At 71.6% G+C, this 456,560-nt stretch carries 415 protein-coding genes, 7 tRNA genes, 3 rRNA genes, 7 pseudogenes and 2 riboswitches (2 of these 434 cut by a window edge); of the genes and pseudogenes, 209 read left to right on the top strand and 223 right to left on the bottom strand.

Annotated features, from left to right (window positions below):
* Together AC0VYN_RS22345 and AC0VYN_RS22350 are read right to left on the bottom strand one after the other, a co-directional pair.
* Positions 1-277, bottom strand: partial view of an NADPH:quinone oxidoreductase family protein gene (locus tag AC0VYN_RS22345; RefSeq protein ID WP_475532404.1) — the start only. 695 nt of this gene lie to the left of the window's left edge; the window shows 277 of its 972 coding nt (coding positions 1-277); the start codon lies at positions 275-277; its stop codon lies off the left edge, out of view.
* A 90-nt stretch (positions 278-367) separates the two neighbouring features.
* The gene (locus AC0VYN_RS22350; RefSeq protein WP_385466261.1) at positions 368-940 is read right to left on the bottom strand and encodes a helix-turn-helix domain-containing protein; all 573 of its coding nucleotides are present in this window, start codon (positions 938-940) and stop codon (positions 368-370) included.
* A gap of 80 nt (positions 941-1,020) precedes the next feature.
* On the opposite strand from AC0VYN_RS22350, the gene AC0VYN_RS22355 reads away from it, so the two are divergent.
* From AC0VYN_RS22355 to AC0VYN_RS22375, 5 genes are all read left to right on the top strand, one after another.
* Entirely contained in the window at positions 1,021-1,986 is a 966-nt protein-coding gene (locus AC0VYN_RS22355; RefSeq protein ID WP_475532405.1) for an NAD(P)/FAD-dependent oxidoreductase, read from the top strand.
* A 235-nt stretch (positions 1,987-2,221) separates the two neighbouring features.
* On the top strand, positions 2,222-3,760 hold the full coding sequence (locus AC0VYN_RS22360) for an ATP-dependent DNA ligase (RefSeq protein ID WP_475532406.1): 1,539 nt from the start codon (positions 2,222-2,224) through the stop codon (positions 3,758-3,760).
* Positions 3,757-4,215: an NUDIX hydrolase gene (locus AC0VYN_RS22365; protein WP_475532407.1), complete on the top strand. Its 459-nt coding sequence runs from the start codon at positions 3,757-3,759 to the stop codon at positions 4,213-4,215. Before AC0VYN_RS22360 ends, AC0VYN_RS22365 begins: the two co-directional genes overlap by 4 nt.
* Before the next feature lie 96 nt (positions 4,216-4,311).
* Entirely contained in the window at positions 4,312-5,697 is a 1,386-nt protein-coding gene (locus AC0VYN_RS22370; protein ID WP_475532408.1) for an NADP-dependent succinic semialdehyde dehydrogenase, read from the top strand.
* A gap of 26 nt (positions 5,698-5,723) precedes the next feature.
* Positions 5,724-5,960, top strand: coding sequence for a DUF6213 family protein (locus tag AC0VYN_RS22375; RefSeq protein ID WP_385466246.1), 237 nt, complete (start codon positions 5,724-5,726; stop codon positions 5,958-5,960).
* Between the two features lie 10 nt (positions 5,961-5,970).
* On the opposite strand, the gene AC0VYN_RS22380 is transcribed toward AC0VYN_RS22375, so the two are convergent.
* A complete protein-coding gene (locus AC0VYN_RS22380) occupies positions 5,971-7,197 on the bottom strand; it encodes an acyl-CoA dehydrogenase family protein (protein ID WP_386921591.1) in 1,227 nt (408 codons plus the stop codon).
* 168 nt (positions 7,198-7,365) lie between these two features.
* On the opposite strand from AC0VYN_RS22380, the gene AC0VYN_RS22385 reads away from it, so the two are divergent.
* Complete coding sequence (locus AC0VYN_RS22385) at positions 7,366-8,022, top strand: TetR/AcrR family transcriptional regulator (protein WP_475532409.1); 657 nt, start codon at positions 7,366-7,368, stop codon at positions 8,020-8,022.
* 38 nt (positions 8,023-8,060) lie between these two features.
* Here the strand turns inward: AC0VYN_RS22385 and def are convergent, their stop codons facing one another.
* Positions 8,061-8,600, bottom strand: a complete 540-nt coding sequence (def, locus tag AC0VYN_RS22390; protein ID WP_385466237.1) for a peptide deformylase — start codon at positions 8,598-8,600, stop codon at positions 8,061-8,063.
* 179 nt (positions 8,601-8,779) lie between these two features.
* Here def and AC0VYN_RS22395 point away from each other — a divergent pair, with 179 nt between their 5' ends.
* From AC0VYN_RS22395 to AC0VYN_RS22415, 5 genes are all read left to right on the top strand, one after another.
* Positions 8,780-10,018, top strand: coding sequence for a MurT ligase domain-containing protein (locus tag AC0VYN_RS22395; protein ID WP_385466234.1), 1,239 nt, complete (start codon positions 8,780-8,782; stop codon positions 10,016-10,018).
* 23 nt (positions 10,019-10,041) lie between these two features.
* Positions 10,042-10,770, top strand: a complete 729-nt coding sequence (locus AC0VYN_RS22400; protein WP_475532410.1) for a type 1 glutamine amidotransferase — start codon at positions 10,042-10,044, stop codon at positions 10,768-10,770.
* 166 nt (positions 10,771-10,936) lie between these two features.
* Positions 10,937-11,962, top strand: coding sequence for a 6-phosphofructokinase (locus tag AC0VYN_RS22405; protein WP_385466228.1), 1,026 nt, complete (start codon positions 10,937-10,939; stop codon positions 11,960-11,962).
* A 196-nt stretch (positions 11,963-12,158) separates the two neighbouring features.
* Entirely contained in the window at positions 12,159-13,106 is a 948-nt protein-coding gene (locus tag AC0VYN_RS22410) for a cytochrome c oxidase assembly protein (protein WP_475532411.1), read from the top strand.
* 135 nt (positions 13,107-13,241) lie between these two features.
* Complete coding sequence (locus AC0VYN_RS22415) at positions 13,242-13,412, top strand: hypothetical protein (protein WP_386921584.1); 171 nt, start codon at positions 13,242-13,244, stop codon at positions 13,410-13,412.
* A gap of 16 nt (positions 13,413-13,428) precedes the next feature.
* Here the strand turns inward: AC0VYN_RS22415 and AC0VYN_RS22420 are convergent, their stop codons facing one another.
* The 4 genes from AC0VYN_RS22420 to AC0VYN_RS22435 are packed head-to-tail and all read right to left on the bottom strand — an operon-like array spanning position 13,429 to position 17,529.
* Positions 13,429-14,643 (bottom strand): sensor histidine kinase, encoded by a 1,215-nt coding sequence (locus AC0VYN_RS22420; RefSeq protein ID WP_385466219.1) that lies wholly within the window; start codon positions 14,641-14,643, stop codon positions 13,429-13,431.
* Positions 14,640-16,400, bottom strand: coding sequence for a sodium/solute symporter (locus AC0VYN_RS22425; protein ID WP_475532412.1), 1,761 nt, complete (start codon positions 16,398-16,400; stop codon positions 14,640-14,642). The genes AC0VYN_RS22420 and AC0VYN_RS22425 overlap by 4 nt, the downstream gene beginning before the upstream one ends.
* A 7-nt stretch (positions 16,401-16,407) precedes the next feature.
* On the bottom strand, positions 16,408-16,767 hold the full coding sequence (locus AC0VYN_RS22430; RefSeq protein WP_475532413.1) for a hypothetical protein: 360 nt from the start codon (positions 16,765-16,767) through the stop codon (positions 16,408-16,410).
* A 3-nt stretch (positions 16,768-16,770) separates the two neighbouring features.
* Entirely contained in the window at positions 16,771-17,529 is a 759-nt protein-coding gene (locus tag AC0VYN_RS22435; protein WP_475532414.1) for a LytR/AlgR family response regulator transcription factor, read from the bottom strand.
* A gap of 57 nt (positions 17,530-17,586) precedes the next feature.
* Between AC0VYN_RS22435 and AC0VYN_RS22440 the strand changes: the two genes are divergently transcribed.
* The 3 genes from AC0VYN_RS22440 to rocD all read left to right on the top strand — a co-directional run bounded on the left by AC0VYN_RS22440 (position 17,587) and on the right by rocD (position 20,273).
* Positions 17,587-18,090: an Lrp/AsnC family transcriptional regulator gene (locus AC0VYN_RS22440; protein WP_451690697.1), complete on the top strand. Its 504-nt coding sequence runs from the start codon at positions 17,587-17,589 to the stop codon at positions 18,088-18,090.
* A gap of 126 nt (positions 18,091-18,216) precedes the next feature.
* Positions 18,217-19,056, top strand: coding sequence for a dimethylargininase (gene ddaH, locus AC0VYN_RS22445; protein ID WP_475532415.1), 840 nt, complete (start codon positions 18,217-18,219; stop codon positions 19,054-19,056).
* Entirely contained in the window at positions 19,053-20,273 is a 1,221-nt protein-coding gene (gene rocD, locus AC0VYN_RS22450) for an ornithine--oxo-acid transaminase (protein WP_386921578.1), read from the top strand. Before ddaH ends, rocD begins: the two co-directional genes overlap by 4 nt.
* A gap of 9 nt (positions 20,274-20,282) precedes the next feature.
* On the opposite strand, the gene AC0VYN_RS22455 is transcribed toward rocD, so the two are convergent.
* Entirely contained in the window at positions 20,283-20,738 is a 456-nt protein-coding gene (locus tag AC0VYN_RS22455) for an RpiB/LacA/LacB family sugar-phosphate isomerase (protein ID WP_475532416.1), read from the bottom strand.
* A 142-nt stretch (positions 20,739-20,880) separates the two neighbouring features.
* Between AC0VYN_RS22455 and AC0VYN_RS22460 the strand changes: the two genes are divergently transcribed.
* Positions 20,881-22,395 (top strand): MFS transporter, encoded by a 1,515-nt coding sequence (locus AC0VYN_RS22460; RefSeq protein WP_475532417.1) that lies wholly within the window; start codon positions 20,881-20,883, stop codon positions 22,393-22,395.
* 88 nt (positions 22,396-22,483) lie between these two features.
* Here AC0VYN_RS22460 and AC0VYN_RS22465 read toward each other — a convergent pair whose 3' ends face one another.
* Positions 22,484-24,604, bottom strand: a complete 2,121-nt coding sequence (locus tag AC0VYN_RS22465) for a PQQ-dependent sugar dehydrogenase (RefSeq protein WP_475532418.1) — start codon at positions 24,602-24,604, stop codon at positions 22,484-22,486.
* Positions 24,605-24,888: 284 nt separating this feature from the next.
* Between AC0VYN_RS22465 and AC0VYN_RS22470 the strand changes: the two genes are divergently transcribed.
* On the top strand, positions 24,889-25,611 hold the full coding sequence (locus AC0VYN_RS22470) for a lysophospholipid acyltransferase family protein (RefSeq protein ID WP_475532419.1): 723 nt from the start codon (positions 24,889-24,891) through the stop codon (positions 25,609-25,611).
* Positions 25,612-25,788: 177 nt separating this feature from the next.
* Positions 25,789-26,823, top strand: coding sequence for an NAD-dependent epimerase/dehydratase family protein (locus AC0VYN_RS22475; RefSeq protein ID WP_475532420.1), 1,035 nt, complete (start codon positions 25,789-25,791; stop codon positions 26,821-26,823).
* A 72-nt stretch (positions 26,824-26,895) separates the two neighbouring features.
* Here the strand turns inward: AC0VYN_RS22475 and AC0VYN_RS22480 are convergent, their stop codons facing one another.
* The 3 genes and pseudogenes from AC0VYN_RS22480 to AC0VYN_RS22490 all read right to left on the bottom strand — a co-directional run.
* Positions 26,896-28,509, bottom strand: coding sequence for an alpha/beta hydrolase (locus AC0VYN_RS22480; protein WP_475532421.1), 1,614 nt, complete (start codon positions 28,507-28,509; stop codon positions 26,896-26,898).
* A 131-nt stretch (positions 28,510-28,640) separates the two neighbouring features.
* The gene (locus AC0VYN_RS22485; RefSeq protein ID WP_475532422.1) at positions 28,641-29,402 is read right to left on the bottom strand and encodes an urease accessory protein UreD; all 762 of its coding nucleotides are present in this window, start codon (positions 29,400-29,402) and stop codon (positions 28,641-28,643) included.
* Positions 29,399-29,695 (bottom strand): annotated as a pseudogene (locus AC0VYN_RS22490) (GTP-binding protein); the annotation flags it as partial. The pseudogene AC0VYN_RS22490 and the gene AC0VYN_RS22485, both read right to left, overlap by 4 nt.
* A 628-nt stretch (positions 29,696-30,323) precedes the next feature.
* Between AC0VYN_RS22490 and AC0VYN_RS22495 the strand changes: the two are divergent.
* Positions 30,324-30,797, top strand: a complete 474-nt coding sequence (locus tag AC0VYN_RS22495; RefSeq protein ID WP_475532423.1) for a C40 family peptidase — start codon at positions 30,324-30,326, stop codon at positions 30,795-30,797.
* Between the two features lie 204 nt (positions 30,798-31,001).
* On the opposite strand, the gene AC0VYN_RS22500 is transcribed toward AC0VYN_RS22495, so the two are convergent.
* Positions 31,002-31,505: an ATP-binding protein gene (locus AC0VYN_RS22500; protein WP_475532424.1), complete on the bottom strand. Its 504-nt coding sequence runs from the start codon at positions 31,503-31,505 to the stop codon at positions 31,002-31,004.
* Between the two features lie 213 nt (positions 31,506-31,718).
* On the opposite strand from AC0VYN_RS22500, the gene AC0VYN_RS22505 reads away from it, so the two are divergent.
* Both AC0VYN_RS22505 and AC0VYN_RS22510 read left to right on the top strand, forming a co-directional pair.
* Entirely contained in the window at positions 31,719-32,579 is an 861-nt protein-coding gene (locus tag AC0VYN_RS22505; RefSeq protein WP_385459404.1) for a helix-turn-helix domain-containing protein, read from the top strand.
* Between the two features lie 9 nt (positions 32,580-32,588).
* Positions 32,589-32,828, top strand: coding sequence for a DUF397 domain-containing protein (locus tag AC0VYN_RS22510; RefSeq protein ID WP_451628112.1), 240 nt, complete (start codon positions 32,589-32,591; stop codon positions 32,826-32,828).
* Positions 32,829-32,870: 42 nt separating this feature from the next.
* Here AC0VYN_RS22510 and AC0VYN_RS22515 read toward each other — a convergent pair whose 3' ends face one another.
* Positions 32,871-33,998 (bottom strand): 8-amino-7-oxononanoate synthase, encoded by a 1,128-nt coding sequence (locus tag AC0VYN_RS22515; protein WP_475532425.1) that lies wholly within the window; start codon positions 33,996-33,998, stop codon positions 32,871-32,873.
* A gap of 150 nt (positions 33,999-34,148) precedes the next feature.
* On the opposite strand from AC0VYN_RS22515, the gene bioB reads away from it, so the two are divergent.
* The 11 genes from bioB to mug all read left to right on the top strand — a co-directional run bounded on the left by bioB (position 34,149) and on the right by mug (position 45,490).
* On the top strand, positions 34,149-35,330 hold the full coding sequence (bioB, locus tag AC0VYN_RS22520; protein WP_475532426.1) for a biotin synthase BioB: 1,182 nt from the start codon (positions 34,149-34,151) through the stop codon (positions 35,328-35,330).
* The gene (locus AC0VYN_RS22525) at positions 35,323-36,609 is read left to right on the top strand and encodes an adenosylmethionine--8-amino-7-oxononanoate transaminase (protein ID WP_475532427.1); all 1,287 of its coding nucleotides are present in this window, start codon (positions 35,323-35,325) and stop codon (positions 36,607-36,609) included. The genes bioB and AC0VYN_RS22525 overlap by 8 nt, the downstream gene beginning before the upstream one ends.
* Position 36,610: 1 nt before the next feature.
* Positions 36,611-37,327 (top strand): dethiobiotin synthase, encoded by a 717-nt coding sequence (gene bioD, locus AC0VYN_RS22530; protein ID WP_475532428.1) that lies wholly within the window; start codon positions 36,611-36,613, stop codon positions 37,325-37,327.
* 397 nt (positions 37,328-37,724) lie between these two features.
* A complete protein-coding gene (locus AC0VYN_RS22535; RefSeq protein WP_475532429.1) occupies positions 37,725-38,414 on the top strand; it encodes a class I SAM-dependent methyltransferase in 690 nt (229 codons plus the stop codon).
* Between the two features lie 304 nt (positions 38,415-38,718).
* On the top strand, positions 38,719-39,606 hold the full coding sequence (locus tag AC0VYN_RS22540; protein ID WP_475532430.1) for an LLM class F420-dependent oxidoreductase: 888 nt from the start codon (positions 38,719-38,721) through the stop codon (positions 39,604-39,606).
* A 68-nt stretch (positions 39,607-39,674) separates the two neighbouring features.
* Positions 39,675-40,100, top strand: a complete 426-nt coding sequence (locus tag AC0VYN_RS22545) for a GNAT family N-acetyltransferase (RefSeq protein ID WP_475532431.1) — start codon at positions 39,675-39,677, stop codon at positions 40,098-40,100.
* A 94-nt stretch (positions 40,101-40,194) separates the two neighbouring features.
* Positions 40,195-41,544, top strand: a complete 1,350-nt coding sequence (locus AC0VYN_RS22550) for a hemolysin family protein (RefSeq protein WP_475532432.1) — start codon at positions 40,195-40,197, stop codon at positions 41,542-41,544.
* Positions 41,541-42,563 carry a hemolysin family protein gene (locus AC0VYN_RS22555; protein WP_475532433.1) on the top strand — a complete coding sequence of 341 codons (1,023 nt, stop codon included), beginning with the start codon at positions 41,541-41,543 and terminating at the stop codon, positions 42,561-42,563. Before AC0VYN_RS22550 ends, AC0VYN_RS22555 begins: the two co-directional genes overlap by 4 nt.
* Positions 42,564-42,628: 65 nt before the next feature.
* Complete coding sequence (locus AC0VYN_RS22560; protein ID WP_385460368.1) at positions 42,629-43,408, top strand: SGNH/GDSL hydrolase family protein; 780 nt, start codon at positions 42,629-42,631, stop codon at positions 43,406-43,408.
* A gap of 88 nt (positions 43,409-43,496) precedes the next feature.
* Entirely contained in the window at positions 43,497-44,939 is a 1,443-nt protein-coding gene (gene purB / locus AC0VYN_RS22565) for an adenylosuccinate lyase (RefSeq protein ID WP_475532434.1), read from the top strand.
* Positions 44,936-45,490: a G/U mismatch-specific DNA glycosylase gene (mug, locus tag AC0VYN_RS22570; protein ID WP_475536958.1), complete on the top strand. Its 555-nt coding sequence runs from the start codon at positions 44,936-44,938 to the stop codon at positions 45,488-45,490. Before purB ends, mug begins: the two co-directional genes overlap by 4 nt.
* Before the next feature lie 7 nt (positions 45,491-45,497).
* On the opposite strand, the gene AC0VYN_RS22575 is transcribed toward mug, so the two are convergent.
* The 3 genes from AC0VYN_RS22575 to AC0VYN_RS22585 are packed head-to-tail and all read right to left on the bottom strand — an operon-like array spanning position 45,498 to position 47,640.
* Positions 45,498-45,938 (bottom strand): hypothetical protein, encoded by a 441-nt coding sequence (locus tag AC0VYN_RS22575; protein WP_475532435.1) that lies wholly within the window; start codon positions 45,936-45,938, stop codon positions 45,498-45,500.
* 56 nt (positions 45,939-45,994) lie between these two features.
* Positions 45,995-46,717, bottom strand: a complete 723-nt coding sequence (locus tag AC0VYN_RS22580; protein WP_475532436.1) for an ABC transporter permease — start codon at positions 46,715-46,717, stop codon at positions 45,995-45,997.
* 2 nt (positions 46,718-46,719) lie between these two features.
* Positions 46,720-47,640, bottom strand: coding sequence for an ABC transporter ATP-binding protein (locus AC0VYN_RS22585; RefSeq protein WP_475532437.1), 921 nt, complete (start codon positions 47,638-47,640; stop codon positions 46,720-46,722).
* 107 nt (positions 47,641-47,747) lie between these two features.
* Between AC0VYN_RS22585 and AC0VYN_RS22590 the strand changes: the two genes are divergently transcribed.
* The 3 genes from AC0VYN_RS22590 (at position 47,748) to AC0VYN_RS22600 (ending at position 50,837) form a co-directional block, all read left to right on the top strand.
* Positions 47,748-48,905 (top strand): sensor histidine kinase, encoded by a 1,158-nt coding sequence (locus AC0VYN_RS22590; protein ID WP_475532438.1) that lies wholly within the window; start codon positions 47,748-47,750, stop codon positions 48,903-48,905.
* Positions 48,906-48,919: 14 nt separating this feature from the next.
* A complete protein-coding gene (locus AC0VYN_RS22595) occupies positions 48,920-49,582 on the top strand; it encodes a response regulator transcription factor (protein ID WP_385460386.1) in 663 nt (220 codons plus the stop codon).
* Positions 49,583-49,682: 100 nt separating this feature from the next.
* Complete coding sequence (locus tag AC0VYN_RS22600; RefSeq protein ID WP_385460389.1) at positions 49,683-50,837, top strand: ROK family transcriptional regulator; 1,155 nt, start codon at positions 49,683-49,685, stop codon at positions 50,835-50,837.
* Between the two features lie 150 nt (positions 50,838-50,987).
* Here AC0VYN_RS22600 and AC0VYN_RS22605 read toward each other — a convergent pair whose 3' ends face one another.
* Both AC0VYN_RS22605 and sigJ read right to left on the bottom strand, forming a co-directional pair.
* On the bottom strand, positions 50,988-51,749 hold the full coding sequence (locus AC0VYN_RS22605; protein WP_475532439.1) for a GntR family transcriptional regulator: 762 nt from the start codon (positions 51,747-51,749) through the stop codon (positions 50,988-50,990).
* A gap of 253 nt (positions 51,750-52,002) precedes the next feature.
* Positions 52,003-52,887 carry an RNA polymerase sigma factor SigJ gene (gene sigJ, locus AC0VYN_RS22610; RefSeq protein WP_385460395.1) on the bottom strand — a complete coding sequence of 295 codons (885 nt, stop codon included), beginning with the start codon at positions 52,885-52,887 and terminating at the stop codon, positions 52,003-52,005.
* A 179-nt stretch (positions 52,888-53,066) separates the two neighbouring features.
* Between sigJ and AC0VYN_RS22615 the strand changes: the two genes are divergently transcribed.
* From AC0VYN_RS22615 to AC0VYN_RS22630, 4 genes are all read left to right on the top strand, one after another.
* Positions 53,067-53,945 (top strand): alpha/beta fold hydrolase, encoded by an 879-nt coding sequence (locus AC0VYN_RS22615; protein WP_475532440.1) that lies wholly within the window; start codon positions 53,067-53,069, stop codon positions 53,943-53,945.
* A 116-nt stretch (positions 53,946-54,061) separates the two neighbouring features.
* Positions 54,062-55,516 carry a MocR-like pyridoxine biosynthesis transcription factor PdxR gene (gene pdxR, locus AC0VYN_RS22620; RefSeq protein ID WP_475532441.1) on the top strand — a complete coding sequence of 485 codons (1,455 nt, stop codon included), beginning with the start codon at positions 54,062-54,064 and terminating at the stop codon, positions 55,514-55,516.
* A gap of 126 nt (positions 55,517-55,642) precedes the next feature.
* On the top strand, positions 55,643-57,229 hold the full coding sequence (locus AC0VYN_RS22625; RefSeq protein ID WP_475532442.1) for an alkaline phosphatase D family protein: 1,587 nt from the start codon (positions 55,643-55,645) through the stop codon (positions 57,227-57,229).
* A gap of 244 nt (positions 57,230-57,473) precedes the next feature.
* A complete protein-coding gene (locus AC0VYN_RS22630; RefSeq protein WP_475536959.1) occupies positions 57,474-58,742 on the top strand; it encodes a GNAT family N-acetyltransferase in 1,269 nt (422 codons plus the stop codon).
* A 24-nt stretch (positions 58,743-58,766) separates the two neighbouring features.
* Here the strand turns inward: AC0VYN_RS22630 and AC0VYN_RS22635 are convergent, their stop codons facing one another.
* On the bottom strand, positions 58,767-59,987 hold the full coding sequence (locus AC0VYN_RS22635) for a trans-sulfuration enzyme family protein (RefSeq protein ID WP_475532443.1): 1,221 nt from the start codon (positions 59,985-59,987) through the stop codon (positions 58,767-58,769).
* A gap of 59 nt (positions 59,988-60,046) precedes the next feature.
* Between AC0VYN_RS22635 and AC0VYN_RS22640 the strand changes: the two genes are divergently transcribed.
* Both AC0VYN_RS22640 and AC0VYN_RS22645 read left to right on the top strand, forming a co-directional pair.
* Positions 60,047-60,538 (top strand): Lrp/AsnC family transcriptional regulator, encoded by a 492-nt coding sequence (locus AC0VYN_RS22640; RefSeq protein WP_475532444.1) that lies wholly within the window; start codon positions 60,047-60,049, stop codon positions 60,536-60,538.
* A 77-nt stretch (positions 60,539-60,615) separates the two neighbouring features.
* Complete coding sequence (locus AC0VYN_RS22645; RefSeq protein ID WP_475532445.1) at positions 60,616-62,304, top strand: DUF885 domain-containing protein; 1,689 nt, start codon at positions 60,616-60,618, stop codon at positions 62,302-62,304.
* Between the two features lie 19 nt (positions 62,305-62,323).
* Here the strand turns inward: AC0VYN_RS22645 and AC0VYN_RS22650 are convergent, their stop codons facing one another.
* From AC0VYN_RS22650 to AC0VYN_RS22670, 5 genes are all read right to left on the bottom strand, one after another.
* On the bottom strand, positions 62,324-62,842 hold the full coding sequence (locus tag AC0VYN_RS22650) for an immunity 21 family protein (RefSeq protein ID WP_386921517.1): 519 nt from the start codon (positions 62,840-62,842) through the stop codon (positions 62,324-62,326).
* Between the two features lie 54 nt (positions 62,843-62,896).
* Positions 62,897-65,890 (bottom strand): AAA family ATPase, encoded by a 2,994-nt coding sequence (locus tag AC0VYN_RS22655; protein WP_475532446.1) that lies wholly within the window; start codon positions 65,888-65,890, stop codon positions 62,897-62,899.
* Positions 65,887-67,050, bottom strand: coding sequence for an exonuclease SbcCD subunit D (locus tag AC0VYN_RS22660; protein WP_475532447.1), 1,164 nt, complete (start codon positions 67,048-67,050; stop codon positions 65,887-65,889). Before AC0VYN_RS22660 ends, AC0VYN_RS22655 begins: the two co-directional genes overlap by 4 nt.
* Before the next feature lie 202 nt (positions 67,051-67,252).
* Complete coding sequence (locus AC0VYN_RS22665) at positions 67,253-67,879, bottom strand: YigZ family protein (protein ID WP_475532448.1); 627 nt, start codon at positions 67,877-67,879, stop codon at positions 67,253-67,255.
* A gap of 52 nt (positions 67,880-67,931) precedes the next feature.
* On the bottom strand, positions 67,932-68,648 hold the full coding sequence (locus AC0VYN_RS22670; protein ID WP_475532449.1) for a hypothetical protein: 717 nt from the start codon (positions 68,646-68,648) through the stop codon (positions 67,932-67,934).
* A 134-nt stretch (positions 68,649-68,782) separates the two neighbouring features.
* Between AC0VYN_RS22670 and AC0VYN_RS22675 the strand changes: the two genes are divergently transcribed.
* Positions 68,783-69,190 carry a CoA-binding protein gene (locus tag AC0VYN_RS22675; protein WP_451693281.1) on the top strand — a complete coding sequence of 136 codons (408 nt, stop codon included), beginning with the start codon at positions 68,783-68,785 and terminating at the stop codon, positions 69,188-69,190.
* A gap of 24 nt (positions 69,191-69,214) precedes the next feature.
* On the opposite strand, the gene AC0VYN_RS22680 is transcribed toward AC0VYN_RS22675, so the two are convergent.
* The 3 genes from AC0VYN_RS22680 to AC0VYN_RS22690 all read right to left on the bottom strand — a co-directional run bounded on the left by AC0VYN_RS22680 (position 69,215) and on the right by AC0VYN_RS22690 (position 71,295).
* Entirely contained in the window at positions 69,215-69,772 is a 558-nt protein-coding gene (locus tag AC0VYN_RS22680; protein ID WP_475532450.1) for a YbaK/EbsC family protein, read from the bottom strand.
* A 43-nt stretch (positions 69,773-69,815) separates the two neighbouring features.
* Positions 69,816-70,388, bottom strand: coding sequence for a helix-turn-helix domain-containing protein (locus tag AC0VYN_RS22685; RefSeq protein WP_451693278.1), 573 nt, complete (start codon positions 70,386-70,388; stop codon positions 69,816-69,818).
* Between the two features lie 109 nt (positions 70,389-70,497).
* Complete coding sequence (locus tag AC0VYN_RS22690; RefSeq protein WP_475532451.1) at positions 70,498-71,295, bottom strand: acyltransferase; 798 nt, start codon at positions 71,293-71,295, stop codon at positions 70,498-70,500.
* A 107-nt stretch (positions 71,296-71,402) separates the two neighbouring features.
* Between AC0VYN_RS22690 and AC0VYN_RS22695 the strand changes: the two genes are divergently transcribed.
* Positions 71,403-71,939, top strand: coding sequence for a gamma carbonic anhydrase family protein (locus AC0VYN_RS22695; RefSeq protein WP_475532452.1), 537 nt, complete (start codon positions 71,403-71,405; stop codon positions 71,937-71,939).
* Positions 71,940-72,003: 64 nt separating this feature from the next.
* On the opposite strand, the gene AC0VYN_RS22700 is transcribed toward AC0VYN_RS22695, so the two are convergent.
* Positions 72,004-72,627, bottom strand: coding sequence for a DedA family protein (locus AC0VYN_RS22700; protein WP_475532453.1), 624 nt, complete (start codon positions 72,625-72,627; stop codon positions 72,004-72,006).
* Between the two features lie 145 nt (positions 72,628-72,772).
* On the bottom strand, positions 72,773-73,210 hold the full coding sequence (locus AC0VYN_RS22705; RefSeq protein WP_475536960.1) for a DUF4442 domain-containing protein: 438 nt from the start codon (positions 73,208-73,210) through the stop codon (positions 72,773-72,775).
* An 85-nt stretch (positions 73,211-73,295) separates the two neighbouring features.
* Here AC0VYN_RS22705 and AC0VYN_RS22710 point away from each other — a divergent pair, with 85 nt between their 5' ends.
* The 3 genes from AC0VYN_RS22710 to AC0VYN_RS22720 all read left to right on the top strand — a co-directional run bounded on the left by AC0VYN_RS22710 (position 73,296) and on the right by AC0VYN_RS22720 (position 77,133).
* Positions 73,296-74,249 carry a DUF8017 domain-containing protein gene (locus AC0VYN_RS22710; protein ID WP_475532454.1) on the top strand — a complete coding sequence of 318 codons (954 nt, stop codon included), beginning with the start codon at positions 73,296-73,298 and terminating at the stop codon, positions 74,247-74,249.
* Positions 74,250-74,348: 99 nt separating this feature from the next.
* Complete coding sequence (locus tag AC0VYN_RS22715) at positions 74,349-75,380, top strand: DUF8017 domain-containing protein (RefSeq protein ID WP_475532455.1); 1,032 nt, start codon at positions 74,349-74,351, stop codon at positions 75,378-75,380.
* Between the two features lie 172 nt (positions 75,381-75,552).
* The gene (locus AC0VYN_RS22720) at positions 75,553-77,133 is read left to right on the top strand and encodes an IS1182 family transposase (protein WP_475536814.1); all 1,581 of its coding nucleotides are present in this window, start codon (positions 75,553-75,555) and stop codon (positions 77,131-77,133) included.
* 89 nt (positions 77,134-77,222) lie between these two features.
* Here AC0VYN_RS22720 and AC0VYN_RS22725 read toward each other — a convergent pair whose 3' ends face one another.
* The 3 genes from AC0VYN_RS22725 to AC0VYN_RS22735 all read right to left on the bottom strand — a co-directional run bounded on the left by AC0VYN_RS22725 (position 77,223) and on the right by AC0VYN_RS22735 (position 80,330).
* Complete coding sequence (locus AC0VYN_RS22725) at positions 77,223-78,068, bottom strand: spermidine synthase (RefSeq protein WP_475532456.1); 846 nt, start codon at positions 78,066-78,068, stop codon at positions 77,223-77,225.
* Positions 78,069-78,157: 89 nt separating this feature from the next.
* Positions 78,158-79,327, bottom strand: coding sequence for an elongation factor Tu (tuf, locus tag AC0VYN_RS22730; RefSeq protein ID WP_475532457.1), 1,170 nt, complete (start codon positions 79,325-79,327; stop codon positions 78,158-78,160).
* Positions 79,328-79,607: 280 nt separating this feature from the next.
* Entirely contained in the window at positions 79,608-80,330 is a 723-nt protein-coding gene (locus AC0VYN_RS22735; protein ID WP_475532458.1) for a DNA alkylation repair protein, read from the bottom strand.
* Between the two features lie 49 nt (positions 80,331-80,379).
* On the opposite strand from AC0VYN_RS22735, the gene AC0VYN_RS22740 reads away from it, so the two are divergent.
* The 3 genes from AC0VYN_RS22740 to AC0VYN_RS22750 all read left to right on the top strand — a co-directional run bounded on the left by AC0VYN_RS22740 (position 80,380) and on the right by AC0VYN_RS22750 (position 82,468).
* The gene (locus AC0VYN_RS22740; RefSeq protein ID WP_475532459.1) at positions 80,380-81,159 is read left to right on the top strand and encodes a TVP38/TMEM64 family protein; all 780 of its coding nucleotides are present in this window, start codon (positions 80,380-80,382) and stop codon (positions 81,157-81,159) included.
* 189 nt (positions 81,160-81,348) lie between these two features.
* Positions 81,349-82,224 carry an undecaprenyl-diphosphate phosphatase gene (locus tag AC0VYN_RS22745; RefSeq protein WP_475532460.1) on the top strand — a complete coding sequence of 292 codons (876 nt, stop codon included), beginning with the start codon at positions 81,349-81,351 and terminating at the stop codon, positions 82,222-82,224.
* A gap of 64 nt (positions 82,225-82,288) precedes the next feature.
* A complete protein-coding gene (locus tag AC0VYN_RS22750) occupies positions 82,289-82,468 on the top strand; it encodes a hypothetical protein (RefSeq protein WP_475532461.1) in 180 nt (59 codons plus the stop codon).
* A 35-nt stretch (positions 82,469-82,503) separates the two neighbouring features.
* Here the strand turns inward: AC0VYN_RS22750 and AC0VYN_RS22755 are convergent, their stop codons facing one another.
* The 3 genes from AC0VYN_RS22755 to AC0VYN_RS22765 all read right to left on the bottom strand — a co-directional run bounded on the left by AC0VYN_RS22755 (position 82,504) and on the right by AC0VYN_RS22765 (position 84,454).
* Positions 82,504-83,244 (bottom strand): SDR family oxidoreductase, encoded by a 741-nt coding sequence (locus AC0VYN_RS22755; RefSeq protein ID WP_475532462.1) that lies wholly within the window; start codon positions 83,242-83,244, stop codon positions 82,504-82,506.
* A gap of 86 nt (positions 83,245-83,330) precedes the next feature.
* Positions 83,331-83,981, bottom strand: a complete 651-nt coding sequence (locus tag AC0VYN_RS22760) for a hypothetical protein (RefSeq protein ID WP_475536961.1) — start codon at positions 83,979-83,981, stop codon at positions 83,331-83,333.
* A gap of 188 nt (positions 83,982-84,169) precedes the next feature.
* A complete protein-coding gene (locus tag AC0VYN_RS22765; protein WP_475532463.1) occupies positions 84,170-84,454 on the bottom strand; it encodes a hypothetical protein in 285 nt (94 codons plus the stop codon).
* 216 nt (positions 84,455-84,670) lie between these two features.
* On the opposite strand from AC0VYN_RS22765, the gene lnt reads away from it, so the two are divergent.
* Entirely contained in the window at positions 84,671-86,245 is a 1,575-nt protein-coding gene (gene lnt / locus AC0VYN_RS22770; RefSeq protein ID WP_475532464.1) for an apolipoprotein N-acyltransferase, read from the top strand.
* Here lnt and AC0VYN_RS22775 read toward each other — a convergent pair.
* Both AC0VYN_RS22775 and AC0VYN_RS22780 read right to left on the bottom strand, forming a co-directional pair.
* Entirely contained in the window at positions 86,169-87,074 is a 906-nt protein-coding gene (locus AC0VYN_RS22775; RefSeq protein WP_475532465.1) for a Gfo/Idh/MocA family protein, read from the bottom strand. The genes lnt and AC0VYN_RS22775 overlap by 77 nt on opposite strands.
* A gap of 13 nt (positions 87,075-87,087) precedes the next feature.
* Entirely contained in the window at positions 87,088-88,269 is a 1,182-nt protein-coding gene (locus AC0VYN_RS22780; protein ID WP_475532466.1) for an FAD-dependent monooxygenase, read from the bottom strand.
* A 93-nt stretch (positions 88,270-88,362) separates the two neighbouring features.
* Between AC0VYN_RS22780 and AC0VYN_RS22785 the strand changes: the two genes are divergently transcribed.
* The 3 genes from AC0VYN_RS22785 (at position 88,363) to AC0VYN_RS22795 (ending at position 90,122) form a co-directional block, all read left to right on the top strand.
* The gene (locus tag AC0VYN_RS22785) at positions 88,363-88,962 is read left to right on the top strand and encodes a TetR/AcrR family transcriptional regulator (protein WP_475532467.1); all 600 of its coding nucleotides are present in this window, start codon (positions 88,363-88,365) and stop codon (positions 88,960-88,962) included.
* A gap of 47 nt (positions 88,963-89,009) precedes the next feature.
* Positions 89,010-89,522, top strand: a complete 513-nt coding sequence (locus tag AC0VYN_RS22790) for a DinB family protein (RefSeq protein ID WP_475532468.1) — start codon at positions 89,010-89,012, stop codon at positions 89,520-89,522.
* 114 nt (positions 89,523-89,636) lie between these two features.
* A complete protein-coding gene (locus AC0VYN_RS22795; protein ID WP_475532469.1) occupies positions 89,637-90,122 on the top strand; it encodes a hypothetical protein in 486 nt (161 codons plus the stop codon).
* Positions 90,123-90,176: 54 nt separating this feature from the next.
* On the opposite strand, the gene AC0VYN_RS22800 is transcribed toward AC0VYN_RS22795, so the two are convergent.
* The 10 genes from AC0VYN_RS22800 to AC0VYN_RS22845 all read right to left on the bottom strand — a co-directional run bounded on the left by AC0VYN_RS22800 (position 90,177) and on the right by AC0VYN_RS22845 (position 100,415).
* Positions 90,177-90,701 carry a hypothetical protein gene (locus tag AC0VYN_RS22800; protein ID WP_475532470.1) on the bottom strand — a complete coding sequence of 175 codons (525 nt, stop codon included), beginning with the start codon at positions 90,699-90,701 and terminating at the stop codon, positions 90,177-90,179.
* 120 nt (positions 90,702-90,821) lie between these two features.
* On the bottom strand, positions 90,822-91,505 hold the full coding sequence (gene ung / locus AC0VYN_RS22805) for a uracil-DNA glycosylase (RefSeq protein ID WP_385460496.1): 684 nt from the start codon (positions 91,503-91,505) through the stop codon (positions 90,822-90,824).
* A 104-nt stretch (positions 91,506-91,609) separates the two neighbouring features.
* The gene (locus AC0VYN_RS22810; protein ID WP_385460499.1) at positions 91,610-93,196 is read right to left on the bottom strand and encodes an ABC transporter substrate-binding protein; all 1,587 of its coding nucleotides are present in this window, start codon (positions 93,194-93,196) and stop codon (positions 91,610-91,612) included.
* 202 nt (positions 93,197-93,398) lie between these two features.
* Positions 93,399-94,160: an SDR family oxidoreductase gene (locus AC0VYN_RS22815; protein ID WP_385460502.1), complete on the bottom strand. Its 762-nt coding sequence runs from the start codon at positions 94,158-94,160 to the stop codon at positions 93,399-93,401.
* 11 nt (positions 94,161-94,171) lie between these two features.
* The gene (gene fabG, locus AC0VYN_RS22820; RefSeq protein WP_100044501.1) at positions 94,172-94,933 is read right to left on the bottom strand and encodes a 3-oxoacyl-ACP reductase FabG; all 762 of its coding nucleotides are present in this window, start codon (positions 94,931-94,933) and stop codon (positions 94,172-94,174) included.
* A gap of 332 nt (positions 94,934-95,265) precedes the next feature.
* Positions 95,266-95,649, bottom strand: coding sequence for a DUF3037 domain-containing protein (locus tag AC0VYN_RS22825; protein ID WP_475532471.1), 384 nt, complete (start codon positions 95,647-95,649; stop codon positions 95,266-95,268).
* Complete coding sequence (locus AC0VYN_RS22830) at positions 95,646-96,401, bottom strand: HipA family kinase (protein ID WP_475532472.1); 756 nt, start codon at positions 96,399-96,401, stop codon at positions 95,646-95,648. The genes AC0VYN_RS22825 and AC0VYN_RS22830 overlap by 4 nt, the downstream gene beginning before the upstream one ends.
* 76 nt (positions 96,402-96,477) lie before the next feature.
* Positions 96,478-97,605 carry a tyrosine-type recombinase/integrase gene (locus AC0VYN_RS22835; RefSeq protein ID WP_475536962.1) on the bottom strand — a complete coding sequence of 376 codons (1,128 nt, stop codon included), beginning with the start codon at positions 97,603-97,605 and terminating at the stop codon, positions 96,478-96,480.
* 191 nt (positions 97,606-97,796) lie between these two features.
* Positions 97,797-98,102, bottom strand: coding sequence for a helix-turn-helix transcriptional regulator (locus AC0VYN_RS22840; protein ID WP_106517328.1), 306 nt, complete (start codon positions 98,100-98,102; stop codon positions 97,797-97,799).
* Positions 98,103-99,860: 1,758 nt separating this feature from the next.
* The gene (locus AC0VYN_RS22845) at positions 99,861-100,415 is read right to left on the bottom strand and encodes a flavoprotein (RefSeq protein ID WP_475532473.1); all 555 of its coding nucleotides are present in this window, start codon (positions 100,413-100,415) and stop codon (positions 99,861-99,863) included.
* Between the two features lie 120 nt (positions 100,416-100,535).
* On the opposite strand from AC0VYN_RS22845, the gene AC0VYN_RS22850 reads away from it, so the two are divergent.
* The 19 genes from AC0VYN_RS22850 to AC0VYN_RS22940 all read left to right on the top strand — a co-directional run bounded on the left by AC0VYN_RS22850 (position 100,536) and on the right by AC0VYN_RS22940 (position 137,402).
* A complete protein-coding gene (locus AC0VYN_RS22850) occupies positions 100,536-101,720 on the top strand; it encodes a helix-turn-helix domain-containing protein (protein WP_475532474.1) in 1,185 nt (394 codons plus the stop codon).
* Between the two features lie 64 nt (positions 101,721-101,784).
* On the top strand, positions 101,785-102,039 hold the full coding sequence (locus AC0VYN_RS22855) for a hypothetical protein (RefSeq protein ID WP_106517324.1): 255 nt from the start codon (positions 101,785-101,787) through the stop codon (positions 102,037-102,039).
* A 625-nt stretch (positions 102,040-102,664) separates the two neighbouring features.
* Complete coding sequence (locus AC0VYN_RS22860; RefSeq protein WP_475532475.1) at positions 102,665-104,089, top strand: protoporphyrinogen/coproporphyrinogen oxidase; 1,425 nt, start codon at positions 102,665-102,667, stop codon at positions 104,087-104,089.
* Positions 104,086-105,171, top strand: a complete 1,086-nt coding sequence (locus AC0VYN_RS22865; protein ID WP_475532476.1) for a hypothetical protein — start codon at positions 104,086-104,088, stop codon at positions 105,169-105,171. Before AC0VYN_RS22860 ends, AC0VYN_RS22865 begins: the two co-directional genes overlap by 4 nt.
* Positions 105,168-105,719 (top strand): P-loop NTPase family protein, encoded by a 552-nt coding sequence (locus AC0VYN_RS22870; RefSeq protein WP_475532477.1) that lies wholly within the window; start codon positions 105,168-105,170, stop codon positions 105,717-105,719. Before AC0VYN_RS22865 ends, AC0VYN_RS22870 begins: the two co-directional genes overlap by 4 nt.
* A 6-nt stretch (positions 105,720-105,725) precedes the next feature.
* The gene (locus AC0VYN_RS22875) at positions 105,726-106,742 is read left to right on the top strand and encodes a glycosyltransferase family 4 protein (protein WP_475532478.1); all 1,017 of its coding nucleotides are present in this window, start codon (positions 105,726-105,728) and stop codon (positions 106,740-106,742) included.
* Positions 106,739-108,337, top strand: a complete 1,599-nt coding sequence (locus AC0VYN_RS22880) for a hypothetical protein (RefSeq protein ID WP_475532479.1) — start codon at positions 106,739-106,741, stop codon at positions 108,335-108,337. Before AC0VYN_RS22875 ends, AC0VYN_RS22880 begins: the two co-directional genes overlap by 4 nt.
* Before the next feature lie 43 nt (positions 108,338-108,380).
* On the top strand, positions 108,381-108,860 hold the full coding sequence (locus AC0VYN_RS22885) for an NUDIX domain-containing protein (protein ID WP_157961238.1): 480 nt from the start codon (positions 108,381-108,383) through the stop codon (positions 108,858-108,860).
* 4 nt (positions 108,861-108,864) lie between these two features.
* Complete coding sequence (locus AC0VYN_RS22890) at positions 108,865-109,659, top strand: phosphotransferase family protein (RefSeq protein ID WP_475532480.1); 795 nt, start codon at positions 108,865-108,867, stop codon at positions 109,657-109,659.
* A 325-nt stretch (positions 109,660-109,984) separates the two neighbouring features.
* Positions 109,985-111,553 (top strand): TIGR02677 family protein, encoded by a 1,569-nt coding sequence (locus AC0VYN_RS22895; RefSeq protein WP_475532481.1) that lies wholly within the window; start codon positions 109,985-109,987, stop codon positions 111,551-111,553.
* Complete coding sequence (locus AC0VYN_RS22900) at positions 111,553-112,971, top strand: DUF2398 family protein (protein WP_475532482.1); 1,419 nt, start codon at positions 111,553-111,555, stop codon at positions 112,969-112,971. The genes AC0VYN_RS22895 and AC0VYN_RS22900 overlap by 1 nt, the downstream gene beginning before the upstream one ends.
* Positions 112,968-117,284 (top strand): TIGR02680 family protein, encoded by a 4,317-nt coding sequence (locus tag AC0VYN_RS22905; RefSeq protein ID WP_475532483.1) that lies wholly within the window; start codon positions 112,968-112,970, stop codon positions 117,282-117,284. Before AC0VYN_RS22900 ends, AC0VYN_RS22905 begins: the two co-directional genes overlap by 4 nt.
* Complete coding sequence (locus AC0VYN_RS22910; RefSeq protein WP_475532484.1) at positions 117,281-118,603, top strand: TIGR02679 family protein; 1,323 nt, start codon at positions 117,281-117,283, stop codon at positions 118,601-118,603. Before AC0VYN_RS22905 ends, AC0VYN_RS22910 begins: the two co-directional genes overlap by 4 nt.
* The gene (locus AC0VYN_RS22915; RefSeq protein ID WP_234350521.1) at positions 118,569-119,729 is read left to right on the top strand and encodes a serine/threonine-protein kinase; all 1,161 of its coding nucleotides are present in this window, start codon (positions 118,569-118,571) and stop codon (positions 119,727-119,729) included. The genes AC0VYN_RS22910 and AC0VYN_RS22915 overlap by 35 nt, the downstream gene beginning before the upstream one ends.
* 75 nt (positions 119,730-119,804) lie before the next feature.
* A complete protein-coding gene (locus tag AC0VYN_RS22920; protein WP_393773628.1) occupies positions 119,805-122,741 on the top strand; it encodes a DEAD/DEAH box helicase in 2,937 nt (978 codons plus the stop codon).
* Positions 122,738-127,642: an Eco57I restriction-modification methylase domain-containing protein gene (locus AC0VYN_RS22925; protein WP_475532485.1), complete on the top strand. Its 4,905-nt coding sequence runs from the start codon at positions 122,738-122,740 to the stop codon at positions 127,640-127,642. Before AC0VYN_RS22920 ends, AC0VYN_RS22925 begins: the two co-directional genes overlap by 4 nt.
* 9 nt (positions 127,643-127,651) lie before the next feature.
* Positions 127,652-134,257: a DEAD/DEAH box helicase gene (locus tag AC0VYN_RS22930; RefSeq protein WP_475532486.1), complete on the top strand. Its 6,606-nt coding sequence runs from the start codon at positions 127,652-127,654 to the stop codon at positions 134,255-134,257.
* On the top strand, positions 134,257-136,449 hold the full coding sequence (locus AC0VYN_RS22935; protein ID WP_475532487.1) for a UvrD-helicase domain-containing protein: 2,193 nt from the start codon (positions 134,257-134,259) through the stop codon (positions 136,447-136,449). The genes AC0VYN_RS22930 and AC0VYN_RS22935 overlap by 1 nt, the downstream gene beginning before the upstream one ends.
* 113 nt (positions 136,450-136,562) lie before the next feature.
* Positions 136,563-137,402 carry a hypothetical protein gene (locus AC0VYN_RS22940; protein ID WP_475532488.1) on the top strand — a complete coding sequence of 280 codons (840 nt, stop codon included), beginning with the start codon at positions 136,563-136,565 and terminating at the stop codon, positions 137,400-137,402.
* Here AC0VYN_RS22940 and AC0VYN_RS22945 read toward each other — a convergent pair.
* The 4 genes from AC0VYN_RS22945 to AC0VYN_RS22960 all read right to left on the bottom strand — a co-directional run bounded on the left by AC0VYN_RS22945 (position 137,390) and on the right by AC0VYN_RS22960 (position 140,037).
* Positions 137,390-138,199 (bottom strand): aldo/keto reductase, encoded by an 810-nt coding sequence (locus AC0VYN_RS22945; RefSeq protein ID WP_475532489.1) that lies wholly within the window; start codon positions 138,197-138,199, stop codon positions 137,390-137,392. The two genes, AC0VYN_RS22940 and AC0VYN_RS22945, sit on opposite strands and share 13 nt — an antisense overlap.
* Positions 138,109-139,320, bottom strand: a complete 1,212-nt coding sequence (locus AC0VYN_RS22950; RefSeq protein ID WP_475532490.1) for a JmjC domain-containing protein — start codon at positions 139,318-139,320, stop codon at positions 138,109-138,111. The genes AC0VYN_RS22945 and AC0VYN_RS22950 overlap by 91 nt, the downstream gene beginning before the upstream one ends.
* Positions 139,321-139,328: 8 nt before the next feature.
* Complete coding sequence (locus AC0VYN_RS22955; RefSeq protein WP_475532491.1) at positions 139,329-139,502, bottom strand: hypothetical protein; 174 nt, start codon at positions 139,500-139,502, stop codon at positions 139,329-139,331.
* 382 nt (positions 139,503-139,884) lie between these two features.
* The gene (locus tag AC0VYN_RS22960; protein WP_475532492.1) at positions 139,885-140,037 is read right to left on the bottom strand and encodes a hypothetical protein; all 153 of its coding nucleotides are present in this window, start codon (positions 140,035-140,037) and stop codon (positions 139,885-139,887) included.
* Between the two features lie 241 nt (positions 140,038-140,278).
* Here AC0VYN_RS22960 and cutA point away from each other — a divergent pair, with 241 nt between their 5' ends.
* Positions 140,279-140,605, top strand: a complete 327-nt coding sequence (gene cutA, locus AC0VYN_RS22965) for a divalent-cation tolerance protein CutA (protein WP_355713156.1) — start codon at positions 140,279-140,281, stop codon at positions 140,603-140,605.
* A gap of 64 nt (positions 140,606-140,669) precedes the next feature.
* On the opposite strand, the gene AC0VYN_RS22970 is transcribed toward cutA, so the two are convergent.
* Complete coding sequence (locus AC0VYN_RS22970; RefSeq protein ID WP_475532493.1) at positions 140,670-141,911, bottom strand: helix-turn-helix transcriptional regulator; 1,242 nt, start codon at positions 141,909-141,911, stop codon at positions 140,670-140,672.
* Positions 141,912-142,165: 254 nt separating this feature from the next.
* Here AC0VYN_RS22970 and AC0VYN_RS22975 point away from each other — a divergent pair, with 254 nt between their 5' ends.
* Positions 142,166-142,552, top strand: coding sequence for an ATP-binding protein (locus AC0VYN_RS22975; protein ID WP_475536963.1), 387 nt, complete (start codon positions 142,166-142,168; stop codon positions 142,550-142,552).
* 62 nt (positions 142,553-142,614) lie between these two features.
* Here the strand turns inward: AC0VYN_RS22975 and AC0VYN_RS22980 are convergent, their stop codons facing one another.
* Both AC0VYN_RS22980 and AC0VYN_RS22985 read right to left on the bottom strand, forming a co-directional pair.
* The gene (locus AC0VYN_RS22980) at positions 142,615-143,115 is read right to left on the bottom strand and encodes an SAM-dependent methyltransferase (RefSeq protein ID WP_475532494.1); all 501 of its coding nucleotides are present in this window, start codon (positions 143,113-143,115) and stop codon (positions 142,615-142,617) included.
* Between the two features lie 72 nt (positions 143,116-143,187).
* On the bottom strand, positions 143,188-144,576 hold the full coding sequence (locus AC0VYN_RS22985) for a Tat pathway signal protein (RefSeq protein WP_475532495.1): 1,389 nt from the start codon (positions 144,574-144,576) through the stop codon (positions 143,188-143,190).
* 189 nt (positions 144,577-144,765) lie between these two features.
* Between AC0VYN_RS22985 and AC0VYN_RS22990 the strand changes: the two genes are divergently transcribed.
* The 21 genes from AC0VYN_RS22990 (at position 144,766) to AC0VYN_RS23090 (ending at position 161,849) form a co-directional block, all read left to right on the top strand.
* Positions 144,766-145,260: a DUF6415 family natural product biosynthesis protein gene (locus AC0VYN_RS22990; RefSeq protein WP_475532496.1), complete on the top strand. Its 495-nt coding sequence runs from the start codon at positions 144,766-144,768 to the stop codon at positions 145,258-145,260.
* A gap of 231 nt (positions 145,261-145,491) precedes the next feature.
* A complete protein-coding gene (locus AC0VYN_RS22995; RefSeq protein ID WP_475532497.1) occupies positions 145,492-147,336 on the top strand; it encodes a glycoside hydrolase family 15 protein in 1,845 nt (614 codons plus the stop codon).
* A complete protein-coding gene (locus AC0VYN_RS23000; protein ID WP_475532498.1) occupies positions 147,336-148,796 on the top strand; it encodes an ATP-binding protein in 1,461 nt (486 codons plus the stop codon). Before AC0VYN_RS22995 ends, AC0VYN_RS23000 begins: the two co-directional genes overlap by 1 nt.
* Positions 148,793-149,203, top strand: a complete 411-nt coding sequence (locus tag AC0VYN_RS23005; RefSeq protein ID WP_475532499.1) for a roadblock/LC7 domain-containing protein — start codon at positions 148,793-148,795, stop codon at positions 149,201-149,203. The genes AC0VYN_RS23000 and AC0VYN_RS23005 overlap by 4 nt, the downstream gene beginning before the upstream one ends.
* Positions 149,200-149,556 carry a DUF742 domain-containing protein gene (locus AC0VYN_RS23010; RefSeq protein WP_475532500.1) on the top strand — a complete coding sequence of 119 codons (357 nt, stop codon included), beginning with the start codon at positions 149,200-149,202 and terminating at the stop codon, positions 149,554-149,556. The genes AC0VYN_RS23005 and AC0VYN_RS23010 overlap by 4 nt, the downstream gene beginning before the upstream one ends.
* Complete coding sequence (locus tag AC0VYN_RS23015; protein ID WP_475532501.1) at positions 149,534-150,136, top strand: GTP-binding protein; 603 nt, start codon at positions 149,534-149,536, stop codon at positions 150,134-150,136. Before AC0VYN_RS23010 ends, AC0VYN_RS23015 begins: the two co-directional genes overlap by 23 nt.
* Positions 150,133-151,305, top strand: a complete 1,173-nt coding sequence (locus tag AC0VYN_RS23020; protein ID WP_475532502.1) for a cytochrome P450 — start codon at positions 150,133-150,135, stop codon at positions 151,303-151,305. The genes AC0VYN_RS23015 and AC0VYN_RS23020 overlap by 4 nt, the downstream gene beginning before the upstream one ends.
* A gap of 18 nt (positions 151,306-151,323) precedes the next feature.
* Positions 151,324-152,553, top strand: coding sequence for a cytochrome P450 family protein (locus AC0VYN_RS23025; RefSeq protein ID WP_475532503.1), 1,230 nt, complete (start codon positions 151,324-151,326; stop codon positions 152,551-152,553).
* A gap of 24 nt (positions 152,554-152,577) precedes the next feature.
* Positions 152,578-153,057, top strand: coding sequence for a helix-turn-helix domain-containing protein (locus AC0VYN_RS23030; protein ID WP_475532504.1), 480 nt, complete (start codon positions 152,578-152,580; stop codon positions 153,055-153,057).
* Between the two features lie 83 nt (positions 153,058-153,140).
* Positions 153,141-153,704, top strand: coding sequence for a hypothetical protein (locus AC0VYN_RS23035; protein ID WP_475532505.1), 564 nt, complete (start codon positions 153,141-153,143; stop codon positions 153,702-153,704).
* Positions 153,701-154,279, top strand: a complete 579-nt coding sequence (locus AC0VYN_RS23040; protein WP_475532506.1) for a DUF6624 domain-containing protein — start codon at positions 153,701-153,703, stop codon at positions 154,277-154,279. Before AC0VYN_RS23035 ends, AC0VYN_RS23040 begins: the two co-directional genes overlap by 4 nt.
* 273 nt (positions 154,280-154,552) lie before the next feature.
* Positions 154,553-154,867, top strand: a complete 315-nt coding sequence (locus AC0VYN_RS23045; protein ID WP_475532507.1) for a DUF6082 family protein — start codon at positions 154,553-154,555, stop codon at positions 154,865-154,867.
* 143 nt (positions 154,868-155,010) lie between these two features.
* Positions 155,011-155,421, top strand: a complete 411-nt coding sequence (locus AC0VYN_RS23050; protein ID WP_475532508.1) for a 6-pyruvoyl trahydropterin synthase family protein — start codon at positions 155,011-155,013, stop codon at positions 155,419-155,421.
* Positions 155,418-156,164: a 7-carboxy-7-deazaguanine synthase QueE gene (locus AC0VYN_RS23055; protein WP_475532509.1), complete on the top strand. Its 747-nt coding sequence runs from the start codon at positions 155,418-155,420 to the stop codon at positions 156,162-156,164. Before AC0VYN_RS23050 ends, AC0VYN_RS23055 begins: the two co-directional genes overlap by 4 nt.
* 61 nt (positions 156,165-156,225) lie before the next feature.
* Positions 156,226-156,855 carry a GTP cyclohydrolase I gene (gene folE / locus AC0VYN_RS23060; protein ID WP_475532510.1) on the top strand — a complete coding sequence of 210 codons (630 nt, stop codon included), beginning with the start codon at positions 156,226-156,228 and terminating at the stop codon, positions 156,853-156,855.
* Entirely contained in the window at positions 156,852-157,679 is an 828-nt protein-coding gene (locus AC0VYN_RS23065) for a hypothetical protein (protein ID WP_475532511.1), read from the top strand. Before folE ends, AC0VYN_RS23065 begins: the two co-directional genes overlap by 4 nt.
* Entirely contained in the window at positions 157,676-158,755 is a 1,080-nt protein-coding gene (locus AC0VYN_RS23070) for a hypothetical protein (RefSeq protein ID WP_475532512.1), read from the top strand. Before AC0VYN_RS23065 ends, AC0VYN_RS23070 begins: the two co-directional genes overlap by 4 nt.
* Positions 158,752-159,444: a dTMP kinase gene (locus AC0VYN_RS23075; RefSeq protein WP_475532513.1), complete on the top strand. Its 693-nt coding sequence runs from the start codon at positions 158,752-158,754 to the stop codon at positions 159,442-159,444. The genes AC0VYN_RS23070 and AC0VYN_RS23075 overlap by 4 nt, the downstream gene beginning before the upstream one ends.
* Positions 159,445-159,480: 36 nt before the next feature.
* A complete protein-coding gene (locus AC0VYN_RS23080; RefSeq protein ID WP_475532514.1) occupies positions 159,481-160,410 on the top strand; it encodes a DUF2797 domain-containing protein in 930 nt (309 codons plus the stop codon).
* A 60-nt stretch (positions 160,411-160,470) separates the two neighbouring features.
* Positions 160,471-161,316, top strand: coding sequence for a class I SAM-dependent methyltransferase (locus AC0VYN_RS23085; RefSeq protein WP_475532515.1), 846 nt, complete (start codon positions 160,471-160,473; stop codon positions 161,314-161,316).
* Positions 161,313-161,849, top strand: coding sequence for an NUDIX domain-containing protein (locus AC0VYN_RS23090; protein ID WP_475532516.1), 537 nt, complete (start codon positions 161,313-161,315; stop codon positions 161,847-161,849). The genes AC0VYN_RS23085 and AC0VYN_RS23090 overlap by 4 nt, the downstream gene beginning before the upstream one ends.
* 20 nt (positions 161,850-161,869) lie before the next feature.
* Here the strand turns inward: AC0VYN_RS23090 and AC0VYN_RS23095 are convergent, their stop codons facing one another.
* Positions 161,870-162,400, bottom strand: coding sequence for an NUDIX domain-containing protein (locus AC0VYN_RS23095; RefSeq protein ID WP_475532517.1), 531 nt, complete (start codon positions 162,398-162,400; stop codon positions 161,870-161,872).
* 142 nt (positions 162,401-162,542) lie between these two features.
* Here AC0VYN_RS23095 and AC0VYN_RS23100 point away from each other — a divergent pair, with 142 nt between their 5' ends.
* The 20 genes from AC0VYN_RS23100 (at position 162,543) to AC0VYN_RS23195 (ending at position 185,091) form a co-directional block, all read left to right on the top strand.
* A complete protein-coding gene (locus AC0VYN_RS23100; RefSeq protein ID WP_106517283.1) occupies positions 162,543-163,751 on the top strand; it encodes a hypothetical protein in 1,209 nt (402 codons plus the stop codon).
* A gap of 353 nt (positions 163,752-164,104) precedes the next feature.
* Positions 164,105-164,980, top strand: coding sequence for an aminoglycoside phosphotransferase family protein (locus AC0VYN_RS23105; protein WP_475532518.1), 876 nt, complete (start codon positions 164,105-164,107; stop codon positions 164,978-164,980).
* Positions 164,977-165,447: an NUDIX domain-containing protein gene (locus AC0VYN_RS23110; RefSeq protein ID WP_475532519.1), complete on the top strand. Its 471-nt coding sequence runs from the start codon at positions 164,977-164,979 to the stop codon at positions 165,445-165,447. The genes AC0VYN_RS23105 and AC0VYN_RS23110 overlap by 4 nt, the downstream gene beginning before the upstream one ends.
* On the top strand, positions 165,444-167,432 hold the full coding sequence (locus AC0VYN_RS23115) for an ABC transporter ATP-binding protein (protein ID WP_475532520.1): 1,989 nt from the start codon (positions 165,444-165,446) through the stop codon (positions 167,430-167,432). The genes AC0VYN_RS23110 and AC0VYN_RS23115 overlap by 4 nt, the downstream gene beginning before the upstream one ends.
* 23 nt (positions 167,433-167,455) lie before the next feature.
* Positions 167,456-167,908 (top strand): NUDIX domain-containing protein, encoded by a 453-nt coding sequence (locus AC0VYN_RS23120; RefSeq protein WP_475532521.1) that lies wholly within the window; start codon positions 167,456-167,458, stop codon positions 167,906-167,908.
* A 148-nt stretch (positions 167,909-168,056) separates the two neighbouring features.
* Positions 168,057-169,433 carry an MFS transporter gene (locus tag AC0VYN_RS23125; RefSeq protein ID WP_475532522.1) on the top strand — a complete coding sequence of 459 codons (1,377 nt, stop codon included), beginning with the start codon at positions 168,057-168,059 and terminating at the stop codon, positions 169,431-169,433.
* Positions 169,430-170,767 carry a methyltransferase gene (locus AC0VYN_RS23130; protein WP_475532523.1) on the top strand — a complete coding sequence of 446 codons (1,338 nt, stop codon included), beginning with the start codon at positions 169,430-169,432 and terminating at the stop codon, positions 170,765-170,767. The genes AC0VYN_RS23125 and AC0VYN_RS23130 overlap by 4 nt, the downstream gene beginning before the upstream one ends.
* Positions 170,757-171,671 (top strand): NUDIX hydrolase, encoded by a 915-nt coding sequence (locus tag AC0VYN_RS23135; protein ID WP_475532524.1) that lies wholly within the window; start codon positions 170,757-170,759, stop codon positions 171,669-171,671. Before AC0VYN_RS23130 ends, AC0VYN_RS23135 begins: the two co-directional genes overlap by 11 nt.
* Before the next feature lie 100 nt (positions 171,672-171,771).
* A complete protein-coding gene (locus AC0VYN_RS23140) occupies positions 171,772-173,151 on the top strand; it encodes a phosphotransferase (RefSeq protein ID WP_475532525.1) in 1,380 nt (459 codons plus the stop codon).
* A 44-nt stretch (positions 173,152-173,195) separates the two neighbouring features.
* Complete coding sequence (locus tag AC0VYN_RS23145; RefSeq protein ID WP_475532526.1) at positions 173,196-175,253, top strand: methyltransferase domain-containing protein; 2,058 nt, start codon at positions 173,196-173,198, stop codon at positions 175,251-175,253.
* Between the two features lie 36 nt (positions 175,254-175,289).
* A complete protein-coding gene (locus tag AC0VYN_RS23150) occupies positions 175,290-176,663 on the top strand; it encodes an SCO6881 family protein (RefSeq protein ID WP_475532527.1) in 1,374 nt (457 codons plus the stop codon).
* A gap of 82 nt (positions 176,664-176,745) precedes the next feature.
* Entirely contained in the window at positions 176,746-178,218 is a 1,473-nt protein-coding gene (locus AC0VYN_RS23155; RefSeq protein ID WP_475532528.1) for an SCO6880 family protein, read from the top strand.
* Between the two features lie 80 nt (positions 178,219-178,298).
* Positions 178,299-178,763, top strand: coding sequence for a DUF6238 family protein (locus AC0VYN_RS23160; protein ID WP_475532529.1), 465 nt, complete (start codon positions 178,299-178,301; stop codon positions 178,761-178,763).
* A gap of 28 nt (positions 178,764-178,791) precedes the next feature.
* The gene (locus AC0VYN_RS23165) at positions 178,792-180,306 is read left to right on the top strand and encodes a VirB4 family type IV secretion system protein (protein WP_475532530.1); all 1,515 of its coding nucleotides are present in this window, start codon (positions 178,792-178,794) and stop codon (positions 180,304-180,306) included.
* A gap of 14 nt (positions 180,307-180,320) precedes the next feature.
* Positions 180,321-180,890 (top strand): hypothetical protein, encoded by a 570-nt coding sequence (locus AC0VYN_RS23170; protein ID WP_475532531.1) that lies wholly within the window; start codon positions 180,321-180,323, stop codon positions 180,888-180,890.
* Positions 180,891-181,072: 182 nt separating this feature from the next.
* Entirely contained in the window at positions 181,073-181,918 is an 846-nt protein-coding gene (locus AC0VYN_RS23175) for a hypothetical protein (protein ID WP_475532532.1), read from the top strand.
* Positions 181,919-182,124: 206 nt separating this feature from the next.
* Positions 182,125-183,120: a DUF8094 domain-containing protein gene (locus AC0VYN_RS23180; protein WP_475532533.1), complete on the top strand. Its 996-nt coding sequence runs from the start codon at positions 182,125-182,127 to the stop codon at positions 183,118-183,120.
* Positions 183,121-183,134: 14 nt separating this feature from the next.
* Positions 183,135-183,668 carry a hypothetical protein gene (locus tag AC0VYN_RS23185; protein ID WP_475532534.1) on the top strand — a complete coding sequence of 178 codons (534 nt, stop codon included), beginning with the start codon at positions 183,135-183,137 and terminating at the stop codon, positions 183,666-183,668.
* Between the two features lie 100 nt (positions 183,669-183,768).
* On the top strand, positions 183,769-184,284 hold the full coding sequence (locus tag AC0VYN_RS23190) for a hypothetical protein (RefSeq protein WP_475532535.1): 516 nt from the start codon (positions 183,769-183,771) through the stop codon (positions 184,282-184,284).
* Between the two features lie 51 nt (positions 184,285-184,335).
* Positions 184,336-185,091 (top strand): glycosyltransferase, encoded by a 756-nt coding sequence (locus tag AC0VYN_RS23195; RefSeq protein ID WP_475536964.1) that lies wholly within the window; start codon positions 184,336-184,338, stop codon positions 185,089-185,091.
* 2 nt (positions 185,092-185,093) lie between these two features.
* Here AC0VYN_RS23195 and AC0VYN_RS23200 read toward each other — a convergent pair whose 3' ends face one another.
* Positions 185,094-185,615 (bottom strand): hypothetical protein, encoded by a 522-nt coding sequence (locus tag AC0VYN_RS23200; protein WP_475532536.1) that lies wholly within the window; start codon positions 185,613-185,615, stop codon positions 185,094-185,096.
* A gap of 283 nt (positions 185,616-185,898) precedes the next feature.
* On the opposite strand from AC0VYN_RS23200, the gene AC0VYN_RS23205 reads away from it, so the two are divergent.
* The 26 genes from AC0VYN_RS23205 (at position 185,899) to AC0VYN_RS23330 (ending at position 208,038) form a co-directional block, all read left to right on the top strand.
* Positions 185,899-186,357, top strand: coding sequence for a hypothetical protein (locus AC0VYN_RS23205; RefSeq protein WP_475536965.1), 459 nt, complete (start codon positions 185,899-185,901; stop codon positions 186,355-186,357).
* An 83-nt stretch (positions 186,358-186,440) separates the two neighbouring features.
* Positions 186,441-187,541, top strand: a complete 1,101-nt coding sequence (locus tag AC0VYN_RS23210) for a hypothetical protein (RefSeq protein ID WP_475532537.1) — start codon at positions 186,441-186,443, stop codon at positions 187,539-187,541.
* A 26-nt stretch (positions 187,542-187,567) separates the two neighbouring features.
* Entirely contained in the window at positions 187,568-188,839 is a 1,272-nt protein-coding gene (locus AC0VYN_RS23215) for an MFS transporter (protein WP_475532538.1), read from the top strand.
* Between the two features lie 38 nt (positions 188,840-188,877).
* The gene (locus AC0VYN_RS23220; RefSeq protein ID WP_475532539.1) at positions 188,878-189,375 is read left to right on the top strand and encodes a hypothetical protein; all 498 of its coding nucleotides are present in this window, start codon (positions 188,878-188,880) and stop codon (positions 189,373-189,375) included.
* A gap of 100 nt (positions 189,376-189,475) precedes the next feature.
* Complete coding sequence (locus AC0VYN_RS23225) at positions 189,476-189,901, top strand: hypothetical protein (protein WP_475532540.1); 426 nt, start codon at positions 189,476-189,478, stop codon at positions 189,899-189,901.
* Complete coding sequence (locus tag AC0VYN_RS23230; protein ID WP_475532541.1) at positions 189,898-190,686, top strand: hypothetical protein; 789 nt, start codon at positions 189,898-189,900, stop codon at positions 190,684-190,686. The genes AC0VYN_RS23225 and AC0VYN_RS23230 overlap by 4 nt, the downstream gene beginning before the upstream one ends.
* Positions 190,683-191,540 (top strand): relaxase/mobilization nuclease, encoded by an 858-nt coding sequence (locus tag AC0VYN_RS23235; RefSeq protein ID WP_475532542.1) that lies wholly within the window; start codon positions 190,683-190,685, stop codon positions 191,538-191,540. The genes AC0VYN_RS23230 and AC0VYN_RS23235 overlap by 4 nt, the downstream gene beginning before the upstream one ends.
* A gap of 34 nt (positions 191,541-191,574) precedes the next feature.
* Complete coding sequence (locus AC0VYN_RS23240; protein ID WP_475532543.1) at positions 191,575-192,252, top strand: hypothetical protein; 678 nt, start codon at positions 191,575-191,577, stop codon at positions 192,250-192,252.
* A gap of 22 nt (positions 192,253-192,274) precedes the next feature.
* Positions 192,275-193,024 (top strand): hypothetical protein, encoded by a 750-nt coding sequence (locus tag AC0VYN_RS23245; protein ID WP_475532544.1) that lies wholly within the window; start codon positions 192,275-192,277, stop codon positions 193,022-193,024.
* Positions 193,021-193,677: a hypothetical protein gene (locus AC0VYN_RS23250; RefSeq protein WP_475532545.1), complete on the top strand. Its 657-nt coding sequence runs from the start codon at positions 193,021-193,023 to the stop codon at positions 193,675-193,677. Before AC0VYN_RS23245 ends, AC0VYN_RS23250 begins: the two co-directional genes overlap by 4 nt.
* 15 nt (positions 193,678-193,692) lie before the next feature.
* Complete coding sequence (locus tag AC0VYN_RS23255) at positions 193,693-194,100, top strand: hypothetical protein (RefSeq protein WP_475532546.1); 408 nt, start codon at positions 193,693-193,695, stop codon at positions 194,098-194,100.
* Positions 194,101-194,382: 282 nt separating this feature from the next.
* Positions 194,383-194,766: a hypothetical protein gene (locus tag AC0VYN_RS23260; protein WP_475532547.1), complete on the top strand. Its 384-nt coding sequence runs from the start codon at positions 194,383-194,385 to the stop codon at positions 194,764-194,766.
* A complete protein-coding gene (locus tag AC0VYN_RS23265) occupies positions 194,763-195,566 on the top strand; it encodes an SPDY domain-containing protein (protein WP_475532548.1) in 804 nt (267 codons plus the stop codon). The genes AC0VYN_RS23260 and AC0VYN_RS23265 overlap by 4 nt, the downstream gene beginning before the upstream one ends.
* A 30-nt stretch (positions 195,567-195,596) precedes the next feature.
* A complete protein-coding gene (locus AC0VYN_RS23270; RefSeq protein WP_475532549.1) occupies positions 195,597-195,953 on the top strand; it encodes a hypothetical protein in 357 nt (118 codons plus the stop codon).
* Positions 195,944-196,783: an SPDY domain-containing protein gene (locus tag AC0VYN_RS23275; protein ID WP_475532550.1), complete on the top strand. Its 840-nt coding sequence runs from the start codon at positions 195,944-195,946 to the stop codon at positions 196,781-196,783. The genes AC0VYN_RS23270 and AC0VYN_RS23275 overlap by 10 nt, the downstream gene beginning before the upstream one ends.
* A 50-nt stretch (positions 196,784-196,833) precedes the next feature.
* Positions 196,834-197,382: a hypothetical protein gene (locus AC0VYN_RS23280; protein WP_475532551.1), complete on the top strand. Its 549-nt coding sequence runs from the start codon at positions 196,834-196,836 to the stop codon at positions 197,380-197,382.
* Positions 197,383-197,384: 2 nt separating this feature from the next.
* Entirely contained in the window at positions 197,385-198,158 is a 774-nt protein-coding gene (locus AC0VYN_RS23285) for an SPDY domain-containing protein (RefSeq protein WP_475532552.1), read from the top strand.
* Positions 198,159-198,191: 33 nt separating this feature from the next.
* Positions 198,192-199,979 (top strand): type IV secretory system conjugative DNA transfer family protein, encoded by a 1,788-nt coding sequence (locus AC0VYN_RS23290; RefSeq protein ID WP_475532553.1) that lies wholly within the window; start codon positions 198,192-198,194, stop codon positions 199,977-199,979.
* Positions 199,976-200,887, top strand: a complete 912-nt coding sequence (locus AC0VYN_RS23295; protein WP_475532554.1) for an alpha/beta fold hydrolase — start codon at positions 199,976-199,978, stop codon at positions 200,885-200,887. The genes AC0VYN_RS23290 and AC0VYN_RS23295 overlap by 4 nt, the downstream gene beginning before the upstream one ends.
* A gap of 146 nt (positions 200,888-201,033) precedes the next feature.
* Positions 201,034-201,621: a hypothetical protein gene (locus AC0VYN_RS23300; protein ID WP_475532555.1), complete on the top strand. Its 588-nt coding sequence runs from the start codon at positions 201,034-201,036 to the stop codon at positions 201,619-201,621.
* On the top strand, positions 201,618-202,382 hold the full coding sequence (locus AC0VYN_RS23305; protein ID WP_475532556.1) for a hypothetical protein: 765 nt from the start codon (positions 201,618-201,620) through the stop codon (positions 202,380-202,382). Before AC0VYN_RS23300 ends, AC0VYN_RS23305 begins: the two co-directional genes overlap by 4 nt.
* 26 nt (positions 202,383-202,408) lie before the next feature.
* A complete protein-coding gene (locus tag AC0VYN_RS23310; protein WP_475532557.1) occupies positions 202,409-203,065 on the top strand; it encodes a hypothetical protein in 657 nt (218 codons plus the stop codon).
* A 263-nt stretch (positions 203,066-203,328) separates the two neighbouring features.
* A complete protein-coding gene (locus AC0VYN_RS23315; protein WP_475536966.1) occupies positions 203,329-204,219 on the top strand; it encodes an adenine nucleotide alpha hydrolase family protein in 891 nt (296 codons plus the stop codon).
* Positions 204,216-205,487, top strand: coding sequence for a DNA cytosine methyltransferase (locus AC0VYN_RS23320; RefSeq protein ID WP_475532558.1), 1,272 nt, complete (start codon positions 204,216-204,218; stop codon positions 205,485-205,487). The genes AC0VYN_RS23315 and AC0VYN_RS23320 overlap by 4 nt, the downstream gene beginning before the upstream one ends.
* Positions 205,487-206,608: a DnaB-like helicase N-terminal domain-containing protein gene (locus AC0VYN_RS23325; protein WP_475532559.1), complete on the top strand. Its 1,122-nt coding sequence runs from the start codon at positions 205,487-205,489 to the stop codon at positions 206,606-206,608. Before AC0VYN_RS23320 ends, AC0VYN_RS23325 begins: the two co-directional genes overlap by 1 nt.
* A 62-nt stretch (positions 206,609-206,670) precedes the next feature.
* Positions 206,671-208,038: an SPDY domain-containing protein gene (locus AC0VYN_RS23330; protein ID WP_475532560.1), complete on the top strand. Its 1,368-nt coding sequence runs from the start codon at positions 206,671-206,673 to the stop codon at positions 208,036-208,038.
* A 60-nt stretch (positions 208,039-208,098) separates the two neighbouring features.
* On the opposite strand, the gene AC0VYN_RS23335 is transcribed toward AC0VYN_RS23330, so the two are convergent.
* On the bottom strand, positions 208,099-208,848 hold the full coding sequence (locus AC0VYN_RS23335) for an endonuclease domain-containing protein (RefSeq protein ID WP_475536967.1): 750 nt from the start codon (positions 208,846-208,848) through the stop codon (positions 208,099-208,101).
* A gap of 139 nt (positions 208,849-208,987) precedes the next feature.
* On the opposite strand from AC0VYN_RS23335, the gene AC0VYN_RS23340 reads away from it, so the two are divergent.
* The 3 genes from AC0VYN_RS23340 to AC0VYN_RS23350 all read left to right on the top strand — a co-directional run bounded on the left by AC0VYN_RS23340 (position 208,988) and on the right by AC0VYN_RS23350 (position 212,149).
* Positions 208,988-209,512, top strand: coding sequence for an endonuclease domain-containing protein (locus AC0VYN_RS23340; protein ID WP_475532561.1), 525 nt, complete (start codon positions 208,988-208,990; stop codon positions 209,510-209,512).
* A 264-nt stretch (positions 209,513-209,776) separates the two neighbouring features.
* On the top strand, positions 209,777-210,802 hold the full coding sequence (locus AC0VYN_RS23345; protein WP_475532562.1) for a hypothetical protein: 1,026 nt from the start codon (positions 209,777-209,779) through the stop codon (positions 210,800-210,802).
* A 297-nt stretch (positions 210,803-211,099) separates the two neighbouring features.
* The gene (locus tag AC0VYN_RS23350; protein ID WP_475532563.1) at positions 211,100-212,149 is read left to right on the top strand and encodes a hypothetical protein; all 1,050 of its coding nucleotides are present in this window, start codon (positions 211,100-211,102) and stop codon (positions 212,147-212,149) included.
* A 233-nt stretch (positions 212,150-212,382) separates the two neighbouring features.
* On the opposite strand, the gene AC0VYN_RS23355 is transcribed toward AC0VYN_RS23350, so the two are convergent.
* The 5 genes from AC0VYN_RS23355 to AC0VYN_RS23375 form a co-directional block, all read right to left on the bottom strand.
* Positions 212,383-213,279, bottom strand: coding sequence for a DUF5655 domain-containing protein (locus AC0VYN_RS23355; protein WP_475532564.1), 897 nt, complete (start codon positions 213,277-213,279; stop codon positions 212,383-212,385).
* Positions 213,280-213,551: 272 nt separating this feature from the next.
* Positions 213,552-215,402: a UvrD-helicase domain-containing protein gene (locus AC0VYN_RS23360; RefSeq protein ID WP_475532565.1), complete on the bottom strand. Its 1,851-nt coding sequence runs from the start codon at positions 215,400-215,402 to the stop codon at positions 213,552-213,554.
* Positions 215,403-215,480: 78 nt separating this feature from the next.
* Positions 215,481-217,364: an ATP-dependent nuclease gene (locus tag AC0VYN_RS23365; protein ID WP_475536968.1), complete on the bottom strand. Its 1,884-nt coding sequence runs from the start codon at positions 217,362-217,364 to the stop codon at positions 215,481-215,483.
* A gap of 304 nt (positions 217,365-217,668) precedes the next feature.
* Entirely contained in the window at positions 217,669-218,148 is a 480-nt protein-coding gene (locus tag AC0VYN_RS23370) for an ASCH domain-containing protein (protein ID WP_475532566.1), read from the bottom strand.
* Positions 218,145-220,205 carry a GNAT family N-acetyltransferase gene (locus AC0VYN_RS23375; protein ID WP_475532567.1) on the bottom strand — a complete coding sequence of 687 codons (2,061 nt, stop codon included), beginning with the start codon at positions 220,203-220,205 and terminating at the stop codon, positions 218,145-218,147. The genes AC0VYN_RS23370 and AC0VYN_RS23375 overlap by 4 nt, the downstream gene beginning before the upstream one ends.
* Before the next feature lie 459 nt (positions 220,206-220,664).
* Here AC0VYN_RS23375 and AC0VYN_RS23380 point away from each other — a divergent pair, with 459 nt between their 5' ends.
* Together AC0VYN_RS23380 and AC0VYN_RS23385 are read left to right on the top strand one after the other, a co-directional pair.
* Positions 220,665-221,192 (top strand): hypothetical protein, encoded by a 528-nt coding sequence (locus AC0VYN_RS23380; protein ID WP_475532568.1) that lies wholly within the window; start codon positions 220,665-220,667, stop codon positions 221,190-221,192.
* A gap of 805 nt (positions 221,193-221,997) precedes the next feature.
* Entirely contained in the window at positions 221,998-222,813 is an 816-nt protein-coding gene (locus AC0VYN_RS23385) for a hypothetical protein (protein ID WP_475532569.1), read from the top strand.
* Positions 222,814-223,402: 589 nt separating this feature from the next.
* Here AC0VYN_RS23385 and AC0VYN_RS23390 read toward each other — a convergent pair.
* Both AC0VYN_RS23390 and AC0VYN_RS23395 read right to left on the bottom strand, forming a co-directional pair.
* Positions 223,403-223,513, bottom strand: a pseudogene (locus AC0VYN_RS23390) (HipA family kinase); the annotation flags it as partial.
* 138 nt (positions 223,514-223,651) lie between these two features.
* Positions 223,652-225,196 (bottom strand): MFS transporter, encoded by a 1,545-nt coding sequence (locus tag AC0VYN_RS23395; RefSeq protein WP_475532570.1) that lies wholly within the window; start codon positions 225,194-225,196, stop codon positions 223,652-223,654.
* 123 nt (positions 225,197-225,319) lie between these two features.
* On the opposite strand from AC0VYN_RS23395, the gene AC0VYN_RS23400 reads away from it, so the two are divergent.
* The 3 genes from AC0VYN_RS23400 to AC0VYN_RS23410 all read left to right on the top strand — a co-directional run bounded on the left by AC0VYN_RS23400 (position 225,320) and on the right by AC0VYN_RS23410 (position 228,015).
* On the top strand, positions 225,320-226,939 hold the full coding sequence (locus AC0VYN_RS23400) for an amidase (protein WP_475532571.1): 1,620 nt from the start codon (positions 225,320-225,322) through the stop codon (positions 226,937-226,939).
* A 101-nt stretch (positions 226,940-227,040) separates the two neighbouring features.
* Positions 227,041-227,490 carry a Rieske (2Fe-2S) protein gene (locus AC0VYN_RS23405; RefSeq protein WP_475532572.1) on the top strand — a complete coding sequence of 150 codons (450 nt, stop codon included), beginning with the start codon at positions 227,041-227,043 and terminating at the stop codon, positions 227,488-227,490.
* 57 nt (positions 227,491-227,547) lie between these two features.
* Positions 227,548-228,015 carry a pyridoxamine 5'-phosphate oxidase family protein gene (locus AC0VYN_RS23410; RefSeq protein WP_475532573.1) on the top strand — a complete coding sequence of 156 codons (468 nt, stop codon included), beginning with the start codon at positions 227,548-227,550 and terminating at the stop codon, positions 228,013-228,015.
* 10 nt (positions 228,016-228,025) lie between these two features.
* On the opposite strand, the gene AC0VYN_RS23415 is transcribed toward AC0VYN_RS23410, so the two are convergent.
* Positions 228,026-228,928, bottom strand: coding sequence for a LysR family transcriptional regulator (locus AC0VYN_RS23415; protein WP_385472404.1), 903 nt, complete (start codon positions 228,926-228,928; stop codon positions 228,026-228,028).
* A gap of 74 nt (positions 228,929-229,002) precedes the next feature.
* Between AC0VYN_RS23415 and AC0VYN_RS23420 the strand changes: the two genes are divergently transcribed.
* Positions 229,003-229,977, top strand: coding sequence for a DMT family transporter (locus tag AC0VYN_RS23420; protein WP_475532574.1), 975 nt, complete (start codon positions 229,003-229,005; stop codon positions 229,975-229,977).
* A gap of 25 nt (positions 229,978-230,002) precedes the next feature.
* Here the strand turns inward: AC0VYN_RS23420 and AC0VYN_RS23425 are convergent, their stop codons facing one another.
* Positions 230,003-231,334, bottom strand: coding sequence for an aminotransferase class I/II-fold pyridoxal phosphate-dependent enzyme (locus AC0VYN_RS23425; RefSeq protein ID WP_386921484.1), 1,332 nt, complete (start codon positions 231,332-231,334; stop codon positions 230,003-230,005).
* A gap of 35 nt (positions 231,335-231,369) precedes the next feature.
* Here AC0VYN_RS23425 and AC0VYN_RS23430 point away from each other — a divergent pair, with 35 nt between their 5' ends.
* Positions 231,370-232,053 carry a pyridoxamine 5'-phosphate oxidase family protein gene (locus AC0VYN_RS23430; RefSeq protein ID WP_475532575.1) on the top strand — a complete coding sequence of 228 codons (684 nt, stop codon included), beginning with the start codon at positions 231,370-231,372 and terminating at the stop codon, positions 232,051-232,053.
* A 74-nt stretch (positions 232,054-232,127) separates the two neighbouring features.
* On the opposite strand, the gene AC0VYN_RS23435 is transcribed toward AC0VYN_RS23430, so the two are convergent.
* From AC0VYN_RS23435 to AC0VYN_RS23450, 4 genes are all read right to left on the bottom strand, one after another.
* Entirely contained in the window at positions 232,128-233,066 is a 939-nt protein-coding gene (locus AC0VYN_RS23435) for a DMT family transporter (protein WP_475532576.1), read from the bottom strand.
* 185 nt (positions 233,067-233,251) lie between these two features.
* The gene (locus tag AC0VYN_RS23440) at positions 233,252-234,256 is read right to left on the bottom strand and encodes an EamA family transporter (protein ID WP_475536969.1); all 1,005 of its coding nucleotides are present in this window, start codon (positions 234,254-234,256) and stop codon (positions 233,252-233,254) included.
* A gap of 83 nt (positions 234,257-234,339) precedes the next feature.
* Positions 234,340-234,879, bottom strand: coding sequence for a Clp protease N-terminal domain-containing protein (locus tag AC0VYN_RS23445; protein ID WP_475532577.1), 540 nt, complete (start codon positions 234,877-234,879; stop codon positions 234,340-234,342).
* 235 nt (positions 234,880-235,114) lie between these two features.
* On the bottom strand, positions 235,115-235,771 hold the full coding sequence (locus tag AC0VYN_RS23450) for a PadR family transcriptional regulator (protein WP_475532578.1): 657 nt from the start codon (positions 235,769-235,771) through the stop codon (positions 235,115-235,117).
* A 34-nt stretch (positions 235,772-235,805) separates the two neighbouring features.
* On the opposite strand from AC0VYN_RS23450, the pseudogene AC0VYN_RS23455 reads away from it, so the two are divergent.
* The 5 genes and pseudogenes from AC0VYN_RS23455 to AC0VYN_RS23475 form a co-directional block, all read left to right on the top strand.
* Positions 235,806-236,417 (top strand): annotated as a pseudogene (locus AC0VYN_RS23455) (TnsA-like heteromeric transposase endonuclease subunit); the annotation flags it as partial.
* A gap of 5 nt (positions 236,418-236,422) precedes the next feature.
* Positions 236,423-236,722: a hypothetical protein gene (locus AC0VYN_RS23460; protein WP_475537064.1), complete on the top strand. Its 300-nt coding sequence runs from the start codon at positions 236,423-236,425 to the stop codon at positions 236,720-236,722.
* Positions 236,719-237,276: pseudogene (locus AC0VYN_RS23465) on the top strand (AAA family ATPase); the annotation flags it as partial. The gene AC0VYN_RS23460 and the pseudogene AC0VYN_RS23465, both read left to right, overlap by 4 nt.
* A 293-nt stretch (positions 237,277-237,569) precedes the next feature.
* Positions 237,570-238,016 carry a hypothetical protein gene (locus tag AC0VYN_RS23470; protein WP_475532579.1) on the top strand — a complete coding sequence of 149 codons (447 nt, stop codon included), beginning with the start codon at positions 237,570-237,572 and terminating at the stop codon, positions 238,014-238,016.
* 102 nt (positions 238,017-238,118) lie between these two features.
* Positions 238,119-238,430 (top strand): hypothetical protein, encoded by a 312-nt coding sequence (locus tag AC0VYN_RS23475; RefSeq protein WP_475532580.1) that lies wholly within the window; start codon positions 238,119-238,121, stop codon positions 238,428-238,430.
* 45 nt (positions 238,431-238,475) lie between these two features.
* On the opposite strand, the gene AC0VYN_RS23480 is transcribed toward AC0VYN_RS23475, so the two are convergent.
* Entirely contained in the window at positions 238,476-238,847 is a 372-nt protein-coding gene (locus tag AC0VYN_RS23480) for a TetR/AcrR family transcriptional regulator (protein ID WP_475532581.1), read from the bottom strand.
* A 55-nt stretch (positions 238,848-238,902) separates the two neighbouring features.
* Here AC0VYN_RS23480 and AC0VYN_RS23485 point away from each other — a divergent pair, with 55 nt between their 5' ends.
* Complete coding sequence (locus AC0VYN_RS23485) at positions 238,903-239,058, top strand: nuclear transport factor 2-like protein (RefSeq protein ID WP_475532582.1); 156 nt, start codon at positions 238,903-238,905, stop codon at positions 239,056-239,058.
* A 245-nt stretch (positions 239,059-239,303) separates the two neighbouring features.
* Entirely contained in the window at positions 239,304-240,113 is an 810-nt protein-coding gene (locus AC0VYN_RS23490) for a PhzF family phenazine biosynthesis protein (protein WP_475532583.1), read from the top strand.
* 92 nt (positions 240,114-240,205) lie between these two features.
* On the opposite strand, the gene AC0VYN_RS23495 is transcribed toward AC0VYN_RS23490, so the two are convergent.
* Together AC0VYN_RS23495 and AC0VYN_RS23500 are read right to left on the bottom strand one after the other, a co-directional pair.
* Entirely contained in the window at positions 240,206-241,033 is an 828-nt protein-coding gene (locus AC0VYN_RS23495; protein ID WP_475532584.1) for a CPBP family intramembrane glutamic endopeptidase, read from the bottom strand.
* Between the two features lie 82 nt (positions 241,034-241,115).
* Positions 241,116-242,633 carry a glutamate-cysteine ligase family protein gene (locus AC0VYN_RS23500; protein WP_385472657.1) on the bottom strand — a complete coding sequence of 506 codons (1,518 nt, stop codon included), beginning with the start codon at positions 242,631-242,633 and terminating at the stop codon, positions 241,116-241,118.
* A gap of 577 nt (positions 242,634-243,210) precedes the next feature.
* Here AC0VYN_RS23500 and AC0VYN_RS23505 point away from each other — a divergent pair.
* Both AC0VYN_RS23505 and AC0VYN_RS23510 read left to right on the top strand, forming a co-directional pair.
* The gene (locus tag AC0VYN_RS23505; protein ID WP_475532585.1) at positions 243,211-243,795 is read left to right on the top strand and encodes a hypothetical protein; all 585 of its coding nucleotides are present in this window, start codon (positions 243,211-243,213) and stop codon (positions 243,793-243,795) included.
* A 281-nt stretch (positions 243,796-244,076) separates the two neighbouring features.
* Positions 244,077-244,280: a DUF5999 family protein gene (locus AC0VYN_RS23510; protein ID WP_385472663.1), complete on the top strand. Its 204-nt coding sequence runs from the start codon at positions 244,077-244,079 to the stop codon at positions 244,278-244,280.
* Between the two features lie 82 nt (positions 244,281-244,362).
* Here AC0VYN_RS23510 and AC0VYN_RS23515 read toward each other — a convergent pair whose 3' ends face one another.
* The 3 genes from AC0VYN_RS23515 to AC0VYN_RS23525 are packed head-to-tail and all read right to left on the bottom strand — an operon-like array spanning position 244,363 to position 247,496.
* Entirely contained in the window at positions 244,363-245,202 is an 840-nt protein-coding gene (locus AC0VYN_RS23515; protein ID WP_386927181.1) for a carbohydrate ABC transporter permease, read from the bottom strand.
* Positions 245,199-246,197 carry a carbohydrate ABC transporter permease gene (locus AC0VYN_RS23520; protein WP_385472059.1) on the bottom strand — a complete coding sequence of 333 codons (999 nt, stop codon included), beginning with the start codon at positions 246,195-246,197 and terminating at the stop codon, positions 245,199-245,201. The genes AC0VYN_RS23515 and AC0VYN_RS23520 overlap by 4 nt, the downstream gene beginning before the upstream one ends.
* Positions 246,198-246,203: 6 nt before the next feature.
* Positions 246,204-247,496: an extracellular solute-binding protein gene (locus tag AC0VYN_RS23525; RefSeq protein ID WP_475532586.1), complete on the bottom strand. Its 1,293-nt coding sequence runs from the start codon at positions 247,494-247,496 to the stop codon at positions 246,204-246,206.
* Between the two features lie 280 nt (positions 247,497-247,776).
* On the opposite strand from AC0VYN_RS23525, the gene AC0VYN_RS23530 reads away from it, so the two are divergent.
* The 5 genes from AC0VYN_RS23530 (at position 247,777) to AC0VYN_RS23550 (ending at position 251,607) form a co-directional block, all read left to right on the top strand.
* Positions 247,777-248,172 (top strand): TOBE domain-containing protein, encoded by a 396-nt coding sequence (locus AC0VYN_RS23530; RefSeq protein ID WP_385472053.1) that lies wholly within the window; start codon positions 247,777-247,779, stop codon positions 248,170-248,172.
* A 202-nt stretch (positions 248,173-248,374) separates the two neighbouring features.
* Positions 248,375-249,202: a molybdate ABC transporter substrate-binding protein gene (modA, locus tag AC0VYN_RS23535; protein ID WP_475532587.1), complete on the top strand. Its 828-nt coding sequence runs from the start codon at positions 248,375-248,377 to the stop codon at positions 249,200-249,202.
* Positions 249,199-250,065 (top strand): ABC transporter permease, encoded by an 867-nt coding sequence (locus AC0VYN_RS23540; protein ID WP_475532588.1) that lies wholly within the window; start codon positions 249,199-249,201, stop codon positions 250,063-250,065. The genes modA and AC0VYN_RS23540 overlap by 4 nt, the downstream gene beginning before the upstream one ends.
* Position 250,066: 1 nt before the next feature.
* Entirely contained in the window at positions 250,067-251,152 is a 1,086-nt protein-coding gene (locus AC0VYN_RS23545) for an ABC transporter ATP-binding protein (RefSeq protein ID WP_475532589.1), read from the top strand.
* Between the two features lie 26 nt (positions 251,153-251,178).
* Positions 251,179-251,607 carry a TOBE domain-containing protein gene (locus tag AC0VYN_RS23550; RefSeq protein WP_475532590.1) on the top strand — a complete coding sequence of 143 codons (429 nt, stop codon included), beginning with the start codon at positions 251,179-251,181 and terminating at the stop codon, positions 251,605-251,607.
* Positions 251,608-251,651: 44 nt separating this feature from the next.
* Here the strand turns inward: AC0VYN_RS23550 and gcvP are convergent, their stop codons facing one another.
* A complete protein-coding gene (gene gcvP, locus AC0VYN_RS23555) occupies positions 251,652-254,537 on the bottom strand; it encodes an aminomethyl-transferring glycine dehydrogenase (protein ID WP_475532591.1) in 2,886 nt (961 codons plus the stop codon).
* Between the two features lie 173 nt (positions 254,538-254,710).
* Positions 254,711-254,806, bottom strand: a riboswitch (glycine riboswitch).
* Positions 254,807-254,952: 146 nt separating this feature from the next.
* Here gcvP and AC0VYN_RS23560 point away from each other — a divergent pair.
* On the top strand, positions 254,953-255,330 hold the full coding sequence (locus tag AC0VYN_RS23560; RefSeq protein ID WP_385472035.1) for a PRC-barrel domain-containing protein: 378 nt from the start codon (positions 254,953-254,955) through the stop codon (positions 255,328-255,330).
* Between the two features lie 82 nt (positions 255,331-255,412).
* Here the strand turns inward: AC0VYN_RS23560 and AC0VYN_RS23565 are convergent, their stop codons facing one another.
* The 13 genes from AC0VYN_RS23565 to AC0VYN_RS23625 all read right to left on the bottom strand — a co-directional run bounded on the left by AC0VYN_RS23565 (position 255,413) and on the right by AC0VYN_RS23625 (position 270,845).
* The gene (locus AC0VYN_RS23565) at positions 255,413-256,897 is read right to left on the bottom strand and encodes a DNA polymerase IV (protein WP_475532592.1); all 1,485 of its coding nucleotides are present in this window, start codon (positions 256,895-256,897) and stop codon (positions 255,413-255,415) included.
* Between the two features lie 64 nt (positions 256,898-256,961).
* A complete protein-coding gene (locus AC0VYN_RS23570) occupies positions 256,962-257,645 on the bottom strand; it encodes a MerR family transcriptional regulator (protein ID WP_475532593.1) in 684 nt (227 codons plus the stop codon).
* 193 nt (positions 257,646-257,838) lie between these two features.
* Positions 257,839-258,312, bottom strand: a complete 474-nt coding sequence (locus AC0VYN_RS23575; protein ID WP_109294339.1) for a bifunctional nuclease family protein — start codon at positions 258,310-258,312, stop codon at positions 257,839-257,841.
* Positions 258,313-258,396: 84 nt separating this feature from the next.
* Entirely contained in the window at positions 258,397-259,134 is a 738-nt protein-coding gene (gene ftsR, locus AC0VYN_RS23580) for a transcriptional regulator FtsR (protein WP_475532594.1), read from the bottom strand.
* A gap of 41 nt (positions 259,135-259,175) precedes the next feature.
* Positions 259,176-259,712, bottom strand: a complete 537-nt coding sequence (locus tag AC0VYN_RS23585) for an FHA domain-containing protein (protein WP_385472299.1) — start codon at positions 259,710-259,712, stop codon at positions 259,176-259,178.
* Between the two features lie 460 nt (positions 259,713-260,172).
* Positions 260,173-261,027 (bottom strand): DUF881 domain-containing protein, encoded by an 855-nt coding sequence (locus AC0VYN_RS23590; RefSeq protein ID WP_475532595.1) that lies wholly within the window; start codon positions 261,025-261,027, stop codon positions 260,173-260,175.
* A gap of 5 nt (positions 261,028-261,032) precedes the next feature.
* On the bottom strand, positions 261,033-261,365 hold the full coding sequence (locus AC0VYN_RS23595; protein ID WP_003977440.1) for a small basic family protein: 333 nt from the start codon (positions 261,363-261,365) through the stop codon (positions 261,033-261,035).
* Entirely contained in the window at positions 261,362-262,264 is a 903-nt protein-coding gene (locus AC0VYN_RS23600) for a DUF881 domain-containing protein (protein ID WP_475532596.1), read from the bottom strand. Before AC0VYN_RS23600 ends, AC0VYN_RS23595 begins: the two co-directional genes overlap by 4 nt.
* A gap of 97 nt (positions 262,265-262,361) precedes the next feature.
* Entirely contained in the window at positions 262,362-264,857 is a 2,496-nt protein-coding gene (locus AC0VYN_RS23605; RefSeq protein WP_475532597.1) for a sugar phosphate nucleotidyltransferase, read from the bottom strand.
* A 110-nt stretch (positions 264,858-264,967) separates the two neighbouring features.
* A complete protein-coding gene (gene clsA / locus AC0VYN_RS23610; RefSeq protein WP_475532598.1) occupies positions 264,968-265,576 on the bottom strand; it encodes a cardiolipin synthase ClsA in 609 nt (202 codons plus the stop codon).
* Between the two features lie 109 nt (positions 265,577-265,685).
* Positions 265,686-265,802, bottom strand: a 5S ribosomal RNA gene (rrf, locus tag AC0VYN_RS23615).
* Positions 265,803-265,889: 87 nt separating this feature from the next.
* Positions 265,890-269,010: ribosomal RNA gene (locus AC0VYN_RS23620) — 23S ribosomal RNA — on the bottom strand.
* A 309-nt stretch (positions 269,011-269,319) separates the two neighbouring features.
* Positions 269,320-270,845, bottom strand: a 16S ribosomal RNA gene (locus AC0VYN_RS23625).
* The 16S, 23S and 5S rRNA genes sit together here, the layout of an rRNA operon.
* 570 nt (positions 270,846-271,415) lie before the next feature.
* Here AC0VYN_RS23625 and AC0VYN_RS23630 point away from each other — a divergent pair.
* Both AC0VYN_RS23630 and ptsP read left to right on the top strand, forming a co-directional pair.
* Positions 271,416-271,865 (top strand): PTS sugar transporter subunit IIA, encoded by a 450-nt coding sequence (locus tag AC0VYN_RS23630; RefSeq protein WP_475532599.1) that lies wholly within the window; start codon positions 271,416-271,418, stop codon positions 271,863-271,865.
* 77 nt (positions 271,866-271,942) lie between these two features.
* A complete protein-coding gene (gene ptsP / locus AC0VYN_RS23635; protein WP_475532600.1) occupies positions 271,943-273,613 on the top strand; it encodes a phosphoenolpyruvate--protein phosphotransferase in 1,671 nt (556 codons plus the stop codon).
* A gap of 70 nt (positions 273,614-273,683) precedes the next feature.
* On the opposite strand, the gene AC0VYN_RS23640 is transcribed toward ptsP, so the two are convergent.
* Positions 273,684-274,574 carry a hypothetical protein gene (locus AC0VYN_RS23640; RefSeq protein ID WP_475532601.1) on the bottom strand — a complete coding sequence of 297 codons (891 nt, stop codon included), beginning with the start codon at positions 274,572-274,574 and terminating at the stop codon, positions 273,684-273,686.
* A gap of 122 nt (positions 274,575-274,696) precedes the next feature.
* Positions 274,697-276,664 carry an acetoacetate--CoA ligase gene (locus AC0VYN_RS23645; protein ID WP_475532602.1) on the bottom strand — a complete coding sequence of 656 codons (1,968 nt, stop codon included), beginning with the start codon at positions 276,662-276,664 and terminating at the stop codon, positions 274,697-274,699.
* Positions 276,665-276,877: 213 nt separating this feature from the next.
* Between AC0VYN_RS23645 and AC0VYN_RS23650 the strand changes: the two genes are divergently transcribed.
* Positions 276,878-279,259, top strand: coding sequence for a glycoside hydrolase family 31 protein (locus tag AC0VYN_RS23650; protein ID WP_475532603.1), 2,382 nt, complete (start codon positions 276,878-276,880; stop codon positions 279,257-279,259).
* Here the strand turns inward: AC0VYN_RS23650 and AC0VYN_RS23655 are convergent.
* The 6 genes from AC0VYN_RS23655 to AC0VYN_RS23680 all read right to left on the bottom strand — a co-directional run bounded on the left by AC0VYN_RS23655 (position 279,250) and on the right by AC0VYN_RS23680 (position 285,192).
* Positions 279,250-279,786 (bottom strand): NUDIX domain-containing protein, encoded by a 537-nt coding sequence (locus AC0VYN_RS23655; RefSeq protein ID WP_385457743.1) that lies wholly within the window; start codon positions 279,784-279,786, stop codon positions 279,250-279,252. The genes AC0VYN_RS23650 and AC0VYN_RS23655 overlap by 10 nt on opposite strands.
* Before the next feature lie 47 nt (positions 279,787-279,833).
* Positions 279,834-280,643 carry a M15 family metallopeptidase gene (locus AC0VYN_RS23660; RefSeq protein WP_475532604.1) on the bottom strand — a complete coding sequence of 270 codons (810 nt, stop codon included), beginning with the start codon at positions 280,641-280,643 and terminating at the stop codon, positions 279,834-279,836.
* A 137-nt stretch (positions 280,644-280,780) separates the two neighbouring features.
* Positions 280,781-281,386 carry a GTP-binding protein gene (locus tag AC0VYN_RS23665; RefSeq protein WP_475532605.1) on the bottom strand — a complete coding sequence of 202 codons (606 nt, stop codon included), beginning with the start codon at positions 281,384-281,386 and terminating at the stop codon, positions 280,781-280,783.
* Between the two features lie 56 nt (positions 281,387-281,442).
* Entirely contained in the window at positions 281,443-281,838 is a 396-nt protein-coding gene (locus AC0VYN_RS23670; RefSeq protein WP_385457749.1) for a DUF742 domain-containing protein, read from the bottom strand.
* A gap of 10 nt (positions 281,839-281,848) precedes the next feature.
* The gene (locus AC0VYN_RS23675; protein WP_385457750.1) at positions 281,849-282,283 is read right to left on the bottom strand and encodes a roadblock/LC7 domain-containing protein; all 435 of its coding nucleotides are present in this window, start codon (positions 282,281-282,283) and stop codon (positions 281,849-281,851) included.
* Complete coding sequence (locus AC0VYN_RS23680) at positions 282,280-285,192, bottom strand: sensor histidine kinase (protein ID WP_475532606.1); 2,913 nt, start codon at positions 285,190-285,192, stop codon at positions 282,280-282,282. The genes AC0VYN_RS23675 and AC0VYN_RS23680 overlap by 4 nt, the downstream gene beginning before the upstream one ends.
* A 421-nt stretch (positions 285,193-285,613) precedes the next feature.
* On the opposite strand from AC0VYN_RS23680, the gene AC0VYN_RS23685 reads away from it, so the two are divergent.
* Complete coding sequence (locus AC0VYN_RS23685; RefSeq protein WP_475532607.1) at positions 285,614-286,165, top strand: hypothetical protein; 552 nt, start codon at positions 285,614-285,616, stop codon at positions 286,163-286,165.
* 83 nt (positions 286,166-286,248) lie between these two features.
* On the opposite strand, the gene AC0VYN_RS23690 is transcribed toward AC0VYN_RS23685, so the two are convergent.
* The 4 genes from AC0VYN_RS23690 to AC0VYN_RS23705 all read right to left on the bottom strand — a co-directional run bounded on the left by AC0VYN_RS23690 (position 286,249) and on the right by AC0VYN_RS23705 (position 294,324).
* The gene (locus tag AC0VYN_RS23690) at positions 286,249-290,913 is read right to left on the bottom strand and encodes a hypothetical protein (RefSeq protein ID WP_475532608.1); all 4,665 of its coding nucleotides are present in this window, start codon (positions 290,911-290,913) and stop codon (positions 286,249-286,251) included.
* A 73-nt stretch (positions 290,914-290,986) separates the two neighbouring features.
* Positions 290,987-291,871: a hypothetical protein gene (locus tag AC0VYN_RS23695; protein WP_475532609.1), complete on the bottom strand. Its 885-nt coding sequence runs from the start codon at positions 291,869-291,871 to the stop codon at positions 290,987-290,989.
* 127 nt (positions 291,872-291,998) lie between these two features.
* On the bottom strand, positions 291,999-293,525 hold the full coding sequence (locus AC0VYN_RS23700; RefSeq protein WP_475532610.1) for a hypothetical protein: 1,527 nt from the start codon (positions 293,523-293,525) through the stop codon (positions 291,999-292,001).
* 91 nt (positions 293,526-293,616) lie between these two features.
* Complete coding sequence (locus AC0VYN_RS23705) at positions 293,617-294,324, bottom strand: GntR family transcriptional regulator (protein WP_475532611.1); 708 nt, start codon at positions 294,322-294,324, stop codon at positions 293,617-293,619.
* Positions 294,325-294,361: 37 nt separating this feature from the next.
* On the opposite strand from AC0VYN_RS23705, the gene AC0VYN_RS23710 reads away from it, so the two are divergent.
* Entirely contained in the window at positions 294,362-295,168 is an 807-nt protein-coding gene (locus AC0VYN_RS23710) for a putative hydro-lyase (RefSeq protein ID WP_475532612.1), read from the top strand.
* 174 nt (positions 295,169-295,342) lie between these two features.
* Here AC0VYN_RS23710 and AC0VYN_RS23715 read toward each other — a convergent pair whose 3' ends face one another.
* Positions 295,343-296,761, bottom strand: coding sequence for a HEAT repeat domain-containing protein (locus tag AC0VYN_RS23715; protein ID WP_475532613.1), 1,419 nt, complete (start codon positions 296,759-296,761; stop codon positions 295,343-295,345).
* Positions 296,762-297,083: 322 nt separating this feature from the next.
* Positions 297,084-297,476: an ankyrin repeat domain-containing protein gene (locus AC0VYN_RS23720; RefSeq protein WP_475532614.1), complete on the bottom strand. Its 393-nt coding sequence runs from the start codon at positions 297,474-297,476 to the stop codon at positions 297,084-297,086.
* Positions 297,477-297,788: 312 nt separating this feature from the next.
* On the opposite strand from AC0VYN_RS23720, the gene AC0VYN_RS23725 reads away from it, so the two are divergent.
* Together AC0VYN_RS23725 and AC0VYN_RS23730 are read left to right on the top strand one after the other, a co-directional pair.
* On the top strand, positions 297,789-297,983 hold the full coding sequence (locus AC0VYN_RS23725; protein ID WP_161166034.1) for a hypothetical protein: 195 nt from the start codon (positions 297,789-297,791) through the stop codon (positions 297,981-297,983).
* 49 nt (positions 297,984-298,032) lie between these two features.
* Positions 298,033-299,844, top strand: a complete 1,812-nt coding sequence (locus AC0VYN_RS23730) for a P-loop NTPase family protein (RefSeq protein ID WP_475532615.1) — start codon at positions 298,033-298,035, stop codon at positions 299,842-299,844.
* A gap of 59 nt (positions 299,845-299,903) precedes the next feature.
* Here the strand turns inward: AC0VYN_RS23730 and AC0VYN_RS23735 are convergent, their stop codons facing one another.
* Positions 299,904-301,403: an SCO1417 family PLP biosynthesis transcription factor gene (locus AC0VYN_RS23735; RefSeq protein ID WP_475532616.1), complete on the bottom strand. Its 1,500-nt coding sequence runs from the start codon at positions 301,401-301,403 to the stop codon at positions 299,904-299,906.
* 30 nt (positions 301,404-301,433) lie between these two features.
* Between AC0VYN_RS23735 and yczE the strand changes: the two genes are divergently transcribed.
* The 4 genes from yczE (at position 301,434) to AC0VYN_RS23755 (ending at position 305,011) form a co-directional block, all read left to right on the top strand.
* Positions 301,434-302,168: a membrane protein YczE gene (gene yczE / locus AC0VYN_RS23740; protein ID WP_475536970.1), complete on the top strand. Its 735-nt coding sequence runs from the start codon at positions 301,434-301,436 to the stop codon at positions 302,166-302,168.
* Entirely contained in the window at positions 302,165-302,932 is a 768-nt protein-coding gene (locus AC0VYN_RS23745; RefSeq protein ID WP_475532617.1) for a glycerophosphodiester phosphodiesterase family protein, read from the top strand. Before yczE ends, AC0VYN_RS23745 begins: the two co-directional genes overlap by 4 nt.
* A 78-nt stretch (positions 302,933-303,010) precedes the next feature.
* Positions 303,011-304,357, top strand: a complete 1,347-nt coding sequence (locus AC0VYN_RS23750) for an MFS transporter (RefSeq protein ID WP_475532618.1) — start codon at positions 303,011-303,013, stop codon at positions 304,355-304,357.
* A 279-nt stretch (positions 304,358-304,636) separates the two neighbouring features.
* On the top strand, positions 304,637-305,011 hold the full coding sequence (locus AC0VYN_RS23755) for an RNA polymerase-binding protein RbpA (protein ID WP_003977404.1): 375 nt from the start codon (positions 304,637-304,639) through the stop codon (positions 305,009-305,011).
* A gap of 137 nt (positions 305,012-305,148) precedes the next feature.
* On the opposite strand, the gene fxsA is transcribed toward AC0VYN_RS23755, so the two are convergent.
* The 4 genes from fxsA to AC0VYN_RS23775 all read right to left on the bottom strand — a co-directional run bounded on the left by fxsA (position 305,149) and on the right by AC0VYN_RS23775 (position 309,319).
* A complete protein-coding gene (fxsA, locus tag AC0VYN_RS23760) occupies positions 305,149-305,721 on the bottom strand; it encodes an FxsA family membrane protein (protein ID WP_475532619.1) in 573 nt (190 codons plus the stop codon).
* A 46-nt stretch (positions 305,722-305,767) separates the two neighbouring features.
* The gene (locus AC0VYN_RS23765; RefSeq protein ID WP_475532620.1) at positions 305,768-306,670 is read right to left on the bottom strand and encodes a polyprenol monophosphomannose synthase; all 903 of its coding nucleotides are present in this window, start codon (positions 306,668-306,670) and stop codon (positions 305,768-305,770) included.
* 526 nt (positions 306,671-307,196) lie between these two features.
* Positions 307,197-308,801 (bottom strand): amidohydrolase, encoded by a 1,605-nt coding sequence (locus AC0VYN_RS23770; protein ID WP_475532621.1) that lies wholly within the window; start codon positions 308,799-308,801, stop codon positions 307,197-307,199.
* 77 nt (positions 308,802-308,878) lie between these two features.
* The gene (locus tag AC0VYN_RS23775) at positions 308,879-309,319 is read right to left on the bottom strand and encodes an Lrp/AsnC family transcriptional regulator (RefSeq protein WP_385457782.1); all 441 of its coding nucleotides are present in this window, start codon (positions 309,317-309,319) and stop codon (positions 308,879-308,881) included.
* 267 nt (positions 309,320-309,586) lie between these two features.
* On the opposite strand from AC0VYN_RS23775, the gene AC0VYN_RS23780 reads away from it, so the two are divergent.
* Positions 309,587-310,024 carry a hypothetical protein gene (locus AC0VYN_RS23780; protein ID WP_475532622.1) on the top strand — a complete coding sequence of 146 codons (438 nt, stop codon included), beginning with the start codon at positions 309,587-309,589 and terminating at the stop codon, positions 310,022-310,024.
* 212 nt (positions 310,025-310,236) lie between these two features.
* Positions 310,237-310,518: a hypothetical protein gene (locus AC0VYN_RS23785; RefSeq protein ID WP_475532623.1), complete on the top strand. Its 282-nt coding sequence runs from the start codon at positions 310,237-310,239 to the stop codon at positions 310,516-310,518.
* Here the strand turns inward: AC0VYN_RS23785 and AC0VYN_RS23790 are convergent.
* On the bottom strand, positions 310,481-311,653 hold the full coding sequence (locus AC0VYN_RS23790) for an acyl-CoA dehydrogenase family protein (RefSeq protein ID WP_475532624.1): 1,173 nt from the start codon (positions 311,651-311,653) through the stop codon (positions 310,481-310,483). The two genes, AC0VYN_RS23785 and AC0VYN_RS23790, sit on opposite strands and share 38 nt — an antisense overlap.
* Before the next feature lie 358 nt (positions 311,654-312,011).
* Between AC0VYN_RS23790 and AC0VYN_RS23795 the strand changes: the two genes are divergently transcribed.
* Positions 312,012-313,271, top strand: a complete 1,260-nt coding sequence (locus tag AC0VYN_RS23795; RefSeq protein WP_475532625.1) for a glycoside hydrolase family 18 protein — start codon at positions 312,012-312,014, stop codon at positions 313,269-313,271.
* Positions 313,272-313,324: 53 nt separating this feature from the next.
* Here the strand turns inward: AC0VYN_RS23795 and AC0VYN_RS23800 are convergent, their stop codons facing one another.
* The 3 genes from AC0VYN_RS23800 to AC0VYN_RS23810 form a co-directional block, all read right to left on the bottom strand.
* On the bottom strand, positions 313,325-313,984 hold the full coding sequence (locus tag AC0VYN_RS23800) for a TetR/AcrR family transcriptional regulator (protein WP_385457791.1): 660 nt from the start codon (positions 313,982-313,984) through the stop codon (positions 313,325-313,327).
* An 82-nt stretch (positions 313,985-314,066) separates the two neighbouring features.
* Positions 314,067-314,207: an SCO1431 family membrane protein gene (locus AC0VYN_RS23805; protein WP_475532626.1), complete on the bottom strand. Its 141-nt coding sequence runs from the start codon at positions 314,205-314,207 to the stop codon at positions 314,067-314,069.
* Positions 314,208-314,363: 156 nt separating this feature from the next.
* Positions 314,364-315,731: a peptidase C39 family protein gene (locus AC0VYN_RS23810; protein ID WP_475532627.1), complete on the bottom strand. Its 1,368-nt coding sequence runs from the start codon at positions 315,729-315,731 to the stop codon at positions 314,364-314,366.
* A 172-nt stretch (positions 315,732-315,903) separates the two neighbouring features.
* On the opposite strand from AC0VYN_RS23810, the gene AC0VYN_RS23815 reads away from it, so the two are divergent.
* A complete protein-coding gene (locus AC0VYN_RS23815) occupies positions 315,904-316,551 on the top strand; it encodes a uridine kinase family protein (protein ID WP_475532628.1) in 648 nt (215 codons plus the stop codon).
* A gap of 454 nt (positions 316,552-317,005) precedes the next feature.
* Entirely contained in the window at positions 317,006-318,871 is a 1,866-nt protein-coding gene (locus AC0VYN_RS23820; protein WP_475532629.1) for an AAA family ATPase, read from the top strand.
* 181 nt (positions 318,872-319,052) lie between these two features.
* Here AC0VYN_RS23820 and AC0VYN_RS23825 read toward each other — a convergent pair whose 3' ends face one another.
* The 9 genes from AC0VYN_RS23825 to AC0VYN_RS23865 all read right to left on the bottom strand — a co-directional run bounded on the left by AC0VYN_RS23825 (position 319,053) and on the right by AC0VYN_RS23865 (position 326,524).
* Positions 319,053-320,126, bottom strand: coding sequence for a hemolysin family protein (locus AC0VYN_RS23825; RefSeq protein WP_475532630.1), 1,074 nt, complete (start codon positions 320,124-320,126; stop codon positions 319,053-319,055).
* Positions 320,123-321,454, bottom strand: coding sequence for a hemolysin family protein (locus AC0VYN_RS23830; RefSeq protein WP_475532631.1), 1,332 nt, complete (start codon positions 321,452-321,454; stop codon positions 320,123-320,125). Before AC0VYN_RS23830 ends, AC0VYN_RS23825 begins: the two co-directional genes overlap by 4 nt.
* A gap of 279 nt (positions 321,455-321,733) precedes the next feature.
* Complete coding sequence (locus AC0VYN_RS23835; RefSeq protein ID WP_451687166.1) at positions 321,734-322,213, bottom strand: PH domain-containing protein; 480 nt, start codon at positions 322,211-322,213, stop codon at positions 321,734-321,736.
* A 46-nt stretch (positions 322,214-322,259) separates the two neighbouring features.
* A complete protein-coding gene (hisG, locus tag AC0VYN_RS23840; RefSeq protein WP_385457806.1) occupies positions 322,260-323,108 on the bottom strand; it encodes an ATP phosphoribosyltransferase in 849 nt (282 codons plus the stop codon).
* A gap of 54 nt (positions 323,109-323,162) precedes the next feature.
* Entirely contained in the window at positions 323,163-323,435 is a 273-nt protein-coding gene (locus tag AC0VYN_RS23845; protein ID WP_030951748.1) for a phosphoribosyl-ATP diphosphatase, read from the bottom strand.
* A gap of 34 nt (positions 323,436-323,469) precedes the next feature.
* A complete protein-coding gene (gene ribH / locus AC0VYN_RS23850; RefSeq protein ID WP_385457808.1) occupies positions 323,470-323,955 on the bottom strand; it encodes a 6,7-dimethyl-8-ribityllumazine synthase in 486 nt (161 codons plus the stop codon).
* A 30-nt stretch (positions 323,956-323,985) separates the two neighbouring features.
* On the bottom strand, positions 323,986-325,275 hold the full coding sequence (locus tag AC0VYN_RS23855; RefSeq protein WP_475532632.1) for a bifunctional 3,4-dihydroxy-2-butanone-4-phosphate synthase/GTP cyclohydrolase II: 1,290 nt from the start codon (positions 325,273-325,275) through the stop codon (positions 323,986-323,988).
* Positions 325,272-325,916 (bottom strand): nicotinamide mononucleotide transporter family protein, encoded by a 645-nt coding sequence (locus tag AC0VYN_RS23860; protein ID WP_385457812.1) that lies wholly within the window; start codon positions 325,914-325,916, stop codon positions 325,272-325,274. Before AC0VYN_RS23860 ends, AC0VYN_RS23855 begins: the two co-directional genes overlap by 4 nt.
* Positions 325,913-326,524: a riboflavin synthase gene (locus AC0VYN_RS23865; RefSeq protein ID WP_475532633.1), complete on the bottom strand. Its 612-nt coding sequence runs from the start codon at positions 326,522-326,524 to the stop codon at positions 325,913-325,915. Before AC0VYN_RS23865 ends, AC0VYN_RS23860 begins: the two co-directional genes overlap by 4 nt.
* Positions 326,525-326,675: 151 nt before the next feature.
* Positions 326,676-326,806: riboswitch (FMN riboswitch) on the bottom strand.
* 413 nt (positions 326,807-327,219) lie between these two features.
* On the opposite strand from AC0VYN_RS23865, the gene AC0VYN_RS23870 reads away from it, so the two are divergent.
* The 3 genes and pseudogenes from AC0VYN_RS23870 to AC0VYN_RS23880 all read left to right on the top strand — a co-directional run bounded on the left by AC0VYN_RS23870 (position 327,220) and on the right by AC0VYN_RS23880 (position 328,657).
* Positions 327,220-327,987, top strand: a complete 768-nt coding sequence (locus AC0VYN_RS23870) for an SDR family oxidoreductase (RefSeq protein ID WP_475532634.1) — start codon at positions 327,220-327,222, stop codon at positions 327,985-327,987.
* A 246-nt stretch (positions 327,988-328,233) separates the two neighbouring features.
* Positions 328,234-328,428, top strand: a pseudogene (locus AC0VYN_RS23875) (MFS transporter); the annotation flags it as partial.
* Between the two features lie 85 nt (positions 328,429-328,513).
* A complete protein-coding gene (locus AC0VYN_RS23880; protein ID WP_475537065.1) occupies positions 328,514-328,657 on the top strand; it encodes a hypothetical protein in 144 nt (47 codons plus the stop codon).
* A gap of 111 nt (positions 328,658-328,768) precedes the next feature.
* Here AC0VYN_RS23880 and rhaS read toward each other — a convergent pair.
* A pseudogene (gene rhaS, locus AC0VYN_RS23885) lies at positions 328,769-329,904 on the bottom strand (rhamnose ABC transporter substrate-binding protein).
* A gap of 16 nt (positions 329,905-329,920) precedes the next feature.
* Positions 329,921-331,114, bottom strand: coding sequence for an ROK family transcriptional regulator (locus AC0VYN_RS23890; RefSeq protein ID WP_475532635.1), 1,194 nt, complete (start codon positions 331,112-331,114; stop codon positions 329,921-329,923).
* 123 nt (positions 331,115-331,237) lie between these two features.
* On the opposite strand from AC0VYN_RS23890, the gene AC0VYN_RS23895 reads away from it, so the two are divergent.
* On the top strand, positions 331,238-332,449 hold the full coding sequence (locus AC0VYN_RS23895; protein ID WP_475532636.1) for an MFS transporter: 1,212 nt from the start codon (positions 331,238-331,240) through the stop codon (positions 332,447-332,449).
* Here the strand turns inward: AC0VYN_RS23895 and AC0VYN_RS23900 are convergent.
* Positions 332,409-332,867: an acyl-CoA thioesterase gene (locus tag AC0VYN_RS23900; RefSeq protein ID WP_451687150.1), complete on the bottom strand. Its 459-nt coding sequence runs from the start codon at positions 332,865-332,867 to the stop codon at positions 332,409-332,411. The genes AC0VYN_RS23895 and AC0VYN_RS23900 overlap by 41 nt on opposite strands.
* 185 nt (positions 332,868-333,052) lie before the next feature.
* Between AC0VYN_RS23900 and AC0VYN_RS23905 the strand changes: the two genes are divergently transcribed.
* Complete coding sequence (locus tag AC0VYN_RS23905; protein WP_475532637.1) at positions 333,053-334,459, top strand: uracil-xanthine permease family protein; 1,407 nt, start codon at positions 333,053-333,055, stop codon at positions 334,457-334,459.
* Here the strand turns inward: AC0VYN_RS23905 and AC0VYN_RS23910 are convergent.
* Positions 334,441-335,565 (bottom strand): glycoside hydrolase family 6 protein, encoded by a 1,125-nt coding sequence (locus AC0VYN_RS23910; RefSeq protein WP_475536971.1) that lies wholly within the window; start codon positions 335,563-335,565, stop codon positions 334,441-334,443. The two genes, AC0VYN_RS23905 and AC0VYN_RS23910, sit on opposite strands and share 19 nt — an antisense overlap.
* Before the next feature lie 174 nt (positions 335,566-335,739).
* Here AC0VYN_RS23910 and AC0VYN_RS23915 point away from each other — a divergent pair, with 174 nt between their 5' ends.
* Positions 335,740-336,435: a DUF5995 family protein gene (locus AC0VYN_RS23915; protein WP_385457828.1), complete on the top strand. Its 696-nt coding sequence runs from the start codon at positions 335,740-335,742 to the stop codon at positions 336,433-336,435.
* A gap of 101 nt (positions 336,436-336,536) precedes the next feature.
* Positions 336,537-337,466, top strand: coding sequence for an LLM class F420-dependent oxidoreductase (locus AC0VYN_RS23920; RefSeq protein WP_475532638.1), 930 nt, complete (start codon positions 336,537-336,539; stop codon positions 337,464-337,466).
* 75 nt (positions 337,467-337,541) lie between these two features.
* On the opposite strand, the gene AC0VYN_RS23925 is transcribed toward AC0VYN_RS23920, so the two are convergent.
* The 11 genes from AC0VYN_RS23925 to fmt form a co-directional block, all read right to left on the bottom strand.
* Positions 337,542-339,239 (bottom strand): flavin monoamine oxidase family protein, encoded by a 1,698-nt coding sequence (locus tag AC0VYN_RS23925; protein ID WP_475532639.1) that lies wholly within the window; start codon positions 339,237-339,239, stop codon positions 337,542-337,544.
* A gap of 47 nt (positions 339,240-339,286) precedes the next feature.
* Positions 339,287-340,075 carry a carbon-nitrogen hydrolase family protein gene (locus tag AC0VYN_RS23930; protein WP_475532640.1) on the bottom strand — a complete coding sequence of 263 codons (789 nt, stop codon included), beginning with the start codon at positions 340,073-340,075 and terminating at the stop codon, positions 339,287-339,289.
* A 216-nt stretch (positions 340,076-340,291) separates the two neighbouring features.
* Entirely contained in the window at positions 340,292-341,497 is a 1,206-nt protein-coding gene (locus AC0VYN_RS23935; RefSeq protein ID WP_475532641.1) for an MFS transporter, read from the bottom strand.
* Positions 341,498-341,635: 138 nt separating this feature from the next.
* The gene (locus AC0VYN_RS23940; RefSeq protein WP_385457837.1) at positions 341,636-342,088 is read right to left on the bottom strand and encodes an Lrp/AsnC family transcriptional regulator; all 453 of its coding nucleotides are present in this window, start codon (positions 342,086-342,088) and stop codon (positions 341,636-341,638) included.
* Between the two features lie 10 nt (positions 342,089-342,098).
* The gene (locus AC0VYN_RS23945) at positions 342,099-343,595 is read right to left on the bottom strand and encodes an amino acid permease (protein WP_475532642.1); all 1,497 of its coding nucleotides are present in this window, start codon (positions 343,593-343,595) and stop codon (positions 342,099-342,101) included.
* A 465-nt stretch (positions 343,596-344,060) separates the two neighbouring features.
* Positions 344,061-345,503 carry a GuaB1 family IMP dehydrogenase-related protein gene (locus AC0VYN_RS23950; protein ID WP_475532643.1) on the bottom strand — a complete coding sequence of 481 codons (1,443 nt, stop codon included), beginning with the start codon at positions 345,501-345,503 and terminating at the stop codon, positions 344,061-344,063.
* Between the two features lie 132 nt (positions 345,504-345,635).
* Positions 345,636-345,965, bottom strand: coding sequence for a barstar family protein (locus tag AC0VYN_RS23955; protein WP_475532644.1), 330 nt, complete (start codon positions 345,963-345,965; stop codon positions 345,636-345,638).
* A 24-nt stretch (positions 345,966-345,989) separates the two neighbouring features.
* Positions 345,990-347,033, bottom strand: coding sequence for a sugar-binding transcriptional regulator (locus tag AC0VYN_RS23960; protein ID WP_385457845.1), 1,044 nt, complete (start codon positions 347,031-347,033; stop codon positions 345,990-345,992).
* A gap of 77 nt (positions 347,034-347,110) precedes the next feature.
* The gene (gene rpe / locus AC0VYN_RS23965; protein WP_475532645.1) at positions 347,111-347,797 is read right to left on the bottom strand and encodes a ribulose-phosphate 3-epimerase; all 687 of its coding nucleotides are present in this window, start codon (positions 347,795-347,797) and stop codon (positions 347,111-347,113) included.
* Between the two features lie 121 nt (positions 347,798-347,918).
* Positions 347,919-349,340 (bottom strand): RsmB/NOP family class I SAM-dependent RNA methyltransferase, encoded by a 1,422-nt coding sequence (locus AC0VYN_RS23970; protein WP_475532646.1) that lies wholly within the window; start codon positions 349,338-349,340, stop codon positions 347,919-347,921.
* A 74-nt stretch (positions 349,341-349,414) separates the two neighbouring features.
* A complete protein-coding gene (fmt, locus tag AC0VYN_RS23975) occupies positions 349,415-350,347 on the bottom strand; it encodes a methionyl-tRNA formyltransferase (protein WP_475532647.1) in 933 nt (310 codons plus the stop codon).
* Positions 350,348-350,676: 329 nt separating this feature from the next.
* Here fmt and AC0VYN_RS23980 point away from each other — a divergent pair, with 329 nt between their 5' ends.
* Positions 350,677-351,225, top strand: coding sequence for a hypothetical protein (locus AC0VYN_RS23980; protein WP_475532648.1), 549 nt, complete (start codon positions 350,677-350,679; stop codon positions 351,223-351,225).
* A gap of 150 nt (positions 351,226-351,375) precedes the next feature.
* On the opposite strand, the gene AC0VYN_RS23985 is transcribed toward AC0VYN_RS23980, so the two are convergent.
* The 14 genes from AC0VYN_RS23985 to pyrR all read right to left on the bottom strand — a co-directional run bounded on the left by AC0VYN_RS23985 (position 351,376) and on the right by pyrR (position 368,000).
* Entirely contained in the window at positions 351,376-353,526 is a 2,151-nt protein-coding gene (locus AC0VYN_RS23985; protein ID WP_475532649.1) for a primosomal protein N', read from the bottom strand.
* A gap of 136 nt (positions 353,527-353,662) precedes the next feature.
* Positions 353,663-354,871 carry a methionine adenosyltransferase gene (metK, locus tag AC0VYN_RS23990; protein ID WP_475532650.1) on the bottom strand — a complete coding sequence of 403 codons (1,209 nt, stop codon included), beginning with the start codon at positions 354,869-354,871 and terminating at the stop codon, positions 353,663-353,665.
* Between the two features lie 241 nt (positions 354,872-355,112).
* Entirely contained in the window at positions 355,113-356,315 is a 1,203-nt protein-coding gene (gene coaBC / locus AC0VYN_RS23995; RefSeq protein ID WP_475536972.1) for a bifunctional phosphopantothenoylcysteine decarboxylase/phosphopantothenate--cysteine ligase CoaBC, read from the bottom strand.
* A 114-nt stretch (positions 356,316-356,429) separates the two neighbouring features.
* Positions 356,430-356,702 (bottom strand): DNA-directed RNA polymerase subunit omega, encoded by a 273-nt coding sequence (rpoZ, locus tag AC0VYN_RS24000; RefSeq protein WP_003977348.1) that lies wholly within the window; start codon positions 356,700-356,702, stop codon positions 356,430-356,432.
* A 69-nt stretch (positions 356,703-356,771) separates the two neighbouring features.
* Positions 356,772-357,365: a guanylate kinase gene (gene gmk / locus AC0VYN_RS24005; RefSeq protein WP_385457860.1), complete on the bottom strand. Its 594-nt coding sequence runs from the start codon at positions 357,363-357,365 to the stop codon at positions 356,772-356,774.
* A gap of 37 nt (positions 357,366-357,402) precedes the next feature.
* Positions 357,403-357,726 (bottom strand): integration host factor, encoded by a 324-nt coding sequence (locus tag AC0VYN_RS24010; protein WP_003977346.1) that lies wholly within the window; start codon positions 357,724-357,726, stop codon positions 357,403-357,405.
* A 223-nt stretch (positions 357,727-357,949) separates the two neighbouring features.
* A complete protein-coding gene (gene pyrF, locus AC0VYN_RS24015; protein ID WP_475532651.1) occupies positions 357,950-358,804 on the bottom strand; it encodes an orotidine-5'-phosphate decarboxylase in 855 nt (284 codons plus the stop codon).
* Positions 358,801-359,907: a quinone-dependent dihydroorotate dehydrogenase gene (locus tag AC0VYN_RS24020; protein WP_475532652.1), complete on the bottom strand. Its 1,107-nt coding sequence runs from the start codon at positions 359,905-359,907 to the stop codon at positions 358,801-358,803. The genes pyrF and AC0VYN_RS24020 overlap by 4 nt, the downstream gene beginning before the upstream one ends.
* A 90-nt stretch (positions 359,908-359,997) precedes the next feature.
* Positions 359,998-363,306: a carbamoyl-phosphate synthase large subunit gene (gene carB / locus AC0VYN_RS24025; RefSeq protein ID WP_385457865.1), complete on the bottom strand. Its 3,309-nt coding sequence runs from the start codon at positions 363,304-363,306 to the stop codon at positions 359,998-360,000.
* Positions 363,299-364,441, bottom strand: coding sequence for a glutamine-hydrolyzing carbamoyl-phosphate synthase small subunit (gene carA / locus AC0VYN_RS24030; protein WP_475532653.1), 1,143 nt, complete (start codon positions 364,439-364,441; stop codon positions 363,299-363,301). The genes carB and carA overlap by 8 nt, the downstream gene beginning before the upstream one ends.
* Positions 364,438-365,004, bottom strand: coding sequence for a PH-like domain-containing protein (locus AC0VYN_RS24035; protein WP_475532654.1), 567 nt, complete (start codon positions 365,002-365,004; stop codon positions 364,438-364,440). The genes carA and AC0VYN_RS24035 overlap by 4 nt, the downstream gene beginning before the upstream one ends.
* Positions 365,001-366,287, bottom strand: a complete 1,287-nt coding sequence (locus tag AC0VYN_RS24040; RefSeq protein WP_475532655.1) for a dihydroorotase — start codon at positions 366,285-366,287, stop codon at positions 365,001-365,003. The genes AC0VYN_RS24035 and AC0VYN_RS24040 overlap by 4 nt, the downstream gene beginning before the upstream one ends.
* A 4-nt stretch (positions 366,288-366,291) precedes the next feature.
* Positions 366,292-367,290, bottom strand: coding sequence for an aspartate carbamoyltransferase catalytic subunit (locus tag AC0VYN_RS24045; protein ID WP_385457873.1), 999 nt, complete (start codon positions 367,288-367,290; stop codon positions 366,292-366,294).
* A gap of 113 nt (positions 367,291-367,403) precedes the next feature.
* Complete coding sequence (gene pyrR, locus AC0VYN_RS24050) at positions 367,404-368,000, bottom strand: bifunctional pyr operon transcriptional regulator/uracil phosphoribosyltransferase PyrR (protein ID WP_475532656.1); 597 nt, start codon at positions 367,998-368,000, stop codon at positions 367,404-367,406.
* 296 nt (positions 368,001-368,296) lie between these two features.
* Here pyrR and bldD point away from each other — a divergent pair, with 296 nt between their 5' ends.
* Both bldD and AC0VYN_RS24060 read left to right on the top strand, forming a co-directional pair.
* A complete protein-coding gene (gene bldD / locus AC0VYN_RS24055) occupies positions 368,297-368,800 on the top strand; it encodes a transcriptional regulator BldD (RefSeq protein WP_385457877.1) in 504 nt (167 codons plus the stop codon).
* Between the two features lie 174 nt (positions 368,801-368,974).
* Entirely contained in the window at positions 368,975-369,472 is a 498-nt protein-coding gene (locus AC0VYN_RS24060; protein WP_475532657.1) for a hypothetical protein, read from the top strand.
* A gap of 59 nt (positions 369,473-369,531) precedes the next feature.
* Here the strand turns inward: AC0VYN_RS24060 and nusB are convergent, their stop codons facing one another.
* From nusB to AC0VYN_RS24130, 14 genes are all read right to left on the bottom strand, one after another.
* Positions 369,532-369,966, bottom strand: a complete 435-nt coding sequence (gene nusB / locus AC0VYN_RS24065) for a transcription antitermination factor NusB (RefSeq protein WP_385470946.1) — start codon at positions 369,964-369,966, stop codon at positions 369,532-369,534.
* A gap of 2 nt (positions 369,967-369,968) precedes the next feature.
* Entirely contained in the window at positions 369,969-370,535 is a 567-nt protein-coding gene (gene efp, locus AC0VYN_RS24070; protein WP_385470944.1) for an elongation factor P, read from the bottom strand.
* Positions 370,536-370,598: 63 nt separating this feature from the next.
* Entirely contained in the window at positions 370,599-371,705 is a 1,107-nt protein-coding gene (locus AC0VYN_RS24075) for an aminopeptidase P family protein (protein ID WP_475532658.1), read from the bottom strand.
* 151 nt (positions 371,706-371,856) lie between these two features.
* Complete coding sequence (locus AC0VYN_RS24080) at positions 371,857-372,705, bottom strand: Pro-rich N-terminal domain-containing protein (protein ID WP_475532659.1); 849 nt, start codon at positions 372,703-372,705, stop codon at positions 371,857-371,859.
* Between the two features lie 196 nt (positions 372,706-372,901).
* A complete protein-coding gene (gene aroB, locus AC0VYN_RS24085; RefSeq protein ID WP_475532660.1) occupies positions 372,902-373,993 on the bottom strand; it encodes a 3-dehydroquinate synthase in 1,092 nt (363 codons plus the stop codon).
* Positions 373,990-374,505 carry a shikimate kinase gene (locus AC0VYN_RS24090; protein WP_385470936.1) on the bottom strand — a complete coding sequence of 172 codons (516 nt, stop codon included), beginning with the start codon at positions 374,503-374,505 and terminating at the stop codon, positions 373,990-373,992. The genes aroB and AC0VYN_RS24090 overlap by 4 nt, the downstream gene beginning before the upstream one ends.
* Positions 374,502-375,686, bottom strand: coding sequence for a chorismate synthase (gene aroC, locus AC0VYN_RS24095; RefSeq protein ID WP_475532661.1), 1,185 nt, complete (start codon positions 375,684-375,686; stop codon positions 374,502-374,504). The genes AC0VYN_RS24090 and aroC overlap by 4 nt, the downstream gene beginning before the upstream one ends.
* Positions 375,687-375,848: 162 nt before the next feature.
* Positions 375,849-376,184, bottom strand: coding sequence for a hypothetical protein (locus AC0VYN_RS24100; RefSeq protein WP_475532662.1), 336 nt, complete (start codon positions 376,182-376,184; stop codon positions 375,849-375,851).
* Between the two features lie 48 nt (positions 376,185-376,232).
* The gene (locus tag AC0VYN_RS24105) at positions 376,233-377,069 is read right to left on the bottom strand and encodes a shikimate dehydrogenase (RefSeq protein WP_475532663.1); all 837 of its coding nucleotides are present in this window, start codon (positions 377,067-377,069) and stop codon (positions 376,233-376,235) included.
* Positions 377,059-378,831 carry an endolytic transglycosylase MltG gene (gene mltG / locus AC0VYN_RS24110; RefSeq protein ID WP_475532664.1) on the bottom strand — a complete coding sequence of 591 codons (1,773 nt, stop codon included), beginning with the start codon at positions 378,829-378,831 and terminating at the stop codon, positions 377,059-377,061. The genes AC0VYN_RS24105 and mltG overlap by 11 nt, the downstream gene beginning before the upstream one ends.
* A 129-nt stretch (positions 378,832-378,960) precedes the next feature.
* On the bottom strand, positions 378,961-379,425 hold the full coding sequence (gene ruvX / locus AC0VYN_RS24115; RefSeq protein WP_475532665.1) for a Holliday junction resolvase RuvX: 465 nt from the start codon (positions 379,423-379,425) through the stop codon (positions 378,961-378,963).
* Positions 379,426-379,433: 8 nt separating this feature from the next.
* Positions 379,434-382,106 (bottom strand): alanine--tRNA ligase, encoded by a 2,673-nt coding sequence (gene alaS / locus AC0VYN_RS24120; RefSeq protein ID WP_475532666.1) that lies wholly within the window; start codon positions 382,104-382,106, stop codon positions 379,434-379,436.
* Positions 382,106-382,456 (bottom strand): hypothetical protein, encoded by a 351-nt coding sequence (locus AC0VYN_RS24125; RefSeq protein ID WP_475532667.1) that lies wholly within the window; start codon positions 382,454-382,456, stop codon positions 382,106-382,108. The genes alaS and AC0VYN_RS24125 overlap by 1 nt, the downstream gene beginning before the upstream one ends.
* A gap of 7 nt (positions 382,457-382,463) precedes the next feature.
* On the bottom strand, positions 382,464-382,907 hold the full coding sequence (locus AC0VYN_RS24130) for a DUF948 domain-containing protein (protein WP_385470920.1): 444 nt from the start codon (positions 382,905-382,907) through the stop codon (positions 382,464-382,466).
* A 171-nt stretch (positions 382,908-383,078) separates the two neighbouring features.
* Here AC0VYN_RS24130 and AC0VYN_RS24135 point away from each other — a divergent pair, with 171 nt between their 5' ends.
* A complete protein-coding gene (locus AC0VYN_RS24135) occupies positions 383,079-385,259 on the top strand; it encodes an ATP-binding protein (protein ID WP_475532668.1) in 2,181 nt (726 codons plus the stop codon).
* A gap of 30 nt (positions 385,260-385,289) precedes the next feature.
* Here AC0VYN_RS24135 and rpsD read toward each other — a convergent pair whose 3' ends face one another.
* The 5 genes from rpsD to AC0VYN_RS24160 all read right to left on the bottom strand — a co-directional run bounded on the left by rpsD (position 385,290) and on the right by AC0VYN_RS24160 (position 390,439).
* A complete protein-coding gene (gene rpsD / locus AC0VYN_RS24140) occupies positions 385,290-385,904 on the bottom strand; it encodes a 30S ribosomal protein S4 (RefSeq protein WP_030973190.1) in 615 nt (204 codons plus the stop codon).
* 292 nt (positions 385,905-386,196) lie between these two features.
* On the bottom strand, positions 386,197-387,552 hold the full coding sequence (locus AC0VYN_RS24145; RefSeq protein ID WP_475532669.1) for a replication-associated recombination protein A: 1,356 nt from the start codon (positions 387,550-387,552) through the stop codon (positions 386,197-386,199).
* A 41-nt stretch (positions 387,553-387,593) separates the two neighbouring features.
* Complete coding sequence (locus AC0VYN_RS24150; RefSeq protein WP_475532670.1) at positions 387,594-388,256, bottom strand: vitamin K epoxide reductase family protein; 663 nt, start codon at positions 388,254-388,256, stop codon at positions 387,594-387,596.
* Between the two features lie 190 nt (positions 388,257-388,446).
* Entirely contained in the window at positions 388,447-389,709 is a 1,263-nt protein-coding gene (gene hisS, locus AC0VYN_RS24155; protein ID WP_475532671.1) for a histidine--tRNA ligase, read from the bottom strand.
* 13 nt (positions 389,710-389,722) lie between these two features.
* A complete protein-coding gene (locus AC0VYN_RS24160) occupies positions 389,723-390,439 on the bottom strand; it encodes an MBL fold metallo-hydrolase (protein WP_475532672.1) in 717 nt (238 codons plus the stop codon).
* Positions 390,440-390,620: 181 nt separating this feature from the next.
* Between AC0VYN_RS24160 and AC0VYN_RS24165 the strand changes: the two genes are divergently transcribed.
* On the top strand, positions 390,621-391,475 hold the full coding sequence (locus tag AC0VYN_RS24165) for a peptidylprolyl isomerase (protein WP_385472217.1): 855 nt from the start codon (positions 390,621-390,623) through the stop codon (positions 391,473-391,475).
* A 135-nt stretch (positions 391,476-391,610) separates the two neighbouring features.
* Positions 391,611-392,840, top strand: coding sequence for a DUF349 domain-containing protein (locus AC0VYN_RS24170; protein WP_475532673.1), 1,230 nt, complete (start codon positions 391,611-391,613; stop codon positions 392,838-392,840).
* Between the two features lie 78 nt (positions 392,841-392,918).
* On the opposite strand, the gene relA is transcribed toward AC0VYN_RS24170, so the two are convergent.
* From relA to pgsA, 15 genes are all read right to left on the bottom strand, one after another.
* Positions 392,919-395,459, bottom strand: coding sequence for a GTP pyrophosphokinase (gene relA / locus AC0VYN_RS24175; protein ID WP_475532674.1), 2,541 nt, complete (start codon positions 395,457-395,459; stop codon positions 392,919-392,921).
* A gap of 173 nt (positions 395,460-395,632) precedes the next feature.
* The gene (locus AC0VYN_RS24180; RefSeq protein ID WP_385472917.1) at positions 395,633-396,181 is read right to left on the bottom strand and encodes an adenine phosphoribosyltransferase; all 549 of its coding nucleotides are present in this window, start codon (positions 396,179-396,181) and stop codon (positions 395,633-395,635) included.
* Positions 396,178-397,299 (bottom strand): protein translocase subunit SecF, encoded by a 1,122-nt coding sequence (secF, locus tag AC0VYN_RS24185; protein ID WP_475532675.1) that lies wholly within the window; start codon positions 397,297-397,299, stop codon positions 396,178-396,180. Before secF ends, AC0VYN_RS24180 begins: the two co-directional genes overlap by 4 nt.
* A gap of 3 nt (positions 397,300-397,302) precedes the next feature.
* Complete coding sequence (gene secD, locus AC0VYN_RS24190; protein ID WP_385472920.1) at positions 397,303-399,090, bottom strand: protein translocase subunit SecD; 1,788 nt, start codon at positions 399,088-399,090, stop codon at positions 397,303-397,305.
* A 116-nt stretch (positions 399,091-399,206) separates the two neighbouring features.
* Entirely contained in the window at positions 399,207-399,701 is a 495-nt protein-coding gene (yajC, locus tag AC0VYN_RS24195) for a preprotein translocase subunit YajC (RefSeq protein WP_451687081.1), read from the bottom strand.
* A 175-nt stretch (positions 399,702-399,876) separates the two neighbouring features.
* Entirely contained in the window at positions 399,877-400,950 is a 1,074-nt protein-coding gene (gene ruvB, locus AC0VYN_RS24200) for a Holliday junction branch migration DNA helicase RuvB (protein ID WP_475532676.1), read from the bottom strand.
* Between the two features lie 27 nt (positions 400,951-400,977).
* Complete coding sequence (gene ruvA / locus AC0VYN_RS24205) at positions 400,978-401,583, bottom strand: Holliday junction branch migration protein RuvA (RefSeq protein ID WP_475532677.1); 606 nt, start codon at positions 401,581-401,583, stop codon at positions 400,978-400,980.
* Positions 401,580-402,164 (bottom strand): crossover junction endodeoxyribonuclease RuvC, encoded by a 585-nt coding sequence (gene ruvC / locus AC0VYN_RS24210; protein ID WP_475532678.1) that lies wholly within the window; start codon positions 402,162-402,164, stop codon positions 401,580-401,582. The genes ruvA and ruvC overlap by 4 nt, the downstream gene beginning before the upstream one ends.
* Before the next feature lie 117 nt (positions 402,165-402,281).
* The gene (locus tag AC0VYN_RS24215; protein ID WP_386922130.1) at positions 402,282-403,034 is read right to left on the bottom strand and encodes a YebC/PmpR family DNA-binding transcriptional regulator; all 753 of its coding nucleotides are present in this window, start codon (positions 403,032-403,034) and stop codon (positions 402,282-402,284) included.
* Between the two features lie 48 nt (positions 403,035-403,082).
* Complete coding sequence (gene pdxT / locus AC0VYN_RS24220; protein ID WP_386922128.1) at positions 403,083-403,691, bottom strand: pyridoxal 5'-phosphate synthase glutaminase subunit PdxT; 609 nt, start codon at positions 403,689-403,691, stop codon at positions 403,083-403,085.
* A gap of 12 nt (positions 403,692-403,703) precedes the next feature.
* A complete protein-coding gene (gene pdxS / locus AC0VYN_RS24225; protein WP_350719183.1) occupies positions 403,704-404,615 on the bottom strand; it encodes a pyridoxal 5'-phosphate synthase lyase subunit PdxS in 912 nt (303 codons plus the stop codon).
* Positions 404,616-404,821: 206 nt separating this feature from the next.
* Positions 404,822-405,364 carry a LemA family protein gene (locus tag AC0VYN_RS24230; RefSeq protein ID WP_385469484.1) on the bottom strand — a complete coding sequence of 181 codons (543 nt, stop codon included), beginning with the start codon at positions 405,362-405,364 and terminating at the stop codon, positions 404,822-404,824.
* Between the two features lie 168 nt (positions 405,365-405,532).
* Positions 405,533-406,699 (bottom strand): glycosyltransferase family 4 protein, encoded by a 1,167-nt coding sequence (locus AC0VYN_RS24235; protein ID WP_475532679.1) that lies wholly within the window; start codon positions 406,697-406,699, stop codon positions 405,533-405,535.
* On the bottom strand, positions 406,696-407,625 hold the full coding sequence (locus AC0VYN_RS24240; RefSeq protein ID WP_475532680.1) for a phosphatidylinositol mannoside acyltransferase: 930 nt from the start codon (positions 407,623-407,625) through the stop codon (positions 406,696-406,698). The genes AC0VYN_RS24235 and AC0VYN_RS24240 overlap by 4 nt, the downstream gene beginning before the upstream one ends.
* Complete coding sequence (gene pgsA, locus AC0VYN_RS24245; RefSeq protein ID WP_475536973.1) at positions 407,622-408,347, bottom strand: phosphatidylinositol phosphate synthase; 726 nt, start codon at positions 408,345-408,347, stop codon at positions 407,622-407,624. Before pgsA ends, AC0VYN_RS24240 begins: the two co-directional genes overlap by 4 nt.
* A gap of 204 nt (positions 408,348-408,551) precedes the next feature.
* Between pgsA and AC0VYN_RS24250 the strand changes: the two genes are divergently transcribed.
* Together AC0VYN_RS24250 and AC0VYN_RS24255 are read left to right on the top strand one after the other, a co-directional pair.
* Positions 408,552-410,750, top strand: coding sequence for an elongation factor G-like protein EF-G2 (locus AC0VYN_RS24250; RefSeq protein ID WP_475532681.1), 2,199 nt, complete (start codon positions 408,552-408,554; stop codon positions 410,748-410,750).
* 219 nt (positions 410,751-410,969) lie between these two features.
* Positions 410,970-412,631 carry a hypothetical protein gene (locus AC0VYN_RS24255; protein ID WP_475532682.1) on the top strand — a complete coding sequence of 554 codons (1,662 nt, stop codon included), beginning with the start codon at positions 410,970-410,972 and terminating at the stop codon, positions 412,629-412,631.
* 133 nt (positions 412,632-412,764) lie between these two features.
* Here AC0VYN_RS24255 and AC0VYN_RS24260 read toward each other — a convergent pair whose 3' ends face one another.
* The 4 genes from AC0VYN_RS24260 to AC0VYN_RS24275 all read right to left on the bottom strand — a co-directional run bounded on the left by AC0VYN_RS24260 (position 412,765) and on the right by AC0VYN_RS24275 (position 417,248).
* Positions 412,765-413,310 (bottom strand): HIT family protein, encoded by a 546-nt coding sequence (locus AC0VYN_RS24260; RefSeq protein ID WP_385469494.1) that lies wholly within the window; start codon positions 413,308-413,310, stop codon positions 412,765-412,767.
* 79 nt (positions 413,311-413,389) lie between these two features.
* A complete protein-coding gene (gene thrS, locus AC0VYN_RS24265; protein WP_386922120.1) occupies positions 413,390-415,366 on the bottom strand; it encodes a threonine--tRNA ligase in 1,977 nt (658 codons plus the stop codon).
* Between the two features lie 92 nt (positions 415,367-415,458).
* A complete protein-coding gene (locus AC0VYN_RS24270; RefSeq protein ID WP_475532683.1) occupies positions 415,459-416,685 on the bottom strand; it encodes a hypothetical protein in 1,227 nt (408 codons plus the stop codon).
* Entirely contained in the window at positions 416,682-417,248 is a 567-nt protein-coding gene (locus tag AC0VYN_RS24275; RefSeq protein WP_385469501.1) for a DUF4365 domain-containing protein, read from the bottom strand. The genes AC0VYN_RS24270 and AC0VYN_RS24275 overlap by 4 nt, the downstream gene beginning before the upstream one ends.
* Positions 417,249-417,419: 171 nt before the next feature.
* Here AC0VYN_RS24275 and AC0VYN_RS24280 point away from each other — a divergent pair, with 171 nt between their 5' ends.
* On the top strand, positions 417,420-418,145 hold the full coding sequence (locus tag AC0VYN_RS24280; protein WP_475532684.1) for an exonuclease domain-containing protein: 726 nt from the start codon (positions 417,420-417,422) through the stop codon (positions 418,143-418,145).
* A 47-nt stretch (positions 418,146-418,192) separates the two neighbouring features.
* Here the strand turns inward: AC0VYN_RS24280 and AC0VYN_RS24285 are convergent.
* The 9 genes from AC0VYN_RS24285 to AC0VYN_RS24325 form a co-directional block, all read right to left on the bottom strand.
* Positions 418,193-418,264, bottom strand: a tRNA-Val gene (locus AC0VYN_RS24285).
* A 39-nt stretch (positions 418,265-418,303) separates the two neighbouring features.
* Entirely contained in the window at positions 418,304-418,753 is a 450-nt protein-coding gene (locus AC0VYN_RS24290) for an SRPBCC family protein (RefSeq protein ID WP_475532685.1), read from the bottom strand.
* 39 nt (positions 418,754-418,792) lie between these two features.
* Positions 418,793-421,528 (bottom strand): exo-rhamnogalacturonan lyase family protein, encoded by a 2,736-nt coding sequence (locus AC0VYN_RS24295; RefSeq protein WP_475532686.1) that lies wholly within the window; start codon positions 421,526-421,528, stop codon positions 418,793-418,795.
* Positions 421,529-421,629: 101 nt separating this feature from the next.
* A complete protein-coding gene (locus AC0VYN_RS24300) occupies positions 421,630-422,229 on the bottom strand; it encodes a hypothetical protein (RefSeq protein WP_475532687.1) in 600 nt (199 codons plus the stop codon).
* Between the two features lie 12 nt (positions 422,230-422,241).
* A complete protein-coding gene (locus AC0VYN_RS24305) occupies positions 422,242-423,132 on the bottom strand; it encodes a carbohydrate ABC transporter permease (protein WP_475532688.1) in 891 nt (296 codons plus the stop codon).
* A complete protein-coding gene (locus AC0VYN_RS24310) occupies positions 423,129-424,130 on the bottom strand; it encodes a carbohydrate ABC transporter permease (RefSeq protein WP_475532689.1) in 1,002 nt (333 codons plus the stop codon). The genes AC0VYN_RS24305 and AC0VYN_RS24310 overlap by 4 nt, the downstream gene beginning before the upstream one ends.
* A complete protein-coding gene (locus tag AC0VYN_RS24315; protein ID WP_475532690.1) occupies positions 424,130-425,419 on the bottom strand; it encodes an ABC transporter substrate-binding protein in 1,290 nt (429 codons plus the stop codon). The genes AC0VYN_RS24310 and AC0VYN_RS24315 overlap by 1 nt, the downstream gene beginning before the upstream one ends.
* 388 nt (positions 425,420-425,807) lie before the next feature.
* Positions 425,808-425,879: transfer RNA gene (locus AC0VYN_RS24320), tRNA-Val, on the bottom strand.
* 79 nt (positions 425,880-425,958) lie between these two features.
* Positions 425,959-426,411, bottom strand: a complete 453-nt coding sequence (locus AC0VYN_RS24325) for a TIGR02611 family protein (RefSeq protein ID WP_475532691.1) — start codon at positions 426,409-426,411, stop codon at positions 425,959-425,961.
* 191 nt (positions 426,412-426,602) lie between these two features.
* On the opposite strand from AC0VYN_RS24325, the gene AC0VYN_RS24330 reads away from it, so the two are divergent.
* The gene (locus AC0VYN_RS24330; protein WP_004002642.1) at positions 426,603-427,016 is read left to right on the top strand and encodes an SsgA family sporulation/cell division regulator; all 414 of its coding nucleotides are present in this window, start codon (positions 426,603-426,605) and stop codon (positions 427,014-427,016) included.
* Positions 427,017-427,391: 375 nt separating this feature from the next.
* Positions 427,392-427,952: a CGNR zinc finger domain-containing protein gene (locus tag AC0VYN_RS24335; protein ID WP_475532692.1), complete on the top strand. Its 561-nt coding sequence runs from the start codon at positions 427,392-427,394 to the stop codon at positions 427,950-427,952.
* Between the two features lie 51 nt (positions 427,953-428,003).
* Here the strand turns inward: AC0VYN_RS24335 and AC0VYN_RS24340 are convergent, their stop codons facing one another.
* Both AC0VYN_RS24340 and AC0VYN_RS24345 read right to left on the bottom strand, forming a co-directional pair.
* On the bottom strand, positions 428,004-428,183 hold the full coding sequence (locus AC0VYN_RS24340) for a hypothetical protein (protein WP_385468006.1): 180 nt from the start codon (positions 428,181-428,183) through the stop codon (positions 428,004-428,006).
* A gap of 173 nt (positions 428,184-428,356) precedes the next feature.
* Entirely contained in the window at positions 428,357-428,797 is a 441-nt protein-coding gene (locus AC0VYN_RS24345) for a hypothetical protein (RefSeq protein ID WP_475532693.1), read from the bottom strand.
* 202 nt (positions 428,798-428,999) lie between these two features.
* On the opposite strand from AC0VYN_RS24345, the gene AC0VYN_RS24350 reads away from it, so the two are divergent.
* Entirely contained in the window at positions 429,000-429,518 is a 519-nt protein-coding gene (locus AC0VYN_RS24350; RefSeq protein ID WP_475532694.1) for a DsbA family protein, read from the top strand.
* A 20-nt stretch (positions 429,519-429,538) separates the two neighbouring features.
* On the opposite strand, the gene AC0VYN_RS24355 is transcribed toward AC0VYN_RS24350, so the two are convergent.
* The 3 genes from AC0VYN_RS24355 to AC0VYN_RS24365 are packed head-to-tail and all read right to left on the bottom strand — an operon-like array spanning position 429,539 to position 432,285.
* A complete protein-coding gene (locus tag AC0VYN_RS24355; RefSeq protein WP_475532695.1) occupies positions 429,539-430,363 on the bottom strand; it encodes a GNAT family N-acetyltransferase in 825 nt (274 codons plus the stop codon).
* A 51-nt stretch (positions 430,364-430,414) separates the two neighbouring features.
* Entirely contained in the window at positions 430,415-431,236 is an 822-nt protein-coding gene (locus tag AC0VYN_RS24360; protein ID WP_475532696.1) for an aminotransferase class IV, read from the bottom strand.
* Entirely contained in the window at positions 431,233-432,285 is a 1,053-nt protein-coding gene (locus AC0VYN_RS24365) for a chorismate-binding protein (RefSeq protein ID WP_475532697.1), read from the bottom strand. The genes AC0VYN_RS24360 and AC0VYN_RS24365 overlap by 4 nt, the downstream gene beginning before the upstream one ends.
* 178 nt (positions 432,286-432,463) lie before the next feature.
* Here AC0VYN_RS24365 and AC0VYN_RS24370 point away from each other — a divergent pair.
* The 5 genes from AC0VYN_RS24370 (at position 432,464) to AC0VYN_RS24390 (ending at position 432,927) form a co-directional block, all read left to right on the top strand.
* A tRNA-Gly gene (locus tag AC0VYN_RS24370) sits at positions 432,464-432,536 on the top strand.
* A gap of 38 nt (positions 432,537-432,574) precedes the next feature.
* Positions 432,575-432,648 (top strand) — tRNA-Cys (locus AC0VYN_RS24375).
* Position 432,649: 1 nt separating this feature from the next.
* Positions 432,650-432,721, top strand: a tRNA-Val gene (locus AC0VYN_RS24380).
* A 49-nt stretch (positions 432,722-432,770) separates the two neighbouring features.
* Positions 432,771-432,842 (top strand) — tRNA-Val (locus AC0VYN_RS24385).
* Between the two features lie 13 nt (positions 432,843-432,855).
* Positions 432,856-432,927, top strand: a tRNA-Val gene (locus AC0VYN_RS24390).
* 57 nt (positions 432,928-432,984) lie between these two features.
* Here AC0VYN_RS24390 and AC0VYN_RS24395 read toward each other — a convergent pair.
* The 3 genes from AC0VYN_RS24395 to AC0VYN_RS24405 form a co-directional block, all read right to left on the bottom strand.
* Positions 432,985-433,269, bottom strand: coding sequence for a TFIIB-type zinc ribbon-containing protein (locus AC0VYN_RS24395; RefSeq protein ID WP_385468024.1), 285 nt, complete (start codon positions 433,267-433,269; stop codon positions 432,985-432,987).
* 100 nt (positions 433,270-433,369) lie between these two features.
* The gene (locus AC0VYN_RS24400) at positions 433,370-434,320 is read right to left on the bottom strand and encodes a phosphotransferase (RefSeq protein WP_475532698.1); all 951 of its coding nucleotides are present in this window, start codon (positions 434,318-434,320) and stop codon (positions 433,370-433,372) included.
* 382 nt (positions 434,321-434,702) lie between these two features.
* Positions 434,703-434,885: a hypothetical protein gene (locus tag AC0VYN_RS24405; protein WP_475532699.1), complete on the bottom strand. Its 183-nt coding sequence runs from the start codon at positions 434,883-434,885 to the stop codon at positions 434,703-434,705.
* 514 nt (positions 434,886-435,399) lie between these two features.
* Between AC0VYN_RS24405 and AC0VYN_RS24410 the strand changes: the two genes are divergently transcribed.
* Positions 435,400-436,851, top strand: coding sequence for a serine/threonine-protein kinase (locus AC0VYN_RS24410; RefSeq protein WP_475536974.1), 1,452 nt, complete (start codon positions 435,400-435,402; stop codon positions 436,849-436,851).
* Positions 436,852-436,892: 41 nt separating this feature from the next.
* Here the strand turns inward: AC0VYN_RS24410 and AC0VYN_RS24415 are convergent, their stop codons facing one another.
* The 9 genes and pseudogenes from AC0VYN_RS24415 to AC0VYN_RS24455 form a co-directional block, all read right to left on the bottom strand.
* Positions 436,893-437,732: a TrmH family RNA methyltransferase gene (locus AC0VYN_RS24415; RefSeq protein ID WP_475532700.1), complete on the bottom strand. Its 840-nt coding sequence runs from the start codon at positions 437,730-437,732 to the stop codon at positions 436,893-436,895.
* A 1-nt stretch (position 437,733) separates the two neighbouring features.
* Positions 437,734-438,966 (bottom strand): uroporphyrinogen-III C-methyltransferase, encoded by a 1,233-nt coding sequence (gene cobA, locus AC0VYN_RS24420; protein ID WP_475532701.1) that lies wholly within the window; start codon positions 438,964-438,966, stop codon positions 437,734-437,736.
* Between the two features lie 181 nt (positions 438,967-439,147).
* Positions 439,148-443,149, bottom strand: a complete 4,002-nt coding sequence (cobT, locus tag AC0VYN_RS24425; RefSeq protein ID WP_475532702.1) for a nicotinate-nucleotide--dimethylbenzimidazole phosphoribosyltransferase — start codon at positions 443,147-443,149, stop codon at positions 439,148-439,150.
* A 345-nt stretch (positions 443,150-443,494) separates the two neighbouring features.
* The gene (gene cbiE, locus AC0VYN_RS24430; RefSeq protein ID WP_475532703.1) at positions 443,495-444,715 is read right to left on the bottom strand and encodes a precorrin-6y C5,15-methyltransferase (decarboxylating) subunit CbiE; all 1,221 of its coding nucleotides are present in this window, start codon (positions 444,713-444,715) and stop codon (positions 443,495-443,497) included.
* A 120-nt stretch (positions 444,716-444,835) separates the two neighbouring features.
* The gene (locus tag AC0VYN_RS24435; protein ID WP_475532704.1) at positions 444,836-445,474 is read right to left on the bottom strand and encodes a GNAT family N-acetyltransferase; all 639 of its coding nucleotides are present in this window, start codon (positions 445,472-445,474) and stop codon (positions 444,836-444,838) included.
* 133 nt (positions 445,475-445,607) lie between these two features.
* Positions 445,608-446,432 (bottom strand): MetQ/NlpA family ABC transporter substrate-binding protein, encoded by an 825-nt coding sequence (locus AC0VYN_RS24440; RefSeq protein WP_475532705.1) that lies wholly within the window; start codon positions 446,430-446,432, stop codon positions 445,608-445,610.
* Positions 446,433-446,499: 67 nt separating this feature from the next.
* Positions 446,500-447,222 (bottom strand): methionine ABC transporter permease, encoded by a 723-nt coding sequence (locus AC0VYN_RS24445; protein ID WP_475536975.1) that lies wholly within the window; start codon positions 447,220-447,222, stop codon positions 446,500-446,502.
* 11 nt (positions 447,223-447,233) lie between these two features.
* Positions 447,234-448,281, bottom strand: a pseudogene (locus AC0VYN_RS24450) (methionine ABC transporter ATP-binding protein).
* Positions 448,282-448,703: 422 nt separating this feature from the next.
* Positions 448,704-449,354 (bottom strand): HAD family hydrolase, encoded by a 651-nt coding sequence (locus tag AC0VYN_RS24455; RefSeq protein ID WP_475532706.1) that lies wholly within the window; start codon positions 449,352-449,354, stop codon positions 448,704-448,706.
* A gap of 109 nt (positions 449,355-449,463) precedes the next feature.
* On the opposite strand from AC0VYN_RS24455, the gene AC0VYN_RS24460 reads away from it, so the two are divergent.
* Positions 449,464-449,823: a hypothetical protein gene (locus AC0VYN_RS24460; RefSeq protein ID WP_475532707.1), complete on the top strand. Its 360-nt coding sequence runs from the start codon at positions 449,464-449,466 to the stop codon at positions 449,821-449,823.
* 1 nt (position 449,824) lies between these two features.
* On the top strand, positions 449,825-450,253 hold the full coding sequence (locus AC0VYN_RS24465) for a hypothetical protein (RefSeq protein WP_475532708.1): 429 nt from the start codon (positions 449,825-449,827) through the stop codon (positions 450,251-450,253).
* A 30-nt stretch (positions 450,254-450,283) separates the two neighbouring features.
* On the opposite strand, the gene AC0VYN_RS24470 is transcribed toward AC0VYN_RS24465, so the two are convergent.
* The 3 genes from AC0VYN_RS24470 to AC0VYN_RS24480 all read right to left on the bottom strand — a co-directional run bounded on the left by AC0VYN_RS24470 (position 450,284) and on the right by AC0VYN_RS24480 (position 452,589).
* Complete coding sequence (locus AC0VYN_RS24470) at positions 450,284-450,781, bottom strand: GNAT family N-acetyltransferase (protein WP_385468063.1); 498 nt, start codon at positions 450,779-450,781, stop codon at positions 450,284-450,286.
* Between the two features lie 57 nt (positions 450,782-450,838).
* Entirely contained in the window at positions 450,839-451,333 is a 495-nt protein-coding gene (locus AC0VYN_RS24475; RefSeq protein WP_385468065.1) for a sigma-70 family RNA polymerase sigma factor, read from the bottom strand.
* Between the two features lie 74 nt (positions 451,334-451,407).
* A complete protein-coding gene (locus AC0VYN_RS24480) occupies positions 451,408-452,589 on the bottom strand; it encodes a glycerophosphodiester phosphodiesterase (protein ID WP_475532709.1) in 1,182 nt (393 codons plus the stop codon).
* A gap of 607 nt (positions 452,590-453,196) precedes the next feature.
* On the opposite strand from AC0VYN_RS24480, the gene AC0VYN_RS24485 reads away from it, so the two are divergent.
* Positions 453,197-453,817, top strand: a complete 621-nt coding sequence (locus tag AC0VYN_RS24485; RefSeq protein ID WP_385468071.1) for a lysophospholipid acyltransferase family protein — start codon at positions 453,197-453,199, stop codon at positions 453,815-453,817.
* A gap of 69 nt (positions 453,818-453,886) precedes the next feature.
* Here AC0VYN_RS24485 and AC0VYN_RS24490 read toward each other — a convergent pair whose 3' ends face one another.
* From AC0VYN_RS24490 to AC0VYN_RS24500, 3 genes are all read right to left on the bottom strand, one after another.
* Complete coding sequence (locus tag AC0VYN_RS24490; protein ID WP_475532710.1) at positions 453,887-455,419, bottom strand: MFS transporter; 1,533 nt, start codon at positions 455,417-455,419, stop codon at positions 453,887-453,889.
* Between the two features lie 3 nt (positions 455,420-455,422).
* Complete coding sequence (locus AC0VYN_RS24495; protein ID WP_475532711.1) at positions 455,423-455,968, bottom strand: TetR/AcrR family transcriptional regulator; 546 nt, start codon at positions 455,966-455,968, stop codon at positions 455,423-455,425.
* A gap of 114 nt (positions 455,969-456,082) precedes the next feature.
* On the bottom strand, positions 456,083-456,560 hold the final stretch of the coding sequence (locus AC0VYN_RS24500) for an aldo/keto reductase (RefSeq protein WP_475532712.1). 494 nt of this gene lie beyond the right edge of the window; the window shows 478 of its 972 coding nt (coding positions 495-972); its start codon lies off the right edge, out of view — the gene reads right to left on this strand; it ends in the stop codon at positions 456,083-456,085.

The raw sequence follows: 456,560 nt of genomic DNA on the forward strand, positions 1-456,560 counted from the left end.
CGACGGCGTACTCGGCGAAGCCGCCGTGCGGGAGCACCGGGTTGGCGATCACGCGGCGCCCGTCCTCGGTCTCGCCGCAGACCTCCACGCCGGGCGTGAACGGCAGGGGCGGCCTGACCTGGTACTGGCCCCGGCACAGCAGGGCGTCCGGGAAGTTGATGTTGGCTGCCCGGACCCTGATCAGGACCTGGCCGTCGCCCGGCGTCGGGGGCGGGACCTCGCCGAGGCGCATCACCTCGCTCGGCTCGCCGTTCTCGTGCACCTGCCATGCCTGCATGCGGGGCCTCCACGCGACTGTCGGTCCGGGTTCTCCCGCATACTAAGCGGTCGCTTGCCGATCAGGGAACAGGTGGCGGCAGGTCGTCCGTCACGCCTGGGCGGGCCGGGCGCGCACGTGCATGCGCTCCCCCTGCGGGCCGAACAGGCTGAGGAACTCGACCGGCCCCTCCCCCGTCGAGCCGAACCAGTGCGGCACGCGGGTGTCGAACTCGGCCGCCTCGCCCGCGCCGAGCACCACGTCGTGCTCACCGAGCACCAGGCGCAGCCGGCCGGACAGGACGTAGAGCCACTCGTATCCCTCGTGCGTCCGCGGGTCCGGCTCCTCCTTGCGCTGCGGCTCGAGCACCTTGAACGCCTGGAGGCCGCCCGGCTGGCGGGTGAGCGGCCAGTGGGTACGGCCGTGGCGCACGATGGGCCGGGCGCGCACCCGGGGGTCACCGACGGGCGGGGCGCCGACCAGTTCGTCCAGCGCGACCTGATGGGCCTGGGCGATCGGCAGCAGCAGCTCTAGGCTCGGCTTGCGCAGGCCGGACTCCAGCCGCGACAGGGTGCTGACCGAGATACCGGTCGACTCCGACAGGGCGGCGAGCGTGACCTCGCGCTCCTTGCGGATCTGCCTCAGCCGCGGTCCGACTCCCGCGAGTACGTCGTCTGCAGTCATGCGTCCATTCTTGCAGACCCGGCAAATGCGTTTGTCAATCCGGTGCTTCAGGGGCGACCTTCTGATCGGAGGTGGTCACCATGACCGAGAAGCAGGACCTGTCCGGAACGTACGAAGTGATCGTCGTCGGCGGCGGCGCGGCCGGGCTCTCCGCCGCCCTCGTCCTCGGCCGGGCGCGGCGGCGCGCCCTGGTCGTCGACGCCGGTGAGCCGCGCAACGCGCCCTCGGACCACATGCAGGGGTACCTGACCCGGGACGGCATGCCGCCCGCCGAGTTCCTGGCGCTCGGCCGGGAGGAGATCGCTCGCTACGGCGTCGGATTCGTCCGGGACCGCGTGGTGGGGGTGACCCGGGGCGAGGACTTCGCCGTGGAGCTGGCCGGCGGGCGGACCGTGCGGGCGCGGCGGCTGATCGTCGCCACCGGCCTGAAGGACGAGCTGCCGGACGTCGCCGGGGTCGCCGAACGCTTCGGACGGGACGTGCTGCACTGCCCGTTCTGCCACGGCTGGGAGGTCCGCGGCGAGCGCTTCGGCGTCCTCGCCACCAGCCCGCTCTCCGTCCACCAGGCGCTGATGGTGTCCGGATGGTCGGACGACGTGACCCTGTTCCTGCACACGGTGGCCGAGGAGGAGCTGTCCGACGACGACCTGCGCCGGCTCTCAGCGGCCGGGGTGAAGGTGGTGCCCGGCCGGGTCGCGGGGCTGCGGGTCGAGGACGACCGGCTCACCGGCGTCCGGCCGGCCGGGGGCACCCCCTCCGGGGGAGGTTCCGTCCACGAGTGCTCGGTGCTCTTCGTCGCCCCGCGCGCCGTGCCGCGGACCGGCCTGATGGAGCGGCTGGGCGCGGAGCTCATGGAGACCCCGTTCGGCGCCTACCCCGTGGTGGACCCGACGGGCCGGACCACCGTGCCGGGCGTGTGGACCGCGGGCAACGCGATGGGCTTCGCCGAGCAGGTGGTCTACGCGGCGAGCGGCGGCTACCGCGCCGCCGCCGCGATCGTCGGCGACCTGATCATGTCGGACCTGGACGCACGCCTCGGCGCGTAGCGCCGGGCCCGGCGCGGCGGCGGTTGCCGGATGCCCTTCCCCCGGTCGGCGGTCACCGGTACGGCGGGTCGGTGCCCCCCCCCCGGGACGGGGGCACCGGAGGACGCGTCCCGGCCCGGAGCGGTCCGGGCGCCCGGAGGGGACCGGGCGCCCGGAGGGGACCACGACGGGGCGGCAGGCAGGTCCGTGCGCCCGTGCGGGTGTGGGCCACGCCTCTCCGGTGCACCATGACTGCATGCTGCTTGCCCGGCTGGCCCAGGTGTCCCGGGAGGTCGCGGCCACGTCGGCGCGGTCCCGGAAGACCGCCCTGCTCGCGGAGCTGTTCCGGGAGGCGGAGGCGGAGGACGTACCGATCGTCATCCCGTATCTGGCGGGGCGTCTCCCCCAGGGCCGGATCGGCGTCGGCTGGAAGGTGCTGGGCGAGCGGGTCGCCCCGGCCGCCGAACCCGGCCTCACCGTGCGCGACGTGGACGCCCGGCTGACGGAACTCGGCGCGGTCTCCGGGGCCGGTTCGCAGGCCGAGCGGTCGCGGCTGGTCGGCGGCCTGATGGGCGCGGCCACCGAGGACGAGCAGCGCTTCCTGCTCGGGCTGCTCACCGGTGAGGTGCGCCAGGGCGCCCTGGACGCCGTCGCCGTGGAGGGCCTGGCCCTGGCGACCGGCGCGCCGGCGGCCGACGTCCGGCGTGCGGTGATGCTCGCGGGCTCGTTGCAGGCCGTGGCCGAGGCCCTGCTCGCCGACGGACCCGGGGCGCTGGCCCGGTTCCGGCTCACCGTCGGCCGCCCGGTGCTGCCGATGCTGGCCCACAGCGCGTCCTCGGTCGCCGAGGCGGTCGGCAAGCTGGGCGGCTGCGCCGTCGAGGAGAAGCTGGACGGCATCCGCGTCCAGGTGCACCGGGACGGCGCCACCGTACGGGTCTGCACCCGCACCCTGGACGACATCACCGGCCGGCTCCCGGAGGTCACCGCGGCCGCGCTCGGGCTGCCCGGCGAGCGGTTCGTCCTGGACGGCGAGGTGATCTCCTTCGACGAGGCCGGGCGCCCCCGCTCCTTCCAGGAGACCGCCGGACGCGTCGGCTCCCGCACGGACGTGACCACGGCCGCGCGGGCCGTCCCCGTCTCCGTCGTGTTCTTCGACGCGCTGTCCGTCGACGGCCGCGACCTGCTCGACCTGCCGCTGACCGAGCGGCACGCGGAACTGGCCCGGCTGGTCCCCGAGCCGATGCGGGTCCGCCGCACCCTGGTGGCGGGGCCCGACGACACGCCCGCGGCCGAGAAGTTCCTCGCCGAGACGCTCGAGCGCGGCCACGAGGGTGTCGTGGTCAAGGGGCTCGACGCGCCCTACAGCGCGGGCCGCCGCGGCGCGTCCTGGCTGAAGGTCAAGCCCGTGCACACCCTCGACCTGGTCGTCCTGGCCGCCGAGTGGGGGCACGGCCGCCGCACCGGCAAGCTGTCCAACCTCCATCTGGGCGCCCGCGCCGCGGACGGCTCGTTCGTGATGCTCGGCAAGACCTTCAAGGGCCTCACCGACGCGCTGCTGACCTGGCAGACCGGACGCCTTCGGGAGCTGGCCGTCGAGGAGCACGGCTGGGGCGTGACCGTACGCCCCGAACTCGTCGTCGAGATCGCCTACGACGGCCTCCAGCGCTCCACCCGCTACCCGGCCGGCGTCACCCTCCGCTTCGCCCGTGTCCTGCGCTACCGCGACGACAAGCGCCCGGAGGACGCGGACACGGTCGGCACGCTCCTCGCCGCCCACCCGGGGGTGGCCCCGTGAGGCGCAGCGCCGGCCTGCTGCTCCACCGTCCCGGCGCCGGGGGCACCGAGGTGCTGCTCGGCCACATGGGCGGCCCCTTCCACGCCCGACGCGACGCCGGGGCGTGGACGATCCCCAAGGGCGAGTACGAGCCGGCGGAGCCCGCCTGGGAGGCGGCCCGGCGCGAGTTCCGGGAGGAACTCGGGCTGCCGCCGCCCGACGGCGAGGCGGTACCGCTCGGCGAGGTCCGCCAGTCCGGCGGGAAGGTCGTCACGGCCTGGGCCGTGGAGGCCGACCTCGACCCGGCGACGATCACCCCCGGCACCTTCCGCATGGAGTGGCCGCCGAGGTCGGGCCGGATCGAGGAGTTCCCCGAGCTGGACCGGGTGGCGTGGTTCACGGTGGACCGGGCGCGCGAGGTGATCGTGAAGGCGCAGGCCGCGTTTCTCGACCGGCTGGCTGAGCACTCGCACTGAGAGAGGCGACGCGGGGCCCACCGGCCCCTCCGCGTTGCGGCACCCCCCGCCGCGCGCCAAGGTCGAAGCACGAGTCCGCACCCAGGGAGGTCGGCTATGCCCATCGCGACGGTGAACCCGGCGAACGGCGAGACGCTCAGGACGTACGAGGCCATGGGCGAGGAGGAGATCGAGCGCCGGCTCCAGCTCGCGGAGGCCACCTTCCGCACGTACCGGACCACGCCGTTCGAGGAGCGGGCCCGGCTCATGCACCGGGCGGCCGACCTCCTGGAGGCGGAGCAGGACGAGATCGGCAAGGTCATCACCACCGAGATGGGCAAGCCGGTCAAGCAGGCCCGCGCGGAGGCCGCCAAGTGCGCCAAGGCGATGCGCTGGTACGCCGACCACGCCGCGGAACTGCTCGCCGACGAGGAGCCCGCCGAGGCGGACGTCAAGGACTCCGGCGCCTCCCGGGCCCTGGTGCGCTACCGGCCGCTCGGACCGGTGCTCGCGGTGATGCCGTGGAACTTCCCGCTGTGGCAGGTGATCCGCTTCGCGGCGCCCGCGCTGATGGCGGGCAACGTCGGCCTGCTCAAGCACGCCTCGAACGTCCCGCAGACCGCCCTGTACCTGGAGGACCTGTTCCACCGCGCGGGCTTCCCCGAGGGCTGTTTCCAGACCCTGCTGATCGGCTCCGCCGCGGTCGACGACATCCTGCGCGACGAGCGCGTGCGGGCCGCCACCCTCACCGGCAGCGAGCCCGCCGGCCGCGCGGTCGCCTCCACCGCCGGGGAGATGATCAAGAAGACGGTGCTGGAGCTGGGCGGCAGCGACCCCTTCGTCGTCATGCCTTCCGCCGACATCGACCGGGCCGCGCGGGTCGCGGTGACCGCGCGCACGCAGAACGCCGGGCAGTCCTGCATCGCCGCCAAGCGGTTCATCGTGCACACGGACGTGTACGACGCCTTCGTCGAGCGCTTCACCGAGGGCATGAGGGCGCTGCGGGTCGGCGACCCGATGGACGAGGAGACCGAGGTCGGGCCGCTCTCCAGCGAGCAGGGCGTGACCGACGTGGTGGAGCTGGTCGAGGACGCGGTACGGGGCGGCGCGCGGGTGCTGTGCGGCGGCGAACGCCCCGAAGGCCCCGGCTGGTACTACCCGCCGACCGTGCTGGCCGACATCACCCGCGGGATGCGCATCCACCGCGAGGAGGCCTTCGGCCCGGTCGCCACGGTGTACCGGGCGGCCGACCTGGACGAGGCCGTGCTGATCGCCAACGACACGGACTTCGGGCTCAGTTCCAACGTGTGGACCCGCGACGACGCCGACGTGGACCGCTTCGTCCGGGACCTGGAGGCGGGCGGGGTCTACGTCAACGGGATGACGGCGTCCCACCCGGCGTTCCCCTTCGGCGGGGTGAAGCGGTCGGGCTACGGGCGTGAGCTGTCCGGGCACGGAATCCGCGAGTTCTGCAACATCACCACCGTATGGCACGGGGCGTGAGGGTTCCGGGGCTACGATCCCTTTTCGTGACCCGCGAAGTGACCCTGCCTCTGATCGTCGACGACCGCGGCACCCTGCAGGTGTCCGCGGCCGACGTGAGCAAGCTGCTGCGCACGGTGGGCGGTCGGTGGCTGCGGCTGGTGGAGGCCGGCGAGGAGGGTCTGGACGAGGACACCGTGGCGGCCCTCACCATCGAACTCGCCAAGCTGGCCGACCGCATCGACGTGGCGTGCATCGCCCACTCCAGCGGCCGGTCCACCTGACCCCGGGCCGCTAGCGGATCGGCATTCCCGCCAGGGTCCGCGCGATCACCAGCCGCTGGATCTCGCTGGTGCCCTCGAAGATCGTGTAGATGGCCGCGTCGCGGTGCATCCGCTCCACCGGGTACTCCCGGGTGTAGCCGTTGCCGCCCAGGATCTGGACCGCCTGGGCGGTCACCTTCTTCGCCGTCTCACTCGCGAACAGCTTGGACATCGAGCCCTCGGCGGCCGTGAACGGCTTGCCGTTGACCGCCATCCAGGAGGCCCGCCACACCAGCAGCCGGGCCGCGTCGATCGACGTGCGCATGTCGGCGAGCTGGAAGGCGACGCCCTGGTTGTCGATGATCGGGCGGCCGAACTGCTCGCGGGTCCTCGCGTAGTCGAGGGCGACCTCGTACGCGGCGCGGGCGGTGCCGACCGCCATGGCGCCGACGGCCGGGCGGGACGCCTCGAAGGTGGCCATCGCCGCGTTCTTCACGCGCTCGCCGCCGGCCTTGGCCTTCTCGCGGGCGCGGGCCAGGCGCGCGTCCAGCTTCTCCTTGCCGCCGAGCAGGCAGGAGCCGGGGACACGCACGTTGTCGAGGACGACCTCGGCGGTGTGCGAGGCGCGGATGCCGTGCTTCTTGAACTTCTGCCCCTGGGACAGCCCCGGGGTGTTCGGCGGCACGATGAAGGAGGCGTGACCCTTGGAGCCCAGCTCCGGGTCGACGACGGCGACGACCACGTGGACGTTGGCGATGCCGCCGTTGGTGGCCCAGGTCTTGGTGCCGTCGAGCACCCACTCGTCCTTGGCCTCGTCGTACACGGCGCGCGTGCGCATGGAGGCCACGTCGGAGCCCGCGTCGGGCTCGGAGGAGCAGAAGGCGGCGACCTTGACGTCGTTGGCGTCGCCGTACATCTGGGGGATCCAGGTGCCGATCTGCTCCTCGGTGCCGTTGGCGAGGACGCCGACGGCGGCGAGGCCGGTGCCGACGATGGACAGCGCGATGCCGGCGTCGCCCCAGAAGAGCTCCTCCATCGCCATCGGGATGCCGAGGCCGGTGGAGTCGAAGTACTGCTGGGCGTAGAAGTCGAGGGAGTAGATGCCGACCTTGGCGGCCTCCTGGATGACCGGCCAGGGAGTCTCCTCACGCTCGTCCCATTCGGCGGCCGCGGGGCGGATGACGTCGGCGGCGAAGCCGTGCAGCCAGTCCCGGACCTCCTTCTGTTCGTCGTTGAGCTCCATGGTGAACTCGGCCATGTCCCCTCCAGTGACGCACCTGCGTGTTACTTGCGGTAACCCGAGTCTGTTACCGACGGGTAGTGAAAGTCAACTCCCGAGGACCCCCGGCCTCCCGTTCGATGGGCGCGGGCCGCCGGGTGTTAGTTTGCGCAGGCGTCACCGAATCAGCACGGGTGGGGAGAGCACATGGACACCACGCAGCGGACCGAGCAGCAGCGGTCCGCCGACCGCCGACGGCGCGAGCTGCTGGAGGCCGCCGACCGGGTGGTGCTGCGCGACGGCCCGCAGGCCTCGATGAACGCCATCGCCGCCGAGGCGGGCATCACCAAGCCGATCCTCTACCGGCACTTCGGCGACAAGGGCGGCCTGTACGCCGCCCTGGCCCAGCGGCACACGGACGCCCTCCTCGCCTCGCTGCGGGCCGCCCTGGACGCCCCGGCGGACCGGCGCGAGCGCGTCGAGGCCACGCTGGACACCTACCTGGCGGCCATCGAGGCGGCCCCTCAGGTGTACCGCTTCCTGATGCACCCGGCGGAGGGCAGCACCGGACCGGGCGACCAGACCGAGCAGGGCTTCGACGTGGGCAGGCACTCGGCACCCCTGCTGCGCCGCATGGGCGAGGAGCTGGGCAAGGTCATCGAGGAGCGCCTCGACATGGGCCCCGGCAGCGAGCGGCTGGCCCGGGTCTGGGGGCACGGCATCGTCGGCATGATGCACGCCGCCGGCGACTGGTGGCTCGGCGAACGCCCCTGCTCCCGCGCGGAGTTGGTGACGAGTCTGGCGGACCTGCTCTGGGGCCGGCTGTCCGCGGCCGGGGACAGGGTGGGCGGCCCGGGCTTCTGACCCGCGGGATCTCCGGCCCGACGCCGCCGCGGGCGCGTTCAGCGGCTCCACGACGCCCGCGCGACCTGCCTCATCAGCTTCCGGTGGCGCCGGCCCGACAACCGGTCGGCGTAGATCCGCCCCTGAAGGTGGTCGCACTCGTGCTGGAGGCACCTGGCGAAGAAGCCAGTCCCGTGCACGGTGACCGGCTCCCCGGTCACCGTGAAGCCCTCGACGACCGCGTGGTCGTGGCGCTCGGTGCCCGCCTCCAGGCCGGGCAGCGACAGACAGCCCTCCGGGCCGCGCACCACCACCCCGTCCGCCTCGACGAGCCGCGGGTTCACCACGTGACCGAGATGGCGCACGTCCTCGTCGTCCGGGCAGTCGTACACGAAGACGCGCAGCGGCTCACCGATCTGGTTCGCGGCCAGGCCGACGCCGTGCGCGGCGTACATCGTGGCGAACAAGTCCTCCACGAGCGCGGCGAGTTCCGGACCGAAGTCCGTCACCTCCTCGCACGGGGCGTGCAGGACGGGGTCGCCGAGGAGACTGAGGGGCCGTACGCGCCCGTGGACGCCCGGGATGGAGCCGTGTCGCATGACGCTCAGAGTAAGGTCCCTGTGTTCCCCGGCGGCGCGCGCCCACCGTCGGGGCCGCGTGGCCGGTGCCGCGATTCGGGAGTGTGAACGGATCTCGATAGGCTGAGGTCCACACCACGTGGCCGTCAGGCTTCCCAGGCTTCAGGCGCGGCGCGTACGGCAAGGAGGATCGAGAACTGATGGCAGGCAACTCGGACCCGCTCACGCCGCGGGCCAAGATCGCCGTGACCGCGGGCAAGGCGGTCGCGGCGGCGTCCCGCGCCGCCGGACGAGGCAGCGGTTCGGTGATCGGCGGCCGGGTCGCGCTGAAACTCGACCCCGACCTCCTCGCCCGGCTCGCCCAGCACCTGGACGTGACCCTCGTCTCGGCGACCAACGGCAAGACCACCACCACCCGGCTCATCGCCGAGGCGCTCAAGGCGGCCGGCCCGGTCGTGTCCAACGCGCTCGGCGCCAACATGCCGGCCGGCATCACCTCGGCGCTCGCCGGCGGCGCGGACGCACGGTACGGCGTCCTCGAGGTCGACGAGAAGTACCTCGTCGGCGTCGCCCAGGCCACCGACCCCAAGTGCATCGCGCTGCTCAACCTCTCCCGCGACCAGCTCGACCGCGCCGCCGAGACCCGGATGCTCGCGGAGAACTGGCGCGAGGGCCTGGCCGGTTCGAAGGCCGTGATCGTCGCGAACGCCGACGACCCGCTGGTGGTGTGGGCCGCCTCCTCCTCCCCCAACGTGATCTGGGTCGCCGCCGGGCAGATGTGGAAGGACGACGCCTGGTCCTGCCCGTCCTGCGGCGGTGTGATGCAGCGTCCGGGCGACGACTGGTTCTGCGGCGAGTGCGGCTTCCGCCGGCCCACGCCCAGCTGGGCGCTGTCCGGCGACCACGTCCTCGACCCGCACGGCTCCGCCTGGCCCATCCACCTCCAGCTGCCGGGCCGCGCCAACAAGGCGAACGCCGCCTCCTCGGCCGCCGTCTGCGCCGTCTTCGGGGTGCCGCCGCAGGTCGCCCTGGAGCGGATGTACCAGGTGCAGGCGGTCGCCGGCCGCTACGACGTGGTCCAGTTCCAGGGCCGCGACCTGCGTCTGCTGCTCGCCAAGAACCCCGCGGGCTGGCTGGAGACCTTCTCCCTGATCGACCCGCCGCCGACCCCGGTGATCCTGTCGGTGAACGCGCGCGGCGCCGACGGCACCGACACCTCCTGGCTGTGGGACGTGGACTACACCCGGCTGACCGGTCACCCGATCTGCGTGATCGGCGACCGCAAGCTGGACCTCGCGGTGCGCCTGGAGGTCGCTAACCAGCAGTTCCAGGTGTGCGAGAACCTCGACCAGGCGGTGCAGCTGTGCCCGCCCGGCCGGATCGAGGTCATCGCGAACTACACCGCCTTCCAGGACCTGCGCCGCCGCGTCGGCAACTGACCGCGAGACTTCAGGGGATTTTCGTGAGCGACAACCAACTGCGGATCGTCTGGATCTACCCGGACCTGCTCAGCACGTACGGCGACCAGGGCAACGCCCTCGTCGTGGAGCGCCGGGCCCGGCAGCGCGGCCTCGACGTGGCCCGGCTCGACGTGCGCAGCGACCAGCCGATCCCGACCTCCGGCGACATCTATCTGATCGGCGGCGGCGAGGACCGTCCGCAGCGGCTCGCGGCCGAGCGGCTGCGCCGGGACGGGGGCCTGCACCGGGCGGTGGAGAACGGCGCGATCGTCTTCTCCGTCTGCGCCGGCTACCAGATCCTCGGCCACGAGTTCATCAACGACCTCGGCCAGCGCGAGGCGGGCCTCGGCCTGCTCGACGTGGTCTCCACCCGCGGCGAGGGAGCCCGGTGCGTCGGCGACGTCCTCGGCGACATCGACCCGCGCCTCGGCCTGCCCCCGCTGACCGGGTTCGAGAACCACCAGGGCGTCACCCACCTCGGCTCCACCGCGCGTCCGCTCGCCCAGGTGCGCTTCGGCAACGGCAACGGCACGGGCGACGGCACGGAGGGCGCGTACAACGACACGGTCTTCGGCACGTACATGCACGGGCCCGTGCTCGCCCGCAACCCGCAGATCGCGGACCTGCTGCTCAAGCTGGCCCTCGACGTGAACGCGCTGCCGCCGACCGACGACCGGTGGTACGAGGCGCTGCGCAACGAGCGCATCGCGGCGGCGCAGCAGCCCGCCTGACGCCCCTGCGGCAGCCCGTCTGATGATGCATCCGCACAGGTGAGCGGGTACGTCCAGTAGGCGGACGCACGGTTCGGCCCCGCCCCCCGGTACCGCTAGGGTGGCGGGGAATCGAACCGGACAGCGCGGTCCGGACCCGTGCCACGTTGAGAAGGTAACTGGGGCTATGCGCATTGGTGTCCTCACGTCCGGCGGTGACTGCCCCGGCCTGAACGCCGTCATCCGGTCCGTCGTGCACCGCGCCGTCGTCGACCACGGCGACGAGGTCATCGGCTTCCGGGACGGCTGGAAGGGCCTCCTGGAGTGCGACTACCTCAAGCTCGACCTCGACGCGGTCGGCGGCATCCTGGCCCGCGGCGGCACCATCCTCGGCTCCTCCCGGGTCCGTCCCGAGCATCTGCGGGACGGCGTGGAGCGCGCCCGCGGCCACGTCGCGGAACTCGGACTCGACGCGATCATCCCGATCGGCGGCGAGGGCACACTGAAGGCCGCCCGGCTGCTGTCCGACAACGGCCTGCCGATCGTGGGCGTGCCGAAGACCATCGACAACGACATCGCGGTCACCGACGTCACCTTCGGCTTCGACACGGCCGTCACCGTCGCCACCGAGGCCCTGGACCGGCTGAAGACCACCGCCGAGTCCCACCAGCGGGTGCTCATCGTGGAGGTCATGGGCCGTCACACCGGATGGATCGCCCTGCACTCGGGCATGGCGGCCGGCGCCCACGCCGTCGTCGTCCCGGAGCGGCCCTTCGACATCGACGAGCTGGCCGCCAAGGTCGGCGAGCGGTTCTCGGCGGGCAAGCGGTTCGCCATAGTGGTGGCCGCGGAGGGTGCCAAGCCGAAGGCCGGCACCATGGACTTCGACGAGGGCGGCAAGGACGTCTACGGCCACGAGCGCTTCGCCGGGATCGCCCGCCAGCTCTCGGACGAGCTGGAGCACCGGCTCGGCAAGGAGGCCCGGCCGGTGATCCTCGGACACGTCCAGCGGGGCGGGACGCCCACGGCGTACGACCGGGTGCTGGCGACCCGGTTCGGGTGGCACGCGGTGGAGGCCGTGCACCGCGGGGAGTTCGGGATGATGACCGCGCTGCGCGGGACGGACATCGCGATGGTGTCGCTGGCCGACGCCGTCGAGACGCTGAAGACGGTCCCGGACGCGCGGTACGACGAGGCGGAGTGCGTGCTCTGAGCGGTGCCGCCGAGAGCTCGGGCCCACCGGTCCGTCGCGGTCCGCGGGCCGTGGCTGGTCGACCGCGCAGTTCCCCGCGCCCCTTCGGGGCGCTTCGCCGCCCCCGGTGAGGATGGTCGCCGGGGGCGGTTCTACGCTTGCCTTCGGACAGACAGCGTTCAAACACGCTCAACCCCCACGAAACAGGAGCCGGCGGATGGATCACAGCGGGCACGGCATGACGACGGATCTGCCGCCGTTCACGCTGGGGCGTGGGCTCGGCTGGTCGCCGGACCTCTTCTTCCTGATCGCCTGCCTGCTGGGCCTGGCGCTGTACGGCTGGGGTGTCGTCCGTCTGACGCGGCGCGGTGACAAGTGGCCGGTGGGACGGACCGTCGGCTTCGTCACCGGTGTGCTGAGCATCGCGCTGATGATGTGCACCAGGCTGAACGACTACGGCATGGTCATGTTCAGCGTGCACATGGTGCAGCACATGGTGATCAGCATGGTCTCGCCGATCCTGCTGCTGCTGGGCGCCCCGATCACCCTGGCGCTGCGGGCGCTGCCCACGGCGGGCCGGGGGCGCAAGGGGCCGCGCGAGCTGCTGCTGATGCTGCTGCACAGCCGCTACATGCGGATCGTCACCCACCCCGTGTTCACCATCCCGCTGTTCATCGCGAGCCTGTACGCGCTGTACTTCACCCCGATCTTCGACTTCCTGATGGGCTCCAAGGTCGGGCACGTCGGGATGATGGTGCACTTCCTCGCCGTCGGCCTGGTCTTCTTCTGGCCGATCATGGGCGTGGACCCGGGCCCGCACCGGCCCGGCTACCTGATGCGGATGCTGGAGCTGTTCGCGGGCATGCCGTTCCACGCGTTCTTCGGCATCGCGCTGATGATGGCGTCCTCCCCCATGGTCGAGACGTTCCGCGACCCGTCCGCGTCGCTGGGCATCGACGCGCTCTCCGACCAGAACGCGGCGGGCGGCATCGCCTGGGCGTTCAGCGAGGTCCCCTCGGTCCTGGTGCTGCTCGCCCTGGTGGCCCAGTGGTACGCGTCGGACCAGCGGCAGGCCAGGCGCACCGACCGGGCCGCCGACCGCGACGGCGACAAGGAGCTCGAGGCGTACAACGCCTACCTGGCCTCCCTCAACGCACGCGGCTGACCGGCACCTCCTACGAGGCCGGCTCCCCTCCCCCTTCCGCTGCGGCCTGGAAAAGGTGCGCATATCGCCGTATGCGCCGTGCGGCGGCGGAACCGGGGCACCATGGGGGGAACGGACCACGAGGAGGGTGTCGCGATGCCCGGTTCCACGGACAGTTCCACGAAGACGATGGGTGCGCTCACCATCGGAGGCCTGGTCGCGGTGACGGCCTACACGGTGGCGCTCGGCAGCAACGGCTGGCTGTGGTTCGGCTGGGTCGTCCTGGGCCTGATCACCATCGGGATGGTCGCCACGCGCAGCACCTGAGCCGCGCCGGCCGACCTCATTCGCGGCCGAGCCGGCGGGCCGAGTGGACGCCCGGCTGGTACTTGGGCAGCCGGGCGGTGATCTTCATGCCTGCCCCGACCGCGGTCTCGATGACGAGGCCGTGGTCGTCGCCGTAGACCTGCCTCAGCCGGTCGTCGACGTTGGACAGGCCGATGCCGCCCGACGGGCTGACCTCGCGCGCGAGGATGCGGCGCAGCAGACCGGGGTCCATTCCGGCGCCGTCGTCCTCGATGACGACCAGGGCCTCGGCGCCCGCGTCCTGCGCGGTGATCTGGATGTGGCACGTGCCCGAGGACACGGCCTGGCCCTCCAGGCCGTGCTTGACGGCGTTCTCGACGAGCGGCTGGAGGCAGAGGAAGGGCAGGGCCACCGGCAGCACCTCGGGGGCCACCTGGAGGGTGACGGCGAGGCGGTCGCCGAAGCGTGCCCGCACGAGTGCCAGGTAGTGGTCGATGGCGTGCAGCTCGTCGGCGAGGGTGGTGAAGTCGCCGTGCCGGCGGAACGAGTAGCGGGTGAAGTCGGCGAACTCGAGGAGCAGCTCGCGGGCGCGCTCGGGGTCGGTGCGCACGAAGGACGCGATCACCGCGAGCGAGTTGAAGATGAAGTGCGGCGAGATCTGGGCCCGCAGCGCCTTGATCTCGGCCTCGATGAGCCGGGTGCGGGACTGGTCGAGGTCGGCCAGCTCCAGCTGGACCGACACCCAGCGCGCCACCTCCCCCGCCGCCCGGACCAGGACGGCGGACTCGCGGGGCGCGCAGGCGACGAGGGCGCCGTGCACCCGGTCGTCGACGGTGAGCGGCGCGACGACCGCCCAGCGCACCGCGCAGTCGGGGGTGTCGCAGGTGAGGGGGAAGGCCTCGCCCCGGCCGGTCTCCAGGGGACCGGCGAGGCGCTCCATGATCTCGGCGCGGTGGTGGGCGCCCACGCCGTCCCAGACCAGGACCTCCTTGTGGTCCGCCAGGCACAGCGCGTCGGTGCCGAGCAGGGCGCGCAGCTTGCGGGCCGACTTGCGGGCGGTCTCCTCGGTGAGTCCGGCGCGCAGGGGCGGGGTCGCGAGGGAGGCGGTGTGCAGGGTCTGGAAGGTGGCGTGCTCGACCGGGGTGCCGAGTCCGTCGAGGTTCTGCGGCCGGGCCGTGCGCCGCCCCAGCCAGAAGCCCGCGGCCAGCAGCGGCAGCACGGCGACGACCAGGCCCGCCAGGAAGCCGCTCACGACGTCACCTCCCTGCGCAACTCGTCCGCGCGCCGTTCCTCGGTGCGCAGCTCCCCGGTGCCCAGCTCCTCCGGCAGGTGGAAGCGGGCCAGGATCGCCGCGGTCCCGGCCGGCACCCGGCCCGGGGTGGCCAGGGAGACCAGGACCATGGTGAGGAAGCCCAGCGGCACCGACCACGGGGCGGGCCAGGCCAGCAGCGCGTGCAGGGCACCGCCGCCGCCCGGGAAGCCGCCCATGGTCGCGGCGACGGCGAGCAGCGCGGAGCCGCCGCCCACCAGCATCCCGGCCGCCGCGCCGGGCGGGGTCAGCCGCCGCCACCAGATGCCGAGGACCAGCAGCGGGCAGAACGAGGAGGCGGACACGGCGAAGGCGAGGCCGACGGCGTCGGCGACCGGAAGCCCGCCGACCAGGGCGCTCGCCGCCAGCGGGACGGCCATCGCGAGGACCGTGCCGAGCCGGAAGTGCGGTACGCCCCGGGACGGGAGCACATCCTGGGTGAGGACGCCCGCGACGGCCATGGTGAGCCCGGACGCGGTGGACAGGAACGCGGCGAACGCGCCGCCCGCGACCAGGGCGCCGAGCAGGTCGCCGCCCACTCCCCCGATCACCCGGTCCGGCAGGAGCAGGACGGCGGCGTCGGCGTCGCCGGTGAGGGTCAGCTCGGGGGCGTAGAGGCGGCCGAGGGCGCCGTAGACGGGCGGCAGCAGGTAGAAGGCGCCGATCAGGCCGAGGACGGCGACGGTGGTGCGGCGGGCGGCGACGCCGTGCGGGCTGGTGTAGAAGCGGACCACGACGTGCGGCAGGCCCATGGTGCCCAGGAAGGTGGCGAGGATCAGCCCGTACGTCGCGTACAGCGGGCGCTCCGTGCGGCTCTCGGCCCGTGACGGGGACAGGGCGTCGTCGGCGCCGCGTCCGGCGGCGGGGACCGGTGCGCCCTCGGCGAAGGTGAGACGGGTGCCGGCCCCGACGCGGTGGGTGCCGGCGGGGAGCTCGACCGGGACGCCGTCGAGGGTGCGGCCGTCCACGGTGCCGTCGACGGTGACGGCGAGCGGCCGGTCGAGGTCGAGGGTGAGGGTGTCGCCGACCCGGACGGACCGCTGCTCGCGGAAGGCGGCCGGTTCCTCGAAGGCCCGGCCGGGCGCGCCGTCGCCCTGCCAGGCCAGGACCAGGAAGAGCGCGGGGACGAGCAGGGCGGTGAGCTTCAGCCAGTACTGGAAGGCCTGCACGAAGGTGATGCTGCGCATGCCGCCGGCGGCGACGATGGCGATGACGACGACCGCGACGACGACTCCGCCGAGCCAGTCGGGCGCGCCGGTCAGCACGGTCAGTGTCAGTCCGGCGCCCTGGAGCTGGGGCAGCAGGTACAGCCAGCCGACGCCGACGACGAAGGCGCCCGCCAGCCGCCGTACCGCCTGGGAGGCGAGCCGGGCCTCGGCGAAGTCGGGCAGGGTGTAGGCGCCGGAGCGGCGCAGCGGGGCGGCCACGAACAGCAGCAGGACCAGGTAGCCGGCGGTGTAGCCGACCGGGTACCAGAGCATGTCGGAGCCCTGGACGAGGACCAGGCCGGCGATGCCGAGGAAGGACGCGGCGGAGAGGTACTCGCCGCTGATGGCGGCGGCGTTCAGGCGGGGGCCGACGGTGCGGGAGGCGACGTAGAAGTCGGAGGTGGTGCGGGAGATGCGCAGGCCGAACGCGCCGACCAGGACGGTGGCGACGGCGACGAGGGCGACGGCGGGTATCGCGTAGTTCGGGTTCATCGGTGGGTCATCGGTCCTCGACGAGGCGGACGAAGTCGCGCTCGTTGCGCTCGGCGCGGCGGACGTACCAGCGGGCGAGGAGGACGAGCGGGGCGTACAGCCCGAAGCCGAGGACGGCCCATTCGAGGCGGCGGGCGGCGGGCATCACCGCGAACAGCAGCGGCAGCGGGCCGACGAGCAGACCGAGCACGGCGAACACGGTGAGGCCGGCCCGCAGCTGGCTGCGCATGAGGGAGCGGACGTAGGTGTGGCCGAGGGTGGTCTGCTCGTCGATCTCGGTGCGCGGGCGGTAGTAGCCGGAGGCCCGCAGGGTGCGCCGGGGCGGGCCGGTGACGGTGACGCGGCGCTCGGCGGGGTCCTGGGGCACGTCTCACGGCCTCCGCATGAGCAGGTCCCGCAGTTCGCGGGCGTGCCGCCGGCTGACCTGGAGTTCCTCGGCACCGACCAGGACGCTCACGGTTCCGGCGTCCAGACGGAGCTCGCCGATGTGGCGCAGGGCGACCAGGTGGCGGCGGTGGATGCGGACGAAGCCGCGGGCGCGCCAGCGCTCCTCCAGGGTGGACAGGGGGATGCGGACGAGGTGGCTGCCCTTGTCGGTGTGCAGGCGGGCGTAGTCGCCCTGGGCCTCCACGTGGGTGATGTCGTCGACGGCCACGAACCGGGTGACGCCGCCGAGCTCGACGGGGATGTGGCCGGGGTCCGGCTCGTGCACGGGTATGCGGGGGGCGGCGGTGGCGTTGGCGCGCTGCTCGACGACGCGGCGGACCGCCTCGGCCAGCCGTTCCGTGCGGACGGGTTTGAGGACGTAGTCGACGGCCTTGAGGTCGAAGGCCTGCACGGCGAAGTCCTCGTGCGCGGTGACGAACACGACCAGCGGCGGCCGGGCGAAGCCGGTCAGCAGCCGGGCGAGGTCCAGTCCGTCGAGGCCGGGCATCTGGATGTCGAGGAAGACGACGTCGACGGCCTCGGGACCGTGCGGGCCGGACTGCAGGGCCCGGTTGATGCGGCGCAGCGCCTCGGTGGCGTCGCCGGCGCCCTCCACGCTGCCGATCCGCGGATCGGCGTTGAGCAGGTAGAGCAGTTCCTCCAGCGAGGGGCGTTCGTCGTCGACGGCGAGGGCGCGCAGCATGAAGGTGGAGTGTAGGTGTTATCCGGACGTCTGGACATGGCTGGCTACAGTGCGGGCATGAACAGCAGGCCCTCGCCCTTCGACGAGCTCGACCGGAAGATCGTCACCGCCCTGATGGCGAACGCCAGGACGTCCTTCGCGGAGATCGGCGCGGGGGTCGGGCTGTCCGCGACGGCGGTCAAGCGCCGGGTGGACCGGCTGCGCGAGACCGGTGTGATCACGGGGTTCACGGCGACGGTGCGGCCGTCCGCGCTGGGCTGGCGCACCGAGGCGTACGTGGAGGTGTACTGCGAGGGGGCGGCCCCGCCGAGGCGGCTGGCGGAGGTCGTGCGGGGCTACCCGGAGATCACGGCGGCGATGACGGTGACCGGCGGGGCGGACGCGCTGCTGCACGTGCGGGCGCGGGACGTGGAGCACTTCGAGGAGGTGCTGGAGCGGATCCGGGCGGAGCCGTTCATCCGCAAGACGATCAGTGTGATGGTGCTGTCGCACCTGCTGCCGGACAGTCCGGAGGCCGGGGCGAACCACCCCGCGCCGGAGGGCGCAGCAGACGTGCGCTGACCGGCCCGAGGACGCAGCGTTCGTGCGCGGACACGCAGCTCTCGTCGCTTGTCGCCCGTCGGCATCGCTTCCTACCGTGGAGTCATCCCGCAGTCACCATCAGTTAGGAAGCGGAGGAACCCCTCTGTGTCCGACTCCCGTGTGCCGCGCCGGCGGCGCTTCCTCGTCTGCGAACCCAGACACTTCGCCGTGCAGTACGCGATCAACCCGTGGATGTGCTCCGGGGAGCCCGTCCACGTGGGCCGTGCGCTGACCCAGTGGCGTGCGCTCGTCGACTCCTACCGGCGCCACGGGCACACCGTGGACACCGTGACGCCGGTCCCCGGGCTGCCCGACATGGTGTTCGCGGCGAACGCCGCCCTCGTGGTGGGGGGCCGGGTCTTCGGCTCGCTGTTCCACGCCCCGGAGCGCCGCCCCGAGTCCGTGCCCTACGAGACGTGGTTCAAGGGCGCCGGCTTCGACGTCCACCTCCCCGAGGCGGTCTGCGAGGGCGAGGGCGACCTCGTGCCGGTGGGCCGCTGGATCCTGGCCGGCACCGGCTTCCGCACCACCCCCGAGGCGCACCGCGAGGTGCAGGAGTACTTCGGGCGGCCGGTGGTGTCGCTGACGCTGGTGGACCCGTACTTCTACCATCTGGACACGGCCCTGTTCGTCCTCGACGACGGCCACGAGGGAGGTGACGGGAACATCGTCTACTACCCCGGGGCGTTCTCGCCCGGCAGCCGTGAGGTGCTGGAGCGGCTCTATCCGGACGCGGTCCTCGCCACCCGTGAGGACGCCATGGCGTTCGGGCTCAACTCCGTGTCCGACGGGCGGCACGTGTTCGTCTCGCCGGGGGCCCGGGAACTCGCCGAGCGGCTGGCGGACCTCGGTTACGTCCCCGTCCCCGTAGACCTGTCCGAGTTCCACAAGGCCGGTGGCGGCATCAAGTGCTGCACCCAGGAGATCCGGGAGACCCGTTCATGACCGCACCCGCCCGTACCCGCGGCTCCGAGGAGCTCATCCGCGCGGAGGAGCCCGTCCTCGCCCACAACTACCACCCGCTGCCCGTGGTCGTGGCCCGCGCCGAGGGTGCCTGGGTGGAGGACGTGGAGGGCCGCCGCTACCTGGACATGCTGGCCGGCTACTCGGCGCTCAACTTCGGTCACCGCCACCCGGCGCTGATCGAGGCCGCGCACCGCCAGCTGGACCGGCTGACGCTGACCTCGCGCGCCTTCCACAACGACCGGCTCGCGGGGTTCGCCGAGAGGCTGGCCGCCCTGACCGGCACGGACATGGTGCTGCCGATGAACACCGGCGCGGAGGCGGTGGAGAGCGGCATCAAGGTGGCCCGCAAGTGGGCGTACGACGTGAAGGGCGTCCCGGCCGACCGGGCCACGATCGTGGTGGCGGCGGACAACTTCCACGGCCGTACGACGACGATCGTGAGCTTCTCGACGGACGAGACGGCACGCTCGGGCTTCGGTCCCTTCACTCCCGGCTTCCGGATCGTGCCGTACAACGACCTGGCGGCCCTGGAGGCGGCGGTCGACGGGACGACGGCGGCCGTGCTGATCGAGCCGATCCAGGGCGAGGCCGGCGTCAACATCCCGGACGACGGCTATCTGGCGGGGGTGCGGGAGCTGACCCGGCGGGCGGGCTGCCTGTTCGTCGCGGACGAGATCCAGTCCGGCCTGGGCCGTACCGGGCACACCCTCGCCGTCGAGCACGAGTCGGTCGTCCCGGACGTGGTGCTGCTGGGCAAGGCGCTGGGCGGCGGCATCGTGCCCGTGTCGGCGGTGGTCGGCCGCCGGGAGGTGCTCGGTGTGCTGCACCCGGGCGAGCACGGTTCGACCTTCGGCGGCAACCCGCTGGCCGCCGCGGTCGGCACGGCGGTGGTGGAGCTGCTGGAGACCGGCGAGTTCCAGCGCCGGGCGGCCGAGCTGGGCACGGTGCTGCGCTCGGGGCTGGAGGCGCTGGTCGGCAGGGGCGTCGTCGGTTTCCGGGCGCGGGGACTGTGGGCGGGCGTGGACGTGGACCCGGCGCTCGGCACCGGCCGCGAGATCAGTGAGCGGCTGATGCGCGAGGGCGTCCTGGTCAAGGACACCCACGGCTCCACGATCCGCCTGGCGCCGCCGCTGACCGTCACCGCCGAGGAGCTGCGCGGCGCGCTCGGGACGCTGGAGAAGGTCCTGACCTCCTGAGGACGTCCGTCAGGGAGCGGCCCGGCCCCGGTCGAGCCGCTCCACCCGTTCCACGTTCTCCAGGTCCTCGGTGTCCGTGCTCGCCGCGGCCGCGAACCAGGCGTCGAGGATCTCCCTCAGCAGCGGCGCGGAGGTGAGCCGCAGGCTGAGGGCGAGCACGTTGGCGTCGTTCCAGCGCCGTGCCCCGTCCGCCGTGTACGCGTCGGTGCACAGGGCCGCCCGTACGCCGGGGACCTTGTTCGCCGCGATCGAGGCGCCCGTGCCGGTCCAGCAGCACACCACCGCCTGGTCGGCCGTGCCGGCGGCGACGTCGCGCGCGGCACGCTCCGAGCACGCCGCCCACCGCGGGTCCTCCCCGGAGCGCAGCGCGCCGTACGTGAGCACCTCGTGACCGCGTCCGCGCAGCTCCTCGACCAGGAGGCCGGCCACGGGTTCGTCCATGTCGGAGGAGACGGAGATCCGCATGGTGCGAAGGGTAGTCGTCGCGGCCGCTCACCTCATCGGCGCAACCGCATGACCGAAGTCACGACCATACCCAGCATGATCGGGGGAACGGTACGACCCGAGAAACGTACGACCGAGCAGCGCTCCCCCGGAGTGGCTGCGCGTGGAAAGGGAGGCCGCCACGTCCCCCAACGACAACGGCCAGGAACCCGACGTCGCGGCGATCCGCCGGCATCCGGCGCTGTTCCGGGCCATCAGACGCCGGCAGAACCCGCGGCTGCGCAGGTCGGACATCACCGTCACGGACGAGGCCGCGGTCAAGAGAGCCGTGAAGGCGGCCTCGCTGGGCAACGCCATGGAGTGGTTCGACTTCGGCATCTACGCCTATCTGGCGGGCACCATCGGCCGGGTGTTCTTCCCGTCCGGGAGCGACACCGCACAGCTGCTGTCCTCGTTCGCCACCTTCGCGGTGGCGTTCCTGGTGCGCCCGCTCGGCGGCATGGTCTTCGGCCCGATGGGTGACAAGATCGGCCGCAAGAAGGTGCTCGCGCTGACGATGATCCTCATGGCGATCGGCACCGCCGCCATCGGGCTCATCCCCAGCTACGACGCGATCGGCTTCTGGTCGCCGCTCCTGCTGATCCTGTTCCGCCTGCTCCAGGGCTTCTCGACCGGCGGCGAGTACGGCGGCGCGTCCACCTTCATCGCCGAGTACGCGCCCGACAAGCGGCGCGGTTTCTTCGGCAGCTTCCTGGAGCTGGGCACGCTCGCCGGGTACACCGGCGCCGCCGGTCTCGTCACCGCCCTCACCGCCTGGCTCGGCAGCGACGCCATGGACGCCTGGGCCTGGCGCATCCCGTTCCTGCTGGCCGCCCCGCTCGGCATCGTCGGCATCTACCTGCGGATGAGGCTGGACGACACGCCCGCCTTCCTCAAGCTGGAGGACTCCAACGTCCACATCTCCGAGGCGGCGAACGCGGTGGAGACCACCGCCCGGGGCGACCTCGCCAGGATCTTCCGTACGCACTGGCGTCCGCTGGTGCTGTGCATCGCCCTGGTCGGCGCGTACAACATCACCGACTACATGCTGCTGTCGTACATGCCGACGTACCTGTCGGACGAGCTGGACTACAGCGAAAGCCACGGTCTGCTGATCCTGGTGGCCACGATGGTGGTGCTGATGCTGATCATCAACCAGGTGGGTCGGCTCTCCGACCGCTTCGGCCGCAAGCCCGTGCTCATGGCCGGCATGACGGGGTTCTTCGTGCTGTCCGTCCCGTCCTTCGTGCTGGTGCGCGACGGCAGTCTGCTCGCCGTCTCGGGCGGCATGCTGCTGCTCGGCCTGTCCCTGGTCTGTCTGCTCGGCACGATGTCGGCGGCGCTCCCGGCGATGTTCCCCACCGACGTCCGCTACGGTTCCCTGTCGGTCGGCTACAACCTGTCGACGTCCCTGTTCGGCGGCACGACACCGCTGGTCATCACCGCCCTGATCGGCGTGACCGGGTCCGACATGATGCCCGCCTACTACGCGATGGCCGCGGCCCTGGTCGGTGTGGTGGCGGTGGCCTGCATGAAGGAGACGGCGCAGCAGCCGCTCGCCGGCTCGCCGCCCTCGGTGCAGACCGAGGAGGAAGCGGCGGAGATGGTGGAGGCGCAGGCGCCGACGCCGAAGTTCTGAGCGACCCGGCGGCCCCGGCGGAGCCACGGGTACGGTGACGGGGCGCCACCCCCGAGGGTGGCGCCCCGTCACCGTGTCTCCGGGCCGGTCAGCCGGCCGGTGTCAGCGCGACCTCGGCGCTGCCCGAGAGGGACGGCAGGCCCTCCGGGGGAGAGTCCGTGTAGGAGGCGTTGAACACCGCCTTCAGGTTGTCCGCTCCGGCGTGGCCGCCGTCCACGAACGTGGTGAAGGATCCGGAGCAGCCGGTGCTCGAGGACAGCGGGTGGCCGTGCGTGTCGTGGCCGAGGATGAACGAGACGCTGACCCGCGAGCAGTCCACCGGCTGGTCGTCGGTGACGGTGACCTCCCAGGTGACCGTGTCACCCCAGTGGAACGCCGTGCCGCCGTGCGGCGCGGGGTCGGTGGTGAGGGAGACGACCGGCGCCTTGTTGCCGACGACGACCGGGACCGAGGCGGCGGCCGAGCGGCCGGTGCTGTCGGTGACCTTCAGCGTGGCGTCGAAGACGGCGTTCTCGGTGAAGGTGTGCGTCGGGTTGGCCTCCCTGGAGTCCACGACGCCGTCGGCGTCGAAGTCCCAGGCGTAGCTGAGGGCGTCACCGTCGGCGTCCTTGGTGCCGGCGCTGGAGAACCGGACCGTCAGCGGGCTGGTGCCGTTGGCCACGTCCGCGGCGGCCTTGGGCTCCGGGGTGCGGTTGCCCCGCGTGAAGTCGATGCGGGAGAGCTGGGCCTCGGGCAGCTCCGCGAAGTACCCGGTGCCGTACTCCAGGACGTACAGCGCGCCGTCCGGGCCGAACTCGGCGTCGATCGGGCCGTCCGTCGTGATCGACGGGAGCGCGTTCTCGATCCTGGTGACCTCGTTCTTCCTGCCGAGCGTGAGGGCGAGCATCTGGTCGCGGGTCCACTCGTAGAAGAGCGGCTTGCCGTCGAAGTACGCGGGCCAGCGGTTCTCGGCCTTGTTCCGCTTGTCGTAGCGGTACGCCGGGCCGCCCATGGGGGCGATGCCGCCCGTGCCGAGCTCCGGGAAGTCCTCGGAGGCGCCGTAGCCGTAGACGATCTCCGCGTCGGTGACCGGCGGCAGCTCGGTGCGGCCGGTGTTGTGGCGGGAGTCGTTGACCGGCTTGGCGCAGTCGAAGGCGCCGCTCGACTTCTTGGTGGCGAAGTCGTAGTCCTGGTACGGCATGTCCTGGGTCACGCAGAACGGCCAGCCGTAGTTGGCGGGGCGGTCGATGACCGTCCAGCGGCCGTGGCCGGCGGGGCCGCGGTCGGGGTTGGCCGTGTTGGCGTCGGGCGAGTAGTCGCCGACGTAGACCTCGCCGGTCCTGTCGTCCACCGCGAACCGGAACGGGTTGCGCAGGCCCATGGCGTAGATCTCGGGGCGGGTCTTGGGCGTGCCGGGCCTGAAGAGGTTGCCGCCCGGGACCGTGTACCCGCCGTTCTTCTTGACCTTGATGCGCAGGACCTTGCCGCGCAGGTCGTTGGTGTTGCCCGCGGTGCGCCGGGCGTCGTAGGCCGGGTTGCGGTCGGGGCGGTCGTCGAGCGGGGCGTAGCCGTCCGAGGCGAACGGGTTGGAGTCGTCGCCGGTCGACAGGAACAGGTTGCCCTTGCCGTCGAAGTCGATCTTGCCGCCGACGTGGCAGCAGATGCCGCGGTCGGCCGGCACGTCGAGGATCTTCTGCTCGGTGGCGAAGTCGAGCTTGTTGCCCTCGAGCTTGAACCGGGACAGCCGCGTGACGCCCTTGTACTTGGCGAAGTCGGCGGCCGTCCCGTACTCCGGCGCGTCGCCCTCGTTGACGCCCGGCGTGGCCGGGTCGTCCATGGGGGTGTCCAGGCGGGGCGAGTAGTACAGGTAGACCCACTTGTTCTTGCCGAAGTCGGGGTCGATCGCGATGCCCTGCACGCCCTCCTCGTCGTGCTGGTAGAGCCCGGCGGGGCTCTTCTTCATGTCGGCGGCGAGGAAGTTGACGCCGCTCTCGGGGTCGTTGATCCGCACCTCGCCGGTGCGCGCGGTGTGCAGTACCCGCCGGTCGGGCAGGACGGCGAGGGCCATGGGCTCGCCCGGACGGTCGTTGAGGGTGACCTTCTGGAAGGCCGACGCCGCCGGCGGCGCCGGGTCCGACGGGGCGGCTTGCACCGTGGGGACGGTCAGGAGCCCGGCGGTCCCGGCCAGCACCGCTGCCCCCATCAGGGTGACGATCCGTCTGTTGCGCACTCGGAACTCCTTTGAGGTGTACGGGTGAAGACCCGTGCGGAGTGAGTCGGTTGGACGCTAGGGCTCCCACTTTCGACTCGTCAAGGACAAAGACTGAACTTTCTCGGGGAAAGACTGCTCGGGTTCCGGCGGATCAACGTGGAGAGGCGCCTGTACTGTCGCCGGACGCGCCGACGTCCTGCCCGGTCGGCCGTCTCCCCGGGTTTTCGGGGGATGCCTCTTGGTGATGGGCAGTCAGGTGACCCAGCATGGGGTCAGCGTCGATCCGGGTGAGAGGGCGAACCATGTTCTACTACGTGCTCAAGTACGTACTGCTCGGCCCGCTGCTGAGGCTGCTCTTCCGCCCCCGGATCGAGGGGCTGGACCATGTGCCGGACTCGGGCGCGGCCATCGTCGCCGGCAACCACCTGTCGTTCTCCGACCATTTCCTGATGCCCGCCGTGCTCAGGCGCCGCATCACCTTCCTGGCCAAGGCCGAGTACTTCACCGGCCCCGGCGTCAAGGGCCGGCTGACCGCGTTCTTCTTCCGCAGCGCGGGGCAGATCCCGGTGGACCGATCCGGCAAGGATGCGGGCCAGGCCGCGATCCGCGAGGGGCTCGGCGTGCTGTCCAGGGGTGAGCTGCTGGGCATCTACCCGGAGGGCACCCGCTCGCACGACGGCCGGCTCTACAAGGGCAAGGTCGGTGTCGCGGTGATGGCGCTCAGGGCCGGGGTGCCGGTCGTGCCGTGCGCGATGATCGGCACCTTCGAGGCGCAGCCGCCCGGCCGGAAGATCCCGAAGCTGCACCCCGTGGTGATCCGTTTCGGCGAGCCGCTGGACTTCTCCCGCTATGCGGGCCTGGAGCGGGAGAAGGCCGTGCTGCGCGCGGTGACCGACGAGATCATGCACGCCATCCTGTCGCTGTCCGAGCAGGAGTACGTCGACCGCTACGCGGCCGACGTCAAGGCCGAGGAGGCGGAGAGGGCGGCGAAGGCCCGGCGGTTCCCCCGGCGTCCGCACCGCTAGGGTCCGCCGTCCGGATGAGGCCGGCCGAGGGGGACGGTGCGTCGCGGCCGGCCCGGGCGGGGTGCGTGCCACGCCCCGCGACCCGGCCTGATCCGGACGGCGGGCCCCGGGCGCTCGCCGTCTGCCCTGGGCAGAAGGACATGGCCCGGCGGACGGGCGGGCGCCTACGGTCCTCGTATGACACGAGCTGTGGTGATCGGAGCGACGGGCCAGATCGGACGGGTGGCCGTGGGGGCGCTGGCCCGCGACGGCTGGGAGGTGACGGCCGTCTCGCGCGGCGGCGGCCGGGACGCGGACTGGCCCGGGGACGTACGGGCCGTGCGGGCCGACCGGGAGGACGACGCGGCGCTGTCCGCGGCCGTCGGTGACGGCTGCGACGTCCTGGTGGACATGGTGGCCTTCGGGGCCGGGCACGCCCGGCAGCTGGTCTCGCTCGCCGGGCGCGTCGGCTCGGCGGTGGTGATCTCCAGCGTGTCGGTCTACGAGGACGCGAAGGGCCGCAACTTCGACACGCAGGCGGAGCCCGGCGGCTTCCCGGAGTACCCGGTCCCGGTCACCGAGGAGCAGCGCACGGTCCGGCCGGGCGACACCTCGTACTCCACCCGCAAGGCGGCACTGGAGCGTGAACTCCTCGCCGCCGGGGACCTGCTGCCGGCCACGCTGCTGCGGGCGGGCGCGATCCACGGACCGCACTGCCGGACCCCGCGCGAGCTGTACTTCGTCAAGCGCAACCTCGACGGCAGGCGCCGGCGCGTGCTCGCGTACGGCGGCACGAGCCGTTTCCATCCGGCGAGCGTGCACACCGTCGCCGAGCTGATCCGGCTGGCCGCCGCGCGGCCGGGCACGCGCGTGCTCAACGCCGTGGATCCGGACGCGCCCACGGTGGCGGAGATCGCGGCGGCGATCGACGCGGTGATGGGTGTGCGGACCGAGGACGTCCTGGTGGACGGTCCGCCGCCCGTGGAGGGTCTGGGTGACACGCCGTGGTCCGTGCCCGCGCCGGTCGTGTGCGGCATGACGGCGGCGGAGCGGCAGTTGGGCTACCGGCCGGTGGTCCGCTACGCCGAGACCCTGCCGGACACGGTCGCCTGGCTCGAGGAGCGGCTCGCCGGACGGGACTGGCGGGAGGCTTTCCCGAAGATGGCCCAGAACTACGGTGAGCTCTTCGACTACGCGGCCGAGGACGCCTGGCTGGCGGCGCGGCCGCTCTGACGCTGCCCCCGGGAACCGGAAGAGGGGGCGGCCGGTCAGAACCGGCCGCCCCCCGTGTTCCTTCCGCGCCGGTTACGCCTTGGGCGTGGCGTGCGGGGCGCAGGTCACGTCCCGGCCGTCCAGCTTGCCGGTGAGCAGGTAGGCGTCCACCCGGTCGTTGATGCAGGAGTTGACCAGGCCGGTGACACCGTGGGAGCCGGCGTCCCGCTCGGTGATCAGGCGGGAGCCCTTGAACCGCTGGTGCAGTTCGACGGCGCCTTCGTACGGGGTGGCCGCGTCACGCTCGGACTGGACGATCAGCACGGGCGGAAGGCCCTTGCCGGTCTTCACGTTCAGCGGGGTCTGCTGCTTGACCGGCCAAGTGGCGCACGGCAGGTTCATCCACGCGTTGGCCCAGGTCATGAACGGGTGGTCGCGGTGCAGCCGGGTGTTGTCCCGGTCCCAGGTGCGCCAGTTGGTGGGCCACTTGGCGTCCGTGCACTCGACCGCCGTGTAGACGGCGTTGCCGTTCTCCGAGGACGCGTTGCCCACGGTGTCGGACAGGTCCGGGGCGGCGGCGTCGACGAGGGCCTGGGTGTCACCGGCGACGTACTTGCTGAAGATCGCCGCCGTGGGGGCCCACGCGGAGTCGTAGTACGGGGCGCTCTGGAAGAAGGAGATCAGCTCGGCCGGGCCGACGACGCCACCGAGGGGAGCCTTCTCGGCGGTGGCACGCACCTTGAGCCACTGCTCCTGGACCTCGGCGCGGGTGTCCCCGAGGTGGTAGGTCGCGTCGTTCTTGGCGACCCAGTCCTGCCAGTCCTTCCAGCGGCCCTCGAAGGCGACGTCCTGGTCCAGGTTGGCCTGGTACCAGATCTTGTCGCGGGAGGGGTTGACGACGCTGTCGACGACCATCCGGCGCACGTGGCCCGGGAAGAGGGTGCCGTAGACGGCACCGAGGTAGGTGCCGTAGGAGACGCCCAGGTAGTTGAGCTTCTTCTCGCCGAGCGCGGCGCGGATGACGTCCAGGTCGCGCGCGGTGTTCGGCGTGGTCATGTGCGGCAGCATGTCGCCGCTGCGCTCGAAGCAGCCCTCGGCGTACTCGGCGGCGAGCTTGCGCTGGACGCGCTTGTCGGCCTCGGAGCGCGGCACCGGGTCCAGCTTGGGCGCCTTGACGAACTCCTGCGGGTCGACGCAGGAGATGGGCGCGGACCTGCCGACACCGCGCGGGTCGAAGCCGACGAAGTCGTAGGCCTTGGCGGTGTTGGCCCACACCGCGTTCTTGCTGGTGACGCGGGCCGGGAAGCGCAGGCCGGAGCCGCCGGGGCCGCCCGGGTTGTAGATGAGCGCGCCCTGGCGCTCGGACGCGGTGCCGGTGTTGCCGATGCGGTCGACGGCGAGCTCGATCTGCTTGCCGTACGGCTTGGCGTAGTCGACCGGCACGGTGACGAAACCGCACTGGATCGGCTTCGGCAGGTTCCAGTCGGCGGGGCAGTCCTGCCAGTCGATGCCGGCCTGCGCGGCGCGGGCCGCGGCGACGGCGGCACCGCGGGCTTCGCGGTCCCCGCCCCGCTCGTGCCCCCGGCCGGTGGCCGGACTGGCGCTGGCCACCGGTGCCGTGACGGCGCCGGCTATCAGCGTGGCGGTGACGAGTGCTCCGGCCGAGCCGATCGCCGCGGCTCTCCGGTGCAGCCTGCTCTTCCTCAAGTGGCCCTCCCCGTACATGATGTCGACAAGTACGGGGATCCTCGCGGCTGTGCGTTCCCTGAGAACAGGGGTGGCGCCACTTCTTTGCCAATCCGATAAACGGAGAAGTGTGTCCGAGGGCCGGTGCCGGCTCAGTCCAGCGAGGCCAGCGCCTCGTCCAGCAGCCGCCGCAGCCGCAGCGCGTCCGGTGCCACGGCGCTCACCAGCACCGCCGGTCCGGCGAGCGGCATGACGGCCGCGCCCTCCCCGGCCGGGCGGGCGGCCGGTGGCTCGGTCGCGAACGAGGGCCGGACGACGACGGCCTGGCCCACGGCCCGGTGACCGGCCAGTCCCGCGGGTCCGTCCCAGCCGCCCGGGGCACCCGGACCGCAGGACAGCTCCTGGTCGAGGACCGGACGGCCCGCGATCCGTACGGCAAGACGGCTGATGAGCCGCCCCGGTTCCTCACCGGACCGCCCGAGCACCTGTTCCTCGCGCAGCACGAGCCGGGCCGTGGGCGCGACGTCGGCACACGTGGTCACGCGCAGGTCGCTGCCGCTCGCCGAGATCAACTGCTCGGGCAGCCAGTGCAGTTCCGCATCGTCGGCGACGGTGAGCCGGACGTCGTAGCGCGCCTCCGCCTTGTCCTGGCCCGGCAGCGCGAGGGTGGCGGCCGCGGAGCCGAACCGCAGCCGGGCGCCCCGCACCGCCTCGGCCGACACCGTGAAGAGGTCGCCGCCGAGCGGCCCGCTCATCGCGCCGACCCGCAGCACCCGGGCCTCGGACCCGCTCCCCCGGGTGCGGCGCACCGCGAGCGGGCCCTCACCCTCCAGGACGGGCAGACTGGTGCCGCCGCGTCCGTCGCCGCGGGCATGGATCCGGGCCCTGGCCCGGACGCCGCCCGGCGCCGTCATGCCGCCCACGCGGCGAGCCGGGCGCGCACCCGGTCGGCGACCTCCCGCACGCCTGCCTCGCTCCTGAGCGACTGCAGGACGACGGGCAGTTCGCCGCGCTGCGCCTTGGCGTCGGCGGCCATCCGGGCGAGGTCGGAGCCGACGTACGGGGCGAGTTCGGTCTTGTTGACGACCAGCAGGTCGGCGGTGGTGACACCGGGGCCGCCCTTGCGGGGGATGTCGTCGCCGCCCGCCACGTCGATCACGAAGATCTGGGCGTCGACGAGTCCCCGGGAGAAGGTGGCGGTGAGGTTTTTGACCGGCCGATTACCCGTGGCGCCGACGGCACTCCGCACACCCGAAGGCACGCCCGGCGCACGGCCGTTCCCCACGGCCCGGAAGCCGGGTCCGGCACGCCCTCCGCCGGACCGGAGCCCAAACCGGCCGAACGGCGTACCCCCTTACGGCGTAGGAACACCCCGGATTCCCGGTCCGTCGGGCTTGCGCCATGTGCACTCCCGGATGGCGGAACATGTCATTCCGCCGCTGGTCACGGGGTCGTCATGACTCTCGAAAGAGGATCGAACACCCTTATGTCCACCAGAACGGGTGAGTGGTGAGTAACCACACAAGGGCCCGGTTCCGTTGGGATTTTCCCACTTCGATGCGACAAGATCCATGACTGACGACAAGCCCCCGCCACAGCGGCGGGGCGGTCCGGGCGGACGCCGAGTCCTGCCGCCGCCCGGACGACCGGTCGACAGGAGTGCATCGGCAGGAGTGGAGGACCCGAGCACGACGGGTCGCCGGAACGGCCGCCTCCGCGAGGAAGGCGCCGGGCCGAGCGGCCCTTGGGGTGAAGCCGCACCCGTGCGGCCGGGCAACTTCGCCAGCCCGAATCCGACAGGTCATCCTTCACAGGCGGCTGACGAAGGGTTGCGCATGACTGCGCTCAATCGTGTCCCGTCGATGATGGCCCGTGCCGGTACGGCCTCGGCCCTGACCATCGCCGCCGTGGGCGGCTCCATCGTGGTTCCCGGCGTCGCCTCCGACGCCGCGGCGGCCGGCCACGCCACGAAGGCCTTGCGGATAGCGGCCTCCAAGAAGGGCGCCCCCTACGCGTGGGGAGCGACCGGTCCGCGCAGGTTCGACTGCTCCGGACTGACGCTGTACTCGTTCAAGAAGGCCGGCAAGAAGCTGCCGCGGACGGCCGCGCAGCAGTACAACAAGACCCGGCACATCTCCGCCGGCAGCCGCAGGGCCGGAGACCTCGTGTTCTTCCACTCGGGCCGGTACGTCTACCACGTCGGCATCTACGCCGGGAAGGGCAAGATCTGGCACGCCCCGAAGACCGGGGACGTGGTGCGGCTGCAGAAGATCTGGACGAGCAACGTCTGGTACGGCCGGGTGAGGTGATCCCCCGGGGGCGGTGGCGGCGACCCTGACGCGCCGTGACCGCCCCCGGGTGCGTGCCGCGGCGCACGACAGGGGCCTCGGCGGTCACCCGTCACGCCGGGCCGTTCACAGCCGCCGTACCGCCGCGACGAGACACGGTCCCGCGCGGACCGGCGCACCGTTCCGTCGCACGCGTTCCGCCGCACGCCGGGTGCGGTCGACTCCTCACCGCTGTGGCCCCGGCCGGCCCAGGGCCTCGCTCCGGGGTTGGCCCAAGACCGTGACGGGATCGGCCGGCGCCGCAGGTTCCGGTGCCGTCCAGGGCAGTTCGATGGACACGGTCTTGCCGCCCTGGCGCGTGGGCCGCACCCTCAGCCTGCCGCCGCACTCCGTCGTCAGCCACCGGATGATCACCATGCCCCGGCCGTTGTCCTGCTGCACGGCGGCCGGCAGCCGCTTGGGAAAGCGCGGGTGGCTGTCGGTGACGCCTACGCACAGCCGTTCGTCGCGGTCGAGGACGAGGTCCACCGTGAAGGTCGGCGACTGCCCGAGCGTGTGCTGGACCGCGTTGGTGGCCAGTTCGGAGACGATGAGGCGGACGGTCTCGGACATCTCCGCCTCCGCGGGCAGCCCCCACTCCGCCAGCGTGCCCACCGCATAGGTGCGCGCGGCGGCCACCGAGGCCGGATCGCTGGGCAGAGTGACGGATGCTTCCAGATGGTCTGCCATGGCGACGCCGTCCCTTTCCCGCGCGACCGAGGTCCGACACGGAGCGGATGGTTCGAGTACGGTCCCGGACTGGTGCTTCGCCGCCAGACTGCCACCACCACCCGGTGGAGAGCGGCGAACCCCGGAGATATGCATATATCTGTCGCTCGAAGCGGTGAACTCTGCGACGGCAGAACGTATGTGGAGGGCGCGTGAGGAGTAAAGGAGTGGCCCATGCAGCACGGTCCGGTGGTGCGTCGCCGAAAGCTGGGCGCGGAACTGCGTGCCCTGCGCACGTCGGCGGGGATCACCAGCGGCGAGGCGGCCCGGCTGGTGGGCTGGCACCAGTCGAAGGTCAGCCGGATCGAGACCGGGACGAGCGGCGCCAAGCCCGCCGACGTGCGGTTACTCCTGGACGCCTACGGCGTGGCCGACGGGGAACTGCGGGAGTTGCTGGTGGTGCTGGCGGGTTCCGAGGACGCGAGCGGGCGGCACCACTGGTGGCACGCCTATCGCGGGGTACTGCCGCCGACGTACCGGGACTTCATCAGCCTTGAGTCGCAGGCGAGCGCGATGCGGACGCTGGAGACGACCGTCGTGCCCGGGCTGCTGCAGACACCGGAGTACGCCCGCGCGGTGACGCGGGCCGCGGTGGACGGGCAGCCGGAGAACCGGCTGAACACGCTGGTGGAGGTCCGTCTCGCCCGGCAGGACGTGCTGCGCGCCGACCCGCCGCTCGAGCTGAACGCGGTCCTCGACGAGGCGGTGCTGCGCCGGGAGGTGGGCGGGCCGGGCGTGATGGCCCGGCAGCTGACCCGTCTGGTGGAGGCCGCGCGACTGCCCCATGTCCGGCTGCAGGTGCTCCCGTTCTCCGCCGGGGCGCACATCGGTGTCACCGGTCCTTTCGTTATTTTCTCATTTCCGAGCACTTCTGATCTCGACGTGGTTGTTCTCGACCATTTGACGAGTAGCCTCCACCTCGAACGGAAAGAAGACCTAGAGGCCTACACCGAGGCCTTCAACGCCCTTCTGATCCATGCCCTTTCGCCCGAGGACTCGTTGGACTACATCGCCGCGACAGCGGCCGGCGCGTAAGGAGGCACCATGTCCGCACTTCCTCGGAACACCCCCACGAGTACCGATCTGACCGGTGTGCGATGGCTGCGCAGCAGCTACAGCACCGGAGCCAACAACTGCGTGGAGACGGCACGGCCGTCGGCCGGCCCCTGGGCCGGACTGCTCGCCGTGCGCGACTCCAAGGACCCGGCCGGGCCCGCGCTGCTCTTCTCCCCCGGGAGCTGGGCGTCGTTCACGGCCGCGGTCCACCGCGGCCGGCCGGACTGATCCGGCCGGATCCCGCGCGACGCACGGCCGTGCCACGCCGACTCATGGCCGCGTGTCGCCGATCACTCGCACAGCGCGTTCGATCTGTTCCCCGGAGAGGTCCGCACGAGCGGTCAGCCTGAGCCGTGAGATGCCGTCGGGCACGGACGGAGGGCGGAAGCAGCCCACGGACAGGCCGGCCGCACGGCAGTCGGCCGCCCATCGCACGGCCCCCTCCGGGGAGGGAGCGCGCACCGACACCACCGCGGCGTCCGGGGGTACCGCCTCCAGACCCTCGGCGATCAGGCGTGCGTGCAGCTCGGCCGCCACCGCGCGCGCCCGCGCCGCCCGCCCGGGCTCACGGCGCAGCAGCCGCAGTGCCGCGAGGGCCGCGCCCGTCGATGCGGGGGCGAGCCCGGTGTCGAAGATGAACGTCCGGGCGGCGTTCACCAGATGGTCGATCACCCGGGCGGGCCCGAGCACGGCACCGCCCTGACTGCCGAGCGACTTGGACAGCGTGACCGTCACGACGACGTCGTCGGCGCCCGCGAGTCCCGCCGCGTGCGGGGCGCCCCGGCCGCCGTCGCCGAGGACGCCCAGGCCGTGGGCGTCGTCGAGGACCAGCCCGGCGCCGTGCTCGCGGCACGCCTCGGCGAGGGCGGCCAGCGGCGCCGCGTCGCCGTCCACCGAGAAGACCGTGTCGGAGACGGCGACGGCTGGCCCGTCGTGCGTCGCCAGCGCCTTGCGCACCGCGTCCGGACCGGCGTGCGCCACGACGTGGGTCGTGCCCCGGGCCAGCCGGCAGCCGTCGATCAGCGAGGCGTGGTTGCCCGCGTCGGAGACGACGAGGGAGCCGTGCGGCGCCAGCGCGGTCACTGCGGCGAGGTTGGCCGCGTAGCCGGAGGAGAAGACGAGCGCGGCCTCGAAGCCGCAGAAGGCGGCCAGTTCGCGCTCGAGTTCGGCGTGCAGCTCGGTCGTCCCGGTGACGAGCCGGGAGCCGGTCGCACCGCCGCCCCAGGCCAGCGCGGCCTCCGCCGCGCCCTCGGCGACCTCCGGGTGCCGGGCCAGACCGAGGTAGTCGTTGCTCGCCAGGTCCAGCAGCGGCGAGTCGGCCGGGCGGGGCCGCAGTGTCCGTACGAGCCCGGCCCTGCGGCGCGCCCCGGCCTGCTCGTCGATCCAGCCGAAAGCCATGGGTGGGCCCTCCGGGGTTTTGTAGGCAGTGGACAGACACTAGCGGCACGACGGGCTGCCCGAGGTGTGGCGATACCCACACGCTGATCTGTCACTGTTGTGCGAAGTCTCCTTGGCCCCGGGTGGCCCCTTAGGACAGGATCGGCTCTCATGGATCTGCTGAACACGCTGGTGGACAAGGGGCTTCGGCGCGAGACGCCGACCCGCGAGGAAGCGCTGGCCGTCCTCGCCACTTCCGACGACGACCTGCTCGACGTGGTGGCCGCGGCCGGCAAGGTGCGCCGCCACTGGTTCGGCCGGCGGGTGAAACTCAACTACCTCGTCAACCTCAAGTCGGGCCTGTGCCCCGAGGACTGCTCCTACTGCTCGCAGCGGCTCGGTTCCAAGGCGGAGATCCTCAAGTACACCTGGCTCAAGCCCGGCCAGGCCTCGGAGGCCGCCGCCGCGGGCGTGGCCGGCGGCGCCAAGCGGGTGTGCCTGGTGGCCAGCGGCCGCGGTCCGACGGAGCGGGACGTGGACCGGGTCTCCGAGACGATCCGGACCATCAAGGAGCAGAACGAGGGCGTCGAGGTGTGCGCCTGCCTGGGCCTGCTCTCCGACGGCCAGGCGGAACGGCTGCGCGAGGCGGGCGCCGACGCCTACAACCACAACCTCAACACGTCCGAGTCGACGTACGGGGACATCACGACCACGCACACGTACGCCGACCGGGTGGACACGGTCAACAAGGCGCACGCGGCCGGGCTGTCGGCCTGTTCGGGGCTGATCGCCGGGATGGGCGAGAGCGACGAGGACCTGGTGGACGTGGTCTTCTCGCTGCGGGAGCTGGACCCCGACTCGGTGCCGGTCAACTTCCTGATCCCGTTCGAGGGCACGCCGCTGGCCAAGGAGTGGAACCTCACCCCGCAGCGGTGCCTGCGGATCCTGGCGATGACGCGGTTCGTCTGCCCGGACGTCGAGGTGCGCATCGCCGGTGGTCGCGAGGTGCATCTGCGGACGATGCAGCCGCTCGCCCTGCACCTGGCCAACTCCATCTTCCTCGGCGACTACCTCACCAGCGAGGGCCAGGCGGGGAAGGCCGACCTCGACATGATCGCGGACGCCGGTTTCGAGGTGGAGGGCACCGGCGAGGTGACCCTGCCCGAACACCGGGCCGCGGACCGGGGCGGCTGCGGCTCGCACGGGGGCGGCGGGGTCTGCGGTTCCGCCGGCGGCGAGGGCGGATGCGGCTCCACCACGGCCGAGGAGGCACCGGCGGCGAACGAGGCGCGGACCGACCTGGTCGCCGTGCGCCGCCGCGGTGCCGGCACGGACCTCGCTCCCAATGCCTGAGCCCGCCCTGACCGTGGACGAGCTGCTGGCCCTCGACCGGCGGCACGTCTGGCACCCGTACGGTCCCATGCCCGGCCGGCAGGACCCGCTCGTCGTGGAGTCGGCGAGCGGGGTGCGGCTGCGGCCGGCCGACGGCTCGGGCGAGCTGGTCGACGGGATGTCGTCCTGGTGGTCGGCCATCCACGGCTACAACCACCCGGTGCTGAACGAGGCCGCGCGCGACCAGCTGGACCGGATGAGTCACGTCATGTTCGGCGGGCTCACCCACGAGCCCGCCGTGCGGCTGGCGAAGCTCCTTGTCGACATGTCGCCCGAGGGCCTGGAGCACGTGTTCCTCGCCGACTCCGGCTCGGTGTCGGTCGAGGTGGCCGTCAAGATGTGCCTCCAGTACTGGCGTTCGCTGGGCCGCCCCGCGAAGCGGCGCCTGCTGACCTGGCGCGGGGGCTACCACGGCGACACCTGGCAGCCGATGTCGGTGTGCGACCCCGAGGGCGGGATGCACGAACTGTGGAGCGGGGTGCTGCCGCGCCAGGTGTTCGCGGACGCCCCGCCCGCCGCGTACGAGGAGTCGTACGCGGACCATCTGCGCGCCACCGTGGAGCGGCACGCCGACGAGCTGGCCGCGGTGATCGTCGAGCCGGTGGTGCAGGGCGCAGGCGGGATGCGGTTCCACTCCCCCGCCTATCTGCGGGTGCTGCGCGAGGTGTGCGACGCGCACGACGTGCTGCTGGTGTTCGACGAGATCGCCACCGGGTTCGGGCGTACGGGCGCGCTGTTCGCGGCGGAGCACGCGGCGGTGGCACCGGACGTGATGTGCGTCGGCAAGGCGCTGACCGGCGGCTATCTGACGCTGGCGGCGACGCTGTGCACCTCGCGGGTGGCGGACGGCATCTCGCGGGGCGAGGTGCCGGTGCTCGCGCACGGGCCGACCTTCATGGGCAATCCGCTCGCGGCGGCGGTGGCGTGCGCGTCGATCGGGCTGCTGCTGGGCCAGGACTGGCGCGCGGAGGTCAAGCGCATCGAGGCGGGCCTGCAGGAGGGGCTCGCGCCCGCCGCCGGGCTGCCGGGCGTGACCGACGTACGGGTGCTCGGCGCGATCGGCGTGGTGCAGCTCGACCACGAGGTCGACATGCGGGCGGCGACGGAGGCGGCCGTGCGCGAGGGCGTGTGGCTGCGGCCGTTCCGCGACCTGGTCTACACGATGCCGCCGTACGTCACGGGCGACGCGGACGTGGCCCGCATCGCCCGCGCGGTGCGCGCAGCGGCACGGGAGGGATGACATGCCGGTACTGGTGATCACGGGGACGGGCACGGAGGTCGGCAAGACGGTCGCGACCGCCGCCGTGGCCGCGGCGGCGCTGGCGGCCGGCCGGTCGGTGGCCGTGCTGAAGGCCGCCCAGACGGGCGTGGGACCGGACGAGCCCGGGGACGCCCAGGAGGTCGCGCGCCTCGCGGGCGGCGTGACGGCGGCCGAGGTCGCCCGTTACCCCGAGCCGTTGGCGCCGGGCACGGCCGCGCGGCGGGCCGGACGGGCACCGGTCCGTCCCGAGGAGGTGGCCGAGGCGGCGGCCAAGCTGGCCACCGAGCACGACCTGGTGCTGGTCGAGGGGGCCGGCGGGCTGCTCGTCCGGTTCGACGAGGCGGGCGGCACCCTGGCGGACGTCGCGGCGCTACTGGGCGCGCCGGTGCTCGTGGTGGCGTCGGCGGGGCTGGGCACGTTGAACACGACCGAGCTGACGGCCCGCGAGCTCACCGCGCGGGGCCTCGAGTTGCCGGGCGTGGTGATCGGCAGCTGGCCCGCGGACGCGGACCTCGCCTCGCGCTGCAACCTCGCCGATCTGCCGGCCGTGTCCGGGGCGCCGCTGCTCGGTGCCCTGCCGGCCGGGGCGGGCGCCCTGGCACCGGCCGCCTTCCGGTCGGCGGCACCGCACTGGCTGGCCCCCCGCCTGGAGGGCACATGGGACGCGGACGCCTTCCGGCTCCGGGAGGCGCCCTGAACGCCCGGTGATCCGAGCCGCGGCGCGGGACGCCGTGACGGGTACGCCGTTCGCCCGGCGCCACCCGGACGGGTGCCGGGCACTCCGGTGACGCGGGCGGCGAGGACGGCCGGGCGGGCCCGAGCGGTGCCGGGGGCGCGCCAGTGGCACGGTCGCGCGCACAGGGCGAACGCGCCCGCGGGCCGCGGGCCGACGGCGCACCGCCCCGGCCGGTGACGGGTACGCCGGTGGACGCGGTCCGTCGGAGGGAGTGTGACGGAGCTGCCGTACGCGGGCCGTGGGGGCGGTCGGGGCGGATGTGACGGCCGCAGTGGGCAAGTGGGCCCTCGGTGGGCGGGTGCGCGGTGCCCGTGCGGGGGACAATCGCGGTGAGGCACCACCTCGTGAGGGAGGTCCCATGCCGCTGCGATCCGTCCGTTCCCGCCCCGTGCCCCCGGACGCCGTGCACCATCCGCTCTTCGCCCGCTACTACGCCCGGGCCAGCGTGGGCGCCGAGAGGCGGATGGGCGTGGCGCGGGTGCGCCGGCGACTGCTCGCCGGACTGTCCGGGCGGGTGATCGAGGTCGGCGCGGGCAACGGCCTGAACTTCGCGCACTATCCGGGCGCCGTCTCGGAGGTCGTCGCCATCGAACCGGAGCGCTCGCTGCGGCAACTGGCCATGGACGCGGCGCTGCGCGCCCAGGTGCCGGTCGACGTGGCGCCGGGCGTGGCGGAAGCTCTGCCGGTCAAGAGCGAGGCCTTCGACGCGGCCGTCGTGTCGCTCGTGCTGTGCAGTGTCCGGGACGTGCCGCGGGCGCTCGGGGAGCTGCGCCGGGTACTGCGGCCCGGCGGCGAGCTGCGGTTCTTCGAGCACGGCCGGGGCGGCGGGCGGATGATGACCATCACCCAGCGGGCCCTGGACCGGACGGTGTGGCCGTCGCTGGCCGGCGGCTGCCACGTGTCCCGCGACCCGGTCGCCGCGCTGCGGGACGCCGGCTTCACCCTGGGCCCGTACCGGCGGATGCTGATGCCGGAGAGCGGGCCGGCGCTGCCGATGTCGTACTGCGTCCTCGGCACGGCCTGGCGTCCGCCCGGGGGCGACGCCTAGGGGCTGTCGTTTGGATCAGGCCGGCTGTGACGGACGGCGCTTCCAGGCCGACCCGAGCGGGGTGTGGTGTGTGCGGCTGCAAGGCGGAGGAGGGCGCCAGGGCGGAGCCCTGGCAACCGACGACAACGCGGCAGATGTGCGTGCCACACCCCGCGACGCCGGCATGATCCAAACGACAGGTCCTAGCCCCGTCGTCCGGGACCCACGCGTCGCGGAGGGCGGCGGCACCTTGTGTGCCGGCGACCGCCGTGAACCGGTGATTGACTGTCCACGGCCCCAAGTCGTCTGCGCGCGAGGAGAGTTCATGCCACGCCCGTTCCGTTTCGGCGTCAATCTGCTGGCCTCCGCCCCCGCCGGGGAGTGGAGTGCGAAGTGCCGGCGGGCCGAGGAGCTCGGGTACGACGTGATCCTGGTGCCGGACCACCTCGGCATGGTGGCCCCCTTCCCGGCGCTGGTCGCGGCGGCCCGGGCCACCGAGCGGCCCCGGGTGGGCACGTTCGTGCTGAACACCGGCTTCTGGAACCCGGCGCTGCTGGCGCGGGAGGTGGCGACCACGGACGCCCTGACGGGCGGGCGGCTGGAGCTGGGGCTCGGCACCGGCTACGTGCGGGCGGAGCACGACGCGGCGGGGCTGCCGTTCGGCTCGCCGGGCGAGCGTGTGGACCATCTGCGGCGCACGCTGGAGGAACTCCGGCGGCTGCTCGACGACGAGGAGTACCTGCCGGGGCCGGCGCAGCGGCCCGTGCCGCTGCTCATCGGCGCCAATGGCGACCGGATGCTGGAACTGGCCGCCCGGCACGCCGACATCGCCGCGTTCACGGGCGGCCGTACGGTGCCGGGGAGCGCGACGGGACAGTTGGCGCCCATCACCGCCGAGGAGCTCGACGAACGCGTGGCACGGTACGCGGAGCTGGCCGCGGGCCGCGGGGAACCGGCGGAGCGGAACCTGCTCATCCAGCTGGTGGCCGTCACCGGGGACCGCGAGGCCGCCGTCCGTCCTCTCCTGGAACACGTCCCGCACCTGACCCCCGGCCAGGCGCTGGACCTGCCCATCTTCCTGACGGGGACCCTCGAGGAGATCACCGCCCAGGTGCGCGCGCAGCGCGAGCGCTACGGGTTCACGTACCTGACCGTCCTGGAGCCGTACATGGAGGCCTTCGCCCCGGTGATGCGGGCGCTGCGCGAGGGCTGACGCCGCGCGGCCCGTCCGCATGCCGGAATATGCGTCTCGCCCCGCATCGCGCGTGGTGGGATCACCGCATGACCGATCTGCGGATACGGGCCGCCGGGCCCGAGGACCTGGACACCGTGCTGGCCTTCTGGAAGGCGGCGGCGGAAGGGACGAGCATCAGCGACGACCGGGAGGGCGTGGAGCGTCTGGTCGCCCGCGACCCGGGGGCGCTGGTCCTGGCCGAGCGCGACGGCGCCCTGGTGGGCACGGTGATCGCCGGCTTCGACGGCTGGCGCTGTCATCTGTACCGGCTGGCCGTGCACCCGGGCCACCGTCGCCGGGGAATCGGCTCGGCCCTGCTCGACGCCGCGGAGGAGCGGTTCGCGCGGCTCGGCGGGCGGCGCGCCGACGCGATGGTGCTGGTGCGCAACGAGCGGGCGCAGCATGCGTGGCGAGCGGCCGGGTACGCGCCCGAGGAGCAGTGGCGACGCTGGGTCAAGCCCCTCACCGACTGAAAGGCAGTGAGCACCGGCGCATGAGCGAGTGTCCCGGCGCACGACATCGCGCGAACCTCCACGTCCTGACCGATCATGAGACCGAGGTGACCCGATGACCGAAGTGCTCCTGCTGCTGGTGGCGATCCTGCTCTCGCTCGCGTGCGGCGCCTTCGTCGCGGCCGAGTTCTCGTTGACCACCGTCGAGCGCGGCGAGCTGGAGCGCGCCGCCGCGCGCGGCGAGCGGGGCGCGGCGAGCGCGTTGAAGGGCGTGCGCAACCTGACGTTCCAGCTGTCCGGGGCGCAGCTCGGCATCACCGTCACCAACCTGGTGGTCGGCATGCTCGCCGAGCCGTCGGTCGCGGCCCTCATCGCGGGGCCGCTGGAGGACGCCGGGATGTCCCCCTCGACGGCCTCGTCGCTGGCGCTGGTGCTGGGCACGGCCCTGTCCACGGTCTTCCTGATGATCGTCGGCGAGCTGGTGCCGAAGAACTGGGCGATCTCCTCACCGCTGGCCGTCGCCAAGCGGGTGGGCGGTCCGCAGCGCTGGTTCAGCTCGGCCTTCCGGCCCTTCATCACCCAGCTGAACAACACGGCCAACCGTGTCGTGCGCCGCCTCGGCGTGGAGCCCGCGGAGGAGCTCGCGTCCGCGCGCGGGCCGCAGGAGCTGGCGGCGCTCGCCCGGCACTCCGCCAAGGAGGGCGCGCTGGAGCCCGACACCGCCGAACTGTTCGTGCGGACCCTGAACCTCGCCGACCTGACGGCGGAGAACGTGATGACCCCGCGCGTCCAGGTGGTCGCCCTGGACTGGCGGGCCACCTGCGAGGACGTGGCGAACGCGACGCGGGCGACCGGGCTGTCCCGGTTCCCCGTCTACCGGGACAGCCTCGACACGGTGGTGGGGACCGCGCATGTGAAGGACGTGCTGGCGGTGCCCGCCGAGCGCCGGCTCCGGGTGCCGGTCGCCGAGCTGATGCGCGAGCCGCTGCTCGTCCCGGAGACGCTGACCGTCGACCGGCTCCTGGACCGGCTGTCCGGGCGGCGCACGATGGCCGTCGTCATCGACGAGTACGGCGGGACGGCGGGCGTGGCCACGCTGGAGGACATCGTCGAGGAGGTCGTCGGCGAGGTGCGCGACGAGCACGATCCGCACGAGATCCCCGAGCTGGACCCGGCCGGCACCGACGAGCGGGGCCACGCGCTGTACCGGGCCGACGGCTCGGCCCGGGTGGACCGGCTCGCCCGCCTCGGACTGCGGGTCCCGGAGGGCCCGTACGAGACGGTCGCCGGGCTGGTCGCGGCCCGCCTCGGCCGCATCCCCGCCGTCGGCGACAGCGTGGACCTCGGGGGCTGGCGGCTGGACGTAGTGGACGCGACGGGACGCCGGGCGGCGCGGGTGCTGCTGCACGCGCCGCCCGACGACGACCCGGCCGGCGACGACGAGGACGGGGAGGCCGGACGGTGATCGCCGTACAACTGCTGATCGGTCTGGCGACGCTCGTCGTCAACGCGTTCTTCGTGGGCTCGGAGTTCGCGCTGATCTCCGTGCGCCGCAGCCAGGTGGAGCAGTACGTCGAGGAAGGGGCGGAGGGCGACCGGCGTGCGAGGAGCGTGCTGTGGGGTCTGGAGCACGTGTCCGCGCTGCTGGCGGCGGCCCAGCTCGGCATCACGCTGTGCACCCTGGTCCTGGGCATCGTCGCGGAGCCGGCGATCGCGCGTCTGCTGGAGCCGGTATTCCACGCGGTGGGCGTGCCCTCCGGGGCGGGACACGCGGTGTCCTTCGTGATCGCGCTGGTCCTGGCGACGTATCTGCACATGCTGCTCGGCGAGATGGTTCCCAAGAACATCGCGCTGGCCGAGCCGGTGCGCAGCGCGCTGCTGCTCGGGCCGCCGCTGGTCGGGCTGTCCCGCGCGCTGCGCCCGGTGATCTTCACGGTGAACGCCCTCGCGAACGGGCTGCTCAAGCTGCTCAGGGTGGAGGCGAAGAACGAGGTCTCGGCGACCTTCACGGACACGGAGCTGGCCGAGATCGTCAAGGACGCCGGCGAGGCCGGGCTGATCGACGACCGCGCCCAGGAGCGGCTGCACGACGCCCTGGAGCTGGGCCGCCGGCCCGTGCGCGACGTGGTGCTGCCGCTGGAACGCGTCGTGCACGCGCGCGTGGGCATCACGCCGGAGCAGTTGGAGCGGCTGTCGGCCGAGTCGGGGTTCTCCCGCTTCCCGGTGGTGGACGACGGGCGGCGGATCGTCGGCTACCTGCACGTCAAGGACGCCCTGGACGCCTCCCCCCGGGACCTGCCGTTCCGGCCGCGGGACATGCGGGCCATCGCCCGGGTGCGGGAGAGCACGCCGCTGGACGACGTCCTCACGGCGATGCGCGGCAGCCGTACGCACCTGGCGGCCGTCCTCGGCTCCGACGGGCGGCTGGCGGGACTGGTGACCATGGAGGACGTGCTGCGGGAGCTGTTCGGCCGGCGGACCTGACCCCGTCGTGCCGCCGGAGGGCGACCGACCGGCGGGTATGGAGTCGGGTTACCATCGTCGTCGCCATGCAGACGAACCCCACCCACACCAGCCTCGTCGCCGTCGGCGACTCCTTCACCGAGGGCATGTCCGACCTGATGCCCGACGGTTCCTACCGGGGCTGGGCCGACGTCCTCGCGGCGCGGATGGCCGCCCGCTCCCCCGGTTTCCGTTACGCGAACCTCGCCGTACGCGGGAAGCTGATCGGCCAGATCGTCGACGAGCAGGTGGACGTCGCGGCGGCCATGGGGGCCGACGTGATCACGCTGGTCGGCGGTCTCAACGACACCCTGCGACCCAAGTGCGACATGGCCCGGGTGCGGGACCTGCTGACGCAGGCCGTGGAGCGGCTGGCCCCGAACTGCAAGCAGCTGGTGCTGATGCGCAGCCCCGGCCGCCAGGGCCCGGTACTGGAGCGGTTCCGGCCGCGCATGGAGGCGCTGTTCGCGATCATCGACGACCTGTCCGCGCGGCACGGTGCCGTGGTGGTCGACCTGTACGGGGCGGACTCGCTGGCCGACCCGCGCCTGTGGGACGTGGACCGGCTGCACCTGACCGCCGACGGCCACCGCCGGGTCGCGGAGGCCGTGTGGCAGACGCTCGGCTACGAACCCGAGGACCCGCAGTGGCACGCGCCGATCCCGGCGACGCCGCCGCCGGGCTGGGTGCTGCGCCGCACCGCCGACGTCCGGTTCGCCCGGCAGCACCTGCTGCCCTGGATAGGCCGCAGGCTGACGGGCCGCTCGTCCGGCGACGGCCTGCCGCCCAAGCGCCCGGAGCTGCTGCCGTACGAGGACGTGACGTGATCCTTTCCCGGCCGGCGCGGCGTTCGTAGCTTCCGACGAACAACCCCGCGGCGCTGGCCTGCACGAATCGCCAGTAGAATCCGTTTACGTGACTTCCGCTCCCGCCAAGCCCCGCATCCCGAACGTCCTCGCCGGACGCTACGCCTCCGCCGAGCTCGCCACGCTCTGGTCGCCCGAGCAGAAGGTGAAGCTGGAGCGGCAGCTCTGGCTCGCCGTGCTGCGCGCCCAGAAGGACCTGGGCATCGAGGTGCCCGACGCCGCGATCGCCGACTACGAGCGCGTCCTCGACCAGGTCGACCTGGCCTCCATCGCCGAGCGCGAGAAGGTCACGCGGCACGACGTGAAGGCGCGGATCGAGGAGTTCAACGACCTCGCCGGGCACGAGCACGTGCACAAGGGCATGACCTCCCGCGACCTGACGGAGAACGTCGAGCAGCTCCAGATCCGGCTGTCGCTGGAGCTGGTCCGCGACCGTTCCGTGGCCGTCCTGGCCCGCCTGGGCAAGCTGGCCGGCGAGTACGCCGAGCTGGTCATGGCCGGCCGCTCGCACAACGTGGCCGCGCAGGCCACGACGCTGGGCAAGCGCTTCGCCACCGCCGCCGACGAGCTGCTCGTCGCGTACGGCCGGGTGGAGGAGCTGCTCGGCCGCTACCCGCTGCGCGGCATCAAGGGCCCGGTCGGCACGGCCCAGGACATGCTGGACCTGCTCGGCGGGGACGCCGGCGGGCTCGCGGAGCTGGAGCGGCGGATCGCCGGCCACCTCGGCTTCTCGCAGGCGTTCACCTCGGTCGGCCAGGTCTACCCGCGCTCGCTGGACTACGAGGTCGTCACCGCGCTGGTGCAGCTGGCCGCCGCGCCCTCGTCGCTGGCGAAGACGATCCGGCTGATGGCCGGGCACGAGCTGGTCACGGAGGGCTTCAAGCCCGGCCAGGTCGGCTCCTCCGCGATGCCGCACAAGATGAACACCCGCTCCTGCGAGCGCGTCAACGGCCTGATGGTGATCCTGCGCGGCTACGCCTCGATGACCGGCGAGCTGGCGGGCGACCAGTGGAACGAGGGCGACGTGTCCTGCTCGGTGGTGCGCCGCGTCGCGCTGCCGGACGCGTTCTTCGCGCTGGACGGGCTGCTGGAGACGTTCCTGACCGTGCTCGACGAGTTCGGCGCCTTCCCCGCCGTCGTGGCCCGCGAGCTGGACCGCTACCTGCCGTTCCTCGCAACCACCAAGGTGCTGATGGGCGCGGTGCGGGCCGGCGTCGGCCGGGAGGTCGCACACGAGGCGATCAAGGAGAACGCGGTGGCCTCCGCGCTGGCGATGCGTGAGCAGGGCGCCGAGCGCAACGAGCTCCTCGACAAGCTGGCCGCCGACGAGCGCATTCCGCTGGACCGCGCGGGACTGGACGCCCTGATGGCCGACAAGCTCTCCTTCACCGGCGCCGCCGCCGGTCAGGTCGGCGTCGTCGTCGGCCGGATCGAGGAGATCGTCAAGGAGCACCCGGCGGCCGCGGGCTACACCCCCGGAGCGATCCTCTGACCCGCTTCACCCGGGCCGAACTGGAGGCCGCCCGCGACCGTCTGCTGCCGGACGTCGTCGCGGACGGCCTCCGCGTGCTCTTCTGCGGCATCAACCCGGGCCTGCTGTCGGCGGCTTCGGGGCACCACTTCGCCCGGCCGGGCAACCGGTTCTGGCCGGTGCTGCACCTGTCCGGCTTCACGCCGCGGCAGCTGAAGCCGTCGGAGCAGCGGGAACTGCTCTCGTACGGCCTCGGCGTCACCAACGTCGTGGCCCGGGCGAGTGCGCGGGCGGACGAGCTGACCGCCGAGGAGTACCGGGAGGGCGGCCGGCAGCTGGCGCTGAAGGTGGCGCGGCTGCGGCCCCGCTGGCTGGCCGTCGTCGGCGTCACCGCCTACCGGGCGGCCTTCGACGCGCGCAAGGCGCAGGTGGGCCCGCAGGAACGGACGATCGGAGGCACCCGGGTGTGGGTGCTGCCCAACCCCAGCGGGCTGAACGCTCACTGGACGGCGCAGACGATGGCGGAGGAGTTCGCGCGGCTGCGGGTCGCGGCGGAGGCGGAGCGGACGTAGGCGGCGGTCACGGGGGTGCCTCCCGCGTGACCACGGCCAGCAGCCGCACCTCGTCCGTCCCGTCCCGGTCGGCGACGGCCACCGCGACCCAGCGGCCCGTCCCCTCCACTTCCCAGAGGCAGGCCACGCGCGCGCGGGCGCTGAGTCCGGCCCACGGCTCCGGTATCTCCTCCCGTTCGGTCCGCAGCAGGATCGTCTGGAGGTTCCACGGGTCCGTCTCCCCCCAGCGCGGGGCGAGGCGCTCGTAGAGGGCGTCGCGGTACTTCTCGTACTGCTCCACCGTGACCGCGCGCTCCGCCGGACCGTCCGCGCGCAGGCCGTGGCTGCTCTTCAGCACCGCCACGAAGTGGCCGGGCGCTCCGGTGCACCCGTCCGACGGGCCGTGCTCCGCCGGGAAGGGCCGGAAGCACAGCTCGTCGATGAGGGCGATGTGCTGCGCGATGTCCATGCCGTCCAGTAAACCGGCCGCCACTGACAACTGGCGGGGCGTCAGCCGACCGCCGGTCAGGCGTCCCGTCGGCGCAGCCGCCAGGCCCCCGCGAGGACGGCGGCCGCCGTCCACACCGCGGTCACCGCGAGTCCCGTCCAGGGGCCCGGAGTTCCGTCGTGGGTTCGGTACAGGACCACCTGGCCGGCCTGGTCCGGCAGGAAGTCGACGGCGCCGCCCGCCGCGTCCCCGATCACGAACGAGACGATCAGGATGAACGGGATGACGGTGGACAGGGTGGCCGTGCCGCTGCGGAACAGGACGGTGAGACCGGCCGCGAGCAGGGCCATCAGCATGAGGTAGAGCGCGCAGCCCACGACGCCGCGTGCCTGCTCGCCGGTGGTGAGCCCGTCCGCCGCCGGGCCGAGGCCCGCCCGGGCCGCGACGAGGGCCGCGCAGGCGGTGGGCAGCCCCACCGCGAGGACCGGTACCGCGACGGCGACGAGCTTCGCCGCGAACCACCGGCCGCGCCGCGGGACCGCGGCCAGGGAGAGCCGGATCCCGTTCCCGTGGAACTCCGACGAGACGGCCGTGGCCCCGAAGGCGATCGCGGCGATCTGGCCCGGCCAGACGCCGGACAGGGCCGTGAACAGCGGGTCGGAGTCCGGGTCCGGGCCGGAGGAGCCGGCCAGCGCGGAGAAGGCCGTGGTGACCGCGAACACGGCCAGCAGCGTGCCGTACAGCGAGGGCAGGGTGCGGATCTTGAGGGCCTCGGCTCGGAGTACGGGCGTGAGGTGCATGGTCAGACTCCCTGCGTCGGGGCGGCGAACTCGGTCTCCGTGGCCGTGAGATCGAGATAGGCCTGTTCCAGCGTGCCTTCGTCGGCGGACAGTTCGAGGATCGGAACGCCCTCGCCGGACACGACGCGGCCGATGTCGTCCACGCGCACGTCGTGCACGGTCCAGTGCCCGTCCTCGTGTTCCACGGCGTCGTGACCGTGCCGGGCGAGGGCGGTCCTGAGGGCGGTGGCGTCCGGGGTGCGGATGCGGACCCGCGGGCGCACGCGGGCGTCGATGAACTCCCGCATCGGGGTGTCGGCGAGCAGGCGACCCCGGCCGAGGACGACCAGGTGGTCGGCGAAGGAGGCGGTCTCGTTCATCAGGTGGCTGGAGACCAGCACCGTGCGTCCCTCGGCGGCGAGCCGGCGCAGCAGCCTGCGGATCCAGATGATGCCCTCGGGGTCCAGCCCGTTGGAGGGTTCGTCCAGCATCACGACCCCGGGATCGCCCAGCAGGGCGGCGGCGATGCCCAGCCGCTGGCGCATGCCCAGGGAGTAGGTCCGCACCCGGCGCCGGGCCACCGGCGCGAGGCCCGTCTCCTCCAGCACCTCGTCCACCCGGCGCGACGGGATGCGGTTGCTCGCCGCCAGGACGCGCAGGTGGTCCCGGGCGGTGCGGGAGCCGTGCGCGGCGTCCGCGTCGAGCAGGGCACCGACGTGCCGCAGCGGCTCCTGGAGCGTGGCGTAGGGCCGTCCGCCCAGGGCCGCCGTCCCGGACGTGGGCCGGTCGAGCCCCAGCACGAGCCTCATGGTGGTGGACTTCCCGGCGCCGTTGGGGCCGAGGAAGCCGGTGACGCGGCCGGGGAGCACGGTGAAGGTGAGGTCGTCGACGGCTCGTCGGGTGCCGTACTCCTTGGTGAGGTTCCGGATGTCGATGCTGGTCATGGGGACAGCGTGGCCGGTCGGGACGGGCCGGGGCCTCCCCCGCGGGTGGGCGGTGTCTCCCCCGTGCGGGGGAGCCCGTCGCGGCGGCACGCTGGCACGATGGCGCCATGGCACGCTTCCTGCGCCCGCTGCTGCGCGGGGCGACGTACACACGGCTGCTGCACCTGTGGGTTCCCGTGGCGGCCTTCAGCGTGTGGATGTGGGTGGAACCGGAGTTGCCGTGGGTGCCGGCGCTCGTGCTGCTCCCGGTCGGTCTGATTCCGGCCGTGCGGGTGGGCGAGGGCGTGCAGGCGCGGTACATGCTGACGCCGGGTGAGGCGGATCCCGACTTCTCCGTGGGGCCCGCCACGACCTGGCGGGACCGGCTGCGGACCGTGCTGTGGCTGGAGGCGCGGATGGCACTGGGCGCCGTGACGGCCGTCGCCACGGTCTGGCTGCCGATCCTGTCGTACACGGCCGCCTCGTGCGCCGTCGGCCGGGTGCCCGGGGACATGCCCGTCGTGGCCGGTACGGAACCGCACTGGGCCTACGCCCTGTTGGTCCCCGTCCCGTTGCTGCTGCTGTACGCGACGGTGGTCGGTCTCGGTGAGCTGGCCACCAGCCTCGCCCGGCGGCTGCTCGGCCCGTCCGCCACCGAGCGTCTCGAGGCGCTCGAGGAGCGCACCGAACAGCTCCTGGAACGCACCCGCATCGCCCGCGAGCTGCACGACTCCATCGGCCACGCCCTGACCATCGCCGTCGTACAGGCCGGGGCCGCCCGCGCGGCGAACAGTGCCGAGTTCACCGACCGGGCCCTGACCGCGATCGAGGAGACCGGGCGGGCGGCCCTGGAGGACCTGGAGCGGGTGCTCGGCGTGCTGCGGGAGACGGGACGGCCGGTGGGCGGCCGGCCGACGCTCGTGGACGCCGGCCGGCTGCTGGAGTCCGCCCGCGCCTCCGGCGCGAAGGTCGACGCCGAACTGACGGGCCCGCTGGAGACCCTGCCCGGTCCGGTCTCGCGGGAGGGCTACCGCATCCTGCAGGAGGCGCTGACCAACGTGCTGCGGCACGCCGGGGCGGTCCCCGTCCGGGTCCGGGTCCGCGCGGCGGCCGGCGGCCTCGGCCTGGACGTGCGCAACCCGCTGCCGGACGGGAGGGCGGCACCGGGCCGCGGCAGCGGCCTGCGCGGCATACACGAGCGTGCCGCGCTGCTGGGCGGGCGGGCGCACACGGGTCCCGACGACGCCGGCGACTGGCAGGTGCACGTCGAGCTGCCCCTGGGCTGATCTACGCTGGGCGGATGCCGGTCAGAGTCCTCCTCGTCGACGACGAGCCCCTCGTACGCGCGGGTCTGCGCGCCGTGTTGGAGGCGCAGCCCGACATCGAGGTGGCCGGGGAGGCGGCCGACGGGGCCGCGGTGGTGCCGCTCGTGCGGCAACTGCGGCCGGACGTGGTCGCCATGGACGTCCGCATGCCGCTGATGGACGGCATCGAGGCCACGCGCGCCCTGCTGCGGACGGTGCCCGAACCGCCCAAGATCCTCGTGGTGACGACCTTCGAGAACGACGAGTACGTGTACGAGGCGCTGCGCGCGGGCGCCGACGGGTTCCTGCTGAAGCGGGCCCGGCCGGCCGAGATCGTGCACGCGGTACGGCTCGTCGCCGAGGGCGATTCCCTGCTCTTCCCCGCCTCGGTGCGCCAACTGGCCGCCGAGTACGGCGACGGCGGCGGGAACCGCGCCGCCCGCGCCGAACTGGAGCGGGCGCGGCTGACCGAGCGGGAGGGCGAGGTGCTGCGGCTGATGGCGCGCGGGCTGTCGAACGCGGAGATCGCCGCCCGGCTGATCGTCGGCACGGAGACGGTCAAGTCGCACGTGAGCGCGGTGCTCGCCAAGCTGGGTGCCCGGGACCGCACACAGGCGGTGATCACGGCCTACGAGTCCGGGTTCGTCGCCCCGGGTTGAGGGACGCCCGCGGGCCGGGGCCGGGCGGACCGGCGCTCGCCCGGGGGGAGCGGGCCGAGTACCATCCGGCCAACACGCGCACGAGCTGGGAGGACGGACGTTGGGCGGGCTGACCGGCGGGGATCCGTCGCTGCTGCGGAGGATCAACTCCGCGGTGGTGCTGCACGCGCTGCGTGCCACGGACTGCGCGACGCTGACGGAGATCACCCGGGTGACGGGGTTGTCCCGGCCGACCGTCGAGGGCGTCGTCGAGGGGCTCATAGAGGCCGGTCTGGTCGTCGAGACGGCCGCCGACGACGGGGCGGCCCGGCGACAGGGGCGGCCCGCGCGGCGGTTCCGGTTCAGGGCGGAGGCGGGGCATCTTCTGGGGCTCGAGATCGGGCCGCACCGCGTCGCCGCGCTCCTCGCCGACCTGGACGGGCGGGTGATCGGCGCGCAGGCGAAGGACGTGGAGGAGACGGCGCCGGCCGACGAGCGTCTGGAGCGGCTGCGTACCGCGGTCGCCGAGCTGCTGCGCCGGGCCGGTGTCGCGCGCGGTTCGCTGCGGGCCGTGGGTGCGGCCACGCCGGGGATCGTCGAGGCGGACGGCACGGTGCGGCTGGGCACGGCGCTGCCCGGGTGGACGGGGCTGCCCCTGGGCGAGCGGCTGCGGCGCAGCTTCAAGTGCCCGGTGCTGGTGGAGAACGACGCGAACGCGGCAGCGGTCGCCGAGCACTGGAAGGGTGCCGCCACCGAGTCCGACGACGTGGTGTTCGTGCTGGCCGGACTGAGCCCCGGGGCCGGGGCGCTGATCGGCGGACGGCTGCACCGGGGGTACGGCGGGGCGGCGGGCGAGATCGGCGCGCTGCACCTGCTGGGCCGGGACGTGACGCCGGAGACGCTGCTGTCCACGACGGACCAGCCGCTGCATCCGCTGGACGAGCAGGCGGTCGCCAAGGTCTTCGCCGAGGCGCGGGACGGCGACCAGCGGGCCCGGGCCGCCGTCGAGCGTTTCATCCAGCGGCTGGTGCACGACGTGGCGGCGCTGGTGCTGGCCCTGGACCCGGAGCTGGTCGTCATCGGCGGCTGGGCGGCCGGGCTGGACGGCGTGCTGGAGCCGCTGCGGCGGGAACTGGCCCGCTACTGCCTGCGGCCGCCGCGGGTGACCCTGTCGCTGCTCGGCGAGGCCGCCGTGGCGACCGGCGCGCTGCGGCTGGCCCTCGACCACGTGGAGGAGCAGCTGTTCGCCGTGGAGGGTGCGACGGCCCGCCGCTGATCCGCCCGCGGCGGGGCCGTCCACGTCGCTCCGGCCGGCCGCTTCCGTCCGCCGGTGTGCCGTCCGGCGGCCCGCCCGTCCCGGTCCGGTGGCCGGCGGGCCGCCGTCATGCGGAGCGTCCGCCTCCCGGCACGGGCCCGGTCCGTACGGTCAGGAAGCCCGGGTGTGCGGGCCGTGGTGGATCTCCATGTCGCCCGAGTCACCGAAGGTCAGCCGGCAGGTGTCCGCGCGGTAGGTGGCGACGGAGAGCGCCGCCGTGCGGCCCCCGGCGAGGTAGCGGGTGGTGACGACCAGAACCGGCGCCCCGGGCAGACGGTCCAGCTCCTTGGCGTCCTCCGCACCGGCCGAGCCCAGCTCGACGGCGTTCTCCCGGCTGTTCAGCTCCAGCCGCTGCAGCTCGCGCAGCACGGTACGCGCGCGTGCGGCGCCGGACGGGGCGTCGATGGCGGAGAGGTCGGGCACCGATGCCGACGGGATGTACAGCAGCTCCGCCGCGACGGGCCGGCCGTGCGTCACGCGCGAGCGGCGGACGGTGTGCACGGGCTCGTCGCGGCCGGTTCCGAGGGCGTCGGCGACGGCCGCGGGGGGTGCCGCGGCCACGCAGTCGGCCGGCTGCCAGCCGTCGTCGGCCGCGCCGGGCCAGGCATGCTGCCGGGGCCCGACGGCCACGCCCACGCGCGGCGGCGCGACGGTGGTGCCCACGCCGCGGCGGCGCTGGAGCCTGCCCTCCAGTTCGAGCTGCTCCAGGGCCTGCCGGAGCGTGGCCCGGGCGACGCCGAAGCGTGCGGCGAGGTCGCGCTCGTTGGGCAGGACCTCCCCCACGGAGAACTCCGAGTCCAGGGCCTCGGTGAGCTTGGTCCTCAGGTGCCAGTACTTCGGTTCCGGTACCGATTCCAACTGCGTGGTCCCCACCCTGTCCTCCGCAATCGCCGTGGTCCGGCGGCGTTTCGGCGCCCTTGTTTATTAAAGGTTGTTGAAGTTCTCTGCGACGATAGGACGGCCCACCTCCTTGGTCAAGACCAATCCTCGGTCCCGTGCGGGGGACGGGGGCACGGAGCGGGACCGTGTTCACGGGGTGTTCGTACGGAGTCGCACGGGTGACACGACGGCGAAGCCCCCGTCGCGCGGACGGGGGCTTCGGCCCGGGCGGTCGGCGGGGCCGCCGTCAGTCGGTGGGCAGGGACCGCAGCTTGTCCGGGTTGCGGACGACGTAGACGCACTGGACGCGCCCGTCGGCGATGTCCAGCTGGAGGACGAAGTCGGGCTTGCCGCCCGCGAGCAGCAGCGCGGCCGGGCCGCCGTTGAGCTCCAGGAAGCGCAGGGTGGCGTCCGGGGCGGTCTTGCGGGCGGCGCCGACGAGGAAGCGCCCCACCTTGTCCGCGCTCTCCAGCACGCGCAGCGGTGCTCGCGACTTGCCGCCGCTGTCGCCCACCAGCCGGACGCCGGGGGCGAGCATCGCCATCAGCCCTTCGAGGTCGCCCCCGGCCGCCGCGGCGAGGAACCGCTCGGTGAGGTCGCGGCGCTGCGCGGGGTCGACGTCGTAGCGGGGCCGGCGTTCGTCGACGTGCCTGCGGGCCCGTCCGGCGAGCTGGCGCACGGCGGCCTCCTCGCGCTCCAGCACGGCGGCGATCTCGGCGTACGGGTAGCCGAACGCCTCACGCAGCACGAACACCGCCCGTTCCAGCGGTGACAGCGACTCCAGGACGACGAGGACGGCCAGCGAGACGGAGTCGGCGAGCACGGCCCGTTCGGCGGTGTCCGGCACCACGTCGCCGAAGTCGGTGACGCAGGGTTCGGGCAGCCAGGGACCCACGTACGTCTCGCCCCGCGACGTGATCTGGCGCAGCCGGTCGATGGCGAGGCGGGTGGTGATGCGCACCAGGTAGCCGCGCGGCTCGCGGACGGCGGTCCGGTCGGCCCGGGACCAGCGCAGCCATGCCTCCTGGACCACGTCCTCCGCGTCGGCGAGGCGGCCCAGCATGCGGTAGGCGACGCCCAGCAGGACGGGGCGGTGCTCTTCGAAGACGTCGGTCGCGGTGTCGGTGGTCACCGTCCCATCCCAGCGGACGTGTCCGGCCGTGTCCAGGCGGAACCGCCGGCGTCACGGGCGCGGGCGGAAACGGCGACGACCGGGGGCTACCCGTCGGTAGCCCTTACTGACACGCTGTCTACCCAACGCCGGCACCGTTCGCGCGTTCCCGGCACCACGTGTTCCCGACAAGGAGCCCCATGTCCGCAACGCTCTCCTTCACGGCCCCCACCGAGCACGGTCCCCAGGACGTCACCCTCGCCTACGCGCGCGTGGGTTCGGGCGAGCCGCTGCTCCTGCTGCACGGCATCGGCCACCACCGGCAGGCCTGGGACCCGGTGGTCGACATCCTCGCGACCGAGCGCGAGGTGACAGCCGTGGACCTGCCGGGGTTCGGGCAGTCGCCCGCACTGCCGCACGGGGTGCCGCACGACCTGGCGACGACGAACGCGGTGCTCGGCGCCTTCTGCGCGGCCCTGGGGCTCGACCGGCCGCACGTGGCGGGCAACTCCCTGGGCGGTCTGCTGGCCCTGGAGCTCGGGCGGCGGAACCTGGTGCGGTCGGTGACGGCCCTGTCCCCGGCCGGCTTCTGGTCGGGGGCCGAGCGGCGCTACGCCTTCACCGTGCTGACGGGGATGCGCCGGACCGCCCGGAGCCTGCCCCTCCCCCTGGTCGAACGGCTGTCCCGCACGGCGGCCGGACGCACCGTCCTGACCAGCACGATCTACGCCCGGCCCGCTCGCCGCTCCCCCGAGGCCGTGGTCGCCGAGACGCTGGCGCTCGCCGGCGCCGAGGGGTTCGCCGAGACGCTCCGGGCCGGACGGAGCGTCCGCTTCACCGACGACGTCCCCGGCATCCCCGTCACCGTGGCGTGGGGCACCCGCGACCGGCTGCTGCTGCCCCGGCAGGGCGTGCGCGCCAAGCACACCATGCCCCGGGCCCGGCTGGTGCGGCTGCCCGGCTGCGGTCACGTCCCGATGAACGACGACCCGGCGCTGGTCGCCCGGGTGATCCTGGACGGCAGCCGCACCCGGGAGACGAGCGCCCGGCAGACCTCGTCCGGCACGGTCGGGGCGTAGCCGGCGTCCCGGTGCGGCGCACGCCCGTCCGGGCCGGCGTCCGGCGCCGGCACACGTCCGGCCCCTCGTACAGTGGGGGCGATCGAGGGGGACGCGATGTTCGGGGGGCCGCTTCCATGACGCCGTCGACCGGCCCGGGCGGCCGGCCCGGTTCCGCCGACCGCAGCGCCGCCTGGGAGCTGCTGCTGCCCGCCGCCTCCGCACCGGCACGCGCGCGTGGCCGCGCCCTCCAGGCGGCCCTGCGGGACGCGGTGCGCTCCGGCCGGCTCGCCCAGGGCACCCGCCTCCCGTCGAGCCGTGACCTCGCGTCCGACCTCGGGGTGTCGCGGGGACTGGTCACGGAGGCGTACGAGCAGCTCACCGCCGAGGGCTACCTGCGCAGCGGGCGGGGCGCGGGAACCTGGGTGGGCGACGCCGTACGGGCCGCCCGCCCGAGCGCGCGCGACCTCGCCCCGCGCTCCCCCGGCGCCCGGGTCGACTTCGTGGCGGGGACGCCGGACCTGTCGCTCTTCCCGCGCTCGGCGTGGGCCGCCGCGCAGCGCAGCGCGCTGACGGAGCTGCCGCACGAGGGCCTCGGCTACCCGGACCCGCGCGGACTGCCGCGGCTGCGGACCGCGCTGGCCGAACTGCTCACGCGGCGCCGCGGCGTGGTGGCCGACCCGGAGCGGATCGTGGTGGTCTCCGGGGTGGCACAGGCATCGGCCCTGCTCGGCGGCGTGCTCCACGCGCGCGGGACACGCACCGTCGGCGTGGAGGACCCCGGCAGCCCCCAGCACTCCGCCCTGTACGCGTCGGCGGGCGTACGGACCGTGCCGCTGCCCCTGGACGCGGACGGGCTCGCCCTCGGCCCGCTGCGCGGCTCCGGCGTCCGCGCGGTCGTGACGACGCCGGCCCACCAGTTCCCCACCGGGATCGCCTACTCGGCACGGCGGCGGGCCGAACTGCTGGACTGGGCGCGGTCCGTGGACGGGCTCGTCCTGGAGGACGACTACGACGGCGACTTCCGCTACGACCGCGCCCCCGTCGGCGCGCTCCAGGGGCTCGACCCGGAGCACGTCGCCTACACGGGCTCGGTGAGCAAGTCGCTGGCCCCGGGGCTGCGGCTGGGCTGGCTGCTGGTGCCCCGGTCGCTGGCGGACGAGGTGACCGAGCGCAAGCGCACCACCGACCTCGGGCATCCGGCCCTCGACCAGGCGGTGTTCGCCCGGTTCCTGGAGCGCGGCGACTACGACCGTCAGCTGCGCCTGTGCCAGCGCGCCTACCGTGAGCGGCGCGACGCGCTGGTGACCGCGCTGGAGGAGCACTTCCCCGGCACACGGGTCTCCGGGATCGCCGCCGGACTCCACGCCATCGCCGCGCTGCCCGGCCGGCACGGCCCGCAGGAGCGCTTCCTCGCGGCCGTCGCCGCGGCCGGCGTCGCGGCGCGGCCCCTGTCGGCGTACGGGCACGCGGACGGCGGTGACGTGACGGAGCCGGGGGTGCGTCTGGTGCTGGGATACGCGCATCTGCCGCCGGCCCGGATCCGCGAGGGAGTGCGGCTGATGGCCCGGGCGGTGCGGTCCGGCAGATGACGCCGCGGGACGCCGCCACCAGGGCCCCCGCGGCCGGCTGTTCACCCGGGGTTCGCGTGCGCGCCGCGCCGGCCCAGTAGGTCTTGCTGCGCACACCGGCCGGATCTCGTCCCTGGAGGCGCATCCATGTCCCACCGTCCGTTCCCCGGGCGCCGCAGCGTGCTGCGCGGCTCCCTCGCCGCGTCGGCGGCCCTGACCCTCCCCACCGCCCTCGGGACGGCACCGGCGTTCGCCCGCTCCGGCCGGCCGGCCGCCGGGTGGGGCGTGCAGACGGGTGACGTGAGCGCGCACTCCGGGCTGGTGTGGGTGCGCTCCGACCGGCCGGCCCGCATGATCGTCGAGACGTCCGCCACCGAGTCGTTCCGCAACCCGCACCGGTGGCAGGGGCCGCTGCTCGGCAAGGACACCGACTTCACCGGCACCACCCGGCTGCGTGGACTGCCGCCGGGCGAGCAGATCCACTACCGCGTGCTGCTCGCCGACCCGGACGACCCCCGCCGCACCGGCGAACCGGTCACCGGCACCTTCCGCACCGTGCCGGTCCGGCGTCGCGACGGCGTCCGCTTCGTGTGGTCCGGCGACCTGGCGGGCCAGGGCTGGGGCATCAATCCGGACCTCGGCGGCTACCGCATCTACGACGCGATGGGCGCCCTGGACCCGGACTTCTTCCTGTGCAGCGGCGACAACGTCTACGCCGACGGTCCCATCCCGGCGACGGCCGCCCTGCCCGACGGCAGCACCTGGCGCAACGTCACCACCGAGGAGAAGTCGAAGGTCGCCGAGACCCTCGCCGAGTTCCGCGGCAACTTCCGCTACAACCTGCTCGACGAGAACCTGCGGCGCTTCAACGCCCGGGTGCCGTCGGTCGTCCAGTGGGACGACCACGAGGTCCGCAACAACTGGTACCCCGGTCAGGTCGTCGCGGACACCGACAGCCGCTACACCGAGAAGAGCGTGGACGTGCTGGCCGCCCGGGCCCGGCGCGCGTTCGCCGAGTACTTCCCCCTCTCCACCCTGCGGCCCGGCGCGCGGGAGGGGCGTGTGCACCGGGTACTGCGCCAGGGCCCGCTGCTGGACGTGTTCGTGCTGGACATGCGGACGTACCGCAACGCCAACTCGCCCGGCGACCGGACCACGGACCCGCAGGGCATCCTGGGCCGCGAGCAGCTGGAGTGGCTCAAGCGGGAGCTGTCGCGCTCGCGCGCGGTGTGGAAGGTGATCGCCGCCGACATGCCGATCGGCCTGGTCGTGCCGGACACCACCGAGGGCGCGGCCAACATCGAGGCGGTGGCGCAGGGCGACCCCGGCGCACCGCTGGGCCGTGAACTGCAGATCGCCGAGCTGCTGCGCTTCGTCAAGCACCGGCGGGTCACCGGCACCGTGTGGCTGACGGCCGACGTGCACCACACCTCGGCCCAGCACTACCAGCCCTCGCGGGCCGCGTTCACCGACTTCGAGCCGTTCTGGGAGTTCGTGTCCGGGCCGCTCAACGCGGGCGCGTTCCCGGCCGGCGCCCTCGACGGCACCTTCGGCCCGGAGCGGGTGTTCGTGAAGGCGCCGACCGCCTCGAACGTCTCGCCCGCGGGCGGCTACCAGTTCTTCGGCGAGGTCGACATCGACGGTGACAGCGCCGAGCTGACGGTGCGGCTGCGCGAGCGGGACGGCACGGTGCTGTTCACCAAGGTGCTCCGGCCGGGGCTGGTCGGCCAGTAGCTCACGTAACCTGTCCCCTGTGCCGCGCACCGGCGTCATCCCCCGGTGCGCGGCCCGGTGTTGGGCCGCGGCGGCACTCCGCCCCCGGGCCCCGAATGTCCCGGAAGCACTCTTTACCCATCGGTCACAGGGCGTTCGTGATCACGCAACACACTTCCTCCACAGTGGTCGCATGAGTCGAGACATGTCGGAACTGCCCGGAGCCCTGGCGCAGGCGGGGCACGAGCTCGGGACACCGGGCCTCATGCTCGTGGCCTCGATGGCCGCGCTGCTCGCCACGGCGGGCTTCCACACCTGGTGGGTACGGCGTCACGGGCACGCCCCGCCGACGGAGGATACCGGCGCCCGGCCGCCGTCCGCCGGGCCCTCCGGCCGGGTCGCGGCCGCGTCCGGGCAGGAAGGGGCGGCGGAGGCCGGCTCCGGGGACAGCGCGCTGTGGCGGATGCGGACGACGGTGCGGGACGCGCCGGGATCGCTGGCCGTCCTGTGCGCTGCCCTCGCCGAACGGAAGGTGGACATCCTGAGTCTCCAGACGCATCCGCTGGCCGACGGCACGGTGGACGAGTTCCTGCTCCGCGCCCCCGGCGGGCTGAGCGGTTCCGGGCTGGCCTCGGTGGTGTCCGCGGCGGGCGGCGCCGACACCTGGACCGAGCGGGCCGACGCCCACGACCTGGTCGACGCGCCGACCCGGGTCCTCGGACTGGCCGCCCGCACGGCCCTGGACGCGGCGGAACTGCCCCTGGCGCTGCGTCAGCTGCTGGGCCGGTGCACGATCCGGTCGCTGCCCGCCGGAGCGCGCACGGACGCCGGGGTGCCGGCGGAGGGCGCCCTGGAGGACACCGTGCTGCGGCTGCGCGCCCCGGAGGGCGGCGTGATCAGCGTGGAGCGGCCGTACCTGCCGTTCACACCAGCCGAGTTCGCCCGGGCGCGGGCGCTGGTCGAGCTGGACGCCCGGCTCGGCCCGCGCCTTCCGCGCGGCCGGGACGTGCTGACGCTGCCGGAGGGCCACGACATCACGGTCCGCCGCGCCGACGTCCGTGACCTGCGGGCGGCGAGGGAGATGCACGAGCGGTGCTCGGACGGGACCCTGCGGATGCGGTACCACGGCCCGGTGGGGGACACCGACCGCTATCTGAACCACCTGCTCAGCCCGCGCTACGGCCGGACCCTCGCCGTGCAGAGCGCCTCGGGCCGGATCGTCGCGCTCGGTCATCTGCTGTGGGACGGGGACGAGACGGAGGTCGCCCTGATCGTCGAGGACGCCTGGCAGCGCCGGGGCATCGGCGGCGAACTGCTCGGGCGGCTCGTGGCGATGGCGGCGGAGACGGGCTGCGCGAGCGTGTACGCCGTCACGCAGGCGTCGAACACCGGCATGGTCGCCGCGATGCGCGGCCTGGGCCTCCCCCTCGACTACCAGATCGAGGAGGGGACCCTGGTCGTCACCGCCCGCCTGGACACGGCGGCCCGTGCGGCGGTGCGGTGGCCGCACGGGGAGCGGATCGGCACGGAGTAGCCGTACGGGCCGCGCGGGGCGCCGTCACTCGGTCCGCGACAGCGCCTCCCGCAGCGGGACCGCCTCCATCCGCTCCCCCAGCGCCGCGTCCAGGTCGGCCCACAGGTCCTCGACGTCCTCCAGGCCGGCCGACAGCCGCAGCAGCCGGTCGCTCACCCCGGCGCCGCGGCGGTCGTCGGCGTCCACGATGCGGTGGCTGATGGACGCCGGGTGCTGGATGAGCGTGTCGACGCTGCCGAGGCTCACGGCCGGGGTGACCAGGCGGACGCGGGCGATGACGTCGTGCGGGTCGCCGTGCACCTCGAAGGAGACCATCGCGCCGCCGATGCTCGGGTAGTGGACGCGGGCCACGCGCGGGTCGGCGGCGAGGCGCCGGGCGAGTTCGGCGGCGTTGGCGGAGGCCGCCCGCACCCGCACCGGCAGGGTGGACAGGCCGCGCAGCAGCAGATAGCCGGCCAGCGGGTGCAGGACGCCGCCGGTGGCGAAGCGGACCTGGCGCAGCCGTCCCGCGAACTCCTCGTCGCAGGCCACCACTCCGGCCAGCACGTCCCCGTGGCCGCCGAGGTACTTGGTGGCGCTGTGCAGCACCAGCCGGGCGCCGTGCTCGGCGGGCCGCTGGAGCACGGGGGTGGCGAAGGTGTTGTCCACGAGCAGCGGGACGGACCCGCAGGCGTGCGCGACGGCCCGCAGGTCGACCTCGGCGAGCGTGGGGTTGGCCGGGGTCTCCACGATCACCAGGCCGGTGTCCGGGCGCAGGGCGTCCGCGATGCCCGCCGGGTCGGTCCAGGTGACCTCCGAGCCGAGCAGTCCGGCGGTCAGGAGGTGGTCGCTGCACCCGTACAGGGGCCGTACGGCGACGACGTGCCGCAGTCCCATGGAGGCCCGCACCAGCAGGACGGCGCTCAGCGCGGCCATGCCGCTGGCGAAGGCGACCGCGGCCCCGGTCCCCTCCAGCCGGGCCAGCGCGGTCTCGAAGCGGGCCACGGTCGGGTTGCCGAGGCGGCCGTAGACCGGGGGGCCGTCCGGTTCGGCGCCGGTGGCGGCGAAGGCGTCGATGCGGGCGGCCTCGCCGCGGCTGTCGTACGACGGGTAGGTCGTGGACAGGTCGATGGGCGGGGCGTGCAGTCCCTGGCGGGCGAGGTCGTCGCGGCCGGCGTGCACGGCCTCGGTGGCCAGTGCCCTGCTCCGGGATGCGGTGGGGCGTACGTCGTCGGAAGGTGACGTGTGCATGCGCGCAGAGTCCATGGGCGAAGACTGAACACCACACGGAAGATCGGCGTCGGATGCCGTGCTACGTTCGGCACATGGCTGATTCCGTCGTACTAGATCCGGTGGATCTCCATCTGCTGCGGCTGCTGCAGAACGACGCCCGGACCACCTACCGCGACCTCGCCGCCCAGGCCGGGGTCGCACCGTCGACCTGTCTGGACCGGGTGACCCGGCTGCGGCGGGCCGGGGTGATCCTCGGTCACCGGCTGGAGCTGGACCCGGCGAAGCTGGGTCGGGGTCTCCAGGCACTGCTGTCGGTGCAGGTGCGGCCGCACCGGCGGGAACTGGTCGGGCCGTTCGTGGAGCGGATCCGGGCACTGCCCGAGTCGCGCACCGTCTTCCACCTGACCGGCCCCGACGACTACCTCGTGCATGTCGCGGTCGCGGACATGGCGGACCTGCAGCGGCTGGTCCTGGACGGGTTCACCTCCCGCAAGGAGGTGGCCCGCGTCGAGACGCGGCTGATCTTCCAGCAGTGGGACTGCGGACCTCTGCTGCCGCCCGCCTCCCCGGGGACCACGCCCTGAGCGAAATCCGGCCGCCGACGGCACCGGCCGGGCGCAGCGGGCTGACGCGGCACCGGTATCCGTACGAGGATGTCCGCATGTCAGAGACCAAGAGCCCGCTGCCCCGCGAGGTCGCCGACGCCTACGTCGACGAGCTCATCGCCCTCGACCCGGTCACCGGTACGTACCTCGGTGTCGCCGAGAGTTCCAGCCGCCTGCCCGACTTCTCCCCGGCGGGGCAGGAGGCCCTGGCGGAGCTGGCGCGGACGACGCTCGCCCGGCTGGACGAGGCGGAGCGCCGGCCCGGCGGCGACAGCGACGTGGAGCGGCGCTGCGCCCGGCTGCTGCGGGAGCGTCTCACCGCCGAACTCGCGGTGCATGAGGCCGACGAGGGCCTGCGCTCGGTGGGCAACATGGGCACGGCCGCGCACTCGGTGCGCGAGGTCTTCACCGTGACGCCCACGGAGACCGACGAGGACTGGTCGCGGATCGCCGAGCGGCTGCGCGCGGTGCCGGCCGCGCTGGCGGGTTACCGCGAGTCCCTCACGCAGGGTCTCGAGCGCAAGCTGTACGCCGCTCCGCGCCCGACCGCGACCTTCGTCGAGCAGCTCGGCGAGTGGGCGGACACGGGCGGGGGACGCGGCTGGTTCGAGGACTTCGCCGCCGCCGGCCCCGAGGCGCTGCGCACGGAGCTGGACGAGGCCGCGCGGGCCGCGACCGCCGCCGTGACGGAGCTGCGGGACTGGATGCGCGACGTGTACGCGCCGGCGATCGAGGGCGCCCCGAACACGGTGGGCCGCGAGCGCTACGCCCGCTGGTCGCGCTACTACAACGGCACCGACCTCGACCTGGACGAGGCGTACGCGTACGGCTGGGCCGAGTACCACCGGCTGCTCGCCGAGATGAAGCGGGAGGCGGAGAAGATCCTGCCGGGCGCCGGGACGCCCTGGGTGGCGCTGGCCCACCTGGACGAGCACGGCCGGCACATCGAGGGCGTGGACGAGGTCCGCGACTGGCTCCAGGGCCTGATGGACCGGGCGATCGAGGCGCTGGACGGCACCCACTTCGAACTCGCCGAGCGGGTGCGGAGGGTGGAGTCGCGCATCGCCCCGCCCGGCAGCGCGGCGGCCCCGTACTACACGCCCCCGTCGGAGGACTTCTCGCGCCCCGGGCGGACCTGGCTGCCGACCATGGGCATGACCCGTTTCCCGGTCTACGACCTGGTCTCCACCTGGTACCACGAGGGCGTCCCGGGTCACCACCTCCAGCTCGCCCAGTGGGCGCACGTCGCCGAGAACCTCTCCCGCTACCAGGCCTCGGTCGGCATGGTCAGCGCCAACGCCGAGGGCTGGGCGCTGTACGCGGAGCGGTTGATGGACGAGCTGGGCTTCCTGACGGACGCGGAGCAGCGGCTCGGCTATCTGGACGCGCAGATGATGCGGGCCGCCCGGGTCATCGTGGACATCGGCATGCACCTGGAGCTGGAGATCCCGGCGGACTCGCCCTTCCGCCCGGGCGAGCGGTGGACGCCGGAGCTGGCGCAGGAGTTCTTCGGAGCGCACAGCAGCCGCCCGGCGGACTTCGTGGAGAGCGAGCTCACCCGGTACCTGACGATCCCGGGCCAGGCGATCGGCTACAAGCTCGGTGAGCGGGCGTGGCTGCTGGGCCGGGAGAAGGCCCGTGAGCGGCACGGCGACGCCTTCGACGCGAAGGCGTGGCACATGGCGGCGCTCTCCCAGGGCTCGCTGGGTCTGGACGACCTGGTGGACGAGCTGTCCCGGCTCTGAGAAGGGTCCGGCGCCGGGTCTACCGGTCGGTGAGCGGCCGCAGTTGCACGACGTTCAGCCATGTCTCCGGGCCGGGCCGGACGGCGGCCGCGCGTACCGCGTACCGGCCCGGTTCCAGGGCCACTCGCACGTGGTCGGCCCGGTCGCAGGCGGCGCCGGGCCAGGCCGCGTCGAAGAGGAACACCGGGCCGGGCACCCGCCAGGTCACCTCGGGCTCCCAGTCGGCCGTGTCGAGTGCGGCGGGCAGCCCGGCCAGCACCTCGTCCTCGGAGTCGGCCGCACACCAGCGGACGAAGGCCCGGTGGCCCGGCAGGTAGGCGGTGGAGGCGGGTTCGTCGCCGAGGACCAGGGCCGCCGAGTCGCCGACCGGCAGGAGGCCGACCTGGCCGTCGACCTCGCAGGCCCGGTCGTAGTCGGAGGCCGTCTCCTCGCCGTCGGCGCCGGTCCAGAACGGCAGGACCGTCTCCGGCACCGCTATGAGCGGACCGCCGCCCGACTCCACCCACTCCACCGCGCCCGGCTCCGCGTATCGCACCATGCGGCAGAACCTACACGTCCGCCGGCAGCCGCTGTCGGCCGCCCACGGGGCGGTTCAACCCAGGCCCCGCTGCCGCACCGCGGAGCCCGACCGGCCCTTGACGACCTCCAGTTGGGCGTGGACCCGGCGGCGCAGGTCGGCGACGTGGCTGACGATGCCGACGCTGCGGTCCCGCTCGCGCAGTGAGTCGAGGACGTCGAGGACCTCGTCGAGGGTCTGGTCGTCGAGGCTGCCGAACCCCTCGTCGATGAAGAGGGTGTCCAGACGGACCCCGCCGGCCTCGTCGGTGACGACGTCGGCGAGCCCCAGCGCCAGGGCGAGGGAGGCGAAGAAGGTCTCGCCGCCGGACAGGGTCGCCGTGTCCCGCTCCCGGCCGGTCCAGGCGTCGACGACGTGCAGTCCGAGGCCGCTGCGTCCGCGCCCGGTGCGGTCGTCGGAGTGGACGAGGGTGTAGCGGCCCGAGGACATCCGCTGCAGCCGTGCGGTCGCGGCGGCGGCGACCTGTTCCAGACGCGCCGCCAGCACGTACGACTCCAGGCGCATCCGGCGTTCGTTGTCCGCGGAGGTGCCCGCGGCGAGGGACGCGAGGCGGGCGACGCGCTCGTACTCGTCGCGCAGGGGGGCGAGCCGGCGCACCGAGGTGGTGGCGTGCTGCGACAGCCGGGCGAGCTCGGCGCAGCGCCGGGCGGCGGCGTCGCGCGCGGAGGAGGCGTCGCGCAGCCGTCGGCCCGCGTCGGCCGCGTCGCGTTCCGCGGCGGCGAGGTCGGCGGGCGGCTGCCGGGCGGCGTCGACGGTGTCGGCCTCGGCCAGGACCGCGCGGACGGCGGTCTCCTCGGTCTGCCAGGCGTCGAGCCGTCGCTGGAGGTCGCGGTGGGCGGCGTCGTCGAGGAGTGCGTCGGCAGCCTCTTGAGGGGTGTCGAACCCGGCCCGGAAGGCGGCGTCCGCGAGGCGTGCGTCGGCGTCCTTGAGCCGCTGGGTGGTGTCCTCGGCGACGCGCACGGCCTCGGCGGCCTCGGTGAGCAAGGCGGCCCGCCGTTCCAGCTGGGCCGACCGTTCGGCGACGCTGCCGGCCGTGCCGCGCGCCTGGGCCAGCTCCCCCTCCAGGGCGGCCTGTTCGCGTTGCAGCCGTTCCCGGTGGGCGACGCGGGAGGCGGCCCGGACGGCGGCCTCCTGCTGGGCCGCGATGCGCCGCTCCCGCTCGTGCTCCGCCCTGCGCAGCTCCTCCTGGGCGGCGTGGAGTCCGGAGGCGAGGGCCCGTGCCCGCGCGTACCGGGACTCCAGTTCCCCGGCCTCAGCGGCCAGTTGCTCCGCTGGTGTGTCGCCGGCCTCGGCCGTGGCGGCGGCGAGCGCCTCCCGTACGGAGCCGGAGTGCCGTTCGGCGGCGGCGCGCCTCTCCTCCGCCCGCTGGTGTCCGGCGAGGGCCCGCTCCTCGGCCTCCCGGTCGACGTGCCCGGCGATCCGGCGTGCGGGGTCGGGGTGTTCGGTGGCCCCGCAGACGGCGCAGGGTTCGCCGTCGGTGAGGTGCGCGGCGAGTTCGGCGGCGATGCCGTTCAGCCGCTGTTCCTTGAGGTCGAGCCAGTGGGCGCGGGCCTCGACCGCCTCCTCGGCCGAGGCCAGTGCCTGTCGGTGGGCGGCCTCCGCCGCGGCGGCGAGCCGGTCCCGTTCCCGGGCGGCGGTGAGGCGCCGGTGCGCCGGATCGCGCTGCACGGCGAGCTGTTCGGCGTGGGTCGCGGCCTCCTGGGCGGAGTCGACACGGGCCTGGAGCGTGCCCCGGCGTTCCGCCCAGTCGGCCAGCCAGGTCTCCGCCTCGCGCAGGACGTCCTCGTCGGCCCGTTCCTGCCGGTCGAGGCCCGTGCGTTCCGCGGCGAGTCCGGCGAGGCGTCCCTCCGCCCGCCGGGCCGACTCCAGCGAGCCGAGCTCCTCGGCGGCCCGGCGGGCGGCGGCGGCCAGTCCGGCGGCACCGGCGTCGACGAGGGCCTCGGGGAGCAGGGCACGCGCCCGCGTCTCCGCGTCGGCCGCCCGCCGGTGCTCGTCGTCGGCCGCGTCGCGCAGCTCCAGGGCGGGGGCGACGGTCCCGGCCTTCCGGGCCCGCTCCATGCGCTCCCGGCCGGCCCGGTGGGCGCCGGCGCGTTCCTCCAGCCGCGCGGCCCGCTCCCGTGCCTCGGTGTACCGCTGTTGCAGCCGGTGCCGTTCGCGCGCGGCGGCGAGGCCGCGCTCGGCGGCGGCCTGGGCGGACTCGGCGGCGGTGAGCCGGCAGTCGGCCACGGTGAGCAGCTCCTGGGCGGTGCTGCGGGCGACGGCGGCGGCGCTCAGCACGGCCTCGGCGAGGCCCGGATCGCCCGGTGCCAGCTCCGGCAGGACCATGGCGTCGCCGGCGGCCTGCTGCATCCGGTGGGCGTCCGCGAGCAGCGAGGCGTCCCCTTCCCGCACCTGGGCCTCGGTCGTGCGGCGCCGCTCGGCGAGGCGCTTCTCGACCTCGGCGAAGCGGCGGGTGTCGAAGAGCCGGCCGAGCAGCTTGCCGCGGGCCTCGGCGTCGGCGCGCAGGAAGCGGGCGAAGTCGCCCTGGGGCAGCAGTACGACCTGGCAGAACTGCTCGCGGCTCATGCCGAGCAGCTGGGTGACCTCCTCGCCGATCTCCTGGTGGGAGCGGCTGAGGTCCTTCCAGGCCCCGGCGGTGGCGTCGTACTCGCGCAGCCAGGTCTGGGCCTTGTCGACGGTGGTGCCGACGCCCCTCTTCTTGGGGCGTTCCCAGGGCGGCTGCCGGGTGATCTCCAGCCGCCGTCCGGCGACGGTGAGTTCGAGGCACACCTCGGTGCGGGTGCCGGCGGCGGCGTGGTCGCTGCGCAGGGTCATGCCCTGGCCGCTCTGCCGGGCGCCGGGGACGGAGCCGTACAGCGCGTAGCAGACGGCGTCGAGGACGGACGTCTTTCCGGCGCCCGTCGGTCCGTGCAGCAGGAACAGCCCGGCGGCCGACAGGTCGTCGAAGTCGACGCTCTGCGCTCCGCCGAAGGGCCCGAAGGCCGTGATGTCGAGCCGGTGCAGCCTCACCGGGCCACCTCCCGGACGGTCTCGTCCGTGCGCACGGCGTCGAAGGCGTCCCGCAGTACGGCCTGTTCGCGGCCGTCGGGGCCGACGCCGCGCACGTGGGCCACGAAGTCCTCCGCGATCTGCTGGTCGCCGCGGCCCGCGAGGCGCCGGGCGTAGGACACCGCCGGGTCGTCCGGGGCGCGGTCGGGGTCGAAGACGAGGCTGAGGGTGTGCGGGAAGCGCTCGGTGAGCCGGGCCATGGGGTCGGCCGGCCGCACCGGGTCGGTGAGGGTCGCCTCGACCCAGGCGTCCTCGTGCGGGGCCAGCCGGGGGTCGGCGAGCAGTTCCTCCAGGGTGCCCCGCAGGCGGGCCAGCGGGCGCGGCACCGGGCAGTCGACGCGTTCGGCGGTGACCGAGCCGTCGGCGTCCAGGTCGACGAGCCACATGCTCTTGCGGTGGGCGGCCTCGGAGAAGGAGTACGGCAGCGGGGAGCCCGAGTAGCGGACGCGCCCGGTGATGGTCTGGCAGCCGTGCAGGTGTCCCAGCGCCACGTAGTCCACGCCGTCGAAGACACCGCTGGGCACGGCGGCGACTCCGCCGACGGTGATGTCCCGCTCGCTGTCGCTCGGCTCACCGCCGGTGACGAAGGCGTGCGCGAGGACGACGGAGCGGGTGCCCCGCGCGCGCGTGGCGAGGTCGGCGCGGACCCGGTCCATGGCGGCGGCGAGCACGCTCTCGTGTCCGGCCTTCTCCACCGCGAACTCGGTCCTCACCAGGGCGGGTTCGAGGTAGGGAAGCCCGTAGAAGGCCACATCCCCGTGCGCGTCGGGCAGCACCACCGGGGTGCCGCATCCCGCCGGGTCGGTCCGCAGGTGGATGCCGGCGCGGTCGATGAGTCCGGCACCGACGCCGAGGCGGCGGGCCGAGTCGTGGTTGCCGGAGATCATCACCGTCGGCACCCCGAGGCGGGCGAGGCGGTGGAGGGCGTCGTCGAACAGTTCGACCGCGGCGAGCGGCGGCACCGCCCGGTCGTACACGTCCCCCGAGACGACCACGGCGTCGATGTGGTGCTCGCGGACGGTCTCGACGAGGTGGCCGATGAACGCGGACTGGGCGTCGACCATGTTCACCCGGTGGAACGCCCGGCCCAGATGCCAGTCGGAGGTGTGCAGCAGTCTCACCGGTCCGCTCCGCCCCGCACGCCCACTCCCACCGCACCCTCACAGCCGGTACCCACGACCACCTGAGCGTGGTCGGCCCGGACCACGCTAGTACGTCGGCGCACCACTCCTCCCGCGAATGGCCTCGCATCCCGCGCAGCGGCGCCCGAATTGCCCCGGAACAAGCCGTTTCCTCCGGTGTGCGGGCCGGGTGATGTCCGGCTCACGCGTCCCCGTACGCCTCTCCGCCCAGCTCGAAGCCGGCCGTTCCCGCCGTCGCGTCCGCCAGCCAGCCCCGGAAGGCGTCCACCTCGGCGTCCGGCAGGCCGATCTCGATGGTGACCGCTTCGGCGTACCGCACGTCGCGCACCTCCCGCCCGGTCGCGCGCAGCTCGTTCTGGAGCTTGCCGGCCCGCTGGTGGTCGACGGTCACCGTGGCCAGGCGGAACCGGCGGCGGGTGAGCGTGCCGAGGTCGTCCAGGGCCTCGCCCACCGCTCCGCCGTAGGCGCGGATGAGTCCGCCCGCACCGAGCTTGACGCCGCCGAAGTAGCGGGTGACGACGGCGACGACGTACCGCATGTCGCGGCGCAGCAGCATCTGGAGCATCGGAACGCCCGCGGTGCCGCCGGGCTCCCCGTCGTCACTGGCCTTCTGCACGGCGGCATCGGCGCCGATGACGTAGGCCCAGCAGTTGTGGTTGGCGTCGGCGTGCTCCCTGCGCACGGACGCGATGAACGCCTGGGCCTCCTCCTCGGTGGCCGCCGGGGCGAGGGCGCACAGGAAGCGCGAGCGGTTGATCTCGGTCTCGTGCACGCCCGCGCGGGGCACCGTGCGGTACTCGTCCTGCATCCGGCCAGCCTAATCCGTGGCCGGGAGCGTTCCGGAGCCACCCGGCGCGAGCTCAGTCCGGGGATCCCACGTCACGGGTCAGGTCGAGGCCGAGCAGACGGTCCGCGTAGGCGAAGGTCTCGAAGCGGGCTCCGTCGGGGACGGCCGGGTCGGTCTCCGCCTCACGCAGCACCCGGAGCAGCGCGGGGGTGTCCAGGTCGTCCTCCCAGGCCGCGCGGAGCCGGTCGCGCACCTCGCCGGGGACGGGTCGGGAGGGCTGCCGGGCCCAGCCGGCGACCGCACGGCGCAGGCGCGCGAGGGTGGCGCCGGCCTCGTCCAGCACGGCCTCGTCGAGCCGCACGGACGCGCTCCGGTGCCGTTCCAGCAGCGCCAGGCGCAGCGCGTAGGGGTCGGCGCCGGCCAGGGCGTCCGGCCGCGCCGGGCCGGCGGGGGCGACGGCGACCGTCGCGCCGCCGGGGTACGCCGCCCCCTCGTGCACGACGTGGAGGGCCTGGGAGGCGTCCGGCCCGTACGGGCCGTTCTCGAAGGGCCGGACACCGAGGGCGGCGGCGTCCCGCCGCAGTCCGTCCCCTTCCTCCCCGCCGTCCAGCACGGCCCACACGGGCGTGCCGCCGATCTCCAGGGCACGGACGAGGACGTCGGTGACGAGCAGCACGCGCAGGCCGGTGGTGTCCCGGCCCGTCGCGTGCGCCTCGACACGGGTGAAGCCCCGCCGGACGGGGGCGGCGGGGACCGGTTCGCCGGTCCGGGCGTCGATGATGCGCAGCACGGGCCGAGCGTAGGCGGGCCGTGCCCCCGGCGCACCGTGGGCGCGCGCCGAAGGGGGGTGCCTCGGGGAATCTCCGCCCGCCGTCCCCGGTTGTCGGTGACGACCGTCCGTTCGACAAGCCGAGGAGGCCGCCGGTGTACGGCGACGACGCAACCGTCCGCAAGATCCTCACCGAGCTGGGTGACACCTGGGCCGTGGTGGGCCTGTCGTCGAACCGGCAGCGCGCCGCGTACGGCGTCGCCGAGGTCCTCCGGCGATTCGGCAAGCGGGTGGTGCCGGTGCATCCCAAGGCGGAGACGGTGCACGGCGAGCGGGGGTACGCCTCCCTCGAGGACATTCCCTTCGACGTGGACGTGGTCGACGTGTTCGTCAACAGCGACCTCGCCGGGGCGGTGGCCGACGAGGCGGTCGCCAAGGGGGCCGCGGCGGTCTGGTTCCAGCTCGGAGTGGTGGACGAGGCCGCGTACGAGCGGACCCGGGCGGCGGGCACCGAGATGGTGATGGACCGCTGCCCGGCGATCGAGATCCCGCGGCTCGGCTAGTCGAGGGCTCCCGGCCGGCGGGCGTCAGGCGATGCCCAGCCCCTCCAGCACCACGGCTCCGGGCAGCTCCGCGAGCGCCTTGCCGGGGACGAGCAGTTTCCCGCGCCGGCGTCCGCTGCCGACGAGGACGTAGGGCAGGTCGACGACGGCCGGGTCCACCAGGACCGGCCAGTCGGCGGGCAGGCCGAGCGGAGTGATCCCGCCGTACTCCATGCCGCTCTCGCCCGTGGCCGTGTCCATCGGGGCGAACGACGCCTTGCGGGCTCCGAGATGACGGCGCACGGCCCCGTTGACGTCGACCCGGGTCGTGGAGAGCACCACGCACGCGGCGAGCGTGCTCTCGCCGCCCCGCTTGCCGGAGACCACCACGCAGTTCGCGGACCGCTCCAGCAGCTCGCGGCCGTAGTGCTCGACGAAGGCGGCGGTGTCGGCCCATTCCGGATCGGTGTCGACGTAGACGATCTGCTCGGCGGGGACGCTGCCGCGCCAGTGGCGCACGGCGTCGGCGACCGGGGCGGTCAGCTCGTCGAGGCGGTCCGGAGCGGGAGCGGCGCTGTCGAAGTGTCCGATGGGTGCGTGCATGGCCGCACGCTAACAAGGTTGTCCCGTCCCGCGGCCGGCCGTCTCAGCGGACGGGCGGCACCGAGACCGCCATGATCATCTCCATCGGCTCTCCGCCCTCGTTGGCGTACGTGTGGGGCGCGGCGGCCTCGAAGGAGGCGCTCGCGCCCCGGGGCACGCGGTGGGCCACGCCGTCGACGGTGAGCGTGAGTTCCCCGGACGTGACGTGCACCAGCTCGACCGTGCCGGCGGGGTGCGGGTCGGAGGGGCTGCTCTCGCCCGGCATCAGCCGCCAGTCCCACATCTCGAGGGGGCCGGGGGCCTCGGTGCCGGCGAGGAGCCGGTTGTAGCTGCCGGCGTCGGTGTGCCAGAGCCGCACGGCCTGCTCGGCGGGGACGACGCGGACCGCCGGGCCCTGTTCGTAGTCGAGCAGGGTGGTGATGCTGACGCCGAGCGCGTCGCCGATCTTGACGACCGTGCCGAGGCTGGGGTTGGTCCGCGCCTGTTCGATCTGGATGAGCATGCCGCGGCTGACGCCGGCCCGCGCGGCCAGCGCGTCCAGCGTGAAACCGCGTTCGGTGCGCCAGCGTTTGACGTTCCGCGCCAGGGACTGGGTCAGCAGGTCGAGGTCCGACACATTCCGTCCATCATCTTGATTTATGCGGTTCAGTGCAGTGAACTGCGGCGCATTGCACCCGATCGTTCACTTCACTGTACTTCCAGGCGACGCGGGGCCGCGCCCGCGTTCAGCCCTCGGCGGCTGGCTCCGCCAGCTTGCCCGCGGGCGCCTCGTCCAGCTCGGCCAGCCGGGCCACGGCCTCCTCGTCCAGCCGGGCCAGGGCCCGCAGCTGCTCCGGCGTGACGCCCTCGGGCACCGGCACGGGGGCCGGGGTCCGCATCGGCGGCTGCCAGCCCTCCGCGGGCGTCCAGCGCCGTACGACCCGGGCGGGCGCGCCCGCCACCACGGCGTGGTCGGGAACAGTGCCCCGGACCACGGCGCCGGCGGCGACCACCACGTTCCGTCCGATCCGCGCACCGGGCAGGATCACCGCGCCGGTGCCGACCCAGCAGCCGGAACCGATCTCCACCGTCTCCATCCGGGGCCACTGCTTGCCGATGGGCTGGTGCGGGTCGTCGTAGGAGTGGTTGGTGGAGGTGACGTAGACGTACGGGCCGAAGTAGCAGTCGCTGCCGATGGTGACGGTGGTGTCCGCGATGACGTGGCTGCCGCGGCCGAGGACCACTCCGTCGCCGATGCGCAGGATCGGCTCGGGGCCCAGGTCGAGGTCGGGCATCAGGCCGGCGGTCAGCGTGACCTGCTCACCGATGATGCAGTGGGCGCCGACGTGGATCCAGGGCTCGCCGAAGACCGTGCCGAGCGGGAAGGCGAGCCGGGTGCCCGGGCCCAGGGCACCGAAGCGGAAGCGCCCGGGGTGCGCGGCGGTGACGGAGCCGGTGCGCTGCACCCAGGCCCAGCCCGCGTGGACGGCGCGCTGCGCGAGCCGGCTGGACCAGGACGAGAACGTGTTCTTGCGCTTCGGCACCCGCTCACGGTACTCAGCACGCGGCGCGGGGAAGCCGCCGGAGGCCTGTGATCTTCACCCCACCGGGTGGCGTACGGTGCACTGCAGCACCCGACCAGGAGGCGAAGATGACGCAGAAGGCGCTGATCACAGGCATCGGCGGCAAGGACCCGAAGGTGGACGCGGAGGCCTTCGTGGCGCCGACGTCCTCGGTCGTCGGCGAGGTGACGCTGCACGCGGGGGCGAGCGTCTGGTACGGCGCGGTGCTGCGCGGCGACGTCGAGCGGATCACCGTCGGAGCCGACAGCAACGTCCAGGACAACTGCACGCTCCACGCCGATCCCGGCTTCCCCGTCACGGTCGGCGAGCGCGTCTCCATCGGGCACAACGCGGTCGTCCACGGGGCGACGGTCGAGGACGACTGCCTGATCGGCATGGGCGCCACCGTCCTCAACGGCGCGGTGATCGGCGCCGGTTCGCTGGTGGCCGCGCAGGCGCTCGTCCCGCAGGGCATGCGGGTGCCGCCGGGTTCCCTGGTCGCCGGGGTGCCGGCGAAGGTGAAGCGCGAGCTGACGGAGGAGGAGCGGCAGGGCGTCACGCTGAACGGGACGATGTACGCCGCACTGGCCTCGCGGCACCGTGAGGCGCTGGCCGGACCCCGGTAGGCCGAACCCCGGTAGGAGGCCGTCCGCGCGGGCGCAGCGCCCCGTACCCCTCCGGGGCGCGCCGCTACTCGGCGGCGGGGACGGCCTGGGCCTTCTTCGCCTTGCGCTTGAGCACCAGCATCGAGGTCACGCCGATCAGGACAGCGATCACCAGGCCCAGCCACGAGAAGCGCTTGAGCCAGGACTCGGCGACGACACCGACGTAGTAGATGACGGCGGTGGTGCCGCCCGCCCAGACGATGCCGCCCAGGACGTTGGCGATCAGGAACTTCCAGTAGGGCATCCGCAGCACGCCGGCGAGCGGGCCGGCGAAGATGCGCAGCAGGGCGACGAAGCGGCCGAAGAACACGGCCCACATGCCCCACTTCTGGAAGGACCGCTCGGCGGTGGCGATGTGCCCCTCGCCGAAGTGCTTCGGGAACTTCTTGCCCAGCCAGGCCAGCAGGGGCCGGCCGCCCCTGCGGCCGATGGCGTAGCCGATGGAGTCGCCGATCACCGCGCCCGCGCTGGCGCAGGCACCGAGGATCACCGGGTCGACGCCGCCGTGCTGGGAGGAGAGCAGGGCCGCCGAGACGAGGATGATCTCGCCGGGCAACGGAATGCCGAGGCTCTCCAGACCGATGACCAGTCCGACGACCGCGTAGACCGCCGCCGCGGGCACCGTGTCGAGCCACTCCTGGACGTGCAACGCCACATCCTCCCGATTCGCGTCTGCCGTGCGCGGGTGTGTGTGCGCCCGCCGCTTCCCGGGTGCGCCTCGCCCGAGGCGCACCCGGGAAGCCTACCGGTCCGCGCGGCGGTGCCCGGTCCGGGCCTTCACCGCCGGCCCGCGGCTAGCCGTTGGGCCGCAGGGTCCACACCACGGTCACCTCTCCGGTCACCGCCCCGTCCGCACGCCGGATCGCGACGGTCACCGGGAACTCGGGGCGCTTGCCCTCGTCCAGCTCCGCGACGACCTCGGCGATCGGGCGGCCGAGGGTCGCGGTGGCGGTCACCGGGCCCAGGGCGATCTTCTTGAACGCGATCTCGGCGGTGACCGGCAGCGGCACGGCGCGGGAGAGCTGGTCGCCGAAGGCGGCCAGGACGATCGCCCCGCTGGCGGACTCGGCCAGCGTGAACATGGCTCCAGCGTGCGGCCCGCCGACGTGGTTGCGGTACTCACTCCGGTCCGGCAGGGCCAGGACCGCTTTCTCGGGGGTGGTCTCCAGGTACTCGAGGTTCAGGGTCCGGACCATCGGCACCGTGGCGGCGAGCAACTCGCCGATCGACATCTGATCTGCGCTCATGGCAACAGGTTACCCACGAGTAGCATCCGTGGGCCAGACGCTTCCGGTGATCGCCGTATGCTTGCCGCCCATGTGGCCAGGAGAGCAGTCGCCCACCGGGAGCCCGCACTCCGGGCAGCCGAACCCGTACCAGCAGCCGGGCCACCGGCAGCACGCCCCCCATGCCGGTCATCAGCCGCCCGCGCCGTGGAACGCCCCCACGGTCACGGCGGGCCCGCCGCCCGGCGGCGGGCCGGGCGGACGCCGCACGAAGACGGTGGCGGTCGTCGCCGCCGCGGCCGTCGTGGTGGCCGCCGCCGTGACCGGGGCCGTCCTCCTGGGCGGCGGCGAGGACGACGGGGCGCGGCCGGATCCGGCCGACTCGTCCGCCTCCGTCTCCGCTTCACCGCCCTCCGGCGACGCGCGGAACGCGGAGGGCGGCCCCCCGCCGACCGTCTCCGGCTGGAACGCCGTGGTCAACCCGGACCTCGGTGTCGCCTTCGACGTACCGGCCTCCTGGCAGCGGAAGTCGCCCGACTGGGTCAGCTTCGTCACGGACGACCGGGACCCCGACGACAAGCCGCTGATCGGCATGAAGGCCCCGGCCGTTCTCCAGGAGCGGTGGTGCACCTCGGACGACGACCGGGACGGCTCGGCCGACCACACCCCCCTGGCCTCCGCCGGGACCCGGGGGAACAACGGCGCACGGAACACCGAGGAGATCGCCCGGTCCGACTCGGCGGAGTGGGTCTACGGGGCGTTCGCCCAGCCCGACCGGAAGAAGATCACGACGGAGCCGGTGGTCCCCTTCACCACCGCCTCCGGCATCACGGGCAGCCTGGCCACCTCCCGGTCGGCCGGGGTGGTGAAGAAGGGAAAGTGCGACGTGGACGGCAAGGCCACGACGTTCGCCTTCAAGTCCGCCGACGGCGACCTCGTGTCCTGGTCGTTCGTCGGCCCCGCGGGGGTCGGGGACGAGGTGCCGGACGCCGTGGTCCGCCGGATCGCGGGCACCGTACGGGAGTTCACGCCCTCGGACTCCTGAGGGACCGCGGCCCGGCGTCCGTGCCGCACCCGCTTCGGTACGTCCCTGACAAGGGGCAGTGACCGAATCGTGTCCTGCACCGCACTAGGGTGACTGCACATGTGGCCAGGACAGCAGCCGCCCGGGGGCGAGCAGAATCCGCAGAACAACCCGTACCAGCAGCCGGGGTACCAGCAGCCGAATCCGTACCAGCAGCCCGGCTACCAGCAGCCCGGCCCGTACGGGCAGCAGCCGCAGTGGGGCGCCGGCCAGCCCCCCGGCGCTCCCCAGCCCGCGACCGTCGTCAGCGGGGGCGGCGGCGGTGGCGGCGGCAACCGGACGAAGGTCGTCGCGATCGTCGCGGCGCTCGCCGTGGTGGTGGCCGCCGGCGTGACCGGGTTCCTGGTGCTGGGCGGCGACAAGGACGACACGGCGGACGACGGCAAGGACAAGAAGCCGTCCGCGAGCGCGTCCGCGTCCAAGTCCGGAACCCCGACGGCCGATCCGAGCGCCTCCGGCGACGAGGATCAGCGCGGCGGCGGCGAGCTGAAGCCGACCGTCGAGGGCTGGAAGGTCGTCGCCAACCCGCGCTTCGGCACCATGTTCGACGTGCCCGCCGACTGGGAGATCGACAGCACCGACACGAGCGTCGGCTTCGAGTGGGAGGAGGACGGGAAGACGGACCGCACCACCGTCACGGCTCCCGCCTACCTCAAGTCCGAGTGGTGCACCGAGGACTCCAACAAGGACGGACGCAAGGAGAGCACCGCTCTCGCCACCGCCGGCACCCGCGGTGAGGACGGTGCCAAGGACACCGCCATGGCGGCCGAGACCCGGGTGCCGTGGTGGATCTACGGCGGCTACACCGAGCCGGACCGCAAGAGCGTCAAGTACGACAAACCGAAGGACTACACCACGGCCTCCGGCATCAAGGGCAGCGTCGCCACCGCCCACTCGGAGGGCACTCCGCAGAAGGGCAAGTGCGACAGCGAGGGCAAGGCGATCAGCTTCGGGTTCAAGAACGGCGCGGGCAACTTCGTCACCTGGAACCTCTACGGCGCCAAGGGCGTCAAGGACGAGATCCCGGAGGCGACGATCCAGAAGATCCTCAGCACCGTCCGCCTGACCGACGCCCCGCCGACGGAGAGCTAGGGGTGTCGTTTGGATCTTGCCGGGGTCGCGGGGTCCGGCACGCGCATCTGCGGCGTTGTCGTCGGTTGCCTGGAATCGGCCTGATCCAAACGACACCCCCTAGAAGGCTCATGAAGATCTTGGGGTTCTGGCCCCGCCGCGTGAGCGGCGGGGCCAGACTCGTTTCGTGGTGATGGGGGAATGGGCCGGGGAGACGGTCGGGCCGGATGTGTGGGAGACCTGCCGGGAGTTGATCCCGGCCGGGAGTGTGTTCGCGTTCCTGGCCGAGCACCGTGGTGCGCTGTTCCCGGCGGAGATGTTCGCGGACATGTACCCCTCGGCGAACGGGCGGCCGAGTATGCCGCCGCAGATCCTCGCCTCGGCGATCACACTGCAGGCCCTGCACGGGCTGTCGGACTTCGAGACGGTCCAGGAGCTGCGGTGTGACCTGCGGTGGAAGGCCGCTTGCGGGCTCGGTCTGCATGACATGGCGTTCGACCCCTCGCTGCTGGCCTACTTCCGGCGCCGCCTTTCCCGCTCCGCCCGGCCCGACCGCGTCTTCGAGGCGGTGCGGGAGGTGGTCAAGGCCACCGGGGTCCTCAAGGGCAAGCACCGGCGGGCTCTGGACTCCACCGTGCTGGACGACGCGGTCGCCACCCAGGACACCGTCACCCAGCTGATCGCCGCCGTCCGCGCGGTGATCCGCGAAGTCCCCGGCGCCGACCGGGTCGCGGCCGTGCAGTGCACCGCCCATGACTACACCGATCCCGGCAAACCCCGCATCGCCTGGAATGACGAACAGGCCCGCGCCGCTCTCGTCGACGCCCTCGTCGGCGACGCGCTCAGGCTGCTGGGCCACCTTCCCGAGCAGGAACTGGGCGAGAGGGCCGCGAACGCGGTCGGCCTGCTGGCCCTGGTCGCCGGGCAGGACGTGGAGCCGGCCGAGGACTCCGACGGCCGCGACGGCCGCTGGCGCATCACCCGCGGCACCGCCTACGACCGGACCGTCTCCACCGTCGATCCTCAGTCCCGGCACGTCCACAAGAGCCGCACCCGCCGGCAGGACGGATACAAAGCCCACCTCGCGATCGAGCCGGAGACGGGGTTATACACCGCCGTCGCCCTCACACCCGGGGCCGGGCCCGAGCACCACGAGGCCAAGGTGGGCCTGGACCTGCTCGCCGACGAGGACACTGCCCTCGATCTCTTCGGCGACACCGCCTACTCCACCAGCGACGTCCGCCACACCCTTCAGCAGCAAGGTCACCGGCTGTTCCTCAAACCGGCCCCGCTGCGGCCGGCCGTCCCCGGCGGCTTCACCCCCGACGACTTCGCTATCGACACCACCGCCGCCACCGTGACCTGCCCGGCCGGACACACCGTTCCCCTCTCCGAGTCCGGAGGACAGCACCAGCAGCGCAAGGCCGCTTTCAAGGACCTGTGCTCCGGATGTCCCCTGCGCGAGCGGTGCACCAAGGCCAAGGCCGGACGCATCCTGACCATCCGCCCGCACCACGACCTCCAGGCAGCCGCCCGCGACCAGGCCGCCACCGACCCCGACTGGCAAGCCCACTACAGGCGCTGGAGACCCCCGGTCGAACGCGCCGTCGCCTGGCTCGTCCAGCACGGTAACCGCCGCCTGCGCTATCGCGGCACCATCGCCAACAACACCTGGCTACACACCCGAGCAGCAGCCCTCAACCTCCGCCGACTGATCAACCTCGGACTCACCCGAACAGGCAGCACCTGGACGATCAACCCAGCAACCGCATAGACCAAGGGGCCGCCCGGCCTACGGCCGGACAGCCCCTCACCAAGATCTTCATGAGTCTTCTAGGGCGCCCGACGCCTCCCGCCCGCCGGTCAGCCGATGCCGAACGCTCCGGCGGGAGGCTCGGGCGACGGCAGGGCGTCCTCGTCCCGCACCGGCCGCGCGTCGCCGATGAAGTCCCGCAGGGCGGGACCGTGTTCGACGCGGGCCGGGAAGGCGTCGGCGGCGGTGCGCCGGGCCAGCGCCGCCGTGTCGAGGGGCCGGTGGGCGGCGAGGAGGACGGCGTTGCCGAAGCGGCGCCCGCGCAGCACTCCCGGTTCGGCGACGAGCGCCAGCTCCCCGAAGAGCGTGGCGAAGGCCGCGAGTTGCGAGCGCAGGAACGCGAAGGGCACGGCGTCGGCGAGGTTCGCCAGGTAGACGCCGTCGCCGCGCAGGACCCGCTCCGCCTCGCGGGCCCAGGTGAGGGACGTCAGGTGCGCGGGCACCCGTGAGCCGCCGAAGACGTCGGCGACCAGGACGTCGAACGAGTCCGCGGGCGCCGCCTCGAGCCAGGCACGGGCGTCCGCGCCGTGCGCGGTGATGCCGGCGTCCTCCGGCAGCGGCAGGTGCTCGGCGACCAGGTCCAGCAGACCGAGGTCGGCCTCCACGACGTCCTGCCTCGAGCCGGGCCGGGTCGCGGCCACGTACCGGGGCAGGGTGAACGCGCCCCCGCCCAGGTGCAGCACGTCCAGCGGACGGCCCGGCTCCGCCACGGTGTCCAGGGCGTGCCCGAGCCGACGCGCGTACTCGAACTCCAGGTGCGCGGGCTCGTCCAGGTCGACGTACGACTGCGGCGCCCCGTCGACGGTGAGCAGCCAGGCCCGCCGCCGGTCGACGTCGGGCATGAGCTTGACGGTGCCGTGGTCGGTGATCCGGGTGACGGGTATGGCTTCGTTCACCTGCCCATTGTGCCGGGCAACGGCGCCCGCGAGGGGCGCGGGACCGCTTCGCCGTCGCGGTCCCGCGCCCCTCGCGCGGCCGGGCACGCTCATCCCACGGCTGTCACGGTCCCCGCGCCCACGGTCCGCCCGCCCTCGCGGACGGCGAAACCGAGCCCCGGCTCCAGCGGCACCTCGCGTCCGAGTTCGACGGTCATCGTGACCGTGTCACCGGGGCGTGCGACGGCGGTCTCCCCCAGGTCCACGTCACCCACGACGTCCGCGGTCCGGATGTGGAACTGCGGCCGGTACCCGGTGGTGAGCGGTGTCGAGCGCCCGCCCTCGCGCGCCGACAGCACGTACACCCGCGCCGAGAAGCGCCGGGCGGGCACGACGCTGCCGGGCGCGGCGACCACGTGGCCGCGGCGCACCGTGTCCCGCGCGACTCCGCGCAGCAGCAGCGCCACGCTGTCCCCGGCCTGTGCCTCCGCCATCGGCCTGCCGAAGGTCTCCAGGCCGGTGACGACCGTGTCGGCCGACGCCCCGAGCACCTGGACCCGGTCGCCGACGCGGACGGTCCCGCGCTCGACCGCGCCGGTGACGACCGTGCCGCGGCCCGTGATGGTGAGCACGTTCTCCACGGACAGCAGGAACGGAGCGTCCAGGTACCGCTCGGGCACGGGCACGTAGGTGTCCACCGCGTCGAGCAGCGCCTCGACGGACGCCGTCCAGCGCGGGTCGCCCTCCAGGGCCCGCAGCCCCGAGACCCGTACGACGGGCACGGCGTCGCCGCCGTACCCGTGCGCGGTGAGCAGTTCGCGGACCTCGAGCTCGACGAGGTCGGTCAGCTCGTCGTCGCCCGCGTCGGCCTTGTTGAGCGCGACCACGATGTGGTCGACGCCCACCTGGCGGGCGAGGAGGACGTGTTCGGCGGTCTGCGGCATGATCCCGTCCGGCGCGGAGACGACGAGGATCGCCCCGTCGAGCTGGGCGGCGCCGGTGACCATGTTCTTGACGTAGTCGGCGTGCCCCGGCATGTCGACGTGCGCGTAGTGCCGGGTGTCCGTCTCGTACTCGACGTGCGCGATGTCGATGGTGATGCCGCGGGCCGCCTCCTCCGGGGTGCGGTCGATGCGGTCCAACGGCACGAACGTGCCGGCGCCGCGCCGCGCGAGGACCTTGGTGATGGCGGCGGTCAGGGTGGTCTTGCCGTGTTCGACGTGGCCCATCGTGCCGATGTTCAGATGCGGTTTGGTGCGGACGTACGCCGTCTTGGGCATGGCGGTACCTCGAAGCCTCGTGGCGGTGGTGGGGACCCCGGCGGCCCGGCCGACCCTCCCCCTGCGGGGTCCGCCGGACGATCCGGGGAGGGTCAGCTTCGGGCGCCGTCGGCGGCGGGGAAGAAGAAGGGGACGGCAGCCTTCAGGGCAACCGCGACCGCGGATGCTGCGAGAGGGAAGGCGTACCGGAACATGACGCCGATCATCGCCGACGCTTTGTCCCACGTCGAATGCTTTTCAGTGGCACGGGAGTTCGAGTGACGTGCGTCCCGTCCCGGCACTACGGACCGATGTTCCGCAACGCCTCCCGCACCGACAGTGGGGCGAGGGCCTGCCCGTTCGCGGTCACGAAGGCACGTACGGCGTCGGGGTCGGTCTTCGCGTACTCGCGCAGGCACCAGCCGACGGCCTTGCGGACGAAGAAGTCGGGGTGGTCCGACCGGCGCAGGCAGTAGCCGAAGAGGCGGTCGGTGTCGGTGCGTTCCTTGTAGCGCAGTTGGTGTAGCAGGGCGGTGCGGACCAGCCAGAGGTCCTCGTCGGCGATCCAGGCGTCCATGCGGGCCGTGAGACGGCGGTCGGCCGCGACCAGCCCTCCGACGACGTGCGCGGCGAGCAGGTCGACGGTGTCCCACCAGGGAACGGTGGTGAGCAGATGCCGGACCACGGGCAGCAGATCCGAGGAGCAATGCGTCACATGACGGCGCAGGAGGTCGACGGCGAAGTAGTGGTACTCGCGCTCGGGCAGCCGCCAGCAGCGCAACGCGATGGCGGCGCAGTCCGGCTCGCCGGGGCGGGGCAGCCCGTCGAGGACCGTACGGGACAGGGCACGGCGAACAGGCGAGGTCAGGCCCAGGAAAGGGGCGACGTCCCTCATGTACGCGCGCATCGCCTCGGCCCGTGCGGGGTCGGCGGCGGCGGGGTACACGGCGGTGAGCCGCTCCATCACGGTGTCGGCCGGCGGGCTGTGCGGCACGTCCGGAATTCCCGTGTCTGTGACGCTCATGAGACGCACCCTACGGTGATCACACACATATGTCGGTTAGTGTCACCGGATGCTCGATGCCACCACCCGCTCTGGGGGCACCATCACGGCCTCTCCCCGGGCCGCCGCGACGAAGCTCGCCGTCGCCGCGGCCGCCGGGCCCGTCGCACCGACCCGTTTCACCGCCCGCGTGACGAGAGCCCTGCTCTCCCCGTGGTCCCGCTTCTCCCTGCTCGTCGCCCTTCTCGCGTCGGCCGGGACGGCGGTGGTGCTGTTCCAGCCGCAGCAGTTGCTGACGAACGGCTGGCCGCCACAGCTCGGCGGCGCCGCGGCGGCGCTGGCCTACGCCGTGGCGTACGGACTGTGCACCGTCGCCTTCGTACCGCGACCGCTGCTGAATCTGGCGGCGGGCGCCCTGTTCGGTTCGCAGCTGGGCCTCGCCGCCGCCCTGGCGGGAACGGTGCTGGGTGCCGGGGTGGCCTTCTGCCTGGGCCGGGTGCTGGGCCAGGAGGCGCTGCGTCCGCTGCTGCGCGGCAAGTGGCTGAAGGCGGCGGACGGGCAGCTCAGCCGGCACGGCTTCCGTTCGATGCTGGCGGCGCGGCTGTTCCCGGGGGTGCCGTTCGCCGCCGCCAACTACTGCGCGGCCGTCTCCCGCATGGGCCTGCTGCCGTTCCTGCTGGCGACGGCGCTCGGCTCGATCCCGAACACCGCCGCCTACGTCGTCGCCGGCGCCCGCGCCTCGACACCGACGTCACCGGCCTTCCTGATCGCCCTGGCCTGCATCGCCCTGCCGGGGCTGGCGGGCGCGGTGGTGGCCTGGCGCAAGCGCCACCAGTTGCGCGGGCGCTGACGGCCTCCCGCCGCCGGGGTGCCGGGGCGCAACGGGGCCTGCCTGGTCCCGGGCCCCGTCACCCCTGTCGCCGGGCCTTCATTTCGGGGCGCTACGCTGCCCCTCGACACGCCTGATCCTGCTCACCGCGGACGGTGGCTCGGTGTGTCCATGACCGTTCCTCGATCGGCACTTGGACTCCGTAACTTCATGTCTTGGTTTGAATCCCTCATCCTCGGACTCGTCCAGGGGCTGACCGAGTTCCTCCCCGTGTCCTCCAGCGCACACCTGCGGCTGACCGCGGCCTTCTCCGGCTGGCACGACCCGGGCGCGGCCTTCACCGCGATCACCCAGATCGGCACGGAGGCAGCCGTCCTCATCTACTTCCGCAAGGACATCGGGCGGATCCTCGCGGCGTGGACCCGCTCGCTCACCAGCAAGGAGATGCGCCGCGACCCCGACGCCCGCATGGGCTGGCTGGTGATCATCGGCTCGGTCCCGATCGGCGTGCTCGGCCTGACGCTGAAGGACCAGATCGAGGGCCCCTTCCGCGACCTGCGCATCACCGCGACCATGCTGATCGTCGTCGGCGTGATCATAGGCATCGCGGACCGGCTGGCCGCGCGCGACGAGAAGGGCGGCCGGCACCGCGCGCCGAGGCGGCGCAAGGAACTGGACGACCTGGGCGTCCGGGACGGCCTGATCTACGGGCTGTGCCAGGCCATGGCGCTGGTCCCCGGTGTCTCCCGCTCCGGCGCGACCATCAGCGGCGGCCTCTTCATGGGGTACCGGCGCGAGGCCGCGGCCCGGTACTCGTTCCTGCTCGCGATCCCCGCCGTGCTCGCCTCCGGCCTGTTCGAGCTCAAGGACGCGATGGAGAGCGACCACGTCTCCTGGGGCCCGACGCTGTTCGCGACGGTGATCGCCTTCGGCAGCGGCTACGTGGTCATCGCCTGGTTCATGAAGTTCATCTCGACCAAGAGCTTCATGCCGTTCGTCTGGTATCGCATCGCGCTGGGCGTCCTCATCATCGCCCTGGTCGCCGCCGGCGTGCTCAGCCCGCACGCCGCGGAGTCCTCCGGCTGACAGGCATATGCCTGCGTAGCCGTCCGGTAGCGCAGTGTCAGTGCTTGCCCCTAGGCTTGTCCGCATGTCCCCCGAATACATGACCCCTGGTTCCGTGCGTTCCGCCGCGGAGCTGAACGACCGGATCCGGGCCCTGTGGCGGCGCGCGGGCGGGTCCCTGTCGGCTCAGGATCGTGTGGAGTACGAGTTGCTGGTGGTCGAGTGGGCCGCCGCGATCCGCTGCGAGATCATCGAGGCCGCCTGAGCGGCCCGTGGACGACGCCGCGCCGCGTGGGCGCCTCAGCGTCCGCCCGCCACCCGCAGCACCGTCCCCGTCGTGTAGGAAGCGTCCGGCGACATCAGCCAGGCGATGGCCGCGGCGACCTCCTCGGCCCGGCCCGCGCGCCCCAGCGGGACGGCCGCCGCCATCCGCCGGGCCCGGCCGGGGTCGCCCATGGCGGCGTGCATGTCGGTGTCGGTGACGCCCGGCGCGACGGCGTTGACGCGGATACCGGCCGGGCCGAGCTCCTTGGCCAGACCCACGGTCAGGGTGTCGACGCCCGCCTTGGTGGCCGCGTAGTGGACGTACTCCCCCGGGCTGCCGAGGGTCGCGGCACCCGACGACACGTTGACGATCACGCCGCTCCCCCGCGCGGTCATCAGCTGCGCGGCGCGGCGTGCGCACAGCAGGGCGCCGAGCAGATTGACGTCGAGGACCCGGCACAGGTCCGCGGTGGCGGTGTCGGCGAGGCGTCCCAGCGGGCCGGTCACCGCCGCGTTGTTCACGAGGCCCGTCACCGGGCCGAACTCCCGCTCCGCCGCCTCGAAGAGGTGATCGACGTCGGCCTCGACCGACGTGTCCGCCCGTACGGCGAGGGCACGGCCGCCCGCCTCCCGCACCCCGGCGGCGACCGATCCGGCGGCCGCCTCGTCGCGGACGTAGCCCACGATGACATCGTGCCCGTCGGAGGCGAGCCGCAGACAGGTCGCCGCGCCGATGCCCCGGCTGCCCCCGGTGACCACGGTGACGGGACGCTTCATGAGAACCTCCAGCGGACGCGGTTTGATCGATCATCGATCATGCTAGACGCGGAGTGTCCCCCTGCCCAGGTGCGCGGACGCGTGGATCAGGGCGCGCGGCAGGCGGCGCCCTGCGGAGGCGGGCCGCTGTGTCCCCACACGCCGTGCCGGTCACCGGGAGCGGGCGGGGGGGGCGGCGCCGGCCGGGTCCACAGGGCGAGGTCGCTGCTCGTCGCGACGGCGAGGGTGCGTCCCGAGGGGGAGAAGCCCGCGGCGCGGAACGTGGAGTAGTTCGCGTGGACGATGTGCCACCACCGCTCGCCGTGCGGACCCGCGTGGGGCACCCGGCCGTCGCGGGACAGCAGGACACGCTCGTTCGGCCAGGCCGGGGTGACGACCTCCAGGCACCAGCCGTCCCCGGTGGTGCTGTGCAGCCCTCCGCCGAAGAGGCCGGCGATGTGCACGCGGCTCCCGGCGACCGGTCCCAGTCCGGGGCAGGACAGGTCGGGCGCCTCGTCGGGCGTGCTGCCCTCGGGGCCGGGGTCGCGGTCCCGGGCGATCTTCTCGCCGGTGACGGCGTCGAAGAGCCCGTGCCCGTCGTGCGACACGACCATGACCAGGTCGTGCCCGGTACCGGGATCCGACGCGAAGCCGATCCCGAGCAGCCCGCCGACCGGAACGCCGTACGTGTACGGGAAGACGGGCCGCCAGGGCTCGGGCGCGGGTACCACCGGCGCCGCGAGGAGCCGGTCCCGCATCTCCTTCTGGTACGCCGTGAGTTCCGGCTCGTGCTCCGACGGCCAGGGGGCCACGTTCTTCGTCCGCTGCTTCACGTCCCCCATGATCCACGCTTCGGCGGGCGGCCCCCACGGAATCGAATCGTCCCGGACCGGGCCACCGGGCCGGGCGGCCCCGGTGACCTCCCACCTGGCCGGTCCGGACGCCGTCACACGGAGGCCACCACCTCGCCGGCCAGGACCTCGGGAGGGTGGGGCAACACCGACACGAGGTTGTCCCGCACGAAGTCCGCGGCTCTCGAGACCGATTCGTCGGCACCCGCCCGGTCCTGGAAGACGCTGGTCGAGACCATCACCCCATCCCCGGCGTCGATCCAGTAGTAGGCCACGAAGCCCGAGACCTGGCGCAGGAGCGGCAGGAACCCCTCGCTCACGAGACGCGCCGCCTCGGCCGTGTCGGTCACTCCTTCGTACCGCCGCACTGCTGCGTACATCCCCGGGCTCCTCACCGCATTCTGGGTTCGTCCTTCGCTGAGCCGTCGTACCCCTGCGACGCCCGTCCGGCTCGTGCGGCGCCCGGCAATCACCTGAAGGGCCACCCCGGGTGATCCGAACGGCGGCCGACGGGTCGGCGCGCCGCCGGTGTGATCAACTGAACGGATGCGCACCGGGAGCGCACACTGAAGGAACCACGGGGTAGGGAGCCGCCCATGACGACGCACGGCCACTGGCTCACCTCTCCCTGGCGGCGCTCGGCCGTCGCCGTGCTCGCCGGCGCGCTGCCCGTCCTCGCCTTCCCCGCCCCCGCGCTGTGGTGGTGGGCCTGGGCCGCGCTGGTCCCGTGGCTGCTGCTGGCCCGGAGCGCGCCGAACGGCAAGCGGGCCGCGTACGACGGCTGGTGCGCCGGGTTCGGGTTCATGCTGGCCATGCACCACTGGCTGCTGCCCAGCCTGCACGTGTTCACGTTCGTCATCGCCGCGCTGCTCGGCGCGCTGTGGGCGCCCTGGGGATGGCTGGTGCGGCGGCTGCTGGGCGGGTCCCCGTCGGGCCGCCGGGCCGCGGCGGCGCTCCTGGTGCTGCCGTCGGGCTGGCTGGCGGTCGAGCTGGTCCGGTCCTGGCAGGGTCTCGGCGGACCCTGGGGCATGATCGGCTCGAGTCAGTGGCAGGTCGCCCCGGCGCTGCGGCTCGCCTCGGTCGGCGGGGTGTGGCTGCTCAGCTTCCTGGTGGTGACCGTCAACGTGGCCGTCGCCGTCCTGGTCGCCGTGCGCCGGGCCCGGGTGGCCGCCCTGGCCGGGCTCGTCGCCACCACCGCCGCCACCTCGGCCGCCTGGGTGTGGTCGCCGCGTCCCGACACCGGGGAGCGGGTCGCCGTCGCCGTGGTGCAGCCCGGTGTCGTCGCCGGCCGCGACAGTGCCGACCGGCGCTTCGACCGGGAGGAACAGCTGACCCGCGGGCTGGCCGGCCGGGGCGTCGACCTCGTCGTCTGGGGCGAGAGCAGCGTCGGCTTCGACCTGGACGACCGGCCCGACCTGGCGCGGCGGCTGGCGGCGCTGTCCCGGGAGACCGGTGCGGACATACTGGTCAACGTGGACGCGCGGCGCTCGGACAAGCCCGGTATCTACAAGAGCTCGGTGCTCGTCGGCGCGGACGGCCCGACCGGCGACCGGTACGACAAGATGCGGCTGGTTCCCTTCGGGGAGTACGTGCCGGCACGCTCGCTGCTCGGCTGGGCCACCTCGGTCGGCAAGGCGGCGGGCGAGGACCGCAGGCGTGGTTCGGGGCAGGTCGTGATGGACGTGGGGCACGGGCTGCGGATCGGCCCGATGGTGTGCTTCGAGAGCGCCTTCCCCGACATGAGCCGGCATCTGGCCGCCGACGGCGCCGAGGTGCTGCTCGCCCAGTCGTCGACGTCGACGTTCCAGGACACCTGGGCACCCGCGCAGCACGCCTCGCTCGCCGCGCTGCGCGCCGCCGAGACCGGCCGCCCGATGGTCCACGCGACGCTGACCGGTGTCTCCGCGGTGTACGGCGCGACGGGCGCGCGCATCGGCCCCTGGCTCGGCACCGGCGCGAGCGAGGCGCGGGTGTACGGCGTGCCGCTCGCGCACGGCACCACCCCGTACGTCCGCTTCGGCGACTGGACGGTGCACGCGGCCCTGCTGGTCCTCGCGGCCTGGGCCGCCACCGACGGGGTGCGGACGCTGCGGCTCAGGCGGCGGGATCCAGCACCGCGCGTACCACCCGCTCGCACAGCTCATGGGTCTCCAGCGCGTCCCGGGCACTGAGCACCGTTCCCGACCGCACGGCGTCGAGGAAGCCGAGCACCGCCTGCTCGATGCCGCGCTGCCGGGCCACCGGCACCCAGTCGCCGCGCCGCCGCACGGTCGGCTGGCCCTTGTGGTCGATCACCTCGGCCAGGTTGATCACCTGGCGCTTGGTGTCCTGGCCGGAGACCTCCAGGATCTCCTCGGCCGAGCCGCTGAGCCGGTTCATGACGCCGAGCGCGGTGAAGCCGTTCCCGGCGAGCTGGAGCACCACGTGGTGGAGCAGGCCGTGCTCGGCACGGAAGCGCACGGTGACGTCGTCGACCGGGCCGGGCACCAGGAACCGCAGGGTGTCGACGACGTGGATGAAGTCGTCGAGGATCATCGTGCGCGGCTCCTCCGGGAGCCCCGTGCGGTTCTTCTGCATGAGGATGAGCTCGCGCGGATGCTCGGCGCACTGCGCGTACCCGGGGGCGTGGCGCCGGTTGAAGCCGACGGCGAGGCTGGTGCCGCGCTGCTCGGCGAGCTCCACCAGCCGCTGGGAGTCGGCGAGTTCGTAGGCGAGCGGCTTGTCGACGTAGGTCGGCACGCCCGCTTCGAGCAGCCTCGTCACGATCTCGGGGTGGACCGCCGTCGGCGCGTGCACGAAGGCGGCGTCGAGGTCCGCGGCGAGGAGGGAGTCGAGGTCGGTGTGGCGCTGCCGCGTCGGGACGCGCAGGCCGTCGGCGACGCGCTCGAGGGTCGCGGGGGTACGCGTCTGCAGGTGCAGCTCGGCACCGGGCAGGACGGCGAGCACCGGCAGGTAGGCCTTCTGCGCGATGTCGCCGAGTCCGATGCAACCGACCTTCACGGGGTGTACTCCTCTATCGCTCGCCGGCCCGGGTCCGCTGCGAAGCATACGGCGCCTGCGGAGGCCTCCAGTCTGCGATGCCGTCGAAGCTCCGCAGGAACAGCGCGAGGCCGGTCCTCGACAGCGCGGCGATCGCGGCGTCGCGTACGACGGTCACGGCGCGGTGGTCCGCCATGTTGAGCCGGGCGACCCGGACGGCCTGCCGGGCGACGGCGGTCGTACGGGGCAGCCGGGCCGCCGTGTAGGCGGCGAGGTCGTCCCGGTGGTGGGCGAGCACGATCGCGTCCTCGACGGCCTGGTTGCCGCCCTGGCCGAGGGTGGGCGGCATGGCGTGGGCCGCGTCCCCGAGGAGGGCGACCCGGCCGCGGTGGTACGCGGGCAGCGGCCCGGCGATGTGGTGCACGTCGTGGCGCAGGACGTCCTCGGGGCGGGCGGCGGCGAGGACGGCGGGGATCGGGTCGTGCCAGTCGCCGTACCGGCGCAGCAGTTCCGCCCTCTCGTCCGCGGCGTGTCCGCCCGGCGCGGTGACGGCTGCGACGTAGGCGTAGACCCGGCCGTCCTTGAGGGGGTGCGTGCCCCAGATGCGGCCCCGGCCCCAGGTCTCGTGCGAGGCGAACCCGACGCCGGGCAGCGGCACGACGATCCGCCAGGTGGTGAAGCCGGAGTAGACGGGCCCGGGGTGGTCCGGGAACAGCGTGCGGCGCACGGCGGAGCGGATGCCGTCGGCGGCCACGACCAGGTCGGCCTCCAGTTCGCCGTCGGGTGTGACCACGCGGGCCGGCCGGTCACCGCCGCCGGGGTCGGCGAGGGTCGCGGCGGCGCCGGTGCGGACGGCGCCCGGCGGGAGCCGGGCGGCGAGGAGGCCGACGAGGGTGGCCCGGTGCAGCAGCACGAGCGGGCCGCCGAAACGGGCGGCGGCGGCCTCGGCGCTGGACCGGGACAGCCAGCGCCCGCCCGGGGTGCGCAGTCCGCCGTCGCCCTGCCATGCCGCGAGGGCGCGGATCTCGTCGCCGAGACCGATGACGTCCAGGGCGCGCAGGGCGTTGGGCGACAGGGAGATGGCCGCGCCGACGGGCTCCAGTGCCGGGGAGCGCTCCAGCACGGTGACCCGCACGCCGGCGCGGTGCAGGGCCGCCGCCGCGGTGAGCCCGCCGATTCCGCCGCCGATCACGACGGCCCGTTCGATGCCCGCCATGGCTCCTCCTCGCGTCCACCTCGCTCACTACAGGTGTAGTGAGCCGCTGCCTCGACTGTACTACACCCGTAGTGACCCGGGTAGGTTGGCCGCATGCCCGCCCGAACCGCACCCGCCGCCGGCGCCGCCCGCGCCGGACTCGTCGCCGACACCGCGCTCGCCCTGCTCGCCGAGCGCGGGATGCGCGGGCTCACGCACCGCGCGGTGGACGAGGCGGCGGGACTCCCCCAGGGCTCCACCTCGAACCTCGCGCGGACCCGGCAGGCCCTGCTGGAGCTGGCGGTGCGCCGGCTGGCCGAGCGGGAGGCCCGGGTGCTGGGCCTGCACGAGATGCCGGACCCGCGCGGCGGCCTCGACGCCCTGGTGGACGCGCTGGCGCTGGCGACGCACCGTGCCCTGACCCGCAACCGCGAACTCACCCTGGCGCGCTACGAACTGGCCCTGGAGGCCACGCGCCGGCCGGAGCTGCGGGCCTACTTCGACGCCACCGGCGCCCGCTTCCGCGAGCAGCTCGGCGCCCTCGTCACGGCGATGGGCTCGGCCGACCCGGCCCGTCATGTGCTGTCGCTCGTCGCCTGGGCGGACGGGCTGATGTTCTCCTGCGTGGCCGGGTCGTTCGGTGCCGAGGTGCCCGGGCCGGACGAGGTGCGGGCGGGGCTGCGGGAGCTGATCCACGGGATGCTGGGCCGCTGACGCGCAATTCCCTGGTGGATCACCCGGACGTGGGCCAGGATGCGGACATGAGTACCGACCGCAGTGAACCCGCGACCGACGCCGGCGAACGCGCCATGACGGAGGGGTGGCTGGACTACCACCGGCAGACCCTCGCCTGGAAGTGCGAGGGTCTGACCGACGCTCAGCTCAGGACCGCCGCCGTGCCCCCCTCCACCCTGTCCCTGATGGGACTGGTGCGGCACATGGCCGAGGTGGAGCGGAGCTGGTACCGCAGGGTGCTGGCGGGCGAGGAGGCCGAGCCGATCTACTACAGCGACGAGGACCCGGACGGGGAGTTCCACCTGACCGAGGCGGACACCTGGGAGGAGGCGTACGCCACCTGGCAGGCGGAGATGGACGCCGCCCGGCGCCACGCGGCCGCCTTCCGCCTCGACGAGATGTCCCGGGGCAAGCACCGGCGCACCGGCGAGCGGTACAGCCTGCGGTGGATCCACACGCACCTGATCGAGGAGTACGCGCGGCACAACGGCCATGCCGACCTGATCCGCGAGTGCCTGGACGGCGTCACCGGCGACTGACGTCACCCGGCGCGGCCCCGGGGCCTCCGTACGGGGCCGGAGATCACCCGTGCGGGTCAATCTCCGCCGCTCCGCCGTCGCCAAGGCGGGGCCCGACCCGCCAGAGTGGCGCGGGTGCATCGAACGACGACCACCGCAGCGCTTCTGGTGACCGTGGCTGTCACGGCCCTGTCCGGCTGTACGACGGTCCGGCCCGTGTCCGGCCCGGCGACCGGCGCCCATCCGTCCGCACTCCGCCCGGACGGGCCGGCCGCGCCCCGGGCCGTGCAGGGACCCGCCCGTGAGGCGCTGGAGAAGACCGGCCCCTCCCCGTCCCCCGGCCGCGCCTCGGACGCGCCGCGCCGCACGGCTCGCCCGACGGCACCGGCGCGGCGCGAGGCTCCGGTCGCCCGCACCGAGCCGCAGCCTCGGCCCGCACGCCCCGCGGCGCCCCGGCTGCCGGGCGGAACAGGTCGGGAGCCACGCGTCGCCGTACCCGACCTGCCGGGGACGGGCGGCGGAGGCACCGGCACGGGCGTGTGCTCCCTGGGCAGCCAGTACGGCGGCTGGCGGCCGGGCAGTCCGGAGGCGGTCATCTGCGAGCAGACGTACGGCCGCTGAGCCGGTACCGCCCCGGGCCGCACGGCCGCGACGGACGTACGGCGCCCGGGCCGTCTACGGCCGCCGCCGCGGCGGCCCCCACGGTCCGTCCGGAGCGGGTCCGCCGTCGCCGAGCCGCGACTCCAGCCGGCGGATCGCCGCACGCACGCCCTCGCCGTAGCGGTCGTGGGCCAGCGCCTCGGCCGCGCCGCGGGCCCGCCGCAGATGCGACCGGGCGGCCTCGAGGTGGCCGAGCCTGTCGTAGTCGGCGGCCAGGTTCAGGTGGAGCGAGGGATACAGGGCACGTGCGGCGAGCGTGTTCTCGTGCTGCCCGGCGGCACGGTCCCGGGTGAGTTCCTCGGCGGCGGACAAGGCCCTGAGGTCCCATGCCAGTTCGTCCCCCGGGTCGTCCTGGGTGTCGGCCAGGTAGTGGGCCAGGGTGCAGCGGAGCAGCGGGTCGCCGTGCTCGCCGAGCTCCGCCCACAGGACGAGGAACCGGTGCCGGGCCTCCTCGCGGTCGCCGGCGTGGTGGAGCATGACGACCTGCCCGATCCGCGTCGGCACGGCGTCCGGTGCGGTCCGCTCCTGTCCCTTGGCCACCACGTCCTCCGTGCCCTCGTCGGCTGTCCCCGACGACGCTAACGGCAGGCGCCTGTCTTCCAGGTCAGGCGGCCCGTGACGCGCGGGCCGGCCGGCGGACGGCCGGCCCCGTCCGCCGGGTCAGCCCAGGTCGGGGATCGTCCAGTCGATCGGCTCGTGGCCCTGCTCGGCGACCGCCTCGTTGATCTGCGTGAACGGGCGGGACCCGAAGAACTTCTTCGCCGACAGCGGCGAGGGGTGCGCGCCCTTGACCACCGCGTGCCGCGTCTCGTCGATCAGCGGCAGCTTCTTCTGCGCGTAGTTGCCCCACAGCACGAACACCGCCGGGTCGGGCCGGCCGGCCACCGCGCGGATCACCGCGTCGGTGAACAGCTCCCAGCCGCGGGACTTGTGCGAGTTCGCCTCGCCGGCCCGGACCGTGAGCACCGCGTTGAGCAGCAGGACGCCCTGCTTCGCCCAGGGCATGAGGTAGCCGTTGTCCGGGATCGGGACGTCCAGCTCCGCGTGCATCTCCTTGTAGATGTTGCGCAGGGACGGCGGGACCTTCACCCCCGGCCGGACCGAGAAGCACAGTCCGTGGCCCTGGCCCTCGCCGTGGTACGGGTCCTGCCCGAGGACCAGTACCTTCACCTGGTCGTACGGCGTGGCCTCCAGCGCGGCGAAGACCTCCTCGCGCGGCGGGTAGACGGGGCCGTTCGCCCGCTCCTCCTCGACGAACTCCATCAGCTCCTTGAAGTAGGGCTTCTGCAGTTCTTCGCCCAGCACCTCGCGCCAGGACTCGGGCAGCACGGCGATGTCGGTCACGTCAACTTCCTTACGGTGTGCGGTCGCTTGCAGTCCTCAGAACCTACCGGCGACCACTGACAGTCCGCTCCCGGGGGCGTCCGGCCGGGCCGGGAGCGGGCCGCCTACCAGCTGGTCTTCCGGGACAGCTGCCACATCATCATGATCGTCGAGGGGTCCAGCGCCCGCTCCGCGCCCGAGATCTCGTTGCTCGCGGCCACGTACTGCTTGCCCTGCCACAGCGGCAGCAGCCGGGCGTCGTTCACGAGGATCTGCTGGGCGCGCTCGAAGTCCTTCTCCACGTTGGCGCGGTCGCTCTCGCGCCGGGACCGGGGCAGCAGCTTGCCGGTGATCTCGGGGGCCGGGTACGGCGTGCCGAGCGCGTTCTGCTCGCCGACGAAGGGGGCGATGAAGTTCTCCGCGTCCGGGAAGTCCGGGGACCAGCCGCGGCCGAACACCGGGTACTCGCCCTTCTGGTACCCCTCGACGTAGGTCTTCCAGGGCCGGCTCTTGAGGGTCACCGTGAACAGGCCGGACTCGTCGAGCTGCCCCTTGAGCGCCTTGAACTCCGCCTCGGTCTCCGAGCCGTAGCGGTCGGTGGTGTACCAGAGGGTGAGCGGGACGGGCTCGGTGATGCCCGCGTCGGTGAGGATCTCGCGGGCCTTGGAGACGCTGGGGTCGCCGTAGTCGTCGAAGAAGCCGGTGGTGTGGCCCGTGAGCCCCTTGGGGACCATCGAGTACAGCGGGTCGACGGTGTCCTGGTAGACCTCGTGCGCGATCGCCGCCCGGTCGACCACCTGGGCGACCGCCTGGCGCACGGCCTTGCGGCTCGCCCACGGGTCCTTCGGGTTGAACACCAGGTAGCTGATCTCCGCTCCGGTGCCCTCGACCAGCTGGAGCTCCTCCTCCTTGGCGGCCTTGCCCTGGAGCGTGACGATGTCGTCGGCCGCGAGACCCCGGTAGGTGGCCTGGATCTGGTGGTCGCGCAGCGCCTTCACCATGCCGGCGGAGTCCTTGAAGTACCGGATGGTCACGGCGTCGTTGTGGCGCTCCGCGAAACCCTTGTAGCGGTCGTTGCGGACGAGTTCGGCCCGCTCCCCGTCCCGGTACGACTGGAGCGCGTACGGACCCGAGCCGACGATCCCGTCGCCCTTGCGCAGCGCGTCCGCCGGGTACTCGGCGGGGTCGACGATGGACATCGCCGGCGTGGCGAGCACGAACGGGAAGGTGGCGTCCGGCTTGTTGAGGTGGAAGACCACCTCGTGCCCGGTGGGGGCCTGGACCCGGTCGAGGCTGCCCAGCAGACCGGCGGGCCCGCCGTTGACGTTGATCTGCTTGATCCGGTCGATGGAGTGCTTGACCGCCTGGGCGTCCAGCGGGTGACCGTCGGAGAAGGTGAGGCCGTCGCGCAGCTCGCAGCGGTACACCTGGTTCGCCGCGTCGGTGAACGCGCAGTTCTTGGCCGCGTCGGGCTGGGGCGCGGTCGCGCCGTTCGGGTAGCTGAGCAGCGTCTGGTAGACGTTGCGGAACAACTCCCAGGAGCCGTCCCAGGAGGCCGCCGGATCCAGCGTGCTGGGCGCGCTGGTGGTCCCCACGACGATCGGTCCCTTGTCCTCGGAGCTGTCGGACGACAGGATGCCGCATCCGGTGGCCAGTGAAGATATGGACGCGATGGCCGCGACACTCCGCAGGCACCGGTACCGGTTGAACACGCGCACGCTCCTCGATCCGCCGTACCAAGGGTCGGCAGACCATACCGCAGCACCGGGCCCCCTGAACTCCCTTGTGAGCAGGGCTTTTGATCATTTTCGCGATGACTACGTTGTCATGACCCGGATGATCTTGGCGGGCGGGCGCGGGCGCCCTCGTCGTCCGAGTGCGCCCGTGCCGCGGAGGCGTGCGAAAGGCGGCGCGTCAGCCCACGCCGGCGTTCAGGAAGACGCCGCCGTCGACCACGAGGGTCTGGCCGGTGACCCAGGCGGACTGCTCCGAGGTGAGGAACGCGGTGGCGCCGCCGATGTCGGAGGGCACCCCGAGCCGGCCCAGCGGGTAGGCCGCGGCCGCCTCCTCCTCGCGGCCCTCGTACAGCGCCGCGGCGAACTTCGTCTTCACGACGGCCGGGGCGATCGCGTTGACCCGCACCACCGGCGCGAACTCGTGCGCCAGCTGGACGGTGAGGTTGATCAGCGCGGCCTTGCTGACGCCGTAGGCGGCGATGAAGGGCGAGGGCGACAGGCCCGCGACGGAGGCGATGTTGACGATCGTGCCGCCGTTGTCCTTCTGCCAGGCGTGCCAGGTGCGCTGGGCGAAGCCGAGTGCCGAGAGCACGTTGGTCTCGAATACCTTGCGTGCCACGTTGAGGTCGAGGTCGGCGATCGGCCCGAACACCGGGTTGGTACCGGCGTTGTTGACCAGGTGGTCGACCCGGCCGAAGGCCTCCATCGTGCGCTCGACGGCGACGGCCTGGTGGGCCTCGTCGTGCGCCTTGCCGGCGACGCCGATGACCCGGTCGGCGCCGAGCTTCTCGACGGCCTCCTTCAGGGCGTCCTCGTTGCGGCCGGTGATGCAGACGCGGTCGCCGCGCGCGACGAGCGCCTCGGCGACGCCGTAGCCGATGCCGCGGCTGGCGCCCGTGACGAGCGCGACCTTGCCGGAGAGTGCGGGGCGTTCAGTCATGTCCGTGTTCCCTAGTCGAGCGGTCCGCCGGCCACGTACAGCACCTGGCCGGAGACGAAGCCGGCGGCCTCGCCGGTGAAGAAGGCGATGGCGTTGGCGATGTCGTCGGGCTCGCCGACGCGCGCGACCGGGATCTGCGTGGCGGCGGCGGCCTTGAAGTCGTCGAAGCCCATGCCGACGCGGTCGGCTGTGGCCTTGGTCATCTCGGTGGCGATGAAGCCGGGGGCGACGGCGTTGGCGGTGACGCCGAACTTGCCCAGTTCCTTGGCGAGGGTCTTGGTGAAGCCCTGCAGGCCGGCCTTGGCGGCGGAGTAGTTGACCTGGCCGCGGTTGCCGAGGGCGGAGGAGGAGGACAGGTTGACGATGCGGCCGAAGCCGGCGTCCACCATGTGCTTCTGGCAGGCCTTCGACATCAGGAAGGCGCCGCGCAGGTGCACGTTCATGACGGTGTCCCAGTCGGAGACGCTCATCTTGAACAGCAGGTTGTCGCGCAGCACGCCCGCGTTGTTGACCAGGATCGTGGGCGCGCCCAGCTCCTCGGCGATCCGCGCCACGGCCGCCTCGACCTGCGCCTCGTCGGAGACGTCGCAGCCGACCGCGATCGCCTTGCCGCCGGCCGCGGTGATCTTCTCCACGGTGTCCTTGCAGGCGGCCTCGTCGAGGTCGATCACGGCGACGGCGCGGCCTTCGGCGGCCAGTCGTACGGCGGTGGCGGCACCGATGCCGCGCGCGGCTCCGGTGACGACGGCGACCCGCTGCTCATTGGTGGACATTGCTGCTTCTCCTCGTCCTGGGGATGCGGCCCGTGCGGGGCCCCTCGGCACGCCCATAGGTGAGCGACCGCTTAGTACCTTCCGCAGACGTGACGCTAGAAGCCCTGGCACCCGGTGTCAACGGGACACCGGGCCGGTGTGATCCATTACCTGGCACAGCGGGCGGGCGGGCCACGCCGGCTCCTCCGGACGGCCCAGCGCCACGGGCCGGCGCGGCACCGGGGCCCGCGGCGAGGGCCCGGAGCACGCGGCCCCGCCCGCACATCGGCGGAGGCCCGGAGCGGGGCGCGCGTCCACGCGTCCCGCTCCGGGCCTCCGCCGGCGAGGTCGTCCTACCGCACCAGCAGGTCGAGGAGCCGTTCCGTCTCGGCGGCCGGGTCGGTCGTGAGGCCGGTGTGCACGGGGCCCGGCTGGACGATCGTGGAGCGGGGGGCGATCAGCCAGCGGAACCGGCGGCCGGGATCGTCGGACGCGGCCTGCCCCGCCGCGTTCCCGCCGGTGCACACGCCCTCCACGGCGCGCAGCGCGGCACGCACGCCGGGCAGGTCCACCTCCGGGTCGAGGGCCAGCAGCCGTGCCTCGTCGAGGTGGGTGCGGGCGCCGACGTAGGACGCGCCCCTGCAGTACACGAGCACCCCCGCGTTGACGCACTCCCCGCGCTCGACCCGCGGCACGACGCGCAGCAGGGCGTACTCGTAGACGTGACGGACGTTCACCGGGCCCCCTCGATGCGGTCGTGGACGGTCGCGGCCCGCGCGAGCAGCGGCCGGGCGTAGGCCCGCCTCAGGTCGTCGGACGTCGCGAAGCCGGGCTCGTCCGCCAGCCAGACGTCCGGGATCCCGGCGGTGACCTCGGCGAGGAGTTCCTCCGTGACGAGGGGCGCGAGCGCCGCGGCGGCCGAGCGGACGTCGGGCGCGAACGGCGCGAGGGCGTGGTCGCGGGCGTCGTACGGGCGGGCGGCCGAGGTCTCGGCGCCGGGCCAGTTGTGGTGCCAGATCATGGTGGCGCCGTGGTCGACCAGCCACACGTCGCCCCGCCACCGCAGCAGGTTCGGGTTGCGCCAGGACCGGTCGACGTTGTTCACCAGCGCGTCGAACCAGACGATCCGCCCGGCCTCCTCGCGGCTCACCTCGAAGGCCAGCGGGTCGAACCCGAGCGCGCCGGAGAGGAACTCCATGCCGAGGTTGGTGCCGCCACTGGACTTGAGGAGTTCCTGCACCTGCTGGTCCGGCTCGCCGAGCCCCAGCACCGGATCGAGGTCGACCGTCACCAGCCGCGGCACCCGGAAGCCGAGCCGGCGGGCGAGTTCGCCGCAGACCACCTCGGCGACGAGCGTCTTGCGGCCCTGGCCCGCGCCGGTGAACTTCAGGACGTACGTGCCGAGATCGTCGGCCTCGACGATCCCCGGGAGCGAGCCACCCTCACGCAGGGGCGTGACATAGCGGGTCGCTACGACCTCTTCCAACACTTTCCCAGGCCACCCATCTCTTCAGCCTTACAATCCATGGACGACTTCTCCGGAGCGTAGAGGCAGGAATCACGGGTCAACGGCGCTGGGGAGAATCTGGGGAGTTTCGGCCGGCGAGCCGGTCTCCCCGCTCCCCAAGCAGACCGTCGATGGTGCCGCGCCCCTTGCTGCCAGCTTCCGGCATGAAGTGAGCATAGTAACCGAGGGTGATCGCCGGCGAGGAGTGTCCGAGCCACCGAGCCAGGGTCACGACGGACTCTCCGGCCTCCAACATGATCGAGGCGTAGGTGTGCCGAAGCACGTGGAAACCGTCCTTCGGGGCCGCCGCCCACTGCCAGGCTTTCGCCCCCTCGGCACGTGGCGGGATGACACCGGCCTTGGCCAAGGCCGGCTTCCAGGTGTAGGTGTTCCATGTGTTCACCGCGACGGCGTTGCCGAAGCGCGTGGTGAGCAGCAGGGAGAACTTCTTTCTCTCCCCCTCCGGCTTCCCCCACGGCAGCTCCACCTCTACCGGCGGGAACGCTTCGATGTGACGCTTCAGTTCCTCAGCTACCGAGGGAGGCAGATCCACCGTTCGGATCTTCTTCCCCTTCGGCAGGGCGAAGTACAGCCTCCCGTGAATCGCCTGCACTTGGCGCCGAACGTGAAGCATGCCGCGTTCATAGTCGATGTCCTCCGGACTCAGCCCGAACACCTCGCCCTGGCGGAGTCCGCACCCCAGGCCGACTACGACGGCGATCCTGTTCCGCTCGCTGATGGCATCGCGGACTCGCAGTGCCGTACCCATCGGCCACGCGTCGCGCCGCTCCCGTGGCGACTTGGGCCACCGCACAGATTTCGCGTGCATCGGGTTGCGCGCGAGACGCTTGTCGTCGACGGCAGCTTCCAGAATGGAGGAAAGCTCGGACAGGATGCCGCGCTGGTAGTCGACTGACGAGACTGTCGACTCCAACTTGGTTATGAACGCCCGCAGATCCGTTGCGGCGATGCTCCTGAGCGGAAGCTGGCCCAGGTGCGGGACGATATGGAGACGTGTTCTCCGCTCCTGACTGTCCTGGGTCTTCGGAGCACCTCCGCGCCCTGGCGCCCAGTGCGTCTCGATGTACTCGGCCAGCGTGATGGACCCGTCGCGCGGGTCTACGAACTCGCCTCGCTCCTCGTCCGTGGCTGCCCGGCGAAGCCACGCCTTGGCGTCCTCCAACACATCAAAGGATCGATCTCGCACCCCAGGTATGCCGGCGACCTTGTACCGCTTGCCCTTACCATAGCGAGCGGTCTTCTCCCTTCTCCCGGTGACCGGATCCTTCTTCTTTTTGAGCCAACGATCCTCGATATAGCCGGCCAAGCTGTTTCCTTTCAAGAAGATGCGAACGGCGCGCGACAACATTCGATGTGTCAAGCACCGGGGTTCCTGCGTCGCTGCGGAGGCGCGCTCAGTGGGTTCAAAGCAGAATTAGAGCGAGAGTCCGCGCGTTCCTGCTCGTGGATCCAGGCGTCAAGAGCTGTCCGTCGATACATGACTCGCCCACGAGGGCCCATGCGGAAGCTCGGCGGTCCCTGCCGTCGGTGCCGCCAGACATAAAGCGTGTGCGGTGATATGCCGAGGTACGCGGCAGCATCCTTTACGTTGAGAAAGCAGGCGCGTACTGCGCTGGCGGGGTCAGGCCCAGCCGAGGGGGCGAACAGCGATCGTGTAGGCATAGAGCGCTTCCTGTGAGAGACGAAAGAGAACGGGCCCAGGCAACCCGCGTCCACTACGACTCCACCGCCAGGCACAGTCGGATGCGAACACCTGAATGGTCCTGGCGATCGCCGGTTTGGCTAACCGGCGATCGTCGGCTATGTTGCGCGCGCCGCGCCGATGAGCTCGCAATACCTCGGGTGGGTTTCCGTAAGGAAGCCAACAGGTAGGAGCGCAGGGCCGACGAGGTGCCGTCTGCAACGAGCACCAGCAGACCGTCATCTACTAGGCGGTCCAGATTTCGCGCTACGCGGCTCTCGGGAACACTCACGGCCCGGGGCCACGTGCCTCCTCGTGGCCCCGGGGTGCCGCTTCAATATGCACGAGAACGGCGCGGTCGCGACGATAACTTCGTTGCAGTAGATCCTCGCCAAAGAGGCCAGCCGTACAGACCCACAGTCGGGTAGAGACCACGACATAGTCGCTGGACATTTAGCCGGACCATGCGTTCAATCCTCCGGGAATAAAGAGGACAGGGGGGGTGAAGCGAGCACATCGAATAGCAGGATCAGGTAGACGGACCTCCTAGGCATGAACCACGTCAGCGCGTCGGTCGCACACAGTTGGGATTGCAATCTCTTTCCTAGCCCTCCCCGTAGAGCAGTCACCTGACTGGCGTTTCCGGGACGTTGTACGTTGACATGGTTCCGGCCGAGCTTCCAGTCTTTAGCCGTTGATTCTCGTCTGCCGTGAGCGAATGCCCACTATCACCCCACCGGGAAGCCGAACACTTTGAGCGCGATAAGGGCTGCTCCGTAAACGAGCGTGTGGGGGCGCCGCCTCGCGATCCGCGGTCACTGTCCGCTATTGCTGTGGCGTGATCACCGGACAAATGACTGGCCCAGCGTGGCCGGGAGGAGGCACCGAACTTCGGGAAAATCCCCCGCACCCTCGTCCGCGAGTGCAGCATGCCTACGGGCATGCGCCATCGTGACGAGGGGATATAGCGGGCTATCGACCAGGGCCTCCGGGCGATCGGCTGGAAGTCGTGACTCGGTTGTCCGAATGGCGCCAAATGCCTCTCCCCACAGGTCATGAGGTGACCGCATGCGCGGTCCCGCGTTCTTCGACAGCCGCTGGCTGCCCAAGGCCGTTGTCTTCTCCCCCGCTTCGGGCCGGGCCAGCGACGCCCTCGTCGGCCTGGGGCGAGCCGCCCCCATACTCCAGATCATGAACGGAGCCGCGCCAGGAGCATGTGGGAGGCGGTGCGGTGGTGGGCCACGTACGCCCATCTGAAGGAAGCCAGGGTGCCCGGCCTTGCCTCGGTCAAGCGGGATGCACTCTGCGACGTCACCCTGTCCCAGTTCCTGCACTCTCAGGCGCAAGCCCGGCTCGCACTCATGGGGACGGCCTGCGGACTCCCGGTCGAGCTGGCGCCGGCGAATGCCAACGACGGTCCCGGCGACGCCGATATCTGCCCCGTCGTCATCGAAGTCGTCACTATCGCCGAGGACCGGAGGCTCCAGGACCACAAGAAGTTCTGTGAGAACTGCCGGGCTCACCTCTTCCCCCTGGACAGGGGCCGTGACATCTATCGGGAAGACAGCTTCCCCGAACTCCTGAACGGCGACGCCTTCGAGATATGGAAGAGGTGGCCGCCCAACGGTGCGCGGCCTCCGGGGCCCAAGTCGAGGCTGACGAACCCGCTGACCGGCGCGCCTCCGGTACTCGTGCTCGCCAGGATCGGCGAAGAGCTGGTCGGAGGGTGCACGGGGAGCCTAGGCGATGGAGGTCGGGCCGAGGTTGTCGGCGACGGCGTCCAGGGCGGCCCGCCAGGGGTACGTGGCGGGATTGCCCTGGCCCGGTTCGTTCGGGATGAAGCCGCCTTCGCCGTACAGCACCCGGACCCCGGCTGCCCGAAGGGCGTCGATCGAGCGCTCGAACTGCGGGTGCGCGACGTATGCCCGGTTCACGCACGGCATCATCGCCATGGGGATGCCCTTGCCGATGCCCTCGGCAACTACGCCGACGAGCCACTTGTCCGTGATCCCCAGCGCCCACTGGTTGATCGTGTTGAAGGTCGCCGGCGCGACAATGACGGCGTCCGGCTTCGGCCACACGTCCGGCTGTCCGGGGAGGCGGTAGTCCCAGCGGACGGGGTGGCCGGTGAGGGCGGCGAGGCCGTCGAGGGAGTCGGCGAGCCAGCGGGCGGCCGTCGGTGTGAGACCGAGGCATACGTCCCAGCCGTCGGCCTGCGCTTCCTCGATGACGCGGGCGACGTCGAAGACGGGCGGGGCCGCGCTGCTGAACAGGTACAGGGTCGAAGTGGTCATGAGGGTATCCGATCACAGCCGTGCCGCCGCCAACTCGGCCGAGTCCCTTGGGAATCCGCCTCTCGCGGCAGAGAGCAGCGCGTAGCGTGCCGAGTGACGGGTCAGAGACGGGAGTCCGGTATGCCGACGCGGGACGGGGACCACACCGGTACGCGGATCAAGGAGCAGCGGAGGCTGGCGGGGCTGACGCAGCGGGAGCTGTCCGACCGGATTCCGTACTCGTACAGCTGGCTCACCCAGGTCGAGTGCGGAGCCCGGCCGGCGTCCTCGGACTTCGTCGCGGCCGTAGCGCGAGCGCTGCGGATCGATGTCACGGTGCTGACGGGTCAGCCGTACGTGACGCAGATGCAGGAGGACCGGCTGGCGGAGCTGATCCGGCCGATCCGTGAGTCCCTCGACCTGTACGACCTCGGCGACGATCCCCGGGTCACCACACGCACGGCCGAGGAACTCGTCACCGCCACCGAGCTGCTGTGTGCCCATGTCCGCGCCACCCACCTGCACGCGGCGGCGGCAGCCCTTCCGGACGTCATCACGGAGCTGACCGTCCTGTGCTGGCGCTCGCCGACGACGGAGCTGTGGCGGGCCCTGGGTTCCGCCTACCGCACCGCGCACGACGTCACGGTGAAGCTGGGGTACTTCGATCTCGCCAGCGTCGCCCTCGACCGGCTCGGCTGGGCCGCGGAGCGGGCCTCGGATCCCTGCCTGGCAGCCATGCGGCAGTACTTCCGGGGGCTGGTCTACTTCCGTGAAGGGGAGTACGGCATCGGCCTGCGCCTGGTCGGCTCCGGCCACAGACTGCTCGACCCGGGCGACTCGACCCGTGAAGCCCTCACCGTCGCCGGCCAGCTTCATCTCGGCGGTTCCGTGCTGGCGGCGCGGGCGGAGGACGCGAGCGCGGCCACCGACCACATCGCACGGGCCCGCGAGTACGCGGGGCGGGTCGGAGACGCTAGCAAGGTGCACTGGCTCAATTTCGGCCCGGTGAACGTGGCCTTGCACGAGATGACCGTGGCGATGGAGATGCGTCAGTACGACGAGGCGCTGCGGCAGGCGAAGGCAATCAAGCTGCCGACCTCGATCGCGACGTCCCGACGCGCTCACTTCTTCATCGACCGGGCCCGCGTCGAGATGGAACTGGGCAAAGCAGAGCCGTCGTTGAGGTCGCTCTGGGCGGCACGGCGGGCGGCGCCGGAGCAGACCCGCTATCACCCTGGTGCCAGGGAGACGATCCGCGGGCTCGTTCACCTCTCCCGCAGGGCACCGGAGCCGCTGCGGAGCATGGCGAGCTGGATCGGCATGTAGGGGCAGCTGGGACTCTCGCTCAAGTGAAAGAGTTTCCAGGGTTCTCAGTGGCCACGATGGCGGCGTGAGCGATGACACGGACCTGACCGAGGAATTGATGGACGGGCTGTCTCCCGAAGCAGTGGAGCAGGCCCGTGCAGCCATGGCGCGCCGCGAGGGCCCTGCCAACGTGGAGACCTGCGACTACTGCCGGTCCGTCAGCGAGACGATGTTCCAGGCGCTCGTGGAGGGCAAGGGCTTCGAGGAGCAGGTGGAGGTGGCCCACTTCCACATCCACAACGCACACGTGGACCCGGACACCGAGGGCCCGGCGACCTGAGGCTCCTCCGGCTTGCGCCGGCCGGACCCTGTCGGCGGCCCGCGCTCACGCACCAACCCCTCGTGGTCGAAGTCGACGCCGAGAAGGATGGGGTGTCGGTGAACGTGCACGACCCCGATCCAGAGTTGCTGCCCTGTCGCCGGCCGGTCGCGCTCGACGACGAGAAGGAGGCCGAATCCGGGCGGGGGCTGGGCCTGGTGGACCTCCTCGCCCCCCGGCTGGCAGGTCCGTCCCACGCGGGCCAGCAAGCAGATCACGTGCAGCCTGCGCGATCCTGCCTGTCCGACCCGACGAACACCGCTCCGCTGGGCACGCTGCAGTACGGGGCGTCCCCCCGGTTCGGCGGGTCTCCCGCCTGCGGACGAGTGAAGGGCCGTACTCACCGACTCATGCCCGTCCGGGATGTCCGCTCTCTCGGACGGGCAGGTCGTCTTTCTCGACCAGCGACAGCGGGCGAAAGCGCCCCGCCTGCTGCCGCTTCCCGCGAGCCGAGCCCGGCTCGCGGCGGGGTGACCCCGCCGCTTCCCCGTGCGTCGGCGGTGGGGTCACCCCCGCCCCCGTACTGTCACCGCCGCCCGCCGGACGCGGGCCATAGCCTGACCGCCTGCCGATCGAAGGAGGCTTCATGCCCGATTCACCGCACGCCTTACCCTCCGAGAGGATTGTCATTCTCGGCGCCGGCCCTTGTGGCCTGGCCTGCGCGGACGAGTTGAAGCGGCTGGGTCACCGTTCGTGGACGCTGCTGGAGGCGGCCTCCCTGCCCGGCGGACTTGCCTCGTCCGTGGTCGATCCGGCCGGCTTCACCTGGGACCTGGGCGGGCACGTGGTCTTCTCCCACTTCGGCGAGTTCGACCGGCTGCTTGCCGAGCTGTTCACCCCCGACGAGCTGTTGCATCACGACCGGTCGTCCTACATCCGCTACCGCGACAGGTGGGTGCCATACCCCTTCCAGCAGTACCTCCACCGCCTCCCGGCCGAGGACGCCGAGGCATGTGTGCACGGTCTTCTTCGCGCCTGCCAACGGCGCGAGGACGGGATGGCCGCGGGTACAGACTTCGCCACGTGGCTGCAGGCGATGTACGGATCGGGCCTGGTGGAGCGGTTCTTCGGCCCGTACAACTCCAAGGTCTGGGTGATGCCTCCTGAGCAGATGGCCTCGTCCTGGGTCGCCGAACGCGTCGCCCCGGTCGATCCCGGTGAAATCCTGGCTGCTTTCTCGGGGACCGCCCCGCCGGCCCGCCGGTGGGGACCCAACGCCACCTTCGCCTTCCCCGCCCGCGGCGGCACCGGAGAGATCTGGCGCCGCCTGGCCGCACGGCTCGACGCCGGCCTGCGGACGTCAGTCCGCGCGGTCGCCGTCGACCCGGCCGCCCGCACTGTCACGCTCTCCGACGGCGAGCTCATCGGCTTCGACCACCTGGTGGCCACCGGTCCGCTTGACCAGCTCTCCGCCATCACGGCCGGCGCCCCGGGCGCGGTGCGAGCGGCAGCCGGACGGCTGCGGCACACCACAGTGGCCATGGTCGGCCTCGGCTACGAGGCCCCCACCACCGACGAACGGTCCTGGCTGTACTTCCCCCAGCCTGAGGTGCCGTTCTACCGGGCCACGAACTTCAGCAAGTACGCGCCTGCCAACGTCCCCGGTGCCGACACAATGGCATTCAGCGCGTGGATGACCGAGATCTCCCTGCTGCCGGGGACCCGGCTGGACCACCGCCGGCTCATACGTGACTGCGACCAGGCCGTGCGGCGCCACGGCCTCGTGCCCGAGGACGCGCCGCTGGCCAGTACCCACCTGGAACTGATCGACTACGCCTACCCGATACCCACCCTCGACCGTGATGAGGCCCTGGACACCGTGGTGCCGTGGATGGAGTCCCAAGGGATCTACCCACGAGGCCGGTTCGGGACGTGGCGGTACGAGATCGGCAACATGGACCACGCGGTGAAGATGGGCATCGATATCGCCCGACGCCTGGTGCATGGCACCACTGAAGAACTCCTCATTCAGGCACCCGACGCCGTGGCGGCAACAGGGGGACGGAGGTGAGCGGCCGCAGCAACGGGACGGTCGCCTTCGCCGGGCACCGCTTCGGCGTCCGCACCGACGAGACCTTCCACGCTGACCAGAGCATCCACCTGCAGAACTTCTCCCCCGAGACCTCGCCAGCACCGCTGTGCGGGCAGCTCACGCAGATACGCATCCACCACAGCGAAGACCTCTTTCGCGACCACGGGGCCCGCCTGGCCGATGCACATTCGCTGAAGGTGTTGCCGTTCCGCGGCGAGCCGTACCTGTCCTCACGGCTCGGGCAGGTTCGCTGGTGGAGGCCCGACCCCGCCTCGCACCTGCCGGCAGACCACCTGTACGCCCGCGACGCGACGGGCCGACTCCACATCGTGCTGCACCCACGGACCGACCGCGGCGAGCGGTACGCCCTGCGGGTGATCCGCGAGGTCGTCCTGCGCTGCGCCGAACACCGCGGCTGGACCGCCTTCCACGCCGCAGCCGCCACGGTCAACGGCCACGGGGTACTGATCGTCGGCCCATCCGGGGCAGGCAAGACCACCCTTCTCACGGCCCTGGCCGCCCACCATCGCGCCGACCTCGTCGGCTCTGACCGCGTACTGGTCACCGAGTCGGCCGCGAGCGTGGTCGGAGTACCGATCTCGGTCCGGATCGCCGGCGGCACCCTGTCCGCGCTAGCCCCGAACAGCAGCCTGCCGCCGCACAGCGTGCTGCCGACCGACTTCGGCACGCCCCGCAAAGCCTCGTACACCCCGCACGACTTCGCTGGCGCCTTCACCATCCGTGTGAGGGAAAGCGCCCCACTGCGACTCGTCGCCCTCCCCCGGCTCCATGACGACGACCAGGACATCAGCATCGCCTTCCCTGGCGCGGCGGCGGCTCGCGCCGCGCTCGCCGCCACGTGCTGCACCCCGCACGACGAGGACTGGCTGCACCCGTGGTTCGCCGACCGCACCCGTCCCGAGGGCGAACTGGCCCGGCAGGCCGCCGACGTCATGGACGACCTGGTCGCCCGGGTGCCGGTGATGCAGGTGACCGCCGGTGTGCACACCCCTCACCTGCTGGAACGGATCGCTGACGCCGTCGCGAGGAGGCTTCCGTGATACCCAAGCGCATCGCGCTGGTCGGCCCGGTGGCCTCCGGGAAGTCCACTCTCGCCGCCGCCATCGCGGCCCACACCGAACTGCCCCACGTCGACCTGGACGAGCTGTTCTGGGGACCGAGGTGGACCCCTGTCGGCCCGGAGCTCTTTCACGCCCGCGTGCGCGACGCCCTGGCCTCGGACATCTGGATCGCCGACGGCAACTACGGCGGTGAAGTCGGCGAGACGCTGCTGGCTCGCGCCGAGCTCGTCATCTGGCTCGACCTGCCGCTGAGGGTCTGCTTGCCCCGGCTGATCCGCCGCTCGCTCCGGCGGGCCGGCACCCGGCAGGAGCTGTTCGCTGGGAACCGGGAGACCTTCAGCCACCTGCTCGCCCGCGACTCGATCCTGTGGTGGGGCCCGGCCCACCACCGCCGGCACCGCCGCCGCTGGGCCGAACATCTCCGCCCGGACCAGGCCGACGGCCAGCCCGTCGTCCACCTCAACCGCCCCCGCGCCGTCACCGGCCGACTGCGGTCGCTCGGTCTTCTCGCTCCGAAGGAGGCGTGAGCCGCCGTGATCGCCTCCGTCGTCCGCGTCCCCTGGCACACCGCCCATGGCGGCTACGACCGCCTTCTCGACCACCTCCCCGAAGTCCGCCGCATCACCCCACCCGCCGGACCGCTCGCCACCAGGGCGGCCGGTCAGGCCCACCGCCTGCTCGCCCGAAGCTGCCCGCTGCCCTTCTATCCGGCCGAGCACTTCGCCACCGACCTGCACCTGCTGGCCTCTCGCTCGGCCGCCCACGTGCTGTACGGGGACGAGCAATACTGGTTCTCCCGTCACCGCCTCGGCCCAACCGCCGTCACCTATCACCAGCCGCCCGCACACCTCCAGCAGCACCTGCCGGCCCGTGCGTGGCGAAAGCTCGCGCCGACCGCCGAACGCATCGTCGTCCTCGCCCCGCACCAGCAGGCGTTCTTCGCCGACCTGGTGCCCGCCGACCGCGTGCACCTGGTACCCCACGGGATCGACACCACCGCCTTCACTCCGGCGCCCGCACCGTCGCTGTCGGACCGGCCGCTGGTGCTGACCGTCGGCTGGTGGCTGCGGGACTGGACCGTCCTGGACGCGGTCCACGAGCGGCTGCACCGCCGCTACGGCGACGGCGTTGAGCTGGTCGTCGTCACCCGCCAGGCCCGTACCCGGGCCTGGCACCCGGCCGCTCGCGTCCTCGAAGGCGTCGCCGAGCAGACCCTGGTCGCGCTGTACCGGCGGGCAGCCGTGATGCTGCTGCCGCTACTCGACGCGACCGCCAACAACGCGCTCCTGGAGGCGATGGCTTGCGGCACGCCGGTCGTCGCCACCGACGTCGGCGGCATCCGCCACTACACGGGAGAGGCAGCCCAGCTCCCCCCGCCCGGCGACGTCGTCGCTGCGACGGAGGCGGTGGAGAAGGTCCTCGCCGAGACTGGCACCGCCGCGCACGCCGTCAGGCGGGCCTCCGCCCGTGAACGGGCGGAACGGTTCGCCTGGCCCCTCGTCGCCGACCAAATGCGCGGCGTCTACCAACTGATGGAGGGAGCACGGTGACCGCGGCCGAGATGTGGCTGCAGGCCACCGTGCCCGTCCTGCTGACACTGCTGCTGGCCCGCGCGCTGTGGGCCTTGGTCGCGGTCGAGGTATGCGCGAGGTGGCTCCTCGCCTCCGCCGGCAGCACACCCACTGGGACGCAGGCGGGGAAGGACACCGTGCCGTGGCTGGTGGTGCTACTGCCGATGCTGCGCGAGCAGACCATCGCGGAGGAGACGGTGACCGCGTTCAGGGCACTGGACTACCCGCGCGACCGCGCCGCCGTCGTGGTCATCACCACCGAACGCGAAGTCTCCGCACGCGCCGGATACCGCGACCGGCTGGCGGCCCTGACAGCCTACGTCCCGCTGGAGGCAGGTCAGTTGCGGGGCCTGTTCCCGGCCGCCCGCTGCCGCAAGGTCGCCGAGGCAGTCAACGCCGAGCGATCAGCTGACCGGCTACGGGTTCTGACCGAGCTGTTCGACACCGAGCCGACCACCGCCGACATCGTGACGGCGCTCGCCGCCCGCCTGCCGGACGGAGGGCTGCCGCTGGTGCACCTCCACCAGCCCGATGTCGGCGGACGCAAGGCCGGACAGCTCAACTTCGCCCTCGACCGTCTGCAGCGGGTTCTCGGCCCGCTCGGGTGGAGGGAGGACGAGCATGCTGACGACACGTACGCAGTGGTCTACGACGCCGACGCGGCCCCCGACCGTCGCACCCTTCAGGCGTTCGCCACCAAGGCCACCGCACACCGGACCCGCACCCGGCGCGCCCCGGCCCTCATCCAGCAGCAGCGGCTGCCGCTGCTGGCCCGCCGCCCCTTTCCTGCCGGCCCGGTCGGTCTGCTGCTGGAGGGGGAATGGGCCTACCAGCTGCGGCGCTCGCTCGGCATCGAACTCGCCCGCGTCCGCCTCCACCGCTTCCTGGCCTCCTCCCGTCTGCCGGAGGCGGTACGGATGTGGTTGCGGCCCATGGTGTACGCCGTGGGCTGCGGCATGGCCGTCCATCTCCCTGCCGTCCGCGCGCTCGGCGGCTTCCCCGAACCGATGGAAGACCTCGGCACCGGCCACCGGCTATCCCTGCTCGGCGCCGACCTCACCGCCTCCACCGTCGCCGTCCTCGACGAGCCCTACACCGAACCCTCCGGACTGGCCAACCTCCACGCGCTGGCCTTCACCGCCTCCGCCCGCCCGGACCGTCACGCTGCCGCCGTCGCGCACCTTCCCACCGCCCTCTCCCGCCCAGCCAGGGTGGTCCTGGTGGCCCGGGAGTGGGCGGACGAGGCCGCCTGGCTGCTCGGCGCCCCGCTGATCGCGGCGGCCGTCCTGTCCGCCTGGTGGGCCGGGCCCGCCTGGACGGCCGTCGCAGCGGTCGGCGTGCTGCTGCACGGCCCCGTGGCCACCGCCCGGCTACTGGCCCTCGCCCCGGCCCTGCACGCGGCCGTCACTCCACCGCCCGGTCTCGCCCCCCTGCCCCGTACGTCCCCGGCACACCTGGCATCGCTGGTCGCAGCCAGCCCGTTCCAGCCATTCGTACGACTGGCCGGACCCTGGAAGCTGATCTTCGCGAAGGCGGCCGGACGCCACCGCGGTTTCGGCAAGACTGAACGCTGACATCCCTTCCCACCCACCACCGAAGCAGAGTTGGAGCCCACTCGTGGCCGAGCCTGTCACCCCGACCATCCGCACCTCCGCCAAAGCCGTCGTCGTCCACGATGGTCAGGTCCTGCTCCAACGAGCCAACTGGGAGGGCCAGGACTGCTACTTCCTGCCCGGCGGCGGCCAGAACCCCGGCGAACCCCTCGACCAGACCGCCCGCCGCGAGGTCCACGAGGAAACCGGCCTGACCGTCACCGTGGACAAGCTGCTGTGGCTGCGCGAGTACATCGGCGCTAACCACGACCACGCCGACACCGAGGCCGGCACCCACCGCATCGAAGCGATCTTCCACTGCACCCCCGAAGGCGACCCCGGCCGCCTCGGCGGACACGCCGAAGACGACGTGCAGACCGGCCTGGAATGGGTGGAACTGGAGAAGGTTCCCGGTCTGAACCTGCTGCCCCACGCCCTCCGGCAGCCGATCGCCGCCCTCGCCACGGGCCAGCACTCATCCAGCTATCTCGGCGACGTCGCCTGAACCCGTGGCGGCGATAAACGGCAGGGTCCCCGACAGCGCCCGGGAAATCACCACCGGACAGGCAAACCGCGTCTGGTACATCGACGGCCCAGTGCCGTACGTACTCAAGCACTACAGCGACCCGAAGCGCGCCGCCAACGAGGCCGCCGCCCTGGCCCTCCTCACCATGCACGGTGCCCCGGCTCCCGAGCTCCTCGGGGCCGGCCCCGGAGGCAGTCCGGCGTGGACCGCGCAGACCGCGGTCCACGCTGAGCCCGTGCCCGCCGGTCAGCTCCTTCACGAGTTGGCCGGCCCCCTCGCCGCCGTCCACCGCATCACGGGCCCCCATACCGGTCGGCTCGCCGGAGCCCGGCGGTACCGGACCTGGCACCGCTACCTTCACGGCCGTCTCGACACGTACACGACTGCCGCACCCGACCTCGCGCCCGCCGCGGCAGCCCTCCGCCGCCAACTCGACACCATTGACCTGGACATCGAGCCCAGACTGCTGCACCACGACCTGCAGCCGGGCCACCTCGTCATGCCCGCGGCCGGCGGGGCACTGCTACTGGACTGGGAACTCGCCGCCTTCGGCGACCCGCTGTCCGACCTCGCCCGCCTCGCCGTCCGTCTCGACCTGACCGACCCCACCGACGTGCTTCAGGTCGTCCCCCAGCCCACTCCGAACGCCGTCCGCAGGTTCCAGGTGTACTGGCGCATTCATCAGCTCGCCGACGCAGCCCTCAGCACCGATCCGACCGTACGGCAACGCGGCCGGGCTCGCCTGGGGCGAGGGCCATACCCACTCCTTCCTTCGTGAACCACGACCCGTCGCAGGCCCCTCGCTGTTCACCGCTACTGAGTGGCGACTCGGCCTATCCAACGGTCTGGAAGATCGTCGGCCCAGGAACTTGGTTTCAGCCGCCCCATTCCAGGCGCACGGGCTCGCGGGCGATGGGAGGGCGCTGCCGAAATCTGCGAGGGCGGCGGCAGTAATTCGAAGCGGCCAAACGGTCGAAGGAGGTGAGGCTGTTCGATTCTGGCGAGAGTGCTGAAGAGGGGAAAGCTACTTCTCTTCCGGCCTCGATTGTCAGTGGTGTCTGTCAGGGTATGCGCAATGCGTGGCGAGATGAGGGGCGGCGTAAGTGTTCCAGCGTGATGACTCTGGAGTCTCCGAGTCATTCGATCTTGATTCATTGACGGTGGGCGACCGTCTGCGACTGTTCAACTTCACGCAGCGTGATGATCCCGTCGCATATCTGTGGGTGCTGCGGGCGATGAACGTACTGCGGGCCGTACACCAGTTACAGGTTCACCCTGACGACGTGGCGAACGCGTTGAAGGAGCTCGCCACAGAGCACGACGAGGTACCGTCCGCCTCGGACCTCAATCTGCGGGGCATGCTCGACAACCTCTCCTCGGACGACGAGCAGGTCCTCTATCGAGTGGAAGATCCGTTGCGGTGCGGCAATCTTGCTGCGTACCGGAACCGGCAGTCGGTCTACCAGTTCACGGAGATCGGCTACCGCGTCTACCGCGCGGTGGAGGAGGTCATCGGCTCCCGCGTGCAGGACGCGAACCTGTCGCGGCTGGTCTTCGCGGACATCCTGACGGACTTCAAGGCGCTGGCGAGTGCGAACCGGGAAGGCGACCGGGACGAGGTGTACCGCAAGCTCGCACGCCTCGACAGCGTGCTGGAGGACATGACTCAGCGGGCGGCGCGCTTCTATCTGACCCTGAACGACGTGGCGCGCACGACGGATGTCTCTCCCGAGACGTTCCTGCGCTACAAGCACGCGCTGCTGGCACACATGAGTGAGTTCACAGCGGAACTGGAGCGCTACGCGCCACGGCTGGCCGAGGCCGTGTACGAGGTGGAGGACACCGGGGTCGAGACGCTGCTGGAGCGGGCCGCCGCAGTGGATGAGCGGCCCATGATGCGGCCGTCCGCACGGCTGGAGGACTGGCGGCGGCGCTGGATTGGGCTGCGCCAATGGTTCTTGGCGGACGGCCCTGTGGAGACCAAGGCCGCCCATCTGCAAGGCGCTACGCGCACAGCTATTTCGGGGGTCATCGCCCTGCTGCGGCAGGTGACGGAGTCACGTCGAGGAGGGGTGAGCCGGACCACTCAGCTGCGGCATCTCGCCGCCTGGGCGGCGGCTGCGCCGGATGAGCAGGCTGCGAACGCCCTGGTGTCCGCCGCCTTCGACCTACGCTCGGTACGCCATCTGTCGGGTGCCCACGACGACGATGACCAGATCTCACCGCGGACGACATGGTGGGATGCGCCCGGTGTGGAGATCAGCATCAGCCTGTTCCGGCATGGCAAGCGGCCGGCACCGGGTGGCCCGCAACCGGTCCGCACGCGCCGTGGCGCCCATGCCCGGCTGCGTGAGCAACAGTTGGCGGATCGGGCCGCGGACCGGGAGGCCGCGAAGGATCTTCTGGACCATGGGCCACACGACCGGGTGCTGAACGAGGCGGAGACCCGCGCCGTGCTCAAGCTGTTGACCCGTGCGCTGCAGGTGCGAACGGTCGTCGCGGGCCAGCTGCGTTCCGGGACCGGCAGCAGCGATGTCTTGACGCTGCGCCTGGTTCCGAACGAGCGCGGCAGCCAGCTGCGGACTGAGACCGGCACGCTGCACCTGCCCGGCTTCGCCCTGGAGATCAAGCCCCATGGTGCGATGCGCCGACGCCGAACGGAGAAATCCTGATGCCCGCCCATCGCGTAGCCGCCTCCGTGGAGACCTCAGATCTCGGCTCGTACCAGCAAGCGGCCCGGCTCATGCTGCTGCACGGCGTCATCACCGAGAGCTACCCGCGGGCCAAGGCGCTTGCGCTGGTGCTGCAGTGGGCCGACGAACTGGCCAAAGACTTCCGTGACTTGTTCGGCTACTCCTTGCAGACCAGCGCCCGTCACGCACGGCTGTTGCGGCGGCTGGACGCCTTCGACGCCAGCCAGGCGTTCCTCACGGTGAAGAGCAAGAGACCGTTCGACCGGCGGCGGCTGGCCTACCTGTGCCTGATCCTGGCCTGCCTGCACCGGTCACGCATCGAGATCAACCTCGCCGACCTCGTCAAACTGCTCACGCCGTCTGCGAACGCGATCGAGCACTTGGGCTTCGATGCGACCGCACCCGGCCACAAGGACGCGGTCGTTGACGTGATGGACTGGCTTGTCGACCGGGGTGCGCTGCGGATCTCCGATGGTTCGATGGACGACTGGGCCCGTGATCACGACCGCGGCGATGCACTGTTCGACATCGACCACGACACCTGCGCTGCGCTTTTCAGGCCGAACAAGCCGCTGCAGCACCTGGTCAGCGCTGCCGGGCTGCTGGACACCCCGACCGCCGGCACCGGACGGGACCCTCGTCGGCGCTTTGCTGCCCAGCGAGCCCGTCGCATGCTGATCGAGTACCCGGTGGTCTATTTCAGCGACACCGACGCAGAGACAGCAATAGCGCTGCGCCAGCCCACCCTGGCCGAGGACATCGCACGGCTGACCGGATTGCCGGTCGAGCGCCGCGCAGAGGGGATCATGCTCGTCGACACCACCGGGCACTTCACTGACAGGCGATTCCCTGGCCGCGGAGGAGCAGTCAACCGAACTGCCGGGTTGATGCTCGCCAAGATCGCGGACTTGCGGGAAGACCCGGAACGGGCCAGCAGTCTTCAATACCTCCTGCCCGCCGGACCAGGCGAGGAACACGCGGACCTGCTGAGCCGCATCGACATGGCCCTGCCGCAGGCCGGCACGCTCGAAGCCTTGGCGCAGGACCCGCACGCGGACGCTGGTTGGCACGTTGACGACGCCGATCCGGACGTGCCAGTGCATGAAGGGCAGACCAGCCTGCCTTTCGTGGAGCACGGCACTCTGGAGCAGATGATCACCGAGCTCTATGAAGAGTTCGGCCCCTCCTCCTTCACCAACAAGTGGCAGGCCGACCCCGGCGGCCTGCTGGCAGAGGCGGTCGCGCTCCTGGCCGACCTGCGCCTGGTCCACATCGTCCCCGGCGGGATCCTGGTCCGGCCCGCGGCCGGCCGTTTCCGCAACATCACCGCCGTCCTGCCGCGCCCCGCACACGGCCAGTTCGCTCTCGACTTCCCCATTGAGGACACCTCTCGATGACTCTTATCCCCCACTCCCGCACCGCTGACGAGTCAGAGGTTCGCTTCAAGCCCATCCGCGCCGGAGTGATCGGCCTTTGGGACTACACCGATGAGGAGTTCGTCTTCGCCGATGGCCGACTGGTCCTGCGGGGGCACAACGGCTCTGGCAAGACCAAGGCCCTCGAAGTGCTGTTCCCCCTCGTGCTGGACGGTGTCCTCGACGCAAGGCGCCTTGATCCGTTCAGCGGCGAGGAGCGGACCATGAAGTCGAACCTGCTCTACAAGGGGCAGGAGTCCGCCTACGGCTATGTGTGGATGGAATTTGCCCGCACCTGCCCCGACGGGGAGGTCCTCGAAGCCGTCACCGTGGGGATCGGCATGCGGGTGACCAAAGCGATGTCCACGCCAGCCCGCTTCTTCTTCGTCACCGACGGCAGAGTCGGCATCGACTTCGGCCTGCTGGACGCCGCCTCACGCCCGCTGCGGGAGAAGGCCCTGGAGAACCTGCTGGGTAAGAAGGCCATCTTCGATACGGCGGAGGCGTACCGGGAGGCGATCGATGACCGGCTGTTCGGGCTGGGCCGCGAGCGCTACAACCAGCTGGTCAGCCTTCTGCTCCAGCTGCGGCGCCCGCTGCTGGCCAAGGATCTTGACCCGGTCAAGCTGTCCGACACCCTCACCGCCGGTCTGCGCCCCGTCGACGATGACCTCATCCTGCAGGCCGCCCGCGACTTCGAGAACCTCTCCGAGATCCAAGCACTCCTCAACGCCCTGACGGGGGCGGATACCGCGGTCCGGAACTTCCTGCGTGACTACACCAGTTACCTGCGCGCCCATGCCCGTGACCGCGTCGACCACGTCACCGGGCGCATCCAGGACACAGCCGCGCAGTGCCAGAAGATCATGGAAGCTGCGGAGGACCGTCGCACCTCGGAGCGGCAGCTGACTTCCGCACAGCAGGAGCGGGATACCGCCGAGCGCCAGTGCAACGAAATCGGCGCCCGCTTGGCCGAGTACAAGAACCACGACGCCATCAAGCAACGTGACGACCTCAAGGAACTGCGCGACCGCGTACGCACGGAACGCCGGGGCATCACCGACGGCGAACGCCACCTCAACCAAGCCCAGAAGAACTTGGCCGCCCTCAATGGGGAGGCTGAGCGCGCTGGCCAGCGGCACGAGGAGCTGCGCAAAGCGGCCTCCCGGCACACCCACAGCCTCATGGACGCCGCACGCCGCTGCGGCATCCTGCACGACGACGCCACGCTGGATCTTGGTGCCGAGCTGGACACAGTCGTAGCAGGTCGCGTAGCCGCGCGTCGCAGCGAACTGGAGGACGTACGCGCCCAACTCAGCGCGTATGAGGACGCCACGAAGGACCAGGAACGCGAGCAGGACCACTGTGACGCGGCCAGCGGTGAGCTGACCGAAGCCGAGCGGCAGTCCGCAGCAGCCGCCGAGAAGCTCACGGTCGCCCGCACCACGGCCAGACAGGAGCTGGACGAATTCATCAGCCGCTGGAGCAGCGGTAACGACATCGCGGTCTTGGCCGCCGCCGACGGTGACGCACTGCGCGCGGCCATCGACACGGTGGGGGAACCCGACGCGTCCCCGCTGCCGGAGGTGTTTCGTTCTCTCACTGACCAGCGCCGCACCAGGGCCCTGACCCGCGTCGAGACCCTGAAGCGGGAGCACAGCGACACTGCACACGCTTTGCGCAGCAGACAGGATGAACGCGACACCGTGGCCGCCGAGGCTGATGACGCGCCCCCACCCAGTGACCTGCGTCCTGCCAGCCGCGATGATCGGCCCGGCGCCCCGCTGTGGCAGGTCGTGCGGTTCGCCGATCACGTTCCAGACGACCATGCAGCCGCTGTGGAGGGCGCCCTGTACGCGGCTGGCCTGCTCACTGCCTGGCTGCACCCCGACCCTGCGCTGACCGACCAGGCCCTGCACGACAAGGTCGCCGACGCCTATCTGCGCCCGTTGCCTCGCTCTCAGCGGCCCACCGGACAGACCCTGGCCGATCTACTGGTCGTCGAAGACCAGCAGCTCGTCGACGCTGCGGCGGTACGGGCTGTCCTGGCGTCCATCGCCGTCATAGAGGACGCCCCAGCGGCCGACGACATGCTGTCCGCTCCCTCGGTTACCACCGGTTCACACTTCTGCCTCGGCGTCCAGGCCGGTGCTCATCCCAAGGCCCAGCCGGAGTACATCGGGGCCACCGCGCGAGCCGCCCGTCGGCGGGAACGGCTGCTCCTTCTCGAAGAATCCATCGCCGCCCTGGACGCTCAGCTACGCGGCATCGAAGAACGGCAGCAGTACGCGCAGGAGGCGTTCGACGATTTCGACCGCGCCCGGCGTGAGCTCCCCCGCACCCAGCCGATCACCCAAGCGGTAGGCGAGGTGGCCGTGGTGGCGGAGAAGGTCGCCAGCGCCCGCCGCCGCCTCACCGAAGCCCGCACGCGGCTCGATGGGGCGATCGCCCGCGCCCATGAGAAGAACCGGCAGCTTCGGCATGCCGCCACGGTCACACGACTGCCCACCCTTCGTGAGGAACTGGACAACATCGCCCAGGCCATCGACGACTTCGCCAGCGCCGGCAGCGCGCTCTCCACCTGCCGTGAGCAGGCGGAGGCCGCCGAGCGCGACATCGCCGGCCGCAGGGAGATCATCGAAGTGCAGACCGAGTCCTGCTCAGAACAGGCTGAGGCGCTGCAGGCGCGCAGAGATGATTTCGCCGTTCAGGAGGAGCGACTGCGCACCCAGGAAGCGACGCTCGAAGCCCCTTTGCAGGAGATTCTGCAGCAGATCGCGGACGCTGAGGAGCAGCTCGCCGATGCACAGAAGACATACGGCCGTGCGAAGAAGGACGCGGAAGAGCAGCGAGACCGGCTTCTGAAGGCTGACCATGCCCTGGAGTTCGGCCATACAGCACTGGCCACGGCTGTGGCCGAGCAGGTGCGCACCACGCTAACGCTGGAGCCGTACGCCCGGCCCGACCTTCTGGGCCTGCTCGAAGCGACCGCCGAGACCGTCTGGCTGCCGTACGACATGTGGCCGAGTCCCGAGCAAGCGGTCCAGGCCCTTATGGACAGCATCACCTCGCCCGACACCTCTCTCACTGGCATGGAGGCCGCCCAAAGCGTCGTACCCGCATCCGTCGCCTCCTTGGTCAACGCGCTCGACGAGGCGACGAATGGCCGACCGATCACCGCGGGCCTCCTGAAGACCGTCACGACCAAGATCTCCACGGCGATCACCACGCTGGAGTCAGCCCTGTTGGAATCCGATCAGGGCTACCTCTTCGAGTGGGAGCCGGCCGGCGACATCATCCTGGCCCGGGTCACCGACAGCGAAGGACCAGCCCCCGTAGCAGACTTCGCCCGCCGCCTGGCCGAACAGCTCGCCGATCAGAGTGTGCTGCTGGAAGACAAGGAACGGACTGTCCTGGAAGACGGCCTCCTGACCGGACTGGCTCAGCAGATCCACGACCGTACCGTCGCCGCCCGCGACCTGGTCAAGAGCATGGACGCCGACACCCGCTCCAAGCCGATGTCCTCCGGAACGACGGTTGGCATCAACTGGGTCGTCTCCGACGCGATCACCGACTCACAGCAGGCCGTCAACAAACTGCTCGACAAGGACGCCTCCGGTCTTGGCCCGGCCGGCCTGGCCGAACTCCGCTCCCACCTGCGCAGCCAGATCCGCGCCAAGGCCGCTGCCGATAAGAAGAGGAGCTACCAGCAGGTGATCGCCGAGGTCCTGGACTATCGCGCCTGGCGCAAGTTCGAACTCCGTCTGTTCCGGCCGGGCATGAGCGAGGAGGAGCGTAAGAAGGGGGAACTGCTCACCAAGGCCAAGCACAGCGTGATGTCCGGCGGCGAGAAGTCCGCCTCTATTCACCTGCCGCTCTTCGCCGCCGCCCACGCCCAGTACAGCTCCGCGTACCCCACCTGCCCGCGCCTGATCGCCCTCGACGAGGCATTCGCCGGCATCGACGAGAAGTACCGCCCCGACCTTCTCGCCCTCACCGCCAAGTTCGACCTCGACCTCTTCATGACCGGCTACGACCTGTGGATCACGTACCCCGACGTGCCGCAGATCTCGCACTACGACATGAAGCATGACGAGGCATCCCACACCGTCTCCGCCATGTTGCTCGTCTGGGACGGCGAACAGATCCTCGATGACCTCGGATTCCCCGGATCCGACGACCTGGCCGCCGAACTCCTCGGCTTCACGCCCCGCCGACACGTGCCCGCGCAGGCAGGACTGCTTGCTGACATCCCCGAGGACGAGCCGATGAACGACGTCGAGGAATCGGAATGACCACGTCAGCAGAGGCATACGGGCGCTACCGGGGCCCCGAGTTTCGCCGGCTCCTGGCCGCTGCCCGGCGCTCGCTCGAGCGCAACGGCGGTGAGGTCAAGGGCTCGATCGGCCTGACCAACCCGACCGCTGCCGAACGCAACGCCGTCATCGGCATCACCGGCACCTATCGCTCGGCCGACGTCCGCCGCATCACCATCCCCCTCTCGGCGCTGGAGGAAAGTGTCCGCAACGTCGCGGGCATGTCGCTCCGCGATGTCCTGGAACGAATCGGCCCGGAGCTGCGCTTCCGCGCCGATGAGCGGACCACACTCGATCAGGCCCGGCAGAAGATCCTGGCCGAGGGCGAGGCCAGCCCGCTGCACACAGAGCACCCCTGGTACCGGCAATGGCTGGCCGACCTGGCATCCGACGGCACAATCACCGGGCTGATCAACAAGAAGGACACCCACCTCTTCAGCCAGGCCATCCGCGTCCTGGAATACCTCAACAACCGGCCCAGCGGCTCGCCTCCGGTCATGCTGCCCGCCCTGGCTGACGCCGCCACAGGAGACACCAAGGCCCTCAACCCCGGCCGCGGCTCTCTGCCGACACTGGTTCTGCGGGCCCTGGCCATGGCACGCGGAATCCCACTCGGATCAGGAGCCGAGACCCGGCGCGAGCTGTGGGACGCCTTCGACGTCATCGTCGACGACCTCGCCAGCCGCGTCCTCGTCCTCAACCTCCCCGCGACCGGACAAGGGCTGGGCCAGTGGCTCACCGACGCCGCCCGCTACGGCACCCCCTTCCACATCACCCTCCACCAGCTCATCACCCTGCCGATCACCGTGAACATGCCAAGGGTGTACGTCTGCGAGAACCCGGCCGTGCTCCGCCGTGCCGCCGGTGAGCTCGGCGCCAGCAGCCCGCCGCTGATCTGCGCCGAGGGCCGCCCCTCGACCGCCTTCCACCGGCTGGCCCGGTTGATCGTCCAAGCCGGCGGCACCTTGCTCTACCACGGGGACTTCGACTGGCCCGGCATCGACATGACGAATCAGGTCCGTACCCGCTATCAGGCCAAACCCTGGCGTATGAGCACTGCTGACTACCTCAGTGGTGTTCGCGCCGACAGCGATCACGTCCGGCTGAGCGGAAAGCGGCAGGACACCTGCTGGGAGCCAGAGCTCGCCGAGGCCATGGAAAGGGAGAACCGCGCTGTCTATGAGGAGGCGGTCACCGACACCCTCCTGGCCGATTGGTCATATGAGTCACAGGGAAGATCCAGCGAGGCACAAGAAGTAGCTCGTGCCACTGATAACCTCAGCGTTGTTGACGTGTGACGCATCGCGTCCGGCGCATTTCGCCTTCATCTGCCCGGTCGCGGAACGGGGGGCGATGGTGTTCGAGCCGCTGCGGGAGAACGACCCCCGAGAGATCGCGGGCTTCCGGCTGACCCAGCGTCTCGGCCAAGGCGCGATGGGCGTCGTCTACCTCGGATACCGCAGCCCCCGCCCCGTGGCGATCAAGGTCATCAAGCCGGCGCTGGCAGACCAGCCGTACTTCCGTCAGCGGTTCGCCCAGGAGCTGGAGGCGATCCGGCGTGTCGGTGGATTCCACACCGCGGCTCTCGTGGACGCTGACCCCGACGCGGAGCAGCCTTGGATCGCCACCGAATACGTCCACGCGCCCTCGCTCGACGTACTGCTGGACCAGCATGGCGCGGTGAGTGAGCTTGGGGCGTGGTGGCTGGCCGCGAGTCTGTCCGATGCTCTGATTCACATCCACTCTGTCCGGCTCCTCCACCGCGACCTGAAGCCCAGCAACGTGCTGGTCACCACACAGGGCACTCGTGTGATCGACTTCGGCGTCTGCCATGTCGGAGGTGCGACCGGCCTCACCTCCGGCGACACACCGGTCGGCACTCTCGTGTACATGGCGCCGGAGCAGGCCATGGATTCCCGCAAGGCGAGCGAGGCCGCGGACGTGTACAGCCTGGGCGCGACGCTGGTGCATGCGGCGACTGGGCACCCCCCGTTCTACGCCGATATTCCGGTACAGCGGATACTGGACGTTCCGCCCGATCTCTCGGGCATGCCTGAGAGCCTGCGAGAGCTGGTTGTCAGTGCCCTGTCCTACGCTCCGGAGGACCGGCCGACCGCTCACAGTGTGCTGGAGGCGGCCATGGACCGGCTGCTGGAGCATGCGGTACCGGTCAGCGGTCCGCTTTACCCACCGCTCCCCGGTGCCTTCCTCACGGACGTCCTGCAGGTGGAAGGGGCACCTCCGGTGCCGCCGGACCCTCCTGAGCCAGTCTCGGCTCAGGAGGGTGTTGCGGGTCCGGAGCTCGGGGACGAGGTGTCGCCCGCGGAACCTGCCGTCGCCGGCGCGTCCAGTGGCGGGGGCGCGCCATGGGCTGACCGTTGGCGCGGAAAGATCCGCGACCGGCGGTCTGACTTCGGCGGCTGATTCCGCCGGGTGCACAGCGGGACAGGCAGTAGAGCACGACGAGGCAGTTCAACAGTGATCGAAGGAGAGAACCCGGTGACCAGCGCCGCAGGCACAGCCAAATTCGCCGCGGGCATGCAGGTCCGTGCACGGGACGAGGACTGGCTTGTCGTCGAGGTGTCCAAGACCTCGCACGACGGCACGCGCCTGGATGTCCGTGGCATCTCCCCACTCGTGCGCGACCAGCGAGCTGTCTTCTTCGCCCACGAGTCCCTGGACCAGGTCACCCCTCTGCGGCCCGAGGACACCGACCTTGTCGTCGACGACTCCCCGGAGTGCCGCCGCTCCCGGCTCTTCATCGACGCGCTGATCCGCAAGACTCCGCTTCCGCTGTCCGAACAACGGCTCGCCACCGTCGGTACACACCTCCTCGACAACCTGGCCTACCAGCGTGAGCCCGCCAGGGCAGCGCTGCGCGGCCTGCGCCCTAGGCTGCTCATCGCCGACGCAGTCGGACTGGGCAAGACCCTGGAGATTGGGCTACTGCTGTCGGAGCTCATCCGCCGGGGCAGGGGCGAGCGCATCCTCGTCGTCACGCCCAAGCACATCCTGGAGCAGTTCCAGCACGAGCTGTGGACCCGTTTCGCGATCCCTCTCGTACGCCTGGACTCGACCGGCATTGAGCGCATCCGGCAGAACATCCCGGCCGGCCGCAACCCCTTCTCGTACTACAAGCGCGCGATCATCTCCATCGACACCCTGCGCTCCGACCGCTGGCGCAGCCACCTCATGCAGGTCAACTGGGACGCCGTCGTCATCGACGAGTCCCACAAGCTGATCAACACCGGGACCAAGAACAACCGGCTCGCAGGGCTGCTCGCCCCCAGGACCGACGCCCTGATCTTGGCCAGCGCCACACCCCACAACGGCCAGCGCGAGTCGTTCGGTGAGCTGCTGAGCCTGCTGGACCCGACCGCCATCCCCGACACCAGCGACTACGACGAGACTCAGCTCGACCACCTGTACGTCCGTCGGCACAAGATGTCCCCCGACGTCTCGGCGGAGATCGGCCACAAGTGGGCCACCCGCAAGCCGCCAGTGGCCTTCGACTGCGTCGCAAACCCCACGGAACAGAAGATCTTCGAGGAGCTGTACGACGTCTGGATCAGGCCGGAAGCAGGTCAGTCGGCTCCGGTGAGCGGCAAGGGCGCCCGACTGTTCCCGTATACGCTCCTGAAAGCCTTCCTCTCCTCGCATAAGGCGTTGGCTGAGACGGTGGAGAACCGGATCGAGCGTATCGACGAGGACGTAAAGGAGCACCCGGAAAAGGGGGAGCAGCGGGCCGCAGAGCGTACGGCGCTGACACGGCTCGGCGAGCTCGCCAGCGAGGCCACGGTGGAGAATGCAGCGAAGTTCCGCCGCCTGGTCGACGAGCTGCAAGGCATGGGGATCGGGCCGGGCTCCGACAAGCGCGTCGTCATCTTCTCCGAGCGCCGGGCCACCTTGCAGATGCTCCATGACGCCCTGCCCGGTGAGCTCGGCTTCGAGGCGGGCGAGGAGAAGGGGCGCGGGGCTATCCGCCAGCTGCACGGTGGCCTGCCCGATGACGAGCAGCAGCGAACCGTGAAGGACTTCGGCCTGGCGGACAGCGAGCTACGCATCCTGCTCACGGGTGACATCGCGTCCGAGGGCGTCAACCTGCATCGCCAGTGCCACCAGATGATCCACTACGACCTGCCCTGGTCATTGATCACCATCGAGCAGCGCAACGGCCGTATCGACCGATACGGCCAGCAGACGTCCCCAGAGGTCCGCGCTTTGCTTCTGGTCCGCCAGGACGAGGACCCCGACGTGCCCTCCGCAGACCGACTGGTCTCCCGGCGACTGCTGGAGCGCGAGGATGAGGTACACCGCACCCTCGGTGAGGCCGCCTCCATCCTCGGGCTGCGCGACGAGGAGGCGGAGGAAACCGCGATCAAGTCGGGACTCGCGGACGGGAGGATGTTCGACGAGATTGTCCCCGCCCAGCCGGCCGATCCCTTCAACCTCTTCATGGCACACCACACCGTCGACGGGTCAGGCGCCCACTACCGCGTACCGCAGCTGTTCGCCTCGACACGCGCCTTCGTCGAGGAGGCACTCGACGAGGTCTACGGCAACCCCGAGGAGAAGATCGGGAAGGCGTGGGACAAGGACTACCCCGAGATGCTCTCCTTCGCCCCGGACCGCGAACTGCAGCGACGCCTCCTCGTCCTCCCGCAGACCTACCTGGACGAGCGCGGAGTGCTTGACAAGCTCAGAGTCACCTTCGATCCCGGGTTCGCCCAGCAGCGCCTGGACCGCGCCCGCGAGCGCAGCGGAGAGAGGACCAAGGGAGCGATCACCAAGCAGGAGCGGCGCGAGACCTCCGGTTGGCCCGACGTCAGTTACCTCACCGACCAGCACCCGGTGGTGGAGTGGCTCACCGACAAGGTCCTGGTCCGGCTCACCCGCAACGCCGCGCCCGTCATCACAGCCAACGTTGCGGGGCCGGTATTCCTGATGCAGGGCATGTACTCCAACGCCAAGGGCCACCCAACAGTCCTCGCCTGGTCCTGCGTGACCGGACTGGAGCACGGCAACCCCGTGTTCGATGACGATCTGGTCGGTGTCCTGGAGCGCGCCGGTGTGAAGCCCAAAATGCTCAACCGGCCCTTCGCCGGGGATATCGATGCCCTGCGCGCCCTGGTGCCACGGGCGGTCGAGGCCACACGGCAGCACCTGCTCACACTACGTAGCAGCCAGGAAGAACCGCTGATCGAGCAACTGGCCGAGTACGAGAAGCGCCTGGCAGCCTGGCGCAAGGCGAGCCAGTCGACGTTCGAGCAGCTCACCCTCGGCATCCGACGCGAGCATGAGGAACAGCGGGTGGAGACCACCGCAATAGAGGTCGAGCAGCTGATCGAGCAGCTCGCCACCCAGGGCGACCCGATGATCCGCCTCATCGGGGTGCTCGCGCCCGCCGCAGCAGCCAGTGAACAGAAGGGTGCATGACCACCGTGGCATTCGAAGCGATCATCAACCGCGGTGAGTACATCTCGGCCCACTACCTCGCCGAGCTCTTCGCCAAGGACCTCGCTGACCTGCGCAAGCACTGGACTGCAGCGGACCGGGCCGGAGCGCCCACATCCCGCTCCGGCGTGAGGAACCTGAGCCGCGACTACTTCAAGGCCAAGGTCCGCATCACCGAGAAAGGCGACTTCGGCGGATCCGAGCTGCGCAAGCTCAACGACGCTCTGCTCGCAGCCCTCGCCTACATCCACCGTGGAGACGAGCCTCCAGAGCGCGAGGACGACACCCACACCAGGATCCAGCGGGGCGTCTTCGAGGTCATGCACAGCGACAAACCCCGCGAAGTCCCCGTCGCTCTCGCGGTGAAGGGGCCCGGGGGTGTCGAGCTGATCGCGCTGGACGTCACCTGGAGCACAGACTCCGAACTCGTCGCCTCCGACATCGAAGACGGCGGCGCGCAGCTGCTCGCCCCCATCGCCCTCGACGGCAGAAACGAGATCACCAGCGCGGCGGACGCCGTCACCTTCCTCTTCGGCAGCGAGGACGCCTACGCGCCCAGGTTCGTACTCCTGCTCGCCGGCGGTGCCGTGCTGCTCGCCGACCGCACCGCGTGGCACGAGGGCCGATTCCTGGGCGTCAGCATCGACGCCGCGCTCGATCGCAACCTGGTCGCCAACGGCGGCGAACTGGAAGCTGTCTCGGCTCTATTCGGCGCGGAGTCCCTGCTGACAGAAGGCGGAGCCGCCGGATTCCTGGACAGCCTCGTCGACAAGGGCCGCAAACACGCCGTCGGCGTCTCCAAAGAGCTGCGGGAGGGCCTGCGACAGTCCGTCGAGCTGATCGCCCAGGAGATCTTGGACCGCATCCACGACCAGGACGCCGACCCCTCCGAACTCGGCGACAGCACCGAACTCGCCAACCGGCTCACCCGGGAATCACTGCGCTACCTGTACCGCATCCTGTTCCTGTTGTACGCAGAAGCCCGACCGGAACTGGGCATCCTGCCCAGCAAGGACGACGCCTACCAGGACGGGTATGGACTCGGCCGACTCGGTGAACTCGTCTCGTACGACCTTCCGGACGAGGCTCAGGATGGCTTCCACTTCCACGAGTCGCTGGATCTGTTGTTCCGTCTCGTCGACCAGGGACACCGTGCCCTGGAAGAGCAGGAGCGGAGCGACACCGGATTGGACGCGGACGGCATCCGCTTCGAGTCCCTGCGCAGTGACCTGTTCCACGCGAATGCCACGCCGTTGATCGGATCGGTACGCATCGACGGCCAGCGCGTCGACACCCGGCTGCGCAACAAGGTGCTGTGGCGGGTGCTGAACCGCCTCATGCTCAGCCACGGCACCGGCAAAGGCTTCATTTCCTACGCCCAGCTCGGCATCAACCAACTCGGCGCGGTGTACGAGGGCCTGATGTCGTACACCGGCTTCTTCGCTTCCGAGGACCTGTACGAGGTAGCCAAGCCGGACTCGGACGGGCTTGCCGGCACATGGGTCGTCCCCCAGCGCGAAGCCGACAACTACGACGACGAAGTCTTCGTCAAGCGCCCCGACGAGATCACGGGCGTACCCAGGCGGGTCGAGCACAAGAAGGGCTCCTTCGTCTACCGCCTCTCCGGTCGCGAGCGGCAGCGCTCCGCCTCGTACTACACCCCCGAGGTGCTCACCCGTAGCACGGTCAAACACGCACTGGCCGAGCTGCTCGACCAGGATGGCGAGATCACGCAGGCTCGCGACATCCTGGACCTGGTGGTGTGCGAGCCGGCCCTCGGTTCGGGAGCGTTCCTCAACGAGGCCATCAATCAGCTCGCTGCCGAGTACCTGCGCCGCCGCATGAATGAGCTCTCGGTGGAGCGCGGCCAGGACATGCAGCTGCCGCCGGACCAGTACGAGGCAGAGCTGCAAAAGGTCAAGGCGTACCTGGCCCTCCACAATTGCTACGGCGTGGACCTCAACCACACGGCGGTGGAGCTGGCCGAGGTATCTCTGTGGCTTAACGCGATGCATGAAGGTCTCAAGGCCCCCTGGTTCGGCCTGCACCTGCGGCGAGGCAACTCACTCATTGGCGCACGACATGCGGTGTACGACGCCTCGACTCTGAAGCGAAAGGCATGGCTGACCACGGCGCCAACACATCGGCCCCTGCGAGAGAGCATCGATGGCACCACCCACCAGGCAGGTGAGGAGATTCACCATTTCCTGCTTCCAACTCGCGGGTGGGGGTCGGTTGCAGACGCCGAGCAGGCCAAGGAATTGGCCAGGGAGGAACGCGATCGCCTCACAGACTGGCGCAAGAAGGTCACGGGAACTCCGTCTATTTCTCAGACGAAGCGCCTACTGGCCTTGGCGACTCGCGCCGAACGGTTGTGGGAACTGGCGAGGCGCCGACTCGTGGTGTCAGAACGGGAAATCCGTCGCGATATCGCTGTGTGGGAAATCGACGAGAACAGACCTCTCCCCAGATCGTCGGGGGCCGTGTCGCGCGAGCAAGTAGAAAGGGCACTTCTGCAGCCGGGGTCTCCGCGCGGACGACTGAAGCTCGTCATGGACGCATGGTGTGCGCTGTGGTATTGGCCGGTAAGCCAGCCGCACACTCCGAAACCGCCCGCACTCGATGAGTGGCTGAACTTCTGCGAGTCGGTGCTGGGCGTTCCTCCGGCCAAGGCCAAGGCCAAGTCGACAAAGCGCGGCGCTGGGGCGGGGCTGGACGATGAGCTTGGATTGTTCGCGGACACAGGCGACTTTGAGCAGCTTGCATTGGACGACGAGCTTGACCGCACACTGAGTCAGTGTATCGACATGCCTACCGTGGCAGTGCGTTTCCCTTGGCTCAGCGAGGTAGATGCAATTGCTCAACGGGAGGGTTTTTTCCACTGGGAACTCGAGTTTGCGCATGTCTTCGAGCGAGGAGGATTCGATCTGCAGGTGGGGAATCCTCCTTGGGTTGTCCTTGAGTGGAAAGATCACGTAGCGCTTGCCGAGCAAGACGCATGGTTCGGACTAAACGAGAAGACAACCAATGAGGTAAAGCTTGCTCGTCGGAAGAACCTGCTCTCCAGCGAGAATTCCCTTCGCTCTTACATGGCAGAGGTGAGCGCATGGTCAGGCATGTCTGAATTCCTCGGATCCCCCATTGAATACGCTGACGTCTCCGCGCTCAAGACAAACCTTTACGTCAATTTCATGGATAGGGTTTGGCACAACAGTGCACCCGCAGGAATTTCCGGCCTGATTCACCTAGAATCGCACTTCGGGGCGGTTCGGGGCGGTCGAGTACGGGAGCTTACATACTCCCGCTTGAGGCGGCATTTTCAGTTCCGGAATGAACTGAAGCTATTCGAGATTCTTAACACGCGAGAGTACGGCGTCAATATCTACGGCGCCAAGCGCGATGTCTCGTTCATCAACATTGCCGGACTTCTTCATCCGTCAACAGCTGACAACTCAATCACACATGACGGCTCTGGCGATATTCCCGGGCGCCGATTCGAATCGGGGGACTGGGACATTCGCCCCCACAAGCAGCGCGTGGTATTGGTGAATGAGTCTGTCCTATCTGCCTGGGTCAAGCTTGCCGATGGAACGGCCACGCCGCCCCGCCAATCCAGAATGCTTCGCCCATTGACAGTTCCGGATAACGGAGCCATTGAACTCCTTGCTTCCTTTTCAGAGCGGCTGGACAACCATCCCTTCGAGTGGACGTTTGGGCTTTACGAAAAGAAGGCCAAGGATAATCATGTAATTAGGAGTGTTACCCAGGTCCCCGACTCCCTGGGCAAAGCAATCCTGCAGGGGCCGCACCTCGGCCCTGCCAACCCATTTTTCAAGCAGGCTAATGTCGGCTGCAAGTCATACAAGGATTACTCCTCAGTAGACCTGGAGAGCCTTCCTGAGGTGGCAGCTCCTCGCACAAACTTCATCCCAGGGGTTTCCGAGGAGGAGTTTTCCGCCGCACATGAGGATTGGGCAGAAGGGCGCCCTGTCGATTATTTTCGGGTAGCATGGCGCCGCCGAGTCGATTCCGTAACTGAGCGCACATTGCAGGCGATCCTGATTCCACCCGGCACCAGTCACGTACATGGCGTCTATTCCCTTGCAATGCAAGGGAATAGAGAGACTGCCGCTATTGCCGGCCTCTGGGCCAGCATTCCTCTCGACTATCAAGTCAAGCTCATGGGTAAGGATGACCTTCAAACCGACCTGGTGAATCAGCTCCCTGCCCCACTGGATCACCCGCTCATCACACCACTGCTGTTGCGAACGCTGCGCTTGAACTGCCTAACGCGAGAATACTCTGACTTGTGGACCAATGTATTCTGTCCAGAATGGGCAGATGACCGATGGACCAATGCCGCAGTCGAGGGGCAATCAATCCAGAACGTCGCCCGCACCTGGACAACGAATGTTCCGCTTAGGTCCGATTACGAGCGCCGAATGGCGATGGTAGAGATTGATGCTCTCGTTGCCGTGATGCTCGGACTCAGCGCCCAGCAACTCTGCGCTCTCTATGAATCACAGTTCGGCACCCTGCGGAAGTACGAGTGGGAGATGTTCTTCGGACCTGATGGACACAAGATTGGGGCCTCTAAGGACAATCTAGGCGCGCGCCAAAGCGATGAGGAGATTACCTTTGCGCGCGCGTGGCGCAAGGCAGCGCTGTCAGGCGACCCAACGCCAGAAATTCCCGCAGGCTGGGTGAAGCCTGACCGTGAAGCCGAGATGACCCGGGCTCACGCGGTCTTCACCGCGCGGCTGCTTGCTGGCGAGTACGGGGATTATGCCGCGTACGCGGCCGAGCATGGGGATCACGGCAACCTCCTCGGCGCCGCCGAAGCCGAGCAGGTCCTTGCCGACGTTCCGGCAGAAAGCAGGTAAGACGCCGTCATGCTGCCCTCTCTGGTCGCCGAAGACCTTCGCCGTGCCCTCGCCACCTACCTGACGACGAGCTTTGCACTCGCCGATGACGACGTGCGCGACGAACTCGACGCGTTCCTCGAGCGGCCGGAGAGCCGGCTCTTCCGCGGGCCGTATCTGCGGGTGCGCACTCCCTTCCGGGAGGCTCCCTCCGGCTGGGAGGCCACGCTCGACTGGAGCCCGAAGGACTTCACGCCATACACACACCAGGCCGCGGCCTGGCAGCGGCTGTCCTCGAAGGGTGGGCGTCAGCCGGAACCAACCATCGTCACCACCGGCACCGGATCCGGTAAGACCGAGTCGTTCCTCGTACCGATCCTGGACCACTGCGCTCGTGCCCGCGCCGCAGGACAGCGGGGTGTCAAGGCCCTGCTGCTGTACCCGATGAACGCCCTGGCCGATGACCAGGCCCGCCGCATCGATGACTTCCTCGGTACCGAAGCGGCGCTGAAGGACGTCACGGCCGGCATCTACATCGGCGGTGCCTCCGGCCCGCGTTCAGCGTCGAACGAGGACGAGAACGAGCCGGGCTCGTACGGCCGCGATACCGGTGCGACGTCCCTCGCAGGCGATCCCACCATCAAGCACCTGATCACCGATCGGGAGGCGATCCGTGCCGACCCGCCGGACATCCTGCTCACCAACTACAAGATGCTGGACCTGCTGCTCCAGCGGATTCCGGATGCCCCGCTCTGGAAATCGGACTCCCTCTCCTTCGTCGTCCTCGACGAGTTCCACACCTATGACGGCGCCCAGGGCACCGACGTGGCGATGCTGTTGCGCCGCCTCGGCGCAGCCACGGGGGCAGCCCGTGAGGGACGTCCCCTCGGCGACATCACGCCCGTGGCGACGTCGGCGACGCTCGGCGGGGGAATGCCCAGCGACTCCTCGTCCCTGGCCCTGGATGGGCCTGAGAGATCCGATCGTGAGCTGCTTCGGGAGTTCGCGGAGAAGGTCTTCGGGACACCGTTTTCCGACGCCGCGCTCGTCGGCGAGAACCGTCTGCTGCCCGGAGAGGTCGTCACCGACCCCGACTTCCTGCTCCCCTCGCCGGCCCCTGCGGCTCTGGCGGCGCTGCCCGACCCTCTGGACGACGAGTCGGCGCTCGTAGACCTGGCCCGGCTCATGCTCGGCCAACCCCTCGGCGATCCGGTTCAGATCGGCGCCAAGCTCAAGCAGCACATCCTGGTCAAGGCGATCCTCGACGTCGCCGGGAGCAACCCGGTCACCATCCCCGACATCGCCCGCGAGTTCGCCCAACGCGGTGGCGGACCGGCCTGGGATGAGGCAGCGCGCAGCGACCCTCGGCTTGTTGAGCTCGCCTTCGCCCGGATCCTCGCACTGATCTCCCATGCCCGCACCCCGCACCCCGTGACGGGAAAGCCCGGTCCTTTCCTGCGGGTTGAGGCCCAGCTTTGGGTGCGTGAGGTCCGCCGCGTCATCCGCGCGGCGACCGCCGAGCCCCACTTCCGCTGGTACGACGATGACGGGCCGACCGGAGACTCCCGGCCGAACCCCGCCAACCTCGCGATCTATCAGCCGGCGGAGGTCGACAGCGCCGGGGAAGGCGGAGAGCGGACCGATGCGTCGCGTCGCCCTGTGGGGCCGCCCTACCGGCGGCATCTTCCTGCCGTGTACTGCCGTCATTGCGGGCGGTCCGGCTGGGCTGCGTTGTCTACGGAACTGGAGTGGCAGCAGCTCAAGACAAACACTCTGGAAATCTACAAGGCTTCGGCGCAGAAGAAGCGGGCCGTGCGCTGGATGCTGCGGGCTCGCCCGGACGAGTACCCCGTACTGCACCTGCACGCCGAGAATGAGCGGCTGACGACCAACCCGACCGAGGACACCGTCGCGGTCATCACGCCCCATGGGCCGTTGCCCGCGGCCCCTGACGAGGAGTGCCCTTCGTGTGGTCTCGACGACGGCATGCGCTTCCTCGGTGCCGGCACCGCCACTCTCGCCTCGGTCACCACCACGCAGCTCTTCTCCGACCGGGGACTCGCCGGCGACGAGCGGAAGCTGCTCGTGTTCACCGACTCGGTGCAGGACGCCACCCACCGCGCCGCGTTCATCGCCAACCGCAGTTTCGGCTTCACCTTCCGCGGGCTGCTGACCAAGCACCTCGCCGCGGGCCGGCCTGTCGCTGTACATGATCTCGCTGCTGACGCCGCCGAGGCTGTCGTGACGGCCGCAGGCGCGGGCAAGCGCAGCGAACTCGCCTCCATCGTCCCGCCCGATCTACGAGAGAACCCGGACATCCTCACCCTCCTCGACGAAACAGAGGACTTCAGCGATGCCGGCGCGGACATGCTACAGAGCCGTATGGTCTTCCAGACCCTCATGGAGTTCGGTCTGCGCTCCCGCCTGGGCCGCACCCTGGAGCTGACCCGAACCGCTGCCGCGGAGGTCGACCTCAAGGATCTGCCCGCGCTCTGCGCCGAACTGCGGGAGCGGCACCAACGCCTGCCCGGGCAGATTTCACTGCCGCCAGACGACGGGGCGTACGCGGTATTCCTGCGCGGCCTGGCCGAGCGACTCCGCCTGCGCGGGGCGCTGTATCACCCCTGGCTGCAGGAGTACATCCGGCAGGCCGGCGCAAGGCGCTGGCCGGTCTGGGGCGGCCGTCCCACCGGCATGCCTGCCTTCCCCAGGGGCCTCGCCGCCCCCGCTTTCCCCGTGTCGGGCGGCACCCGCACCACCGGCTTCGACTCCCTGACCCGCGACAACACCTGGTTCGCGGACTGGGGTCACCGTTCGCTGGGCTGCGACCGGCGCGAGGCACGCGCGGTCGCCGAGCTCGCCATGCAGCTGCTCGCCCAGCGCGACATCCTGGCCACCTACCACGCCGAGGGCGGCGCGCTCGTCTACGCGCTCAAGCCCCGCAATGTCCTCATACACCGCATCGACGACACTGCCGCACCGAGCGGGGAAGACGGCGTGAACGCGTGCGGAGTGCGCTGCGACACCTGCACCTGGCGGCAGACCGTGCCACCGAGCCGCCGCTCGGACTGGCTGGGCACCGCGTGCCTGCGATTCCACTGCTCGGGCCACTTCGTGGAGGACGACCGCGACTACACCGCCGACTACTACCGGCACCTGTACACCATCGACCGTCCAGGCGACGTACTGACCGCTGAACACACCGGCGCTCTCAGCCGTGAGCGGCGTGAGCATGTCGAAGCTGCCTTCAAGAACCGGGCCTCGGCTTTCGACCCGAACGTTCTCACCTGCACGCCCACCCTTGAACTCGGTATCGACATCGGCGACTTGTCTGCCGTACTTCTTGCCTCCATGCCGCCCGCACCTGCCAACTACGCGCAGCGGATCGGCCGGGCGGGCCGCAGCACCGGCAACTCGCTCACCGTCACCTTCGTACCGCGAGGCGCCCGAAGCCACTACTACCTGCACGTTCCGGAGCAGATGCTGGCGGGCCGGATCATCCCGCCGGACTGTTACCTGGACGCCTCGGAGATCCTGCGCCGCCAGTACCTGGCCTTCCTCTTCGACCGCGCCGCGGACCGCAGCCTGTGGGAAGGCACTACGGTCCCCGAACGCCCCATGCCTCCGCGCATCGGCGAGCTCTTCGGCCACGGCCTGGGCGAGGACGGCTGGTTCAGGCGCTTCCTCGACGTCGCGGGCACCCGCCATGCCCAGCTGTCCGCCGCATTCATCGCTCTGTTCCCCGCGATGACCCCGGCCGCGGCGCAGGGTGTCCAGCACTTCGCCGCCCAGGGCCTGGAGGAAGCCGTCGGAGCCGCGGCCAGCGCGTGGAACAGGCGAGTGGCTGCCCTGCGCTCGAGGATGCGGCAGATCGGCCGGGCCTTCGACGCGCTGTCGACCGCTTCCGGTGATCCCGAACGCGACAAGCAGCGGCGCCAGCTCTTCGCCGAGCAGCGGACCGTACGCAAGCGCCGGGACGCCCTCGTCTCGGAGAACTCGATCAACGCCCTGGTGCGGCTGGGCCTGCTGCCCAACTACACCCTCCACGACGACGCGACCGTCCTAGACGCCACCTTGTGGTGGAAGGACAGCGACGGGGAATTCGACGAGAGCTCGACCGACTACGGCCGCGGCTCCCGGCTCGCGCTTACCGAACTTGCCCCCGGCAACATCTTCCACAGCGACGGCTACAAGTTCATCGTCAGCACCGTGGACCTCGGCACCGGTGTCGGCGGCGGCGAGAACGCGTACGCCCTGTGGCGGTTCTGCCCCGAATGCGGATTCGTGGCCACCGAGGAAACCGGGCTCGACATCACCGCCTGCCCGCGCTGCAAGGCACCGCAGATCGCCGACCCGGGGGCCGTACACAAGGTGCTGGTGCCCGAGCGGGTCCTCGCCCGCGAGCGACGCGAAGACGCCCGGCTGACCGACGAGCGCGACGAACGCGAGCGGAAACAGTTCGACGTGGTCACGCTCGTCGACATCGACAAGGACCAGCCGCAAGGGCTGAGGGCGTGGCGCCGCTCTGGCAGCGGCCTGCCCTTCGGCGTCGAGTTCGCCCGCGTGGCGACGATCCGCACGGTCAACCTCGGCCCCTCCGCCGCACCCGGGTCGACCCACGCGATCCGCGGAGAAGACGTCCAGGTCTCCGGCTTCGAGACGTGCCTGGAATGCGGAGGGGTGCGCGGCACCCACCCACAGGCATGGGACCCCTCGGCCCAGCGGATCGGTACCCGGCACGCGTACTGGTGCTCACACCGCGACGACGGCGTCGCGCACGAGCCGACGGAGAAGCTGCTGCTCGCACACGAGCTCACCACCCAGGCGCTGCGCATCCTGCTGCCCGTCTCCACGATGGACCTCGCCGACCGCCTCATCTCCTTTAAGGCGGCCCTGCTCCTGGGCATCACCAAGCACTTCGGCGGCGCTCCCGACCACATCCGTGTGGTCACCGACAGCATGCCCGGCGACAGTCAGGAACTGCGACGACGATTCCTCGTCCTGCACGACTCGATGCCCGGCGGCACCGGCTACCTGGAGCACCTGGCGGACGCCGCGGTGCTGCACCGCGTCCTGACCCTCGCGCAGACAGCGCTACGGGACTGCCCCTGCCAGAAGGAGGAGCAGCGCACGCCCTGCCACCGCTGTCTTCTCCCCTTCGTATCCAGCAGCGAACATCCGCACGTCTCGCTGCGCATCGCGAAGGAACTCCTGGACGAGATTCTCAAGGACTGGGCGGTCGAAGCGGTCGACACTCTCTCTGGCGTACGCATCGACCAGCTCGTCGACAGCGAGCTGGAGGACCGGTTCGTCCGCACCCTCATCACCTGGGGCCGCAGAGACGAGGAGGACGGATCGGTCGCCGCCAAGGCCGGCCAGGGCGGAGTGGAGCACGAACTCCGTTTCACCCGCGGTGATGCGACCACGCGCTGGCGCATGCGGGACCACGTACGGTTGAACACCTCCGTGCCCAGCGAACCCGACTTCCTCCTGGAGCGGACCGACGGCCCAGCGGAACGGGTAGCGGTCTTTCTCGACGGCTTTGCCTTCCACGCGAGTGAGAAGGTCAACCGCATCGCCGACGACTCTGCCAAGCGAGCGGCCCTCCGGGCGGACGGCGTGTTGGTGTGGCAGCTGACCTGGGACGACGTCATGACGTGGGCAGCAGGTGTCGGCAGCGCGGCGGAAGGGCAGCAGGTTCGTGCCCATGCCAGGCCACTTCACACAGATGCCGCACTCCAGCTCGCCCGCCAGATCCACCAAAGCCTGGTCGGCCAGGCCCGCCCCGACGACACCCTCGACCCGGTGCTGCGCAACCCGGTCGAGACCCTGCTGGAGTTCCTCGCCGACCCCGATCGGGCCAAGTGGGCTCGACGGGCAGCCGGCCTGCTGGGCGGCTTCGGAGCAGCGGCGCGCCCCCAGCCGGTGGACCGTGAAAAGACCGGACGAGTGCTTCCCGACGTACTGCGGGGCGCGAGCCTGTCGGCCTCGGCGTCGGCCGCAGAGGCCGTCGCGTTCGACGCCCGCACCACAGGGCAGACGCGGATCATCGGCCTGCTGGACCGTCGGCCTGAGCCGCGCAGCAAGCAACCGGACATGCGGGCATGGTCCGCACTGGCCGTGCTCGACGACCGGCCGGAAGCCATCACAGGCAACGGGCACAAGGACCGCTGGGTGGACTGGCTGCGCTGGTCGAACCTGCTGCAGTTCCTGCAGCCCGCCGCTGGCGACGAGCTCCCCCGCTCCTTCCACCAGGTCGCAGTGTCCACCAGCGACCAGGTCGATCCGCATACCGTGGCTCTGCTGACCAGTGCGCTGCCCACAGAGGCAGGGGCCCCGCAGCCGCTGCCCCAGGCATGGACCGAAGCGATCGAATGGGCCTCGTCCCAGGTCGAGGACGTCCTTCTCGCTCTCGTCAAGGAAGCCCGCCATGGACGCATCGACGTGCCGGAAGTCGGCTTCGAGTACGGAGACCAGGCGATGCAGGCCGAACTCGCCTGGCCAGACGAGAAGGTCGCTATCTTCATCGACCTGGACGAGCAGCGAGACGCCCTCTTCGCGCGCGACGGATGGTATGTCGCGAGAGCCGGCGCCGTGAATGTAACTGAGCTCATCAAGAAGTTGGAGGGGAACTGATGTCCGGCGCCAAGGTGATCATGGCGGACGTCTTCGGGAAGTCCTATGACGCGCTGGACGGCTCCGTCCAGCCGCAGGTGCTGCAGTTCATCATGAAGATGCAGCGCGACCCGGACTCCAACGGCCTCAACCTGAAGCCGCCGAAAGGCGCCAAGGACAAGAGGGTCCGCACCGCACGCGTCACCGACAATTACCGGGCCGTGCTCATGCACTATGCCGACCGCATCTACTACCTGGTCGCAGTGCTGCCTCACGACGACGCCTACGACTTCGCCGCGAACATCCTCTTCGACATCAACAAGGTCACCGGCGGCATCGAGCTGATCAATCTCGGCAGTCTCTACGGCACGCTCAGCGGACAGCCGAAGGCCGCCGACACCGCGCCCGGCACCCCGTCGCTGTTCGCCGGCGTGTCCGACGCTGACTTCGAACGACTGGGCGTCCACACCTCTATCGTTCCGGCGCTCCGCGAGATCCGCAGCGAGGACGCGGTCCTCGGCATCGTCGAGACTCTGCCCAAGCTGGCTCGCGACGTGATCCTGTGCCTCGCCGACGGCATGTCCGTCGAAGAGGTCTGGGAGCAGGTCAGTTCGCTCGCGGCCACTGACGACGAAGTCGACACCCAGGACTACGAGGCCGCGATCGAACGCCCCGCCACCAAGGAAGCCTTCGTGGTCACCGGCGACTTCGCCGAATTCGGGCGGATCCTCACCGAGCCCCTGTCCGCCTGGCGGATCTTCCTGCACCCGGCACAGCGGGCGCTGGCCGAGCGCAAGGCCCCCTACAAGGGCTCCGTCCGCGTCACCGGAGGGCCTGGAACAGGCAAGACGGTCGTGGCCCTGCACCGCGTCAATGCCCTAGCCGAACGCCTGCCCGCCGGCCAGGCCATCCTGCTCACCACCTTCACCACCAACCTCGCCAACCTGCTCAAGTCCATGCTCAAGGACCTCGGCGGCGCCCAACTGCTGGCCAAGGTCGATGTACGGAACATCGACAAGGTCGCCTACGGCACCGTGAAGGAGACCTTCGGCGCGGAAGCGCCCAGCAGGCTCAAGGACGGCGAGATCCTCAACCGCTGGATCGAACTCTCCCAGGAGCAGCAGACGCCCCGCTTCGACGGCCGCTTCCTCGACGCCGAGTGGAAGCAGGTCGTGCTGGCCCAGGACATCCGCAGCCGCGACGAGTACTTTGCCGCCAGCCGGGCCGGGCGCGGACGACGCCTCAACCGCCCCGAACGTGCCCAGGTCTGGTCCCTCGTCGAGGAATTCGAGCGCCGACTCGACCGCGAAAAGGCCGCCGGCGTCACCCAGCTCGCCGTTCAGGCAGCCCGGATCGCCTCCGGCTGGTCGGACGAAGAGCGACCGTACCGGCACATCGTCGTGGACGAGGCGCAGGACCTGCACGCCGCCCACTGGAAACTGCTGCGCGCGCTGGTTCCCGAAGGCGACGACGACCTGTTCATCGTCGGCGACGCGCACCAGCGGATCTACGACAACCGGACGTCCCTGAGTGCCCACGGCATCAAGATCCGTGGCCGTTCCAAGCGGCTGACCCTCAACTACCGCACCACCCGGCAAATCCTCGCCGCCTCCCTGAACCTGCTCGGCGACTCCAAGTTCGACGACCTCGACGGAAACCCGGAGCATCTGCGCGGATACCGCTCCGTCCTGGCGGGGGCCAGACCTGAAACCACCGGCTATCGCACTCCCTCCGAAGAGATGACAGCGCTGGCCAAGCGCGTAGACATCTGGCAGCAGGAAGGGATCAAGCCCCACGAGATCGCGGTCGTAGCCCGAACCCACGCGATCGCTGACAGCGCTGTTCAGGCACTGCGTGACGCCACGCTCGCCGCGGTGAAGGTCGAGGACTACCGCGTCCCCGACCCCGCCGAAGGCGTCCACGTCATGACGATGCACCGCATCAAGGGACTCGAGTACCGCGCTGTTGCCATCGTCGGAGCCGGCGCCCAGCACATGCCGCTGCCCAGCGCTGTCACCCCAGAGACCGAGGACCGCCTCCAGTACGCCGCAGACCTCCGCCGCGAGCAATCTCTGCTCTTCGTCTCCGCCACACGCGCCCGCGAGCAGCTGTCGATCACCTGGTCGGGCCGTCCCAGCCTTTTCCTCCACGACCCTGCCGCCAAGGCAGGAACATCGGCTGCCCCGCAGAATGAGTCTTCCTCAGGCTGGTGACCTCCGCATGCGACCTGCCGACGAGCGGGCGGAAATATAGACGCGAATCCCCGTTAGCCAAACCAGGAGGGATCTCCCTCGGAGTGCGACTGGGACTTGGTACTTTCGGGCGTATGACGCTGCGTTCGGTGGATCTGCGCAAGGAGCCCGTGGAAGCCGTACTGAACCGTGTGGAGCGGTCGCTGGGGGTACGCCTGGACCAGGAGCCGGTGGTGCGTAAGCGCCGGTCTCTGGGCGCGCGTACGGACCGCGATACGTGGGTGCGTATCGAGCGGCGCGGGCTCGACCGGATCGGGGTTCAGGGTGGGGACGGCACCGCGTCCGCGGAGGCCCTGCGCGGGATCGCAAAACCGGCCTGGCTCGCCGGCGTCGCGTGGCGGGACGAGACGGAGCCGGTGATGTGGCGGGCGGACGAGACGGAGCTGCTGCCTGGGGCGCCGGTGGGCAGCGCCGTGGTGGCGAGGGATCCACAGCTGTCCCAGGAGTGGTGGGCCGCGATGAACGCCTCCCTGGACGCCCTCGCCGCGCAGCACACCAACCGGATCGCGACACCGGATACCGAGACCCTCACACAAGAACTGGTCACGGGGACGATCGACAGTGTCTTCCCCGGCGTCGATACGGCCGTGGTCGAATGGCGTCCGGCCCATGCGGATTTCAATTGGGCAAATATGACGGCGCCGGTGTTCTGCGTGTTCGACTGGGAGGACTGGGGCATGGCCCCGCGCGGCCTGGACGCGGCAAGTCTGTGGGGCGCCTCCCTCGCCGTCCCGGCTCTGGCCGACCGCATCCGCAGCGAGCGGCGTGACGATCTGGAGAGCAGGGACGGCAAGCTGATGACGCTGTTCGTTGCCGCGAAAATCCTCGGCCCCTACGCCGACCCGGACGACCCCCGCCTGGGGGCCGCCCGGGAGACGGCGGAGCGAGTGGTGAAGGAACTTCACACGGGCTGACGGCGGGTCTGGAGGAGCTGCCGGTACTCCCGGACCACCTGATCGTCGACCTCGTACGCCAGGGCGCCGACCAGCTCCCGCAGGTGGTCGACGTTGTCCGTACCGACCGCGACCGCGTCGACCCGGGGCAGGCAGTAGGCGGAGCGGAACCCCGCCTGGACCCTCGTGGCCGGCGGCGAGTCCCGTAAGAAGATCCGCGGGTCAAACTTCCCCCACACCACCTCGGTCGTACTGCCGCCGAAGGGGCTCATGCCCCACACCTGCGACGGCCGCCACCGCGCCACCAGGGCCTCGGCCGCTTCAAGGACGTCGACACCCACCAGCAGCCCTGAGCGGACCATGAGGACATCAGGGCGTGGCGCGTCCAGGTCCACAAGCGGGCGAGGATCCCAACTGGATACACCCCACCCCCCGCACAGCCCCGCCTCTGCAGCGTCGGACAAGACCGCGCACGCCTGCGTGAACGTCTCGGCGTCTGGGTGGGAGTGCTCGGGGTTGTGGAGGAGTACCGCGTCCGGCTCCCGTCCCAGATCTTTCGCGGCCTGCTCGACTCCGGCGCGCAGCCGGGCGGGGGCGAGCGAGTGTTCCCCGGGGAAGTACCCGACCTTGGTGGAGACCGAGAAATTCGGCAGGAGATCGCCGGCCACCGTCTGCAGTACCTCGTGTGAGCGATGTCGGAGGTAGTTCGAGGCGGTGTCGAGGCGCGCTACGCCGAGGTCGGCGGCTGCTTCGAGTACGTCACGGGCGTGACCAGACCGGTATAGCCCGAGGACGACATTTCCGTCAGTGGTTCGCACAGCCCCTCCGTGATGAGCAGGTCGGCCAGGGTGGTGGTGTCCTCGTCGGCGCCGTCGAGGTAGACCGGGTGACCCGACAGGAGCGCACGCAGGCCCGGTTCCGCGCGCTCGTGGAGGGTCAGCCGCTTGCCTCCGCCGCAGACTTGGACAGTGTCGCCGGCGCGGATGATGGAGGGGGCGAACTCGGTGACGGCCGCGACCCCCTCCGGTCGGCCGAAGGCGGTCATATAGGGCATGTGGCGTGCGGGCGGGGTGTTGGAACGCAGTTCGTCCAGGTACCGCTCGGGGCTATAGGTGGCGGCGAGCGCGCTGAGCTTGTCCGTCAGTAGCTTGTGATCGGTTCCCTCGGCGCCTTCCAGGTCGCGGCGGAACGCCTCATCGGCGCGGGCGGCGTCGGAGAGGAAGTTGGCCCACGTAACGCCGGTCCGTTTGGTGAATCCGAATGTCACATGCAGCGAGTGGCCGCCGCTGCCGGAGCCGAGGCGGGTGGCGGTATGCCAGAAGCCGCGGGGGATGTGCATGACATCCCCGGCTCGCATGGTGCCCTTCCACAGCACTTCCTCGGAGGGCGTGCGGTTGCGTTCGGCGTCGCGGTACATCGGCGCCGATCGGGACGGGCCGCGCACCTCCCACGATTTCTCGCCCGAGAGCTGCACGGCTATGACCTCGTGGTCGTCCCAGTGCAGATGGAATCCGTCGGTTTCACCGACCGCGAGGTATGCGTTGGCGGAGGTCAGTTCGCCCGACCACCAGCCCAGGGCCCGGCAGGCGACTTCCAGCGTCGGGTCGAAGAAGTCCACGTGATCCAGGACGATGGTGCCTCCGTCGTTGAGGATCCGGCCAAGGGCCGCCATGTCGGCCTGACTCACGGCCTGTCTGCGCCGGTTGACGTTGGTGGACAGAAACGTGGACGGGTGTATTTCGTCGCCCACGGCGTAGCAGCGAAGCTGCGGGTTGGCCAGGTGGCGGCGCTTGATCAGGTCCAGCAGTTTGAGCGGGGTCAACAGCCGTGCGGGCAGCTCCGGGTCCGTGAGACGGCCGCGTGCGAACGCGGTCCCCACGGAACCCGGCCCGTCCCAGCCGAGAGCCTTCTCGATGTGGGTGACGAGCCGGTGCTCCATGGGTTTGCCTACTCCTTCGGGAGGTTCAGGTCGCGGTTGTCGCCGTCATCGCCCGCGCTGTTCTGCGAGCTGGTGATGTCGGACCGCTCGGACTCGCTGCGGTCGTGTGCGGTCGCCAGTTCCTCCACCGCGATCAGAAGCGCGGGGTTGGTCCCCGCCTGCGTGGATGTCTTCTCTGTCATCTCGTGCCCTCTCCTCTTCGGCTTCCTCCGCCCGGAGCCGGGCGGAAGGTCTGAGTTAATCCCCGCCCACCGCATGGCAGTAGGGCGGGATTCGGACAGTGGTGCAGGGTCCCCCTGCTCCTCCTCGGGGAAGGGGAACGAGGGTGAGTTCCGCCCGTCCCGCCGGCGTGCCCAAAACGCTCCCGGCCCAGGCCCGGATGCCCACCCGGCCGAAAAACCGCAGGCGAGCCCCACGACACGAACCCGGGAAGACCGTGAAACGAGTCGAAACCTCGCCGAACACGTCCGCTTGAGACAGCAGCAGGGTTAACCCCAAGTCGAGGCCCTGCTCCGGGTCGGCTGAGACGCTGCGGGCTTACGCGTCAACGCGACCAGGCGGCAGCTAGAGCCGAATCTGGCCGATCATGTCCACAGCGCTGGAGACCAGCCGATCGATATCCGGTGCCATCGACGTGCTCGCCAGGAAGAAGCCGAAGAGCGCACCGACGACCGCGGGCCCGGCCTTGAGCGATCCACCTCGGAGCAGTACGACCACGACGATCCCGAGCAGCAGGACGAGAGATGTTCAGGGACATGTCGACGAGCCTGTCCGCGATCACCACGCACCCCCTGAGCGACGTAGTGCTTGGCGTCTCCCTCCGGCAGGGTTCCGCCCCCGATCCATGGCCGACCGCGAGCCTGGGCTCGGGTAGCGGCGTAAGCGGCGTGGACCGAGCAGGCAGTGTGGCCTGGAGGGCTGGGTAAGGTCGCGCTATCCGAGCTGGAGAGGTAATTGCATGGCCAACGATATTGTGATCGCACAGACGACCAGCGACAACGAGGATCAGGCGAAGTCGCTGGCCCGGGGCGCGGTCGAGAGCAAGCTGGCAGCGGGCGTCCACATCGATTCGCCGATCACCGCCTTCTACTGGTGGAAAAATCAGGTCGAGACGGCGCAGGAGTGGCGAATCTCGTACATGACTACGACGGATCGTCTCCCGGCACTGGAGGCGTGGCTACACGAGAAGCACCCGTACGACGTCCCCCAGTGGATCACGCTGCCCGTGACCGGCGGGTCGGAGGCGTACCTGTCCTGGGTTTCCGAGGAGACGGCACAGGACTGACGAGCGACGGGCCGCACGACGGCGTTCGTGTCCCGAGCCTGCCCGTGTACCGCGCGAGTGGAGTTCAGGACGCGAACTGCCGTAGGTGGAAAGCGAGTTCCTGCTCGCTGTTCGGTAGCGACGCGGCGATAGCCGCTGCCCGCTCCTTCCCCATCGTGTTGGGCTTGGCCTGTGCCGCCGCGGCGAACTGGCGTGACACGTAGACGCCTCGATCGACGTCACCTCCACGCAGCAAGGCCGAGGCGAGATCGCCGAGAACCACCACACCGCAATCCGGTAGCTGGTTCCCGAGGCGGTCGACTGCTGAGTCGGCTGTGGCAGTCAGTTCGGGACGCCTCAACTGCCCGTATACGGAGAGGGCCAACGAGTCCATTCGGTATGGGGTCACGAATCTGACCCACGCTTGCTCGCTGGTGTGATCCGCGAAATCGTAGGCAAAGCGTGCCAGATCCAGCGCTCGAAGCGCCCCCGCCTCGTCGCCGGCCGCCGCAGCTTCCTCTGCGTGCCTGCCGAGGACCCAGGCGGCAGCAGTAGCGTTGCCGCGGCCTCGCACGTCGTTGGCCGCTTGGGAAAGCAACTCCAACTTCGCCTTCGGCATCGAGGCACCGTAGCTGGTGTAGGTCAGGGCCAGGGCTCGGAGTGGCGGGTGCCCGGCGGTCGCCGCGCACTGCGATGTGACCGTGTAGTAGGCGTCGGCCTTGTCGTGCTCGCCCAGGTCCCAGGCCACCCAACCAGCCAGGGCGGCGGTTTCTCCGGCGGCGATGGTGAGAGCCCGTTCGTGCTCGCCGGCGCGAGGCAGCGCCGAGGTAATCGCGTCAAGATGCGACTCGACCGTGCTTTGTAGGCGCCGGGCGCTGACGTTGAGTTCCTGGACGTGCAGTTCGGCGGCCCGGTCGATGAGCGCAACGGCGGAGGGCGAATCGATCTTGGACCCCTTACTGAGGGCGAAGGCGAGTCGCCCCCAGGGCTCGGCAGTCGCGCTCACACCGATAGCTGCGCCACCCAGCAGCGTGCGACGCTTCACGGCGTCCTGATCCTCCCCTGCATTGGTATGCCCCTTTCTCTTCCGAGCGCGGGCAGCCTTAGCCTCCCGCTGTAGTTCCTCGAAGGGGACACCGCAGGCCGCCGCGATGTGGCCGATTGTGTGATTGGTAGGGATGTTCTCGAAGTTCTCATAGCGGCTGATTTCGCGGCGGGTCATGGTGTCCCTGCCGGAGACAGCGTTGATCGCGTCTGCCTGCTCCTCCTGCGTGCGGCCCGCATCCTGCCGAAGCCGGAGGAGCAGGTCGGCGAACGGATCTGGCATGAGTGTGACCTCTGTTGGTGGGCGGTATCCAATCATGACCTCGTCTCCCCCTCCAGTTTCCCCCCTTGACAGATATTTCCCCCTCTGGATTCCCCTGGTAGACGGCGTCGCCGCGCGGTGCGATAGCCCTCATGACCAGGCTCCAAGAGGCGACCCCGCCCAGCGGGGGCATCCGTAGCTTTGCGGCCACAGCAGGCATGTCCTGCGTGAGGTCGGTTCAGGAGGACCGGCGCGGCACATCAGCGCGGGCAGACATGCCAGCGGCATCCCATGCCTATCAGGCGGTCTTTCTCCCTGATCTCAAGAAAGTTGGGGAGATGCGACAGACAACCAGGGCATTCCTGCGGCGGTGCCGTACATCGACGCAGGTGGCAGAGTTCGTCGTATTGGCCGTCTCGGAGCTGGTCACGAACGCCGTGATTCACGGTGAGGGCGACATCGTCCTGCGGATCACAGTGGCCGTCGACGTGGTGCGCGTCTCGGTAACCGACCACAACCCGGCCCCAGCTGTACTCAAGGAAGCCGGACGCGACGGTGAATCCGGTCGCGGGATCCGGCTTGTGGACGCGATCTCAGACGCGTGGGAGAGCAACGGCGAGGAGACGTGGTGTGAGTTCCGAGACGCGAGGGCTGCGGCTTGATTCAGACCTCGAGCTTGTCCCCGACCATGCGACTGACGAGCAGCATGGCTCAGTCACTCCCGCTACATAGGGCGCTCCAAGGGCCGTTCGCTTGCCTTCGCCCAGTAGTTCGGTTCAAGCATCTCGCCAGGCCATGCCGGCTGACGGATCGGGCCCCGAGGACCCATCTGCTCGAAGTACGGCGCCAGGTCGAGCACGGGCGTCCCTTCAACGGCATCGAGATCGGTGACCAAGAGGTCTCGGCCTTCGACCTTGAGCAACCTCGGGTAACTGATCGCCAGTTGGTTGGGGCGCCGGTGGTTGCGGTGGACGAACGTACCTGTCGCGGGCCAGTTCGGGTTTCCCCGAGGACTGCGTGCATGGAGCTGGACGTCTTCGGGTCGAGCCAGGTGGAAGCGCCAGGTCACGGTCAGGTGGGAGAACTCCTCAATTCCTTGGAGTGTTTCGAGGGGGTACGCGTCGTCGAGCCTGATGATCGATTCGACCCCGCCTTGGTAGTCGTCCTGAACGCGGGTGTGGCCCCCGACCACCATTGCGATCGATTCGACCTCGTACGTCGCCATCGGCGCTCGCTCCTCTCCCTGGGCCTAGCGTGTGTGGCGGCCTCCGATCGGCGCCGCGGTTCTGCTCTGCGGTCAGCGTATGGCGCGCAGCATGTCTCGTGCGCGGCGGTCCAGTTCGGTGACGTGTCGGCCGCCGCGTCGCCGGACGGGCGAGAGGTCGCCCTGCATGCGAACGATGACGTCGCGGGCGCGGCCGGACTGGACGCCGACCATGGCGTCGAGGGCCTGATTCCAGGTGGCGCACGCCTCGTCGAGGCGTCCCTGCTGGACCTGGACGGCGCCCAGGTAGCCGAGGGTCACGCTGTGGGTGCGGGCGTATTGCTGGCGGCGGCGGGTGGCGACGCTGCGCTGGAAGTGGATCTCCGCGTCCAGCGGCTGGCCCATGTCGCGCAGAGCGCAGGCGGTCTCGTGGGCGAGGGAGGCTTCCTGGAAGAAGCCCACGCGACTAGGGGCGTCACCGTTGTCGGCGCGGGAGAGATCTCGCTCCGCGCGGCTGATGGCCGCGAGGGTGCCGGCGCGGTCGCCGTCGGCCGCGAGAGCTCGGGCATGAACAATCGCGAGCAGGGCCTTCTCCCGGTGGCTGGCCTGGCCGTAGCGGTCTTGAGACATGGAGGCGTCGGCGAGGGCAAGTGCTCGGCGGGGGTGCCCGAGGTCCACTGCCTGGTGCGCGAGGGCCCGCAGGATGTGGCCGCCGAGCGGCCCGTCGCCCGCTTCGGCTGCGATGCGGGCGGCAAGGGTGAGGTAGCGCTGGGCTGTGCGGTGTTCGGAAGCGTCAAAGGCCATCCAGCCGGCGAGGTAAGTCATCTCCGCCACGGCCGAGTACGTATCGCGGCGGAACTGCTCGGTGCGGAACCTGCTGCCGAGCAAGGGCACCGCTTCGTCGCGAAGGTGACCGGCCAGGGCCGATCGGCCGGAGGCTCCACCGCGCTGCTGGTCGCGCGCGGAGTAGAAGGTCGTCAGGTCGCGGACATCGTCGATGTCGGCCTGCGTCACCAGCCGGGGAGAGACTGCTGGGCGCTTGGCGGCTGCGGCAGGGGCGGCTGCCCACCACGAGGCGGTGGGCAAGGCGAGGCCGGCGGCCGAGTACGCGGCGGTCGCCAACAGCTTGCGTCGGTGCATATCGAGGTCGTCGCTTCCCAGCTCGGCCAGCACGGTCAGAGGGTCGACGCTCCAGTCGGAACCGGTGTCGGTTTGGCCTGTGCCTTCACCGTCCAGCCCAAGGTCGGCCAGGGTGAGGCGTCGGCCGAGCCTGCGGGACAGCGTCTCGCGAAGGATATGGGGCGCCTGACCGCTGGGGTACGTGCCCTGCACCCACATGGCGATGTGCGAGCGGGAGATGGCCTCCAGCTCACGCACCCCGCTCTCCGCGGCCACACGGGCGACTGCGGCGGCTGCTTGCGGCTGGGACCAGCCCGCTTCGCGCAGAAGTGCGGCGAGGGCGACGTTTCGCGCACGGGCCATGGGCTGCCCCTCGATTCCAAAATGATCTTTGACGCCTTTGACGGCCCCGGCGGTCGCGCAGGCATACCCCTCGGCGGGGATTCACGGTTCGCTCAACGTAGCGACCGGATCACTCACTTTGCACGACGACCGTCGCCCCCGCACGGCGAACCCCGATCAACTTGGCCTGATCCGAACAGGAGTTGTGTCATGCGCCTCTCGCTGGCTCCCCACCGGGACGCCTGTCAACGCGTCGCGCCCAGCAGGAAGGGCCGCATCGCTGCCAAGCCGCTTTCGCAGCGCAACCAAGCGGTGGCCGCGTCGGAGACAGTGGCGCTAGTGCTGGACGACAGCTCGCCGCTGCCGGAGACCGCCGCCGACGTTGAAGACCTCGCGAGGCGTCTGCGCGGTCACATCAATCGACTTGGCGTCATGGTGCCGAAGGAGGCACCAGCGCTGCGTCGCGCGCAGCAGCTCCGCTCGGTGGGGGACCCCGACGACTACATGCTCAGCAGGGTGCATCTGGTCCGACTGGCCGAGGCGGCCCATGAGCTCGTGGCGACCGTGGAGGCCCACGGCACCGGCTGTGTGACGCGGCAGCGGGGACGGCGTTGGGGGACGCCGCCGATCAACCTGCTGCGCGGCATAGTCCTCGCGGTCGCTTTCGCCTGTCTCGTCCTGGCCGCGTTGGTGCCCCGGACATGACTGTCACCGGGGCGGTTCTGATCGTCCTGATCCTTGGCCCCACGGCATGGCTGGTTCTCCGAGGTGATCGCGCAATCAGCCCCCTGTCCGCGGACGAGGAACCCGCACCGGCGCGGTGCGAGTCCACGCCTCACCGGTGACCACCAGTCTCACCCCACCGACAGTTCGCCGGCCGTTTCGACGGCCCTGAAGCCCTCCGCGGATTCGCGGTGCCTAACGGAGATCTACACGATGAAACGCCTTCCGCGTATCGAGCAATACGGCCTGATCGGCGACATGCAGACCAGTGCCCACGTCTGCGACGACGGCTCGATTGACTGGCTGTGCCTGCCCCGCTTCGACTCGCCGGCCCCCTTCGCGGCGCTGCTCGGCACGCAGAAGCACGGAGCGTGGCGCATAGCACCGGCCGCTGCGTACGAAGGGAGTGCCGGTGCGGCTGCCGAGCCGCGGTACGTCGGCGAGTCCCTCGTGCTGGAGACGGTATGGACGACGCCCTCCGGCAGCGCGAAGGTCACCGATTTCATGCCGCCGCGCGACGGGGCACCGCAGGTGATCCGGATCGTGGAGGGAACGGTCGGCGAGGTCGTGATGGTCTCGACGCTGCGTGCCCGTCCCGGCTACGGCAGGGTCAGCCCGTGGATCCATGAGCTGGGCGGACGCATGGTCGCCGAGGGTGGTGGGGACGCCCTGTGGCTGGATACGGCCATCGGGCAGGTTGAGAAGGACGGCGCGATCGTCAGCTCCTTCCCGGTCGCCGCCGGCGAGAGCATCGCCTTCGTGCTGAGCTGGGGGCCCTCCCACGGTGTCGCGCCAGAGCTTCCGGATCCCGCGGCGGCGCTCGCCGAGACCCTCGCGTTCTGGGAGGACTGGACGAGCCGGTGCACCTACGACGGCCCACACCGGGAAGCAGTCGTCCGGTCGCTGATCACCTTGAAGGCGATGACGTACGCCCCCAGCGGCGGCATCGTCGCGGCGCCGACGACGTCGCTGCCGGAAGAGATCGGTGGTCGCCGGAACTGGGACTACCGCTACACCTGGCTGCGCGACGCCTCCACCACCCTGGGTGCCCTGCTCGGTTCGGGTTATCGGCAGGAGGCCGAAGCGTGGCGGCGGTGGCTGCTGCGGGCTGTGGCTGGAGATCCGGAGAACCTGCAGATCATGTACGGCATTACCGGGAAGCGGGATCTGCACGAGCAGGAGCTGCGGTGGCTGCCCGGCTACGAGAACTCCGCACCCGTCCGGATCGGCAACGGGGCTGCGGACCAGCTGCAGCTCGACGTGTACGGCTACGTGATCGAAACTCTGTACCTCGCCCACCAAAGCGGGGTAGCCCGCTGCGGCGACACCGCGGTCCTGCACCAGCGGCTGGTCGAGCACCTCGCCGAGCGGTGGCAGACGCCCGACGAGGGAATCTGGGAAGTCCGAGGTGAGCGCCGGCACTTCGTGCACTCCAAGGTCATGGCCTGGGCCGCGATCGACCGGACCATCCGCCTGATCGAGGCCGGCGCCCTGGACGCCGACCTGTTCGCCCTGATTGAACTGCGCGAGGCCATCCACCACGAGGTGTGCACGCGCGGATTCGACCCAGTCCGCAACACCTTCACCCAGTCCTACGGATCACAGGAGGTCGACGCCGCCCTCCTGCTGATCCCCCGGGTGGGATTCCTGCCTCCCGACGACCCCCGCGTGCTCGGGACGGTGGAGGCCGTACGTCAGCAACTGTCCACCCCGGAGGGCTTCGTACGGCGATACCCGACCGCCGGCGACCGCATCGGGCTCGACGGCCTGAACGGTGATGAGGGGACCTTCCTGCTCTGCTCGTTCTGGATGGTCGACGCGCTCGCCCTGACCGGCCGCCTGGACGAAGCCCACGCTCTCTTCGACCGGCTCCTAACCCTGCGCACCGACCTCGGCCTGCTTGCCGAGGAGTACGACCCCGCCACCGGGCGACAACTGGGCAACTTCCCGCAGGCGTACAGCCACATCGGGGTGATCGGGTCCGCGCTCCTGCTGCAGCAGCTCGACTTGGGGGCGCCTGCAGCCGAGGCCGACGTGCTCTTGGCGGCGGGTGTCTGATGAACACGACCGCCACCCCCGTGGTCATCGTGCTCGCCGCCGCGGCCATCGTCGCCGTGGCAGCGGCCTGGGTTACCCATCACCGCTGGCAGAAGACGCGGCGGCAGGCACACCTCCTGGCCCGCGAACAACAGGCCACCGAGGGTGCCCTGCAGAAGCTGGTCCACGAGACGCTGCCACAGATCCACCAGTCGGGCGGTCGGATCACGGTGCCAGCCCCCGCACCGGAACTGGCCGGCACCGCGGTCGGTGACCAACTGACCAACGTGGTCAAAGGCACCGCCGGCGTCGTCCAGGCCGTGGTCCGCGACATCCAGTACGCGGCGCACCAGGAGATCGAGCAGTCGAAGACGCTCGGGGCGGAGGAGTTGCGGCGTTCGCACATCGCCGCGCAGGAAGAGATCGCTCGCGTAAGTGCCACTGCCGTGCGGTCGACCGAGGCCGCAGTGCGCAGCGTGTCGTCGGCGCTCGTGGGCATGGCCGCCAAGACCAGCCGCAAGGTCAGCGAGGGCGTGCGCAAGCACGAGGACGACGCCGCGTTCGAGACGCTGACCGGTATCGATCACACCGTGCAGCAGATGCTGCTGGTCGCTCAAGGCTGGACCATCCTGGCCGGTGGCAAGCTGACCCGGCACTGGCCCACGACGACGCTGACCGATGTGGTGCGGGCCGCGATGGGCTACGTCGAGGACTACCAGCGCGTACAGCCCCAGGAACTCACCGTCGCGGTGAAGACCCGCGTGGTCGGGCCCGTGGTGCACGCCCTCGCGCTCCTGCTGGACAACGCGCTGCGCTTCTCGCCACCACAGTCGAGAGTGCACGTGTCCTTCGAACAGGGCCACCACGGAGTCACCGTCTTCGTAGACGACAGCGGCCTGCAGATGACGCCGGAGCAGCTCGACAGCGCCCGTGACATCCTCACCGGGCAGCGCACGGACGACATCACGCAGCTCGGCGCCCGCCCGCAGACCGGGTTCCGAGTTGCCGCCGCCCTCGCGCGCGGCTACGGATTCCGGGTCGATGTCCAGGCGCCCAACTCCCTGTTGGGCACCCGCGCGCTCCTCACCCTCCCCCAGGACCTCCTCACCACGGTGTCCCAGGCGCCGGCATCTTCGCAGGCGGCGCTGGAGGACCCGTCAGTTGCTCTCGCCTCTGCCCCGTCCGGCCGGCTCCCTGCGCTCGCCCCTGTTCGGGTAGCCACACAACTCGCGCTCACCCCCGTCCCGCCGACGACCGGGGAATCCGCCCAGGAGCGTTCCACTGTCCGCACGACCGCCAGTGGACTGACGGTGCGCAGCCGCCGCGCCGCACGCGCCTCCGCCCCCGTTTCCCGCCCTGCCAACGCCGAGCCGGGACGGGCGAGCGTGATCGCCGACTGGGCCCGCGGCACCCAGCGCGCCCGCGCCGAGCAGGACACCCACGTTCCCACCGCCAACAACGACCAAGGACACGACACATGACCGACAAGAACATCGGCTGGCTCCTCGAAAGCCTGGAGGACACCGCCGGCGTGGAGTACGCCGTGCTGGTCGCCGCGGACGGCATGAACCCGGCCCACACCCCCCGGCTGCCGCGCGAGCGTGCCGAGAAGATCTCGGCCATCGCCTCCACGCTGTGGGGAGCGTCGCGGGCCTATGACCGGGAGACCAACGGCGGCGGCGTCCGCCAGTTCGTCATGGAGTCGGTCGACCACATCTCCCTGCTCATCCCGGCCGGCGAGAACACCATGCTCGCGGTCCGCACCGACAGCCCCCACGCGGACATTGGTGTGATCAGCGAGGCCGCCCTGCGCCTGGCCGCGAGCGTGGGCGACCAGCTGGGGGTCAAGACGCGCATCGCCGACAACACAGAAGCAACGCCGGCATGAGCAGGCCGCGGCAGGACCCGGATCTGGTCAGGCCCTACGTCCGCACGGGCGGACGCACCCGCCCCAGCAAGGACGTGCGCCTGGAGAGCCTGGTCTTCGCCGCGACCGGCACCCGTCCCGACCTCAACCCCGACGCACGTCGCGTGGTCGCCCTGTTCGCACCCGCGCAAGGCGGAGGACTGGCCGTCGCCGAGATCGCCTCCGCACTCACCCTCCCGCCCTCGACCACCCGGATCCTCGTCGCCGACCTCATCGAACACGGACTGATGACCCTCGCCCAAGGCCAGGACGACGACCGGCCCCCGGCCTCACTCATCGAAAGGGTTCTCCATGGCCTCCGCGCTCACGCCTGACCGGTTCGTCGCGCGCACGGTGACGGATACCGCGAAGATCGTGGTCGCCGGATCCTTCGGCGTGGGCAAGACCACCTTCGTCGGCAGCGTCTCCGAGGTGCCTCCGGTCCACATGGAGGAGAGCATCACCCGGGCGAGCGCCCTCGTCGACGACCTGGCCCGCACGCCTGCCAAGTCCACCACCACCGTCGGCGTGGACTTCGGACGCAAGCACCTCAGCGACGACCTCGTGCTCTACCTGTTCGGCACCCCGGGCCAGGCTCGATTCAGCTTCCTCTGGCAGGAGTTGATCATCGGCGCCCTCGGTGCCCTGGTCCTCGTCGACCCCCGCGACCTGGATGCCTCCCACGAAATCCTCGGCCTCCTCGAAGAGAACGGCGTCCCCTACGCAGTCGCGGTCAACCAGTTCGACGGCGCCCCCCGCCACCCGCTCGAAGAAGTCCACGAGGCCCTCGCCCTGGAGGGACACACGCCGCTGACCGTGTGCGATGCCCGCGAGCGAGCGTCCTGCATGCAGGCCCTGATCCAGCTCACCGAATACCTCGCCCGTCTCGCGCACCGTCTGGAGCCCCGACCGTGAGCACCGCGACCCACCGCATCCCCCTGTACGAGCCGGACTTCGCCCAGAATCCGCACCCCGCCTACCAGCGCATGCGCCAGCAGTTCGGCCCCCTGGTCCCCGTGGACCTGGCCCCCGGCGTGCCCGCCACGCTGGTCGTCGGGTACGAGGAGGCCCGCCGCATCCTCGGCGACCCGCAGCGCTTCCCCGCCGACCCGCGCAGGTGGCAGACATCCGTCCCCGACACCTGCCCCATCCGGCCAATGATGGAGTGGCGCCCCAACGCCCTGCGCTCGGCCGGCGCCGAGCACGCCCGCTACCGTGCCGCGAACACCGCAGCCCTCGGGGCTGTCGACCAGCACGCTCTGCGCGACCACGTCGAGCTGGTCGCCGAGCAGACCATCAAAGCCTTCAGGGCCGGCGGCAAGGCGGACCTGCTGTCGCAGTACGCCTGGCCCCTCGCGTTCCAGACGCTCAGCCACCTGCTCGGCTGCCCCGACGAGGTCGGCCACCGGATCGCGGACGGAATGGCGAAGATCTTCGACGGGGTCAACGCCTCCATCGGCAACCAGATCATGGCCCAGGCTGTGGCGGACCTCGTCGCCCTGCGCCGCCGACAGCCCGGCGACGACGTGACCAGCAGGCTCCTCGTCCACGTCGCCCGGCTGGACGACACCGAGATGGGCCAGCAGCTCATCACCCTGTACGGGGCGGGCATTGAGCCCCTGACCAACCTGATCACGAACACCCTCCTGGAGATGCTCACCAACAGCGAGTTCTCCGGAGACCTGCACGCAGGCGATGCCTCCGTCCGCGAGGCCCTGGACAGCGTCCTCTATCGCGACCCGCCGCTCGCGAACTTCGCGATGACCTACCCGCCCCGGCCGGTGGACATCTGCGGCTTCCTACTGCCAGCCGACCAGCCGGTGGTGATCAGTTACGCCGCCTGCAACAACGACCCCGCCCTGGGATCCCACCGGCCGCTGGGCAACCGGGCGCACCTCGCCTGGGGCGCCGGCCCGCACAGCTGCCCGGCGAGCTCGCACGCCTACCTCATCGCCGAGGCAGCCATCCTCCACGTCCTCGACGCCCTGCCCGAGATGGACCTCGACGGCCAGCGCGACGACCTCGTCTGGCGCCCCGGCCCCTTCCACCGCTCGCTGGTCGCCCTGCCCGTCACCTTCCCCTGAGCTGAGAGAAGACCGACCGTGTCCGAACAGCAGATACTCGTTCTCGACCCCACCGGATCCGACCCGGACGCCGAACACCAGGCCCTGCGCGAGCGCGGCTCCGCCACGCTGGTGGACATCCTCGGCGTACGTGCCTGGTCCGTCTCCGACCCGGCCCTCCTCAAGCAGCTTCTGACCAGCAAGGCCGTCTCCAAGGACGGCCGCGCCCACTGGCCGGCCTTCGCCGAGACCGTCCCCACCTGGCCGCTGGCCCTGTGGGTGGCGGTGGAGAACATGTTCACCGCCTACGGCGACAACCACAGCCGCCTGCGCCGCATGGTCGCCCCCGCCCTCTCGGCGCGCCGCACCGCCGCCCTCCAGGCGGACATCGAGGCCCTCGTGAACAGCATCCTCGACGACCTCAACGACCTCCCGGCCGGCGAAGTGGCCGACCTTCGCGAGCACCTCGCCTACCCGCTCCCGATCGCCGTCATCGGCCAGCTCATGGGCGTCCCCGCAGACCGACGCACCGAGTTCCGCACCGTCGTGGACAACGTGTTCGCCACCCACCTCTCCGCGGAGGAACAGGCCATGAACACCGCCGCCCTCTACGGCCTGCTGGACGCCCTGATCGAGATCAAGCGCACCGAGCCCGGCGATGACATGACCTCGCAGCTGATCGCCGCCCGCGACGAGGAAGACGGCTCCGCCCTCAGCCACGCCGAGCTGCGCGACACGCTCCTGCTGATGATCAGCGCCGGGTACGAGACCACCGTCAACGTCATCGACCAGGCCATCACCACCCTGTTGTCCGACCCGCAGCAGCTCGCCCACGTCCGGGACGGCCGCTGCACCTGGCAGGGCGTGGTCGAGGAGACCCTGCGCCACCAGCCCGCAGTCAAGCACCTTCCCCTGCGCTACGCCCGCACCGACATCCCCCTCCCGGACGGGCAGACGATCAAGACCGGCGAGGCCATCCTCGCCTCCTACGCCGCCGCCAACCGGCACCCCGACTGGCACAAGGACGCCGACCGCTTCGACGCCACCCGCCCCAGCAAGGAACACCTGGCCTTCGGGCACGGCGTCCACTTCTGCCTCGGCGCCCCGCTGGCCCGCCTCGAAGTCGCCACCGCGCTGCGCCTGCTCTTTGAGCGCTTCCCCGACGCCCAACTCGCGACGAATCGGGCCGCGCTGAAGAGGCTGCCGAGCCTGATCAGCAACGGACACACCTCCGTGCCCGTGCGCCTGCGCCCGACGTCGAGCCGCTGACCGATAACGACGAGGAAGACCACCATGACCGCCCCCGCACCGACCACACCGCTGACCCCGTCCGAGCGGCGCATCGCCCAGCATGTGGTGAACGGTCTGCCGACACGCCAGATCGCCGCCACCGAGACGCTGTCGCACCACACGGTCAGCTCCCACATGCTGTCCCTGCGCAGGAAGCTGCACTGCCCCAAACGCTGCTCCCTCGCGGTCGTCACCCACCGCCTTCTCAGCGCAAACGAGGCCACGGCTCCGGCGCCGGACACGCCCGCCCCCAACCTGAGCACCGAGCAGACCAAGCTGCTGAGGGCCATCACCGAGCACAGCAAGCCGCTCGACATCGCACACGGCGCCAACATCGCCCCCGCGGACCTGCGCGCGGCGCTCGACCAACTGCTTGCCGACACCGGGGCGCCGGACACCACCCGGCTGGTCGCCTGGGCTCATGGCTGGAACCTGCTGACCGCCAAGCAGACCAGCACGGTGCAGAGCGGAGCGAGCCAGTGAACACGTCCGCCGTTCCCGCAGCCGCCGAGCAGTCCCCCGCGCCCCTGCACCAGCGCCCGGCACCGTTACCTCCCGTCTACGAGATGCGCTCGCTGCGCACGGACGCCGAACGGGCCGAAGCCGCCGGACTCGTCCAGGACCGTCAGCGCTGGCTCACCCTCCGCGGTCTGCCCGTACCCGCCCGCGCAGACATCCCCGCTCTCTTCTGCGACCCACAGGCGGAGCCGGCCGGCCTGATCGAGGACGGACTCCTGCTCGCCTGCGTGATCCTTCAGCGCGAGCCCGCCCTCGGCTGGGGCGAGGGCCCTTGCCTCTCTCTCGGCCACCTCCACACCCTCCCCGACCGCTCCGACGACACGATCCGGCTGATCACCCTCTGGGCCTCCGACTTCGCCGCCCGCCTCGACCTGCCGCACGTACGGGCCGAGGCCCTGGCCCGCCACCCCCTCGACGCCGACCCCATCGCCCGCTTCCTGAACCGCCTCACCGACATGAGCTGGGACATTCGCGGCTCTGGAACCGGACAGACCGGCGAGCGAGTCGCCCGCCTCGAACTCACAGCGGAGCACCGGCCAGGGTTAAGCGCGCTCGTCGGCTGCAGTGTCCGCGAGCTGCAGTCCGCCGCAGACGTGCGGAGCATCGCGTGACGACCACCGAACCGCTACGGCCGGACGTCGCCCGCGAGCTGATCACCCTCGCGGAACAGTCGGCGGCACGCCGGGCACAACGCGTCCGTAACCAGCTCGACGCCATCCAACTCGGGCGGGGCCGGCACGCCGACCATGCCAGCGCTAAGGTGCTGCGCCGCATCCTGGCCGACCACGACTGCTGGCCTGGCCATCGCCTCGTCGGCCCCGACGCCGCACGCGCCGCCTGGAGTATCGCCCTCCACTCCAACGACGAACCCGACTTCCAGCGGGCAGCCGCCGTCCTGCTGCGCCGCGCCGTCCAAGCCGACGACGCACCGATTCAGCACTGGGCGCATCTCCACGACCGTGCCCTGATCAACACTGGGCACGACCAAGAGTTCGGCACCCAATTTCTCCTCGGCGCCAATGGGATCGAGCTGTGCCCCGTGCGTGAGCCGAACACCCTGGACCCGCGACGGGCCAGCGTGGGGCTCCCGCCGGTCGCCGTCGCTTTGGAGAAGGTGCGCCACCGACTCGCATCCATGTGCGGTGACGGGGACTCTCCGACCGTCTTGCTTGCGGGGGCCGCATGACGGGAGGCGAAGTCCCGTTCCTGATCACCGGGGCCGGCGGAGCAAGCCCTGCCGCAGGTTGCACCGAGGTGGCCCTACAGACCCGGCCCTCACCGGCCTCGGGGCCGGGCGACCTCCTCGTGCGCCTCATAAAACCGTTCTACGAAAGGACCGTTGACGCATGAAGCTCACCACCGCCGTGGTCGGAGTCGCCCGACTCCGCCAGGACGCGCGGCACCAGGCCGAGAGGAACGAGGTCGTCGTCGCGCGGAACCAGCTCACTGGCTGACGCAGATGTCCACGAACCCCGACCTCGCGAAGCTCTGGACGCCCGACGGCATGAGCGTCGAGGAGTACATGCAGCTGCTGAAGGCCAACCAGCTGATCTGCATCCTCAGCCTGCGCGACCGTCTGGGCTTCGTCCGCGACGGACAACTGCCTTTCTACGCCTCGATGCTCATGGACAGCGAGGTCTGCAGAAAGTACTGGGCGCGTTTCGGGGACCTCCGCGCCCAGGAAGCGGAGGGCGACAGGCGTGCCGAGCGGTTCACGGAGGCCCTGAACAAGGCCGCGCAGGCACACCCGCAGAAACAGCCCGCAACCGCCTGAAGAAGCGGCTGCCTCGCCGCCACCCAGGGCTTCTGACAGGTGCGGGAACCGCCTCCTACCGGATCTCGAACCCGATTACCAGCCCCTGAGTGAATCCATCCGGTGACCGAAGCAGCCCCATCCCCAACTCATAAAGGACACATATGGACTTCAGTACCGTTCCACTGGCTCCCGGTGCCTTCACCATCGGTAAGAAGTTCGACTTCGAGGCTGGCCACCGGCTGCCCGGACTGCCGCCCGGGCACAAGTGCTCCCGCCAGCACGGTCACAGCTACGAGGTCGAGGTCATCCTCACCGCTCCCTCGCTGGAGGAGCCCGGCTTCGTCACGGACTTCGGCGCGCTCGCCCCGTTCAAGAAGTTCCTGGACACCGAGCTCGACCACCACAACCTGCACGAGGTTCTCCCCTTCGAGCCGACCTCGGAGCGCCTCGCCCAGTTCCTGGCCGGCTGGTTCATCCAGAACCTCCAGCCGACGATCCCCGGCCGCCTGGCGGCTGTCCTCGTCCGCGAGACCGGGAGCAGCTGGGCCCGCTTCGATGCGGAGGGTCAGTGACCACGCCTGAGCCGGTCACCGGCGGACCGACGGCGGGCGATGCCGAGTTCCGGCTGATCGTCGCGGAGTGCTTCGGTGCCGAGGTGCCGACCTTCCAGGGTGAGGGCCCGAGCTGCGGACACCCTGCTCTGTTCATCCGCCTGTCCCGGTGCAACCTGACCTGCACGAAGTGCGACACGAAGTACACCTGGGACTGGTCCCGGTTCGACCAGCGCAAGGAGTCGACGAAGCGATCCGTGGCGGACCTGGTGGCCTGGGCCGCGTCGTCACCGGTCGAGCTGGTCGTGATCACCGGCGGTGAACCGCTGATCCAGCAGACGCGCCTGGTACCTCTCATCCGGGGGCTGTTGGCCGCAGGGAAGCGGGTCGAGTTCGAAACGAACGGCACCATCGCGCCCGCCCCCGAGCTGGTGGTTGACGGGGTCCGGTTCAATGTCTCGCCCAAGCTCGCCAGTTTCGGCGTGAAGGAGGCCAAAAGCCTCGTGCCCGCCGCGCTCGAGGCGTTCGCGGCCTCCGAGCGGGCGGCATTCAAGTTCGTGGCTTCAACAGTGGCCGACCTCGACCGGATCGCGGAGCTTGCCGATACCCACCGGCTGACGCCGGTGTGGGTGATGCCGGAGGGCGCCACCACTGAGGCGATCACCGCGACCACGCGGGTCCTCGCGGACGCAGTCGCGGCCCGGCGCTGGTACTTCACCACCCGGCTCCACGTGTTGGCCTTCGCGGACGCCCGAGGCCGCTGACCGCGCGCGCCACCACGCCCCATCCGTTCGTTCCCCCAGTCCCCGGAAACGAGAGACGCCCATGACGACCTCTATCGCCAGCCCGGCAGCAGCGCCGACCGCCGCCGTCCCCGGGCCCGCTGCGGTCATCGACACCGGCCGGGTCGCCGGCCTGATCCACCAGCTCTTGGTCGAGCTGGGCGAGGACCCCGCCCGCGAGGGGCTGACCGGCACCCCGGACCGCGTCGCGGCCTGGTGGAACGCCTTCCTGTCCCCGGACAGCGCCGCAACGGCCACCTGCTTCACCGAGTCCAATCTGGGTGGTCAGCTGGTCATCGTGGGCGGCATGAGCGTGTGGTCGCTCTGCGAGCACCACATGCTGCCCATGAACTTGCATGTCACGGCCGGATACGTGCCGGACGGAGAGGTGGTGGGCCTGTCGAAGTTCGGGCGGATCGCCCAGCACTTCGCCGGCCGACTGCAGGTCCAGGAACGCTTCACCCGCCAGGTCGCCGAATACCTCAACGGCGTGATCGGACACGAGAACGTCGCCGTCGCCGTGCGCGGTGTGCACCTCTGCATGAGCATGCGGGGCGTACGGATGGAGGAGGCCCGCACCACCACGGTGCACTCGGGAGGGCGCTTCAGGACCGACCCCGTCCTTTCCCAGCAGTTTCTCGCCCTCACCACCGGCCTGTGGGGGGCGCCGTGATCACCACCGACGGCATCGACTTCTCCGTCATCGCTCCGCCTGCCTACCTGGAGCACTTCGTCGCCCAGGAGCCGGCCCGCGTCCATCACGTGGCCGCCCAGCACGTGCTGTCCGACGAAACCTACCGGGCCTTCTTCGCTCGCGAGGCCGAGCGCGGAGCCGAGATCATCGTCGACAACGGGCTCTTCGACCTCGGCTACGCCCTGCCGGCGGAAAGCCTCGTCGAAGCCGCGCTGGCGGTGTCCGCGAGGGAGATCATCCTGCCGGACGTCATGCGGGACGGGGCCGCGACCCTGAAGGCGAGCGAGAAGGCCGCGCGAGAGATCCGGGAGCTGTCCGGCGATGCATTCCGGCTGTGCGCGGTTCTACACGCCGCGGACGATGACGAGTGGCTGCGCACCTACGACGCCTTCGTGACCAGCGACTGGGCCGGGGCCATCGCCCTGCCGGCCTCGCGTCGACCGGATCCCGACGAGCAGCTGTGCCGCACCCGCTGGTTGGCAACCGCCTACCTGCAGGAGCACGGCCTGGTCGACGGTCTGCTCGTCTACCGGCTGCTCGGTCTGGGCCGGACCGGACACCTGGAGCTGATCGAGCAGCGAAAGCACGAGTGGATCTCCTCGGTGGACGGCGCGGCCCCGGTCATCCTCGGCGCCATGGGCGTCGCCCTGCTGCCCGAAGGGCCGTACGAGAAGCCCTCCACGCCCCGAATCGAGCAGCTCGGCCCGATCCCCGAGGACCGGTTCGACCTCATCCGGAAGAACATCTACGTCGTCCGCGCGGCGGCGGGCAGCACCGTGACGATCGCCGAGGAGCACCGATGACCCCCCTGCTGGCCGACCCCGCACCCGGGCTCCTGCGCGCCGCCCCGATCCAGCCGGCCGGGCACACCATGACCCAGGCCAGGCTGCTGCGCTACCTGGAGATCAAGGTCCACCACCTCATCCAGGACCAGGACTGGGACAGCATCCGCGTCATCGGCGGCTACGACCGCACGGCGGTGGTCTCCCGGTACGAGAAGACCGGGAAGCTGTTCAACATCGAGCGGCCCACCGCAGAGGTCCGCGGCCGTGACCTCGTCGTCAAGGCGTTCCCCGGAGCCGACTACGTCCAGCACTACGCCCTGATCATCGCCACGTACCTGGCCATGACCGGCCGCCCGGCCGACACCGTCACCTATCAGCCGCCCGAGCAGGAGGAGTGCCGAACGGCGCTCAACGCGCTTGACCTGGAACTGGACGGCGACCTGGTGATCGTCGGCTGGGGCCTTCAGTACCTCGCTCCCGAGAACGGAGTGTGGACCCGCGGGCCCGGCTACGCCTGGCAGCGCACCGAGGTTGCCGGCCGTCGCGTGGTCTACCTAGGGTTCCTCCACAGCATTTGGGGGGACGTGGCCGGGCGGGTCGTCGCGCGCCTTGCCGAACTCGGCGCTGGCGACGTCGTCTACGTTGGCAAGGTCGGCTCGCTGACCCCCGGCGTCGAACCGAACACCTGGCTGGCGACCGGCAACACCAGCCTGGTACGCGGGGCGATGGTGAGCTGGGACGACTTCTTCGGCGACTACGCCGCCGCCCACGACGGGGTGCACAGCGGCCTGCACGTCTCCTCCCCGTCGATCCTGCTGGAGAACCGCGACTGGCTGGTCCAGCACACCGCCTCGTACGCCTTCGTCGACCCGGAGATCGGCCCCATGGGGGCGGCGGCGCGCCAGGCGGGGATCAGATTCGGTTACCTCCACGTCATTTCCAACAACCTCGCCACCCACTATCCCGCCGACCTGTCCAATGAGCGTCACAGCGACGTCCTGCGCCGGCGCGCCGTCCTGGTGGACCGCATCCGCACCATCATCACCGGCCGCCTGACCGCCAGCCCGACCCACACCCTGGGAGAATCCCGATGACGGCGAACGCGCCGACCACCACCGCAGCCGGGAAGTTGATCACCTTCGTCGGCGGTGACGGGGCCGGCAAGTCCACCCTCGCCGCCCGCCTGCACCAGGCCCTGAACGACGCCGGCCAGACGGCAGTCCTCATCGGCAAGCACAGCACCGACGTCCCCCAGGACCCGGAGCTGTCCGCCTACCTCGACCGCCTCAACGAGCTGGTCTACCGGCGCGACGCCCGCGTCGCCCAGGCATGCGGCGACCACTACTGGCTGCTGGCCCTGGCCTCCTGGTACACCCTGCAGGACCGGCTCGTCATCCAGCCGGCCCTCGCCGCGGGCACCCACGTGATCCTCGACAACGCGCACCACAAGATCCTCGCCCGGTACGCGGTCAACCCCGAGGTATCCCCCCGCCTGTGCGAGCAGGTCTTCGCGCATCTGACGAAGCCGGACCTGGTGTTCTTCCTGAACATCGGTGCCCGCGAGGCTCTCGTCCGCAAGGGCTCGTTCACTTCCCTGGAGGCCGGCCACGCCGGCGGCGGTGACGAGGACTTCATCCGCTACCAGGACACCGTCCTGGACCAGATGCGCGAACAGGCGGAGCGCGGCGCCTGGCTGACGCTGGACGTCGCCCAGTTGGACCGCGACCAGGTCCTCAAGGCCGCCGCCGCTGCCCTGGCCGACCGTCTGCACCTGACCGTCTGACCCGGCCCTCCCTCCCCGATCGACAAGGAACGCACCATGGACCAGGCCCTGCCCGCCAGCGGGACATACGTCTGCCACGGCATCACCTGGGCGAGCGGAGACCCCCGTCTTCTGCTCGCCCCCGTGACCGGCGGACCACTCGTCTACGCCCCGGTCACGGGCAGGCGCCTGAGTTACCAGGTGAGCGGTACCGGCCGGTGGTGCACCGGCCGGTACCGCTTCGCCGACCGCGTCCGCGTCGAGGCAGTCGCCTGCCCTGACCGGGCCCCGGCCGAGTCCGGCGGACAGTGCCCGGCCTGCGCCGGGCGGGACGACTTCCGCTTCGCCCACCGGTTCCACTCCGGCGGGCACGTTCCCGAGGCCCTGGCGGCGTACATGGCCCAGCCGCACTGGCTGTACCTGGCGACGTTCGCCGACGGCACCACCAAGATCGGCACTGCGGCCGAACCCCGTAAGCGCTCCCGCCTCGACGAACAGGGCGCCCTGATCGCCACCTACCTCGCCCAGAGTCCTGACGGCCGCGCCGTGCGGTTTCTGGAGGATGCCCTCACCCGCCACCTCGGCCTCACGCAGACCGTGCGAGCCGCGGCCAAGCTGACGGCCCTGGCCGAGTTGCGCGACCTCGCCCCGGCCCGCGCCGCCCACCAGCAGCACCTCGACCGCGCCACCGAGGCCCTGAGTGGCCTGAACGTCCCGGCCACACCGGAGCCGTGGACACCGCCCGGCGAAGGCGACCTGCTGCGGACGCCGGAGACCGGGCGCGCCTTGTACCCGCACGACCCACGCTCCGGTGAGCACGGGCTGACGGTGCTCTCCTGCCTCGGCTCCCAGGTCCTCGCCACCCTCGACGGCGACGGTGAACAACTGCCCTACCTGCTCGACCTCGGCACCCTCAAGGGCCGACGCATCGTCCTCGGCGCACAGTTCTCCTCACCGCCCGCCGCCGTACAGTCCGCGCTCTTTTGACCCTGCCCGAACGCCCGGCCTGCACTGCCGGGCCGCCCTGAGAAGCGAGGCCACAGCAACATGGCACCCCAGGACGCCATCCTCGGCTGGGACGAGGACAGCAACGCCGAGGCGTACAACGCCTTCACCCGCGCCCACCCCATGTACGACGCGACCAGCCGCGACCTCGCCCGCCGAGGCCATCTGGCCGACGCCAGCCTGGTGGTCGACCTGTGCGGCGGCGCCGGCGCGACCGCCCGCGCGATCCTCGACCTGATTCCGGCCCGCGCCCGGGTCGTCTCCGTCGACAACGCCGCCGCGATGCAGCGTGTCGGCCGCCGTACCCTGACCGACGCCCGCCTGACCTGGATCACCGCCCCGGCCGAACGGCTCGCCGACCACCTGCACGCCAACAGCGCCGATGCCGTGGTGTGCAACTCCGCGATCTGGAAGACCGATACCGCCGCAGTGTTCGCGGCCGTCGCCCACATCCTGCGCCCAGGCGGGCACTTCGTCTTCAACATCGGCGGCGGCTTCGCCGGCGTCCGGCACCCCGACGAACTGTCCGCCCGCACCGGGCCTTCCCTCAACGCCCTCATCCGCCAAGTCGCCGCTGAGGCCCACGGATACACCCCACCGCCTCGCGACGCGGACAGGCCGCCGAAGTTGCCGCTGGAGACAGTCACCGAGCAGCTGACAGCAGCCGGACTGACGGTCGTCGACACAGAAGTCACCGCCCAGCACAGCACCATGGCCGAGAAGAAGGCGTGGCTGTCCATCCCTGTCTTCGCGCAGCCCGAAGGCGACTTCACCCACGCCCAGCGGATGCAGATCCTCGACACCGCCTACGCCATGACCACCCCCGACGCCCCGGCCGTGACGAGCTGGCTCGTCGTCGTCGCCCAACGGCCAAAGGCCGCCGCATGACCCCGGCGCCCGGCGGCAGGGTCCGCCTCTGTGACCACGCAAGCGTCGGAGTGCTGATCTCCTCCCCGAGCGGCCTGCTGGTGTTCGAGCGGGCGACTCCTCCGGCCGGAATCGCCCCGGTCGCCGGCCACGTCGACGAGCATGGCGGCCCCGAGCAGACCGCCCGCGACGAGGTCACCGAAGAGGTCGGTCTCACCGTCACCCACCTGCACCTGCTGCTGGATCAGTGGCGGCCCAACCGCTGCCGCCGCACGCCCAGCGGTCCGGTCGGCCACCACTGGTGGATCTTCCAGGCCGAGGTCTCCGGGTCGCTGTGCCCCTCTCCCCGGGAGGTCCGCGCACCTCGGTGGGTCCATCCCGACCATTTGCAGCAGCACGCGCTGCGGACCGCCGCGTACGCCAATGGGTGCCTGGACCGTGAGGAGTTCGAGCGCGAACCCGGCCTGGAGCCGGTGTGGTGCCGCTTCCTGCACGACCTTGAGCTCGTCACCCTGCCCTCGGCCGACCTCGATCGGATCGAGGCCGTCCTGTGAACGGCGACCAAGGGCCTACCTCAGCGGGAGCCGACCGCCCGGCCGGCGGCAAGGCGGCGGGCGTGCGCACGGATCCGCTCACGGTCCTCGGGGAAGACGCTGTCCCAGCCGGCGTCCAGACGGAACCATGCCGCCGGCTGGTTCTGCTCCCCGGCGAGCGGTACGTCGCGTCCGACGACCGCGGCATAGGACAGGCCCAGCGTCGGAGACCAGTCGGCACGGTAGGAACGCACCGCCACGGCTGCGGGCTCGGGCAGCAGCTCGCTGCGCAGGCCGGTCTCCTCCAGCAGCTCTCGTGCCGCCGCCGCACGCGGCGCCTCGCCCGGCTCCACCTTGCCGCCGGGCGGCACCCATCCGCGCACGCGGTGCTTGACCAGCAGGACGTGCTCGAAAGCAGGGTCGGTGACCCACACCTCGGCCGCCAGAGGCTCCATCGGATGCCGACTGGCTTCCTCCAGCCAGGCCCGTGCACCGTCGAACTCCCATGCGGCGAGGCGGGCATCCGCAACAGCCTCTTCCAAGATCACCTGACCGACTTCACCATGACTCACCCGTCCCACCCTAGGCCGAGGAACCGGCCGGACGTCGCAGCGACGAGCAGGCAGCCATCCGGGGGTTTCCGGCCGACCCGGTGGCCCCTTCGGGCTGCAGGGCGATCACCCGTGGGGCCCGCTTCACACGAAGGAGTCCAGCGTGCACGATGAGCAGACCTCGGACCGGGGGGCCTGGGTCGTCCTCGGCGGCGTCCACCTCCTCAACCGCACCGCGCCACGGCGACCAGACGAGCCGATCGTGCTCGTACGGGTGCCGCCGCAGGAGGTGTGCCGGCCGGCCACCACCGTGATCGTCCGCTGGAACGTGCTGGGGCCTTGCCTGGCCGAAGCGCTGCACCTCGGCGGCACCCGGCTCGGGGCGGTCAGGATCGACGGCGGCGAACTGTTCCCCGACGCCATCGCCGGCCCTGCCCTGCGCGGCCTGGTCGGCACCGAGGCCGCCCCCGGCCTGGTGCCGCTGTGCTACCTGGCCGAACACCCCGGCGGCGGCTACCACGCGTACGCGCAGATTCGCTTCCACCCCGAGGACGCCTGCTTCGTCCGCACCACCCGAGAACCAGTCGGCCATGGCCCGGTCGAGGAACTGCGCTGGCTCGGGCTCGTGCTGACGGCGCACGCCGAGTCGAGCAGGGCGCTCAACAACCACCTGCGGTACTTCCGCAAGCACTTCTCCGGCACCGAGTTGGAGTTCAAGTACACCCTCGACCCGGCACCGGACATCTGGTCCGCGTCCATGGAACTGCTCAAGGCACTGCGCGACGGCAAGCTGGAAGGCTGCCGTCCGGAGTACCGGGAAGAGTTCCAGATCCACCACACCGAGAACTATCTGTTCGACGTCACCGGCCCTGAGCCTGAGATCGGCTACGCCTCCTTCATCCCCACCGTCACCGCCGGGCACGTGCTCAAGCGGAAGTGGTTCACCGAGGACGCCTTCGCCCGCCGCGAGGAACTCACCCCTGGCCTCGACATCACCCCTGACCGCTTCGAGACGTTCCTGCGCGAAGACCTGGGCCTCCAGGTCCGGGCCATGCCGCCCTTCCAGCGCGTCCGCTATGACATCCAGTGCGAGTCGATGCGCACCGGACACGTCTACGGCATCTTCCTCGACCGCTGCGCCCTCCTGGCGGCCCCCGACGTAGTGCTGTCCCAGTGCGAGCTGGAGTACCTCCGCTCGCGCAGCATCCTCGACCACGACCAGGACGAGGTCCTCATCGAGATGAAGCGGATCGACAGCTGGCTCTGCGAGTACCTCGCCCATCGCGGCTGGGCGGCCGAGCACACCTTCTACTCCAAGCGCAGCTTTCTTCGCGACGCCATCGCCTTCCGCCCGGACCTCGCCACGCCATGACCGACCAGGCGGCCCCCGGCAATCCCCCGCAGGAGGTACCGCAACCCACATGAGTGATCGAACACAGCATCACGACCCGTCCCACCCGACCACAGAAGAAGAGGGCCCGGTATTCGAAATCAGGTTCTAGATTTCGCCCGCATCCACCCGTTACGGCGACAGCAGAACCGCCGTTACCCGATCACCTGTCCGCATCTCACCCCGAGGAGCCCCATGCATCCCGTACGCCGCCCTGCGCTCGTTCATCCTGCGTTCGAAAACACCGCTGCCTCCTCGGGCGCCAGCCTTCACCTCGCCTCCGACCGCGCCGCCCTGCTCTCCGACGGCGCACGACCGGATACGAGGTACCTCGCATGACGGACTCCACTCGTCTTCCCTCCCCCCTCCACGCCTGGGTGGAGAGCGTGCTGGGCCCCCTGGACGATGTGCGGGACTCCTCGCACGACCGCGACAACTCCCAGGTGTGGAGGGTGACCCGCCCCGCCGGCGACCACTACGTGAAAGTGGCGCCCAAGCCGATCCTGTACACGCGGGAGACCCGTGCCTACCGTGTGGCCGTTCCTCACCTCGGTCACGGCAATGCCCCGGTGCTGCGGGCCAGTTCCGCGGAGCTGCTCGCCATGATCTTGACCGCCGTGGACGGCGAGCCGTTGAAGGAAGAGGAGTCACCCGCGCGCCGCCGCACGGCCCATCGGCAAGCCGGCCAGCTCCTGCGCCGCTTCCACGACGCGATGACCGGCCCCCTGGTCCAGCCGGAAGCCGGCGCAGTCGTCGAGAACACGGTGGCCAGCCTGGACAAGCACATCGCCGAGGCCGGCGACCACCTTTCCACTACAGAAGCCGACCTGCTGCGGCGCCTGGTGAGCGCGCTGCCCGGCTGCGGACCGCTACCGGCCGGGTGGCGGCACGGGGACTTCTGGGAGCGCAACCTGCTCTGGAACGGCCAGCGCTGCGCATTGATCGACTTCGAACGCAGCGAACCGGGCCCCCGTGTCACCGACTTCGTCAAACTCGCCACCTCGCTGTGGCCGGACCATCCCGAACTGCGGACCGCCCTGTTCGAGGGGTACGGCCGGCCTCTGTCCGAGACAGAGGAATACGCGCTGACAGCGTTCGCAGCAGCTGACGCCGCCAGCGCTCTCGCCTACGGCCCCCGGCACAGCGATCCGCTCGTGACCGCGCGCGGCCGGCGCACCGTCGAACGCCTGCTACAGGAGGGCCGTCTGTGAGTGACGCGCCTCACCTGCTGATCGCTGACGTGGCCCAAGTCCTGCTCCGCTCGAACGGCGCAGCCCTGTGCGTACGTCGCAAACCGGAGGCGGCCCTCGCACCGGGACAACTCACCGTCGTTGGTGGCCATCTGGAAGCCGGTGAACCGCTCGACCACGCCGCGCGGCGCGAAGCGGAAGAAGAGACGGGGGTCCGCATCAGCGCCGAGCAACAGGAGTTCTGCGGCCTCATTCACCACCACGACTCCGGCGACGGCCCGGACCGGATCACCGCCGTCTTCGTCGCCCAGTCCTGGGCGGGCGAGCCGCACAACGCCGAGCCGGACAAGCACGAGGGCTTGTTCTGGGTGTCGATGGAGAAGCCCCCGTCGGACTGCCACCCGTACACCACCGCCATCTTCCACATGATCACCCACGGCCCGTCCTACCGGGCTCTGAACTGGCCGACGCAGGGAGGCAGCGAGTGAAGCGATTCTTCGGCAAGGTCCGCATGGCGGAGCCCCAGGTATCCGAGGCAGAGCGCGAGCTCTTCGGCGGGCCGTTGCGCTACGACATGGGCTGGTCTCAACACGAGCACGCGGGCCTGGACTTGACCATGCGCTCCGCGCTACGCCAGATGCCCAGACTCGTCGGCGCTGCCCTGCGGATGGCCTGGAGCGCGGATCGCCGTGCGCTCGTGGCAGTGGCGATCAGCGAACTCGGCCAGGGCATCGCCGCCGCGGTCGGCCTGCTTGCCATCAACGCGGTCATGCACGCGCTGTTAGGGGGCGGAGACGCTGTCGAGCGGCTGCACGCCTTGCTGCCGGGACTGCTCGCCGCCGCGGGCGTCGCAGTCGTCAACTCCGCCCTGGCCGGCTGGTCGACCTCTCGTGCCGGCCGCCTGGAGCCAAAGGTCGAGCGGATCGCCACCACCCAGTACCTGGCCGCGGCCACCGCCGTCGAACTCGAAGCCATCGACGACCCGGACTTCCGGCGTCTGATCGACATCGCCCAGTACGGGCCCGCCTCCGCGCGCCGCATGATCGGCGCCTGTGTCTCCGCGCTGAACAGCAGTATCTCGCTGATCGCCACGGCTGGTGTGCTCACCGTCTTGCACCCGGCGCTGCTGCCCATGCTGCTGGTCATCGCCGCGCCCCGCGGTTGGGGCGCCATGCGGGTCGCACAGGAGCGCTACGTGTCGATGATGAGCTGGATCGAGCACCTGCGGGCCAGCCGTCTCATCGGGAACCTTCTCACCGAGCGAACGGCTGCCCAGGAAGTACGTATCCACGCCGTCGGTCCCTTCCTCCTCGACCGGTACCGGCGCATGGCCGCGAGCGCAGAGGCGGAGCAGGAGCGTCTGGCCTCCAGCAAGGCCGTCACCGAATGGGTCGCCTCCGCACTGTCCGGGCTGGCGATGGCCGCTACCTACGGAACGATGATCTGGCTGATCATGGCCGGGCACATGAGCCTCGCCGTCGCCGGCACCGCCGTGATCGCGGTGCGGACCGGTTCGGCGAGCCTGGGCGCCCTGGTGATGAACATCAACCAGCTGCACGAAGAGTCCCTCTACGTCAAGGACCACGGACAGTTCCTGGTCGAAGCCGCCCAACGCGCCATCCCCCAGACCGGCAACTCCGTTCCTGACCAGGTCAAGCAGGTCTCTCTGGAGCACGTCACCTACCGGTATCCCGACCGCGACGCACCGGCCTTGGACGACGTCACGCTCACCTTCCCCATGGGGTCGGTCACCGCCGTCGTGGGTGAGAACGGCTCCGGAAAAAGCACCTTGATGAAGATCCTTTCCGGTCTCCTGCTGCCTCACGACGGCACCGTGAAGTGGGGCGAGGCCGACATCTCCGGGCTCGAACGCGCCCAGGTCTTCCACCGCGTCTCCCTGCTCACCCAGGACTTCCAGCGCTGGCCTGTCACGGCCGCGATGAACATCCGCATCGGCCGTCCCGACCACGACGCCTCGGCCCACGACCTGCAGCAGTCCGTCGACTACACCGGAGCCGGGCCCGTTACCGCCAAACTCCCCAACGGTCTGGACAGCATGCTCGGCCGAATGTTCCGCGGAGCCATTGAACTCTCCGGCGGGGAATGGCAGAAGGTGGGTCTGGCCCGCACCCACTGGCGCAGCTCAACATCGCAAGCGGACAGCGTCCTCATCGTCGACGAGCCGACCTCCGCCCTCGACCCCGAAGCCGAGATCGCCGCCTTCGACCGCATCCGCCGCCTCGCCGCCCCGCACCGAGCCGTCGTCCTGGTCACCCACCGCATGTCCGGCGTTCGCCACGCCGACCACATCTACGTCCTCAACCAAGGGCGCCTCACCGAACACGGCACGCACAACGAACTCATCGCCGCACGTGGCCGATATGCCGCCATGTTCGACACACAGGCCGCCCAGTACGCCCCGACCCCGAACGTCCCGCAGCCTGCTTCGCCCAGCGTCGTAGACAAGGCATGACCGCCCCACCGAAAGACAGAGCCATGTCCTCCTCCCTCCCCCCGCCAGCACGAGTTGCCTCACAGTCCGTCCTGTCAGCATGGCAGTACGCCGCAACCCGGCACGCGGTGTGGCTCGGCACCGCCGCGATCAGCACCGACCAGGTCGACCGCGTCCTGCTGGTCCACCCGACCTACCGCGAGGACGACCGGTGGCTGCTGCCCGGAGGAGTCGTCGAACCCGGCGAACACCCACACCTCGCCTGCCGGCGCCTGCTCGCCGTGCACCTCGTGGACCACCCCGGCGGGCAGCCCCGCATGGGGCTCGTCTTCCGCGCCCGGAAGTGGGCAGGAACGCCGGAGGTACGCGAGCCCGACCGCTGCGTGTCCTGGGGCTGGTGGCCCTCCGGCGCCCTCCCCGACAAGATCGTCCCGTACACCCGCGCCTCGATCGAGGGCATCCGGGCCGGCCGCCTCTACACCGAATTGGGGTGGTGACTGTGGCCTCCACCCCCAGCGCCTCAATGGATACGGGCCCGCAGCGGCTCGGTAGCCGCCCGGTGCTGCCAGGGGCGTCCTACCGGATTGCCCCTACCTCGGTCGTCGGTGCTCACCGAGCGCCCGGGAGAAGCCGAGGAGGGACGTCGTGACTGCCTGTCCTGACTCTTCCACCGCGCCCAAGTCGTTATGGCGGCACCGCGACTTCCGTCGCTACCTGACCGGCCAGACCGCCAGCGTGGCCGGCAGCTCGATCAGCTCGATGGCGATCCCGGTGCTCGCCGTACTCCACCTGGACGCCACCCCCAGCCAGGTGGCCTGGCTGGCGTTCTGGGGGCAGCTGCCGCCCGCACTGTTCGCTCTGCACGCCGGTGCGCTCGCCGACCGGCACTCCAAGCCACGGCAGATGATCACCGGTGACCTGGTCAGCGCCACGGCTCTGGCAACCGTGCCGGTGGCCGCGGCCTTGGAGGAGCTGACCCTGGCGCAGCTCATGGTGGTCGCCGTGGTTCACGGGGCCGCGGGCGTGCTGCACGATGCGGCGGCGATCAGCCTGCTGCCGACACTGGTCGATCGGTCCCTGATCCAGCGGGGCAACAGCCGCATCGGGGGCCTGTTCGCGATCGCGGCGACCGGTGGCAGCAGCCTCGGCGCCGCGCTCACCGCGCTGCTCGGCCCGGCCCGTGCCCTGCTCGGGGACGTCGGCTCCTACCTCCTCAGTGCCTGGTGCACCGCCCGCATCCAGGCCCGCGAGACCACCCCGGCACGGACCAAGCAGCGCCGGCTGCGGACGGAGATCGCCGAGGGCCTGCGGTACGTGCGCGACGACCACCGGCTGAGCGTGCTCACCTGGGTCAACGCCACCACGTCGCTGGCCCTGACCGTGCTCAACACCCTGTGGGCGCTGTACCTGCTGCGGGTCCTGGAGATGAGCGCGACCGCCTTCGGCGTGGTGCTGGGGATCGGTGCACTGGGCGCGGCGGCCGGGGCCCTGTCCGCCCCGGCCATCGCGCGGCGGTTCGGCCCCGGTCCGATGATGCTCGGCGCGCTCGCGCTCACGCCGCTCACCCAGGTCCCCCTGCTGCTGGCCTCGCCAGGGCTCGGCTGGGAGATTGTGATCGGCGGAGCGTTGTTCCTTCAGCTGGCCTGCGCGGGGGCGGCGGGCACCACTCAGCGGTCGATCCGGCAGATCATCACCGAGGACAGCATGCAGGCCCGGATGCAGGCCGTGAGCACCTGGCTGGCCTCCGGCGCCCGGCCGTTGGGCGCGCTGTTCGCAGGCGGGTTCGGCACGTGGGCCGGAGTACGCCCCGCGCTGGTCGCCGGTGCGTGCCTGCTCGTCGTACCGCTTGTGGTCCTTGCCCGCTCGCCGCTGCGTGCCCTGCGCCAGATGCCCGCTTCTCCGCCCACACCGGAGGGCACGGGCTACACCACGGGGCAGCCGCCTGCCGCCGCTGGGCCGGCCGTGCCCGCGCCGGGGCCTGCACCCGCCGCGGAGGGCGCGATGGACGGAGGCATGCCGTGACGCACCTGAACCCCGGCAGTACGGAAGGCGGGCCGACCGCCCCCGCGCTCCCCGAACCGCGCACCGCAGCGCCCGCCCCCTACGCCTCGGATCCACAGGTCGTCGCCGCACGGACAGAGATGGTCGCCCGCCTGGAGGAGGCCAGCGACCTTCACCCTGGCCCCGTGCGCGATGCGCTGCTCGCCCTGCCGCGCGAGACGTTGATGCCGCAGGCGTACGTGCGGCGCAGCGCCCCCGACGAACCGCCGCGCTGGGAGCTGCTGGACTGGGCGCGGCCCGACGACCGGGAGGAACTGCTGGCTCTTCTCCACAGCGGGGACAGCGTGTCCATCCAGCACGAGGGCGAGCGCATCCTCGGCCGGGCCCCCGGTGTCCGGTCCGGGGGCTCCATGACGGCGATGTCGAGCACGATGGGCATGACCGCCGACCTGTTGCAGCGCCTGGACCTGCGCCGCGGGCAGCGGGTGCTGGACGTCGGCACCGGTGCCGGCGTGACCGCCGCCGTGGCCAGTTTCATCTGCGGCCACGACGGCGTCGTCACCCTCGATATCGACCGGCACGTCAGCGAGGCCGCCCGCGCGCGTCTGATGGCCTTGGGTTACCAACCTGCTGTGGTGACCGGGGACGGCGTGGCCGGCTGGCCCGAGTGGGGGCCGTACGACCGGATCTTCGTGTCCTTCGCCGTACCCCGGATTCCGCCCGCCCTGGTTGGCCAACTCGCGCCAGGCGGACGTGCGCTGATGACGCTCGGCACGTCCTCGCCGTCCTGGCCGGGCCTGGCAGTGATCACCATAACCCCGACCGGCGTTGTAGAGGCGGAACTGGTCGCGGTGGAGTTCGGGCACCGCGGGGGCGCCGGATTCGACCGGCTGTTCCTGTCCGCCGCCTTCCGCAATCGGCTCACCGCATCCGAGGGCGGCCGGACCCGGCGTAGCCGGCTGGAGCCGCCGGCGGATACCGACCGGGGCATGTGGCTGGCCCTGGACCACCTCCACCCCGGGCTCGTCCGCGACTTCAGCGCGGAAGACCTGACGATCGGCGCACCGCGGTGCGGTTCCTGGGTGCGGGCGCGCCGAGTCGGTCATCGCCGCTGGGAGGTGGCCTCTTTCGGGCCGCGTGATATCTGGGCGGAGATTCATGACGTCGCTGACCGCTGGCGCGCGGCCGGCTCACCGCACACCTACCGGCTGGAGATCGACGCCGACGGCGTCCAGCGGGTGACCAGCCGCTGCGGCGCCCTGTCCTGGACGCTGACCGACGCCTCGCACACCGGTACGGGGGCGACGGGCGAACTTGACCCGCTCTTGGAGAAAGGCGACAGCCATGCACACTGATCCCGCCACGGCCACCAGCACCGCCGTGATCCTCACCAACAACCGCGGGCAGTACCTGCTGCACCTGCGGGATGCCAACAAGCCGATCTGCGATCCGGGCACGTGGTCGCTGATCGGAGGAGGCCCCGAAGGCCAAGAGACGCCGGACGAGGCGATCGTCCGCGAACTCCGCGAGGAGGCCGACCTCGTCATCCCCGACCTGACGCTCTTCACCACGGTGAACGCCTCGGGCCCCCACGTCACCGAGGGCCGGATCCAGGTCTACGAGGGCCGGTGGGACGGCGACGCCGACCGGCTGCCGGTCACCGAAGGCATCATGTTCCGCTGGTTCGACGTGGACACCATGGTCCACCTCTCCATGTGCCCCTGGGCTTACGAGGCGATCCTCGCCCACCATGCGAAGAACCCCCTCAGCGGGATCGCGTCGGTACCCGAGCAGCGGCCCGGGGCATCACAGGGCGGTGCGGGGGCCGTAAAGAACGTGATCGGTGCCCACCTCTACCTGGAGCGCGACGGGCACACCCTGCTCGGACTACGCCATCCCGACGTCGCGTTCGCCGCTGAACAGTGGCACGCGCTCGCCGGACATGTCGAGCGGGAATCGGTGCGGTCCTGCCTGGTCAGGGAGGCGGTTGAGGAGGCCGGTCTCGTCATCAGGCCGGAGGACATGGACCTGGTGCACACCGTCCACCTTCTCGACCACGCCGATGCCGAGCCGCGCATCCAGCTCTTCTTCCGGGCGACGGCGTGGTGCGGAGAGCCGGAGGTACGCGAACCGGACCGGTGCGTCCGCTGGGAATGGTGGCCGCTCGACGGCCTGCCGGAGCCGATGGTGCCCTACACCCGAACGGCCGTCCACGGCATCCGCTCCCGCCAGTCCTACTCCGAGATGGGATGGGCGTGAACGTCGAACCGCCAGTGCCCGATCGCCCCGACGAACCGTCCGTCGGCCCTGAAGACGCCTTGTTCACCGTCCTGCTGGCCCGTCGGCCAGGAGCGGCGTCGTGAGCGGCGAGCAGCGGCACCGGGAGCCGGTCGACGTCCACCTGATCCTGCGCCGCGACGGCGCCACCGGCCCCGAGGTCCTGCTGTCCCGCCGGGCTGGCAACGTCTACGCCTCGGGCATGTGGCATCTGCCCTCTGGACACCTCGATGGCCCGCACGAGGATGTCGTCGGCGCGCTGATCCGCGAGGCGCACGAGGAGACCGGCGTCGTCATCGAACCGACCGAGGTCCGCTTCGCGGTCACCGTCCACCACCGCAGCCCTGGTGGCATGTCCCGGACCGGGATGTTCTTCGAGGTCCGCACCTGGCAGGGCACCCCCGCTGTCCGGGAGGCGGCCGTCTGCGACGCGATGGACTGGTTCGGTCTCGACGCGCTGCCGGAACCGATGGTCGCGTACTGCCGTGCCGGGCTGGACACCTACCGGGCGGGCCAGGCGATGGCCGTGCACTTCCAGCAGCCCGGTGACCCGATCGCCTACGACCCGGACCTCGACCGGCGCCGGCCCGTCCCCGCGGCCGGGACGGCCGGGCCGGATGCCCGGCTGCGGGAGTTCACAGAGCGGGCCGTCGGGCGCGTCACCAGCTGGACGGACGTGTCCTGGGCGCGGGAGGGCAACCAGGTGTGGCGTGCTGTCAGTGCCGAAGGCGGGCTGTGGTTCGTCAAGGTCCACCAGAACGATCGCTTCCACCAGCGGGAGGTGTCCGCGTACCGCACCTGGATTCCCGGCTTGGGCGTGGCCGCGCCCCGCCTGGTGGCCGCCGACGAGGCGCTGAGGGCCGTCGTCATCACCGCGGTACCGGGCCGCTCCCTGCACGGCGCCGTTCACCCACCGGCAGAGCAGCGGCGGATCTTCCACCGCATTGGCCGGCTCGCGGCAGCCATCCACCGCAGCGCGCCTGCCCGGCCGGCAACCGGCGACACCTTGCCCTTGGGGAAGTGGGAGCGTCACCTCGACGCCGCTCGTCCTCACCTCGCCTGCGGGGACGAGGAGTTCGTCCGGGCGATGGTGGTGAGAGCCGCGGGGCTGCCTCCCCTGGAGGCGGGGCCCACGCATGGCGACTTCCAACTGCGCAATCTGCGCTGGGACGAGACCAGTGAAAGCCTGCATTTGATCGACTTCGAGCGCAGCGAAGACGGCCCGGCCGTACGGGACTTCGTGCGCTTGTCCGACGCCTGGGCAGGCCGGCCGGACCTGTACGAGGCCGTGATGGACGGCTACGACCGCCCGTTGACCCCGGCCGAGGAGGAGCACCTGGCCGTCCTGGCTGCCCTGGACGCCGTCTCCGGCATCCAGTACGGCGCCGCCCACGGCGATCCGGAGCTCGTCGAACGCGGCCGCCGCACCCTGGCGCGCCTCCGCGCCACGGGCCACCCGTGAACACCGCCTTATCCACCGCATCCGACCAGTTGAGGAGCAGCACCGTGGGGTACACCGCTCGCGAGGAGTGGCAGCAGCACTACGCCGACGGGAAGAACTTCCGGCAGCTCGGTGACGCCGAGCGGGCTGTGTTCGCCGAGCACACGCCCGTCCCCGAAGGCGGCGGTCGGGCGCTCGACGTGGGATGCGGCACCGGCGAACTGGCCGCCTACCTCGCGTCTCTCGGTTACGCGGTGGATGCCGTCGACTTCGCCGGCAGCGCGATCGCCCGGGCCCGCGAGGAACACCCGGAAGTGGCGGGAGTGCGCTGGCTACAGCTGGACATCGAGAACGACGACCCGGCAGAGCTGCACCAGGAGGGATATGACCTGATCAGCCTGCGCCTGATGTATCCCTTCCTGCGCGACCGCAGCCGCGTCCTGCACGCCCTCGGCGAGCGGCTGCGGCCCGGCGGCGCGCTCGTGGTCATCACTCCGGTGGTCGAGCACACCCCCGAGGAGCGGCGTGACATCGCCCTCGACGAGGACGAGATCGTCCTGCTCACCGCCGGATGGAAGCAGGTCGTACGGCTGGAAGCGGACGAGCTCACCGTCCTCGTTCTGCGCGGCTCCTGCCACAGGGACACCGCCGCGGTCGAGAGGCGGCAACCACCCACTGGTCACGCCGTGACCGGAGCCCTCGCGGTCGTCACCGACGAGGATGGGCGGGTCCTACTCGGCCGCTCGCGTCGGGGCATGTGGGAGCTGCCCGGCGGCAAGACTTCCGGACCGGAGGACTTCGCGGCGGCGGCGGTCCGCGAACTCGGTGAGGAGACCGGCCTGACTGCTTTGGCCTCGGACGCGTATGTGGTGACGATGCTCGTCGACGCCAGCCACGGCGTGCCCCGGCTTACGGCCGTTGTCCGGATCACCGCCTGGTCGGGGACCCTCACCAACCAAGAGCCGAAGTTGTTCGACCGGTGGGAGTGGCATGACCTGCACGCCCTGTCGTGCGTCGGTGATGTCTTCACCCCTGCCGCGCAGGCCCTGGCAACCATCTGGCCCGGGGTCATCCCCGACCTGCCGCCCGTCCACGCCTACCCCCTCGCCGTCGACCAGCCGCCCGTGCCCGGTGAGCCGACCGAAGCCGCCCGGCTCCGCCACGAGATGGCCGAGACGGTCATCGACGGCGGCTGGGCCCCCTCCGAACAGGTCCAAGAGGCGCTGCGGACCGTGCCCCGCCACCGCTTCGCCCCGGAAGCGAACCTCGCGACCGCGTACGACGGCGGCGACCGGGCCGTGATCACCCGGCGGGACGAGACCGGAGCGGCGATCAGTTCGGTGTCCGCGGCGTGGCTCCAGGCCGACATGATCGAAAGCCTGCACCTTCAGCCGGGCGCGATCGTGTTCGAGGCCGGGTCCGGCGGCTACAACGCCGAACTGATCGCCCACGTCGCCGGAACCGAGGGGCGCGTGGTCACCGTCGACATCGACCCGTGGGTCGTGCGCCGCACCCGCCGGTTCCTCACGGAGGCCGGCAGCGGACGCGTCACCGTCGTCGAGGCCGACGCGGCCCTGGGAGCACCCGCACACCTCGTGCCGCGCGGCGGCTTCGACGGCAGCGTGATCACCTACAACTGCTGGGACATCGCCCCGGCCTGGCGGGAGCAACTGGCTGAGGGCGGACGCCTGGTCCTGCCGCTGGAGATCGGCGGCTATACCCGGGCGATCACGCTCGAGCGGCGCGGCCAGGTGCTGCACGCCCGCCACTTCGCCGGCATGCGCGCGTGGATGACCAACGAGCCCACGTACGCCGACTGGGCATCGGTCTCCGGCCAAGTCCCGGATCCGGTGCTGTGGTCGCGCATGGCCGACCAGGACCAGCACGCCACCGCCAGTGTCACCGAGGGCCACTACCCCTCCGCGTTCAAGCAGGCCCTGGCCGACGACCCGTCCGCGATCACCAAGGCGTACATCTACGTCGTCACCGTCAACGGAAAGCAGCAGATCGCCTGGAAGAAGGGCGGCGGTGGAGCCGAGGAACGCGCCGTGACCCTGGCCGTGCAGTGCCGGCCCAACCACGACTGCGCCCTGGCCGCCATCGCTCCGAGCGTCACGCAGTGACCCGCGCCTGACACAAGAAAGGAGGGGCAACTCTCCGTGGGTTTCTGTGATTTCCCCCTGGCGGACAAGCTGTGCGCCGTCGGTGACGCGGTCGACTTCGCCTCGGACCCCGGCAAGGCCATCGGCGACTGGATGGCGAAGTCGGCAGGTGAACTGGCAGCCGCAGCAGCCGACCTGGCGGCCAAGGCGGTCAACACCACCACCAAGGTCGACCTGAACGCCGGCTGGTTCCGCGACAACTACGAGATGCTGCTGCCGCTGGGCCTGGTCCTGCTGGTCGCGACGTTCTGCGCGCAGCTCGTTCGGGCCGCCGTCAGACGCGACGGTCAAGCTCTCACGCAAGCATTCACCGGCACCATGTCGGGCGTCCTGTTCGCCTTCTGCGCCATCGCCTTCACCACGGTCGCCGTCGAGGTGGTCGACGCGATCTCCGACGGCCTGTTCAAGGCCGCGAGCCTGGACATCGAGTCGGCCGTGCGCCGCATCGTGAAGGTGAGCCAGATCGGCGCCCTGGCCGGGCTGGGCTGGCTCGTCCCGGTCGTGGCCGGTCTCGGCGCCGCCATCGGCGCCTTCCTCTACTGGTGCGTGATGATGGTCCGCAAGGTCGGCATCCTCGTCATGGTCACCCTGGCGATCTTCGCCAGTGCCGGCGGCGGCTGGGAGGTCGCACGCCGCTGGCGCAAGGGCTGGATCGAAGCGACCGCCACCCTCGTGGTCAGCAAGCTGTTGATGACCGTGATCTTCGTGCTGGGCATCGCCGCCATGGGCAAGACCGAGGCCAAGGACGGCATCGGTGCCCTCGCCGACGTCATGTCCGGCATCGTGATCATGGTTCTGGTGCTGCTGTGCCCGTACGCGGTCTTCAAATTCGTGCACTGGGCGGCCGACGGAACCGACGGCGAGTCCATCCACCGCGCCGGCGGCGCCGGAGCCCAAGTCGCCAAGGCACACGCCGAGAACGCGACCCGCAAGGCCGCGGCGGCAGCCGCCACCGCCGGAACCGGCGGCGCGGCAGCCGGAGCAGGCGCCGCTCCGCAAGGCCCCGACGCCGCAGGCGGAGGCGGCTTCCCCGGCGACATCGCCTCCCACTCGACCGGTGGAGGCGGTGGCAAGGAAGACGCGCAAGGCGGTGGCACGGGCGTCTCGCCCGGTGGTGATGCCATCAAGTCCGGCCTGGAGAAGGCCGTCCAGCCCCCGCCGACGAGTGTCTCCGACACCAGCAGCCAGGTGGGAGGCAGCCCGGGCCCGGGTGGGTCCGGACCGAGCGCCGCGTCCAGCCAGGGCGGCGGATGGCAATCCGCTCCCCCTACCACGACCCCGCCGCCCCAGGGCGCACCGCCGTCCTCCGGCCCACAGAACGCCACGACCAGCGGAACGGCTGGGCCGCCCCCGCCGCCGACCGGCCTCTGATCCTCTGCCCGCTTCCCGGGGGCGGGACGCACCGCGCGCTCCCGCCCCCGGGGCCCCCACCCGCGCCTCCAGGACCCGCCCCATGACTGACCTTTCCGTCGCCCCGGTCACGGTGAAGTTCCCGCACCGGTCCCGTCGCGGCATCCTCCTCGGCCTCTCCCTTCCCCAGCTCGTCCTCGTGTCGTGCACACTGGCCCTGCTGCTGATGACGGTGCTCTCCACCGGGCTGCTCGGCGCCGTCGCCCTGACCCCGCTATTGGCTGCATCGGGCGCTCTCGTCGCGATCCGCCGGCACGGCCGCTCCTTGATCGACTGGGCGCCGATCGTCGCCCGCTACGCGCAGCGCCGGCGCACCGGCCAGACGCTCTGGCTCGCCCGGCCTGTCACCCGCCCGCGGCAGGAAGGCGTCCTTCACCTGCCCGGCACCGCTGCCTCCCTCAAGGTGGTCACCCCCGGCGACTCCGCCAACGGCGCTGCAGCGGTCCACGACCCGCACCGGCAGACCCTGACCGCCATCGCCCGCGTCACCTCCCGGGCCTTCGCCCTCCTCGACCCCGCCACCCAGAACCACAACGTGGCCAGCTGGGGACGTGCGCTCGCGGGCATCGCACGGACCGGGCACATCGCCACCGTGCAGGTCCTGGAGCGCACCGTCCCCGACAGCGGCGACACCCTCACCCGCCACTGGACCCAGAACGGGCAGCCCCAGGCCCCAGTCGCCGGACAGATCTACTCGGAACTGGTCGCCTCGGCCGGTCCCGCCGCCGCCCCGCACGAGACCTACCTCGCCATCTCCCTCGACCTGAAGGCCGCCAAGCGCCTGATCAGCCAGGCCGGCGGCGGGCTGCCGGGCGCGTTCACCGTCATGGAGCAGACGACCGCGTCCATCGCCCAGGCCGCCCGGAACGCCGGGCTCATGGTCACGGGCTGGCTGAGCGCCCGGGAGATCGCCGCCGTCATCCGCACCGCATATGACCCGAAGGCCCTCGCCGCGCTCCAGCAGTGGTCCGAGACCGGCCGCGCCGAGGCGGACCCCGCAGCCGCAGGGCCCGTCGTCCAGTTCGAGGAGTACGACCGCCTCGCCACCGACTCCGCCCGCCACGCCACGTACTGGGTGGAGAACTGGCCGCGCACCGAAATGGGAGCCGGCTTCCTGCACGGGATCATGTTCACGGCCGGAGTGCGGCGCAGCCTGTCCCTGATATACGCGCCGCAGGGGCTCGAGTCTGCGCTGCGGGACGTCCAGCGGAAGAAGGCCGCGATCATCGCCGACGCGAACGAGCGCGCCCGCCGGGGACAGGTCGACAGCGAGGAAGACTCCGTCGAGTACGCCGACGTCAAAATGCGAGAGCGCCAGCTCATCGCCGGGCACGCGGACGTGGCCCTGACCGGCCTGGTCACCGTCACGGCCGAGACCGATGCCCTCCTGGACGCGGCCTGCGCGCAGATCGAGACCAGCGCCGTCACCTCCGGCGTCGACCTGCGACGGCTCAACTACCAGCAGCCCGACGCCTTCACCCTCACCGCGCTGCCGCTCGCGCGGACAGCCCTGTGACCCATCCCTTTTCGATCACGCCGCGGCAGGAGCAATCTTCTACCACCGCCCCTGCCTCCGGGCAGGAAGGACCACCACCTTTGACCTCTCGCACGTGTCCACAGGACGCGCACCCCTACCTTCGTGCCGCGAGCGTCGGAGTCCGCCACCACACCCGTGCTCTGGCACGGCCGGACGCCACCTCGCCCACGGCGGTGGACCGCCTGCACCTTGACGTGCTCCACGGCCACCTCACCGCGCTGCACCAGCTTCTCGACCGGCTCGCTGAGGCCACCCGGCCACCGCACCCCGCCGCCGGCCGCCACCTCGCCACCGCGCACACCCGCGTGTGGCAGGCCACCGCCGAGATCCACTCGGCCTTCCACCTGCTGCCCAGCACCGCAGCGGCAGAAGACGCCGAGGCGAGCGCGTGCCACCCGGAACGGCTTCCCGAGGGACCGCCCGTGCTGACCATCTGCCAGCGCCACCTCGCCGCCGGACACATCATCCGCCGTAAGACCACCCCCACCGACCTCCGCACGCACACCACGGCCTGCGTGCGATGAGCACCACCCGCAGAATCGAGGGCCCCCGATGAGCCACCGGCCCGCCCGCCGCGCCCGCCGCGCGTCCGCGTCTCCGCTGTTCACTCCCCACGGAACCGACCGGGCCAGCCGCAAACAGGCCCGGCGCCAGCTCGCCGAAGCCACCGCCAAGGCCCGCGCCGAAGCCACCGCCCACCAGGCCGAGAACACCTCCACCGAGCACGAGACGCCCGCTGCGCTCTACCCCCCGAGCGGACGCCCCGGCCCCGCCTCCGCCCGGAAGAACCGGCTGAAGCTGCCCGCACACCGCATGACCACCGCCGTAGCCGCCGGCGCGTACCCCTTCCTCGCCGAAGGCGGCCTGGGCGCGGAAGGCATCTACATCGGCCGCGACGTGCACGCCGAGGCATCATTCGTCTTCGACCCCTTCGCGCTGTACGGCAAGGTCGAGGGCTTCACGAACCCGAATCTCCTCCTCGCCGGAGTCATCGGCCAGGGCAAGAGCGCCCTGGCCAAGTCCTTCGCGCTGCGCTCCGTGGCCTTCGGATACCGCGTCTACGTTCCGTGTGACCCCAAGGGCGAGTGGACACCAGTGGCCGAAGCCCTCGGCGGCCGATCCGTAGCCCTCGGGCCCGGACTGCCCGGCCGGCTGAACCCGCTGGATGCGGCGCCGCGCCCGGTGAGCGTCTCCGAGGCCGACTGGGTCGGCGAGATCCGTAAGCGGCGCCTTCTCCTGCTCGGCTCCCTGGCCCGTACTGTCCTTGGCCGGGACCTGATGCCCATGGAGCACACGGCCCTGGACATCGCGCTCGACGCCGTCGTCACCCGCGCCGCCGACACCGGCAGCACCCCGCTCCTCGGTGACGTCGCCGCCACCCTCAACAACTCCGGCGCGCTGGATGAGGCCGCCGGGATGGTGTCGGGACAGCTCGGCGACGCGGCCCGTGACCTGGCACACGCGATGCGCCGCCTCGTCCACGGTGACTTGGCCGGCATGTTCGACGCCCCCTCCACCATCGCCTTCGACCCGACCGCGCCGATGCTCACGATCGACCTGTCCCGGCTCGGCGGTTCGGGCGACGACACGGCGTTGGTCCTGGCGATGACGTGCGCCTCTGCCTGGATGGAGTCCGCACTCTCCGATCCGAACGGCGGCCGGCGCTGGATCGTGTACGACGAGGCGTGGCGCCTGATGCGGCACGTCGGGCTGCTGCAGCGCATGCAGGCCCAGTGGAAGCTGAGCCGCGGCCTCGGCATCGCCAACCTCATGGTGATCCACCGGCTGTCCGACCTGCTCACCGCCGGCGACGCCGGATCCCAGGGCCGTGCGCTCGCCGAGGGCCTCCTCGCAGACTGCAGCACCCGCATCATCTACCGCCAGGAGACCGACCAGCTCCACGCCGCGGCCTCCCTGCTCGGCCTGACCTCCGTCGAGATGGACGCCATCGCACACCTCAACCGCGGGCGCGGCCTGTGGAAGGTCGCCGGACGATCTTTCATCGTGCAGCACCTCCTGCACAGCCACGAGCTGGCCCTCTTCGACACCGACGCCCGCATGCACTGAGAAGCACGAGGCCCATGAATCCCGATGTCCACCGTGAGCTGATACCTCGCGACGACACCCTCCACCTGATCCGCGCGCTCGACGCCATGAAGGGCAAACTCCTCCACGCCGCCGAGCAGTGGCAGCTCTTGGACGACACCGGTCACGTCCCCGCCTCGCCGGCGTACGCCGACCTGCTCCAGCATGCCGCGGGCGCTCAGGCCCTCTTCGGCGACGTCGTCCAGCTGACCGCCGACTTCGCCCGGACCACCCACAGCATGAACCGCGTCGGCAGCGCCGTACTCCCCCATCTGTCGAAGGCGGCCACCCTGTCGGGCCACGCAGCACCGCACTTCGCCGAGGTCGCGGAGACCGCCCTTTCGCTGTCCCGGTCCTCCGACCCGACCGACAGGCAGTACCGGGAAAACCGCATGGTCATCGATCACGCCACGGCGCGCGCCTATCTGCGGCGCGCCGCGGAATCGCTCCGCGACGCGGCCAAAGAACTCGACAACCACCTCGAGTTCCACCGCTTCTTCCCGACGCCTTCCCGACGGGAGAGGCCGGCGCCTCCGCCGCCCACGTCGACCGCCCGCCGCCGCTAGCCCGCACCGGCATCACACCGCAAGGAGCCCCCTGAACCGCTACAGCCGCCGCACCCCACCGGTCCACTGGGCAGCCGCCTCGCGCAGGAGAAGCCGTGGTCGCTGACGGCACGGACACCCCGAACACCCACCGCACGCATCGCGACGCGGCTTCGCTAGCTCCGCTTCCTGACCACCGCAACGTGAACACCGCCTGGTGGCAGGAGCTTTGGCGCCGCCACGCGCACATCACCACGCCCCTGCGGCAGCGCGGGCTGGAGTGCGACATCGAGTTCGGACTCAGCGCGTACGTCGTGCACGTCTCGCTCGCCGACGGCAGCTACCTGATCATCGGCCCGCCGCAGGAGCCCTCCTCCAACCGTCCACCGGGGGACGCCGAGGGCTGGATCGTGACCCGCCAACACCCTGATGATCAGGCCCTGTTCGAGGTGATCTACGACTCGACCCCCGCAGCCGACGCTGGGGCCCCTGAGCGGCCCGAAGCACGTAACGGCGGAAGCGCCAAGCACGTGGTCGAGGCCATCGACCAGCGGCTCACCCAGCTCGGGCTGCTGCCCGTTCCTCGCTCGTCCACCGAAGGCCCGCTCGTGTCCACAGCCTCACAGCCCCGCGCACCACAGTCTCCGGACCTCACCCCCAGCGCGGCCCGCACCTCCGCGTACGTCTACGGCGACGCCCTCCTCGCTCTCACCGACCGGCTCAACGGGACCGAGTCGCATGCGGGCGCAGCCGCCATGCTGCACCAGATCCTGGATCCGACCGACGGCATGCTGGCGCGGCTCGGCGAGTTCTTCGAAGCAGCCGGCGAGAAGGCCAAGGGAGCCGAGCACGACGACGGCTTCGACTTGTCCTACGACCTCGCCGACGCCGCGGCCGAGATCCGAAACCTCGGGGAAGTCCTGCACGTCGCCGAGGACCGAATGCGGGCGCTGAACACCCCACCACCGGCACCCCGGCCTACAGCGGCCCCGCCCCGTACGCCGCGCCTGCCCGCCCTCCCGCCAGCACAGCCGCGGCAAAGACGCTGACGCCTGGCTACCTCGCCGCGCGGCGGGCCGGTGCACCCGACGCGGTCGAGCACTGCGTCGGTGACCACGCCACGTCCCTCATCCCGCCGCCCCGGCAGCCACGTCCACCCGGACGCGCCGGCCTGCCCGCCCCCGAGCCCACTGGAGTCCCCATCCGCATCACCCGCCACGCCCTGCCGCTGATCGCCTGTGCCGTCGGTGCCTCCTTGGCCCTGACCGGCTGCACCGACAGCGACACTGCCGAGTCCAAGCAGGCCCCCACAGCCAGCACTGCGCCGAAGCCGACGCCCGTCCCCTCGCTCACCCAGGCGCAGGCTCGCGAGGCCCTCACCCACTACTCGAAGACCAACAACCTCGCTCGCCAGAGCCAGGACCGCGCCCTTCTCGACACCGTCGAGGGCGGGCCCCGATACGCGATGTCGCTGGCCGACATCAAGCAGGACGAGGCCCTGTCCCAGGCCGATCGTGAGCCGTACCGACCGTGGTCGTACGACCTGTCCGCCCCCGACCTCTACATCCCGCGCCTGAAGGACGGACAGCAGCGGTGGTTCGCCGCCGTCACCCGGGGCGGCAGCCAGCAGCAGTACGCCCGCGTCCTGATCCTGGCGGAGAGCACGAAGTCCAAGGAGCAGTGGGAGATGGTCGCCACCATCGACATCGACGATCCGAAGCAGCTCCCGCAGATCGTGCTCGACAAGGACGGGTACGCCACCGCGGTCGACGCCACCTCGTCCTCCCTTGCCGCGCCGGTCGGTGTGCTCCGCTCCGCGGTGACCGACAACTTCGCCACCGGCGGCGAGACGACCGGCAAGAAGGTCTTCATCCCCTCCGAAGCCTCCCAGCGGCAGATCAAGGTTCACGACGAGACGACCCGGAAGTTCGGCCCGCGCGGTACCACCCGCTTCGCCTCCGCTGACCCGCAGTTCGCTGACGCGTACGCGCTGAAGACCACCACTGGCGCACTCGTGATCTTCTCCCACACCCACACCCAGCACGACGCGGTGACCGCCCCGGGCCTGGGGATCGTGCCGGAGAAGCAGGACCGCGCATGGCTCGGCACCAGTCCCGGCCCCGCCTTCACCTACACGTTCACCTGCTCCGACATCGCCGCCGTCCCGAGCGTGCCGGGGCCGTCCAGCCTCCTGGGCTACGGCTGTCGCCGCACCGACGCCAAGGCCACCGGCCCCAGCACCTCCGTCTAGGACCCCACCCGCCGATGCAGCACCCCGACTTCGAGCTGCACGACAACGTCGGCCGCGACGCCGGCCAGATCGCCGCCGCCCGGTACGGCATCGCCACCCGCGGTGATCTACTCCGGTGGGCGAAGCGGGACGCCAAGCCGTTCCTCGCAGGGCATCCGCTGCCGGATACGTCCCTGCCCAGCCCTGACCTCGCCCCCTACCTGGCCGCGCTCACCGCGGCGGAGACTCCTGCCGAGGTCAGCGCGGTCACCCAGCATCTTCTGGATGCCGCCGAGCCGGTACTGCGGGCGGTGAGCGACTACCTCTTCGCCGCCGCCCAGTGGCGCGGCCAGCACCGCGGCGCGGCGAAGGGCTCGCCGCCCAAGCTGCTGATGGAGGCGGCCAGCCGCAGCCTGTCCGTGGCGGCCCTCGCGGATGAGGCCGATCTGGCGACCCTGCGTGCGGCGTACGACCCGCCGCTGCCCCCGGTCCGTTCGGCACGGACCTCGACGGGACTTCCCCCGGCCCCGCCGCACTCCCCGCCCGCCGGCCCGGCACCTGGCCGGTAACCACCCACCTCCTTCGGAGGCTCTGCTGTCGACCCGTTCCTTCATCGCCCGCCCCGGCGCCGCCTCCGGCTACAGCGGCATCTATGTGCACTTCGACGGTGTGCCCAGTCATCACCTGCCCCTGCTGCTGACCGCCTACCAGCACAGGTTCGGCCGCGACCTGGAGACCATGTCCCGTCACCTCGTCGATGACGTCGCTGTCGGCTGGGACGAGCTCGGCACCGATCTCCTCGACGGGGCCCCGCCCGTGCTCGTCACCGCGCTGACCGGGGGCGAGCAGTGGCCCAGCCGCACGTTGGATCACCTGATCACCCCGGACGGCTCCCCGCCGGTTCGCATGACGGTCACCGACGGAACCGCCGACGCCCAGGACATGGCCTGGGGCTACGTCCTGCACCCCAAGGGAATCGAGGTGATCAGCCTGCTGCACGAGGACATCGGCCCGGTCGTGGACTGGTCCACGGACCCCCGCACCATCTTCAGCGACCACCCCGGCGCCTGGTCCTCCCTCGCGCCTGCGCCGGTCATCAGGGCCGTACGCAGTACGCCGCGCCAAAGCTCTCCCGCTGCGGCCCCGGCGAAAGCCAGCCCGTCACGCCCTGCAGCGCGCCGCTAGTTGTCCCTTCCTCGTTCCCCGGAGTCTTTCCTGCCCTCGTACGCCACGCCCCTGATCACCGTCGTCATCGCCAGCCGTCTGCGCGAGGACCGGCTCGGCTACCTGACCGCCATGCACGCCAGCCTCACCCGGCAGTCCGTGCCGTGGGAAGCCGTGATCGCGCTCGACGGAGCTTCCCCCGATCGCCTGCCCGCCCCACTTGCAGCCGACCCCCGCGTCCGTACCCTCGCGCTGCCCCAGCCGGTCGGCGCTGCCTGCGCCCGCAACCTCGCCCTCACCCAGGTCCGTACCCCGTACATGAACTGGGCGGACGACGACGACGAGTTCACTGACGACGCCATGGCAGCGCGGTTGTCCATCCTCGAGTCCACAAGGGTGGGCTGGTGCGCCGGCTGGAGTGAGGACCTGCACCCCGACGGCTCGACCACGTTGTGGCGCTGCCCTACGCCGCCCGGTCGGCACGAGGCCGGCGACGTCATGAACTACTGGGCACGGCCGCAAGACACGATCCCGATCGGGCCGACGACCATCCTCGCCCGCACCGACCTCGTCCGCGCTGCCCCGATGGGCGGCCTCATCCAGGGCGAGGACTACATGGCGGCTGTCGGCGTCACGGTCCTCGCACCAGGCATCCTGCTACGCCTGCCGGTGTACCGGTACCGCAAGCACGCAGGACAGATGACGCAGCAGGCGTCGTACGACCAACTGGAGGCGGCGGCCCGCGAGCACGCCCACAGTTACGGCCTCAGCCTGCGCTCGGCCTTCCACACGCATCGGTCCCTGGCCTGCGACGTGAGTCCGCCGTGACGTTACGACTTCATGTCACTGCGAACCTTCTTTTCGATCTCTTGGCATCCGCCACGAATTGCGTCCGAGAGGGTGGCTAGATTCATCCTCTGCCTGATGGCCAGTGCACTATCAACCGATGCGCCGCGAGCAAGGCTTTCGTGGTAGGGCCTCACCACAAGGTCGAAGTTCCGATTGAATTCATGAACGGATTTCGACATGCCCTCGACAGCTCGAAATACGTCCTTACTGGCCACGACCCTGACCTCACTCATGACGCGGTCAAGCTCGCCGGGGTCCGTCTGCTCCAAATCCGCAAGCGGCATGGACGACCACAAGTTCGCATTGTCAACGAGTCTGGCCGCCACCCGCAACAGATCGGCGTACACCACAAGGCGCTGACCCGTCAGTTGCTCTGTACGCACACTCTTTCGGCGCATTCGCTCGCCCACGATTGGCGACAGAAACGTGCCCGCAATTCCCGCGATGCCTGTAATGGCCGTCCAGAATTCACTATCCATGCCCAGTCCAACGACAGAGTTCACCGAAAGGGACGATGGCGTGGAAGGCGGTGTTCGGGCGTCCTGCTGGAGAAGGCGGTCCACAGCGAGCCTCTCCCACCTCAGAAAGGCTACGCGCGAGTGTGGTCGGCCATCGAGACCTGGCTCACCGACGGCGAAACCTTCATGCGCCAGGCCGGCGTGAGCGCACCGCACCGGCGTCCGGCTCTCGCCGCGACCGCGCCCTTTGCGCCTCCTGCCTGCGGCCCGTCCATCCCCCGCCGCTGATCTGCTCCACCACCCACCACGTCAGGAGATGCCCGCCCTCTTGGAACCCGGCACCCACTTCGTCTTCGGCACCCACAAGGAGCACGGCTTCGTCGCCTCCTTCACCTCCTCCATGCCCTCGCACCTCGCCCAGTGGTTCCTGCTGCGCGAACAGTTCGAACCCGTCGCCGGCGAGCCCGGGCTGTTCAGGCTCAGCGAACCCGAGCGGGACGGTCCTCGCCGCACCCGCCAGGCCGTCCACGACCTGCGGCGCCAGGGCTACGCGGTGCACGCCGACATCGCTCTCGACCCCGCCGCTTCGGCCGGCCCGCCGCGCCCCGTCCTGCCGAACGGGCTCCTGGAACGCCGCAGCCGTCTCGCCCAGGCAGCAGCCGGCCGTACGACACAGCGCGGCACGGCGCCCACCACCTCGCCGCCGTCGGCCCGGCCGATCCCGCCGAAGCCCACCTACGCGCCCACCGTCCACCTGACGGCCTCGGGCGGCGCGCGATCTCGATGATGCCCGGAAGCGATCCGGGCCCGGAGAGCCCGCTGCCTGTGGCTCCCGACCTCGGAGTCCGAGCACGCGACTTCCGACTCCGGATGTCCGTCATCGTCCGCGAAGGCGAGATCGCGCTCGACACGACCCGCGACCGCTACGGCCGCACCGTTCACGAAGGCGCCGCGGCAGCCGCACGAGCCCACCGCGACAAGGCGGCCGTGGAGGCGTACGCCACGCACCTCGCCCCGCATGCCGATGCACTGCTCGATGCCGCCCGCCGCGCGCTCGACGAGCTGCCGCCCGCCCGGCACGTCACCGGGTGGCGGACCGTGCTGGACGGCCTCGCCTTCTCCGCCGCCGAGATCCGGCGGGCATTCGACCGGCCCGCTGCCCCCGGCTCGGCGGCCGAACGTGGGCAGCATGCGGCCTTGTGGCCCCACCTCGCCGCGTGGGCGGACCACGGCTTCATCGCCGGCAAACTCGCCGACCAGAACCAGAACCAGCATCACAAGGCCCCGCTGACCGACGAGGAACAGCAGGCGTGGACCGAGCGGGCCCAGGCCGCGCAGCGGCGAGGCGAGCTGGAGCTGACCGAGTCGTGGTACGCCGCTGACGGGCAGCCCATCACCCTCGCCCACCTGATCGAGGACGACGACTCGAGGGTGGTCGCCCTCAGAGGTGACCCGGACGCTCCCGGCTGGCAGGTGATCGGGCATTTCGCCCACGAGTACGAGGCTGGACAGGTGCTGCCTGCCGCGGTGCCGCCCGGCGTGCTGCGCGCGGACGTCTCTGTGTTCAACCGCCCCGTACCCGCCGCCGAGGTATCGCTGCAGGAACTCATCCGGGACGTCATCGAGGCCCAGCACGCCGGTGACGCGTCCAACGCACTCCTCGGTGCCACCCAACGCGGCTACCACGCGGGCCCGATGGTCAGCCTTCAGGAACTCCTGGAGACCGCAGGCCAGTTCGCCAGTGCCCTGGAGACCGTGCAGGGCCGGCAGGTCGCCGCCCGGCTCACCGCACTCGGCCGGCAGATCGAATTCCTCACCCGTGAAGTGCATGACGCGGCCGAGGACCTCGGGGCGACCGTCGCCGTTCTACCGCCGCACCGCACCCCCGTCCTACGGGTCCGCCCGCGCCCCGCCGTGGACACCACCCCACCCGCGCCGCCACCGCGCACCACCACCGCCCGCCACCGCTAGGCACCGCTCCCGAGAGAAAGCACCCGTTGTCCCTGACCGCACCCCCGGCCCCAGCACCGCGCATCACCTATGGCGCGGTGCTGGGCAGCCCGTACGTCGCCCGCCTTCTCGGCGGCACCCTCACCGGCCGCCTCCCCAACGGCATGGCGCCGGTCGCCATACTCCTGTGGGCCACCGCGACCGGAGGCAGCATCGCCTTCGGCGGGCTGCTCAGCGCCCTGTACGGGCTGTCCTCCGCACTATCCCAGCCGGTCAAGGGCCGCCTGATGGACCGCCGCGGACAGACCGCCGTGCACCTGCCCGCCGCCGTACTCAACTCCGTACTGCTGGTGACCCTGCCTGTGATCGGACCCCAAGGAAGTCCAGCGCTCGCCACGGCGGTCGTCGTCGCAGCCGGCCTGACCACGCCGCCCCTGGAGGCGGGGCTTCGGGCGCTGTGGCCGAGTGTGCTGCCCAATCCCCGACTGCGGCACGCGGCGCTCGCCCTCGACACCGGTACGCAGGGCCTGCTGTACATCGTCGGCCCCCTGCTCGCCGCCGCGCTCGCCTCCGCGCACAGCCCGTCCCTCGCGCTCGCCGTTACCGCCGCCCTCGGTCTCGTCGGCACCGCCACCGTCGCGAGCGCGCCGCCTTCCCGGCGCTGGCGTCCCGCGCAGCCGACGAGCACGGACGGCGGGGCCGGGCGGCGGCTGGTCAGCCCCGGCCTGGTGCTGCTGTTCGTCTCTCTCACTGGCATCGGGTTCGCGATCGGATCCATGAACGTGTGGTCGATCGCCATGGCCGAGCACCACGACGAGGACATGCTGTCCGGGATCCTGCCCGCCGCGTTCTCGACCGGCAGCTTCCTGGGGGGTCTCGTCTACGGACGTGGCGCCTGGACGGGCACCACGACCGGCCGGCTGATCATTGCCGGGGCCGCGTTCCTGGCCGGGTGGCTCCCACTCCTCGCCCTCCTGGGACCGTACGCCGCCGCCTGCGCGGTCATCGTGCCCGGTGCCTTCCTCACCGTCGTGGTCGCCTGCGCCTACGTCACCACCGACGCCCTCACCCCCGCGGCCCGCACGAGCGAGGCGTACGCGTGGTTGATTTTGTCGATCGGTGCCGGCCAGGCCGCCGGCACCGCCCTCGCCGGACGCCTCGCCGAGCACCCCTTCGCCAGCGCCGCACTCCCCGCCGTCGGCGCCGCGTTTGCGCTCACCGTCCTGCTCGTCGCACGCCCCCGCCTCGGCCCCGCTGGCCGCCCCTTCCGGGCCAGCCGGCACCGCCGCCCGTCCCGGGGCCGGCACAAGACCCCCTGAAACCCCTGACTTTGATACCCATTTGAGGAGATTCATATATGGCTGTCCGTACGCAGTGGACTGTCGAGCACTCCTGCTCCCACGAAGTCGTCCATGACCTGTCCAACCGTCCCGCCGACAAGCGCGCCGGATTCGCCCGCTGGCTCGCCGGGCGGGACTGCACCGACTGCTGGAAGGCAGCTCGCGATGCCGACACGGAGTCCAAGGAGGAGTGGCTCGCCGCCAAGCGCGCCGAGGAGCAGCAGGCTGCCGTCGAGTGGGCGAAGCAGTTCGACATGCCGCAGTTGGAGGGCCCGGAGAAGGCCCTGGCCTGGGGCGAGCGGTCCCGGCACCAGCTGATGACCTCCGCGCACACGGCACTGGTCGTCGAGGGGTCCTGGGACGAGGCGGACTGGGCGGAGCTGGAGGAGAAGGCGCGCTCCATCACCCGCGCCGGATGGTGGATCGACCAGCGGGATGCGGAGGGCACCGACCTGCTCGAACTCCTGGACGCAGCCGGCGAGGACGACCGCGGGACAGAGAACCCGTTCCGCTGACGGCGGCGGAACATAGCCGAGGATCGCCGGTTAGCCAAACCGGCGATCCTCCGGACCATTGTTCCTCCCACCGCCACCCGCCTCGCGTGGAAGGAACCGCATGTCCCAACCCCCATCCGCTCCGGTCTTCGCTCCGACCCCCGACCCCCTCACCCCGGATAGGGACACCACCCACGCCCACTTCCAGGCCGGCGACACGGTCGTCGTCCTGAAGGGGGCCGCTGGCGGAGAACTGTGGGGAGACGCCATGCGTATCGTAGCCCCGTCCTGGCACACCCCCACCGACGAAGACGGGTGGCGGCTGCGCGACGCCACAGGTGGAGCACAGACGTACATCACCGCCCACCCCCGCTACCTCGTGCACCTCTCCCGCCGCTGCCCGGACTGCCTGATCTACCTGCGAGCCATGGAGGACTACCTCCTGCCGAAGTACACGGGCGGCGAGGCCATCGTCGACTGCGGTTGGTACACCACCACCGCCCTCGGCCAGCTCGTACACGTCGCCGACGCCCGGAGCGGCTCGTGACCCTCCCCGTCCGCGTCCCCGGCCGCGACATCGCCCTTCGGGAGGCCAGGGCCCGTGCCACCAACCATCTGGCCGCCCCGTTCTGGCCCGTCCGGCTGGCACAGGATTTGCGCGAACTGGGAGCGGACTGGCGGGAATCAGCAGAGGTATGTGCGGATGCGGCATGGGCCGCCCGTGCCGCTGGGCGCAGCGTTCTCGGCCTGCTGAGCCCGGACGAGATCACCGCAGCCGACCTCGATCCGGTCACCGCCCGCACGTACCGGCATCTGTATGTGAGCGCCCTGCGCTACGACTTCCGCTGTGCCACTCTCCAGGCGTTCGTCGAACAGCTTCCGTCCAGTGCGATGTCGAAGCTCGACTGCTACAGCCGCGCGCTGTACGCCTTCGCACTGCTGGGCCAGTCCCGCCCCGCGAGCCTGGCCCTGATGGACGAAGTCCTCGCCGAAGCCGGCCAGCACACCAAAACCCTCCACGTTCTGCTGCACGGACTGTGGCTCGGCCACGACCTGGACCACGGTGCTGAGCGGCTCCTCGCCCTCAGCGCCCAGCCTGCCTTCGGCACCGCGGGCACTGATCCGATCGTGCTGTTCCGGGTGGCCGGCGCACTGCGCAGACTCGGCCGCTACGACGAGGGGCTCGCGGCCATCGACCGGGCCCTGGATCTTCTGCCGCCGGGCGACATCACGGTGCACGCCGATCTGGTGCGCGAGCGTTCCCTGATCGCCGCCGCCGGGGACGTCCACCAGCACCTGTCTGCCCGCGCCTTCGGAGGCGCGGCGGCGTGATACCTCGCATCAACCCGCGCACCCACGGGCCGTACGACCCGCTCGGTGAAGCGCTGGGACGGTCGGTGCCTATCGGGGGCGGACTGCCGGAGGACACCGTCGTGGCCTACTGGCCGGGGCTCAGCTCCTACACCCTGGACGACGAGCAGGCTATGTGGACCGCCACGCAGTGGGCCGAGCACCTGGAAGACCCGCTGCTGGAGGAGCCTTTCGTCACGAGCCTGCAGGGTGACCGCCGGGCGATCTTCCACCTCGACGTGCGGCTCCACGCCGACGACCGTGAGCTGTCCGGCCCCGAATGGGCCGAGGCCGCTCACCGGCTGGCCCGCGCCGCGGGAATCGAGGTCCCCGGCGAGGCGAACGGCTGCCGGTGGATCGCCGTCCAGGCCCAGCCCGGACGCCTCAACCTGATCGCCAACCTGATCCGGCTCGACGGCTCCTGGCGCACGCAACCTGCCGAGGTCCTGCGGTGCCTCTCGGATGAGGCCCGCCGCATCGAGCAGGACCTGCGCCTGATCCCCGTACGAAGCACTTCCCGGCCGCAGCCCGTCGCCCGGCCCGCTCCGACAGCATCAGCCCAGCTCGCGGTCATCATCTCGCAGCTCGCTGACGAGCGGACCGGCCTCTTGGCCACGGTGCGCGGACTCATCGAGCACACCGCACACCAGGCCGCCCGCCAGCCGGGAGCCGCCGGTGCCGACACGGCGCATCGCCTGGAACTGATCGCCCGCCGCCTCTACGGCATCCAGCAGGACCTCGACACCGCCGCGACCCACCTGAACCCACCCACCCGGCCGCGCACAGGCTTCCCGGCACTGCCCGCCATCACGGCACTTTCACGTCGATCACCGTAGGAGAAACGTCCCTTTGCCCCCGGCCGCCCGATTCGTGACCGTCCGCCGCGACCCGCACTCCGAGGAGGTCCTCGCCCGCGGCGGAGACCCCGAGGCTCACAGCGTCCTGCAGCGTACGGGCTTCGTCCCGGTGGTCCGCGTCCACGAGACCTACCACCGCGCCCCCACCAACCTCGTCGAGGGCGACGACACCCGCATCGGGATCGAAGCCGTCGCCCGGCTTCGGGCCGTCGGATACCACGTCGACTGCGACGAGGACTTCGACACCGACCGCCGGCCTGTCCACGATCTGCCGCTGGGTGCCACCGTCGCCCATCTCGCCCAGCGCATCCGCGAAGCCACCACCACCTGGGATGCGGCCGGCGTGCTCACCGAACTGACCGCCTCCCACGACGGCATCCTGGCCGCCGTCGAAGAAGTCCTCATCGCTACCGCCGAGTTCCACGACGGCCTTGGCAACGCGGCCGACCCGCACATCGCCCGCCGTCTGCGCTACCTCGCCGACGAGCGTCTCCGAGCCATCCGTAGCGACCTCTCCGACACCCGTAACGCCCTCGCCGACCGGCACGTCCCGCACCCCGGCCGCAGCATCTGCGCCGAAGAGGTCCCCGCCACCGAACGCGAGCGCTCCGCCGTCTGCGCCTGCCCGCCACCACCGCGCACCGCGCCGGCCCCGCCACCGCCTCCCGTGGCCGCCGGCCTGCGCCGCTGACCCCACCTCGCCCAAGGACACCATGCACCATCACGCCAACTCCGAGCGCCTCGCCTCGTACGCCGACGTCCTCGCCGGCGAACTCCCGGGCACCTGGACCAGCTCCTACCACCCTCCCGAGCACAAGGACGACCTCGCCGAACTGTCCGACCGCATCTGGGACCTGGACCTCGTCGCCGAATCACTCGCTGAGGACCCACTCCAGCAGGCAGCCGTCCTGAGCCGCCCGGACGGAGCCCAGCTCGTCGTCCTGGAACGGCACGACGAACGCGACGGATTCCTCATTGCCGCCGTCGCCCCGCGCGCACTGCCAGACGAGGCATACCGCGCCGTACCCGAGCCCAACGGCATCGCGCTCGCGGACGATCCGTTCCTGGGCGCCGAGCAGGTCGCCGGCGACCTGCTCGCCCGCTACGAAGCCGCGCTCGCCCAGGTCCGGCACAACGCCCTGGGCGGCATCCAGCCGTCCCAGCCGGATCGGGTCGTCCTGACCTGGCAGCAGGACGGCTGCGTCGCCGCCGCACCCGTCGGCGACGCAGCCGGCGCCGTCCTGGCGGCTCACGGCTTCATCCAGGATCCGCAGACCGGTATCTACCGCCTGGGCGCAGACGACACCAGGGCCCAGGCCCGCGCCCTGCGCGCGATCGGCCCGCAGCTCGACGCGCTCGGCATCGGCACGGCACTCCAGCACCCCGCAGCTCGGACCGCCCCCAGCGCCGTCCTGCCGCCGGCCCCTGCCGCCACACGAACGTCGGCCTCCAGGGCTCGATGAAGCAAGGGGAGCCCGACTTCCTGGTGCTGGAGTACGTCACCATCACCAAGGACCCACGCACCGGGCTGGTCGTCGCGATCGGCGGGACCGAGCGAGCGGCGGACATCCTCCAGCGAACCGGTGGCTTCCTGACCGCTCCCGGCCCCCGCGGGGACTACCACCGTCTTCCCCACGGCCTCCCCGTCGAGCAGCAGCGCCTGAAGGCCACCGCGGCATCGCGCGCCCTGCTCTGCGCCGGTCACAGCGTCCACCTCGACCCCGCCCTGAACGCGCTGACCGCGCCGAACGGCGAACGCGACGCGGCTCTGCGCTACCTCGCCCAGCTCGCCGAGCGGGCCTCCCGCGCTGAGAGCAGCACCGAGGTCGCCGAGGTCCTGACCGAGATCGCCGGGCCGGCCAGCGGCCTGCTGCCGCTCACCCGGGACGTTGTCGTCAGGGCCTGGATCGCCTTGTCCCCTGCCCCCGACGCCGAGAGCGCAGACCCCGACCCCGTCGCCGACCTCGGCAATACGGCCAACGCGCTGTCGCGCGCCGCCCACCGGATCCTCGCCGCCCGCAATCACGCCGCGCGGGCTCCCGAGCGGTCGACAGCCACAACACCGCCGCCGAGCCCCGCGAGGCAGCCGTCCGCCCCCGCACCCCGACGCCGCTGAACTGGAGAACTGCCCATGGGCAATCGTGCCGATGATTACGGCACCGACGTCGAGATCTACGTCAAAGCGTTGACCACCACCATCCACGTCGCCACTCCCACCGGCGCCCCGGCCAAGCTCCACGACCTGCTGGAACAGCTCGGGATGGAACGCCACGAGTACCCCGTCGGCACGCCCCTGTACATCTGGCACACCGTGCCCGAGCACCTCGGTGCCGAGGAGCAGAAGCACCTGGCGAGCCGGGCGATCCCGACGCTGCTGATGGCCGGATACAAGGTCAACATCGACCCCGACCTGCTCGACGAAACCGCCTACCAGCAGGCCGTGCGGGAAGTCCGCGCCAAGAAGCAGCGCCCCGTCAGACAGCAGCCGCCACGGGCTGCCTTCGCCTCGCGCCCCACACCGTCCCGGCGTACCCCGTAACGCCCGTCGGGCGGCCCCGGCTTCCTGCTCGGGGCCGCCCGCCCGCACCGACAGCCTTATCGGAGAACCCCGTAACACCCCGCAAGCCCCCGCCGATCAGCCACCGCCTCACACCCCGCCTCGCCACCGCCCTGTTCCGCCGCTACCTACGCGCCTGCATCACCACCAGCCCCCACCGCCCCTCCCCGCCGGCACCTGCCCGTCCCGAGACCGTCCTCGGCGAAACCCGGCGGATCGGCCACCGCCACCACCACTGATACCAACCCCCCGTCCTGGAGGAGCATGCCCCACTCCAACCCGTACCCGGTGCGGCTGGCCGACGAGATCGCCCGCCAGCTCGGCCAGCTCGGCGACCACCTCGCGATACTCCCCCCGCATGAAGCAACGCAAGTCATCGCACGCGTTGTCGACCCTGCGGACGGCATCCTCGCCGGCGTCACCCACCTCGTCTCCGTCAGCAGCACGTTCGCCAAGGTCCAGGCCGAGCGCGGCGCCCTGCCCGCCGAGGTGTGGCTCGCCCTGGGGCGGGCCACGAACGAGCTCGACGCCATCGGCGGGGACCTGGACGAACACCGAGAGATCCTCCAGCACGCCGGCAACCGGCCCGAGACCGCACCGGCGAAGCCGCCAGCCCCTGCTCCACTCGTCGTCCGGCGGCGCCGGTGAAGAGAAAGCAGTGGCAGGGCTGGGGGGTCGGCGAGCAGGCCCAACAGCACTACCTCGTCGAGCCCCGCGCCCTCGCCGGCGGCGGTGACCTCCTGCACGTCTCCGAGTTCCTGCGCGCTTCGGGTTGGCGGGACAAGTCCAAGGCCGGCGGTCCTCTCGCCATGGAAAGCCCGGACCGCGCGATCCATATCACCTACGACCCCTTCGTACTGCCCGGCGGGTGGACCATCCACGGTGCCGCGAGCGGCCACCAAGATCAGTGGTGGGCAGTCCTCGGGCGGCAAACACCGGTGGAGATCGTCGCCGGTCTCACCGACGCCCTCACCCGGCCCCGCTCCGCGCACGCCCCCAACGTGTGGGCACCGCTGCGCGAGCAGGGGTGGGACCGTCCGCCCAACGCCGAGCACGTGACCGCGACCAGCCCCGACGGCAGCGCCTGGATGCAGTTCCACCAGGGCCCCGACGGCGAGGCGATGTGGTGGTCCGGGGCGAAGGACAAGCAAGGCAACGGCTGGACAGCCCAGTTCGCACCCAGCACCCCGATGCACCTGGTGCAAGCCTTCTCGACCGCGCTCGCCAGCCCCGAACCCGTGATGCGCCCACTCGGACGGGTTCCACACAGCGCCCAGATCCGCACCACGTCCGTGTCCGTCCTGCCCTCCCAGCTCAGCGCCTGGCAGCAGGCTCGGATCACCGCCGCCCGCGCCGCCACCTGGGCTCGCAACGCCGCCCGGAGCAGCCGGCCCCGCACCACGGCCCGCCCCCACGCCAACACTGGTGGCGCCCGCACCTACCGCTGATCACCCACACCCCACGAACCGAGGAGCTTGATGCCCGCACTCACCCCGGACACGATCCGCACGGCGACCGAGACGCTGTCCCTTCTTACCGACTACCTGCGTGAGAGCCCCGACCCCGAAGAGGCGCTCGCCCTCGTCGAGCCTCTGCTCGATGAGTACACGGGCCTGCCCGTCCAGCTCGCCGACACCTTGCGCGCCCTCGCCCGCGCCGTGCAGGACCATCCGGACATCCCGCGCACCGTTGAGGTCGGCCTCCTGATCACGGACCTGCGCACCGCCGCATGGGAGCAGGCAGACCAGCACACCCTCCACTACGTCCTGGACAGCCTCCGGGGCCCGTACGGCAGCGCCGTCGCCACCGAGCCGGAGTGCGGCTCGTGCCGCTGAGCGAACGGCAGCTCGCCGCCTTCGCCGACCAGCACGCCTGGCAGATCCCGTTCGACACCAGCCCCCGCCACCTCGCCGGCCCCGGAGACGCCCGCCACGTCACCCACGGCCTGGCCGCAGCCGGATGGAGACCCACCTCCGACCCGCTCAGCGCCGAGATCGTCCTGCGCAGCCCCGATCACCGTCACAGCCTGCAGTTCGACCCGCAGTCCGCCACCTCCGCGTGGTGGCGGCTGCGGGCCGAACCCACCGGCAGCGAGCCGGGCTGGTACGCCGAATTCGGCGAACTCGTCCCCGCCGAGGTCCTCGCCGGCCTCACCGACGCCCTCGTCGCACCTGCACCCGCCGAGCCGGCCAACCCCCTGCCGGCGCTGGAGGCTGCCGGCTGGCTCATCGACGGCCGCGGGGCCGCCATCTCCGATCCACCGGGGTGCAGGGTGGAGCGCCGGCCGGAGAAGGGTGACGGCACCGTGCCGTGGCGCGAACCAGACCGTACGTCCTGGCACATCGAGGTCCGGGACCAACCCGGACCCTCCGCTGCGGGCCCCCGGATCTGGCACGCCTGGTTCGACGGCAACACACCGGAGCACCTCGTGACCGCCTTCATCACCACGCTCGCTGACCGCGCCCCGCTCCAGCGCGGCATGTACGACCGCACCGCCCACGGCGCCGTGCAGAAGCCGAGCCCGCTCACCCCGGAGCAGGTCGTCGAGGCCCACGCCGCCCGACTCGCCGGCATCCGCAGGCAGGCCCGCGGCGTGCGGCGCCAGCCAGAGGCCGTGACGCCCCCGGCGAAGGAAAACAGCACCCGTTCCACCGCTCGCCGCTGATCCCGATAGGACACCCCACCATTCCCCTCGCCCCCGCCGCACATCGCGAGGTGCTGCGTCACCTCGACGCCTTCATCCGCGGCAGCAAGAAGATCCTCGACGCCTGGGACGCGTACTCCGACGAGCACACCGGCCTCGACGGCTGGCCGTACGACGACCACGCCTACGGACTCCGCCAGAGCCAGCGCGACGCCGACACCGGCGCCGCATTCGAAACCGTCCACGCCGGCGCCCGCCACCTGCTGGCCACCGCCGAGACGCAGCTCGCCCAACTCCCCTCCCACGCGGTACAGAGCCGCTGGGTATGGCAGCTGAGCGTCCTGCAGGATGCGCTCGACCGCCTGGATGTACTGCAAGAGGAATGGCGGCAGATGCGCGACAGCCTCGCTGCCGACGCCTGCCCCGGAATCCCGGCGTGCGACGACGCCCTCGCCGAGTACCACGCCGAAGCCTGGAGCTACCTCGACGACTGGGCCTCCCACGGCCAGGCCGTCCTCGACATCAACACAGCTGCCCGCCACGCCCCCTCGACCCTGGCCCCGCCACCGACCGCGACTGCGGCCCCCGCGTCCGGCCGGGCCAGCACGCTGCGGAGGTGACCATGCCGAAGCCCCCCGAGATCGTCGATGTCGACTTCGTTTCCCCGCGCCACCTGGCCGGAGGCGGAGATCCCTCGTGGGTCACCATCCCTCTCCATCGGGCCTGCGGCTGGAGCTACGGCCACGACCCCCTTATGCCGCGCGTGATCCTCTCCAGCCCCGACCAGAGGGCCCTCCTCCGGCTCGAGCCCGACCCGGACGGCCAGTGGTGGACGCTCCATCACGCCCAGCAGCCGGACCGGCCCGCCTGGTACGCGAGCTTCGGTGCCCGCACCTCGGTCGAACTCATCGCCGCTTTCACCGACACCCTCACCAGTCCCGCCGCCGATCCTGCAGACGACTGGGACCCGCTGGAACCGCTCCTGAAATCCGGCTGGTCACCGGCCTACAGCCACAACCGGCTCGCCTCGGCCGACGGCACGATCCGCGTCGAGGTCAACGAGACCACCGGCTGCTGGTGGGTCGGAGCCGCCTTCGATCGCACCGGCCCTCCTCTGTGGCAGGCCCGATTCGGCGAGCACACGCCGCCCCACCTGATCACCGCGTTCACCGCAGCACTGACCGACCCCAGCCCGGTGCTGCGTACGGCCACCGTGCTCAACCTCCCCACCCGGGACCCGGATCTCATCACCGTCACGCGGCGGGAAGTCCCCGCCGCGCACGTCGCCTCCGCCCTGGAAGAACGCGTCCACGCCCTCGCCGCCCGCCGCGCCAGCACGCCGGCGAGTCCCAGCCCCCTTCGACGGTCACCGGCCAAGAACACCCGCAGCCGCTAACCCCTTCGTCCCCGTCCGGAAGCACGTAGCCCTTTGCCACCCTCCTCCAACCGTTCCTCCGACGGGTACGACATCGTCTTCCGCCTCCTCCTCGGAGTGCTCGGCGTCGTCGTCCCGCTGTCCCATCTCGCCTGGCTGTCCGGCAACATCACCGCGTGGCTGACCGTCGACCACTGGGCGCCCTACCAGCCGACCGCCGCCCTCCTCCACCCTGACCAGCTCTGGCCCCAGGTCGGAGAAACGTCCCTGCTTGTCGGCGCTCGGATCGTCCCGATCGCAGCCCTGCTCGCGCTCGGCGCCGTGACCGGCGTCCTGTGGGCGCGGCACAAGAGCCGCGGCGGCGGCCGGAAGAAGATCACCGGCATGGCCAAGGCCCGGGACATCGAGCCACTGATGGCCAAGGCGATCACCGCCAAGGCCCGCTCGCTGCGCCCGATCCTGAAGGACGCCAAGCACATCGAGGCCCGCGACACCGGCATCCTGCTCGGCAACCTGCAGGGCACCAAGCACGAGGTGCGCATGGGCTACGAGGATGTGGCCGTCGCCATCATGGCGCCGCGCTCGGGCAAGACCACCTCGCTCGCGATCCCCTCCGTACTCGCCGCGCCCGGCCCGGTTCTGCTGACCTCGAACAAAGCTGCGGATGATGCGTTCACCGCCACCTACGACGCCCGCGCACGCGTCGGTCAGGTGTGGTCGATGGATCCGCAGCAGATCGCGCACGCAGCACGCGAGATGTGGTGGAACCCGTTGGCGGACGCCAAGACCCTGGACGGCGCCGGGCGGTTGGCCGGCCACTTCCTCGCCGCCTCGGTGGACGCGAGCCAGCAGGGGGACTTCTGGTCCAAGGCCGGATCCAACATCCTGTCCCAGTTGTTCCTGGCCGCTGCCCTCGACGAGCGGCCGATCACCGACGTCATGCAGTGGCTGGCCTTCCCCGCCGACCGCACTCCGCTCGACATCCTCCGTGACCACGACTTCGCCGCCGTCGCCGCCCAGCTCAAGGGGACGGTCGAGGGACCGCCGGAGACGCGCGATGGCATCTACGAGACCGCCCGCCAGTACGCCGCCGCGCTGCTGAACAGCGAGATCGCCGCCTGGGTCACCCCGCAGAAGGACGTGCGCGAGTTCCGTCCGGCCGAGTTCGTCACCTCCACTGACACGCTTTTCCTCTTGAGCAAGGACGGCGGAGGCGGCGCCAGCGCGCTGATCGCCGCGTGCGCGGACTCGGTGATGCGCGCCGCGACCGCGCAGGCCGAGCGCGCCGGCGGGCGGCTCGACCCGCCGATGCTCGCGATCCTCGACGAGGCCGCCAACGTGTGCAAGATCAGCGACCTGCCGGACCTGTACTCCCACCTCGGGTCACGCGGGATCATCCCGATCACGATCCTGCAGTCCTACCGCCAGGGCCAGAAGGTCTGGGGGGACGCGGGCATGGACGCCATGTGGTCAGCGTCCACGGTGAAGGTGATCGGCTCCGGCATCGACGACCCGGACTTCGCCGACAAGCTGTCCCGGCTGATCGGCGACCATGACGTCGAGACGACGTCCACCTCGCACTCCGAGTCCGGCAAGTCGACCTCCGTGTCGATGCGGCAGGAGCGGATCCTGCCGGCCGACGCGATCCGCGCCCTGCCCAAGGGCACCGCGCTCTGCTTCGCCACCGGTATGCGCGCCGCGATGCTCGACCTGCGCCCGTGGTACCTGGAGCCCGGCGCCACCGAACTCTCCGCCGCCTCCAAGCGGGCCTCCGACGGCATCACCAAGCGGGCGGTCGCCAAGCACACACCGCGGCAGACTGACTTCGGGACCGCAGCATGAGATCGATACGGCTCCCGGATGGCGCCCGGCTCGCCACCTACGTCGACGGTGCCGCCCAAGCACCCATGACGGCAGTCCTCGTGCACGGGCTCTCGGTCACCGCTGCCCTGTGGCGCTCGCACGTACCGCTCCTGCTGCGCGAAGGGATGCGCGTCGTGCGCTACGACCAGCGCGCGCACGGCTACTCCACCCGCGGTACCGCCGCCCTGAGCCTCAACCAACTGGCCGACGACCTCGCCCAGGTTCTTGAGACGACAGCGCCACGGGGACCGCTCGTGCTCGCCGGCCACTCCATGGGGGCGATGACGCTCATGCGCCTGGTCGCGCGCCACCCCCACCTCGCGCCCCGCATCTGCGGGCTGGTGCTGATCTCGCCCCCGTACGGCGGCATCAGCACCCGCACGGGCACCGGCCCGGCCCAGTCCATCCTCACGCTGGGCCGCAACCTTCTCGCGTCAGCGTGCACACACACGCCGTACCTGCTCGACGCGGTCCGGCGGCGCCTTCCCACCACCAATCGCTGGGCCCTGCATGCACACGCACGGCCAGCGTCCGATGGGCCGCCGTTGCCGTGCCGGCAGGGCCTGCACGCCACGGTGACCGGCGACATCGCCGCCCTGTGGCACGACCTCGCCGACCAGCAGCCCGACCCCCATCCGCTGCAGCAGCTCGGCGCGCGGGTCCACCTTGTGGCCGGAAGCCTCGACGCCCACATCCCGCCCGAACAGACCGGTCGTCTTGCCGCCTGTCTGCCCGGCGCCCAGATGGAGACCGTCGCGGACGCCACCCACGCACTGCCCCTGCGTCACGCACAGCTGGTCACCGACCGAATCTCCCGCTATGCCTCCCCACTTCGAGCCGTCGACAAGGACGCTGCGCAGCAGTCCGACCTCGGGAAGGCCGTGTGACCGAAGCCCGGCCGCACCTGGTGCCACATCGCCCGGCTCCAGTGCGAAGCCCCTCGCCCCCGCGCGAACGGCCTGACGACGACGGTCCACCGCATTCGCGTTCACGACATCCCGCCGCACCTGGAGTTGCCATACAGATCACCGACTTGACCGAGCACACCCGCCACCTCGGAGAGGTAGTCCCCGCCCTCAAAGACTTGCGAGCGGAGGTGGAACGGGTCCGGAAGGGCGCGATCACCAAGCCAGTCCGGGAGATCGCGCCGATCAGCCTGCGAGTGCAGGAGTTCGCGATGCAGTGCACCCGACAGTTCCACGATCTGTCCATCAGCCAGTACGCCGCGATGAAGGGCGGCGAAGAAAACCTGGCGCACCTGGCCGGCGCCTGCTCGCAGATCTCGCTCGCCGCCACGCTGTGCAACCTGGCCATTCACCACCGCACCGAGATCCTGCTGTACGAGGACGCCGACCCCACGCCGGCAACCAGCCGCGACCAACTGCGGCGGGCCGGTGAGGAGCTGGGGAGCGCGATCACTACCTACCGCGCCGTGGCACAGCGACTCTCCCGCCGACTGGCCTCGGCGGCAGCCCGGGCAGAAGACCAACAGCTCATCACCCATGCCCTCGCCACCGAGCCGGAGGTGGCGCCCACCGCAGCACAGCGCACGCCACCGCCTCATCTCACGGCCCGCGCGACCCCGGCGCCGCACGCCCCGGCCGCCCCACGCCGCGCATGACGACGACACCACCGGCCGATGGCCTCCTGTTCGAGGTACCCACCCCGCCCACGCCGGTCGAACGGCTGCTGCTGCTCGCGGACCACTACGTGCGGCACAACGACATGCTCGACCGCCTCCTCCGTACCGGGTCGGAGGTCGAGCCCGAGGCCCACGTCGCCTCCGCACACCAGCTCGCCTCCGTGACCCAGGCCGCCATCAAGGCGGTGACCGACGAGCGGCTTTACGAAAGCTCCGGCCTGTCGGACGCAGTCGTCCGCCTCCAGCAGCTCGCCTACCTGAGCAGCGCCTCCGCGGAGCAACGTCTCCCGATGGCACGCGCCCTGACCGCGCTGGCCCCCGAGGCGGCCGTGGACTGCGCGGCAAGCGTCGCCGGAGAGATCCGGCGCCGGCGCTGGAGCGCCACCGACGATCCGGACCAGCAGCTGACCGCCACGCAGTACACCGCCCTCTGGGAGATCGCCCGGGGGCACGTCGTGGCCACCAGCTCCCTGGGACGGCAGTACGTCCACTACCGGGACGCCCGCGTGCTGATCGGCACTCTGCGGTCACTGGAGGCGAAAGACCTTGTCGAACGCGTCCTGAAGTCCGCGCCGTCCGCCTACTCGGGCGGACCGCTGCAGGACCGAGTCCGTCTCACCTCGGCCGGAGCCACCGCCCTCGCCTCCGCCATCGGTCTCCCTCGGGACGCCAGGGCCGCACCCAGTACGGCGCTCGCGCCCGTTCCCATCGCGACGCAGACGGCCGCTCGAAGCCGCTGACCGATCTTCCGGAGCCATACCACCCCATGCCCCCGCACAACCTGGCAGAACAGGCACAACAACTCCGGGCGCTAGCGCGGGAGTTCGAGGCTCTGCGCGCACGCGTTCGCGACGTCTCCTACACCCCCGGCACCGACGCGCTGCGCCAGATCAGCCCGCTCCTGCTCAAACTCCAAGACCTCACGGCCACCATCGTCGTCCGCCTGGGGGCGCTCGACGGCAGTGCGTACGCCAATGTCGTCGGCAGCCGCGCCACCCTGGAGTGTCTGGCCTCGGTCGTGGTCGCTGCTTCCCTGGCCGGCAACGACCTCGCCAGCGCGCTGTCCGCCAACCCGTACGAAGGCGCGCCGTTCCCCGGATACCCGGCAGACGACGAGGCGGTGCTCATCGCTCGCCACGCCGAGGCCATACCGCATATGACCGGCCACCTCGCCGATGCAGCTCACCAGCTCGACCTGTGCGCCACCGGGTGCCACTACGTCGCCACTGGCATCACCCGCGACCTCGCCGCCGCACCGGAGCAACCCGAACCCGTGCAGCGAACGACCGACCCCGCACTCACCGATGCTCAGCACGACGAAGAAGGCGAGCAGGCGCCGGCCGAACCGCGCTACGCAGCCGCTCCGACGGCCACCGCGGTGGCCGCCCCCAAGTCTCCCGCAGTGCAGCGAGCGCGCCGGTGAAGCACGCCGCGCCCGTGGACGGTCACCCGCCGCGAGCCCTGCTGGGCAGCCGATCGAGCCCGTCGCAACCGTCACCCAGGCTCCACCCGAGCTGAGACCGCCGAACCTCCTCGACCTCGCCCCGCCCCTCTACCGCGCGAGTACACCGCGACCGGCTGGCGCCACCAAACCCCGATCTGCGCCAGCTCCGTTGAGGGGCACCCCTCCGCACCCCCACCCCAGGACAGACCATTTCAGATCAGCCCCGATTCCGTGCCCTTTCCCTGGGTGCGGGAGTTCAGTCCAGCACCCTCCTCGCCCTTTCAGCCGAAGGAATACTCCCCAAGGTCGACTACGCGATCTTCGCGGATACCGGCTGGGAACCCAAGGCCGTCTATGCCCACCTCGACCGCCTGGAAAGGGAGGTGGCAGAACCTGCCGGTATACCGGTTTTCCGTGTCGCATCCGGCAATATCCGCAACGACGCGCTGAACCCCGATCACCGGTTCGCCTCCATGCCTCTCTACATCCTGAACAAGGATGGACGACCTGGGATGACTCGCAGGCAGTGCACCGGCGAGTACAAGATAAAGCCGATAAAGCAGAAGGTTCGCGACCTGCTCGGATACCCGTACCCGACGCGGGTTCCCAAGGGGGTGTTCGTCGAGCAGTGGGTCGGCATCTCTACCGATGAATTCCATCGAGCCAAGGACGCCGACGTCAAGTACATGCGTAATCGGCATCCTCTTCTGGACCTTGACTGGAGCAGATCGGACTGCATCCGTTACCTGACCTCCCTCGGCCTGGCCGAAACCCCGAAGTCGAGCTGCCTTGGGTGCCCATTCCATGGAAATGCCCAGTGGAGGCACATCAGGGATTCCTCACCGTCCGAGTGGACTGATGTCGTGGATTTCGATGCGGCCATCCGGCAGGGAAATGCGCGCGCCAACGAATCGGGCAACCGGCTGCTCGGCGAGGCGTTCTTGCACCGCTCCCGCGTTCCCTTGAGCGAGGCGCCGATCGATCACGTCACCGCCGCCGAACGGGCATCTCTCCAGATAGCCGCCGATGATGCGGACGAGTTGGAGAACGGGGTGGTGGACGGCTGCTCGCCCTGGGCGTGCCGCGGAGACGCAGACGCACTGACGCAGGACGACTTCGGGCTGGCCACTTGATACTTGATCTCTTCGCGGGACCGGGTGGCTGGAGCCGGGCCCTGGCAGTGCTCGGTGCGCGGGATATCGGCCTGGAATGGGACGAGTGGGCCTGTAGAACCCGAGCAGCCGCTGGACAGTTGACCGTGCGGACCGACGTTGCGATGTATCCGACGTGGCCCTTCCTCGGCCGGACGCGCGGGCTGATCGCGTCTCCTCCGTGCCAGGCGTGGAGCATGGCGGGCAAACGCCTCGGCCTGGTGGACCAGCCGCTCGTACACGAGGCCGTCGAGAACCTCGCCGCCGGCCGAGACACCCGCGAACGCCTCCTCGCCGCCTGCCGCGACGAACGCTCCCTGCTCGCCGCGGAGCCGATGCGCTACCTCCACGCCCTGAACACGGTCGGCGAGCCCGAGTGGGTCACCATGGAGGAAGTACCCGACGTCCTGCCCTTGTGGAAGCAGTACGCGGCCGTGCTCCGCGGCTGGGGATTCTCCGTCTGGACGGGCATCCTCAACGCCGCCGACTACGGCGTACCGCAGACCAGGAGGCGGGCGATCCTGCTCGCCTCCCGGGTCCGCACGGCTCAACCCCCCGCTCCGACGCATGCCCGGCTCGGCGAACCCGACTCGCTGTTCGGCCCGGGCCGCGTGCGCTGGGTCAGCATGGCCGAGGCACTGGGATGGGGCGCCACCGACCGGCCCGTGCCCACCGTGTGCGCCGGCGGCGGGCCCGGCGGCGGCCCCGAACCCTTCCCTTCCGGCTCCCGTAAGACACTGTCCGACGCCCGGGAACGCGGCACCTGGACGCCGCGGCCGGACGGGGTCGTCCTGCAGTCCCGCCGCGAAGGCGCGGGCTGGGCGGCCCGGCACGGAACCCGCGAGAACCGCTCCGCGACCGCTCCGGCGCCGACCTTCACCGCCGAGGCGCACCGCTGGTCATGGTCACTGCGCAGCAACAACCAGGCCAACGCCACCGTCCGGGCCCTGTCCGAGCCGGCCGGGACGCTGTTCTTCGGGCACCGCGCCAATGAGTGCACCTGGGTCGCCGAACCTTCCGCCGACCAGGGGGCGGACACAGGGGCGGCGCCCGTCCCGGAACCGATCCGCATCACCGCCCGCGAGGCCGGCATCCTCCAGACCTTCCCGGCCAATTACCCCTGGGCCGGCAACAAGGGCCAGCAGTTCTCGCAGATCGGCAACGCCGTACCCCCATTGCTCGCGGCCCACATCCTCGCCCCGCACCTGAACGTGCCCCTCAACCCCGACGACTTCGCCCTGGCCGCCTAATGCCGCACCTACCCGAACCCGACGAGGACGACCTCGACGCAATCCCGCCACCGCAGGCGGTGTTCCACGTCGAGCAGGCCCTCCTCGGCGCTCTCCTGCTCGAACCACAGCGCCTGCGCGACGTGGCGGGCATCGCCCCGGAGGCGTTCTCCACCGCCGCACACGCCGCCCTGTACGCCGCGATCCGCTCCCTGCCGGCCCCCGACCCAGCCGAGCACGCCAAGAACACACAGTGGCTCGACGCCGTACTCACCGCCGCCCGCGAGCACGCGCGCGGACTGGACGCCCCCTACCTCCACACCCTGATCCAGGTCTGCCCCTGGCCCCGGCACGCACCCGCGTACGCACGAATGATCGAGGCCGAGCACTGCCGACGCCGTCTGGCCACCGCCGCCCAGCGGCTCATGCACACCGCCCGCGACACCTCACTCCCGCAGCGCGTCACCGCCACCCTCGATGAGGCCGACGCCCTGGCCACCGTGGTGGACGACATCGCTGCCCGGTTCCCACCACACGCCGGCTCCCTGCCCCGCACCCCCGTACCCGAGCCGACCACACCCCACAACGAGGAAGCGACCGACGAGGAGCGGCTGCTCCTCGCGACCGCGACCGCGTACCCCAGCGGTATCGAGCAGATGCGGTGGCTGACCCCCGGCGACTTCACGCAGCCGCTGCACGGCGGGCTGTGGCAGTGCCTGACCACCTTGGTCCGCCGCGGCACGCCCGTCGACCCCGTGACGGTCCTGTGGGAAGCGCAGCACCGCGGTTTGCTGGGCACCGGGGCCGATCCGCGTGAGCTGCTGGACCTGCTGGCCGGACCGGTCGGCTCCCCAGAGCACTGGGGCGAGCGCGTCCTGCAGCGGGCCGTCCTGGCCACCGCTCACCACACCGGCCGGGGCATCGAGGCGTTCACGCAGGACCCGGCCACCACGCCGTACCAGCTCGTCGTCGGCAGCCGCCGCGCGCTCGCGGACCTGTCAGCCGTACGCACCCGATGGCACCACGCCACCTCCCCCTCACCGGCGCCGGCCGACCGGCCCGGACGCGTCAGGTCCACGGGCCTGCCCCGGGCCGGCCCACCGCGAACCACCGCTCCGCCCGCCGCGCGCAGCTCCCGCTGAACCCCCGCTCGCCGGTCGTCGGGTCCTTCGCGACTCGGCGGCCGGCAGAAGAGAGCCCCTTCGTGACGACCCCCTTCGTCGACGCGCACGTCCGCCTCGACGTCCACCCCACCCATCCCAGTGCCGTGACCGCCGTCCTGACCGGCTCCCACGCCCACATCCCCCACGTCGGCCTGGAGGCCGCCGACTGGACCGTCGTGGCCAAGAACACCCTGGTCCTGGTCCGCATCGATCACGAGGAGCCCTACTGGGCCGAAAAGGCGGCCCAGGAACTGGCCGCCGCCGGTGTCAGGGTCGAGATCACCCCGCGGCTCCGAGAGGCCATGGACGAAGAATGGGCCTGGGCCGACTATCCGATGCCGTGGTGCAGCCGCAGCGAGATCCGCGAGGTCTCCGACGCGGCCCAGAAGATCTATGACGACATCCGCCATGGCCAGCTCCTCATCCACGCCCACGCCGAGGACGGCCACAACACCGTCGCGGTCGGCACCTACCTCGGCAGCGGCAAGAGCGTCTATCTCCACGGCCAGAACCACGTGCGGCAGGTCGCCGACACCTTCGACTCGCCCGCCCAGGCCCTGGTCGCCTTCGAGAAGGCCCACGGCTCCGCCATGCGGCCGGGCCCTGCGCCCATGACCGACACCGAGCGCGCCGCCGCCCAAGCGCGAGCGTCCCTCGCCGTACCCCCTGCCGGTGCTGGGCCGACACGCCCTCAGCCGGAAACGGTTCCCGCGTACGCGGCTGATGCCGGCGACCACGATGCCCTGCTGGACGCGTTCTTCGACGCCCACAGTGACTGGGAGAAGTGGCGGACCTGGTCCGACGAGACGACCCACGCCATCCACGAGTCCCAGACCCTGCGCATCGAGCGCATCCACGAAGCCCACCCCCGCGAGACCGCATGGACCGTAGCCGCGTACGAGACACCCGTCTCAGACCGCATGTGGCACCTCACCGCGACCGGCGCCACCCCGGCGCCTGTGCTCCAGACCCTGCTGCATCACCTCGCCGAGGGTGATGGCTGGGACACAGCCGTCGGCGGTCCGGTCGACGAGAAGACCGTCGCTGCGGCCACCAGGCCCCTTACCGACGCGGGATGGGAGCACACGGTCGACGGACGTTGGATCCGCTGGACGAACCTGACCGGGGACGCCGGCGTCCAGTTCGACGCCTTCGCCGCCCAAAACGCGAACAGCACCCTGGCGACCTGGACCGTGTGGGCCGGCCTCGACATCAACCGTGCCACCTGGGCTATCCATGCATCCCCCTACGCCCCCGCCCCGCTCCTGGCCAGCCTCGCTGAGGGCGTCGCCCACGCCACCGGCGCCCGCACGGCGCCAACAGCATCCCGGCGCGCTACACAGCCCATCACCACGCCACCCAACCTTCCGCAGATCCCCAACCAACAGTCAGCTAGCCGGAGCCTGTGACGGTCCGCGGACACGCCCGGCACGCCCGCCGCGCAGGGCGAGCCCGACGCGGCCGGTCGGTCATCCTCCCGGGACTGCCGCGCCTTCAACCTTGGCAAGTGCTTGGCTGAGACGACGGCGCACCGGCTTCCCGTACTGGAGGTGCAATCCGAGGATCAGCGCCGGCGGCATCGTCCGGTATCTGAACCACCGAGGATGACGCGGCGGCGCGATTCCCTCGGCGTTGTTGCACTGAGAGCAAAGGAGGCCGCGGACGAGGCCGGTCTCATGGCAGTGGTCGACCACTGCGTCAGCGTGAAACGAGTGCCCGCACCCGGCGCAACGGCCCGCTTGCCAGGCAACAAGCAGTTCGACGGGGTCCTCGTCGGGCAACGGCACCGCCCTCGGGTACGGCCAAGAGTGGCAGGCAGGTGGCTGGGCGGCCCAAAGCCTACGTTCGATCTGCTGCTCTACCGTCAAATGGACGCACCCGCCGGAGACGTCGCGGAGATACGCGTGCGGGTAGTCCATGGTGTCTTGCCATTCCTCATCGTTGAGGTGGCGGGCACATCCGCCAAGGCCGGGCAGCGGCCATGACTGGCACTGCCGGATCCCGTCACTCAAGGGCCTGTCGCACCGGGCCCCGTCAGGGTGCAGCCCAGCTGCTCGCCGCTCTTGTCTGATCCGTGCGACCAGAGCGAGATGGCGGGCTCGCTCTGGTGTCATCTTCGGCTCGCGAGGGGGCGGGACCGTAATACGTGAACTCATGCGGGGCGACTCCTGGAGCGGCGGCAACTGGCGCACACCCATCCCACCACTCGCCACTGACATCGGGTCCGCGGTCACTCACAGAGCGTGAAGCAGGGGCCTCAGCCGTCGGCAACCGCCCCCTCCCCCTGCAGCTCCTCGACTCGCTCCACTCCTGTCTGCCGCCAACCTCCGTGTCACAGGCTCCTGTTAGCTTGCCGGCGTGTTTGACGACATAGCCCCTGATCAGTGGTGTCCACTGTGTGAAGACTGGGTCTGCTCCTTGGTACGCGGGCGGGTATGCCGCAAGTGCCGACAACTGCAACGCCGGATGTGGCGGTACGGCCTGACGATCGCCCGATACAACGCCATCCTGCGGTCACAGGACTTCGCGTGTGCACTGTGCGGCGATAACGAAGAAGAAGATGACTTCGGAATTCCGCACGCGAAGACGTCCCACTGGCACATCGATCACGACCACGCATGCTGCGGGCCCGGCTCGTCTTGCGGCAAATGCGTGCGAGGGCTGCTATGCCGTAAGTGCAACATGGAGTATCTGCCGGCCTACGAGCGTCTCCCGATGCACATGCGCGACAGCCCGCTGTTCAACACCTACCTCGCCGCTCCGCCAGCCCAGCAGTCAGCGGCTCAGGTGATCCAAGGTCGGGACAACATGTACCTGTCGACCTCGCACGCCTTCCTCATGGACAGGAAATTCGCCGACGGTCTCGAGAGTGCGGCCGGGTAGAAGATCAGGTGCTGGCAGCACGATGGTGGGTGCGAAGGCGAGAACAGGTCCCCCTTCCAGGTGATAGGAGCCCGAAATCTGGCCGGGTCACTGCCAAGGGGCTTCCGCGTGATCTACGATGCAACTGCGGCTTGACCACCGCTCCCCGGAGGCGATTCGGCCCTGATCCTCCACGCTCGGGTGAACCGGTCAACATCACGAATCTCCGCGCATCCCACAGGATCTCGCTTCCGTACGTCCTGGGCCGAGACGTGCAGGAGACCCATGAGCGCACTGCACCAAGACCTGTCCCTGCTCCGGCGCCTCTACACGGGCGAGAGCGTCCAACAGGCCCGCCGGGCGATCGATGGATTGCAGGGGGGCGAGTCACCGATTCCAGAAGCCGCCTCGCCGGCTCAACAGCACCTTGAGGCCCGGGTACTCCTCGCGCTCCTGGAGTTCCGCGACGTCTACACCCGCTTTCCCCTGGGGATCACCGTGGTTCGCCCCGAACCAAACGGCATCGCCCTCGCTGTTGAGAGCAGGGAGCGGGCATCGGAGATTCTTTTCCACCTGCTGCCGTCATGCGCCTCAGACGAAGAGGTGCAGGGTGTGCCCGGCCTACGCATCACTCGCCGGGATCGGACTGCGATCGAACTGCAGGTACTGGGAGAGCCTGCCCGGCTGCGGCTGTTCGGGCTACCAGCCAGACTCTGGCGCAGTGCCGAGGCCAGCACCCTGGACAAATGGATCGACCCGGACAGCATGCAGTTGTGTTGGCGTTCCTCGCCACGGTCCTGGACTCAGGTGGAGCGGGAGCACCGCGCTCAATGGGAAGACGACAACGACCGCTACACCCAGGTCACACAGCGTGGGGCCTGGTTGAGTAGCGGACTGCTCCGACGCGCTGGCCTCCTGCACACCGTCGCCAACACCTTCCTGATCGACGGCTACCGAGGCGCCGCCTTCGACGTGGCGCGGCTGGTGCTGCGCTCGTCGCATGTGCACGAGCAGGGACCAGGGCCGCACAACTTCATCGCCGCCCTGGTGGACCCGGTGTGCGGTCTGCCTCTCCTCCTCAAGAGGTTCCGCGGTGACACGGACGAAAGCTACGGCCGGGACCAGCAGTTCGTCCTCGGCGACGTCGGCAACACGGCCGTGCTTGACTTCCGGGCCACGATCGAGCGTCCTCCCTCCCGCCTTGCACCCGAACTTTGGCAGGCCATTCTCCGCCGCGTCCCCCAGACGGGATTCACGAGCAGCCTGTCGCCGGGCGTAATCGCGGGGCTGTGCGGCTTGGGCGCGCCATAGAGAATGCGCAGCCGCCAGTTGCTCGCACGGGCTTCGTGGAATCCAGGACGTGAGCAGCAGTAGCCCGACCGCGTGAATCTTTCAGCGTGTCCGTTCCGCAGACTCGGCCCGCTGCATGCCATGTCCGTAGGGTGCGTCGTACGGGCCTAGCGAGGTCCGACGTGCGGTGTGCCCACCCGACGGGGTGCACTGAGACGAGCCAACTCGGCTGGCATCGCAGTCCAGTTCAGTTTGTGCACCGCGGAAGACAGCCGCGCATCCTGGGTCGGGACAGGCAGCCGCGGCGGAAAGCCTTTCGTGAAGAGCACCCGTCTGGAACGACGCGCCGAAAAGCTCCAACTGGCCACCGGCGTGACCTGGACCGAAGCGCTCAAGCGCGTGAAGTCCCTGCCCCCGGACTCACGACTGATTCCCGAGGCGCACGCCAGCCAAGCTCTCCTAGAATGCTACGTCCTGTCGGGACTCGCCTGGCCGATGGTCGAAACCCGCAACCCCTGGGGCATCCGGTCCGCCAATGCTCGAACCGACAGCCTCACCTTGACGTTCGAGAACGATGTCGCCCAGCTCGTCGACTCGGAATCCATGGCCAAGGAACTGGTCCGCGCCCTCGTCCCCTGCTTCGACGAGCACGGCGAGGTACGCGGCATTCCGGGTGCCCGCTTCACTACGGACAACGACGGCATTCACATCCGACGGATGGGACTGCCGGGCTCCCTCACCATTTTTGGCATTCCCGCCGAGGAATGGGCCACCGCTTTGGTCCTGCAACGGTATGAGAATGAAGGTGATGGAAAGCGGTTCTGTCACGACAGCCACCCTCACCGATGGCATCGCCGCGAAGCACCCTTCCGGCAACCGACCACCCGAACCACCCTCAGCCGGCACCACTACCGAAAGAAGCCCTCTGCCTGGCTCGCCAGCGGCTTGCTGCGCCGCGCACCATTGTACCGAACCATTGGCGTTCCCCTGAGCACCACGGCCTGGACCAACCTCACAGATGACGGCGGCTCGGAATGGATCATCGAGTACATCAATGAGCCCGTGACGGACGCACCGTGCTACCACCAGGGCTTCACGAATCTGCTGACGGACCCAGAATGCGGCCTGCCAATCGTGGGCACACATCTGGACTGCTCCTGCGGCCAGCCACCTGAGTCCTATTGGGGCTGCCGCTTCTACGCCCGTAGCACCGCAGGGCAACCAGGCGCACTCCAAGTCCGCTTCTCCCGCCGTTGCGGGGACAGAGCCTCCTTCTACAAGGACAAGCTGGGCGACTATGAGGAGCGCCGCGAGCTCTATCAGCCCATCCCTACGCACCTCACACGCGCCAGGGCTTGCATGGGCTGATAGCCACCCCCATAGACCTGCTCGCCGGCGGAATTGGGGGCTATTCCCAGGAGTTCCGGGGCCCGCTCCCCCAGCACGGTGGGCAACATAGCGCGGGATCGCCGGTTAGCCAAACCGGCGATCCCGCGCACCATTAGTAGTCCACCGCCGCGCCCTGCCCGCTCGTCGAAAGGCACCTCCCGACGACCCCAGACCAGCCGCGACGCGCGTACGGCCGAGAGGCCGGCACACGATTAAGCCGCCGCGTAGCTCGCCCGGAACAGATCCTGCGCCCGCTCCACGTCCCTCAGCGTGCGGAGCTGCACCTCCAGATCACCCGTTCCGTGGTGACCGAGACCGGACACATCCCGGGTGAACCCGGGAACGAGGTCGACGTCCTTCGGATCGACCTTCAGGTAGACCAGGAGCTTGCTCCGCTGCGGCGGACAGAGGCAGGCGAAGTTCCGCAGACGCTGATACGCCCGGTAGGTCTTGCGCTCGACGCGGTTCACACCGTCCCCGAGCCCGAGCAGCGCCTCGTCGACCGCGTTCGCCAGCTCGACCATCGAGGCACCCTGGACGTCGGCCGCTGCCCGAGCGACCGCCTGCTGCCGCGCCCGACGGGCTACCCGCACGCCCCCGCTCACGGACGCCACGGTCTCAAGCCCGAACAGATCGCTGCCGAAGAGTCGGTAGCGGACCAGGTCGATCGACCTCCGGTGCTCGCGTACGGCGTGCACGTCGTAGCGCGTGAAGTCGCCGGCGATACAGATCAGGCGCGGGCCGCTCCACAGCACCTGGGACGCGGCCGTCACCCCGAGCCGGTCGCGGACCAGGTGCTCGAACTCGACGCGATGGTCCATCAGCCACGATAGGTAGAACAGGCCCTGGTTGATGACGCCGGCATCAACGCCCCGCTTGTACTCGACGATGACCGGCGACCCGTTCTCGTCCAGCCCGAGCGAGTCGATCCGGCCCCCGTGGACCGGCCCGGTGCCGTACTCGCTCGCCAGGAAACGGACGCCCAGCAACGTCTCCATGTGCGCCTCGACGAGGCCCTGCACATCCGCCTCGACCTCAGCAAGACGCGGCGTGACCTCGGTCACGCCGCTATTCGTCGTGTTCGTGCGGAACAACTTCAGGCCCGACACCTTCCCCTCCTCGGCTCGGAGATCATCAACGCCGGGTGGAGGCAGGATTGTTTCCGCGAGGGTCTTCGGGCCTGTGAAGATCGTGTGAGAGGCTACGTCGGGGTCACCGGGGCGCATCAGCGTCCCACGAGTCCCAGGGATCCACTCATCCCACATACGTCCCACAGCATCACGGGACGAGCGCCAGGAGGACTGCGTTTTCGCAGGTCAGTCCCCGTAGCTCAGTGGATAGAGCAGGTGCCTTCTGACGGCTTCGATCCACTGGGTGCGGTTCAGACGTCCCGGCACTGGTCGCTGATTTCGTGGATGCTCCAGCCTCGGCCGACGAGCTCTTCCGTGTAGGGCGCAGCGTGCTTCCGGTGGATGGCCAGCACGAGTAGATGCGTAGGGCGTGTGGCCCCGACGAAGATGAGCTGTGCGGCGCGCTGCACGGTCACCTGGGCACGCTGGATGTCCCCTCCGGCCAGGAGCTTGAGCGTCTCGTGGATGTCGTGCTTGTTGCCTCGCCTGTCCAGGCACTCAAGGATCAGCGTCGCTGCGTGGGTCTCTCCCTTGGCACTCTGGATGGACCCGGCGACCGAACGCACCTGTACCGGCAGGTCTTGATCGTCATGATCGAATGCGATGTCGACAGCCGCACTGTGCAGCCGTGGGGCGAACCTCAGACTTTCTGCCAGTGCGGCAGCGTCTCGCAGCGGCACTTGCGTGAGATCGGGAACGAGTTCGAGGAGGCGTGCGGTCGCACTGTTCCAGGTCGCTTCATCGGTGTCGCTGGAGCCTATGAGCAGATCGCGCAGGATTAGCCGGAGCTGGCCGGCCGCCGTGGTCATGGAGCGTTCAAGTCGGCTCAGTGGCGGAAGGGTTGTGGGGAGGGCCGGCCTCATGGTCGTGCGTATGCCTTCCCAGAGCTCGGCCACGGCTTCGTACTCACTGCCGCTGGCCGCCCATCGTGCCCCGGCAGCGCGAACGGTACTGATCAGCTCCCTCTGTGCCGGGACACGTCCTGCCGGCGCGTGGTCGGGGAGGTAGCAGGTAAGCGACTGCGGATACGTGGGTGACGTTCCCTTGGTCAGCCGTGCCCCGAGTACTCGGGGCGGGTTTCGGACCAGCACTTCACGTGGGACGAGCGCGTGTGCCAGGCGTTCGAATGCCGGCACGACCTCAAGGACGGAATGATCGTCGAAGAGGAGGAGGCCGATCTGGGTGTCTGGGCCGACGCCGCTGATCCGTTGTCGTCGACGGATGGTCAGAGCGCTAGCCATGTCCGCGATCTTGGGCCCGAATCTCTGGCTGACGGGCAGCTCGGCAGCCAGCGGAGCTGGAAACGCTGACGCCCTCGCCGAAGTCGTCGTCCTGTCCGTGTAGATCCCCTGGTTCACGTCCCCCACGCGCTGCACGACTGCACCAGAGGAAAAGACCAGGTCCAGCAGGTGCTGCTGCACATCGCTGGTGTCCTGCATCTCGTCGAGCAGCACGAACGGGAAGCGCTGCGACACCGCCTCCGCGATTGCAGGGTTCCGAGTCAGATACCACTCCGCAATCGCGTACATGTCGTCGTAGCGGAACACTCCTTCCTTGGCCAGCTGCCTCTTCAGACGGTCGTACTGCCGGCCGCTGGCTGTCGTGTCAGGATCGGCCGGCATGCTGCCGCGAGGGCCGGTCACCTTCAGCTTTCCGGCCTCGCAGACGAAGACGGCCTGGGCAACGGTGTCGAGCCCGTCGCGGCGACGGCTCATGAAGCTCCGAAGGGTGATGAACTCGCGACGTTCCAGCAGACGCAGGGCTGCGGATTCGTAGACGTGATCGTCCACAGCCTGTACTTCGTACCCCAGGGCACGGATGGCCGGCAGGGCGAGGAAGGTGTTAGCGAAGGACTGAATCGTCCCGATGAAGTGCGGGTATTGGAGGAACCGCCGTCCGTCGGGAACCGCGGTGAGGCGGTTGATGATCTCGTCCTTCGCCGTGTTCGTGTGCGAGAGGACGCAGATGCCCCGGGTCCGCGAGGTCCACGCGCCGGCGAGCAGGGCCAGCTTGAGACCGATCAGTGTCGTCTTGCCGGAACCAGGTGCCGCTTGGAGGTCCTGGGAGAAGCTCGCTCTGCACGAAGTCCCACTGTTCGGCATGTGGCAGTTCGAGGCCAAGGGTCTGGGCCAGGTCCTCGACCTTGTCCTTCGCAAGGGCGTCGGGCAGATACGGAGGCTTCACCGCTCCACCTCGCCGCAGATGTGGTCGAACGCTGCAACCAGGTAGCGAGGGAGGTCACCTTCCGTAAGGCTCGTGACCTCTAGGAGGTCAGCCGCGTGCTGGGCCGCAATCGACTTGCTGGCGTTACCCAACTTCAAGGGCTCATAGATGCGGAGAGCGACAGTCTCCAGGGGGACCCTGTTCGCCTTCCACGTCTCCACCTCCTGCCGCGCAGCGTCAGTCAGCTTCTCGAGCTTCTCCGCGCCCGGCCACGAGCTCTCGGACGAACGTGCGGCACGGACCGCTTGATGCATCAGGGTAGCCATGGGCCAGGAAGCCGCCGCGAGGTCGTACTCGAGGGTCCAGGAGTTCGAGACGAAGGTCTTTACCGGGCCGCTGTCCTCGATCTTGAGGCCGGCGACGTGCTCGTCGATCTCAGCCGGCGTCATGTCCGCCGAACAACGCAGCTTTCCCCTCATCTCGGCCGGGGTGTCCTTCGGCACGAGGTCCCGGTCGCGGATGCAGGCCACAGGGATGGGAACCTGCTCGCCATCACGCTGGAAGATCCTGCTGTAGCGGAACAGCCCTACGTGCCCGACGTTCACAACGCTGATCCCGCGTTCGTTGAAGGAGCGGCCCATGGCCTTCGCGAGAGCGGGGAGGAAGATCGCCTCGGCATCGCCCTCCACGACCGCGACACCGCGGGCGAAGAACAGGTTCGCCTTGGTCACGTCCAGAAAACGGGAGAGAAATGCATAGTCTCCGTCATCGAGCTTGGTGTGCTCAGGTGCCAGGCTGAACGTACGGCCGCGGGCCACCATCGTGAGGGACCCCACCGGCATCGCCGAGGCCAGATTGGGACTGTGCGTGGTCAGGATGACCTGGACGGGGGCCGCCGCGGCTTCCGCGGCCTCTTCCGACCGTTCACGCAGCAGGTCCATGATTCGGGCCTGAAGCTGTGGATGAAGGTGCGCCTCCGGCTCCTCGATGAGCAGCAGCGGCGCGATGTCACCCTTCCCAAGCAGCAAAAGCTCTGCGGCCATGAACAACGCGTTGTTGTAGCCCAGCCCTCGACGGGTCCATTCGTCGGACGCCGAGAACAGGGTCAGCTCCAGCCTCTCCAGGGCTCGGGCCAGCGACGCGTCGCCTGCGACCCCGATCTTCCCTCGGAGCACGTCCCCGCCGATCGCGAACTTTTGCAGGTACGCCGTGTTGATGTCGTCTCGGGCCGCGGTAACGGCAGCGTTCTGCCCGATATGGTGTTCGGCGCGGCTGAGGATGCCTACGAGTGTGGAAGCCGAGTCGTTCTTTGCGTCGAAGTCATCCTTGTCCTGGTCCATCATCGCTGGATAGCTGGCAAGGATCTGTGACAGCCGGGACCCTCGTCCCGAGCGGAGTTCACCTTCTGCGTCTCGTAGGGGGCGGAGGTAGGTGGCTTTGAGGAACTCACGCGCCGCCCCGTCGAGGGCGGGCCCCTTTCCTCCCGGGCCGGTGCGCGTGCTCCAGGACACGCGATTCCGGAGCGGGTCCATGAGATGCGCCTTGAAGGTGATGTCCAAGACGGCGTTGCCGCGACCGTCGTTCGTGAGCATCTCCAGGAAAGTGGCCTGCTCCTCCGTGGACAGGTCCTCGAACCGACAGGAGATCGAGAAGGTGTCCGCCCTGCCACTGTCACCGACGTGGAAGTCGTCCCTCGATATCCGGTAAAAGTCCGCCGCCGCGGTCTGCAAGCACAGGCGAATCGCGTCGACGATCGCAGTCTTCCCGCTGTCGTTCTCGCCCACCAGGACATTCGTTCCTGGGCTGAACAACACGTGCAGCGACTCACCCGAACCGTCTTCCTCCCGTGCCGCAGCGCCAAAGATTCTGAAGTTCTCGGCACGCAGTCGCGCTAGGTACATGGCCCCCCTGTCAAAGGGGCCTGCGCCCGAGCAGGCGCAGGCAACCGCCTCAAGTGCCCCACCCGTAAGCGGATTACCCACGGATCATATGCCCGCCCTGGTTGCCCATGAGGCGGATCACCATGACTTGAGGGCAGCCAAGGATCTGTACCCGGCACACAGCTGGGTCGGCGACACATCGGCTCCAGTGTGGGGGTGGCAACGCTCTTGGCCCAGCTGCTTAACGCAAGCCCCGAGCGGCCCCCACGCCAGCCGGCCTGACGTCAGCGCCATCTCGCCCGTACGTTGAGGCGGTGTATTCGGCCTAGGCCGCTGTCAGGTCGTTCAATGCGCCCAGAAGGGCCGCCCCAGTCACCGGTGCCGCCTCAGCGACCTTCCGGAGGTCTTCACCGGTCAAGTACCGGTAGCTCTGCGGTGGATGGAACGATCCCGAGGCTCGCAGCGCGGTCAGCGGTACCGGGGCCTCGAAGGTGATCGGTTCTTCGAGTGACAGACCGCTGGCCTGGGTCGCTCCACTCATGTACTCGTCGTACTCACGCCGACTGATCCCAGCGCTCGTGCGGCTGGCCGACCAGACCTCCCGCGGCGAGGCCACCTGCACGGAAGCGATCCGCGCCATGCCCACGATGGCCATCGTGGGCGCGGTCGCGTACAGAAGCACAGGAGTTCCCGGTGGGGCGGCGACGCGCTGCCGGCGGACCTCGACCGTCTTGGTCCCAGCCAGGATCGCCGCGGCAAACCGAGGGTGGACGGACAGCAGCATCGCGCGCTCCGGATCACTCACGTCTTTCGGTGCCCCTCTTCGTACATGGCCTGGAACAGCGCGTTGCTGATCTTTGACAGCTGCATCGGCGGTACCCACCGTAGCCCCAGCCCCTTGGCCAACGCGGTCACTCGTGCATGCGTCACCTGTACGGGAAAGATCTCCGTGTCCGAAAACCTCAACGCCATGGCCTTGCCCGACACATCGGCTGCGGCACACACTTCGGCATGACCATATACGCCCAGGTGTTCGAATCGCGAGAAGAGGGTGTCGGGGTCGTCGATGACCACCTCGTCGAGGCGCGAGCAGCCGATGACCATCTTGCCCTGCTGCCCGGAAGTCCCCTCACTGACGTACCACAGGATCCGGGCGGGAACACTCTCTCCTCGGTGTCCGGACGAGCGGTAGTAGACGTGCTCGCGGCTGATGCCCAGTACGTCGTCCCGGGGAACGAGCATGGCCGGAACATCGAAGAGCTCCGTGGACCAGCGCGGCCTGATGGGTGCGATGAAGGAGGGCAGGGCCGTGTCGGTCAGTTTGGCCGGCCACCACACCCGCTCGGCCATGCTCGCGATCTCGGGCGACACGCGATCATCCAGCCGTGGCGTCGACCGCCTCATCCGGCCCGCGATCTCCGCGGCCTTCTCCGAGACCGCCTCAGCAGGTCCGCAGACGTCGACCAGGAGTGCTGTGAAGCCGCTCTCGTCCTCGGTGAAACCGTCGGCGCCAGCAGCCGCCATCGCCGTCGGCGACAGGAACGGATCGGTGATACGGACCGCCTGCGCCCCTCGCTCCCGGCCAAGCCGCTTGAGCATGAACAGCAGTTGCCGTGCAAGTGTCTCCTCCAGCGGGTGCGACGCCGTACGGAGGAACGCGACGTTCAACGTGCGGCCGTCCATCGCCCAGACGTAAAGGGCCACCGGATGCCCCTCTCCGTCCCGGAGCAACTCCCTGCGCCACAGCACTCCGCCATTGGCGAGGCTTTTCAGCCGCTCCGCGAAGCCCGTTCCACGGTCGCCCTCGGCCTGGTCGAAGAAGGCGACCAGCTCTCCTTCACCGCCTGGCGCGATCTCCTCGGCGGAGAAAGCAGTGCCCATGAGATCCGCAGGACGGTACACCTGGGCTTGGCGCAGTTCGTCCACATGCAGCGTGACCACGGCCGACGAGACGACCTTGACCCGTGCGACGTCCCAGGCGATGTCCGCCAGAGCCGCCAGTGAGGGATCGCGCGTCACCAGCACCTGGAGCCCGGCACACGACGTCTCGGCCACGTAGCGCAAGCGGGCGCGCTGCCGGCCATCGAGGGGGACATCAGGCAGCTCCTTCCTCGCTGCCGCGGCCAGCTCCTCCAAGCGGATGGCCACGGCAGCGCTGTCGGGAGACAGTGACCGCAACTCGGCAAGCCCCGCACGCTGATGGTTGCGCGCCTCACGCTCCTCGACATCACGCACATCGTGCAGAAGCTGCGGAGTGAACGCGAGCTCAATTAGGTCGGCGAGCCACCCCGCTTCGAGAGCGCGCGACTCCTCAACAGCGCGCTCCGCACCCGCACCGCGCAGCCCGGCGAACACGCCATGGTCGACGGTCACCACCAGCAGCGCATCACTCTGGGCCTCGGTGAACAGATCCTCGTGCCCCAGGTCGAGCCACCAGGTGTCCAGCGTCTCCTTGTCCTTGCCCCGCCCCAGGCTCTCACCCTTGGGAACAAAACCCAGCGCCGTCCACATGCCACTGAGCCCGTAGTCGCGCCGGCACTTCGCACGAATACCGAGCCGATGAGCGTGCCGCACGCGGATCGCCTCGATCAGCTCACGAGCAACACCCTTGCCTCGGTGCTCCTCAGCCACGCACAAATGCGCCAGACGCACATACAGACTCCGCCTGGGCAGCCCAAAGAGGGCGTAACCGACGACCTCCTCATCATCCAGGGCCACCAGCAGGCCGCCGTCCTCGGCGTGCTTACAGTAGGCAGGCGGCGTGAGCAGACCCAGATACTTCGTGTACCGGTCGCCCAAAGCGATAACCGCGTCCAGCAGCTCCGACTGTTCCGCAGACACCGGCAGCACTCTGATCGCCATGTTCCCCCTCCGGTTCTCTCAACCGACAATGCCCCAGGACGGCATACTGCCCAACAGCGTCAGTGCCGAGCCACTGATTGATCAAAACCGGCTAAACTGGCGGGAACCCATCTGCTCTTGTTTCGTTCGGGTGGATTGGCGGCGGTGGTGAGTTTGCGCCTGGGGGGCGGCTTGACCGGGATCTTCGGTTGCCCGCCGGCGGCAGCATATGGCTCACTTCAGAGCGGCTCTCGCCGCCGCACCACCCGAGCCCACGCGGCTGGCCTCGGAGCGGTCGCAACACAGCCGGCAGCTACTCCTGTGACCGCGAATCCGATCAACCATCAACGGCTTCATGGAGACCGGCCCCTCTGGGCTAGTACGCACCCCGGCGGTCACTGATGGGCAGAATCCGCAAGCTGGTTGGCCAAGACCGTTCTTCCCCACGGCCGCGTAGGCGCCGCTTCTACGCTGGCCGTCATGCGGGAAGTCGAATACCGGAGCAGCGGCGTTCCGTTGGAGGAGTATGAACTCACCCGCGGGGACCACCGCCGTCAGAAACAGAGCGGGGAGATCAGCGAGTGGGCTCGGCGTCAGGTCGAGGAGGACGACGCCAAATGCCGGGCAGACCCGGCGAGGGCGGAGAGTCGCCGCCAGGCGTTCGAGAACGTCGCGAAGTTGATGCAGTCCTTCAAGAAGGCCGACCACGAGATCATGCGGTGGCGCGTTCGGCTGTACTGCGGCCACATCATTGAGACGGAGGCGCACTACACGTACACCGACCCCCTCTCGGCCGGGTCATACGGCAGGCGATGCTCGCAGTGCGGGGAAGACCGGCAAATGATCGTGGCCTTCGAACCCATCGGACTGCGTGGCGAGCCACCGGAAGCAACAGAACCCCTACCTCCGCCGCCGCCGCCGAAGAAGCCGACACGCGCCCAACTCGAACGACGCGTTAAGACGCTGGAGAAGGAGAACGAACGCTTGCGCGCGAAGTTCAGTGGCTGAAGGTCCCGACCGAAGCCACTGGGCTGACTCGCTAGCAGGTCACGGAGGCCGAGCTGACGGCAACGGCGAAGACGCCGCCCGCGCGGACATAGACACGGTCCACGTCACCCCCGCTCGTTCGAGCGAATTGTTTCGAACCACCCGTCGCTGACGAACGGAACTGACAACATGCCGCCGTCGTACGTCAACCTCGAGTCGAAGGCGGGCCATTGGAACGGCAGGTCAATGAGCGGCAACTCTCGGTGCTGCAGTGGGTGGAAGACGGGTGCCCTGCCGGCGTTTCGGAGACCAGCTCCTACAAGACCACCTGTCAGGCGCTGCAGAACCGGGGCCTGGTCACGGTTTCCCGGAAGGCCGGGCAGTGGAGCGTCGCCCTGACGAGTGCAGGCCAGCACTACCTGGTGCACGGCACGTACCCTCCCTGCGGGTCACGCCCGCGGAAGCCCCAGGCCGCCGCTCCGCGACCCCAGTCCACCCGAGCGCAGGAAACTCCGGCCGCCGGACGGAAGCCAAGCCCTCCATCACAGCCTCGCGTGACGTTCACGGAGCAGTTGCTGCAAGAGCTCGCGAAGGCAGGCGGCAGGATCGTCAAGAGCGGCAGCGGCCGGACTTGGAGAAGTGGCCGTCCCGCGTCGCCGCGGCACGTAGGTCCCGAAAGGTCCCGGAGACGAAGGAGCTGTACGGGGGTTGGTGCCATGGCGGGTACGAGATCAAGCTCGTCGACATCCCCGCCTGGCGCCTCGCCGTCCTCGAACCCGTCCCCGTTCCCTCCCGGCTCACGCGGCCGCACACCGTGGTCCGGACCATGCAGGACGAACAACAGCCACTGGGCCTCACGAAGCCCGTCCAAGGACGTGCCCTCCGGCTCGTCCAGGCACTGATCATCGCTGCCGAGGCCGATGGACATTCCAGTTCGGCAAGACAGACCGGCTTCGCGCCCCCGTCTCATCGCCGCCGCAGGGCATCTGCCCACTTCACCATCACCGCACAGGGCCAGACCGTGGGGTTCCTTGTCCTCCAGGAGCAAGACCGGACCGAGCACGTCGCCACCGAGAAGGAACTCGCCGCGGCCAAGAAGGACTCCTGGGTCAGGATCCCCCGCTTCGACTACACCCCCTCCGAGCGTCTCCGCTTCGTCCTCAGCGGCGGCCAACCGCACCGGGCGAGCGAATGGGCCGACACCCCCGGCCGTCCCCTCGAAGAACAGCTCGCCGAGATCGCCCAAGAAGTCACCCTCCGCGGCGAAGCCGCCGAACGCAGACGCCTGGACGAGATCGAAGCGGCACGCCAGAAGCGCATCCGCTGGGATGCCGCCATGGAAGAAGCCCGAATCCGGTATGCCGAGGCGTACCGCGTCAGGCACTTCGAGGCGCAGGAAGCGACATGGCGCCACACCGCTCGACTGACGGAGTACGTGAGCGCCGTACGCACCCGGGTCGAGGCCATGCCCCCAGGCCAGACCAGGACCGAAGCCGAAGCCTGGATCGACTGGGCAGCAACCCGCGTGGAGCGCCTCGACCCACTGAACACACCGCCCCGACTGCCCGACATTCCCGAGCCACGCCCCGACGACGTGAAGCCCTTCCTCGGGCACTGGAGCCCCTACGGCCCCACCTTCTGAGCGCCTCTCCGCCACACGTCCGGCCCGCCGAAGTACGGCGGCAGCGCGCCTGCCGCCGCAATCAGCGGCGCCGGAACCCGGCGGAATTTTCTTCAAGGTCCCGCAAAACCAGCCCTCGGGAGCGCGCCTCCCAGCCAGCGTGACCTGCACGATCAGTCAGGTGACGTCCCGTCAGGACCAGCGTCATCTGAGCGTCAAGATATCGCCCGTAACGCCCACACCGCACATAATGCGCACGGGTAAAACCGCAGGTCAGGAGCCTTTTGCGGCTGGTCGAGGATGACTTGAGCCTGCTCAGGCAGAGTCACGCCTTGTGCTCATCCGCTCGGCGCCAGGCTTCTGCCCTGCCCTCGCAGGCAGTCACTCAGTGTCCCCTTGGCAGCACCTCCGATGGAATGACGTCCCATGCCACCACGGCCCGCCGCAAGGGCACTTCCTGGGGAGAATCTGGGGAGTATCGACGGCCCTGGGGGGCGCGTGGGGAGAATCGACCGCGTAACGCAGCACGATCCCGAAAGACGCTGAAAGACTTATCCGCGCAGGCCAGGGGCGGGGACAGCTGCATCGATGCAGGTCAGCGCCACCAGGTAGACAACTTCAGGACGTACGTCCCGAGGTCGTCGGCCTCGACGAGTCCCGGAAGCGAACCCCCCTCACGCAGGGGCGTGATGTAGCGGGTCGCGGCGACCTCTTCCAGCATTCTCCCGGGCCATCCGTCTCTTCAGCCGTGCACCCGTCCAGGCCGTCGGCCCCTCGCTTCCGGCCCCGGGCATGGAGTGAGCATAGTAACCGGGGGTGATCGCCGACGCGGACGGCGTCCCGGGGGCGCCGGGCCGGCTCACCGGCCCGCCTCCGTCCCATGCCGTCCGTCCGCCCGCTGTTGGGGAGCGTCCGGCCCGGGTTCGAGCGGCGGGCAGTTGAGGGAGAGGTGGGAGCGGCACACGGGGCGCGGGGCCGTACGGAGCCGCCGGCGGACACGCCGGGGCCGGACGAACAGGGCGGCCGTCGCGGAGGCGGCGAGGAAGAGCACGACGGTCACGAGGGCGGCGCGGTGAAAGGCGTGGTTCACCGCGGCACCGGAGGTGTAGGCGTCGCCGGAGAGGCCCACCAGGAGGGGCAGCGCGGCGACGATCAGCAGTTGGGCCACCCGTGCCGCGGTGTTGTTCACCCCGCTGGCCAGTCCCGCGTGCTCGGCGTCGACGGAGGCCAGGACGGTCGCCGTGAGCGGTGCCACGAACAGGCTCATGCCCAGGCCCATCACCAGTACCGGAGGGAGGATGTCCGGTGCGTAGGCGGAGTCGGGCCCGACCCTCAGCAGCAGCAGTGCTCCGGCCGCGGCCACCAAAGGTCCGGTGATCAGGGGCACCGCTGGCCCGACGCGCTTGGCCAGCGCGCCCGCCCGGGCGGAGAGCAGGAGCATCAGCACCGTGATGGGCATCGTCGCGAGACCGGCCTGCAACGCGTCGTACCCGAGTGCCGTCTGCAGCTGGACGGGCAGCAGGAACAGGATGCCGCCGATGGCCGCGTACAGGTACACCGTCATCCCGTTGGTCGCCGAGAACAGCCTGGAGGAGAACAGGGAGAGCGGCATCATCGGGTTCCGGGCCCGGCGTTCGACCCCGAGGAAGGCCGCCCCCGCGGACACGGCGACCACCGCGGGAAGCGCGACGCGCGCGACGGGGCCGCCCGACGAGGCACTGATCAGCGCGTAGCTCACGCCCCCCAGGGCCACGGCCGCGAGACACGCGCCGAGCGTGTCGAAGGGGCGCCCGGCCGCGGCGGGGTCACGGCTCTCCGGTACGAAGGCGACCGCCAGCAGCAGGACGACGACCGCGACGGGCACGTTGATGAGGAAGATCCACCGCCATCCCGGACCGTCGATCAGCCAGCCCCCGAGGAACGGGCCGAGGGCCCCGGCCACACCGGTCAGGCCGGACCAGGCCCCCACCGCCCGCGACTGGTCGTCCGGATGGAAGGACGCCCGCACCAGGGCCAGCGAGCCGGGGGTGAGCAGCGCGCCGCCCACGCCCTGGAGCGCACGCGCGCCGATGAGCACGTACTCGTCCGGTGCCAGGCCGCACAGCGCCGAGGCACCGGCGAACCAGGCGACGCCCAGCACCAGGGTGCGCCGTCTGCCCAGCCGGTCGCCGAGCGCGCCGCCCCAGAGGATCAGCGCGGAGAGCGTCAGCATGTAGGCGTTGACGACCCACTGGAGCACCGAGAGGGAGGCGCCCAGGTCGCGCCCCATCCTGGGCAGGGCCACGTTGACGACCGTGCCGTCCAGCATGGCCATGCCGGACGCGAGCACGACACAGGCCAGCACCCAGCGCCCGCGCGCCGATGCCAGCCGCAGACCGTCCGCGCCGTCTCCGTCTCCGCTCACGCCTCCAGCCTGCCGGTGACGGCCACCGGGCGCGCGCGGGAGGCGGCAGGGGCGTCACCGGGCCCACGGGGGCCGGGCGGGGGCCTCTTGCGCCGGACGGGCCCGTGCAGTGGGCTGTCCCCCATGACGAGACGACGCATCGCGGTACTGACCGCCGCCCTGGTGGTGCCCGCCCTTCTGGCCGGTGCGCCCGGTCACCGCGCCGAGGCAGCCGGACCGGGGGCCGTCGGCTCTCCGGCCCCGTCCCCCTCGGCGCTGGTCCGGGGAGTGGACCTCGACACGGTCACCATCCCCGAGTTACAGGCGCGGATGAAGCGCGGTTCGCTGACCTCGTCGGCCCTGACCCTGGAGTACCTCCGGCGGATCGAGGCCGTCGACCCGAGGATCCACGCGGTGCTGCGCACCAGCCCCACGGCGCTGCGCCAAGCGGCCGCCAGCGACGTCCGGCACCGGCTCGGGCGGACCCGTGGCCCGCTCGACGGCATCCCCGTGCTGCTGAAGGACAACGTGGACACCCGCGACATGCCGACGACGGCCGGGTCGACGGCGCTGGCCGGGAGCCCGCCGGACCGGGACGCGGACCTGGTCGGGAGGCTGCGGGCGGCGGGCGCGGTGATCCTCGGCAAGACCAACCTGTCCGAATGGGCCAACTTCCGCGCGGCGAAGCCGACCTCGGGCTGGTCGGCGGTGGGCGGCCAGACGAACAATCCGTACGTCCTGGACCGGAATCCGTGCGGTTCCTCCTCCGGCTCGGCCGCCGCCCTGGCCGCGTCGCTGGCGCAGGTGGCGATCGGCACCGAGACGGACGGCTCCATCGTGTGCCCGGCCGGGATGAACGGGGTGGTCGGTCACAAGCCGAGCCTCGGGCTGGTCAGTCGGTCGGGAGTCGTCCCGATCTCCGCGGAGCAGGACACGGCGGGGCCGATGGCGCGCAACGTGGTCGACACCGCGCTCACCCTCTCGGTGCTCAGCGGCCACGGCGTCACGGGCGGCACCGGCGCCTCCGGCTTCGCGGAGGCGGCCACGCGCTCCGGTGCCCTGCGCGGCAAGCGGATCGGCCTGTGGCGGCTTCCGTCCCTCGGCCCCGAGGTGGACGCCCTGATGACCCGTACCGCGGCGGATCTGCGTGCCGCCGGGGCCCGGGTCGTCGAGGTGACGCCGCCGTACCAGGACAGACTCGCCGAACTCGAGTTCCCGGCGCTGCTGAGCGAGTTCCACCGGGACATCGACGCCTACCTCGCCACCCGCGGCGGGCCCCGGGACCTGGCCGGGCTGATCGAGTTCAACCGCGCGCACCCGGCCGAGCGGACCTGCTTCGCCGGGCAGGAACTGTTCGAGCAGGCCCTGGCCGCGCCGCCGACCACCGACCCGGAGTACCGGGCCATGCGCGCCGAACTGCGGGACCTGTCGCGCCGGTCCATCGACGAGACGATGGCCGCTCACCGCCTGGACGCCATCGCGTCCCCGGCGAACCCGCCCGCATGGACGACGGACTGCGCGCGGGGCGACAACGACGTGATCCCGTCCTCGACCCCGGCGGCCGTCGCCGGATACCCCTCGCTGTCCGTGCCCGCCGGGTTCGTGGACGAGCTGCCGGTCGGGCTGCTGCTGATGGCCGGCGACCACCGGGACGCCGAACTGCTGTCGCTGGGCGCGGCGGTGGAGCACCGGCTGGACGCGTGGCGGGCTCCCCGGTACCTGCCCTCGGCACCGGCCGGCGGTGCCCGGCCGAACGGCCGGTGACGGCGGGCCGCGACAACACGAGGCGGACTGAACGGCACGCGCCCCGCGGACGTACCTCTCGGCAGACCAGGCACCCAGCCCCGGAAGGGAACGTCATCAGCATGACCAGCGCATCGTTTCACCCCGCGTCGGGACCGGCTCGTCGTACGGTCGTGGCGGCGGCCGGAGCGGCCGGGCTCGCCGTCGCCCTGACCGCGTGCGGAGGTTCGGACGACGACGCGTCGGACGCATCCGGCACGGCGGCCGGCGGCGGCGAGAACGCCGGGGCCGCGGTCGCGGCGACCGCGGACATCCCCGAGGGGGGCGGTAAGGTCCTCGCCGACCGGAAGATCGTGGTCACCCAGCCCACGGCGGGCGAGTTCAAGGCCTTCTCGGCCACCTGCACGCATCAGGGGTGCGCCGTGAAGAACGTCGCCGACGGCGTCATCCACTGCCCCTGCCACAACAGCACCTTCTCGATCACCGACGGCAGCGTGCGGGGCGGTCCGGCCACCAAGCCGCTGCCCGCCGTACCGATCACGGTCAGCGGCGACTCGATCGAGCTGGCGTGACGGCGGGCGGGGGGTGCAGGATCGACCGACCCGAAGTGTGAGGAAGGGACCGACCGCATGACCGTCGCGCAACGCAGGGGCCGGAAGATCATGATGACGCCCGGCGAGCTGGACGCGTTCCTCACCGCGCAGCGCACCTGCCGGGTCGCCACGGTCTCGGCGGACGGCGCCCCGCACGTGAGCACGCTCTGGTTCGCCTGGGACGGCTCCTCGATGTGGCTGTACTCGGTCGTACGCAGCAGGCGCTGGGCGGACCTGCGGCGCGACGCGCGGGTGGCGATCGTGGTCGACACCGGGGAGGAGTACGGCGAGCTGCGGGGCGCGGAGCTGTCCGGCCGCGTCGAGTTCGTGGGCGAGACACCGCGCACCGGCGAGCTCTGCGCCGAACTGGACCTGCCCGAGACGCTGTTCGCCCGGAAGAACTTCGGCCTGGACGAGATGCCGCACGACGGCCGCCATGCCTGGCTGCGGCTGACGCCCGAGCAGATCGTCTCCTGGGACTTCCGCAAACTGCCGTCGCCGTAGGACGGCACGGTCAGCCGAGCCGTCCCGCGGTCGCCCGCAGCGCCTCCACCGCCGCCCGGATCGACGGGCGGCGGTCGGCGTCCGCGCGCCAGACGACGTACACGTGCCGGCAGGCCCTCTGCCGCAGCGGCACGGTGACGACGCCAGCGGGCATCGGATGGCGGCCGAGCAGCGGGGCGATGCACACGCCGAGCCCGGCGGCCACCAGGCCGAGCTGGGTGTGCGTCTCGGCGGCGCGGTGGCCGATGATCGGTTCGATGCCCTTCGAGCGCAGCGTGAACATCAGCCACTCGTGGCAGAACTCGCCCTCGGCCCACGTGATCCACTCGTCCTCGGCGAACTCGGTGAGGTCCACCTCGTCCCGGCCGGCGAGCCGGTGGCCGGAGGGCATGGCCACGTCCGCGGGGTCGTCCAGGAGCGGTGCCTTGACCAGGCCGTCGGGCAGCGGCATCGGCTTGTTGTACCAGTCGAGCACGACGGCCAGGTCGAGGTCGCCGCGCACCACTCCCCGGATGCCGCGTTCCGGCTCCAGTTCGCTGGAGCGGACGCGCAGCGCGGGGTGCTCGGCGCGCAGCGCGGACAGCGCGGCGGGGAACAGTCCCCGGGCGGCCGTCGGGAACGCCGACAGCCGCAGCTCGCCCACCACCTGCCCGCGGTGGGCCTCGAGGTCGGACTGCGCGAGCTCGACCTGGGAGAGGATGCGCGCCGCGTGCTCGGCGAGCAGCCGGCCCGCGTCCGTCAGCCGCACGCCCCGGCCGTTCTTGGCCAGGAGCCGCTGGCCGGCCTCGCGCTCGAGCTTGGACAGCTGCTGGGAGACGGCCGAGGTGGTGATGTGCAGGCTCTCGGCGGCGCCGCTGACCGATCCGTGCCGGGCGAGGGCGTCGAGGGTGCGCAGGCGCTCCAAGTTCAACATGTAAGCGATGCTACGAGATATCGGGTTCGAAATCTCGATTGTGCTACGAGAAGAGGTGCAGCATCGTGTGCGTCATGAGCAGTGTCACCTCCTCCTCCCCCGCGTCCCGCCGCGTCCTCCGTGCCCTCGACTGGAGGCTGCGCTTCGGGGTCCTCGCCCTCGTCTGGGGCTTCAGCTTCCTCTTCATGAAGGTGGGAACGGAGAGCTTCGCCCCGTTCCAGGTCACGCTTGGCCGGCTGGTGTTCGGCACGGCGGTGCTCGCCGTGGTGATGGTGGTGAAGCGGGAGCGGCTGCCGCGCGGGGCACGGACGTGGGCGCACCTGGCGGTCGCCGCGTTCCTGCTCAACGCGCTGCCGTTCTCCCTCTTCGCCTACTCCGAGCTGACGATCCCGTCGTCGCTGGCGGGCATCTGCAACGCGACCTCGCCGTTGTGGGGCATGGCCCTGTCCCTGGTCGCCCTGTCGGAGGACCGGCCGACCCGGCTGCGGGTGGCCGGCCTCGGCATCGGCTTCCTGGGCGTCCTGACGGTGCTGGGCGTCTGGCAGGGCTTCCAGGGCATGGACGTCACGGGCACGGCGCTGGCCCTGCTCGCCTCGCTCAGCTATCCGGTCGGCTGGATCTACGTCCGCCGCACCCTGGCCGGCTCCAGCCACTCGCACCTGTCCCTGACCGGCGCGCAGCTGCTGCTCGCGACGCTGCAACTGGCCGTCGTCACACCGCTGTTCACCTCGATGCCGACGCACTTCCCGGTGCTCCCCGTGCTGGCGGTCGCGGCGCTGGGCGCGGTCGGCACCGGGCTGGCCTTCCTGATCCAGTACGACCTGGTCGCCGAGGTGGGACCGACGACGGCCCAGATGGTCACCTACTTCACCCCGGTCATCGCGACCGCCGCCGGCGTCGCCCTGCTGGGCGAGTCGCTGTCCTGGTCGACCCCCGTCGGCGCGGCCGTCGTCCTCGCCGGCGCGGCCCTGACCCAGGCACGGCCCGCGACACGCCGTCCCGCCGAGCCGGTGCGCCCGGCCCCGGAGCGCCGCGAGGCGACGGTCTGACCGCGCGCCGGCCGCCCCGGACGCGTCAGACGTAGCTCCGCGCCGGTCCCGGTCCCAGCGCCGCCGCCACCGCGTCCGCCAGGGGCCCCTCCTCCCCGTCGGCGAGGGTCGAGACGGTGATCCGGATCCCGGGCGGGGCACCGATCCGGAAGCGGGCCCCGGGGGCCACGGCCCAGCCGGCGTGCAGCAGCCGGGCGACGGCGCCGGTCTCGTCCGGCACGGGGATCCACACGTTCATGCCGCTGCGCCCGTGCGCCGCGACACCGCGCCGTCCGAGCGCCCCGAGCAGGGCGTCCCGGCGCCTGCCGTACACCGCCGCCACCGCCCGCGCGTCCACCGCCCCCTCGGCCCACAGCCGCGCCACGGCACGCTGGGTGATCCGGCTGACCCAGCCGGGGCCGAGCCGCTGCCGGCCGCGCACCCGGTCGAGCGTGACGGCGTCGCCGGTGAGCACGGCGAGCCGCAGGTCGGGCCCGTAGGCCTTGGCCGCCGAGCGGACGAAGGCCCAGCTGTGCGTCGTACCGGCGAGCGGGTGCAGGGGCAGGTCGACGATGCGGTGGCCGTGGTCGTCCTCGATCAGCAGCGTCTCCGGGTGCTCCCGCAGGACGGAGCGCAGGGCGCGCGAGCGGGCGGCGCTCAGGGCCGCGCCCGTCGGGTTCTGTGCGCGGTCCGTGACGACCAGGGCGCGGGCGCCGGCGGCCAGGGCACGGCGCACGTCGTCGGGCAGCGGCCCCTCGTCGTCGAGGCGGACGGCGGTGGTGCGCAGGCCCAGCGCAGGCACGAGGTCGAGCAGGCTGCCCCAGCCCGGATCCTCGACGGCGACGGCGTCGCCGGGCCGCAGGTGCGCCGCGAGCACCCGCTCCATGGCGTCCAGCGAGCCGGAGGTGACGGCCACGGGGCCGGCCGGCACCCCGTCGGCGTCCAGTTCGGCCCGGGCCAGGCGCTCCAGCTCCGGTTCCACGGGCGCGTGCCCGTACAGGACCGGCTCCCGGTCGCCCTGCCCGGCGGCGGCAGCGAACACCGGGCCGAGGGCCGGCAGCAGCGCCGGATCCGGATTGCCGCCGGACACGTCGCGCACGCCCTCGGGCACCTCGACGCGGATGAACTCGCGCCCCGTGGTGGCCGGCTTCGCGCGCACCCGGCTGCCCCGGCGCCCCGCGGTCTCGATGACCCCGCGCTCGCGCAGCGTGCGGTAGGCGGCGGCGACGGTGTTGGGATTCACCCCGAGCCGCTCGGCCAGCTCCCGCATCGGGGGCAGCGGCTGCCCCGGCTCCAGCTCGCCCGCGCCCACCGCGCGTTCGACGCTCGCGGAAATCTCCGCGGCACCACGTCCCGTGATCCGATACTCTCCTAGCACAAACACGATTATGCACTAGTGCAATGGAGAGCGCCATGCAGGGGACCAGGCAGACACCGTCGCAGCCCGCCGCCTACTCGCCCACGGACCGCACCGTCCCCACCCGCTCCCCCGACCGGGCGTCCTACGACAAGGAGCTGGTGCACGCGATACTCGACGAGGGCTACGTCTGCCACCTCGGTTTCGTCCGCGACGGCGCCCCCGTCGTGCTGCCGACGCTCTACGGCCGGGTCGGCGAGCGCCTCTACGTGCACGGCTCCACGGGCTCACGCCCGCTGCGGATGGCCGGCCGGACGGACCCGGGGCTGCCGGTGTGCCTGACGGTGACCCATGTGGACGCGCTGGTGCTGGCCCGCTCGGCCTTCCACCACTCGATCAACTACCGGTCGGTCGTGGTGCACGGCACCGCGTACGACGTGACGGACCCCCAGGAGAAGCGCACGGCCCTGGACGCCCTGGTCGACCACGTCGTCCCCGGCCGCTCGCGGGACTCCCGGCCGGCCGACAAGAAGGAGCTGGCCGCCACCGCCGTGCTCCGCCTCGACCTGGACGAGGTCTCCGCCAAGCTGCGCACCGGCGGCGTGAACGACGAACCCGAGGACCTGTCCCTCCCGCACTGGGCCGGCCTGGTTCCGCTGCGCAAGGGCTATGACGCCCCGGTCGCGGACCCGGGCCTGGACGCGGGCACCCCGCTGCCCGGCTACCTGACCACCCTGTGACACCGGTCCGCCGGCGGGAAGCCGCGCGGGGGGACGCCGGATCGCGGCGTCCCCCCGCGCGGCGGGCCCGCCCGTCAGGCGAGCGCCGGCCTCCGAGCCTGCCGCGCCTCCGCCACCGCGAGTCCCGCGACCGAGCCGAGCATCAGGACGGTGCCGGCCAGGGTCGCCGCGGTGAGGTGCTCACCGAGCAGGACGACGGCGAGCGCCGCCGCGCTGACCGGCTCCAGCAGCATGATCACGGACACGGTGGCCGACCGGACGACGGCCGCGCCGGCGAAGTAGAGGCCGTAGGCGAGGGCGGTCGGGACGGCCGCGACGTACGCCAGGAGCCACAGCAGCCGGACCGGTTCGGCGGTGTGCGGCACCAGCCCCTCGGCGAGGGCCAGGGGCAGCAGGCACAGGCTCGTGACGGCGAACGCCCCGACGGAGGTACTGGCCGCGTCCGCCGATCCGTCGCGCCCCCACCAGCGGGTGAGGAGGGTCATCGCGGAGTATCCGGCCGCCGACACCAGGGCGAGGAGGACACCCAGGGGCTCGACGGACGTCCTGCCGTCGCCGAGGACCAGCACCGCGAGTCCCGCGAGCGCGCCGACGACGGCGGCCGCCCCGCTCCGGCCCAGCCGCTCGCCGAGGACCCGGCGCGCGCCGAGGGCGATCAGCACCGGACCGGCGCCGAGGGTCACCACGGTGGCCACTGCGAGCCCGGTCTCCCGCACGGCGGCGAAGTAGGTGGTCTGGAACACCGCGAGGCCGAGGCCGGTGAGGACGGCCCGCAGTGCCTTGCGGCCGAGCGGCTCGGGGACGGCGGCCCGCACCCGCGGACGCAGCGGGCGCGCGGCGAGCAGCAGGACGAGGCCGGCCGCGCAGCGCCAGAAGGACAGCGCGACGGGCCCCATGTCGCTGGACCGGTAGACCAGCGAGGCGGCGGCACCGGCGGTGCCCCAGGCGGCACCGGCGACGACGAGATAGAGGAGGCCACGCCCTACGGGCAGGCCGGAGACGGCATTCGACACGAGTTCTCTCCGCAGACGCGCACGAGGCGCGGACGTCGGGCACCACCCCTCGGGCGGGGGTGGGGGGACTGGCGTCTGCGAGCAGCACGGACCGGACCGGCGACCATGAGCCGGGCGGCTTCCGGGGCCCGCCTCAGGCGGCCGGAGGCGGAAGGACGAGTGCGGTCGCGTGCATGATCGGCACCCTAGGTCGCGGTCCCCCGGCTGGACAACTCCCTTTCCGGCCCGCCGCTCGCCACCGGGTCCGCGGAGCCCTTCGCGGGCGCCGAGGACTGGGCGATGAAGGCGCCCACGAGGACCACCGCGCCTCCGGCGATCTGCGGCGCCGAGAGGTGTTCGCCGAGCAGGATCCAGGCCAGGACGGTCGCGATGACCGCTTCGAGGCACGCCACGACACCCGCGACCTGCGGTGACAGACGGCGCACGGAGAGCACGCCGGTGACGTAGGCGAGGACGGTGGCCACGAGGACGATCCAGCCCAGCAGGAGGGCGGCGGCGACGGGGGCGCCGTTCATCGGCGCGGTGTCCGCGAGGAGGGACCAGTCCATGGTCCAGGGACGGGCGAGCACGGTGAGCACGGCGGCCCCGACGAGCAGCCCGTACGCGATGACGCCGAGCGGGTCGGGTGCCTCGTCGCCCGCGTCGCTTCCCTGGTCGGACAGGACGAAGTAGCCGACCTGGCAGCAGGCCGCGCCCAGCGCGAGCAGCAGCCCGAGGGCGTCGAAGCCGAGACCGGACCAGACCTCCACGACGCAGGCGAGCCCGCCGACCGCGAGGACCACGCCGAGCGCGGCCGCCCGTGTCACCGGCCGGCGCTGCACGAAGCGCACCCAGCCGAGGACCAGGGCGGGTGCCAGGTACTCGACGAGCAGGGCGACGCCGACGGGGATCCGGGAGAGCGCGGCGAAGTAGCAGGCCTGCACGCCCGCGACGGCGAAGAGGCCGAAGCCGGCCAGCAGTCCGGGGCGGCGGCGCAGCAGCGCGCGGTGGCGCACGGCGAGCGGCAGCATCACCAGGGCCGCGCCGGCCACCCGCAGCCAGACCACGTGGAGCGGGTCGAGGCCCGCTTCGATCAGCGGCTTGGCCGCCACACCGGAACCTCCGAAGGCGACCGCCGAGATGAGCGCGAGTCCGAGTCCGGCGCCCTTTCCCCGGCTGCCGTGGGAGCTGTCAGTCGTCTGCACCGGCACATGATGACAGGGCACGACATGACCGTCACCCCCGATGACACCTGTCTCACCGGCTGGACGTCCGGCGTGCCCCGGCCGTGGGGTCAGGGCGTCGGCTCGAAGTGGTTCCGCACCCGGGCGAGGACCGCGTGGGGGTCGACGGCGGCGCGGGCGAGCACCTCGACGGCCCGGGCCTGCGGATTCGCGACGAGGGCGGCGAGCAGGTCGATGCCGCAGGCGCCGGCGGCGCCCCGCCGGAAGGCGCGGGCGCGGGCGTCCTCCATGGCCGCCGCGGCCAGCGGCGAGAAGCCGGCGGCCCCGGTCGTCACGGGCACCGCGCCGGAGTCCTCGACGGCACTCTGCCAGCGCAGGCCGTATCCGATGCTGCGCTGCACGAGATAGCCGAGCAGGCGGGCGAGCCGCGGCCCCTCGCCCAGGACGGCCCGCGCCTCGGGGTCGTGCTCCAGGAGGGAGTGCAGCAGGTGCGCCGTGTCGATCTGCCGGTCCCCGTCCCGCACCGCTCGGCGGCGGGCACCGGAGACCACCGGCGCCAGTTCGGCGCTGAACCGGGCGTCGGCGTCGGCGCCGCCCGGGGACCGGTCGCCTGGCTCACCGGCCGACTGCCGGGGGATACGGGGTTGCACATCACCCAGCACATCAGCCCCGGCGGCGCTGAGCATCCCCGAAGGGGAGCATTTCGGCGTCCCACACAGAGTGGACCCCGGGGGCCGGAATCTCCTCCTTACGGATGAGATCACGCCGTATTTCCCCACCGGCTGCGCGCCGCCTTGCGCCGTGCGTCCGGGGCCGGGCGCGCCCGGCGAGCACGGAGGGCGCCCCGCGGATCGCTCCACGGGGTGCCCTGCGGGGCCGTGCCGGTCAGTCCTCGTCGGCGAGGATCAGGTACAGCTTCTTGCGGGCCTCGCCGATGACGGTGAGCGCCTTCTCCCGCTGCTCCTTGCTGCCGGTCTTCCAGACCTGGCCGAAGGCCTCCATCAGCCCGAAGCCGGCCTGCCGGATGTCGTTCAGCGCTTCCCAGTCGACGCCTCGGGAGGCCTCCTCCCAGGGCGCCTCGGGGCCGTCCTCGGCCGCGGTGCGGCCCGCCTCCGTGAGCGCGAAGAGCTTCTTGCCGCCCTCGCTCTCGCTGGCGATCAGGCCCTCGTCCTCCAGCAGCTGGAGGGTGGGGTACACCGAACCGGGGCTGGGCTTCCACGCCCCGCCGCTGCGCTCGGCGATCTCCTGGATCATCTCGTAGCCGTGCATCGGGCGCTCCTTGAGCAGGGCGAGGATCGAGGCGCGCACGTCGCCGCGCCGCGCCCTCCCCCTGGGGCCGCCCCGCCCTCGGCCGCCCCACGGCCCGGGGCCGAAGCCCGGCCCGAAGGGGCCGCCGGGGCCGCCGGGACCACCGGGCCCGCCGGGTCCGAAGGGGCCGAACGCCGCGCGCCGGCCGTCGAAGCCGCCGCGGCCGAAGGGGCCGCCCTCGCCGCGCCCGTGTCCGTGCCCACCGTGTCCACGCTCGCATCCGTGGGTACGCATCGCCATCACCCCATTCAGTGGTCGATCTGTCGCGATGCTTCAACGATATATCGGTACGTGTCGGTGGGCAAGACCTTTGCGGCAGTCCGGGGTGTCCTGTCTCACTCAATGGAGTCGTTTTCTCAACGAACCGAGCCGTTCGGGCCTCTGTCTCAGCGAACCTAGTCGCGCGACGAGGGCGCTGGGGGTGCTGTATGGCTGCACCGGCTGGGTGGATCACGCGGGGCCGTACATCGAATTGTCGTACGTGGACGCGGTGCACGGGCGTCGTCGGCGTCCGCTGCGGGACTGTGTGACGGGCCGGTTCGAGGATGTCGATCCCGTGCGGACGTTTCGCTGGGCGCGCGGTGAGCGTCACTTCCCGGGCTGGTACTGGGCGGCGACGACCGGGCGGCACGTCGGCTTCGAGTCTTGGCTGGAGCGGGACCGGCTGCTGCTGATGGATTTCGATCCGAGCGTGGTGGGGATCGGCTCGCAGCCGTTCTGGCTGCACTGGCATGACGGCGAGCGGGAGCGTCGGCACGCCCCGGACTACTTCGTGCGGCGCGCGGACGGCTCGGCGATCGTCGTCGATGTTCGTGCGGACGATCGGATCGAGCCGAGGGACGCCGAGGCGTTAGAGGTGACGCGTCTGCTCTGCGCCCAGGCCGGGTGGAGGTTCGAGCCTGGGACCACGCTCGCGCCCAGGTCCGCGGCGGCACCGAGGAACAGATCGCCGATGCGGCCTCGGCCCTGCTGCGGCGGGCGGACGACGGTCCCGCTGCGGAACAGGACCGTCCGGCCAAGCGCTCGAAGCGCGACCGCCGCGTCGCCGCTCGCACAAGGGCCACCACGACCGACCGGCCGGTCCCCGACCCACCCGCCACCGAGCCCGAACACAACGACGAGCTCGCCGACGTCATCCCGCTGGGCCTGTTCGACCCGCTCGCCACCCCCTGGAGGCGCACGTGACCCGCTCCTGCCCAGCGGCCGGGCCCACGACAGTGCAGGAGACCGACGCCGAGGCGAACCGGCAGCTGACCACTCTGGCCGGGTGGCGGAAGTGGCGGAAGTTCATCGACGGCCGCCTCCGCCCCCGGCCCGGCCGTCCCCGGATGAACTGCGGCATCTGTCACCGACCGAGTGGGACCTTTACGACGAGGACCGCCTCGATCATCACGCCCGGATGCTCACGGTCTCCACGTCGTTCGTCGAAAAGAACCAGATCTGCGGCCGCCGCCTGGTCCTGTTGAACCGGCACGCGATCAGCGCCAGGCGCGGCTTGATGGTCTCGGGCCAACCGGGCACGGGCAAGACCAGCGCCCATCGCCCAGCTCGGCCGCGCCCACGAACTCCTCGACCGGGCCCGTCACCCGACGGTCGGCGACCGCATCCCGGTCCTCCACATCACCGTTCCGCCTGCTGCGACCGCCCGCATGGTCGCGGCGGAGTTCGCCCGGTTCCTGGGGCTTCCGGTCCGTCCCCGGTCGAACATGACCGACATCATCGAGGCCGTTGTCGGCGTACAGGCCAACGTACACAAGCGGGTACAGCCGAACGTGCACAGCGAAGTGCTTGCTCCGCCGGTGGCGGGGAGTCTTCATCGATGCGGTTGTGGCCGACGAGGAGGACATGCATCCCCCGCGCTGGGGAGACGGAGGTACAGGTCTCCTTCTGCGGTCGGCTCCGTGGCCCGTCCTCGGGGGCGACGCCTTGGGGCCGTCGCGCCGGAACGATAGGGCTCATGATGACTACGCAACTCGCCACGAGCCCTCCTCTCCCGCCCCGTTGGGCCGTTCATGCCGCCCACGCCGCCGCGTTGGTCACCCTGCCGTCCGGGGTCTGGCGCCTGCTCTTGGCGGCAGGTTTCACCGCCGGGTACACCGAGGCCGGGTACGAGGCGATGGGTTTCACCGGTTGGGGTGCGGTGTACGTGGTCGGGCTCACTGTGGGCGGAGAATTGCTCGCGCTGCTCACTCTCGGACTGGTCCGGCCATGGGGTGAGGTGTTGCCGCAGTGGGTCCCTCTCGTCGGCGGACGCCGGCCGAATCCGCGTGCGGTTACCGTGACGGCGAGTCTCGGCGCCGTGGCGCTGACTCTGATCCTCACCCAGTTCGCCTTCTGGTGGGCCTTTCCCCATCCGGACATGACCCCTCCAGGCAGCACAATCGCCGGGATCCTTTACCTGCCGCTGGTCGCCTGGGGGCCACTCCTTGCTGCCGTCGCCCTCAACCATCACCGGCGGCATCGTGCTGCAGGGCTCTGACCGGTTCGGGCATGCCCGTTCCGGCTTCGGCCCAAGGTCGCACGGCCCGCTGTGCACTTTCGCGTGTACGTGCTTCACCTGCACTCCGACAACCCTCAAGTCGTGACGCTCGCCGGACTTCTCGCCGGCCGGGAGTGGGAACGCCACGCTGTCGCCACCGGCCACGTCGCCCGGCTCGTCGAGCAGATCACCGTCCGCAACGTCCTTCTCGGCTACGTCCCCAAGGAGCGCACAGACCCTCTGATCCAGTGGGTTGAGCGGCATTTCTCCACCCACAAGTTCGTCGCCTTCCACCGAAGCCCGAGGATCTACGACGCGTTCTTCCCCCGCGAAACCATCCCGCCACCACACCAGCCCGATGAAACCGAGGCCGAAACACGATGGAGCCCGTTCCACCCCTACTACCGCTTCTGAGCCTGAGAACAGCCTGCTCACAACTGAAGCAACGGGGCACTGCGTTCACCCCGGCGGTCCTGCCAGAGCCTTGATGGCCGGGCGGAGCAACGCGGCGATGCGATCCGCAGGAACCTCACGAAGCGCGGCCAGGCCGAGGAGCTGGTGGCCGATGGTCACGCCCAGCAACGCGGTGACAACCAGTGCGGCGCGCAGTTCGGGATCCTCGGCAGCAGGCAGGGCGGCACCGACACTGTCGATCTGCCGGCCGAGAGAGACACGGACGTGATCAGCTGCAGCCTGGTCGGTGAGCATGGACCGCATCATCGCCAACGTGCCCTCAGGAAGACCACCGAGCTTGAGGCCGAGCGAGGCCAGCAACTGATCGACGAGCTCGTCGGTATCAGTGGCCGTCAGCGGGGCGGGGACCACCTTCACGGCTTGGCTGGAGGAGGTCAGGAGGGTCGCGGCCTACGAGACCGCCGATCCCGAAGTGATCGTCGCCGAGCATGTCGTGGTGGGAACGCTGCCGACCAAGGCCACCACGTTCACCGTCCCCGGCCTCCTGATACTCCACGTCCGCAACGGACTGCTCACGCGAGTCCGCGACTACATGGACGGCTTAGGGGTCGCCGGCGCCAGGGCCTGACGGCCCGACCAGTACAGCGACAGCCCGACCTGAGACCGGACAGCGCTCAGCCTGTTCGGTCCTGGCCTCCGGGATTTGTCTCAACGAACCAAGTCCTCGCGTCTCACCCAATCCAGTCCACGCAGGTCAGTGCAGGGGTGGACGACTAACTTCGTTGAGACAGGACACCGGGGCACCGGAAACCGGGCCAGTACTCGCGCATTGGCCTTGGCCCGCGGCCCGGCGGAGCACCTAGCGTCCTGGGTATGCGCATCCGAATCGTCGACGCCTTCACCGACCGGCCCTTCGCCGGCAACCCCGCCGGGGTCCTGCTCCTCGACGCCTTCCCTGAGGACGAACGGCTTCAGAAGGTCGCCCTGGAGGTCAACCACGCCGAGACCGCGTTCGCCCACCCGCTGCCAGCGGGCGGCACGGCCGACTGGGCGCTCCGCTGGTTCACGCCCGCCACCGAGGTCGCGATGTGCGGGCACGCGACGCTCGCCACGGCCCACGTCCTGCACTCCACGGGGGCCCACGAGGGGCCGGTGCGGTTCGCCACCCGCAGCGGCGTCCTGATCGCCACGCCCCGCGAGGACGGGTCGATCACCCTCGACTTCCCGACCGCTCCGCTGACGCCGGTCGAGGTCCCCGCGGGAGTCGCCGGAGCGCTGGGCGCGCAGCCGCGCACGGCCCTCGACACCGGGCCGGACGTCGGCGACCTGCTGGTCGAGCTCGACGACGAGAAGACCGTCCGCGGCCTGGCTCCGGACCACAAGGCGCTGGCCGCGTACTCGCGGCGCGGCATCATCGCCACGGCCCGCGCGGAGGACCCCGCCCGCGGCTACGACTACGTCTCCCGCTGTTTCTTCCCGAACGTCGGCATCGACGAGGACCCGGTCACCGGCAGCGCCCACACGGCTCTCGCGCCCTACTGGGCCGAGCGCCTGGGCCGCCCCGTCCTCACCGGACTCCAGGCGTCACCCCGCTCCGGCCGCGTCCGCACGGAACTGCGCGGCGACCGCACCCTGCTGAGCGGACGCGCGGTGACGGTGATCGAGGGCGAGCTGCTGGCCTAGGTGTACTGCCCAGCCAGGTTGGTCGAGTTTGTGTGATGACACGGTCTGAACCTGTAGGACGACGGGGGCCGCGGAAGGCGACCGGGCTGCCGTCAGGCCGTCGGCAGCCAGTCGACCTTCCCGGCCAGCAGCGCGTAGCCGACGAAGGCCCCGATGTCGAGCAGCGAGTGCGCCACCACCAGCGGGCCCACCCGGCCCCAGCGGCGGTACAGGTACACGAACACCACGCCCATCACCATGTTGCCGACGAAGCCGCCGATGCCCTGGTAGAGGTGGTACGACCCGCGCAGCACCGCACTCCCGGCCATCGAGGCGCCCCGGCTCCAGCCCAGCTGGTCGAGCCGGCGCAGCAGGTAGCCGACGACGACGACCTCCTCCAGGACGGAGTTCTGCACCGCCGAGAGGATGAGCACGGGGTACTTCCACCACACCTCGGGGAGCGCCTCGGGCACCACGGTCAGGTTGAAGCCGAGGCCCCGGGCGGCCAGGTAGAAGGCGATACCGGTACTGCCGATGACGGCGGCGACGGCGGCCCCGCGCCCGAGGTCCGGCCACGGGCGGGTGCGGTCGAAGCCGAGGGTGCGCAGACTGCGGCCCTCACGCAGCAGGAAGTGCGCTACGAGGGCGACCGGGACCAGGGCGGTGGCGATCCCGAACAGCTGCCAGGCCAGGTCCAGCCAGGGGCGGCCGGGCGCGGCCGAGGCGTTGAGGGTGGCCGCCTGGTCCTTGAGGCCGCCGGGCCGGGTGAGCGAGCCGACGAAGCTGATGAGGGCGGACACTCCGCTCGCGCCGAGCGAGAGCGCCAGGACGAGCAGCGTCTCGTCACGCAGGATCCGCCGCGAGAGCCGCCCCCCGCGAGGGGACTCCTCGCCGAGCGGCGCTTGAGGGAACGCATCGTCCACCGGGCCCGCCTCCGCCATGCACACCTGCCTCCAGCTGGGACGTCACAGCTTGCCCGATCAGTATGAGGCGGCGCGCGGCGGGGGGCGGGCCCGGCGGCGGTCAGCCCAGCGGCGCCGGCTCCGGCAGGCCCACCGGCCACAGGTGCACGGGGTCGCCCTGGTGCATCAGCTCGACGTAGCGCCTGGTCGTGGCCGCCAGTGCCGCCTCGCGGGACAGTCCCGCCTCCAGCGCCCGGTGGAACGTGGCCGCCTGCCAGGACGCGCCGTTGACCCGGCGCCGGCACCGCTCCTCGATCACGCCGAGGTACAGGTCCCGGTCGGCGGGCTCCACACCCCAGGCGTCCAGCCCGGCCTCGGCGAGCGGCAGCAGCTCGTCCCGCACGAGGACGGCGGCGTCGACCTCCGTGGTGCCGCCGAGCCGGCCGCGCCGGGGCCACTCGAAGCGGGCGTCGATGCCGTGGCGGCACGCCGCGTCGAAGTTGGCGGCGGCGGCCTCGAACGGCAGCCGCGTCCACACCGGCCGGGGCTCGTCGGCGAGGGCGCGGACGACGCCGTAGTAGAAGGCCGCGTTGGCGATGACGTCGGTGACGGTGGGGCCGGCGGGCAGGACGCGGTTCTCCACCCGCAGGTGCGGGACGCCGTCGGCGATGTCGTAGACGGGGCGGTTCCAGCGGTAGACCGTGCCGTTGTGCAGGACGAGCTCCGAGAGCTTCGGCACGCCGCCCGCGTCCAGGACCTCGAGCGGGTCCTCGTCGTCGCAGATCGGCAGCAGCGCCGGGTAGTAGCGCCGGTTCTCCTCGAACAGGTCGTAGGCCGAGGTCACCCACCGCTCGCCGAACCAGGTGCGCGGACGCACTCCCTGGGCCTGGAGCTCGGGCGGGCGGGTGTCGGTGGACTGCTGGAACAGCGGGGGCCGGGACTCGCGCCACAGCTCCCGGCCGAACAGGAAGGGCGCGTTGGCCCCCACCGCGATCTGCGCGGCGGTGACGGCCTGGGCGGCGTTCCACACGTCGGCGAAGCGGTCCGGGGTGACCTGGAGGTGCAGCTGCACCGAGGTGCAGGCGGCCTCCGGGGCGATGGACTTGGACGTGCAGGTGAGGCGTTCGACGCCCTCGATGTCGAGCGTGAAGTCCTCGCCGCGGGCGGCCACGATCTGTTCGTTGAGCAGCGCGTAGCGGTCGACGGCCGAGAGGTTGGAGGAGACCAGGTCGTCCCGGTCGAGGGTCGGCAGAATCCCGATCATCGCGATTCCCGAGTCGACCTCGCCGGCCTTCCTGTCGGCGTACGCCAGGGACGTGCGGATCTCCTCCGCGAGCCGGTCGAATACCCGGCCGCCCAATCGGTGCGGGGCGATGTTGACTTCCAGGTTGAACATCGCGAGTTCGGTCTGGAAGTCGCGGCTCGCGATGCGCTCGAGGACTTGCGCATTCAACATTTTCGGCATCCCGTCGGCACCGACGAGATTCAATTCGATCTCCAGCCCCATCAGGTTCTTCGGGCGGTCGAACCTCTTCTCCGCCAGCAGTCGCTCCAGACCCGTCAGGCACCGCTGGAGCTTGTCGCGGTAGCGCTGGCGATCGGACAGGTCGAACTGACCTGCCACGACCTTCTCCCCCATGGAAGAGTCCCTTCTCGGAGCGGTGGGTTGAAGATCCGGCGTCGGTGCGCCGGTCAGGTGGGATGATGCCCAGCCGAAGCGATCGATAACGTCCTCGCGCGGCCCCGCCACCCGCTACGCTGAACCGATGTGACCGGTGGCACATTCACCGGGCATGGCGCAGCCCGCAGTTTCGGGGCCCGGCATCTGGTGAAAAACGCCGACGACAATTGGCCGACCGCTCGGTGAGCATTCTCCGAGGTCATCGCCCTCCTCCCGGTACGATATGCGGAGGTCTCCCGCATATCGGCGACCGAATGTGCCCTTGTTCTGCTTGCCGCGGACGGCTAGCTGAAACACAGTCTGAACACATGTCGTATAAACTCCGCGGACAAGGCAGAAGACCGGCGTCCACGGTCGAAGGATCCTGCCGCCGGGCTGACGCGCGGCAGGCCTCACCCCACTTCTCGGTTCTCGGATCCCGGCCCCTGCCTCTCCACCCCGTGAGCTGACAGCGTCGTCCGCCCCGCACGCTCCGCCCCGCCCTGTCACGCAACGCCCTCGCGCCACCGTGCCTTCGAATGAGAGGCGACCCACCATGCCGCTGCATGTCCCCCCGGCTCCCGCGCCCGCCCTGCGCTCCGTCCTGACCGCCCTCTCGTCCCCCACCGCGGTCCGCGAGGCCCGGACCCCGTCCCTGCTCGGCACCCAGGGGCCCACCACCCCCGACCTCCCCCTGCCCGTGCACGTCCTGGACGGGGTCTCCGCCGAGGGTGTGACGGCCACCCGGCTGACCGGCTGGCGGTTCCTGATCCGCTCCGGCGACCGGGCGGTGGCGGCGGCCGAGACCATGCCGACCCCGGACGGGTGGGCCTTCTCCCGCTTCTTCGAGGGCCCTTACATCGCCTCGACCGAACGGGCACTGCGCCAGGCGGAGACGCTGCCCCAGCCGTACCAGCCGCGTCTCCTGTCGGTACCCCGCCTCTACATGCTCACGCTGTGGCTGCACGGCGACTGCGCCGCGGACCCCGCCGAGGGGCACCCCGCGGGCACCGACCTGCTGGTGCCGCTCGCGCCGGCGCCGCCCGGCATCGCGGCCCACCGACCGCACCGGGTGGCCGAGTTGCTCCCGCTCCTGACCCACCGGGTGACGCCGACGCAACTGCTCCGCTCCCCCGCCTGACCAGTCCTCCGCCCGGACGCCGGCCCGGGCGGACTAGTCTCATCCGGCCACCGTGAACCACCCGAAGTGACAGTGCAGTTGCGGTGAACCGTCCGCGCGGGTGACGCGTCTCCAACCCATGAGAAGCGGTGCTGCGAAATCCCTGCGGATCGACGCCCGTGGGGCAACACTGGGTTCGGACCGACTTATCACAACGGGGGGCGGCCATGGACGACGTTTCACGCCGCGGAACAGACAAGACAGCGCACTCACCCATCACGACAGACCGAGAGACCCCACTCATGTGTCAGCACCAGCCACCGTGTCCTCCGGCCGACTCCGCCGACCGGGAATCCGCCCGTCTCGTGGCGCACCACCCGGAGCAGGGGTGGAGCCTGCTGTGCAACGGCGTCGTCCTCTTCGAGGACACCGGTGAGCTCCTGCCGGACGGCCGGATCATCGCTCCGCACCGTCCGCTGGACACCGGGCTGATCACCGCCGCCTGAGCATCCCGCCGGGCGGCACGGCACCGCTCCGCCCGGCACGCAGGGGCCGGCGCGCGGGAGCACCCGCGCGCCGGCCCCTGTGTCATCCCTTCGTGGCGCCCGCGGTCAGACCGCCCACGAGCTGGCGTTCGGCGACGGAGTAGAAGGCCAGGGCCGGCACCATCGCCAGGACCAGGTAGGCGAACACGCGGGCCGTGTCGGCCGAGTACTGCCCCTGGAACTGCTGGACGCCGATCGGGATCGTCCACCACGTGGAGTCGGTGAACACCAGCAACGGCAGGAAGAAGTTGTTCCAGCTGGTGACCACCGCGAGGACCGAGACGGTGCCGAGCGCGGGCCGGGCCATGGGCAGCAGCACCCGCCAGAAGAAACCGAACGGACCGCAGCCGTCGAGCGTGGCCGCCTCCTCCAGCTCCCCGGGGATCTCCCGGAAGAAGCCGCGCAGGATGATGATCGTCATCGGCAGCCCGAAGGCCGCCTGCGGCAGGATGACGCCCAGCGGGTTGTCCAGCAGGCCCAGGGAGCGCAGCAGCAGGAACAACGGCAGGGCGGCGACCGCGAAGGGGAACATCAGCCCCATGGTGAACAGGGTGAACAGCAACTCCCGCCCGCGGAAGGCGAACCGCGCGAAGGAGAACGCGGCCAGCGCGGACACCACGACCACGAGCACGGTGGTCGCCACCGCGATCAGCGTGCTGCTGCCGACCAGCCGCCAGAAGGAGCCCGACGCCAGGATGTCGGTGTAGTTGGAGGTCACCCACGGGTCGGGCAGGCCGATGGGGTTGCCGGAGAGCTGGTCGGTGGACTTGAACCCGGACAGCACCGCGTACAGCAGTGGCACGGCCATCACGGCGCCGACGACGATCAGGACGGCGTGCACCGGAAGGGCCCGTCGGGCACGGGACTTGGGACGGACGGTCACTTCCCGCCTCCTCGCATGGTCGTGGTGGCCCCCTCCAGGTCGCGCCGGAGCACGAACCGCTGGTAGGCGAGGGCGAAGACGAGGCTGATGCCGAACATGACCACGCTGATCGCGCTGGCGTAGCCGACCTGGTAGCGCTTGAAGCCGAACTGGAACATGGTCACGGCCATGGTCTCGGAATGGTGGTCGGGCCCGCCCTGGGTGATCACCCAGACCAGGTCGAACAGCTGGATCGCGCCGATGACCGACAGGAACACGCTGATGCGCAGGGTGGGTGCGAGCAGCGGCAGGGTGACGCCCCGGAAGCGCTGCCAGGCGTTCGCGCCGTCGATGAGCGCGGCCTCGTTCAGCTCCTTGGGGATCGACTGGAGCCCGGCCAGGTACAGCATCATGTGGAAGCCGAAGTACTTCCAGGTCATCGCCAGGAAGAGGGTCGCCATGACCATCGACGGGTCGGCGAACCACTCCCCGCCGAGCCCGTCCAGGCCGATGCCGCCCAGGACGTGGTCGGCGAGGCCGTCCCCCGGAGCGAAGATCATGGCGAACAGCACGCCGGTGATGGCCTCGGAGAGCACGTACGGGGCGAAGAAGAGCATCCGGTACACCGCCCGGCCGCGCATCCGCTGGTTCAGCAGCACCGCCATGGCGAGCGCGAACGGCAGTTGCAGCACGAGGGAGAGCACGACCAGGAGCAGACAGCGCCACAGGTCGCCGAGGAAGACCGGGTCGTCGAACGCGCGGGTGAAGTTCTCGGTGCCGATGTACTCCGAGGGCATCCCGAAGCCGCCCCAGCGGAAGAACGCGGCGTACAGCGCGAACAGGATGGGCAGCAGCACCAGGACGATGAACAGCACCAGCGCCGGCACCTGGAAGCCGACCGCGGTGAGCCAGTGGTGCGTACGGCGCCGGCGCCCGCCCCCGGCCGCTTCGGCGGGCGGGGGCGGGCGGTCGGCGTCGGGGCCGGTCCTCTTGTCCGGCAGGAACGTGGAGGTCATCGGGGGCTACTGCTCTTCCTTCGCGGTCTTCGTGATCGACTCCGCGACCTGTTGCGGCGACTTGGAGCCGGCGACGAGCGCGGCGACGCTGTCGTTGATCTCCTGGCCGAGGGCGGGCGCGTAGGCCTGGTCGAGGTAGAGCTGGAAGCCGGTGGACCCCTTGAGCTGCTTCTGCACGGCCTGGAGGTTGGGGTCGCCCAGGGCGTCCTCGGCGGCCGGGACCACCGGGAGGACGCCGGTCTTCTCGACCAGTTCGCGGTCGGTGGTGGCCGAGGCGAAGAACTTCAGGAAGTCGACGGCGGCCTGCGGGGCGCCCCGGCGCAGCGCGTGTCCGCCGCCGCCGCCGAACACCTCGGTGATGGTGCCCTTGCCGCCCTCCACCGCAGGGAACGGGAAGAAGCCGAGGTCGTTCCCCAGGCCCTTGCCCGCGTCCGCCTCCACCACCGGGGCCCACTGGCCCATCAGTTCCATCGCGGCCCTGCCGTTGCCGACGGCCGCGGCCTGACCGCTGGGGGTGGAGTAGGCGGCACCGAGGTAGCCCTTCTGGAACGGCTGGAGGTCCGCCAGCTCCTGCAGGTGCTGCCCGGCCTGGACGAACTCGTCCCCGGTGAAGTCCTTGTCCTCGTTGGCCTTCTCCAGGGCGCCGGCTCCGGCGGTGCGCATCGCCAGGTAGGCCCAGTAGTACATCCCGGGCCACTTCTCCTTGCCGGCCAGGGCGATGGGGGTGATCTTCGCGGCCTTCAGCGCGCGCACGGCGTCGAGGAAGCCGCTCCAGGTGGCCGGCGGCGCGGCGATGCCGGCCTTCCGGAAGTGCGCCTTGTTGTACCAGAAGCCGACCATGCCGATGTCGAACGGAATTCCGTACGCCTTGTCGTCGACGAGGTACGGCTCCTTGGCGACCGGCAGCAGGCCGTCGGCCCACTCCTTCGTCCGGTCCGTGAGGTCCTCGACGAGGCCGGCGTCGACCTGCTGCCTGAGGACACCTCCGCCCCAGGTGTGGAAGATGTCGGGCAGCTTCCCGGAGGCGGTGAGGGCCGTCATCTTGGACTTGTAGGCGTCGTTCTCCAGCTGGACGATCTTCACCTTCACCTTGGGGTTCTGCGCCTCGAACCGCTTCGCGAGCGCCGCCCAGACGTCCTTCGTCGGCTGGGTGGTGGAGATGTTCCACCACTCGATCGTGGTCGTGCCCGACGAACCTCCGTCGGAGTCGCCGCCACAGCCGCTCAGTGCCGTCATCCCCAGACCGGCCGCGGCGGAGGCCGCCATGAAACCGCGGCGGGACAGAGCCGGGTCGCCCATCTTGCGCTCCTCGAGTCGTTCCGAAAGTTTCGGAGAGATTTCAGAAAGCTGCGTTGTTGCCGCACCCTAGAGACAGCCCGTAAACGGTGGCAAGCCCTTGTACGGAAGAATCTGCGGTCAGCCCTGTTCGGGGAGTACGCCCGATCGTCAGAAGCAGGTGAGAGAGCCGAAACATTCGGCCAATGTCGCGAACGTTCGCGACGTCCTGTCACGGCCACCGGGGCAAGCCTGGGCGGCCCCTGCGCGCACCGGTCCGCCGCCGCCACCTATCGTGACCGGCATGCAGTCCTACACGATCGGCCAGGCGGCGCGGCTGCTCGGCGTCAGCCCCGACACCGCCCGCCGCTGGGCCGACGCGGGCCGGATCACCACCCATCGCGACGAGGGCGGGCGCCGGCTCGTCGACGGGCGGGACCTGGCCGCGTTCTCGGTCGACCTGGCCCGGTCGGGCGGCACCGACGACGAGACCCCGCACACCTCGGTCCGCAACGCCTTCCCCGGGATCGTGACCGCGATCAAGCTCGGCGACGTCGCGGCCCAGGTCGAGATCCAGGCCGGCCCGCACCGGCTCGTGTCCCTGCTGACCCGCGAGGCGGTCGAGGAGCTCGGCCTGGAGGTCGGGATGGAGGCCACCGCCCGCGTGAAGTCGACGAATGTCCATGTCGACAGGACGTAACCCGTTCCGGAGCCCGCCCCGGCCCCGAGCCCCGTACGAACGCACATGCAAGCCTTTCGATCAACTGGCCTTGCTCATGCGATGAGACAGCAGACTTATCCCTCGCAGATGCGGAAGTATGATCGGCGCATCGGGAGGCCGACGTGCGCCCGGCCGCCGGGCCCGCCGCGCTCCCCACCCGTGACAGAGGGAGAGGCCCGTGATGACCCGTTCCGCGCGCAGGACCCGCATCCGCCGGAGCTTGCCGGTGACCGGCGCGGGACTCGCCGCACTGCTGGTCCTGAGCGCCTGCTCTTCGTCCTCCGACCCGGACTCCGGCTCCGCCACCGCGGGTTCCTCGTCCTCCGCCGAGATCTCCGGCCAGGTCACCGTCTTCGCCGCCGCCTCGCTGAAGGAGAGCTTCACCGCGCTCGGCGAGATGTTCGAGAAGGAGCACCCGGGCAGCGAGGTCACCTTCAGCTTCGGCGGCAGCGACACCCTGGCCGCCGGCATCACCAGCGGCGCGCCCGCGGACGTGTTCGCCTCCGCCAGCCCCAGGACGATGGCCACGGTGACCGACGCCGGGGACGCGGCCGGTGCCCCGTCGACCTTCGTCCGCAACCAGCTCGAGATCGCCACCCTGCCCGGCAACCCCGACAGGATCTCCTCCCTCGAGGACCTCACCCGGTCCGGCCTGAAGGTCGTGCTGTGCGACAGGACCGTGCCGTGCGGCGCCGCCGCGCGGAAGGCCCTGGCGGCGAGCGGCCTGAAGCTCACCCCCGCCTCCTACGAGCAGGACGTCAAGAGCGCGCTGACCAAGGTCGAGCTGAAGGAGGCCGACGCCGCCGTCGTCTACAGGACCGACGTGAGGGCGGCCGGTGACAAGGTGGAGGGCGTGGACTTCCCCGAGTCGGCCGAGGCCGTCAACGACTACCCGATCGCCCTGCTCGACCAGGCCCGCAACGCGGAGGCCGGCAAGGCGTTCATCGAGCTGGTGAAGTCCGCCGAGGGCCGGAAGGTCCTCACCGAGGCCGGGTTCCGCACACCGTGACGGCACCGGCGCCGACCGGGTCCGCGAGCCCGGGGACGGACACGACGGAGGGTGGGGCGCGCCGCGACCGCCGGCGCCGGGGCGCCCGGACCGTGCCGCTGCCCCTGCTGGTGCCCGCCCTGGCCGGCCTGGCGTTCCTGCTGCTCCCGCTGATCGCCCTGCTCGTGCGGGCCCCCTGGCGCAGCCTGCCCGATCAGCTGACCAGCGCCGAGGTGTGGCAGGCCCTGCGGCTGTCGCTGGTGTGCGCCACCTCGGCGACCGCGCTGAGCCTGCTGATCGGCGTGCCGCTGGCCTGGCTGCTGGCCCGCACGGACTTCCCCGGCCGCGGCCTCGTACGCGCACTGGTGACACTGCCGCTGGTACTGCCCCCGGTGGTGGGCGGCGTGGCACTGCTGCTGGCGTTCGGCCGCAACGGCGTGATCGGGCAGTGGCTCGACGCGTGGTTCGGCATCACCCTGCCGTTCACCACGACGGGCGTCGTCCTCGCGGAGACGTTCGTGGCCATGCCCTTCCTGGTCATCAGCGTGGAGGGCACCCTGCGGGCCGCCGACCCGCGGTACGAGGAGGCCGCCGCGACGCTGGGCGCCTCCCGCTTCACCGCGTTCCGCCGGGTCACGCTGCCGCTGATCGCGCCGGGCATCGCGGCGGGCTCCGTGCTGGCGTGGGCGCGGGCGCTGGGCGAGTTCGGGGCGACGATCACGTTCGCGGGCAACTTCCCCGGGCGAACCCAGACCACGCCGCTCGCGGTCTACCTCGCGCTGCAGAACGACCCGGCGGCGGCGATCGCCCTCAGCCTGGTGCTGCTGGCCGTCTCCATCGCCGTACTGGCCGGGCTGCGGGACCGATGGATGAGGACGGTGTGACATGAGCGAACCGGAACCCACGGCCGTCGCCCCCGGCACCGCGCCCCGCGACGGGCTCGACGCACGGCTCGTCGTGGACCGCGGCGGCTTCCGCCTGGACGTGTCGCTGGCCGCCGCGCCCGGTGAGGTCGTCGCCCTGCTGGGCCCCAACGGCGCCGGCAAGACGACCGCGCTGCGCGCACTGGCCGGGCTGCTGCCGCTGACCGGCGGGCACCTGCGTCTCGACGGGGTCGCACTGGACCGTACGCCGCCCGAGTTCCGCCCGGTGGGCGTCGTCTTCCAGGACTACCTGCTGTTCCCGCACCTGACCGCGCTCGACAACGTCGCCTTCGGGCCGCGCTGCCGGGGCGCGACGAAGGCCGAGGCGCGGGCCCTGGCCTCCGGGTGGCTGGACCGCATGGGTCTGGCCGGTCACGCGGGCGCCCGACCGCGCCGTCTCTCCGGTGGCCAGGCGCAGCGCGTCGCCCTCGCCCGCGCCCTGGCGACCGGCCCCCGGCTGCTGCTCCTGGACGAGCCGCTCGCCGCGCTGGACGCCAGGACGCGGCTCGAGGTGCGCGCCCAGCTCCGCCGCCACCTGGCCGACTTCGAGGCCGTCGCGGTCCTGGTGACCCACGATCCGCTGGACGCCATGGTGCTGGCCGACCGTCTGGTGGTGGTCGAGCACGGCACGGTCGTCCAGGAGGGCGGCCCCGCCGACATCGCCCGCCGCCCGCGCACCGACTACATCGCGCAGCTCGTCGGTCTGAACCTGTACCGGGGCCGGGCCGACGCCCACACCGTCCGCCTCGACGCCGGTCCGGCGATCACGACCGCGGAGGAGCTCTCCGGGCCGGCCTTCGTGGCGTTCCCGCCGGGCGCCGTGACCCTGTACGCGGAGCGCCCCGCCGGCTCCAGCGCACGCAACCTGTGGCGCTGCGAGGTGGCCGGGCTGGAGACGCACGGCGACCGGATCCGCGTGGACCTGACCGGCGAACTCGCACTCGCCGCCGACCTGACCACGGTCGCCGCCGCCGAGCTCGGCCTTCACCCGGGCGCACCGGTGTGGGCGACGGTCAAGGCGACGCAGACCCACGCATACCCGGCATGACGAGGTTGCCGGGCTACGGTGCCCCCATGAGCCTGAGCATCCGCAACCAGCTCCCCGGCACCGTCACCGGCGTCACCCCGGGCGAGGCCATGGCCACGGTCGGCGTCCGGCTGACCGGAGGGCAGGACCTCACGGCGGCCGTCACCCGGGAGGCCGCCGAGGACCTCGCCCTGAGCGCCGGAGCGGCCGTCCTCGTCCTGGTGAAGTCGACGGAGGTCTCTCTCGCCACCCATGAGGCCGAGGGCCTGTCGATCCGCAACCGGCTGCCCGGCACGGTCACCCGGCTCACCCTCGGCGAGGTCATGGCGGCCGTCCGCATCGCCATGGGCGACGCCGAGCTCACCGCCGTGATCACGAGGGAAGCGGTCGAGGATCTGGGGCTCTTCGTGGGCTCCGACGTGATCGCCCTGGTCAAGTCGACCGAGGTCGCGCTCGCGAAGGCCCGGCAAGGCTGAAGGCCCCGCCCCGGGCAGGGGCGAGGCCTTCGGTCGCGGGCCGGTCAGTCCGCGTAGGCGTCCAGCGGCGGGCAGGAGCAGACGAGGTTGCGGTCGCCGAAGGCCTGGTCGATGCGACGCACCGGCGGCCAGTACTTGTCGGCCACCGACACGCCGGCCGGGAACACGGCCTCCTCGCGCGTGTACGCGTGGTCCCACTCGCCGCCCAGCGCACCGGCGGTGTGCGGAGCGCCCCGCAGCGGGTTGTCCTCCGCGGGCCAGGCGCCGGATCCGACCTTCTCGATCTCCGCCCGGATGGCGATCATCGCGTCGCAGAACCGGTCCAGCTCGGCCAGGTCCTCGGACTCGGTGGGCTCGATCATCAGCGTGCCGGCCACCGGGAAGGACATCGTCGGCGCGTGGAAGCCGTAGTCGATCAGCCGCTTGGCGACGTCGTCCACGCTCACGCCCGTCGCCTTGGTCAGCGGACGCAGGTCGACGATGCACTCGTGCGCGACCAGCCCGTTCGGGCCGGTGTACAGCACCGGGAAGTGCGGCTCCAGGCGCTTGGCGATGTAGTTGGCGGACAGCACGGCCACCTGGGTGGCGCGCTTGAGGCCCTCGCCGCCCATCAGCCGGACGTACGACCAGGAGATCGGCAGGATGCCGGCCGATCCCCACGGCGCCGCCGAGATCGGGCCGACGCCGGTCTGCGGACCGGCCGCGGGCTGCAGAGGGTGGTTGGGCAGGTACGGCGCCAGGTGGGAGCGCACGGCCACGGGGCCGACGCCGGGGCCGCCGCCGCCGTGCGGGATGCAGAACGTCTTGTGCAGGTTCAGGTGCGAGACGTCGCCGCCGAAGTGGCCGGGCTTGGCGAGGCCGACCAGGGCGTTGAGGTTGGCTCCGTCCACGTAGACCTGGCCGCCGGCGTCGTGCACCTGGGCGCAGATGTCGGCGACGTGCTCCTCGAAGACGCCGTGCGTCGAGGGGTACGTGATCATCAGCACGGCCAGCTCGTCGCGGTGCTTCTCGATCTTGGCGCGCAGGTCCTCGACGTCGATCTCGCCGTCCTCGGCGGTCCTGACGACGACGACCTTCATGCCGGCCATGACGGCGCTCGCCGCGTTGGTGCCGTGCGCGGAGGACGGGATGAGGCAGACGGTGCGCTGGTCGTCGCCGTTGGCGCGGTGGTAGCCGCGGACGGCGAGCAGTCCGGCGAACTCGCCCTGCGACCCGGCGTTCGGCTGGAGCGACACCTTGTCGTACCCGGTGACCTCGGCGAGGCGTTCCTCGAGCTCGCGGATGAGGGTGAGGTAGCCCTGCGCCTGCTCGGCGGGCGCGAAGGGGTGCAGCTGCCCGAACTCGGACCAGGTGACCGGCTCCATCTCTGTGGTCGCGTTGAGCTTCATGGTGCAGGAGCCCAGCGGGATCATGCCGCGGTCCAGCGCGTAGTCGCGGTCGGCGAGGCGGCGCAGGTAGCGCAGCATCGCGGTCTCGGAGCGGTGCGCGTGGAAGACGGGGTGGGTCAGGAAGTCGTCGGTGCGCAGACGCGCCTCGGGCAGGGCGTCCCCGGCGCTCGCGTCCAGGGCCGCCACGTCGCCCTCGACGCCGAACGCGTTCCACACGCCGCCGACCTGGGCGCGCGTGGTGGTCTCGTCGCAGGCGAACGACACGTGGTCGGCGTCGACGAGGCGCAGGTTGATGCCGTTCTCGCGGGCGGCGTGCACGATCTCGCCGGCCCGGCCGGGCACCCGCGCGGTGACCGTGTCGAAGTAGGCACCGTGCACGATCTCGACGCCGCCGGCCGCCAGACCCGCGGCGGTGACCGAGGCGTACCGGTGGGTGCGGCGCGCGATGGCCCGCAGCCCGTCCGGCCCGTGGTACACGGCGTACATGCCGGCCATGACGGCGAGCAGCACCTGCGCGGTGCAGATGTTGCTGGTCGCCTTCTCGCGGCGGATGTGCTGCTCGCGGGTCTGCAGGGCGAGGCGGTATGCCTTGTTGCCGTCGGCGTCCACGGACACGCCCACGAGGCGGCCGGGCAGGCTGCGCGCGAACTTCTCGTGGACGGCCATGTAACCGGCGTGCGGTCCGCCGAAGCCCATCGGCACACCGAAGCGCTGGGTGGTGCCGACGGCGATGTCCGCGCCCAGCTCGCCGGGCGAGGTGAGCAGCGTGAGGGCGAGCAGGTCGGCGGCGACGGTGACGAGGGCGCCGAGCTCGTGCGCCCGGTCGACGACCGGCTTGATGTCGCGGACGGCACCGGAGGCACCCGGGTACTGGATCAGGACGCCGTTGATCTCCCGCTCGGCGACCTCGGCGGGGATGCCGTCGCTCAGGTCGGCGACGACGACCTCGACGCCGGTCGGCTCGGCGCGCGTCCGGATCACGGCGATGGTCTGCGGCAGCGCGTCCGCGTCGACCAGGAAGAGGCCCTTCTTGTTCTTGCCCATGCGCCGGGACAGGGCCATCGCCTCGGCGGCGGCGGTGCCCTCGTCGAGCAGCGAGGCGCCGGAGGTCGGCAGGCCGGTGAGGTCGGCGACCATGGTCTGGAAGTTCAGCAGGGCCTCCAGGCGGCCCTGGGAGATCTCCGGCTGGTAGGGCGTGTACGCGGTGTACCAGGCCGGGTTCTCCATGACGTTGCGCAGGATGACCGGCGGGGTGAAGGTGCCGTAGTAGCCCAGGCCGATCATGGAGTCCAGGACCTGGTTGCGGTCGGCCAGCGAGCGCAGCTCGGCCAGTACCTCGGCCTCGGAACGGGCGCCGGGCAGGTCCAGCGCGTCGGCGTTCTTGATCACATCCGGTACCGCGGCGGCCGTCAGCTCGTCGAGCGAGCCGTAGCCGACCTGCGCGAGCATCTTGGCCCGGGCCTCGTGGTCGGGGCCGATGTGGCGCTGCTCGAAGGGTGCTGCCTGTTCGAGCTCGGAGAGCGGAATGCGAGGGGCTGTCATTGCGGAGGCCTCCTGGTCTGACGACCTTCGAGGGGCACCACGGCGCGGGTGCCCGGACGGCCTCCCCCTCTGTCATCTCGACCTGAGAGCTTCACCGGGCCGCCCGAGGGCTGCCGGCTTTCACCGTCGGTGAGAGCGGAGGCCGCGGCACCCGCTCTGCTTTCCAGAGTGACCTCGTCCGTGCGGTACGTGGGCCTGAGAGATTCCGGGGAGGATTTGCTCCTTCGGCGCCTCCGATGATGTCTGGAGGACTCTCCCGCACGGGGTCAGCAGCCGTCTGCCAGCCTACCAGCGAGGCGGACGCACAGGTCTTCGAGTGACTGAGCGCACCTTCGAGTGGCCGCTCGCCCCAAAGTGGCTTTTTGTTGTACTGACGCATGATTCGCCGGATGGTGTGCGACCAAGTGGAGGGCCCGTGCGTACCGAGATCGATCCGCGCAGTCTGATAGGCCGCAAGGCGTTCGACCGCAAAGGCACCAGGATCGGCACCGTCGACGAGGTCTACCTCGACGATGCCACCGGCGTCCCCGAGTGGGCCGCCATCCGCACCGGGCTGTTCAGCAGGGACGCTTTCGTGCCGCTCGAGCCCAGCGAGCTGGTCGAGGGAACGCTGCACGTGCCCTTCGACCGGTCCCTGATCAAGGAGGCCCCCGACTTCGGCGTCGGCCGCCATCTCTCACCGGAACAGGAGCTCCAGCTCTACCACCACTACGGGCTCGACGTGGCCGCCGCGCCTCCGCTCCCCGACCACGACTTCGGCAAGCTGGCCGGCACGGGCAACGAGGAGGGCTGAGCCACCTGCCTCCGGCGCCGGCCGCGCCCCGGCCGCGGGGCACGGCGTCCCCGGGCGTCCTCCACGCGCACCGCTCCGCAGGTCACGGCGCCGCGCCGGCGACACCCCGGCCGGACACCTCCCCCGCCGGCGGGACTGCCGGACCCGGGGCGGTGGCGCCGGACGCCGCCGGGTCCGCGGCCCCCTCCCCGGCGGCGTCCGGCGTCCCCCCGTCCTCCCCCGGGCCGGGCGGCGGGGACGCGACCAGCGGCAGCGGCTCGGCCGGTGTCAGGCGGGGATCGTCGACGGGGAAGGTGCGCACCCGGCCTGGTACGGAGTACGGCGTCTCGAAGCGCACCGTGACCCGCCCCAGGCCACTGCCCTGCACCCACCCGTGCCCGAGCTCCGTGTGCCGCACGTCGTGACCCGAGGGCCAGTGACGCTCGGCGGGGGCCTGCCGGTGCTCCTGAGCGGGCTCCTCGCGCGGCGCCTCCGGGAGTTCCTCGGCCCGCTCGCCCGCCGCCTGCGCGAACAGGTCCTCCTGCGTGTAGTCGGCGAGGCCGCTGACGCCGACCCCGAGCAGCCGTACACCGCCCGTGGTGTCCACGGAGTCCAGCAGCCGGGCCGCCGCCTCCCGCACCACCGCCGGGTCGTCCGTGGGCCCGCGCAGGGTCTCCGAGCGCGTCAGCGTGGAGAAGTCGTACCGCCGGACCTTGAGCACGATGGTCCGGCCGGACAGCCCGGACCCGCGCAGCCGCCGCACGCACCGGTCGGCCAGCCGCCCCACCTCCACACCGACCCGCACCCGGTCGTGGATGTCCACGTCGTACGTGTCCTCCACCGACACCGACTTGGTCTCCCGCTCGGCCACCACGGGCCGGTCGTCGCGCGCCAGCGCCATCGCGTACAGGGCGTGCCCGTGCGCCTTGCCGAGCAGCCGCACCAGCTCGTCCTCGCCCGCCTCGGCGATTTCCTCCACCGTCGTGATGCCGGCCCGGCGCAGATGGTCTCCCGTGGCCGGTCCCACCCCGGGGAGGATCCGGACGGACTTCGGTCCGAGCATGGCCCGCTCGGTCCCGGGTTCGATGAGCACCAGCCCGTCCGGCTTGGCCTCCTCCGAGGCGATCTTGGCGAGCATCTTGGAGGCGGCCAGCCCGACCGAACCGGTGAGGCCGGTGACGGCCCGGATGTCCGCGCGCAGATTCGCCCCGGCCAGTCGCGCCGAGTCGGCGTCCCAGGCCGTCCCGCCGGCCTCCAGGTCCACGAACGCCTCGTCCAGGCTCAGCGGCTCCACCAATGGCGACAGGGCCCGCAGCAGCCGCATGACCTGCTGGCTGATCGACCGGTACAGCTCGAAGCGCGGGACGAGATAAGCGGCGTTGGGCGCAAGGCGCCGGGCCTGGCCCATGGGCATCGCGGAGTGGACGCCGAAGACCCGCGCCTCGTAGGAGGCCGTGGCGACCACTCCTCGCGGCCCCAGACCACCCACCACGACGGCCTTCCCGCGCAGGCTCGGCTTGGACGCCTGCTCCACCGAGGCGAAGAAGGCATCCATGTCGAGATGCAGGATCGTGGGCGCGGTTCTCACATCTCCGATGCTGCCCTACGCCACTGACAATCCGCCGTCGGTGTCCCGCGGGCCCGGTGCGTCCTCAGACCGCCCGGTTGCGGCGTCGCGCCAGTTCGTCCGCGGGGTTGGGCCCGACCAGCGTCTCCCCCGTGTCGATCCGTTCGCCGTGGAGCTGGGACAGAGCGCCCTCGACGTCCCGCCACACCACGCCGACGGCGATCCCGAAGATGCCCTGGCCGCCCTGGAGCAGGGCGTGGACCTCGTCGGGCGACGTGCACTCGTAGACCGTGGCGCCGTCGCTCATCAGCGTCATGCGCTCCAGGTCGCGGAAGCCGCACTCCCTCAGGTGCTGGACGGCGGTCCGGATGTTCTGCAGCGACACCCCGGTGTCGAGGAACCGCTTCACGATCTTCAGCACGACGACGTCGCGGAAGCTGTAGAGGCGCTGGGTGCCGGACCCGTGGGCGGGCCGCACGCTCGGCTCCACGAGGCCCGTACGGGCCCAGTAGTCGAGCTGCCGGTAGGTGATGCCCGCGGCGGCGCAGGCCGTCGGCCCGCGGTAGCCGATCTGCTCGGACGCCATGGACGCCGCCCCTCCGCTGCCCGGCACGGCCGCAGGCCGCTGCGGAGCGTGCTCGGCCGTGCCACCGGGCTGGGGGTATCCCCCGCTCGAGCGGAGCCGAGAACTCGGGGAAGGGTACGAGCCGCCCACCCCGAGGCCTCGTCCGGGGCCACCCCCGGCCGTACTGTCGCCGCTCATTCCCACGCCGACCTCCGTCCTTGACCTGCCTCCTCGACGGTAGGCAGTCACCAAGGGTGCGTCAACGATCGCCACACTCGGCACGCCGAGTGATAATCACCCTAAGAGTGGTTTCGCGTGCCCCGTCGCGGGGAAAGGCTAGCCGAATGTGCTCGGAGGGGGCCCTACGACGCCGTCGCCGTTCCGGCCCGGTGCGGGACTACTGGTTGCTGCTGCCGAAGTCCTCCGGCGAGATCTGGTCGAGGAACTCGCGGAACTTCTCCACCTCGTCCTCCTGCTCGTCCGGGATGGCGATGCCCGCGTCGTCGAGCACCCCGTCGCTGCCGTAGATCGGCGTTCCGGTGCGCAGTGCCAGCGCTATGGCGTCGGACGGCCTGGCGCTCACCTCGACGCCGCTGGCGAAGACCAGCTCGGCATAGAAGACCCCCTCGCGGAGGTCCGTGATGCGAACTTCCGTGAGCTCCTGGCCGACGGCCTCCAGCACGTCCTTGAACAGGTCGTGGGTCAGCGGCCGCGCGGGGGCCATGCCCTGCTGGGCGAAGGCGATGGCCGTCGCCTCTCCCGGCCCGATCCAGATGGGGAGGTAGCGGTCGCCTCCCACTTCGCGCAGCAGCACGATCGGTTGGTTGGAGGGCATCTCGACCCGGACACCTACGACATCGAGCTCGTTCACACAGCAACCCTAGGCCGTGCTCGGGACGTTTGGGTAGTCGGGCCGGGAACGGGTGGGCGATACGGGTCCCTCACGGGCCCCGTTTCAGGACAGCCGCACCCCGAGGGCCGTCTGCACCAGGGCCGCGTGCAGCTTCACCGCCAGCCCGGCCAGTTCCTTGGTGCGGGCTTCGGCATGTGCCCTGGTCTGCGGGTTGCGGTGGCGTCTGAGCGGGGCCACCACCTGGTCCACGAGCCCGGCCTCCCGGTCGGCGGCGGCCTTCATCAGCCGCAGGTGGCGCGGCTCGATCCCGAACCGTCCCAGCTCGACCACGAGGGAGGCGACGGTGACCGCCTCGGCGTCGTAGGCGCCGTCGGCCAGTGGAGCGACCAGCCCGTACGACTCCCATTCCGCCAGCTCCTGCTCGCCGATACCGGCGGCGGCGAGCAGCTCGTCCCGTCCGATCCGGGCCGCAGTGGGCGCCTCGTCGGGTTCCGGCACGGCCTCCCCGTCGCGCTGCCGGCCCAGGGTCGGCAGCCGCACCGCCTCACCGCGCTCCATGGCGTCCAGGTGCTCGCGGATCACCTTGAGCGGCAGGTAGTGGTCCCTCTGCATACGCAGGACATGACCGAGACGCTCGACGTCGTGAGGGCTGAACTTGCGGTACCCCGCCGGGGTACGCCGCGGCTCGACCAGGCCCTCGGCCTCCAGGAAACGGATCTTGGAGATGGTGATGTCGGGGAACTCGTCGCGGAGCGTGTTCAGCACCGAGCCGATACTCAGCAGCCCCTTGTCCGTGGCGGCGGTGCCGGGGCCGGCACCGCCACTCGGTGTTCGAAGCATGGACCTTCCCTGGGACTCCCCCGGAACGAGTCCGGGGCCGGTCAGTAGCCCCGCTGGCTCGCGTAGAAGACCAGCCGGTACTTACCGATCTGCACCTCGTCGCCGTTGGACAGCGCGACCTGGTCGATCCGCTCACGGTTCACGTACGTGCCGTTCAGGCTGCCGACGTCGGCGACCGTGAACGAGCCGTCCGGGACACGGCGGAACTCCACGTGCCGGCGGGAGACCGTCACGTCGTCCAGGAAGATGTCGCTCTGCGGGTGGCGCCCGGCCGTGGTCAGCTCACCGTCCAGCAGGAAGCGGCTGCCCGAGTTCGGGCCGCGGCGCACGACCAGGAGCGCCGAACCCAGCGGCAGCGCGTCCACGGCCGCCTGCGCCTCGGGAGAGAGCGCCGGCACCGCCGTCTGACCGGTCATCTCGGCGTCGTACGCCTCGAGGCCGGAGATGGAGATCGTCGAGGTCGTCTCGGACGCCCGCTCCGGTACCGCGCCGGGACGCAGCGGGGCGCCGCAGTTCGAGCAGAAGCGGCTGTTCTCCGCGTTGCGGTTGCCGCACCTCGTACACACCAGGGCCGACATGGACGGATCCTCCTGCCGCGGCTGCCCCGCCGGGGCGTACCCTCCGCCAGCACCCGGGGCCGGCGGTTGCCCGAAACCTATGCCGCCGGACTGCGCGGGGTCAACGGACGGCGCGCCCTGGCCACCGGGAAAGCCGCCACCCGGGCCGGCCACCTGGTCCCGGAACATCGGGCGTGAGCCTTCCGCGTCGGGCTGGGCGCGATGGCGAGCGGTCGCGTTGTCGCTGCCTTCTCGCGCGCTCTTGCCGAACAACTTCGCAAACAACTTCACGGGCGATTCCCCTTGACCGAAACAGACCCGCCCGTGGGGCAGGACGAACCCTGACTGAACCTACTGGCCGACCCGGACACCTTCACAACGTCCGTCTCCACCGGACAGTTTCCACCACGCACCACCCAATCGGTGCGCCGACCCCCCGCAACCTCTTGCCCTCGCCGGATGCCCCCCATGCACCGCCGGTTCACTGGGAGGACGACCGAGCGTAGTCAGGCCGCTTCGCCGCTCGCAAGGCGTCCACGACGATCTTGCTCGACCGCTCAACAGTAACGGTGGCCTGTTCCTTCTCCAGAGTCTGCACCACGCCTCCAGGGATGTTGAGCGCCGGTTCGAGGTCCTGCGGCTTGCCGATGACCTGGAAACGATAGGGCGCGTCGATCTTGTTCCCGTCGACGCTCACGCTCTTGTCGGCGTCGGTGAGGTAGGTACCGGCGACGACCCGTACACCGTTCACCTGGATCGCCTCCGCCCCCGCCGCGCGCAGTTCCTGGACCGCGTCGAGCAGCATGTCCGCCTCGACCGTTCCCTTCGTGTCCTCGATCGTCACCGTGATACCCGGCCCCTGCGCGGCCACGGTGCCCGCGAGGATGCCGAGCTGCCGCTCCTTCTCCAGCGTCTGCTTACGGGCCTCCTCCGCCTGGTCGGAGCTGTTCTCCAGCTCGTCGCGCTGCTTCTCGAGGCCCTGCTTCTCGTCTTCTAGACGCTGAGTCCGGTCGTCCAGTTCATCGAGGATGCGAACAAGATCTTCCTGCCGGGCGCCGCGCAGCGCGCTGTCGCTGTCGCTGTTCGACGCGACCTGGACCGCGAGGCCGAAACCCAGGCCGGACAGCAGCAGTGCGACGATGAGTTGCGCCCGGGTGACGCGCGGGGGCCACAGCCCCTTCACCAGCCGCTGCCGGCCGGTGAGTCCGGTCCGCGTCTCCGTCCGCTCCTCCTGCGGGGCGTCCCCGGCGGGCGCGGCGGGAGAGTCCTTCGCCGGCACCTCCTCGGGCAGTTCCCGGCGCAGCGTGTGCGTGGGCTGTTCGTCGTGGTCGCTCATCGGTGTCACGCCCGGAACACGTGCCGGCGGATCGCCGCGGCGTTGGAGAAGATGCGGATGCCCAGGACGACGACGACGCCGGTGGACAGCTGCGCCCCCACGCCCAGCTTGTCGCCCAGGAACACGATCAGTGCGGCCACGACCACGTTCGACAGGAACGACACCACGAAGACCTTGTCGTCGAAGATGCCGTCGAGCATGGCCCGCAGGCCGCCGAAGACGGCGTCGAGCGCCGCCACGACGGCGATCGGCAGGTAAGGCTCGACGGCGGCCGGCACCTCGGGCCGGACCAAGAGGCCGGCCACGACTCCCACGACGAGGCCCAGTACGGCGATCACGATGTGCCCTTCTCGGATATCGGTTGTGCTGTTCGTACGATCACACTCGGTGCGGCCGGGAGCCGGAGGTCGTCCGCCACGGAGATGGCGGTCCGGATGCCGTAGCTCTCCTGCAGGGCGTGCAGGTACAGCCCGTCCGCGCTGTCCTGGAACTTATTGCTCAGCTGCTTGCCGTCCCCCACCGCGAGCACCGTGTACGGCGGCACGAGCGGCCTGTTGTCGACCAGTATCGCGTCTCCCGCGGCACGGATCGCCGACAGCGCGGTCAGCCGCTGACCGTTGATGGAGATCGCCTCGGCCCCCGACTCCCACAGCCCGTTGACCACGCGCTGCATGTCCCGGTCACGTACCCGGCCGGTGTCGGAGAATCCGGAGGCGCCGCGCGGCCGGCCGTCGCCGCTGTCGGCCGCCTTGGCGTCGTCCACCACGAGCTTCACACCGGGGCCGTGCACCTCGACCGCGCCGGCCAGGACGCCCACGAGGTCGGCGCGGTCGCCGCCGCCGCTCTTCTCGAGCGCCTCGCGCTGCCGCGCGTTGACGTCGTCGCGCAGCTTGTCGACGTTCTCCTCGAGCTTGTCGGCCGCCGAGGTCTGGCTCTCGACGCGGTCGATCAGCTCCTCGCGTTCCTTGGCGACGACGGGGGCCGCGACGCGTGCCTGCGCCGCTCCGACCGTGACCACCAGGGCGGCGAGTACCAGTCCTGCCGCCAGTGCGAGCTTGGCGCGGAGCGTCCTGGGCAGTCCACCGGCGCCCTCGGCCTTCTTCCGCGCGGCGGCCTCGGCGTATCCGTCGTCGAGACTGTGGTCCATCACGTTGGTGAGCAACGACATGGACGCGTCCGGGCGTGCGGGCCGCGTGGCTGTGCTCCGAACGGGGGGTTGCTGCGGCATGCCGCACATCGTCGCACGCCACGGCCACTACCTCCGAATGGCCCCACCGGCGTGCCGGACAGGCCCCTTTGGGGACACTTGTCCGGCACGCACGCGTGCGGTGTGTTTACCGGCCCGCGCTGTCCACCACCGCGGACCACTCGTCGAGCAGCGCCTGCGCGGAGGCGTCGTCCGGCCCCTCGGCCCACAGATGGGTGACGGCTTCGGCCGGGTCGGGCAGCACCATCACCCAGCGCCCGTCGGTCTCCACGACGCGGACTCCGTCGGTGGTGTCCACGAAGCGGTCTCCGGCCGCCTCGACGACGCGCCGCATCACCAGCCCCTTGACGGCCCACGGGGTGGCCAGGTCCCGCTTGAGGACGTGGGCCCGCGGGATACGTGCGTCGATCTGGCTGAGGGTGAGCTGCGTCCGCGCCACCAGGCCGATCAGCCGCACGAAGGCCGCCGTGCCGTCGTAGACGCTGCTGAACTCCGGGACGATGAAGCCGCCCTTGCCGTCGCCGCCGAAGATCGTGCCTTCCTCACCGCCGACCCGGGTGAGGTCGTCCGGCGAGGTCGTCGTCCATTCGACCTGGGTGCCGTGGTACGCCGCCACCTGCTCGGCGATCCTGGTGGTCGTGACGGGCAGGGCGACCCGACCGCTGCGCCGCTCGGCGGCGATGAGGTCGAGCATGACCAGCAGGGCCCGGTCGTCCTCGATGATGCGGCCCTTCTCGTCGACGAGCGAGAGCCGCTCACCGACCGGGTCGAAGCGCACGCCGAACGCGGCGCGCGAGGACGCCACGATCTCTCCGAGGCGCACCAGCCCCGAGCGCCGCATGTCCTCCGACTCGGTCGGCCGGGACTCGTCGAGACCGGGGTTGATGGTCAGCGAGTCGACGCCGAGCTTGCCGAGCAGGCTGGGCAGGACGAGCCCGGCGCTGCCGTTGGAGGCGTCCACGACCACCTTGAGTCCGGACTCGGCGATCCCGGTGGTGTCCACGTTCCGCAGCAGCGACCCGGTGTACGAGTCGAAGACGCTGGACGGGAAGTGCAGGTCTCCGATCTCACCGGGGAACGCGCGCCGGTACTCCTGCCGCGCGAACACCCGGTCCAGCTTCCGCTGGCTGCCCTGCGAGAGGTCGGCACCCTGTCCGTCGAAGAACATGATGTCCACGGAGTCCGGGACTCCGGGCGTGGTCCGGATCATGATGCCGCCGGCGCTGCCGCGCGCGGTCTGCTGCCGCGCCACGGGCAGCGGCACGTTCTCCAGGTCGCGTACGTCCATGGCGCTGGCCTGCAGCGCGGAGATCACCGCCCGCTTCAGCGCACGGGCACCGCGGGAGTGGTCGCGGGCCGTGGTGACGGTGGATCCCTTCTTCAGCGTGGTCGCGTAGGCGCCGGCCAGCCGCACGGCCAGTTCCGGTGTGATCTCCACGTTGAGGATGCCGGACACACCGCGGGCACCGAAGAGGTGGGCCTGTCCCCGCGACTCCCAGATGACCGAGGTGTTGACGAAGGCACCGGCCTCGACCGTCTTGAACGGGTACACCCGCACGTTGCCCTGGACGATCGATTCCTCACCGACCAGGCACTCGTCGCCGATGACCGCGCCGTCCTCGATCCGCGCGGCGCGCATGATGTCGGTGTTCTTGCCGACGACGCAGCCCCGCAGGTTGCTGTGGGGTCCGACGTACACGTTGTCGTGGACGACGGCTTTGTGCAGGAAGGCTCCGCTCTTGACGACGACGTTGGAGCCGACGACCGTGTGCTCACGGATCTCGGCGCCGGCTTCGACCTTGGCGTAGTCGCCGATGTAGAGCGGGCCGCGAAGCACGGCGTCGGGGTGCACTTCGGCGCCTTCGGCCACCCATACGCCGGGGGAGATCTCGAAGCCGTCGATGTCGACGTCGACCTTGCCCTCGAGGACGTCGGCCTGGGCCTTGACGTAGCTCTCGTGCGTGCCGACGTCCTCCCAGTAGCCTTCGGCGACGTAGCCGTAGACCGGCTTGCCTTCCTTCATCAGCTGCGGGAAGACGTCGCCGGACCAGTCGACGGGCACGTCGGGGTCGACGTAGTCGAAGACCTCGGGCTCCATGACGTAGATGCCGGTGTTCACGGTGTCCGAGAAGACCTGGCCCCAGGTCGGCTTCTCGAGGAAGCGCTCGACCTTGCCCTCTTCGTCGACGATGGTGATGCCGAATTCCAGCGGATTGGGCACGCGTGTCAGACACACGGTGACGAGCGCGCCCTTTTCCTTGTGGAAGTTGATCAGGTCGGTGAGGTCGAAGTCGGTCAGGGCATCACCGGAAATTACGAGGAAGGCATCGTCCTTCAACGCCTCCTCGGCGTTCTTGACGCTTCCGGCGGTACCGAGTGGCTTCTCCTCGTTAGCATAGGTGAGCTCCATTCCGAGCTCTTCGCCGTCACCGAAGTAGTTCTTGACCAGCGAGGCCAGAAACTGCACGGTGACGACCGTCTCGTTGAGCCCATGCCTTTTGAGCAGCCTCAGAACGTGCTCCATGATCGGCCGGTTGGCCACCGGCAGGAGCGGCTTGGGCATGCTCGAGGTCATCGGGCGAAGGCGTGTGCCTTCGCCTCCGGCCATCACGACGGCCTTCATGTCGGAAGCGTCCTCCTCTAAGAGATGAAGGTCTGACCGACTTCACCCGTCCAGCGTGCCGCACTTTTGCGGCGCGGGCCATCCGGGCGGAGGCCGCACAAGGGGCGAGTTCAATCGGTCAGGGTGTCCGCACGAACCAAGCGGCGGACCTGAACCACATAGAGAACACCTGCCCACCAGTACAGGGTTGTACCCCATCCGGCGAACGCCCATCCGAAAACGGCGGCGAGTGACGCGATCCATCCGCTGCCGTCACTGAGCAGCAGCAGGGGGAAGGCGTACATGAGGTTGAACGTGGCGGCCTTCCCCAGGAAGTTCACCTGCGGCGGCGGATAGCCGTGGCGGCGGAGGACGCCGACCATCACGAGCAGGACCGCTTCGCGGGCGAGCAGTACGAGGGTCAGCCAGAGCGGGAGGATCTCCCGCCAGGTGAGGCCCACCAGGGTGGACAGAATGTAGAGCCGGTCGGCCGCGGGGTCCAGGAGCCGGCCGAGGCTGCTGATCTGGTTCCAGCGACGCGCGAGCTTTCCGTCCAGGTAGTCACTGACTCCGCTGAGGGCCAGTACCAACAGCGCCCAGCCGTCGCTCTGTGGGCCGCCGAACTCGGGCCGGAGGATCAACCACAGGAAGAGCGGCACGCCGGCGAGGCGTGCCATGCTGAGGATGTTCGGGATGGTGAGGACCCGGTCGGTCTGCACGCGGGTCTCCTGGACCTCCACGCGGGGGCCTCCTGGAAGAAACGAGCCAATGATGCTCCCCGACCCTACCTCAACGCAAAAAAGCTCTGGCTCTTGGGCTGTGTGCCCAAGAGCCAGAGCTCTAAAAGGAGTTCGGCGGCGTCCTACTCTCCCACAGGGTCCCCCCTGCAGTACCATCGGCGCTGAAAGGCTTAGCTTCCGGGTTCGGAATGTAACCGGGCGTTTCCCTAACGCTATGACCACCGAAACACTATGAAAAAGACAACCAGCCGCCCCTGTGACCGGGGACGGGTTGTTCGTGGTTTCAGAACCAACACAGTGGACGCGAGCAACTGAGGACAAGCCCTCGGCCTATTAGTACCGGTCACCTCCACACCTCACGGTGCTTCCAGATCCGGCCTATCAACCCAGTCGTCTACTGGGAGCCTTACCCCATCAAGTGGGTGGGAGTCCTCATCTCGAAGCAGGCTTCCCGCTTAGATGCTTTCAGCGGTTATCCCTCCCGAACGTAGCCAACCAGCCATGCCCTTGGCAGGACAACTGGCACACCAGAGGTTCGTCCGTCCCGGTCCTCTCGTACTAGGGACAGCCCTTCTCAAGACTCCTACGCGCACAGCGGATAGGGACCGAACTGTCTCACGACGTTCTAAACCCAGCTCGCGTACCGCTTTAATGGGCGAACAGCCCAACCCTTGGGACCGACTCCAGCCCCAGGATGCGACGAGCCGACATCGAGGTGCCAAACCATCCCGTCGATATGGACTCTTGGGGAAGATCAGCCTGTTATCCCCGGGGTACCTTTTATCCGTTGAGCGACGGCGCTTCCACAAGCCACCGCCGGATCACTAGTCCCGACTTTCGTCCCTGCTCGACCCGTCGGTCTCACAGTCAAGCTCCCTTGTGCACTTACACTCAACACCTGATTGCCAACCAGGCTGAGGGAACCTTTGGGCGCCTCCGTTACTCTTTAGGAGGCAACCGCCCCAGTTAAACTACCCATCAGACACTGTCCCTGATCCGGATCACGGACCCAGGTTAGACATCCAGCACGACCAGACTGGTATTTCAACGACGACTCCACCCATACTGGCGTATGGACTTCAAAGTCTCCCAGCTATCCTACACAAGCCGAACCGAACACCAATATCAAACTGTAGTAAAGGTCCCGGGGTCTTTCCGTCCTGCTGCGCGAAACGAGCATCTTTACTCGTAGTGCAATTTCACCGGGCCTATGGTTGAGACAGTCGAGAAGTCGTTACGCCATTCGTGCAGGTCGGAACTTACCCGACAAGGAATTTCGCTACCTTAGGATGGTTATAGTTACCACCGCCGTTTACTGGCGCTTAAGTTCTCAGCTTCGCCTGGACGAATCCAAGCTAACCGGTCCCCTTAACGTTCCAGCACCGGGCAGGCGTCAGTCCGTATACATCGCCTTACGGCTTCGCACGGACCTGTGTTTTTAGTAAACAGTCGCTTCTCGCTGGTCTCTGCGGCCACACCCAGCTCAGAGTGCAAGACTCGTCACCAGACGTGGCCCCCCTTCTCCCGAAGTTACGGGGGCATTTTGCCGAGTTCCTTAACCATAGTTCACCCGAACGCCTCGGTATTCTCTACCTGACCACCTGAGTCGGTTTAGGGTACGGGCCGCCATGAAACTCGCTAGAGGCTTTTCTCGACAGCATAGGATCATCCACTTCACCACAATCGGCTCGGCATCAGGTCTCAGCCACAAGTGCGACGGATTTGCCTATCGCACGGCCTACACCCTTACCCCGGGACAACCACCGCCCGGGATGGACTACCTTCCTGCGTCACCCCATCACTCACCTACTAACCGCTTGGTTCGGCGGCTCCACCACTTTCCTTTCCCCGAAGGGTCCGGAACGGCTTCACGGCCTTAGCATCACGATGCTCGATGTTTGACGCTTCACAGCGGGTACCGGAATATCAACCGGTTATCCATCGACTACGCCTGTCGGCCTCGCCTTAGGTCCCGACTTACCCTGGGCAGATCAGCTTGACCCAGGAACCCTTAGTCAATCGGCGCAAACGTTTCTCACGTTTGTATCGCTACTCATGCCTGCATTCTCACTCGTCAACCGTCCACAACTACCTTCCGGTGCTGCTTCACCCGGCAGACGACGCTCCCCTACCCATCACAGCGCCCGTTGGGGCTACATGCTGCAATGACACGACTTCGGCGGTACGCTTGAGCCCCGCTACATTGTCGGCGCGGAATCACTAGACCAGTGAGCTATTACGCACTCTTTCAAGGGTGGCTGCTTCTAAGCCAACCTCCTGGTTGTCTGTGCGACTCCACATCCTTTCCCACTTAGCGTACGCTTAGGGGCCTTAGTCGATGCTCTGGGCTGTTTCCCTCTCGACCATGGAGCTTATCCCCCACAGTCTCACTGCCGTGCTCTCACTTACCGGCATTCGGAGTTTGGCTAAGGTCAGTAACCCGGTAGGGCCCATCGCCTATCCAGTGCTCTACCTCCGGCAAGAAACACACGACGCTGCACCTAAATGCATTTCGGGGAGAACCAGCTATCACGGAGTTTGATTGGCCTTTCACCCCTAACCACAGGTCATCCCCCAGGTTTTCAACCCTGGTGGGTTCGGTCCTCCACGAAGTCTTACCTCCGCTTCAACCTGCCCATGGCTAGATCACTCCGCTTCGGGTCTTGAGCGTGCTACTGAAACGCCCTGTTCGGACTCGCTTTCGCTACGGCTTCCCCACTCGGGTTAACCTCGCAACACACCGCAAACTCGCAGGCTCATTCTTCAAAAGGCACGCAGTCACGAGACATCAGCAAGCTGATGTCCGACGCTCCCACGGCTTGTAGGCACACGGTTTCAGGTACTATTTCACTCCGCTCCCGCGGTACTTTTCACCATTCCCTCACGGTACTATCCGCTATCGGTCACCAGGGAATATTTAGGCTTAGCGGGTGGTCCCGCCAGATTCACACGGGATTTCTCGGGCCCCGTGCTACTTGGGTGTCTCTCAAACGAGCCGCTGATGTTTCGACTACGGGGGTCTTACCCTCTACGCCGGACCTTTCGCATGTCCTTCGCCTACATCAACGGTTTCTGACTCGTCCTGTCGCCGGCAGACGACAGAAGAGAGATCCCACAACCCCCACGACGCAACCCCTGCCGGGTCTCACACGTCGTAGGTTTGGCCTCATCCGGTTTCGCTCGCCACTACTCCCGGAATCACGGTTGTTTTCTCTTCCTGCGGGTACTGAGATGTTTCACTTCCCCGCGTTCCCTCCACACTGCCTATGTGTTCAGCAGCGGGTGACAGCCCATGACGACTGCCGGGTTTCCCCATTCGGAAACCCCCGGATCAAAGTCTGGTTGACGACTCCCCGGGGACTATCGTGGCCTCCCACGTCCTTCATCGGTTCCTGGTGCCAAGGCATCCACCGTGCGCCCTTAAAAACTTGGCCACAGATGCTCGCGTCCACTGTGCAGTTCTCAAACAACGACCAACCACCCATCACCCCGGGACAACATCCCGAGTGCACTGGGGCCGGCACCGAAGACCCAGCCATACGGCCGTGCCCTCAGACACCCAACAGCGTGCCCGACACCCTCGCCACCCGATCCCGTTCCACGCCGAAGCAGTACTAGGAGACCGAGCTGGTCAAGTGTGCCGAGTAGTCAACGTTCCACCCATGAGCAACCAGCATCAGACATTCGCTGATGTACTGGCCTCTGACCTCACCCCGAAGGACTCGGTAAGAAGTGCTCCTTAGAAAGGAGGTGATCCAGCCGCACCTTCCGGTACGGCTACCTTGTTACGACTTCGTCCCAATCGCCAGTCCCACCTTCGACAGCTCCCTCCCACAAGGGGTTGGGCCACCGGCTTCGGGTGTTACCGACTTTCGTGACGTGACGGGCGGTGTGTACAAGGCCCGGGAACGTATTCACCGCAGCAATGCTGATCTGCGATTACTAGCGACTCCGACTTCATGGGGTCGAGTTGCAGACCCCAATCCGAACTGAGACCGGCTTTTTGAGATTCGCTCCACCTCGCGGTATCGCAGCTCATTGTACCGGCCATTGTAGCACGTGTGCAGCCCAAGACATAAGGGGCATGATGACTTGACGTCGTCCCCACCTTCCTCCGAGTTGACCCCGGCGGTCTCCCGTGAGTCCCCAGCACCACAAGGGCCTGCTGGCAACACGGGACAAGGGTTGCGCTCGTTGCGGGACTTAACCCAACATCTCACGACACGAGCTGACGACAGCCATGCACCACCTGTACACCGACCACAAGGGGGGCACTATCTCTAATGCTTTCCGGTGTATGTCAAGCCTTGGTAAGGTTCTTCGCGTTGCGTCGAATTAAGCCACATGCTCCGCCGCTTGTGCGGGCCCCCGTCAATTCCTTTGAGTTTTAGCCTTGCGGCCGTACTCCCCAGGCGGGGCACTTAATGCGTTAGCTGCGGCACGGACAACGTGGAATGTTGCCCACACCTAGTGCCCACCGTTTACGGCGTGGACTACCAGGGTATCTAATCCTGTTCGCTCCCCACGCTTTCGCTCCTCAGCGTCAGTATCGGCCCAGAGATCCGCCTTCGCCACCGGTGTTCCTCCTGATATCTGCGCATTTCACCGCTACACCAGGAATTCCGATCTCCCCTACCGAACTCTAGCCTGCCCGTATCGACTGCAGACCCGGGGTTAAGCCCCGGGCTTTCACAACCGACGTGACAAGCCGCCTACGAGCTCTTTACGCCCAATAATTCCGGACAACGCTTGCGCCCTACGTATTACCGCGGCTGCTGGCACGTAGTTAGCCGGCGCTTCTTCTGCAGGTACCGTCACTTTCGCTTCTTCCCTGCTGAAAGAGGTTTACAACCCGAAGGCCGTCATCCCTCACGCGGCGTCGCTGCATCAGGCTTTCGCCCATTGTGCAATATTCCCCACTGCTGCCTCCCGTAGGAGTCTGGGCCGTGTCTCAGTCCCAGTGTGGCCGGTCGCCCTCTCAGGCCGGCTACCCGTCGTCGCCTTGGTGAGCCATTACCTCACCAACAAGCTGATAGGCCGCGGGCTCATCCTGCACCGCCGGAGCTTTCGAACGTCACAGATGCCTGTGACGGTCAGTATCCGGTATTAGACCCCGTTTCCAGGGCTTGTCCCAGAGTGCAGGGCAGATTGCCCACGTGTTACTCACCCGTTCGCCACTAATCCCCACCGAAGTGGTTCATCGTTCGACTTGCATGTGTTAAGCACGCCGCCAGCGTTCGTCCTGAGCCAGGATCAAACTCTCCGTGAATGTTTACTCGGCCAGTGAATTAACACCGCCGGTGCGACACACACGGGAGCGGAACAGTCGGAGGAATGATCCGACCGTTCACAGCGTCCTCGCTGTGTTTTTTCAAAGGAACCTCGTCCCAGCCTGACGGCCGGAGACGGGGTATCAACATATCTGGCGTTGACTTTTGGCACGCTGTTGAGTTCTCAAGGAACGGACGCTTCCTTTGTACTCACCCTCTCGGGCTTTCCTCCGGGCGCTTCCCTTCGGTGTTTCCAACACTATCAGGCTTTTCCGGTCCCTCTGACCACCGTCCTGCGGGCATGCAGAAGGCGACCCAGAGATAGGATCTGAAGAGTTGGGTGCCTGCCGAACGAGCACACCGAGTTGGTGTCGCTCAACCTCTGGCAGGAGTGACGACTGTACACGGGCCCTCGGAACGGGTGCAAATCACTGGCGACTGTGGTCTAGACCTCTATTCGGAACATCCGTGCGGAACCGGTACTTCCTATGACATACGCTGCTGCACAGTGTGCCGTCCGGGACAGGCAGTGACGGCCCGTACAGATCTCCACCACCGGGAGGCTTCCCATGACCACTGTCTCGTCCCCGCTTGCCGGACGCGCCATCGGACTGGCCGCAGTGCCGGATCCGGTCTTCTCCGGGGCCATGGTCGGCCCGGGTACCGCCATCGACCCCGTTCGGGAGCCCTCCGAGGCCGTCTCTCCCGTGGACGGGGTCATCGTGTCTCTGCACCCGCACGCGTTCGTCGTGGTCGACGACAGTGGTCACGGTGTGCTGACCCATCTCGGCATCGACACCGTGCAGCTCAACGGCGAGGGCTTCGAGCTGCTGGTGAACAAGGGCGACACCGTCGTGCGCGGTCAGGCCGTGGTGCGCTGGGACCCGACGGCCGTCGAGGCCGCCGGCAAGTCACCGGTCTGTCCGGTCGTGGCCCTCGAGGCGACGGCCGAGGCGCTCACGGATCTCCGCGAGGACGGCGAAGTGAAGGCCGGCGAGAGCCTCTTCCTCTGGAAGTGACGGCAACGCCGTCGTACGACGGCTGGTAGGACAACCACCGCGGCGGCGGGACCCGCCGCATTATCGGGACGGGTGAGATGGAGACAACGCTGCGAGGCGTCGGTGTGAGCCACGGTGTGGCGATCGGCGAGGTTCGGCACATGGGGACGGCGGTGCTCGAGCCGCCTGCCAAGCAGATTCCGGCGGAGGACGCGGAGCGCGAGCAGGGGCGCGCCCGCAAGGCCGTGGAGGCTGTGGCGGCCGACCTGACGGCGCGCGGCAATCTGGCGGGGGGCGAGGCCCAGGCGGTGCTCGAGGCGCAGGCCATGATGGCCCAGGACCCCGAGCTGATGGCGGACGTGGAACGGCGGATCGTCGTCGGCAGCACGGCCGAGCGCGCTGTGTACGACGCCTTCGCGGCCTACCGCGCCCTGCTGGCCGGTGCCGGGGAGTACCTGGCCGGCCGGGTCGCGGACCTCGACGACGTGCGGAACCGTATCGTCGCCCGGCTGCTCGGGGTGCCGATGCCGGGCGTGCCGGACAGCGACGAGCCCTACGTGCTCATCGCGCGTGACCTGGCGCCCGCCGACACGGCGTTGCTCGATCCGACACTGGTGCTCGGCTTCGTCACCGAGGAGGGCGGGCCCACCAGCCACAGCGCGATCCTGGCGCGGGCACTGGGCGTGCCGGCCGTGGTGGCGCTGCCGGGGGCCGGCGAGCTTCCCGAGGGCACCGTGATCGCGGTGGACGGCAGCACCGGCGAGATCTTCGTGAACCCCAGCGCGGAGAAGAAGGCGCGGATGGAGGCGGAGGCCGCCGAGCGCAAGGCCGCGCTGGCCGCCTCGACCGGGCCGGGGGCGACGTCCGACGGTCACAAGGTGCCGTTGCTGGCCAACGTCGGTGGTCCCGCCGACGTGCCCGCCGCGGTGGAGGCGGGGGCGGAGGGCGTCGGCCTGTTCCGTACCGAGTTCCTCTTCCTGGACGACAGCGAGAACGCGCCGTCCGAGGAGAAGCAGGTCACCGCGTACCGGCAGGTGCTGGAGGCGTTCCCGGAGGGCCGGGTCGTCGTGCGGGTGCTGGACGCCGGCGCGGACAAGCCGCTGTCCTTCCTCACCCCGGCCGACGAGCCGAACCCGGCGCTGGGCGTGCGGGGTCTGCGGACGCTGCTCGACCACCCCGAGGTGCTGCGGACTCAGCTGACGGCGCTGGCGAAGGCCGCGGAGGGGCTGCCGGTCCACCTCGAGGTCATGGCCCCGATGGTGGCGGACCGGGCGGACGCCAAGGCCTTCGCGGACGCCTGCCGTGAGGCCGGGCTGCGGGCGAAGTTCGGTGCGATGGTCGAGATTCCGTCCGCCGCACTGCGGGCGCGCTCGATCCTGCAGGAGGTCGAGTTCCTCTCGTTGGGGACGAACGACCTCGCGCAGTACACCTTCGCCGCCGACCGTCAGGTGGGTGCGGTGTCGCGTCTGCAGGATCCGTGGCAGCCCGCGCTGCTCGACCTGGTCGCGCTGGCCGCCGAAGCGGCGAAGGCCGAGGGCAAGAGCTGCGGTGTCTGCGGTGAGGCCGCGTCGGACCCGCTGCTCGCCTGCGTGCTGACCGGTCTGGGCGTCACCTCTCTCTCCATGGGTGCGGCGTCGCTCCCCTATGTACGGGCGACGCTGGCGAAGTTCACGTTGGCGCAGTGCGAGCGGGCCGCGGCGGCCGCCCGTGCGGCGGACAGTGCCGAGGAGGCGCGCAACGCGGCTCAGGCGGTGCTGTCGGGCGAGTAGGGACTGCCGAAGCCACTGCCGTGGCTGTGGTGAGGGGCGCTCCGCCTTCGGGTGGGGCGCCCCTCACGTTTCAGTGGCGGTGTCCCGGCGCTGCGGCGTCGTCTCCGAGGTCGGGTGGCGCGCAGTAGTCGACGTTGGACTCCGGGGAGATCAGGTCTCCGGACTCGACGTCGGTGCAGTAGGCGTCGAAGACCTCGCCGGCGGTGAGGGGGACGAGGCCGTACCCGCGCAGCCGCCAGCCGTAGATGCGGTCGGGGCTGCCGGGGGATGTGGTCCGCATGACGAGGCCGCCGGGGGTGTGGGTGGCGAGGCCGAGGGCCAGGACGGCGGTGAACTCCAGGGCGTCGGCCTCATCCAGTCGTGGGGCGCCCTCGGTGTCGTCGTCGGCGTGGAGGACGGTGGTGAGGGCTTCCGGTGCGGTGGAGACGCTGCAGACCAGGTGCCGGTGGCCCGCCGGGGCGGTCTCCACGATGCGCGTCAGGAGGCGGGAGGCGCGGGCGAACGCGGCGCGGCCGAGGTCCTCGCCGCAGGTGGCGCAGGTGCCGAGGCGGGCCAGCAGGGTGGAGGCGTACTCCCAGGTGGCCTGGCGGACGGCTTCGTCGACGAGGGTGGGGACGAGGTCGGCGAGGGGCTGTCCGTCGTAGGGGACGGTGGGGCCGTGGGCGGCGAGTTCGGCGGTGAACCTGGTGCGGGTGGCGGGGAGGTCGGGATCGAGGCCGGTCGTCGCGCAGAACTCGGCGTAGTCCTCGGGGTCGAAGAGGGCGACGGTGGTGTGGGTGCCCTGGGATGCTCGTGTCCTGAGCACCGCCTCCACCTGGCTGAGGTAGGCGGCGTGGTCGTCGAAGGTGAAGCTGCGGTAGCGCCGCATGGCGCGGAAGTCGTGCTCGTCGGTGAGCAGTCCGAAGGTGCCGGCGATTTCGCGGCGCAGGACGCGTCGCATCGTCTGGTCGGTGTGCGCCATGTTTTCCCCCTGTGCGCAGTCGATCAATGCTCACTCACCGTAACCGGCGGCACTGACAACGGGGGCCGGGCGGGCTCGGGCCGGCCGCCGTCGTGCGGGCGGCCGGCCCGGTGCGGGCCCGGTCAGGTGCGTTTGCGGGCGAGGTCCTCGTAGAAGTGGAGCAGGTCGAGGTTGTCGATGGAGCCGGGGTTGACGGCCTTCTCGAGTGGGGTGCCCTGGAGGAGGCGTTTGACGGGGACCTCGATGCGCTTTCCGGTGAGGGTGTGCGGGATGCCGGGGACCTCGACGATCTCGTCGGGGACGTGGCGTGGGGAGAGCTGTTCGCGGATGGTGCGCTTGATGCTGGTCCGCAGGGTGTCGTCGAGGACGGCTCCGGGGGCCAGGTGCACGAAGAGCGGCATCCAGTACCCGCCGTCGGGCTGTTCGACGCCGATGACGAGGGACTCCCGGATCTCGGGGAGCCGTTCGACGGCCTCGTAGATGTCGGCGGAGCCCATGCGGACGCCCTGCCGGTTGAGGGTGGAGTCGGAGCGGCCGTGGATGACGACGGAGCCGCGGGAGGTGAGGGTGATCCAGTCGCCGTGCCGCCAGACGCCGGGGTAGGTGTCGAAGTAGCTGTCGTGGTAGCGGCTGCCGTCGGGGTCGTTCCAGAAACGGACCGGCATCGACGGCATGGGGTTGGTGACGACGAGTTCGCCGACCTCGTCGGTGAGGGGTTCGCCGTTGGGGTCCCAGGACTGGAGGTCGGTGCCCAGGCCGGGGGCCTGGAGTTCGCCGATGTGCACGGGGAGGGTGGGGACGGCGCCCGCGAAGCATGAGCAGACGTCGGTGCCGCCGCTGACGGAGGCGATCCACAGGTCCTCGCGCACCTCGTCGTGCAGCCAGCGGAAGCCGTCGGGCGGCAGCGGGGAGCCGGTGGTGGCGACGCACTGGACACTGGAGAGGTCCAGGTCGCGGCCCGGATGGATGTCGGCCTTGCGGCAGGCCATGACGTAGGCGGCGGAGGTGCCGAAGAGGGTGGCGCCGGTGCGTTCCGCGATGCGCCACTGGGCGTCCGTGGCGGGGAAGCCGGGGCTGCCGTCGTAGAGGACGATCGTGGTGCCGGTGAGCAGGCCGGAGACGAGGAAGTTCCACATCATCCAGCCGGTCGACGTGTACCAGAAGAAGCGGTCCTCGGGGCCCAGGTCGCAGTGCAGGCCGAGCTGTTTGAGGTGTTCGACCAGGATGCCGCCCTGGGACTGGACGATGGCCTTGGGCAGGCCGGTGGTGCCGGAGGAGTAGAGCACCCACAGGGGGTGGTCGAAGGGCACCTGCTCGAAGACCGGGTCGGTGTCCGCGGCCGTGAGGGCGTCCCATGCGAGGGCGCCCTCGGGGGTGTCGGTGCCGAGGAGCGGGATGTGGACCACGGCGCGCAGGGTGGGCAGTTCGCGGCGCAGTTCGGCGACGGTGTCGCGGCGGTCGTGTTCCTTGCCGCCGTAGCGGTAGCCGTCGACGGTGAAGAGGACGACGGGTTCGACCTGCTGGAAGCGGTCCAGGACGCTGCGGGCGCCGAAGTCGGGGGCGCAGGAGGTCCAGACGGCGCCCACGGCGGCGGTGGCGAGGAGGGCGGTGACGGCCTGGGGGATGTTCGGGAGGTAGCCGCTGACGCGGTCGCCGGGGCGGACGCCGAGGGCGCGCAGTTCGGCGGCGAGGGCGCCGACCTGTCGGCGCAGCTCCGACCAGGTGACGGGGGTCGCCTCGTGGGTCTCGTCGACGTACAGCAGGGCCGGTTCGTCCGCGCGGGTGGCCGCGGCGCGCAGGGCGTGCTCGGCGTAGTTCAGGGTGGCGCCGGGGAACCACTGCGCGCCGGGCATCGAGCGGTCGGCCAGCACGCGCGTGCAAGGGGTCGAGAAGCGTACGTCGAACCACTCCGTGACGGCTTTCCAGAAGGTGTCCAGCTCGTCGACGGACCAGCGGTGCAGGGCGGCGTAACCGCCCTCGGCGGGGGCGCCGTGGTGCTCGGCCGCCCAGGACTGGAACCTGGTGATCCGTGCCTGGGCGATGCGCTGCGGATCTGGCTGCCAGAGCGGCTGGGGGTTCATGGTCGACATGGGGCGGCTCCCGGACTGTGCGCGTCGTGTGCGTCCTCCGCGCACGGGCTGGGGTGTGCGCGTGACGCGGCTGACAGGGACGATGCCATGTGATCGACTTCCGCACCAGGGTGCGCCGCACATAGTCGGTGTCGGGAAGATGTGGTCCTGTCACGGGTGAACGGCAGTTGAACGCGGCCCGTGACGAGGGCGGTCGGTGGCAGGGTGAGCAGCATGGACGGTCGTGACCTGGTGCGTTCGATGAAGACGTTCGGTTCCGCGGGGCCGGCGCAGGGATTGCGTACCGTACGGGCGGCGTGGCGCAGGCGGCGTGCGGACGCCGCGGGGCTGCCGCCGCGCGGGGCGGAGCGGGCGCGGGTGCCGGGGGCGATGCGGGAGGTGGAGGCCGGGCCCGGGGGTGGTGTGATCCGGTTCGGCCGTTCGGAGCTGCGGATCCTCGTCGCCGTGAACGGGTCGGTGTTCTGGGGCTGGGACGGGGCGGCGCCGGAGCCGTCGTACGCGCTGGCGGGCCACTGTCCGGAGCCGGATCGGCGGGCGGTGCTGGAGCCGGACAAGGACGGCGGCCGACGGGTGGTGGCCGAGCGGGTGACGGTGGCCGTGTCGCGGCACGGCGCGGTGGAGGTGCGTACTCCGGGGGGCGTGGTCCTGCGCCGTGAGCTGCCGCCCCGGTGGTGGGAGCCGGTGGACGGAGGTCCCGCGCGCTGGACGCAGCGGTCGGAGGTGACGGCGGACGCCCGGTTCTTCGGGCTCGGCGGGCGGGCCTCGGGGCCGCGGTTGCGCGACGGCGTGTACCGGCTGTGGAACGGGGGTCCCGGCCGGGCGCGGTCCGCCGCGCTGGACGCCCCGGCGTCGGTCACGATGCCGGTGCAGCTGGTGGTGGCCGACGCGGGGACGCACCTGGTGTTCCACGACAACGCGTGGGACGGCTCGGTGACCCTGCGGGAGGGCGAGGAGGGTGCCGGGTCGGGGCACGACCGGCCGGGCCGGAGCGTGCTGCGGATGGACGGGGGGCCGTTGCGCTGCTGGGTGATGGTGGGGACCCCCGCGCGCGTGCTGCTCGCCTGGGCCTCGCTGACCGGCGCTCCGGCGGTGCCGCCCGCGTGGGCGCTCGGCCACCATCACGGACGGCGCGAGTTCGGCGATGAGCAGGAGTTGCGGCGGGTCGTCGCCGGCTACCAGGAGCGTGAACTGCCGGTCGACGCCGTTCACCTGGACGTCGATCACCTCGACGCCCGTCGGAACTTCACCCTCGACGAGGAGCGGTTCCCCAAGCTGCCGGTCCTCGCCGAGGAACTGCGGCGGGACGGGATCCGGCTGGTGTCGGTCGTCGATCCCGGGGTCCCGGCCGTGCCGGGGCATGCGGCGTACGACGGCGGGACGGACGCGGACGTGTTCGTACGGGGAGCCGACGGACCGGTGGTGCGGGGGGTGGGGAGTCCCGGGGACGTGGTGTTCCCGGACTTCACGGACGCGCGCGTGCGGGCGTGGTGGGGCGGGTTGTGCGCGGAGCGGCTGGAGCGGGGGTTCGCCGGGTTCTGGCACCAGCGGGACGAGCCGGTGTCGTTCGCGGCGTTCGGGGATCCGACGCTGCCCCGGTCGGCCCGGCACCGGCTGGAGGGGCGCGGCGGCGATCATCGCGAGGGGCACAACGTGTACGCGCTGTGCATGGCCAGGGCCGGGTACGACGGCCTGCGGGCGCTGGTGCCCGAGGAGCGGCCGTTCGTCCTCGCGCGCTCGGGCTGGGCCGGGATGCAGCGGTACGGCGGCGCCTGGTCCGGGGAGGCGGCAGCGGGCTGGCCGGGGCTGCGGGCGTCGCTGGCGCTGGTGCTGGGGCTCGGACTGTGCGGGGTGCCGTACTCGGGGCCCGACGTGGGCGGCCCCGGGGATGGCCCGTCGCCCGAGCTGTACTTGCGGTGGTTGCAACTGGCGGCGTATCTGCCGCTGTTCCGTACCTACGCGGGTGCGCGGGCGGAGTTCCGCGAGCCGTGGGAGTTCGGCGCCGAGGTGCTGGAGCACGCGCGCGGAGTGCTGGTGGAACGGCGGCGGCTGTTGCCGTACTTCGTGACGCTGGCGCATCTGGCCCGGCGTACGGGTGCGCCCTATGTGCGGCCGCTGTGGTGGTCGGCGCCCGAGGAGCGGGCCCTGCGGGACTGCGAGGACGCGTTTCTGCTGGGCGACTGCCTGCTGGTGGCGCCGGTGCTGGACCCCGGCGCGGACGGGCGGGCGGTGCGGCTGCCGCGGGGGCGCTGGTACGACACGGTGACGGAGCGGGCGTACGAGGGGCCGGCGCAGGTGCTCGTGGATGCTCCGCCGGGCCGGATTCCGGTGTTCGCGCGCGCGGGGGCGGTCGTTCCCGTGCGCGGGGAGGACGGGCGGCTCGAGCTGGAGGTGTGGGCGCCCGCTCCGGGCCGGGCCGGGGGCGGGCTGGTCGTGCCGCACGCCGGGGACGGCTTGGAGGAACCGGCGACCGAGCGGTACGCCGTCCGCTGGGAGGGCCGGCGGGTGGTGGTGGAGCGGGAGGGTGAGGACGGCGCGGGTGCGCCGTCCCGGCCGGTGCGCGTCCGCGGGCTGGCGGAGCGCCCGGCTCAGATGTAGCGGCCTTCGAACCAGGCCCGCACGGCCCGGGTGTGGAGGGGGAAGGCGAGCTCCTCGGCCCGGCGCAGGAGACGCCGGTCCCCGGTCTCGTCGGTGGCGGTGAACGGCGGGAGGTCCTCGGCGGGCCGCTCCGGGAGGAGTCCGAAGAGCAGCAGATGGCCGTCGGGCGAGCTCATGGCGTCGGCGAGCCGTACGTCGCGGCTCGCCGCGTGGATGCCCGTCTCCTCCTCGAGCTCGCGGACGACGGCCTGCCGCCAGTCCTCCCGGTCGTCGATGTAGCCGCCCGGCAGGGCGACTCCCCCGAGGGCGGGGGGCACGGTGCGGGTGATGACGACCAGGGCGGTGCCCTTGGTGTCGTACACGGGCTGGAGGGCGACCGCCACCGGCAGCGGGTTGCGGTAGGCCGTGGTGCCGCAGGCCGGGCAGGTGCGGGGCCAGCCGGAGACGCCCTCTCCGTAGGGCGTTCCGCAGCGCGAACAGTGGGAGTCCGGCGCGGAGTTGGGAACGGAGGTTTCGGTTTCGGACACGCGGCGGACTGTATCCGATCACGGACGGGGCGGCTCCGGCGGGCGGCTCAGTGGCGGCCGGACAGTGACTTCGCGGAGACCGGGAAGTCGAAGTAGGTGTCCGGGTGGGGTTCGGGCTTGTAGGTGAAGTGCCACCACTCCTCGGGGAGGTTGACGAGGCCGGCGTCCTCCAGCGTGTTCTTGAGCAGCAGCCGGTTGGCGCGCTGGATGCCGCTGACGCGGGGGTCGAGGGTGTGGGAGAGGGTGTCGAAGCAGTCGAAGCCGGTGCCCATGTCGACGGAGTTGTCGGGGAAGCGCTCGTCCCGGGGTGCGAAGCAGGGCACCAGCGGCTGCCCGGGGTGGTACGGGCGAGTGGGCCTGGCCGGGAGTTCCACGAGGGTGAGGTCCATGGTCGAGCCGCGGCTGTGGCCGGACTTCTCCGCGATGTAACCGTCGTCGAACAGGCGGGTCTTGTCGACGTTCGGGTAGAACTCGGGCTTCATCCTCTGGTCGCCGAGGTCCTCGGCCCACCGGACGAAGTGGTCGACGGCGCGTTGCGGGCGGTAGCAGTCGTACACCTTGAGGGAGTAGCCCTGGCTCAGCAGACGGGTCTGGGCGCGGTGGAGGGCCTCGGCCGCGGGGCGGGTGAGGATGCACAGCGGCTGGCGGTAGCCGTCGATGCGCTCGCCGACGAAGTTGTGCGGGGTGGCGTAGCGCATCTCCTGGATGATCGTGGGGTCGACGCTTTTCAGCGCCACGAAGTCCTCGGGCGCCCCGGGTTCGGGAGCGGCCTGGGCGGTGGCGGGGGCGGTGGTCACGGCGAGCAGGGCGGCGACGGTGGTGACCAGTCCGCGTACGGCGGTGGAGAGTCGTGTCATGTCCCCTGCATCTATCAGGCGGGGGCTCCGTGAGGGAAGCAGGCGGACGATCACCCGGCCCCCGCGTCGCGTGACCCGCCCTGCGGGGTCGCGAAGCGTGGGGCCGGGTGCCGGACCGTCGGACGCGTGGGCGTGGCTCAGGTGGTGACGGGCCGGCGCCGGTCCGCCGCCTGGGCCATCGCGTGCTGGACGACGCCCACGAGGACCTCCTTGACCGACTCCTTGTCACGGGCGTCGCACATCACCAGCGGTACCTCGGTGTCGAGGTCGAGTGCCTGGCGGACGGTCTCGGCCGGGTGACGGGCCGAGCCCTCGAAACAGTTGACGCCGACGAGGAAGGGGATGGAGCGCCGCTCGAAGTAGTCGACGGCGGCGAAGCAGTCCTCCAGGCGGCGGGTGTCGGCGAGGACCACCGCGCCGAGGGCGCCCTCGGACAGCTCGTCCCACATGAACCAGAACCGCTCCTGTCCGGGTGTGCCGAACAGGTACAGCACCAGGTCCTCGCGCAGCGTGATCCGGCCGAAGTCCATCGCCACGGTGGTGGTGTGCTTGCCCTCCACACCGCTGACGTCGTCCACGGGCCGCCCGGCCTCGGTGAGCAGTTCCTCGGTGCGCAGCGGTCTGATCTCGCTGACCGCGCCGACGAGGGTGGTCTTGCCCACGCCGAAGCCGCCGGCCACGAGGATCTTCAGCGTGACGGGCTCGACCGGCGGCCTGCCGCGCTGAGAACGCCCGAAGATCATCGATTTCCTCTCCTTACCGTGCCCGCGGGCCGCTCCGGCGTGCCGCGGGACCGCTTTCACAGTGCTCGCAGGCCGTTGATCACGTCGCGCAGGATGTTCTCGTCCGGTAGTTCGGCCGGGGGCACCGGCCGGTTGACGTGCACGAGTTCGGCGTCGACGAGGTCCCCGACCAAGACGCGTACGACGCCGACGGGCAGGTCGAGTCCGGCGGCGAGTTCGGCGACCGACTGCGGGGTGTCCCGGCACAGCCCGACGATGTCCACGTGCTCCGGGGCGAGCGTGACGTCCGCCTCCGGATCGTCCGCGTGCGGTTCCGAGACGACCACCGCGATGAGGTCGAGGCGGTGCTGGGCCGTGCTGCTGGTGCGGCCGCGTGTCATGGCGTACGGACGGACGACGGGGCCGGCCTCGTCGTCGAACCAGTGGTCTGTTCCCTGACCGTCTGCGCTCATGTCATCCCGCTTACCCGCCCGAGGGCAGATCGGTGCGCGGGGCGGTGCCCAGGTGCGCACCGACCCGCTTGACGAGGAGGGTCATCTCGTAGGCGACCTGGCCGACGTCGGAGTCGGCGTCCGACAGGACGGCGAGGCAGCTGCCGTCGCCGGCGGCCGTGACGAACAGGAAGGCGTCGTCGAGTTCGACGACCGTCTGCCGGACGCTGCCCGCGTCGAAGTGGCGGCCCACTCCCTTGGCGAGGCTGTGGAAGCCGGAGGCCACTGCCGCCAGGTGCTCGCTGTCCTCCCTGGTCAGGTCCTTGGAAGCCCCGGTGGCCAGGCCGTCGCCGGACAGGACCACGGCCTTGCGGATGCTCGCGACACGCTCCACCAGGTCGTCGAGGAGCCAGTTGAGCTCCCCGGACCCGGCCGTCGTGTGGTCGGTCGCCTTCGGTGCGGTCATCGACCGTCCCCCTTAGTCGTTCGTTGTGGTGCCTGTGGCGTCTGTGGTCGTGACGCCTGTGGTGGTGTGCCGTCGGACGGGGCGTCGCCCGCGGCGTTCTCCCGGCGACCGCGCTGCCAGCCGCGCTGGAGCGAGGCCATGCGGCTGCGCACCTCCTCGGCGTCCCGGTCGGCCGGGGCGGACCGGTCCTCGGCGGGCTTTCCGGTTCCGCGCTTGAGCTGGGGGGCCAGGTTGGCCTGCCGCACGCGCCGGGGCAGCGCGCCGCCGTCGGAGCCGATGCCCGGCCCGGAATCGTCGTCCGCGGCACCGGACACGGGCTCGGCGGGCCGGATGCGGCTCGGGAGGGCGGGGGGGCCGGGCGTCCGGTCGGGGCCGCCGTCCCGCGCGGGTCCGCCGTCCGCCGGGGGACCGCCCTGCGCGCGGGGGGTACCGCGGCGGCGGGACGGGAGGGACGGCAGCGCGTCGGGTTCCGGACGGTCCGCCCGGTCTCCGGTGTCGGTCCGGGGCGTGTCGTCCGCACGGTCGCGTGAGCCGCGCTCGGGGACGGGGCGTCCGTGCGAGCTGACCAGCTTGGGGGTCCGTCGGCGGGGCAGCGGGACCGGGGCGTTCGGGTCTCCCTGGGCACCGGGCCGGGCCGGCCCGTCCGGCCGCTCGGAGCTTCCGGGCGGTTCCGGGGCCGCGGGGAACCGGTCCGGGCTCGGCGGCCCCTCGGCGTCCTGGCCTCGCCGTTCGCCGCGGCGGATCACCGCGTCGTCGTCGGCCGCGGCGAGGGAACGCCGCGGGCGGAAGAGGCCGCCGCGCTCGCCGTCCTCGTCGTCGAGCCCGCCGGGGAGGTCGCCGAGGGCGTCCAGGTCGACGGGCGCCTCCAGTTCGACCGGTCCGTCCAGCAGGGGGGCCGGGCGGCCCGGCAGCCGGGCGGGCACGTGGGCGAGGGCGGAACGGCGGCTTGCCTCCCGCTCGTTCTCCCTGGCCTGCTGCGGCCGGTCGAGGCGGAACCCGATGCCGTTGGTGTCGGGCGCGTCGTCGGTCAGCAGCGCGTCGGGGACGAAGACGACGGCGGTGGTGCCGCCGTACGGGGAGGGTTGCAGGGAGACCCGGACGTTCTGCCGCTGGGCCAGCCGGCTGACGACGAACAGGCCGAGCCGGTCGGTGTCGGAGAGTTCGAAGTCCGGGGTCTCGGCGAGCCGGAGGTTGGCGTCGAGGAGCGCTTCGGCCGTCATGCCGAGGCCGCGGTCGTGGATCTCCAGGGTGAATCCGTTGGCGACCCGGTCGCCGAGGACCTGCACGGCGGTGTGAGGAGGCGAGAACACCGTGGCGTTCTCCAGGAGTTCGGCCACCAGGTGGGTGAGGTCGGCGACGGCCGGCCCGGTGACGGCGATGCGGGGCAGCCGGCGGACCTCGATGCGCTCGTAGTCCTCGACCTCGGCGACGGCGGCCCGCACCACGTCCATGAGCTGGACGGGCTTGCGCCACTGCCGGGAGGGGGCGGCGCCGGAGAGGATGACCAGGCCCTCCGCGTGCCGGCGCATACGGGTGGTCAGGTGGTCCAGGCGGAAGAGGTCGGCGAGTTCCTCGGTGTCCTCGGTGCGGCGTTCCATGGTGTCGAGCAGGGTGAGCTGCTTGTGCAGCAGTACCTGGCTGCGGCGGGCGAGGTTGACGAACACCTCGGAGACCCCGGCCCGCAGTTCGGCCTGCTTGACGGCGGCCTCCACGGCGGCGCGCTGGAGGGTGTTGAGCGCCTGGCCGACCTCGCCGATCTCGTTCCTGTCGTACTCGAGGCGCGGCACCTCGGTCTCCACGTCGACCTGCTCGCCCGCCGAGAGACGGCGCATGACGCCGGGCAGGCGGACGCCGGACGCCTCGTGGGCCTCCAGGCGCAGCTGCCTGAGGTCGCGGATGAGGGCGCGGCCGACGCGGACGGACAGGAAGAGGGAGAACAGCACGGCGATCAGTCCGAGCGCGCCGGCGACGACCGCCTTGGTGATGACGTTCATCGCGACCGGCCGGACGCGGTCCTGGTAACGGTCGGCGGCCTGGTCGTCGAGGTCGCCGAGTTCGTCGAGGACGCTCCCGGCGGCGGTGTCCCAGCTCTCGGCGCTGACCCCGCGGGGGGTCCCGTCCTCGGTGGAGACGGCCGCCTCCTCGGCGACGCGCAGGGGGGCGGAGGAGGCGTTCTTCCAGAAGCGCTCGTACCGGCCGCGCTCCGTGGCGGGCAGCAGCGGGAGGTTGCTCTCGTACAGCACGATGCGTTGCGCGACGAGGTCCGAGACGTCCCGTGTCTCGCTCCGGGTGAGCCTGCCGGTGACCAGGGCGGAGCCGAGCAGGGCGTCCTCCCGGGAGAGCAGTTCGCGGGCGCGGGAGACGTTGACGAGGGCCCGGTACTCCTTGTAGAGGCCGACGTCGTCGACGACGCGGAGGTTGGCGAGCAGGGCGTGGCAGGGGTCGACCAGGCGGTTGTAGAGGCCGAGCGCCTGCGCGCGGTCGACGGTGCCGTCCTCGACGCTGCGGCGCAGGGGGTCGATGCCGTCGAAGGAGTCCAGGACCGCGGTCAGGCGGTCCTTCTCGGCCTCGTCGAGCGCGTCGCGCACGTCGGAGTCGGCGGCGTTGCGGCGGATCTCGGCGACGGCCTCGTCGGTGGCGGTGCGGCTGCGCCGCAGGGCGGCGAGGCCGTCGGAGGCGCGTGGGTCGGCGAGGTAGACGAGGGTCTGGCGGCGTTCCTGCTGGAGGACGCGCACGGTGTCCTCGACGGGGTAGCCGACCTGCTCGACGAGGGTCGACACGCTGAACAGCCGGCCCGCCTCACGACCCGTGAGCACCGTGGCGAAGGCCCAGATCGCCGTCAGGGACACCAGCGGCACGAGAAGCAGCGCCACGATCTTCCGGCGGATCGACTTCCCGCGAAAGCGCATGGACTCCCCCAGCTGGACCCCCACCGGCAGGGGGTACACATGTGCGTCAACAAACGGCGCGAGCCTACTACTGACGCACAGGGAACTCGAAGACCTTTCCGGAGGGCCAACTTCCGCACTGACGGCGGGAGATGGTGAGTTGTCCGGTCATTGCGGGAGATTGCTCCCGGGTTCCGGCGGGCGGTGCGCGGGCATGCCGGTGCGGCACGGCGGGCGAGTTGGCCGAAACTTTTCGACTACGGGGCATTTCCGGGAATCCTGGCGGGCCGCGGTTCGTCCTTCCCCTAGGGAAACCGGGGCGGAATCGGCCACAGGAGCCGCATCCCGCCTCCGGGCGGCGTAAAGCGAGGCAAGCCGGGCAGCCAGAGGGGAGCCGGGTCTTCGGACGCGGGCGAGCGGTTGGCAGGCGGTGGGGAGTGACATGGTGATGGGCACGGCGGAGCGGCGCAGGGCGCCGGAGGACGCCGGGGCGGCCGCGTCGGCGGCGGGATCGGGTCCCGGGGTACCGGATCGCGACATCCCGGCGCGCGGACGCGCCGTCGAGGGGCCGGAGCGGGAGGGCCGGCGGGAACCGCAGCCGGTCTACCGGCAGTTGTGGACGGAGGAGCCCGCTCGGCGACGGCGGCTGCCGGACCCGGTGCGTACCGCCGCGGTGCGCGCGGTGCTCGTCGTGGCCGTGACGCTGATCCTGGCGATGGTGGCCTTCCTGTGCACGATGGCCGGATCCTGGCTGGCGTTCCCGATGGTGATCAGCAGCGTGGCCGGCACGGTGGTGGCCACGTGGGGCGTACTCGACGTGTGGGTGACGCGTCAGGTCTGGAACCAGCGCCACGGTGTCGTGTCGGTGCCGAGCAGCACCGCGCGGGCCATGCGGCGCGAACGGCGCCGGGCGCGGCGGCAGGCACGGACCGCCGCGCGCGCCCTCGGGCGGATACGCGGGCGCGGCGGCGCGGGACAGCTTTCGCATCCCTGAGCGGCCGCGTGCCGGTCTAGGGCACCGCCGGACATCCGTGTCCGGCGGTGCCTCTTTTTTTGCTGGTCGCGGTGTGCGGGCGGCTAGGCGGGTGACTGGGGGGCGGGCGCGGGCCGCTTGTACATCCGGGTCGCCGTGATCTCGCTGTGCACCGCGTCCGCCTCGCCGGCCGGGGCCCGCTGGGGCAGCCCCGGCCGCAGGTGCTCCTCCACGCTGATGTACTTCAGGCCGGCCCTGAGGTCGGCGTCGTTGCGCAACCGGATGACCAGCGGGAACTCGGCCAGGGCGGTCGTGTCGAACAGGCCGGTGGTGTAGAGGAGCTGCACGCCGAGCGCGTCGGAGACGGCCCGCTGGAGCTCCAGCAGATACGTGGCGTTGGCGCGGCCGATGGGGTTGTCGAGGAACAGGGTGCCGGCGTGCCGGTGCCGGTCGCGGCCCCGGTCGTTGCTGCGGAGCGCCGCCATCGTGCAGTACAGGGCGATGGCCGCGGTGAGCAGCTGGCCGCCGGAGAAGACGTCGCCCATCTGCCCGACGGGGACGCGCTCGGCCCGCAGGACGGCGTCGGGCTTGAGGATCTCGACGGCGACGCCCTTCGGCTGGAGGGCGGCGGCGACGCCGCGCAGCAGCAGGGACATGCCGTCGCGGCGCAGGTCGGAGTTCTTCCGCACGGCCGCCCTGGTCGCCTCGTCGACGACCTCGCCGAGCCGCTCGGTGAGGGTGGCCTGGTCGGGCTCCTCGAAGCGGATGCGCAGGAACTCCTGCCCGGACCACTCGCCGAGCCCCTCCGGCAGCCGGGAGAGCCGCTGGGCGGAGCGCAGGGTGGCGAGGGCCGACTCGACCAGGCCGCGCAGCCGGTCCACGATCGAGTCGCGGTTGCGCTCCAGCTGGGCCAGCTCGTCGGTCAGGACCCGCAGCCGGGGCGCGAAGGCGTCCGCCCACTTGCCCGCGTGCTCGGGCAGCGCGGAGGCGGGCAGCTCGCGGATCTGCTGCCGTGCCGGGGTGCGGACCTGTTCGTAGCGCGTGGAGTTGGCGTGCCGGACGAGGACGTCGCTCGCCTCACGGACGGCCGCCTCCGCGGCGGACAGGTCGGCGGCGCAGCCGCGCAGCGACCGGCGGGCCTCGGCGGCGGACTGCCGGGCCTCGTCCAGGCTCCCCGGGTAGGGGTCGTGGTCCTGCGGCTCGTCGTCGGACGCCGGATCGCGCAGCAGGTCGCGGAGCATCGCGGCGATCTCGTCGAAGCCGCCGGCCGCGTCCTCGGCGGCGCGGTGCGCGTCGAGCAGCTGGGCGTGGGCGTCGCGGGCCTGGGCCAGGGCCTCGGTGCGGGAGGCGAGTTCCGCGCTGGCCGTGCGCAGCAGGGCCTGGGCATGCTCGGCGTCGGCCGGGACCAGGTCCTCGGGGAGTTCGGTGTGGGCGTCGCCGTCCTCGGGTGCGTGCCGCTCGGCCTCGCCGCGCAGCCGGCCGAGCTGCTCGCTCGCGGTCGACACGCGGGTCTCCAGGAGCTGCACCAGCTCTTCGGCGCGGGCGGCGGCGGCCTGCCGGGAGGGCCCGTCGGAGCCGTCGGGCGACTCCAGCAACTGCGCGGCCCGGGTGCGGACCTTGTTGCTGAGCCGGTCCAGCTCCGCGCGGGCCGCGCTCTCGTCACTCTCCGCGCGGGCCTGCTCGGCGCGCAGGTCGGCGCCGACGCCGACCTTCTCGTACACCTGGGAGGCGGCGCGATAGGCCTCGCGGAGGTCCGGCAGAGCCTTCGGCGCGTCCGTGCCGTTCCCGGGTGCGTCGTCGGGCACGTCGTCGGGGGCGCCCGCGATCTCGGCGCGCTCGGCGCGCAGGGCTCGGGCGGTGCGACGGGCGTCGTCGGCCGCGCGCTGGGCGGCGCGGCGGTCCTCGTCGGCGGCGCGGGCCCGCTCCAGGCAGACCTGGGCGCGGGCCTCGGCCTCGGCGCCCTCGTCGGCGAGCTCCCGGAGCCTGGCCTGCCAGCCGGCGCGCTCACGCAGCCGGAAGGCGAGCCCCGCCAGGGCGTCGGCCGCTCGGCGGGCCTTCTGCGCGGCCTCCTGGCGTTCGTCGCGCATCCGGACGGCCTCGGCGGCATTCTCGTCGGCCTCGGCCCGCACGGTGCGCGCCTCGGTCAGCTCGGCCTCGGTCTCCTCGGCGAAGGCGCGCGCCTCCTCGGCGGTCCGCGCCAGTTCGGCGAGGCGCCCGGCGGGGCAGCCGGAGCGCCAGGAGGCGAGCCGGGCCGCCAGTTCACGGTCCTTGCCGAGCCGGGCGGCGAGTGCGCGGATCTCCTCGTCGCGTTCCGCCGCCCGCGCGCGCAGGGCCTGGCGCTCCTCGTCGGCGGCGTGCTCGTCGTGCATGGCGGGGTTGGGCGGTACGAGGAAGACGTCCTCGGCGCCGGACTCGGTGGCCGGGGTGGGCGCGAGCAGGGCGGCGGCAGTGCCGACGGCGACCGCGGAGCGCGGCAGCAGGGCCGCGTCGCCGAGGACGTCCCGGGCACGGGTGTGCGAGTCCGGGTCGGTGATGATCACGCCGTCGACCAGCTCGGGCCGGGCGGCCAGCACGCGGGCGTGGTCGGCGGGGTCGACGGCCTGCGCCAGGTAGCGCCAGCCGGGGAGGGCGGGGATGCCGTGCTCTCCGAGGAACTCCACGGTGGCCAGCACGTCGGGGCCGGCCGGCAGCAGTCCGCCGTCGCCGAGGGCGCCGAGGATGCGGGAGTCGTCGGCGGCGGCGGTGCGCAGGTCGAACAGGTGGCGCTCGGCGGAGGAGACCGTGTCGTCGAGCAGCTCGCGCAGTTCGTCGGCGAAGCGGTCGAGTTCCTCGGCGGTCAGGGCGCCGCCGGATGTCCGGGGCGGGTCGGCGGGGCGGTCGTGGTCCGCGTCCTGCCGGGGCTGGGGGATGCCCGGGCGGGGCGTGGCGGCCAGGCCGAGCAGCTCCGCGAGCCGGTCCTCGGCGGCGAGGGCACCGGCCGTGCGGCGTTCGGCCTCGTGGGCGCGCTCGGCGGCGGTGGCCGCGTCGGCCGCGCGGGCGGCGGTCAGCTCGGCGCGGGTCTCGGCGGCGGCGGCCTCGCGCGCGTGCTCGGTGGCCCGGCGGGCGGCTTCGCGGGCGGTGTCCCAGGCGGCGACCGTCGTCTTCTCCGCGTCGCTGGCCTCGAGGGCGGCGCGGGCGGGATCGGCGTCGGGGGCGCTGTCGTCGAGCCAGCCGGCGCGGACCGCCTCGGCGGTCTCCTGCTCGACCTCGGTCAGACGCTGGCGCAGGTGCCCGGCCTCGCTGCGGGCCCGCTGGGCCTCGGTGGCGGCGGCGGTGGAGTCCCGGTGGGCGGCGTCGCCGACGTCCTGGAGGGCTGCGGACCGCTCCTCCTCCTCGTTGGCCTGGTGCTCGGCCTTGCCGGCCGCCGCGTGCAGGGCGCGGACGAGGTCGACGGCGGCCCGGGCGCGGGCGGCGAGCGCGGGCGCCGCGTCCCGCTCGGCCTCCTGGATGGCGGCGGACACGCGGGCGACGCGGTCGGCGGCGGCGCGGTGGCGCAGGACGGCCTCGGCGGCCTGCCATGCGGAGTGCAGGGTGCGCGCGTCGGCGAGTTCGCGCTTCTGCGCGGCGGCCGACTTCTCGGCGGCGGTCAGTGCCAGGGAGGCGTGCCGGTAGGCGAGTTCCGCCGCGACGAGGCCGCTGCGGTGGCGGGCCGACTCGGTGTGCGTGACGGCGTAGGCGGCGGCGGTGACCCGCTGGGCGAGGTCGGCCGCCCTGGCCCGCTCCTGGCCGCCGCGTGCCGAGAGCCGGCGGGCCAGGGCCCTGGTGCGGCGTTCGGCTCCGGTGTGGATGTCCCGGGCGCGGGTGCGGGCCTCGGCGGCCTCGACGATCCGTCCCAGGAGGTCGACGGAACCGGCGGTGAAGTCGCGTTCGGCCATCAGCTCGGCGCGGCGGCCCAGCTTGTTGCCGAAGCCGCTGACCAGGTCGGCGAGTCCGTCGGTGTCGCGGGTGTCGGTGACGGCGCGCAGCAGCAGGTCGGTGAAGTCGGCGTCCTTCTTGACCGCGAACAGGCCGGCCGCCTCGCCCTCGTCGGCGTTCATCTCGCGCTGGTAGCGGAAGAGTTCGGGGTCGAGACCCAGGTCGCCGAGGTGCTCGATCCAGCGGTCGTGGGTCTCCTCCCAGTGCACTTCCAGGTACGGGTAGGCCTTTCCGGCATCGGTGAGCGCGTCCCGGAAGCCCTTCATGGTGCGCCGCCGTCCCTGGGCGCCGGAGACGCCCTCGACGGGCGGGCGGACGGAGGTGGCCTCGGCGACGGGCAGGTTGTCCAGGGTGAGTCCGGGGCCGGGCCGGAACGAGTACCAGGCCTCGGCGAACTTCCGCGGGTCGTTGGAGACCTGGCGTCCCCGCCACTCGCTGACCTTGCCGACGACGACGCACTCGCCGGTCTGCACGTGCTGCCACTCCAGCGCCACGTGGCCGCAGTCGTCGGCGAGCAGGAACTTGCGCAGCACGCCGGAGCTGGCGCCGCCCAGGGTGTTGCGGTGGCCCGGCAGCATCACGGAGAAGATCAGCTTGAGCAGGACGGACTTGCCGCCGCCGTTCTCCAGGAACAGCACGCCCGCGGGCGCGGGACGGCGCGGCGGGCCGACGGGCTCCTCCTCGAAGAACTCCGCCTGAGCGGGCGCGGGGCGGGGCACGGGCTCGCCGACACCGCGCAGGTCAAGCACGGTGTCGGCGTAGCGCGCACCGGCGGGTCCGATGGAGTAGAGGCGGACCCGGGACAGCTCGTACATAGCGGACTCTCGTAAGTCTTCGTGAAGTCGGGGACGTTCGGTGGCGTGGTGGGGCGGGCGTCTGGGAGCAGGGTCAGGACGAGTGGAACGGCAGTCCCGCGTCGGCGACCAGCTCCAGGTCTTCCGTGTCGTCCGCGGGCAGCAGGGTCGCCGTGCCGTCGGTGACCGGGACGACACCGAGCTCCAGCAGCTCGGCCATCGCGGCGCTGCCCGCCATGTCCCGCACCTGGAGCTGGTAGCGGGCGGTCGTGCGGTAGGTGCCGCCGTTGTCGTCGCCGGTGCGCTGGAGGAAGCCCGACTCGGTGAGGAACGCGGCGGCCTTGCCGACGATGCCGGTGGTGGAACCGGGGAGTCTGCGCGCGTCCTTGGTGGCGCCGGTGGCGCTGCGCCTGGCCCAGATCCGCCAGGCCGCCTCCAGGCCGGGGGCGTCGGTGGCCGGGTCGGTGTTCTCGCCCTGCTGCTCCGCGCGCTCCTCCAGGCGCCGGCAGGCCTGGCGGACGAAGGCGTCCACGCCGTTGACGGTGACGCGGCCGATGTAGCCGTCGTCGGCGAGGTCATCGGGGCGCGGGTAGGCCATGGCGGCGACGGCGAGGTGGGCGAGGCCGTGCAGGAAGCGGTCGCCGGAGTCGGTGGCGGCGCGGCGCGCGTAGTCGCCCATGCGGACGGCGAACACCGAGTCCTCGGCGGCCGTCACGGCCATGCCCGCGCGCGGGGACACCTCCAGGACGACCAGGCCGAGGCCGGTGGCCACGGCGTCGGCGAGGCGCGCGAAGGGCGGATCCTCGCGGTACCGGCGCAGCAGGTCGGCGTACTCCTGGTCGCGGGCGGGGAGCAGCTTGGGCTGGAGACCGAAGGCCACGAGCCGCGCCGCGTCGGCGGCGTCGGCGGGCGTGACGGCCGCGGTGGCCGGTGCGGCTCCCGCCTCCACCGGTTCGCTCCGGTCGACGTGCTCGGTCACGGTCGGTGCTCCTCGTGGTCGCGGTGGTGCGGCTGGTGATCGCGGGGGTGCGGCTGCGTCACGCGGTGGCGTGACCGGTACGGGCGGTGGTGCGGCTCGCGGGGGTGCGGCCGGTGCCGGGGGGCCGTCATGCCGCCTCCGTCCGGTCCGCCGCCATCCCGGCCGCGTCCAGCAGCGCCGTGCCGACGATGAGGTCGGCGCCGCCGAACTCGGGATCGTCCAGTTCGGTGCCGTCGTCCACGGCGAACAGCAGCTTGGGCTCGCCCTGCCGGTAGGCGGTGCCGACCGGTGGGCTGGCCGCGTGCACGGCCAGCAGGGCGACGAGGTAGGGCAGCTCGGGGTCCTGCGCGCGGGCGTCGGCCAGCAGCCCGGACAGCCGGCGCGGGGCGTCGTGCGGCACGTCGAGCAGTTCCATGGCGGAGGCCAGCTGCTCCTCGCTGAAGCGGCTGTCGTCCGGGGTGGCGATCAGGTCGGGCTCCGGCATCTCGGCGCCGAGGTGTTCCCGCTCCACCGGCGGGGTCAGCAGGATGTCGACGAGGTCGCCGACCCGCACGGAGACGGGTGTGCGCAGACCGGTGCCGTGCGCGAAGAAGGCGTCGGTCGCGCGCAGCGCCTGCTCCAGGGGCAGCGGCAGGACGGGGGCGAGGAGGTGCCCGTACAGGTCGAGGCCCGAGGTCGTCAGGGGGGTGGCGAAGGCCTGCCGGTCCTGCTCGGCGCGGAAGAGCGGGCCGGCCTCCAGCAGCCGGGACTGGAGCTGGGTGTGGCGGCGGATGCAGTCCTTGACGATGTCGACGAGCTCGGCGGCGCGGCGCTTGTGCTCGGGCTCCTCGGACTCGTCGCGGGCCTTGCGGATGTTGGTGAGGATCGCGTTCTCGTGGCGGTACCGGTCGGCGACGTGGTCCAGGGCCTCGGTGATCATGTCCGGCACGGTGTTCAGCCAGTCGACCGCGCGGACGTTGCGCCGGGTGGCGTCCAGGGCCTTGCGCAGGGTCTCCGAGTACTGCACGGTCCGGTACCGGGCCTGCTCGGCGGCGAGCTGGGCGTCCGCGAGCCTGCCGCGGCTGATCAGCACCTCCAGCTTGACCTCGGCGGCGATCTGGGCGCTGGTGACGTCGGTGTCCAGGGCGCCGACCAGGACGTTGACCGCTTCGTCGGTGGTGCGCAGATAGACGGTGCCGCCGGGGCCGGGGACCTCCTCCAGCAGCTTGAAGTCGTAGTCGCGCCGCACATAGGTGCCGTCCGGCTCGAAGGTGCCGTACACGGCGCGGAAGCCACGGTCGACGCTGCCGACGTTGATCAGGTTCTCCAGGACCCAGCGGGCCACCCGCTCGTGCTCGGCGGCCGGACGCGAGGGGGCCTGGGCGGCGACGCGCGGGACGAGCCGGGCGACTATCTGGTCGTGGTCGGCGCCCGTGTCGAAGTCCATGTTCAGGGTGACGAGGTCGATGGCGGCGAGGGCGACCTCCGCCATGCCGTACACCGAGTACTCGCCGGCGAGGTTGGCCTTGCGCGCGTCGAGGTCGTGCAGCGGCGCCGTGCAGGCGAGCGCGCGCAGCCGCCGCGCCAGTCCCTCGTCGGCGGCCGGGCCCGGGGCAGGGCGCGGCCCCGCGCTGAGCTGGGGCGGAACGCTGTCCGTCGATGCAGGCGAAGTCACGGTGCACAGACTAGGTCCTCGCTCCGACAACAACCCAAACGGCGCAGAACCACCGCCGCCGGCACCGCCGTCGCCGGGCCCCCGCCGCCCCTCAGGCCGGTGCGGCCCCGTCGTCGCCGACCCGCCGCAGGTACACGTCCACGAGCCGCTCCAGGGACTTCTCGAGGTAGCCGGCGAGCAGCCGCTCGGTCCCCTCCCGGTCCCCCGCGCGGAGCGCCTCCAGTATCTCCGCGTTCCGCGCGATGTACGGCTCGTGCAGGCGCCGCGGGTCGTCCACGACGTGGAAGGCGAGGCGCAGTTCGGCGAAGACGCTGCGCATCAGCTCGTCCGTGCGTTCGCTGCCGGCGAGGGCGACCAGTTCCCGGTGGAAGTGGATGTTGGCCGTACCCACACCTTTCCAGTCACCTTCGACGGCCGCCCGGCGCCCGTCCTCGACGGCCGTGGCGACCCCGTCGAGGGCGTACGGCGGCTCTCCGAGGCCGCGGACGACGGCGCACTCGACCAGGCCGCGGGTGCGGTAGATGTCCTCGACGTCCTCGACGGTCAGGACCCGGACGAAGACGCCGCGGTTCAGCTCGTGGACGAGCAGGCGTTCGTGGGTGAGCAGGCGGAACGCCTCGCGCAGGGTGTTGCGGGAGACGCCGAGGGCGCCGCCGATGCTGTCCTCGGACAAACGTGTCCCGGGCGGGAAGTAGCCGTCCGCGATGCGGCTCCTGAGGATGTCCGAGACCCGCTCCGCGGTGCTGGTCCGTCCGAGGAGGGCGCGGTCGCCGGCCAGTCCCGTCAACTGCTCTGCCATGACCGGAATTCAATCGCAGATACCTGCACGAAACAACATGGGTATTGAGGGATCGTTGAACGATCCCCTACGGTGCCGTCAGATATCCCCGCGGTGCCCCTTCCGGAACGCGCTGGCCGGCCCCACCGCCGGAGTCGCGGCCGGCCACACCCAGGCCAACCTGATCTCGGTGCCCGCCGACTGGGCGTACGACATGCTGCTGTTCTGCACGCGCAACCCGAAGCCGTGCCCGGTGCTGGACGTCACGGACGCCGGGAGCTGGAGGACCACCGTTCTCGCCGACGGGGCCGACCTGCGCACCGACCTGCCGCGCTACCGGGTGTGGCGGAACGGCGAACTGCTGGAGGAGCCCACGGACGTGCGCGCGCACTGGCGGGACGACCTGGTGTCGTTCCTGCTCGGCTGCAGCTTCACCTTCGAGTCGGCGCTGGCCTCGGCGGGCGTGCCGATCCGCCATGTCGAGCAGGGCCGCAACGTGCCGAGGTACGTGACCGGCCGCCAGTGCCGTCCGGCCGGGCGGCTGCACGGCCCGATGGTGGTCTCCATGCGCCCGGCGCCGCCCGCGCACCTGTCGGCGGCGATCCACGAGACCGGCCTGCTCCCGGCCGTGCACGGCAGCCCGGTGCACTGCGGCGATCCCTCGGCACTCGGCATCGAGAACCTGGGCCGGCCCGACTTCGGCGATCCGGTGGACACCGCGCCGGACGACATCCCGGTGTTCTGGGCCTGCGGGGTCACTCCGCAGGCCGCGGTGACGGCCTCGCGTCCGCCCTTCGCCATCACCCACGCCCCGGGGCAGATGTTCCACACCGACGCCCGCGACGAGCAGTACCGCGTGGTCTGACATCCGTGCCGGACACGCAGCCAGCCGGCGACACACCCACCGCCGTGCACCGGACGGCGCGCGTCGACGGGGACCGCGCGACGCCTCACCCCCCGCGCGACGGGCGGCTCCGGGCCGGGCGGCCGCGGGACACACGGCAGGCGGATCCGGAACGGGCCGGGCGGAACGGGCCCTTCACACGGCGGGCGCGTCCGGGTTGAAGCGGCTGCGCACCGCCGTCTGCACCTCGTCCTCCTCGGCCGGGTCGGCGGCGAGCCGGCGCAGCCGTTCGACGACGCGGTTGTCGCCGGTCTCGGCGTACCGGGCGGCCAGTTCCCGGGTCGTCTCCTCGCAGTCCCACAGGCACTCGACGGCGAAGCCGGCGGCGAAGGACGGGTCGGTGGCGGCCAGCGCTCGGGCGGCGCGGCCGCGCAGGTGGGAGGAGGCGGTCTCGCGGTAGATGTGGCGCAGCACGGGGGCGGCGCAGGCGATGCCCAGCCGACCGGTGCCGTCCACGAGGGTCCACAGGGTCGGCGCGTCGGGGCCCTCGCCCCGTACCGCCTCCCGCAGCGCGGCGAGGACGAGCTCGCTGTCCTGCGCCCCTCCCCGGCAGGCGAGCACGCGTCCGGCGGCGGCGCCCAGGGCGTCGGGCCGGTGGACCCAGCCGCGCGCCCGGTCGACCGCGGCGGGACCTCGCATGCGTTCGTAGGCGGCGACGGCGGCCTCGACGACGGGCGCCGGGCCGGTGACGACCGCGGCCTCGATCAGACCGAGGACCTCGGGATCGTCGCAGTCGGCGAGATAGCGCAGGGCCGTGCAGCGGGCGCCCTCGGTGCCGGACCGCGCGGCTTCGACGATCTCGGCCCGGTCGTCCGGACCCGCGACCGCGGTGAGGCAGCGGGCGGCGGGCACGTGGAGCGCGGCGCCGCGCTCGACGCCCTGCTGGGCCCACTCGAACACGGCCCCGACGCTCCAGCCGGGGCGCGGCCCGCCGGGGCTCATCTGCCGCTGCCATCGGTCGAAGCAGCCCGTCTCGTGGGCGGCACGCACGCGCGTGGCGATCGATTCGCGCGGATCCTCCGCCCACAGCCGCCAGGGCCTGGGCTCGAAGGCGTCGCGCACGGCGGCGGCCAGCTCCGCGTCGCCCTCGGGATCTCGCGGGAAGCGGGCCAGCACGGGCGCGGCGAGGGCCCGCAGTCCCGCGTCGTCGTCGCGCAGCGCCAGCTCGTCCAGGGCCCAGGCCCAGTTGACGCCGTGGGCGGCGTACCGGCGCAGCAGGTGGAGCGCGTCGAGCCTGCTGTAGGAGGCGAGGTGGCCGAGGACCGCGAGGGCCAGCCCGGTGCGCGACTCGTCGGAGTCGAGGACGTCCTCCGGGTCGAAGAGGTGGGTCTCGATCGCGTCCAGCTCGCCGTTCAGGTCGAGGTAGAGGCGGGCGTAGTAGAGGGAGCGGTTCTCCACCTGCCAGTCGTGGCGGGGGTCGCGCAGCACGCAGTGGTTGAGCGCCGCGAGCGCCTCGGCGCGCGGGGCGGTGAGCGCGTGCAGCGTGCCGTCGCCTCGACCCCGCTGCAGCAGGCCGAGCAGGGTACCGCTGGGCGCTATGACCGGATCGAACATGGGAAACAGCCTCACATCAAGCGTCGACGCAACCGGGAACCACGCGTTACCTGGCCGCGTGACAACACGTCGGAGCGCCCGCCGTCTCTTGCTTGCCGTGAACCATGTTCCTCTGCCTCTCGTCGGTGGCCCAGGCGGGCCGCGTCACGGCCCGCGCGGTGCGGCACTACCTGCCCAGCCATCGCGTCCGTGAACCACGTCGTCATGATGACCCGGCGGTCACATCTGCCGCGACCGAAATTTCGGCGGCCTCGTACCGCCTCCCCCGTTTATCATATTTTCCCTGGTCAGCGCGTCGGGCCAGGAGTGGATCAGAGGTGGTTCACGCCACTCCGAACAGCTCGAGCAGCTCGGTCCGGGCGAACATCCGCGCCGTGTCGACCGCCGACGGAGTGCCCGCGGACGGATCCGCGCCGGCCTCGAGGAGCGCCCTGGTCACGTCCGTCTCCCCCTTGAAGGCGGCACCGGCGAGCGGGGTCTGGCCCCGGTCGTTGACCCGGTCCGCGTCGGCGCCGCGGGTCAGCAGCGCGCGCACGGTGCCGGCGTGGCCGTGGTACGCGGCGAGCATGACGAGGGAGTCGCCCCGGTCGTTGGTGAGGTCGGCCGGGACGCCGGCGTCCACGTAGGCCACCAGCTCCTCGGTCCGCCCCTGCCGGGCCAGATCGAAGATCTTGGTCGCCAGCTCCACGACCTCCGGGTCGGGGGCTTCACTCATCGGCCGGACCACCTCTCACTCACGGACGTACGAACGTCGGGGACTGCGTGTGCGCACGGCCGCGAGCGGTGCGGCCGTACGAGTGAATCGCCAGGGTACTGGCTCGTGCCGCACATGAGCGGACGCGCCCGAGGCAAAGATCGTCACGGACCCGGACAGGCGCAACCCCTGCGTCCGGCCGGGGCGGGGACCGCTGCGCCACACGGGGCAATTTTATGAAGATTCCTCCATTTGCACCTTTAATAGTATGGATACATCCTGTGAGCCTGGAAGTACTCATGGTGACTGTCCCCGCGAACCAGGAGAACTCACATGATCCTCTCGATCTCAGGCGTGGTCCTGCTCGGCATCGTCGTCTTCATCTTCTTCCGCAAGGACGGCCTCAAGGCCTCGCACGCGCTGGTCGCGGTCCTGTTCGGCTTCTACCTCGCGAGTACCGCCATCGCCCCGAGCATCAGGGCCGGCGGCGAGAGCCTGGCGGGCCTGCTCGGCGGAATCAAGTTCTGACGGCCCGGATCGCCCGCAACCCGCACGTACGGACTCCCAGGAGGCAGCAGTGGCCCGGCGGCCCCTCCCCCGCATTCTGAGCAACGGCGGCGCACAGCTCGCCCGGAGCCGGGAGCTGGCCCGGACGGCGGCCGACGGCGCCACGGACGTCCTCCAGCCGCTCATCACGATCGCCCGCGGTCTGCGCCGGCTGGCCTCGGCCGCCCGGCGCAGATGGACCGAGACCCCCAGGGACCGGCGCGGTGCGCTGCTGTTCCTGGTGGCCTCCGTGGTCCTGGTCGTGGTCCTGGCACCGTACGGCCCGCTGCTCGCCGCCGCCGTCCTGATGGCGGCGGCGGCGTGGCACGGCAGGGACCGCACGCCGCCGGGGCCGCAGAGTCCCGACGACGCGCAGATCCAGCGTCTCAAGTCGCTCTACGAGGCCCTGGTCCCCTACTTCTCGCTCGCCGAGGACCCCGATCCGCTGTACGTCCACGGCGGTGACTGGGAGAAGGCCTTCCCGGCCCACGAGTTCGACGACGCCGGCCGGGTCGCCGAGCTGGTGATCCGCTACCCGGCGTACTTCACGGACGGGGAGGCGGCGTCCCGGGCGCGGATCGAGCACCTGCTCACCGCCAAGGCCGGCCGGGGCCGGGAGTACCACTACACGTGGGACGAGGAGGCCAACCACCTCACGGTCGCCGTCCTCGCGCCGCTGCCCACGGACATCGCCGTGCAGCGGTTCGTCACGACACCGGGCGAGACGGTCCTGGGCTTCACCGACCCGACCCGGGTGCAGCGCACCCTTCCGCTCACCCACGGCGAGGAGCAGCGGGACGTGCCGCCGGTCGTCTGGCGCACGGGCATCCGCTCCACCGAGCCGCATCTGCTCGTCCTGGGCCGGCCCGGCACCGGCACGTCCACCCTGCTGCGCTCGATCGCCCTCCAGGCGCTGCACCACGGCGACCTGGTCGTCGTGGACGGCGGCGGCACCGGCGAGTACGCCTGTCTGACCGGGCGCGACGGCGTCCTGGCCGTCGAGTGCGGCCTCGCCGGAGCCCTGACCAGCCTCGAGTGGGCCGCCCACGAGACGGAGCGCCGGCTGATCTCCCTCAACCGGGCCCGGCAGGAGGGCGAGCCGCCCCCCGACGACACCCGGCGGCCCCTGTGGGTCCTCGTGGACCGGCCCAGCGCGTTCACGCACCTCGCCGCCGCGGACGGCCGCCGGGACCCCCAGTCCCTGCTCCAGGTCCCGCTGCGGCACGGCCGGGCGGCGAACGTGACGGTGGTCGTCGCCGAGCAGCTGGACGCACTGGACGCCCTCTGCGACGCCGTGCGGCAGCACACACGCGCGCGGGTGGTACTCGGTCCGGCCACGGCCGGCGAACTGACGACCGCGCTGGGCGCCGCCCCGCACACCACGCCCGTCGACCAGGTGCCGCCCGGCCGCGGCTACGCCCGCCTCGGCTCGGGCCCGGTGCACCGGCTCCAGGTGCCGGCCACGCCGGATCCCTACGACGACGCCACGAGCGACGCGCACCGGCAGGCGGTCCTGGAGCTGCTGCCGCCGCGCACGACGCCCGCCGACGGTGAACAGGCGGCGGTGCCGGCGAAGGCAATGCCGCACACGATCCTGATCAAGACGGAGGGCGTCCCGGCCGGGACGCGGACCGCCACCACCCAGGGGACGGCGAGGATCGCGGCCGAGTCCGCCGGCACCGGGACGAAGGCGGCCTCCGGGGAACGGCCCGCGGACACGGCCGAGGAGCCCGGGACCGTCACCGACGCCCCCGCGCCGGAGAGGGACATCGCCGGGCCGGCGCCGACCGGACCGGTCGCGGCGGAAGCGGCTCCCGCCAAGGTCGCCGCGGAGACGACCTGACCCACGCGGGCCCGGCCGCGAGGCACCGCCCCGCCCGGCCGGGGCCGGGCGCCTTCCGGTCAGGCCACGAAGGTCCGGGGTGCCTCGCCTCCTCCGGCGCCCCCGTTCTCCACCAGCCGGGCCGCCGCGGCCAGCCGCACGGCCGCCTCCTCCGCCACCGCCCCGCCGACGGTGAACGGCAGCCGGACATACCCTTCGAAGGCCCCGTCGACGCCGAACCTCGGCCCGGACGGGACCCGCACCCCCACGCGTTCCCCCGCCTCGGCGAGGCGCGAGCCGGAGAGGCCGCCGGAGCGCACCCAGAGGGTGAGGCCGCCGCGCGGCACCTCGAACTCCCAGTCCGGCAGAGCGCGCCGGACCGCCGCCACCAGCTCGTCACGGTTCTGCCGGGCCTGCTCGCGCCGCATCCGCACCGCCTGCTCCCAGCCGCCCGTGCTGAACAGCCAGTTCACCGCGAGCTGCTCCAGCACCGGCGTGCCCAGGTCGGCGTAGGCGCGCGCGGCGACGAGGCTGCGGATCACATCGGGCGCGGCACGGACCCAGCCGATGCGCATGCCCGCCCAAAAGGCCTTGCTGGCGGAACCGACGGTGACGACCGTGGAGCCGGCCGGGTCGAAGGCGCAGACGGGGCGCGGCATCTCGACGTCGTCCTCGAGCCACAGCTCGCTCATCGTCTCGTCGGCGACGAGGACGGTCCCGGCCGACCGGGCCGCGTCCACCAGCCGCCGCCGCTGGTCGTCGTCGGCGAGCGCGCCGGTGGGGTTGTGGAAGTCGGCGACGACGTAGGCGATGCGGGGCGCGGCCTCGCGCAGCACCTGCCGCCAGCGGTCCACGTCCCAGCCGGTGAGACCCTCGGCCATCGCGACGGGGACCAGTCGCGCCCCCGCCTCGCGCATCAGCTGGAGGATGTTGGCGTACGACGGCGATTCGACCGCGATGCGCTCGCCGCGCCCCCCGAAGAGGTGGCAGATCGCGTCGATCGCTCCCATGGCGCCCGTGGTCACCATGATCTGTTCCGGCATGGTCGGGATCCCGCGGGCGGTGTAGCGCTCGGCGATCATCGACCGCAGCGCCGGCAGCCCGGCCGGGTAGTCGCCGTGGGTGTGCGCGTAGGGCGGCAGCTCCTCCAGGGCGCCCTGCACCGCGCGGGTGAGCCAGGGCTCGGGTGCGGGCAGTGCCGCGCAGCCGAGGTCGATCATCGAGCCGAGGGCCTCGGGCGGCAGCGGTTCCAGGCCGCGGGCGGGCAGCGGATTCCCGGCCGGTACGGCGGTCCAGCTGCCGGCGCCGCGGCGGGACTCCAGGAAGCCCTCGGCGCGCAGGGCCTCGTAGGCGGCGGCGACCGTGGTGCGGCTGACGGTCAGGGCGAGGGCCAGCTCGCGTTCGGCGGGCAGCCGGGCGGCCACCGGCACCCGTCCCTCGAGGACCAGCAGCCGGACGCCGTCGGCGAGGGCGCGGTAGGCGGGCGGGCGGCGCGTGCCGGGGCCGGCCGGGCGGTCCTGCTGGGAGCCGAGCAGCCGGGCGAGCTGGGCCGCCCCCACGGCCGAGGTCCACTGCGCCATGAAAATCAGTCCACCTTCCCCGAATTGGCCATGGTTGGCTCTGCTTCTCAAGCCACAGGGTGTCATGCAGCAGGCCACTACCACCACACAGGGGGGCACGTCTTGTCCAGGCGATCCGGACACGGTCATCTCGCACGGCGGCTGACACAGCTCTACGGCGGCCTCGTGCTCTACGGCGCGAGTTCGGCGCTGCTGGTCAGGTCGGGGCTCGGCCTCGAGCCGTGGAACGTGCTGCACCAGGGCCTCGCGGAGCGCACGGGCCTGTCCATGGGCGTGGTGCTGACCGTCGTGGGCGCGGCCGTGCTGCTGCTGTGGATCCCGCTGCGCCAGCGGCCGGGCCTGGGCACGGTCTCCAACGTGCTGGTGATCGGCGCCGCGATGGACGCGACGCTGGCCTTGGTGCCCGACGCCCACGGCTGGGCGCTGCGGACCGCCATGATGGCGGCGGGGATCGTCCTGAACGGCGCGGCGACAGGGCTGTACATCGCGGCCCGGTTCGGTCCGGGCCCGAGGGACGGCCTGATGACGGGCCTGAACCGGCGCACGGGCCTGTCGGTGCGCCTGGTGCGCACGGTCCTCGAGATCACCGTCGTGGCGACCGGCTTCGTCCTCGGCGGCACGGTCGGGGTGGGCACCCTGCTGTACGCCCTGGTGATCGGTCCGCTCGCCCAGGTCTTCCTGCGCGCGTTCGCCGTCCCCGTGGCACCGCAGGGCAGCACGGTGGTTGCCGAGGGTCGGCCCCGGCGCGCGATACTGCGGCGGTGACCACCCCGATACGCCACCCCTACCTCGACCATCCCGGCCCGATCGCCTTCGCCCACCGGGGCGGTGCCGCGGATGGTGTGGAGAACACGGTGCGCCAGTTCCGCCGCGCGGTCGAGGCGGGCTACCGCTACATCGAGACGGACGTCCACGCCACGCGGGACGGGCGGCTCGTCGCCTTCCACGACGCGACCCTGGACCGGGTGACGGACGGCGCCGGAAGGATCGCCGACCTGCCCTGGGCGGAGGTGCGCCGCGCGCGCGTGGCGGGCGCGGAACCGGTGCCGCTCTTCGAGGAGCTACTGGAGACCTTCCCCGGCCTGCGCTGGAACATCGACGTGAAGGCGGAGCCGGCCCTGCGGCCCCTCCTGGACCTGGTCCGGCGGGCGAATGCCTGGGACCGGATCTGCGTCGGCTCGTTCTCCGAGGCCCGGGTGGTCCGCGCCCAGCGGACGGCCGGCCCGCGCCTCGCCACCTCGTACGGCATCCTGGGCGTCCTCGGCCTGCGGCTGCGCTCCTGGGGTGTGCCGGCCGCCCTGCGCCGGTCGGCGGTGGCCGCGCAGGTGCCGGAGGCCCAGTCGGGCATCCCGGTGGTGGACCACCGGTTCGTGCGCACCGCCCACGCGCGCGGGCTCCAGGTGCACGTGTGGACGGTGAACGATCCGGCCCGCATGCACCGGCTCCTGGACCTGGGAGTGGATGGCATCATGACCGATCACATCGACACACTGCGCACGGTCATGGAGGACCGCGGCGTCTGGGTCTGAGACCGTCCGAGACCGTCTGAGCCCCACGGGCCGGCCCCCGCCAGGGCGTCGCGCGTTCACGGGGAAGCGAGGGCACGGGTGGGCATCGACACCGTGCGGACGGACGCGGCCGACGGGGCCGCCGGCCGGCGGCGCGAGCAGCGCGGCTGGTACTTCTACGACTGGGCCTGCTCGGTCTACTCGACGAGTGTGCTCACCGTCTTCCTGGGGCCCTATCTGACGTCGGTCGCCGAGGCGGCGTCGGACGCGGACGGATACGTGCACCCCTTGGGCATCCCCGTGCGTTCCGGCTCCTTCTTCGCGTACTCGGTGTCCCTGTCGGTGATCGTGGCGGTGCTCGTGATGCCCGTGGTGGGCGCCGCGGCGGACCGCACGGGCCGCAAGAAGCCGCTGCTCGCGGCCGCCGCGTACACCGGCGCGGCGGCCACGACCTGCATGTTCTTCCTGGACGGCGACCGCTACCTGCTGGGCGGCCTGCTCCTGGTCGTCGCCAACGCCGCGCAGTCGGTGGCGATGATGCTCTACAACTCCTACCTGCCGCAGATCGCGCCGCCCGCGGAACGCGACGCCGTCTCCTCCCGCGGCTGGGCCTTCGGCTATGCCGCCGGCTCCCTGGTCCTGGTCGCGAATCTCGTCCTCTACACCGCCCACGACTCCTTCGGCCTCGGCGAGAGCGCGGCGGTCCGGATCTGCCTCGCCTCGGCCGGACTGTGGTGGGGTGCCTTCACGCTCATACCGCTCCGGCGGCTGCGCGACCGCCGCACCCCCGCCCGGGGGGCGGCCCTCCCCGGCTTCCGGCAGCTCGCGGCGACCGTCCGCGACATGCGCCGCCGCCCGCTGACCCTGTCCTTCCTGCTGGCCTACCTCGTCTACAACGACGGCATCCAGACGGTGATCTCCCAGGCCTCGGTCTACGGCTCCGAGGAACTGGGGCTCGGGCAGTCCACGCTCATCGTGGCCGTCCTGCTGGTCCAGGTGCTGGCGGTGGTGGGCGCGCTGGCGCTGGGCCGGCTGGCCCGGACGTACGGCGCCAAGCGCACGATCCTCGGGTCGCTGGTCGCCTGGACGGTCACGCTCGCGGCCGGGTACTTCCTGCCCGCCGGGGCGCCCGCGTGGTTCTTCGTCCTGGCCGCCGGCATCGGCCTCGTGCTCGGCGGCAGCCAGGCGCTGTCCCGCTCGCTCTTCTCACACCTGGTCCCGCCCGGCAAGGAGGCCGAGTACTTCTCCGCCTACGAGATGAGCGACCGGGGCATGAGCTGGCTCGGACCGCTGCTCTTCGGGCTCACCTACCAGCTGACCGGGAGCTACCGTGACGCGATCATCTCGCTGGTGGCGTTCTTCGTCATCGGTTTCGTCCTGCTCGCGCGGGTACCGGTACGGCGAGCGATCGGCGACGCGGGCAACGCGGTACCCGAAAGGATTTAGCACTCGACACGAAAGGGCTGTAGTGTACGCGTTTGGCCTGCCAGGCGTACCGTTACTGCGCGTCAAAGGTGCCGAAACGCTATGTCACAACTGACCACAGAGGTGACAAACCGGACGTCGGCGGGTACTGCACTGGTTGACAAGGCTGCGGCTGCGACGGCGACGCATGGCCCGGAACGGGGACTCCGGACGGGAATCTTTACCGCCGCCCGGACGTTGACCGGATGACGACGACAGCGACACCTGTCCTGTGGGCGACAAGCCCGGGAGGCACGATTCATGAGTGAGCGAGCTCTTCGCGGCACGCGCCTCGTGGTGACCAGCTACGAGACGGACCGCGGCATCGACCTGGCCCCGCGCCAGGCCGTGGAGTACGCATGCGAGAAGGGGCACCGGTTCGAGATGCCCTTCTCGGTCGAGGCGGAGATCCCGCCGGAGTGGGAGTGCAAGGTCTGCGGGGCCCAGGCACTCCTGGTGGACGGCGACGGCCCTGAGGAGAAGAAGGCCAAGCCCGCGCGTACGCACTGGGACATGCTGATGGAGCGGCGCACCCGCGAGGAACTCGAAGAGGTCCTCGAGGAGCGGCTGGCCGTTCTGCGCTCCGGCGCGATGAACATCGCGGTTCATCCGCGGGACAGCCGCAAGAGTGCGTAGTCCCCAAGGGGGCTGAGCCGGACTGTCAGCGAACGCAAGCGAACGCGGGCGCCGTACGTGACATCACGTACGGCGCCCGCGTTCGTGTCGTGCGCCGGTGCGTCCTTGGAGGGCGCTCACCCGCTCGCGGGTCCGGGCTAGCGCGCCAGCGGCGGGCGGGGCCCCTGCGGGGCGTCGCCCGGCTCCTCCCGGATCACCTCGCCCTGGACGACCTTGCCGTCCGGGCGGTGCATGCGGGCCTGGCGGAAGGCGTCGCCGAGGGCGCCCGGGCTCGTCCCGCGCAGCTTGCGCTCCAGGGTCCGCTGCGAGTACCGGCTGACGGCCTTCTGGACCGGGGGCAGCAGGAGGAGCAGGCCCACGGCGTCCGAGATCATGCCGGGAATCATCAGGAGCAGGCCGCCCAGCATCGTCAGCCCGTTGCCCTCGCTGTTCGGGCGGGGTACGGGCATCACGCCGGGCTGTTGCTGTTGCAGCGTCTCGGTGAGGTCGCGGAAGGCGCGGCGGCCGGCCCGCTTGATGACCACGGAGCCGAGCACCAGACCCGCCACCAGGATCAGGAAGACCACCCACCCGCTGGACGCGCCCGCGACCACGGTCAGCAGCCAGACCTCCAGCACGAGCCACGCGGCGAGACCCAGCGGCAGGAACGTGCGCAGCCGTGAGCGCCGGGGCCGGGCGGGGGTCCTGGAGGGCTGAGCGCCTGTCGTCATACCTCCAGTGTGCCTGGGCCCGGCTCAGCACGGGATAAGGGGGTGATCAGGCCTTCTCGTCCGGCGCGCTCGACCCGGCCGGCGCGTCCTTCCCGGCCTCCCCGCCGGCGGTGCTCCGGCCGTCCGGGCCCTGGTCCGGCGTGCCGGCGGGCCTCTCGGTGGGCTTGTCCCGGCCCAGCACCTTGCCGACCCGCTCCCCCACACCCCAGGTGGTCACCCGCCAGAGGGCCTCCACGAGGATGTCGCGGCTCATCTTCGAGTCGCCGAGTTCGCGCTCGACGAATGTGATGGGCACCTCTACGACGTGGTAGCCGGCCTTGATCGCCCGGCGGGCCAGGTCGACCTGGAAGCAGTACCCCTGGGAGGCGACCTCGTCCAGGCCCAGACCCTCCAGGGTCTCCCGGCGGAAGGCCCTGTAGCCGCCCGTGATGTCGCGCAGCGGCAGGTCGAGCGCCAGGCGCGAGTACATGCTGCCGCCGCGGGAGATGAACTCGCGGGACTTGGGCCAGTTCACCACCCGGCCGCCGGGCACCCAGCGGGAGCCGAGCACCAGGTCGGCGCCCTTGAGCGCGGTCAGCAGGCGGGGAAGTTCCTCGGGCTGGTGGGAGCCGTCGGCGTCCATCTCGACCAGCACGCCGTACCCGTGCTCCAGGCCCCAGCGGAAGCCCGCGAGGTAGGCGGCGCCCAGGCCCTCCTTGCCCTTGCGGTGCAGCACCTGGACGTGGTCGTCCCCGGCGGCCAGTTCGTCGGCGAGCTTGCCGGTGCCGTCGGGGCTGTTGTCGTCGGCCACGAGAACGTGTGCCTCGGGGACCGCCTCGCGCACGCGCCCGACGATCGCCTTGATGTTCTCCGCCTCGTTGTAGGTCGGGATGATCACCAGGGCCGTGCCCAGGGGGCCGAACCGCCTCCCTTGGTCCGCTGCCGCGAGCGTCCCGTCGCCGTCGTTCACTGCTGCCCCTTCATGTCCGTACGCAGAGGACCACCATAGTGGCCGCGGCCTGCGGTGACGTGACAGGACGTTCGATTGGCGGTGTCGTCGGCCGGGAATCGGGGTATGGATGCGCGTTTCGGACCGTTTCCACTGCGGATGGGGGCCCGGCGCCCTTCGGGCCGACCTGGGGCCCGCTGGCTGCGGGTCGACCGAAAGCCGTTGTCTACTGAGCTCCCGGGCCCCACCCGGGGTCACACCTCCCGACCGGCCGTATCGTTCCCCCGCCGCGGCGCGAGCGCTGAGCCTGGCTCCCAGTGGCGGTGCGCCGGTACGGCACACCGTCCCTGACGCAGCGGCGCCGCGGCGAGTGCGCGGAGGTTTCCCGGTCGGGCGTCCGGTGGTGGACTCCGCCGAACCTACCGGCCCTCCGCCGTCGCCTGTCAACAGTCGTTCGACCTGCGGTTTTCACACCAAAGCCCAGGTCAGCGCGGCGGGCGCCCGGTCCCCGCGGGTCGGAAGATCACCGCCTCGTCGGCCGTGGAGATCACTCGCCCGGGCGTACGAAGACCGTCCGGCCGCCCACGACGGTACGCAGGCAGACGGGCAGATCGCGCCCCGGGGTGAGGTCGGGCAGGCCCGGGGTGCCGGAGCGCGGGTCCGTCGACCAGCGCGCGACCCGGTCGTCGGGCGCCTGGACCACCAGGTCGCCGGTGCGCCAGACGGCGTAGTCCGCCGGGGCGCCCGGCACCAGGACGCCCGCGTCGTCCCGGCCGATCGCCCGCCAGCCGCCGCGCGTGTGCGCCGTGAACGCCGCCCGCACGGAGACGCGGTGCTCCGGGGTGCGGTGGAAGGCGGCGGCCCGGACGGTGCCCCACGGGTCGAGGGGGGTGACCGGGCTGTCCGAGCCGAAGGCCAGCGGGACGCCGGCGCGCAGGAGGGCCGCGAAGGGGTTCAGGGTACGGGCCCGCTCGGCGCCGAGCCGCTGGGCGTACATGCCGTCGTCACCGCCCCACAGCGCGTCGAAGGCGGGCTGCACCGAGGCGGTGAGGCCGAGTTCGGCGAAGGCCGCGACGGTCTCCGGGGTGAGCATCTCGGCGTGCTCGACGCGATGACGGACGGCGCGGACACGGGCGAGGCCGACCTTCTCGGCGGCGGCGCGCACGCCCTCCACGACGGCGGTCACGGCGGCGTCGCCGATGGCGTGGAAGCCCGCCTGGAGGCCCGCCTCGGTGCAGGCGACGACGTGGGCGGCGACGTCGGCGGCGTCCAGGTAGGCGGTGCCGGTGTGGCCGGCGTCGGCGTACGGCTCGTGCAGGCAGGCGGTGTGCGAGCCGAGGGCGCCGTCGGCGAAGAGGTCGCCCGCGGCGCCGACCGCGCCCAGCTCCCTGGCCCGGTCGACGTCCCGCTCGGCCCAGTAGCCGATCACGCGCGGTCCGTCGCCCTCGGCCGCGAGGCGCAGCAGTCCGGTGAGGTCGTCCTCGGAGGAGATCTCCGGGCCTGCGCACTCGTGAACGGTGCCGATGCCCAGCGAGGCCGCGTGCGCGAGGGCGGCACGCTGGGCCTCGGTGCGCTGGGCGGCGGTGACCGCGCCCAGCGCGGCGGCGCGCACGGCATGGTGGTCGTCGGCGGTGAGCGGGCCGTCCGCCCGTCCGGCGCCGCCCGGGACCAGGTCGAGCAGGGCGGTGGTGACGACCGCGGAGTGGACGTCGATACGGCTGAGATAGAGGGGTCTGCCGCCGGTGGCCTCGTCCAGTTCCGTGCGGGACGGCGGCGTTCCGTCGGGCCAGCGGGAGGCGTCCCAGCCGTGGCCGAGCAGCACCCGGTCGCCGGGGCGGGCCGCGGCGAAGTCCCGGACGAGCGCGAGGGCCGCCTCGCGGGTGGCGGCGCCGGACAGGTCCAGGCCGGTGAGGGCGAGGCCGGTGGACGTGGTGTGCACGTGTGCGTCCGTGAACGCCGGGGTGACCAGGGCGCCGTCCAGGTCGATCACCTCGTCCACGCCGTCCGCGAAGGCGTCCGCGGCGCCCTCGGAGCCGACCCAGGCGACCTGGCCGCGTTCGACGACCATGGCGGTGGCGAAGGGGTCGGCGGGACTGTGGACCTCGCCGCGGCGCAGCAGGACGGTGGCGGGCGGGGTGGTGGACTCACTCATGGACACCAGTCTCGCCCCTCCCCCCGGGCGGCTCGCACGCAGGTCGGCGCCAGGAGGGGGCGAGGAGTCCCGGCGGGTCAGATCCGCGGCGGGCGTGCCTCGTAGGGGGTCGAGAGGACCACCGTGGTGCGGGTCGACACGCCGGCCAGGGAACGCACCCGGGCGAGCAGTTCCTCCAGCTCGTGCGGGGTGCCCACGCGCACCTTGAGGATGTAGTTCTCGTCGCCCGCCACGCTGTGGCACGCCTCGATCTCGGGGACCCCGGCCAGCCGGTCGGCGATGTCGTCGGGCGCACTGGGGTCGAACGGTTTGACGGAGATGAAGGCGGTCATCGGCAGGCCCACGGCCTCCGGATCGACGACCGCGGCGTACCCGCGGATGACGCCACGCTGTTCCAGCCGCCGCACCCGCTGGTGCACGGCCGACGTGGACAGGCCCGTGGCCTTGCCCAGGTCTGTGTAGCTCATCCGCCCGTCCTTGACGAGCAGCTGCACGATCTGTCGGTCCAGCTCCTCCATGGCGCAAGAACCTACAGTGCGCCTGATCTCCGCGGGTACCCGAGCCGCCCGGGCCGGGCCCGGTTCGTGGCGCGGGCGGGGTCCGGCGGGCGGCTCGGCGGGGACAAAACCGCCGCACCGGACACCTGCGAGCGGCGTGTGACCAACACCACACCTTCCGGCCCGTCTCCGTGATGTTCCCGTGATTACCAGGTAGGGGGGAGGGGAAGTGCTTGCTGTGGTCGAGGCCGCAGTGCCGTCACGGCCCAGCCCGAGGGGGAGAATCCCATGCAGAGTCTTAAGCGCCCTGGTCGTTCCGCGCCCAAGCGGCAGCAGCCCGTCGTCGAATCCGTGCCGGAGGGTGTCGATCCCGACGCCTTCGACGACGAGGAACTCGACGCCTACGACACGTTCGAGATGTACCGGGTGATCTGCCCGGACTGCGCGCAGCCCATCGCCCTGCTGGCGGACGAGGATGTGCTGCCGGAGCACGCGCTGTGCGCCTCGCCGTGGAATCCGTTCGGTCTGACCGCGTGTGCGGGCACCGGGCGCAGGGCCACCGACGCGCGCCCCGCGGACGCGTCGTTCCAGCCGCACGAGCAGGACACCGCCCTGCTGCTGACCCTTCCGCGGAGCCTGGACTGGCGGACCCAGCCCTTCTCCCACGTCGGCGGCCCGGGCTCGCGCCCGATGCGCGTGCCGACGATGCGGCGCGAGGCGGCCTGAGCGACCGCGTTCCCGGGTCCGCCCGGGGGCACCGCTCCTTGCGTGAACCCTTCCGCGCCGCGGCCCGCCGTGGCGCGGACAGGCATGCCGCGACGGCCGCCGGGGAGGGCACGCGGCACCGGCCGCCGCCCGGGCTGCGCGGCGGACCCCGTGAACGCACGCCCGATTCCACGGGCCGGTGACCTGCCCGCGCCGCGCCGCGTTGCCCCGGTATGACTCCCACGTACTCGGCGGCCGGGAGCCGGCACCGCGTGTTCGTGCCGGTGCCGACCGGGCCGACGCCGCCGGCTCCGCACGCCCCGGACCCGCCGATCTACCGTGAGTTGATGCGGACCTGGGCGGACCGCGGCCGCACCCTGCCGGGGCGCCACGATCCGGAGTGGGTCATGCTCGCCGGGCTCCCGCGGGAGCTCGGCGAGGCCGTCGCGGCCGGTGACATCGGCGTCACCGGCACCTTCAGCGTCCCTCGGGCCCCGCGAGGTGACGGGCGATGACCATCCGCTGGATCTGGTTGGTGCCCTCGACGATCTGAAGGACCTTGGCCTCGCGCATGTAGCGCTCGGCCGGGAAGTCCGCGGTGTAGCCGTAGCCGCCGAGGACCTGCACGGCGTCGGTGGTGACCCGCATCGCCGTGTCGGTGCAGTACAGCTTGGCCATGGCGGCCTGCTTGGCGAACGGCAGTCCCGCGTCGCGCAGCCGGGCCGCGGTCAGGTACAGCGCGCGGCCCGCCTCGATCTGGGTGGCCATGTCGGCGAGCATGAAGCGCAGCCCCTGGAAGTCCGAGATCGGCTTGCCGAACTGCCGTCGTTCGGCCGCGTAGGACACCGCCTCGTCCAGTGCCGCCTGGGCCACGCCGATCGCGCAGGCGGCGATGCCGAGCCGCCCGGAGTCGAGCGCGGACAGGGCGATCGCGAAGCCCTGCCCCTCGTCGCCGAGACGCCGGGAGTCGGGGACCCGCACGCCGTCGAGGTGGACCTGCGCGGTGGGCGAGCCCTTGAGACCCATCTTCTTCTCCGGCACCGCGGCGCTCAGCCCCTCGGCGTCGCCGGAGACCAGGAAGGCGGTGATGCCGCGCGGGCCCTCCACGCCCGTCCTCGCCATGACGGTGTAGAAGTCGGCGATCCCGCCGTGCGTGATCCACGCCTTGGTCCCGGTGATCACCCAGTCGTCCCCGTCCCGCACCGCCTTGGTGCGCAGGGAGGCGGCGTCCGAGCCGGAGGCCGGTTCGGAGAGGCAGTAGCCGCCGAGCAGACCGCCGCCGAGCATCGCGGGCAGGTGCTCGACCTGCTGCTCCTTGGTTCCGTAGGCGGCGAGCGCGTAGGAGGCGAGGGTGTGCACGCTGACGCCCAGGCCGACGGTGAGCCGGGTCGCGGCGAGTTCCTCCAGGACCTGGAGGTAGACCTCGTAGGGCTGCTCGCCGCCGCCGTACTCGGCGTCGTAGGGCAGGCCGAGCAGGCCGGAGTCGGAGAGCAGGGTGAAGACCTCGCGCGGGAAGCGTCCGGCGTCCTCCTCCTCGGCCGCGCTCGGGGCGATCTCGCGCTGCGCGATGTCGCGGACGAGCGAGATCAGATCCCGTGCCTCGTCCGTGGGCAGTTGCCGGTCCACCGGCTGCGGGGCGCGGTCGGGCATGGCGACGCTCTCCTCCCTTTTCGGGCACATCGGCGGACGTGCGCCTTGGGTGGAGGCGGCTCCGCCAGGTCGTTCGGGCTGGGCCGATGCTCGCACTCCCGGGTCGCGGAAGCGCCTGACCAGCGGCTGTGCGCTGTGAGTATGCCCGATCGGACGCATGGAGTCACCAGTTAACGACCGCTTACTCGAAGAAATCTCCCACCGGGCAGCGGGAGCCCGAACTCCCCCGGGTGACGGGCCATTTGGTCCGAACCATTGACCTTACTGGTCTAGTCCTCCTACGGTGACGGACCGACCGCGTTACCGCGTTCATGCCAATCGGCGAGCGTTCTCTCTTCCCCCCACGAGGAGACACCCGATGCACGTCCCGCACCTCCCCCGCGCCCCGTTCGGGGCGCTGCTCTCCGCACTGTGCTCCGCGGCCCTCGGCGCCGGCCTGCTCGCCGGCGCGGGCACCGCGACGGCCGCCGGCAGCGGCACGGCCGCAGAGGCGGCACCCTCCGCCCAGGCAGCGGCCGGCTCGAAGGTCGTCGGCTACTTCACCGAATGGGGCACCTACGACCGCAAGTACTACGTCAAGAACATCGAGACGTCCGGTTCCGGCGCGAACCTCACCCACATCAACTACGCCTTCGGCAACGTCACCGGCGGCAAGTGCGCCATGGGCGACGCCTACGCGGCCACCGACCGGGCGTACACCGCGGCCGAGTCCGTCGACGGCGTCGCCGACACCTGGGACCAGCCGCTGCGCGGCAACTTCAACCAGCTCCTCAAGCTGAAGAAGAAGCACCCGAACCTCAAGATCCTCTGGTCCTTCGGCGGCTGGACCTGGTCCGGCGGCTTCGCCGAGGCCGCGAGGAACCCGGCTGCGTTCGCCCAGTCCTGCTACGACCTGGTCGAGAACTCCAAGTGGGCGAACGTCTTCGACGGCATCGACATCGACTGGGAGTACCCGAACGCCTGCGGGCTGACCTGCGACACCAGCGGCCGGGACGCGTTCGGGAAGCTGATGTCGGCGCTGCGCGCCAAGTTCGGCACCGGCAACCTGGTGACGGCGGCGATCACCGCCGACGCCACCGCCGGCGGCAAGATCGACGCGGCCGACTACGCGGGCGCCGCCCGCTACGTCGACTGGTACAACCCGATGACGTACGACTTCTTCGGGGCCTGGGACGCCGCCGGACCGACGGCGCCGCACTCGCCGCTGACCTCGTACACGGGGATCCCCAAGGCGAACTACCACACCTCGGCGACGATCGCGAAGCTCAAGGGCCTCGGGATCCCGTCCTCCAAGCTGCTGCTCGGCATCGGTTTCTACGGCCGCGGCTGGACCGGCGTCACCCAGTCCGCGCCCGGCGGCACCGCGACCGGACCGGCCAAGGGGACGTACGAGAACGGCATCGAGGACTACAAGGTGCTGAAGGCCACGTGCCCGGCGAACGGTACGGTGGCCGGCACCGCGTACGCCAAGTGCGGGAGCAACTGGTGGAGTTACGACACCCCGGCGACCATCGCGACCAAGATGACGTACAAGAACCAGCAGGGGCTGGGCGGGACGTTCTTCTGGGAGCTGAGCGGGGACACCACCAACGGTGAGTTGATCAAGGCGATCGGCTGACCGGCAGGAGGGGAACGCGGGGGCGGAGGCCGGCTCGGGCCTCCGCCCCCGCGTCACGCGTCGCGGCGGGCGGGGGCCGGGGCCGGCCAGGCCGGGTCCAGTTCCTCGACGGCGCGCAGGGCGCCGCCGAGCGTCTTCACCAGGAGGTCGCGCATGGTCTCGCGGGACAGCCCGGGACGGTCGATCCAGCTGAGGGTGGCGCCCTCGACGCTGCACACCCAGGAGAGCAGGCCCATGCGGGCCAGCGGGCCGATATCGGTGCGGCCGTACGCCCCCTCGGCGATGGTCTCCACGATCGCCTCGCGCACTCCGTCGCGGATGGCGTGCACCTCGGCGTCGAAGCCGACGCCGCCGGTGACGATCGCCCGGTACGCGGCCTGGTGGTGCTCGGCGTAGCGCAGGTAGCCGTCGATCGTGCGGTGGACACGGTCCACCGGCGGCAGTTCGGTGCCGCCGGCCGCGGTGGTGACCAGACCGGCGACGGAGTCCTGGATGATCGCCAGGTAGTACCCCCGCTTGGACCGGAAGTAGTAGTAGATCAGCCCCTTGGCAACGTTGGCATGGCGGGCGATGTCGTCCATCGAGAGCGCGTCGTACGACGTGTCGGCGAACAACCTCCGCCCGATGGCGATGAGTTCGGCGCGGCGTGCCAGCGAGCGGTCCGTGCCGCGCACCCCGGGACGGGCGTCGGCACGTTGTTGACTGATATTCAATTTCGACCCTGGTCTCCTACGGGCGGCGGGACGTCCGCAGTATGGCAGGTCGGGTCGTGGGGCAGGTCACAAGCGGGTCAGGTCACAGCAGGCCGAGCCGCACCACGAGCATCGCGACCACCACGACGAGGGTCCAGCCCATGATGTGCTCGAGGAGCTTCGGGCCGTCGTCCTTGGGGCCGCCGGTTCGGGCACGGGCGGCGGTGGCGGTGTATGCGCTCATGGCTTCTCGCTGATCTCGGACGGTCGTCGGGTTCCCCCACTGACGCTGTCCACCATGCCATCGCCGGGGGCTCTCGAGGCGGAGACCTTGGTCACAGCGGACGGCCCCCGGCGGTGGTGCGTGGTGCGTGCCGGGGGCCGTGGTGGCTGCGCGGGGTCAGCGCACGCCCACCGCCGCGAGTGCCGCGCGCTGGCGGGGGCTCGGACGGGCCGGGAAGTACAGGTAGCAGACTCCGCCGGTGCCGGAGACGACCTTGCCGCTGGCGTTGTACCGCTTGGTCCTCAGCCAGATATTTTCCCACTCGCGCCGCTTGTAGACACGGCGCACGGCCTCGTTGTCGTCCGAGGCGGGGTCGTTGGCGATCACGTCGCCGTCGGCGGTGAAGCCGATCACGGTCATCAGGTGGCCCGAGGTGCCGTACCCGGACCCGGTCAGCTCCTTCTCCAGGAAGGACTGGGACGTTATGGCCGGGATGCCGGCCGCGATCAGCGTCTCCAGGTCGGTCAGTGAGCCGAGGCGGGTGACCACGCCCTGGAGGTCCTTGAAGGTGGCCGCGTAGGCGGCGTTGAAGGGCCAGTTGCCGCATCCCGCGTACTGGAAGTCGTACGTGTGCCGGGCCGCGTGGCAGACCTGCGGGTCGGGGTAGGAGGGGTCGACCCAGGCGAGCTGCTCATCGGTGAGCCGGCCGCCCCAGTACTCGACGATCATCTGCGAGGAGGTGGGGCTGCACCAGGCCTCGCCGCCGTTGTCGTACTCCGGGTACTGGCCCTTGTGGATCTCCTGGGAGTAGCGCGGGACGCACAGTTCCCGGGCGAGGCCGGGAACGGAGGCCGGAACGGTGAAGCGGTCGGGGACGTCGGAGCCCATGGCGCCGAGCCGCCAGACGGTCGGGGTGGCCCGCGTGCCGGGACGGCGGTGGAGGGTAAGCCTGAGCCGGTAGGAGACCAGGCGCAGACCGGTGGAGGCGTCGTCGATCGAGAAGGTGTCCGTCCAGATGCTGCTTCTGCCGTCGTTCTGGTCGTCCACCGAGGTCCGCCGGATGTCCTGGTCGCCGGCGGCCCAGCGGCCCATCACGTACCAGGGCGTGTCCGTGCCGTCCGAGTAGGTGCCCCTGAGCTCGACCTGGAGCCAGGTGCCGCTCGGGGTGCGGGCGTTCCAGGAGGCGATGACCTCCGTCGCGGGCACGGCGAGCCGGTGGACGGGCGAGGTCCAGGTGGCGTACTCCCAGGCGGCGGTGGTGCCGGTGTGCGGATCGGTGTAGTCGGCGGTGCCGGCCGGGACGCCGATGACGACGCCGGGCCGGGCGCCCGCGACGGGCCGGGCACCCTGCGCGGCACCGTGCCGCCAGTCCTGGAAGGTGGTCCAGGCGTGGTAGTCGACCGGACGGGAGGCGCGGTCGGGGTCCGCGGCGGTGCCGGCGGTCGGCGCGGCCTCGGCGGTGGCCGGGATCGCGCCGCCGGCCACCGCGGCGGCGACCGCGGCGGCCAGGACCGTTCTGCGGGAGGGCTGTTCGGCTCTGCTCATGGGTGAAAGTCCCCCAGGTGTGCGCGTCGGGGCGGGTCCGTTGCACGGATGTGCGCCAACTATGGCCGCAGGCCGCCGCTCCTGCCAGCACTTGCGCGCACGCCACGCCATGAACATTGGTGTCGACCAGTGGCACGGAGCCGGGGCCGGAGGGCCCGCGGGCGGCACTAGAGTGCTGGACGAACGCCCGTCCGCCCCTCCGCCCCGCCCAGGACCCGCCATCCACGACCTCGCCTCCCGGATCCGCCGGCTGCCCCCCTCCTGCGGGCCCGTGCGCCTCGTCGGCGTGGACGGGCACGCCGGGTCGGGGAAATCCACGTTCGCCGGGCGGCTGGCCGATTCGCTGGGCGGCGCCCCCGTGCTGCACCTCGACGACCTGGCCAGCCACGAGGAACTGTTCGACTGGACCGGACGCCTGCTGCGTCAGGTGATCGAGCCCCTGCGGCACGGCGGCACCGCGCACTACGCGCCCTACGACTGGCGGGCGCGGTGCTTCACCGCGCCGCGCGCGCTGCCGCCCGCGCCGGTGGTCCTGGTCGAGGGGGTCGGCGCGGGCCGCCGCGACCTGCGCCCGTACCTGGCCCTGCTGCTGTGGATGGAACTGCCGCGCGAGGAGGCGTGGGCCCGCGGACGGGCGCGCGACGGGGCGGAACAGCGGACGTTCTGGGACGGGTGGATCCCGGCGGAGCGCCGGCACTTCGCCGATGACCCCTCGCGCCCCTTCGCGCGCCTGCTGGTGCGTCAGAGGGGAGAGGGGTACGAGGTGCTTCCGGGGCCCGGCGGACCCGCCGCGCCGGGCACACTTTCTCACGCTGAGTGACGAACTCTCCGCAATGTGTTGAACTTGTGAAGGCCACTCTCCCGCGACGCGGCGGAGTGCCTCAACTGCGCTTGACCCAAGGGCCGTGCAGGTCTTACGTTCGCACTGTGCGGTCATACGGAACCGCCCGAAGACGCGAAGCCCCCGGTTGTTCCCCCGTGACCGGGGGCTTCGTTCTGCCCCGAGCACCTTTTCCGGGTGCTCCACGACGCTCTCCGATCACTCTCGGTCACTGTCCAGTCCGTGTTCCGCGCGCTCCCACCTCGGGCAACGGCCTGTCCCGGCACCCTTCGGAGGGAAGACCGCCGCGGGTACGATGCCCTCGGTGTGCGGCCTACGGACGGCGGCTGCGCGCACCTGACAACTCCGGTCGCCCGCAAAGCGGTTGGGCCGGAGGACCGGCGGGCGACGGTCCGGTGGCATACCGACGGGGGCACGGTTCGTGGGGGACGTGATGGACTTCGGCACGCAGGGCCCGCAGGCCCCGGCCGACCTCGCCTGGCTGCGCGGCGTGGACGCCTACACCATGGGGGCCTATCCGCAGGCGGAGGAGGAGTTCCGCACCGCGGTGCGCATCGATCCCGCGATGGCCGACGGCTGGCTCGGCCTGCACGCGCTGCGCGTCGACACCACGAACGCGCTGCTGCGGATGTTCCGGCACCGGAACCGCTTCGGCGAACAGCGCGCCCGGCACCGCCGTACGCTCAACTCCTGGTACTGGCTGGGCTGGTGGGTTCAGCCCGTGCTGGAGAGCCCTCGCGACCTGCTGCTCGCGCACGCCTCGCACTGGCTGGACGGCCGCCACGTCCCGGAGCTGGACCAGGCACTCGCCGGGCTGCCGCCGGTGGACACCGACGCCCAGGTCCGCTTCCTGCACGCCTGCCGCGCCTACCTGGTCAAGGACTGGGAACAGCTCGTGCGGCACACCGATCCGCTGCTCGGCGACCCGCTCCTGGGCATCGAGGCGGGCCTGTTCAGCGGGATGGCCCGGGTACGGCTGGAGATGTACGGGCAGGCCGAGCCGCTGCTGTCGGCCGCGCTCATGCGGTGCCGCAGCGAGCAGCCGCAGCGCAAGGAGCTGCGCTACTGGCTGGCGCGGGCCCACGAGGGTACGGGCCGCAGCGCCGCGGCGCTGCCCCTGTACCGTGCCGTGCACCGCGCCGACCCGGCCTTCATGGACACCTCGGCCCGGCTGGCGGCCATTGCCGAGAGCGACGGCTACGACGAACCGGCCGACCTCGCGGGACTCGCCCCGGCCGGTGCCGGACCCGACGGCGCGGACGGTGCCGACGGGCTCGATCCGTTCTTCGGCACCGCGGAGCGCGATCTGAAGCTCTCCGACCCGGTACCGCCGCCGGCCGGTGCGCTGCCCTCGCCGACCGGTCCGCCGGTGCGCAGGAGGGACGGCCTGGCGGACCCGTTCCTTCCCACCGGGCCCACGGACCCCGCCCTGCTGGAGGAGACGCTCGCCGAGCTGGAGCGCATGGTGGGTCTCGAGCCGGTGAAGCGGCAGGTCAAGGCGCTGTCCGCACAGCTGAACATGGCGCGGCTGCGGGCCGGGCAGGGCCTGCCCGTCCAGCCGCCCAAACGTCACTTCGTCTTCTCCGGTCCCTCGGGCACCGGCAAGACCACCGTGGCCCGCATCCTGGGGCGCGTCTTCTACGCCCTCGGACTGCTGGGCGGCGACCACCTGGTCGAGGCGCAGCGGGCCGACCTGGTCGGCGAGTACCTGGGGCAGACGGCCGTGAAGGCCAACGAACTGATCGACTCCGCGCTCGGCGGCGTGCTGTTCGTCGACGAGGCCTACTCGCTGTCCAACTCGGGGTACGGCAAGGGCGACGCCTACGGGGACGAGGCGTTGCAGGTGCTGCTGAAGCGGGCCGAGGACAACCGCGACCACCTGGTGGTGATACTCGCCGGCTACCCGGAGGGCATGGACCGGCTGCTGGCCGCGAACCCCGGGCTGTCGTCCCGGTTCACCACCCGTGTGGACTTCCCCTCCTACCGGCCGCTGGAGCTGACCTCCATCGGGGAGGTGCTCGCCGCCGAGAACGGGGACGCGTGGGACGAGGAGGCGCTCGACGAGCTGCGGTCGATCGCCGGGCACGTGGTGGACCAGGGATGGATCGACGAGCTGGGGAACGGGCGGTTCCTGCGGACGCTGTACGAGAAGAGCTGTGCGTACCGGGATCTGCGGTTGTCCGGGTACCCCGGGGCGCTGACGCGGGACGATCTGGCGACGCTGCGGTTGCCGGATCTCATGCAGGCGTACGGGGAGGTGCTGTCGGGGCGGGGGCCGCAGGACCCTCCGGGGGTCTAGGCGATGTCGCCCGGGGTGCTGTGGGATGCCCGTCGGGTGGGGCGGCCCCGGGTGGGTCCTCGCTCGCCCCGCGGCGGGGGTGCCGCCGCGCCCACCCGTGCCGCCCCTTGGGGCACCTCCCAGGCGTTCGGGCACCGGGGGACGCACCGCGGCCCGCAGCTGTGACGGCTGCGGGCCGTGGCTAGGCGAGTGCCTCCTCCGGTGCTCCGCTGGTCCGCTGTTCCGCCACCGTCGCCTCGCGGTGGGCCGGGTCGCGGACCTCGCCGACCAGGAGTTCGAGTACGTCCTCCAGCGCGACCAGGCCCAGCACCTTGCCGGACGCGTCGGCGACCTGGGCCAGGTGGGTCGCGGCGCGGCGCATGACGGTGAGGGCGTCGTCGAGCGGCAGCTCCGCGCGCAGGGTGGTCATCGGCCGCCACAGGTGCTGCGGCACCGCACGGTCGGAGTCCTCCACGTCGAGGACGTCCTTGACGTGCAGGTATCCCATGAACGCGCCCGTGTCCGCCGCGACCGGGAAGCGTGAGTACCCGGTGCGGGCGGTGAGCGCCACGATCTCGCCCGGCGTGACCGCGGGGCTGACCGTCACCAGGGACTCGCGCCCGAGGAGCACGTCCGTCACCGGGCGGGAACCCAGTTCCAGGGCGTCCTCCAGGCGCTCCTGCTCCTCCGGGTCGAGCAGGCCGGCCTGCCCGGCGTCCTCGACCAGCCGGTTGAGCTGCTCGCTGGTGAAGACGGCCTCGACCTCGTCCTTCGGCTCGACGTGGAACAGCCGCAGGATGCCCTGGGCGCAGGCGCCGAGCGCGACGGTGATCGGCCTGCAGAGGCGGGCGAAGGCGACCAGGCCGGGGCTCAGCCACAGGGCGGCCTTCTCGGGGGCGGCCATCGCGAGGTTCTTCGGGACCATCTCGCCGATGACGAGGTGGCAGAAGACGACGGCGGCCAGCGCGATGACGTAGCCGAGCGGGTGAATCATGCCCTGCGGCAGGTGAATCCACTCGAAGACCGGCTCCAGCAGGTGGGCGACGGTGGGCTCGGCGACCGCGCCGAGCGTCAGCGAGCAGACGGTGATGCCGAACTGGGCGGCGGCCATCATCTGCGGCAGCCGCTCGAGCCCGTACAGCACCTGCCGGGCCCGGGCGGTGCCGAGCGGCTCGATCTGGCTGCGGCGCACGGAGACGAGGGCGAACTCGGCGCCGACGAAGAAGCCGTTGGCGAGGACGAGCAGCGCGGCGAACAGGAGTTGCAGGACGCTCATCGGGCGGCCTCCAGCAGTGACGCCGGTACCGTCCGCACCAGCCGTATCCGCTCGGCGCGGTAGTGGCCGACCTGCCGTACCGACAGGCGCCAGCCGGGCAGTTCCGCGCGGTCCCCGACGGCGGGGATGCGGCCGAGCAGGTCGGCGACCAGGCCGGCCACCGTCTCGTACGGCCCCTCGGGCGGCTCCAGGCCGATGCGCCGCAGGGCGTCGACGCGGCAGCTGCCGTCGACGTCCCAGGCGGGGCGGCCTTCCTCGGGCGGGGCGGGGGCGAGTTCGGGCACGTCCAGTCCGTCGTGCTCGTCGCGGACCTCGCCGACGATCTCCTCGACGATGTCCTCCAGGGTGACGACGCCGGCGGTGCCGCCGTACTCGTCGACGACGACCGCGATGGGCTGCTCGCTGCGCAGGCGGGTGAGCAGCGGCCGTACGGGCAGGGTCTCGGGGACGAGCAGGGCCGGGCGGGCGATGCGGCCGGCGGGGGTGCGCAGCCGCTCGTGCGCGGGGACCGCGAGGGCGTCCTTGAGGTGGACCATGCCGACGATCTCGTCGATCTTCTCCCGGTAGACGGGGAAGCGGGACAGGCCGGTGGCCCGGGTCAGGTTGACGACGTCCTCGGCGGTCGCCGAGGACTGCAGGGCACTGACCTTCACACGCGGGGTCATGACGTGCTGTGCGGTCAGTTCGCCCAGGGACAGGGTGCGGACGAAGAGTTCCGCGGTGTCCTGTTCCAGGGCGCCGGCCCGCGCGGAGTGCCGGGCCAGGGAGACCAGTTCGCCGGGGGTGCGGGCGGAGGCCAGTTCCTCGGCCGGCTCGATGCCGAGCATGCGCACGAGCCGGTTGGCGACGGTGTTCAGCGCGGAGATCACGGGTCGGAAGAGCCGGGCGAAGGCGTGCTGCGGGCCGGCGACGAAGCGCGCGACCTGGAGCGGCTTGGACACCGCCCAGTTCTTGGGCACGAGCTCGCCGATCACCATCTGCACGGCCGAGGCCAGCAGCATGCCGACGATCACCGACACGCCGGACACGGCGCCGTCGGGGACGCCGATCGCGGTGAACGGGCCGTCGAGCAGCCGGGCGAGGGCCGGTTCGGCGAGCATGCCGACGACCAGGGAGGTGATGGTGATGCCGAGCTGGGTGCCGGAGAGCTGGAAGGACAGCTCCTTGAGGGACTCGACGACCCGGCTGGCACGCCGGTCGCCGTCGGCGGCGGCCTGCTCGGCGTCCGGCCGTTCGACCGTCACGAGGCCGAACTCGGCCGCGACGAAGAAGCCGTTGGCCAGGATCAGCAGGAACGCGGCTGCCAGGAGCAGCAGGGGGGTGGTCATGATGCCGCCGCCTCCGCAGGGACGCGTGCCTCGTGGGCACGGTCCGCGCTATGTCGGCAGGGGGCGGCGCAGGTACTGCAGGACGATCCGTCCATCGCCGGAGGGAGTCACTCCTCGGGTAGCAGGAACCCCCGCGCACCGGGCGGAGCGACAGGGGCGGAGGCGCGACGACCGCGTCTCCGTTCCCAGATTAATCACGAAAAGGGTGCGTGCGGCAGGGTGGACGCCGCCGAGCCGGTCCCCGGGGCCGCTCGGGTGGCGTCCCGGGGACGTGCGCGGTCAGCCGCGCGGTGCCTCGGGGCCGGCGGCGGAGCGGGCCTCCACCAGGGCCCGCAGGGCACGGGCGTCGGCGATGGCGCGCTCCTTGGCGATGCCCGGCTGGATGCCGAGCGCGGGCAGGCTGGTGCCGTCGCTGAGGTCGAGGAACACCCACGGGTCGCCGGCCCGGAGGTTGACCCGGAGGATCTCCGCCCATTCCAGATGCCGCCGGTTCGTCAGGTTGACGACGGTGACGCCCGACTCGTCGGCGACGACCTTGGGCCGGGACAGCATCAGCAGGACTCCGGCCAGGAAGAGGGCCGTCAGCACGAAGCTGAGGCGCTCCCCCGGGCCCAGTCCGTCGAGCAACATGCCGACCGCCGAGACGGTCACGACGGTGGCCGCGGCCAGACCGAGGAGGACGGCCCGGGTGCGGCCCGGCCGGAAGGTGACGGGCAGGGCGGGCAGGTCCGGTCCGGCGCCCGACGGTGCGTCCGACATGGTGTGTGTGCTCCGCATCATGCTGGAGGAACGACGGGGCGGGGGGTCACAGACGGCACGCGTGGATGGCCGTGGTCAGGATGGCCCGGGCGCCGATGTCGTACAGGTCGTCCATGATCCGCTGGGCCTCCTTGGAGGGCACCATCGCGCGGACGGCGACCCAGCCCTCGTTGTGCAGCGGGGAGACGGTCGGGGACTCCAGGCCGGGGGTGAGGGCGACGGCCTTCTCCAGCTGCTCGACGCGGCAGTCGTAGTCCATCATCACGTACGTCCGGGCCACCAGGACGCCCTGGAGGCGGCGCAGGAACTGCTGGACCTTGGGCTCCTCCGTGTCGGCTCCGGTACGGCGGATCACGACCGCCTCGGACTTCATGATGGGCTCGCCGAAGACCTCCAGGCCGGCGTTGCGCAGGGAGGTGCCGGTCTCGACGACGTCGGCGATGACCTCGGCGACGCCCAGCTCGATGGCGGTCTCGACGGCGCCGTCGAGGTGGACGACGGAGGCGTCGACGCCGTGCTCGGCGAGGTGGCCCGCGACGATGCCCTCGTAGGAGGTGGCGACGGTCCTGCCCTTGAGGTCCTCGATGCCGTTCGCGGTGCCCGGCTTGGCGGCGAAGCGGAAGGTGGAGCGGGCGAAGCCGAGCGGGAGGATCTCCTCCGCCCGGGCGCCGGAGTCGACCAGCAGGTCCCGGCCGGTGATGCCGATGTCGAGGCGGCCGGAGGAGACGTAGATCGCGATGTCGCGGGGGCGGAGGTAGAAGAACTCCACCTCGTTCACCGGGTCGACGATCCGCAGTTCCTTGGACTCGCGGCGCTGCTGGTAGCCGGCCTCATGCAGCATCTCCCCCGCGGGGCCTGACAGGGAACCCTTGTTGGGGACGGCGATGCGCAGCATGAGGTCGGCTTCCTTTGTGTGAGGGGGTGAGGGAAAGGCTCTGCGAGGGCTGGCTTACAGATGGGCGTATACGTCGTCCAGGGAGATCCCGCGGGCGACCATCATCACCTGGACGTGGTACAGCAGCTGGGAGATCTCCTCGGCCGCCGCCTCCTTGCCCTCGTACTCGGCGGCCATCCAGACCTCGGCGGCCTCCTCGACGACCTTCTTGCCGATGGCATGGACCCCCTTGTCCACCAGTTCGGCGGTGCGGGAGGTGGCGGGGTCGCCGTTCGCGGCCTTGTGCTGGAGCTCGGTGAAGAGCTCCTCGAAAGTCTTCTTGGACATGGTGGCGCCCACTTTACGCGTAGTGCCGTGGGGCCTAGCGCCACGGTTCGGATACCGAGCGGAGCGTGGCCGCCGTGGCGACGGCCGCGGTCACCGCCTCGTGGCCCTTGTCCTCGCTGGAGCCCTCGATGCCGGCCCGGTCCAGGGCCTGCTCCTCGGTGTCGCAGGTGAGCACGCCGAAGCCGACGGGCACGCCGGTGTCGACGGACACCTGGACCAGGCCCTGGGTCACGCCCTGGCACACGTAGTCGAAGTGGGGGGTGCCGCCGCGGATGACGACGCCGAGGGCGACGATCGCGTCGTAGCCGCGGCCGGCGAGGACCTTGGCGACGACCGGGAGCTCGAAGCTGCCGGGGACCCTGAGCAGGGTCGGCTCGTCGATCCCGAGTTCGCGCAGGGCGCGCAGGGCGCCGTCCACCAGTCCGTCCATCACCTTGTCGTGCCACTGCGCCGCGATGACGGCGACCCGCAGGTCGCCCACGTTGCGTACGGACAGCTCAGGTGCACCCTTGCCGCTCACGTGTCTCCTTGAATCCCTTGCGTGCTGCGCTTACTGGTTGCCGCAGGTGGACACGGGCGTCGTGTCCAGCCAGGGCAGGTCGTGTCCCATCCGGTCCCGCTTGGTGCGCAGGTAGCGGAGGTTGTGCTCGCCGGCCTGGACGGGCATCGGCTCTCGGCCGGTGACGTCGATGCCGTGCCGTTCGAGGGCGTCGGACTTGTCGGGGTTGTTGGTCATCAGCCGTACGGCGCGCACGCCGAGGTCGGCGAGGATCCGGGCGCCGGCGCCGTAGTCGCGGGCGTCGGCGGGCAGGCCGAGTTCGAGGTTGGCGTCGAGGGTGTCGCGGCCGCGCTCCTGGAGTTCGTAGGCGCGCAGCTTGGACATCAGGCCGATGCCGCGTCCCTCGTGGCCGCGGAGGTAGACCACCACTCCCCTGCCCTCGGCCTGGATGCGGTCGAGGGAGGCGTCCAGCTGGGGGCCGCAGTCGCAGCGCTGGGAGCCGAAGACGTCGCCGGTGAGGCACTCGGAGTGGATGCGCACCAGGACGTCCTCGCCGTCGCCGAGGTCGCCGTGGACGAGGGCGACGTGCTCGACGCCGTCGACCGTGGAGCGGTAGCCGTACGCCGTGAAGGCGCCGTGCCGGGTGGGCAGGTGGACCTCGGCCTCGCGGCGGACGGTGGGCTCGGCGCTGCGGCGGTAGGCGATCAGGTCCTCGATGGAGATGATCGTCAGGCCGTGCTTGCGGGCGAACGGGATCAGCTCGGGCAGCCGCAGCATGCGCCCGTCCTCGCCGGCGATCTCGACGATGGCGCCGGCCGGGCGCAGGCCCGCGAGGCGGGCGAGGTCGACGGCGGCCTCGGTGTGGCCGCCTCGGACCAGCACGCCGCCGGAGCGGGCGCGCAGCGGGAAGATGTGGCCGGGCCGGACGAGGTCGTCCGGCCGGGCGGTGCCGCTCGCCAGGAGCTGGAGGGTGGTGGCGCGGTCGGAGGCCGAGATGCCGGTGCTCACGCCGTGGGCGGCGGTGGCGTCGACGGAGACGGTGAACGCCGTCTTCATCGACTCGGTGTTGTCGTCGACCATCTGCGGGAGGCGGAGCCGGTCCAGTTCGTCGCCCTCCATGGGGGCGCAGATCAGGCCGCGGCACTCGCTCATCATGAAGGCGACGATCTCCTCGGTCGCCTTCTCGGCGGCGACGACGAGGTCGCCCTCGTTCTCGCGGTCCTCGTCGTCCACGACGACGACCGGGCGGCCGGCCGCGATGTCGGCGACGGCCTGCTCGACGGGGTCGAGGGCGAGGTCCTCGGGGCCGTCGGGGCTGTAGAGGATGGGTGCCGCGCTCATGCGGGCGCTCCTTCCGGGACGGGCCGCGTCGCGTTGCGGGAGCGCAGCCACCAGTCGCGCAGGCCCCACAGGACGAGCGCGCCGTACAGGACGTAGACGAAGCCGGAGAAGGCGAAGCCGTTGGCGAAGTTCAGCGGGACGCCGACCAGGTCGACGAGCAGCCAGGCGAACCAGAACTCGACCATGCCGCGGGCCTGGGCGTACATGGCGACGACGGTGCCGACGAAGATGTACGCGTCCGGCCAGGGGTCCCAGGACAGGGCCGGGAAGGCGGTGAACAGGCCGCCGACCGCGAGGGTGCCGAGGGCGGCGGCGCCGGCCAGGGCGCCCCGTTCGCGCCAGGTGGCGAAGCGGACGGCGATGGAGCCGTCCTGGGTCTGCTGCCGGCCGCGGTTCCACTGCCAGAAGCCCCAGGCGGCGACGACCATGACGACGATCTGCTTGCCGGCGCTGCCGGAGAGGTGGGCGGTGGCGAAGGCCGCGAAGAGGACGAGTCCGGAGACGAACTGCACGGGCCAGGTCCATATGGAGCGTCGCCAGCCGAGCGCGAGGCCGAGCAGGCCGATCACGTTGCCGATCATGTCCGACCACTTGATGTGCTGGTCGAAGAGGGTGAACGCCTCGGAGTTGAGCCAGTTCACTTGGTGTCTCCCTGTTCGACGTGGGCGCCGAGCAGCCGCTCGACGTACTTGGCGATGACGTCCACCTCGAGGTTGACCGGGTCGCCGGGCTGCTTGAGGCCGAGCGTGGTCAGGGCGAGGGTGGTGGGAATGAGGCTGACGGTGAAGAAGTCGGGGCCGGCGTCGACGACGGTGAGGCTGATGCCGTCGACGGTGATGGAGCCCTTCTCGACGACGTAGCGCGCGAGGCCGGCGGGCAGGGAGATCCTCACGATCTCCCAGTGCTCGGAGGGCGTGCGCTCGATGATCTCGCCGGTGCCGTCGACGTGGCCCTGCACGATGTGGCCGCCGAGCCGGGCGCCCACGGCGGTGGGGCGCTCCAGGTTGACGCGGGAGCCGACGGCGAGGGCGCCGAGGCTGGAGCGGTCGAGGGTCTCGGCCATCACGTCGGCGGTGAACTCGTCGCCCTCGTGGTCGACGACGGTGAGGCAGACGCCGTTGACGGCGATGGAGTCGCCGTGCCGGGCGCCGTCGGTGACGACGGGGCCGCGCAGGCGGAAGCGACAGGCGTCGTCGAGGGTCTCGACGGCGGTGATCTCGCCCAGCTCTTCGACGATTCCGGTGAACACTTCCCGGGTCCTCCCTGCCTCTTCGGGCACGGACTCCGGGGCTGTCGAGAACGACAGAAAGGACGAACGAGGACCGTGGAGGCGACGCCGGACGGGACCCACCCGGAACGGGCGGTCCCAGAGGCCGGCGGCGCGCACGTGTGCTCGCCCGCCGCGCACTGCCTCCCATCCGGACTTTAACCGTCGGTCCAGGAATTTCACCTGGTCAACCGGTCGCTGGAGGCGACCGGGTCGCGGACTGTAACCGCCGGTTCGGACTTTCACCGACCCCGGAGTGCGCTGCTTCTGGTACAGGGCCAGTGTGCCACGGACGACCCGCACTCATCCGGACGGAGGGTGTGGGGTGGCTCACAGAGCGCGTCGGCGGTCCGCCCCGCCGGGCCGCGCCCGTCCGCGGACACGGCCGACTCCCGCGTCATCGCACCCGTTCGAGATTGGTCCATACCTATTGACCTACTGGTCTAGTCCTCTTTAGGGTCTGCGCAGCTTCCGTGGAGCTTCCGTGCAACGGAACCGCCCCCTCAGGACCGGCCCGGCGGCGGTGGCGACGGCCCTTGCCCGCCGCCGGGCCACCCAATCGCGCGATCACGGACGCCGGTGCCGCCCGGTGTCACATTTCCGGGGTGCCCATCCGTCCAAGCTGACGACAGGGTGCTCCGCCCGGGAGCACCACCCGTCCGAAGGGACTGAACAGCATGACCACGATCCTGGTGACCGGCGGCACCGGCACACTCGGCCGGTACGTCACCGAGCGGCTGCGCGCGGACGGGCACGAGGTGCGGGTGCTCAGCCGGCACTCCCAGCCGTACGCCGTCGACCTGCGCAAGGGCGGCGCCGGCCTGGACGCGGCGCTCGACGGCGTGGAGACGGTCGTGCACTGCGCGACCACGCAGACCGGCGGTGACGAGCGGGCGGCCGTGAACCTGCTGGAGGCCGCCCGGCGGGCCGGGGTGGGGCACCTGGTCTACATCTCGATCGTCGGCGTCGACCGGGTGCCGTTCGGCTACTACCGCGCCAAGGCGGCCGTCGAGCACCTCGTCGAGGAGTCCGGGCTCGGCTGGACGGTGCTTCGGACGACGCAGTTCCACGACCTGGTGGTGCGGCTGTTCCAGGGGCTGGCCAAGCCCCCGGTCATGCTGCTGCCGGCGAAGGTCGCCGACCAGCCGATCGAGGTGCGGGAGGTCGCGGACCGGCTCGCCGGGCTGGCGGCCGGCGAGCCCGCCGGCCGGGTCCCGGACCTGGGCGGGCCCGAGGTGCGGAGCTTCGAGTCGCTCGCCCGCGCCTATCTGGCCGCGACGGGGCGGCGACGGGCCGTGGTGAACGTGCCGCTCGCCGGGCGGGCCTACCGCGCCTTCCGCTCGGGCGGCCATCTGACTCCGGAGCGGGCGCTGGGCAAGGGCACCTTCGAGGAGTATCTGACGGCACGCCTCGCGGGCGCGCCCGGAGCGGGACGCCGCGGCTGACCGGAGCCGGCGACCGGCGCCGCGGCTCCATGCGGGGCGCACGGAAGAGGGGCGTGGCTCCGACGACCGGAAAGCGATATATCCCTTATCGTCGGTTCCGGCAAGGGCCTGCGGACGGGACGGAGTCGGGCTGTGGCGTTCGCGGAGTCGGCCGGCGGCCAGGAGCCCGAGCCCTCTCCCGGGCCGGCTCCGGCGCCCGGGCGACGCTCGTGGGCGCCGCTGCTGGCGGTCTGTGCCGGGTACTTCATGGTGATCCTGGACGTGACCGTCATCAACGTCGCCGTGCCGGTGGTCGGCCGGGAGCTGTCGGCCTCGCTCACCGGCATCCAGTGGACCACCGACGGGTACACCCTGGTCTTCGCCGGGTTCCTGCTGACCGGCGGCGCGCTGGGCGACCGGCTGGGGAACCGGCGCGTCTTCTGCCTGGGCGTGGCCGTGTTCACCGTGTCCTCGGCCGCCTGCGCGCTGGCGCCGACGGCTCCCTTCCTGATCGCGGCCCGATCGCCAGATCGGCAGCGCCGCCGGCGTGGCACTCGGCGGCAGCCTGCTGGCCACGGCCACGGACTACGGCGCCGGGCTGCGCGCCGGCATGGCCGTCGGCGCGCTCGCCTACCTGACCGCCGCACTCCTCGCCGTACTCTGCGTACCCGCGAAGCCCCGCGGGGCGTAGGGCGACGGAGGAGTGCGGCCGGGGACAGCCCCTGCCCGCCGGGCGGCGACCGCACGAGGGGCCGGGCCGTGTTCCAGCGGCACCGTCCGGGCCGGCCCGGCGGGGTGAGCCTCAGAAGTCGTAGTCGTCGGTGTTCCTCGCGTTGAACTGCGTCGGCTCGCCGAGCGTGATGACGTCGTCCTCGCCGACCTCGAACCAGCCCATGTCGCCGGCCAGGAACATCTGCCCCTCCCTGCCGGTTATCTGGCCGGAGGCGAGGGCGACGGCCGCGTGCCCCGCCAGCTCACCGAGCCTGGCCGGGTCCCACAGGAGGAACGCCTCGACCGTGCCGTCCTTGACGTAGGAGCGCATGTCGTTGGGGGCGCCGAGGCCGGTCAGTCGCACGGTGCCCTTGAACTCCGACCCGGACAGGTACTCGGCGGCCGCCTTGATGCCGTTGGTGGTGGGCGAGATGATCCCCGCGAGCCTGGGATGCGACTCGAGGAGCGCCTGCGCCTGCTCGTAGGACTTCTGCGCGTCGTCGTCGCCGTACGCGATGTCGACGAGCTCCATGTCCTTGTACCGGGGGTCCGACAGGGCCTTCTTGATGCTGGCGATCCAGGTGTTCTGGTTCGTCGCCGTCCGCGCGGCGGAGAGGATGGCGAACTCGCCCCTGTAGCCGATCTGTTTGCCGAGCAGTTCGAGCTGCGAGACGGCGATGTCCTCGGCGCCGGCGGGGGAGACGAAGGCGTTGCGGCACTCCGGCCTGGTGTCCGAGTCGTACGTGACGACCTTGAGGCCGGCGTCCAGGGCCTTCTTGAGGGCGGTGCACAGGGCCTCGGGGTCGAGCGCGGAGACGGCCATGGCGTCCACCTCGTCCTGCGGGGCGGCGTTGATGTACGACACCTGGCCGGCCGTGTCGGCCCCCCGCTCCGGCCCCGTCTCCTCGAGGGTCGAGCCGAGCTCCGTGACCGCCCGCCTGCCGCCTCGTCCGCCACCTCGAAGTACGGCGTGCCGACCTGCTTGGGCAGGAAGGCGACGGTGAGCCCCTTGCGCGTGGGGGCGTTGGGCGAGGCATCGCCCTTCACGTCGTTCGCGGCGCCCGAGGTGCCGGAGGTGCCGGAGGTGCCGGAGGTGCCGGAGGCCGACGAGTCGCCGCAGGCGGTGGCGAACAGGCTGAGGGAGCAGATCGTGGCCAGGAGCAGTGGGGTGCGCCGTGGCGTGGGCACGATCCGGACGACGGGGCCCACCGCCCGGGCGGTGGGCATGTCCGGACGACGGGGCTTACCGCTCCTGCGGTCCGAACAGGGCGTCCTGGGCACTCTCCCGGGCGGTCAGCAGTGCCCCGCGCAGCACCGCGCCGCCGCCCAGCGTGCCCGCGCGCACCTCGGTGGCGAGCGGCGACATCCCGGCCAGGCGGTCCTGCACGCGGGCGGCGAGCGGGTCGCCGCCCGCCCTGCCGACCTCCCCGGCCAGCACGACACAGCCGGGGTCGAGGACGGAGACGACGGCGGCGGCGCCGAGCGCGATCCGGGCGGCGAGGGCGTCGAGGAAGGCTTCGGACGGCGGGGCGGTTCCGGCTCCGCGCACCGCCGCCCGCACCAGCGCCGCCGCGTGCGGCTCGCCCGCGGCGGGCTCCGCCGTCACGCCGTGCCGCGCCGCCAGGGCCACCACCGCGGCCGCCCCGGTCACGGAGTGGAAACCGCCGTCGCAGTCGGTGGCCGACGGCACGCCCGACGTGCCCGGCACCGGCAGGAAGCCCAGCTCGCCCGCGCCGCCGGAGACGCCGCGCCGCAGCACGCCGTCGAGGACGACCGCGCCGCCGACGCCCAGGCCGAGCCAGAGCAGCACGAACGTGTCCCGGTCGCGGGCCGCCCCGTCGCGCTGCTCGGCCAGGGCGGCGAGGTTGGTCTCGTTCTCGACGCCCACCCGCGCCCCGGGCAGCCGTTCCCGCAGCGCGGCCACCAGCCGGCGGTGCCACTCGGGCAGGCCGGTCGAGTCGTGGAGTTCGCCGCTGGCCGGGTCGATCAGGCCGGGGGCGCCGACGCAGACGGTGTGCAGCCGGTCGGCCCCCGCCTCCTTCACCGTGCGCTCGACCAGGGTGACCGCCTGTTCCACCGCGGGGCCCGTCCCGGTGCCGTCGCCGATCGGTACCGACGCCTCGGCGAGGACCCGGCCCAGCAGGTCCGACACGAGCACGGAGACGCTCTCGGTGCGCACGTCGAGGGCGGCCAGGTGGGCGCGGCCGGCGACGATGCCGTACAGCTTCGCGTTCGGCCCGCGGCGTTGCTCCCCCGACTCCCCGGTCACCTCGATCAGACCGGAGGCGGTGAGGCGTTCGACGAGGTCGGCCACGGTGGGCCGGGAGAGGCCGGTCAGCTGCTTCAGCTGGGTGGCCGTCAACGCGCCCTCCTGCTGGAGCAGACGCAGGGCGAGCCGGTCGTTGATGGCCCGGGCGGTGCTCGGGGATGCGGGCATGCCGGGATCCTTCCAGATCGACGGGCGTGGGGTGGCGCCGAGAACTCACTATCTATCAGGCAGGGTTCCTGATAGTTTACGCGGCGCGACGGAGCAGTCGCGGAACCGACGGAGGAGCCCGGAATGAGCGCAGTGGTCCACGCGCACAGTGAGGTGAGGCGTGCCCGGTACGCCGTGGCGGCCGTGTTCGCCGTGCACGGCGCGGTCACCGGCTCGTTCGCGACCCGGGTGCCGTGGATCCAGGACCACGCCGGGGTGAGCGCGGGTCAGCTGGGGCTGGCGCTGGCGTTCCCCGCGCTCGGCGCCTCCGTCGCCATGCCGCTGGCCGGCAGCGTCAGCCACCGCTTCGGCGCCCGTACCGCCCTGCGCGGCCTGCTCGCCCTGTGGACGCTGGCCCTGGTCCTGCCCTCCCTGGCCCCGAACCTGCTCACCCTGTGCCTCGCCCTGTTCGTCTACGGCGCCTCGGCGGGCATGTCCGACGTGGCGATGAACGCGCTCGGCGTCGAGGTGGAGAACCGCCTCAACAAGTCGATCATGTCCGGGCTGCACGGCATGTGGAGTGCGGGCGCCCTGACCGGTTCGGCGACCGGCACGATCGCCGCCCACCTGGGCGCGGACGCGCGGCTGCACCACGTGCTCGCCGCGGCGGTGCTGACCGTGCTGGGCGTGACGGCCTGTACCTGGGTGCTGGACCTCCAGCCCGCCGAGGACGAGGACCCGCCGCCGCGGTTCGCGCTGCCGCCCAGGTCGGCGGTGCTGATCGGCGCGGTCGGGTTCTGCGCCGTGTTCGCGGAGGGCGCGAGCCTGGACTGGTCGGCGGTCTACCTGCGGGACCAGCTGGAGACCTCGGCCGGTCTCGCGGCGGCGTGCACGACGGGCTTCACGCTGACCATGGCCGTGGCCCGGCTGGCCGGGGACAGGGTGGTGGACCGCTTCGGCGCGGTGCGCACGGTCCGGGTGAGCGGAGTGCTGGCCACGCTCGGAGGCGTGCTCGTCGTCGTCGGCGGCCATCCGGCGGTGGCGATGAGCGGCTTCGCGCTGATGGGCCTCGGCATCGCCGTGGTCGTCCCGCTGTGCTTCGCCGCCGCCGGCCGTGCCGGTTCCAATCCCAGCCTGGCCATCGCGGGCGTCGCGACCATCACCTACACCTCGGGGCTGGTGGCGCCGAGCGCGATCGGCGGCCTGGCGCAGGCGACCAGCCTGGTGGTGTCGTTCGGTCTGGTGACCGTGCTGGCCTGCTGCCTGGTGGTGTTCGCGAGGGTCCTGCGCGCCGGCGACCGCAACCGGCCGAAGATCAGTCCGCCGAGCGCAGCAGTGCCCGACCGGCAGTCCTGAAGGCCTCGCTCCACGGCGCCGGGCGCAGCGTCTCCGAGTCCAGCCGGACCAGCACCCGGGTGCCGCGGGCGTACGTGGTGGCGCCGTCCGCCGAGCAGAACCGGAAGCCGTAGGTCAGCCCGGTCGTACCGAGCCGCTCCAGCCAGAGGTGGACGGCGTACGCGCCCGGCCGGGTGACCGGCGCCTCGTAGCTGACCGTCAGCTCCTTGACCGCGTTGCAGGCGTCGCCGGCCGCCGCCCAGTCGCCCTCGAAGCGGAAACCGTGCCCGGCCCACAGCTCGGACCACGCCCGCTCGACCATCACGGGATAGCGGGCGTTGTGCAGCAGGCCGAGCGCGTCCAGGTCGTCGAAGTGGACGGTGACGGGGACGAGCCTGCCGTGGGACAGGGCGGGGGCGGCGGGGGCTTCGGCGGTCACGGGCGGGGCTCCTGGTGGTGCTCGACTGGCTCACGTACAACGGTCCCGTCCATCCTAAGCGGACGCTCAGCCTTATCGGCCGTGGGGAAGGCGCTGGTCAGCAGGGGGCGCGGGACGAGGGACACCTCGCTACCCCCGACAATGGTGCGGACAGTCCTCACGTACAGAGAAAGCGAAACCTCACCATGGACCTCGGCGTGCGCTGGAAGCTCCACGGGGACGGGAAGGTGCCCGCCCCCGGAGCGGTGGTCCGCCCGGACGAACGGCTCTCGTGGCCCCGCACGGCCGGGCTCGGCGCCCAGCACGTGGTGGCCATGTTCGGGGCGTCCTTCGTGGCTCCCGTCCTGATGGGCCTGGACCCCAACCTCGCGATCATGATGTCGGGCGTGGCGACCGTCATCTTCCTGCTCGCCACCCGCGGCCGGGTGCCCAGCTACCTCGGCTGCTCGCTCTCCTTCGTCGGCGTCGCCGCCGTGATCCGGGCGCAGGGCGGCACCAGTGCCACGGTGACCGGCGCGGTGCTCGTCGTCGGCGCCGCGCTGTTCCTGGTGGGCCTCGCGGTGCAGCGGTTCGGCGCGCGGATCATCCACGCCGCCATGCCGCCGATCGTCACCGGCGCGGTGGTCATGCTGATCGGCTTCAACCTGGCGCCCGTCACCGCCTCCACCTACTGGCCGCAGGACCAGTGGACGGCCCTGCTGACGATGCTGTTCACCGGCCTGGCCGTGGTCTGCCTGCGCGGTTTCTGGTCCCGGATCGCGATCTTCCTGGGACTGGTCTTCGGCTACGCCCTGTCCTGGGCCCTCGACCAGGTCTTCGGGAAGATCCACTCGGTGGACGGCAGCGGCCAGATCACCGACCACTGGCGGCTGGACTTCTCCGCCGTCGGCCGGGCCGACTGGATCGGGCTGCCGTCCTTCCACGGCCCGAGCTTCGAGTGGTCGGCGATCCTGGTCGCCCTGCCCGTCGTCATCGCGCTGATCGCGGAGAACGCCGGCCACGTCAAGGCGGTCGGCGAGATGACCGGCGACTCGCTCGACGACAAGCTGGGCACGGCGATCTCCGCGGACGGCGTCGGCTCGATGCTGTCCACCGCGGTCGGCGGCCCGCCGAACACCACCTACTCCGAGAACATCGGCGTGATGGCCGCGACCCGGGTCTACTCGACGGCCGCCTACTGGGCCGCCGCCGGCTTCGCCCTCCTGTTCGGCCTCTGCCCGAAGTTCGGCGCGGTCGTCGCCGCGATCCCCGGCGGCGTGCTCGGCGGCATCACGGTCATCCTCTACGGCATGATCGGCCTGCTCGGCGCGCAGATCTGGATCAACTCCGGGGTGGACCTGCGCAACCCGCTGAACCTGGTGCCGGCCGCCGCGGGCATCATCATCGGCGTCGGCAACGTCAGCATGAAGTTCACCGACACCTTCTCCCTCAGTGGCATCGCGCTCGGCACCCTGGTCGTCATCACCGGCTACCACGCGCTGCGCGCCTTCGCCCCGGCCCACCTCAAGACGCAGCAGCCGCTGCTGGACGAGGGGACGTCGTCGTACGACGAGAATAAGGACGACGGCGGTTCTCAGCGCGCCAAGTCGTAGGCGTACGACGGGGTGAACGTGCCCGGCGACCCCTTGCAGCCGTCCGACTCCCCCGGCAGCTTCACCCACAGGTAGGCGTCGATGCGCCCCAGGCCGGTGCTCAGGGTCGGCGGGCTGCCGAGCCTGCGGCCGCCGGGGTCGCACCACTCGCCGTCGGGCGGTGCTCCGTTGCCGTTGCGGCTCGTGTCGATGACGGCGCCCAGGCCCGCCGGCCCGCCGAGGGCGTCGAGGACCGCGCGGTCGTGGGCGACCTCGGCGGCGGTGGCGTGGAAGTTGGAGACGTTGCTGAAGACGCCGTCCGAGGAGTCGGCCGAGGCGGCACCGGCCTGCTTCAGCCACCCCGCCTGCTTCGCGGGCGCGTGCCAGCCGGAGTGGCCCGCGTCGAAGTAGACGCGCGCCTTCGGGTCGGCCTCCTTCAGCACGCGGCCGGCCCGGGCCAGGGAGGCGAAGCGGTCGGCCCGGTCCGCGGCGGACAGGCACTCGGCCTGGGCCACCGAGTCGGGCTCCAGGACGACGATGACCTCGCCCGAGCCCAGCCCCGCGGCGAACCGGTCGATCCAGTCGTCGTAGGCGTCGAGGTCCGGCGCCCCGCCCTCCGAGTAACCGCCGCAGTCGCGGTCGGGGATCACGTACGGCACGACCACCGGCACCCGGCCCTGGGCGGCCCCGCCCGAGGTGACCGCCCGGACCCGGGAGGTGATGTTCTCCGGCGTGTAGTCGGCGAACCACACGGCGGCCGGGTGGTCGGCGATGCGGGACCGGATGACGTCCCGGCGCGGGTCGCCGGGATGGGCCCGCACCCACTCGAGGACCTGGGAGTCGGGATGCCGGTAGAGCCGGGCGGACGCCGCCGCGGTTCGGGACCCGGTCCGTTCGGTCCGCTTCGGCGAGGGACCGGTGCTCGGCCTCCTGGCGGGAGAGGGCGAGGCGGACGCCGAGGGTGTCGCCGGGGTGGACCGGGTCGGCGCGACGGGCCGGGGGTCCGGCAGCGGCGACCGCGTCACCCGCGGCCGTGCCTCGTCCGCGCCCCGTCCGTCGTCGCCGAAGGCGGTGAGCATGCCGGTCGCGGTACCGACCGCGACGACGGCGGACGCCGCCGCGACCATCACGCCGCGGCGGGCGGCGCGCCTGCGCTCGGCCCTGCGAGCGGCCAGGCGCCGGGCACGAAGGCCTGACACGTACGGTTCCCCCTCCCCCGCACGGCGGGCGCGTTCCCCCGTTCTGGGGAAGCGTCGGTCCCGCCGGCACTGCCGTCACCCTAAAGCTGCGACCCTGCGGCCATGGCGCACTGCGAGCAACTCCCGACGGCCGCCCGGACGGTGGACACGGTCCTGAAGCGGATGCGCGCCCTCGACACCACGCTGCCCGCGCGGGACGGTGTGGCCGTCTTCAACGGCGTCTACCTGGCGGTCACGGAGGCGGTCGACCGGCACATCGACCGGGGCGCCTTCCCGGACGCCCGGGCCGCGATCGCGCTGGACGTGCGGTTCGCGGAGCGCTATCTGACCGCCGTCGACACCCTGGAGAGCGGACGCCGGCCGCCCGCGTGCTGGCGGCCCCTGTTCCAGTTCCGCCGCCATCCCGGCGTACGACCGCTGCAGTTCGCGCTGGCGGGCATCAACGCGCACATCGGGCACGACCTCGCGCTGGCCGTGGTGGACACCTGTCGTACGCTCGGCTGCGAACCCTTCGACCTGGAGGACGAGTTCGACCGGGTGGGCGATCTCCTCGTGTCGCTGGAGGAACGCATCCGCGACGAGCTGATGCCGGGTCCCGACCTGCTGCAGATCGCCGACCCGCTGACCCATCTGCTCGGCTCCTGGAGCCTGGAGCGCGCCCGCGACGCCACCTGGGCCGCGGCCCGGGCACTGTGGGCGCTGCGCCGGGTGCCCGACGTGGCCGGGGAGTTCACCGAGCGGCTGGACGCGGCGGTGGGCTTCGCGGGCCGCATGCTGCTCACTCCGCTGCCCGGCTGACGCGGCCGGCGCCACCGGTGCGCACGCCCGGAACTCCCCTCCTTCGGCTGTACGTTGGCCCCTTGGGCAACATCGCACCCGACTGCGAAGGAGCACCAGGCATGACGACCCGGCTCGGACTCGGCCTCCCCCAGATGCGCCAGTACGACATCGGCAAGGACGTCCCGGACGTGGCACGCGCGGCGGAACGGATGGGCTACGAGAGCCTGTGGGTCTTCGAACGGGCCCTGTTCCCCGAGCCCGCCACGCAGGGCCTGTACGGCATCGAGGGACTGCCCTGGCCCGACTCGTACCGGAGCGTGGCCGAGCCGCTGGTCACCCTGACCCTCGCCGCCGCGGCCACCGAGAGGGCCCGGCTGGGCACCAGCGTGCTGGTCGCCCCGCTGCACGTGCCGTTCCAGCTGGCCAGGTCGCTGGCCACGCTGGACGCGGCGAGCGGCGGCCGGGTGGTCGCGGGATTCGGCACCGGCTGGTCCCACGACGAGTACGCGGCGGCGTCCGTACGGCCGTTCGCCGAGCGCGGACGGGCGCTGGACGAGCTGATCGGGGTGTGCCGGGCCGTGTGGGGTCCGGACCCGGTGGTGTACGACGGGCACGTCACGAGGATCGCGTCCGCCGTGGTCGGCCCCAAGCCCGCCCGGCCGATCCCGATCATGCTGGCGGCGGGCAGCGGCAGGGCCCGGCGCCGGCTGGTCGACCACGCCGACGGCTGGCTGCCGAACGGCGTGGGCGCCGAGGCCGTGGCCGAGCAGTGGCGCCTGCTGCGCGACCTGGCCGAGGAACGGGGCCGTACGGAGCCGATCCGCACGGTGCTGCGGGTCAACGCCCGCCACCGGGCGGCCGGCGAGGACGGCGCCGGGCGCCGCCCCTTCCACGGGAGCGTCGACCAGATCGTCGAGGACCTGGCCGCCCACGCGGAGATCGGCCTCGACGAGATCCTCGTCGACCTCCAGGGATCCCTGCGCGACGCCGAGGAGCTCAAGGACGTCGCCGCGGCGGTGTACGAGAAGGCCAGGGCCGCCGGGATCTAAGGCCTGTCGTTTGGATCATGCCGGCCCGCCGGGACGCGCCGTCCGTCACAGCCGGCCTGATCCAAACGACAGGCCCTAGTCCTCGGGCAGTTCGACGGGCGCGATCTCGTCGTAGACGTCGCCCGGGCCGGGGTTGGTCGCGTCGGTCTCCCCGCCGAAGTGGTGCATGACGCCCCAGACCGCGTTGAGCGCGGTCTGGACGGCGCCCTCGGCCCAGCCGGCCGTCCAGGAGATGTCGTCGCCGGCCAGGAAGATGCCCCGCTTGTCCTCGGGCAGTTCCTCCTGCATGAAGTGGGTGAACAGGCGCCGCTGGTAGCGGTAGTGGCCCGGAAGGTTGGCCTTGAACGCGCCCATGAAGTAGGGCTCGTTCTCCCAGGAGACCGTCACCGGGTTGCCGATGACGTGCTTGCGGATGTCGACCTTCGGGTAGATCTCGCCGAGCGACTTGAGCATGACCTCCATCCGCTCGTTCGCGGACAGCGGCAGCCACTTCAGGCTGTCGTCGCACCAGGTGTAGGAGAGGCAGATGACGGCGGGCTTGCCGGGCCCGTCGTCGAGCAGGTACGTCCCGCGGGTCATGCGGTCGGTGAGCGTCATCGACATGACGTCCCGGCCCGTCTCCTCGTCCTTGTCGAGCCAGAACGGCCGGTCCACGGGCACGAACAGCTTCGAGGACTCCATGTAGTGGGTCCGCTCGATCGCCGTCCAGTGGTCGATCGGGAAGAGCGAGTCGTCGCAGGCGATCTTGGAGAGCAGCATCCAGGACTGGGCGGTGAAGACGGCCGCCCGGTAGGTGCGGATGTCGCCGTCGGCGTCGGTCACGGTGATCCGGTTGCCCGCGGTGCGGTTCAGGCGGGTCACGGCCGGGCGGGGCTCGCCGCCCACGTGCAGGGACTCCAGCGAGGTGCCGTACGGCCAGTGGACGATCTTCTCCGGCTCCCGCTCCCACAGGCGCAGCGGCAGTTGCTGGGAACCGCCGACTATGCCGCGGTGGTGGTCGTCGGCCTCGGTGTAGACGACGCGGAGGATCTCCAGGATGGAGTTGGGGAAGTCGGTGTCCCAGCCGCCGGTGCCGAAGCCGACCTGGCCGAAGATCTCGCGGTGCCGGAAGGACGAGAAGGCGTCGGAGTCGCAGAGGAAGCCGTAGAAGGTCTGGTTGTCGAGCTTCTCCACCAGCTTCGCCCAGATCTCGCGGATGCGCGGGACGTCGCGCTCGCGCAGGGCGCGGTTCATGTCGGAGAAGTCGGCGCCCTCTTCGAGGCACCTGGCCCAGGCGTCGGCCACGTCCCGGTAGACCTGGGGCAGGTCGTCGAGGGTCTCGGCGTAGTGGGACTCGCCCTTCAGGTCGACGACGGTGGACGGCGTCGCCTCCGCCAGGGGGTTGGGGAAGGGACGGGTCTCGAGGCCCACCAGGTCGATGTAGTGCTGGAGCGCCGTGGAGGACGGCGGGAAGCGCATCGCGCCCATCTCCGCGGTCAGCGACGGGTCGCAGCCCTCGAAGCCGACGGTCCGCAGCCGGCCGCCGATCCGGTCGGCCTCGTAGACGACGGGCTTGAGGCCCATCTTCATCAGCTCGTAGGCGGCGACGATGCCGGACAGGCCACCGCCGATGACGGCGACCTCGCTGCCGTGCTCGGTCGCGGGTATCTGGCCGAGGCCCGCCGGGTGGGCGAGGAAGTCGTCGTACGCGTAGGGGAAGTCCGGCCCGAACATGGTGATCGGCGGCTGCTGCTCGTCTGCGTGCTCGATCGCGTTGGGCACCGTGGACGTCATGGGGTACGGACTCCTTGCACAGGTGGAACGGGGGTGACGGTGGGGGGTCAGACGAGGGACCGGTAGAGGCCGGGGCGGCGGTCTCTCAGATACGGGTTGGCCTCGCGGGAGGCGGCGAGGAAGGCCGGGTCGGCGTCGGCGAGGAGCAGTTCCCCGGTGCGCCCGGCCCGCGCGCGGGCGGTGCCGTCGGGGGCGGCGAGCACGGACAGCCCGACGAACTCGAACTCGCCCTCCCGGCCGGCCCGGTTGACGTAGGCCACGTACATCTGGTTCTCGAAGGCCCGTACGGGCACGACGGACTCGGCGACGAACTGGAACGGGTGCATCTGCGCGGTGGGCACGAGCAGCAGGTCGGTGCCGGCCAGGGCGTGGGCGCGCACGTTCTCCGGGAACTCGACGTCGTAGCAGATCATCAGGCCGACGGTGAGGCCGTTCAGCTCGGCCTGCACGACCGGCTGCTCGCCGGGCACGAAGTGGTCGTGCTCGAAGCAGCCGAAGAGGTGCGTCTTGCGGTAGTTGGCCAGACGGGTGCCGTCGGCGGAGATCAGCTGCACGGAGTTGAAGACGCTCTCGCCGGCCCGCTCCGGGTAGCCGTACGCGACGGCGAGGCCGTGACGCGTGGCGGTCTCCGCGATCGCGTCGGCGGCCTCGCCGTCGGCGGCCTCGGCGAGGCGGCCGATACCGTCGCCGATCGCGTACCCCGTGAGGAACAGCTCGGAGGTGACGAGCAGCCCGGCGCCCGCGGCGGCGGCGCGGCCCGCGGCCTCGTCGAGGACCTTGAGGTTCTCGACGGTGGAGCCGGGTCGTCCGGAGCTCTGGAGCAGGGCGGTGCGCATGCGTGTTCCTCACCGGTGGGAGGGGGTCGGGGGGCGACATAGACGGTACGGTCGGCGCACTCGGCCGGACAAGAAGGAGCCGTTGCGCGCCGGTGAGCGGATCGTTGCGTCCACCGGGCGCACCGCGGCGATTCGTTGCGCGCCACGCCCGTCACCCGCACTTCGGTGCACGGGGCCTGCTCCCGTCGAGGCGGCGGGGAGGCGGCCGGGGTGGTCTCAGGGCCGGGTTCCGGCGGCCGGGGCCGTGGTCCGGGCGGCCACCAGCACCACCGCCGTCACCAGGTACGGCACGGCGAAGACCGCGAACGCGGCGCCGTGTCCCGTCCGCGTCCCGGCCACGGCGTACGCCCCGTACACCGCGACCGTGGCCAGCTCGGTGCCGAACCCCGCCACCGAGGTCAGGGTCGCCCGGCCGGAGGCGTCGATGCGCCGCTGGAGGCGTGCGTCGGCGAGCACGCCGGCCACCTGGAAGCCGCCGAAGGCGACGGCGACCAGCGCCAGTCCCGCCGGCGTCCCCGCGCCGGCCCCCACGGCCAGGGCGAGCGCGGCCCCGGCGAGCAGCCCGCCGAACCCGGCGTTGCCGAGCCGTTCGGCGGGTCCGGCCAGCAGGCCCCCGACGGTGGGGCCGGCCCAGATCAGCAGGAGCAGCCACGGCACGGTCGCCTCGGCCACGCCGGTGTCGCGCACCAGCAGGGGCGTGTACTCGTCGAGGGCGCCCCACACGGCCCCTACCGCCGGCACGAGCAGCAGCGCACCGCGCACGGACCGGTCGGCGCGGGCCGCGGCGAGACCGGAGCGCAGGGCCGAGGCCCACCCGTCGCCGCCCTCCCTCGGCGCGCGGTGCTCGGGGAACCGGGTCGCGAGGGCCGCCGCCAGCAGGCAGACCAGGATGCTCGCCGCTCCCACCGCCGGGTAGCCGCCACGGGCGATCACCGGTCCGGCCAGGCCCATCGCGGCCATCACGGCCACCAGACCGGCCGAGCGGGCCCGGCCCATGACCCGGGCGTACCGGTCGGCGGCGCCGAGCCGGTCCAGCTCGTCGTGGACCAGCGCCTCCAGCGTGCCGGACACGAGCGCTCCCCCGGTGCCCCACAGCACGAAGCCCAGCGCGAAGGCGCCGTAGGACGGGACGAGCACCCACAGGGCGAAGCCGGCGGCGGTGAGCAGCGGGCCGAGCCACAGCAGCAGCCGCCGGGACACGGCGTCGGCCCAGGCGCCGGAGGGCACCTCCAGCAGGACGCCGGTGACCGACCACAGGGCGAAGAGCGAGGAGATCTGCCAGACGGACAGACCGGCGTCGCTGAAGAGCAGCGCGTACACCGGGTACAGCAGGACGAAGTCGTCGAGGAACGCGTAGCCGTACAGCGTGGCCGTCAGCCGCCGGTAACCGGCGGGCGGCACACGTGTGGGTGCGTGAGTCATGAGGCCTTCCCGAGGGAGCGGATCGGACACCGGGGGTACGGCGTCCGAGGCGGCCCTCGGGAGCGGGCACGGCTGGTGGATCAATGTCGCCAGGTCATGGCACCGATGGTAGACGGGACGGCGCCGCGGGCCCAGCGTTTATGCGGGCGACCCGGACGAGAAGCGCCGCAGCAGCGGCGAGAGCACCAGCACGGACTTGGTGCGTTCCACGAAGGGCTCCCCGGCGATCCGCTCCAGGACCCGTTCGAAGTGCCGCATGTCGGCGGCGAAGACCTGGGCGATCGCGTCCGCGTCCCCGGTGACGGTGGACGCGGCCACGACCTCCTGGTACCGCTCCAGTCCCCGGTGGATGGTCTCCGGCGAGGTGTTGCGGCGGCAGAAGATCTCGACGAAGCCCTCGGTCTCCCAGCCGAGCGCGGCGGGGTCGACCCGCACCGTGAAGCCGGTGATGGCCCCGGTGGCGCGCAGCCTGTCCACGCGCCGTTTCACGGCGGGCGCGGACAGGCCGACCGACTGCCCGATGTCCGCGTAGGAGCGGCGGGCGTCCTCGGCGAGGGCGTGCACGATGCGTTCGTCGAGATCGTTCAGCACTGCGGGTCGTTCACTTCACTTCTGATGCGTCCCGGACCTGGGACGTGTCCGGTGTGGCGAGTCGGGAGCGGCGGTAGCCGTACACGAAGTAGAACACGAGCCCGGCGGCCATCCAGATTCCGAAGACCACCCAGGTGACGGTGGACAGGCTGCCCATCATCCAGACGCAGAGGGCGAAGCCCAGGGCCGGCAGGACCGGGGACAGCGGCACCCGGAAGGTGCGGGGCATGTCCGGGCGGGTCCGGCGCAGCACCACGACGGCCACGTTGACCAGGGCGAAGGCGAACAGCGTGCCGATGCTGGTGGCGTCGGCGAGCTGGCCGAGCGGGATGGCGGCGGCCAGGACGCCGCAGAACAGCGAGACGATCAGGGTGTTGGCGCGGGGAGCGCCGGTCTTCGGGTGGACCCTGGAGAACACCTTGGGCACCAGTCCGTCGCGGGACATGGCGAACAGGACGCGGGTCTGGCCGTAGAGGACGGTCAGCACGACGCTGGCGATGGCGACGACCGCGCAGAAGGCCAGGAGGGTGCCCCAGAAGCTCTGCCCCGTGACGTCGGTCATGATCTGGGCGAGCGCGGCCTCGGAGTCCGTGAAGCCCTTCCAGGGCTTGGCGCCGACGGCGACGGCGGCGACGAGGACGTACAGCAGGGTGACGATGACGAGGGAGAGCATGATCGCGCGGGGCAGGTCGCGCTGGGCGTTCTTCGCCTCCTCACCGGCCGTGGAGGCGGCGTCGAAACCGATGTACGAGAAGAACAGCGTCGCGCCGGCCGCGCTGACGCCGGCCATGCCGAGCGGCATGAAGTTCTCGTAGTTGCCGGAGCGGAAGCCCTGAACGCCGATGGCGCAGAACAGCACCAGCGCGGCGATCTTGACGACGACCATGACCGTGTTGGCGCGGGCCGACTCGCGGGCACCGCCCAGCAGGAACGTCATGGCGAGGAGCACCACGACCAGCGCGGGCAGGTTGAAGATCCCGCCGTCGCCGGGCGGCGCCGACAGGGCGTCCGGGATGGTGACGCCGAGGGTGCCGTCGAGGAGTTCGTTCAGGTACTCGCCCCAGCCGACGGCCACGGCGGCCACGGAGACGCCGTACTCCAGCACGAGGCACCAGCCGCAGATCCAGGCGACCAGCTCGCCCAGGGTGGCGTAGGCGTACGAGTACGAGGAGCCGGCGACCGGGATGGTGCCGGCCAGCTCGGCGTAGGACAGGGCCGAGAAGAGCGCCGTCAGGCCGGCGATGACGAAGGAGAGGGTGACGGCCGGGCCGGCCTTGGGGACGGCCTCGCCGAGGACGACGAAGATGCCGGTGCCGAGGGTGGCACCGATGCTGATCATGGTGAGCTGCCACAGGCCGAGGGAGCGGCGCAGGCTGCCGCCCTCGCCCTGGCCGCCCTCGGCGACCAGCCGTTCCACGGGCTTGCGGCGCATGAGGCGCGCGGCCGGCCCCGGGGACGCGGGGGCGGCCGGTGTGTCGTGGTGCGGGGGTGCGCCGTGCTCGAGCACGCGTTGACTCCTCTGTCGCTGCCGGTCGCGCCGCCCGGTGTCGAGCGGGCTCTCTCGCGGCGGGCTTCTGGAGCGGCGGGGACCGGCGGCGTCCCTCGCGGAAGCGGGAACCCACCGAGCGGGGTCCCCGCCACGCCACGTACAGCGAAGAACCCTATGAGCGACACGTTCCCCGGGTAATGCAGCAACCTTGCGCGTCTCCGCACGATCGTTGCGTTCGCCGGGGCAGGGCGGGCGTTCGTTGCGCGGGGGCTGTCGGGCGTTGCGCAGGGCGCCCGCGAGGGGCCGGGGCGGTGGTGGACGGACGGTGGATCGGGCCTGGTCAGCATCCGTCCGGAGCGCCGCGACGGCCCGCGCCTCGGCGGCTTCCGACGCGGCGGTCGCCCGGGCCGGCGGAACGACGTACGGCCCCCGTCCGACCCGGGCGACGGGAGGGACGGGGGCCGTACGGTACAGCCTCGCGGGTCAGCTCCAGCTGGCGTGCAGCGGCTTGCCCTCGGCGTAGCCGGCGGCGCTCTGGATGCCGACGATGGCCTTCTCCGCGAACTCCTCCAGGGAGGCGGCGCCGGCGTAGGTGCAGGAGGAGCGGACGCCCGCGATGATCGAGTCGATCAGGTCCTCGACGCCCGGGCGGGCCGGGTCGAGGAACATGCGGGAGGTGGAGATGCCCTCCTCGAACAGCGCCTTGCGGGCCCGGTCGTACGCCGACTCCTCCGAGGTGCGGTTGCGCACCGCACGCGCGGAGGCCATGCCGAACGACTCCTTGTAGGGGCGTCCGTTGGCGTCGTGCTGGAGGTCGCCCGGGGACTCGTAGGTCCCGGCGAACCAGGAGCCGACCATCACGTTGGACGCGCCGGCCGCGAGGGCCATGGCCACGTCGCGCGGGTGGCGGATGCCGCCGTCGGCCCACACGTGCTTGCCGTACTTCCTCGCCTCGGCGGCGCACTCCAGGACGGCGGAGAACTGCGGCCGGCCGACGCCGGTCATCATGCGGGTGGTGCACATGGCGCCGGGGCCGACGCCGACCTTGACGATGTCCGCGCCCGCCTCGATCAGGTCGCGCACGCCCTCGGCGGAGACGATGTTGCCGGCCACGATCGGCACCTGCGGGTCGAGGTCGCGCACCAGCTTGACGGCGCCGATCATCGACTCCTGGTGGCCGTGCGCGGTGTCGATGACGAGGGTGTCCACGCCGGCGTCCAGCAGCTGCTTGGCCTTGCCCGCCACGTCGCCGTTGATGCCGACGGCGGCGGCGATGCGGAGCCGGCCCTGCGCGTCGGTGGCCGGGGTGTACAGCGTGGCGCGCAGGGCGCCCCTGCGGGTGAGGATGCCGGCCAGGCGGCCGTCCCCGTCCACGGCGGGCGCGTAGCGGCGGTTGGCGGCGTCGAGGGTGTTGAAGGCCTCGCGCGGGTCCAGGTCCGCGTCGATCAGGATCAGGTCCTTGGACATGACCTCTTCGAGCTGGGTGAAGCGGTCCACGCCGGTCAGGTCGTTGTCGGTGACCACGCCGACGGGCCGGTCGTCCCCGTCGACGACGACACCGGCGTTGTGCGCGCGCTTGGGCAGCAGCGAGAGCGCGTCGGCGACGGTCTGGTGCGGGGCCAGCACGATCGGGGTGTCCAGGACGAGGTGGCGGCTCTTCACCCAGGTGACGACGTCGGTGACGACCTCGATCGGGATGTCCTGCGGGATGACCACGAGGCCGCCGCGACGGGCCACCGTCTCGGCCATGCGGCGTCCGGCGATGGCGGTCATGTTGGCGACGACCAGCGGGATGGTGGTGCCCGTGCCGTCCGGGGAGCCGAGGTCCACGCCCTGCCGGGAGCCGACGGCGGAACGGCTCGGCACCATGAAGACGTCGTCGTACGTCAGGTCGTACGAGGGCTGGATGTCATTGAGGAAACGCACGTGCTGCACATCCCAGTCGATCAGAGGTGGCCCCCGGACAGGTCAGCCAGGGGGAAAGAGCACGTACTTCATTCTCCCATGACCGGCGTGCGAATATCCCCGGGCGAATCATCCAGGCTGGTCAGCGGCCCTCTAGGAGGATTCTCCAGGCCCCAGGGTCACGAAGAGCCCCGGGCCGCGGTCGGTGGCCTCCGCGAAGACCTCCTCGGCGACGGCCCACTCGTCCGGCCGCGCCTCGGCGTACCCGCGCCAGCCGCGCACGAGGAGCAGCAGGCCCCGCTCCGCCGCCTCCCCCGGCCAGACGGACGGGTCGGCGAGGGAGTCGGCGAGGGCGTCCCAGTTGCGGCCGAACCAGTCGGGCAGGTCCAGGGCCCGGGCGCAGCGGTCCATGAGGCCCGCCTTGTCCGTGACCCCGTCGAGGTCCAGCGCGACCACGAGCCGGCCCGCGGGGTCCTCCGTCATGCCCGTCCTCCTCCTGATCGTCCGTCAGACCCCGTCGGGGTCCGAGCGGTTGAGCGTCGGCTTCGGCGTCGTGCCCGCCGTCATCAGGTAGTCCGCGGCCGACGTGTCCGTCACCAGGCTGGTGACCAGGCCGGACCGCAGCACGGCGTCGATGGCCCCCGCCTTGCGCTGACCGCCCGCGATCGCGACGACCTCGGGGATGCGGCGGAGCTGGTCGGCCGTGACCGTGATGCACCGCTCCCCCAGGTCCCGGCCCACCCGGCGCCCCTCGGCGTCGAAGAGGTGCGCGGACATCTCGGCGGCGACACCGAGCGACGCGTAGTGCGCGCGCTCCTCGTCGCTGAGCATGTCGTGCACCGTCGAGATGCCCGGCTCCCAGGAGCCGATGGAGACGCAGGCGACCGTGACCTTGTCGAAGTACTCGAAGGCCCGGGCGATCCCGGTCTGGTGGCGCAGCGCCGTCGCGGTGGCCGCGTCCGGCAGCAGCATCGGGGCGTAGATGGGGTGGGCGTCGCCGCCGGACACCTGGGCGGCGCGGCGGACGGCCTCGACCGAGCCGCGCTCGGCGGTCCCGGCGTCGTACACGCCCGTCAGCTGCACCACCGTGCACGGCGGCAGCCGGTCCAGCGCCGCCGCCATGTGGATCGTGGAGCGGCCCCAGGCGAGGCCGAGCACGTCGCCCTCGTTGACCAGCTCGCCGAGCAGGTCGGCGGCCACCTCGCCCAGGTTCTCGGGGTCGGGGGTCTCCTCGGCGTCGGCCGGGGACTCCACCACGACGGCGTGCCTGAGGCCGTAGCGGGCCCGCAGGGCGTCCGAGCGCTCCGCGTCCAGCTCGGCGGGCACCCGGATCTCGATTCGTACAAGGTCCCGCTCGAGGGCGGTCTCGAGGACCCGGGCCACCTTGAAGCGGCTGACGCCGAACTCCTCCGCGATCTGGATCTTGGACTTGCCCTCGAGGTAGAAGCGGCGGGCCATGGCCGCCGCCTGGACCAGCTCAGCGGGTCCCATCCGCATGGCTGAACGGCCCGCCGACATACCCGACACGGCGATCTCCTCACTGCTGTTCACACTCTGGATTCGCCGTTCATCCTCGCAGATTCGGCGCACTCGATCAGCCCTGATGGGAGCCGTTCACGTTCTGTTCCTCAGTGGTCGCACGCCCAGGACGCCTTGGCGGTCGCCGCCTCGGCCTGATTGCGCAGTGCACGTACCGCCTCGGCCGGGTCGGACGCCCCGTACACGGCGGAACCCGCGACGAAGACGTCGGCGCCGGCGTCGGCGCACTGCTCGATCGTGGACGCCGAGACACCGCCGTCGACCTGCAGCCACAGCTCCAGGCCGTGCTTCTTGATCAGCTCACGGCTGCGGCGGATCTTCGGAAGCATGATGTCGAGGAACGCCTGCCCGCCGAAGCCCGGTTCAACCGTCATGATCAGCAGCATGTCGAGCTCGGGCAGCAGGTCCTCGTACGGCTCGATCGGCGTCGCGGGCCGCAGCGCCATGGAGGCGCGGGCGCCCTTGGCCCGGATCTCGCGGGCGAGCCTGACCGGCGCGGAGGCCGCCTCTACGTGGAAGGTGACGGAACCGGCGCCGGCCTCCACGTACTGGGGCGCCCACCGGTCGGGCGCCTCGATCATGAGGTGGCAGTCCAGCGGGGTGTCCGTCGCCCGGGCCAGGGACTCCACCACCGGCACGCCGAGCGTGAGGTTGGGGACGAAGTGGTTGTCCATGACGTCGACGTGGAGCCAGTCGGCTCCCCCGACCGCCTTGGCCTCGTCCGCGAGGCGGGCGAAGTCGGCGGACAGGATGCTGGGGTTGATCTGCGCGGCCATGCCCCCAAGCCTGCCATGCCCGCCGGGGGTGGGGGGCATCGGTACCGGGGGATGCGGTTGTTCTTCGGCCGCGGGGCGGTGGGGGCCGGTCGCGCCGTTCCCCGCGCCCCTTCGGGGCGCGTTATGCGGTGCGGCGGATCAGGGTCAGGTACATCGCGTCCGTGCCGTGGAGGTGGGGCCACAGCTGGATGTCGGGGCCGTCGCCCAGGTCCGGGACTCCGGGGAGGAGGGGGCGGGCGTCGAGGAGCTCCGTCCCGGGGTGCTGCTTGAGCACGTCGGCGACGACGGCGCGGGTCTCGGCGAGGTGGGGCGAGCAGGTCGCGTAGCCGACGACACCGCCGACCCGGACGGCCTGCAGGGCGTTGCCCAGCAGCCCGCGCTGGAGCGGGGCGAACCCGTCCAGGTCCTCGGGCCGGCGCCGCCAGCGCGCCTCCGGGCGGCGGCGCAGGGCGCCGAGGCCGGTGCACGGCACGTCGACCAGGACGCGGTCGAAGCTCCCGGGCCGCCAGGGCGGGCGGGTCCCGTCGGCGGCGATCACCTGGTACGGACCCGGATTGCCGTCCAGCGCCCTGGCCACGAGCCCCGCCCGGTGCGGCTGCTTCTCGGAGGCGAGCAGGAAGGCGCCCCGCTCCGCCGCCAGGGCGCCCAGCAGCGCCGCCTTGCCGCCGGGCCCCGCGCAGCCGTCCAGCCAGCGCCGGTCGGGCCCGTCCAGCGGCGCGTTGGCGAGGGCGAGCGCGACGAGCTGGCTGCCCTCGTCCTGCACGCCCGCCCGGTTCTCGCGCACCGCCTCGACGGCCCCGGGCTCGCCGCCCTCGCTGAGCCGCACCGCGTACGGCGACCAGCGCCCCGGGACGGCCGCCTCCTCCTCGAGCAGTTCCCCGGTCGTCGCCCGGCCGGGCCGGGCGACCAGGGTGACCTCGGGCCGCTCGTTGTCGGCGGCCAGCAGCTCCTCGATGCCGGCCCGGCCGCCACCGAGCGAGTCCCACAGCGCGGAGACGACCCAGCGCGGGTGCGAGTGCACGACGGCGAGGTGGTCCTCGGGGTCCTCGTCGTAGGGCGGCGCGACCCGCTCGAGCCAGCCGTCGAGATCGTCCTGCGCCACCTTGCGGAGCACGGCGTTCACGAACTTGGCCCGCCCGTCGCCCAGCACGACGCGCGCCAGCTCGACGGAGGCGGACACCGCCGCGTGGCTCGGGATGCGCGTCCCGAGGAGCTGGTGCACGCCGAGACCGAGGACGTCCAGCACCGGCGGGTCGACCTCCCGCAGCGGCCGGTCGACGCAGGCGGCGACGATCGCGTCGTACGTCCCCTGCCGGCGCAGCGTCCCGTACACCAGCTCGGTCGCGAGCGCGGCGTCCCGGGCGTCGAACCCCTCGTCGTTCTCCCGCGCCCGGCGCAGCAGCGGCGGCAGGACGAGGTTGGCGTACGCGTCCCGTTCGTCCACCGCCCTGAGCGCCTCGAAGGCGAGGATGCGGACGGGGTCCTTCTGGGGCCTGCGGTACGGCTTGCCGGGCTTGCGGGGACGACGAGGCTGCTCGCTCACGAAAAAGGTGCTCCGGTTGTGGGGTGAAGTGCGCTCACCAGCGTACGTCGGGCCGGCCGGGGGTGACGGCCGGGTCAGCCGCCGAGCAGCTCGCCCTCGGCGATCCGCACCCCGCGCGCCCAGTCCGCGGCGCGCATCGGCTTCTTGCCCTGTGCCTGCACCCACAGCAGCTCGACGGCGTACGAGCCGGTGCCGGCGTACACGTCGTTCTTGCCGGCGGCGAGCTGCCCCGGGGCGAGGTCGGTCCGGTCTGGCACGGGCCGCGCCTGGACCAGCTTGAGCCGCTCGCCGCGGAACGTGGTCCAGGCGCCGGGCGCCGGGGTGCAGCCGCGCACAACCCGGTCGACGCGCAGGGCCGGGGCGGCCCAGTCGATCCGGGCGTCCTCGACGGTGATCTTCGGCGCGAGGGTGACGCCCTCGGTGGGCTGCGGGACGGCCTTCAGGCTTCCGTCCTCGATGCCGTCCATGGTGGCGGCGAGCAGTCCGGCGCCGGCGAAGGCGAGGCGGGTCAGCAGGTCGCCGCTGGTGTCGGTGGGGCGGATGGTCTCGGTGACCGTCCCGTAGACGGGCCCGGAGTCGAGGCCCTCCTCGATGAGGAAGGTGGACGCCCCGGTGATCTCGTCCCCCGCCATCAGCGCGTGCTGCACGGGCGCGGCACCGCGCCAGGCGGGCAGCAGCGAGAAGTGCAGGTTGACCCAGCCCTGGGCGGGCACGTCCAGGGCGACGCGGGGCAGCAGGGCGCCGTAGGCGACGACGGGGCAGCAGTCGGGCGCGATCTCGCGCAGCCGCTCGAGGAACTCCGGGTCGCGGGGCTTCGCGGGCTTGAGCACCTCGATCCCGGCCTCCTCCGCGCGCTCGGCCACGGGAGAGGCGACCAGCCGGCGCCCGCGCCCGGCCGGCGCGTCGGGCCGCGTGACGACGGCGGCCACCTCGTGGCGCCCGGAGGCGATCAGGGCGTCCAGGGCGGGAACGGCGACCTCGGGGGTACCGGCGAAGACCAGCTTCATGGGTGGGACGGGCCTCTCGGGCGGGGGCGGTGCGGGCGACGCACCAGTCTACGAGCCCGCCACGGGAGGGAAGCCGCGGACGGCGCGGCGCCACGACGGCGGACTGCCGCCTCCCGGACGGCCGGAGACGGGTGGCGCGCGCACGGGAGAGGAGAGCCGGGGACCGGCGGCCGCGGGCCGAGGCGCACACCCCGCCGGGAGGGCGCACGCATATGCCCGCACGCCCCCACCCCGTGACCAGCGGAGCGCCCACGCGTTGGTCAAGGAAGAGTTGACCACAGGGCCGTCCGCGGCCCGATTCCCACGCCGCCGGTTCGAGAGGCTTGTCCATGGCCGACCACGCAACCCACGACGCCCAGGCTCGGGCCAGCCTGCACCTGCTGGTGCGGGACATCGAGCGCGTCCGCCGGCAGGTGGACGCACTGCGCACCCTCACCGCCCAGTTGGGCAACGTCTACCGACCGCGCCGCTCCGGCCCGTCCACGGGCTTCGTGGTCTACGGACGCGCTCCCGCCCCGACGGTCCGCCTCGCCCAGGAACTGCGGGACAGCGTCGAGACCCTGGTCACGGCCGCCGTGGACTTCGACCGCTCGCTCGGCTTCTCCTGGGACGCCGTGGGCTCCGCGCTCGGCGTCACCAAGCAGGCGGTGCACCGCCGCTACGGCTCCCGCCGCACCACGGCCCAGCCGGCTGCCACCGAGTCCCCCGAGCACGCACCGGAGCAGACGGGCACCCACCCGGTCAACGTGGGCACCGGCGGCCCGGCCGTGCCCACGGTCCCCGCGGCCCGCTCCATGCCGACCCAGCCGACGGCGGGCAGCCCGTCCCTGCGCGAAGAGGTCAGGCCGACGGCCTTCCCCGGCCCGCGCAACGGCTGACCCGCGCCTCGCCCCTCCGGCACGCTCCGTGAGAAAGCGGTGGGCCGCCGCCCTTCCGGAGCGACGGCCCACCGCTTTCTCACGGCACGCCCGGACATCCCCTCACGGCACACCCGGACATCGCCCTCGTCCGCGGCCGACGCCCGCTCCTCACCCGATGTCGGGCGGATCGATCCGCACCCACACCGCCGCGTCGCTCCCGCGTGCCATCCGTGCCGCCTGCGCGGCCTTCAACGCACCGGCCAGCGCCGCCCCGCTCCCCGGCGGCACCCGGACCAGCGCCCGCTCCCACCGCTCCCCCGGCGGCGGCCCGCCCACCCGGCGCGGGCGCCCCGGCGCCGTGACGGGGAGCGGCACGGGTCCCAGGATCTCCGCCTCCCGCGGCAGCCGCACCGCGCCGAGGAAGCCGGCCACCGCCTCCGGCGGCCCCGCCACGGACGCCATCCGCGACACCGGCGGAAAGCCCAGCTCCGCCCGTTCGGCCAGCTCGCGCACCGCATGGCCGACGGGGTCCCAGCGCACCAGCGCCTGCACCGGCCGCAGGGTCGGCTCGGCGACCACGACCACGGTGCCGCCGGCCTGCTGCGGGCGCACCAGCGCGGCCGCGGCGAGCCAGCGCCGCAACGCGTCCTCACCGGCTCGCAGGTCGGGCCGCCCGAGCATGGCCCAGCCGTCGAGCAACAGGGCCGCCGCGTAACCGCCCTCGGCGACGGGCTCGGCGCCGGGGGTGCTCACGACCAGCGCCGGCGTCCGCGACACGGTGTCCAGCACATGCTCGCGTCCCGAGGTGCGCACCGGCACTGCCGGGAAGGCACGGCCCAGCTCCTCGGCCGTACGGCGGGCCCCCACGATCTGCGCGCGCAGCCGGAAGGCCCCGCACTCCGGGCAGTGCCAGGCGCCCTCCTCGCGCCCGCACCACCCGCAGCGCAGCGCCGGCCCCGACTCCTGCCCCTCCAGCGGCCCGGAACAGTGCCGGCACCGCGCGGGCGTCCGGCAGGCGGCACACGCCATCCGCGGCACGTATCCGCGCCGGGGCACCTGCACCAGCACCGGTCCCTGACGCAGCCCGTCCCTGACGACCTGCCAGGCGAGCGAGGGCAGCCGTGCGGCCCGGGCCGCCTCGTCGCGGGCCAGGTCCCCGTCCCCCACGGTCCGGACCAGCGGGGCGGCGGCCCGCACCTGCTCCCGTGCGGCGACCAGCGGCCGGGCCCAGCCGGTCTCGACGAGCTGGGCGGCCTCCACGGTGCAGTTCCAGCCGCCCAGCAGGAAGGCGCACCTGTCCTGGGCCGCGCGCAGCAGCAGCACCTCGCGCGCGTGCGGCTGGGGGGCGTGCGGCTCGCCGTGGCTGTCGTCGCCGTCGTCCCAGAGCGCGACCAGCCCGAGGTCCCGCACCGGCGCGAACATGGCGGCCCGGGTCCCGACGACGGCCCGTACCGCCCCCCGGCGCACCGCGAGCCACTGCGCGTACCGCTTCTCGGGCCCGGCGTCGGCGGTGAGCACCGCGTGCCGGCCCTCGCCGAGCAGGGCCGTCAGCGCGGCGTCGGCCCGGGCGACCGTCCGCCCGTCCGGGAGGACGACGAGCGCGCCCCGGCCGGAGGCCAGCGTCGCCGCGACGGCCCGCGCCAGCTCCTCGGCCCACCCGGGGCCGGGCAACGCGGTCCACACGGCGCGCGGCGCGCCGCCCGACGCGAGGGACGCGACGAACCCGGCGCCCTGCTCGTACCGCGTCCAGGGGCCCGGCTCGGGCACCGGGGGCGGGGGCAGCGGATCGGGCGAGGGCCGCTTCTCGGCCCGCGCGCTGCGCGGCGGCACGGCGAGCTGAAGCACGTCGGCGAGGCTGCCGGCGTACCGGTCCGCGACGGCCCGGGCGAGACCGAGCAGCTCGGCGTCGAGCACCCGCTCGGGCGAGACGACCTGGGCCAGCGCGGCCAGCGGTCCCGCGTAGTCGGACTCCGCGAGCCGCTCGACCAGGAAGCCGTCGATGAGGCCGCCGCCCTCGCGCCGCCCGTCCCGCACCCGGTGCCGTCCGGCCCCGAAGCGCACCCGCACCCGGACGCCCGGCTGGGCGTCGGCGTCGAGTTCCTCCGGCACGGCGTAGTCGAAGTACCGGTCGAGGTGGAGCACGCCCTTGTCGACCAGCACCCGGGCGACGGGCAGCTCCTTGGCGAGCGCCGCGCCGCGCCAGGTCCGCGGCTTGGCCCGCGGGGTCCTCGCCTCACGCACGGTCTCCCGGATGAGCGCGAGCTGCTCGGGGGGCGCGTCGTCCGCGCCTCCGGCCGCCGGTTCGTTCTCGCTGCTCACGCCTGCATTCCTACCAAAGACCACTGACAGACGACGCCCGCTTCCCGCCGTCCGGCTTCGGCTCCGGACGCGCCGAGGCCCGGCATCCCCGCCGGGGACACCGGGCCTCGCGACGTGCCGTCGGTACGGACCGCCGTTACAGCCCCGCCGCCTTGCGCAGCGCGTCGACGCGGTCGGTGCGCTCCCAGGTGAAGTCGGGGAGCTCGCGGCCGAAGTGGCCGTAGGCCGCGGTCTGGGCGTAGATCGGGCGGAGCAGGTCGAGGTCGCGGATGATCGCGGCCGGGCGGAGGTCGAAGACCTCGTCGATCGCCCGCTCGATCCTCTCGGTGTCGACCTTGGCGGTGCCGAAGGTCTCGACGAACAGACCGACCGGCTCGGCCTTGCCGATCGCGTAGGCGACCTGGACCTCGCAGCGGGTGGCGAGGCCCGCGGCGACGACGTTCTTGGCGACCCAGCGCATCGCGTACGCCGCCGAGCGGTCCACCTTGGACGGGTCCTTGCCCGAGAAGGCACCGCCGCCGTGGCGGGCCATGCCGCCGTAGGTGTCGATGATGATCTTGCGGCCGGTCAGGCCGGCGTCGCCCATCGGGCCGCCGATCTCGAAACGGCCGGTCGGGTTGACCAGGAGCCGGTAGTTCTCCGTGTCGAGCTTGATGCCGTCGTCGAGCAGCGCCTTGAGCTCCGGCTCGACCACGAACTCCTTGATGTCGGGAGCGAGCAGCGACTCCAGGTCGATGTCGCTCGCGTGCTGCGAGGAGACGACGACGGTGTCGAGGCGGACGGCCTTGTCGCCGTCGTACTCGATGGTGACCTGCGTCTTGCCGTCGGGGCGCAGGTAGGGGATCGTGCCGTTCTTGCGCACCTCGGACAGACGCTTGGACAGGCGGTGCGCCAGGAAGACGGGCAGCGGCATCAGCGTCGGCGTCTCGTCGGACGCGTAGCCGAACATCAGGCCCTGGTCGCCCGCGCCCTGCCGGTCCAGCTCGTCCTCGTCGCCCTCGACCCGGGACTCGTACGCGGTGTCGACGCCCTGCGCGATGTCCGGGGACTGCGCGCCGATCGACACGGACACGCCGCAGGAGGCGCCGTCGAAGCCCTTCTTGGAGGAGTCGTAGCCGATCTCCAGGATCTTGCCGCGGACCAGCGTCGCGATGTCCGCGTAGGCCTTGGTCGTGACCTCGCCGGCCACGTGCACCAGACCGGTGGTGATCAGCGTCTCGACGGCGACCCGGGAGGTCGGGTCCTCGCGCAGGAGCGCGTCGAGAATGGTGTCGCTGATCTGGTCAGCGATCTTGTCGGGGTGGCCCTCGGTCACGGACTCCGAGGTGAACAGGCGACGGGACACAACGCTCCCTGGGGTTGCAGCGGCTGCTGGCTGATCATTGGTGGACGGCACGGGGAGCTGCACCCGGCGACGTCCGAGAACAGTTTATCGGTCGCACTCGGCCGCGGACTCACCCGTCTCAGCTCTCGGAAGGGCTGTGACCTGCGGCACGGGCATTCTGCACAATGCGAAGGGCCGTTGGCCAGGCTCGCCACGCCCGAATGTGCGGGGTGCACGAGCACCGGGGAAACGAATGGGTCATTCAGCCGAGCCGTTCGGCCACGAGATCCCACACCGTTTCGGCCAGAGCCTCCTTCGGGCCGTGCGCCACCGGGGTCTCGCTGCCGTCCGCGCCGAGGACCACGGCCTCGTTCTCCTCGGAGCCGAAGGTCTTGCGCTCCCCCACCTCGTTCACCACGAGGAGGTCGCAGCCCTTGCGCTTCAGCTTGGCCCGGCCGTTGGCGAGGACGTCGTCCGTCTCGGCGGCGAAGCCGACGACCACCTGGCCGGATCGCGCCCGGTCGGCCGAGACCTCCGCGAGGATGTCCGGATTACGCACCAGAGCGATCGGTTCCGGTTCCTGTCCGTCCTTCTTCTTGATCTTTCCGGCGGCGTATACCTCCGGGCGGAAGTCCGCGACCGCGGCGGCCATGACGACGGCGTCGGCGTCCGCCGCCGCACGCAGCACGGCCTCGCGCAGCTCCACGGCGGTGCCCACCGGGACGATGTCCACGCCGGCCGGGTCCGGCAGCGCCGCGTTCGCCGAGACCAGCGTGACGCGGGCACCCCGGGCGGCGGCGGTGCGGGCGAGGGCGTAGCCCTGCTTGCCCGAGGAGCGGTTGCCGAGGAAGCGGACGGGGTCGAGGGGCTCGCGGGTGCCGCCGGCGCTGACGACGACGTGCCGTCCGGCGAGGTCCGGCTCCCGCACGCCGCGGGCGAGCACCCGGCGGCAGACCTCGAAGATCTCGCCCGGGTCGGGCAGCCGGCCCTTGCCGGTGTCGACGCCGGTGAGGCGGCCGACGGCCGGTTCGATCACGACGGCGCCGCGGCGGCGCAGCGTCGCCACGTTCTCCTGGGTGGCCGGGTGCTCCCACATCTCCGTGTGCATGGCGGGGGCGAAGACGACCGGGCAGCGGGCCGTGAGCAGGGTGTTGGTGAGGAGGTCGTCGGCGAGGCCGTGGGCGGCCTTGGCGAGCATGTCGGCGGTGGCCGGGGCGACGACGACGAGGTCGGCGTGCTGCCCGATGCGCACGTGCGGGACCTGGTGGACGTCGTCCCACACCTCGGTGGAGACCGGGTTCCCGGACAGGGCGGACCAGGTGGCGGCGCCGACGAAGTGCAGCGCGGAGGCGGTGGGGACGACGCGCACGTCGTGTCCCGACTCCGTGAACCTGCGCAGCAGCTCACAGGCCTTGTAGGCGGCGATTCCGCCGCTGACCCCCAGAACGACCTTGGGCTTGTCCACCATCTCTCCCGGACCTCGGATTGCGTATGCCCCCATCACACACCACAGGCCCGGCAGACGGACTGCCGGGCCTGTGGAGAAGTCAGCTTCAAGCTGAAAATACTATTGCCGGTTCTACTGCGCCGGGCCCTCGATGGCCTCGGACGTGAGCAGACCCGCGTTGATCTCGCGCAGGGCGATCGAGAGCGGCTTCTCGTGGACGTGGGTGTCGACGAGCGGACCGACGTACTCGAGGAGGCCCTCGCCGAGCTGCGAGTAGTACGCGTTGATCTGGCGGGCCCGCTTGGCCGCGTAGATCACGAGGCTGTACTTCGAGTCCGTGGCCTCGAGGAGCTCGTCGATCGGCGGGTTGATGATGCCCTCGGGCGCGGAGATGGAAGAGGACACGCTCTACCTTCCGATGGATGGGAAAGATTCAGTCGCCTTGATCGGCCGGGGTCGCTGGACCTGTCGCGATCACACGACGTTCGTCAAGGCTAGCAGCTCGCGCGCCACATCCTCGACGGAGGTGTTCACCAGGGTCTCGTCGAACTCCGGCTCGGCCGCCAGCTCGACCGTGGCCGCGGCGAGGCGGCGCTCGATCACCTCCGGCGGTTCCGTGCCCCGGCCGGTGAGCCTGCGCACCAGCTCCTCCCAGGAGGGCGGGGCCAGGAACACGAGCTGGGCCTCGGGCATGGACTCGCGGACCTGCCGCGCGCCCTGGAGGTCGATCTCGAGCAGTACCGGCTCACCGGCCTCCAGGCGCTCCAGCACTGCGGCGCGGGGCGTGCCGTAGCGGTTGCCCGCGAACTCGGCCCACTCCAGCAGCTCGCCGTTGGCGATCAGCTTGTCCATCTCCTCGTCGGTGACGAAGAAGTAGTGGACCCCGTGCTGCTCGCCGGGCCTGGGCTTGCGGGTCGTCGCCGACACCGAGAGCCAGACCTCGGGGTGTTCCTTGCGCATATGGGCGACGACCGTGCTCTTGCCGACCCCCGAGGGGCCGGAGAGCACGGTCAGCCGCGGACGTGCGTCCGGGGGTACGGGGGACGTCCCCCGGGGTGTTGCAGCCATGCAGCGATTATTCCAGCAATCGCGCAGTGCCCGGGACTCAGGAGCCCGTGCTGCCGAACTCACGCTCCAGCGATGCGATCTGGTTGGAGCCGAGGCCCCGCACGCGGCGGCTCTCGGAGATGCCGAGCCGCTCCATGATCTGCTTGGCGCGGACCTTGCCCACGCCCGGCAGGGACTCGAGGAGGGCGGAGACCTTCATCTTGCCGATGACGTCGTTCTCCTGGCCCTGCTTGATGACCTCGTGGAGGGAGGCGCCGGAGTGCTTGAGTCGATTCTTGACCTCGGCCCGCTCCCGGCGAGCCGCGGCGGCCTTTTCGAGCGCGGCTGCGCGCTGTTCAGGGGTAAGGGGCGGAAGAGCCACGCCTACGTCACCTCGGATGTCGAACTGTCGGATACGGACCGGTGAGGAACCTAGTCGCCCCACACCAGGGGAGCTACGAGCAACACGCTCGCCCGATGACTCTTCCCGGAGACTAGCGTCCAAGTCCACCTGAGTCAGCGAGAACAGCGGAAAAGTCCTGGTCAGCCTCCGTGAGGCCGGGCATTAAGGACATACTGCCTCGGTTTTCCGCATGTATCCATGGTCAGGCCGCGGTGACCGCGCCGCCGATCTCCTCCGCGAAGCGGTCCGCGGCGCTCCGCAACGCGGCCACATCGGGGCCGTGACGCAGAACACCCCGGCTGACGTTGGGGACCACGTTGCGCACCGCGGTGCCGAAGACCCGCGGCAGGTCGGCCGGGGTGGCCCCCTGCGCCCCGATCCCCGGTGCCAGCAGCGGGCCGTTGACGTCCAGGTCGTACGAGGAGAGGTCGCCGAGGGTGGCGCCGACCACGGCGCCGAAGGAGCCGAGCGGGCGCTCCCCCGCGTTCTCGGCCGCCAGGTGCGCCAGCATGGTCGCCCCCACGTTCCGCCCGTCGGCGCGGGTGGCGTGCTGGACCTCGCCGCCCTCCGGGTTGGAGGTCAGGGCCAGCACGAACAGACCGGCGCCGTTCTCCCGGGCCAGGTCGACGGCCGGCTTCAGCGAGCCGTAGCCGAGGTACGGGGAGACCGTCAGCGCGTCCGAGAACAGCGGGGCGTCCGGACGCAGGAAGGACTCGGCGTACGCGGTCATGGTCGAGCCGATGTCGCCGCGCTTGGCGTCCATGACGACCAGCGCGCCGGCCTCCCGGGCCTCCCGGACCGACGTCTCCAGGACGGCGAGGCCGCGCGAGCCGAAGCGCTCGAAGAACGCGCTCTGCGGCTTGAGGACTGCGGCCCGGTCGGCCACCGCCTCGACGACGGTGCGGCTGAAGCGCTCCAGGCCCGCCACGTCGTCGTTCAGACCCCACTCGGCCAGCAGGGAGGCGTGCGGGTCGATGCCGACGCACAGCGGGCCGCGTGCGTCCATCGCGCGGCGCAGCCGGGCGCCGAAGGGTTCGAGTCCTGTCGTGCCGGTCATCGGGAGTTCCTCACATCGGCGCCGACCGCGTCGGCGAGGGTGGCGTACGGGCTCTGCCGCAGGCGGGCGGCGAGTCCCTTGTGCACGGCGCGGCCCCAGAAGGGCCCCTCGTAGATGAAGGCGCTGTAGCCCTGGACCAGCGTGGCGCCGGCCAGGATGCGCTGCCAGGCGTCCTCGGCGGTCTCGATGCCACCGACGCCCACCAGGGTGATCCGGTCGCCCACGCGCGCGTACAGGCGGCGCAGCACCTCGAGGGAGCGCGCCTTGAGCGGGGCGCCCGAGAGGCCGCCGGTCTCCTTGACGAGGGAGGGCGCCGACCGCAGGCCGAGTCCTTCGCGCGCGATGGTGGTGTTCGTGGCGATGATGCCGTCCAGCCCGAGTTCGACGGCCAGGTCGGCGACGGCGTCGACGTCCTCGTCGGCGAGGTCCGGGGCGATCTTGACCAGCAGGGGCACGCGCCGTGCGGGCACCGCCCGGTCGGCGGCCTCGCGGACGGCGCTCAGCAGGGGACGCAGCGCCTGGGTGGCCTGGAGGTTGCGCAGGCCGGGGGTGTTCGGGGAGGAGACGTTCACGACCAGGTAGTCGGCGTACGGCGCCAGCCGCTCGGCGGACTTCACGTAGTCGCCGACGGCCTCCTCCTCCGGGACGACCTTGGTCTTGCCGATGTTGACGCCGACGACCGTCCGGAAGACGGGGTTGCGGGAGGCCAGACGGGCCGCCACGGCGCGCGAACCGTCGTTGTTGAACCCCATGCGGTTGATCAGCGCCCGGTCCTCCACGAGGCGGAACAGCCGCTTCTTGGGGTTGCCGGGCTGCGGCTCCCCCGTCACGGTGCCGATCTCGACGTGGTCGAAGCCGAGCATCGCCATGCCGTCGATGGCGACCGCGTTCTTGTCGAAACCGGCGGCGAGCCCGAAGGGGCCGTGCATCCGCAGGCCCAGGGCCTCGGTGCGCAGCTCCTTGTGGCGCGGCGCGAGCGCGGCGGCGACGAAGGTGCGCAGCACGGGGACGCGGGCGGCGAGACGGATCCAGCGGAAGGCCAGGTGGTGGGCCCGCTCCGGGTCCAGGCGGGCGAAGAAGAGCTTGAAGAAGATCCTGTACATGTGTCCTCGTAGGGCCTCGTGAAGACGGGCCTCATGCAGTGGGGCCTCATGAAGAGGGGGACACCGTTTCCGGTGTCCCCCTCGGGGCTGCTAGTCGCGGGCCGCGGTCAGGAACGCCGCGTGTTCCTGGAGTGAGCGGACTCCCACGTCGCCGCGGTTGAGGGCGTCGATGCCCTGGACCGCCGCGGCGAGCGCCTGGACCGTCGTCAGGCACGGCACGGACCGCGCCACGGCCGCCGTCCGGATGTCGTAGCCGTCCAGGCGGCCGCCGGTGCCGTACGGGGTGTTGACGATGAGGTCGACCTCGCCGTCGTGGATGAGCTGGACGATGGTCTTCTCGCCGTTCGGGCCGGTGCCCTCGGACTGCTTGCGGACGACCGTGGCGTTGATGCCGTTGCGCCGCAGGACCTCGGCGGTGCCCGAGGTGGCGAGCAGCTCGAAGCCGTGGGCGACCAGCTCGCGCGCCGGGAAGATCATCGAGCGCTTGTCGCGGTTGGCGACCGAGATGAACGCCCGTCCCTTGGTCGGCAGCGGCCCGTACGCGCCCGCCTGCGACTTGGCGTACGCCGTGCCGAACACGGAGTCGATGCCCATGACCTCGCCGGTGGAGCGCATCTCCGGGCCGAGCACCGTGTCGACTCCGCGCCCGTGGATGTCCCGGAAGCGGGACCACGGCATCACGGCCTCCTTGACGGAGATCGGTGCGTCCAGCGGCAGCTCGCCGCCGTCGCCGGTCGCCGGGAGCAGGCCCTCGGCGCGCAGTTCGGCGATGGTCGCGCCGAGCGAGATGCGGGCTGCGGCCTTGGCCAGCGGCACCGCGGTCGCCTTCGAGGTGAAGGGGACGGTGCGCGAGGCGCGCGGGTTGGCCTCCAGGACGTAGAGGATGTCCCCGGCCAGCGCGAACTGGATGTTGATCAGGCCGCGCACGCCGACGCCCTTGGCGATGCCCTCGGTGGAGGCGCGCAGCCGCTTGATGTCGAATCCGCCCAGCGTGATCGGGGGCAGGGCGCACGCCGAGTCGCCGGAGTGGATGCCGGCCTCCTCGATGTGCTCCATGACGCCGCCGAGGTACAGCTCCTCACCGTCGTACAGGGCGTCGACGTCGATCTCGATCGCGTCGTCCAGGAAGCGGTCGACCAGGACCGGGCGGGACGGGCTGATCTCGGTCGACTCGGCGATGTACGCCTCGAGGCGGGTCTCGTCGTAGACGATCTCCATGCCGCGCCCGCCGAGCACGTAGGACGGGCGGACGAGGACGGGGTAGCCGATCTCGTCGGCGATGGCCTTGGCGCCGGCGAAGGTGGTGGCGGTGCCGTGCTTGGGGGCGGGCAGGCCCGCCTCGGCGAGCACGCGGCCGAAGGCACCGCGGTCCTCGGCGGCGTGGATGGCCTCCGGGGAGGTGCCGACAACGGGCACGCCGTTGTCCTTGAGCGCCTGCGACAGGCCCAGCGGGGTCTGGCCGCCGAGCTGGACGACGACGCCGGCGATCGGCCCGGCCTGCTGCTCCGCGTGGACGATCTCCAGGACGTCCTCCAGGGTGAGCGGCTCGAAGTACAGCCGGTCGGAGGTGTCGTAGTCGGTGGAGACGGTCTCCGGGTTGCAGTTGACCATCACGGTCTCGTACCCGGCGTCGTGGAGCGCGAAGGAGGCGTGGACGCAGGAGTAGTCGAACTCGATGCCCTGGCCGATGCGGTTCGGGCCGGAGCCCAGGATGATCACCGCGGGCTTCTCGCGCGGCGCGACCTCGGTCTCCTCGTCGTAGGAGGAGTAGAAGTACGGCGTCCGCGCGGCGAACTCGGCGGCGCAGGTGTCGACCGTCTTGTAGACCGGGCGGACGCCGAGCGCGTGCCGGACCTCGCGGACGACGTCCTCGCGCAGGCCGCGGATCTCGCCGATCTGCTGGTCGGAGAAGCCGTGCCGCTTGGCCTCGCCGAGCAGGCCGGCCGTCAGCTCGGGCGCCTCGGCGAGCTCGTCGGCGATCTCCTTGATGAGGAAGAGCTGGTCGACGAACCAGGGGTCGATCTTCGTGTACTCGAAGACCTCCTCGGGCGTGGCGCCGGCGCGGATGGCCTGCATGACGGCGTTGATCCGGCCGTCGGTGGGCCGGACGGCCTCCTCCAGCAGCGCCTTCTTGTCGCCGGGCTCGCCGACGAAGGTGAACTGGCTGCCCTTCTTCTCCAGCGAGCGCAGCGCCTTCTGGAAGGCCTCGGTGAAGTTGCGGCCGATGGCCATGGCCTCGCCGACCGACTTCATGGTGGTCGTGAGGGTGGAGTCGGCGCTCGGGAACTTCTCGAAGGCGAAGCGGGGGGCCTTGACGACCACGTAGTCGAGCGTCGGCTCGAAGGAGGCCGGGGTCTCCTGCGTGATGTCGTTCGGGATCTCGTCCAGGGTGTAGCCGACGGCCAGCTTGGCGGCGATCTTGGCGATCGGGAAGCCGGTCGCCTTGGAGGCGAGCGCCGAGGAGCGGGACACGCGCGGGTTCATCTCGATGACGATGACGCGGCCGTCGGCCGGGTTCACCGCGAACTGGATGTTGCAGCCGCCGGTGTCGACGCCGACCTCGCGGATGATCGCGATGCCGACGTCGCGCAGGATCTGGTACTCGCGGTCGGTCAGCGTCATCGCGGGCGCCACGGTGATCGAGTCACCGGTGTGCACGCCCATCGGGTCGAAGTTCTCGATGGAGCAGACGACCACGACGTTGTCGTTCTTGTCGCGCATCAGCTCCAGCTCGTACTCCTTCCAGCCGAGGATGGACTCCTCCAGGAGCACCTCGGTGGTCGGGGAGAGCGTGAGCCCCTGGCCGGCGATGCGGCGCAGCTCCTCCTCGTCGTGGGCGAAGCCGGAGCCGGCGCCGCCCATGGTGAAGGAGGGGCGGACGACGACGGGGTAGCCGCCGAGCGTGTCGACGCCCGCGAGGACGTCGTCCATGGAGTGGCAGATCACGGACCGGGCGGACTCGCCGTGGCCGATCTTCTTGCGGACCTCCTCGACGACGTCCTTGAAGAGGTCGCGGTCCTCGCCCTTGTTGATGGCCTCGACGTTGGCGCCGATCAGCTCGACGCCGTACTTCTCCAGCACACCCTGCTCGTGCATGGAGATCGCGGTGTTCAGGGCCGTCTGGCCGCCCAGGGTGGGCAGCAGCGCGTCGGGGCGCTCCTTGGCGATGATCTTCTCGACGAACTCGGGGGTGATCGGCTCGACGTAGGTGGCGTCGGCGATCTCCGGGTCGGTCATGATCGTCGCCGGGTTGGAGTTCACCAGGACGACGCGCAGGCCCTCGGCCTTGAGCACGCGGCACGCCTGGGTGCCGGAGTAGTCGAACTCGGCGGCCTGGCCGATGACGATCGGGCCGGAGCCGATGACCAGGACGGACTGGATATCGGTGCGCTTAGGCACGCTGGCCCTCCATCAGGGAAACGAAGCGGTCGAACAGGTAGGCGGCGTCGTGCGGACCGGCTGCCGCTTCGGGGTGGTACTGGACGCTGAAGGCCGGCCTGTCCAGAAGCTGGAGGCCCTCCACCACGTTGTCGTTGAGGCAGACGTGGGAGACCTCGGCGCGGCCGAAGGGGGTCTCGGAGACCTTGTCGAGCGGGGCGTCGACGGCGAAGCCGTGGTTGTGTGCGGTGACCTCGACCTTGCCGGTCGTACGGTCCTGCACCGGCTGGTTGATGCCGCGGTGGCCGTACTTCAGCTTGAAGGTGCCGAAGCCGAGGGCGCGGCCCAGGATCTGGTTGCCGAAGCAGATGCCGAACAGCGGGGTGCCGCGCTCCAGGACGCCCCGCATGACCGAGACCGGGTGGTCGGCGGTGGCCGGGTCGCCGGGGCCGTTGGAGAAGAAGACGCCGTCCGGGTCGACGGCGTAGACGTCCTCGACGGTGGCCGTGGCGGGCAGGACGTGCACCTCGATGCCGCGCTCGGCCATGCGGTGCGGGGTCATTCCCTTGATGCCGAGGTCGACGGCGGCGACGGTGAACTTCTTGTCGCCGATCGCCGGCACGACGTACGCCTCGGTGGTGGCGACCTCGGCGGAGAGGTCCGCGCCGCTCATCTCGGGGGCCTGGCGGACCTCGGCGAGCATGGTGCCCTCGTCGGGCAGCGCGTTGCCGGAGAAGATGCCGACGCGCATGGCGCCGCGCTCCCGCAGGTGGCGGGTGAGGGCGCGGGTGTCGATGCCGGAGATGCCGACGACGCCCTGGGCGGCGAGCTCCTCGTCCAGCGTGCGCGTGGAGCGCCAGCTGGAGGGCACGCGCGCGGGGTCGCGGACGACGTACCCCGAGACCCAGATCCTCCTGGACTCCATGTCCTCGTCGTTGACGCCCGTGTTCCCGACGTGGGGTGCGGTCATCACGACGACCTGGCGGTGGTACGACGGGTCGGTCAGGGTCTCCTGGTAGCCGGTCATGCCGGTGGAGAACACGGCTTCGCCGAAGGTCGCCCCCACGGCCCCGTAGGCGCGGCCGCGGAAGATCCGGCCGTCCTCCAGGACGAGTACGGCGGGAGTCCTGTGGGCTCCCCTGGTGGAGGTCGTCATCGTGCGCCTTCCGTTTCCGTCTTGTTGATCATGTCGTTCAGAATCTCGACCCACTCGTTGTGCTCGGCCGCGTGGTCGGAGCGGAAACCGGAGTCGATCAGTTTGCCGCCGTGTGCCCAGGTGACGATCAGCAGACCGCCCTCGGTGAGCACCTTGCCGGCGATGCCCTTGTCCAGCCGGGCCTCGCGCAGGGCGGCGACGGGGACGAAGAAGTCGGCCGCGCCGGGACGTACGACGTCCAGTCCCGCGTCCGTCAGCGCGAGCTCGGCCCGGCTCCGGGTGCCCAGGCCGTGCGCCACGATGCGGTCGAGCCACTGACCGGCGGTGGTGGAGCCGTGGTACCGGCCGCTCATCGTCAGTCTCGCCCGGCCCGGCTCGTCCGGCGCGGTGGGGAGCGGGGGCAGGTCGCCCTGGAGGGTGCCGCGCCACTTCCAGCCCTCGCGCATCAGCCAGTAGACGAGCGCGACGAACAGGCCGAGGCCGACGACCCAGCCGACGCGGGCGGCCCAGTCGGTCACTTCCGCCGATTCCTTCCCGGCGGCCAGCAGGATTACAGGTGTCACGTGAGCTTCCCGTCGACGAGCGTGGCCTTGCCCCGCAGCCACGTGTGCGTCACACGGCCCGGCAGCTCACGTCCCTCGTACGGGGTGTTGCGGCTGCGCGAGGCGAAGCCCGCGGGGTCCACCCGGCCACGGTATGCCGTGTCGACGAGGGTGAGGTTGGCGGGCTCACCAGCCGAGACGGGACGTCCGTGTCCGGCGGCCCGTCCGATCCGCGCGGGCTTGAAGGACATCCGGTCGGCGACGCCTGCCCAGTCCAGCAGGCCCGTGTCCACCATGGTCTCCTGGACCACCGACAGCGCGGTCTCCAGGCCGACCATGCCCATGGCGGCGGCGGCCCACTCGCAGTCCTTGTCCTCGTGCGGGTGCGGGGCGTGGTCGGTGGCGACGATGTCGATCGTGCCGTCCGCGAGCGCCTCGCGCAGGGCGTGCACGTCCCGCTCGGTGCGCAGCGGCGGGTTGACCTTGTAGACCGGGTCGTACGACCGCACCAGCTCGTCCGTGAGGAGCAGGTGGTGCGGGGTGACCTCGGCGGTGACGTCGATGCCGCGGGACTTGGCCCAGCGGACGATCTCGACGCTGCCCGCGGTCGACAGGTGGCAGATGTGGACGCGGGAGCCGACGTGCTCGGCGAGCAGGACGTCGCGGGCGATGATCGACTCCTCGGCGACGGCGGGCCAGCCTCCGAGGCCCAGCTCGGCGGAGACGACGCCCTCGTTCATCTGGGCGCCCTCGGTGAGCCGGGGCTCCTGCGCGTGCTGGGCGACGACTCCGCCGAAGGCCTTCACGTACTCCAGGGCGCGGCGCATGATCACGGCGTCGTGGACGCACTTGCCGTCGTCGGAGAAGACGGTGACACCGGCCGCGGACTCGTGCATGGCGCCCAGTTCGGCGAGCTTGGCGCCCTCCAGGCCGACGGTGACGGCGCCGATGGGCTGCACGTCGCAGTAGCCGGACTCCTGGCCGAGCCGCCAGACCTGCTCGACGACGCCGGCGGTGTCGGCGACCGGGAAGGTGTTGGCCATGGCGAAGACGTTGGTGTAGCCGCCGCTCGCCGCGGCGCGGGTGCCGGTGAGGACGGTCTCGGAGTCCTCGCGGCCGGGCTCGCGCAGGTGGGTGTGCAGGTCGACCAGGCCGGGCAGCAGCACCTTGCCGCCGGCCTCGACGACCTCGGCGCCCGCGGCGTCCAGTCCCGTGCCCACCTCGGCGACGGTACCGCCGTCGATCAGCACGTCCTGCGGCTCGCCGCCGAGCACCTTCGCACCGCGGATCAGGGTCTTGCTCATCTTCTTACTTCTCCTCGGGGGTGCGGGCGTGGGTGACGGCGGGCTCGTTCCTCGCACCGAACTCGGCGCCGCCGAGCAGCAGGTACAGGACGGCCATGCGGATGGAGACGCCGTTGGTGACCTGCTCGACGACGGTGCAGCGGTCGGAGTCGGCGACCTCGGCGGTGATCTCCATGCCGCGGACCATCGGGCCGGGGTGCATCACGATGGCGTGCTCGGGCATCCGCCCCATGCGGTCGCCGTCGAGGCCGTAGCGGCGGGAGTACTCGCGCTCGGTCGGGAAGAACGCGGCGTTCATCCGCTCGCGCTGCACGCGCAGCATCATCACCGCGTCGGACTTGGGCAGGGTGGAGTCGAGGTCGTAGGAGACCTCGCAGGGCCAGGTCTCTACGCCGACCGGCAGCAGGGTGGGCGGGGCGACGAGGGTGACCTGCGCGCCGAGGGTGTGCAGCAGGTCGACGTTGGAACGGGCGACCCTGCTGTGCAGGACGTCGCCGACCAGGGTGATGCGGCGGCCGGCCAGGTCCTTGCCGAGACCGGCGTCGCGGCCGACCAGGCGGCGGCGCATGGTGAAGGCGTCCAGCAGGGCCTGGGTGGGGTGCTGGTGGGTGCCGTCGCCCGCGTTGATGACGTGGGCGTCGATCCAGCCGGAGGTGGCCAGGCGGTACGGGGCGCCGGAGGCGCCGTGCCGGATGACGACGGCGTCGACGCCCATGGCCTCCAGGGTCTGGGCGGTGTCCTTGAGGGACTCGCCCTTGGACACGCTGGAGCCCTTGGCGGTGAAGTTGATGACGTCCGCGGACAGGCGCTTCTCGGCGGCCTCGAAGGAGATCCGGGTCCGCGTGGAGTCCTCGAAGAAGAGGTTGACGACGGTCCGGCCGCGCAGGGTCGGGAGTTTCTTGATCGGCCGGTCCGCGACCCGGGCCATCTCCTCGGCGGTGTCGAGGATCAGGACGGCGTCGTCGCGGGTGAGGTCGGCGGCCGAGATGAGATGACGCTGCATCTGTCAGGCTCCGTAGGGCGATTCATGCGGAAGAGCGGGATAATTCGGGCGGCCGGGTGCGTGCGGGGGCACACCGGGTCGGCACCTGGCACCGGTGCGGGCCGTGCCGGGTGTTACGGGTGGGCGCCCGGGGTGTCCGGCTTGGCACCGAGCAGCACGGTGTCGCGACCGTCCTCCTCGGCGAGCTGGACCTTGACCGTCTCCCGCAGCGACGTGGGGAGGTTCTTGCCGACGTAGTCGGCGCGGATGGGCAGTTCGCGGTGGCCGCGGTCGACGAGGACCGCGAGCTGCACCGCGCGCGGGCGGCCGATGTCGTTCAGGGCGTCCAGGGCGGCGCGGATGGTGCGGCCGGAGAAGAGGACGTCGTCGACGAGGACGACCAGGCGGCCGTCGAGGCCGTCACCGGGGATCTCGGTGCGGGCGAGGGCACGCGGGGGCTGCATGCGCAGGTCGTCGCGGTACATGGTGATGTCGAGCGAGCCGACCGGCATCCTGCGCTCGGTGATCTGCTCCAGCTTGTCGGCGAGCCGCCGGGCGAGGAAGACGCCCCGGGTCGGGATGCCGAGGAGCACCACGTCGTCGGCGCCCTTGGCGCGTTCGACGATCTCGTGGGCGATACGGGTCAGCACCCGCGCGATGTCGGGCCCTTCGAGAACGGGCCGTGCGTCGGACCGCGTCTCCTGCTGCCTGCTGTCCTGCTGCTTGTCCATACGAAACGGACCTCCTTCTCCGCCTCACGGGACGGACCTTAAAGGACGTCGGATTTGCGCCACCTACGCTATCAGGTCCACGGAAGGGCCCCGACCGGGCCCCCGACACTCCCCCGTCACTCCCGCGCCGCGTCCGCGTCACCCGTTCGCCGTAACGGATCGCCGGTACCACGGAAGAGCCGGTGCGGACCATTCGGCTTGACGCACAAGAGTAACGCTGCGTAACCTCACAGTGAGTTACCAGCCGCGCGGCAGTCACACAGCCGGCCGCGTCGACACCTTGTCCGGGGAGCCATATGTCCAGCGAATACGCCAAACAGCTCGGGGCCAAGCTCCGGGCCATCCGCACCCAGCAGGGCCTTTCCCTCCACGGTGTCGAGGAGAAGTCCCAGGGCCGCTGGAAGGCGGTCGTGGTGGGGTCGTACGAGCGCGGTGACCGTGCCGTGACCGTGCAGCGCCTCGCCGAGCTGGCGGACTTCTACGGCGTTCCCGTGCAGGAGCTGCTGCCGGGCACCACGCCCGGTGGCGCCGCCGAGCCGCCGCCGAAGCTGGTCCTGGACCTGGAGCGGCTGGCCACGGTGCCGGCCGAGAAGGCGGGGCCGCTGCAGCGGTACGCGGCCACGATCCAGTCGCAGCGCGGCGACTACAACGGCAAGGTGCTCTCGATCCGCCAGGACGACCTGCGCACACTCGCCGTCATCTACGACCAGTCGCCCTCGGTCCTCACCGAGCAGCTGATCAGCTGGGGCGTCCTGGACGCGGACGCGCGCCGCGCGGTGGCGTCCCACGACGAGGGCTAGCCGCCCGGGACCTCTGCAGAAACGTCTCTACCCAGGGGGCGGAGCCACCCGGCTCCGCCCCCTGGCGCGTTTCCCGGGCGTCCCGGCCCGCGCGACCCCGCCCTGCTCTCGGCCTCGTCCCCGGACGACGACTACTTCCTGCTGGCTTTCGGCTGCGCGTTCCGGCCGGGGCCCGTGGGGGACCCGGCGTCGTTCAAGGAGGCGAGCATCGGCATCCGGCTCGGCTCGCCCGAGGGCGCACGGCCGCCCGCGGCACTGGCCCTGGCCCCCGGCACGGGGAGCGTCCCGGGCGGGAGCGGCTTCCGGATCGCCCTGTCGGTCCCCCTGGGCGTGGCGGAGCCGGCCGTCGAGTACGCGGCGAACGGCACGAAGGAGAAGCGGTACGTCACCGCCTACGGAGCGGGCAGCAGCAATCCGGAGTGGCGGCTGTGCGATCGGCGGGAGCGTCCGCTCGACGGGGACGTCCTGCTGGCGGTGGTGGTGTGCGGTGCCGCGGACACCCCGGTGCTGGCCGAGGTCGCGGTGGCGGCTTCCCTCCGGCGGCGGATGCTCACGTGGGTCCGGGCGAAGCTGCCGCCGCGGCTGCACACGATCGATCTGGCGGCCGGTGCGCCACGGGGCCTGCCCGGGGGCGCAACCGGAGTCCTGTCGCCGGGACCGGACGGCCGGTAGACGACGGCAGGGCCCGCGGACGGAACCGCGGGCCCTGCCATGGCACGGTGGGACGGACGTCAGGCCTCTTCGCGGCGCAGCGAAGGCTTCAGTTCCTTCAGCCGGCCGAGCAGACCGTTGACGAAGGCCGGCGACTCGTCCGTGGAGAACTCCTTCGCCAGCTGCACCATCTCGTCCAGGACGACGGCGTCCGGAGTCGCGTCGACCCAGATCAGCTCGTACGCGCCGAGACGCAGGATGTTGCGGTCGACGACCGGCATGCGGTCGAGCGTCCATCCGACCGAGTACTGGGCGATGAGCTCGTCGATGCGCTTCGCGCGCTCGGCGTAGCCCTCGACGAGCTCCATCGTGTACTCGCTCACCGGCGGCTGCCGGGTGTCGGACCGGGAATGCCGGACCCAGTCCGCGAGGACCGTCAGCACGTCGGCGCCGCGCTGGTCGCCCTCGAAGAGGATCTGGAAGGCGCGCTTGCGGGCCGTGTTGCGGGCAGCCACGGTTAGCTGTTCACCCGGCCGAGGTAGTCGCTCGTACGCGTGTCGACCTTGATCTTCTCACCGGTGGTGATGAAGAGCGGCACCTGGATCTGGTGGCCGGTCTCCAGGGTGGCGGGCTTGGTGCCGCCGGTGGAGCGGTCGCCCTGGACGCCCGGCTCGGTCTCCTGGACGACGAGCTCGACGGCGGCGGGCAGCTCGACGAAGAGCACCTCGCCCTCGTGCTGCGCAACGGTGGCGGTGAAGCCCTCGATCAGGAAGTTGGCGGCGTCGGCGACCGTCTTGCGGTCGACCATCAGCTGGTCGTAGGTCTCCATGTCCATGAAGACGAAGTAGTCGCCGTCCATGTACGAGAACTGCATGTCGCGCTTGTCGACAGTGGCCGTCTCGACCTTGACGCCGGCGTTGAAGGTCTTGTCGACGACCTTGCCGGAGAGCACGTTCTTGAGCTTGGTGCGCACGAAGGCGGGGCCCTTGCCGGGCTTGACGTGCTGGAACTCGACGACGGACCAGAGCTGGCCGCCTTCGAGCTTGAGCACCAGGCCGTTCTTGAGGTCGTTCGTGGAAGCCACGGTTGCGGAATCTCCTGGACTGGACTGACGTGGACGACCCCGGGGCGTGCGCACAGCGCGAGGCTAGAGCGCGAGCAGCTCCTTGGTCGTGATGGTGAGTAGCTCGGGTCCGCCGTCCGCCTCGGGGCGCACGACGAGCGTGTCATCGATCCGGACACCGCCCCGGCCCGGGAGGTGGACCCCCGGTTCGACGGTGACCGGCACACAAGCGTCCAGTTTACCCATGGCCGTCGGGGCCAGCTGCGGGTCCTCGTCGATTTCCAGTCCCACACCGTGCCCGGTGAGGGCCGGAAGGTTCTCCGCGTACCCGGCGGAGTCCAGTGCCTGGCGGGCCGCGCGGTCCACATCACGGCAGGCGGCGCCGGGTGCGAGGGCCTCCCGGCCGGCCCGCTGGGCGGAGAAGACGAGGTCGTACAGCTCGATCTGCCAGTCGGCCGGAGAGGTGCCGATGACGAACGTACGGCCGATCTCGCAGCGGTAGCCGCGGTACGTCGCGCCCAGGCACACGGAGAGGAAGTCGCCCTCCTCCACGCGCCGGTCGGTGGGCCGGTGACCCCGGCGGCCCGAGTTCGGGCCCGTGCCGACGGAGGTCGGGAAGGCGGGGCCGTCGGCACCGTGGTCGACCAGGCGGCGTTCCAGCTCCAGGGCGAGGTGCCGCTCGGTGCGGCCGACGAGGATGGACTCCAGGAGTTCGCCGAGGGCCTGGTCGGCGATCTCGGCGCCGATGCGCAGGCAGGAGATCTCCTCCTCGTCCTTGACGACCCGGAGCTGCTCGACCGCCTGGCCGAGGTCCGTCAGGCGCAGTCCGGGGGCGACCGAGCGCATGGCCCGCTGCCGGGCGACGGTGAGGTGGTGGTCCTCGGTGGCGAGGGATTCGGCGCCCTGGGCCGCGGCGAGGCCGGCCGCGGCGACGGCCGGGTCACCGCCGGGGCCGGGCAGGGCGCGCAGCGGCAGCGCCTCGTCGGGCCGTCCCTCGGCGGGCCGTTCGTCCGGTGGTCCGGAGCACACCAGGAGATCCTCGGTCTTGCCGAGCAGCAGCACGGCGCCGTGCGGGGCGGCGCCCGCGAGATAGCGCACGTTGGCGGGCCGGGAGACGAGCGCCGCCGCGCTGCCGCCCGCGTTGCAGCGTTCTCGTAGGCGCGTCCGGCGGGCCGCGTACACCTCTGACATGACCCGAGCGTATGGGCTCCGCAGTGGGGGCGCCGCTCGGGAGAGGCCGAGTGGGGAGACGCGTGGGGTGTGCCGGGGCGCGCGGTCCGGGGTGGGGCCGCATGTCGATACCGCCCCGCGCCCCTTGCGGGGCGCTCCAGTGGTCCCCCGCTTACCAGCTCGGGGGGCTTGCTATCGAGCGGGCGAGAACCTCGTTCAGGACCTGGGCCGTCTCCGGGACGTCGAGCTGGGAGTTGTCGATGATCGGGAGGCCCGAGCCGTACCAGCCGGCCATGCGGCCGTGGATGCGGGCGACCTCTTCGTCGGTGAGCCGCCGGTTGCCGCTGCGCTCGGCGTTGCGCTCCAGGACGATGTCCAGCCCGGGCAGGAGGACGACCGGGAGCAGCCCGGGTCCGACGTGCCGCTTCCAGCCGCCGAGGCCGACGACCGGGCGGTCCGGGAAGACGGCGTCGTCGAGGATGCACGAGATGCCGTTGGCCAGGAAGTTGCGCGCGGAGAAGCCGCAGGTGCGGCGGGCGAGGCGGTACTGGGCCTCGGAGTTCTCGTTCCACCCGGACTGGGGGTCGGCGAAGCCGGAGCGGACCCATTCGCGCACGTCGTCGAGGCTGATGTGGGCGGTGGGCACCCTGCGGTGGTCCGCCCAGTACTTGGCGACGCTGGTCTTGCCCGCGCCGGCGGGGCCGATGAGCAGCACAGCGAGGGTGGTGGTCGCCGGGTCGGACACGGCGGCCGCGGCGGGCGGCATGCTGGGCGCGGCGACGGGACCGCCGGGCGGCAGCGGGACGTGGCCGGTGGTGTCCGGCACGGGCGGTGGGGCCGGGGCCTGCAGCGGGGGCCCGGGGTGCGGGGCCTGCGCGGGGCAGCCCGGCGCCACGGGCGGAGGCACGGGGGCGGAGCCCTGGTGCGGGCCCGGGTGGTGTGCGGCCGGGGACCAGCCGACGGCCGGTCCGTGCCCCGGCTGAGGGGGCGGCGGCAGCGGAGAACCCACTGCGTGCTGCATCCGGTGCCACTCCGTCTCGTACAGGCGATGGGCGCTGACAGCGGGTCGGGTACCCGCTCTCCTCCACAGCCTAAAGGGCGTGGGAGGGGCCCCACCCGAACGGTACCGTCCCCGGCCGTCCTTTGGGGAAACGGCCGGGGGCGGTCCGAAGTGCCCGTCCCGCGAGGCGAATCGGACGGAAGGTGCGACGGGGGACCTACTCGCCCACCTCGCCGTAGGCGGCGAGGAGGACGGCCGGGTCGGGTCCCTCCAGGACGGTGGGCCTGGCCAGTCCGTCCAGGACGATGAAGCGCAGCAGGTCGCCGCGGGACTTCTTGTCGACCTTCATGTTCTCGACCAGCTTCGGCCACTGGTCGTAGCGGTAGTGCAGCGGCAGGCCGACCGATTCGAGGATGCTGCGGTGGCGGTCGGCGGTGGCGTCGTCCAGCCGGCCCGCGAGGCGGCCCAGTTCGGCGGCGAAGTGCATGCCGACGGAGACGGCGGCGCCGTGGCGCCACTTGTAGCGCTCGTTCTTCTCGATGGCGTGGCCCAGGGTGTGACCGTAGTTCAGGATCTCCCGCAGGCCCGCCTCCTTGAGGTCGGAGGAGACGACCTCGGCCTTGACCCTGATCGAGCGCTCGATGAGTTCGGCCGTGTGCGGTCCGGCCGGGGTGCGCGCGGCCTGCGGGTCGGACTCGACCAGGTCCAGGATCGCCGGGTCGGCGATGAAGCCGGCCTTGATGACCTCGGCGAGGCCCGAGACGTAGTCGTTGACCGGGAGGGAGTCCAGGGCGGCCAGGTCGCACAGGACGCCGGCCGGCGGGTGGAAGGCGCCGACGAGGTTCTTGCCCTCGGCGGTGTTGATGCCGGTCTTGCCGCCGACGGCCGCGTCGACCATGGCCAGCACGGTGGTCGGCACGGCGATCCAGCGCACTCCGCGCAGCCAGGTCGCGGCCACGAAGCCGGCGAGGTCGGTGCTGGCGCCGCCGCCCACGCCGACGATGACGTCGGTGCGGGTGAACCCGGACTGGCCGAGCGCCTTCCAGCAGTAGGCGGCGACCTCGGCGGTCTTGGCCTCCTCGGCGTTGGGCACCTGGATGGCGATCGCGTCGAAGCCCTGCTCGGCGAGGTCGGCGCGCAGGGCGTCACCGGTCTCGGCGAGGGCCTCGGGGTGGATCACGGCGACCCGCTTGGCCTTCGGGCCGATCAGGCCGGCGAGTTCCCCGAGGAGCTGACGGCCCACCAGGACCTCGTAGGGGTCGGATCCCGCGGTGCCGCCGACCTGGATCCGGGTGACTGCCTCGCTCATGCTTCCTTCAACTCCAGTGCGTCCAGGGCGGCTTGCGTTACTTCTTCCGGCGTGCGGCCGTCGGTGCCGACGACCACCGTGGCGACCTCCTCGTAGAGGTGGCGGCGGGCCTCCATCAGCTCGCGCCACTGCTTGCGCGGGTTGACCGCCAGCAGCGGGCGCGCGGCGTTCAGGCCGGTGCGCCTGACCGCCTCCTCGACGTCCATCGACAGGTAGACCACGCGCTGCCCGGCGAGCAGGCCGCGGGTGTCCGCGTCGAGGACCGCGCCGCCGCCGAGGGCGAGGACGCCGTCGTGCTCGGCGACGGCCGTGTGCACGGCCTGCTTCTCCAGGGCGCGGAAGGCCGGCTCGCCGTCGTCCACGAAGATCTCGGCGATGGTGCGGCCCTGCGCGGAGACGATGTCGTCGTCCGTGTCCCGGTACCCGGTGCCGAGGCGGTCGGCGAGCAGCCGGCCGACCGTGGACTTGCCGACGCCCATCGGTCCGACGAGGACGATCAGCGGGGTGCTCATCGGATGGCCAGGTGGTCGAGGTACGAGGTGACGTTGCGGCGGGTCTCGGTGACGCTGTCGCCGCCGAACTTCTCCGCCACGGCGTCCGCGAGGACCAGGGCGACCATCGCCTCGGCGACGATGCCGGCCGCGGGGACCGCGCACACGTCGGAGCGCTGGTGGTGGGCCTGCGCGGCCTCGCCGGTGGCGACGTCCACGGTCTTGAGTGCCCGCGGCACGGTCGCGATCGGCTTCATCGCGGCCCTGACCCGCAGCGGCTCACCGGTGGTCAGGCCGCCCTCGGTGCCGCCGGCGCGGCCGGAGGCCCGCTTGATGCCGTCGGGGCCGGTCAGGATCTCGTCGTGCGCCTTGGAGCCGGGCACGCGGGCCAGGCCGAAGCCGTCGCCGACCTCGACGCCCTTGATGGCCTGGATACCCATGAGGGCGGCGGCCAGCCGGGCGTCCAGACGCCGGTCCCAGTGCACGTGCGAGCCGAGGCCGACGGGGACGCCGTAGGCCAGTACCTCGACGACACCGCCCAGGGTGTCGCCGTCCTTGTGGGCCTGGTCGATCTCCGCGACCATCGCCTTCGAGGCGTCGGCGTCCAGGCAGCGCACCGGGTCCGCGTCGAGCCTCTCGACGTCGGCCGGGGTCGGGTGGACGCCGTAGGGCGCCTTCGCGGCCGCCAGCTCGACGACGTGGCTGACGACCTCGATGCCGGCCGTGTCCTTCAGGTACGACCGCGCCACGGCGCCCAGGGCCACCCGGGCGGCCGTCTCCCGCGCGGAGGCCCGCTCCAGGATCGGCCGGGCCTCGTCGAAGCCGTACTTCTGCATGCCCGCGAGGTCGGCGTGGCCGGGGCGGGGGCGGGTCAGCGGGGCGTTGCGGGCCAGTCCGGCCAGCACCTCGGGGTCGACCGGGTCGGCCGCCATGACCTGCTCCCACTTCGGCCACTCGGTGTTGCCCACCATGATCGCGACCGGGGAGCCCATGGTGAGGCCGTGCCGGACACCGCCGAGGAAGGTGACCTCGTCCCGCTCGAACTTCATCCGGGCACCGCGACCGTAGCCGAGCCGCCGCCTCGCCAGATGGTCCGCCACCATGTCCGTGGTGATCGGCACGCCGGCGGGCAGACCCTCCAGCGTCGCGACGAGTGCGGGACCGTGGGACTCCCCCGCGGTCAGCCAGCGCAACCTGCTCAACGGTGCTCCTCAGTGCTCGCGCCCCGGTATGCCCTGCGTACGCGTCTTCTCCGCGTACCGCTGCGGCGTGTCCGGGTGCGCGGGCCCCGGTCCGCCACCTCCGATCCTCCCACGTCCGGCCGCCCGGCCCGTCCGGCGGTCCATCTGACGGACGGGCCGGGCTCAGGCGGAGCCGTCGCCCCGGCCCTGCCGGGGAGCGTAGGAACCGAGGAAGTCGGCGCCGCTCGGCTGCGGCCGGGGCGGGGCCTGGACCGGCGCGTAAGGGCCCAGGAAGTCGGCGCCGCGGCCCTGTCCGGACGGTACCGCCGCCGGGACCGGCGCACCGTTGCGGACCGCGTGCCGGTGGGCGATCCGGCGCGACAGCTTCACCACCCAGGACGCGACCAGGGCCAGCACGACCAGGGCGAGCACCGTGATCTGCACCCAGTCGGGCAGGAAGGCCAGTACGGCCTCGAAGATCTGGCTCTTCACGGATGCCAGCGGCACGCCTGTGGACATGGATCGTCTTCCCCTCCCGGTTCCGCCCCCTGCGGAACCGGACGGATCCTAGCGGTCCGCGAGGGCGCGCTCGCCCGCTTTTCGCATGGCGGCCAGCGGGGCCGGGGCGCGGCCCGTCATCCGCTCGACCTGGAGCACCGCCTGGTGCAGCAGCAGGTCGAGTCCGCTGACGACGGCACCGCCGTTCGCCGACCAGCGAGCCGCCAGCGCGGTCGGCCACGGGTCGTACAGCACGTCGAAGAGGGTCCCGGCCTTCTCGGGCACGGCGGAGGCCAGTGCGTCGGTGGTGCCGGCGGGTGTGGTGGCCACGACCAGCGGGGCGTGCAGGGCCTGCTCGGCGTGCGACCAGTCGGCGATGCGCACGGCGACGTCCAGCCGTTCGGCCCAGCCCCGCATCTCGGCGGCGCGTGCCTCGCTGCGCACGTACACGGTGACCTCGCCCGTGCAGACCAGGGCCAGGGCGGCCAGCGCGGAGGATGCGGTGGCGCCGGCGCCGAGGACGGCGGCGGTGTCGACCTTCTCGATGCCGTGCTCGCGCAGGGCTGCGACCATGCCGGGGATGTCGGTGTTGTCGCCGGTCCTGCGGCCGTCCTCGGTGAAGACGACGGTGTTCACCGCGTCCACCGAGGCCGCCGTGTCGCTGATCTCGTCGAGCAGCGGGATCACCGCCCGCTTGAGCGGCATGGTCAGCGACAGCCCCGCCCATTCCAGGCCGAGCTTCCCGAAGAAGCCGGGCAGCGCCTCCTCGTCGACGTCGAAACGGTCGTACGTCCAGCCCTCCAGGCCCAGCTCCGCGTACGCGGTGCGGTGCAGCACCGGGGAGAGGGAGTGGGCGATCGGGGAGCCGAGCACGGCCGCCCTCTGCGCCCCGGCCCTAACTGGCATTGAACTTGTCCTTCAGCTTCAGGAAGTCGTCGTGGTTCTTCGCGAATTCGGTCTTGTCCATGCCGTCGGTGGCCACGAAGTAGATCCAGCCGTCGTTCGTGGGGTCCATAGCCGCCTGGAGCGCCTCGTCACCGGGGTTGCCGATGGGTCCCGGCGGCAGGCCCGTGTTGGTGTAGGTGTTGTACGGGTCCTTGTCGCTGTTGATCTCGGACTCGCCGATGTGGATGTTGCTCTGGCCCTTGGCGTAGTTGTAGGTCGAGTCGAACTGGAGCAGCCGGTTGGTCTCGGTGTTGTCGGGCTTGAGCCGGTTGTAGACGACCTCGGACATCTTGCGGAAGTCCTCGTGGGTCTTGCCCTCGGCCTGCACCAGGCTCGCCACGGTGAGCAGCTCCCAGGGGCCGTCCAGACCGAGGCTCTCCGCCTTCGACTCCAGGCCTAGCTCCGTGTACCGCTCGTTGGCCCGCGCCACCATCTGCTTGAGCACGTCCTCGGGCTTCTGGCCCTTGGCCGCCGAGTAGCTGGAGGGGAAGAGGAACCCTTCCAGCGGGTCCTTGGTGTTGCGGTGGTTCAACGCCCAGTCGGGCAGGCCGAGGTTCTTCCACTGGGCCTCGGCGACCTTCGCCGTGGTGCCCTTCTTCACCCCGAGCTGCTCGTCGACCTTCGCGTAGACCTGCACGTTGCGCCAGCCCTCGGCGATGATCAGGTTGCTGCGGCTGGCGGGGCTGAGCAGGAGTTCCACCGCGGCCGCGGCCGACATCTCCTTCTGCAGCGTGTACACGCCGTCCTGGATGCTCTTGCCCTCGGGGTTGCTCTGCTGGGCGCTGATGAAGGCGTCGACGCTCTTCACCACGCCCTGGCGCTTGAGCTCCTGGCCGATCGTCGCTCCGCCCGCCCCCTTGGGGATGGTGACGGTCACCTTCTCGCCGTTGCCGTTGCCCGCGTAGTCCGGGGCCGCGCCGAAACGATCCTGGTAGAACTGGAGGCCGAAGTAGCCGACGCCCGCGACGCCGCCGCCGAGCACCAGGCAGACCACGAGACAGGCGAGGCCGCTGCGGCCCTTCTTGGGCTTGCCGCCCCGGCCCCGGCGCTCGCTACGACCGCCCCGGCCGCCGTCGCCCCCGTCGCCCCCGTCCTCGGGTTGGCCCTCGTCCCCGCCCGCGAAGAAGGCGTGCTCACCCTCGTCGGCACCGGGATCCACGTCGGAGCTCTGCGGCTCGGGTTCGGTGCGCCGGCGGCCGGGCGGCTCCGGCGGCGGATACGCCTCCGGGGTGCCGTAGAAGTCGGGCTGCTCCGCGCCGTAGGCGGCGCTCTGCTGGCCGTAGGGGTCGGACGGGTCGCCCGGGTACTGCGCCTGGGGGTGCTCGCCGGCCCCCCAGCCGCCGTTGTCGTAACCCTGATTCTGCTCCTGATGGGGCTGCGCCTGGGCCGCGTACTGCTGGTCGTACTGCTGCTGGTCGTACTGCTGCTGACCGTACTGGTCGTACTGCGGCCCGGGGATCGGCTGGCCGTACTGGTCGTACTCCGGCCCGGGGATCGGCTGGCCGTACTGGTCGTACTGCTGCTGACCGTACGCGCCCTGACCGCCGTCGCCCCAGTCGCCGTACTGGGTCTGCTGCGGCTGCTGCGGGTAGTGCTGCGGCTGGCCGCCGTAGGGGGACTGCTGACCCGTCTGAGCCTGCTGTCCCTCCCATCCGCCGTCCCCGTACAACGGGTCCTGCGGATGCCACGGTTCGGAGCCCGGGCCCCGGCCATACTCAGTCATCGATCCCCTAGAGCCGCGAGGCGGTGGTCGGCGTGGCCTGTCGTGGGGGGCCGGCTGCCGTTCCGCCTCTTGCTGTGCGGGGGCTGTTCGAAATGCCGCCGCATCGCGCGGAACGTTACCGTATCGCGATCAGATGACCACTTCGACGCCCTCGCCGGGTGCATTGCCTGACACCCGTTCGGATTCCAGCGCCTGCTGGAGGATGATCACGGCGGCGGCCTGGTCGATGACCGACCTGCCCTTCCTGGACTTCACGCCCGAGGCGCGCAGCCCCTGGCTCGCCGTCACGGTCGTCATCCGCTCGTCGACCAGCCGTACGGGAACGGGGGCGATGCCCTTGGCGAGCTCCTGTGCGAAGCCCCTGACCTTGGCCGCGGCCGGGCCCTCGCCCCCCTTGAGGGAGCGAGGGAGACCGACGACGACCTCGATGGGCTCGTACTCCTCGACCAGCAGGCGCAGACGGCGGTGCGCCGCCGGGACGTCGCGCCCGGGGACGGTCTCCACCGGGGTGGCGAGGATCCCGTCGGGGTCGCACGAGGCGACCCCGATGCGGGCGTCCCCGACGTCGATGGCGAGCCGGCGTCCTCTGCGCATCGCCGGTCCTACTTCGCCGTCTCGGCGACGAGGCGCTCGACGGCGTCGACGGCGTCGCCGATGGCGGCCGCGTTCTGGCCGCCGCCCTGGGCGACGTCCGGCTTGCCGCCACCGCCGCCGCCGAGGGTCTTGGCGGCGGTGCGCACCAGGTCACCTGCCTTGAGGCCGCGCTCGCGGGCGGCCTCGTTGGTGGCGATCACGGTGAGCGGCTTGCCGTTCGCCGTCGTGAAGAGGGCGACCACGGCGGCCCGGCCGCCCTGGATGCGGCCGCGCACGTCGAGGACCAGCCTGCGCAGGTCGTCGGCGGTGGTGCCGTCCGGGACCTGACCGGTCACCAGAGCCACACCGCGCACGTCCTTGGCGGAGTCGGCGAGCGATCCGGCGGCCTGGAGGACCTTCTCCGCGCGGAACTTCTCGATCTCCTTCTCGGCGTCCTTCAGCTTGCCGAGCATGGCGGAGACCTTCTCCGGCAGCTCCTCCGGGCGGCCCTTGATCAGCTCCTGGAGCTGGGCGACGACCGTGTGCTCGCGGGCGAGGAAGTTGTAGGCGTCCACGCCGACCAGGGCCTCGATGCGGCGCACGCCGGAGCCGATGGACGACTCGCCGAGCAGCTTGACCAGGCCGAGCTGGGCGGTGTTGTGCACGTGGGTGCCGCCGCACAGCTCCTTGGAGAAGTCGCCGATGGTCACGACGCGGACCCGCTCGCCGTACTTCTCGCCGAACTCGGCGATGGCGCCCTGCTTCTTGGCCTCGTCGATGCCCATGACGTCGGCGCGGACGTCGAGGTCGCGGGCGAGCACCTCGTTGATCTTCTGCTCGACGTCGGTCATCACGGCCGTCGGAACGGCGGACGGCGAACCGAAGTCGAAGCGGAAGCGGCCGGGCTGGTTCTCGGAGCCGGCCTGGGCGGCCGTCGGGCCGAGGGCGTCGCGCAGGGCCTGGTGGGTGAGGTGGGTGGCCGAGTGGGCGCGGGCGATGGCCGTACGGCGGCGGCCGTCGATGGAGGCGTGGGCCTTGGCCCCGACGGTGACCTCGCCGACCTGGACGACGCCCTTGTGGACGTACACGCCCGGGACCGGCTTCTGGCAGTCGCGGATCTCGATGACGGCGCCGGAGTCGGCCTTGATGCGGCCGGTGTCGCCGATCTGGCCGCCGCCCTCGGCGTAGAAGGGGGTGCGGCCGAGGACGACCTCGACCTCGTCGCCCTCGGTGGCGGCCGGGGAGGAGACGCCGTCGACGAGGATGCCGACGATCGTGGACTCGCCCTCGGTGTCGGTGTAGCCGATGAAGTCGGTGGCACCGGCACGGTCGGCGATCTCTCGGTAGGCACCGAGGTCGGCGTGCCCGGTCTTCTTGGCCTGGGCGTCGGCCTTGGCGCGCTCCCGCTGCTCCTTCATCAGGCGCCGGAAGCCGTCCTCGTCCACGGACAGCCCCTGCTCGGCGGCCATCTCCAGGGTGAGGTCGATCGGGAAGCCCCAGGTGTCGTGGAGCAGGAAGGCCTTGTCGCCGGCCAGGACGGTGCCACCGGCGGCCTTGGTGTCGCCGACGGCGGTGTCGAGGATGTTGGTGCCGGCCTTCAGCGTCTTGAGGAAGGCGTTCTCCTCGGCGAGGGCGACCTTCTCGATCCGCTCGCGGTCGGTGATCAGCTCGGGGTACTGCTGCCCCATCATGCCGATCACGACGTCGATCAGGTCCTTGACGACCGGACCGGTGGCGCCGAGCAGGCGCATGTTGCGGATGGCGCGGCGCATGATGCGGCGCAGCACGTAACCGCGGCCCTCGTTGCCGGGGGTGACGCCGTCTCCGATGAGCATCACGGCGGTGCGGATGTGGTCGGTGACCACACGCAGGGAGACGTCCGACTCGTGGGCGTCGCCGTAGGCCACACCGGTCAGCTCGGTGGCCTTGTCGATGACGGCCATCGAGGTGTCGATCTCGTACATGTTCTGCACGCCCTGCAGAATCATGGCGAGCCGCTCGAGGCCGAGCCCGGTGTCGATGTTCTTGCTCGGCAGGTCCCCGAGGATCTCGAAGTCCTCCTTGCCGGTGCCCTCGCCCCGCTCGAACTGCATGAAGACGAGGTTCCAGATCTCCACGTACCGCTCGTCGTTGACGGCGGGGCCGCCCTCGGCGCCGAACTCGGGGCCGCGGTCGTAGTTGATCTCGGAGCACGGGCCGCAGGGGCCGGGCACGCCCATGGACCAGAAGTTGTCCTTCTTGCCCAGGCGCTGGATGCGCTCGGCGGGGACGCCCACGACCTCGCGCCAGAGCTGCTCGGCCTCGTCGTCGTCCTGGTAGACGGTGATCCACAGGCGTTCGGGGTCGAGGCCGTAACCGCCCTTGTCCTGGGGGCTGGTGAGCAGCTCCCAGGCGAGCTTGACGGCGCCTTCCTTGAAGTAGTCGCCGAAGGAGAAGTTGCCGCACATCTGGAAGAACGTGCCGTGCCGGGTGGTCTTGCCGACCTCTTCGATGTCCGGCGTGCGCACGCACTTCTGGACGCTGGTGGCGCGGTCGTAGGGCGGCTTGACCTCGCCGAGGAAGTACGGCTTGAAGGGCACCATGCCGGCGTTGACCAGCAGCAGAGTCGGGTCGTCCGCGATGAGCGACGCCGAAGGGACGACGGTGTGCCCGCGCTCCTCGAAGAAGCTCAGCCAGCGGCGGCGGATCTCGGCCGACTCCATCAGTGGTCCTCATTCCGGTTGTACGAGTACGTCGTCCTGTCGACGTACCTCGGTTCGTTGCCGTTCTCGATGGCGGTGTACGGCCTGGGCGCGGGCAGTTCACGGTCGACGGGGGCGTTCAGCCCGAGCGCGTCGTCCAGTTCGGCCTCCCGCTGGGCCATGTTGTCGCGGACGTCGAGGGCGAAGCCCACCGCGCGGTCCTTGATCCGGGTGCCCGCGTCGATCGCCTTGTTCGCCGCGGTCGCGGCGAGACTCTCGGGGGTCAGCTGCTTGAGCTTCCGGTTGACCTTGGTGGTGGCCCACACACCGGCGGCGACACCGGTGCCGAACCAGAACGTACGGCGGAACATCGCTGGATCAGTCCTTCTTCCGCTTCGTCCGCCGCGCGGCCGGGATCGTACGGCCGACGATCACGGTGCGCCGCGGCTCCTTGGCCGGGCCCGCGGGCACGTCCTCCTTGCGACCCCCGAGTGCCCTGCGCACGCCGTAACCGAACGCGGCGACCTTGACCAGTGGGCCGCCGAAGGTGGAGGCCACGGTGGTCGACAGCGCCGAGGCGTTCGAGGTGACCTCCTGGACGTCGGAGGCGATCGCGTCGACCCGGTCGATCTGGGTCTGCGCGGAGCGCACCGCCGAGGAGGCGTCGGACAGCAGCGGGACCGCCTGGTCGGTCACGTCCGCCACCAGCTTGGTGGTCGCCCTGAGCGTCTGGGCCAGCCTCGCCAGTGCGACGGCGAGGAAGGAGACCAGGATCGCCCAGAAGACGGCCACCAGGATTCCGGCCACCTCACCACCGGACACTGTGCACCCGCTCCCTGAAAGACGTGCCTGAACATCGAGAACATCGAGAAAGTCGTGCACCGAGCCTATCGCGCCGCACACGGGGCTCCGTACCGGATTACCGTCCGCCGGCCGGGAAGTCGGGCGAAGCGATTGTACGGAGTGATTACGGACCAGTACGCTCCGTGTTCCATGCGAGATCAGTGGCGCGCCGGCAGCCCACCGCCCGGCAACCTTCCGCTGGAGCTCGACGTCTTCGTGGGGCGCGCGGCGGAACTCGCCGGGCTGGCCCGGGCCCTGGAGTGCTCCCGGCTGGTGACGGTGACCGGGGCGGGCGGGGTCGGCAAGTCCCGTCTGGCGGCGCGGGCCGCGGCACGGTGCGCGCCGCGGGACGGGGTCTGGCGGGTGGACCTGGCGCCGGTGCGCGATCCGGAGTTCGTCGACTACGCGGTCGTGGAGGCGCTCGGCCTGACCGACCACACGACGCGCCTGCCGCGCGAGACGCTGCTGGCGCACCTCGCCGAGCGGGAGCTGCTGCTGTTCCTGGACGGGGTCGAGCACCTGGTGGACGCCTGCGGCGCGCTGGCGACCGCCCTGCTGGGCCGCGTGCCGGGGCTGCGGGTGCTGGCGGTGGGCCGCAGGCCGCTGGGCGTGTGCGGGGAGCGGCTGGTCCCGCTGGCGCCGCTGGGCACCGAGGAGGCGGTGGAGCTGCTGTCGGTGCGGGCGGCGCAGCGGGACCTCGCGTGCGCGGACGCGGTGGACACCGAGGCCGAGGGAGTGCTGCGGGAGCTGTGCCGGCGGCTGGACGGCATCCCGCTGGCGATCGAGCTGGCCGCCGGGCGGCTGGACGCGCTGTCGCCGGGGCAGGTGCTGCGGCGGCTGGACGACCGCTTCCGGCTGCTGACCGGCGGCGACCGCACCGCGCCGCCCCGGCACCGGACGCTGCGCACCGCGATCGGCTGGAGCCACGAGCTGTGCACGCCCGGGGAGCGGCTGCTGTGGGCCAGGCTGTCGGTGTTCACGGGGTCGTTCGACCTGGAGGCCGCCGAGTACGTGTGCAGCGGCGACGGGCTGCCGGCCGACGAGGTGCTCGACGTCGTCTGCGCGCTGCTGACGCAGTCGGTGCTGACGCGCGAGGAGGCACCGGCCGGGGTCCGCTACCGGATGCTCGACACGGTGCGGGCGTACGGCGCCGGCTGGCTGGAGGCGACGGGTGACGCGGCGCGGCTGCGGCGGCGCCACCGGGACTGGTACGTGGGGCTGGCGACCTGGTGCGAGCTGGAGTGGTTCTCGCCGCGCCAGCGCGAGGTGGCCGCCCGGGTGGCGGCGGAGCTGCCGAATCTGCGCGGCGCCCTCGAGTACTGCCTGGCCGACCCCGACGAGGTGCACCTGGGCCAGTACCTGGCGGGCGCCCTGTGGTTCCACTGGGTGGGCTGCGGGCGGCTGTCGGAGGGGCGGCACTGGCTGGAACAGGCGGTACGGCTGGACGTGACGGGGCCGGCCGGGGAGCAGTCCCGGCTGAAGGCGCTGTGGGTGCTCGGCCACGTGGCGATCCTCCAGGGCGACACCGTTCCCGCGCTGGCGGCACTCCACGAGTGCCGGGAGGAGGCCGAGCGCTCGGACAACCCGACGGCGGTGGCGTACGCGGAGCACCGCACCGGCTGTCTGGCGCTGGTCACGGACGACATGCCGCGCGCGGAGACGCTGCTGCGTTCGGCGCTGCGCCGGTACCGGCGGATCGGCGAGCTCAACACCAACGTGCTGATGGGCCAGGTGGAACTGGCGATGGCGCGGGCGTTCCAGGGCGATCTGCCGGACGCGGTGCGGCTGTGCGAGGACGTGCGTCAGGTGTGCGAGGACCACGGCGAGCGCTGGGCCCGGGGCTACGCGCTGTACGTGCTGGCGTACGCGGCCTGGAGCGAGGGCGACCCGGTGCGCGCCCGGCGGTTGCTGACCGACTGCCTGGGCGGCGCCCACCGCTTCCGGGACCAGCTGGGTTCGGTGCTGGCGGTGGAGCTGCTGGCCCTGGTCACGGTGACGGAGGGCGATGCGGCGGAGGCCGCGGTGCTGCAGGGGGCGGCGGCGCGGATGTGGCCGTCGGTGGGGCTGCCGCTGTTCGGCTCGGCGCACTACAACGCGCCGCACGAGCTGTGCGAGGCGACGGCCCGGAAGCAGCTGGGCGACGAGCGGTACGAGGAGCACGTGCGGCACGGGGCGCGGCTCGGCCGGGCGGAGGCGGTGACGCGTGCGCTGCGGCGGCGGGGGGCGGCGGCGCTGCCGGCGCCGCGCGGGTCCGGCCGGCCGGCGGCGGGTGCGCACAGCGCGAAGCCCGCCGTTTCGCCCACCCGGAGGGGCGGGGAGACGGCGGGCTGAGGTACCGCGGGGGTACTGCGTCCGGCTGGATCAGCGGGCGTAGTACTCGACGACGAGCTGCTCGTCGCAGATCACCGGGATCTCCTTGCGGTTCGGCTCGCGGTCCAGGCGGAACGCCAGGGCCTTGAGGTTCACCTGGAGGTAGCGCGGGGTCTCGCCCTCGGGGGCGAAGCCGCCCTCACGGGCGATCGTGAAGAGCGTCTTCTCCTTGGAGCGCTCGCGCACCTGCACGACGTCGTCCGGACGGACACGGAAGGACGGCTTGTCGACCTTCTGGCCGTTGACCTGGATGTGGCCGTGGACGACCATCTGGCGGGCCTGGTAGATCGTGCGGGCGATGCCCGAACGCAGGACCAGCGCGTCGAGACGGCGCTCGAGCTCGATGACCAGGGCCTCGCCGGTCTTCATGTTGGTCTTGGAGGCGCGCTCGTAGGCGCGGACGAGCTGACGCTCGCTGAGGTCGTACTGCGCGCGCAGACGCTGCTTCTCGAGCAGACGGACCTTGTAGTCCGAGTTCTGCTTGCGGCCGCGGCCGTGCTCACCCGGCGGGTAGGGGCGGGCCTCGAAGTACTTGACGGCCTTCGGCGTCAGCGCGATGCCGAGGGCACGCGACTTCTTGACCTTGGGGCGGGACTGGTTCGCCACTGTGTCTCTTTCCTAGTTTTCCGGCTTGTCAGGGTTGAGGGAGGTCGCATCCGCAGCCGGGGAATCCCGTCGGGTCCGCGAGGGACCTGCCGGGCAGCCGCTCCCCTGGTCTGGGCACATACGTGCAGCACGCGAGTGGCCCACCGACCGCTCCCGGAGCTCCGGGTGGTGGTGGGCTGCCCGCGACACCGGTCGACGGTGCGCGACGCTCCTGGAACCCGCTGGGGGTTCCGGCTGGTTGTCCCGTTCTGACTGCACGGGACTCAGCACTTCGGGCGATTCTACAGGCTGCTCAGGGCCGCTTGCGACCGAGGTGCTCCCGGGTCCACTCCACCGCGTCCGCGTACCGCGCCTCGGCACCGTGCCGGGTCGGGGTGTAGTACGTCCGCTCCTTCAGCTCGTCCGGCGCGTACTGCTGGGCGGCGATGCCCTCGGGCAGGTCGTGCGGGTACACGTAGCCCTGGCCGTGCCCGAGCTTGCCGGCGCCCTTGTAGTGGCTGTCGCGCAGATGCGCCGGGACCGGTCCGGCGTGCCCCTTGCGCACGTCTTCCAGGGCGGCGCCGATGGCGGTGGTGGCGGCGTTGGACTTGGGGGCGAGGGCCAGGGCGATGGTGGTGTGGCTGAGAGTGAGGGCGGCCTCGGGGAAGCCGATCATGGCGACGGCCTGGGCGGCGGCGACGGCGATCGGCAGTGCGTTCGGGTCGGCGAGGCCGATGTCCTCGCTGGCGGAGATCATCAGGCGGCGGGCGATGAAGCGGGGGTCCTCGCCGGCCTCGATCATCCGGGCCAGGTAGTGCAGGGCGGCGTCCACGTCGGAGCCGCGGATGGACTTGATCAGGGCGCTGGCGACGTCGTAGTGCTGGTCGCCGTCGCGGTCGTACTTCACGGCCGCCCGGTCCACGGTGGACTCCAGCGTGGCCAGGGTGACCTCGGCCTCGCCCTGGTCGAGCGCGGCCCCGGCGGCGGCCTCCAGGGCGGTGAGCGCCCGGCGGGCGTCGCCGCCTGCGATGCGCAGCAGGTGGTCCTCGGTGTCCCGGGGCAGCGTGACGGCATCCTTGAGGCCGCGTTCGTCGGTCAGGGCACGGCGGAGCAGGCCCCGGACGTCGTCGTCGGTGAGGGGTTCGAGGGTGAGGAGGAGGGAGCGGGAGAGCAGCGGGGAGATCACCGAGAAGTACGGGTTCTCGGTGGTGGCGGCGATCAGGGTGACCCAGCGGTTCTCGACGGCGGGGAGCAGGGAGTCCTGCTGCGCCTTGCTGAAGCGGTGGATCTCGTCGAGGAAGAGGACGGTCTCCTTGCCGTACCCCCCGACGGCGCGGCGGGCGCCGTCGATGACCGCTCGGACCTCCTTGACGCCGGCGGTGATCGCCGACAGCTCCACGAACCGTTTGTTGGTGGCCTTGGAGACGACGTACGCCAGGGTCGTCTTGCCGGTGCCCGGCGGGCCCCAGAGGATCACGGAGGAGGGACCGGCGGGACCGGAGGCGCCCTCTCCGACCAGTCTGCGCAGCGGTGATCCCGGCTTGAGGAGATGCTGCTGGCCGACGACCTCGTCGAGGGTGCGCGGACGCATCCGCACGGCGAGGGGACTGCCGGTCGGGTCCTTCTCCTGGCGTTCTTCTGCTGCGGCGGTGAACAGGTCGGGCTCCACGCAAGAACCCTAAAGGACCGCACCGACAGCGCGGGGCGCCGTCAGCTGGTCCAGAAGTCCCACCAGCGGGTCAGGATCATCATGCCGATGATGCCGATGTGCAGCACCGGCAGGACCCAGGTGAACTCGCCGAAGAAGCCGCGCAGCCAGTTCGGCGCGGGCAGGAAGCCCTTGCGGACGTTGAAGGACGTCACGTACCAGAACATCAGGATGGTGGCGACCCAGGCCAGGCAGCACCACAGGCACAGCGCGTTGATCCGGTACAGGGACTGGAACTGCAGCCACGTGACGAATCCGACACCGAACAGGCAGCCGGCGTTGAAGGTGAGCCAGTACCAGCGCGGGAAGCGGGCCCGGGCGAGCAGGCTCATGCCGACGCAGACGACGATGCCGTAGGTGACCAGGCCCAGCATCGGGTTGGGGAAGCCGAAGACGGCGGCCTGGTCGCTCTCCATGACGCTGCCGCAGGAGACGACCGGGTTCAGGCTGCACCCGGGGGTGAACGTCGTGCCCGCGACCTTGGCCTCGAGCAGTTTGAACTTGTCGAGCGTGATGACCCACGCGGCGAGCACCCCGGCGGCACCCGTGATGACCAGCAGCAGGGCGAAGGCGCGGCTGCCGCCCTCGGTGCGCGGTGCTCCGGCGGAGGTTTCCGGCGCGGGCTCTGCCACGGTGGAGACGTCCTTCACTGTCGTCTTGCTCATCACGCCGATTCCGTCACTTGAGTCGGGGCTGCTTCGGGCAGGGTCATTGTGCCGCATGGGCCTGTGCGCGCACCGTTCGCTGAACATAAGAACGCACCGGTGACGGCCCCTGGGCGTGACGTTCCGGCCGACGCCCGTTCGCCCGGGGCACACGCGTACGAAGGCGTGCGCCCCTGCGGCGTACGGGGTGCTAGCCGAGCCGCGACTCCAGCTCGGCGACGATCTCGTTGACGCCGATCGCGGTCTGCTCGCCGGACTCCATGTCCTTGAGCTGGACGACGCCCTCGGCGAGGTCGCGCTCGCCGAGGACCAGGGCGTAGCGCGCGCCGGAGCGGTTGGCCGCCTTCATCGCGGCCTTCAGGCCCTTGCCGCCGTAGGCGAAGTCGGCGGCGACGCCGTTCTTGCGCAGCTCGGTGACCTTCGCGAACAGGATCCGGCGGGCCTCCTCGCCGAGCGGGACCGCGAAGACGGAGGTGGCGGACGGGATGTCCAGTTCGATGCCCTCCGCCTCCAGGGCGAGGACGGTGCGGTCGACGCCGAGGGCCCAGCCCACGGACGGCAGGGACGGGCCGCCGATCATCTCGGACAGGCCGTCGTAGCGGCCGCCGCCGCCCACCGCGGACTGCGAGCCCAGGCCGTCGTGCACGAACTCGAAGGTGGTGCGGGTGTAGTAGTCCAGTCCGCGCACCAGCTTCGGGTCGTCCTCGTAGACGACGCCCGCCGCCGTGATCAGCTCACGGACCTCCTCGTGGTACGTCTTGCAGGCGTCGCACAGGTAGTCGCACAGCAGCGGCGCGCCGGTGAGCTGCTTCTGCACGTCCGGGCGCTTGTCGTCCAGGACGCGCAGCGGGTTGATCTCGGCGCGGCGCAGCGTCTCCTCGTCGAGGTCGAGGCCGCGCAGGAAGTCCTGGAGCGCGGCGCGGTACACCGGCCGGCACTCCTTGTCGCCCAGGGAGTTGAGCAGGATGCGGAAGTTCTGCAGGCCGAGGGCTCGGTACGACTGGTCGGCCAGGATGATCAGTTCGGCGTCGAGCGCCGGGTCCTCGGCGCCGATCGCCTCCGCGCCGACCTGGGAGAAGTGGCGGTAACGGCCCTTCTGGGGGCGCTCGTAGCGGTACTGCGAGCCGGAGTACCAGACCTTCACCGGCAGGTTGCCCGCCTTGTGCAGGTTGGCCTCGAGGACGGCGCGCAGCACGGGAGCGGTGGTCTCCGGGCGCAGGGCGAGCCGGTCGCCGCCCTTGGTCTCGAAGACGTACATCTCCTTGGTCACGATGTCGGTGGATTCGCCGACACCGCGCGCGAACAGCTCGACGTTCTCGAAGCCGGGGGTCTCGATGTAGCCGTAGCCGGAGTTGCGCAGCGGAGCGGCGATCGCCTCGCGGACGGCCAGGTACTTGGCGGAGTCCGGCGGCAGCAGGTCGTACGTGCCCTTGGGGGCCTTGAAGGTGCTCACGGAAGGTCTCTCGTCACATTCCTCGTCGGGGAGCCTCGGGGGCGCCGTGCTCTTGCCGGCCCGCGGCTGCCTGCCGCAGATACGGGTTGGTGGCGCGCTCCTGGCCGATGGTCGTCTGGGGGCCGTGGCCGGACAGCACCACGGTCGGGTCGTCGAGCGGCAGGACCACGCGGGCGAGGGACGCCAGCATGTCGTCCATGGAACCGCCCGGCATGTCCGTGCGTCCGATGGAGCCGGCGAACAGCAGGTCGCCCGAGAAGAGGATCGGCGGGATGTCCGCCGCCTCGGGCAGGCCGAAGGTCACCGACCCCTTGGTATGGCCCGGCGCGTGCGCGACCGTCAGCTCCATGCCCGCCAGCTCGAGCGTGGCGCCGTCGGTCAGCTCCCTGACGTCGTCCGGCTCCCCGACGGTGAGTTCGCCCATGAGCGGCATGCCGATGGTGCGGCCGATCCCCTTCTCGGGGTCGCTCATCATGTAGCGGTCGTCGGGGTGGATCCAGGCCGGCACGTCGTGCGCGCCGCACACGGGGACGACCGAGGCGACGTGGTCGATGTGACCGTGGGTGAGGACGACGGCGACGGGCTTGAGCCGATGCTTGGCGAGTGCCTCCTCGACGCCCTGCGCGGCCTGGTGGCCGGGGTCGATGATCACGCACTCCTCACCCGCGGCGGGGGCGACGAGGTAACAGTTCGTCCCCCATGCCCCGGCGGGGAACCCGGCAATGAGCACGATCGTCCTTCGTTTGTGTCGGTACGGGTGGCTTGCGGGCGGGCTGCGCCCGTGGTCAGAGCCTACCGGCGGTGCCGTTTCCTCAGCGAACCCATATACGGTACGGGGCTACACGCACGCGGTCGGTTCGTCACGCGCACGCGTACCGGTCGGCACACACGACGCATGAGGAGAGAACCCGGTGGTCAGCCAGGAGCAGCGGCGGCGTCAGCTCGCCCGGGAGAAGTTCTTGCGGCAGCAGCAGCGACGTACCTCCGCCCGACGCAAGGCGCGCATGCGCAACGCGGCGATCGCCTCGGTGCTCGGCGTCATCCTGATCGGCAGCGTCGCGCTGTACACGACCGGCGTGGTCCTGGGGGACGACGACGACAAGAAGACGAACGCGAGCGCGGAGGCCACCCCGAGCGCCGCCGCGACCAGCAAGGCGCCGGACCCGTGCGACAAGCCCGCCGAGGGCAAGGTCAAGACGCAGACCTGGAAGAAGGAACCTGCGATGACCGTCGACAAGTCGGCGGAGTACACGATGAAACTGGCGACGACCTGCGGCGAGATAGACATCGCGCTGAAGGCGTCGGCGGCGCCGCACACGGTCAACTCGTTCGACTTCCTCGCGGGCAAGGGCTACTTCGACCACACGAAGTGCCACCGGCTGACCGACCAGGGCATCTTCGTGCTCCAGTGCGGCGACCCGCAGGGCACCGGGGCGGGCGGTCCCGGCTACACGCTTCCCGACGAGAACCTGAAGGACAAGGTCCTCGAGGGCAACGTGTACCCGGCGGGCACGGTGGCGATGGCCAACCAGTACAACGCGCAGACGCAGCAGGGGCGCAACACGGGCGGCAGCCAGTTCTTCCTGGTCTACCAGGACAGCCAGCTGCCGCCGGACTACACGCCGTTCGGCACGGTGTCCGAGGCCGGGATGAAGGTGCTCAAGAAGATCGCGGACGCCGGGGCCCAGGCCATGGACCCGACGACCGGGAACACCGCGCCCAACGCGACGGTCGTGATCAACAAGGCGACGGTCGCGAAATCCTGAGCCCCAACTGCGGAATTTCGGTCGCGCGGGATGCGGACAGGCCCCCCGCCGGTCGCCTATGTTGGCCGTGACGAAACTGTGGACGATGCCCGGGGGTAGCAAAGCCCTCCGCAGGCATCATGTGGAGGAGGCGCTGTGAGCAGCGACCCGTGGGGCCGCGTCGACGAGACGGGGACCGTGTACGTGCGTACGGCCGACGGCGAGAAGGTCGTCGGTTCCTGGCAGGCAGGCTCCCCCGAGGAAGCGCTGGCCTATTTCGAACGCAAGTACGAGGGCCTGGTTGTCGAGATCGGCCTCCTCGAGAAGCGTGTGAAGACCACCGACCTGTCGTCGAAGGACGCCCTGGCCGCCGTCGAGCACCTGCGCGAGCAGGTCGACGCGCACCACGCGGTCGGTGACCTGGAGGCGCTGCGAGCCCGGCTGGACAAGCTGGTCGAGCTGGTGGGCAAGCGTCGCGAGGAACGCAAGGCACAGCGGGCCAAGCAGTCCGACGAGGCGCGGGGCGCCAAGGAGGCGCTGGTCGCGGAGGCCGAGGAGCTGGCGCAGTCCGACCAGTGGCGGGCGGCCGGCGAGCGGCTGCGGTCGCTGGTGGACACCTGGAAGGGTCTGCCGCGCCTGGACCGCAAGTCCGACGACGAGCTGTGGCACCGCTTCTCGCATGCGCGCTCGGCGTTCTCCAAGCGGCGCAAGCAGCACTTCGCGCAGCTGGACGCGCAGCGCGAGGAGGCCCGCCAGACCAAGGAACGCCTGGTCGCGGAGGCCGAGGCGCTCTCGAACTCGACGGACTGGGGCCCGACGGCCGCGCGGTACCGCGACCTGATGTCCGAGTGGAAGGCCGCGGGCCGCGCGCAGCGCGAGCACGAGGACGACCTGTGGAACCGCTTCCGCGGCGCCCAGGACGTCTTCTTCGCCGCCCGCGGCTCGGTCTTCGCCGAACGGGACGCGGAGCAGGCGGACAACCTCAAGCTCAAGGAGGAGCTCGCCGAGGAGGCCGAGAGGATCCTGCCGGTCACGGACCTCAAGGCGGCCCGTGCCGCGTTCCGCTCCGTCAACGAGCGCTGGGAGGCCATCGGCCACGTGCCGCGCGACGCCCGGCCGAAGGTCGAGGGCCGGATGCACGCCGTGGAGCGCGCGATCCAGGAGGCCGAGGAGTCGGAGTGGCGCCGGACCAACCCGGAGGCACGCGCGCGTGCCGAGGGTCTGACCGGCCAGCTCCAGGCCGCCATGGACAAGCTGCGTTCCCAGATCGAGCAGGCGCGCGCCCAGGGCAACGACGCGAAGGCCGACAAGCTCCAGCGGGAGCTGGACGGCCGGCAGGCGCTGCTGGACCAGGCCCTGAAGGGTCTGCAGGAGTTCGGCGGCTGAGATCCGCACGGGCACACACGAGAAGGGCTCCCGTACACCGCGTACGGGAGCCCTTCTCGTATCCGCCCGTGCGGGCCGCTACGACGGCCTGCGGGCCGACGTCACCCGGTAGACGTCGTACACGCCCTCGACGCCCCGCACGGCCTTCAGGACGTGCCCGAGGTGCTTCGGGTCGCCCATCTCGAAGGTGAAGCGCGAGGTGGCGACGCGGTCGCGGGAGGTCTGCACGGCCGCGGAGAGGATGTTGACGTGCTGGTCGGACAGCACGCGTGTGACGTCCGACAGCAGCCGGGAGCGGTCCAGGGCCTCGACCTGGATGGCGACCAGGAAGACCGAGGACTGGGTGGGCGCCCACTCGACGTCGAGGATGCGCTCGGGCTCACGGGACAGCGAGTCCACGTTCACGCAGTCGCTGCGGTGGACCGATACGCCGCTGCCGCGGGTGACGAAGCCGATGATCGGGTCGCCGGGGACGGGCGTGCAGCAGCGGGCCAGCTTGACCCACACGTCCTCGACACCCTTGACGACGACGCCCGGGTCGGCGTTGGTGCGGCGCTTGCGGCCGCGGCCGCGCGACGGCGGCACCGACTCGTCGATCTCCTCGGTGGCGGCCTCCTCGCCGCCGAGCGCCTGCACCAGCTTCTGCACGATGTTCTGCGCGGAGACATGGCCCTCGCCGATCGCCGCGTACAGCGCGGAGATGTCCGAGTAGCGCATCTCGTGCGCCAGCGTGACCAGGGAGTCGCCGGTCAGGATGCGCTGGATCGGCAGGTTCTGCTTGCGCATGGCGCGGACGATGGCATCCTTGCCCTGCTCGATCGCCTCGTCGCGGCGCTCCTTGGAGAACCACGCGCGGATCTTGTTGCGGGCGCGCGGCGACTTCACGAAGCCGAGCCAGTCCCGGGACGGGCCGGCGCCGGCCGCCTTGGAGGTGAAGACCTCCACCAGGTCGCCGTTGTCCAGGGTGGACTCCAGCGGGACGAGGCGGCCGTTGACCCGGGCCCCTATGGTGCGGTGTCCGACCTCGGTGTGGACGGCGTAGGCGAAGTCCACCGGCGTCGCCCCGGCCGGGAGCGCTATGACGTCGCCCTTGGGCGTGAAGACGAAGACCTCGTTGCGGGAGAGGTCGAAGCGCAGGGACTCCAGGAACTCGCCGGGGTCCTCGGTCTCCTTCTGCCAGTCCAGCAGCTGCCGCAGCCACGCCATGTCGTTGATGGCGTCCTTGTCCTTGCCGGCCGACTTCGGCACGTCGGTGCGGACCTTGGAGGCCCCGGCGACGGCCTCCTGCTTGTACTTCCAGTGCGCGGCGATGCCGTACTCGGCGCGGCGGTGCATGTCGAAGGTGCGGATCTGCAGCTCGACGGGCTTGCCGTTGGGCCCGATGACCGTCGTGTGCAGCGACTGGTACATGTTGAACTTGGGCATCGCGATGTAGTCCTTGAACCGCCCCGGAACCGGGTTCCAGCGGGCGTGGACCGTGCCCAGCGCCGCGTAGCAGTCGCGGACGGTGTCCACGAGGACGCGGATGCCCACCAGGTCGTAGATCTCCGCGAAGTCACGGCCGCGGACGATCATCTTCTGGTAGACGCTGTAGTAGTGCTTGGGGCGGCCGGTGACCGTCGCCTTGATGCGGGCCGCGCGCAGGTCCTGCTGCACCTCGTCGGTGACGACGGCGAGGTACTCGTCGCGCTTGGGGGCGCGCTCGGCGACCAGCCGGACGATCTCGTCGTACATCTTGGGGTAGAGGATCGCGAAGGCGAGGTCCTCGAGTTCCCACTTGATGGTGTTCATGCCCAGGCGGTGGGCGAGCGGCGCGTAGATCTCCAGGGTCTCGCGCGCCTTCTTCTCCTGCTTCTCGCGCTTGAGGTAGCGCATGGTGCGCATGTTGTGCAGTCGGTCGGCGAGCTTGATCACCAGGACGCGGGGGTCCTTGGCCATCGCGACGACCATCTTGCGCACGGTCTCGGCCTGCGCGGCCTCGCCGAACTTGACCTTGTCGAGCTTGGTGACGCCGTCGACGAGCAGGGCGACGACGTCGCCGAAGTCGCGGCGCAGGTCCTCCAGGCCGTACTCGGTGTCCTCGACCGTGTCGTGCAGCAGCCCGGCCATCAGCGTGGCCGGATCCATGCCGAGCTCGGCGAGGATCGTGGTGACGGCGAGCGGATGCGTGATGTACGGGTCGCCGCTCTTGCGCTTCTGGCCACGGTGCCAGCGCTCGGCCACCTGGTAGGCGCGCTCGATCTGGCGCAGCGTCGCCGTCTCGATCTTGGGGTCGTTGCCGCGCACTATCCGCAGCAGCGGCTCCAGAACCGGGTTGTACGGGTTCGCGCGCTGCACACCGAGGCGGGCCAGGCGGGCGCGGACGCGGTTGGAGGAGCCGGTGCGGGCGGGCTGCCCGGCGGGCGTGCGCACCACCGGCGCGTTCCGGGGACGCTCGGGCGGCAGCGGCTTGGGGCGCGGCTGCTGCTCGGCGGGCTTGTCGACCGGCGCGGACGCGGCGTGCTGGATCGGCCCCCGCGTGTCGTTCTTCGCCTGGGGCGCGCTCGGCGCGGGCTTCGCCGCGGGCGCCGAGGCGGACTCGGGCTTTGCGGCGGTCAGTGGCTGGGCCTCGTCTGGCAAGAGGACTCCTCGTGCGCGATCCGGGTCCCCCGGTCAGGCTCCGGAAACCCCATGGTAGCGATCCCGCGTCCCAGGAGCGCCTTCAGGCCGGGTGACGGCCGTCGACAGGAGAAACGCCGGAGGCGGGCGCCGGATTCCTCCGGCGCCCGCCTCCCCCCGCGGCACGGGCCGCGTCAGACGGTGAGCAGCGCTTCCAGCGGGGCGCCGGCCAGAGCGGGCTCCAGTCGGGCACGCCCGTCGAGGAAGCCCAGCTCCATCAGCACGGCCAGGCCCGCTACCTGCGCGCCGGCCCGGCGGATGAGCTGGACGGAGGCCTCGGCGGTGCCTCCGGTGGCGAGGACGTCGTCGACGATCAGTACGCGGTCGTCGGCGGCCAGGTCCTCGGCGTGCACCTCGATCTCGGCCGACCCGTACTCCAGGTCGTAGGACTGGCCGAGGGTGGCTCCCGGGAGCTTGCCCGCCTTGCGCACGGGGACGAAGCCGAGGCCCGAGCGCAGGGCGACCGGGGCGCCGAGGATGAAGCCCCGGGCCTCCAGCCCGACGACCTTGGTGGCGCCGGTGCGCGCGGCGACCTCGGCGAGGGCGTCGGTGAGCGCGGTGAACGCCGCCGGGTCCGCCAGGAGCGGGGTGATGTCCTTGAACATCACGCCCGGCTCCGGGTAGTCGGGCACGTCCCTGATGCGGCTGAGCAGCAGCGCCGGGACGTCTGCGAGCCCGGTCATCGGCGCTTCCCCGAGGGTCGGCCGCGGCCCCGGTTGCGGGACGCGGGCTGGTTGCGGGGACCGACCACCGCGGGCGCGGCGTCCTCCGGCTCGTCGTCGGCGTACGGCCCGTCGGTGACGGCTTCCTCCGCCGGCTCCCCCGTGGCCCCGCCCTGGGCGCGCTTGGCGAGGACGCGCTTCCTGAGGGACTTCATCTGCGGCTCGGCCTCCTTGAGATCGGCGACCAGCGGCGTGGCGATGAAGATCGAGGAGTACGCACCGGCCGCGAGGCCCACGAACAGCGACAGCGAGATGTCGTTGAGCATGCCGGCGCCGAGGACACCGCCGCCGATGAACAGCAGGCCGCCCACCGGGAGCAGCGCGACCACCGTGGTGTTGATGGAGCGGACCAGGGTGCTGTTGATCGAGCGGTTGGCGATCTCGCTGTAGGTCCAGCGGGACTGCTTGGTGATGTCCTTCGTCTGCTCCTTGAGGCTGTCGAAGACGACGACCGTGTCGTAGAGCGAGTAACCGAGGATCGTGAGCAGACCGATCACCGTGCCCGGCGTGACCTCGAAGCCGACGAGGGCGTAGATGCCGGTGGTGATCGTGATGTCGTGGATCAGCGCGACGAACGCGGCGAGCGCCATGCGCCACTCGAACGCGATCGCCAGGTAGATCACGACCAGGACCATGAAGATCGCAAGGCCCTGCCAGGCCTTGTTGGCGATCTGGTCGCCCCAGCTGGGGCCGACCAGGTCGGCGTTGATCTTCTCCGAGTCGACCTTCAGGTCCTTGGAGAGGTCGTCCTTGATCTGGTCCGACTTGCCGGTGTCGATGCCCGCGATCTGGATGCGCAGGCTGCCGTCGCCGAGCTTCTGGACGATCGCGTCGTGGCCGGACGCCTCCTCCGCGTACGTCTCAGCCTGGGACACCGAGGCGCTCATGTTCTTGGGGGTGGTGAAGACCGCACCGCCCTGGAACTCGATGCCCATGTGCAGGCCGCGCACCGCCAGGCCGACGATCGCCGTGATGGTGATCAGGATGGAGATGCCGTACCAGATCTTGCGGTTCTTGATGAAGTCGTAGCCGACCTCGCCATGGTGCAGCCGGGCGCCGAGCTTGCCGAGCTTCGACATCTCTCACGCCTCCTTCGGGTCGACAGGGCCGGCGGACGGACGGCGGGTGCGGCGGAGCGGCGGCTTGGCACCCAGGCTCTTCGGATCGAGGCCGGACCACTTGTGGCCGCTCGCGAAGAACTTGCGGCGGGCCATCAGCGTGAGCAGCGGCTTGGTGAAGAGGAACACCACCACCACGTCGAGCAGGGTGGTCAGACCCAGGGTGAACGCGAAGCCCTGGACCTTGCCGACGGTGACGATGAAGAGCACCGCCGCGGCGAGGAACGACACGAAGTCGGAGACCAGGATGGTGCGCCGGGCGCGCGGCCAGCCGCGCTCGACCGCGGGACGCAGCGAGCGTCCCTCGCGGATCTCGTCACGGACGCGTTCGAAGTACACGATGAACGAGTCCGCCGTGATGCCGATGGCGACGATGGCGCCGCAGACGGCCGGCAGGTTCAGCGCGAAGCCGATGGTCGGGCCGAGCAGCGCCATGATCACGTACGTCAGGCCCGCGGACACCAGCAGCGAGGCCACGGCGATGAACGACAGACCGCGGTAGTACAGCAGCAGGTAGAGGACGACCAGCGCGAGGCCGATCGCGCCGGCGATCAGACCGGCCTTCAGCTGCTCACCGCCGAGCGCGGCGGTGACGGTGGTGACGCTGTCCTCCTTGAAGCTCAGCGGCAGGGCACCGTAGGACAGCATGTTGGCGAGGCTCTGGGCCTCCTCCTGGTCGAAGCTGCCGGAGATCTCCGCGTTGCCGCCGGTCAGTGCCTGGCTGACGTAGGGGTCGGAGACGACCTCGTTGTCCAGGACGATGGCGAACTGGTTCTGCGGGGACTGGTTCTGGGCCAGCTTGCCGGTGATGTCCGCGAACTTCTTGGAGCCGGAGTTCGTGAACTTCATGGTGACGGTCCAGCCGGCGGCGGTCTGCGTGTTGAAGACCGCCTTGGCCTCGTCCACGTCGGTGCCGTCGACCGCGGCGGGGCCGAGGACGTACTTCTGCCACTGGCCCTGCGAGTTCTGGCCGCAGGCCAACGTCGAGTCGCCGGGCTTGGCGCCGTTGCCGGCCTTGGCGCGGTCCGCCTTCTTCGTGCAGTCCAGAGCCGCGTACTGGGCCTGGAGCTTGGCGGTGGCGTCGTCGCCGGAGGCGCTGGCGCTCGGGGACGGGGAGGCGTCACCGGTGGCCTTGCCGGAGGCGGACGGGCTGGGGTCGGCCTTCAGGGCGTCGGTGACCGCGCGGCCCTGGGTGGTGGCACTGGCCGAGGCGGAGCCGGACGGCGACGAGCTCGCCTTCTCTCCGTCGGTGGCCTTGTCGGTCGCCTTGTCGGTGGCCTTGTCGGTCGCCTTGTCCGAGGCACCGGAGGCGCTCGGCGAGGGGCTGTCCGTGGCGGCGGCACCGGAGAGTTCGGTGGCGAGGACCGGGCGGAAGTAGAGCTTGGCGGTGGTGCCGACCTGCGCCCGTGCTTCCTTGGAGTTCGTACCCTTGGGGATGTTGACGATGATGTTGCGGTCGCCCTGGGTCTGAACCTCGGCCTCGGAGACACCCAGACCGTTGACACGGTTGTTCATGATGTCAACGGCGGTGTCCATGTTCGTCTTGTTGATCGCGGATTCCTGGCCGGGTTCCGAGACCGCCCTGAGGGTGATGCTCGTGCCGCCGGCCAGGTCGATCCCGAGACGCGGAGTCGTGTGTCCGGAGGCGAACATGCCTCCCGTGAGCGCCGCGATGACGATCACGATCAGGGCCAGCGAGCGCCCGGGCTTGCTCTGAGCGCTCGCGGTCTTTCCCTTTTTAGGTGCTACCACCTGTTCGTACTCCCTCTCGAGCCGCGTCACGCCGGGACGGCGAACCGGCGGCCATCACATGGTGTGGGGATCCGCGCGACGCGCGGGGTGCACGGTCCGCGCACCCCGGGGCGCGGCTACTTCGCCTCGGAACCGCCGTCGGACTTCTTCGGCTGCTCGTCCGCCTTCGCCTCGGCGGGCGCGGCGTCGACCGTCGGCTCGTCGGCCGCGTCCTTCTTGCCGAGGTCGACGGACTTGTCGTCGGCGTCGGCGGCGGCCGGGGCGTCGGTCCCGGTGAGGGAGGAGGCGTCGTCCGGAACGACGTCGGCGTCGGACTTCAGGTCGTGCTCGATGCCGTGCACGATGCGGTTGTACTCGTCGTCGGTGAGGACGGCACCGATGGAGTTCTTGGCGAAGAGCAGCTCGACGCCCGGACCGGCGTCGAGGAGGACCGTGTCCTCGCTGACCTCCTTGACCGTGGCGTACATGCCCCCGATGGTGCGGACACCGGAACCGGGCTGCATCTGGTTCCGCATGTCGGCGGCCTGCTGCTGCTTCTTCTTCGCCGACCGGGTCATCAGGAACATGGCCCCGATGAGCACGATGAACGGGAGGAGGGTCACGAGACTCACGGGTCGGTACTTCCTTCACACGACCGCGAAGATGAGCGGCCTGATGGTTGGGGGTGTGTGCGCCACCGGCAGGGGCGGCATCGGCGGAGTCTAAGCGAGTCCGCGCGCATGGAACAACGCTCAGCATGGCACCGGGGTTCCTGCTCCGGCGAATGTCGTGGTCGCGACGGGGGTGTCACGCCCCGAACAGGTCCTGTTGTCCCTTTCCGGACTGCTGCGCACGCGGCGGGGTGAGGCCGAGGTGCGCCCATGCCGCCGGGGTCGCGACCCGTCCGCGCGGGGTGCGGGCCAGCAGGCCCTCCCGCACGAGGAAGGGTTCGGCGACCTCTTCCACTGTCTCACGCTCCTCCCCCACGGCGACGGCGAGCGTGGAGAGGCCGACCGGGCCGCCACCGAACAGCTTGAGCAGTGCCTCCAGCACGGCCCGGTCGAGGCGGTCCAGGCCCCGGGCGTCCACCTCGTAGACCGCGAGGGCGGCCGCGGCGATCTCCTGGGTGATCAGACCGTCGGCCTTGACCTGGGCGTAGTCGCGGACGCGGCGCAGCAGGCGGTTGGCGATGCGGGGGGTGCCGCGGGAGCGGCCGGCGATCTCGGCGGCGCCGGCGGTGTCGATGCCGACGTCGAGCAGGCCGGCGGAGCGGTGGACGACCCGTTCCAGCTCGGCCGGTCCGTAGAACTCCATGTGCGCGGTGAAGCCGAAGCGGTCGCGCAGCGGGGGCGGCAGCAGTCCCGCCCGCGTGGTGGCGCCGACCAGGGTGAACGGGGGCAGTTCGAGCGGGATGGCGGTGGCGCCCGGGCCCTTGCCGACGATGACGTCGACGCGGAAGTCCTCCATCGCCATGTAGAGCATCTCCTCGGCGGGCCGGGACATGCGGTGGATCTCGTCCAGGAAGAGGACCTCGCCCTCCTGGAGGGAGGAGAGGATCGCGGCGAGGTCTCCGGCGTGCTGGATGGCGGGGCCGGAGGTGATGCGGATCGGGGCGCCCATCTCGGCCGCGATGATCATGGAGAGGGTGGTCTTGCCGAGGCCGGGGGCGCCGGAGAGCAGGACGTGGTCGGCGGTGGCCCCGCGCGCGCGTGCGGCGCGCAGCACGAGGTCGAGCTGTTCGCGGACCTTCTCCTGGCCGATGAACTCGCCCAGGTCCTTGGGGCGCAGGGCCGCCTCCACGGCCTGGTCCTCGCCGTCGGCGACCGAGTCCACCAGGCGTTCGCCCGCGGCCTCGGTGTCGGTCGTGTCGTCCCGGTTCATGAGGTGTGCCTCGGCTCTCGCTACGGACTATCGGGCGCGGTTCAGTGTCTGCAGGGCGGCCTTGAGCAGCTGCCCCACCTGGGGCGTGCCCGCGGCGGCCTCCGCCTGGGGGGCCACGGCGGACACGGCCTCGTCGGCCTCCCGGGTCGCGTACCCGAGGCCGATCAGGGCGGCGTGCAGCTGGTCGCGCCAGCCGGGGCCGGCCGGGGCGCCGACGGCGGGGGCACCGACCGGTTCGCCGAGGCGGTCCTTCAGTTCCAGCAGGAGCTTCTGGGCGCCCTTCCTGCCGATGCCCGGGACGGCGGTCAGGGCCTTCTCGTCCCCGGTGGAGACGGCTCTGCGCAGGGCGTCGGGGCTGTGCACGGCGAGCATGGCCTGCGCCAGGCGGGGGCCGACGCCGCTGGCGGTCTGGAGCAGCTCGAAGACCTGGCGTTCGTCGTCGTCGGCGAAGCCGTACAGCGTCAGTGAGTCCTCGCGGACGACGAGGGAGGTGGCGAGCTTGGCGGGCTTGCCGACGCGGAGGGCGGAGAGCGTGTTCGGCGTGCACTGGACGGCCATGCCGACACCGCCGACCTCGACCACCGCGGTGTCGGGGGCGAGGGCGGCGACCGTGCCGCTGACGAAGGCGATCATGCCGTGTGGCCTTTCGGTGCGTGCGGGGCTTTCGGGGTGCGCGGGCCTCCCGGCGCCCGGAGGGTGCGGGAGGCGTGCTGGGCGGCGGCCTGCTGGAGCCGGTACTGCGCGGGGGCGCGCCAGATGTGGCAGATGGCGAGGGCGAGCGCGTCGGCGGCGTCGGCGGGCTTCGGGGGCGCGGCCAGCCGCAGCAGGCGGGTGACCATGGCGCCCACCTGGGCCTTGTCGGCGCGTCCGCTGCCGGTGACGGCGGCCTTGACCTCGCTGGGGGTGTGCAGGGCGACGGGGATGCCGCGACGGGAGGCGCACAGGATGGCGACGGCGCTGGCCTGGGCGGTGCCCATCACGGTGCGGACGTTGTGCTGGCTGAAGACGCGCTCCACGGCGACGAACTCCGGCCGGTGCTCGTCCAGCCACCGCTCGATGCCCTGCTCGACGGCGACGAGGCGGTGGCCGAGGTCGGCGTCGGCGGAGGTGCGGACGACGCCGACGCCGATCATGGTCAGCGGCCTGCCCGCGACGCCCTCGACGACACCGACGCCGCAGCGGGTCAGCCCCGGGTCCACCCCCAGTACACGCACGCCCACGCCCTCCCGTCGATCACCTGTTTGTGCAGGCTATCGGGTGCCACCGACAACGGCGGCGGGCCGGGGGACGTGTCCCTCCGGCCCGCCGGACCGCCGTCGCGTGTGCGGACGCTACGCGTCGACCTTCTCCATGACCTCGTCGCTGACGTCGAAGTTGGCGAAGACGTTCTGCACGTCGTCGCTGTCCTCGAGGGCGTCGATCAGCTTGAAGATCTTCCGGGCACCGTCCTCGTCCAGCTCGACCTGCATGGTCGGGACGAAGTTGGCGTCGGCGGACTCGTAGTCGATGCCGGCGTCCTGGAGGGCGGTGCGGACCGCGACCAGGTCGGTGGCCTCGCTGATGACCTCGAAGGTCTCGCCGAGGTCGTTGACCTCCTCGGCGCCCGCGTCCAGGACGGCGCCGAGCACGTCGTCCTCGCCCAGCTCGCCCTTGGGGACGATGACGACGCCCTTGCGGTTGAACAGGTACGACACCGATCCCGGGTCGGCCATGGAGCCGCCGTTGCGGGTCATGGCGACGCGGACGTCGGAGGCGGCGCGGTTGCGGTTGTCGGTGAGGCACTCGATGAGCACCGCGACACCGTTCGGGCCGTAGCCCTCGTACATGATCGTCTCGTAGTCGGCGCCACCGGCCTCCAGGCCGCCGCCGCGCTTGACCGCGGAGTCGATGTTCTTGTTCGGGACCGACTGCTTCTTCGCCTTCTGGATGGCGTCGTACAGCGTCGGGTTGCCCTCGATGTCGACGCCGCCCATGCGCGCCGCGACCTCGATGTTCTTGATCAGCTTCGCGAAGAGCTTGCCGCGCTTGGCGTCGATCACGGCCTTCTTGTGCTTCGTCGTAGCCCATTTAGAGTGGCCGGACATCTGCCTGTCTCCTTCGCGTAACCCATCTCTGCAACGAACGCAGGAATCCTACAAGGACTCCGCCGCCCGGTTCGCGCGCACCATGTCGGCGAAGAGGCGGTGGACGCGGTGGTCTCCGGTCAGTTCCGGGTGGAACGACGTGGCCAGCGCGTTGCCCTGGCGGACCGCGACGATGTGGCCCTCGTGCTCGGCGAGCACCTCGGCCGCGGCGCCCACGGACTCGACCCAGGGGGCGCGGATGAAGACGCCCTCGACGGGATCGCCCCCGACGCCCGCGATGTCGACGGCCGCCTCGAAGGACTCGTTCTGCCGTCCGAAGGCGTTGCGGCGCACGATCATGTCGATGCCGCCGACCGTCTCCTGCCCGGAGCGGGGGTCGAGGATCTTGTCGGCCAGCAGGATCATGCCGGCGCAGGTGCCGTAGACGGGCAGGCCCGCGCGGACGCGTGCGCGCAGCGGCTCCATCACGCCGAAGAGGACGGCCAGTTTGGAGATGGTGGTGGACTCGCCGCCGGGCAGCACGAGGCCGTCGACCTCGGCGAGTTCCTCGGGGCGCCTGACCGGCCTGGCCACGGCATCGGCCGCGGCCAGGGCGACGAGGTGCTCCCGTACGTCGCCCTGGAGGGCCAGGACTCCGATGACGGGGGTGTCACTCATGGGTCCTGTGCCCTACCAGCCGCGGTTGGCGTAGCGCTCGGTCTCGGGGAGGGTGTCGCAGTTGATGCCGACCATGGCCTCGCCGAGGTTGCGGGACGCGTCCGCGATGATCTTCGGGTCGTCGTAGAAGGTGGTCGCCTTCACGATGGCGGCGGCGCGCTTGGCCGGGTCGCCGGACTTGAAGATGCCGGAGCCGACGAAGACACCCTCGGCGCCGAGCTGGCGCATCAGCGCGGCGTCGGCGGGGGTGGCCACACCGCCGGCGGAGAACAGGACGACCGGGAGCTTGCCCAGCTCGGCGACCTCGCGGACCAGCTCGTACGGGGCGCGCAGCTCCTTGGCGGCGGCGTACAGCTCGTTGTTGTCGTAGCCGCGCAGGCGGGCGATCTCGTTCTTGATCTGGCGCAGGTGGCGGACGGCCTCGACGACGTTGCCGGTGCCGGCCTCGCCCTTGGAGCGGATCATGGCCGCGCCCTCGGCGATGCGGCGCAGGGCCTCGCCGAGGTTGGTGGCACCACAGACGAACGGCGTCGTGAAGGCGAACTTGTCGCTGTGGTTGACCTCGTCGGCCGGGGTGAGGACCTCGGACTCGTCGATGTAGTCGACGCCGAGGGACTGCAGGACCTGGGCCTCGACGAAGTGGCCGATGCGGGACTTGGCCATCACCGGGATGGAGACGGCGTCGATGATGCCCTCGATCATGTCCGGGTCGGACATGCGGGCCACACCGCCGTCCTTGCGGATGTCGGCCGGGACGCGCTCCAGGGCCATGACGGCGACGGCGCCCGCGTCCTCGGCGATCTTCGCCTGCTCCGGCGTGACGACGTCCATGATCACGCCGCCCTTGAGCTGCTCGGCCATGCCGCGCTTCACACGGGCGGTGCCGGTCTCGGGGGCCTGGTTTTCGGAGAGCGTGCTGGACACGGGTACCTCGCTGAAGGGAAAAGGGGGTGTTTCTGCAGCACTGAGGTAACGCGAATGGACCAGGCCACAGCAAGGGCCAATGGACAGTCGGTGGATCCTTTTGCGGCGAAGGGCCGGGGCGCGGGCCCGGGTCCGTCGTCCGGAGCGGGCCGGCTGAGGGAGACCGTGCGGCCCCGCGACGCCGGCGTGAACCGGACGACGGGGCCCTAGGCGGCCCGGTCCACCAGCGCCGCCGGCGGCTCGTCGTCCATCTCGAAGGCCAGCGGGAAGGGGGCGTGTCCGGCCAGCCGGAACCAGCGCACCTTGCGGTGTTCGCGCAGGCGGCGGGCGGCGCCCACGGCGTCGTTGTGGAAGCGCCGGGCCATCGGCACCCGGCGGACCGCCTCGGTCAGTTCGCGGGCGGCCTCCTCTCCCCCGGGTGCCTCGCGCACGGCCTCCACCTGCCGGACGTCCTCGAACACCACCCGCAGGGCCTGGCTCAGCTCGCTCTCGGCGACCTCGCGCTGTTCCTCCTCCGACTGCCGGGCGGCGTGCGCGGCCTCGTACAGGACGATCGAGGCGGCCGGGTCGAGCACGCCCGAGGTGGCCAGTTCCTGGGCCACGGAGGCCCGGCGCAGCAGCTGTGCGTCGAGCGCGGCACGGGCGGCGTCGATGCGGGCGTGCAGGCGGTCCAGCCGGCCCGCCGTCCAGCTCAGATACAGGCCGATCGCGACGAGGACGGCCAGGATCCAGATGAGGGTTGCAGTCACGGGCGGCAACCCTACGGGAGCGCTCCGCCGGGCCGGGCGGGTGCCTGGTGCCGGGCGTCACCGGGGGCTGCGCCCCCGGAACGCCCTCCGGCCCGGACGGGCCTCGTCCTCACACGCCGGGCTGGGTGAACGACCGGCTCCGGCTCCCGGACCGTCCGGTCCCGGACCTCAGTCCTTCGCCGCCAGGCCGAACCGCGCGCGCAGGCCCGTCGCCCTTTCGTCCGCCGCCACCGCGGCCGCTCCGGCCGTCACCGTCTCGTAGACGGAAAGGATGTCCGCGCCGACCGTCGACCAGTCGAAGCGCCGTACGTGCGCGCTGCCCCGCTCCCGCAGCCCGGCCCGGCGCTCCGGGTCGGCCAGCAGCCGTACCGCCGCGTCGGCCAGCGCGTCGGCGTCCTCGTTGGCGAACAGCTCGCCGGCCGCCCCCTGGTCGAGGACCTGGGCGAAGGCGTCCAGGTCGGAGGCGAGCACGGGGGCGCCCCCCGACATGGCCTCGACGAGGACGATGCCGAAGCTCTCGCCGCCGGTGTTGGGCGCCACGTACAGGTCCACGCTGCGCAGGAGACGCGCCTTGTCCTCGTCGCCGACCATGCCGAGGAACTCCACCCGGGAGCGCAGCCCGGCGGGCAGGGACGCCACGGCCTCCTTCTCGTCGCCGCGTCCGGCGACCAGCAGCCGGGTCTCCGGACGTGCCGCGAGGATCTTGGGCAGGGCCCGCATCAGCACCGGCAGGCCCTTGCGGGGCTCGTCGATGCGCCCGATGAAGCCGATCGTGCCGCCCTGCCACTCGGGCTTCGGCTCCGCCCCGGCGAAGAAACCGACGTCGACGCCGTTGGGGATCACGACCGCGTCCCCGCCCAGGTGCTCGACGAGTGTGCGGCGGGCGTACTCGCTCACCGCGATCCGGGCGCTGATCTTCTCCAGGGCGGCCTGGAGGATCGCGTAGGCGGCGATCATCGCCCGCGAGCGCGGGTTGGAGGTGTGGAAGGTGGCCACGATCGGGCCCTGCGCCGCCCAGCAGGTCAGCAGGCCCAACGACGGCGAGGTCGGCTCGTGGATGTGGATGACGTCGAAGGCGCCCTCGTGCAGCCAGCGCCGGACCCGGGCCGCCGACAGGAAGCCGAAGTTCAGGCGGGCCACCGAGCCGTTGTACGGCACCGGCACCGCGCGCCCGGCCGAGACGACGTACGGGGGCAGCGGGGTGTCGTCGTCGGCGGGCGCGAGGACGGACACCTCGTGGCCGAGGCGGATGAAGTACTCGGCGAGGTCGCGGATGTGGAACTGGACGCCGCCCGGCACGTCCCAGGAGTACGGGCAGACGATGCCGATCCTCACGAGGCGTCCCGCTCGCCGGGGGCGGGTGCCTTGGCCGGGTCCAGGTCCCTCAGCCACAGCCGCTGCAGCATGTGCCAGTCCTCCGGGTGGTCGGCGATCCCCGTGGCGAAGGCGTCGGCCAGCGCCTGGGTCATGACGGACGTCTTCTCGCGCCGGGTACCCGACTCGGGCACGGGGACCGGCGCGTGGACCCGGCCCCGCATGACCGGCGAGTCGTCGTACCAGAGCGTCACCGGCAGCAGCCGCGCGCCGGTCTGCTGGGCGAGCAGGGCGGGACCGGCCGGCATGCGGGCCGTCTCGCCGAAGAAGCCGACCTCCACGCCGGAGGCGGACAGGTCGCGGTCGGCGACCAGGCAGACCAGGCCGCCGTCGCGCAGCCGCCGGGCGAGCGTGCCGAAGGCCGTTCCGCCGCTGTGCGGCAGGACCTCCATGCCGAGGCCCTCCCGGTAGGCGACGAAGCGGTCGTAGAGCGTCTCCGGCTTGAGGCGCTCGGCGACGGTCGTGAACGGGATGCCCAGCCGGGTGGTGACCCAGGCGCCGGCGAGGTCCCAGTTGGCCAGGTGCGGCAGGGCGATTATCACGCCCTTGCCGGCGTCCATGCCCTCGGTCAGGTGGTGCAGGTCCTTCGGGTCGAAGCCCTCCCTGACGCGCTCGGCGCTCCAGGCGGGCAGCCGGAAGGACTCCATCCAGTACCGCAGGTACGAGCGCATGCCCGCGCGCGAGAGTTCGGCGAGCCGCTCCGGGGTCGCGTCGGGCACCACGCGTGCGTAGTTGCCCTCGAGCCGCCGTACGCCCGTACCGCGCCGCTTCCAGGCGAGGTCCGCGACGGTGCGGCCGAGGCGCACCGCGACCGGCTCGGGGAGCTTCTTGACGGTGCTCCAGCCTGCGCCGTACAGGGCGTCGGACAGCCGCTCGCGAGCGCTCACTTCGCCGCCTCGGTGCCCTGGTTCTCCTGGGCGGCGGCCTCCGCCTCCGCGGACTCGCGGCGGACCGTGACGACGCGCTGGACCAGCGTGACGAGGCTGCCGACGGCGACGATCCACAGGGCGATCGGCAGCAGGTACTGGACGCCGGGCACGCCGAACTTGTGCAGTCCCGCGAAACCGGCCGCGACCAGCGAGATCACGAGACGCTCGGCGCGCTCGACCAGCCCGTTGACGGCGACCGGCAGACCGATCGACTCGCCGCGCGCCTTGGTGTACGACACCACCTGGCCGCTGGCCAGGCAGAAGATCGACACGGCGCACAGCACGTTGTCGTCGCCGCCGCCCGCGTACCAGAGGGCGAAGCCGCCGAAGATCGCGCCGTCGGCGACCCGGTCCAGGGTGGAGTCCAGGAAGGCGCCCCAGCGGCTGGAACGGCCGAGCTGGCGTGCCATGTTGCCGTCGACGAGGTCGGAGAACACGAACAGCGTGATCACGACCGTGCCCCAGAAGAACTCGCCCATGGGGTAGAAGACCAGCGCACCCGCGACCACCCCGGCGGTGCCGATCAGCGTGACCGTGTCCGGGCTGACGCCCCTGCGGATGAGAAACGCGGCGAACGGTGTGAGGACACGCGTAAAAAATGCACGCGCGTACTTGTTCAGCATGGCCTTCCCGACGGTCGGTGTGGCCGCGCGGCCCTTGCTGGCCACCGGCTGGCCCATCGTAGTCACGCGCGCGCATGCGCGGCGGACGGGCACCCGGACCCGTTCTCCGCCGCCGGCGGGGCCGGGCTCCGTCCGTCGTATGGACGCGGCGTGACGGGAGTGGGAATCTCGAAGGACCGCGGGCGTCGCCGGAGCCGCCAGTGCACGCGGTCCCGCGCGTCCGCGCCCACAACGACCTCACCGTGCACGGGAGGCAAGGACATGGGCGACAAGGCACATACCCACCCCGGGGCCGCCGGCAGGGCAACGGCGGCCGACCATCCCGCGTCCGTACGGAATGTGGTGCTGGTCGGCCACTCCGGATCGGGCAAGACGACTCTGGTGGAGGCCCTCGCGCTGACCGCGGGAGCGGTGAACCGGGCCGGCCGCGTGGAGGACGGCGGCTGCGTCTCGGACTACGACGAGATCGAGCACCGGCAGCAGCGCTCGGTGCAGCTCTCCCTGGTGCCGGTGGAATGGGACGGCATCAAGATCAATCTGTTGGACACCCCCGGATACGCCGACTTCGTCGGTGACCTCAGGGCCGGTCTGCGCGCCGCGGACGCGGCCCTCTTCGTCGTCTCGGCCTCCGACGGGGTGGACGGCTCGACCCGCATGGTGTGGGACGAGTGCGCGGCCGTCGGCATGCCGCGCGCCATCGTCGTCACGCACCTGGAGGCGGCCCGGGCCGACTTCGAGGAGATGACGCGGATCTGCGCCGAGGCGTTCGGCGGGGACGACCCCGACGCCGTGCTGCCGTTGTACCTGCCCCTGCGCGGACCGCAGGGGCCCGACGGCCACGCGCCCGTGACGGGGCTGATGGGGCTGCTGACGCAGCGGCTGTTCGACTACTCCTCCGGCGTGCGCGAGGAGTCCGAGCCGGTCGGGGACCAGCTGCCGGTGATCGAGGAGGCCCGCAGCCTGCTCATCGAGGGGATCATCGCCGAGAGCGAGGACGAGACCCTGATGGACCGCTACCTCGGCGGCGAGCCGGTCGACGTCGGCACCCTGGTCCAGGACCTGGAGCGGGCCGTCGCGCGCGGCGCGTTCTTCCCCGTCCTGGCCGCCGCCCCCGCCGCCGGGGGCGCGCGGCAGGGACTGGGCACGGTCGAGCTGCTGGAGCTGATCACCCGCGGCTTCCCGACCCCGCTCGAACGCGAGGCGCCCCGGGTGACCACGCCCGACGGCACACCGCGCGAGCTGCGGATGTGCGACCCCGGGGAGTCGCTGGTCGCGGAGGTCGTCAAGACGTCCTCCGACCCGTACGTCGGCCGGATCTCGCTGATCCGCGTCTTCTCGGGCACCCTGCGGGCCGACCAGACGGTGCACGTCTCCGGGCACGGACTGGCCGACCGCGGCCACGAGGACCACGACGTCGACGAGCGGATCGGCGCCCTGTCGACGCCGTTCGGCAAACAGCAGCGGCCGGTCACGCACGTGATCGCGGGCGACCTGGCGTGCGTGGCGAAGCTGACCCGCGCGGAGACCGGGGACACCCTGTCGGCCAAGGACGACCCGCTGCTGATGGCTCCCTGGGAGATGCCCGACCCGCTGCTGCCGCTCGCCATCCAGGCGCACAGCAAACCCGACGAGGACAAGCTGTCCCAGGGGCTCGCCCGGCTGGTCGCCGAGGATCCGACGATGCGGCTGGAGCAGAACCAGGACACCCACCAGGTCGTCCTGTGGTGCCTGGGCGAGGCCCACGCGGACGTCGCCCTGGAGCGGCTGCGCAGCCGGTACGGCGTCCAGGTCGACGTCGTGCCGCACCAGGTGTCCCTGCGGGAGACGTTCGGGAGCAGGGCGACCGGGCGCGGGCGGCACGTCAAGCAGTCCGGCGGGCACGGGCAGTACGCCATCTGCGAGATCGAGGTGGAGCCGCTGCCGGGCGGTTCGGGCATCGAGTTCGTGGACAGGGTGGTCGGCGGTGCGGTGCCCCGGCAGTTCATCCCCTCGGTCGAGAAGGGCGTGCGGGCGCAGGCGGCCAAGGGGGTCGCCTCGGGGCATCCGCTGATCGACGTCCGGATCACGCTGCTGGACGGCAAGGCGCACTCGGTGGACTCCTCCGACGCCGCCTTCCAGACGGCCGGCGCGCTGGCGCTGCGCGAGGCCGCGGCCGACGCCCGGATCCATCTGCTGGAGCCGGTGGCCGAGGTGGGTGTCCTGGTCGGCGACGACTACGTGGGCGCCGTGATGAGCGACCTGTCGGGGCGGCGCGGCCGGGTGCTCGGCACCGAGCGGACCAACGGCGGGCAGACCCTGATCCGGGCCGAGATCCCCGAGATCGAGATCGGCCGGTACGCGGTGGACCTGCGCTCCCTGTCGCACGGCACCGCGCGCTTCGACCGCCGGTACGCGCGGCACGAACCGATGCCGCCGCAGGTCGCGGAACGGCTGCGCGAGGAGGTGCGTGCGGCCTCCTGACGGCGCCGGGACCGGCGCGGGCCGCCCCGCGCCGGAGGCCCGCCGCCCCGGCGCACGACGGCGCATCTCGGCATCAACCCGCGCGCGCGGGGGCGCCTTTGGCCGTCCGGTGACGCATGCCGGTGGCTGCGGATACGCTGATGACCTGATCAACAGGTGTGCGGGGCAGGGAAGTCGGGAAGGCCGCAGGAGCGACAGTGGTGGCGATCGGGGGCGGGAATGACCGTTGACGGCGGTTACGCGGACTTCTTCGGACCGCAGGTTCCGCGTACGGACGACGGGGGGCAGACGGCCACCTTCGCGCTGGCCTCGGCCGCCTACCGGGACGACCCGATGGAGGAGATCAAGAAGGCCGACAACGAGTGGCACCAGACGACCGTCAACACGGGCCGCTCCTGGGCCACGATCTTCCGTCCCAATCTCGGCGAGGCCTTCTCCCGCGCGGTGGCCGACCGCATGCTCGGCGGCGACCGCAAGCCGCTCATCCAGTCCTTCGGGGCCGAGCCGCAGGTGGTGGTGGAGCACTGCCTGGCGGCCAACGGCATCCGCAAGGCCCGGGACAACCGGCTGACCATGGTCAGCGTGCTGTGCGGCCTGCTGTTCCTCCCGGGCGCGCTGGTCTGGCTGCTCGGTTTCCAGATCCGCACCACGGTCGCCAAGGCGGAGAACAAGCAGGCCGGGGCCCTGGGCACCGCCGTGCTCCTGGCGATCGCCGCGCTGGCCGTGCTGTTCCTGATCAAGATGCCCTTCTCCGGCTTCTGGGCCTGGTACGCGCGCGCGGCCGTCGTGATGCCCGTCGTCGGCTGGTTCTGGGCCAAGCGGATCTGCGAGCGGACGGCCAGGGACCTGCGCGAGCGCTGGGACGGCCTGCTGTCCGGCAGCGGCATCGGCGCCAAGGTGCCCGAGGCGGTGCCCAGCAACCCGAACGAGACGGCGGCCGAGCAGCTCCGCCAGTCCCTGGCCAGGCTCGGTGCCGAGCAGCAGTCCAACTCCGTCTTCTACGCCGGCCCCAAGGGCGTCCTCGGCATGGGCACCCGGTGGGGCAGCTGGCAGCTCGCCGAGGAGCTGGTGCCGGCCGACCCGGCCCGGGAGATCCATCCGTTCCGCAGCTGGGACGTCATACGGTCGATCCACGACCAGCTGCGCATGCTGGAGCGCGGCCCGCTGAACACCGGCGGCTTCACCAAGCCGTCCATACGGCACTGGGTCGTCACGCCGATCGGGGAGAACGCCAAGGCGGTCTCCCGCCCCGAGGGCACGGACGTCCAGGCGTACCAGGTCAAGCCGCACGCGATCCAGGAGATCTGCAACAAGCAGCAGTTCGGCGCCGGTGACCGGCACTACCTGGGCGTCCAGTGGACGCTGTGGGACGGCCAGTTGGTGATCACGATGCTGATCACGGTCACCGTGCTGCACTCGACGCTGCGCATCGAGGTGACCGGGCACGCCCTGGGTCCGGTCAACCCGCTCTTCACGACGAAGCCGGAGGCTCCCTCCAAGGAGGTCGCCAAGTCGTTCAAGCCGTGGGAGACGCGCAAGGTGATGCTCCCCCTGGTCACCGCCAACGAGGTGGTACGGCTCGCCGTCCGCGCTCCGCTCACGTGGTACCCGCCCCTGCTGAACTGGCTCGGCGGCACGATCGGTCTGCCGGAGCCCTTCGGTCTGCGGCACGCGTGGGCGGACCAGCCGTGGCGGCACCGCTTCATGGCCGACGACGCGCTGCGGGCGGCGACGCCGGTGCTGCGGGTCGTGCACTCGGCCGCCATCCGGGTCCTGGAGGAGAACGGCGTGGACACCGAGAAGTTCGGGGCGCGGTCGGCGTTCCTCAGCACGGCGGTGCAGGATCCTTCGCCCCGGAAGGCCGACGTCTACGACGCGTAGGCCTCCGGCCGCTGGGCCGGAGACGTGCGGGCGGCGTCACCGGGGGCCGCGCCCCCGGACCCCCTTCGGCCCGAACGGCCTGGTCGTCGAACGCCGGACGGGCCGGCGGGTGCGGCCCGAGCCCAGGCTCCGGCTAGGCCGGCCAGGCCTTCGCCAGCATCGTGCGCGTGTCCCCCAGCAGCTGCGGCAGCACCTTCGTGTGGCCGACGACCGGCATGAAGTTCGTGTCGCCGCCCCAGCGGGGCACGATGTGCTGGTGCAGATGCGCGGCGATGCCCGCGCCGGCCACCGTGCCCTGGTTCATGCCGATGTTGAACCCGTGGGCGCCGGAGGCGGTCCGCAGGGCCGTCATCGCCTGCTTGGTCAGCAGTGCCAGCTCGGCCGTCTCGGCGTCGGTCAGCTCGGTGTAGTCGGCCACGTGCCGGTACGGGACGGTCATCAGGTGGCCGCCGTTGTAGGGGTACAGGTTGAGCACCGCGTACACGTGCTCACCGCGCCGGACGACGAGCCCGTCCTCGTCGGACTTGGCCGGGATGGAGCAGAAGGGACAGCCGTCGTCGGCGCCGGGGCCGCTCGGCTTGTTCTCACCCTGGATGTAGGCCATCCGGTGGGGCGTCCACAGGCGCTGGAACGCGTCCTGCGTCCCCACTCCGATCTGCTGCTCCGGCTCACTCGTCATGCGTGCAGCATATGGCGTCACCGGGGGGCCGCGGAAAAAGCCCCCGGGATCGCTCCCGGGGGCCGTGCGGTCCGTGCGGTCAGACCTGCGCCCGCTCCTCGACGACCTTCGCGATCTTCGCGATGGCCTCGTCGACGGGGATGCCGTTCTCCTGCGAGCCGTCGCGGTAGCGGAAGGAGACGGCGCCGTTGGCCATGTCCTCGTCACCCGCGATGACCATGAAGGGCACCTTCTGCTTCTGGGCGTTCCTGATCTTCTTCTGCATGCGGTCGGAGGAGGAGTCCACCTCGACGCGCAGGCCCTGCCTCTTCGCGGCCGCGGCGAACTTCTCCAGGTACTCGACGTGCGCGTCGCCGATCGGGATGCCGACCGCCTGGACCGGGGCCAGCCAGGCCGGGAAGGCGCCCGCGTAGTGCTCCAGCAGGACGGCGAAGAACCGCTCGATGGAGCCGAACAGCGCGCGGTGGATCATGACCGGGCGCTGCTTGGAGCCGTCCGCGCCGGTGTACTCCAGGTCGAAGCGCTCCGGCAGGTTGAAGTCGAGCTGGATGGTCGACATCTGCCAGGTGCGGCCGATGGCGTCCTTGGTCTGGACGGAGATCTTCGGACCGTAGAAGGCGGCGCCGCCCGGGTCGGGGACGAGGGGCAGGCCCTGCTTCTCGGCGACCTGGCGCAGCGTTTCGGTGGCCTCTTCCCAGGCCTCGTCGGAGCCGACGAACTTCTCCGGGTCCTTGGTGGACAGCTCCAGGTAGAAGTCGGTCAGACCGTAGTCGCGCAGCAGGCCGAGGACGAAGGTGAGCGTCTTGTCGAGCTCCTCCGACATCTGCTCGCGGGTGCAGTAGATGTGCGCGTCGTCCTGGGTGAAGCCGCGGGCCCGGGTCAGGCCGTGCACGACGCCCGACTTCTCGTACCGGTACACGGTGCCGAACTCGAACAGGCGCAGCGGCAGCTCGCGGTACGAGCGGCCACGCGCGTCGAAGATCAGGTTGTGCATCGGGCAGTTCATGGGCTTGAGGTAGTAGTCCACGCCCTCGTCGAGCTGCATGGGCGGGTACATGCCGTCGGCGTACCAGTCCAGGTGGCCCGAGGTCTCGAAGAGCTTCCCCTTCGTCGCGTGCGGGGTGTAGACGAACTCGTACCCCTCCTCCTCGTGGCGGCGGCGCGAGTAGTCCTCCATGACGCGGCGGATGATGCCGCCCTTGGGGTGGAAGACCGCGAGGCCGGAGCCGATCTGCTCCGGGACGGAGAACAGGTCCAGCTCGCTGCCGAGCTTCCGGTGGTCGCGCTTCTCGGCCTCGGCGAGGAACTCCAGGTGCGCCTTCAGCTCCTCCTTGGAGGGCCATGCGGTGCCGTAGATGCGCTGGAGCATCGGGTTCTTCTCGCTGCCGCGCCAGTAGGCGGCGGCGTTGCGCATGAGCTTGAACGCCGGGATGTTCCTTGTGGTGGGCAGGTGGGGACCGCGGCAGAGGTCCTTCCAGCACAGCTCGCCGGTCTTGGCGTCCAGGTTGTCGTAGATCGTCAGCTCGCCGGCGCCGACCTCGACGTCCGCGCCGTCGTCGTGGGAGGCGGAGCCCTTGAGGCCGATCAGCTCCAGCTTGTACGGCTCGTCGGCGAGCTCCTCACGGGCGGCCTCGTCGGTGACCACGCGGCGGGAGAAGCGCTGGCCGCGCTTCTGGATCTCCTGCATCTTCTTCTCGATGGCCTTGAGGTCATCGGGGTGGAAGGGCTTCTCGACGTCGAAGTCGTAGTAGAAGCCGTCCTTGACGGGCGGCCCGATGCCGAGCTTGGCCTCGGGGAACAGTTCCTGCACGGCCTGGGCCATGACGTGCGCGGTGGAGTGGCGCAGGATGTTCAGGCCGTCCTCGGAGGAGATCTCGACGCCCTCGACGGTCTCACCGTCCCGGAGCTCGTACGCGAGGTCCCTGAGCTCGCCGCCGACGCGGGCGGCGACGATCGAGCGCTCGCCGGCGAAGAGCTCGGCGGCCGTAGTGCCCGTAGTCACCACGCGTTCTTCCCGCTCGGAATCGCGTTGGATGATCACACGGACGTCTGACACCGGTCTCTCCTGACTGAAGGCGGGGCTGCGGCGCCATACCGGAGCGCACGCATGAGGGCGATCGTACCGACCCGGGCCCGCCCCGGTCGAAGTCACTCCCCGCCGCAGGCCTCCCCGAAGACGTCCAGGTTCTCGTGGAGGGCCTTCAGCAGCCGGTCCCGCTCGGCGTCGTCGACCTGCACGGGGGCGACCTCGCAGGCGCCGGTGAGGCGGCGGAATCCGCCGCGGCTCTCGAGCCGTCCCAGCACGCGCACGGGCAGCCCGACGAGGTGCGCGTGCCCGGCGATCCGGTACGCCTCCTCGTCCAGGGTGATCCGCACGTGCGGGACGTCGGCCCCGGCGAGCACCCGCAGCCGTACGGTGCCGGCGCCGCGCGGGCCGGTTCTGCGCATCCGGACGACCGTGCCGGTGAGCCGCACCGGTACGGACGGCTCCGCGCGCAGGTAGCGGGCACCGGCCTCGCGCAGGGCGGGCAGGTCGCCGGGCGAGAACTCGACGGGTTCGGCGCGGGCGGCGCAGCCCTCGGGCACCCCGGCGGCCGGGGCCCACGCCACGGCGACGCGGGCGCCCTCCGTGCCGCGGACGAGGGTGACGAGCGCCTCGGTGAGTTCGTGGCTGACGCCCGCCGCGACGGCGCTGTCGAAGGCGTCCATGGCGCCGGTGGCCCGCCGGTAGTCGACGGCCTCGCGGGCGGCGAAGAGGGCCTGGTGGAGGCGGACGGCGAGGGGGCGGCCGGTGGTGACGGGCACGAAGGCGGTGAGGCGGCGGCCGTCGGGCGAGGGGCCGACCAGGACGTTGGACAGGGACGCGGCGGCGGAGCGGCGGTGCCGGGCCCCGTGGTAGCCGGCCCGCGCGCGGGTGGCGAGGGCGCCGGCGAGGAGGACGCTCCGGGCGGCGGATCGCAGTTGCTCCTCCACCGTCCAGGGCGCGGTGCCGGCCGGGCCGATGGGCAGGTCGCGCCACCAGCGGATCTCGTCGCTGGGCACGGCCAGGGAGACGAGGATCTCCCGGGCGGAGGGCGCGGCGCTGCGGGACAGGGCGTGCAGCGCCTCGCCGAGCAGGTCGTCGCTGTCGGGGAAGGCGCGGCTGTCGGGCACCAGCAGGCTGGTGGCGCCGCCGGGGCCGGGCGGGGTCCAGCGGCCGTAGCGGCCCGGGGCGCCGCCGCGCCGGTGCCAGCCGTGCCGGTGCAGCAGGGCGGCGAGCACGGCCGGGTCCACGGCGGCGGGCTCGGGCGTGCCGCCGTCGCAGGCGGTACCGCCGGCGTCGGCGGCACGGAGCCGGACGGGGCGCGGCGGCTCGGGGGTGGGGCGGTGCGTCATGGTTTCCCTCCCGTCCCGACCCGCGTCATGATCTCGCACAGCGCCCGGTCGTCGAAGACCCGTGCGGTCGGTATCCGCACGGTGGTGCGCCGCCGGCCCGTGACCGGGTGTCCGGCGAGGTTGGTCCAGTAGCAGCAGTGCCTGAGGTCCAGCCGGTCGTGGCCGGCGCGCAGCCACTGGTCCCGGGAGCGCGGGACGATCATCACGACCAGGATCTTGTGCACGGACACCGGGGTGCGGGCGAGCTTGGCCAGGTGGTCGTTGTCGAGCACGAAGGAGAAGAAGGGGCCCGGCGGGCCGGGCGGGATCTGGTAGGTCGCCTTGAGCTGCACCTTGATGGTGACCTCGTCGTCGACGGTGTGGCCGGGTGCGCTGTGGCTGACGTGCCAGTCGATGCCGTTGTCCGGGAAGGGCTGGGACAACGAGCAGCCGGCCGCCGCGGCGACCGCGTGCAGATAGCCGACCTGCAGGGTCTCCATGCAGGCGGTGGTGGCGAGGGAACCGCGAGTGGGCGCCGTGCGCTCGGGCAGCAGCCCGCCCCGTTCGGGCTGCGTTATGGCCATGACCAACAGCCTTCCAGAACTGGTGTATCCGCGCTGCGGGTCGCTGAACTGCAAAGACCCGTACTCCTGTTGTGTCCTTCCGGCGTACGCCGCAAACAGCCCGGGTATCACCGAACCGGGACAGAGGACGGCGTGTCAGCTGCCGTGTACGAACGAGGAGTTGAGTGCCCTATGACGTGCTGGTTCGAGGGGCCGCTGGCCGCCTTCGACACGGAGACCACGGGTGTGGACGTCGAGACCGACCGGATCGTCTCGGCGGCCCTGGTCGTCCAGGACGCCCCGGGGCTCAGGCCCCGGGTCAGCCGCTGGCTGGTGAACCCGGGCGTGCCGGTGCCCGAGGCGGCGACGGCGGTGCACGGGCTGACGGAGGAGCATCTGCAGCGCAACGGACGCTGGCCGGCACCGGTGATGCACGAGATAGCCGAGGCGCTGGGCGAACAGGCCCGGGCCGGACGTCCGCTGGTGGTGATGAACGCGCCGTTCGATCTGACGCTGCTGGACCGGGAGTTGCGCCGGCACCGGGCGTCGTCGCTGGCCGCCCGGCTGGAGCGGACGTCGCTGCACGTCCTCGACCCGCGCGTGCTCGACAAGCACCTGGACCGCTACCGCAAGGGCCGCCGCACCCTCACCGATCTGTGTGCGCACTACGGTGTCGAGCTGGAGGGCGCGCACGACGCGGCGGCCGACGCGCAGGCCGCGCTGGGGGTCGTCCGGGCGGTCGGGCGCCGTTTCCAGTCGCGGCTGGAGCGTCTGTCCGCCGCCGAGCTGCACACGCTCCAGGCGGTGTGGCACGCGGGGCAGGCCCGGGGTCTCCAGGCGTGGTTCGCGCTCAACGGGAGCGAGGAGGCCGTGGATCCCGCCTGGCCCCTGCGCCCGGACCTGCCCGCGGCGGCGTGAGCACACGAAGAAGCCGGTCCGTCGCGTGACGGACCGGCTTTTCCCGGTGGGCGATACTGGGTTCGAACCAGTGACCTCTTCGGTGTGAACGAAGCGCTCTCCCACTGAGCTAATCGCCCGGGAACGCACTGAACAATACAGGGACCGGCGCGGTTCCTTCAAACCGCTCGCAGGTGGGCCGCCAGCCCGCGCCGGCCCGCCCGCATCATCAGCCGGTGGTTGGCCCGGAAGAGGGGCCGTCCCGGCACGGCGAGGCGGCGCAGCAGGGGCTTGCGGACGTCGACCTCCTGGTCGTAGCGGACGTGGGTGCCGCCGGTGCCGTCCGGGGCGACCGTCCAGCGGGCCCGGCCCTCGATGTCGCCGGACAGGCTGACCTCCAGCACACCTGCCGCCGGGTCGTGGCGCAGCTCCCGCACGGTCTGGGTGAGGTCGTACGGGAGGAGGGAGCGGATCCGGACGATGCCGCCGGTGGCGTCGAGACGGGTGACCTCCCGGACCTGAGGCCACCAGCGGGGGTAGTCCTCGACGCGTTCGAGCGCACGGTAGACGGCGGGGGCGGGCGCGGGCAGCGTCCACAGGCTGCGGAAGACGTAATGGTTCCAGTCCACCCGTGGAGTGTGCCCGCGCCCGCGCCGCTCACGTGCCGGCTACGGCATCCGGTCCCCCAGGAGCGCGAGATTCTCGATGGCGGCGAGGCCGTAGAGGGCGGTGTCGTTGGTGGAGACCCAGCTCGCCTCGCTGCCGGGCACCAGGGCGGCGGGGCCGCTCAGCTTCTCCGTCGCCCAGGGTGCCGACTCCTTGTAGCCGTCGGAGTCGTAGAACCTGTCCCAGGCGCGCTCGGCCAGCCGTGCGTCCCCGGTCCGCACGGCCGCGTAGGCGTCGAGGCGGGAGTGGCCCTGGAAGAGGATGAGGCTGCCGAAGTCCTTGCCGTAGCGGGCCGCCTGTTCGGCCTTGGAGGCGTTGAAGTAGCGGCAGTAGTCGTAGTACGCCTCGTTGAACGCCGGCATGTCGACCAGGTCGATCAGTTCGGCGCACAGTTCGCCCAGGCCGAAGACGGCCGACAGGTGGGAGACCTCGACCTTCGGGGCGTCGGCGACGGCGAATCTACCGGTGTCCAGGTCGTACAGGCCGCTGCCCTGCACGAATCCGTTGGGCTGGGCGGCGATGGTCTCCATGGTGGACAGCACGCGGGCCCTGGCCTTCTCCCATCGGGGGCCCTTGCGTTCCCACTCGGTCAGCCACGCCGAGACCAGGCCGCTCCAGTCGGTGCCGAAGCCGATCGACAGGGCGTTGCGGTCGGGCGTGTACGGCTCGGTGCGGATCTTGCGGAGCGGGTCGAGCGCGAGGAAGGTCTCGTCGGAGTCGACGTTGGCGTGCATGAGGTCGCCGACGCGTTCGTCGGCGGTGAGGAAGTAGTAGAAGCGGCGGTAGGTGGTGTTGGCGATGCGCTGCTGCTTGGCGCTGTCGGCGTAGTGCTGCACGCCGTGCCGGGTGCCGAGGCCGGCCCACTTGCCGAGGTGGTAGACGTCGACCTCGCCGGTGTGCCGGGTCATCGCCTCGGCGAAGCGGAAGATGTCGGCGCGGCCGGAGCGCAGGTAGGCGTACCAGAGCCACAGGTCGGGCGAGAGTTCCGAGTTGTCCCAGGCGTAGCCGCCGACGTCGTACCGCCACTGGTGCCGGACGGTGTCGTAGGTGTGCATGATGTCGCCGTAGTCCCAGAAGCCGTACCAGCGGCGCTGCTCCACCTGGTCCTTGTAGTAGGTGAAGAGGAAGTCGAGGTGGTCCTCGATCTTCGCCTTGGCGGGTGTGGAGCGGTCGGGCTCGGAGTAGAGGCCGCGGCCGAAGACCCCGGCCCGGACGAGCTGCCCGGGCGGGGCGGCCAGTTGCGGAAGGACGCGCACGGCCTCGACCTGTTCGGCGAGCTTCTCGGCGCTCGGGGTGGCGGCGTTGGCCCAGAACAGCAGCTCCGAGGTGCGGGCGATGCCGTAGGGGGTGCCGAAGCCGGGCTCGTGGTCCTCGTAGGTGATGTTGAGGCCCTCGAGCTGTTCGGCGTAGGTGTCCTGGCCCATGCCGTCGTGGTAGAAGCGCAGGTCCATGGGCTGGGCCTCGGGCGACCAGAGCCAGAGGGTGACCTCGGCGTCGTCGGTGTGGGCGTCGCGGACGTCGAGCTGGGCCGGGTACTTCTCCCAGAAGTCGCGCAGGCCGAAGGAGAGTCCGCCGCTCACGCCGCCGACGTAGCCGAAGCCGGAGGCGCGCCGGCCACCGCCGGCGCCGATCCAGCCGTGCCCCTTCCTGGTGCGCTTGCGCAGGGTGAAGCCGTCGGCGGAGAGCTGGGAGAGGGTGTAGTCGCCCCACTCGGGGATGTACTGGAGGCGGGTGGTGACGCGCTGGTCCCAGGTGGCGGGGTCGGGCAGCTTCTCCCCGGCGAACTGCGCCGCCTGGACGGCCGCCCCGGGATCGCGGCGCAGCCCGGTGATGCCCTTGACCGCCTCGCGCAGCAGGCCGGTTCCCTCGCCGCCGATGCGGACGTGGCGGTCGTAGGACTCGTCGCGCATCGGGACGGTGAAGCGGACGCCCAGGCCGCGGACGAAGTCGCCGCTCGCCCTGCCGGGCTCCTGGGTGCCGTCGAAGGTGACGGTGTGCACCATGCGGAAGGAGTCGGCGCCCGCGTAGAAGTAGAGGCGGACGGAGAAGGGGAGCCGGCCGCGTTGGCCCTTGCGGTGCCTGCCGTCGATGCGGACGACGGCGCGGACCGGGCCCTCCTGCTCGACCTTCACCTCGTCGACGGCGCCGTCGAAGCGCTCGTACGTCACCGTGCCCTGGTCGCCGTCCTCGATCCCGGGCTGGCGCAGCAGCACAAGGCGGCCGTTCTTCGCGATCTCGGTGGAGCCTCTGGTGACCGACTTGATCAGTGCGGCGCCCGAGGTGCCGATCCTGGCGGTGATGACGCCGGTCGATATGTCGATGGTGCCGCCGCGACGGCGGACGGTGACCCTGCGGGCGGGTGCGGCCGGGGTGCCGGCGGTCAGGGTGAGGGCGCCGTTGCCCGAGCCGACGGCGTGCGCGGTCCACTTCAGGGAGCCGTCGGGCCAGTACGCGAGGGGCCAGGACTGCACGGGTACGGCCGTGCCCTCGGCGTCGGTCACGGCGAACGACTGGTCCTCCTGGTGGGTGCCGCGGGGCCAGGGGACGCCGACGGTGGAACCGGGGGCGGCGCCGAGACCGCCGTCCTCCAACCAGGCCAGGGTGACGGGGCCGTCGTCGCCGGTCGGGGCGGCCGGCGCGCCCTGGGCGTTCCTGCTTCCCAGGGCCCAGCTGAACTGGGCGGCGGCTCCGGCCACGGCGGCCGCCTTGAGGAGGGACCTGCGCGGGATGGGGGACATGGCCTTTCCTTTCCGTTGCGTGGGGCACGGGAATGTCAGGGGCATGACACTCAGAGGTACGGCGCCGGGGCGCCGGCCCCGGTACGGGGTGACATCGCTCGTCAGCGGTGCCGGCAGCGCTCCTCCACGGCGACGGCCGCCGCCGCGACGGCGCCCAGCACCGCGACCGCGAGCGGCGCGCTGAACCAGGCGGAACAGACCACCAGGGCCAGCCCGCCGACGATCAGGAAGGAGCCCGCGGGGTCGAGCACGGTACGGCGGCCGGCCTCCCCCAGCAGGCACCGCCAGGAGGCGCCGGGCCGCCAGGAGGCCGCCGCCCGCAGCCCGGCCACGGCCGCGCCGATCAGGGCCAGCACCCCGACGACGCCCACGAAGGCGCCGCCCGGCAGTCCGTTCCGTACGGCCCGCACGTCCACCCACACCACGGCGAGGGCGGCCCATCCGGCGAGCCCGACGAGCCACCCCCGGCGCAGCGCGGCCCGGAAGTCGGCCGCGAACTCGCGCAGGCCGCCCCGCTCGTGGGCGAGCCGGCGCCCGAGGTGCCGCGCGCCGGCCGCGAACGCGGCGGGGCAGGTGACCAGCGGCAGCGAGGCCACCGCGATCCACACCCCGGTCAGCAGGCACTCCGCGAACAGCGCGAACCGCTCGGCGAGCCGTGACTCCCCGCGTTCGGCCCGGGTCCCGGTGCGCGGCTCGGTCATGACCGGATCACCTCAGCCCTTCAGCCCGGACGTCGCCATGCCGTCGATCAGGTAGCGCTGGAAGGCCAGGAAGAAGGCGAGGACGGGCAGCAGGGCGACGAGCGACATGGCGATCATGCCGCCGTAGTTGGCCAGCCCCTCCTGGTCCACGAACATCTTTAGGCCGAGCGAGACGGTGTACTTGCCGGGCTCGTTGAGGTAGATCAGCGGGCCCATGAAGTCGTTCCAGGAGTTGATGAAGGTGAAGATCGCGCTGGTGATCAGTGCCGGTCGGCACAGCGGGAGCACGATCGACCAGTAGATGCGGAGGTGCCCGCAGCCGTCGAGACGGGCCGCCTCGTCCAGTTCCCTGGGCAGGTTGCGCATGAACTGCACCATCAGGAAGACGAAGAAGGCCTCCGTGGCGAGGTACTTGCCCAGCAGCAGCGGGGTGTACGTGTTGATCATGCCCATGTTGCGGAACAGCACGTACTGCGGGATCAGCAGCACGTGGTACGGCAGCAGCAGGGTGCCGATCATCAGCGTGAAGAGCAGGTTGCGGCCCGCGAACCTGATCTTGGCGAAGGCGTAGGCCGTGAGCGAGCAGGACACCAGGATCCCGGCCACCGAGCCGACCGCGAGGAAGAGGGAGTTGAAGAAGAACGTGGAGACGGGGATGTCCGCGATGCCGTCAGTGAGGCTCGTGTAGTTGGACAGCACCGGGTCGCCCGGGAAGAGGTCCAGGCTGCCGACGATGTCCTCGCTCCTCTTGAACGAGCCGCCGATCACCCAGATCACCGGGTAGAGGATCACCGCGAGGATCGCCAGTGACCCGATGTGCCAGGCGAGCGAGCCGGGCAGCCGGCGCCGCAGCGCTCCCGTGGTGGACCGGGCCGGCGTGACGTCCGTGGCCCGCGCGCTCATCGGCCGCCCTCCTCGTAGTGCACCCAGCGGTTCTGGGACCAGAACAGCACCGCAGTCACCAGGGCGACCGCGACGAGCAGCATCCAGGCCATGGCGGAGGCCAGGCCCATGCGGCTGTTCTCGAAGCCCTGGACGTACAGGTAGCAGGTGTAGACCATCGAGCCGTCGGCCGGACCGCAGGCGTTGCCCCCGGCGCCGCCGCCGACGATGTACGCCGAGCTGAAGATCTGGAACGAGTGGATCGTCTCCAGCAGGACGTTGAAGAAGAGGACCGGGGAGATCATCGGCAGGGTGATGTTCCAGAACTGCCGCAGTCTGCCCGCCCCGTCGACGTCGGCCGCCTCGTACAGCTCGCGCGGCACCTGCTTGAGGCCGGCCAGGAAGATGACCATGGGCGCGCCGAACTGCCAGACGGTGAGCGCCACCAGGCTGTAGATGATCAGGTCCGGGTCACCGGTCCAGCCGCCGGCGTCGATGCCGAAGAGCCGCTGGGTGCGGTCGACGGCCGCGTCGTCCGAGAAGATCGCCTTCCACACGATGGCGACGGACACGCTCGCGCCGATCAGCGACGGGGCGTAGAAGGCTGCCCGGTAGAAGGCCTGCCCGCGCCGCTTCTGCGCCAGCAGCAGCGCGACGCCGAGGGCGGCGACCAGTTTGATCGGCGTGCCGACGACCACGTACCAGAGCGTGACCTGCACCGAGTGGCGCCAGCGGGGGTCGCCGAACATCTCGGAGAAGTTGTCCAGGCCGATCCACCGGGGTGCGTCGAACAGGTCGTAGTCGGTGAAGGCGAAGTAGAGGGAGGCGACCATCGGTCCCGCCGTCAGCAGCAGGAAACCGGCGATCCAGGGGGACATGAAGAGGTAGCCGGCCAGGTTGTCCCGGCGCCGGCGCCGCTTCAGGGCGGCGGAACCCGGGGGCTTCACCGGACCGTGCCGCGGTTCGGAGACCCTGGTCGGCCCCTCCGTCGCGGGGGCGTGTGTCACGGCGCTTCCCATCAGCCGGCGAGAGCCGTCTTCGACTCGTTGAAGAACTGCTCGACCGCGTCGTCCACGGACCGCTTGCCCAGCCCCATCTCCTCGGCGATGCGCAGGAACGCGGCCTCGCAGATGTCGGCACCGTTCGGGTGCGGGGTGATGGGCTGCAGGACGCCCGCCTTCACGAGGGACTCCTCGTAGGCGGCGATCGCCTTGTCGACCGGGTCGGCCGGCCGGTAGGCGTCGTACTGGACCTGAGTCGCGGGGACGCCGCGGTCGTACCCCATGATCCTGGCGACCTCGGGGTCGTGCACCATGAAGTCGATGAACTGCGCGACCTCCCTGGGGTGCCGGGTCCGCTTGGAGGCGCTGAGCATCAGGGAGCCGAGGTACTGGCCGGTCGCCCTGCCGTCCGTGGTGGGGATGGGCGCGATCCCGTACTCGCTCTTGCCCTCCGAGGTGTAGCGGACGGTGAAGTTGTCCCAGGTGAACTCGCCGCCCGCGAGCTCGGCCGCGACCGCCGACTTGGGCTTGACCTGGACGACCTTCTTCGGGTCGGCGACCAGGCCGGACTTCACGCCCTTCTCCGCCTTGGTCCACCACCGGGTCAGGTCGGCCTCGGTGAAGCCGAGTCCGTCCTCGGTGAAGAAGGCCTTGCCGTTCTGGCGCAGGTACAGGTCGTAGAGGTACATGACGCCGTACATGCCGCTGTCCCCGGCGCGACCGCTCCGGTCGCGGATGCTCGTCATCGCACGGTCGAAGTCGTCCCAGGTCCAACCCTGCTCGGGGGTGACGCCGGCCCGGGTGTAGACGGGCTTGTCGATGACGAGGGCCATCGAATTGGAACCGACGGGCACGCCGAGCAGCTTGCCGTCGATCTCGCCGAACTTCTCCAGGCCCGCCCGGAAACCGTCCATGGAGAGATTGCCCGCCTCGACCTGCCCACTCAGGTCGAGCAGGACATTCTTCGAGTCGTATTTGCGGAGAAATCCGATGGCATTCTGGAAGACGTCCGGTGGATTCCCGCCGGAGGCCTGGGTGTTGAACTTCTTCCAGAAGTCGCTGTACTGCTGGAAGTCGGTCTTGACCTTGATCTTCGGGTACTTCTTCTCGAAGAGCGCGATGGTCTTGTTGATGCGCTCGGCCCGGTCCTCGGCACCCCACCAGGAGTAACGGATCGTCACCGTTCCGTCTCCCGCACCGCTGTCACCACCGCACGCGGTGGCCGTCGCACCCAGTCCCGTGACGGCCAGCGAGGCGCCTGCCGCTTTGAGGATCGTCCGCCTCTCCACATTCCCATTCCGCTGCACATGAGCCTCCCCGCGCCGTCGCGTCGCTCCATGAATCGTTTCAAGTAAGCGCTTGCTGGCACAAGGTACGAAGGGCCCACGGGCGCGTCAATGATTCGGACAGGAATTGGTGGGAGCGCGATCACGGGCCACGACGGTGACGGCCACTCCCCCTCGCCCGGCACGGAGGGAAACCCGCAGGTAGACGCTGCGCGACCGGCCGGCCGAACGCCGTCGGCGCTTCGGGGGCCCGCACCGCGGAAGGTCACGGTTGGATGACGGCGGACGGAAGCGGAACGGCCCCGCCGCCCGGCACCGCGACCGCGGGGGGGGGCCGGCCGTCCGGGCCGGCGCGCACGACGAAGCGGCCCGGCTCACGATCGGTGAGCCGGGCCGCCTGATGATCCGGTGGGCGATACTGGGTTCGAACCAGTGACCTCTTCGGTGTGAACGAAGCGCTCTCCCACTGAGCTAATCGCCCGGACGCAGGAAGAACATTACCCCATGTCAGGGGGTGCCCGTGACCAGCGGCCGCCGGGCCGTCGCCGGTCCGCCGCGGATCACTGGTCCTTGATCTTCCAGGGCATCTCCAGGCCGAACTTCCACAGGTAGATCCCGGCGAGCACGCCGATGATCACCAGGCCGACCGCGGTCAGGATGATGTTCCGGCGGCGCACCTTGGGGTCGAGTGCGCGCTGCGCCGCCTCGGTGACCTTGCGCTTGGTCCAGCGCAGCACCAGCTGGGCCCACACGAACTCGGTCGCCCAGATCGCCATGCCGCCGAAGATCACGACCCAGCCGGGACCGGGCAGCGGCAGCATGACGATGCCGGCCACCACCACGGCGAGTCCCACGACGAAGACGCCGACCTGCCAGCTGACGTGCAGGGCACGGCGCGCCCTGACGAATTCCGGTGCCCGCGACCCGAGCGCACGCTGCTCCGGAGTGCCGTCCGTCCCCGATCGGTTCTGCGCCGCGACGACCTCGTCAGGCTTGTTACTCCCCGTGTTCATACGGCCAAACACTACCGGAGCGAAACCTGTCACCGGAATGGGCGTACACCGCGAACGATCTTTCGGCCGGAAGAGTTACGTAAACGCACGCAAAACACTCAGAGGGGTTTACAACGGCACCGTAGGTGGCATGTCGATTTCGCCGACGTGCGAATCCCCGAGCGCACACTGAGCGAAAGGCCCTGGCGCTTATGAACACCACGGTCAGCTGCGAGCTGCACCTGCGCCTCGTTGTGTCGAGCGAGTCCTCCCTGCCTGTCCCCGCAGGCCTGCGGTACGACACGGCCGACCCCTACGCCGTGCACGCCACCTTCCACACCGGAGCCGAGGAGACCGTCGAGTGGGTGTTCGCCCGCGACCTCCTCGCCGAAGGTCTCCATCGCCCCACCGGCACGGGCGACGTCCGTGTCTGGCCGTCGCGCAGTCACGGTCAGGGCGTCGTGTGCATCGCCCTGAGCTCCCCGGAAGGGGAGGCGTTGCTCGAGGCCCCGGCGCGGGCTCTGGAGTCCTTCCTGAAGCGCACAGACGCCGCCGTGCCCCCCGGCACGGAACACCGGCACTTCGACCTCGACCAGGAGCTCTCGCACATCCTGGCGGAAAGCTAGGGCGAGGCCCCGTGAAGCCGCCCGGCGCCGTCGACTCGGGGTGACGGCACGGGCCAGGACAACCGCATACGGCACAGACCGGCGTCGCCGCCGCGGATCTCCGCGGGGCGGCGCCGGTGCGCGTGCGGGGCGGGTGGCGCACGCACGGGGCGGCGGGGCCGCCGCCGGACGTGGTGGGAGCCGTGGGCGGCGGGGCCGCCGCCCGATGCCGCGGGGGAGCCGTGGGCGGCGGGAACCAAGGCCGGTTCGCCGCCGTTGTACCGGCAACCGCCGGCCGGAGCCGTGGGCGGAGCCGGTCCGGCCGCCGCGGAAGCCACTACCATCGGCCAGCATCGGCGGGCGCCCGCGCCCGACCCCCAGGCCAGGGAGCAGAACGTGCTGATCACCCACGACACCCGGTGCGCGCTCGACACCGTGGTGGATCTGGTGAACACCGTGCCGGAGGACGACTCGGCCACGGACGGGCTGCCGGATGTCGCGGCCCTCGAGCATTTCGTGGGAACGCACGAGATCAGTGACGTGGGCGTCCTGTCGGAGCTGGACCTCGCGGCGGTGCGCGGGATCCGCGGGCGGTTCGCGGCCGTCTTCGCCGCCCCGGAGCCCCAGGCCGCCGCCGGGCTGATCAACGAACTGGTGGCCGGCGCCGGGACCACCCCCCGGCTCACCGACCACGACGGCTACGACTGGCACATCCACTACTTCGCGCCCGGTGCCTCGGTCGCCGATCACCTGGCCGCCGACTGCGGCATGGCCCTGGCGTTCTTCGTGGTCGCCGGGGAGCAGGAGCGGCTGCGCCGGTGCGAGGCGCCCGACTGCCGGCGTGCGTTCGTCGACCTCTCCCGCAACCGTTCGCGGCGGTACTGCGACAGCCGTACGTGCGGGAACCGGCTGCACGTGGCCGCGTACCGGGCACGGCGCAAGGAGGCCACGGGCTGAACGAGGGGCGACGCGGCCCCGGCGGGTGACGCCGGGGACCACGGGTACGGCTCACAGCATCAGCAGGTCGTGCAACGAAGCCATGAGGAGCAGACACCCGATCACCGCAAGGAAGATCATCAGCGGTGGCTGGGAAAGGGCGAAGAGGCAGCCGCGCGTCTCGTCGGGCGGTGGCGCGGTTTCGCTCTGTCTCGTGTCCAGCTGTGTGTCCAGCTGAGTCGGGTCCGGCATCTCGCGCCGATGATGTCGCAGCACACCCACCCGGCGCGATCAACACGCCCGTGACGACCGAGTGTTCGTTGAACGCGCAATGTCCGGTTCGGGTTGTGATCATTCGCGAGCGCCCGCTGACGCCCCGGGACCGGTGTGTCGTTTCAGTGCGGCACAGCGGTCCGCTTGCGTCCTCAGATGCCGTGCTTCTTCAGGATGGCCTCGATGTCGCTGTAGTCCTCGTCACCGCGGGGCGCGCTCGCCGGCCGGGAGGCCGCGGGGGTGGCGGAGCCGCCCAGGGAGGGCTTGGAGGCCGCGGGGGCGACCGCCTCGCGCCGGGCGGCTGCCCGGGCCTCCTTGCGTTCCCCACGGGTGCCGCCGCGACGGCGCTCCACGGCGCGCGTGGTCATGAAGAGCAGCCAGGCGACGCCCAGCACGCCGAAGCCGGCCCAGGCCGTCGGGCTGAAGGCAGTGTCGGCCAGCCACTGCACGATGCCCGTCATCACCAGGCCGATGGGGATCAGTGAGTAGGCGGCGATCCGGGCGGCCGCGAGGAAACGCCTGCGGTACGCGGTGACCGCCGCGATGCCCAGGCCGGCCGCGGACACCGCGGAGCAGACAGTCTCGGCAATCATCCGGTCCTCCAGGCTGGACTCGGTCGGGCATGAGTACTTCGTCCCTTCCATCCTGCACCGCCGGAGCCCGCGGGGGCCACGCTCCGGCCCCGGATCAGGGAGATCTAGGGGTCGGCTCCTCCCCAGGTGCCGGTGACGGCGCGCACGGGCACCGTCCCGGGTCCCGTTGGGGCGCCCGCGCGGAGGCTGGGAGACTGTGGGCATGAGTGACTCCTCCCCCGCCGCCGCTGCCGTTCTCGACGTCTGGTGCGAGCTGCAGTGCCCGGACTGCCACACCGCCCTGGACGACGTGCGCGCCCTGCGCGCCCGCTACGGCGACCGTCTCGAGGTGCGCCTGCGGCACTTCCCGCTGGAGAAGCACAAGCACGCCTTCGCCGCCGCGCAGGCCGCCGAGGAGGCCGTGGAGCAGGGCCTGGGCTGGCCGTACGTGGAGGCCGTGCTGGGGCGGGTCGCGGAGCTGGACCGCAGGGGCGAGGCCCTGCTGGTCGAGGTGGCCCGGGAACTGGGACTGGACGCCGAGGAGTTCGACACCGCTCTCGTCGACGGCCGGCACATCCTCGTCGTCGACGCCGACCAGGCCGAGGGCAAGGCGATCGGCGTGTCCGGCACCCCCACGTACGTGATCGGCGGCGAGCGCCTCGACGGCGGCCGGAGCCAGGAGGGCCTGCGCGGGCGCATCGAGGAGATCACGGACCGGCTGCTGGCCGGGCAGGAGGCCTGAACCGCCGCCCGGCGCGGCCGTTACCGGAGCGTCTTGTAGTAGCCGTAGCGCGTGGTCTCGTAGCCGAGCGACTCGTAGAGCCGTTCGGCCGGGGTGTTGCCCGCGAAGACGTTCAGGCCGACGAGGCGCCGGCCGGCGGCGAGTGCCTGGGTCTCGGCCAGGAGCATCAGCGTGCGGCCGTGCCCGCGCCCCCGGTGGGCCGCGTCGGTCTCGACGTCGAAGACGTAGGCGCGGTCCTCGCGCAGCGCCAGCCACAGGACGCCGACCCGGTCGCCGTCGTGCTCGAGCACGCTGAACAGCATGTTCTCGGTGTCCAGGCCCCGCGGCAGCAGGGTCCGGTGGTCGTTGCGGGCCTTGGCGCGGGCCTCGGCCTCGGGGACGCCCTGCGCCATCCAGGTGCGGGCGTACTGCTCCGACTGGTAGGCCTGCCAGGCGTCGAACTCGGCGGACGACATGCGGCGCGGGCCGCTGCCCCGGGGCAGGACGGGCGGGGTGCCGTCGAGTGACTTCACCATGCCGCGGGTGCGCAGGACGTAGCCGAGCGCTCCGGCGAGGTGCGGGCCGGCCTCGTCGTCGGCGGTGACGCCCACCTGGATCTGCCGGCAGCCCCAGCTCCGCGCCACCTCCTCGGCGGCGAGCGCGGCGACCGTCCCCCTCCCCCGCCGGCGGTCGGGTTCGTCGATGCTCAGCCGGTGGATCACGGCCACCGAGTCGCCGAAGGCCGGGGAGGTGCCGAGGTGTATCGCGCCGACGGGACGGCTGTTCACGCACACCTGGTAGCGGCGTGAACGGCTCCCGTCGGCCGCGCGCTGTAGCGGCTCGGTCGGCCGCAGGGTTGTGGTCATCAGGGGAGATCTACCCCCGGCACGGCCCGCGGAGCAGCCGAATATCCCGGGTCACGGGTCGAGGTCGTCGCCGGACCGCTCCTCGAAGATCCGCATGGCCTTGGCGGTCACCGGACCCGGGGCGCCCGGCAGTTCACGGTCGTCGATCCGGTGCACCGCCTGCACGTCCCGCAGGGTGGAGGTCAGGAAGACCTCGTCGGCGCGCTCCAGCACGTCCAGCGGCAGATCGGTCTCGCGGGCGCCGGTCCACTCCACGGCCAGGGCCCGGGTGATCCCGGCGAGGCATCCGGAGGCGACCGGCGGGGTGTGGATCTCACCGTCGAGGACGACGAAGACGTTGGAGCCGGTGCCCTCGCAGAGCCGCCCGACCGTGTTGCCGAACAGGGCCTCGGTGGCGCCCTGTTCGCGGGCGCGGGCCAGGGCCACGACGTTCTCGGCGTAGGAGGTGGTCTTCAGGCCGGTGAGCGCGCCGCGTTCGTTGCGGGTCCAGGGCACGGTGATCACGGCGGTGGAGTCGGGGCGGCGGGCGGTCTCGCCGAGGGCGACCACGAGGGTGGTGCCGTGCTCCCCGCGGTCCGAGCCGAGCGGGCCGTGACCACCGGTGAAGGTGACGCGCAGCCGGCCGAGCGGCATCGGATTGGCCTCGAGGACAGCGGCGCAGGCGCGGCGGACCAGGTCCAGGTCGGGGTCGGGCAGACCCAGGCCGCGGGCCGAGCGGGCCAGCCGGTCGAGGTGCCGGGTCAGTGCGAACGGCCTGCCGTTCACCGTCTTGACGGTCTCGAAGATGCCGTCGCCCACGGTCAGGCCGTGGTCGAACACGGAGACACGGGCGGCCTCGGTGTCCTGCAGTCCGCCGTCGAGCCAGATCTTCACGTCTGTTGCGCCTCTCCACTTCCGTCGGCCTCGTACGCACCCGACGCTACCGCGAGCAGCCTGGACGCCTTCAGTTCGGTCTCCCGCCACTCCCCCTCCGGGTCGGACCCCCAGGTAATGCCGGCGCCGGTGCCGAACCGCAGCAGCCCCGCGGCCCGGTCGATCCAGAAGGTGCGGATGCCGACGGCCAGCTCTCCGGTGCCCCGGTCGGCGTCGACCCAGCCGATGCCCCCGCAGTAGGGGCCCCGGGGCGCGGTCTCCAGTTCCCCGATGATCCGCAGGGCGCTCGGCTTGGGGGCGCCGGTGACGGAACCGGGCGGGAAGGCCGCGTCGAACAGCTCCGGCCAGCCCGCGCCGGCGCGCAGTTCGCCGCGCACGGAGGACACGAGGTGGACCAGCCCCGGGTGCTTCTCCACGGCACAGAGGTCGGGCACCGTCACACTGCCCGTGGCGCAGACCCGCCCCAGGTCGTTGCGGACCAGGTCGACGATCATCACGTTCTCGGCGTAGTCCTTCTCCAGCAGGTCGGCCTCGGTCCGTCCGGTGCCCTTGATCGGCCCGGACTCGACGGTCCGGCCGTCCCGGCGCAGGAACAGCTCGGGCGAGGCGGTGGCGATCTCGATCCCGTGGCCGGGCAGCCGGATCGTCCCCGCGTACGGCGCGGGGTTGCCGCGGGCCAGCAGCGCGGCGAGGGCGTCCACGTCGGCGTGGGGGGCGACGGGCGCCGACAGCACCCGGCAGAGGTTGGCCTGGTAGACCTCGCCGGTGGCTATGCAGGCGCGGATGCGGCGCACGGCGGCGGTGTACGCGTCGCGGTGGAGGGAGGACGTCCAGTCGCCGGCGGCCGGTCCCCGCCACCGGCCCGGCACCGGCGCGGGGACGGCGCATGTCCGTACCTCGGCGAAGCGTGCGCAGGTCAGACGGCCCTCGAAGTCCGCGCAGACGGCCCAGAAGCCGCTGGAGTCCAGGGCGGCGGGATCACTCGTGACGTCGAGCAGACCGGTGGCGAGACGGTCGCCGAAGCGGGCCAGGGGAGGGAGGCGGAGCACGTGGCCGAGTCTAGGCGGCGTGTCTCCCAGGTGACCCGGACGTGTCCTTCCGGGGGCCCTGACCAGGTCCGTACGCCGAGGCACCGCAGCACGCTGCGCAAACGCGTTTTTGTGCTGGCTCCGGAATCCGCTAGAGTTCAACACGTCGCCGGGACGCGCAAGCGGACCGAACCGACAGGCGGACGTAGCTCAGTTGGTAGAGCGCAACCTTGCCAAGGTTGAGGTCGCGAGTTCGAGCCTCGTCGTCCGCTCGCAGGAACAGGGGGCCTCCCGGGCCTTCTGCACTCCTGGTGGAGTGGCCGAGAGGCGAGGCAACGGCCTGCAAAGCCGTCTACACGGGTTCAAATCCCGTCTCCACCTCCAAGGACGATTAGCTCAGCGGGAGAGCGCTTCCCTGACACGGAAGAGGTCACTGGTTCAATCCCAGTATCGTCCACTGTCCGCAAGGATCTCGGTCTGCGAAGATCGTGGCCCCTGAGGATCCCGCGCGATTAGCTCAGCGGGAGAGCGCTTCCCTGACACGGAAGAGGTCACTGGTTCAATCCCAGTATCGCGCACGCAGTATCTCCCGGACGATTAGCTCAGCGGGAGAGCGCTTCCCTGACACGGAAGAGGTCACTGGTTCAATCCCAGTATCGTCCACACCACACCGAAGCCCCCGGCCGTCCCGTACGGCCGGGGGCTTCGTCGTGTCCGTGCTCAGCTGGAGAAGAGCATGCGGCCGAAGCTCTTGTTGCGGTGGTGCCCGTAGTGGCCGTGACCGGCCTGCGGGGCGCCCCAGGCGGGAGCCTGGGCGGCCGGGTACGCCTGCGGGGCGGCGGGCGGGGCCGGCGGCGCGGGCTGGGACCACTGCGCCTCGAGACGGGTCAGCGCCTCCAGCTCCCCGTAGTCGAGAAAGATCCCGCGGCAGCCGCTGCACTGCTCGATCTGAACGCCGTTGCGGTTGTAGGTGTGCATCGGTGCGTGGCACTTGGGGCACTGCATGCTCGGCTCAACTCCTCGCCGGTCGGTCCTGCTTCGCGTATCGCCAGGACAGACTCTGTCCGGCGGCGGTCGGTTGCACCCTACGTCGGGGAACCTCGGCTCAACTCCGCGGGCAGGAGGGCGGGACGGGGACGGCAGGGGCCATGCGCGCGCAGGCGTCGACCAGGGCGCGTTCCACCTCGTCCAGGGGCCGGCCGGCCGCGGCGGCCTTGGTGACAGCTCGGGCGGCGGTCTGCGCGGTGAGGGCACGCGCCGGGACGTCCAGCGCGGGCCAGGGGTCGCCCTCCGGCGGGACGGCCGGGCCGCCGGACGCGCGGTAGGCGGCCAGGAAGCGGTTCCACTCGGCGGGCGGGAGCAGCCCGCAGGCGTACCAGGCCGCCGGCCGGGCCAGGTCCCAGGCGGGCACGCCCACGCCGAGGTCGTCGACGTCGATCAGCAGCCAGGGGCCGTCGGGGGCGCGGTGGCGTACGAGCTGGCCCAGGTGGAGGTCGCCGTGGCAGAGGGTGGCCGTGTCCGGCATGGCGGCCTCGCCCCGCGCCCAGCCGGGGAGCGTGGCCCAGGCCCGCAGGACGGGGGCGGTGCCCGGGTGACGGGGTGCGGTGGCCCGCAGCCGTGCGACGGCGCGGGCCGCCTTCTCGGGGCCCCGCATCACGGGCGTCCCGGCCACGGGCGACGGGGTCCGGTGGAGGCGGGCGAGGAGGGTGGCGGCGGCCTCCCAGGGCGCCGCGTCCGGATCGTCGGGGTCCACGGGGGTGCCGTAGGGCCAGCGGGTGACGAGCCGTCCGTGCAGGTCGGTGGGGGTGGGGTGGAGCGGGGGCAGGAGGATGCCGGGGAAGCGGGCGGCGACGGTGATCCGGAGGGCGAGCTCGGCCGGGTCGGCGTCCGCGGCGTGCGCCTTGGCGACGGTACCGGCGTGGCGGACGACGGTGGCGTCGGGGCGGTCGGCGAGGGTGGCCGTGCCGCAGGCGCAGGGGGCGGCCGGGGAGGTGTGGGCGTGGGCGGCTGCCCTGGCGTGGGCTGTCAGGGCGGGGAGGAGGGCGTCCGGGGTCACGGGGGTGAGGGTACGGCGGATGGGGGTGGGTGGTGCGGGTGGCTCGGCGCCTCGGTGGGGGTGGGGTGCGTGGTCCGGCGTCGCGGGGTGCCTGGGTGTGGGGGCGGGGCAGGGGCGGGACGCGCGGCCCGGCGTTGCCGGGGTGCCGCTGCGCCCACCCGTGCCGCCCTGGGGGTACCTCCCAGGCCCTTGAGGCCCCGGGGGGAGGCACGATTGCCCGCGGCTGCGGCGACTGCGAGGGCGGGGTGGCGGGGCAAAAGCAATGCCGGCGCAGCTCCCCAGCTGCGCCGGCATTTTGCCGTCCGCCGCACCCCCGTCCCCACGGGGTTTCATGGATGGATGTCCCCGCCCGGACCGCTCTTCCGGGCCTGGGGGTCGCCTCTCAGCGCCCCAGCATCACACCCACGGACGACGCCTGTGTGGCCACTGTCTCCCACCCGTCGAAGACGAGGAGGAGCAGGACCGCCAGGGGCAGGGCCATGAGGGTCGCCACCACGGGGTGACGACGTCCCTGACGGCGTTGCTCCCGCATGCGGACCAGCGTCCGCGGTGCCGTCCGGGCCATGGTCCCTCTCCTGACCGTTTTGTTGTCCTTGGCAGCGGCGGGCGTCTGACCTCGGGGGACGAGTGCTGCACCCGCCGCTTGACCTCAAATCTAGGCGTCCGGGGACCGACCGGCGTCATGCCCTCGTACCGATTGCCGGGCCTCCCGGAGGATGAGCCGTCGCCCGCGGTGTACTCCCCTGGGTGGAGACCGGCCGCCGCCTCTCGGGGTCTTCCCGGAAGGGACACTCACCGTCCGGTGACTTCGGTCACGTGCCCGGCGCCCGGGCCGCGTCCTGGGTACCGCCCGGGGGCCCCGCCCGGCGTGATCGCCGTCCCGTGGACCAATCCCCCGCCCCGGCCCGGCGGTTGGGATCACCGGCCGCACCGGGCGCGTATGCCCCCCGGGGGCCTGACCGTCCTTCAACTCTCCCGCCCCGTACCGACAATCCCTCGGCCCGAGAGGGCGCGGCCTCTGCGCGCGGGCGGCCGGGGAAACGTAAGCTGTGGCACGTCACAGGGACCGGGCAGCGGGGATGAACATGGCGATGATGCGCCTGAGGCGCGAGGACCCGCGCGTCGTCGGCTCGTTCAGGCTTCACAGGCGGCTCGGCGCGGGCGGTATGGGCGTGGTCTACCTGGGCTCCGACAAGAAGGGGCAACGGGTCGCGCTGAAGGTCATCCGGCCGGACCTGGCGGAGGACCAGGAGTTCCGCTCCCGGTTCGCCCGCGAGGTGTCGGCGGCCCGGCGGATCCGCGGTGGCTGCACCGCCCGGCTGGTCGCCGCCGACCTGGACGCGGACCGGCCCTGGTTCGCGACCCAGTACGTCCCCGGTCCCTCCCTGCACGACAAGGTCGTGGACGAGGGACCGCTCGGCGCGGCGGACGTCGCCGCCGTGGGGGCCGCCCTGTCCGAGGGCCTGGTCGCCGTGCACGAGGCGGGCGTCGTACACCGGGACCTGAAGCCGTCCAACATCCTGCTGTCCCCGAAGGGGCCGCGGATCATCGACTTCGGCATCGCCTGGGCGACGGGCGCCTCGACACTCACGCACGTCGGCACGGCGGTCGGCTCCCCCGGCTTCCTCGCGCCGGAGCAGGTGCGCGGGGCGGCCGTCACGCCGGCCACGGACGTGTTCTCCCTCGGTGCCACGCTGGCGTACGCCTCGATGGGCGACTCGCCCTTCGGGCACGGCAGCTCCGAGGTGATGCTGTACCGCGTGGTGCACGAGGAGGCCCAGCTGCACGGGGTTCCGGACGCGCTCGCGCCCCTGGTCCGGGCCTGCCTGGCGAAGGACCCCGACGAGCGGCCCAGCACCCTCCAGCTGTCCCTGCGGCTCAAGGAGATCGCCGCCCGGGAGGCCCAGGGGCTCGCCGACGTACGGCCGCCCGCGCCGCGTTCCGCGGAGGCGGACCGGCCCACGGGGCAGCTCGCCGACACCTATCCGGATCGTGAGCGTGTCCAGCGGCGCCCGCAGGGGCAGCAGGGCGGCCAAGGCACCCCCGCGCCCCGGGGCACGCCGGGCTCGCGGGGCGGCACGCCCGCGCGCGGCAGGGGCCCATCCTCGCGCGGCGGGGTGCCGTCACGCGGGGGATCGTCCGCGCGGGGCGACGGCGGATCCCGCGGCGGCGTCCCGCGCGGCGGTCGCGCGGGGTCCCGGTCCGCGGGCCGGCCCACGCCCGCCTCCCGCGACACCGGACGGAACGGCACCCGCTCCGGCGGCGGCCGGGCCGGGGCACGCGGCGGGTCCGGCCGTCCGGGGCCGAGGCCCACGGGGACCCGGCTGCGTCCGGCGAATCCGAGGCTGCTGCGGCAGCGGCTGTTCGTTTTCGTGGTGGTGACGCTGCTGGTCGCCCTGGGGATCGCCGCCGCGCAGGGCTGCCAGGGACCGGCCCGGGGTCTGGGCGACGACCCGGGCGGGGTGCGGGTCCAGCAGCGACAGGCCGACGTACGCGCCGACGGGCCGGGGTCCGGGGCGTCCGGGCTCTGATCTCCCGGCCCTCCCCGGTGCTTCGCTCCCGGGGTGCGGGGTCAGGCGGCTCCCGGCCGGGTGGCGTAGAAGACGACCGCCGAGGCGGCCGCCACGTTGAGGGAGTCGACGCCGGCGTCCATCGGGATGCGTACGTGTTCGTCGGCCGCGCCGAGGGCCCCGGGAGTGAGGCCGGTGCCCTCCGTGCCGAAGAGCAGGGCGAGCTTCCCGTGCTTCCGAGCGGCGAGTTCGTCGAGCGTGACGGCCCGGTCGCTCAGGCAGAGCGCGGCGACCGTGAAACCCTCGGAGCGCAGCGTGCCGAGGTCGTCCGGCCAGGACTCCAGGCGGGTCCACGGCACCTGGAAGACGGCGCCCATCGACACCTTCACGGACCGGCGGTAGAGCGGGTCCGCGCAGCGCGGGGTGAGCAGGACCGCGTCGACGCCGAGGGCGGCGGCGTTGCGGAAGGCGGCGCCGACGTTGGCGTGGTCGACGATGTCCTCGAGGACGGCGACGCGGCGGACCGTGCCGTCCTCCCGCCCGACAGCGGCGGTGCGCAGCAGGTCGGACACCGTGGGCAGCGGTTCGCGCCGCATGGAGGCGAGGGCGCCGCGGTGCACGTGGTAGCCGGTGACCTGTTCGGCGAGCGCGGGGTCCACCACGTACACCGGAGCGGGGGTGGCGTCGATGACGTCGCGCATGACGTCGACCCACTTGGCCGACAGCAGCATCGACCGCATCTCGCAGCCCGCCTGCGCGGCCCGCCGGATCACCTTCTCGCCCTCGGCGATGAACAGGCCCTCGGCGGGTTCGCGGCGGCGGCGCAGCTGGACGTCGGTCAGGTTGGTGTAGTCGTGCAGACGGGGGTCGTCGGGGTCCTTCAGGACGATGGGTTCGGCCATGTCACGCGGTTCCCTGCGGGCCCTGGTGGACGACGTCGCCGACGACGATGACGGCGGGCGGCCTGACCTCCTGGGCGACGACGGTCTCGGCGACCGTGGCGAGGGTGGCGTCGACCCGGCGCTGGGCGGCGGTCGTGCCCTCCTGGACCAGGGCGACCGGCGTGTCCGGGGACCTGCCGTGCGCGACGAGGGTGTCGGCGATCCGGCCGATCTTGTCGACGCCCATGAGGATGACGAGCGTGCCGGTCAGCTTCGCGAGCGACGGCCAGTCGACCAGGGAGCGCTCGTCGTCGGGGGCCACATGGCCGCTGACGACGGTGAACTCGTGGGCGACGCCCCGGTGGGTGACGGGGATGCCGGCCGCGCCGGGGACCGAGATGGAGCTGGAGATGCCGGGGACGACCGTGCAGGGGATGCCCGCCTCGGCCAGCGCCTGGGCCTCCTCCATGCCCCGCCCGAAGACGAACGGGTCGCCGCCCTTCAGCCGGACGACCGATTTGCCCTGCTTGGCGTGCTCGATCAGCGCGTTGTTGATGGCCTCCTGCGCCATGAACCGGCCGTAGGGGATCTTCGCCGCGTCGATGACCTCGACGTGCGGCGGCAGTTCGGCGAGCAGGTCGCGGGGGCCGAGCCGGTCGGCGATGACGACGTCGGCCTCGGCGAGCAGGCGGCGGCCGCGGACGGTGATCAGGTCCGGGTCGCCGGGGCCGCCGCCGACCAGGGCGACGCCGGCGGTGCGGGTGCGGTGGTGCGGGGCGACGAGGGTGCCGTCGCGCAGGCCCTCCACGACGGCGTCGCGGATGGCGGCGGTGTGGCGGGGGTCGCGGCCCCGGGCGTCGGTGGTGAGGACGGCGACCGTCACGCCCTCGCTGGTGCCGGTGGCCGGGGTCCAGGCGGTGGCCGCGTCGGCGTCGTCGGAGCGCACGCACCACACGCGGTGCCGTTCGGCCTCCGCGGAGGCCGCGGTGTTGGCGGCGGTGTCGCCGGTGGCGATCAGGGCGTACCAGGCGTCCGCGAGGTCGCCCTCGGTGTACGGGCGCTTCTCCCAGGTGATCTCGCCCGCGTCCGCCATGGCCTCGACCGAGGGGGTCGCCGCGGGAGAGACGAGGCGGATGTCCGCGCCGGCGGCGATAAGTGCCGGGAGACGGCGCTGGGCGACCTGTCCGCCGCCGAGAACGACCACACGGCGGCCGGTGAGGCGGAGGCCTACGGGGTAGGCGGGGTGTTCGGCCATGAGGGGACGGCTCCTCTTGCGGCGGTGGCGCTGACGTGCGGATTTTACGGCCGGGCGGCCGCGGGGACGCGGGGGGTCCGGTGGTTGGACGGCATCGCCCGGTGCGGGCGCCGGACAGGGCCGCGGCAGGTCGGCAGGGGGACCGGCGCGGTGGTGCCGGGCCCCCTGCGTGGTGCGAGCGCTACTTCTCGGTGACGCCCGCCGAGTCGAACGTCGCCACCTCGTGCATCGCCCGCGCCGTGCTCTGCACCATCGGCAGGGCGAGCAGCGCGCCGGTGCCCTCGCCGAGGCGGAGGTCGAGGTCGACCAGGGGGCGCAGGCCCAGCTTGTTGAGCGCGGCGACGTGACCGGGCTCGGCGCTGCGGTGCCCCGCGATGCAGGCCGCGAGGACCTCGGGGGCGATCGCGCGGGCGACGAGCGCGGCCGCGCCGGCGCTGACGCCGTCCAGGATCACCGGGGTGCGCAGGGAGGCGCCGCCGAGCAGCAGGCCGACCATGGCCGCGTGCTCGAAGCCGCCGATCGCCGCGAGCACGCCGATGGGGTCGGCCGGGTCCGGCTGGTGGAGTTCCAGCGCGCGGCGCACGACCTCGGTCTTGCGGACGAGGGTCTCGTCGTTGATTCCGGTGCCGCGGCCGGTGACCTCGGCGGGGTCGGCACCGGTGAACACGGAGATCAGGGCGGCGGACGCGGTGGTGTTCGCGATGCCCATCTCGCCGGTGAGCAGTGCCTTGTTGCCGGCCGCCACCAGGTCGCGGGCGGTCTCGATGCCGACCTCGATGGCCTGCTTGGCCTCCTCGCGGGTCATCGCGGGGCCGGTGGTCATGTCGGAGGTGCCCGCGCGGACCTTGCGGGGCAGCAGCCCCGGGGTGGCGGGCAGGTCGGCGGCGACACCGACGTCCACGACGCAGACCTCGGCGCCGACCTGGGTGGCGAACGCGTTGCACACCGCTCCCCCGCCGAGGAAGTTGGCCACCATCTGGGCGGTGACCTCCTGCGGCCAGGGGGTGACGCCCTGGGCGTGCACTCCGTGGTCGCCGGCGAAGACCGCGACGGCCGCGGGCTCCGGGACGGGCGGCGGGCACTGGCGGGACAGCCCGGACAACTGCGCGGAGATGATCTCCAGCATGCCGAGCGCGCCGGCCGGCTTGGTCATGCGCTTCTGGCGCTCCCAGGCCTCGCCGAGCGCCTTGGCGTCCAGCGGGCGGATCTGTGCGACGGTCTCGGCGAGCAGGTCGTGGGGTTCCTCTCCGGGCAGGGCGCGGCGGCCGTACGTCTCCTCGTGCACGACCCACGACAGCGGGCGGCGCTTGGACCAGCCGGCCTGCATCAGCTCGGGCTCGTCCGGGAACTCGTCGACGTACCCGACGCACAGGTAGGCGACGACCTCCAGGTGTTCGGGCAGGCCGAGGGCGCGGACCATCTCGCGCTCGTCGAAGAAGCTGACCCAGCCGACGCCGAGGCCCTCGGCGCGGGCGGCGAGCCATAGGTTCTCGACGGCGAGCGCGGAGGAGTACGGCGCCATCTGCGGCTGGGTGTGCCGGCCCAGGGTGTGCCGGCCGCCGCGGGTGGGGTCGGCGGTGACGACGATGTTGACGGGCGTGTCGAGGATGGCCTCGATCTTCAGTTCCTTGAACTGCTTGGCCCGGCCCTTGGGCAGGGACTTGGCGTAGGCGTCGCGCTGACGCATCGCCAGTTCGTGCATCGCGCGCCGCGTGTCGGCGGAGCGGATGACAACGAAGTCCCAGGGCTGCGAGTGGCCGACGGAGGGCGCGGTGTGCGCGGCCTCCAGGACGCGGAGCAGCACTTCATGCGGGATGGGGTCGCCGCGGAAGCCGTTGCGGATGTCCCGGCGTTCGCGCATGACCTTCAGGACGGCCTCGCGCTCGGCGTCGTCGTAGGCGGGGGCCGCCGGGCCGGTGGAGCGTCGTACGTCCGTCCCCGCGGCCGTGTCCGCGTCGTGCGGGTCCTCCTGGTCGGCGGCCCGGGTGTCCAGGTCGTCGGCGTTCTGGGCGACCTCGGCGCCGGCCTCCCGCGGGGCGGGAATCCCGGCCACCGGGTCCTGCGCCGGTGCGGCCGGGGCCTCCGGCGGGAGCACGAGGGCCTCGGGCGGGGTCGGGGCGAGGTGCGGGGTGGTGGGCACCTGGCCGCCGTCGACCGGCATGAACCGGCCCACGGGCTGGTCGGGGTGGGGCGCCGGGCCGGCGGCCGGCTCGGCGTGGGGTCCGGCGTGCGTCTGCGGCGCCACGTCGGCGTTCGGCAGGGACTGGGGACCCTGGGCGGGGTGCGGGAGGTCCGGGTGGTCCTGCACGGGGGCGGCCTCCTCGGCCACGGCCGCCGCGGGGGCGGTCGTGGGGTCCGCCGGCGCCTCGGGCGACGGTCCGGGCACGGCGGGCGCCTGGACGTCCTGGCGTACGGTCTCGCCGGCCGGCTGGGGCTGCGGCACGGGTGCCGGGCCCGGTTCGGCCAGGGCGGCGGGCTCGGTCACCGCGATCGGCGCCGGGGCGGCGGGCTCGGCCGGGGCGGCCGGCTCCGGGGCGGTGGGATCGGCCGGGGCGGGGGGCTCGACCACAACGGCCGGCTCCGGGGCGGTCTGCTCCGCGGTGGGGGCCGGCTCGGCCGGCGGGGTCAGCACCGCGGCCGGGGACGGCTTGGACGCGGGGCCGTCCGCCGGCTCGGCGAGCGGCTCGGCCTCTTCCGCCACGGGCGGCTCGGGGACTTCGGCGTCGGGCTCGGACACGGGCGCCTCGGCGGCCGGCACGTCCTCGCCCGGCGGCATTATGCCGGTCGCGGGCTCGGGCTCACCGGGCTGCCCGGCGCCGGCCTCCGGCGCGGGCACCACGTCGGCAGCCTGGTCGGCCTGCGCCTCGGGCACGGTCTCGGCAGCGTCCCCGGGCACCCCGGCGACCGGCGCGGACTCGGGCACGACCGCCTCGACGACCGGAGCGGGAGCGGCGACCGCCTCGGGAACCGGTGCCGTCACCGGCGCGGGCGTCTCGGCCGCGGGCGCGTCGACGACGGGCGCCGACTCGGGCACGGCTGCCTCGGCGACCGGCGCGGGCTCGGACACGGGCGCCTCGACGGCCGGTGCTTCCTCACCCGGCTGCGGTACGGGCGCAGGCTCCGGCGCACCGGACTGCCCGGCTTCGGCCTCCGGCGCGGGCACCACGTCGGCAGCCTGGTCGGCCTGCGCCTCCGGCACGGTCACGGCGCCGTCCCCGGGCACCCCGACGGCCGGCGCGGACTCGGGCTCGACCGCCTCGGGAGCCGGCACGCCGGCCGGTCCGGGCTCGGCACCGGGCATCCGCGCGGGCGGCTGCTGGGCCGCGTCCGCCGCCGGCACGTCACCGGCCACGGGCGCGCCGTCGGTCCCGGGCGCACCCTCCTCCGGGGGCTCGACTCCGCCGTCGGCGGTGACCGCGGCTTCCGTCGCGTGGGCCGCGTCGCCCGGCAGGGTGTCGTCGCCCGGCACGGTGTCGTCGCCGGCCGCGGCCTGTTCGTGCGCCTCGGCCGCGGGCTCTCCGGCCTCCTCGGGCTCCGGAGTGCCGCCGGTCGCCGCCACGGCCTCCGTCGCCACGCGGGTGACGAGCGCCTGGGCCGCGCCCACCGGCTCGGGACGCTGCTCCGCCACCGGAACAACCGTTTCCCCGGGCGCCGCCCCGGCGCCGGACGGGGCCGGCTGCGCGCCCCAGGGCGCCGCCCCCTGCGGCGGCAACGCGGCGGCCTGGGGGACGTCGAGGTACTCGGGGCCGGCGGTCGGCGGTCCGGCGTGCCGCATCGGCACGCTGGCAGGGCCCCGGTCGGCGAGGGAACGGACGGGGCTCGCGGAGGTGTCGGGGATCGGCGGACCGAGGTGCAGGGGCCGGCGCGGCGGGGACGGCTGGGACGCGGGCTCCGCGGCCGGTTCCGGCAGGCGGACGCCACCGAGGTCGACCGAGCCGCTGTCGCGGCCGGACATCTCGTGCGGGCCCGGCTGGTGCACGGTCTCGACGACCGGCTCCGGCGCGGGCGGTGCGACCTCGTTGCCCCAGGCGCTCTGGGCACCCGGCAGCAGCAGGAGGTCCTCGTCCTCGGCGGTGGTCTCGGAGAGGTAGGCGTACGCGCCGGGTGCGGGGACGCCCGGCTGCTCCACCATGCCTGCGTTCTCCGGCAGCCCCTCGCCCGGGATCTGGCCGGTGTCGGTCATGCGTAACCCCTCGCCCATCGGTTAGTGCTTCTACGACCAGCTCACCCGGGACGGCGCACCGACCGCCCGTAGTGAAGAACGAGCGTGCGTGCCCAGCGGCACGAACGACCCGCCGGAAAAGACGACAAAGCCATTGAGTGGCATTGTCGCGGTCGTTCCCCCGTCACGACAGCTTGATCCGCGACGGCCCGCTGTGGACTGCGCCACGTTGCGCGTCCTCGGGTCCTGCCGTACCACACACCCCTCAGAACTGGCGGGTTTTCAGGACATTGGACGACGAAGCGTCCGGTGTCCCAGTGCGGTACAACAATCCGCCAGCCTACCCCGGGCGGTACGACGATCCGATCACGGGGCGCGGTCCGGGAGAACCCCGCTGAGCAGGAACGCGACGCTCCGCTCCGTCTCCGTCCAGGCGCGGGTGTCGAGCCCGACGGACTGCAGCAGGGCGCACTCGACGCGGTAACCGTGCTCCGACAGGTCCCTGCCCACGAGTTCGGCCGCGTCGCGGGTGGCCGCGTGGGCGACGATGCGCTGCGGCCGGCGGTCGGCGACCGCGGAGACGACGGCCGCTCCCCCGCCGCCGACGCGGACGACGTCCGGTTCGGGAAGGTCCTCCAGAACGTGCGGGGCGGTTCCGTGCACGGTCTGGAGCTGGACGCCGAAGTGCCGTGCGGTGGCCTCGGTACGGGCGCAGGCGTCCCGGTCGCGGTCGACGGCGATGACGGCGGCGCCGCCGCGCGCGGCCTCGGTGGCGAAGGCCCCGCTGCCGCACCCGATGTCCCACACGAGGTCGCCCGGGCGCGGGCCCAGCCGGGCCAGTTGGGCCGTGCGCAGCATCTCGGTCTCGCCCTCGCCGAGTTCACCGCCGTACGCTTCCGCGGGCAGCGACCAGCCGCGCGGTCCGGTGGCGGGGTCCCGGCCGGCGATCCAGCCGGCCCCGTCGGCCGGGGTGCCCGGGACGGTGACGCCGCCGACGACGATGACGACGTTCGGGTCGCGCCAGGTGTGGTCGGCGGCCTTGTCGGAGGTGACGACGGTGACCTGCTCGCGTGCGGTGCCGAGTTCCTCGCAGATGACGAAGGTGCGGTGGACGCCCTCCATCAGCAGGCCGAGTTCGGCGGGACCGGCGCCCGGCGAGGTGAGGACCGCGACCTTGGTGTGAGCCCGGCACACGTTCACCGCGCGTCGCAGCGTACGGGGGTGGGCGACGACCACCTGGGCGTCGTCCCAGGGCATGCCGGCGCGGGCGAAGGCGGCGGCCACGGAGGAGACGGCCGGGTCGACCTCGACCTCCAGGCCGAACTCGGGCGCCCGCAGGGTGCGCACGACGCCGAAGAAGCCGGGGTCGCCGTCGGCGAGCACGACCGCCGTGCCCCGGTGGGCGGCGATGCGGCGGGCGGCGAGGGCGACGCTGCCGAGCCGGATGCGCTCGGCGGCGGGCGGCACCTCGGGAAGCGCGAGGTGGTGGGCGGCGCCGGCCACCAGCGTGGCGGCGCCCAGGGCTGCGCGTGCCGCGGCGGTCAGCGGCGAACCGTCCCAGCCGATCACCGTGACCCGGTCGGCCATCGTCGTCAGTCTCCAGGGGTCTTCGCAGGTCGTGGTCGCGGAATACCGCTCGTGGCGGGCTCCGTGAGGGTACTTGGTGCGGCCTCGGGGCGCGGTGGTGACGCCGCCCGTCCCCCCAGGTCAGTTCCAGTCGGTGAAGGAGGTGAAACCGTCTCTGTCGGCCAATTGCTCCGCCGCGCCCTCGATGTCCTCGGGCAGCAGGCTCCACACGATGAAGTCGGTGCGCACGTCGGTCCAGGTGCCGTCCTCGGTGCGCATGCGCGCTATGCAGGCGTTGCGCAGGACGCCCTCGCTGATGCAGCCGATCCTCTGGGCGACCTGCTGGGAGGCGGTGTTGCCGGCCGCGGTGCGCAGCTCGACGCGCTCGAACTTCTGGTCGCCGAAGAGCCACTGGGCGGTGGCGAGCGCCGCCTCGGAGGCGTAGCCCTCGCCGCGGGCCCAGGGGGCGACGATGTACGACAGCTCGGTGGAGCGCACGTGCCAGTTGGTCTTGCTCAGCTGGACGATGCCGACCAGCCGCTGGGTGAGGAACTCGGTGACGGCGAGGTCGAGTCCGCGGCCGGCGGTGCGTTCCGCGGGGGCGTACCCGGTGATCCAGGTGCGGGCGCCCTCTTCGGTGAAGGGCTGCGGGACGTGGGTCCAGGCCGCGACCTGCTCGTCGTTCATCATCGCCGCGAGGGCGGGGACGTCGTCCTCGTCGAGGGGGCGCAGCACCAACCGCTCCGTGCTGATGGAGATGTTGGGGAAGGTGCTCGTCATGCGCCGCTCCGTAACCTGTGTAACCGTCAGGGCCTGCTGAACTGCCCAGCATGCAGCATGAAAGCACTCGGCCGCACCACGGGGTCCGCTCCTCCGCGGAGCGGACCCCGGGCGCGGCCGGGGGCCCGGGCGGTCAGAAGGAGGGGAGCACGGCGCCGGCGTACTTGTCCTCGATGAACTTCTTCACCTCGGGCGAGGTGAGGAGCTTCGCGAGCTTCTTGACGCGCGGGTCGTTCTCCTGGCCCTCCTTGACGGCGAGCAGGTTGTTGTTGGGGTTGTTCTCGGCGGTCTCCAGGACGAGGGCGTCCTTCGCGGGCTTCAGGTCGGCACCGATGGCGTAGTTGCCGTTGACCACGGCCGCGTCCACGTCGTCCAGGGCGCGCGGGGTCTGGGCCGCCTCGAGCTCCTTGAACTTGAGTTTCTTCGGGTTCCCGGTGATGTCCGAGGGGGTCGCCGAGGTGCCGACGCCGTCCTTCAGGGTGATGATCCCGTTGGCCGCGAGGAGCTGGAGCGCACGGCCCTCGTTGACGGTGTCGTTGGGGACGGCGACGGTCGCACCGCTCTTCAGGTCGTCGGCCTTCTTGACCTTGTGGGAGTAGAGGCCGAGGGGCTCCAGGTGCACGTCGACGACGGGCACGATGTGGGTGCCGCGCTTCTGGTTGAAGTCGTCGAGGTACGGCTTGGTCTGGAAGAAGTTGGCGCCGACCGAGCCGTCCTCCGTCGAGGTGTTCGGCGTGACGTAGTCGGAGACCTCCTTGACCTCGAGGTCGAGGCCCGCCTTCTTCGCCAGGTTGTCCTTGACGAAGTTGAGGATCTCGGCGTGCGGGGTCGGGCTGGCGGCGACGACGAGCGGGCCGGAGGTGTCGGAGGCGGCGTCCTTGTCCGAGCCGCAGGCGGCGAGCCCGAGGGTGAGGGCTCCGGCGAGGACGGCGGTGGTGATCTTGGCGGTGTTACGCACGAAAAGTGCCTTTCCTGAAGGGTGGTACGGCCCCGTCCTGGTGGGACGGGGAGTCCTGGTGCGGGTGTCAGGCGACCTTGCTCACGTCGGCGGCCGCGGGCTCCTTGGCCTTGAGCAGCCGCAGCCTGGGGGCGGCACCCGCGCGTCCGCCGCGGCGGTGCAGGGTGCGGGCCGCGTAGTCGCCGGCGAACTGGATGAGCGAGATGACCACGGCGAGGATCGCGACGGTGATCCACATCATCCCGGTCTCGAACCGCTGGTAGCCGTAGCGGACGGCGAGGTCGCCGAGGCCGCCGCCGCCGACGGTGCCGGCCATGGCCGAGTAGCCGATGAGGGCGATGATCGTGGTCGTGGTGCCGGCGATCAGCGAGGGGAGCGCCTCGGGGACCAGGACCTTGCGGACGATGGTCCAGGTGTTGCCGCCCATCGACTGCACGGCCTCGACCAGCCCTCCGTCGACCTCGCGGACGGCCGTTTCGACGAGCCGCGCGAAGAAGGGGATGCCGCCGATGGCGAGCGGCACGATGGCGGCCTCGCTGCCGATGGTCGTGCCGGTGATCCAGCGGGTGAAGCTCATCAGCGCGACCATGAGGATGATGAACGGCATCGAGCGGCCGACGTTGACGATCTGGCCGATGACCTTGTTGACCACGACGTTCTGGAGCAGGCCGCCCTTGTCGGTGAGGACGAGGAGGATGCCGAGCGGGAGACCGACGGCCACCGCGATCACGGTGGACCAGCCGACCATGATCAGGGTTTCCCAGGAGGCCTGCTCCAGCAGGGGCCGCATCTCGGACCAGGTCACTTGGCACCTTCCTTCACCAGCAGGGACGGTTCCGCCGGTTCCCGGTCCACCACGTCGATCTGCAGCCCCTGCTCGCGCAGGAAGCCGACGGGCACGACGTTGTCCTCGTAGCGGCCGGGGAAGCTCGATGCGCATCCGGCCGATCTGGAGGCCGCCGACGGTGTCGATGGCCGCACCGAGGATCGATATGTCGATGTTGTAGGTGCGGGACAGCTGGGAGATGACGGGCTGGGTGGCGGCCTCGCCGTGGAAGGTGACGTCGAGGACGGTGCGGTCGTCCCCCGAGGCCTCACCGCCGACCGGGAAGAGGGCGGAGGCCAGCTCGGACCCCGGCGTGGCCAGCAGCTCGCCGACGGTGCCTGACTCGACGATGCGGCCCCGGTCCATGAGGGCGGCCGAGTCGCAGACGCTCTTGACGACGTCCATCTCGTGGGTGATGAGGAGAACGGTCAGGCCGAGCTCGCGGTTGAGGTCGCGCAGCAGCTGGAGGATGGAGCGGGTGGTCTCCGGGTCGAGCGCGCTGGTGGCCTCGTCGGACAGCAGCACCTTGGGGTCGCCGGCCAGGGCGCGGGCGATGCCGACGCGCTGCTTCTGGCCGCCGGAGAGCTGCGCGGGATAGGACTTGGCCTTGTCGGCGAGGCCGACCAGGTCGAGCAGCTCCAGCGCCTTGCGGGAACGTTCCTTCCCGGACCTGCCGAGGATCTCCAGCGGCAGCTCGACGTTGTCCTGCACGGTCCGCGTGGACAGTAGGTTGAAGTGCTGGAACACCATGCCGATACGGCTGCGCGCCTGCCGCAGTTCCCGGCCGGCGCGGGGGCCGCGGCCGGCCAGCGCGGTGAGGTCCTGGCCGGCGACGGTGACCGTGCCGGAGGTGGGGCGCTCCAGGAGGTTGACGCAGCGGATGAGCGAGGACTTGCCGGCGCCGGACTGGCCGATGACGCCGAACACCTCTCCCTCGCGGACGTGCAGGTCGACGCCGTCCAGGGCGGTGACCTCGCGGCCGCGTGAGCGGTAGACCTTGGTCAGGCCCGATGTGGTGATCACGTGGGTTTCCGTCACTGTCGAGTGCGCGGCGCATGTGTGGGCGCCGGGCACGGGGGCGTTGTTCTCCGGGGGTCTCGCCGGACCTTCGGAACGCGGCACGTTTCTCGCGGTGGCGATGCACGGTGGAACCGGGGAGAACGTGTGCGCGGGGCGTGGCTCGGCCGCGTGCGGGGGGGGGCGCTGCGACGGAGACGAGCCGGCACTCGCTTCGGGGCGCGAGGCTCAGGTGGTGCGGGGGCCCTCTAGAAGGCGCACATTCGGCACATACAACGAGCACCGGGCGTCGTCGTCGCCTCGGTCGCAGGGGTGCGGTCGCTCGTGGTGCTCATGCGGATCAGTAAAGCAGACCGGCCGCTCTGAGCGGACACCGCTGTCCGCATGGTGGACAGCGGTGGACGGTGACCGGACCCGGGCGGCGGGGATCAGTCCCGTACGGCGATCTCGATCCCGCCGTCGGTGACCAGTACGGACAGCGCCGCGAGGTCGTCGACCACCAGGTCGGCGTCGAGTTCGCCGGCCCGGTGGGTTGTGGCCAACGCCACGGTGGTCATGCCGGCGGCCCGGCCGGCCTGGAGTCCGGCGGGGGCGTCCTCGAAGACGACGCAGGCCGCCGGGTCGACGCCCAGGGCGCGGGCACCGAGCAGATAGGGCTCGGGGTCGGGCTTGCCGCGCGTGATGTCGTCGGCGGCGACGAGGGTCTTGGGGAGGATGCCGACGGCGTCGAGCCGGGCCTCGGCGAGCCGCCTGGTGGCGGAGGTGACGACGGCCCACCGGTCGGCGGGCAGCGCGTCTAGGAGGTCCCGGGTGCCGGGCAGCAGGTGCACACCGCCGTTCGGCACGTCCTCGACCTCCAGTCGCTCGATCCGTGCGACGGCCTCCGGGACCACATCGGCGGGCAGCAGGTCGGCGGCTATCTCCGCGGCCGGCCGCCCGTGCAGCTCGACCCGCGCGAACCGCTCGGCCGTGATCCCGTACTCGCCGGCCCACCGCGTCCAGCAGCGGCGCACGGACTCGAGGGAGGAGACGAGGGTTCCGTCGTTGTCGAACAGCAGGGCCTGAGCATGGATCTTCATGCCTTCGACCCTACGGCGCCGCCCCGGCGTCCCCGGCCGGGCGCCGGCCGGGGACGCACGGGCGGGGCCGCGCGCGGCGGGCCTTTTGGGGCGTAATAGGGTCGCTGCCATGCTTGACGTCCTGACGCTGGTGACCGGAGTCGCCGCGCTGCTGCTCGCCGCCTGGTGCGGCTGGGCGGCCTACCGTGACCAGCCGACGAAGGACTGGCACTTCATCGGCATGGCCGCGGTCTCGGCGCTGGCGCTGCTCCAGCTGGTGATCGGGATCGTGCAGCTGGCCCGGGGCGAGAAGCCGGACCAGGGCACGGTGATCTTCGTGGCGTATCTGCTGGGCGCCTTCGCGTGCGTCCCGGCGGCGGGGTTCATGTCGCTGGCCGAGCGCACCCGCTGGGGTTCGGTGACGGTCGCGGCCGGCGGCGTGGTCCTCGCCGTCCTCGAGGTGCGGCTGTACGACATCTGGGGAGGCTGAGATGGCGGCGACCGAGGAGAAGCCGGCCCGCACGCGGCTGATCGGCGGGCCCGGGATCCTGCTGGTGTGGCTGTACGGGGTGATGGTCGTCGGTGCCGTGTCGCGGTCCGCGTACCAGATCGCCACCGATTTCGACCGGGCGCCGCTGGCCTACACGCTGTCGGCCGTCGCCGGTGTCGTCTACGGCTTCATCACGTACACCCTGGTGCGGGGCGGGGAGACGGCCCGCAGGGCGGCGCGGGTGTGCTGCGCCGCCGAGCTGGTGGGTGTGCTGGCCGTGGGTACGTGGACGATGGCCGAGCCGTCGGTGTTCCCGGACGCGACCGTGTGGTCCGACTTCGGCATGGGCTACGTCTTCATCCCGGTGCTGCTGCCGCTGTCCGCGCTGTACTGGCTGCGCAGGGGCACGCATCGGGCGCAGGCCGCCTGAGCCCGCCGGGCGGCCGTGGCCGCCCGCGGCTCACGCCGTCGTCGCGTACGTCCCCGCCTGCTTCTCCAGGACGATCATCAGGACGCCGTCCGTGCCCTCGGCCGTCCCCACCGTCTCGTAGCCGACCCGCCGGTACAGGCGCAGGTTGCTCTCGCTGCGGTGTCCGGTGTGCAGGCGGAAGCGCGTGGCGCCGTGTTCCCCGGCGAGGGCGGACTCGGCGGCCCGCAGCAGCCGGGCGCCGATGCCGTGGCCCTGGAGGCGGGGATGGACGCACAGCTTGCCGATGGACGCGGCACCGTCCTCGGTCACCCGGCCCCGGACCGAGCCCACGACCTCGTCGCCGAGCCGCGCCACGAAGACGCAGTCGCGGACGACCTCCTCGCGCACGGAGTCGAGGCCCTGGACGAGCGGGTCGATGCGGTAGTTGCCGTACAGCGCCGCCTCGCTCTGGAAGCAGAGGTACTGCAGCCGGAAGATCTGCTCGGCATCCTGCTCGGTCGCCGCCGAGATGGTCACGCTCATGCCCATGTGCGCATGCCTCCCGCTCACCTGATCAGCTGTGGTCCCCCACACCTATCCCCGTCCTCAGTGGGCCGCAACCTCCGGTGTCAGCAATCGCCGAAGACATCCCAGACATCTGGAGCGTTCCGGTCCAAGACTGCCCTGTGAGATACCCAACTCCCGTGCGATCTCACGGTAGGTGAGGTCCCTCGGGGACAGCAGGGCCTCCATCAGACGGGGGCAGCGGCCGGGCAGCCGGCGCACGGCCTCGCGCAGGGCGTGATGGCGGGCCGCGGTGAGGGCGAGCTGCTCGGGCCGGCGTTCGGCGGCGTCGGCCGGTTCACCCTCGTACGGCCGCTCGGTGCGGGCCGTGCGGCGGGTGCGGCGGGCCTCGGTGCGGACGGCGCTGCGCAGCCAGCGGTGCGGGTCGGGGGGCGGGCCGTCCGCCTCCAGGCGTTCCAGGAGGCGCAGCCACACCGCCTGTTCCAGGTCCCCGGGCTCGGCACCGGTGGCATGCGCCTCGGCCGAGGCCTCCGCGGTGAGAAGCGGGCGCAGGGAGGTGACCAGGTCGTGCGTCATGTGCAGTGCGACGCGGCCGCCCGGGCGGTGGTTGCCCCGGGCGGCCGGACGTCACCCCAACGGGTTGGTTCCGCTCAGCGGTTGACGAAATCCTCCCGGGCCAGCACGCCGGTGTCCGGGTTGTCAGTGAAGATCCCGTCGATGCCGGTGGCGAAGTACGTCCGGAAGGCCGCGAAGGCGTCGCCGTAGGCGTCCGGGTCCGAGCCCTTGCGGAAGTCGGCGGGAAGGAAGGGGTTCTCGTTGCGCATGGTGTACGGGTGCAGGATCAGTCCCGCCCGGTGGGCGTCGCGCACCAGGGTGGTGGGCTCCGTGAGGCGGCCGGCCGAGTCCCTCGGGATGATCAGGTCCAGGGTGGGGCCGATGCCCTGGGCGTAGGAGGCGATCTCCTTCAGGCCCGCGGGCGTGACGAGGTCGGCGGTCGTGCGCGGGTCGCCGGTCTCGACGAAGTCCCAGGGCCTGCTCGCCGGCCCGGACAGCAGGACGGCGAGGGGGTTGCCGACGAGCTTGTTCATCCGCTGGATGCTGGTCGGCTCGAAGGACTGGATGACGACGGGCGCGTTCTTCCCGTCCTTGCCGTGCTTGCGCAGCAGCCGGGCGAGGCGCTCCTCGGTGCCGAGGCCCAGCTTGCGGAAGTAGGTGGGGTGCTTGAGCTCGGGGTAGATCCAGACCTGCTTGCCGCGCCTGCGGGACTGCTCGTCCTGCCAGCGGAGCACCTCCTCGAAGGTGGGGATCTCCCAGCGTCCGTCGTAGAGGGTGTTGTGCGGGCGGTTGGCCGGGATGCGCTCGGTGGCGCGGAGCGTCTTGAGCTCGGCGAGGGTGAAGTCCTCGGTGAACCAGCCGGTGGTGGAGACGCCGTCGAGCTGCTTGGTGCGCCTGCGGCCGGCGAACTCGGGGTGGTCGGCGACGTCCGTGGTGCCGCCGATCTCCGGTTCGTGGCGGCAGACGAGGTGACCGTCCTTGGTGGGGACCAGGTCACCGGCCTCGACGATGTCGGCGCCCATGTCGAGGGCCAGCTCGTAGGAGCCCAGGGTGTGTTCGGGGCGGTAGCCGCTGGCGCCGCGGTGGCCGATGACCGTCGGGACGGGCAGGCCCTTCAGTCCGCCCTTCCCGCCGTGTCCCGCACCGGGCCGGGCGTCGGCGGCTCTCGCCGTGCCGGACAGGCCCAGTACGGCTCCGCCCGCCCCCAGCACCGCCGCGCCGAGAAGCGCCCGCCGTCCGGTGCCGCCCGCCCGCTCGTCCGACTCCTGCGTTCCCATGGGACCTCCTGCCGTTGACCGTCAGTGCGGGCCGATCGTAGGGGCGCGTACATGACGAACGGGAGACCGCCTCCGGAACACACGGGTGCCCCGGGATGTCGGGAGCGCGTGGAGGGGCAGGCGGGGCGGGATGTCTGACGTTCCGTCGGCGTGGCAGGGCCGGGCCGGGGTACGCGGTCGGTGGCCGCGCTCGCCGGGGCGGTGCCCGACGGGGCCGGCGGCCACCGAGCAGGGGCCGGCGGCACGGCTGCGACGGCGCGCCTCACGCGGTCCGCACGTCGCACGTGTTTCGATCCGAGCGGTGTCCGCGGCGGCCGTCACGGGCGCGGAGCACGGCGGGAGCGGCGGGCGTGCGCGGGTGGATTCCTCCCCGCGGACGCGAGTTGCCTCACACCCCGCGGTCCGCGCCACGGCCGTCCGGCACCGCTGCTCCGCAGGTGAACACGCGTCAACACCGGACGCGGCCCGGTGAACCCGACGTGCGCGACCCCCGGGGCCGCGAGTAATGTCCTCACCTGCACATACTCATATCGCATCCCCGACACCGGAGGACCCGTTGTCCCGCTTCGCGCTCATCAAGGCAGTGCTCGGCCCGATCATGCGCCTGATGTTCCGCCCACAGGTGGAGGGTGCGGAGAACATTCCGGGCGAAGGCCCGGTGATCGTGGCCGGGAACCACCTCACCTTCATCGACTCGATGATCCTTCCGCTGGTCTGCGACCGGCAGGTCGTCTTCATCGGCAAGGACTCCTATGTCACCGGCAAGGGGCTCAAGGGCCGGCTGATGGCCTGGTTCTTCACCGGCGTCGGCATGATCCCGGTGGACCGGGACGGCGGCCGGGGCGGTGTCGCGGCGCTGATGACCGGGCGCCGGGTGCTGGAGGAGGGCAGGGTCTTCGGCATCTACCCGGAGGGCACCCGCTCCCCCGACGGCCGCCTCTACCGCGGCCGCACCGGCATCGCCCGCCTCACCCTGATGACCGGCGCCCCCGTCGTCCCGTTCGCCGTGATCGGCACCGACAAGCTCCAGCCGGGCGGCGCGGGCCTGCCCCGGCCCGGCAAGGTCACGGTCCGCTTCGGCGAGCCGATGGAGTTCTCCCGCTACGAGGGCATGGACCGCGACCGCTACGTCCTGCGGGCCGTGACCGACTCCGTGATGACCGAGGTCATGCGGCTGTCCGGTCAGGAGTACGTGGACATGTACGCCAGCAAGGCCAAGGCGGCGTAGCGCCGCGCGGACGCACGCACCGAGGGCGGGCCACCGTGATGGTGGCCCGCCCTCGTCGTGTCGCTACGGCTACGGGTGCTCGGTCCCGTCGTCCAGCCGCTGGCCGCGCAGCAGGAACCAGGCCGCGCCGGCGGCTGCCAGGAGCACCACGGCGCCGGCGCCCGAGGCGAGCGTCAGTCCGTCGACGAAGGACTGGCGGGCGGCGTCCAGCAGTCCCTCGGCCGTGTGCGCGGGCAGCCCGGAGGCGGCCTGCACCGCACCGCCGAGCGACTCGTGGGCGGCGGCCGGGGTGCCCTGCGGGCCGGTGAAGTCCCGGTAGACGCCGGTCACGATCGAGCCGAGCAGGGCGATGCCGAGGGCGGCGCCGAGTTCGTACGCCGTCTCGGAGACGGCCGAGGCGGCGCCCGCCTGCTCGCCCGGCACGCTGGAGAGGATCACGTCGGCGGTGACGGTGAACGAGAAACCGGCGCCGACGCCGACCACCAGCAGGGCCGCGCCGAGCAGCGGGTAGCCGGTGTGCTGGCCGATGACGGTCAGCGCGGCGAGCGCGAGGCCGACGGCGGCGAGACCGCCGGAGACCACCGCACGCACCGAGAAGCGCCGGGCCGCGCGGCCCGCCATCAGGCCGGCCACCACCGCGCCGATCGCGGCGGGCAGTTCGGCCAGTCCCGCCTCGAACGGGCTCCTGCCCTGTACGAGTTGCAGGTACTGCGACAGGAAGAACACCAGCCCGGACAGGCCGAGGACGGTCAGCAGGTCGGCCAGCACGGCGCCGCTGAAGCCGCGGCTGCGGAACAGCCGCACGTCGAGCAGCGGGACCGGCATGGACAGCTGGCGGCGGACGAAGCCGTACAGCGCGGCGGCGCCCAGCAGGCCCGAGGCGAGTGCGGTCCACGCGAAACCGTGCGCGGCGGCCTCCTTGACGGCGTACACGACGCCGACCATGCCGACCAGGGAGAGGACGACGCCGGCCAGGTCCCACGGGCCCGGGTCCGGGTTGCGGGACTCGGGCAGCAGCTTGATGCCGACGAGGACCAGGACGACCATCACGGGCACGTTGATCAGGAAGACCGAGCCCCACCAGAAGTGCTCCAGCAGGAACCCGCCCACGATCGGGCCGACCGCCGTGCCGGCGGAGGCGGTGGCGCCCCAGATGCCGACGGCGAGGCTGCGTTCGCGGGGGTCGTGGAAGAGGTTGCGGATCAGGGCGAGGGTGGCGGGCATCAGGGTGGCGCCCGCGACGCCGAGCAGGGCCCGGGCGACGATCATGAGCTCGGGGGTGGTGGCGTAGGCGTTGAGGACGGATATCAGGCCGAACGCCGTGGCGCCGGCGAGCAGGATCCGCTTGCGGCCGACGCGGTCGCCGAGGCTGCCCATGGAGACCAGCAGACCGGCGATGACGAAGGAGTAGACGTCGCCGATCCACAGCAGCTGGGTGCCGGTGGGCGCGAGGTCCTCACTGATGTAGGGGGTCGCGAGACCGAGGACGGTCGCGTCGACGGCCACCAGCAGTACGGCCAGCACGAGGACGGACAGCGCCAGCCAGCGGCCGGGGCGCTTCACCGCCTCGGCCGACGGTGCCGTCTGCAGGGTGCGGGTCATTTTTCACTCTCTCCGAAGCGCGCCGCCGAGCAGCAGCTCGACGGTCATGCGGGGGAAGTCGTTGCGGGCCACGCGGCCCTCGGTCACCGCCCAGGCGCCGGAGGCCAGCAGGCCGTAGAGCGCCTCGGTGAGCCAGACCGGGGTGAGGTCGATGCGGAACTCGCCGCTCTCCTGGCCCCGGCGGAACAGCTCGGTGAGCCGGGCGTCGATGCGGGCCCAGCCCTCGTTCTGCTGCTCGCCCTCGAACAGCTGGTTCTCGGTGTAGAGGAAGGCGAGCAGGCCGGCGGCGGACTCCAGCTCGCGCACGAGCCGGCGCACCGCCTCCGCCGCGGGACCGTCGTCCGGGCGGGCCCGGTCGAGGGCCGCCTCGCACTCGGCGATACCGAGCGCCTCCAGGGCGCGGACGAGGGCGTCGCGCCCGGCGAAGTGGCGGTGCAGCGTGGCCCGGCTGATCCCGGCCGCCTTCGCGACCTCGTCCATGGTCGCGGTGGCTCTGCGGGTCAGCAGGGCAGCGGCGCTGCGCAGTACCTGTTCTCGATCGACGGCCATGAGACAACCATAAATCACATGAGACGTTGATGTCTCATGATGGGCATGTGTGACTCACCACCGGGTCGACGGGAAGGCGAGTCGGCGTGGCGGTCACACGGGCGGCGGGCCCGGTCAGTGCCAGGGAAGCCGTGCGCGCCGCTCCCAGTAGGCCCGCGGGTCCTCGGCTAGTGAGGCGAGGCGTGCCACCTGGTCGTCGTCGAGGTCGACGACGGCGGCGTGCAGGTTCGAGCCGAGCTGTTCCACGGTCGCGGCGCCGGAGAGGACCACGTCGGCCCAGGGCTGCCGCAGGATCAGCGCGAGGGCGACCGCGTCGCAGCCCAGGACCGTCTCCGCGGCCACGGCCCGCAGGGCGTCCGGCGCCTGCGGCCCGGCGAGGCGCCCGTTGGCCATGCCCTCCTTGACGATCACCGTGAGCCCGGCGTCGTGGGCCTCGGCCAGCGCGGGACCGGCGGAGGTGTCCAGCGCGTTGTACGTGGACTGGACGGTGCGGAAGAGCGGCTCGCCGTCGACGGTCACGGCGAGCGCGGCGCGGATCGTGTCGGCCTGGGCGGGGCCACTGGTGGAGAAGCCGACGGTGACGCCCCGCGCG

The organism is Streptomyces sp. 63XJN7_1_ISO-PGPR-S23-121 (genome assembly GCF_056173025.1).

Excerpts from the sequence above, each read along its gene's own strand:
- AC0VYN_RS22350 (WP_385466261.1), bottom strand. The coding sequence starts at position 940 with ATGACTGCAGACGACGTACTCGCGGGAGTCGGACCGCGGCTGAGGCAG.
- AC0VYN_RS22355 (WP_475532405.1), top strand. The coding sequence starts at position 1,021 with ATGACCGAGAAGCAGGACCTGTCCGGAACGTACGAAGTGATCGTCGTC.
- AC0VYN_RS22360 (WP_475532406.1), top strand. The coding sequence starts at position 2,222 with ATGCTGCTTGCCCGGCTGGCCCAGGTGTCCCGGGAGGTCGCGGCCACG.
- AC0VYN_RS22370 (WP_475532408.1), top strand. The coding sequence starts at position 4,312 with ATGCCCATCGCGACGGTGAACCCGGCGAACGGCGAGACGCTCAGGACG.
- AC0VYN_RS22380 (WP_386921591.1), bottom strand. The coding sequence starts at position 7,197 with ATGGCCGAGTTCACCATGGAGCTCAACGACGAACAGAAGGAGGTCCGG.
- AC0VYN_RS22385 (WP_475532409.1), top strand. The coding sequence starts at position 7,366 with ATGGACACCACGCAGCGGACCGAGCAGCAGCGGTCCGCCGACCGCCGA.
- def (WP_385466237.1), bottom strand. The coding sequence starts at position 8,600 with ATGCGACACGGCTCCATCCCGGGCGTCCACGGGCGCGTACGGCCCCTC.
- AC0VYN_RS22395 (WP_385466234.1), top strand. The coding sequence starts at position 8,780 with ATGGCAGGCAACTCGGACCCGCTCACGCCGCGGGCCAAGATCGCCGTG.
- AC0VYN_RS22405 (WP_385466228.1), top strand. The coding sequence starts at position 10,937 with ATGCGCATTGGTGTCCTCACGTCCGGCGGTGACTGCCCCGGCCTGAAC.
- AC0VYN_RS22410 (WP_475532411.1), top strand. The coding sequence starts at position 12,159 with ATGGATCACAGCGGGCACGGCATGACGACGGATCTGCCGCCGTTCACG.
- AC0VYN_RS22415 (WP_386921584.1), top strand. The coding sequence starts at position 13,242 with ATGCCCGGTTCCACGGACAGTTCCACGAAGACGATGGGTGCGCTCACC.
- AC0VYN_RS22425 (WP_475532412.1), bottom strand. The coding sequence starts at position 16,400 with ATGAACCCGAACTACGCGATACCCGCCGTCGCCCTCGTCGCCGTCGCC.
- AC0VYN_RS22435 (WP_475532414.1), bottom strand. The coding sequence starts at position 17,529 with ATGCTGCGCGCCCTCGCCGTCGACGACGAACGCCCCTCGCTGGAGGAA.
- AC0VYN_RS22440 (WP_451690697.1), top strand. The coding sequence starts at position 17,587 with ATGAACAGCAGGCCCTCGCCCTTCGACGAGCTCGACCGGAAGATCGTC.
- rocD (WP_386921578.1), top strand. The coding sequence starts at position 19,053 with ATGACCGCACCCGCCCGTACCCGCGGCTCCGAGGAGCTCATCCGCGCG.
- AC0VYN_RS22455 (WP_475532416.1), bottom strand. The coding sequence starts at position 20,738 with ATGCGGATCTCCGTCTCCTCCGACATGGACGAACCCGTGGCCGGCCTC.
- AC0VYN_RS22470 (WP_475532419.1), top strand. The coding sequence starts at position 24,889 with ATGTTCTACTACGTGCTCAAGTACGTACTGCTCGGCCCGCTGCTGAGG.
- AC0VYN_RS22475 (WP_475532420.1), top strand. The coding sequence starts at position 25,789 with ATGACACGAGCTGTGGTGATCGGAGCGACGGGCCAGATCGGACGGGTG.
- AC0VYN_RS22485 (WP_475532422.1), bottom strand. The coding sequence starts at position 29,402 with ATGACGGCGCCGGGCGGCGTCCGGGCCAGGGCCCGGATCCATGCCCGC.
- AC0VYN_RS22495 (WP_475532423.1), top strand. The coding sequence starts at position 30,324 with ATGACTGCGCTCAATCGTGTCCCGTCGATGATGGCCCGTGCCGGTACG.
- AC0VYN_RS22500 (WP_475532424.1), bottom strand. The coding sequence starts at position 31,505 with ATGGCAGACCATCTGGAAGCATCCGTCACTCTGCCCAGCGATCCGGCC.
- AC0VYN_RS22505 (WP_385459404.1), top strand. The coding sequence starts at position 31,719 with ATGCAGCACGGTCCGGTGGTGCGTCGCCGAAAGCTGGGCGCGGAACTG.
- AC0VYN_RS22510 (WP_451628112.1), top strand. The coding sequence starts at position 32,589 with ATGTCCGCACTTCCTCGGAACACCCCCACGAGTACCGATCTGACCGGT.
- AC0VYN_RS22515 (WP_475532425.1), bottom strand. The coding sequence starts at position 33,998 with ATGGCTTTCGGCTGGATCGACGAGCAGGCCGGGGCGCGCCGCAGGGCC.
- bioB (WP_475532426.1), top strand. The coding sequence starts at position 34,149 with ATGGATCTGCTGAACACGCTGGTGGACAAGGGGCTTCGGCGCGAGACG.
- AC0VYN_RS22525 (WP_475532427.1), top strand. The coding sequence starts at position 35,323 with ATGCCTGAGCCCGCCCTGACCGTGGACGAGCTGCTGGCCCTCGACCGG.
- bioD (WP_475532428.1), top strand. The coding sequence starts at position 36,611 with ATGCCGGTACTGGTGATCACGGGGACGGGCACGGAGGTCGGCAAGACG.
- AC0VYN_RS22535 (WP_475532429.1), top strand. The coding sequence starts at position 37,725 with ATGCCGCTGCGATCCGTCCGTTCCCGCCCCGTGCCCCCGGACGCCGTG.
- AC0VYN_RS22540 (WP_475532430.1), top strand. The coding sequence starts at position 38,719 with ATGCCACGCCCGTTCCGTTTCGGCGTCAATCTGCTGGCCTCCGCCCCC.
- AC0VYN_RS22545 (WP_475532431.1), top strand. The coding sequence starts at position 39,675 with ATGACCGATCTGCGGATACGGGCCGCCGGGCCCGAGGACCTGGACACC.
- AC0VYN_RS22550 (WP_475532432.1), top strand. The coding sequence starts at position 40,195 with ATGACCGAAGTGCTCCTGCTGCTGGTGGCGATCCTGCTCTCGCTCGCG.
- AC0VYN_RS22560 (WP_385460368.1), top strand. The coding sequence starts at position 42,629 with ATGCAGACGAACCCCACCCACACCAGCCTCGTCGCCGTCGGCGACTCC.
- AC0VYN_RS22575 (WP_475532435.1), bottom strand. The coding sequence starts at position 45,938 with ATGGACATCGCGCAGCACATCGCCCTCATCGACGAGCTGTGCTTCCGG.
- AC0VYN_RS22580 (WP_475532436.1), bottom strand. The coding sequence starts at position 46,717 with ATGCACCTCACGCCCGTACTCCGAGCCGAGGCCCTCAAGATCCGCACC.
- AC0VYN_RS22585 (WP_475532437.1), bottom strand. The coding sequence starts at position 47,640 with ATGACCAGCATCGACATCCGGAACCTCACCAAGGAGTACGGCACCCGA.
- AC0VYN_RS22590 (WP_475532438.1), top strand. The coding sequence starts at position 47,748 with ATGGCACGCTTCCTGCGCCCGCTGCTGCGCGGGGCGACGTACACACGG.
- AC0VYN_RS22595 (WP_385460386.1), top strand. The coding sequence starts at position 48,920 with ATGCCGGTCAGAGTCCTCCTCGTCGACGACGAGCCCCTCGTACGCGCG.
- AC0VYN_RS22615 (WP_475532440.1), top strand. The coding sequence starts at position 53,067 with ATGTCCGCAACGCTCTCCTTCACGGCCCCCACCGAGCACGGTCCCCAG.
- pdxR (WP_475532441.1), top strand. The coding sequence starts at position 54,062 with ATGACGCCGTCGACCGGCCCGGGCGGCCGGCCCGGTTCCGCCGACCGC.
- AC0VYN_RS22625 (WP_475532442.1), top strand. The coding sequence starts at position 55,643 with ATGTCCCACCGTCCGTTCCCCGGGCGCCGCAGCGTGCTGCGCGGCTCC.
- AC0VYN_RS22630 (WP_475536959.1), top strand. The coding sequence starts at position 57,474 with ATGCTCGTGGCCTCGATGGCCGCGCTGCTCGCCACGGCGGGCTTCCAC.
- AC0VYN_RS22635 (WP_475532443.1), bottom strand. The coding sequence starts at position 59,987 with ATGGACTCTGCGCGCATGCACACGTCACCTTCCGACGACGTACGCCCC.
- AC0VYN_RS22640 (WP_475532444.1), top strand. The coding sequence starts at position 60,047 with ATGGCTGATTCCGTCGTACTAGATCCGGTGGATCTCCATCTGCTGCGG.
- AC0VYN_RS22645 (WP_475532445.1), top strand. The coding sequence starts at position 60,616 with ATGTCAGAGACCAAGAGCCCGCTGCCCCGCGAGGTCGCCGACGCCTAC.
- AC0VYN_RS22650 (WP_386921517.1), bottom strand. The coding sequence starts at position 62,842 with ATGGTGCGATACGCGGAGCCGGGCGCGGTGGAGTGGGTGGAGTCGGGC.
- AC0VYN_RS22665 (WP_475532448.1), bottom strand. The coding sequence starts at position 67,879 with ATGCAGGACGAGTACCGCACGGTGCCCCGCGCGGGCGTGCACGAGACC.
- AC0VYN_RS22680 (WP_475532450.1), bottom strand. The coding sequence starts at position 69,772 with ATGCACGCACCCATCGGACACTTCGACAGCGCCGCTCCCGCTCCGGAC.
- AC0VYN_RS22695 (WP_475532452.1), top strand. The coding sequence starts at position 71,403 with ATGACGCAGAAGGCGCTGATCACAGGCATCGGCGGCAAGGACCCGAAG.
- AC0VYN_RS22705 (WP_475536960.1), bottom strand. The coding sequence starts at position 73,210 with ATGTCGATCGGCGAGTTGCTCGCCGCCACGGTGCCGATGGTCCGGACC.
- AC0VYN_RS22710 (WP_475532454.1), top strand. The coding sequence starts at position 73,296 with ATGTGGCCAGGAGAGCAGTCGCCCACCGGGAGCCCGCACTCCGGGCAG.
- AC0VYN_RS22715 (WP_475532455.1), top strand. The coding sequence starts at position 74,349 with ATGTGGCCAGGACAGCAGCCGCCCGGGGGCGAGCAGAATCCGCAGAAC.
- AC0VYN_RS22720 (WP_475536814.1), top strand. The coding sequence starts at position 75,553 with ATGGGGGAATGGGCCGGGGAGACGGTCGGGCCGGATGTGTGGGAGACC.
- tuf (WP_475532457.1), bottom strand. The coding sequence starts at position 79,327 with ATGCCCAAGACGGCGTACGTCCGCACCAAACCGCATCTGAACATCGGC.
- AC0VYN_RS22735 (WP_475532458.1), bottom strand. The coding sequence starts at position 80,330 with ATGAGCGTCACAGACACGGGAATTCCGGACGTGCCGCACAGCCCGCCG.
- AC0VYN_RS22740 (WP_475532459.1), top strand. The coding sequence starts at position 80,380 with ATGCTCGATGCCACCACCCGCTCTGGGGGCACCATCACGGCCTCTCCC.
- AC0VYN_RS22745 (WP_475532460.1), top strand. The coding sequence starts at position 81,349 with ATGTCTTGGTTTGAATCCCTCATCCTCGGACTCGTCCAGGGGCTGACC.
- AC0VYN_RS22750 (WP_475532461.1), top strand. The coding sequence starts at position 82,289 with ATGTCCCCCGAATACATGACCCCTGGTTCCGTGCGTTCCGCCGCGGAG.
- AC0VYN_RS22755 (WP_475532462.1), bottom strand. The coding sequence starts at position 83,244 with ATGAAGCGTCCCGTCACCGTGGTCACCGGGGGCAGCCGGGGCATCGGC.
- AC0VYN_RS22760 (WP_475536961.1), bottom strand. The coding sequence starts at position 83,981 with ATGCGGGACCGGCTCCTCGCGGCGCCGGTGGTACCCGCGCCCGAGCCC.
- AC0VYN_RS22765 (WP_475532463.1), bottom strand. The coding sequence starts at position 84,454 with ATGTACGCAGCAGTGCGGCGGTACGAAGGAGTGACCGACACGGCCGAG.
- lnt (WP_475532464.1), top strand. The coding sequence starts at position 84,671 with ATGACGACGCACGGCCACTGGCTCACCTCTCCCTGGCGGCGCTCGGCC.
- AC0VYN_RS22780 (WP_475532466.1), bottom strand. The coding sequence starts at position 88,269 with ATGGCGGGCATCGAACGGGCCGTCGTGATCGGCGGCGGAATCGGCGGG.
- AC0VYN_RS22785 (WP_475532467.1), top strand. The coding sequence starts at position 88,363 with ATGCCCGCCCGAACCGCACCCGCCGCCGGCGCCGCCCGCGCCGGACTC.
- AC0VYN_RS22790 (WP_475532468.1), top strand. The coding sequence starts at position 89,010 with ATGAGTACCGACCGCAGTGAACCCGCGACCGACGCCGGCGAACGCGCC.
- AC0VYN_RS22815 (WP_385460502.1), bottom strand. The coding sequence starts at position 94,160 with ATGACTGAACGCCCCGCACTCTCCGGCAAGGTCGCGCTCGTCACGGGC.
- fabG (WP_100044501.1), bottom strand. The coding sequence starts at position 94,933 with ATGTCCACCAATGAGCAGCGGGTCGCCGTCGTCACCGGAGCCGCGCGC.
- AC0VYN_RS22840 (WP_106517328.1), bottom strand. The coding sequence starts at position 98,102 with ATGCCTACACGATCGCTGTTCGCCCCCTCGGCTGGGCCTGACCCCGCC.
- AC0VYN_RS22845 (WP_475532473.1), bottom strand. The coding sequence starts at position 100,415 with ATGACCACTTCGACCCTGTACCTGTTCAGCAGCGCGGCCCCGCCCGTC.
- AC0VYN_RS22850 (WP_475532474.1), top strand. The coding sequence starts at position 100,536 with ATGCCGACGCGGGACGGGGACCACACCGGTACGCGGATCAAGGAGCAG.
- AC0VYN_RS22860 (WP_475532475.1), top strand. The coding sequence starts at position 102,665 with ATGCCCGATTCACCGCACGCCTTACCCTCCGAGAGGATTGTCATTCTC.
- AC0VYN_RS22900 (WP_475532482.1), top strand. The coding sequence starts at position 111,553 with ATGCCCGCCCATCGCGTAGCCGCCTCCGTGGAGACCTCAGATCTCGGC.
- AC0VYN_RS22905 (WP_475532483.1), top strand. The coding sequence starts at position 112,968 with ATGACTCTTATCCCCCACTCCCGCACCGCTGACGAGTCAGAGGTTCGC.
- AC0VYN_RS22910 (WP_475532484.1), top strand. The coding sequence starts at position 117,281 with ATGACCACGTCAGCAGAGGCATACGGGCGCTACCGGGGCCCCGAGTTT.
- AC0VYN_RS22925 (WP_475532485.1), top strand. The coding sequence starts at position 122,738 with ATGACCACCGTGGCATTCGAAGCGATCATCAACCGCGGTGAGTACATC.
- AC0VYN_RS22930 (WP_475532486.1), top strand. The coding sequence starts at position 127,652 with ATGCTGCCCTCTCTGGTCGCCGAAGACCTTCGCCGTGCCCTCGCCACC.
- AC0VYN_RS22935 (WP_475532487.1), top strand. The coding sequence starts at position 134,257 with ATGTCCGGCGCCAAGGTGATCATGGCGGACGTCTTCGGGAAGTCCTAT.
- AC0VYN_RS22940 (WP_475532488.1), top strand. The coding sequence starts at position 136,563 with ATGACGCTGCGTTCGGTGGATCTGCGCAAGGAGCCCGTGGAAGCCGTA.
- AC0VYN_RS22950 (WP_475532490.1), bottom strand. The coding sequence starts at position 139,320 with ATGGAGCACCGGCTCGTCACCCACATCGAGAAGGCTCTCGGCTGGGAC.
- AC0VYN_RS22955 (WP_475532491.1), bottom strand. The coding sequence starts at position 139,502 with ATGACAGAGAAGACATCCACGCAGGCGGGGACCAACCCCGCGCTTCTG.
- cutA (WP_355713156.1), top strand. The coding sequence starts at position 140,279 with ATGGCCAACGATATTGTGATCGCACAGACGACCAGCGACAACGAGGAT.
- AC0VYN_RS22970 (WP_475532493.1), bottom strand. The coding sequence starts at position 141,911 with ATGCCAGATCCGTTCGCCGACCTGCTCCTCCGGCTTCGGCAGGATGCG.
- AC0VYN_RS22975 (WP_475536963.1), top strand. The coding sequence starts at position 142,166 with ATGCCAGCGGCATCCCATGCCTATCAGGCGGTCTTTCTCCCTGATCTC.
- AC0VYN_RS22980 (WP_475532494.1), bottom strand. The coding sequence starts at position 143,115 with ATGGCGACGTACGAGGTCGAATCGATCGCAATGGTGGTCGGGGGCCAC.
- AC0VYN_RS22985 (WP_475532495.1), bottom strand. The coding sequence starts at position 144,576 with ATGGCCCGTGCGCGAAACGTCGCCCTCGCCGCACTTCTGCGCGAAGCG.
- AC0VYN_RS22990 (WP_475532496.1), top strand. The coding sequence starts at position 144,766 with ATGCGCCTCTCGCTGGCTCCCCACCGGGACGCCTGTCAACGCGTCGCG.
- AC0VYN_RS22995 (WP_475532497.1), top strand. The coding sequence starts at position 145,492 with ATGAAACGCCTTCCGCGTATCGAGCAATACGGCCTGATCGGCGACATG.
- AC0VYN_RS23000 (WP_475532498.1), top strand. The coding sequence starts at position 147,336 with ATGAACACGACCGCCACCCCCGTGGTCATCGTGCTCGCCGCCGCGGCC.
- AC0VYN_RS23005 (WP_475532499.1), top strand. The coding sequence starts at position 148,793 with ATGACCGACAAGAACATCGGCTGGCTCCTCGAAAGCCTGGAGGACACC.
- AC0VYN_RS23010 (WP_475532500.1), top strand. The coding sequence starts at position 149,200 with ATGAGCAGGCCGCGGCAGGACCCGGATCTGGTCAGGCCCTACGTCCGC.
- AC0VYN_RS23015 (WP_475532501.1), top strand. The coding sequence starts at position 149,534 with ATGGCCTCCGCGCTCACGCCTGACCGGTTCGTCGCGCGCACGGTGACG.
- AC0VYN_RS23030 (WP_475532504.1), top strand. The coding sequence starts at position 152,578 with ATGACCGCCCCCGCACCGACCACACCGCTGACCCCGTCCGAGCGGCGC.
- AC0VYN_RS23035 (WP_475532505.1), top strand. The coding sequence starts at position 153,141 with ATGCGCTCGCTGCGCACGGACGCCGAACGGGCCGAAGCCGCCGGACTC.
- AC0VYN_RS23045 (WP_475532507.1), top strand. The coding sequence starts at position 154,553 with ATGTCCACGAACCCCGACCTCGCGAAGCTCTGGACGCCCGACGGCATG.
- AC0VYN_RS23050 (WP_475532508.1), top strand. The coding sequence starts at position 155,011 with ATGGACTTCAGTACCGTTCCACTGGCTCCCGGTGCCTTCACCATCGGT.
- folE (WP_475532510.1), top strand. The coding sequence starts at position 156,226 with ATGACGACCTCTATCGCCAGCCCGGCAGCAGCGCCGACCGCCGCCGTC.
- AC0VYN_RS23070 (WP_475532512.1), top strand. The coding sequence starts at position 157,676 with ATGACCCCCCTGCTGGCCGACCCCGCACCCGGGCTCCTGCGCGCCGCC.
- AC0VYN_RS23075 (WP_475532513.1), top strand. The coding sequence starts at position 158,752 with ATGACGGCGAACGCGCCGACCACCACCGCAGCCGGGAAGTTGATCACC.
- AC0VYN_RS23080 (WP_475532514.1), top strand. The coding sequence starts at position 159,481 with ATGGACCAGGCCCTGCCCGCCAGCGGGACATACGTCTGCCACGGCATC.
- AC0VYN_RS23085 (WP_475532515.1), top strand. The coding sequence starts at position 160,471 with ATGGCACCCCAGGACGCCATCCTCGGCTGGGACGAGGACAGCAACGCC.
- AC0VYN_RS23090 (WP_475532516.1), top strand. The coding sequence starts at position 161,313 with ATGACCCCGGCGCCCGGCGGCAGGGTCCGCCTCTGTGACCACGCAAGC.
- AC0VYN_RS23105 (WP_475532518.1), top strand. The coding sequence starts at position 164,105 with ATGACGGACTCCACTCGTCTTCCCTCCCCCCTCCACGCCTGGGTGGAG.
- AC0VYN_RS23120 (WP_475532521.1), top strand. The coding sequence starts at position 167,456 with ATGTCCTCCTCCCTCCCCCCGCCAGCACGAGTTGCCTCACAGTCCGTC.
- AC0VYN_RS23135 (WP_475532524.1), top strand. The coding sequence starts at position 170,757 with ATGCACACTGATCCCGCCACGGCCACCAGCACCGCCGTGATCCTCACC.
- AC0VYN_RS23155 (WP_475532528.1), top strand. The coding sequence starts at position 176,746 with ATGACTGACCTTTCCGTCGCCCCGGTCACGGTGAAGTTCCCGCACCGG.
- AC0VYN_RS23165 (WP_475532530.1), top strand. The coding sequence starts at position 178,792 with ATGAGCCACCGGCCCGCCCGCCGCGCCCGCCGCGCGTCCGCGTCTCCG.
- AC0VYN_RS23170 (WP_475532531.1), top strand. The coding sequence starts at position 180,321 with ATGAATCCCGATGTCCACCGTGAGCTGATACCTCGCGACGACACCCTC.
- AC0VYN_RS23185 (WP_475532534.1), top strand. The coding sequence starts at position 183,135 with ATGCAGCACCCCGACTTCGAGCTGCACGACAACGTCGGCCGCGACGCC.
- AC0VYN_RS23210 (WP_475532537.1), top strand. The coding sequence starts at position 186,441 with ATGTCCGTCATCGTCCGCGAAGGCGAGATCGCGCTCGACACGACCCGC.
- AC0VYN_RS23220 (WP_475532539.1), top strand. The coding sequence starts at position 188,878 with ATGGCTGTCCGTACGCAGTGGACTGTCGAGCACTCCTGCTCCCACGAA.
- AC0VYN_RS23225 (WP_475532540.1), top strand. The coding sequence starts at position 189,476 with ATGTCCCAACCCCCATCCGCTCCGGTCTTCGCTCCGACCCCCGACCCC.
- AC0VYN_RS23245 (WP_475532544.1), top strand. The coding sequence starts at position 192,275 with ATGCACCATCACGCCAACTCCGAGCGCCTCGCCTCGTACGCCGACGTC.
- AC0VYN_RS23250 (WP_475532545.1), top strand. The coding sequence starts at position 193,021 with ATGAAGCAAGGGGAGCCCGACTTCCTGGTGCTGGAGTACGTCACCATC.
- AC0VYN_RS23255 (WP_475532546.1), top strand. The coding sequence starts at position 193,693 with ATGGGCAATCGTGCCGATGATTACGGCACCGACGTCGAGATCTACGTC.
- AC0VYN_RS23260 (WP_475532547.1), top strand. The coding sequence starts at position 194,383 with ATGCCCCACTCCAACCCGTACCCGGTGCGGCTGGCCGACGAGATCGCC.
- AC0VYN_RS23270 (WP_475532549.1), top strand. The coding sequence starts at position 195,597 with ATGCCCGCACTCACCCCGGACACGATCCGCACGGCGACCGAGACGCTG.
- AC0VYN_RS23285 (WP_475532552.1), top strand. The coding sequence starts at position 197,385 with ATGCCGAAGCCCCCCGAGATCGTCGATGTCGACTTCGTTTCCCCGCGC.
- AC0VYN_RS23295 (WP_475532554.1), top strand. The coding sequence starts at position 199,976 with ATGAGATCGATACGGCTCCCGGATGGCGCCCGGCTCGCCACCTACGTC.
- AC0VYN_RS23305 (WP_475532556.1), top strand. The coding sequence starts at position 201,618 with ATGACGACGACACCACCGGCCGATGGCCTCCTGTTCGAGGTACCCACC.
- AC0VYN_RS23310 (WP_475532557.1), top strand. The coding sequence starts at position 202,409 with ATGCCCCCGCACAACCTGGCAGAACAGGCACAACAACTCCGGGCGCTA.
- AC0VYN_RS23325 (WP_475532559.1), top strand. The coding sequence starts at position 205,487 with ATGCCGCACCTACCCGAACCCGACGAGGACGACCTCGACGCAATCCCG.
- AC0VYN_RS23335 (WP_475536967.1), bottom strand. The coding sequence starts at position 208,848 with ATGTCAGTGGCGAGTGGTGGGATGGGTGTGCGCCAGTTGCCGCCGCTC.
- AC0VYN_RS23345 (WP_475532562.1), top strand. The coding sequence starts at position 209,777 with ATGAGCGCACTGCACCAAGACCTGTCCCTGCTCCGGCGCCTCTACACG.
- AC0VYN_RS23360 (WP_475532565.1), bottom strand. The coding sequence starts at position 215,402 with ATGCCGAACAGTGGGACTTCGTGCAGAGCGAGCTTCTCCCAGGACCTC.
- AC0VYN_RS23365 (WP_475536968.1), bottom strand. The coding sequence starts at position 217,364 with ATGTACCTAGCGCGACTGCGTGCCGAGAACTTCAGAATCTTTGGCGCT.
- AC0VYN_RS23375 (WP_475532567.1), bottom strand. The coding sequence starts at position 220,205 with ATGGCGATCAGAGTGCTGCCGGTGTCTGCGGAACAGTCGGAGCTGCTG.
- AC0VYN_RS23380 (WP_475532568.1), top strand. The coding sequence starts at position 220,665 with ATGCGGGAAGTCGAATACCGGAGCAGCGGCGTTCCGTTGGAGGAGTAT.
- AC0VYN_RS23385 (WP_475532569.1), top strand. The coding sequence starts at position 221,998 with ATGCAGGACGAACAACAGCCACTGGGCCTCACGAAGCCCGTCCAAGGA.
- AC0VYN_RS23400 (WP_475532571.1), top strand. The coding sequence starts at position 225,320 with ATGACGAGACGACGCATCGCGGTACTGACCGCCGCCCTGGTGGTGCCC.
- AC0VYN_RS23405 (WP_475532572.1), top strand. The coding sequence starts at position 227,041 with ATGACCAGCGCATCGTTTCACCCCGCGTCGGGACCGGCTCGTCGTACG.
- AC0VYN_RS23410 (WP_475532573.1), top strand. The coding sequence starts at position 227,548 with ATGACCGTCGCGCAACGCAGGGGCCGGAAGATCATGATGACGCCCGGC.
- AC0VYN_RS23415 (WP_385472404.1), bottom strand. The coding sequence starts at position 228,928 with ATGTTGAACTTGGAGCGCCTGCGCACCCTCGACGCCCTCGCCCGGCAC.
- AC0VYN_RS23420 (WP_475532574.1), top strand. The coding sequence starts at position 229,003 with ATGAGCAGTGTCACCTCCTCCTCCCCCGCGTCCCGCCGCGTCCTCCGT.
- AC0VYN_RS23430 (WP_475532575.1), top strand. The coding sequence starts at position 231,370 with ATGCAGGGGACCAGGCAGACACCGTCGCAGCCCGCCGCCTACTCGCCC.
- AC0VYN_RS23450 (WP_475532578.1), bottom strand. The coding sequence starts at position 235,771 with ATGCGTACCCACGGATGCGAGCGTGGACACGGTGGGCACGGACACGGG.
- AC0VYN_RS23490 (WP_475532583.1), top strand. The coding sequence starts at position 239,304 with ATGCGCATCCGAATCGTCGACGCCTTCACCGACCGGCCCTTCGCCGGC.
- AC0VYN_RS23495 (WP_475532584.1), bottom strand. The coding sequence starts at position 241,033 with ATGGCGGAGGCGGGCCCGGTGGACGATGCGTTCCCTCAAGCGCCGCTC.
- AC0VYN_RS23500 (WP_385472657.1), bottom strand. The coding sequence starts at position 242,633 with ATGGGGGAGAAGGTCGTGGCAGGTCAGTTCGACCTGTCCGATCGCCAG.
- AC0VYN_RS23505 (WP_475532585.1), top strand. The coding sequence starts at position 243,211 with ATGCCGCTGCATGTCCCCCCGGCTCCCGCGCCCGCCCTGCGCTCCGTC.
- AC0VYN_RS23510 (WP_385472663.1), top strand. The coding sequence starts at position 244,077 with ATGTGTCAGCACCAGCCACCGTGTCCTCCGGCCGACTCCGCCGACCGG.
- AC0VYN_RS23520 (WP_385472059.1), bottom strand. The coding sequence starts at position 246,197 with ATGACCTCCACGTTCCTGCCGGACAAGAGGACCGGCCCCGACGCCGAC.
- AC0VYN_RS23525 (WP_475532586.1), bottom strand. The coding sequence starts at position 247,496 with ATGGGCGACCCGGCTCTGTCCCGCCGCGGTTTCATGGCGGCCTCCGCC.
- AC0VYN_RS23530 (WP_385472053.1), top strand. The coding sequence starts at position 247,777 with ATGCAGTCCTACACGATCGGCCAGGCGGCGCGGCTGCTCGGCGTCAGC.
- modA (WP_475532587.1), top strand. The coding sequence starts at position 248,375 with ATGACCCGTTCCGCGCGCAGGACCCGCATCCGCCGGAGCTTGCCGGTG.
- AC0VYN_RS23545 (WP_475532589.1), top strand. The coding sequence starts at position 250,067 with ATGAGCGAACCGGAACCCACGGCCGTCGCCCCCGGCACCGCGCCCCGC.
- AC0VYN_RS23550 (WP_475532590.1), top strand. The coding sequence starts at position 251,179 with ATGAGCCTGAGCATCCGCAACCAGCTCCCCGGCACCGTCACCGGCGTC.
- gcvP (WP_475532591.1), bottom strand. The coding sequence starts at position 254,537 with ATGACAGCCCCTCGCATTCCGCTCTCCGAGCTCGAACAGGCAGCACCC.
- ftsR (WP_475532594.1), bottom strand. The coding sequence starts at position 259,134 with ATGCTTCGAACACCGAGTGGCGGTGCCGGCCCCGGCACCGCCGCCACG.
- AC0VYN_RS23585 (WP_385472299.1), bottom strand. The coding sequence starts at position 259,712 with ATGTCGGCCCTGGTGTGTACGAGGTGCGGCAACCGCAACGCGGAGAAC.
- AC0VYN_RS23590 (WP_475532595.1), bottom strand. The coding sequence starts at position 261,027 with ATGAGCGACCACGACGAACAGCCCACGCACACGCTGCGCCGGGAACTG.
- AC0VYN_RS23600 (WP_475532596.1), bottom strand. The coding sequence starts at position 262,264 with ATGTGCGGCATGCCGCAGCAACCCCCCGTTCGGAGCACAGCCACGCGG.
- AC0VYN_RS23605 (WP_475532597.1), bottom strand. The coding sequence starts at position 264,857 with ATGAAGGCCGTCGTGATGGCCGGAGGCGAAGGCACACGCCTTCGCCCG.
- AC0VYN_RS23630 (WP_475532599.1), top strand. The coding sequence starts at position 271,416 with ATGACCACTGTCTCGTCCCCGCTTGCCGGACGCGCCATCGGACTGGCC.
- ptsP (WP_475532600.1), top strand. The coding sequence starts at position 271,943 with ATGGAGACAACGCTGCGAGGCGTCGGTGTGAGCCACGGTGTGGCGATC.
- AC0VYN_RS23640 (WP_475532601.1), bottom strand. The coding sequence starts at position 274,574 with ATGGCGCACACCGACCAGACGATGCGACGCGTCCTGCGCCGCGAAATC.
- AC0VYN_RS23645 (WP_475532602.1), bottom strand. The coding sequence starts at position 276,664 with ATGTCGACCATGAACCCCCAGCCGCTCTGGCAGCCAGATCCGCAGCGC.
- AC0VYN_RS23650 (WP_475532603.1), top strand. The coding sequence starts at position 276,878 with ATGGACGGTCGTGACCTGGTGCGTTCGATGAAGACGTTCGGTTCCGCG.
- AC0VYN_RS23660 (WP_475532604.1), bottom strand. The coding sequence starts at position 280,643 with ATGACACGACTCTCCACCGCCGTACGCGGACTGGTCACCACCGTCGCC.
- AC0VYN_RS23665 (WP_475532605.1), bottom strand. The coding sequence starts at position 281,386 with ATGATCTTCGGGCGTTCTCAGCGCGGCAGGCCGCCGGTCGAGCCCGTC.
- AC0VYN_RS23670 (WP_385457749.1), bottom strand. The coding sequence starts at position 281,838 with ATGAGCGCAGACGGTCAGGGAACAGACCACTGGTTCGACGACGAGGCC.
- AC0VYN_RS23675 (WP_385457750.1), bottom strand. The coding sequence starts at position 282,283 with ATGACCGCACCGAAGGCGACCGACCACACGACGGCCGGGTCCGGGGAG.
- AC0VYN_RS23680 (WP_475532606.1), bottom strand. The coding sequence starts at position 285,192 with ATGCGCTTTCGCGGGAAGTCGATCCGCCGGAAGATCGTGGCGCTGCTT.
- AC0VYN_RS23685 (WP_475532607.1), top strand. The coding sequence starts at position 285,614 with ATGGTGATGGGCACGGCGGAGCGGCGCAGGGCGCCGGAGGACGCCGGG.
- AC0VYN_RS23690 (WP_475532608.1), bottom strand. The coding sequence starts at position 290,913 with ATGTACGAGCTGTCCCGGGTCCGCCTCTACTCCATCGGACCCGCCGGT.
- AC0VYN_RS23705 (WP_475532611.1), bottom strand. The coding sequence starts at position 294,324 with ATGGCAGAGCAGTTGACGGGACTGGCCGGCGACCGCGCCCTCCTCGGA.
- AC0VYN_RS23710 (WP_475532612.1), top strand. The coding sequence starts at position 294,362 with ATGGGTATTGAGGGATCGTTGAACGATCCCCTACGGTGCCGTCAGATA.
- AC0VYN_RS23715 (WP_475532613.1), bottom strand. The coding sequence starts at position 296,761 with ATGTTCGATCCGGTCATAGCGCCCAGCGGTACCCTGCTCGGCCTGCTG.
- AC0VYN_RS23720 (WP_475532614.1), bottom strand. The coding sequence starts at position 297,476 with ATGAGTGAAGCCCCCGACCCGGAGGTCGTGGAGCTGGCGACCAAGATC.
- AC0VYN_RS23725 (WP_161166034.1), top strand. The coding sequence starts at position 297,789 with ATGATCCTCTCGATCTCAGGCGTGGTCCTGCTCGGCATCGTCGTCTTC.
- AC0VYN_RS23735 (WP_475532616.1), bottom strand. The coding sequence starts at position 301,403 with ATGGCGCAGTGGACCTCGGCCGTGGGGGCGGCCCAGCTCGCCCGGCTG.
- yczE (WP_475536970.1), top strand. The coding sequence starts at position 301,434 with ATGGTTGGCTCTGCTTCTCAAGCCACAGGGTGTCATGCAGCAGGCCAC.
- AC0VYN_RS23755 (WP_003977404.1), top strand. The coding sequence starts at position 304,637 with ATGAGTGAGCGAGCTCTTCGCGGCACGCGCCTCGTGGTGACCAGCTAC.
- fxsA (WP_475532619.1), bottom strand. The coding sequence starts at position 305,721 with ATGACGACAGGCGCTCAGCCCTCCAGGACCCCCGCCCGGCCCCGGCGC.
- AC0VYN_RS23770 (WP_475532621.1), bottom strand. The coding sequence starts at position 308,801 with ATGAGTGAGTCCACCACCCCGCCCGCCACCGTCCTGCTGCGCCGCGGC.
- AC0VYN_RS23775 (WP_385457782.1), bottom strand. The coding sequence starts at position 309,319 with ATGGAGGAGCTGGACCGACAGATCGTGCAGCTGCTCGTCAAGGACGGG.
- AC0VYN_RS23780 (WP_475532622.1), top strand. The coding sequence starts at position 309,587 with ATGCAGAGTCTTAAGCGCCCTGGTCGTTCCGCGCCCAAGCGGCAGCAG.
- AC0VYN_RS23785 (WP_475532623.1), top strand. The coding sequence starts at position 310,237 with ATGACTCCCACGTACTCGGCGGCCGGGAGCCGGCACCGCGTGTTCGTG.
- AC0VYN_RS23790 (WP_475532624.1), bottom strand. The coding sequence starts at position 311,653 with ATGCCCGACCGCGCCCCGCAGCCGGTGGACCGGCAACTGCCCACGGAC.
- AC0VYN_RS23795 (WP_475532625.1), top strand. The coding sequence starts at position 312,012 with ATGCACGTCCCGCACCTCCCCCGCGCCCCGTTCGGGGCGCTGCTCTCC.
- AC0VYN_RS23805 (WP_475532626.1), bottom strand. The coding sequence starts at position 314,207 with ATGAGCGCATACACCGCCACCGCCGCCCGTGCCCGAACCGGCGGCCCC.
- AC0VYN_RS23810 (WP_475532627.1), bottom strand. The coding sequence starts at position 315,731 with ATGAGCAGAGCCGAACAGCCCTCCCGCAGAACGGTCCTGGCCGCCGCG.
- AC0VYN_RS23820 (WP_475532629.1), top strand. The coding sequence starts at position 317,006 with ATGGACTTCGGCACGCAGGGCCCGCAGGCCCCGGCCGACCTCGCCTGG.
- AC0VYN_RS23825 (WP_475532630.1), bottom strand. The coding sequence starts at position 320,126 with ATGAGCGTCCTGCAACTCCTGTTCGCCGCGCTGCTCGTCCTCGCCAAC.
- AC0VYN_RS23830 (WP_475532631.1), bottom strand. The coding sequence starts at position 321,454 with ATGACCACCCCCCTGCTGCTCCTGGCAGCCGCGTTCCTGCTGATCCTG.
- AC0VYN_RS23835 (WP_451687166.1), bottom strand. The coding sequence starts at position 322,213 with ATGTCGGACGCACCGTCGGGCGCCGGACCGGACCTGCCCGCCCTGCCC.
- hisG (WP_385457806.1), bottom strand. The coding sequence starts at position 323,108 with ATGCTGCGCATCGCCGTCCCCAACAAGGGTTCCCTGTCAGGCCCCGCG.
- AC0VYN_RS23845 (WP_030951748.1), bottom strand. The coding sequence starts at position 323,435 with ATGTCCAAGAAGACTTTCGAGGAGCTCTTCACCGAGCTCCAGCACAAG.
- AC0VYN_RS23855 (WP_475532632.1), bottom strand. The coding sequence starts at position 325,275 with ATGAGCGCGGCACCCATCCTCTACAGCCCCGACGGCCCCGAGGACCTC.
- AC0VYN_RS23870 (WP_475532634.1), top strand. The coding sequence starts at position 327,220 with ATGACCACGATCCTGGTGACCGGCGGCACCGGCACACTCGGCCGGTAC.
- AC0VYN_RS23890 (WP_475532635.1), bottom strand. The coding sequence starts at position 331,114 with ATGCCCGCATCCCCGAGCACCGCCCGGGCCATCAACGACCGGCTCGCC.
- AC0VYN_RS23895 (WP_475532636.1), top strand. The coding sequence starts at position 331,238 with ATGAGCGCAGTGGTCCACGCGCACAGTGAGGTGAGGCGTGCCCGGTAC.
- AC0VYN_RS23905 (WP_475532637.1), top strand. The coding sequence starts at position 333,053 with ATGGACCTCGGCGTGCGCTGGAAGCTCCACGGGGACGGGAAGGTGCCC.
- AC0VYN_RS23910 (WP_475536971.1), bottom strand. The coding sequence starts at position 335,565 with ATGGTCGCGGCGGCGTCCGCCGTCGTCGCGGTCGGTACCGCGACCGGC.
- AC0VYN_RS23915 (WP_385457828.1), top strand. The coding sequence starts at position 335,740 with ATGGCGCACTGCGAGCAACTCCCGACGGCCGCCCGGACGGTGGACACG.
- AC0VYN_RS23920 (WP_475532638.1), top strand. The coding sequence starts at position 336,537 with ATGACGACCCGGCTCGGACTCGGCCTCCCCCAGATGCGCCAGTACGAC.
- AC0VYN_RS23925 (WP_475532639.1), bottom strand. The coding sequence starts at position 339,239 with ATGACGTCCACGGTGCCCAACGCGATCGAGCACGCAGACGAGCAGCAG.
- AC0VYN_RS23930 (WP_475532640.1), bottom strand. The coding sequence starts at position 340,075 with ATGCGCACCGCCCTGCTCCAGAGCTCCGGACGACCCGGCTCCACCGTC.
- AC0VYN_RS23935 (WP_475532641.1), bottom strand. The coding sequence starts at position 341,497 with ATGACTCACGCACCCACACGTGTGCCGCCCGCCGGTTACCGGCGGCTG.
- AC0VYN_RS23955 (WP_475532644.1), bottom strand. The coding sequence starts at position 345,965 with ATGACGGAGGACCCCGCGGGCCGGCTCGTGGTCGCGCTGGACCTCGAC.
- rpe (WP_475532645.1), bottom strand. The coding sequence starts at position 347,797 with ATGGCCGCGCAGATCAACCCCAGCATCCTGTCCGCCGACTTCGCCCGC.
- fmt (WP_475532647.1), bottom strand. The coding sequence starts at position 350,347 with ATGAAGCTGGTCTTCGCCGGTACCCCCGAGGTCGCCGTTCCCGCCCTG.
- AC0VYN_RS23980 (WP_475532648.1), top strand. The coding sequence starts at position 350,677 with ATGGCCGACCACGCAACCCACGACGCCCAGGCTCGGGCCAGCCTGCAC.
- gmk (WP_385457860.1), bottom strand. The coding sequence starts at position 357,365 with ATGGCTGCAACACCCCGGGGGACGTCCCCCGTACCCCCGGACGCACGT.
- pyrF (WP_475532651.1), bottom strand. The coding sequence starts at position 358,804 with ATGACCGGCACGACAGGACTCGAACCCTTCGGCGCCCGGCTGCGCCGC.
- AC0VYN_RS24020 (WP_475532652.1), bottom strand. The coding sequence starts at position 359,907 with ATGTACAGGATCTTCTTCAAGCTCTTCTTCGCCCGCCTGGACCCGGAG.
- carA (WP_475532653.1), bottom strand. The coding sequence starts at position 364,441 with ATGACGACCTCCACCAGGGGAGCCCACAGGACTCCCGCCGTACTCGTC.
- AC0VYN_RS24040 (WP_475532655.1), bottom strand. The coding sequence starts at position 366,287 with ATGAGCAAGACCCTGATCCGCGGTGCGAAGGTGCTCGGCGGCGAGCCG.
- AC0VYN_RS24045 (WP_385457873.1), bottom strand. The coding sequence starts at position 367,290 with ATGCAGCGTCATCTCATCTCGGCCGCCGACCTCACCCGCGACGACGCC.
- pyrR (WP_475532656.1), bottom strand. The coding sequence starts at position 368,000 with ATGGACAAGCAGCAGGACAGCAGGCAGCAGGAGACGCGGTCCGACGCA.
- bldD (WP_385457877.1), top strand. The coding sequence starts at position 368,297 with ATGTCCAGCGAATACGCCAAACAGCTCGGGGCCAAGCTCCGGGCCATC.
- AC0VYN_RS24075 (WP_475532658.1), bottom strand. The coding sequence starts at position 371,705 with ATGTCAGAGGTGTACGCGGCCCGCCGGACGCGCCTACGAGAACGCTGC.
- AC0VYN_RS24080 (WP_475532659.1), bottom strand. The coding sequence starts at position 372,705 with ATGCAGCACGCAGTGGGTTCTCCGCTGCCGCCGCCCCCTCAGCCGGGG.
- aroB (WP_475532660.1), bottom strand. The coding sequence starts at position 373,993 with ATGAGCGAGGCAGTCACCCGGATCCAGGTCGGCGGCACCGCGGGATCC.
- AC0VYN_RS24090 (WP_385470936.1), bottom strand. The coding sequence starts at position 374,505 with ATGAGCACCCCGCTGATCGTCCTCGTCGGACCGATGGGCGTCGGCAAG.
- AC0VYN_RS24100 (WP_475532662.1), bottom strand. The coding sequence starts at position 376,184 with ATGTCCACAGGCGTGCCGCTGGCATCCGTGAAGAGCCAGATCTTCGAG.
- AC0VYN_RS24105 (WP_475532663.1), bottom strand. The coding sequence starts at position 377,069 with ATGCCAGTTAGGGCCGGGGCGCAGAGGGCGGCCGTGCTCGGCTCCCCG.
- mltG (WP_475532664.1), bottom strand. The coding sequence starts at position 378,831 with ATGACTGAGTATGGCCGGGGCCCGGGCTCCGAACCGTGGCATCCGCAG.
- ruvX (WP_475532665.1), bottom strand. The coding sequence starts at position 379,425 with ATGCGCAGAGGACGCCGGCTCGCCATCGACGTCGGGGACGCCCGCATC.
- alaS (WP_475532666.1), bottom strand. The coding sequence starts at position 382,106 with ATGGAGTCGGCCGAGATCCGCCGCCGCTGGCTGAGCTTCTTCGAGGAG.
- AC0VYN_RS24125 (WP_475532667.1), bottom strand. The coding sequence starts at position 382,456 with ATGTTCCGCCGTACGTTCTGGTTCGGCACCGGTGTCGCCGCCGGTGTG.
- AC0VYN_RS24135 (WP_475532668.1), top strand. The coding sequence starts at position 383,079 with ATGCGAGATCAGTGGCGCGCCGGCAGCCCACCGCCCGGCAACCTTCCG.
- AC0VYN_RS24150 (WP_475532670.1), bottom strand. The coding sequence starts at position 388,256 with ATGAGCAAGACGACAGTGAAGGACGTCTCCACCGTGGCAGAGCCCGCG.
- AC0VYN_RS24180 (WP_385472917.1), bottom strand. The coding sequence starts at position 396,181 with ATGACCGGGCTCGCAGACGTCCCGGCGCTGCTGCTCAGCCGCATCAGG.
- secF (WP_475532675.1), bottom strand. The coding sequence starts at position 397,299 with ATGTCGAAGCTCGGCAAGCTCGGCGCCCGGCTGCACCATGGCGAGGTC.
- ruvB (WP_475532676.1), bottom strand. The coding sequence starts at position 400,950 with ATGAACCGGGACGACACGACCGACACCGAGGCCGCGGGCGAACGCCTG.
- ruvA (WP_475532677.1), bottom strand. The coding sequence starts at position 401,583 with ATGATCGCCTTCGTCAGCGGCACGGTCGCCGCCCTCGCCCCCGACACC.
- AC0VYN_RS24215 (WP_386922130.1), bottom strand. The coding sequence starts at position 403,034 with ATGTCCGGCCACTCTAAATGGGCTACGACGAAGCACAAGAAGGCCGTG.
- pdxT (WP_386922128.1), bottom strand. The coding sequence starts at position 403,691 with ATGAGTGACACCCCCGTCATCGGAGTCCTGGCCCTCCAGGGCGACGTA.
- pgsA (WP_475536973.1), bottom strand. The coding sequence starts at position 408,347 with ATGGGCCAGCCGGTGGCCAGCAAGGGCCGCGCGGCCACACCGACCGTC.
- AC0VYN_RS24250 (WP_475532681.1), top strand. The coding sequence starts at position 408,552 with ATGGGCGACAAGGCACATACCCACCCCGGGGCCGCCGGCAGGGCAACG.
- AC0VYN_RS24255 (WP_475532682.1), top strand. The coding sequence starts at position 410,970 with ATGACCGTTGACGGCGGTTACGCGGACTTCTTCGGACCGCAGGTTCCG.
- AC0VYN_RS24260 (WP_385469494.1), bottom strand. The coding sequence starts at position 413,310 with ATGACGAGTGAGCCGGAGCAGCAGATCGGAGTGGGGACGCAGGACGCG.
- AC0VYN_RS24270 (WP_475532683.1), bottom strand. The coding sequence starts at position 416,685 with ATGACGCACCGCCCCACCCCCGAGCCGCCGCGCCCCGTCCGGCTCCGT.
- AC0VYN_RS24275 (WP_385469501.1), bottom strand. The coding sequence starts at position 417,248 with ATGGCCATAACGCAGCCCGAACGGGGCGGGCTGCTGCCCGAGCGCACG.
- AC0VYN_RS24280 (WP_475532684.1), top strand. The coding sequence starts at position 417,420 with ATGACGTGCTGGTTCGAGGGGCCGCTGGCCGCCTTCGACACGGAGACC.
- AC0VYN_RS24295 (WP_475532686.1), bottom strand. The coding sequence starts at position 421,528 with ATGTCCCCCATCCCGCGCAGGTCCCTCCTCAAGGCGGCCGCCGTGGCC.
- AC0VYN_RS24300 (WP_475532687.1), bottom strand. The coding sequence starts at position 422,229 with ATGACCGAGCCGCGCACCGGGACCCGGGCCGAACGCGGGGAGTCACGG.
- AC0VYN_RS24305 (WP_475532688.1), bottom strand. The coding sequence starts at position 423,132 with ATGAGCGCGCGGGCCACGGACGTCACGCCGGCCCGGTCCACCACGGGA.
- AC0VYN_RS24310 (WP_475532689.1), bottom strand. The coding sequence starts at position 424,130 with ATGGGAAGCGCCGTGACACACGCCCCCGCGACGGAGGGGCCGACCAGG.
- AC0VYN_RS24325 (WP_475532691.1), bottom strand. The coding sequence starts at position 426,411 with ATGAACACGGGGAGTAACAAGCCTGACGAGGTCGTCGCGGCGCAGAAC.
- AC0VYN_RS24330 (WP_004002642.1), top strand. The coding sequence starts at position 426,603 with ATGAACACCACGGTCAGCTGCGAGCTGCACCTGCGCCTCGTTGTGTCG.
- AC0VYN_RS24340 (WP_385468006.1), bottom strand. The coding sequence starts at position 428,183 with ATGCCGGACCCGACTCAGCTGGACACACAGCTGGACACGAGACAGAGC.
- AC0VYN_RS24345 (WP_475532693.1), bottom strand. The coding sequence starts at position 428,797 with ATGATTGCCGAGACTGTCTGCTCCGCGGTGTCCGCGGCCGGCCTGGGC.
- AC0VYN_RS24350 (WP_475532694.1), top strand. The coding sequence starts at position 429,000 with ATGAGTGACTCCTCCCCCGCCGCCGCTGCCGTTCTCGACGTCTGGTGC.
- AC0VYN_RS24355 (WP_475532695.1), bottom strand. The coding sequence starts at position 430,363 with ATGACCACAACCCTGCGGCCGACCGAGCCGCTACAGCGCGCGGCCGAC.
- AC0VYN_RS24395 (WP_385468024.1), bottom strand. The coding sequence starts at position 433,269 with ATGCAGTGCCCCAAGTGCCACGCACCGATGCACACCTACAACCGCAAC.
- AC0VYN_RS24405 (WP_475532699.1), bottom strand. The coding sequence starts at position 434,885 with ATGGCCCGGACGGCACCGCGGACGCTGGTCCGCATGCGGGAGCAACGC.
- AC0VYN_RS24410 (WP_475536974.1), top strand. The coding sequence starts at position 435,400 with ATGAACATGGCGATGATGCGCCTGAGGCGCGAGGACCCGCGCGTCGTC.
- AC0VYN_RS24415 (WP_475532700.1), bottom strand. The coding sequence starts at position 437,732 with ATGGCCGAACCCATCGTCCTGAAGGACCCCGACGACCCCCGTCTGCAC.
- cobA (WP_475532701.1), bottom strand. The coding sequence starts at position 438,966 with ATGGCCGAACACCCCGCCTACCCCGTAGGCCTCCGCCTCACCGGCCGC.
- cobT (WP_475532702.1), bottom strand. The coding sequence starts at position 443,149 with ATGACCGACACCGGCCAGATCCCGGGCGAGGGGCTGCCGGAGAACGCA.
- cbiE (WP_475532703.1), bottom strand. The coding sequence starts at position 444,715 with ATGGCCGACCGGGTCACGGTGATCGGCTGGGACGGTTCGCCGCTGACC.
- AC0VYN_RS24435 (WP_475532704.1), bottom strand. The coding sequence starts at position 445,474 with ATGACGAGCACCTTCCCCAACATCTCCATCAGCACGGAGCGGTTGGTG.
- AC0VYN_RS24445 (WP_475536975.1), bottom strand. The coding sequence starts at position 447,222 with ATGCGGCCCCTGCTGGAGCAGGCCTCCTGGGAAACCCTGATCATGGTC.
- AC0VYN_RS24455 (WP_475532706.1), bottom strand. The coding sequence starts at position 449,354 with ATGAAGATCCATGCTCAGGCCCTGCTGTTCGACAACGACGGAACCCTC.
- AC0VYN_RS24460 (WP_475532707.1), top strand. The coding sequence starts at position 449,464 with ATGCTTGACGTCCTGACGCTGGTGACCGGAGTCGCCGCGCTGCTGCTC.
- AC0VYN_RS24465 (WP_475532708.1), top strand. The coding sequence starts at position 449,825 with ATGGCGGCGACCGAGGAGAAGCCGGCCCGCACGCGGCTGATCGGCGGG.
- AC0VYN_RS24470 (WP_385468063.1), bottom strand. The coding sequence starts at position 450,781 with ATGGGCATGAGCGTGACCATCTCGGCGGCGACCGAGCAGGATGCCGAG.
- AC0VYN_RS24475 (WP_385468065.1), bottom strand. The coding sequence starts at position 451,333 with ATGACGCACGACCTGGTCACCTCCCTGCGCCCGCTTCTCACCGCGGAG.
- AC0VYN_RS24480 (WP_475532709.1), bottom strand. The coding sequence starts at position 452,589 with ATGGGAACGCAGGAGTCGGACGAGCGGGCGGGCGGCACCGGACGGCGG.
- AC0VYN_RS24485 (WP_385468071.1), top strand. The coding sequence starts at position 453,197 with ATGTTCCGCCCACAGGTGGAGGGTGCGGAGAACATTCCGGGCGAAGGC.
- AC0VYN_RS24490 (WP_475532710.1), bottom strand. The coding sequence starts at position 455,419 with ATGACCCGCACCCTGCAGACGGCACCGTCGGCCGAGGCGGTGAAGCGC.
- AC0VYN_RS24495 (WP_475532711.1), bottom strand. The coding sequence starts at position 455,968 with ATGGCCGTCGATCGAGAACAGGTACTGCGCAGCGCCGCTGCCCTGCTG.